404 protein-coding genes and 2 riboswitches (2 of these 406 cut by a window edge) are annotated in these 461,373 nt (G+C 52.3%); of the genes, 298 read left to right on the top strand and 106 right to left on the bottom strand.

The genetic code is table 11. The features are described from left to right. The 13 genes from AC4G46_RS23590 to AC4G46_RS23530 all read left to right on the top strand — a co-directional run. Window positions 1-2,126, top strand: partial view of a glycoside hydrolase family 2 protein gene (locus AC4G46_RS23590; RefSeq protein ID WP_491124860.1) — the 3' portion only. The gene continues 217 nt to the left of window position 1, outside the view; 2,126 of the gene's 2,343 nt are visible here — the last part of the coding sequence; the start codon falls outside the window, past its left edge; the stop codon is at window positions 2,124-2,126. Then, the gene (locus AC4G46_RS23585) at window positions 2,119-4,788 is read left to right on the top strand and encodes a glycosyl hydrolase (RefSeq protein ID WP_491124859.1); all 2,670 of its coding nucleotides are present in this window, start codon (window positions 2,119-2,121) and stop codon (window positions 4,786-4,788) included. Before AC4G46_RS23590 ends, AC4G46_RS23585 begins: the two co-directional genes overlap by 8 nt. A 286-nt stretch (window positions 4,789-5,074) precedes the next feature. Next, complete coding sequence (locus AC4G46_RS23580) at window positions 5,075-6,574, top strand: MFS transporter (protein ID WP_491124858.1); 1,500 nt, start codon at window positions 5,075-5,077, stop codon at window positions 6,572-6,574. 27 nt (window positions 6,575-6,601) lie between these two features. Then, a complete protein-coding gene (locus AC4G46_RS23575; RefSeq protein ID WP_491124857.1) occupies window positions 6,602-7,411 on the top strand; it encodes an SDR family NAD(P)-dependent oxidoreductase in 810 nt (269 codons plus the stop codon). A gap of 496 nt (window positions 7,412-7,907) precedes the next feature. Next, the gene (locus tag AC4G46_RS23570; protein ID WP_491124856.1) at window positions 7,908-9,740 is read left to right on the top strand and encodes a sensor histidine kinase; all 1,833 of its coding nucleotides are present in this window, start codon (window positions 7,908-7,910) and stop codon (window positions 9,738-9,740) included. Next, the gene (locus tag AC4G46_RS23565) at window positions 9,737-11,320 is read left to right on the top strand and encodes a helix-turn-helix domain-containing protein (RefSeq protein WP_491124855.1); all 1,584 of its coding nucleotides are present in this window, start codon (window positions 9,737-9,739) and stop codon (window positions 11,318-11,320) included. Before AC4G46_RS23570 ends, AC4G46_RS23565 begins: the two co-directional genes overlap by 4 nt. 150 nt (window positions 11,321-11,470) lie before the next feature. Next, window positions 11,471-13,078: a type 2 periplasmic-binding domain-containing protein gene (locus tag AC4G46_RS23560; RefSeq protein ID WP_491124854.1), complete on the top strand. Its 1,608-nt coding sequence runs from the start codon at window positions 11,471-11,473 to the stop codon at window positions 13,076-13,078. A gap of 76 nt (window positions 13,079-13,154) precedes the next feature. Next, the gene (locus AC4G46_RS23555) at window positions 13,155-14,831 is read left to right on the top strand and encodes a family 43 glycosylhydrolase (protein WP_491124853.1); all 1,677 of its coding nucleotides are present in this window, start codon (window positions 13,155-13,157) and stop codon (window positions 14,829-14,831) included. A gap of 133 nt (window positions 14,832-14,964) precedes the next feature. Beyond that, entirely contained in the window at window positions 14,965-15,870 is a 906-nt protein-coding gene (locus tag AC4G46_RS23550; RefSeq protein WP_491124852.1) for an ABC transporter permease, read from the top strand. A gap of 1 nt (window position 15,871) precedes the next feature. Then, window positions 15,872-16,741 carry a carbohydrate ABC transporter permease gene (locus tag AC4G46_RS23545; protein ID WP_491124851.1) on the top strand — a complete coding sequence of 290 codons (870 nt, stop codon included), beginning with the start codon at window positions 15,872-15,874 and terminating at the stop codon, window positions 16,739-16,741. A gap of 47 nt (window positions 16,742-16,788) precedes the next feature. Further along, a complete protein-coding gene (locus AC4G46_RS23540; protein ID WP_491124850.1) occupies window positions 16,789-19,467 on the top strand; it encodes a glycosylhydrolase-like jelly roll fold domain-containing protein in 2,679 nt (892 codons plus the stop codon). A 2-nt stretch (window positions 19,468-19,469) separates the two neighbouring features. Next, window positions 19,470-21,047, top strand: coding sequence for a glycoside hydrolase family 43 protein (locus tag AC4G46_RS23535; RefSeq protein WP_491124849.1), 1,578 nt, complete (start codon window positions 19,470-19,472; stop codon window positions 21,045-21,047). Between the two features lie 5 nt (window positions 21,048-21,052). Then, a complete protein-coding gene (locus tag AC4G46_RS23530; RefSeq protein WP_491124848.1) occupies window positions 21,053-22,396 on the top strand; it encodes a GH1 family beta-glucosidase in 1,344 nt (447 codons plus the stop codon). A 63-nt stretch (window positions 22,397-22,459) separates the two neighbouring features. Here the strand turns inward: AC4G46_RS23530 and AC4G46_RS23525 are convergent, their stop codons facing one another. Next, window positions 22,460-23,137: a TetR/AcrR family transcriptional regulator gene (locus tag AC4G46_RS23525; RefSeq protein WP_491124847.1), complete on the bottom strand. Its 678-nt coding sequence runs from the start codon at window positions 23,135-23,137 to the stop codon at window positions 22,460-22,462. Between the two features lie 154 nt (window positions 23,138-23,291). On the opposite strand from AC4G46_RS23525, the gene AC4G46_RS23520 reads away from it, so the two are divergent. Then, window positions 23,292-24,239: an aldo/keto reductase gene (locus AC4G46_RS23520; RefSeq protein WP_491124846.1), complete on the top strand. Its 948-nt coding sequence runs from the start codon at window positions 23,292-23,294 to the stop codon at window positions 24,237-24,239. 146 nt (window positions 24,240-24,385) lie between these two features. Continuing rightward, window positions 24,386-25,291 carry a dihydrodipicolinate synthase family protein gene (locus AC4G46_RS23515; RefSeq protein WP_491124845.1) on the top strand — a complete coding sequence of 302 codons (906 nt, stop codon included), beginning with the start codon at window positions 24,386-24,388 and terminating at the stop codon, window positions 25,289-25,291. A gap of 496 nt (window positions 25,292-25,787) precedes the next feature. On the opposite strand, the gene AC4G46_RS23510 is transcribed toward AC4G46_RS23515, so the two are convergent. Both AC4G46_RS23510 and AC4G46_RS23505 read right to left on the bottom strand, forming a co-directional pair. Further along, the gene (locus AC4G46_RS23510; RefSeq protein WP_491124844.1) at window positions 25,788-26,687 is read right to left on the bottom strand and encodes an IS3 family transposase; all 900 of its coding nucleotides are present in this window, start codon (window positions 26,685-26,687) and stop codon (window positions 25,788-25,790) included. 38 nt (window positions 26,688-26,725) lie between these two features. Continuing rightward, a complete protein-coding gene (locus AC4G46_RS23505; RefSeq protein ID WP_491124843.1) occupies window positions 26,726-27,040 on the bottom strand; it encodes a helix-turn-helix domain-containing protein in 315 nt (104 codons plus the stop codon). 1,185 nt (window positions 27,041-28,225) lie between these two features. Between AC4G46_RS23505 and treC the strand changes: the two genes are divergently transcribed. The 4 genes from treC (at window position 28,226) to AC4G46_RS23485 (ending at window position 37,555) form a co-directional block, all read left to right on the top strand. Next, window positions 28,226-29,965 carry an alpha,alpha-phosphotrehalase gene (gene treC, locus AC4G46_RS23500; RefSeq protein WP_491124842.1) on the top strand — a complete coding sequence of 580 codons (1,740 nt, stop codon included), beginning with the start codon at window positions 28,226-28,228 and terminating at the stop codon, window positions 29,963-29,965. A gap of 43 nt (window positions 29,966-30,008) precedes the next feature. Next, window positions 30,009-31,985, top strand: a complete 1,977-nt coding sequence (gene treP / locus AC4G46_RS23495; RefSeq protein ID WP_491124841.1) for a PTS system trehalose-specific EIIBC component — start codon at window positions 30,009-30,011, stop codon at window positions 31,983-31,985. Window positions 31,986-32,115: 130 nt separating this feature from the next. After that, window positions 32,116-32,835 (top strand): trehalose operon repressor, encoded by a 720-nt coding sequence (gene treR, locus AC4G46_RS23490; RefSeq protein WP_491124840.1) that lies wholly within the window; start codon window positions 32,116-32,118, stop codon window positions 32,833-32,835. A gap of 214 nt (window positions 32,836-33,049) precedes the next feature. Continuing rightward, window positions 33,050-37,555, top strand: a complete 4,506-nt coding sequence (locus AC4G46_RS23485; protein ID WP_491124839.1) for an S-layer homology domain-containing protein — start codon at window positions 33,050-33,052, stop codon at window positions 37,553-37,555. Window positions 37,556-37,812: 257 nt separating this feature from the next. On the opposite strand, the gene AC4G46_RS23480 is transcribed toward AC4G46_RS23485, so the two are convergent. Continuing rightward, window positions 37,813-38,385, bottom strand: coding sequence for a TetR/AcrR family transcriptional regulator (locus tag AC4G46_RS23480; RefSeq protein WP_491124838.1), 573 nt, complete (start codon window positions 38,383-38,385; stop codon window positions 37,813-37,815). A 136-nt stretch (window positions 38,386-38,521) separates the two neighbouring features. Between AC4G46_RS23480 and AC4G46_RS23475 the strand changes: the two genes are divergently transcribed. Next, window positions 38,522-39,511, top strand: a complete 990-nt coding sequence (locus AC4G46_RS23475; RefSeq protein ID WP_491124837.1) for a zinc-binding dehydrogenase — start codon at window positions 38,522-38,524, stop codon at window positions 39,509-39,511. Between the two features lie 170 nt (window positions 39,512-39,681). Here AC4G46_RS23475 and AC4G46_RS23470 read toward each other — a convergent pair whose 3' ends face one another. Continuing rightward, window positions 39,682-42,078 carry an MMPL family transporter gene (locus AC4G46_RS23470; RefSeq protein ID WP_491124836.1) on the bottom strand — a complete coding sequence of 799 codons (2,397 nt, stop codon included), beginning with the start codon at window positions 42,076-42,078 and terminating at the stop codon, window positions 39,682-39,684. Between the two features lie 28 nt (window positions 42,079-42,106). After that, window positions 42,107-42,727 carry a TetR/AcrR family transcriptional regulator gene (locus AC4G46_RS23465; protein WP_491124835.1) on the bottom strand — a complete coding sequence of 207 codons (621 nt, stop codon included), beginning with the start codon at window positions 42,725-42,727 and terminating at the stop codon, window positions 42,107-42,109. Window positions 42,728-43,051: 324 nt separating this feature from the next. Here AC4G46_RS23465 and AC4G46_RS23460 point away from each other — a divergent pair, with 324 nt between their 5' ends. The 8 genes from AC4G46_RS23460 (at window position 43,052) to AC4G46_RS23425 (ending at window position 52,947) form a co-directional block, all read left to right on the top strand. Next, window positions 43,052-43,189, top strand: a complete 138-nt coding sequence (locus AC4G46_RS23460) for a hypothetical protein (protein WP_491124834.1) — start codon at window positions 43,052-43,054, stop codon at window positions 43,187-43,189. 6 nt (window positions 43,190-43,195) lie between these two features. Next, on the top strand, window positions 43,196-43,705 hold the full coding sequence (locus tag AC4G46_RS23455; protein ID WP_491124833.1) for a hypothetical protein: 510 nt from the start codon (window positions 43,196-43,198) through the stop codon (window positions 43,703-43,705). Between the two features lie 250 nt (window positions 43,706-43,955). Next, window positions 43,956-44,936 (top strand): zinc-binding dehydrogenase, encoded by a 981-nt coding sequence (locus AC4G46_RS23450; protein ID WP_491124832.1) that lies wholly within the window; start codon window positions 43,956-43,958, stop codon window positions 44,934-44,936. 617 nt (window positions 44,937-45,553) lie between these two features. After that, entirely contained in the window at window positions 45,554-45,856 is a 303-nt protein-coding gene (locus AC4G46_RS23445) for a hypothetical protein (protein ID WP_491124831.1), read from the top strand. Then, window positions 45,856-47,622: an ABC transporter ATP-binding protein gene (locus tag AC4G46_RS23440; RefSeq protein WP_491128961.1), complete on the top strand. Its 1,767-nt coding sequence runs from the start codon at window positions 45,856-45,858 to the stop codon at window positions 47,620-47,622. The genes AC4G46_RS23445 and AC4G46_RS23440 overlap by 1 nt, the downstream gene beginning before the upstream one ends. Beyond that, complete coding sequence (locus AC4G46_RS23435) at window positions 47,591-49,453, top strand: ABC transporter ATP-binding protein (protein ID WP_491124830.1); 1,863 nt, start codon at window positions 47,591-47,593, stop codon at window positions 49,451-49,453. The genes AC4G46_RS23440 and AC4G46_RS23435 overlap by 32 nt, the downstream gene beginning before the upstream one ends. A gap of 237 nt (window positions 49,454-49,690) precedes the next feature. Next, on the top strand, window positions 49,691-51,205 hold the full coding sequence (locus AC4G46_RS23430; protein WP_491124829.1) for a response regulator transcription factor: 1,515 nt from the start codon (window positions 49,691-49,693) through the stop codon (window positions 51,203-51,205). Continuing rightward, window positions 51,202-52,947: a sensor histidine kinase gene (locus tag AC4G46_RS23425; RefSeq protein WP_491124828.1), complete on the top strand. Its 1,746-nt coding sequence runs from the start codon at window positions 51,202-51,204 to the stop codon at window positions 52,945-52,947. The genes AC4G46_RS23430 and AC4G46_RS23425 overlap by 4 nt, the downstream gene beginning before the upstream one ends. A gap of 24 nt (window positions 52,948-52,971) precedes the next feature. On the opposite strand, the gene AC4G46_RS23420 is transcribed toward AC4G46_RS23425, so the two are convergent. The 4 genes from AC4G46_RS23420 to AC4G46_RS23405 form a co-directional block, all read right to left on the bottom strand. After that, window positions 52,972-53,736 (bottom strand): formylglycine-generating enzyme family protein, encoded by a 765-nt coding sequence (locus AC4G46_RS23420; protein WP_491124827.1) that lies wholly within the window; start codon window positions 53,734-53,736, stop codon window positions 52,972-52,974. Window positions 53,737-53,850: 114 nt separating this feature from the next. Continuing rightward, entirely contained in the window at window positions 53,851-54,663 is an 813-nt protein-coding gene (locus tag AC4G46_RS23415) for an inositol monophosphatase family protein (protein ID WP_491124826.1), read from the bottom strand. 77 nt (window positions 54,664-54,740) lie between these two features. After that, window positions 54,741-55,073: an HIT domain-containing protein gene (locus AC4G46_RS23410; RefSeq protein ID WP_491128960.1), complete on the bottom strand. Its 333-nt coding sequence runs from the start codon at window positions 55,071-55,073 to the stop codon at window positions 54,741-54,743. Window positions 55,074-55,318: 245 nt separating this feature from the next. Beyond that, the gene (locus AC4G46_RS23405) at window positions 55,319-56,407 is read right to left on the bottom strand and encodes a low temperature requirement protein A (RefSeq protein WP_491124825.1); all 1,089 of its coding nucleotides are present in this window, start codon (window positions 56,405-56,407) and stop codon (window positions 55,319-55,321) included. A gap of 288 nt (window positions 56,408-56,695) precedes the next feature. Between AC4G46_RS23405 and AC4G46_RS23400 the strand changes: the two genes are divergently transcribed. The 6 genes from AC4G46_RS23400 to AC4G46_RS23375 all read left to right on the top strand — a co-directional run bounded on the left by AC4G46_RS23400 (window position 56,696) and on the right by AC4G46_RS23375 (window position 63,563). Next, window positions 56,696-57,673: an ABC transporter permease gene (locus AC4G46_RS23400; RefSeq protein WP_491124824.1), complete on the top strand. Its 978-nt coding sequence runs from the start codon at window positions 56,696-56,698 to the stop codon at window positions 57,671-57,673. 18 nt (window positions 57,674-57,691) lie between these two features. Further along, entirely contained in the window at window positions 57,692-58,609 is a 918-nt protein-coding gene (locus tag AC4G46_RS23395) for a carbohydrate ABC transporter permease (RefSeq protein WP_491124823.1), read from the top strand. 107 nt (window positions 58,610-58,716) lie between these two features. Further along, window positions 58,717-60,297, top strand: coding sequence for a DUF3502 domain-containing protein (locus AC4G46_RS23390; RefSeq protein ID WP_260510090.1), 1,581 nt, complete (start codon window positions 58,717-58,719; stop codon window positions 60,295-60,297). A 59-nt stretch (window positions 60,298-60,356) separates the two neighbouring features. Next, window positions 60,357-61,796: a glycosyl hydrolase family 28 protein gene (locus AC4G46_RS23385; RefSeq protein ID WP_491124822.1), complete on the top strand. Its 1,440-nt coding sequence runs from the start codon at window positions 60,357-60,359 to the stop codon at window positions 61,794-61,796. Window positions 61,797-61,934: 138 nt separating this feature from the next. Beyond that, entirely contained in the window at window positions 61,935-62,876 is a 942-nt protein-coding gene (locus tag AC4G46_RS23380) for a glycosyl hydrolase (RefSeq protein WP_491124821.1), read from the top strand. Window positions 62,877-63,140: 264 nt separating this feature from the next. After that, a complete protein-coding gene (locus AC4G46_RS23375) occupies window positions 63,141-63,563 on the top strand; it encodes an HIT family protein (RefSeq protein WP_491124820.1) in 423 nt (140 codons plus the stop codon). Window positions 63,564-63,707: 144 nt separating this feature from the next. On the opposite strand, the gene AC4G46_RS23370 is transcribed toward AC4G46_RS23375, so the two are convergent. Then, window positions 63,708-64,610: a LysR family transcriptional regulator gene (locus AC4G46_RS23370; protein ID WP_491124819.1), complete on the bottom strand. Its 903-nt coding sequence runs from the start codon at window positions 64,608-64,610 to the stop codon at window positions 63,708-63,710. Window positions 64,611-64,783: 173 nt separating this feature from the next. Here AC4G46_RS23370 and AC4G46_RS23365 point away from each other — a divergent pair, with 173 nt between their 5' ends. The 4 genes from AC4G46_RS23365 (at window position 64,784) to AC4G46_RS23350 (ending at window position 69,409) form a co-directional block, all read left to right on the top strand. Continuing rightward, window positions 64,784-65,878: an extracellular solute-binding protein gene (locus AC4G46_RS23365; RefSeq protein ID WP_491124818.1), complete on the top strand. Its 1,095-nt coding sequence runs from the start codon at window positions 64,784-64,786 to the stop codon at window positions 65,876-65,878. A gap of 9 nt (window positions 65,879-65,887) precedes the next feature. Further along, window positions 65,888-67,573, top strand: coding sequence for an ABC transporter permease (locus AC4G46_RS23360; protein WP_491124817.1), 1,686 nt, complete (start codon window positions 65,888-65,890; stop codon window positions 67,571-67,573). Then, on the top strand, window positions 67,570-68,694 hold the full coding sequence (locus tag AC4G46_RS23355) for an ABC transporter ATP-binding protein (protein WP_491124816.1): 1,125 nt from the start codon (window positions 67,570-67,572) through the stop codon (window positions 68,692-68,694). The genes AC4G46_RS23360 and AC4G46_RS23355 overlap by 4 nt, the downstream gene beginning before the upstream one ends. Before the next feature lie 61 nt (window positions 68,695-68,755). Continuing rightward, complete coding sequence (locus AC4G46_RS23350; RefSeq protein ID WP_491124815.1) at window positions 68,756-69,409, top strand: metallophosphoesterase; 654 nt, start codon at window positions 68,756-68,758, stop codon at window positions 69,407-69,409. A gap of 27 nt (window positions 69,410-69,436) precedes the next feature. Here AC4G46_RS23350 and AC4G46_RS23345 read toward each other — a convergent pair whose 3' ends face one another. The 7 genes from AC4G46_RS23345 to AC4G46_RS23315 all read right to left on the bottom strand — a co-directional run bounded on the left by AC4G46_RS23345 (window position 69,437) and on the right by AC4G46_RS23315 (window position 79,488). Next, window positions 69,437-70,555: a GerAB/ArcD/ProY family transporter gene (locus tag AC4G46_RS23345; protein ID WP_491124814.1), complete on the bottom strand. Its 1,119-nt coding sequence runs from the start codon at window positions 70,553-70,555 to the stop codon at window positions 69,437-69,439. A 30-nt stretch (window positions 70,556-70,585) separates the two neighbouring features. Next, window positions 70,586-71,755, bottom strand: a complete 1,170-nt coding sequence (locus AC4G46_RS23340) for a Ger(x)C family spore germination protein (RefSeq protein ID WP_491124813.1) — start codon at window positions 71,753-71,755, stop codon at window positions 70,586-70,588. A gap of 16 nt (window positions 71,756-71,771) precedes the next feature. Then, complete coding sequence (locus AC4G46_RS23335) at window positions 71,772-73,280, bottom strand: spore germination protein (protein ID WP_491124812.1); 1,509 nt, start codon at window positions 73,278-73,280, stop codon at window positions 71,772-71,774. 277 nt (window positions 73,281-73,557) lie between these two features. Further along, on the bottom strand, window positions 73,558-75,264 hold the full coding sequence (locus tag AC4G46_RS23330; protein ID WP_491128959.1) for a GMC family oxidoreductase N-terminal domain-containing protein: 1,707 nt from the start codon (window positions 75,262-75,264) through the stop codon (window positions 73,558-73,560). 4 nt (window positions 75,265-75,268) lie between these two features. Continuing rightward, window positions 75,269-75,937, bottom strand: a complete 669-nt coding sequence (locus AC4G46_RS23325; RefSeq protein WP_491124811.1) for a hypothetical protein — start codon at window positions 75,935-75,937, stop codon at window positions 75,269-75,271. Window positions 75,938-76,077: 140 nt separating this feature from the next. Next, window positions 76,078-77,727 carry an AraC family transcriptional regulator gene (locus AC4G46_RS23320; RefSeq protein ID WP_491124810.1) on the bottom strand — a complete coding sequence of 550 codons (1,650 nt, stop codon included), beginning with the start codon at window positions 77,725-77,727 and terminating at the stop codon, window positions 76,078-76,080. A 33-nt stretch (window positions 77,728-77,760) separates the two neighbouring features. After that, window positions 77,761-79,488 (bottom strand): sensor histidine kinase, encoded by a 1,728-nt coding sequence (locus tag AC4G46_RS23315; RefSeq protein WP_491124809.1) that lies wholly within the window; start codon window positions 79,486-79,488, stop codon window positions 77,761-77,763. A 358-nt stretch (window positions 79,489-79,846) separates the two neighbouring features. Between AC4G46_RS23315 and AC4G46_RS23310 the strand changes: the two genes are divergently transcribed. From AC4G46_RS23310 to AC4G46_RS23295, 4 genes are all read left to right on the top strand, one after another. Then, entirely contained in the window at window positions 79,847-81,196 is a 1,350-nt protein-coding gene (locus AC4G46_RS23310) for an ABC transporter substrate-binding protein (protein WP_491124808.1), read from the top strand. Between the two features lie 69 nt (window positions 81,197-81,265). Next, complete coding sequence (locus tag AC4G46_RS23305; RefSeq protein ID WP_491124807.1) at window positions 81,266-82,201, top strand: carbohydrate ABC transporter permease; 936 nt, start codon at window positions 81,266-81,268, stop codon at window positions 82,199-82,201. A gap of 18 nt (window positions 82,202-82,219) precedes the next feature. Continuing rightward, entirely contained in the window at window positions 82,220-83,059 is an 840-nt protein-coding gene (locus tag AC4G46_RS23300) for a carbohydrate ABC transporter permease (RefSeq protein WP_491124806.1), read from the top strand. 208 nt (window positions 83,060-83,267) lie between these two features. Continuing rightward, window positions 83,268-89,921 (top strand): S-layer homology domain-containing protein, encoded by a 6,654-nt coding sequence (locus AC4G46_RS23295; RefSeq protein WP_491124805.1) that lies wholly within the window; start codon window positions 83,268-83,270, stop codon window positions 89,919-89,921. A gap of 677 nt (window positions 89,922-90,598) precedes the next feature. Here AC4G46_RS23295 and AC4G46_RS23290 read toward each other — a convergent pair. Beyond that, window positions 90,599-91,450 carry a helix-turn-helix transcriptional regulator gene (locus tag AC4G46_RS23290; protein WP_491124804.1) on the bottom strand — a complete coding sequence of 284 codons (852 nt, stop codon included), beginning with the start codon at window positions 91,448-91,450 and terminating at the stop codon, window positions 90,599-90,601. Window positions 91,451-91,574: 124 nt separating this feature from the next. On the opposite strand from AC4G46_RS23290, the gene AC4G46_RS23285 reads away from it, so the two are divergent. Genes AC4G46_RS23285 through AC4G46_RS23270 form a run of 4 tightly spaced genes read left to right on the top strand, consistent with a single transcriptional unit; the run spans window position 91,575 to window position 97,637 of the window. Further along, entirely contained in the window at window positions 91,575-92,720 is a 1,146-nt protein-coding gene (locus AC4G46_RS23285; RefSeq protein WP_491124803.1) for a DUF2264 domain-containing protein, read from the top strand. 38 nt (window positions 92,721-92,758) lie between these two features. Then, complete coding sequence (locus tag AC4G46_RS23280; protein WP_491124802.1) at window positions 92,759-94,573, top strand: heparinase II/III family protein; 1,815 nt, start codon at window positions 92,759-92,761, stop codon at window positions 94,571-94,573. A 38-nt stretch (window positions 94,574-94,611) separates the two neighbouring features. Next, the gene (locus AC4G46_RS23275; RefSeq protein ID WP_491124801.1) at window positions 94,612-95,748 is read left to right on the top strand and encodes a glycoside hydrolase family 88 protein; all 1,137 of its coding nucleotides are present in this window, start codon (window positions 94,612-94,614) and stop codon (window positions 95,746-95,748) included. Between the two features lie 11 nt (window positions 95,749-95,759). After that, window positions 95,760-97,637 (top strand): DUF2264 domain-containing protein, encoded by a 1,878-nt coding sequence (locus AC4G46_RS23270; RefSeq protein ID WP_491124800.1) that lies wholly within the window; start codon window positions 95,760-95,762, stop codon window positions 97,635-97,637. Window positions 97,638-97,708: 71 nt separating this feature from the next. Here AC4G46_RS23270 and AC4G46_RS23265 read toward each other — a convergent pair whose 3' ends face one another. Next, window positions 97,709-98,542 carry a helix-turn-helix domain-containing protein gene (locus AC4G46_RS23265; protein ID WP_491124799.1) on the bottom strand — a complete coding sequence of 278 codons (834 nt, stop codon included), beginning with the start codon at window positions 98,540-98,542 and terminating at the stop codon, window positions 97,709-97,711. 302 nt (window positions 98,543-98,844) lie between these two features. Here AC4G46_RS23265 and AC4G46_RS23260 point away from each other — a divergent pair, with 302 nt between their 5' ends. From AC4G46_RS23260 to AC4G46_RS23225, 8 genes are read left to right on the top strand one after another with little or no spacing between them, the layout of a single operon-like run. Then, window positions 98,845-99,804 (top strand): glutathione S-transferase family protein, encoded by a 960-nt coding sequence (locus AC4G46_RS23260; RefSeq protein ID WP_491124798.1) that lies wholly within the window; start codon window positions 98,845-98,847, stop codon window positions 99,802-99,804. A 14-nt stretch (window positions 99,805-99,818) separates the two neighbouring features. Next, on the top strand, window positions 99,819-100,256 hold the full coding sequence (locus AC4G46_RS23255; protein WP_491124797.1) for a GNAT family N-acetyltransferase: 438 nt from the start codon (window positions 99,819-99,821) through the stop codon (window positions 100,254-100,256). 16 nt (window positions 100,257-100,272) lie between these two features. Beyond that, on the top strand, window positions 100,273-101,250 hold the full coding sequence (locus AC4G46_RS23250) for a glutathione S-transferase family protein (RefSeq protein ID WP_491124796.1): 978 nt from the start codon (window positions 100,273-100,275) through the stop codon (window positions 101,248-101,250). Between the two features lie 20 nt (window positions 101,251-101,270). Next, complete coding sequence (locus AC4G46_RS23245) at window positions 101,271-102,275, top strand: glutathione S-transferase C-terminal domain-containing protein (RefSeq protein ID WP_491124795.1); 1,005 nt, start codon at window positions 101,271-101,273, stop codon at window positions 102,273-102,275. 23 nt (window positions 102,276-102,298) lie between these two features. Next, window positions 102,299-103,174, top strand: coding sequence for a transporter substrate-binding domain-containing protein (locus AC4G46_RS23240; RefSeq protein WP_491124794.1), 876 nt, complete (start codon window positions 102,299-102,301; stop codon window positions 103,172-103,174). Window positions 103,175-103,186: 12 nt separating this feature from the next. Next, entirely contained in the window at window positions 103,187-103,927 is a 741-nt protein-coding gene (locus AC4G46_RS23235; protein WP_221800877.1) for an amino acid ABC transporter permease, read from the top strand. After that, entirely contained in the window at window positions 103,920-104,678 is a 759-nt protein-coding gene (locus AC4G46_RS23230; RefSeq protein WP_491124793.1) for an amino acid ABC transporter ATP-binding protein, read from the top strand. Before AC4G46_RS23235 ends, AC4G46_RS23230 begins: the two co-directional genes overlap by 8 nt. Window positions 104,679-104,693: 15 nt before the next feature. Further along, on the top strand, window positions 104,694-105,119 hold the full coding sequence (locus AC4G46_RS23225) for a GNAT family N-acetyltransferase (RefSeq protein WP_491124792.1): 426 nt from the start codon (window positions 104,694-104,696) through the stop codon (window positions 105,117-105,119). Window positions 105,120-105,245: 126 nt separating this feature from the next. Here the strand turns inward: AC4G46_RS23225 and AC4G46_RS23220 are convergent, their stop codons facing one another. From AC4G46_RS23220 to AC4G46_RS23180, 9 genes are all read right to left on the bottom strand, one after another. Next, the gene (locus AC4G46_RS23220; RefSeq protein WP_491124791.1) at window positions 105,246-106,799 is read right to left on the bottom strand and encodes an ABC transporter substrate-binding protein; all 1,554 of its coding nucleotides are present in this window, start codon (window positions 106,797-106,799) and stop codon (window positions 105,246-105,248) included. 96 nt (window positions 106,800-106,895) lie between these two features. Further along, complete coding sequence (locus AC4G46_RS23215; protein WP_491124790.1) at window positions 106,896-107,852, bottom strand: carbohydrate ABC transporter permease; 957 nt, start codon at window positions 107,850-107,852, stop codon at window positions 106,896-106,898. A 42-nt stretch (window positions 107,853-107,894) separates the two neighbouring features. Further along, window positions 107,895-108,872: an ABC transporter permease gene (locus AC4G46_RS23210; RefSeq protein WP_491124789.1), complete on the bottom strand. Its 978-nt coding sequence runs from the start codon at window positions 108,870-108,872 to the stop codon at window positions 107,895-107,897. Window positions 108,873-109,118: 246 nt separating this feature from the next. Then, complete coding sequence (locus AC4G46_RS23205) at window positions 109,119-110,726, bottom strand: helix-turn-helix domain-containing protein (RefSeq protein WP_491124788.1); 1,608 nt, start codon at window positions 110,724-110,726, stop codon at window positions 109,119-109,121. After that, a complete protein-coding gene (locus AC4G46_RS23200) occupies window positions 110,701-112,539 on the bottom strand; it encodes a sensor histidine kinase (RefSeq protein ID WP_491124787.1) in 1,839 nt (612 codons plus the stop codon). The genes AC4G46_RS23205 and AC4G46_RS23200 overlap by 26 nt, the downstream gene beginning before the upstream one ends. 144 nt (window positions 112,540-112,683) lie before the next feature. Beyond that, on the bottom strand, window positions 112,684-113,544 hold the full coding sequence (locus AC4G46_RS23195) for a P-loop NTPase family protein (protein ID WP_491124786.1): 861 nt from the start codon (window positions 113,542-113,544) through the stop codon (window positions 112,684-112,686). 323 nt (window positions 113,545-113,867) lie between these two features. Beyond that, a complete protein-coding gene (locus AC4G46_RS23190; RefSeq protein ID WP_491124785.1) occupies window positions 113,868-114,236 on the bottom strand; it encodes a VOC family protein in 369 nt (122 codons plus the stop codon). 83 nt (window positions 114,237-114,319) lie between these two features. Then, window positions 114,320-115,270 carry a helix-turn-helix transcriptional regulator gene (locus tag AC4G46_RS23185; protein WP_491124784.1) on the bottom strand — a complete coding sequence of 317 codons (951 nt, stop codon included), beginning with the start codon at window positions 115,268-115,270 and terminating at the stop codon, window positions 114,320-114,322. Between the two features lie 27 nt (window positions 115,271-115,297). Next, a complete protein-coding gene (locus AC4G46_RS23180) occupies window positions 115,298-116,059 on the bottom strand; it encodes a DNA/RNA nuclease SfsA (RefSeq protein ID WP_491124783.1) in 762 nt (253 codons plus the stop codon). Window positions 116,060-116,320: 261 nt separating this feature from the next. Here AC4G46_RS23180 and AC4G46_RS23175 point away from each other — a divergent pair, with 261 nt between their 5' ends. The 3 genes from AC4G46_RS23175 to AC4G46_RS23165 all read left to right on the top strand — a co-directional run bounded on the left by AC4G46_RS23175 (window position 116,321) and on the right by AC4G46_RS23165 (window position 119,639). Next, on the top strand, window positions 116,321-116,491 hold the full coding sequence (locus AC4G46_RS23175) for a hypothetical protein (protein ID WP_491124782.1): 171 nt from the start codon (window positions 116,321-116,323) through the stop codon (window positions 116,489-116,491). Between the two features lie 518 nt (window positions 116,492-117,009). Further along, a complete protein-coding gene (locus AC4G46_RS23170) occupies window positions 117,010-118,998 on the top strand; it encodes a Na+/H+ antiporter (protein ID WP_491124781.1) in 1,989 nt (662 codons plus the stop codon). 47 nt (window positions 118,999-119,045) lie between these two features. Further along, entirely contained in the window at window positions 119,046-119,639 is a 594-nt protein-coding gene (locus AC4G46_RS23165) for a YdeI/OmpD-associated family protein (RefSeq protein WP_491124780.1), read from the top strand. A gap of 4 nt (window positions 119,640-119,643) precedes the next feature. Here the strand turns inward: AC4G46_RS23165 and AC4G46_RS23160 are convergent, their stop codons facing one another. Together AC4G46_RS23160 and AC4G46_RS23155 are read right to left on the bottom strand one after the other, a co-directional pair. Beyond that, the gene (locus tag AC4G46_RS23160; protein ID WP_491124779.1) at window positions 119,644-120,966 is read right to left on the bottom strand and encodes a sugar phosphate nucleotidyltransferase; all 1,323 of its coding nucleotides are present in this window, start codon (window positions 120,964-120,966) and stop codon (window positions 119,644-119,646) included. 12 nt (window positions 120,967-120,978) lie between these two features. Then, the gene (locus tag AC4G46_RS23155) at window positions 120,979-121,794 is read right to left on the bottom strand and encodes a DUF6492 family protein (RefSeq protein WP_491124778.1); all 816 of its coding nucleotides are present in this window, start codon (window positions 121,792-121,794) and stop codon (window positions 120,979-120,981) included. A gap of 213 nt (window positions 121,795-122,007) precedes the next feature. Here AC4G46_RS23155 and AC4G46_RS23150 point away from each other — a divergent pair, with 213 nt between their 5' ends. Next, the gene (locus tag AC4G46_RS23150; RefSeq protein ID WP_491124777.1) at window positions 122,008-122,763 is read left to right on the top strand and encodes a YheC/YheD family protein; all 756 of its coding nucleotides are present in this window, start codon (window positions 122,008-122,010) and stop codon (window positions 122,761-122,763) included. Between the two features lie 95 nt (window positions 122,764-122,858). Here the strand turns inward: AC4G46_RS23150 and AC4G46_RS23145 are convergent, their stop codons facing one another. Further along, entirely contained in the window at window positions 122,859-124,352 is a 1,494-nt protein-coding gene (locus tag AC4G46_RS23145) for a DHA2 family efflux MFS transporter permease subunit (protein ID WP_491124776.1), read from the bottom strand. 237 nt (window positions 124,353-124,589) lie between these two features. On the opposite strand from AC4G46_RS23145, the gene AC4G46_RS23140 reads away from it, so the two are divergent. Continuing rightward, a complete protein-coding gene (locus tag AC4G46_RS23140) occupies window positions 124,590-125,153 on the top strand; it encodes a TetR/AcrR family transcriptional regulator (protein ID WP_491124775.1) in 564 nt (187 codons plus the stop codon). A gap of 29 nt (window positions 125,154-125,182) precedes the next feature. On the opposite strand, the gene AC4G46_RS23135 is transcribed toward AC4G46_RS23140, so the two are convergent. Then, on the bottom strand, window positions 125,183-126,151 hold the full coding sequence (locus AC4G46_RS23135) for a bile acid:sodium symporter family protein (protein ID WP_491124774.1): 969 nt from the start codon (window positions 126,149-126,151) through the stop codon (window positions 125,183-125,185). A gap of 150 nt (window positions 126,152-126,301) precedes the next feature. Here AC4G46_RS23135 and AC4G46_RS23130 point away from each other — a divergent pair, with 150 nt between their 5' ends. Continuing rightward, window positions 126,302-127,375, top strand: coding sequence for an LCP family protein (locus AC4G46_RS23130; RefSeq protein WP_491124773.1), 1,074 nt, complete (start codon window positions 126,302-126,304; stop codon window positions 127,373-127,375). A gap of 98 nt (window positions 127,376-127,473) precedes the next feature. Here AC4G46_RS23130 and AC4G46_RS23125 read toward each other — a convergent pair whose 3' ends face one another. Further along, window positions 127,474-128,019: a hypothetical protein gene (locus AC4G46_RS23125; protein ID WP_491124772.1), complete on the bottom strand. Its 546-nt coding sequence runs from the start codon at window positions 128,017-128,019 to the stop codon at window positions 127,474-127,476. A gap of 1,236 nt (window positions 128,020-129,255) precedes the next feature. Here AC4G46_RS23125 and AC4G46_RS23120 point away from each other — a divergent pair. Continuing rightward, window positions 129,256-131,136, top strand: a complete 1,881-nt coding sequence (locus AC4G46_RS23120) for a beta-glucoside-specific PTS transporter subunit IIABC (RefSeq protein ID WP_491124771.1) — start codon at window positions 129,256-129,258, stop codon at window positions 131,134-131,136. A 9-nt stretch (window positions 131,137-131,145) separates the two neighbouring features. Here AC4G46_RS23120 and AC4G46_RS23115 read toward each other — a convergent pair whose 3' ends face one another. Next, window positions 131,146-132,189, bottom strand: a complete 1,044-nt coding sequence (locus AC4G46_RS23115) for an AraC family transcriptional regulator (RefSeq protein ID WP_491124770.1) — start codon at window positions 132,187-132,189, stop codon at window positions 131,146-131,148. Window positions 132,190-132,311: 122 nt separating this feature from the next. On the opposite strand from AC4G46_RS23115, the gene AC4G46_RS23110 reads away from it, so the two are divergent. Both AC4G46_RS23110 and AC4G46_RS23105 read left to right on the top strand, forming a co-directional pair. Then, window positions 132,312-134,906: a glycosylhydrolase-like jelly roll fold domain-containing protein gene (locus AC4G46_RS23110; RefSeq protein WP_491124769.1), complete on the top strand. Its 2,595-nt coding sequence runs from the start codon at window positions 132,312-132,314 to the stop codon at window positions 134,904-134,906. Window positions 134,907-134,949: 43 nt separating this feature from the next. Beyond that, window positions 134,950-136,401 carry a 6-phospho-beta-glucosidase gene (locus AC4G46_RS23105; RefSeq protein WP_491124768.1) on the top strand — a complete coding sequence of 484 codons (1,452 nt, stop codon included), beginning with the start codon at window positions 134,950-134,952 and terminating at the stop codon, window positions 136,399-136,401. A gap of 103 nt (window positions 136,402-136,504) precedes the next feature. Here AC4G46_RS23105 and AC4G46_RS23100 read toward each other — a convergent pair whose 3' ends face one another. Together AC4G46_RS23100 and AC4G46_RS23095 are read right to left on the bottom strand one after the other, a co-directional pair. Then, entirely contained in the window at window positions 136,505-136,993 is a 489-nt protein-coding gene (locus tag AC4G46_RS23100; protein ID WP_491124767.1) for an LURP-one-related/scramblase family protein, read from the bottom strand. Beyond that, window positions 136,990-137,898, bottom strand: coding sequence for a helix-turn-helix domain-containing protein (locus AC4G46_RS23095; RefSeq protein ID WP_491124766.1), 909 nt, complete (start codon window positions 137,896-137,898; stop codon window positions 136,990-136,992). The genes AC4G46_RS23100 and AC4G46_RS23095 overlap by 4 nt, the downstream gene beginning before the upstream one ends. Before the next feature lie 179 nt (window positions 137,899-138,077). Here AC4G46_RS23095 and AC4G46_RS23090 point away from each other — a divergent pair, with 179 nt between their 5' ends. The 6 genes from AC4G46_RS23090 (at window position 138,078) to AC4G46_RS23065 (ending at window position 150,485) form a co-directional block, all read left to right on the top strand. After that, entirely contained in the window at window positions 138,078-140,234 is a 2,157-nt protein-coding gene (locus tag AC4G46_RS23090; RefSeq protein WP_491124765.1) for a glycoside hydrolase family 52 protein, read from the top strand. Between the two features lie 581 nt (window positions 140,235-140,815). Further along, entirely contained in the window at window positions 140,816-142,942 is a 2,127-nt protein-coding gene (locus AC4G46_RS23085; RefSeq protein ID WP_491124764.1) for an alpha-glucuronidase family glycosyl hydrolase, read from the top strand. Window positions 142,943-142,954: 12 nt separating this feature from the next. Continuing rightward, a complete protein-coding gene (locus AC4G46_RS23080; RefSeq protein WP_491124763.1) occupies window positions 142,955-143,749 on the top strand; it encodes a Nif3-like dinuclear metal center hexameric protein in 795 nt (264 codons plus the stop codon). Window positions 143,750-143,947: 198 nt separating this feature from the next. Continuing rightward, window positions 143,948-145,036 carry an IS200/IS605 family element RNA-guided endonuclease TnpB gene (tnpB, locus tag AC4G46_RS23075; RefSeq protein ID WP_491124762.1) on the top strand — a complete coding sequence of 363 codons (1,089 nt, stop codon included), beginning with the start codon at window positions 143,948-143,950 and terminating at the stop codon, window positions 145,034-145,036. Between the two features lie 362 nt (window positions 145,037-145,398). Beyond that, the gene (locus AC4G46_RS23070; protein WP_491124761.1) at window positions 145,399-146,889 is read left to right on the top strand and encodes an extracellular solute-binding protein; all 1,491 of its coding nucleotides are present in this window, start codon (window positions 145,399-145,401) and stop codon (window positions 146,887-146,889) included. 47 nt (window positions 146,890-146,936) lie between these two features. Beyond that, window positions 146,937-150,485, top strand: a complete 3,549-nt coding sequence (locus tag AC4G46_RS23065) for a glycoside hydrolase family 2 TIM barrel-domain containing protein (RefSeq protein WP_491124760.1) — start codon at window positions 146,937-146,939, stop codon at window positions 150,483-150,485. Between the two features lie 115 nt (window positions 150,486-150,600). Here AC4G46_RS23065 and AC4G46_RS23060 read toward each other — a convergent pair whose 3' ends face one another. Beyond that, on the bottom strand, window positions 150,601-151,008 hold the full coding sequence (locus tag AC4G46_RS23060) for a cupin domain-containing protein (RefSeq protein WP_491124759.1): 408 nt from the start codon (window positions 151,006-151,008) through the stop codon (window positions 150,601-150,603). A gap of 14 nt (window positions 151,009-151,022) precedes the next feature. Then, window positions 151,023-151,892: an aldo/keto reductase gene (locus tag AC4G46_RS23055; RefSeq protein ID WP_491124758.1), complete on the bottom strand. Its 870-nt coding sequence runs from the start codon at window positions 151,890-151,892 to the stop codon at window positions 151,023-151,025. Window positions 151,893-152,465: 573 nt separating this feature from the next. On the opposite strand from AC4G46_RS23055, the gene AC4G46_RS23050 reads away from it, so the two are divergent. Beyond that, window positions 152,466-152,876, top strand: a complete 411-nt coding sequence (locus tag AC4G46_RS23050; RefSeq protein WP_491124757.1) for a hypothetical protein — start codon at window positions 152,466-152,468, stop codon at window positions 152,874-152,876. On the opposite strand, the gene AC4G46_RS23045 is transcribed toward AC4G46_RS23050, so the two are convergent. Continuing rightward, a complete protein-coding gene (locus AC4G46_RS23045; RefSeq protein WP_491124756.1) occupies window positions 152,873-153,526 on the bottom strand; it encodes a GntR family transcriptional regulator in 654 nt (217 codons plus the stop codon). The genes AC4G46_RS23050 and AC4G46_RS23045 overlap by 4 nt on opposite strands. Window positions 153,527-153,951: 425 nt before the next feature. Between AC4G46_RS23045 and uxuA the strand changes: the two genes are divergently transcribed. The 5 genes from uxuA to AC4G46_RS23020 all read left to right on the top strand — a co-directional run bounded on the left by uxuA (window position 153,952) and on the right by AC4G46_RS23020 (window position 159,779). Continuing rightward, on the top strand, window positions 153,952-155,028 hold the full coding sequence (gene uxuA, locus AC4G46_RS23040; protein WP_491124755.1) for a mannonate dehydratase: 1,077 nt from the start codon (window positions 153,952-153,954) through the stop codon (window positions 155,026-155,028). Window position 155,029: 1 nt separating this feature from the next. Next, entirely contained in the window at window positions 155,030-156,640 is a 1,611-nt protein-coding gene (locus AC4G46_RS23035) for a mannitol dehydrogenase family protein (RefSeq protein ID WP_491124754.1), read from the top strand. 19 nt (window positions 156,641-156,659) lie between these two features. Beyond that, window positions 156,660-158,072, top strand: coding sequence for a glucuronate isomerase (uxaC, locus tag AC4G46_RS23030; protein WP_491124753.1), 1,413 nt, complete (start codon window positions 156,660-156,662; stop codon window positions 158,070-158,072). Window positions 158,073-158,190: 118 nt separating this feature from the next. Beyond that, complete coding sequence (locus tag AC4G46_RS23025) at window positions 158,191-158,481, top strand: MazG nucleotide pyrophosphohydrolase domain-containing protein (protein WP_090713008.1); 291 nt, start codon at window positions 158,191-158,193, stop codon at window positions 158,479-158,481. A gap of 47 nt (window positions 158,482-158,528) precedes the next feature. Further along, window positions 158,529-159,779 (top strand): GAF domain-containing sensor histidine kinase, encoded by a 1,251-nt coding sequence (locus tag AC4G46_RS23020; RefSeq protein WP_491124752.1) that lies wholly within the window; start codon window positions 158,529-158,531, stop codon window positions 159,777-159,779. 271 nt (window positions 159,780-160,050) lie between these two features. Here the strand turns inward: AC4G46_RS23020 and AC4G46_RS23015 are convergent, their stop codons facing one another. Both AC4G46_RS23015 and AC4G46_RS23010 read right to left on the bottom strand, forming a co-directional pair. Further along, a complete protein-coding gene (locus AC4G46_RS23015) occupies window positions 160,051-161,004 on the bottom strand; it encodes a hypothetical protein (protein ID WP_491124751.1) in 954 nt (317 codons plus the stop codon). A gap of 90 nt (window positions 161,005-161,094) precedes the next feature. After that, entirely contained in the window at window positions 161,095-163,488 is a 2,394-nt protein-coding gene (locus AC4G46_RS23010; protein ID WP_491124750.1) for an ABC transporter ATP-binding protein/permease, read from the bottom strand. A 236-nt stretch (window positions 163,489-163,724) separates the two neighbouring features. On the opposite strand from AC4G46_RS23010, the gene AC4G46_RS23005 reads away from it, so the two are divergent. The 4 genes from AC4G46_RS23005 (at window position 163,725) to AC4G46_RS22990 (ending at window position 166,941) form a co-directional block, all read left to right on the top strand. After that, on the top strand, window positions 163,725-164,399 hold the full coding sequence (locus tag AC4G46_RS23005; RefSeq protein WP_491124749.1) for a response regulator transcription factor: 675 nt from the start codon (window positions 163,725-163,727) through the stop codon (window positions 164,397-164,399). Then, the gene (locus AC4G46_RS23000; protein WP_491124748.1) at window positions 164,396-165,436 is read left to right on the top strand and encodes a HAMP domain-containing sensor histidine kinase; all 1,041 of its coding nucleotides are present in this window, start codon (window positions 164,396-164,398) and stop codon (window positions 165,434-165,436) included. The genes AC4G46_RS23005 and AC4G46_RS23000 overlap by 4 nt, the downstream gene beginning before the upstream one ends. 260 nt (window positions 165,437-165,696) lie before the next feature. After that, window positions 165,697-166,239: a GNAT family N-acetyltransferase gene (locus tag AC4G46_RS22995; protein ID WP_491124747.1), complete on the top strand. Its 543-nt coding sequence runs from the start codon at window positions 165,697-165,699 to the stop codon at window positions 166,237-166,239. Window positions 166,240-166,356: 117 nt separating this feature from the next. Further along, the gene (locus AC4G46_RS22990; RefSeq protein ID WP_491124746.1) at window positions 166,357-166,941 is read left to right on the top strand and encodes an NAD(P)H-dependent oxidoreductase; all 585 of its coding nucleotides are present in this window, start codon (window positions 166,357-166,359) and stop codon (window positions 166,939-166,941) included. 90 nt (window positions 166,942-167,031) lie between these two features. Here the strand turns inward: AC4G46_RS22990 and AC4G46_RS22985 are convergent, their stop codons facing one another. Then, window positions 167,032-168,063: an S-layer homology domain-containing protein gene (locus AC4G46_RS22985; protein ID WP_491124745.1), complete on the bottom strand. Its 1,032-nt coding sequence runs from the start codon at window positions 168,061-168,063 to the stop codon at window positions 167,032-167,034. 158 nt (window positions 168,064-168,221) lie between these two features. On the opposite strand from AC4G46_RS22985, the gene AC4G46_RS22980 reads away from it, so the two are divergent. Both AC4G46_RS22980 and AC4G46_RS22975 read left to right on the top strand, forming a co-directional pair. Further along, the gene (locus AC4G46_RS22980; RefSeq protein WP_491124744.1) at window positions 168,222-168,935 is read left to right on the top strand and encodes an ABC transporter ATP-binding protein; all 714 of its coding nucleotides are present in this window, start codon (window positions 168,222-168,224) and stop codon (window positions 168,933-168,935) included. Beyond that, the gene (locus AC4G46_RS22975) at window positions 168,928-170,526 is read left to right on the top strand and encodes a permease-like membrane multi-spanning protein (protein WP_491128958.1); all 1,599 of its coding nucleotides are present in this window, start codon (window positions 168,928-168,930) and stop codon (window positions 170,524-170,526) included. Before AC4G46_RS22980 ends, AC4G46_RS22975 begins: the two co-directional genes overlap by 8 nt. Window positions 170,527-171,191: 665 nt before the next feature. Here AC4G46_RS22975 and ahpF read toward each other — a convergent pair. Both ahpF and ahpC read right to left on the bottom strand, forming a co-directional pair. Beyond that, on the bottom strand, window positions 171,192-172,721 hold the full coding sequence (gene ahpF, locus AC4G46_RS22970) for an alkyl hydroperoxide reductase subunit F (RefSeq protein ID WP_491124743.1): 1,530 nt from the start codon (window positions 172,719-172,721) through the stop codon (window positions 171,192-171,194). Between the two features lie 14 nt (window positions 172,722-172,735). Next, complete coding sequence (gene ahpC / locus AC4G46_RS22965; protein ID WP_491124742.1) at window positions 172,736-173,299, bottom strand: alkyl hydroperoxide reductase subunit C; 564 nt, start codon at window positions 173,297-173,299, stop codon at window positions 172,736-172,738. 322 nt (window positions 173,300-173,621) lie between these two features. Here ahpC and AC4G46_RS22960 point away from each other — a divergent pair, with 322 nt between their 5' ends. Genes AC4G46_RS22960 through AC4G46_RS22945 form a run of 4 tightly spaced genes read left to right on the top strand, consistent with a single transcriptional unit; the run spans window position 173,622 to window position 175,305 of the window. Further along, window positions 173,622-174,188: an RNA polymerase sigma factor gene (locus AC4G46_RS22960; RefSeq protein ID WP_491124741.1), complete on the top strand. Its 567-nt coding sequence runs from the start codon at window positions 173,622-173,624 to the stop codon at window positions 174,186-174,188. Further along, entirely contained in the window at window positions 174,181-174,486 is a 306-nt protein-coding gene (locus AC4G46_RS22955; RefSeq protein WP_491124740.1) for a hypothetical protein, read from the top strand. Before AC4G46_RS22960 ends, AC4G46_RS22955 begins: the two co-directional genes overlap by 8 nt. 39 nt (window positions 174,487-174,525) lie before the next feature. Beyond that, a complete protein-coding gene (locus AC4G46_RS22950; RefSeq protein ID WP_491124739.1) occupies window positions 174,526-174,909 on the top strand; it encodes a PLDc N-terminal domain-containing protein in 384 nt (127 codons plus the stop codon). A 15-nt stretch (window positions 174,910-174,924) separates the two neighbouring features. Continuing rightward, window positions 174,925-175,305: a hypothetical protein gene (locus AC4G46_RS22945; protein ID WP_491124738.1), complete on the top strand. Its 381-nt coding sequence runs from the start codon at window positions 174,925-174,927 to the stop codon at window positions 175,303-175,305. Between the two features lie 90 nt (window positions 175,306-175,395). Here the strand turns inward: AC4G46_RS22945 and yidC are convergent, their stop codons facing one another. Next, window positions 175,396-176,238, bottom strand: a complete 843-nt coding sequence (yidC, locus tag AC4G46_RS22940; protein WP_491124737.1) for a membrane protein insertase YidC — start codon at window positions 176,236-176,238, stop codon at window positions 175,396-175,398. A 373-nt stretch (window positions 176,239-176,611) separates the two neighbouring features. Beyond that, window positions 176,612-178,057 carry a leucine-rich repeat domain-containing protein gene (locus AC4G46_RS22935; protein ID WP_491124736.1) on the bottom strand — a complete coding sequence of 482 codons (1,446 nt, stop codon included), beginning with the start codon at window positions 178,055-178,057 and terminating at the stop codon, window positions 176,612-176,614. A 170-nt stretch (window positions 178,058-178,227) separates the two neighbouring features. Here AC4G46_RS22935 and AC4G46_RS22930 point away from each other — a divergent pair, with 170 nt between their 5' ends. The 14 genes from AC4G46_RS22930 (at window position 178,228) to AC4G46_RS22865 (ending at window position 190,004) form a co-directional block, all read left to right on the top strand. Beyond that, on the top strand, window positions 178,228-178,497 hold the full coding sequence (locus AC4G46_RS22930) for a hypothetical protein (RefSeq protein ID WP_491124735.1): 270 nt from the start codon (window positions 178,228-178,230) through the stop codon (window positions 178,495-178,497). A 209-nt stretch (window positions 178,498-178,706) separates the two neighbouring features. Beyond that, window positions 178,707-179,384 carry a nicotinamide riboside transporter PnuC gene (gene pnuC, locus AC4G46_RS22925; RefSeq protein ID WP_491124734.1) on the top strand — a complete coding sequence of 226 codons (678 nt, stop codon included), beginning with the start codon at window positions 178,707-178,709 and terminating at the stop codon, window positions 179,382-179,384. Beyond that, the gene (locus AC4G46_RS22920; RefSeq protein ID WP_491124733.1) at window positions 179,381-180,388 is read left to right on the top strand and encodes an AAA family ATPase; all 1,008 of its coding nucleotides are present in this window, start codon (window positions 179,381-179,383) and stop codon (window positions 180,386-180,388) included. Before pnuC ends, AC4G46_RS22920 begins: the two co-directional genes overlap by 4 nt. A 33-nt stretch (window positions 180,389-180,421) precedes the next feature. Next, window positions 180,422-181,327 (top strand): NUDIX hydrolase, encoded by a 906-nt coding sequence (locus tag AC4G46_RS22915; RefSeq protein ID WP_491124732.1) that lies wholly within the window; start codon window positions 180,422-180,424, stop codon window positions 181,325-181,327. Window positions 181,328-181,690: 363 nt separating this feature from the next. Further along, window positions 181,691-182,356 carry a TetR/AcrR family transcriptional regulator gene (locus AC4G46_RS22910; protein ID WP_491124731.1) on the top strand — a complete coding sequence of 222 codons (666 nt, stop codon included), beginning with the start codon at window positions 181,691-181,693 and terminating at the stop codon, window positions 182,354-182,356. Next, complete coding sequence (locus AC4G46_RS22905) at window positions 182,349-183,647, top strand: MFS transporter (RefSeq protein ID WP_491124730.1); 1,299 nt, start codon at window positions 182,349-182,351, stop codon at window positions 183,645-183,647. Before AC4G46_RS22910 ends, AC4G46_RS22905 begins: the two co-directional genes overlap by 8 nt. Then, window positions 183,632-185,950 carry an ABC transporter permease gene (locus AC4G46_RS22900; RefSeq protein ID WP_491124729.1) on the top strand — a complete coding sequence of 773 codons (2,319 nt, stop codon included), beginning with the start codon at window positions 183,632-183,634 and terminating at the stop codon, window positions 185,948-185,950. The genes AC4G46_RS22905 and AC4G46_RS22900 overlap by 16 nt, the downstream gene beginning before the upstream one ends. Window positions 185,951-185,959: 9 nt before the next feature. Continuing rightward, window positions 185,960-186,718, top strand: coding sequence for an ABC transporter ATP-binding protein (locus AC4G46_RS22895; protein ID WP_491124728.1), 759 nt, complete (start codon window positions 185,960-185,962; stop codon window positions 186,716-186,718). A 156-nt stretch (window positions 186,719-186,874) separates the two neighbouring features. Then, window positions 186,875-186,997: a hypothetical protein gene (locus AC4G46_RS22890; protein WP_491124727.1), complete on the top strand. Its 123-nt coding sequence runs from the start codon at window positions 186,875-186,877 to the stop codon at window positions 186,995-186,997. 25 nt (window positions 186,998-187,022) lie between these two features. Then, on the top strand, window positions 187,023-187,184 hold the full coding sequence (locus tag AC4G46_RS22885; protein WP_491124726.1) for a hypothetical protein: 162 nt from the start codon (window positions 187,023-187,025) through the stop codon (window positions 187,182-187,184). After that, window positions 187,160-188,029, top strand: coding sequence for a hypothetical protein (locus tag AC4G46_RS22880; RefSeq protein WP_491124725.1), 870 nt, complete (start codon window positions 187,160-187,162; stop codon window positions 188,027-188,029). The genes AC4G46_RS22885 and AC4G46_RS22880 overlap by 25 nt, the downstream gene beginning before the upstream one ends. Window positions 188,030-188,046: 17 nt before the next feature. Further along, window positions 188,047-188,910, top strand: a complete 864-nt coding sequence (locus tag AC4G46_RS22875) for an XAC2610-related protein (protein ID WP_491124724.1) — start codon at window positions 188,047-188,049, stop codon at window positions 188,908-188,910. Between the two features lie 29 nt (window positions 188,911-188,939). Next, window positions 188,940-189,473 carry a DinB family protein gene (locus AC4G46_RS22870; protein WP_491124723.1) on the top strand — a complete coding sequence of 178 codons (534 nt, stop codon included), beginning with the start codon at window positions 188,940-188,942 and terminating at the stop codon, window positions 189,471-189,473. 12 nt (window positions 189,474-189,485) lie between these two features. Further along, window positions 189,486-190,004, top strand: coding sequence for a GNAT family N-acetyltransferase (locus AC4G46_RS22865; RefSeq protein ID WP_491124722.1), 519 nt, complete (start codon window positions 189,486-189,488; stop codon window positions 190,002-190,004). A gap of 160 nt (window positions 190,005-190,164) precedes the next feature. Here AC4G46_RS22865 and AC4G46_RS22860 read toward each other — a convergent pair whose 3' ends face one another. Then, the gene (locus AC4G46_RS22860) at window positions 190,165-191,031 is read right to left on the bottom strand and encodes a helix-turn-helix transcriptional regulator (protein ID WP_491124721.1); all 867 of its coding nucleotides are present in this window, start codon (window positions 191,029-191,031) and stop codon (window positions 190,165-190,167) included. 72 nt (window positions 191,032-191,103) lie between these two features. On the opposite strand from AC4G46_RS22860, the gene AC4G46_RS22855 reads away from it, so the two are divergent. The 5 genes from AC4G46_RS22855 to AC4G46_RS22835 all read left to right on the top strand — a co-directional run bounded on the left by AC4G46_RS22855 (window position 191,104) and on the right by AC4G46_RS22835 (window position 195,213). Further along, a complete protein-coding gene (locus AC4G46_RS22855) occupies window positions 191,104-191,802 on the top strand; it encodes a DUF4386 domain-containing protein (RefSeq protein ID WP_491124720.1) in 699 nt (232 codons plus the stop codon). Window positions 191,803-191,936: 134 nt separating this feature from the next. After that, window positions 191,937-192,530: a class I SAM-dependent methyltransferase gene (locus tag AC4G46_RS22850; RefSeq protein WP_491124719.1), complete on the top strand. Its 594-nt coding sequence runs from the start codon at window positions 191,937-191,939 to the stop codon at window positions 192,528-192,530. Between the two features lie 92 nt (window positions 192,531-192,622). After that, window positions 192,623-193,606 (top strand): SseB family protein, encoded by a 984-nt coding sequence (locus tag AC4G46_RS22845; protein ID WP_491124718.1) that lies wholly within the window; start codon window positions 192,623-192,625, stop codon window positions 193,604-193,606. Window positions 193,607-193,618: 12 nt separating this feature from the next. Next, a complete protein-coding gene (locus AC4G46_RS22840; RefSeq protein ID WP_491124717.1) occupies window positions 193,619-194,104 on the top strand; it encodes an EbsA family protein in 486 nt (161 codons plus the stop codon). Window positions 194,105-194,634: 530 nt separating this feature from the next. Then, window positions 194,635-195,213, top strand: a complete 579-nt coding sequence (locus AC4G46_RS22835; RefSeq protein WP_491124716.1) for a Crp/Fnr family transcriptional regulator — start codon at window positions 194,635-194,637, stop codon at window positions 195,211-195,213. Between the two features lie 12 nt (window positions 195,214-195,225). On the opposite strand, the gene AC4G46_RS22830 is transcribed toward AC4G46_RS22835, so the two are convergent. The 3 genes from AC4G46_RS22830 to AC4G46_RS22820 are packed head-to-tail and all read right to left on the bottom strand — an operon-like array spanning window position 195,226 to window position 199,353. After that, the gene (locus tag AC4G46_RS22830; protein WP_491124715.1) at window positions 195,226-195,936 is read right to left on the bottom strand and encodes a DUF4386 domain-containing protein; all 711 of its coding nucleotides are present in this window, start codon (window positions 195,934-195,936) and stop codon (window positions 195,226-195,228) included. A 55-nt stretch (window positions 195,937-195,991) separates the two neighbouring features. Beyond that, window positions 195,992-197,614, bottom strand: a complete 1,623-nt coding sequence (locus AC4G46_RS22825; RefSeq protein ID WP_491124714.1) for a response regulator — start codon at window positions 197,612-197,614, stop codon at window positions 195,992-195,994. Then, window positions 197,611-199,353 carry a sensor histidine kinase gene (locus AC4G46_RS22820; protein ID WP_491124713.1) on the bottom strand — a complete coding sequence of 581 codons (1,743 nt, stop codon included), beginning with the start codon at window positions 199,351-199,353 and terminating at the stop codon, window positions 197,611-197,613. Before AC4G46_RS22820 ends, AC4G46_RS22825 begins: the two co-directional genes overlap by 4 nt. Window positions 199,354-199,740: 387 nt before the next feature. Between AC4G46_RS22820 and AC4G46_RS22815 the strand changes: the two genes are divergently transcribed. From AC4G46_RS22815 to AC4G46_RS22780, 8 genes are all read left to right on the top strand, one after another. Continuing rightward, complete coding sequence (locus tag AC4G46_RS22815) at window positions 199,741-201,285, top strand: extracellular solute-binding protein (protein WP_491128957.1); 1,545 nt, start codon at window positions 199,741-199,743, stop codon at window positions 201,283-201,285. A gap of 319 nt (window positions 201,286-201,604) precedes the next feature. Then, window positions 201,605-202,657 carry a LacI family DNA-binding transcriptional regulator gene (locus AC4G46_RS22810; RefSeq protein WP_491128956.1) on the top strand — a complete coding sequence of 351 codons (1,053 nt, stop codon included), beginning with the start codon at window positions 201,605-201,607 and terminating at the stop codon, window positions 202,655-202,657. Between the two features lie 542 nt (window positions 202,658-203,199). Then, window positions 203,200-204,489, top strand: a complete 1,290-nt coding sequence (locus tag AC4G46_RS22805) for an alpha-amylase family glycosyl hydrolase (protein WP_491124712.1) — start codon at window positions 203,200-203,202, stop codon at window positions 204,487-204,489. A gap of 298 nt (window positions 204,490-204,787) precedes the next feature. Beyond that, window positions 204,788-205,711: an ABC transporter permease gene (locus tag AC4G46_RS22800; RefSeq protein ID WP_090712910.1), complete on the top strand. Its 924-nt coding sequence runs from the start codon at window positions 204,788-204,790 to the stop codon at window positions 205,709-205,711. 15 nt (window positions 205,712-205,726) lie between these two features. Beyond that, on the top strand, window positions 205,727-206,650 hold the full coding sequence (locus tag AC4G46_RS22795) for a carbohydrate ABC transporter permease (protein WP_491124711.1): 924 nt from the start codon (window positions 205,727-205,729) through the stop codon (window positions 206,648-206,650). Between the two features lie 46 nt (window positions 206,651-206,696). Next, window positions 206,697-209,180 carry a glycoside hydrolase family 31 protein gene (locus AC4G46_RS22790; RefSeq protein ID WP_491124710.1) on the top strand — a complete coding sequence of 828 codons (2,484 nt, stop codon included), beginning with the start codon at window positions 206,697-206,699 and terminating at the stop codon, window positions 209,178-209,180. A gap of 701 nt (window positions 209,181-209,881) precedes the next feature. Then, on the top strand, window positions 209,882-210,283 hold the full coding sequence (locus AC4G46_RS22785) for an Rrf2 family transcriptional regulator (RefSeq protein ID WP_039875398.1): 402 nt from the start codon (window positions 209,882-209,884) through the stop codon (window positions 210,281-210,283). A gap of 118 nt (window positions 210,284-210,401) precedes the next feature. Next, window positions 210,402-211,304 carry a class I SAM-dependent methyltransferase gene (locus tag AC4G46_RS22780; RefSeq protein ID WP_491124709.1) on the top strand — a complete coding sequence of 301 codons (903 nt, stop codon included), beginning with the start codon at window positions 210,402-210,404 and terminating at the stop codon, window positions 211,302-211,304. A 96-nt stretch (window positions 211,305-211,400) separates the two neighbouring features. Here the strand turns inward: AC4G46_RS22780 and AC4G46_RS22775 are convergent, their stop codons facing one another. The 3 genes from AC4G46_RS22775 to AC4G46_RS22765 are packed head-to-tail and all read right to left on the bottom strand — an operon-like array spanning window position 211,401 to window position 215,048. Then, complete coding sequence (locus AC4G46_RS22775; RefSeq protein WP_491124708.1) at window positions 211,401-211,937, bottom strand: cupin domain-containing protein; 537 nt, start codon at window positions 211,935-211,937, stop codon at window positions 211,401-211,403. A 35-nt stretch (window positions 211,938-211,972) separates the two neighbouring features. Then, window positions 211,973-213,340 carry a response regulator transcription factor gene (locus AC4G46_RS22770; RefSeq protein WP_491124707.1) on the bottom strand — a complete coding sequence of 456 codons (1,368 nt, stop codon included), beginning with the start codon at window positions 213,338-213,340 and terminating at the stop codon, window positions 211,973-211,975. Then, entirely contained in the window at window positions 213,318-215,048 is a 1,731-nt protein-coding gene (locus AC4G46_RS22765; RefSeq protein ID WP_491124706.1) for a sensor histidine kinase, read from the bottom strand. Before AC4G46_RS22765 ends, AC4G46_RS22770 begins: the two co-directional genes overlap by 23 nt. A 319-nt stretch (window positions 215,049-215,367) precedes the next feature. Here AC4G46_RS22765 and AC4G46_RS22760 point away from each other — a divergent pair, with 319 nt between their 5' ends. Genes AC4G46_RS22760 through AC4G46_RS22745 form a run of 4 tightly spaced genes read left to right on the top strand, consistent with a single transcriptional unit; the run spans window position 215,368 to window position 220,917 of the window. Next, window positions 215,368-216,252 carry an ABC transporter permease gene (locus AC4G46_RS22760; RefSeq protein ID WP_491124705.1) on the top strand — a complete coding sequence of 295 codons (885 nt, stop codon included), beginning with the start codon at window positions 215,368-215,370 and terminating at the stop codon, window positions 216,250-216,252. A 15-nt stretch (window positions 216,253-216,267) separates the two neighbouring features. Beyond that, a complete protein-coding gene (locus AC4G46_RS22755; RefSeq protein ID WP_491124704.1) occupies window positions 216,268-217,137 on the top strand; it encodes a carbohydrate ABC transporter permease in 870 nt (289 codons plus the stop codon). A 45-nt stretch (window positions 217,138-217,182) separates the two neighbouring features. Further along, entirely contained in the window at window positions 217,183-218,859 is a 1,677-nt protein-coding gene (locus tag AC4G46_RS22750) for a type 2 periplasmic-binding domain-containing protein (protein ID WP_491124703.1), read from the top strand. 45 nt (window positions 218,860-218,904) lie between these two features. Continuing rightward, window positions 218,905-220,917 (top strand): beta-galactosidase, encoded by a 2,013-nt coding sequence (locus AC4G46_RS22745; RefSeq protein ID WP_491124702.1) that lies wholly within the window; start codon window positions 218,905-218,907, stop codon window positions 220,915-220,917. A 72-nt stretch (window positions 220,918-220,989) separates the two neighbouring features. On the opposite strand, the gene AC4G46_RS22740 is transcribed toward AC4G46_RS22745, so the two are convergent. From AC4G46_RS22740 to AC4G46_RS22725, 4 genes are all read right to left on the bottom strand, one after another. Next, complete coding sequence (locus tag AC4G46_RS22740) at window positions 220,990-222,612, bottom strand: DHA2 family efflux MFS transporter permease subunit (RefSeq protein WP_491124701.1); 1,623 nt, start codon at window positions 222,610-222,612, stop codon at window positions 220,990-220,992. A 23-nt stretch (window positions 222,613-222,635) separates the two neighbouring features. Then, entirely contained in the window at window positions 222,636-223,070 is a 435-nt protein-coding gene (locus tag AC4G46_RS22735) for a MarR family winged helix-turn-helix transcriptional regulator (protein ID WP_491124700.1), read from the bottom strand. Between the two features lie 245 nt (window positions 223,071-223,315). Then, on the bottom strand, window positions 223,316-225,253 hold the full coding sequence (locus AC4G46_RS22730; RefSeq protein WP_491124699.1) for an NAD(+) synthase: 1,938 nt from the start codon (window positions 225,251-225,253) through the stop codon (window positions 223,316-223,318). A 206-nt stretch (window positions 225,254-225,459) separates the two neighbouring features. Then, window positions 225,460-226,302 carry a sugar phosphate isomerase/epimerase family protein gene (locus AC4G46_RS22725; protein ID WP_491124698.1) on the bottom strand — a complete coding sequence of 281 codons (843 nt, stop codon included), beginning with the start codon at window positions 226,300-226,302 and terminating at the stop codon, window positions 225,460-225,462. Between the two features lie 112 nt (window positions 226,303-226,414). On the opposite strand from AC4G46_RS22725, the gene AC4G46_RS22720 reads away from it, so the two are divergent. Further along, a complete protein-coding gene (locus AC4G46_RS22720; RefSeq protein ID WP_491124697.1) occupies window positions 226,415-226,918 on the top strand; it encodes a hypothetical protein in 504 nt (167 codons plus the stop codon). Here AC4G46_RS22720 and AC4G46_RS22715 read toward each other — a convergent pair. The 6 genes from AC4G46_RS22715 to AC4G46_RS22690 all read right to left on the bottom strand — a co-directional run bounded on the left by AC4G46_RS22715 (window position 226,883) and on the right by AC4G46_RS22690 (window position 233,943). Further along, entirely contained in the window at window positions 226,883-227,572 is a 690-nt protein-coding gene (locus AC4G46_RS22715; protein WP_491124696.1) for a rhamnogalacturonan acetylesterase, read from the bottom strand. The genes AC4G46_RS22720 and AC4G46_RS22715 overlap by 36 nt on opposite strands. Window position 227,573: 1 nt before the next feature. Beyond that, window positions 227,574-228,341: an alpha/beta hydrolase gene (locus AC4G46_RS22710; protein ID WP_491124695.1), complete on the bottom strand. Its 768-nt coding sequence runs from the start codon at window positions 228,339-228,341 to the stop codon at window positions 227,574-227,576. Between the two features lie 16 nt (window positions 228,342-228,357). Next, complete coding sequence (uxaC, locus tag AC4G46_RS22705; protein ID WP_491124694.1) at window positions 228,358-229,758, bottom strand: glucuronate isomerase; 1,401 nt, start codon at window positions 229,756-229,758, stop codon at window positions 228,358-228,360. 37 nt (window positions 229,759-229,795) lie between these two features. Further along, on the bottom strand, window positions 229,796-231,283 hold the full coding sequence (locus tag AC4G46_RS22700) for a UxaA family hydrolase (RefSeq protein ID WP_491124693.1): 1,488 nt from the start codon (window positions 231,281-231,283) through the stop codon (window positions 229,796-229,798). Window positions 231,284-231,385: 102 nt separating this feature from the next. Further along, window positions 231,386-232,798: a tagaturonate reductase gene (locus tag AC4G46_RS22695; protein WP_491124692.1), complete on the bottom strand. Its 1,413-nt coding sequence runs from the start codon at window positions 232,796-232,798 to the stop codon at window positions 231,386-231,388. A 149-nt stretch (window positions 232,799-232,947) separates the two neighbouring features. Further along, complete coding sequence (locus AC4G46_RS22690) at window positions 232,948-233,943, bottom strand: LacI family DNA-binding transcriptional regulator (protein ID WP_491124691.1); 996 nt, start codon at window positions 233,941-233,943, stop codon at window positions 232,948-232,950. Between the two features lie 241 nt (window positions 233,944-234,184). On the opposite strand from AC4G46_RS22690, the gene AC4G46_RS22685 reads away from it, so the two are divergent. Beyond that, window positions 234,185-235,138 carry a pectinesterase family protein gene (locus AC4G46_RS22685; protein ID WP_491124690.1) on the top strand — a complete coding sequence of 318 codons (954 nt, stop codon included), beginning with the start codon at window positions 234,185-234,187 and terminating at the stop codon, window positions 235,136-235,138. A 38-nt stretch (window positions 235,139-235,176) separates the two neighbouring features. On the opposite strand, the gene AC4G46_RS22680 is transcribed toward AC4G46_RS22685, so the two are convergent. Next, a complete protein-coding gene (locus tag AC4G46_RS22680; protein WP_491124689.1) occupies window positions 235,177-235,326 on the bottom strand; it encodes a hypothetical protein in 150 nt (49 codons plus the stop codon). A gap of 3 nt (window positions 235,327-235,329) precedes the next feature. Beyond that, entirely contained in the window at window positions 235,330-235,548 is a 219-nt protein-coding gene (locus AC4G46_RS22675; RefSeq protein ID WP_491124688.1) for a hypothetical protein, read from the bottom strand. A gap of 132 nt (window positions 235,549-235,680) precedes the next feature. On the opposite strand from AC4G46_RS22675, the gene AC4G46_RS22670 reads away from it, so the two are divergent. From AC4G46_RS22670 to AC4G46_RS22645, 6 genes are all read left to right on the top strand, one after another. After that, a complete protein-coding gene (locus AC4G46_RS22670; RefSeq protein ID WP_491124687.1) occupies window positions 235,681-236,034 on the top strand; it encodes a DUF3139 domain-containing protein in 354 nt (117 codons plus the stop codon). An 85-nt stretch (window positions 236,035-236,119) separates the two neighbouring features. Next, window positions 236,120-236,632, top strand: a complete 513-nt coding sequence (locus AC4G46_RS22665; RefSeq protein WP_491124686.1) for a GNAT family N-acetyltransferase — start codon at window positions 236,120-236,122, stop codon at window positions 236,630-236,632. Window positions 236,633-236,811: 179 nt separating this feature from the next. Continuing rightward, window positions 236,812-236,937, top strand: coding sequence for a hypothetical protein (locus AC4G46_RS22660; RefSeq protein ID WP_491124685.1), 126 nt, complete (start codon window positions 236,812-236,814; stop codon window positions 236,935-236,937). A 116-nt stretch (window positions 236,938-237,053) separates the two neighbouring features. Then, a complete protein-coding gene (locus AC4G46_RS22655; protein WP_491124684.1) occupies window positions 237,054-238,169 on the top strand; it encodes a DNA alkylation repair protein in 1,116 nt (371 codons plus the stop codon). Further along, window positions 238,166-238,786: a hypothetical protein gene (locus AC4G46_RS22650; RefSeq protein WP_491124683.1), complete on the top strand. Its 621-nt coding sequence runs from the start codon at window positions 238,166-238,168 to the stop codon at window positions 238,784-238,786. Before AC4G46_RS22655 ends, AC4G46_RS22650 begins: the two co-directional genes overlap by 4 nt. A gap of 243 nt (window positions 238,787-239,029) precedes the next feature. Beyond that, window positions 239,030-239,455 carry a hypothetical protein gene (locus tag AC4G46_RS22645; RefSeq protein ID WP_491124682.1) on the top strand — a complete coding sequence of 142 codons (426 nt, stop codon included), beginning with the start codon at window positions 239,030-239,032 and terminating at the stop codon, window positions 239,453-239,455. Window positions 239,456-239,568: 113 nt separating this feature from the next. Here AC4G46_RS22645 and AC4G46_RS22640 read toward each other — a convergent pair whose 3' ends face one another. The 3 genes from AC4G46_RS22640 to AC4G46_RS22630 all read right to left on the bottom strand — a co-directional run bounded on the left by AC4G46_RS22640 (window position 239,569) and on the right by AC4G46_RS22630 (window position 242,470). After that, a complete protein-coding gene (locus AC4G46_RS22640; RefSeq protein WP_491124681.1) occupies window positions 239,569-240,471 on the bottom strand; it encodes a manganese catalase family protein in 903 nt (300 codons plus the stop codon). 76 nt (window positions 240,472-240,547) lie between these two features. Further along, window positions 240,548-241,897: a metallophosphoesterase gene (locus AC4G46_RS22635; RefSeq protein WP_491124680.1), complete on the bottom strand. Its 1,350-nt coding sequence runs from the start codon at window positions 241,895-241,897 to the stop codon at window positions 240,548-240,550. A gap of 30 nt (window positions 241,898-241,927) precedes the next feature. Continuing rightward, window positions 241,928-242,470 carry a hypothetical protein gene (locus tag AC4G46_RS22630; protein WP_491124679.1) on the bottom strand — a complete coding sequence of 181 codons (543 nt, stop codon included), beginning with the start codon at window positions 242,468-242,470 and terminating at the stop codon, window positions 241,928-241,930. Window positions 242,471-242,638: 168 nt separating this feature from the next. Here AC4G46_RS22630 and AC4G46_RS22625 point away from each other — a divergent pair, with 168 nt between their 5' ends. The 4 genes from AC4G46_RS22625 (at window position 242,639) to AC4G46_RS22610 (ending at window position 245,197) form a co-directional block, all read left to right on the top strand. Beyond that, window positions 242,639-243,226 carry a TetR/AcrR family transcriptional regulator gene (locus AC4G46_RS22625; protein WP_491124678.1) on the top strand — a complete coding sequence of 196 codons (588 nt, stop codon included), beginning with the start codon at window positions 242,639-242,641 and terminating at the stop codon, window positions 243,224-243,226. Window positions 243,227-243,371: 145 nt separating this feature from the next. Next, window positions 243,372-244,040: a ribonuclease H gene (gene rnhA, locus AC4G46_RS22620; protein WP_491124677.1), complete on the top strand. Its 669-nt coding sequence runs from the start codon at window positions 243,372-243,374 to the stop codon at window positions 244,038-244,040. Window positions 244,041-244,092: 52 nt separating this feature from the next. Then, the gene (gene ung, locus AC4G46_RS22615; RefSeq protein ID WP_491124676.1) at window positions 244,093-244,761 is read left to right on the top strand and encodes a uracil-DNA glycosylase; all 669 of its coding nucleotides are present in this window, start codon (window positions 244,093-244,095) and stop codon (window positions 244,759-244,761) included. Between the two features lie 31 nt (window positions 244,762-244,792). Continuing rightward, a complete protein-coding gene (locus AC4G46_RS22610; RefSeq protein WP_491124675.1) occupies window positions 244,793-245,197 on the top strand; it encodes a hypothetical protein in 405 nt (134 codons plus the stop codon). A gap of 113 nt (window positions 245,198-245,310) precedes the next feature. Here AC4G46_RS22610 and AC4G46_RS22605 read toward each other — a convergent pair whose 3' ends face one another. After that, a complete protein-coding gene (locus AC4G46_RS22605) occupies window positions 245,311-246,411 on the bottom strand; it encodes an AI-2E family transporter (protein ID WP_491124674.1) in 1,101 nt (366 codons plus the stop codon). A 175-nt stretch (window positions 246,412-246,586) separates the two neighbouring features. Here AC4G46_RS22605 and AC4G46_RS22600 point away from each other — a divergent pair, with 175 nt between their 5' ends. Then, complete coding sequence (locus tag AC4G46_RS22600) at window positions 246,587-247,060, top strand: general stress protein (protein WP_491124673.1); 474 nt, start codon at window positions 246,587-246,589, stop codon at window positions 247,058-247,060. A gap of 8 nt (window positions 247,061-247,068) precedes the next feature. On the opposite strand, the gene AC4G46_RS22595 is transcribed toward AC4G46_RS22600, so the two are convergent. After that, window positions 247,069-247,356 carry a hypothetical protein gene (locus AC4G46_RS22595; protein ID WP_491124672.1) on the bottom strand — a complete coding sequence of 96 codons (288 nt, stop codon included), beginning with the start codon at window positions 247,354-247,356 and terminating at the stop codon, window positions 247,069-247,071. Window positions 247,357-247,640: 284 nt separating this feature from the next. On the opposite strand from AC4G46_RS22595, the gene AC4G46_RS22590 reads away from it, so the two are divergent. The 8 genes from AC4G46_RS22590 to AC4G46_RS22555 all read left to right on the top strand — a co-directional run bounded on the left by AC4G46_RS22590 (window position 247,641) and on the right by AC4G46_RS22555 (window position 255,947). After that, on the top strand, window positions 247,641-248,405 hold the full coding sequence (locus AC4G46_RS22590) for a DeoR/GlpR family DNA-binding transcription regulator (RefSeq protein ID WP_491124671.1): 765 nt from the start codon (window positions 247,641-247,643) through the stop codon (window positions 248,403-248,405). 32 nt (window positions 248,406-248,437) lie between these two features. Continuing rightward, window positions 248,438-249,349 (top strand): 1-phosphofructokinase, encoded by a 912-nt coding sequence (gene pfkB / locus AC4G46_RS22585; RefSeq protein ID WP_491124670.1) that lies wholly within the window; start codon window positions 248,438-248,440, stop codon window positions 249,347-249,349. 42 nt (window positions 249,350-249,391) lie between these two features. Further along, window positions 249,392-251,317 carry a PTS fructose transporter subunit IIABC gene (locus AC4G46_RS22580; RefSeq protein WP_491124669.1) on the top strand — a complete coding sequence of 642 codons (1,926 nt, stop codon included), beginning with the start codon at window positions 249,392-249,394 and terminating at the stop codon, window positions 251,315-251,317. A 147-nt stretch (window positions 251,318-251,464) separates the two neighbouring features. Further along, window positions 251,465-251,965 carry a Crp/Fnr family transcriptional regulator gene (locus tag AC4G46_RS22575; RefSeq protein WP_068728537.1) on the top strand — a complete coding sequence of 167 codons (501 nt, stop codon included), beginning with the start codon at window positions 251,465-251,467 and terminating at the stop codon, window positions 251,963-251,965. A 355-nt stretch (window positions 251,966-252,320) separates the two neighbouring features. After that, entirely contained in the window at window positions 252,321-252,992 is a 672-nt protein-coding gene (locus tag AC4G46_RS22570) for a YitT family protein (RefSeq protein WP_068728538.1), read from the top strand. A gap of 200 nt (window positions 252,993-253,192) precedes the next feature. Next, a complete protein-coding gene (locus tag AC4G46_RS22565) occupies window positions 253,193-253,987 on the top strand; it encodes a TIGR00266 family protein (RefSeq protein WP_090712806.1) in 795 nt (264 codons plus the stop codon). A 242-nt stretch (window positions 253,988-254,229) separates the two neighbouring features. After that, entirely contained in the window at window positions 254,230-254,931 is a 702-nt protein-coding gene (locus AC4G46_RS22560) for a response regulator (RefSeq protein ID WP_491124668.1), read from the top strand. Beyond that, a complete protein-coding gene (locus tag AC4G46_RS22555) occupies window positions 254,928-255,947 on the top strand; it encodes a sensor histidine kinase (protein WP_491124667.1) in 1,020 nt (339 codons plus the stop codon). Before AC4G46_RS22560 ends, AC4G46_RS22555 begins: the two co-directional genes overlap by 4 nt. Here AC4G46_RS22555 and AC4G46_RS22550 read toward each other — a convergent pair. The 3 genes from AC4G46_RS22550 to AC4G46_RS22540 form a co-directional block, all read right to left on the bottom strand. Then, the gene (locus AC4G46_RS22550) at window positions 255,892-256,176 is read right to left on the bottom strand and encodes a PQ-loop domain-containing transporter (RefSeq protein ID WP_491124666.1); all 285 of its coding nucleotides are present in this window, start codon (window positions 256,174-256,176) and stop codon (window positions 255,892-255,894) included. The two genes, AC4G46_RS22555 and AC4G46_RS22550, sit on opposite strands and share 56 nt — an antisense overlap. A gap of 153 nt (window positions 256,177-256,329) precedes the next feature. Beyond that, entirely contained in the window at window positions 256,330-256,767 is a 438-nt protein-coding gene (locus AC4G46_RS22545) for a MarR family winged helix-turn-helix transcriptional regulator (RefSeq protein WP_491124665.1), read from the bottom strand. 148 nt (window positions 256,768-256,915) lie between these two features. Then, on the bottom strand, window positions 256,916-257,953 hold the full coding sequence (locus tag AC4G46_RS22540; protein ID WP_491124664.1) for an NADH:flavin oxidoreductase/NADH oxidase: 1,038 nt from the start codon (window positions 257,951-257,953) through the stop codon (window positions 256,916-256,918). A 206-nt stretch (window positions 257,954-258,159) separates the two neighbouring features. Between AC4G46_RS22540 and AC4G46_RS22535 the strand changes: the two genes are divergently transcribed. The 6 genes from AC4G46_RS22535 to metE all read left to right on the top strand — a co-directional run bounded on the left by AC4G46_RS22535 (window position 258,160) and on the right by metE (window position 265,100). Then, window positions 258,160-258,930 (top strand): ABC transporter ATP-binding protein, encoded by a 771-nt coding sequence (locus tag AC4G46_RS22535; protein WP_491124663.1) that lies wholly within the window; start codon window positions 258,160-258,162, stop codon window positions 258,928-258,930. Further along, window positions 258,905-260,848 carry an FtsX-like permease family protein gene (locus tag AC4G46_RS22530; RefSeq protein WP_491124662.1) on the top strand — a complete coding sequence of 648 codons (1,944 nt, stop codon included), beginning with the start codon at window positions 258,905-258,907 and terminating at the stop codon, window positions 260,846-260,848. Before AC4G46_RS22535 ends, AC4G46_RS22530 begins: the two co-directional genes overlap by 26 nt. 22 nt (window positions 260,849-260,870) lie before the next feature. After that, a complete protein-coding gene (locus AC4G46_RS22525; RefSeq protein WP_491124661.1) occupies window positions 260,871-261,494 on the top strand; it encodes a DedA family protein in 624 nt (207 codons plus the stop codon). A 67-nt stretch (window positions 261,495-261,561) separates the two neighbouring features. Continuing rightward, window positions 261,562-262,422 carry an undecaprenyl-diphosphate phosphatase gene (locus tag AC4G46_RS22520; protein ID WP_221798389.1) on the top strand — a complete coding sequence of 287 codons (861 nt, stop codon included), beginning with the start codon at window positions 261,562-261,564 and terminating at the stop codon, window positions 262,420-262,422. Between the two features lie 129 nt (window positions 262,423-262,551). After that, window positions 262,552-262,749, top strand: a complete 198-nt coding sequence (locus tag AC4G46_RS22515) for a hypothetical protein (protein WP_491124660.1) — start codon at window positions 262,552-262,554, stop codon at window positions 262,747-262,749. Window positions 262,750-262,808: 59 nt separating this feature from the next. Next, complete coding sequence (metE, locus tag AC4G46_RS22510) at window positions 262,809-265,100, top strand: 5-methyltetrahydropteroyltriglutamate--homocysteine S-methyltransferase (protein ID WP_491124659.1); 2,292 nt, start codon at window positions 262,809-262,811, stop codon at window positions 265,098-265,100. Between the two features lie 91 nt (window positions 265,101-265,191). Here metE and AC4G46_RS22505 read toward each other — a convergent pair whose 3' ends face one another. Both AC4G46_RS22505 and AC4G46_RS22500 read right to left on the bottom strand, forming a co-directional pair. Further along, complete coding sequence (locus AC4G46_RS22505; RefSeq protein WP_491124658.1) at window positions 265,192-265,569, bottom strand: VOC family protein; 378 nt, start codon at window positions 265,567-265,569, stop codon at window positions 265,192-265,194. 205 nt (window positions 265,570-265,774) lie between these two features. After that, on the bottom strand, window positions 265,775-265,927 hold the full coding sequence (locus tag AC4G46_RS22500) for a DUF1540 domain-containing protein (protein WP_090712784.1): 153 nt from the start codon (window positions 265,925-265,927) through the stop codon (window positions 265,775-265,777). A gap of 426 nt (window positions 265,928-266,353) precedes the next feature. Between AC4G46_RS22500 and AC4G46_RS22495 the strand changes: the two genes are divergently transcribed. Together AC4G46_RS22495 and AC4G46_RS22490 are read left to right on the top strand one after the other, a co-directional pair. After that, window positions 266,354-267,499, top strand: a complete 1,146-nt coding sequence (locus AC4G46_RS22495) for a DUF4349 domain-containing protein (protein WP_491124657.1) — start codon at window positions 266,354-266,356, stop codon at window positions 267,497-267,499. A 16-nt stretch (window positions 267,500-267,515) separates the two neighbouring features. Continuing rightward, window positions 267,516-267,923: a GNAT family N-acetyltransferase gene (locus AC4G46_RS22490; RefSeq protein WP_491124656.1), complete on the top strand. Its 408-nt coding sequence runs from the start codon at window positions 267,516-267,518 to the stop codon at window positions 267,921-267,923. A gap of 106 nt (window positions 267,924-268,029) precedes the next feature. Here the strand turns inward: AC4G46_RS22490 and msrB are convergent, their stop codons facing one another. Both msrB and AC4G46_RS22480 read right to left on the bottom strand, forming a co-directional pair. Next, window positions 268,030-269,016: a peptide-methionine (R)-S-oxide reductase MsrB gene (msrB, locus tag AC4G46_RS22485; protein ID WP_491124655.1), complete on the bottom strand. Its 987-nt coding sequence runs from the start codon at window positions 269,014-269,016 to the stop codon at window positions 268,030-268,032. Window positions 269,017-269,115: 99 nt separating this feature from the next. Further along, a complete protein-coding gene (locus tag AC4G46_RS22480) occupies window positions 269,116-269,736 on the bottom strand; it encodes a TVP38/TMEM64 family protein (protein WP_491124654.1) in 621 nt (206 codons plus the stop codon). Window positions 269,737-269,868: 132 nt separating this feature from the next. Here AC4G46_RS22480 and AC4G46_RS22475 point away from each other — a divergent pair, with 132 nt between their 5' ends. From AC4G46_RS22475 to AC4G46_RS22460, 4 genes are all read left to right on the top strand, one after another. Beyond that, window positions 269,869-270,807, top strand: coding sequence for a Gfo/Idh/MocA family protein (locus tag AC4G46_RS22475; RefSeq protein WP_491124653.1), 939 nt, complete (start codon window positions 269,869-269,871; stop codon window positions 270,805-270,807). A gap of 39 nt (window positions 270,808-270,846) precedes the next feature. Beyond that, a complete protein-coding gene (gene yxiS / locus AC4G46_RS22470) occupies window positions 270,847-271,149 on the top strand; it encodes a protein YxiS (RefSeq protein ID WP_491128955.1) in 303 nt (100 codons plus the stop codon). Between the two features lie 123 nt (window positions 271,150-271,272). Beyond that, a complete protein-coding gene (locus AC4G46_RS22465; RefSeq protein ID WP_038594991.1) occupies window positions 271,273-271,590 on the top strand; it encodes a winged helix-turn-helix transcriptional regulator in 318 nt (105 codons plus the stop codon). Window positions 271,591-271,841: 251 nt separating this feature from the next. Next, window positions 271,842-272,564 carry a hypothetical protein gene (locus AC4G46_RS22460; RefSeq protein WP_491124652.1) on the top strand — a complete coding sequence of 241 codons (723 nt, stop codon included), beginning with the start codon at window positions 271,842-271,844 and terminating at the stop codon, window positions 272,562-272,564. Window positions 272,565-272,610: 46 nt separating this feature from the next. Here the strand turns inward: AC4G46_RS22460 and AC4G46_RS22455 are convergent, their stop codons facing one another. Both AC4G46_RS22455 and AC4G46_RS22450 read right to left on the bottom strand, forming a co-directional pair. Then, window positions 272,611-273,051 (bottom strand): hypothetical protein, encoded by a 441-nt coding sequence (locus AC4G46_RS22455; protein ID WP_491124651.1) that lies wholly within the window; start codon window positions 273,049-273,051, stop codon window positions 272,611-272,613. After that, window positions 273,038-273,253, bottom strand: a complete 216-nt coding sequence (locus tag AC4G46_RS22450) for a helix-turn-helix transcriptional regulator (RefSeq protein ID WP_491124650.1) — start codon at window positions 273,251-273,253, stop codon at window positions 273,038-273,040. The genes AC4G46_RS22455 and AC4G46_RS22450 overlap by 14 nt, the downstream gene beginning before the upstream one ends. A gap of 190 nt (window positions 273,254-273,443) precedes the next feature. On the opposite strand from AC4G46_RS22450, the gene ric reads away from it, so the two are divergent. The 5 genes from ric to AC4G46_RS22425 all read left to right on the top strand — a co-directional run bounded on the left by ric (window position 273,444) and on the right by AC4G46_RS22425 (window position 279,002). Further along, the gene (gene ric, locus AC4G46_RS22445) at window positions 273,444-274,169 is read left to right on the top strand and encodes an iron-sulfur cluster repair di-iron protein (RefSeq protein ID WP_491124649.1); all 726 of its coding nucleotides are present in this window, start codon (window positions 273,444-273,446) and stop codon (window positions 274,167-274,169) included. A gap of 259 nt (window positions 274,170-274,428) precedes the next feature. Beyond that, window positions 274,429-275,118 carry a hypothetical protein gene (locus tag AC4G46_RS22440; RefSeq protein ID WP_491124648.1) on the top strand — a complete coding sequence of 230 codons (690 nt, stop codon included), beginning with the start codon at window positions 274,429-274,431 and terminating at the stop codon, window positions 275,116-275,118. A gap of 263 nt (window positions 275,119-275,381) precedes the next feature. Further along, on the top strand, window positions 275,382-277,811 hold the full coding sequence (nirB, locus tag AC4G46_RS22435; RefSeq protein ID WP_491124647.1) for a nitrite reductase large subunit NirB: 2,430 nt from the start codon (window positions 275,382-275,384) through the stop codon (window positions 277,809-277,811). A 27-nt stretch (window positions 277,812-277,838) separates the two neighbouring features. Beyond that, entirely contained in the window at window positions 277,839-278,180 is a 342-nt protein-coding gene (gene nirD, locus AC4G46_RS22430; RefSeq protein WP_491124646.1) for a nitrite reductase small subunit NirD, read from the top strand. 30 nt (window positions 278,181-278,210) lie between these two features. Beyond that, the gene (locus tag AC4G46_RS22425; protein ID WP_221798364.1) at window positions 278,211-279,002 is read left to right on the top strand and encodes a formate/nitrite transporter family protein; all 792 of its coding nucleotides are present in this window, start codon (window positions 278,211-278,213) and stop codon (window positions 279,000-279,002) included. A gap of 218 nt (window positions 279,003-279,220) precedes the next feature. On the opposite strand, the gene AC4G46_RS22420 is transcribed toward AC4G46_RS22425, so the two are convergent. After that, the gene (locus AC4G46_RS22420) at window positions 279,221-279,940 is read right to left on the bottom strand and encodes a Crp/Fnr family transcriptional regulator (protein ID WP_260509899.1); all 720 of its coding nucleotides are present in this window, start codon (window positions 279,938-279,940) and stop codon (window positions 279,221-279,223) included. Window positions 279,941-280,357: 417 nt separating this feature from the next. Here AC4G46_RS22420 and AC4G46_RS22415 point away from each other — a divergent pair, with 417 nt between their 5' ends. The 28 genes from AC4G46_RS22415 to AC4G46_RS22280 all read left to right on the top strand — a co-directional run bounded on the left by AC4G46_RS22415 (window position 280,358) and on the right by AC4G46_RS22280 (window position 321,320). After that, window positions 280,358-282,664, top strand: a complete 2,307-nt coding sequence (locus tag AC4G46_RS22415) for a glycoside hydrolase family 65 protein (RefSeq protein ID WP_491124645.1) — start codon at window positions 280,358-280,360, stop codon at window positions 282,662-282,664. Further along, window positions 282,661-284,973: a glycosyl hydrolase family 65 domain-containing protein gene (locus tag AC4G46_RS22410; protein ID WP_491124644.1), complete on the top strand. Its 2,313-nt coding sequence runs from the start codon at window positions 282,661-282,663 to the stop codon at window positions 284,971-284,973. Before AC4G46_RS22415 ends, AC4G46_RS22410 begins: the two co-directional genes overlap by 4 nt. A gap of 48 nt (window positions 284,974-285,021) precedes the next feature. Next, the gene (pgmB, locus tag AC4G46_RS22405) at window positions 285,022-285,666 is read left to right on the top strand and encodes a beta-phosphoglucomutase (protein WP_491124643.1); all 645 of its coding nucleotides are present in this window, start codon (window positions 285,022-285,024) and stop codon (window positions 285,664-285,666) included. Window positions 285,667-285,743: 77 nt separating this feature from the next. Further along, the gene (locus AC4G46_RS22400) at window positions 285,744-286,553 is read left to right on the top strand and encodes an alpha/beta hydrolase (RefSeq protein WP_491124642.1); all 810 of its coding nucleotides are present in this window, start codon (window positions 285,744-285,746) and stop codon (window positions 286,551-286,553) included. Between the two features lie 174 nt (window positions 286,554-286,727). Beyond that, on the top strand, window positions 286,728-288,290 hold the full coding sequence (locus AC4G46_RS22395; RefSeq protein WP_491124641.1) for a peptide ABC transporter substrate-binding protein: 1,563 nt from the start codon (window positions 286,728-286,730) through the stop codon (window positions 288,288-288,290). A gap of 338 nt (window positions 288,291-288,628) precedes the next feature. Beyond that, window positions 288,629-289,834, top strand: a complete 1,206-nt coding sequence (locus AC4G46_RS22390) for an IS4 family transposase (RefSeq protein ID WP_491124640.1) — start codon at window positions 288,629-288,631, stop codon at window positions 289,832-289,834. Between the two features lie 791 nt (window positions 289,835-290,625). Then, the gene (locus AC4G46_RS22385) at window positions 290,626-292,419 is read left to right on the top strand and encodes a cache domain-containing sensor histidine kinase (RefSeq protein WP_491124639.1); all 1,794 of its coding nucleotides are present in this window, start codon (window positions 290,626-290,628) and stop codon (window positions 292,417-292,419) included. Between the two features lie 16 nt (window positions 292,420-292,435). After that, the gene (locus tag AC4G46_RS22380; protein ID WP_491124638.1) at window positions 292,436-293,770 is read left to right on the top strand and encodes a response regulator; all 1,335 of its coding nucleotides are present in this window, start codon (window positions 292,436-292,438) and stop codon (window positions 293,768-293,770) included. 211 nt (window positions 293,771-293,981) lie between these two features. After that, window positions 293,982-294,809 carry a carbohydrate ABC transporter permease gene (locus AC4G46_RS22375; protein WP_491128954.1) on the top strand — a complete coding sequence of 276 codons (828 nt, stop codon included), beginning with the start codon at window positions 293,982-293,984 and terminating at the stop codon, window positions 294,807-294,809. Between the two features lies 1 nt (window position 294,810). After that, complete coding sequence (locus tag AC4G46_RS22370) at window positions 294,811-295,683, top strand: carbohydrate ABC transporter permease (RefSeq protein WP_491124637.1); 873 nt, start codon at window positions 294,811-294,813, stop codon at window positions 295,681-295,683. Between the two features lie 146 nt (window positions 295,684-295,829). Then, window positions 295,830-297,302 (top strand): ABC transporter substrate-binding protein, encoded by a 1,473-nt coding sequence (locus tag AC4G46_RS22365; RefSeq protein ID WP_491124636.1) that lies wholly within the window; start codon window positions 295,830-295,832, stop codon window positions 297,300-297,302. A gap of 354 nt (window positions 297,303-297,656) precedes the next feature. Next, window positions 297,657-300,278, top strand: coding sequence for a bifunctional acetaldehyde-CoA/alcohol dehydrogenase (gene adhE, locus AC4G46_RS22360; RefSeq protein ID WP_491124635.1), 2,622 nt, complete (start codon window positions 297,657-297,659; stop codon window positions 300,276-300,278). Between the two features lie 263 nt (window positions 300,279-300,541). Further along, window positions 300,542-302,803 (top strand): formate C-acetyltransferase, encoded by a 2,262-nt coding sequence (gene pflB, locus AC4G46_RS22355; RefSeq protein WP_491124634.1) that lies wholly within the window; start codon window positions 300,542-300,544, stop codon window positions 302,801-302,803. 121 nt (window positions 302,804-302,924) lie between these two features. Then, window positions 302,925-303,665, top strand: coding sequence for a pyruvate formate-lyase-activating protein (gene pflA, locus AC4G46_RS22350; protein WP_068728570.1), 741 nt, complete (start codon window positions 302,925-302,927; stop codon window positions 303,663-303,665). A gap of 172 nt (window positions 303,666-303,837) precedes the next feature. Continuing rightward, window positions 303,838-304,323 carry an HIT family protein gene (locus AC4G46_RS22345; RefSeq protein WP_491124633.1) on the top strand — a complete coding sequence of 162 codons (486 nt, stop codon included), beginning with the start codon at window positions 303,838-303,840 and terminating at the stop codon, window positions 304,321-304,323. Window positions 304,324-304,532: 209 nt separating this feature from the next. Continuing rightward, window positions 304,533-305,942 (top strand): type 2 periplasmic-binding domain-containing protein, encoded by a 1,410-nt coding sequence (locus AC4G46_RS22340; protein ID WP_491124632.1) that lies wholly within the window; start codon window positions 304,533-304,535, stop codon window positions 305,940-305,942. A gap of 85 nt (window positions 305,943-306,027) precedes the next feature. Next, window positions 306,028-306,912, top strand: coding sequence for a carbohydrate ABC transporter permease (locus AC4G46_RS22335; RefSeq protein ID WP_491124631.1), 885 nt, complete (start codon window positions 306,028-306,030; stop codon window positions 306,910-306,912). After that, window positions 306,912-307,742: a carbohydrate ABC transporter permease gene (locus AC4G46_RS22330; protein ID WP_221798339.1), complete on the top strand. Its 831-nt coding sequence runs from the start codon at window positions 306,912-306,914 to the stop codon at window positions 307,740-307,742. Before AC4G46_RS22335 ends, AC4G46_RS22330 begins: the two co-directional genes overlap by 1 nt. Window positions 307,743-307,768: 26 nt before the next feature. Then, entirely contained in the window at window positions 307,769-309,625 is a 1,857-nt protein-coding gene (locus AC4G46_RS22325) for a cache domain-containing sensor histidine kinase (protein ID WP_491124630.1), read from the top strand. After that, window positions 309,603-310,394 carry a response regulator transcription factor gene (locus AC4G46_RS22320; RefSeq protein ID WP_491124629.1) on the top strand — a complete coding sequence of 264 codons (792 nt, stop codon included), beginning with the start codon at window positions 309,603-309,605 and terminating at the stop codon, window positions 310,392-310,394. The genes AC4G46_RS22325 and AC4G46_RS22320 overlap by 23 nt, the downstream gene beginning before the upstream one ends. A 301-nt stretch (window positions 310,395-310,695) precedes the next feature. Beyond that, window positions 310,696-312,942: a stalk domain-containing protein gene (locus tag AC4G46_RS22315; protein ID WP_491124628.1), complete on the top strand. Its 2,247-nt coding sequence runs from the start codon at window positions 310,696-310,698 to the stop codon at window positions 312,940-312,942. A 217-nt stretch (window positions 312,943-313,159) separates the two neighbouring features. Further along, window positions 313,160-313,621, top strand: coding sequence for a Fur family transcriptional regulator (locus AC4G46_RS22310; protein ID WP_491124627.1), 462 nt, complete (start codon window positions 313,160-313,162; stop codon window positions 313,619-313,621). A 1-nt stretch (window position 313,622) separates the two neighbouring features. Then, window positions 313,623-313,886 (top strand): membrane protein insertion efficiency factor YidD, encoded by a 264-nt coding sequence (gene yidD / locus AC4G46_RS22305; protein WP_491124626.1) that lies wholly within the window; start codon window positions 313,623-313,625, stop codon window positions 313,884-313,886. Window positions 313,887-314,266: 380 nt separating this feature from the next. Further along, the gene (gene metG / locus AC4G46_RS22300) at window positions 314,267-316,291 is read left to right on the top strand and encodes a methionine--tRNA ligase (protein WP_491124625.1); all 2,025 of its coding nucleotides are present in this window, start codon (window positions 314,267-314,269) and stop codon (window positions 316,289-316,291) included. Window positions 316,292-317,041: 750 nt separating this feature from the next. After that, a complete protein-coding gene (locus AC4G46_RS22295; RefSeq protein ID WP_491124624.1) occupies window positions 317,042-318,088 on the top strand; it encodes a metal ABC transporter solute-binding protein, Zn/Mn family in 1,047 nt (348 codons plus the stop codon). A 45-nt stretch (window positions 318,089-318,133) separates the two neighbouring features. Continuing rightward, on the top strand, window positions 318,134-318,883 hold the full coding sequence (locus AC4G46_RS22290; protein WP_491124623.1) for a metal ABC transporter ATP-binding protein: 750 nt from the start codon (window positions 318,134-318,136) through the stop codon (window positions 318,881-318,883). A gap of 872 nt (window positions 318,884-319,755) precedes the next feature. Further along, complete coding sequence (locus tag AC4G46_RS22285) at window positions 319,756-320,559, top strand: metal ABC transporter permease (protein ID WP_068728581.1); 804 nt, start codon at window positions 319,756-319,758, stop codon at window positions 320,557-320,559. Between the two features lie 47 nt (window positions 320,560-320,606). Next, complete coding sequence (locus AC4G46_RS22280; RefSeq protein ID WP_491124622.1) at window positions 320,607-321,320, top strand: cytochrome c biogenesis CcdA family protein; 714 nt, start codon at window positions 320,607-320,609, stop codon at window positions 321,318-321,320. A 20-nt stretch (window positions 321,321-321,340) separates the two neighbouring features. Here AC4G46_RS22280 and splB read toward each other — a convergent pair whose 3' ends face one another. Then, window positions 321,341-322,417, bottom strand: coding sequence for a spore photoproduct lyase (splB, locus tag AC4G46_RS22275; RefSeq protein ID WP_491124621.1), 1,077 nt, complete (start codon window positions 322,415-322,417; stop codon window positions 321,341-321,343). A 193-nt stretch (window positions 322,418-322,610) separates the two neighbouring features. Here splB and mntR point away from each other — a divergent pair, with 193 nt between their 5' ends. From mntR to AC4G46_RS22260, 3 genes are all read left to right on the top strand, one after another. Beyond that, window positions 322,611-323,036 (top strand): transcriptional regulator MntR, encoded by a 426-nt coding sequence (gene mntR / locus AC4G46_RS22270; protein WP_039875255.1) that lies wholly within the window; start codon window positions 322,611-322,613, stop codon window positions 323,034-323,036. 205 nt (window positions 323,037-323,241) lie between these two features. Further along, window positions 323,242-324,885: a family 10 glycosylhydrolase gene (locus tag AC4G46_RS22265; protein ID WP_491124620.1), complete on the top strand. Its 1,644-nt coding sequence runs from the start codon at window positions 323,242-323,244 to the stop codon at window positions 324,883-324,885. Between the two features lie 66 nt (window positions 324,886-324,951). Then, a complete protein-coding gene (locus tag AC4G46_RS22260; protein WP_491124619.1) occupies window positions 324,952-325,893 on the top strand; it encodes a patatin-like phospholipase family protein in 942 nt (313 codons plus the stop codon). Between the two features lie 75 nt (window positions 325,894-325,968). Here the strand turns inward: AC4G46_RS22260 and AC4G46_RS22255 are convergent, their stop codons facing one another. Both AC4G46_RS22255 and AC4G46_RS22250 read right to left on the bottom strand, forming a co-directional pair. Further along, entirely contained in the window at window positions 325,969-326,310 is a 342-nt protein-coding gene (locus AC4G46_RS22255) for a hypothetical protein (RefSeq protein WP_491124618.1), read from the bottom strand. Between the two features lie 7 nt (window positions 326,311-326,317). Continuing rightward, the gene (locus AC4G46_RS22250; RefSeq protein WP_491128953.1) at window positions 326,318-327,271 is read right to left on the bottom strand and encodes a DUF1385 domain-containing protein; all 954 of its coding nucleotides are present in this window, start codon (window positions 327,269-327,271) and stop codon (window positions 326,318-326,320) included. A gap of 207 nt (window positions 327,272-327,478) precedes the next feature. Between AC4G46_RS22250 and AC4G46_RS22245 the strand changes: the two genes are divergently transcribed. The 4 genes from AC4G46_RS22245 to AC4G46_RS22230 all read left to right on the top strand — a co-directional run bounded on the left by AC4G46_RS22245 (window position 327,479) and on the right by AC4G46_RS22230 (window position 331,188). Further along, window positions 327,479-327,970 carry a YqhR family membrane protein gene (locus AC4G46_RS22245; protein WP_491124617.1) on the top strand — a complete coding sequence of 164 codons (492 nt, stop codon included), beginning with the start codon at window positions 327,479-327,481 and terminating at the stop codon, window positions 327,968-327,970. Between the two features lie 74 nt (window positions 327,971-328,044). After that, the gene (locus AC4G46_RS22240) at window positions 328,045-329,115 is read left to right on the top strand and encodes a M24 family metallopeptidase (protein WP_491124616.1); all 1,071 of its coding nucleotides are present in this window, start codon (window positions 328,045-328,047) and stop codon (window positions 329,113-329,115) included. 55 nt (window positions 329,116-329,170) lie between these two features. Then, a complete protein-coding gene (gene efp / locus AC4G46_RS22235) occupies window positions 329,171-329,728 on the top strand; it encodes an elongation factor P (RefSeq protein ID WP_491124615.1) in 558 nt (185 codons plus the stop codon). 206 nt (window positions 329,729-329,934) lie between these two features. Next, a complete protein-coding gene (locus AC4G46_RS22230) occupies window positions 329,935-331,188 on the top strand; it encodes an aspartate kinase (RefSeq protein WP_491124614.1) in 1,254 nt (417 codons plus the stop codon). Window positions 331,189-331,371: 183 nt separating this feature from the next. Here AC4G46_RS22230 and AC4G46_RS22225 read toward each other — a convergent pair whose 3' ends face one another. After that, window positions 331,372-332,238: a YitT family protein gene (locus tag AC4G46_RS22225; RefSeq protein WP_491124613.1), complete on the bottom strand. Its 867-nt coding sequence runs from the start codon at window positions 332,236-332,238 to the stop codon at window positions 331,372-331,374. Window positions 332,239-332,502: 264 nt separating this feature from the next. Between AC4G46_RS22225 and AC4G46_RS22220 the strand changes: the two genes are divergently transcribed. From AC4G46_RS22220 to AC4G46_RS22085, 28 genes are all read left to right on the top strand, one after another. Continuing rightward, window positions 332,503-332,766, top strand: a complete 264-nt coding sequence (locus tag AC4G46_RS22220) for a YqhV family protein (RefSeq protein WP_372238272.1) — start codon at window positions 332,503-332,505, stop codon at window positions 332,764-332,766. Window positions 332,767-332,849: 83 nt separating this feature from the next. After that, window positions 332,850-333,851, top strand: a complete 1,002-nt coding sequence (gene spoIIIAA, locus AC4G46_RS22215) for a stage III sporulation protein AA (protein WP_491124612.1) — start codon at window positions 332,850-332,852, stop codon at window positions 333,849-333,851. Then, window positions 333,844-334,362, top strand: coding sequence for a stage III sporulation protein SpoIIIAB (spoIIIAB, locus tag AC4G46_RS22210; protein WP_491124611.1), 519 nt, complete (start codon window positions 333,844-333,846; stop codon window positions 334,360-334,362). Before spoIIIAA ends, spoIIIAB begins: the two co-directional genes overlap by 8 nt. A 13-nt stretch (window positions 334,363-334,375) precedes the next feature. Further along, window positions 334,376-334,579 carry a stage III sporulation protein AC gene (gene spoIIIAC / locus AC4G46_RS22205; protein WP_020426549.1) on the top strand — a complete coding sequence of 68 codons (204 nt, stop codon included), beginning with the start codon at window positions 334,376-334,378 and terminating at the stop codon, window positions 334,577-334,579. A 9-nt stretch (window positions 334,580-334,588) separates the two neighbouring features. Next, window positions 334,589-334,978, top strand: coding sequence for a stage III sporulation protein AD (spoIIIAD, locus tag AC4G46_RS22200; protein WP_039875230.1), 390 nt, complete (start codon window positions 334,589-334,591; stop codon window positions 334,976-334,978). 36 nt (window positions 334,979-335,014) lie between these two features. After that, on the top strand, window positions 335,015-336,244 hold the full coding sequence (spoIIIAE, locus tag AC4G46_RS22195) for a stage III sporulation protein AE (RefSeq protein ID WP_491124610.1): 1,230 nt from the start codon (window positions 335,015-335,017) through the stop codon (window positions 336,242-336,244). Window positions 336,245-336,308: 64 nt separating this feature from the next. Then, on the top strand, window positions 336,309-337,100 hold the full coding sequence (spoIIIAF, locus tag AC4G46_RS22190; protein ID WP_491124609.1) for a stage III sporulation protein AF: 792 nt from the start codon (window positions 336,309-336,311) through the stop codon (window positions 337,098-337,100). Between the two features lie 32 nt (window positions 337,101-337,132). Beyond that, the gene (gene spoIIIAG, locus AC4G46_RS22185) at window positions 337,133-337,774 is read left to right on the top strand and encodes a stage III sporulation protein AG (protein WP_068728596.1); all 642 of its coding nucleotides are present in this window, start codon (window positions 337,133-337,135) and stop codon (window positions 337,772-337,774) included. A 49-nt stretch (window positions 337,775-337,823) separates the two neighbouring features. Next, on the top strand, window positions 337,824-338,717 hold the full coding sequence (locus AC4G46_RS22180) for a SpoIIIAH-like family protein (RefSeq protein ID WP_491124608.1): 894 nt from the start codon (window positions 337,824-337,826) through the stop codon (window positions 338,715-338,717). A 324-nt stretch (window positions 338,718-339,041) separates the two neighbouring features. Beyond that, the gene (accB, locus tag AC4G46_RS22175; protein ID WP_090719121.1) at window positions 339,042-339,551 is read left to right on the top strand and encodes an acetyl-CoA carboxylase biotin carboxyl carrier protein; all 510 of its coding nucleotides are present in this window, start codon (window positions 339,042-339,044) and stop codon (window positions 339,549-339,551) included. 59 nt (window positions 339,552-339,610) lie between these two features. After that, window positions 339,611-340,954: an acetyl-CoA carboxylase biotin carboxylase subunit gene (accC, locus tag AC4G46_RS22170; RefSeq protein ID WP_491124607.1), complete on the top strand. Its 1,344-nt coding sequence runs from the start codon at window positions 339,611-339,613 to the stop codon at window positions 340,952-340,954. Window positions 340,955-341,071: 117 nt separating this feature from the next. Further along, window positions 341,072-341,488, top strand: coding sequence for an Asp23/Gls24 family envelope stress response protein (locus AC4G46_RS22165; RefSeq protein WP_068728599.1), 417 nt, complete (start codon window positions 341,072-341,074; stop codon window positions 341,486-341,488). Between the two features lie 74 nt (window positions 341,489-341,562). Beyond that, entirely contained in the window at window positions 341,563-342,102 is a 540-nt protein-coding gene (gene amaP / locus AC4G46_RS22160; RefSeq protein WP_068728600.1) for an alkaline shock response membrane anchor protein AmaP, read from the top strand. Between the two features lie 15 nt (window positions 342,103-342,117). Further along, window positions 342,118-342,351 carry a DUF2273 domain-containing protein gene (locus AC4G46_RS22155; protein ID WP_221798290.1) on the top strand — a complete coding sequence of 78 codons (234 nt, stop codon included), beginning with the start codon at window positions 342,118-342,120 and terminating at the stop codon, window positions 342,349-342,351. Window positions 342,352-342,851: 500 nt separating this feature from the next. After that, complete coding sequence (gene nusB / locus AC4G46_RS22150; protein ID WP_491124606.1) at window positions 342,852-343,301, top strand: transcription antitermination factor NusB; 450 nt, start codon at window positions 342,852-342,854, stop codon at window positions 343,299-343,301. A 179-nt stretch (window positions 343,302-343,480) separates the two neighbouring features. Then, window positions 343,481-344,338 (top strand): bifunctional methylenetetrahydrofolate dehydrogenase/methenyltetrahydrofolate cyclohydrolase FolD, encoded by an 858-nt coding sequence (gene folD, locus AC4G46_RS22145; RefSeq protein ID WP_491124605.1) that lies wholly within the window; start codon window positions 343,481-343,483, stop codon window positions 344,336-344,338. 9 nt (window positions 344,339-344,347) lie between these two features. Continuing rightward, a complete protein-coding gene (gene xseA / locus AC4G46_RS22140; RefSeq protein WP_491124604.1) occupies window positions 344,348-345,733 on the top strand; it encodes an exodeoxyribonuclease VII large subunit in 1,386 nt (461 codons plus the stop codon). After that, window positions 345,705-345,962 carry an exodeoxyribonuclease VII small subunit gene (gene xseB / locus AC4G46_RS22135; protein ID WP_068722135.1) on the top strand — a complete coding sequence of 86 codons (258 nt, stop codon included), beginning with the start codon at window positions 345,705-345,707 and terminating at the stop codon, window positions 345,960-345,962. The genes xseA and xseB overlap by 29 nt, the downstream gene beginning before the upstream one ends. A gap of 13 nt (window positions 345,963-345,975) precedes the next feature. Further along, the gene (locus AC4G46_RS22130; RefSeq protein ID WP_491128952.1) at window positions 345,976-346,893 is read left to right on the top strand and encodes a polyprenyl synthetase family protein; all 918 of its coding nucleotides are present in this window, start codon (window positions 345,976-345,978) and stop codon (window positions 346,891-346,893) included. Between the two features lie 94 nt (window positions 346,894-346,987). After that, complete coding sequence (gene dxs / locus AC4G46_RS22125; protein ID WP_491124603.1) at window positions 346,988-348,895, top strand: 1-deoxy-D-xylulose-5-phosphate synthase; 1,908 nt, start codon at window positions 346,988-346,990, stop codon at window positions 348,893-348,895. 46 nt (window positions 348,896-348,941) lie between these two features. After that, entirely contained in the window at window positions 348,942-349,823 is an 882-nt protein-coding gene (locus AC4G46_RS22120) for a TlyA family RNA methyltransferase (RefSeq protein WP_491124602.1), read from the top strand. Window positions 349,824-349,973: 150 nt separating this feature from the next. Then, complete coding sequence (locus AC4G46_RS22115) at window positions 349,974-350,405, top strand: hypothetical protein (protein WP_491124601.1); 432 nt, start codon at window positions 349,974-349,976, stop codon at window positions 350,403-350,405. Between the two features lie 28 nt (window positions 350,406-350,433). After that, a complete protein-coding gene (gene ahrC, locus AC4G46_RS22110; RefSeq protein ID WP_491124600.1) occupies window positions 350,434-350,883 on the top strand; it encodes a transcriptional regulator AhrC/ArgR in 450 nt (149 codons plus the stop codon). A gap of 60 nt (window positions 350,884-350,943) precedes the next feature. Then, complete coding sequence (recN, locus tag AC4G46_RS22105; RefSeq protein WP_491124599.1) at window positions 350,944-352,671, top strand: DNA repair protein RecN; 1,728 nt, start codon at window positions 350,944-350,946, stop codon at window positions 352,669-352,671. Between the two features lie 138 nt (window positions 352,672-352,809). Continuing rightward, window positions 352,810-353,922: a SpoIVB peptidase gene (spoIVB, locus tag AC4G46_RS22100; RefSeq protein ID WP_491124598.1), complete on the top strand. Its 1,113-nt coding sequence runs from the start codon at window positions 352,810-352,812 to the stop codon at window positions 353,920-353,922. Between the two features lie 197 nt (window positions 353,923-354,119). Continuing rightward, window positions 354,120-354,950 (top strand): sporulation transcription factor Spo0A, encoded by an 831-nt coding sequence (spo0A, locus tag AC4G46_RS22095; RefSeq protein WP_491124597.1) that lies wholly within the window; start codon window positions 354,120-354,122, stop codon window positions 354,948-354,950. A 177-nt stretch (window positions 354,951-355,127) separates the two neighbouring features. Further along, window positions 355,128-355,595, top strand: a complete 468-nt coding sequence (locus AC4G46_RS22090) for a hypothetical protein (RefSeq protein WP_491124596.1) — start codon at window positions 355,128-355,130, stop codon at window positions 355,593-355,595. A gap of 57 nt (window positions 355,596-355,652) precedes the next feature. Next, entirely contained in the window at window positions 355,653-356,258 is a 606-nt protein-coding gene (locus AC4G46_RS22085; RefSeq protein ID WP_491124595.1) for a hypothetical protein, read from the top strand. A 59-nt stretch (window positions 356,259-356,317) separates the two neighbouring features. Here the strand turns inward: AC4G46_RS22085 and AC4G46_RS22080 are convergent, their stop codons facing one another. Further along, the gene (locus tag AC4G46_RS22080; RefSeq protein WP_491128951.1) at window positions 356,318-358,060 is read right to left on the bottom strand and encodes an ABC-F family ATP-binding cassette domain-containing protein; all 1,743 of its coding nucleotides are present in this window, start codon (window positions 358,058-358,060) and stop codon (window positions 356,318-356,320) included. Between the two features lie 369 nt (window positions 358,061-358,429). Between AC4G46_RS22080 and AC4G46_RS22075 the strand changes: the two genes are divergently transcribed. From AC4G46_RS22075 to AC4G46_RS22065, 3 genes are all read left to right on the top strand, one after another. Beyond that, a complete protein-coding gene (locus tag AC4G46_RS22075) occupies window positions 358,430-359,962 on the top strand; it encodes an MATE family efflux transporter (protein WP_491124594.1) in 1,533 nt (510 codons plus the stop codon). 20 nt (window positions 359,963-359,982) lie between these two features. Next, a complete protein-coding gene (locus tag AC4G46_RS22070) occupies window positions 359,983-360,987 on the top strand; it encodes a glycosyltransferase (protein WP_491124593.1) in 1,005 nt (334 codons plus the stop codon). A 284-nt stretch (window positions 360,988-361,271) separates the two neighbouring features. Beyond that, window positions 361,272-361,580: a hypothetical protein gene (locus tag AC4G46_RS22065; RefSeq protein ID WP_068722148.1), complete on the top strand. Its 309-nt coding sequence runs from the start codon at window positions 361,272-361,274 to the stop codon at window positions 361,578-361,580. Window positions 361,581-361,714: 134 nt separating this feature from the next. On the opposite strand, the gene sda is transcribed toward AC4G46_RS22065, so the two are convergent. From sda to AC4G46_RS22045, 4 genes are all read right to left on the bottom strand, one after another. Continuing rightward, window positions 361,715-361,894: a sporulation histidine kinase inhibitor Sda gene (gene sda / locus AC4G46_RS22060; RefSeq protein WP_068722149.1), complete on the bottom strand. Its 180-nt coding sequence runs from the start codon at window positions 361,892-361,894 to the stop codon at window positions 361,715-361,717. Window positions 361,895-362,108: 214 nt separating this feature from the next. After that, window positions 362,109-362,444 carry a LytTR family DNA-binding domain-containing protein gene (locus AC4G46_RS22055; RefSeq protein ID WP_068722150.1) on the bottom strand — a complete coding sequence of 112 codons (336 nt, stop codon included), beginning with the start codon at window positions 362,442-362,444 and terminating at the stop codon, window positions 362,109-362,111. A 137-nt stretch (window positions 362,445-362,581) separates the two neighbouring features. Then, complete coding sequence (locus AC4G46_RS22050; RefSeq protein ID WP_491124592.1) at window positions 362,582-363,106, bottom strand: accessory gene regulator ArgB-like protein; 525 nt, start codon at window positions 363,104-363,106, stop codon at window positions 362,582-362,584. Further along, window positions 363,103-363,753 (bottom strand): hypothetical protein, encoded by a 651-nt coding sequence (locus tag AC4G46_RS22045; protein ID WP_491124591.1) that lies wholly within the window; start codon window positions 363,751-363,753, stop codon window positions 363,103-363,105. Before AC4G46_RS22045 ends, AC4G46_RS22050 begins: the two co-directional genes overlap by 4 nt. Window positions 363,754-363,886: 133 nt before the next feature. Between AC4G46_RS22045 and AC4G46_RS22040 the strand changes: the two genes are divergently transcribed. Continuing rightward, a complete protein-coding gene (locus AC4G46_RS22040; protein WP_491124590.1) occupies window positions 363,887-364,411 on the top strand; it encodes a DinB family protein in 525 nt (174 codons plus the stop codon). A gap of 40 nt (window positions 364,412-364,451) precedes the next feature. Continuing rightward, the gene (locus AC4G46_RS22035) at window positions 364,452-364,709 is read left to right on the top strand and encodes a hypothetical protein (RefSeq protein ID WP_491124589.1); all 258 of its coding nucleotides are present in this window, start codon (window positions 364,452-364,454) and stop codon (window positions 364,707-364,709) included. Between the two features lie 61 nt (window positions 364,710-364,770). Here AC4G46_RS22035 and AC4G46_RS22030 read toward each other — a convergent pair whose 3' ends face one another. Continuing rightward, entirely contained in the window at window positions 364,771-365,340 is a 570-nt protein-coding gene (locus tag AC4G46_RS22030) for a thymidine kinase (protein WP_491128950.1), read from the bottom strand. A gap of 226 nt (window positions 365,341-365,566) precedes the next feature. Here AC4G46_RS22030 and AC4G46_RS22025 point away from each other — a divergent pair, with 226 nt between their 5' ends. From AC4G46_RS22025 to AC4G46_RS22010, 4 genes are all read left to right on the top strand, one after another. Then, a complete protein-coding gene (locus tag AC4G46_RS22025; RefSeq protein WP_491124588.1) occupies window positions 365,567-365,776 on the top strand; it encodes a Ni2+-binding GTPase in 210 nt (69 codons plus the stop codon). 18 nt (window positions 365,777-365,794) lie between these two features. Further along, window positions 365,795-367,549, top strand: coding sequence for an ABC transporter ATP-binding protein (locus AC4G46_RS22020; protein WP_491124587.1), 1,755 nt, complete (start codon window positions 365,795-365,797; stop codon window positions 367,547-367,549). After that, on the top strand, window positions 367,530-369,371 hold the full coding sequence (locus tag AC4G46_RS22015; RefSeq protein WP_491124586.1) for an ABC transporter ATP-binding protein: 1,842 nt from the start codon (window positions 367,530-367,532) through the stop codon (window positions 369,369-369,371). Before AC4G46_RS22020 ends, AC4G46_RS22015 begins: the two co-directional genes overlap by 20 nt. A 324-nt stretch (window positions 369,372-369,695) precedes the next feature. Then, window positions 369,696-370,250, top strand: coding sequence for a hypothetical protein (locus AC4G46_RS22010; protein ID WP_491124585.1), 555 nt, complete (start codon window positions 369,696-369,698; stop codon window positions 370,248-370,250). A gap of 14 nt (window positions 370,251-370,264) precedes the next feature. On the opposite strand, the gene AC4G46_RS22005 is transcribed toward AC4G46_RS22010, so the two are convergent. After that, complete coding sequence (locus AC4G46_RS22005) at window positions 370,265-370,567, bottom strand: DUF2627 domain-containing protein (RefSeq protein WP_491124584.1); 303 nt, start codon at window positions 370,565-370,567, stop codon at window positions 370,265-370,267. A 169-nt stretch (window positions 370,568-370,736) separates the two neighbouring features. Here AC4G46_RS22005 and lpdA point away from each other — a divergent pair, with 169 nt between their 5' ends. From lpdA to AC4G46_RS21985, 4 genes are all read left to right on the top strand, one after another. Then, the gene (lpdA, locus tag AC4G46_RS22000) at window positions 370,737-372,158 is read left to right on the top strand and encodes a dihydrolipoyl dehydrogenase (protein ID WP_491124583.1); all 1,422 of its coding nucleotides are present in this window, start codon (window positions 370,737-370,739) and stop codon (window positions 372,156-372,158) included. A gap of 210 nt (window positions 372,159-372,368) precedes the next feature. After that, the gene (locus AC4G46_RS21995; protein ID WP_491124582.1) at window positions 372,369-373,403 is read left to right on the top strand and encodes a thiamine pyrophosphate-dependent dehydrogenase E1 component subunit alpha; all 1,035 of its coding nucleotides are present in this window, start codon (window positions 372,369-372,371) and stop codon (window positions 373,401-373,403) included. Between the two features lie 3 nt (window positions 373,404-373,406). Then, window positions 373,407-374,393, top strand: coding sequence for an alpha-ketoacid dehydrogenase subunit beta (locus tag AC4G46_RS21990; RefSeq protein WP_491124581.1), 987 nt, complete (start codon window positions 373,407-373,409; stop codon window positions 374,391-374,393). Window positions 374,394-375,200: 807 nt separating this feature from the next. Beyond that, window positions 375,201-376,619 (top strand): dihydrolipoamide acetyltransferase family protein, encoded by a 1,419-nt coding sequence (locus AC4G46_RS21985; RefSeq protein ID WP_491124580.1) that lies wholly within the window; start codon window positions 375,201-375,203, stop codon window positions 376,617-376,619. Window positions 376,620-376,702: 83 nt separating this feature from the next. On the opposite strand, the gene prli42 is transcribed toward AC4G46_RS21985, so the two are convergent. Next, complete coding sequence (prli42, locus tag AC4G46_RS21980; RefSeq protein ID WP_090719403.1) at window positions 376,703-376,804, bottom strand: stressosome-associated protein Prli42; 102 nt, start codon at window positions 376,802-376,804, stop codon at window positions 376,703-376,705. 141 nt (window positions 376,805-376,945) lie between these two features. Between prli42 and AC4G46_RS21975 the strand changes: the two genes are divergently transcribed. Next, window positions 376,946-378,073 carry a M20/M25/M40 family metallo-hydrolase gene (locus AC4G46_RS21975; RefSeq protein ID WP_491124579.1) on the top strand — a complete coding sequence of 376 codons (1,128 nt, stop codon included), beginning with the start codon at window positions 376,946-376,948 and terminating at the stop codon, window positions 378,071-378,073. A gap of 103 nt (window positions 378,074-378,176) precedes the next feature. Here the strand turns inward: AC4G46_RS21975 and AC4G46_RS21970 are convergent, their stop codons facing one another. Further along, on the bottom strand, window positions 378,177-378,350 hold the full coding sequence (locus AC4G46_RS21970) for a hypothetical protein (RefSeq protein WP_157890069.1): 174 nt from the start codon (window positions 378,348-378,350) through the stop codon (window positions 378,177-378,179). Window positions 378,351-378,427: 77 nt separating this feature from the next. Between AC4G46_RS21970 and AC4G46_RS21965 the strand changes: the two genes are divergently transcribed. From AC4G46_RS21965 to AC4G46_RS21925, 9 genes are all read left to right on the top strand, one after another. Beyond that, entirely contained in the window at window positions 378,428-379,000 is a 573-nt protein-coding gene (locus AC4G46_RS21965; RefSeq protein ID WP_491124578.1) for an NUDIX hydrolase, read from the top strand. Continuing rightward, window positions 378,991-380,190: an endonuclease Q family protein gene (locus AC4G46_RS21960; RefSeq protein WP_491124577.1), complete on the top strand. Its 1,200-nt coding sequence runs from the start codon at window positions 378,991-378,993 to the stop codon at window positions 380,188-380,190. Before AC4G46_RS21965 ends, AC4G46_RS21960 begins: the two co-directional genes overlap by 10 nt. An 83-nt stretch (window positions 380,191-380,273) precedes the next feature. Continuing rightward, the gene (spoIIM, locus tag AC4G46_RS21955) at window positions 380,274-380,897 is read left to right on the top strand and encodes a stage II sporulation protein M (RefSeq protein WP_277468507.1); all 624 of its coding nucleotides are present in this window, start codon (window positions 380,274-380,276) and stop codon (window positions 380,895-380,897) included. Window positions 380,898-381,231: 334 nt separating this feature from the next. Then, window positions 381,232-381,699 (top strand): ferric iron uptake transcriptional regulator, encoded by a 468-nt coding sequence (gene fur, locus AC4G46_RS21950; RefSeq protein ID WP_039875161.1) that lies wholly within the window; start codon window positions 381,232-381,234, stop codon window positions 381,697-381,699. A 178-nt stretch (window positions 381,700-381,877) separates the two neighbouring features. Further along, on the top strand, window positions 381,878-382,111 hold the full coding sequence (locus AC4G46_RS21945) for a DUF4227 family protein (RefSeq protein ID WP_491124576.1): 234 nt from the start codon (window positions 381,878-381,880) through the stop codon (window positions 382,109-382,111). 129 nt (window positions 382,112-382,240) lie between these two features. Then, window positions 382,241-383,131, top strand: coding sequence for a site-specific tyrosine recombinase XerD (xerD, locus tag AC4G46_RS21940; protein WP_221798231.1), 891 nt, complete (start codon window positions 382,241-382,243; stop codon window positions 383,129-383,131). Window positions 383,132-383,277: 146 nt separating this feature from the next. Further along, a complete protein-coding gene (gene deoB / locus AC4G46_RS21935; RefSeq protein ID WP_491124575.1) occupies window positions 383,278-384,456 on the top strand; it encodes a phosphopentomutase in 1,179 nt (392 codons plus the stop codon). A gap of 32 nt (window positions 384,457-384,488) precedes the next feature. Then, window positions 384,489-385,310 carry a purine-nucleoside phosphorylase gene (locus tag AC4G46_RS21930; RefSeq protein WP_491124574.1) on the top strand — a complete coding sequence of 274 codons (822 nt, stop codon included), beginning with the start codon at window positions 384,489-384,491 and terminating at the stop codon, window positions 385,308-385,310. Between the two features lie 85 nt (window positions 385,311-385,395). Beyond that, window positions 385,396-386,727, top strand: a complete 1,332-nt coding sequence (locus tag AC4G46_RS21925) for a pyrimidine-nucleoside phosphorylase (RefSeq protein WP_491124573.1) — start codon at window positions 385,396-385,398, stop codon at window positions 386,725-386,727. A gap of 78 nt (window positions 386,728-386,805) precedes the next feature. Here AC4G46_RS21925 and AC4G46_RS21920 read toward each other — a convergent pair whose 3' ends face one another. Both AC4G46_RS21920 and AC4G46_RS21915 read right to left on the bottom strand, forming a co-directional pair. Next, entirely contained in the window at window positions 386,806-386,976 is a 171-nt protein-coding gene (locus tag AC4G46_RS21920; RefSeq protein ID WP_491124572.1) for a hypothetical protein, read from the bottom strand. Between the two features lie 109 nt (window positions 386,977-387,085). Further along, a complete protein-coding gene (locus tag AC4G46_RS21915; protein ID WP_491124571.1) occupies window positions 387,086-388,123 on the bottom strand; it encodes a serine hydrolase domain-containing protein in 1,038 nt (345 codons plus the stop codon). A 278-nt stretch (window positions 388,124-388,401) separates the two neighbouring features. Here AC4G46_RS21915 and AC4G46_RS21910 point away from each other — a divergent pair, with 278 nt between their 5' ends. The 4 genes from AC4G46_RS21910 to AC4G46_RS21895 all read left to right on the top strand — a co-directional run bounded on the left by AC4G46_RS21910 (window position 388,402) and on the right by AC4G46_RS21895 (window position 391,928). Beyond that, on the top strand, window positions 388,402-389,352 hold the full coding sequence (locus AC4G46_RS21910) for a DUF1177 domain-containing protein (protein ID WP_491124570.1): 951 nt from the start codon (window positions 388,402-388,404) through the stop codon (window positions 389,350-389,352). 161 nt (window positions 389,353-389,513) lie between these two features. After that, window positions 389,514-390,182 (top strand): AroM family protein, encoded by a 669-nt coding sequence (locus AC4G46_RS21905; protein WP_491124569.1) that lies wholly within the window; start codon window positions 389,514-389,516, stop codon window positions 390,180-390,182. A gap of 16 nt (window positions 390,183-390,198) precedes the next feature. Next, window positions 390,199-391,143 (top strand): aminopeptidase, encoded by a 945-nt coding sequence (locus AC4G46_RS21900; RefSeq protein WP_491124568.1) that lies wholly within the window; start codon window positions 390,199-390,201, stop codon window positions 391,141-391,143. A gap of 131 nt (window positions 391,144-391,274) precedes the next feature. Further along, a complete protein-coding gene (locus AC4G46_RS21895; protein WP_491128949.1) occupies window positions 391,275-391,928 on the top strand; it encodes an aspartate/glutamate racemase family protein in 654 nt (217 codons plus the stop codon). An 885-nt stretch (window positions 391,929-392,813) separates the two neighbouring features. On the opposite strand, the gene AC4G46_RS21890 is transcribed toward AC4G46_RS21895, so the two are convergent. Beyond that, window positions 392,814-394,019, bottom strand: a complete 1,206-nt coding sequence (locus AC4G46_RS21890; protein ID WP_491124208.1) for an IS4 family transposase — start codon at window positions 394,017-394,019, stop codon at window positions 392,814-392,816. Window positions 394,020-394,726: 707 nt separating this feature from the next. On the opposite strand from AC4G46_RS21890, the gene AC4G46_RS21885 reads away from it, so the two are divergent. The 7 genes from AC4G46_RS21885 to AC4G46_RS21855 all read left to right on the top strand — a co-directional run bounded on the left by AC4G46_RS21885 (window position 394,727) and on the right by AC4G46_RS21855 (window position 403,655). After that, window positions 394,727-396,253 carry a PucR family transcriptional regulator gene (locus AC4G46_RS21885; RefSeq protein ID WP_491124567.1) on the top strand — a complete coding sequence of 509 codons (1,527 nt, stop codon included), beginning with the start codon at window positions 394,727-394,729 and terminating at the stop codon, window positions 396,251-396,253. A gap of 273 nt (window positions 396,254-396,526) precedes the next feature. Continuing rightward, entirely contained in the window at window positions 396,527-397,537 is a 1,011-nt protein-coding gene (locus tag AC4G46_RS21880; protein ID WP_491124566.1) for an ABC transporter permease, read from the top strand. Window positions 397,538-397,567: 30 nt separating this feature from the next. Beyond that, the gene (locus tag AC4G46_RS21875; RefSeq protein WP_491124565.1) at window positions 397,568-398,494 is read left to right on the top strand and encodes an ABC transporter permease; all 927 of its coding nucleotides are present in this window, start codon (window positions 397,568-397,570) and stop codon (window positions 398,492-398,494) included. 166 nt (window positions 398,495-398,660) lie between these two features. Beyond that, complete coding sequence (locus AC4G46_RS21870) at window positions 398,661-400,262, top strand: ABC transporter substrate-binding protein (RefSeq protein WP_491124564.1); 1,602 nt, start codon at window positions 398,661-398,663, stop codon at window positions 400,260-400,262. A gap of 123 nt (window positions 400,263-400,385) precedes the next feature. Beyond that, window positions 400,386-401,666 (top strand): M20 family metallopeptidase, encoded by a 1,281-nt coding sequence (locus tag AC4G46_RS21865; protein ID WP_491124563.1) that lies wholly within the window; start codon window positions 400,386-400,388, stop codon window positions 401,664-401,666. A 49-nt stretch (window positions 401,667-401,715) separates the two neighbouring features. Continuing rightward, window positions 401,716-402,693, top strand: coding sequence for an ABC transporter ATP-binding protein (locus AC4G46_RS21860; protein ID WP_491124562.1), 978 nt, complete (start codon window positions 401,716-401,718; stop codon window positions 402,691-402,693). Next, the gene (locus tag AC4G46_RS21855) at window positions 402,690-403,655 is read left to right on the top strand and encodes an ABC transporter ATP-binding protein (protein ID WP_491124561.1); all 966 of its coding nucleotides are present in this window, start codon (window positions 402,690-402,692) and stop codon (window positions 403,653-403,655) included. Before AC4G46_RS21860 ends, AC4G46_RS21855 begins: the two co-directional genes overlap by 4 nt. A 98-nt stretch (window positions 403,656-403,753) precedes the next feature. Here AC4G46_RS21855 and AC4G46_RS21850 read toward each other — a convergent pair whose 3' ends face one another. Then, window positions 403,754-404,566: a helix-turn-helix transcriptional regulator gene (locus AC4G46_RS21850; protein WP_491124560.1), complete on the bottom strand. Its 813-nt coding sequence runs from the start codon at window positions 404,564-404,566 to the stop codon at window positions 403,754-403,756. Window positions 404,567-404,717: 151 nt separating this feature from the next. On the opposite strand from AC4G46_RS21850, the gene AC4G46_RS21845 reads away from it, so the two are divergent. Further along, window positions 404,718-408,368 (top strand): glycosyl hydrolase 115 family protein, encoded by a 3,651-nt coding sequence (locus tag AC4G46_RS21845; protein WP_491124559.1) that lies wholly within the window; start codon window positions 404,718-404,720, stop codon window positions 408,366-408,368. 111 nt (window positions 408,369-408,479) lie between these two features. Here AC4G46_RS21845 and AC4G46_RS21840 read toward each other — a convergent pair whose 3' ends face one another. Then, complete coding sequence (locus tag AC4G46_RS21840; RefSeq protein WP_491124558.1) at window positions 408,480-409,625, bottom strand: DUF4179 domain-containing protein; 1,146 nt, start codon at window positions 409,623-409,625, stop codon at window positions 408,480-408,482. Beyond that, complete coding sequence (locus AC4G46_RS21835; protein WP_491124557.1) at window positions 409,591-410,184, bottom strand: RNA polymerase sigma factor; 594 nt, start codon at window positions 410,182-410,184, stop codon at window positions 409,591-409,593. Before AC4G46_RS21835 ends, AC4G46_RS21840 begins: the two co-directional genes overlap by 35 nt. A gap of 314 nt (window positions 410,185-410,498) precedes the next feature. Here AC4G46_RS21835 and AC4G46_RS21830 point away from each other — a divergent pair, with 314 nt between their 5' ends. The 30 genes from AC4G46_RS21830 to AC4G46_RS21685 all read left to right on the top strand — a co-directional run bounded on the left by AC4G46_RS21830 (window position 410,499) and on the right by AC4G46_RS21685 (window position 433,776). Beyond that, a complete protein-coding gene (locus AC4G46_RS21830) occupies window positions 410,499-411,509 on the top strand; it encodes an acyltransferase family protein (RefSeq protein WP_491124556.1) in 1,011 nt (336 codons plus the stop codon). Window positions 411,510-411,609: 100 nt separating this feature from the next. Next, a complete protein-coding gene (locus AC4G46_RS21825) occupies window positions 411,610-412,035 on the top strand; it encodes a hypothetical protein (protein ID WP_491124555.1) in 426 nt (141 codons plus the stop codon). Between the two features lie 149 nt (window positions 412,036-412,184). After that, window positions 412,185-413,402: a D-alanyl-D-alanine carboxypeptidase family protein gene (locus AC4G46_RS21820; RefSeq protein ID WP_491124554.1), complete on the top strand. Its 1,218-nt coding sequence runs from the start codon at window positions 412,185-412,187 to the stop codon at window positions 413,400-413,402. A gap of 171 nt (window positions 413,403-413,573) precedes the next feature. After that, a complete protein-coding gene (gene spoIIAA / locus AC4G46_RS21815) occupies window positions 413,574-413,927 on the top strand; it encodes an anti-sigma F factor antagonist (protein ID WP_491124553.1) in 354 nt (117 codons plus the stop codon). Continuing rightward, window positions 413,924-414,379: an anti-sigma F factor gene (spoIIAB, locus tag AC4G46_RS21810; protein ID WP_491124552.1), complete on the top strand. Its 456-nt coding sequence runs from the start codon at window positions 413,924-413,926 to the stop codon at window positions 414,377-414,379. Before spoIIAA ends, spoIIAB begins: the two co-directional genes overlap by 4 nt. Before the next feature lie 11 nt (window positions 414,380-414,390). Beyond that, window positions 414,391-415,146 carry an RNA polymerase sporulation sigma factor SigF gene (gene sigF / locus AC4G46_RS21805; RefSeq protein WP_039875115.1) on the top strand — a complete coding sequence of 252 codons (756 nt, stop codon included), beginning with the start codon at window positions 414,391-414,393 and terminating at the stop codon, window positions 415,144-415,146. Between the two features lie 851 nt (window positions 415,147-415,997). Next, the gene (locus tag AC4G46_RS21800) at window positions 415,998-416,459 is read left to right on the top strand and encodes a PM0498 family protein (RefSeq protein ID WP_491124551.1); all 462 of its coding nucleotides are present in this window, start codon (window positions 415,998-416,000) and stop codon (window positions 416,457-416,459) included. 31 nt (window positions 416,460-416,490) lie between these two features. Beyond that, window positions 416,491-416,922: a hypothetical protein gene (locus AC4G46_RS21795; protein ID WP_491124550.1), complete on the top strand. Its 432-nt coding sequence runs from the start codon at window positions 416,491-416,493 to the stop codon at window positions 416,920-416,922. Then, window positions 416,900-417,202: a hypothetical protein gene (locus AC4G46_RS21790; RefSeq protein WP_491124549.1), complete on the top strand. Its 303-nt coding sequence runs from the start codon at window positions 416,900-416,902 to the stop codon at window positions 417,200-417,202. The genes AC4G46_RS21795 and AC4G46_RS21790 overlap by 23 nt, the downstream gene beginning before the upstream one ends. A gap of 139 nt (window positions 417,203-417,341) precedes the next feature. Continuing rightward, window positions 417,342-417,878, top strand: coding sequence for a barstar family protein (locus AC4G46_RS21785; RefSeq protein WP_491124548.1), 537 nt, complete (start codon window positions 417,342-417,344; stop codon window positions 417,876-417,878). 55 nt (window positions 417,879-417,933) lie between these two features. Continuing rightward, window positions 417,934-418,317: a 1,4-dihydroxy-6-naphthoate synthase gene (locus AC4G46_RS21780; protein ID WP_491124547.1), complete on the top strand. Its 384-nt coding sequence runs from the start codon at window positions 417,934-417,936 to the stop codon at window positions 418,315-418,317. Window positions 418,318-418,349: 32 nt separating this feature from the next. After that, on the top strand, window positions 418,350-418,907 hold the full coding sequence (locus AC4G46_RS21775; RefSeq protein WP_491124546.1) for a hypothetical protein: 558 nt from the start codon (window positions 418,350-418,352) through the stop codon (window positions 418,905-418,907). A gap of 50 nt (window positions 418,908-418,957) precedes the next feature. Beyond that, window positions 418,958-419,236 carry a hypothetical protein gene (locus AC4G46_RS21770; RefSeq protein ID WP_491124545.1) on the top strand — a complete coding sequence of 93 codons (279 nt, stop codon included), beginning with the start codon at window positions 418,958-418,960 and terminating at the stop codon, window positions 419,234-419,236. Window positions 419,237-419,430: 194 nt separating this feature from the next. Next, window positions 419,431-419,835 (top strand): Imm10 family immunity protein, encoded by a 405-nt coding sequence (locus tag AC4G46_RS21765; RefSeq protein WP_491124544.1) that lies wholly within the window; start codon window positions 419,431-419,433, stop codon window positions 419,833-419,835. Continuing rightward, window positions 419,832-420,725, top strand: a complete 894-nt coding sequence (locus AC4G46_RS21760; protein WP_491124543.1) for a YxiJ family protein — start codon at window positions 419,832-419,834, stop codon at window positions 420,723-420,725. The genes AC4G46_RS21765 and AC4G46_RS21760 overlap by 4 nt, the downstream gene beginning before the upstream one ends. A gap of 28 nt (window positions 420,726-420,753) precedes the next feature. Further along, window positions 420,754-421,209, top strand: a complete 456-nt coding sequence (locus AC4G46_RS21755) for a hypothetical protein (RefSeq protein ID WP_491124542.1) — start codon at window positions 420,754-420,756, stop codon at window positions 421,207-421,209. Window positions 421,210-421,624: 415 nt separating this feature from the next. After that, window positions 421,625-421,831, top strand: a complete 207-nt coding sequence (locus tag AC4G46_RS21750; protein ID WP_491124541.1) for a hypothetical protein — start codon at window positions 421,625-421,627, stop codon at window positions 421,829-421,831. 35 nt (window positions 421,832-421,866) lie between these two features. Further along, window positions 421,867-422,061: a hypothetical protein gene (locus tag AC4G46_RS21745; protein WP_491124540.1), complete on the top strand. Its 195-nt coding sequence runs from the start codon at window positions 421,867-421,869 to the stop codon at window positions 422,059-422,061. Next, window positions 422,051-422,560 carry a hypothetical protein gene (locus AC4G46_RS21740; protein WP_491124539.1) on the top strand — a complete coding sequence of 170 codons (510 nt, stop codon included), beginning with the start codon at window positions 422,051-422,053 and terminating at the stop codon, window positions 422,558-422,560. The genes AC4G46_RS21745 and AC4G46_RS21740 overlap by 11 nt, the downstream gene beginning before the upstream one ends. Before the next feature lie 173 nt (window positions 422,561-422,733). Beyond that, entirely contained in the window at window positions 422,734-424,317 is a 1,584-nt protein-coding gene (locus AC4G46_RS21735; protein WP_491124538.1) for a sigma-70 family RNA polymerase sigma factor, read from the top strand. A gap of 28 nt (window positions 424,318-424,345) precedes the next feature. Then, window positions 424,346-425,110, top strand: coding sequence for a metallophosphoesterase family protein (locus tag AC4G46_RS21730; protein WP_491124537.1), 765 nt, complete (start codon window positions 424,346-424,348; stop codon window positions 425,108-425,110). Between the two features lie 38 nt (window positions 425,111-425,148). Beyond that, the gene (locus AC4G46_RS21725; RefSeq protein ID WP_491124536.1) at window positions 425,149-425,658 is read left to right on the top strand and encodes a hypothetical protein; all 510 of its coding nucleotides are present in this window, start codon (window positions 425,149-425,151) and stop codon (window positions 425,656-425,658) included. Window positions 425,659-425,688: 30 nt separating this feature from the next. Continuing rightward, window positions 425,689-425,925 carry a hypothetical protein gene (locus tag AC4G46_RS21720; protein WP_277468477.1) on the top strand — a complete coding sequence of 79 codons (237 nt, stop codon included), beginning with the start codon at window positions 425,689-425,691 and terminating at the stop codon, window positions 425,923-425,925. A gap of 110 nt (window positions 425,926-426,035) precedes the next feature. Then, window positions 426,036-426,347, top strand: coding sequence for a hypothetical protein (locus AC4G46_RS21715; RefSeq protein ID WP_491124535.1), 312 nt, complete (start codon window positions 426,036-426,038; stop codon window positions 426,345-426,347). 210 nt (window positions 426,348-426,557) lie between these two features. Further along, window positions 426,558-427,616: a FecCD family ABC transporter permease gene (locus AC4G46_RS21710; protein WP_491124534.1), complete on the top strand. Its 1,059-nt coding sequence runs from the start codon at window positions 426,558-426,560 to the stop codon at window positions 427,614-427,616. 2 nt (window positions 427,617-427,618) lie between these two features. Beyond that, window positions 427,619-428,653 (top strand): FecCD family ABC transporter permease, encoded by a 1,035-nt coding sequence (locus AC4G46_RS21705; RefSeq protein ID WP_491124533.1) that lies wholly within the window; start codon window positions 427,619-427,621, stop codon window positions 428,651-428,653. Between the two features lie 36 nt (window positions 428,654-428,689). Further along, window positions 428,690-429,730 (top strand): NAD(P)/FAD-dependent oxidoreductase, encoded by a 1,041-nt coding sequence (locus tag AC4G46_RS21700; RefSeq protein ID WP_491128948.1) that lies wholly within the window; start codon window positions 428,690-428,692, stop codon window positions 429,728-429,730. Window positions 429,731-429,893: 163 nt separating this feature from the next. After that, window positions 429,894-431,453, top strand: coding sequence for a spore germination protein (locus AC4G46_RS21695; RefSeq protein WP_491124532.1), 1,560 nt, complete (start codon window positions 429,894-429,896; stop codon window positions 431,451-431,453). Next, window positions 431,443-432,648, top strand: coding sequence for a Ger(x)C family spore germination protein (locus AC4G46_RS21690; RefSeq protein WP_491124531.1), 1,206 nt, complete (start codon window positions 431,443-431,445; stop codon window positions 432,646-432,648). Before AC4G46_RS21695 ends, AC4G46_RS21690 begins: the two co-directional genes overlap by 11 nt. 30 nt (window positions 432,649-432,678) lie before the next feature. Further along, the gene (locus AC4G46_RS21685) at window positions 432,679-433,776 is read left to right on the top strand and encodes a GerAB/ArcD/ProY family transporter (RefSeq protein WP_491124530.1); all 1,098 of its coding nucleotides are present in this window, start codon (window positions 432,679-432,681) and stop codon (window positions 433,774-433,776) included. Window position 433,777: 1 nt separating this feature from the next. On the opposite strand, the gene AC4G46_RS21680 is transcribed toward AC4G46_RS21685, so the two are convergent. The 3 genes from AC4G46_RS21680 to AC4G46_RS21670 all read right to left on the bottom strand — a co-directional run bounded on the left by AC4G46_RS21680 (window position 433,778) and on the right by AC4G46_RS21670 (window position 436,872). Next, entirely contained in the window at window positions 433,778-434,005 is a 228-nt protein-coding gene (locus tag AC4G46_RS21680) for a YczF family membrane protein (protein ID WP_491124529.1), read from the bottom strand. A 131-nt stretch (window positions 434,006-434,136) separates the two neighbouring features. Further along, the gene (locus tag AC4G46_RS21675) at window positions 434,137-435,195 is read right to left on the bottom strand and encodes an ABC transporter substrate-binding protein (protein ID WP_491124528.1); all 1,059 of its coding nucleotides are present in this window, start codon (window positions 435,193-435,195) and stop codon (window positions 434,137-434,139) included. A 36-nt stretch (window positions 435,196-435,231) separates the two neighbouring features. Then, window positions 435,232-436,872 (bottom strand): ABC transporter substrate-binding protein, encoded by a 1,641-nt coding sequence (locus tag AC4G46_RS21670; protein ID WP_491124527.1) that lies wholly within the window; start codon window positions 436,870-436,872, stop codon window positions 435,232-435,234. A 131-nt stretch (window positions 436,873-437,003) separates the two neighbouring features. Between AC4G46_RS21670 and AC4G46_RS21665 the strand changes: the two genes are divergently transcribed. From AC4G46_RS21665 to AC4G46_RS21655, 3 genes are all read left to right on the top strand, one after another. Further along, on the top strand, window positions 437,004-437,363 hold the full coding sequence (locus AC4G46_RS21665; protein WP_491124526.1) for a (2Fe-2S) ferredoxin domain-containing protein: 360 nt from the start codon (window positions 437,004-437,006) through the stop codon (window positions 437,361-437,363). Window positions 437,364-437,558: 195 nt separating this feature from the next. Then, window positions 437,559-438,734, top strand: coding sequence for an AI-2E family transporter (locus AC4G46_RS21660; RefSeq protein WP_491124525.1), 1,176 nt, complete (start codon window positions 437,559-437,561; stop codon window positions 438,732-438,734). A 21-nt stretch (window positions 438,735-438,755) separates the two neighbouring features. Further along, window positions 438,756-440,240, top strand: coding sequence for a carboxylesterase/lipase family protein (locus tag AC4G46_RS21655; protein ID WP_491124524.1), 1,485 nt, complete (start codon window positions 438,756-438,758; stop codon window positions 440,238-440,240). A gap of 295 nt (window positions 440,241-440,535) precedes the next feature. Here the strand turns inward: AC4G46_RS21655 and AC4G46_RS21650 are convergent, their stop codons facing one another. Continuing rightward, window positions 440,536-441,708 carry a PstS family phosphate ABC transporter substrate-binding protein gene (locus tag AC4G46_RS21650; protein ID WP_491124523.1) on the bottom strand — a complete coding sequence of 391 codons (1,173 nt, stop codon included), beginning with the start codon at window positions 441,706-441,708 and terminating at the stop codon, window positions 440,536-440,538. A gap of 208 nt (window positions 441,709-441,916) precedes the next feature. After that, a riboswitch (FMN riboswitch) is annotated at window positions 441,917-442,066 on the top strand. 125 nt (window positions 442,067-442,191) lie between these two features. Between AC4G46_RS21650 and AC4G46_RS21645 the strand changes: the two genes are divergently transcribed. The 6 genes from AC4G46_RS21645 (at window position 442,192) to AC4G46_RS21620 (ending at window position 449,075) form a co-directional block, all read left to right on the top strand. Continuing rightward, window positions 442,192-443,160: a DMT family transporter gene (locus AC4G46_RS21645; RefSeq protein WP_491124522.1), complete on the top strand. Its 969-nt coding sequence runs from the start codon at window positions 442,192-442,194 to the stop codon at window positions 443,158-443,160. A gap of 191 nt (window positions 443,161-443,351) precedes the next feature. After that, a complete protein-coding gene (locus tag AC4G46_RS21640) occupies window positions 443,352-444,011 on the top strand; it encodes a stage V sporulation protein AA (protein WP_491124521.1) in 660 nt (219 codons plus the stop codon). Continuing rightward, on the top strand, window positions 444,008-444,433 hold the full coding sequence (locus tag AC4G46_RS21635; RefSeq protein WP_491124520.1) for a stage V sporulation protein AB: 426 nt from the start codon (window positions 444,008-444,010) through the stop codon (window positions 444,431-444,433). The genes AC4G46_RS21640 and AC4G46_RS21635 overlap by 4 nt, the downstream gene beginning before the upstream one ends. Before the next feature lie 848 nt (window positions 444,434-445,281). Continuing rightward, window positions 445,282-446,964: a spore germination protein gene (locus tag AC4G46_RS21630; protein ID WP_491128947.1), complete on the top strand. Its 1,683-nt coding sequence runs from the start codon at window positions 445,282-445,284 to the stop codon at window positions 446,962-446,964. Between the two features lie 197 nt (window positions 446,965-447,161). Further along, window positions 447,162-448,496, top strand: coding sequence for a diaminopimelate decarboxylase (gene lysA, locus AC4G46_RS21625; RefSeq protein WP_491124519.1), 1,335 nt, complete (start codon window positions 447,162-447,164; stop codon window positions 448,494-448,496). A 147-nt stretch (window positions 448,497-448,643) separates the two neighbouring features. Then, a complete protein-coding gene (locus AC4G46_RS21620) occupies window positions 448,644-449,075 on the top strand; it encodes a peptidylprolyl isomerase (RefSeq protein WP_090719028.1) in 432 nt (143 codons plus the stop codon). A 94-nt stretch (window positions 449,076-449,169) separates the two neighbouring features. Here the strand turns inward: AC4G46_RS21620 and AC4G46_RS21615 are convergent, their stop codons facing one another. After that, complete coding sequence (locus AC4G46_RS21615; protein WP_491124518.1) at window positions 449,170-449,925, bottom strand: YwaF family protein; 756 nt, start codon at window positions 449,923-449,925, stop codon at window positions 449,170-449,172. Between the two features lie 286 nt (window positions 449,926-450,211). On the opposite strand from AC4G46_RS21615, the gene AC4G46_RS21610 reads away from it, so the two are divergent. Next, complete coding sequence (locus AC4G46_RS21610) at window positions 450,212-453,832, top strand: collagen binding domain-containing protein (RefSeq protein WP_491124517.1); 3,621 nt, start codon at window positions 450,212-450,214, stop codon at window positions 453,830-453,832. Between the two features lie 107 nt (window positions 453,833-453,939). Here the strand turns inward: AC4G46_RS21610 and AC4G46_RS21605 are convergent, their stop codons facing one another. Continuing rightward, window positions 453,940-455,271 (bottom strand): MFS transporter, encoded by a 1,332-nt coding sequence (locus AC4G46_RS21605; protein ID WP_491124516.1) that lies wholly within the window; start codon window positions 455,269-455,271, stop codon window positions 453,940-453,942. Between the two features lie 162 nt (window positions 455,272-455,433). Here AC4G46_RS21605 and AC4G46_RS21600 point away from each other — a divergent pair, with 162 nt between their 5' ends. The 6 genes from AC4G46_RS21600 to ribH all read left to right on the top strand — a co-directional run. Further along, window positions 455,434-456,642 (top strand): helix-turn-helix domain-containing protein, encoded by a 1,209-nt coding sequence (locus tag AC4G46_RS21600; protein WP_491124515.1) that lies wholly within the window; start codon window positions 455,434-455,436, stop codon window positions 456,640-456,642. Window positions 456,643-456,804: 162 nt separating this feature from the next. Beyond that, entirely contained in the window at window positions 456,805-457,200 is a 396-nt protein-coding gene (gene mscL, locus AC4G46_RS21595) for a large conductance mechanosensitive channel protein MscL (protein ID WP_491124514.1), read from the top strand. Between the two features lie 162 nt (window positions 457,201-457,362). Next, window positions 457,363-457,534, top strand: a riboswitch (FMN riboswitch). A 218-nt stretch (window positions 457,535-457,752) separates the two neighbouring features. After that, window positions 457,753-458,853 (top strand): bifunctional diaminohydroxyphosphoribosylaminopyrimidine deaminase/5-amino-6-(5-phosphoribosylamino)uracil reductase RibD, encoded by a 1,101-nt coding sequence (ribD, locus tag AC4G46_RS21590; RefSeq protein WP_491124513.1) that lies wholly within the window; start codon window positions 457,753-457,755, stop codon window positions 458,851-458,853. 76 nt (window positions 458,854-458,929) lie between these two features. Beyond that, the gene (locus AC4G46_RS21585) at window positions 458,930-459,595 is read left to right on the top strand and encodes a riboflavin synthase (RefSeq protein WP_491124512.1); all 666 of its coding nucleotides are present in this window, start codon (window positions 458,930-458,932) and stop codon (window positions 459,593-459,595) included. A gap of 152 nt (window positions 459,596-459,747) precedes the next feature. After that, entirely contained in the window at window positions 459,748-461,001 is a 1,254-nt protein-coding gene (locus AC4G46_RS21580) for a bifunctional 3,4-dihydroxy-2-butanone-4-phosphate synthase/GTP cyclohydrolase II (protein ID WP_491124511.1), read from the top strand. Between the two features lie 47 nt (window positions 461,002-461,048). Further along, window positions 461,049-461,373 carry the 5' portion of a 6,7-dimethyl-8-ribityllumazine synthase gene (gene ribH, locus AC4G46_RS21575; protein WP_039879072.1) on the top strand. The gene runs 143 nt beyond the window's last position, so the window shows 325 of its 468 coding nt (coding positions 1-325); the start codon lies at window positions 461,049-461,051; its stop codon lies off the right edge, out of view.

Here is a 461,373-nt window from a genome sequence, read left to right as displayed (position 1 = left end):
TATTTATAGAATTTCAAGGCGCGAACAGTGTGGCGGACGTCTATCTGGACGGCCGGCATATCGGGCAGCACCGGGGGGGTTATTCCACTTTCAGGTTTGATCTGACAGATTATTTACGGTTTGGCGGTGTCCATATTCTGGCGGTAAAAGTGGATAACTCCGCCTTGGAGGATGTCTATCCGCTGCGCGCCGACTTCACCTTCTATGGCGGCATTTACCGTGATGTGAATCTGATCCTCGTGAATCCGGTGCATATCGACCTGCTGGATCACGGCTCTGCGGGCGTATATATCGTGCAGGAAGAGGTGACCGCTGAAGCTGCAAAGTTACGGATTCATACCCGGATTGCCAACGACACCCCGGAAGAAGGGAAGACCCGGCTATGGGTCGAGCTGCTGGATAAGGCCGGGGCTGTTGCCGGAGTATCCGGTGCTGAAGTTCATCTTCCTGCTGGAGATACTGCGGCTGTAGATCTGGACATAACGATTCCGAAACCGCTGCTATGGGATGCCGTTCCGGATGCGCATCTGTATCAGGCCAAAGTATCCTTGCAGCGCTATAACGATACAGTAGATGAGGTAGTCATTCCTTTTGGCGTGCGTTATTTCCGCGTTGATCCGGCTGAGGGGCTGTACCTGAACGGCAGACAGGTCCGGCTGCATGGGGTCTCCAGACATCAGGACCGCAAGGATATGGGCTGGGCGATTACGCCGCAGCAGCATGACGAGGATATGACGCTGATCCAAGAGATCGGAGCAAACTCCATCCGTCTCGCCCATTACCAGCATGACCAGTATTTCTATGATCTGTGTGACCGCGCAGGAATGGTGGTCTGGGCAGAAATTCCGTTCATCACCCGTATGTCGGAGAGCGATCTGACCGGGGCCAACGCCAAATCGCAAATGACCGAACTGATCCGCCAGAATTACAATCACCCGTCGATTCTCTTCTGGGGCATCCAGAATGAAATCCAGATCGGCAGCAAAAATGTGGAGCAGGTCCGCCAGGTTGTCCGTGAGCTGAATGAGCTGACCAAACAGGAAGATCCGACGCGGCTGACAACGATGGCGAACATGTTCATTGTCGATGACACGGATGAGTACAACTATCTTACCGATGTAATCGGCTATAACAAGTACTATGGCTGGTATAACGGTAAAGCGGAGGATTTTGCCCCGTGGATCGACCAGTTTCATCAGACCAACCCGGACACCTGTCTCAGCATTTCCGAATATGGCGCTGAAGGGATTATCGAATATCACAGCGATCGGCCTGTAGTTAAGGATTACACAGAGGAATACCATGCGCTATATCACGAAAAAGTCTGGAGGATTTTTGTCGAGCGCCCTTTCCTGTGGGCAACGTATGTGTGGAACATGTTCGACTTCGGGGCCAATGTCCGGGATGAGGGCGGGGTGAAGGGGCGCAACAATAAAGGGCTTATAACCTATGACCGCAAGGTGAAAAAAGATGCCTTCTATATGTACAAAGCACACTGGTCGAAGGAGCCATTTGTCCATATTGCCGGAAAACGCCATCTGGAGCGTGCCGGGGACAGCACTGATTTAAAAGTATACACAAACTGCGGTTCGGTATCGCTGATTATAAATGGTGTAAAGACGGAAACATTATCCGGGGCAGATAAGATTCTGCTGTTCAAGGATGTGCTTTTGAGCGAAGGATACACCATGATTGAGGTTGTAGCAGATAACGGGGAGCGAGCCTGCACAGACCGGGCTGTTTTCAAAAAAGTTGCAGTTGCCAATCCGTCCTACTCTGCACCGATTGAGGATAAAGGAGAGCTGGTGGCAAACTGGTTCACGCTCCCGGAGCAGGATGACAATGAGCCGCTGGTTGAGGTGGAAATTCCAGAAGGCGTCTTTTCTTCGAGAGATACGTTGCAGGATCTGATGACGAATGATGTAACGAAGCAGATCGTCATCCGAATTCTCGGAGATCTGACGCAAATCCCGATGTACGGCATGATGGAGAACTTTAAGGTCGATGCCCTGGCCTCGATGGATAATGATAGTTTATTGTTCAATAAAAGAGCGATCAACAAGCTGAATCAGCAGCTGATCCAGATCAAAAAGCAGCCTGCAGCAGAGGGAGTCTCTTATGAATAACAAATTACAGCGCCTGCTTCAGGGGGACGGGGAGAACTACATCTTTCCTTTTCTGTGGCTGCACGGCGAAGAGGAGGAAGTGCTCAGAGAGTACATGTCGGCAATCCATTCGGCCGGTATAGGGGCAGTCTGTGTGGAGAGCAGACCCCATCCTGATTTCTGCGGCCCGCAGTGGTGGCATGACCTGGATATTATTCTGGATGAAGCGAAACAGCGGGGCATGAAGGTGTGGATTCTGGATGACAGCCATTTTCCGACCGGCTATGCCAACGGCGCTCTGGAGCAGGCCCCGGCTGAATGTTGCCGGCAGTACCTCTACTATTCTTCAGTGGAAGTATCCGGACCGGTGAAGTCCGCCCAGCTGAATGTGTCCAAGCACGCGAAATTCACTAAGAACCCGTTCGAGAGCAGCATGTTCTCCATGCGCGCCAAAAAGGAAAAACGGAGGTTCGACGATGATACCCTGCTCAGCGTCTGTGCCGCACGTGTGGACCAGGGCTTTGATACAACTACCCTAGTTGACCTTACAGAGCTGGTCAAGGACGGGGAGCTGGTGTGGGATGTTCCGGAAGGCAAGTGGGCGATCTATGTAAACTACCTGACCCGCAATGCCGGCAGCCGTGACGGCTACATTAATATGCTGAAGAAAGACAGTGCAGCTAAACTGATCGAAGCAGTATATGAACCGCATTATGCCCGCTACAAGGAAGAGTTCGGCGTCACGATTGCCGGCTTCTTCTCCGATGAGCCGGAGCTTGGCAACGGCCGGATGAATGATAACAAGCCGATTGGGGCGGATCAGGATCTGCCCTGGAGCGATGAGCTGGAAGAACAATTGCATGCCCGGCTTGGCGAAGGCTGGCGGACTAAGCTGCCCCTGTTGTGGGAAAAGGGGAATGACCCGCATCTGATGGCGGAGGTCCGCTATATCTATATGGATTCAGTAACCCGGTTGGTGGAGGCTAATTTCTCCAGACAGGTCGGAGACTGGTGTGAAGCGCGCAATGTGGAGTACATCGGCCACCTGATTGAAGACAATAACATGCATGCCAGGCCGGGTGCCAGCCTGGGGCATTTTTTCCGCGGGCTGTCCGGGCAGCATATGTCCGGCATTGATGATATCGGCGGGCAGGTTATGCCGGGCGGCGAGATTTATCCGCAAAGAACGGTAATCGGTGAGCGCGACGGGGAGTTCTTCCATTATCTGCTCGGGAAGCTGGGCAGCTCCTTCGCAGCCATTGATCCGGTTAAACAGGGCCGGACGATGTGTGAGATCTTCGGCGCTTACGGCTGGGGCGAAGGCGTGCGGATGATGAAATATCTGGTGGATCATTTCCTGGTCAGGGGCGTGAACCATTATGTGCCGCATGCCTTTTCCGCCAAGCCTTATCCTGATCCGGATTGCCCGCCGCATTTCTATGCGAACGGCCATGATCCGCAGTTCCGCCATTTCGGGGCTCTGATGAGATACCTGAACCGGATGTGTGCCTTGATCAGCGGCGGTAACCGCGTAACTCCGGCTGCAATTCTGTATCATGCCGAAGCGGAGTGGGCGGGGAAATATATGCTGACCCAGAAGCCTGCGCATGTCCTGCTGGACCGGCAGATCGATTTTGATATTATTCCATCGGATGTATTTACGGAACGCAGCAGATTCAACACCCGGCTGGGAGATACGCTGCAGATTCATAATCAGGCGTATAAGGCTGTGATCATCCCATATGCGGAATATATTACAGCGGATACAGCCAAGGCGCTTCTGGAGCTGCAGCAGGCAGGCTGCCTCGTGCTGTTCATTGACGCACTGCCAAGCGGCATCCTGGATGGGGAGCAGGAATTACTGGGAGAGCTGTCGGACTGCAGGACCGTTACGCTGGATACCCTTGCAGCTGAGCTGCAGAACCATGGTGCTGCTGAGCTGGCGGTCACGCCGGCTTTTCCGATGCTGCGTTATTTGCGTTACCGGGAGCAGGGCGAGCTCTATCTTTTTACCAATGAGAATATGGCGGAAACCTTCCGCGGAACGGTTACTGTACCGTCTGCAGGGACTGTATATGGCTACGATGTCTGGAATAACACCTTGTTTGAAATGCAGGCTGAGCCGGGAGAAGGTGGAACGGTACTCCAATTGGAAGTTCCGCCGTACCAGAGTGTGGTCGTTGTGTTTGATGCCGCCGGAGATGCAGGGATTAGCCCGCCACCTGCCTATGAAGAGGAGCTGATCCTGAAGGACGGCTGGAGGATGAGCCTGGCTTCTGCTATTGAATATCCGCATTTTCATGATGAGCAGGACATTTCCGGGTTCACCAGCGTAGGACTGCAGTACCCTGAGTTTTCGGGCTTTATCCGTTATGAGTGCGAGTTGACGGTTCCGGCATGGAGGCGGGCGGCGCTGGTGATTGAGGATGCTTTTGAAGGCGTAGAGGTGTTTATCAATGACCGGTCAGCAGGGATTCAGGTAGCCCCGCCGTTCAGGTTTGATATCAGCCGGCTGCTGCATCCGGGAACCAATAAGGTACGAATCGAGGTGGCAACCACTCTGGAGCGTGAGCAGTACTTCTCGCCGCAGAATCAGGGCAGTATCTTTGCCGCTTTTATCAAAGCCCCGTTCTTTCAGCCGACAGGCATTACCGGGGAAGTTAAAATGACAGGACAATACTGATATCATTGCTTGAATTGCCAATAAACCGGTCTCTGCTGTGTTAGAGGGAGCCGGTTTTTTGCTGTGTTTTTCCAGCGTTACCCCAATCCTTATCAAGTGAAAAAAGACTCAATCTTTATTATAAAAAATAATGAATTTCAGCACCAAAAAAACGACTAAAGTACCATAAAGCCTAAAAAGAAAGCGTTATCATATTGCTGTAACCAGGACGTGAAATACCCGGGAGTGCTTACTGGCTTGGATTACCGTTCATCTGATTCGGAATCTTGAAAGGAAGTGTGTAAGTGTGGGGCAAATTGTAAACAAACAGGTCATCAAAGGGCAAAGGGCCGCTGTTAAAGCAGAAAGAGAGAAAAAGTACCGCCGCGCAAAAGCCTGGCAGATGGCTGTCTATCCGATCGGCGGGTTCGGCCACAATGCCTTTATGTTCCTGATGGGGCTTGTATCCTATTATGCCGCCGGGATTGTCGGGCTGGGTACAGTAATAGCTTCAATAATTATAACCGGCTCCAGAATTATGGATGCGGTTACAGATCCGGTAATGGGCATTGTGCTGGACAGAACCAATGGAAGATTCGGAAAGGTCAGGCCGGCTCTGGCGATTGCCTATATCCTGATGGCCTCCTCGACCCTGCTGCTGTTCTATACTAATCATCTTGTGCCCGACGGCTTAAAGATCATTTATTTTATACTGTTATACTTCGTGTTTATTATCGGCTATGCAATGTCCCAGATTTCGCTCAATATCGGAAATGCGGTGATCACGAACGACCCGGAGCAGCGTCCGCTGTTTGGCGGGCTTACGATGATTTATACGATGGTTTTTTACACTGGTGCTTCCGTTTATCTTTCCTTTTATCTGACCAATAAGTATGGCGGCTATACTCAAGTCGGCTTGTTCCAGGAAATGACCCTCTCGACCGTAATCATCGCCGGCATTGCCTATATTATGGCCATTATCGGCATTGCCTCCAAGGACCGTAGTGAAAACTACAACACAGGCAAGGAACACAAAGTTATTAAGGTAAAAGAGATATGGCCGCTCCTGAAGAGTAACCGGCCATTGCAGATGTATGTTGTTGCTGCGTCGATTGATAAGCTCAGCCTGCAGATTGCCGGCAACCAGATTGTGAACGTTATGCTGTTCGGCATCGTAATCGGTAACTACAGCCTGATGGGCACAACCAATGCAATCGGGATGATTCCGAATATTCTGGTGCTGGTGTTCGGGATCCGTTATTCCATGAAATTCGGCTCCAAGAAGGGCTTTGTCATCGCCACCTGGCTGTGCATCATCAGCTACAGTCTCTTGCTGCTGCTGCTGTGGCTCGGTGATCCTACTCAGATCCGGATGAACAACATAGGCTTCATGACAATCAGCTTTATGGTTCTGTATCTGGTCGGCGGAGCAGTGAGGTATGTGGGTTCCGGTCTGATGATGCCGATGCTGGCGGATGTCATTGATTACAGCGCATATAAATCCAACTATTATGCTCCAGGCCTGATTTCTTCAGTATACGCCTTCATTGATAAAGCGGTATCCTCACTGCAGCAGACTTTTGTCGGAATTATGCTCGCTTTTATTGGATTTAAGACCGCATTTCCTGATGTCGACACCCCTTACTCCGGCAAAATCTTCTGGATGACCATGTTCCTGGCGAGCGGAGTGATGCTGCTGGCGTGGATCATCTCGCTGATTGCGATGAGGTTCTACGAGCTGGATAAGGAGCGTATGGCTGAAATACAGGAAGAGCTTGAGGCGCGCCGCCGGGCTGCCGGAATCTAAACAAGGAACCAGGAGGATGAAGAGAACATGACTGATTTTACGAGTGTACAGGATAAAACGGTGATCGTAACAGGTGCGGCAGACGGATTGGGTGAGGCGATTGCAAAATGTTATGCAGAGAATGGAATGAAGGTCGTCGTAACAGACATCAATGCCGAGAAAGGACAGCAAACCGTTGATCAGATCAGGGCACAGGGCAGGGAGGCCTCCTTCTTCAAAGCCGATGTCAGCAGTGAACAGGATATTATCGATATGATCGAATATACGGTTAGCACCTACGGCCGGCTGGACGGTCTGGTGAACAATGCGGGGATTGCCGCCCCCAACCGGCCGCTCCATGAATACTCGGCAGAGGAGTTCGACAGAGTTACTGCTGTAGATTTAAAAGGGGTGTTTCTGGGCATGAAGCACGGAGCCAGCGCCATCCTGAAGTCAAAAGCTCCAGGCGGCTTCATCGTCAATATTGCTTCCCTGGCCGGCATACTGGGCAACAGCTCAATGGGGCTGTATACCTCTTCCAAGCACGGGGTTGTGGGTCTGACGAAAAGTGCGGCGCTCGACTATGCCCCGTACAATATTACCGTAAACGCCATCTGCCCGGGTACCTTCCGGACAGCGATCTGGGGGCAGGCGCCTGAAGCGGTCATTCAGGATTTTGCCGCGATCATCTCCCCGAACGGGAAGCTCGGTGATCCGCGCGAAATCGGCCATCTGGCCCTGTTCCTGGCCTCCGATCTGGCGCGTTATATCAGCGGTGCCGCCATTCCTATTGATGCAGGCGCCAGTGCAGGCAAGCTGACTCCGACGAAGTGGGAGCATCCGGAGATTTTGGAGTAGGCGGAGACCTGCGGAGAGGCAGAGGCCAGTCTATACAGTAGAAGAGTTCTAATAGGAGTTCTATTGCACTTTGTACAACAGATTAGGCTTAAAGCAGTCTAAAAACAAAATCTGTTGTATTTTATACAGCAGATTTTCAGGTACTGGGTTCTTTGGCTTCGTTTCTATGAAATCAATTGTACGAAATACAACAGAATGGAAATTTCAGCAGTAAAGCATGGAATCTGTTGTACAAAATACAATCACACCGCAGTTAGCCGCGCATTAATTTGAAAATCAGCATAAAAGCTATGCAGATCAAATTTACAGCCGGGCCCATCAGGGTCCGGCTTCCAGCATTTTTTTTAGCGAAAGAAAGATCATGAATTTACCCCCAAAAACACTTAAAAATACCTGTGTTTTTATGAATCTGAAATAGTATATTTCAAGTAGAAGGATACAAGGCTGGTCACATCCTGTAATATAAACGGATCAATAACCTAAAGGCAGGTCACCTATGAAAAGAAATCACTGGATGTACAACTGGATTGTCAGAGTGCGGAATATGAAGCTGCAAAATAAGCTGATGCTGGGCTATGTGCTGGTGTGTGTTATTCCCTTGTCATTTGTAAGCGTGTTCATCTTTCAGCAGTCGGCCAGAGGCCTGGAGGATTCCTCCGAAGAGTTCGCTTCGCTGTATACGTCGCAGATCCGGACAACCTTAAATGAATTTATGAAGGAATACGAAGAGGTTACGAAGTCGGTGCTGGTTGATAACGATCTTATTTACAGTCTCGGAGAGGCTGATCATTTGCCTTTTGAGAAGGTCATTGACCAGCGTCTGGCGGTGCAGCGGCTTTTGATGAGATTAGCTCTGCTTAAGTCTGAAATGAGCAGCGTGATGCTGGTCAGCAGGGATGACACTGTATATCAGTTTAGTAATTCAACCAACAAGGTTGATGAAAAGGAGCTGCTCACCCAGGAGTGGTATACCAGGCTCCGCGATTCCGGCGAGACCTTCTTTATCACCGGTCTGCATGACCGTTCCTATTACGAGGATAAAGAGGAGGGCGCGGTAGTCACTGCGGGAAGAGTGCTGTTCAGCTCGGATGGGGCCTATGCGGGCATGCTGCTGATTGATCTGGACCCGTTCACCCTGCTGCAGCTCGATCATGAATTCGTTCTGGCCCGGGACAAATACGGGATCAGTGTAGTTATAACCAATCTGCAGCAGCAGATTGTCTACCACTCTGACGCGGCCAGCGGAAAGCTGTCCTGGAAGCAGGTGCTGGATTCGAGCGAGCAATATCTCCAAGACAAAGAGGATGAGGATCATATTGTGCTGCTGAGCAGTACAGCCCAGGGAGAGCTGCTGATCCGGACGGATATTCCCCGCTCGATGCTGCTGCAGAAGATCAATCAGATCAAGGGTATGACCGTCATCGTCATTCTGACAAGCTGTCTGGTCATCATGCTGTTCTCCTTCGGTCTGAGCTATACGATTACCAGGCCGATTAAGGCGCTGCGCAGGAGCATGAAGCAGGCCGAGGTCGGACAATATCTTGCGATCGAAAAAGAGCAGGGGGGTGATGAGATCGGCAGTCTCGTGCACAGCTACAACAAGATGATTATAACGATCCGCACCCTGATTGAGGATGTATACATCGGGGAAATCAAGCAGCGTCAGGCTAAATTTATCGCGCTTCAGAATCAGATCAATCCCCATATGCTCTACAATACGCTGGAATCGATCCGGATGAAGGCGCTGGTCAAGGATGACGACGAAACGGCAGACATGATTAAAATATTGGCCCGCATGTTCCGGCTGACCTTGAATAAAGAGGGCAGGCAGCACTCCGTAAGGCATGAGCTGGAATATACAGCCAATTATCTGCAGCTGCAAAATATCCGGTTTGACCATTCCTTCAGGCTTGAGCTGAACATTCCTGATGAGATGCTCAACTGCAGCATCATTCCGCTTGTGTTCCAGCCGATCGTGGAAAACAGCATTAATCACGGATTTGAAGACTACAGCCGCATTATGACCATCACCATCGAAGGCCATTGGACAGATGAGGGGGAGATGCTGCTGCGGATAACGGATGACGGTGCCGGAATGAGTCCGGACAAGCAGGCACAGCTGCTTGCTGCTCTGGAGGGGGCGGATTCCCATAAGTACAAGCTTGAGGATGTAAATGATCAGCCGGAGAAGGGACTTGGCCTGCAAAATATCGCAGAACGCATCAAGCTGCATTATGGAGACAAATATTATCTGACGATTGTTGCCGGAATACAGGATGGAACGTCCATTGAAATCCTGATTCCGGGGAGCGGGAGGGACCAGGGATGAAAATTGTTGTGATCGATGATGAGAAAGGCATTGTGGAGGGCATTAAAAAGCTTATCGGCCGCTATCTTCCCGATTGCAGGGTGGCCGGCACCGCATTCAACGGGCTCGAAGGCTTTGAGCTGATCCGGCGGCTGCAGCCGGACATTGCCATTACGGATATCCGTATGCCCAAAGCAGACGGGCTGGATATGATCAAAATGGCAGTGGACGCGGGTTTAAAAACGAAGTTTATCCTGCTGAGCGGCTATGCCGATTTTGAGTATGCCCGAAGAGGAATGAAGCTGGGTGTGCAGTTCTACATCAACAAGCCGGTTGAGGAGGAGGAGCTGCGCAGCAGCGTGAATCAGGTGATGGAGACGATCCGGGCTGACAAGCTCAGAATGCAAAAGCTGGATGAGCTGAAGCATGAGGTCAGCAGCCGGATGCAGGAGGAAACACTGCGTGACATTATCGATATCGGGCCTGATCATACGGAGCTTGAGGCAGAGCTGCTGCGCGAAGCGCAGATTCCTACAGCAGGAATCTGGTTCACCTCCGTTCTGCTGGATTTCAGCGGCAGCGCCGGCCAGCTGAAAGAAACGGGCTTCCAGCCGGTTTTCCGGCTGATTGACCTTACGCTCCGGCACTATCATAAAGTGTACCGCTTCCGTTACATGGGGCCGCTGATTGCGGTGGTCATTGCCCATAACAGTACCACTCCGTACGTGCGCCTGCTGCATGCGGTGCAGGGCCTTAAGCAGGCCTTGGCCTCTGAGCTGAATCTTCCGGCCAGCATCGGCCTCGGTACTGTCTATAAGCGGGCTTCAGGCATCAGCCAGTCCTTCGAGGAGGCGCGTAGTGCACTGAGCTATAAGGTGATTAAAGGAGGAGATCCGGTCATCTCTTACAGTGAGATAACCAAGCTCGCCGGCCGCAGCCAGCCGGTCCCGGAAGAGCTGATTATCAGGCTGGAAGAAGCGCTGGATAACATGAATGAGGACGAGTGCGTAGCCATTATCCGAGAGATGTTCCGCGTAATGGCTGAAGGGCCGGGGATGAATCCGGCGGAGCTGCAGCAGTCGTGCCTGAATATCCTGCTGTCCAGCATCCGGAAGCTGTCCTTCCAGCAACTGCAGCAGAATGAGCTGGTTGGCCGCCATATTCTGTCTCTGGAGGGGATCTCCCGGTTTCAGACTCTGGAATATCTGGAGGAATGGATGATCCAGGTCATCCGCGGCGTAATTGCCTTCAAGGCGGAGCATGATCTGTCCCGCAAAAAAGACGTCATCTCCGAGATTAAGGCGTACGTAGCCAAGCATTACAATGAACAGATCAGCCTGGCTGATCTGGCTGCGAGGTTCTTTATCAGCCCGTATTATCTGAGCCAGCTGTTTAAGCGGAAGACGGGCGGAAACTATCTGAATTTCCTGACTCAAATCCGGATCGACAAAGCCAAGGAGCTGCTGGAAAATACAGATCTGAAGGTATATGAGGTCTGCCAGATGGTCGGCTATACGGATACCCAGCATTTTGCCAGAATGTTTGAGAAGCTGACAGGCTGTAAGCCGAGAGAGTTCAGGCGGAACCTGCCGGGAGGCTGATTTCGGGTGAGACCACTCCTTACGGGAGTGGTTTTTATCTTAAAAATAGCATGTTTAAACTTAAAAATGTCTAATTGTAGAGCAGTTGTGCAAATTATAATATTGCTATTGTAAGCGGATTCAATAACTAGTCTGTTAAGGGGGAGAAACATGAAATTTAAAAAGATCGGGTTAATGCTGGCAACCGGTGCCCTGGCCATTACCACTGTAACCGCTTGTGGCGGTAACAACAATGCCGGAAATTCTGCCGCTGATAATCAGAGCCAGAACCAGAACCAGAGCGGAGATCAGAACCAGAGTGCTGCCGGAGACGAGATTGTAGACATCGAGGTCTGGGGCACCAACATTGGCTACAAGCCGATTGAGAAGGGGAGCAAGCTGTACGAATTCTATAAGGAAAAGCTTGGCGTCGGCGTCCTTCATCCGTATGTGGAATGGAACGGGGGGACGAATTACCTGAACCAGCTGAACCTGAAGATTGCCGCCAACGAGATGCCGGATCTGTTCCTGCCGCAGCAGGGACTGGAAGACAGCCTGGCGAAAAACGGTGCGCTCGCCGATCTGACAGATCTGCTGCATGAATACGCCCCGAACCTGTGGAATGCCATCCCGCAGGACATGTGGGATATCGTCAAGGCCAATGACCCTACCGGCCAGGGCAAGATCTATTACATCCCGGGGATGGTGGACTACGGAAGATATGCCGGCATGATCCGCCAGGATTGGCTCGACAAGCTGGGCTTACAGATGCCGACAACCCAGGAGGAGTACGAAAAGGTTCTGATTGCATTCCGGGATCAGGATCCGAACGGCAACGGACAGCAGGATGAGCTGCCTACAGGCGGACGGGAGCAGGCACGCTGGATGGACCATCTGTTCGCAATGTATGGTGTAGCAATGTTTGAAGGCTATCCGGACTGGGATATCTATAACGGTGAGCTGACCTACTCTGCCGTAACCCCGAACATGAAGGCTGCGCTGGAGTATATGGCCAAGCTGTATCAGGAAGGCCTCATGGACAAGGAATCGCTACTGAACTCTAAAGACAAGTGGGACGGCAAAATCCATGCCGATAAAGTCGGAAATTACTTCCACTGGGTTGAATCCGGCTATCTGCCGCTGGAAAATCTGTTCAAAAACACAGGGGTAAAGGCTGAATTTACAGTGCTGCCGGTTCCAAAGGTTGAGGGCTATGAAGGCTTCTATACATGGAAACGTTTCACGCCTCCTGCCTGGGTAGTGAAGAACAACAAGGACGAGAAGAAGCTGATGGCTACCCTGAAGCTGCTGAACAATATGTATGATCCGAAGGTCTGGAAGGACCTGTATCTCGGAGTAGAAGGCATGCACTACACGATGAAGGACGGCCAGGCAACCAGACTGCCGGATGACAAGAGCACACAGGAGAATCTGATTCTTGATCCGTATGCCAAAATATCTACGCTTGATTTCATGATGGATCTGAATAAGAGCACCGCTTCCGAAGACCGGATGTGGGCAATTGACCAGGTGAACCGCAATATGCAGGAAGCCCAGAAATATGCCAAGGTGATCGCCGGTGACGGTATGCCGGCCAGCGTATACGACGGCTATCCGGATATTAACAACCGTACACTCTATGTAGAGTATGCCAGCAAAATTATCCTCGGGCAGTATCCAATCAGCAAATTTGACGAGTTCGTCGAGAAATGGAACCAGTCCGGCGGCGAAGAGGTAACCAAGCGGGCCAGAGAATGGTACGCGAAAATCAAGAAATAGGCGCTATTGCTGCAAAAGTCCGCCCGGCGTCTGCTGCCGGGCGGACTTATTTTTTGATCAAGGAGAGTGGAGCTACATGACTTATCTATGCAATCCGCTAAACATCGAATACAAATACCAGATAGTTGAGTTTATGGGCAAGAGAGGGGCATTCAGGGAAGCTGCTGACCCTACTCTGATTATTTTTCACGGGGAGTACTATCTGTTTCCGTCCATGACTGCGGGATTTCTGACAAGCCCTAATTTGGCCGAATGGACCTTCCATCCGCTGGAGGGTGTGCCTGTATACGACTACGCTCCTGATGTGCGGGTTATTGGGGACTATCTGTATTTCTCCGCCTCGGACAAGTCCAAAAACTGCTCATTCTACAGAACCAAAGATCCGGTAAACGGCGAATTTGAAGAAATAACAGGGAGCTTCCCGTTCTGGGATCCTAACCTGTTCCAGGATGAGGACGGAAGACTGTATTTCTACTGGGGATGCTCCAACGTTACGCCAATTTACGGCGTAGAGCTTAATCCCGTGGACATGCAGCCGTTATCAGACCCGATTGCCCTTATTCATGGAAACCCCGGTCAGCTGGGTTATGAAAGAAAGGGCGAAAATCATATTGAGGATGGAACCGCTCCTTATATTGAAGGAGCGTGGATGGACAAGCATAACGGGACCTACTATCTGCAATATGCCAGTCCGGGTACAGAGCATAATATTTACTCGGATGCGGTCTATATTTCGGATAAACCGCTTGGCCCGTTCAGGCTGGCGGACAATAATCCCTTCTCTTATAAGCCTGGCGGCTTTATGCCGGGAGCCGGACATGGCTCTACACAGGGAGACCATTACGGCAATCTGTGGCATATCTCCTCGATGCGGATCAGCATGAACCATTTGTTTGAACGGAGGCTCGGACTGTGGCCTGCAGGCTTTGACAATGACGGGGAGCTGTTCTGCAACCAGCGCTACGGGGATTGGCCGTACAGGGTGGAGCAGCGGCAGCTGAACCCATGGAGCGGGCCGGACTGGATGCTGCTTTCCTATGGCAAACCGGCCGCAGCTTCTTCTTCAGAGCAGGGCTATGAGCCCTCCAGGGCGGCAGATGAAAATGTGCAGACCTGGTGGAGAGCCGGATCCTGCCGCCCTGGCGAGTGGCTTGAGCTTGATCTGCAGCAGGAATACACCGTGCATGCGGTACAGATTAATTTTGCGGACGACCGGCTGCAGGTCGACCTTCCGGAAGGAGCAACACTGCAGAAGAACCGTTATATTGTCCGGGAGCAGCTCTTTACCCGCTGGCTGCTGGAAGGCTCGCTGGACGGCGTGGAGTATTTTGTAATTGAGGATAAGACAGAAGCCGCTACAGATCTCTCGCATGATCTGATTGTACGGGAAGAAGGAATGACAGTGCGGTTGATCCGGTGCACCATAATGGAGCTGCCGTTCGGCCAGCAGGCCTGCATATCCGGGCTCAGAGTGTTCGGGAAGGGGACGGGAGAACTGCCTGAGCAGACTAGCGGTGTAGTAACTGCGCTTAAGGGTAAGCTGGATCTGCATGTGCGCTGGGACGAGAGTGAAGCTACAGGATACAACGTGCTCTGGGGATATGCAGCTGACAAGCTCTATCATAGTTACATGGTATTCGGGTGCAATGATGTAATGATCGGTGCACTGACCGCTGACCAGCCGGTATACGTGCGGGTAGACGCGTTCAATGAAACCGGGATCACTGAGGGCCGGATACACCGTGCAGTCTAGCCGAAGAGGGCTGTCTTCATTCTGTTGAAAATGACCCTGAATGAACTTAAAAACGCCCAATTGAGACGTTTTCGGACTGGGCATATAGTTACATTGTAAACGAATTCAACGACTGGATAATGGGGGGAACACTTTGAAATTTATTGCATCTCATCAACTGAAGGTGTACTGGCCGCTGTATGTCATGGCGATCCCGGGAATGATCTTTCTGATCGTCTTCAAATTCATTCCGCTGGCCGGTGCTGTAATCGCCTTCAAAGATTATTCCGTATTCCAGGGGTTTATAGACAGCCCCTGGGCAGGGTTTAAACACTTCGAAACCCTGCTGAAGCATCCGGATTTCCTGCGGGTATTCAGCAATACGCTGCTGCTGGGCCTGTTCAAGCTTACCATTGTATTTCCGATTCCTGTTCTGCTCGCCATGATGATTAATGAGATCCGGAAATCGGCGCTCAAAAAAGGAATTCAGACTGCGCTGTATATTCCGCATTTTCTCTCCTGGGTTATCGTGGGCGGTATTCTCTTCGATTTCTTTTCCTTAAGCGGAATGTTTAACATTGTCCTCGGTTGGTTTGGCAACGAGCCTGTCCTGGCGATGCAGGAAAGCGCATACTTCCGGCCGATTTATGTACTCGCCTCCATCTGGAAGGATGCCGGCTGGGGCACCGTCGTCTATATGGCGGCCATCAGTGCCATTGATCCGCAGCTCTACGAATCTGCGATGATCGACGGGGCCTCACGATTCCGGCAGATCCGGCATATCACCTTCCCGATTCTTTTGCCTACAGTGCTTGTGCTGTTCCTGCTGGATATCGGGAACTTCCTGGATCTCGGCTTCGATCAGGTCTACAACCTGCTGACGCCGATGACCTACAACGTCGGGGATATTCTCGATACCTATGTATTCCGCACAGGTATTCAGCAAGGGCAATACAGCTTCGCAACGGCAGTAGGCCTGTTCCAGTCCGTTATCGGATTTATAATGGTCTACACCTTCAACAAGCTGTCTAAAAAGGTTTCAGACGGGGGGCTCTGGTAAGATGCTTACATCAAGAAGTGAAAAAGTATTTGTAGGAGTAATCACCGGGCTACTCATTCTATTCTCGGTTGTAGCCCTGATTCCGCTGGTGTCCGTTATTTCAACTTCGTTAAGCTCGAAAAGTGCTGTGGACATGAACCTGGTCACTCTATGGCCGAAGCAATTCACATTTGACTCCTGGAGTTATATTATCGACCGTCCTGACCTGTGGAGATCGTTCTTTCTGACCCTTACCACAACGCTCATCGGTACGGTGCTGGCCCTGCTGATGACCGCCTTGTTCGCTTATCCGCTGTCCAAGCCGGAATTCCGCTGGGGTTCGGTCATCATGATGGCCGTTGTTATCGCGATGATCTTCAAAGCACCGATTGTGCCTTACTTCCTGACAGTACGCGGCATCGGCCTGTATGATAATCCGCTGGTGCTGATTATCCCGCATATCCTGAATCCGTTCAATCTGATCATTATGCGGACCTTCTTCAAGCAGTTCTCCAAGGAATTGGAGGAAGCGGCTTTCCTGGAGGGCTGCGGATACTTCAGGATGCTGTTCCAGTTCGTGCTCCCGCTGTCCAAAGCAGTGCTTGCTACACTCGCATTGTTCTACGGCGTGGTGCTGTGGAATCAGTTCCAGCATCCGCTGTTCTTCCTGCAGGACACCAGCTGGTTCCCGCTGCAGATCAAGATCCGCCAGTTCATTACCGACGACAGCGTGATTATGGCAGGTGCCGCTTCAACAGCCAATCTGAACTACAACGAGCGCACGTTAAGGGCAGCAACCGTAATTTTTGCCATTGTTCCGATTATTGTGGTGTATCCGTTCCTGCAGAAGTATTTCGTTAAAGGTGCGATGATCGGCTCGGTAAAAGGATAATTTTGCGAAAATAACGGGGCTGCGAATTTAGTCTGCAGGAGGTCATTATGAACAGTCGTATAACAGAAGTGCTTCAGGGCCGGGAAGAGAACTATATTCTTCCGTTTCTCTGGCAGCACGGGGAAGAAGAAGACGTAATCCGCGAGGAAATGGCCCGGGTCCATCAATCCGGGATCGGGGCGGTCTGTATCGAGGCCCGGCCGCATCCGGATTTTCTCGGACCGAAGTGGTGGCTGGATATGGACATCATTATGGACGAGGCGCGCAAGCGCGGAATGAAGGTCTGGCTGCTGGATGATGACCATTTTCCGACCGGTCATGCCGCAGGCAAGGTGAAGGAGGCGCCGGAGGAGCTGCACCGCAGATTTCTGGGCGAACGTTATGTGGATACGGTCGGGCCTGCACCGGGCGCATCTCTGCTGGTCGATACGCTGCTGCTGACCGGACTGCGGCCGACGATCTCTCTGTGGCAGAATGCCAGCGGCCGGAACAAGCTGATCTCCGTTGCTGCCGTCCGCCGCGATCCCGCAAACGGGGTGTTGCTTAGTGAATCCATCGACCTCATGGACCGCGTGCAGGATGGCATCCTGTATTGGGATATTCCTGAAGGATATTGGCGGGTCTTCGTCATCTCCGAGGATAAGCAGGGCGGCGGCGAGAAGCAGGCGGACTACTTGAACCCGCTGGACCGGGATTCCGTCCGCATCCTGCTGGATACCGTTTATGAGGCGGTCTATGAGCGCTATAAGGATGATTTCGGACAGACCTTTGCCGGTTTTTTCTCGGATGAACCGGGCTTTTATAATGACAAGACGACGTTTGATTTCGAGTCCAGGCCGGGCAAAGCCGGAGTGTCACTCCCGTGGAGCAGTGACGTGCCGGCTCTGCTGGAGCAGGCTTTGGGCGGGGATTACCGCAAGCAGCTGTATCTCCTCTGGCATGACGCGGGTGAACAATCGGACATTGTCCGGTACAGCTACATGAATATTGTCAGCAGGCTGTATGCGGAGAACTTCTGCAACCAGCTCGGGGAGTGGTGCAGGGTTCGCGGGGTGGAGTATATCGGGCATGTGCTTGAAGACAACAACGTTCACGCCAGACTCGGTCCCGGCGCCGGACATTTCTTCCGGTCCATGTGGGGGCAGGATATGTCGGGCCTGGATGTAGTGCTGTGGCAGATCGTTCCCGGCTTTGATGAAGTGTCGTTCCGCTCGGCTTCCGGGGTGACGGACAGCGAATTTTTCCATTATGGACTTGCCAAGCTGGGGGTATCGCTCGGACATATCGATCCGAAGAAGCAGGGCCGGACGATGTGCGAGGTATATGGAGCCTATGGATGGACGGAAGGGCTTAAGCTGATGAAGTGGCTGACGGATCATATGCTGGTGCGCGGCGTGAACCGGTTCGTGCCGCATGCTTTTACCCAGAAGCCGTTTCCGGACCCGGACTGCGGCCCTCATATGTATGCAGGCGGGAAGAACCCGCAGTACCGCTACTACGGTTATCTGAACCGGTACATTAACCGGATCAGCCATCTGATTTCAGGCGGCAGACATGTGGTAACCGCAGCCGTTCTGTACCATGCCGAGGCCGAGTGGTCGGGGGAAGCAATGTATTTCCATAAGCCGGTAAAGGTGCTGCTGCAGCATCAGATCGACTGTGAGGTGCTTCCGGCTGATGTACTGCTGGATCAGGCGAAGATCCAAGACGGGAAGCTGCAGGTTAACCTTGAGGATTATCAGTGCCTGATTATCCCGTATGCCGAGGCGCTTCCGGCGGAGCTGCTCCGGCAGCTGGCTGATTATGCGGGGCTGGGGCTGCCTGTGTACTTTGTAGATGGACTTCCAGAACGCTCCAGTGAGGGTACAGATGTGTCCGCTGCGTTGTTATTCCTTTCTGCCTGCCCGAATGTGAAGATTAGCGGATTAAACGGGCTTGCAGATGTGCTTACTGCCGCTGGTTATTATGATATTCAAGCTGAAGGGTACGAGCCGTATTTGCGGAATTACCATTATGTACATGAGGATGCGGATGTCTTTATGTTCTTTAATGAAAGCCCGCATAAAGTCATCTCCACGAAGGTTACCTTGCCGCTTGCTGGAGAGGGCGCGGTATATGGTTATGACGCCTTCCGCAACCACTTAACGCTGATGGAGGCAAGCGGCAAAGCAGGAGCAACAACAGTGGAGCTTGAGCTTCATCCGTATGAATCCATCGTGCTGCTGCATGGCGCTGCGCTTACCGGCTGTTCTGCTGAACGGGCATGGACTGCTGACGGGCAGCGGCTTACAATGGAGGGCGAATGGACGGTTTCCACTGCCGTTTCGGAGTCCTATCCTGCGTTTGACGCGCCGGTGACATTGACGAGGCTGCAAAATATGAGCGCACCTGATATGCTGCCGGACTTCTCGGGTACTTTCCGTTATGAGACGGAGTTCGAGTGGGATGATTCCGCTGACAGTGTATTGCTTGAGCTGGGGGAGGTCTACGAAACGGCGGAAGCTTGGATTAACGGCCAGCGTGCAGGTCTGTGTATCTGCCCTCCGTACCGGATGGAGGTAACGGGGGCCATCCGCCAAGGAACCAATACGCTGGTCGTTGAGGTTACGAATACGCTGGCCAAGGATCAGCAGGATTTCCTGTCCGCCTTTGCCCAGCAGGAGCCGAGCGGGCTGATCGGCCCGGTGACAGTAACGCCGCTGCGGCATCCGGTAAAGGGGGCTTAGGGATGAACGTCATTATGAATCCTGTACTGCGCGGATTTAACCCTGATCCGTCGATTGTCCGCGTAGAGGATGATTATTATATAGCCACGTCCACCTTTGAATGGTTTCCGGGTGTGCAGATTCACCACTCCAGGGATCTCGTGAACTGGAGGCTGCTGAAACGGCCGCTGGACCGGATATCCCAGCTGAACATGGCGGGCAACGGGGATTCCGACGGCGTATGGGCACCCTGTCTGACCTATGACAACGGCCTGTTCTATTTGATTTATACCGATGTGAAGTCCCACAAGGGCGCTTTTAAGGATACTCATAACTATCTGGTGACGGCTGAAAACATAGAAGGCCCATGGTCGGAGCCGGTCTATCTAAACAGCAGCGGGTTCGACCCGTCCCTGTTTCATGATGAGGACGGCCGGAAATGGCTGCTCAACATGCGCTGGGATTTCCGCAAAGGCAAGAACAAATTCGGGGGCATCGTCATTCAGGAGTATTCGCAGTCGCAAGGGAAGCTGATTGGCCCGGTTACAACGATTTTTGAGGGCACGGAGATTGGCTTTACGGAAGGCCCGCATCTGTATAAGCACAGCGGTTATTACTACCTGCTGACAGCAGAAGGCGGAACGAGATATCAGCATGCTGTTACTGTGGCCCGTTCGGGTTCCCTGTTTGGGCCATACGAGATTGACCCGCATAACCCGATGCTGACCAGCAGCGGCCAGCCGGAGCTGCTGCTCCAGAAGGCCGGTCACGGGTCACTTGTGGAAACGCAGTCCGGTGAATGGTATATGGCGCATCTATGCGCTAGACCTGTGGACGGCTTCCACTGTATCCTGGGCCGGGAGACCGCCCTGCAGAAGTGTTACTGGGACGAAGAGGGCTGGCTCCGGCTGGATGGCGGAGGGAACAGTCCGTTGGCTCAGATTGCAGCGCCGGCTTTGCCGCCGCAACCGTTTGAGCCGGAAGCGGAGCGGGATGATTTCGACGGGCAGCAGCTGGGCGACCAGTGGAACACGCTGCGGATTCCGCCGGGTCCGAACTGGCTCTCGCTCAGCGAGCGGCCGGGCTTCCTGCGGCTGAAGGGCATGGAATCGCTGAGCTCCTGCCACCGGCAGAGTCTGGTGGCCCGCCGGCAGCAGGCTTTCAGCATCGAAGCGGAGACGGTGATTGAATTTGAGCCGGACAGTTTCCAGCAGATGGCCGGCCTGATCCTCTATTACAACACAGAGGATTATGTGTATCTGCGGATTACACATCTGGAACAGCATGGCAGAGTGATCGGGATTATCCGGTCCGACCGGGGAGTGTACGACGAGCTGCTTGAGGATGATCTTCCGCTGACGGATTCCGGTCCGGTGTATCTGAAAGCTGTAGTCAACCGGGAAACATTGCAATTCTATTATGCGGTTGAAGCCGATAACTGGTCACCTGCAGGCGGGGAGATTGACATCGCCCATCTTTCGGATGAGGCCAAGGAGCCGCTGCGGTTTACCGGAACCTTCGCGGGGGTATGTGTGCAGGACTTGGCAGGAACACGCAAGGCTGCTGACTTTGATTATTTTATATACAGGGAAAAGGAGTGAACGGGGTGCCGATTATACAATTCCCCGGAGATTTCTTATGGGGCGCAGCGACAGCTGCCTATCAGATTGAAGGAGCCTGGAACGAAGGCGGGCGAGGCCTGTCAATTTGGGATACGTATGCGCATACGCCCGGCAAGGTCCGGAATGGCGACAACGGGGATACCGCCTGCGACAGCTACCACCGTTATGAGGAAGATATCGCATATATGAAGGAGCTTGGCCTCCGCACTTACAGGTTCTCCATATCCTGGCCGCGGATTTTTCCGGAAGGAACAGGAGCCGTTAACGAAGAAGGCTTAAGCTACTATCACCGCCTGGTGGACAAGCTGCTGGAGAACGGGATCGAACCGTTCTGTACCCTGTACCACTGGGATCTTCCGCAGGCGCTTCAGGACACAGGCGGGTGGAAGAATCGCGATACGATCGGAGCTTTTGTCCGGTATGCCGAGACGATGTTCAAGGCCTTTGCCGGCAAAATAAAGCTCTGGACCACCTTCAACGAACCGTGGTGTGTCTCCTTCAAAGCCCACTACATCGGTGACCTTGCGCCCGGTGAGCAGAACCTGCAGAGCGCGCTGGATGTGGCCCATCATCTGATGATCGCCCATGGCAGGGCGGTGCAGGCATTCCGGCGCTCCGGGATCTCCGGACAGATCGGCTATGCCCCGAATGTCAGCTGGCGCGATCCGTTCAGCTCCCGGCAGGAGGATGCGGAGGCCTGCCGCCGCAGAACCGGCTGGATGGTGGAGTGGTTTTTGGACCCGCTTTTCAAGGGCGAGTATCCGGGTTTCATGACAGAGGCCTTCGCAGCCCAAGGAGCGAAGGTGCAGATTCAGCCGGGCGATATGGAGGATATTAAGCAGCCGGTTGATTTTCTGGGAATTAACTATTACACCGGTTCGCTGGGACGCTATAAGCAGGGGAACGGCCTGTTTGAGCTGGAGGATATCGACGAGGGCTATGAGCGGACGGACTTTAATTGGCCGATCTATCCGCAGGGCTTGTACAAGGTGCTGGTGCATATTAAGGAGCGCTACGGCGCTATCCCGGTCTATATTACGGAGAACGGAGCCTGCTATGACGGCGATCCGGCTGGCGGCAGGCTTCAGGATGACAAGCGGATTGCCTATCTGGGCAAGCATCTGCTTCAGCTGAAGCGGGCTATGGAGGACGGCGTGCCGGTCAAGGGTTATATGGCCTGGTCGCTGCTGGACAACTTCGAGTGGGCCGACGGCTACAGCCGGCGCTTCGGGCTGATCCACGTGGACTTCGATACCCTGGAGCGGACGCCGAAAGACAGCTTTTACTGGTATAAAAAAGTGATCGGGAACGGGTGGCTCGAGGTCTGATTCCCTTCATATTTCCTGTCCACACAAAAACACGCAGCGCTTGGCTGCGTGTTTTTGTGCTGTTTAAAATAGACTGCTTGTAACTTTATGCGTCAGATGCTCAATTCTCGGCTTCATCAGGGCATCGTCAATGGCGGACAGCTTGTCCGGCTTGAACAGCTGGATTTTTTTGAGCTGATAATAGTCCGTTAATACCTGCTCCACCGTGAGCTGATTGGTCATCAGATATTTAACATTCAACATTCCGCGCAGAAGCTCATCCTGCATAATGAGGATTTTACCATTCAGATCATGAAAAAGGCCCCGGCGGATTCCTTCTTGATAATAGGCCAGAATCTGCTCTTCCCGCTGCTGCATGCCTTCGTTGAAGCGGCTGTACCAGTCAGGGTAGCTGGTTTCAAGGTCCTTCAGGAAGATCTCCGTAAAATAGATAATCAGCGAAACGGACTGTTCAAACATTTGCTGAAACCGGATGCCGAAGCTCTCTTCAGACTCCAGAGGGGATGAAGCCAGCTGTTCATTCATATACACAACAAAGCCTTCGACAATGTAGCCGATAATCTCCTCTTTCGTGGAAAAATATTTATATAAAGTAGCCCTGCTGACCTCCGTTACTCTGGCGATTTCATCCATCCGCACGGATTGCAGCCCGTTTTTCCGCAAATAGGGCAGCAGCTTGGTGATCAGCCTGGAGCGTGTTTCTTTTATTTTATCCGGATTACTTACAGAATTGTTCAACATCAAAACCCCCTCATGCTGTATTATAACCTGAAATTTCACCAAATAGATTCACTGTGTACAAAATAGACAAAAAACATTAAAAGTGTTTACTTTGTATTATGTGTGTGCTAAGCTATCTCTCGAAGCTAATCCAGGAAAGAGAGGGAAACCGGATATGAAAAAGCAGAAACTCGGAAATAGTGAGCTAGTTATTTCTTCTATGGGATTGGGCATGATGGGGATGTCCCCGGGCATATACGGCTCTGTAGATGATGAAGAGTCCATAAAAACCGTGCACCGCGCGCTGGAGCTGGGAGTTACACTGCTGGATACCGCCGATACTTACGGGAATGGACATAATGAGGAGCTCTTGGGCAAAGCATTGAAGGGCCGGAGAGATCAGGCCGTAGTAGCCACCAAGTTTACATTCGGACCGAACTGGGAGTTTATCGGAGGACATCCGGATTACGTGAAAAAAGCCATTGATGAGAGCCTGCGCCGTCTCGGCCTCGATTATATCGACCTGTATTACCAGCACCGGGTGGATCCCAATGTGCCGATTGAGGAGACTGTAGGGGCGATGGCTGATCTCGTAAAAGCAGGAAAGGTCCGCTATCTGGGCCTTTCCGAAGCAGATGCAGCTAACATCCGCCGGGCGCATGCCGTACATCCTATCTTTGCACTGCAGACGGAATATTCCCTGTGGAGCCGTGATGTTGAAGAAGAAATTATACCCGTAGTAAATGAGCTGGGGATTACTTTTGTAGCTTACAGCCCGCTAAGCCGAGGGTTCATCACCGGAGAGCTTCAGAAATTTGAGGACTTCAAGGCAGATGATATGCGCAGAATCCTGCCGCGTTTCCAGGGAGACAACTTCCAGAAGAATGTGGACATAGTAAACAAGCTCGGTGAAATTGCCGGAGAAAAGAACTGCTCGGTTGCCCAGCTCGCCATTGCCTGGACGATTGCCAAAGGTACGGTGCCGATTCCCGGAACCAAACGCCGGAAGTATCTGGAGGAGAATGCCGGAGCGATTGATATTCAGCTTACTGCTGATGACCTGGCGCGGATTGACGCAGTCAGCCCAAATGCATTCGGGGGACGTTATCCGGGTGCGGAGTAACAAGCGACCTGAAGTATGGCCTGTGTAATTTGTATGATAACAGCAGTGGACCAGTAATATATCTGTAAATTGGCACTTATAATGGGTCCAATCCATTCATATAATGGCTCAATATTAACAGCCCATTACTGAAGGAGTGCTGACAGATGTTCCAAGGTTTATCCGCGTTTCCGCTTACCCCATTAAATGAAACAGGTATTAACGAAAAAGAGTTCATTCCTTTGATTGAACGGTTAGTATCAGCAGGAGTAGACTCGGTCGGAGTGCTGGGCTCAACCGGAAATTACGCTTATCTTACCCGTGCTCAGCGTGAACGGGTTTTACAGCTTGCTGTTCAGGCTGCAGGTGGTTTACCCGTAATGACGAGTATAAGCGCACTCCGGACACTTGATGTACTGCATATGGCAGAGGATGCACAGCGGGCAGGAGCAAGAGCGGTTCTTCTGGCTCCGGTTTCATACCAGCCTTTAACGGATGAAGAGGTTTTTCATCTGTATGAGCAAGTGACAAGCAATCTGTCCGTGCCGCTCTGTGTATACGATAATCCGAATACGACGCATTTTCGTTTCAGCGATGAGCTGCACGGCAGCATTGCTCAGCTTCCCCATGTGAGGGCTATTAAGATTCCCGGAGTTCCTGCCGGGGGAGAGGCGGCGGGACTACGGATCGGGAAGCTGCGTGAACTCGTTCCCTCCCGCGTGGCGCTTGGCATAAGCGGAGATCCTTCGGCAGCAGCCGGTTTAAGAGCAGGCTGTGAGGTATGGTTCTCTGTGCTGGGCGGACTGTTCCCGGCAACCTGCCTGAAGCTGACCCGTCTGGCCCTGGCCGGACGGGAGGAGGAAGCGGAGCAGATTTCTCTGCTGCTCGAACCTTTATGGGTCTTGTTCCGCCAATATGGCAGTCTGCGTGTTGCCTCGGCTATAGCACAGCAATTAGGCTTCATTTCAGCGCCGGCCCTTCTGCTGCCGCTGCTACCGTTAAATTCATCTGTGAATGAGCAGCTGGCGGCAGTGTTACGAGAGATTGCAGGATTAGAAGGTTTACAGGATTAGAAGAAAACTAGCTGGTCCTGTTCGCTGTTTGCACATAAACAGTCGCTTCCTTGAGGAGGCGGCTGTTTTTTTGTTGGACGTATGTTTACCTGTCCGTACTAAGGCGAAAAGTCACACTTATCCGGCCGAACTGCCTACAAACGAGCCCCATTAAGGGGAAAAATCCCCTTAAATCTCCCTAACCGCCTGCAAATGAGCCCCATTAAGGGGAAAAATCCCCTTAAATCGGCCCATCCATCCGCAAACGGGCCCCATTAAGGGGAAAAATCCCCTTAAATCGCCCCATCTGCCGCAAACGGGCCCCATTAAGGGGAAAAATCCCCCTTAAATCGCCCCAACCGTTTGCAATCGAGCCGCGCCAAGGGGAAAAATCCCCTTAAATCGCCCCATCCGCCGCAAACGAGCCCCATTAAGGGGAAAAATCCCCTTAAATCGGTGCGACCCCCTAATTCCGGAGTCTCCTATTTAAAATCGACTCTTGTCGTAGACTTACTCTTTATTTCGCCTTTTTCCTCGGCCAGAAGAAGGCGGATCGGTCTTCTAGGCTCATGACCCACTCTGAAAATTTGGCCGGTGGCATTCTGCGAAGACTGGTATGCATTCTGCGGTTGTTGTAGAAGTCCATGTACCCGTCTACGGCTTCATAGGCGTCTTCAAACGTTGCGAATTCTTCCTTGCCAAATAGATCTCTCTCCATGTTGCTGTGGAACGATTCAATAAAAGCGTTGAGATCCGGCGTTCGAGGCGGAATCCGTTCGTGTGTAATCTCCCAACCTTCGCACATATCTCCAAAAAGGTGGCTCACGAACTGTGGTCCATTGTCGGTTCGTATCACTGGGCGTTCGCTGTGATTCGTACAGTGAGAGTCCATCGCTCTCCAAAGCGTCTGACAGACATGCTTCGCCTCACACGACGATCCTCTGTAGTAGCCGACGATGACACGGGTGAATACATCGATAATGCTAAGGACGAAGAAATGCCTGTCGCGACCCGTGACGTAACCATATTTAATGTCCATCTGCCAGAGCTGGTTACATCCGGTGATGACTCGGTTCTCTGGCAGCTTCCGGGGATGCTTGAAGCGCTTCTGACGTTGTGGCTGCAGGATATCTAGTGCCTTACACAGCCGGTAGCTCTTCTTATGGTTCAGCTTTAACCTGTACTGATTCCACAAGCATTCCGCAAGCAGCTTGTACCCGTACACGTGCTCTTCTCCAGAAATCAATTCCAGAAGCCACTCTTGAATTTGCTCGTCGCTAATCTTCTCCCCTGACTCCGTAAGGGAATAACCCGGTACAGGTCTCCCGCGCCCACCTTGAGCTGCTTGCGGGGACTGCGACTTGCGCTTGATGTGGTCATAGTATGTGGACTCCGCCAGCCCAATGATACGCAGCACCAGGACTGCTGAATTCCCCTGCTTAATGAACCGCTCGGCTACCTTGATTTTCTCGGATAAGCAGGGGTTGGCTTTTTTAGCAGTTCACGTAGAATCTCGATCTCCAGATCTTTTTCTCCAAGCATTTTGACGGCCTTCTCGTATTTCTGCTCGACCTCAAGAAGGCGCTTCAGCTCTTCTGCCTGCTCCTGGGGATAGGGATGCTCTTGTTCGCCATGCTGTTCCCGATAATCCCTTACCCACTGATTCACCGTCCCCGGGGTAACACCATATTTTCTGGCAACAACCGCTGCCTTAATGCCAGACAAGACCTCCTGTGCAGCCTTCTCTCTCTGTTCGGACATTCTTCCCATTGTGCTCATCCTCCTCATGTATAAAGTCTACATTTTTGTGGGGGAGGACTCCAACTACATTAGGGGGCTGTGGAGAAATCGCCTCAACCGTTTGCAATCGAGCCGCGCCAAGGGGAAAAATCCCCTTAAATCGGCCCAACTGCCTGCAAACGAGCCCCATTAAGGGGAAAAATCCCCTTAAATCGGCCCAACCGCCTGCAAATGAGCCCCGCCAAGGGGAAAAATCCCCTTAAATCGCCCCGTCCGCCGCAATCGGGCCCCATTAAGGGGAAAAATCCCCTTAAATCGCCCCAACCGCTTGCAAACGAGCCCCATTAAGGGGAAAAATCCCCTTAAATCGCCCCATCCGCCGCAAACGAGCCCCATTAAGGGGAAAAATCCCCTTAAATCGGCCCAACCGCCTGCAAATGAGCCCCATTAAGGGGAAAAATCCCCTTAAATCGCCCCAGCCATCTGCATACGAGCCGCGCCAAAGGGAAAAATCCCCTTAAATCGCTCCCGCCGCTTGCAATCGGGCCCCACCAAGGGGAATAATCCCCTTGAATCGCCTCATCCGCCAGCGAACGAGCCCCACCAGGGGAAAAATCCCCTTAAATCGCCCCAACTGCCTGCAAACGAGCCCCATTAAGGGGAAAAATCCCCCTTAAATCGCCCCAACCATTCGCATACGAGCCGCGCTAAGGGGAAAAATCCCCTTGAATCGGCCCAACCGCCGCAATCGGGCCCCATTAAGGGGAAAAATCCCCTTAAATCGCCCCATCCGCCGCAAACGAGCCCCATTAAGGGGAAAAATCCCCTTAAATCGGCCCAATCGCCGCAATCGGGCCCCATTAAGGGGAAAAATCCCCTTAAATCGCCTCATCCGCCAGCGAACGAGCCCCACCAGGGGAAAAATCCCCCTTAAATCGCCCCAACCATCCGCAAACGAGCCGCGCTAAGGGGAAAAATCCCCTTGAATCGGCCCATCCATCCGCAAACGAGCCGCGCTAAGGGGAAAAATCCCCTTAAATCGGCCCATCCATCCGCATACGAGCCCCGCCAAGGGGAAAAATCCCACTAATCCAGCCATCGCCCATCCACCTGGCAGAGTTTCTTTTAGCTGCCCATCCCTAAACGTGTTGACAACCTGTATATACAGGTTTAAACTGTGTGAAGTGTTTGATCTTGTATATACAAGTTTAATGATTGGGAGAGAACCAAATTCTGGAGGTGCTTCATTTGACACAGACCCGGTATTCGGAATGGTGGCGCCGGTCCACGGTGTATCAGGTATACCCTAAGAGCTTTAAGGATACGACAGGCAACGGAACAGGAGATATTAAAGGGCTTACAGAGAAGCTGGATTACCTGCAGGAGCTCGGCATTGATATTGTCTGGCTGCAGCCGGTCTACGTTTCGCCGCAGTATGATAACGGTTACGACGTGGCCGATTATGAGGCGATTAATCCGGACTTCGGCACGATGGAGGACTTTGAGGAGCTTGTGGAGGAGCTGCACCGGCGCGGCATGAAGCTGATGACCGATATTGTGGTCAATCATACTTCGGTTGAGCATGAATGGTTCAAGCAGGCTTCATCCGGCAAGGACAACCCGTACCGTGACTATTATATCTGGAAGGACCCGGGCCCGGATGGCGGGCTGCCGAACAACTGGCAGTCGAAATTCGGCGGACCGGCCTGGCAGTTCGACGAAGCTTCGGGGCAATATTTTCTTACCCTGTACGACAAAACGCAAGCAGACCTCAACTGGGAGAACGAGAAGGTACGCCGGGCTGTAAACGATATGATGCTGTTCTGGGCCCAAAAGGGTGTCGACGGCTTCCGGATGGATGTCATTAACGTTATCTCCAAGGACCAGCGCTTCCCGGATGATGACGGCAGTGTGCCGCCGGGAGACGGACGCAAGTTCTACACCGACGGTCCGCGTGTCCATGAATTCATTAAGGCGATGTACGATGAGGTATTCGGGCCATATGAGATGGTTACGGTCGGAGAGATGTCCTCGACAACGCTGGAACACTGCATCCGGTATTCCAGTCCCGAGGAGCGGGAATTCTCCATGACGTTTAACTTCCATCATCTGAAGGTGGATTATCCGAACGGGCAGAAGTGGGAGCTGATGCCGTATGATTTTGAGGCGATGAAACGGCTGTTCACGCAGTGGCAGACCGGGATGCAGCAGGGCGGAGGCTGGAATGCCTTGTTCTTCAACAATCATGATCAGCCGCGGGCCATTTCCCGGTTCACCGACGATAAGGCCTACCGTGTGGAAAGTGCGAAGCTGCTGGCGACAACGCTGCACGGCATGCAGGGTACACCTTATGTCTATCAGGGTGAAGAGATTGGCATGCCGAATCCGATCTGGAAGGGCATTGAGGAATTCCGCGATATTGAGTCGCTGAACATGTACCGGATTTTGCAGGAGCAGGGTAAAAAGCCGGGCACAGCGCTCAGCATCCTTCAGGAGCGTTCACGCGACAATTCCCGGACGCCGATGCAGTGGGATGACAGCCCGAATGCCGGCTTCACCACCGGAACACCGTGGATCAAGGTCGACGAGCGTTACCCGGATATCAATGTGCAAAAAGAGCTCGCTGATCCGGACTCCATCCTTCATCATTACCGCAGGCTGATTGCCCTGCGCAAGGAGCATGATGTGTTTGTGGAAGGGGATTTCAGCAGACTGGATGAGGCCCATCCTGAGGTGTTCGCTTATGCCAGACAGGCAGAGGGAGCGGCACTGGTGGTCGTTTCGAACTTCAGCCGCAAAGAAATCACCTTCCGCTTCGGGGACAAGCCATGGGCAGAGCTGGGCAGCGGCGGCGGGCAAGAGCTGCTGATCGGCAATACGGCAGAAGCCCCGGTCTTGGCGCAGGAACTTCCGCTTAGTCCTTATGCCTCCTACATGTGGCTAATCCGCACGTAATTTTATTCCAACATTATAAATAAAGCAGGTAAGGAGTGATCACATGGCTATAGACCGCAAAAATGTAGAGGATATCGTCCGGGCCGTCGGGGGCAAGGAGAATATCGAGGTTGCGACACACTGTGTAACCCGGCTGAGATTCTCGCTCTATGACGAGAGCAAGGTAGACAAGGAAGCGCTGGACCGCAATGACCTGGTCAAAGGGCAGTTCTCGACCCAGGGGCAGTTCCAGATCGTAATCGGACCGGGCACGGTCGATACCGTCTACGATGAAATGATCAAGATTACCGGCGGGTCCCGCGCCTCCAAGGATGAGGTGAAATCGGCGGCCGCACGTAAGCAGAACCCGCTGCAGCAGGCGATCAAGACGCTGGCCGATATTTTTATTCCGATCCTTCCGGCCATCGTTACCGCGGGTCTGCTGCTCGGGATTAATAATATCCTGACCGGACCGGGCATCTTCTTTGATGAAGAGTCGCTGGTTCAGGTCTATCCGGCCTGGAGCGATATTGCTTCCATTATCAATACCATTGCCAGCACGGCGTTTACGTTTCTGCCGGCACTGATCGGCTGGGCCGCAGTTACGCGCTTCGGGGGCAGTCCGCTGCTCGGGATTGTACTGGGTCTGATCCTCGTACATCCGGATCTGCTGAGTGCCTACGGCTATGCCAACGCTTCGCTTGAAGGGACTGTTCCAACCTGGAATTTGTTCGGCTGGCATATCGAGAAGATCGGGTACCAGGGGCAGGTGCTGCCGGTACTGGTCTCGGCTTATATTCTGGCCGTCATCGAGAAATTCCTGAACAAGCGGGTGCATGATTCCATTAAACTGCTGGTCGTTGCACCGGTGGCGCTGCTAATCACAGGGTTTCTGGCGTTTACCATTATCGGCCCGCTTACGTTTGCCATCGGTAATGCGATTACGGACGGTCTCGTTTATATCTTCGATCACTTTGCACTGCTCGGAGGCCTGATCTATGGCGGCTTGTATTCCGCACTGGTTATCACCGGGATGCACCATACGTTCCTTGCCGTCGATGTCCAGCTGATCGGCAGTGAGGGCGGAACCTTCCTCTGGCCGATGCTGGCGCTGTCCAATATTGCCCAGGGTGCTGCGGCACTGGCCATGTTCTTTATCGTCCGGGAGCAGAAGACCAAGGGTCTTGCCGCCACTGCCTCCGTATCCGCCTTTCTGGGCGTTACCGAGCCGGCGATCTTCGGGGTTAATATCCGCTATCGTTATCCGTTTTTCTTCGCGCTGATAGGCTCCGGTTTGGCCGGCATGCTGCTGACACTTAACGACGTGCGTGCCTCATCCATCGGGGTAGGCGGGATTCCCGGCTTCCTGTCGATTTTCCCGAACCAGTGGGGCGTGTTCTTCATCGGGATGGCGATTGTGCTCATCCTGCCGTTTGCCGCCACCATGCTGTATGGCCGTATTGCGGTCCAGCGCGCTAAAAAGAACCAGCCGGCTGAGACTGCCCGGACTGGCGCAGTGATCGGGACCAATGAACTCGCCAGCCGCAGCTCTGTGCAGGCCTCGCAGGAGCCGGTGAATATTCTCGAGCTGGCTGCACCGATAAGCGGAAGAGCAGTGCCGCTGGAGCAGGTTCCTGATCCCGCTTTTGCCGAGAAGCAGATGGGTGAAGGGATTGCCATTGAGCCGTCTGACGGTAAGGTCTATGCTCCATTCGACGCTACAGTCGCCCATGTCATCAAGAGTAAGCATGCGCTGATTCTTGAGCATGCCAGCGGCGTACAGGTGCTCATTCATGTAGGAATCAATACGGTATCCCTTAAAGGCAACGGGTTTACCTCGCACCGGAATATCGGTGATAAGGTCCGGGCCGGAGAGCTGCTGCTGGAGTTCGATATGGATGCAATCCGTGCTGCCGGTCTCCCGGTCATTACGCCGATTATCATTCCTGCCGGACAGGAGATGGTAGAACGGATTGAAGAGAAGACCGGACCGGCGACAGCCAAGCAGACCGGTATCCTGACTATTCATCTTAAGGGCTGAACGGGCCCGCACCGGTAAAAAGACTGCAGATGGACAGCCCTCCGGGGCTGTTTTTCTGTTACGCCTTGTCCACAATTGAAGCGGTGCTTCCTTCGGCATTGCATGATACAATATAGGACGGTGATCAACATTGAGAGAAAATATCTATCTGCAAATCTATAATGAATACAGCAGCCGGATTCATTCCGGCCAGCTTCCGCCCGGAGCCAAGCTGCCGTCCGAGAGTGAGCTTGCCGAAAGCTACGGCACCTCCCGGGAGACGGTGCGCAAAGCGCTTAATCTGCTGTTCCGGGAAGGCTACATCCACAAAATCAAGGGCCGCGGCTCGTTTGTGCTGGACATGACCCGGATGGATTTTCCCGTGACCGGCCTCATTTCCTTTAAGGAAATGTCTGACACGCTGGGCGGCCCGTCACGGACCCTGGTTGAAGAGACCGTTCAGGAGCCCGCCGGTCCCATGCCGGCCAGACAGCTGCAGATTCCGGAGGATGCCCTGATCTGGAAAGTTATCCGGGCCAGGGAGATCGAAGGAGAACGGATTATTCTGGACAAGGACTATTTCCGGGCGGATATTGTGCCGTTTCTGAGCAGGGACATTGCCGCAGGGTCTATCTATGAATATCTGGAAGGGGAGCTCGGGCTGAAGATCAGCTATGCCAAAAAACTGATCTCCGTGGAGCCCTCGACAGAGGAGGACCACCGGCTGCTTGATCTGAAGAAATATACGCATATCGTTGTTGTACGGAACTACGTCTATCTGGAGAACACTGTACTGTTCCAGTACACCGAATCCAGGCACCGGCTGGACAAGTTCCAGTTTGTGGATTTTGCCAGACGGGTGCGGCGGTAAATAATCCATCAAAAAAAGTATCCTGAGAGCCGACAGGCCGGGGTGCTTTTTTTATTTTCACAATTTGACAACAAGACTTCATTCCGTGAAGCTTCTTAAAAAAACCCGCATCAAGCTTAAAAAAGCCGCATATGGAGCATCTGCTATCTGTGTTACTATTGCAAGCGTATTCATAAATAACAGCCTTGCATTTTAACACAAAAGGAGAGCGATCATGAAAACGTACCTGAAGCCATTCTTATCCGTGCTGCTGTGTATCTGTCTGCCGGTGACTTCCTTGTTTACGGGCCCGGGAGTTAATGCTGCATCTGCGGCAGGGACAGCCTTAGCTTTTCCGGCGGCGCAGGATGCCTTTGTGTCCAATTTTAACGGTCAGGGCAATGCCCTGGGAACCAGCCTGAGTGCAGCCAAATTAATTTACGGCAAATCCCGTCATGCTTATCTGAAGTTTGATTTATCCTCCATCGATACGAACCGGTATAATCCGGGCGAGATGACGATGCAGCTTAGCTTCAGAAAATCACATGCGCCGAATGAGCTGGTCTTTACGGAAAGTGAATCTCTTCTGCGTGACACGGATAACGAATGGACCGTCACTAATGTTACGTATAACACCCGTCCGTATGAGATTGCTGGCTCTCCGGCGGTTACCAGAACGGTCACATCGGCCAGTGAAGAGAACCTTACGGTTGATCTGACTCCCATCTTTCAAAATGCGTTAAACAACGGAAGAAAAGTAGTCAGTATTCATCTCACGACTGCAAAAGCGGAGGACAATACGGTTAGTGCCAGTGAGTTATTTTCCTCAAGAAACACTTCAGGTTTTCCGGGACCTGTCCTGAACGTTACACTGGGAGATCCGGTTGTAAACGATGGAAGCGACAGAACCGCATTAAATGCGCTGATAGCGCAAGCTGAGCAACTAATTGAAACCGTATACACACGTGAAAGCTGGGCGATATTTATGGCGGCAATTGATCAGGCCAAAGCATTAAGTATAAACGATGCAACGCAAGCTGAGGTTGACGAGGCCCGGTTAACACTGCAGACAGCGATGGACAATCTGGCGGTGATGGAGCTGCCGTCCCAAATTACCGGTCCAGACCTGGGAGACTACTACAGTAACAGCCAGACTGCGGCGATGATCCTAAAGATGAGGAACGGGGACGGGCAGTATGTAAAAGCAGACCCGGTTACGGAAAAGCTGTCGCTTACATCCGATTCCGCCGAGGCCTCTGAGTTTGCCCTGTATGTGCTTGATTATTTTGCAACGGTGGATCATGAGGAGCCTGAGGCCGGGGCGACCAGAACAGCTTATTCCATCAAGTCGCTGGACACCGGGAAATATCTGACCATCCAGAACTATTTTACGGAAAAAGAGTTCCTGGACAATACCCACCGTTATTTCAAAATTATCAGCGGCGCGGCAAGCGGCGTCAGTACCGACAGGACGTTTGAGATTACAGCATCGGCAGCAGTAGCAGGGTGGAATGAACGTTTTTATGTGGATCAATACACAGAGTCAGGCTTCTACCGGATCTTCTCGCATTTGTCTACCATGCGGGATGACAGCAATTTCAACCGCTTTAATGTGACAATGACCGCTAATGCTATGCTGAGCAGTGGAAGAGCCGCTGAGAACAAGGAATACCGGTTTTATTTTGAACAGGTTACGGGAAAAGACCCGCTGGAAATCAGCCGGAAGGTATCCGGAGATACTGCAAATTTATTGTGGAAGCCCGTGAACGGGGATACGGAACCTGCCAGTTATAAGGTCAACGGTACGGTAACAGACGCGGTTTATTCGGATGGACTCATGCAACTGAAGCTGCAGGGTTTGAGCGAAGGTACTCATGCTTATACGGTTGAATATAACGGAGGCGGCTATAGCACGATGGCGGATGTAAATGTCCGTATCTTCAGCCATCCGGGGATTCTGCTGAGCATGCAGGACCTGGAGGATATGAAGGCGCATGTGCAGGCTAAGCAAGAGCCCTGGTACTCCGATTACCGGAGAATGACGGACAGTGTGCCTTACGGAGTAGCCAGCTCCGGTTACCAGACCAAGGTATTCTCAAAGGTCGGACGCGGAGGGGCCCAGTCTGATTCCGGGAATATCGGTTATTTTGAAAAGGGAGGCAATGCCGCGTACTTCAACGCCCTGCAGTGGGTCATTACGGGAGACGACCAATATGCGGACATGGCCGCAGGTCTGCTCGGTGAGTGGGCAAAAACGCTGAAGGTGATTGACGGCAGGGACAGAATCTTAGGAGCGGGCATCAATGCCTACAAGTATGCGAGTGCTGCGGAGATTATCCGGTATTACGGCGGCGGGTACAGCGGGTATAGCGATGAGGATTTTGCGGCGCTGCAGGCTATGATGCTGAATGTGGTCTATCCTGTCATTCAGGATGCGGCGGTTCCGATGCTGGCCAACGGCAACTGGGACGCGGCTGCTATTGTCAGCATGATGGCGATCGGTGTGCTGTGTGACAATACGGAGATTTTTGAGCGCGCGATGGGCTTTTATCAGGATATTCATACGAATGGCTCCATCTTCGCTTACGTGAACGATACGGGACAGACGATGGAGACCGGCCGTGATCAGGCCCATGCGATGCTGGCGCTTGGTTATATGGCGGAAATCTGCCTGATTGCCGCTAACCAGGATGAGGATTTGGCTTCCCTGTATGATAACAGGCTGGCGAAGGCTTTTGAGTATTCGGCCAAATACAATCTGTATTCGCAGGAATTGTCCGGGGTGGAGGTTCCTTTTACAGCGATGCCTAATGTGTTCGGGGATACCGGGAGAGGGTATTACGGGACAGGGTTTGACATGGAGAATAACGGGCTGAACCGGGGCGAGCTGAGACCTGTTTTCGAGCAGGGGCTGGCGCTTTACAGCAAGGCAGACGGTGTGGATATGACCTGGACGGCCCGGGCGGCGGCAGCGATGCGCCCTCAGGGCATGGTGCACTTCGACAACCTGAACTTTGGCACGCTGACCTATTACAACGGGGAGCCGCAGACTGGGGCAGAAGGGCCGTATTTTCAGATGCGGACGCGCTGGGAGCCCTTGTATCAGCGAAACTGGAGTACCGTTAACGGTCAAAAAACCGCCGAGACTCTAAACTCGTATTATGCACTTAATGCCGATGGGGAGCTTACTACCAGCTCGATGAAAAAGGATGCGCCGTTCTTCCAGTTGGTTGCGGGCGATGACGGCACGTATTCGATCCTGCTGCTTGAGACCAACAAGTATTTATCAGTAAAGGAGGATAAGTCGGGGGAATACAACCTGATCAAGGCGGATGCCACAGAAATAGGTGACAATGAAAAGTTCATCCTGCGCTCCAGCGGGGTCGGCCCGTTCTTCCTGGCTTCTCCCAAATACGATAACCGGATTGTCTATCAGGAGGCAGCCGGAGCAGGCAGCAATGCCGCTCTGACGCTTCGCCTGGGAAGCAAAACGCTCAATCAGATCACAGATATTCCGGACATCTCCACCAGCGAGCGGCTAATCTTCATGTTTAATACAGAGGATATAGCGCTTCCGGAAGGCAAGCCCGTTCCAAGCCAGCCGGAGAACCCGGCAACGCCCGGCGGCGTGCAGGCAGAGGAAGCTGCTGATTCACCGCAAATTTCCCTGAACGGGATAAGCGGTACGCTGAGCAAAAATGAGAATGGCGGCTACAGCCTACTCCTGGGCGACAGCCAAATCGGGACTGCTCTGGGCGGCAGCAGCGAGCTGATCATCAATGCGGACGGCATAGATAATCTGACGGTTCAGTTCTCCGCAGCGGCGATGGGAACGGCGAAGCTTACTATTAATAGCGGATACGGCAGCGTAACCCTTCCAAGCGGTACATTGCAGATGATGAAAAAGAAGCACGGCGACACGCTGGTGCTCCGCATCCGCAAAGGCAGCTATACCGTGGAGCTGCTGACGGACGGCAAGCCGGCAGTCTATGCGGAGCCCGGTTATCCGCTGACCCTCACGCTGCCTGTTGAGGTAACCGAAGGCCGTAATATTAACGAATATGCCGTAGTTAAAAAAGAAAACGGAAAAGACATTATCCTGCCGCTGGCTGCAGCAGCAGGTAACAGCTTGACCTTCGCCGCCGCAGTTACGGGTACTTACGACGCTGTATATAACGGACAAGTGTTCCATGACGTGCCTTCTGCCCATTGGGCGGCGCAGGATATAGCTTTTGTGGCGGCGCGCGGGTTATTCGGAGGTACAGGCAAGGAGCTGTTCGATCCCCGGACGCCGATGACCCGGGCGATGTTCACCCGGGTGCTGGCCAATCTGGAGGGAGTGGATCTGGGCAGCTATGCAACATCTGCATTCACGGATGTGCCTGCCGGGAAATGGTACGCATCTGCGGTAGCCTGGGCTGCCCAAAGCGGCATCGTTAACGGAACGGGACAGGGCCAGTTCAGCCCTGATGCCGTCATTACACGTGAGCAGATGGCTGTGATGCTGTATAACTATACAGCAACCAAGGGCTATAAGCCGCGTGCGGTTACTGCGGCGGAGTTCACCGATGCCGGCAGCGTGAGTCACTGGGCGCAGGAAGCGGTAGAGTCTATGGCAGCGGCTGGTATTCTGAGCGGCAAGCCGGGCGATTACGCTGATCCGCAGGGAGAAACGAGCCGGGCGGAAGCGGCCGCGGTCTTCGCCCGGCTGATCCGGGCGTGGGGAGCGGAGGCTCTTTAGCCGCTGGTTGGAACGCGAGCTGATTGTTAGCAGATGAGTAGCTTGAAGAGAATAAATTATAACTTGATAATGCTCTTGCGCATTTGTCAGATAGATTTCCACATAAGCAGGGTTCGAATTCATAATTCGCCTTGGGAGATGCCGTGATCCCAAAGACCGTAATTATAGGTAAAGCTAGTGTTCCGTTATTGGTGGGAAGTGGACAAAGATTATTATGTAACTCTTGGCAGCCGATCATATTGATCGGCTGCTTTTGTTCAGCAGCCATTTACCGCTTCTATTATTCTGTAGCAGATCGTTGCCATTTCTGAAGCGGATTGCCGGGCACCGTCCCTAATCCAATTCGCAGCTACACTGTAAATGGCGCCGCTCCAAAAGTAACCAGCGTAATGGGTAAGTAAGGTTACTTCGTTTGATCTATTTAACTGTACAGCTTGCAATTCGTTAAGAATAGTATCTGCTATATTAACTTTCAGAATAATTTGTAAGCACTCCAAATGTTGCTCTAAGGTTTGGAATAACGCCAGCCAATATTCATAGGAGTTTCGGATGGGATGATGCAGATTCATCGCTGCCACGATTTTATCTGCAATTTCCTTTATCGTATTCTGTAGAATTTCTTCTTTGGAGTTGTAGTTCCGGTAGTAAGCTGTGCGGGACACTCCCGCCCGTTTGACGATAGCTGTAATCGTTATATCCTCAAAAGCCTGATCGTTCATTAGCAGCACCAAAGCAGCCTCAATACTTGATCTAGTGATTCGGTTAGATTCCTCATTTGACAGCCTGAGCCCTTCCAGACGCTGAAACTCTGTAACTTCCTTCGCAGACATTACAGTACCCCCCTATATGTTTAGTCCGTTCGATCATCCATTGACCCTGTTTGATGCGATGTTACAATTGTAATGTCGGTTCGAATTTATGTTATAAATTGAATTTTGTCAATTGGATTTTGAGAGGAGAAATAAGATGAAAGCACTAATTCTTGAAAAACCCGGGGAACTAGAGAGCCTTACTGTGGTTACAAACAGGGAGATGCCAGAGCCCAAAGATAATGAGATCAGAGTAAAGGTCATTGCAGCAGGATTGAACCCTTCGGATTACCAAGTGGCAGAGCACGCTGGTCTGGAATCGGAGAAAAAACGCGTTTTAGGATTAGAAGTTGCGGGAATTGTAGATGCCGTTGGCAGCAGCGTGAATAATTTTAAAATGGGAGACCGTGTATACTATCTTCGCAGCATTAATAATCTCGACGGAGGATTTGCGGAATACTCTGTGACTACAGCTCACACAGCAAGTAAACTTCCCGATGAGGTACCATTTGAACAGGCAGCAGTTGTTCCGGCTGCAGGATATACAGCTTATCAGGCGATAATGCAGAAACTTAATCCGCAGTCTGGTGGTACGATTTTGATTCATGGCGGCGCAGGTGGAGTAGGAGGATATGCGATTCAATTAGCAAAAATTTGTGGATTAAAAGTGGTTACTACCTGCTTAGGAAAGGATATCGGCTATGTGCGCACTCTCGGGGCGGATGAGGCGATTGATTTTACTAAAGGAAGTGTATATGAAGAAGTTTCCGATCTGACCAATGGCCGGGGTGTCGATTATGTTTTAAATACGATAAGTCCCGATAGTGCAACAAAAGACCTTGAGATTCTTGCCTTCGGCGGCGAAATGGTGGTAACGGCCGGATTTCCGGATTTTAGCCGGATTCGTTTTTATGACAAAGGGATGTCTTTACACGAGATCGCTCTTGGTGCTGCTCATACACAAGGAGACTTTAATGCACAATCTAATCTTGCGCGAATCGGAGATCATTTTGGGAGCTTGATTGCAGCAGGAACAATCATCCCTCCACAAATCACAACGATAACTATGGAAGAAATTCCCGCCTATTTAAAAAAACTAAAAGAAGGTAAGATCACCGGCAAAGTTGCAGCCTATATCAATGAGTAAACGGGGAAAGTAAGGTGTCAAAAGAGGAGTTTGCTGATAAAATAGCGTCATTTGTACTTGGCGGTGTCTGGGGTAACGGTGAGGTTCATTAACAAAAAGAGCCTGCAGACGTGATCTGCAGGCTCTTTCTATGCGGAGGGACGGCAGTGATGCCGTCCTTTTTCTTGTTATTACTTGTGTCCGTGCACGCCATTTTCGGCATTAAGCTTGGCGATCAGCTTGTCGCCCTCGACGTCGAGGTTCGGCAGCAGGCGGTCCAGCCATTTTGGCAGCCACCAGGCTTTGTCGCCGAATACGGCCATAACGGCCGGAACAAGCGTCATCCGGATGATGAAGGCATCGATCAGGATACCAAAGGCCAGAGCGAAGCCGATCTGCTTAATCATCGCATCTGGTGCGAAGATAAAGCCGGCGAAGACGGAAACCATGATTACACCTGCGGCGAGTACAACGCGGCTGGCAAGATCGTAGCCGTGTACGATGCTGTCATTGCCGCGGCGTCCGTGAACATAAGCCTCACGCATGGAGCTTACCAGGAAGACCTGGTAATCCATCGCCAGACCGTACAGGATACCGGTGACCAGAATCGGCATGAAGCTAAGCAGCGGCCCGCCGGTATCAAAGCCGAACAGGGAGTGCAGCCAGCCCCACTGATACACAGCAGTGGTTACGCCGAAGGTAGCCAGAATACTGAGAATGAAGCCGACTGTGGCTTTGATCGGCACAATAACCGACCGGAATACAAGCAGCAGAATAATCAGGGAAAGAACGACAATGATACCGATGTACACAGGGAAAGCATCAGAGAGCTTGGATGACATATCGATGTTAATGGCGGTAAAGCCGGTTACGCCAAGGGTAATATCGTTATCGGATGCCAGACTGTAGGCAGGGTCGCGCAGATCCTGAACAAGATCTCTTGTTTCTGTATCTGTCGGCCCGGTTTTTGGAATCAGGCTGATAATTGCGATGTCACCCGTTTCATTAACGCCCATCGGCGATACCAGGGTGACATTGTCATGCATCTGCAGCTCCTGGGTCAGCTTGCCCAGCGTTTCCATCGAGATTTTGTCCGAAGGATTATTCGGCTGGGCAACCAGCAGCAGCGGTCCGTTAAAGCCCTCACCGAAGCCTTTGGAGATGATATCATAACTCTGGCGGGCCGGAGTATCCAGGTTTGCCGAAGCACCGGAAGGAATACCCAGCTCCATTTTGCTTGCCGGAATGGCGGCTGTTCCGAGCACCAGAACGACCAGAACAATGATCGGCCAGCGAAATTTCACTGTGGCGTTAGCCCAGCGGTGCGAGAAGCCGTGGTTTTGTTTGCCTTTGGAAGTTTTACTCTTCTCGCGGGCTTTGGCTGTACAGATCTTCTCGCCGACCAAACCGAGCATTGCAGGCAGCAGGGTCAGTGCCAGCAGGACGTTGATCAATACGCTGACCGCGGCAACGAGCGCCATAGTGGACAGGAACTCCATACCGATAACGAGCATCCCGCACAAGGCGATAATAACAGTCAAGCCGGCAAAAAACACGGCGCTGCCGGCAGTCCCGACAGCCCGGCTGGCGGCTTCGCGCGCACTCAGCTTCTCATCGAGAATCAGGCGGCGCTGACGGTTGACGATGAACAGGGAATAGTCGATTCCGACAGCCAGACCAATCATTACGGCGAGAATCGGCGTAATGTCATTCATCTGGATTACACTGCCAAGGGCAAACGCACCGCCGACACTGATACCTACACCAAGCAGTGCAGTAAGCAGCGGCAGCCCGGCAGCTACGACAGAACCAAGTGTAATGAACAGGACGACTGCAGCTACGGCAACTCCGATGGCTTCAGTTGAGCCGATGGAAGGCGTGCTCTTCAGCGAGTCGCTCGGAATCGCTGTAATGCCGGAGCCGGCCTGCTCGACTTCCGTTACCGCCGAGATCACCTCATCCGGCACTTCGGATGGCAGCGAGGTCTGCTGCACGGTGAACTGGAACTGGAACAGGGCAATGCTGCCGTCAGAGGACAGCATAACGCCGGGAACCATAGCGCCGTCAACGATCAGCGGGCCGTATGGAGCTGCCGATGCTGCTTGCGCGGCGGCAGCTGCCTGTGCAGCCGCAGCTTGAGCAGCAGCATCGTCCTGGCCTGCGGCGGCGGATGGGTCAGCTCCTGCGGCTTGAGCGGCAGCAGCAGAAGGATCAGCGCCTGCTGCCTGTGCGGCAGCAGCTGCAGCTTGAGCTGCCAGCTCAGCAGGATTAATGATGTATTCCATGCTGTAGACATCATTAATTGCTTTCACGAGCAGGGCAGCCCGTTCTGGCGTATCGAGTCGTTCGCCCTCCGGCGCGGTGAAGGCGACGCTGGCCTGGCCGCCGGCGGCAGCCGGAAGCTCTTCAGCCAGCATATCCAGCACCTTTTGCGATTCGGTGCCTTCAATTTTCATCTCGGAGCTGGACTGGATGCCGTTGACGCCGAGCAGGGCGCCGATTACGCCAAGAATGACGATCCAGGTTCCGAGGAAGTACCAGGGCTTGGAATAAGCCGATTTCCCCAATCGGTACAGAAATGTAGACATGTAATGGTTTCTCCTTTTTATCTCTGGTTTAGAAGCCGTTGCGTAAATAATCGAACATGGAATTCAAATATTGATCAAAGGATACAGAGCCAGGCCGGTCCTCCTGCGATTCACCCGGCAGCAGCACGTTGAGCCGTCCGTCGAGTATAGGTACAAATGCTCCGTAAACTGCACCGGCGAGCAGATGCGTATATCCGTCGGTATAACGGCCATGGGTAAACCGTTCGAGCACCTCCTGGGCAGCCATCTGCAGCCGGCGGAACACGCTGAGGATATACGGCTCCAGTGACGGATACTGATTAGCCAGCGATGCGAACTGCCGCAATCTGCGCAGAAATTCTGAAGTGAACTGCAGCTTGAGCAGGCTGTACAGGGCATCCAGCGGTGTCGCATCCGGCGCCAGATGTGCTAACAGGTCATTCTCATCCTCACTGGTTGCCCGGTTCATGAAATACTCTGCCACCGCTTCTTCTTTGCAGGAAAAATAATTGGCAAAGGTCCGCCGGGAGACACCCGCCTGACGGACAACATCGTCAACAATGAAGCCGTCCATGCCATGTACCAGGGCAAGCTCAAAAGCCGCTACAGACAAAGCATAAGCGGTTGCTTCCTTTTTCTGGTCACGCAGCGTCAGCTTGGGGTTCAACACGTTCTCCTCCTTTCTAGGAAAGAATAATACTTTAAATTCTAAAGTTTATTAAAGCATATATTTGCCCAAAGCGCAAAAATGCTCAATGGGCAAATAATGCTAGATTGAGAGAATGTCTATACACGGCTGATAGAGGAAGAAAGCCTTTGGGTAAGGAGAGGAATGAAGCGGTGGCGGGTGGATAAAGCGATGGCGGAGAGTACAAAGCTATGGCGGACAACGTGTACTATAATTTGGGCGGAAATGTATGTGCTGCGGATATTTGATGCGTTTGGCGGCTGCTCGGGGTAGGATGAAACTTGGGTGACTGGTTAAGTAACTGAAATGAAGGGCACAAATGCCTCTGATTCCGGCCGATCCGGCCAAATGTACGGAATGAAGGGCATAAATGCCTCTGATTCCGGCCAATCCGGCCAAATGAGCGGAATGAAGGGCATAAATGCCCCTGATTCCGGCCGATGAGGCCAAATGAGCGGAATGAAGGGCATAAATGCCTCTGAAATGGGCCGCCTTGGCCAAATGAGCGGAATGAAGGGCATAAATGCCTCTGATTCCGGCCAATCCGGCCAAATGTACGGATTGAAGGGCAGAAATGCCTTTGAATTGGGCCGATCCGGCCAAATGTACGGATTGAAGGGCAGAAGTACCTTTGAATTGGGCCGATCCGGCCAAATGAGCGGATTGAAGGGCAGAAGTACCTTTGAATTGGGTCGATCCGGCCAAATGAGCGGAATGAAGGGCATAAATGCCTCTGATTTCGGCCGACCCGGTCAAATGTACGAAATGAAGGGCATAAATGCCTCTGATTTCGGCCGACCCGGCCAAATGTACGAAATGAAGGGCATAAATGCTTCTGATTCCGGCCGACCCGGCCAAATGAGCGAAATGAAGGGCACAAGTGCCTCTGATTCCGGCCGACCCGGCCAAATGTGCGAAATGAAGGGCACAAGTGCCTCTGATTCCGGCCGACCCGGCTAAATGCGCGGAATGAAGGGCACAAGTGCCCCTGATTCCGGCTGACCCGGCCAAATGTTGATTGGGTTCGCACTGGCTCCGGCCCTAGACCCCCGGCAAGGAAGCAACTCGACCTGCCTGATGCACCGGTCTGATCGCTTTACGAGCATACAGCACAGCATACTCTCAGGTAACGCGCCCTAACCACAGGATACCGTCCGAGTAATCTGCTACAATAAATGCATTAAAAAATCATCCAGAGGAGGATTTACAGATGAAGGCTCTGTTATTGCAGGAAAAAGGAAAATGGAATGAGATGAAGGTGAGTCCGATTAGCGCACCTGAGCCGGTAGCAGGTGAAGTCCTGGTAGAGGTGCATGCTGCCGGGCTTAACCCGGTTGACTATAAAATTGCCACCGGCGGCAATCCCAAGTGGTCATACCCGCATGTGCTGGGGCTGGATGTCGCCGGAATCATCTCGGCGGTGGGCGAAGGTGTGGAGCAATGGAAGGCTGGCGACCGGGTCTTGTATCACGGGGATCTTGCCCGTACAGGCGGGTTCGCGGAATTTGCCCTGGCTAAGGCCAGCACGCTTTCGCGGATACCGGACACTGTAGATTTCCCGGATGCCGCCGCGCTGCCTACAGCTGGTTACACAGCATACCAGGCGGTGCATGGCAAGCTGCCGCTTACGCAGTTGAAAACACTGCTGATTCACGGCGGCGCGGGAGGCGTCGGCGGATTTGCGGTCCAGCTCGCGAAGCTGGCGGGTAAACGGGTTATCTCTACCGCATCGAGCCACAACCATGAGTATGTAAAAAGCCTGGGAGCGGACCACGTCATCGATTACCGGGAGGCAGATGTAGCCGCCGAGGTGCTCCGCCTTACAGACGGAAGAGGCGTGGATGCGGTAATTGATTCGATCAGCAGACAGAGCGCAACACAGGCGCTGGAGCTGATTGCCTTTTTCGGGCATGTGGTTCATATTGCAGGGGCGCCGGATTATGCGTCGGTGAAGCCGTTCACCAAAGCTTTTTCCGTCCACGAGGTTGCTCTTGGCGCTGCACATCAGTCCGGCGATCCGGAGGCGCTTAGGCAATTGTCTGTAATCGGAGACGAGATGCTCTCGCTGCTGGCTGCAGGGAAAATCTCCTCATTACTGGAGGAAGTCATCCCGCTGGAGCAGGTTCCGGCTGCTTTGGAACGCCTGTCTGAGCGGCATATCCGGGGTAAAATCGTGGCGAAGCTGAAATAGGACAGTAAGTGTCAGTTCATTCAGGTTTCCTCTGAAATTACAGCTATACATGCGGGAAGGCACTACACTTGCTTTTATCTGAATGTGGTTGTGCCTCAATTTGCTTGTATCTAATTGGGTCGTATCTGAATTAAGTGGAAAATCGCCACCTAATCCTATAATAATCACCGCTATCAGGAAACTAGTTGGAAAAAGGTAACCTAAATCCAGCCGAAATACCTCGAAAGCTAACAATCGCCCGATATAAGTGACTTTTTTCCAACTAATAGTCGCATATACCTGAAAATCCAAGAAATAAGTGTCGGAAATCCAACTAAACTGCTTAAACCAGCCCCAGCCCCAGCCCCAGCCCCAGCCCCAGCCCCAGCCCCAGCCCCAGCCCCAGCACCAAAAAGCGTAAAACTGGCGACATTAGCCAGAAGAAGCAGGAGGCTTCCGAAATAAAAGAGTGCCTGAAAGGAAATATCCGGAAGCTTTTGAACTAGATAAGATTCAGCAGCTGCCTTCTCCACCTGTGGAGGGGGTTTTTTTGTCATCCTGATTGACAATTCGCAGTAGAGTGTATACATTTGTATACAATAGTATTCTTGATGAATTGCTAAAGGAGTGACTCAAATATGAAAGAACAATGGGAAAACGGCGGGCATGGTGACCGTAACTGTGAAGGCCGGCATAAAGGCAGGCATCATGACGGAGCCAAGACGTTCCGCCGCGGGCGGGCGCTGGAATTTTTGAATGTGCTTGAGGTGAAAAGAGCAACGCTGAAGCAGCAGGTGGAAGCGCCGGAATATCAGGAGATCAAGCAGGTGCTGCTCGGTGAGCTTAAGGCCATTGAAATGGTAATTGACGAGTATACCCGGCATTTTGAGCTGCGCCGCAGGGAAGCGGATGAGCCTCAGACGCCAGAAGGGGATTCATGATGTGGGAATTAAGACGTTATTTGAAGCCGTATGTAAAATTTTTGATTCTGGCTCCGCTGTTCATGATGATGGAGGTCTTTTTTGACCTGCTTCAGCCTACGCTGGCTGCACATATCGTTGATAACGGCATTGTGAGCCGCAACTTTAGCGTTATTGAGCAGACCGGTTTTCTGATGCTGGGCGTTGCTCTGCTGGGGCTGGTTACCGGCGTATTGTGCAACTTTTTTGCCAGCAGGGCCTCGCAGAATTTTGGCGCCGACATCCGTGAAGCGCTGTTCACGAAGGTGCAGACCTTTTCCTTTGAAAATGTCGATACCTTCAAGTCCGGCTCATTGATGACCCGGATGACCAGTGATGTCGTGCAGGTGCAGAATCTGGTGCAGATGGGCCTGCAGGGCCTTGTCCGTGCGCCCAGCCTGCTGGTCGGCAGTGTGGTCATGGCGCTGATCATCAACCGTCAGCTCGGGCTTATTCTGCTGGGCACGCTGATTGTCCTGATTGCTGTAGTCGCGCTGCTGATCCGGTTTTCGACTCCGATTTTCTCGGCGGTGCAGGGGAAGCTGGACGCCGTAAATACGCGGATTCAGGAAAATCTGGCAGGTATCCGGGTCGTCAAAGCTTTTGTACGCACCGGCTATGAAACAGGGCGGTTCCGCGAGGTCAACGGGGAGTACACCCGGGTCTCGATCCGGGCGGCCCGCTTTATTGCACTGAATTCGCCGATCGTCACGCTGATTATGAACGCCTGCCTTGTAACCGTGCTGCTGTACGGCGGCAACCAGGTATCGTTCGGCTCGGTGAAGGCAGGCGATCTGGTCGCTTTTGTAAACTATGTAGTCCAGGTATTATCCTCCCTGCTGATGGTCAGCAGTCTGCTGATGAACGTATCACAGGCCAAGGTGTCGGCTGACCGGATTCAGGAGGTGCTGGCTGCACAGCCGCATATCCGCGATGCAGAAGCAGAAGGCGCATTGTCTCTGCCAGGCCGCAAGGTCAAGCTGGAGAACGTATCGTTCTCCTATAACGGCTCGTCCGATCCGAAGGATCTGGTGCTGCAGGGGATTAATATTGAAGCTGAACGCGGCGAGACCGTGGCCATAATCGGGGCAACCGGCTCCGGCAAAACCACGCTCGTCCAGCTGATTCCCCGGCTGTATGACGTTACGTCAGGCTCCATTCAGCTGGACGGACAGGACATCCGTGAGCTTCCGCTGCTGGAGCTGCGGCGGCGGATCGGGATGATCCTGCAGGAATCATTCCTGTTCACTGGCACGATCCGCGACAATATCGCCTTCGGCAAGCCTGGTGCAGAGCAGGCCGAGGTGGAAGCGGCGGCGCGAATGGCCCAGGCTCATGATTTTATCAGCAGGCTGCCTGAAGGCTATGATACGAAACTCGGACAGAAGGGTGTCAACCTGTCCGGCGGGCAAAAGCAGCGGCTGTCCATTGCCCGGGCGCTGCTCGTTAAGCCGCCTGTGCTGATCATGGACGACAGCATGAGTGCCCTCGATGCCCGGACGGAGCGGCAGCTGCGGGGTGCGCTGAGGGATATTACTTCAGAGGCGGTGACCTTCCTGATCGCCCAGAAAATATCGTCCGTTACAGAAGCGGACACGATCATCGTACTCGATGACGGGGAGATCGCAGGCAGCGGCTCCCATGAAGAATTAATGCAGAGCTGTAAGGTATATCAGGAGATCTACCGGTCGCAGTTCGGCTCAGAGGAGGTGCCTTATGTCAGCGAACCAGCCATCCAGTCATTCTAATCAGGGCAAAACACCGCAAAAATTCGACCAGATGGGCTTCCGCCAGGGTCCGGGCCATATGCACGGAGGCGTACCCAAGGTAAGATCCAAGGATACCTTCGGCACGCTGCGGCGGATTTGGGGCTACCTGAAGCAGGAGCGCGGGGCGCTCACCTGGGTTATTGTGTGCACCGTATTAATTACTGCTCTTTCGCTCGCGGGGCCTTATCTGATCGGCAAGCTGTTCGATAACTATATCGTGCCCGGCCGGTTTGAAGGAATGTTCCGGATGGGCATGATCCTCCTGGGCGTATATGCCCTGAGCGCGTTCTTCACCTGGGTTCAGCAATATACAGCCTCCAGCCTGTCCCAGAATACGGTCCGCAATATGCGGCAGGATCTGTTTGAGCAGTATCAGCGGCTGCCGGTATCGTTCTTCGACCAGCGCACCCACGGTGAGCTGATGAGCCGCGCCGTCAACGATATTGCCAACGTCTCCAATACGCTGAATCAGACGGTTGTCCAACTGATTGCAAGTGTCCTGATGCTGGCCGGCTGTCTGGTTATGATGCTCAGTCTGAGCGTGTGGATGACGCTGATTACCATACTGACTGTTCCGCTGATTACGTTTATTGTTAAAAAAATCTCCGTCCATACCCGCCGCTACTTCTCGAAGCAGCAGCAGCATCTCGGCGAGGTGAACGGCTTCGTCCAGGAAAATATCTCCGGCCTGAAGGTCATCAAGGTGTTCGGCCGTGAGGAAGAGGCAGTCCGCCAATTCCGGCAGATCAATGAACGGCTGCGGGCCGTCGGAGTGAAGGCGCAGACCCTCTCCGGCTCCATGGGCCCGATGATGAACTCGATGCGCAACCTGACCTTCCTTGTTATCGCGGTGTCGGGCGGTATTTTTGCTTATCATGAGATGATTACAATCGGTATTATTGTCAGCTTCCTTAATTATTCCAACCAGTTCAGCCAGCCGCTCAACCAGCTCGCCAACCAGTACAATCTGTTCCAGTCGGCGGTTGCCGGGGCGGAGCGTGTGTTTGAAGTGCTGGATCTGGAGCCCGAAATGGCCGGGGAGCAGGAAGACACGGCAACCCGGCGGATCAGAGGCGAGGTGGTATTCGACCAGGTAGGCTTCAGTTACAAGCCTGAGGTACCGGTGCTGAAAAACCTGTCCCTGCACGCTGAACCCGGCCAGATGCTGGCACTTGTCGGCCCGACCGGGGCAGGCAAAACCACGATTATCAATCTGCTGACCCGCTTCTATGAAATCCAGTCCGGCCGGATTCTGATTGACGGTGAGAATATCCGTGATCTGGATAAGCAGACTCTCCGGTCACAGATCGGCCTTGTGCTGCAGGATGCCTACGTTTTCTCGGGGACGATCCGGGACAACATCCGGTACGGGCGGATGGAAGCTACGGATCAGGAGGTAGAGGAAGCGGCTAAGCTCGCAAATGCCGATGTGTTCATCCGAAAGCTGCCGAACGGCTACGATACGTATCTGAATGCCGAGGGCGGTAACCTGAGCCAGGGGCAGCGGCAGCTGCTGACCATTGCCCGTGCCGTGCTGTCCAATCCGTCGATTCTGATTCTCGATGAAGCGACCAGCAACGTGGATACGCGCACAGAGCTGCATATCCAGGAGGCGATGCGCAAGCTGATGCAGGGACGGACCAGCTTTGTCATTGCCCACCGGCTGAGCACGATCCGTGAGGCCGACGCCATTCTGGTGATCCAGGACGGACAGATCAGCGAGCGCGGAACCCATGAGGAGCTGATGGACCGCCGGGGCTTTTATTATGAAATGTACCAGAACCAGTTTGTGTCGGGGACGGCAAGCTAGGGACGGCTTTTACAGAGAGTAGCCATACTTCTTCAGGGAGGAGGGCTGCTCTTTTTTATAAAACAAACCTGATCCCAACCGGCCTAGCAAAATAACAAGATTTCTGGTAAATTTGCAGGTCGTTACATAACGGAGCTAATTAATGTGCTTATGCATAAATAAATTGTAGTACACTAGAATTGCTATACAAGCGCTTACATGAATCACTTGAAATCCTCGGTTAAGGAGAACATTCCCATGCGGATGCTAATTGCAGATGATGATGATTATACAAGAGAAGGCCTGATGGATGCGGTGGAATGGAGCCAGTACGGCATTGAACAGATTATCGAAGCCAGAGACGGGGCACAGGCGCTGCGGCTGGCTGCACAGCATAAGCCGGAAATCGTGCTGACGGATATACGGATGCCGAAGCTGAACGGAATTGCTTTTGCCGAAAAGCTGGGAGAGCAGTGTCCGGACTGCAAGCTGCTGTTCATGAGCGGGTATCTGGATGTGGAATATCTGAAAAGCGCCATCCGGCTGGCCGCAGTCGATTATATAGAGAAGCCGATCAAAATTCCTGACCTGAAGGAGGCCATCGCAAAAACAGTCGAGTCTGTGCAGAAGAGCAGGCGGCTGACCGATGAGCTTAGCATCAAAAAAAACCTGCAGCAGCAAAAGCTGGCACAGCTGCTGATAGAAGGCACAGCCAGCCGCGAGGCGGTCCTGAAGCAAGGTGAGGAGGCCGGATTTCCGGTGAACGCCGGATATGTATGTGTGATTGTGTCTATTAGCGGGCAGTCAGGAGGTGAGCCGGAGCTGCTGGAGGAGCTGCATGCCTTCTGGCACAGGCAGGGGGTGCAGGCCGTCGGTAACGTTACCGGCAAAGGAGAGCTAGTATTCGTACTTCCGCTGAACCGGGTGAAGCCGGAGCGGGTCCATGCGCTGGCGAAGCAGCTGCTTATAAGCCATGACAGCCTCCGCATTGCAACAGGCAGCAGGGTGCCCGATATGTTTGAGGTAAGCCGGAGCTATGTCGATGCCCGTACAGCGATGAACTGCTTTTTCTATGAGCCGGAGGCCCGTTTCAGTCTGTATTCGGAGTCTGCGGTGACGTCAGCCGGGATCAGCCCGCAGCTGTTTGTGGACTTCCATATGCTGATGAGAAGCCAGCCGCGTGAGCTGACCGGATGGATCGAAGCGCTATGTGACAGCTTCGTCTCGGAGGAACGTCCTCCGCGCGAGCAGGTCTATTCGTTATTTTCTTCCATGGGTAAGGCAATGCTGCAGGAGAAAGGGACGCTGCTTGCCGGACTGGACGGGGTCTATGAGATGAAGGACATTGACACCCGGCTATCCGCGTTCAATACGCTAACGGAGCTCAAGGAATATATACTGGCAATCTGCAGCAGCTATTGTGCCGAAAAAGCCAAGGAAGCCGAGTACTCGCATACGGTCATCAGCGTGATGGATTATATAGCTGCCCATGTCAGCAAGGCGGAGCTGGATCTGCCGGAAATCGGCCAGCATATGTTCATGTCCTCCGCCCATCTGAACGTGCTGTTCAAGCAGGAGACGGGGATGACGATTACCCAGTACATCAGGGATTACCGGATTGAGCTGGCCAAGAAGCTGATCATGAATGAGCATTATAAAATGAACGCAATCTCGGAGCTGTGCGGCTTTGCCAGTCCGAGTTATTTTGCCAAGGTATTCAGGCTCTGCACCTCCGTAACGCCGGTTGAATACAGAAAGCTCAAGCTGCGATGAGGATTACTGTCCCGTTCCGCAATCTGTCCATCCGCAAAAAGCTGATGCTGCTGTTCGTCATGGTCGGGATTATCCCGCTGATCATTACCTTTTTTGTGTCCCAGCATGAAATCCGCAAATACGCGCTGGACCGGCAAAGCTATGCCAACAATCAGACGTATGAGCAGACCCTGTCCGTGCTGACCAGCCGGATGTCGCATATTGAAGAGATTTCCTCCATGATTGTGGTCAATAAAAAGATTACGTCCATCTTCTCACTGAAGCCCGAGAGGCTGGAAATCTGGCAGCAGCTCTCGATGTTCGAGGAAATTACCACCTATACACAAATTTTGGAGTCGGACTCGCAGTTCAGCAATATCATGTATTTTATCAACGACGGATTTGTAACCGCCGGCAAAACCTCGCTGTACCGGCCGCTCAGCCAGGTTCAGGGCCAAAAGTGGACCGAGTCCTTTTTGGCTGCGAAGGGGAGGTCTAAATGGCTGATCTTCGAGGACAAATTCAACTTTTTGACTCCGATGAAGTATCTGACGCTGGGCCGGGCATTGTGGAATGAGAATGACTATATGGAATCCGTCGGCTTCGTGATGATCAATATTGACCTGGAGGAGATCACCGGAGCACTGCGGCAGTCGGTACCCGGGCAGCTGGTCTACGTGGAAACAGCAGACGGCGAGCTGGTTGCCAGCAGCGGGAGTGAAGAAGAGCTGGCGAAGATGCGCCTGCCGGGCAAGCTGAACAGCGGGCCCAGCTATTCAGAGATTCATCTGGAGAGCGGCACTTACCTGGCCCGCGGCAACCAGATTGATTCGACCGGCCTGTACCTGATATCGGTGATTCCGTCCAGTGCCGCCATGTCGATTATCCAGAAGATCCGTATCCAGATGCTGGGCATCTACGCCGTGATCGGGCTGCTGATCTTTGTGTTTATTTTTCCGATTACAAGGTCGATTACACAGCGCATCTTCCTGCTGATGAACAAGATGAGCCAGGTGCGGCAGGGCAGGCTGAATACGCTGGACCTGGAGCCGCGTACAGATGAGCTGGGCCATCTGATCTCCAGCTACAATTATATGATCAACAGTGTGCAGGAGCTGATGGAGGAGCAGTTCAGGCTGGGGCAGGAGAAGAAAGGGGCTGAGCTGAAGGCGCTGCAGTCCCAGATCAATCCGCATTTTTTGTATAACACGCTGGATATGGTGAACTGGATGGCCCAGAAGGATGAGGTGGACAATATTCAGCGGGTGATTCACGCCCTGTCGGATTATTACAAGCTGGCGCTGAATAAAGGTAAGGATTTTGTGAGCGTGGGTGACGAGGTCAGGCTGTGCAGCATCTATATGGATATCCAGAAGAACCGCTATAAAGACAGGATCAAACTGGAGATCAGCGTAGAGGACGATGCGCTTAGCTGCATGCTGCCCAAGATTACCCTGCAGCCGCTGGTGGAGAATGCGATTGTGCACGGCATTATGGAGACGGAAGAGCGCAGGGGAACGATCCGCATTACAGGCCGGATTGAGCAGGATCGGCTGCGGATTACCGTTGAAGACGACGGGGCCGGCCTAAGCGAACGGGAGGAGCGGCATTCGGGCTACCAGGGAAGCGGCTACGGGGTTGAGAATATCAGCAAGCGCCTTAGCTTGTTTTTTGGCGGTGAAGCCAGAGAGATAACGTTCATAAGTGCAGCGGGCAAAGGGACCCGTATCATTATAGACGTTCCTGTTATGCGGGTTTTGTGAAAATAGCTGCCCGATGCCATTTTCTCAAACGTTTGTAAGGGCAATTCTAAAGCCAAGATCATCGATCTTGAAATCGGGCATGCTTTTCCTCCTACTCGTTGAACCGCAGTTGTTCTGGGCTTCAGCCCAGCTGCCTCCCCGGAAGACCCTATAGTTCCCATATCGTTCCGGATCATATAAATCCCAACACCATTCCCATACGTTCCCGATCATATCATAAAGCCCCCATGGGTTAGGAAGCAGCTGTCCCACTGGATGAACTGAACCACCGGAGTTTTCTTGAAACCATGCAATTTCATCAATTCGTTCATACCGGTATCCCGCGGTTCCCGCTTTGCAGGCATACTGCCATTCTGCGTCTGATAGTAATCGGAAGCCATTCGCTGTCTTCGTAAATATCGTATTCTCACTCTCATTTGTGATTGTATAACATTCGGTTCTGCCAAGCATTCTGGACAATTGATTACAAAAGGAAATGGAGTCTGTCCACGAAACCTCCGCGATTGGCAGGTTATTCATAATCGGCTCTATTTCTTTTTCATGCATGACAAAATGATACAACTGCTGTGTTACCGGAACCTTCATTACATGGAAAGGTTCGATTGCTGCAGTCCATGTTACAGCCTTTTTATTGCTTCCAGGGTTTGATAGCGTGTAATCAGAACTAAACCATTTATCCGTATTAACATAATCACGTAATTCGATGGTTCCTCCCTGTACAGGTACCATCAATTTCATTAACTCTTTTTCAAAATAAGCTCTGTCACTACCATACTTTTGATTGGTCATGATAACCTCCTCTCAACACGGTTATACAATTTTCACAAGTGGTCTTCCCCAGCCTATGATACGATTCACCGTATTTCAGCTAATGTTGCCTTTTAGTTCAATATCTCGGAAGTTTTATTCGGATTCTATCCGCAATAATGTCAAGAGATCATCGAAGATCCCGGGTGTCGTGAATACGACCTCTTCACCATAGAGTTCATCAGGAATGCCATCAGGCACCGCTTGTACATGGCTACTCATTGCTCCTGCCTCCCGTGCAATCAAGCCTGCAGCGGCTATATCCCACGGTGAAAGACTTTCCGTATGGGCATCTAATTTTCCGGATGCCACATAACAAATGTCTACTGTTGGTGCGGCAAAACGCCTAATGTCACGACAGCTTCTCCGGAGCCGGTTCACTCTTTCAATAGCCGGCTGGACTTTTGCTGGATCATGCGGAAAACCTGTGCCAATGACAGCATCTGATAGTGAAGTGCATCTACGGACTTGTAAACGCTCGCCATTGCAATAAGAGCCTTCTCCTTTAATTCCAACATAAGTACAGTTCAAATCCGGCGCATACACGGCTCCTGCGAGCACTACGCCATCAAGGGCAAAAGCCAATGAAACGCCGTAATGCGGTAGATTCCGGGAAAAATTAACGGTTCCATCTAAGGGATCGATTACCCAAACCGGACCGTCGAACTTGAAATGATCCCTGTTATGTACTCCATCTTCCTCCGAAAGAATCCGATGACCTTGAAATGTCTCCATTATGGCTTCTTGAATGATTCTTTCCGACAGCAAGTCAGCGGATGTCACCAGTTCACCCGCATCCTTATAATTCACTTCAATCTTTTCCTGGCTGCGCAATTCGGAAATCCTGTCACCCGCTTTTGTTACAGTCTGTTCTGCAAACAACGCTAATTCTCGAAGGTCGAACTTCATTTCGTTCCCATTCCTCCCTTAAAGTGCGTAATCATATTAAGGTTCTGCCCGTTAGTTTAGTAATCAGACAAATAAGATTAGCGTAATGCTTCACCGAAGATTATATGAAAATGAAGATGTTTTGAGTCTTGATACTTCCCCAAATTAGTCGACACCCTGCAAGCTCCGTACTCAGACTGCACTTGAGATGCAACCTTTTTAATAACATCCATCAACTCAATCAAGAGCTCATTGTCACTTTGTTCCAGTGTAAGAAGAGATGAGATATGCTTCTTCGGAATTGTAACAATGTGAACGGGATAAAAAGGGTGAGTATGATGATATGCAAGAACGTTATCAGTCTCAAAGACTTTTTGTACATCAGTACGACCACTTAATACCTCATCGCAATAAAAATCCTCAGTCAATATTATCCCTCCAAAATATAGTTATCAAAAATAGGAATTCGTTATATTTTGTCAGTATCCTGCCCGTTACCTGAACAAAGTGTTTATTATGTTATTGATTTGTTTGAGTAAACAACGAATCCGGTTCTTTATTAATAGATGAAAATCTCTCTTTCACATATTCATTTCTTCAAAAATGCCAATAAACAGGCTGTGCCCGTAAGATCCTTCTTTCAGATCTCACGGGCACAGCCTGTTCTCATACGGACTTACGTCGTGATCTTGGCATAGACGGCGAAGAACAGCGCCATTTCGCCCATCATAACTACATTGGGAACGTGGAATACCAGATTAACAATGTAAAAGCCGATCAATATCCCTAGCAGCAGGGACAGATGCGTAAAACCTAGCCGGTGCTGCTTGTGCCTGTAGACATGGAAGACGAGTGTCGTCGAGGCAAAATAGAGTACCGCAGACCCGAAGAACAAATTCAGCATCAGCCCGTAATGCAGCTCATCCAGGAACAGAAGCTGGATCGAGGCGGCAATCATACACAGCGAGAGGAAGATGAACAGATGGCCATAGATAATCGTCTGTCCTGCGGTCTGTACATGCTTATTGACCTTCTTCTCCAGATTGTCGTAATACTGCCACCACATCGCGATAATAAGCACAAAAGTTAATGCTGCAAAGGTCACCGACTGCGGGGTCCAGGAGCTGGAATTCAGTACGGCGAGTATGCTGACCACAGATTCGCCGAGCAGAATCAGCGCGAAGAGCGAGAAGCGCTCCAGCAGATGATGCGTGTTCGTCGGGGTCTTGAGCAGGATCCTTCTGCCGGTCAGCGGAAGGATAATATCAAGGGCAATTCCGGCGTACAGCACGGCATAACGTACCCAGGAATCAAAGAACAGGGAGCAGGCGGAGATAGCCAGTCCGATCCAAAAGCGGGTCCCGAAATAATGGGCCGTGGCCCGCAAATGCTTTTCCTCCTTGGCATGCGCATAATGATATTGCACGGCGGTCATCGCCCGCAGTCCTATGTAGCCGATCAGGAAGGAAAGATAGGTGGAATCGAAATCAACATTCAGGCTGGCTGTCATAATCAGTACAAAAAATAACTGGATAATCAGAAAAACCCGGTGAGTAACACTATCCTGCCCAAAGCGGTTAACAAATAAGGTCTGTCCCACCCAGGCCCACCAGATCGGGATGAAGATCAGTACAAATTTGCCCAGCGTCTCCAGAGATAAGGTCTCGTCCTCTACATGCAGCAGCACGTGGCTGGCTTTAGCCACCGCGGCGACAAACAGCAGATCATAGAACAGCTCAAGCCAGGTTACTTTCTTCTCGGTCATGTGCGTTAGGCCTCCTTAGCCGTCCGGATGATTTCCGGCTTGCCGTTTGTTTTTCCCTATCATAAGGGCTTTCTCTTGGTTCCCGCAAGACTGGATAGGAACAAGCCTATTAATCAGTGTGTTAGACGAGACCAAGAGAGGGGCGGGAAGAATTCTCTGGAGTCACGTCCAAACCGTAAATAACAATGGATTACAACAACATCCTTTTTTGCAAGGAATCTTGGTTATTTGCGATATTTCCCGTGCCGGCACGGCGGTAGAATTAGGGATGAAAGGAGAAGTGATTGCATGAACCAGGTATCACCGGCTGCTTCGAAAGCGCTTAATAAAAAAGCGCTTAAACGAAAAGCTAAGCCATTCGCGGACTTTAGAGCGCACAAAACCTACTATTTTATGCTCATCCCGCTGTTCGCCTATTTTATAGCCTTTAACTACCTGCCGCTTGCCGGGCTGTACAATGCTTTTACCGATTATGATTTCAGCAAAGGACTCCTGAGCCCGTTCGTCGGCCTGCAGAATTTCGAGTTTCTGTTCAAGGGCGGGGCGGACTCGATCATCTGGAAGCTGACGCGCAATACCATTCTCTACAATGTGGCATTCATCATTCTTAGTAATGTATGCCAGATCGGGATGGCTGTGCTGCTTAAGGAAATTGCGTTTAAACGGTTCGTTAAAACCTCGCAGACGCTGATGTTCATGCCTTATTTTGTCTCGATGGTTATTATCGGCTCCATCATCTATAACCTGTTCAATTTTAACTATGGCGTACTCAATAATATGTTCACTTCGCTGGGCATGGAAAAATTCGATTTCTACCGCACCCCCTGGGTCTGGCCGATCATCATTGTTGTCGTTGAGATCTGGAAGAGCCTGGGATATGGAACGGTAATCTATCTGGCTTCCATTATGGGGATCGACGAGAGCATTTATGAGGCCGCTTACGTGGACGGAGCTTCCAAATGGCAGCGCATCCGTTATGTCACTCTTCCGCTGCTCAAGCCGACCGTCATTATTCTGCTGCTGTTCGCGGTTGGCGGAATCCTGAAGGGACAATTCGACCTCTTCTGGAACATCGTCGGCAATAACGGGCTGCTGCTGAACGCAACGGACATCATCGATACTTATGTGTACCGTTCATTGACCGTTAACTTCAGCATCAATCTGGGAACGGCTGCGGGCTTGTATCAATCCGTATTCGGCCTGCTGCTGATCCTGACCGTGAATGCGGTTGTCCGAAAGGTAGACCGGGAAAATTCTTTATTCTAGAAAGGGCTGTGATTGCACGTGAGTTCTGTGGCTGTTGATAAGCACGGCAGTAAAATCCGCAAGGACGCCGGAACAAGAATATTTGATGTTTTCGCTGTGGTGACGGTTTCCATCGGCGCCTTGCTCTGCGTGATTCCGTTCATTATTATGCTCTCCGGCTCCTTCAGCACAGAGTCGGAGGTGGTGCGGAGCGGATATTCGATTATACCCAAGGGCTTCACGTTGGAGGCCTACCGGGTTGTCTTCACTTCGCTGGGCAACACGATCGGCAGAGCCTATATGGTTACGATCTATGTTACGGCGGTTGGGACCCTTCTCGGCCTGCTGTGTACCTCAATGGGAGGATATGTGCTCTCCCGCCCGGATTTTAAGCACAGGGATAAGGTATCGTTCTTCGTCTACTTCACGACACTGTTCAGCGGCGGGCTGATTCCAACCTATCTCGTTGTAGCCAACGTGCTGCATCTGAATCACTCGCTCTGGTCTGTTATTCTCGGCGGTCTGATGTCCGCGTTCAACGTATTCCTGTTCCGGAACTTTATCAAGGGCATTCCCGATGCGCTGATGGAATCAGCAAGAATTGACGGAGCCGGGGATTTCCGGATCTACTGGCAGATTATCATTCCGCTCACCAAGCCGGCGATGGCAACCATCGGTCTGTTCACCGCACTGGGCTACTGGAATAACTGGTTTACCTACAGCCTCTATCTGATCACGGATAAGGATAAATGGGGGCTGCAGTACCTGCTCTACCGGATGCTGTCCAGAGTAACGGATGCGGTCAAGGGCTCAGATGTCCTGATTGTCCAGCAGCTGCCCAGTGAAACGATGAAGCTGGCTACGGCAATGCTGGTTACCGGCCCGGTTCTGCTGTTCTATCCGTTTGTGCAGCGCTATTTTGTCAGCGGCCTGGTAGTCGGAAGTGTGAAAGGGTAAGAAGCGGCAGTCCAAAGCGGCTGTCTGGTCCGGTTTGAAGCGGAGAAGATGTATTTACTGTTTTCTCCGCTAAACATATACTTGTTCTAATAATGGAGGGGTTAAGCTTGAAAAGAAAGCAAATCACAAAGACAATGTTCATCACATCCATGGCCTTATTGCTGGGCCTGTCTACAGCCTGCTCAAATTCGAATTCGGGCAGCGGCAACAGCGGAAATGAGCCTGCCAAGACCGGCAACTCGGCAGCAACGGACGCACCGAAAGAAATCGTTGAATTGAAAGCGATTACGATGGGGAACGAGCCGAAAAGCGGGCTGGATAACTTTTATAAAGAGCTGGATGCTTTGACTGAAAAGGATCTCGGTATCCGCGTCCGGTTCGATTATATTCCGTGGGGTGATGAGAAAAACCAGATCAGCCGGGCTATCGCCGCGAAGGAATATGATCTTTATGTCGGCGGTGCCTGGTCCGATTTTGCCAACTTTGCCACCAAGAACGCTTTCGCCGACCTGACGCCGCTGCTGGAAGAAACGCCTGCTCTGGTAGAGCACTATAAAGGCTCGCTCGACCGCGTAAAAATCGACGGCAAGGTATTCGGCATTCCGCAATACAACAAGCCGGGCGGCGGCGGGGAAGGTATGCTGTACCGTGAGGACCTGCGCCAGAAGTGGGGTCTTCCGGAGATCAACAGCCTGGACACAGCCGAGCAGTATCTCTACAAAGCCAAAGACGAATATCCGTCTACCCCGATGCTGAACGACAAGCGGTTTGGCACTAATATTTACTCCCAGCTGATTGCCAGTAAATACTATACGGTTGCTGCCGATTATGCTGTAGCTTCCTTTGATGATCCTTACAAAATCATCAGCATCTACGATACGCCTGAGTATAAAGAGGCCGTAGCCAAGGCCAAGCAATGGTATGATGACGGCATCGTCGATCATGACGTGCTTGCTGCACAGGGCAATGCGACTGCCGAAACGCTGGAGCTGATGAAGGTGGACCAGAAGCCGCTTGAATTCAATAACCACCTTGGTGCAATCAGCAACAACTATATCAATCAGCTAAAAGAGGCGCTGCCGGATTCAACCTATGGCTGGTATGACTTCTTTATGGATAACAATGCCCCGGCCTTCCTGCCTAAAATGTCGCCAAGCACGATTACCATGATTTCTGTAGGCGCAAATACTCAACATGCCCTGGAAGCTCTCAAATTTATTGAAAAAGGCCATACCGACCAGACCTACTACAATTTACTGGCTTATGGTGTAGAAGGCGAGAATTACAAGGTTGATTCTGATGGATATATTCTGTATGAGGGTATTCCAACCGATAATATCAAGCCTGCCTGGACAGGGCTGTATGACGGTTATCAGGCGCTTCAGGTCAATTATCCGGGAGAGTGGAAGGCTATCTTCGATAAAATCCAGGCAGAAGGTGCTAAGCGTGCAGAAGCCGGCGGTACCGACCCTTATGAAGGCTTCAGCTTCGATACCAGCTCGCTGGCTACCGAGCTGTCCAATCTGGAGACGGTCAAAACCCAATATATCCAGCCGCTCAGCGTAGGAATGACCAATGACATCGACGGCGATCTGGCAAAGGTACAAAAGCAGCTGAAGGATGCCGGCTTCGATACTTATCTGGCTGAACTGCAGAAGCAAGTGGATGCCTACAAAGCAGGAAAATAAAGATAAGAGCCGCCTAGAGTATGTTTTATTTTCTCAGGCGGCTTTTCTACGGAGGACCTATGGATAAACTTATGGTTTACACAGCCCCGCCGGGCGTACCCGGCAAGGAGGATTTTGCAGTATATGTGCGCCTTCCCGGAGAAGCCTGGCAGCAGCTGTTTGTGTATGAGGTAAAGGTGGATATGCACAATGTGCGTAGTGCATCTATGGCCTATTTTGATATGAGCGGGAAAGTGGAGGTAAGGGTAGAAAGCCTGGGGCAGCCAATTAATGAAGCCGTAATCCGTCCGCTCTCAGCGGGCCTCCCGTTCGAGCATACCGGCCGGGAAATAACCTTTATGCTGGACCGTCCGCAGAAGCTGTCTATTGAAATCAACGGGGAACGGTTCCATAATCTGCACCTGTTCGCGAACCCCTGTGAGAGTGATGCACCGGACCCGCAGCAGGAGAACGTTCTCCTGCTGCAGCCGGCCATCCACCGGACAGAGGATATCTGCCGTCTGCTGGCAGAAGCTGAGGGAACAGACGGGCGGGTGCGGGATACGCTTTATTTTGCACCGGGCATGCATTATATCGAGGAGACACTGCTAAGGATTCCATCCGGGATAACCGTCTATATTGCCGGCGGTGCCGTTGTGGCAGGTTCAATCGTTTGCGATCACGTGCACGATGTGTCCATACGCGGCAGAGGGATTATCCGCCTGTCTGATTTTCACCGCTTCTCGGCCTTCCGCGGCATCCGGATTATGTTCTCGGAGCATATTTCTGTTGAAGGGATTATTACGCTGGACCCGCCTCATTACAGCATATATCTGGGCAAATCGCGGCAGGTGTCCATCCGGAATTTTAAATCATTCAGCACCCGGGGCTGGTCGGACGGCATTGATATGATGGCCTGCACGGATATTGAGATTGATGATGTTTTTCTGCGTACCTCGGATGACTGCATCGCGGTCTACGGCTCACGCTGGGATTATTACGGGAACAGCAGCGGCATCCGGGTGCGTAATTCCATCCTCTGGGCGGATGTGGCCCATCCGCTGATGATCGGTACCCACGGTGACCATCACGGGGACGGGGACATTATTGAAGATATCGTGTTCGAGAATATCGATATTCTGGAGCATCACGAGCCGCAGGTGAATTATATGGGAGCCATGGCCATCAATGCCGGTGATATGAATACCGTGCGCAATGTGACTTACCGGAACATCCGGGTCGAGCCCTTCGAGCTTGGCCGTCTGATTGACCTGAGAGTGGTATGGAACAAGGACTATAATCCCGTCCCCGGACGCCGGATTGAGCATATCCGCTTTGAGGATGTTTCATATAACGGAAGTAATGAGCGCCCAATCCAGATTTTCGGCTATGATGACGAACGGACCGTCGAAGATGTGACCTTCAAGCGCCTCAAGGTAAAGGGGCAGGCGGTTCTGCAGCCGGAGCAGGGAGTGCTTGAGGTGAATGCGTATGCGCGGGGGATTTCGTTTGAGGAGTGACACGGAAGCTGTGGTTTACCGGCGGCTTCTCACAATTCAAAGTATTCATTCCGGGAGATTATCGGATAGATAAGAATAGTGTAGTATTATAAGCAGCTCCCGAGCGGCGCATAACATTTTGCAGGAGAGGATAACACAATGAAGGCACCTTTATTCAGGGACCCGGTATACGACGGGGCGGCTGATCCGGTCATTATCTGGAACCGGGAAGCACAGGAATGGTGGATGATTTACACGAACCGCAGAGTATCGGCGGAGGGGGAAGGTGTGGCCTGGGTGCACGGCACCGATCTCGGCGTTGCTTCCTCGCGCGACGGCGGGACAAGCTGGCTGTACCGCGGAATACTGCAGGGGCTCGATATTGAATGGGGCCGCAACACGTTCTGGGCACCGGAGATTATCTGGCATGACGGGCTGTACCATATGTACGTCAGCTACATTCAGGGCATTCCGTCCGGCTGGGCCGGCCACCGGCGCGATATGCTCCACTATACCAGTCCTAACCTGCTGGACTGGACCTTCCGTTCCCGGCTTGAGCTGAGCTCGGACCGGGTGATCGATGCCTGCATCCACGAGCTGCCCGGCGGCGGGTTCCGCATGTGGTACAAGGATGAAGCGAACGGGTCGCATACCTATGCGGCGGATAGCAAGGACCTGTACCACTGGGAGGTTATTGGTCCGGTCATAACAGGACGGCCGCATGAAGGAGCGAACGTCTTCCGCTTCAAAGGCCACTACTGGATGATTGTAGACGAATGGCGCGGGCAGGGCGTTTTCCGCTCCGGTGACCTGGATACATGGGAGCGCAGCGGGCTGATTCTGGACCAGCCGGGAAGCCGTGAGGATGACGGTACCATCGGGCTGCATGCAGATGTCGTTGTGCAGGGCGCTGAGGCTTATATTTTCTACTTCACGCATCCCGGCAGAGACGGCAGCGAGCGTGAAGACAGTCCCGAGGGCAGATACCAGAGCCGCCGCTCCTCGGTTCAGGCTGCCCGGCTGGATGTAATTGACGGCATGCTTGTCTGCGACCGCAATGAGGGGTTTGAACTAAAGCTGGTGGCTGAGCAGGATTATTAGGCAGGCAGAATTGATTGTTCGTACTCTTGAATCTATCCGGATCTTGAAGTACTAACGGACCACAGTGAACTTATTTACCGGAAAGTAACTCTTCAAGCGAGGCTAACAGCAAAATTTATGAACCAGCTCCTCTCTTTTTATGGAAAGAGGGAGCTGTTTTTTTTGCCGGAGCCTGTAACTATTGTAACTGCAGGCAGCAGATTATAAGAGCAGGATAGAAGGGATAGAGCTGTACATAATCGTACCTGAAGGGATGTCTTCAACATGGAAAAGAATAAAGAGTGTATGTATTGTACGGAGGATGAGCGGCGGGATAACCTGATGCTTGAGGTGGCACAGCTTGCGGTATCGACGGTATTCCTGTTCAAGGAGCAGACATATAAGGGCAGATGCAATGTCGTTTACGAGGATCATGTAAAAGAGCTGTTCCAGCTGTCCCCTGAGGAACTGGCGGCCTTTATGGGCGATGTGCAAAAAGCGGCTGCCGCGGTTGACCGGGCCTTCGGGCCGGACAAGCTCAACTACGGGGCTTACGGGGACAAGCTGCATCATCTGCATATGCATATCGTTCCTAAGTATGACGGCGGGAAGGATTGGGGCTCCACCTTTGAGATGAATCCCGGGCAGACGTATTTAACAGAGCAGGAGTATGCGGAACGGATCGCACTGCTGCAAAAATATTTATAGCATCAGCATTTTAACCGTCAGCACCTCTACCCGGAGGAAGCTGGCGGTGTTTTTTTATTTTAATTATTAGTTTGTTACTTGGATTAGTGTGAAATTAATCATAACACCTTATGATAACACCGAGCTGGAATGTGGCATCACCGCCTATGAACCTGTACCGGCAATCCCCCGGATATACTCGATAAAATCCCGGATATGCCGGGCATAAATCGGCTCGTCCCGGTAGACGAGGCAGATGTGCCGGCGGTTGACGTAGCCGTCTCCCGGCAGGGGGCGGCGGATCAGCTCGCCTGCTGCCGTTTCTTTAAGGACGCTGCGCAGCGGCAGCACTCCGATGCCGGAGTTGAATTTCAGCGTCTCCTTGATCGTCTCAATCGCCCCAAGCTCCATGACGGACTGGAACTGGACGCCGGCATAAGCTGCCCACTCCTCGGCCAGCTGCCGGGAGGTGGAGCCCTGCTCATGGAGCAGAAAGGTCTCGCCCTGCAGCTGCTCTACGGTCAGCGGCACAGCTACCCCCAGCGGATGGCCCGGCTTCATGACCAGCTGCAGCTCATCCTCAATCAGCGGCAGAACATGCAGGCCTTTCAGCGGTTCGTCCGGCAGGGAGATGACCGCGGCATCAATTTCGTGATGCCTTAACAGTGAAAGCACCGTTTCGGCTTTTTTTACCGTCAGCAATAAGTCTGTATCAGGATGCAGCAGCCTGTAATCTGCCAGAAACGGGGGCAGATAATAAGTGGCAGGGGTATAGCTTGCTCCAAGCTTTAGCCTGCTGTGCGTATTCAAAGCCCTTGCCCGCATACGTTCTGCTGCTTCCTCCATAAGCGAAACAACACGTCTTGCATAGGGCAGCAGTTCCTCTGCCGCCTCGGTCCGGATCAACTTCCGTGACTGCTTGCGGAACAGCGGGGTACCGAGGCTCTCCTCAAGCTTCCGCAGATGAAAGCTGAGGGTGGGCTGGGTCAGCTCCAGTGTCTCTGCTGCCTCCTGCAAGGTCTCTCTGCGCATAACCTCTACGAATACTTTTAGCTGCTGTACATTCACTGCCTTCACTCTCCTCTATATTTGAAATATAGATGTTATCTATCAAACTTTCAATATGTATAGATATATTTAATAAAACTAACACCCAGGCTTAACGTTGCTCTTACACAAGGTTGTTAAAGTTTGAAGTAACGCTAAGGCGAAACAAGAAGCTCAAGGGGGATTAATCAATCGTGAAACGGAATTGGCTCAAAACAGCAGGTATTGCAGCAGGTGCGCTCTCACTACTCGCGGTAACAGCTTGCGGAGGACAGAACCAGAGTAATACAACTGCTGCAGCGGCTGACGGGAATGCGGCGGCAACAGCTGAACCAGCGGCAACAGCAGCACCTGCCGGCGACCAGACGCTGACAGTGTACCTGAATGATTTTGATGCGGTCATCGGTGAAATGTTTGAGAAAGAGACCGGCATCAAGCTGAACATCGTCTCCGGTAACGGTGCCGAGATTATGTCCCGTATTGAAGCCGAGCAGGGCAATCCGCAATGGGATGTCGTGTGGATCGATGCGATGCCTTCGATTAACGGGCTGGATGCTAAAGGCCAACTGCTTACCGGCTGGACGCCGGAAAATGTGGCCGGACTGAAAGACAACTATGAATCGCTGATTCCCGAAGACGGCTCGTATTATCCGACCGGAGCCCATGCTGCAGGAATCATCGTCTACAATAAAAACAACATCACGGGTGCAGATATTCCTGCCTCCTGGGAAGATTTGAGCCGCGCAGCCTACAAGGGCAGACTGGGCATGGCTGATCCGGCGATTGCGGCACCGGCTTATCCGTTTGTTTCCAGCTTTTTTGAGGACAAGGGAATGGATGGCGGAAAGGCTTACTTCAATACGCTGATGGAGCAGGGGCTGCGCGTATATCCGAAGAATCCGCAGGTGGTACAGGCTCTGACTGCAGGGGAAATTGATATTGCTGCACTGCAGGAGTCGAATGCATATTCGATGGTTGCTGCGGGAGAGCCGGTAGAGCTGGTATGGCCTGAAGAGGGAGCGCCGGCATCCGTACGTGTTGCAGCAATCCAAAAGGACACGGCTAATGCTGACGCGGCGAAGCAGTTCGTGAGCTTCCTGCTGGAGCCGGAAGTGCAGCAGGAGCTGGTTGATACCGGGGACGAGGCTTACTTTGAACCGTCGGCAGAGGGCGCAGAACCGAAAGCTGACCGTGCTGCTGACGCGAAGCTGAACTTTACAGATGCTGCATGGGCGAGCGGGCATGAGGCCGAGATCAAGCAATGGTTTGCCGATCAGGCTGTGCAGTAAGCTGGTATTATGCTAAAGGCGCTTAATGTAAACCGGCTGGGCTGGATCGTCAGCATCCTGCTCGCCATTCTTGTCCTGTTTCCTCTGGCAGCGGTCATCATCCAGGTGCTGCTGCCGGGTGTTTTCTTCGGTGAACTGAATTTTGGCGATCTGTCGCTCCTGCTTGATGTCTTCAACCGCCCGCTCTGGAGAAAATCGCTGGAGAACTCGCTGCTGCTGGGAATCGGCACTACGCTGTTTGGAACCATTCTGGGGACGGTGCTGGCTATGGCCCGTTCCCGCTGGTCTTTCCGGGGGGCCGCGCTGCTGGATGCCGCCGCCTGGATTCTCTTTATCATGCCTTCCTTCATCCTGGCCCAGGGCTGGATTATGTTCTCCGCCGGCAACGGCCTGGCCGCGTCCCTGTTCGGCTGGAAATGGGTAAGCTCCGCTGTATTCTCACCTGCCGGCCTGGTTGCGGTGATGACCTTCAGCAAGTTCCCACTGGCTTATCTGACCGTACGGGCGGCGATGGAGTGGAAAATGGATATGTTGTCACAGGCTGCAAGGCTGTGCGGTGCCAGTTCATGGCGCGTGTGGCGGACGGTGGAGGTTCCGCTGCTGCTGCCGTCTATTTTTTCCGGCGCATTGCTAGTCTTTATGGATACGGTCGGAGACTTCGGTCTTCCTTCGGCAATAGCGGTAGTCTACCGCTTTCCGACACTGCCTTATTCCATCTATTCGGCTATTTACACCTCTCCGATCCGCTTCGACATGGCGGGAGTGCTGTCCCTGTATCTGGTGCTGCTGATCGCCATGGCGATTGCCGTGCAGTTCTATGTGCTGCGCAGAGCCAGATATGACATTCTGTCAGGGCGGGCTGTTCGCTCGGCTCCCGGCTCTGCCGGTAAATACAGCTGGCTGATCAGCTGCGCGGTGGGTCTGCTGCTTGTCATCGTTATTGGCATTCCGATCGGCTCAAGCCTGGTCATGTCTATCCTGCAGGTACAATCAGGCGGACTGGTCAAAGGCAATCTGACGCTTGAGCATTACAGCGAGCTGTTCCGCCAAGGAGCGGATCTATTCCCCGGGATCGGCAGATCGCTGGCGATTGCGGCTGCAGCCTCTGTATTTGGGCTGATCATCGGGCTTGGTGCGGCGTTTGTGCTGTCGTATTCCCGGTTCAAATTTAAAAAGCTAATTGAGACCGCTACGCTGATCTCTTTCGCGGTCCCGGGCGTTGTGCTCGGTATCGGCTATATTTTTGTCTGGAACCAGAAGTGGCTGGAGCCGCTGGGACTCAGACTGTACAGCAAGCCGCCGATTCTGGTGCTGGCTGCCATTGCCGGGGCGATTCCGGTGATCACTCGGGTTATCACCGGCTCGATGGCCAAGGTTCCCGGGCATCTGCTGGATGCCGCACAGATCCAGGGAGCTTCCCTGGTCACCCGGGTGCGTACGATCCTGATCCCGCTGATCCGCGGCGCACTGGTGTCTGGTGCACTTGCCGCCTTCGGCTCCTGCATCTTTGATCTGGCGGTCAACTCCATTTTGTTCCCGCCGAATTTTGTAACCCTGCCGATTGTCATTGATGATGCCTTTGAAGATATGCGGTTCGGCTACGCATCTGCGGCTACAGTGACCGGAGGAGGCATCATTGTACTGATCCTTGTTGTAATTGAAACCATCTTTAAGAAGAGAGGGGCGAGAGCATGAGACAGCCACAGAATGTAAACGCCCCGGGCACACCGCTGCTCGAAATCCGCAATTTGCAAAAAAGCTACGGCGGTTTCCAAGCGCTAGGCGGTATCAACCTTGAGCTGCAGGAGGGTGAGATTATCAGTGTGCTGGGTCCCTCGGGCTGCGGCAAGTCAACGCTGCTCCAGCTCGTTGCCGGACTGAGCCAGCCGGATGGGGGAGAAATCTTGCTGCACGGGAAGGCGATTGCGACTGCCTCCCGGATGACGCCGCCCGAAAAACGGGGCATCAACATGGTGTTCCAGGACTATGCGCTGTGGCCCCATATGAATGTGTATGATAATGTCGCTTACGGGCTCAGACAGAAGCGATTGTCTGCGCAAGCCATTAAACAAAAGGTGAAGGAGGCCCTGACGCTGCTTCAGCTTGAAGGCTTCGAGCGGCGTCTGCCGCCGCAGCTGTCAGGCGGCCAGCAGCAGCGGGTGGCAATTGCCCGCGCCCTGGTAACAGAGCCGCGGCTGATGCTGCTCGATGAGCCGCTCTCCAACCTGGACATGCGGCTGCGCGTGGAGATGCGCACCGAGATGTCAGTGCTGTTCCGGAGGCTGAAAATGAGCGTGTTCCATGTGACCCACGATCCGGAGGAGGCCTTCGCGATGGCCGACAAGCTGCTGCTGATGCGCAGCGGGGCTATTGACCAGCTGGATACGCCGATGGCCTGCTACAATAAGCCAGCCAGCAGGCAGGCAGCTTCGCTGCTGGGTGCGATCAACGTACTGAACGGCACCTTTGCCGGATCACCGGGGGATGCCGCCCTGCAATGTTCAGCAGGTCTGCTGCGCGGGACCGTCTGCGGGCCGGACGGCAGCCTGCAGACGGGAAAAAGTGCGGAGCTGCGCTTCCGCCCGGAAGCAGTTAAAGTGCTGCCCGCCGGAGCAGAAGCTTCTAATGAACGTGGAGATTTCAACCGGATTGAAGCTACAGTCATCCACTCGACCTTCGAGGGAACCAAATGGCGGACAATGGCAGAGTCGGCGGCAGGGGAGCGCTTATACCTGTTCAGCGAAGAACAGCGGGATGGCGGGAGCATCATCCATGCCGAGCTTCCCAGCGAATCCGCCTACATTTATGCAAACTGAGAGCAAGATTAACATACAGATCACTTCGGGAAAGGCCGCTGATATTGTGCTGCACACATCATTGAATAGAGGCAGACTGCTGGCGATTTCAGACATCCACGGACATGCCGGAGGCCTGCTGCAGCTGCTTGATATCGCTGAATATAATCCCGCTTTAGACCGTCTGATTCTGGTAGGGGATTACATAGACGAAGATCCGCCGAGCTGGGAGACGCTGCATCTGGTCCGGAGGCTGACGGAGGAAGGGGCTTTGGCCGTACCGGGCAATATGGAGCTGCGGCTGCCGGAGCTGCTCATGGATTCGGCAGCCGGAGTAGCCGGGAGCGGAGAGCTTAAGGAATGGCTGCGGGGACTGCCACCGTACATCGAAGCGGACGGTTACCTGTTCGTTCACGCCGGATTCCGTCCGGATAGGCCGCTTGCCGGGCAAACGCTGCGAGACATGACCGAGATCCGCGAGGATTTCTGGGGAGCCCAGCCGCCGGCGTATGCCGGCAAAGGTATCATTTTCGGGCATACGCCAACCTTTAAAATAGGCGCCAAAGCAGGCGAGGTCTGGAGAAAGCCAGGTTTAACCGGCATCGATACAGGCGCGAAGCATAACTTCCGGCTGACGCTGCTGGATGTCCACAACGCCGTTGCCTACTCCTGCGCGACAGAAAAGACCCGGCAGCATTACAGGGATTTCAAAATGGAGAACCTGAAGGGTTGTTAATACTTGTTCCTGAAGGTGCCTCTAACGCTATCCATTACCATTTTTCGCAGCGGAAGCCGCGCTTCCCTTCTTTAATTTCCCTATTACCACCAGCAAAAAAGGCAGTCCCAGCATGTTCACAGGCAGAGCAAACGGCACCCAGTACCGCTGCAGATAATTCGTTGTAGCTTCGATTACATTTTGCGGAATCAGCGCAAAGGCAAATATAACTGGAGCAATGTACCAGGTCATCATTCTCCAGCTCCGTATCTTCAGAAACTGCGCGGTTCCGTAGCTTACCAGGAAGAAATAGACGGCCAGCTTGACAAATACACTGGAAATCCAGATTACGACCGGAATGGCATCGAAGTTGTCGATGAAGCCAAACAGTGAGATTTTCTGGGCCATTTCAAAAAATGGATACCACATGTTAGGGCTGAGATTGACGCCAAGCACGGCAATAATCATGATTGTGGACAGCAGTACCACCAGGTTTGCCACCAGCACCGCCAGGAACGTATAGGCGCGCCCTTTGCGCGGCTGGGATAAAAAGGAGGCGAACATCAGATACTCGACCGAATGGCCCAGATACGAAGCCGGAGCCAGTGAGCCCTTTAAAATCTCCTTATAGCCGCTATCGACATAGAAGGGGAGAATATGCTTCAAGTTAATGTTGTTGATGTTGGCAAGCAGGACAAAAACGACCATGATCACAATGATGGGACCGAGGAATTCGCTGCAGCGGGCGATCCCTTCAATTCCTCCGTTATAGGATGCATAGGCAATCAACAGGACCATCAGCAGAATAACGAATTCCTTGGGCGTCTCCGGCAGCAGCATAACATTAACAAGGTCTGAAAACTGGCGGAGAACAATCGGGATAATGGTATACCATTGCACCAGATAGATGACAATCACCAGCTTGCCGGGCCATGCACCAAATACTACCGGGGCATAATCGATCAGATTCTGGCCTGGGAATATACGGGCAACTGACGTTACCAGAAAGGCAACGGCCAGTGCTATACAGCCTGCCGCAATAATGGAGAGCCAAGCATCCTGCTTGGCGGCCTGCAGGCTCGGGGTAATCGTCATGACCAGAGTCATGCCGAGATTCATGCTCAAGATGATCCAGAATACCTGCACGCCGGATATTTTCAGATTCATTGTGTGCATCCTCTTCATTTTATGGTTTCGCTATTTTTGCAGATAAGTACGGCCATGTGTTTTGCCTAACTGCTCGATATGGAATTCAACTTCAACATTTACTTTCATTTCGGGAAAAACTTCGCTCCAGGAGTCCTGGATACTTTTCCAGTAATAAGGGTGTTCGATATGGAGTTCCTCGCCCAGGCCAAAGATGTCCGACTTCATTTCTTTCTGGACATGTGTCAGCAGGCCTTCGATCCGCTCCTGTAATTTAATCGAGAATAATTGTTCTATATTTTTCCTGTTCTTCGCATTGTCCAGATTCAGCCTTGTGTTGTTAGAGACGACATTGACTATGGTATGGAATTTAACTTTGGCCTGGGGATGACCATCAATGATCTTGGTATGAACATGCACTTCGCTCTCTGAAGCCTTCACACTGATGGTGCCTTTATAATCTCTGTCTTCAGGCTCTGCCTGAATCGTAAATCCCAGGCGGTAGGGGTCGCCAATCCACCAGCGCAGCAGCTCCAGTTCTTCGGGCTCGGTAAATCCGCTCAGCTTATTACCGAGGTAGACCGCAGCCCTGTCGATCGCAACCGATTCCTGGTTCGTGCCCTTGCGGACAACCCGGATGGCGGCAGTTACGGGGGATGTCCCGGGTGAGGAGAACGCCTCCAGAAACTGATCGAACTTCACGGAGAAGCTCTGTCTGCTGCTTTGAATTTTGCTGATCGCGAGTGCCGGAATAAGCTCCATTGGATAAGGGGCGCTGAGAATTTCTTTGGCTGTTGCTCCATAGGCCGTTAACACGTAGCTGTTGTAACGGGTCTCCGGGAACCGCGTAAAAAGATCCTGAATCTGATTAAGGCCATGCCGCGCATAGTTCTCTCCGATCAGGAACACTTCCCTGTGGCCAAAATAAACGTATCTGGACATTTGCTGCTGTATCCGGCCCAGAGCCTCCTGCAAGTCATTGCCTTTGGCGGAGATGACGACTACCTGCTTCTGGCTGCCCCCTGACTTCACTGCGCTGGGTATACCCGTAGGCAGCGCAATCTGATAGGACACCTCAACAAGCCCGCTGTCCGTTAGATCGATCCCGCTGCCCATGATTAGGGCAAGATCATCCATCTCCCTGCGGTCCCAGCAGCCGGTTGTCATACAGAGGATAATCAGTAGAAGCATATATCTGCATGCCACTGCCAATCTGCTCATTTTAATCCCACCCCAATTAATGCCTTGTATGTTTATGGCGTTTTCTCAAAATCTGCCACGGGGCTCTCCATAACGAGTCCGCTAGTCCGGTAACTTTGATAGGTGCAAGCGGAGACAAATAGGGTACACCGAAGGAACGCAAATTGACCAAATGCACCAATATGACGAGCAAACCGATACCCACCCCGTAGAGGCCGAAGGTTGCAGCAAGCAGCATGAGCGGAAACCGGATAATGCTGATGGCCTGACTCATTCCCGGATTAGGGATCAGAAAAGAAGAGATACCGGTTATAGATACAACAATGATGATCGTGGCCGAAATGATACCGGCCTGAACGGCTGCTTGTCCAATAACAAGTGCGCCTACAATGCTTATCGTCTGGCCGACAGGACGGGGAAGGCGGATACCGGCTTCACGTAAGGCTTCAAAAGTAACCTCCATGATCAGTGCCTCCACAATGGCCGGGAAAGGCACAACCTCACGGGCGGCAGCAAGACTCAAAGTTAAGCTTGTGGGAATCATTTCCTGATGAAACGTTGTAACGGCAATAAAAATCGAAGGCAGCGCCATAGCAAAAAATGCGAACAGATATCTCAGCCAGCGCAGCATGGTAGCAAACATAAATTTCATATAATAATCTTCTGCAGACTGAAAGCCGAACCAGAAGGTGACGGGTAAGATTAACACCATTGGCGAGCCGTCGGTGATAACGGCGACTTTGCCTTCAATCAATGAGCCGGTTGTCATATCCGGACGCTGGGTCGCCTGAATGACAGGGAAGGGCGAATAGGGATGATCGCTGATTAATTCTTCGATATAACCGGATTCGAGGATGCTGTCCATGTTGATAGAGGCTATACGTTTTTTTACTTCCTCAACCACGCTTTTCTGGGCGATATCTTCAATGTAGACGATGGTAACATTAGTGCGGGAAAGGCTGCCGGCACTGAGTTTTTCTGTTTTCAGCCGGGGGGTACGGAGCCTGTGCCGGATTAGGGCAAGATTGATGTCCATTTTCTCTATGAATCCGTAGCGCGGTCCGCGGATAACGGCTTCCGTTGACGGCTCATCCAGTGCGCGGTTCAGCTTATCCTTGACCGAGTAGGAAAAGGCTTGTGAAGAGCCTTCAATAAACAGGAGCGTCTCCCCGGTGACAATGCGCCCTGCCGCTTCTTTCATAGTCATAACAACTGTGGGCTGGACAATCGAGGAGAAGCCCACTGTAAGCTGCTCATGCAGCTGGGATAAGTCGCAGACCGGAGATTCTGATTCCTGTGTAATAGGCTCCAGGAAGCCATCATCCCACAGCTGCTTATCGATCAGCACATCCAGGTAAACCGCCATGGCAGGCTTGGAGCCGAAGATCATGAGCTTGCGCACAACGAGATCGGAGCAATTCTCGAATATTTGAGTAACGCAATGCTTGTTATCCTCCAGCCTCTCTGAGATATTGGAATCTATTTCAGGTTCAAGTGCATTAATTTTTTTGGCAAAAGGGTCCTTTGACCGTTTGTTTAGTCTCATCAGCCTGCCACCTCCAGATGCCTTAATATTCGCCATCTATTCCCTGTTTATCCAAGTGGAATGAAAAAAGGCTATCCGCGAAGCTGTATCAGCCTCATGGAATAGCCTTGTATACCCGGGTATAGTTTCCCGGCTGCTGCAGATACTTCATGCATAGGATACGGATGTCTGCGAAAAGGAAGTGAGGAAGGTTGAAGCGCTTGGGAAAGATTCTGGCTTTTCTGATCATCATTATCTTATCGGGAGCAGTGCTCTACTACTCAACGGTGCTGGCGAGCTAGCTGAAATACTTGCTGACGATCTTTTCGGCTGTCCGTGTAGCCAGCGCCTGGGTTGTTAATGTCGGGTTGGGGCCGCCAATTCCGTTATAGTGCACACTGTTATCCGCAATGAATAAGCGTTTGACCTGATAGGCCTCGCAGCTCGTATCGGTGACATAACCCATCCGCATCGTACTCTCCAGATGCAGCATAAAACCGAAAGGGGTATCCGAGCGGATAATCTGTCTGGCCCCGGCTTGCTTCAAGGTCTCGGAAGCGTATCTGGCCAGCTGATCACGCCGTTTGAGTGTGTTCGGGCTGGGGGTATAATGAATGATCGGGATGGGTCCATGCTCGTCTTTGAGCAGAGGATCAACTTCAACCCGGTTGCGGTAGAGCGTATCATCATCGGTCAGGAGCAGCATCGTCATAGTCCGGCTGTAATTCATCATCAATTCCTTAAGCTGCGGGCCCACGACTCTGCCGCGGATATTCCACGGCTCTCCGGGCTCCGGCGGGTTCAGTGCATCATATCCTGCTTCACTGAAGCCATAGGTCAGGAAAGACATTAACCCCGGACTTAGACATGAGACCTGGAAGATTCCCGTTCCAGGAATATCTACCCGGGCCCCTGAGGTATGGCCGACATAGGGATAAACTGCAGGCTGGCCCATTATGCGCATAAGCTCCTTCTCCTCAAACACGCCGCCAACCCAATCAAAGCAATGATTGGTTAAGCCTCTGCCGACCCATTCATTATAGGGCAGATCCGAATTCAGCCACAGCCGCGGTGTTTCGATACAGCCGGCTGCCATAATGACGGTCCTGGCGGTCAGCTCCCCGGTTTCACCTGTCCAGGTATCCCGGAACCGGACACCGGTTGCACGTATGCCCTCTTTGGAGTCATTTGATGTAAGAATTTTAGTAACGAAGGAGTTGGGCCGGATCGCCACATTGCCGGTTTTCAGGGCAAGCGGTACATAGCTGACGAGGGTGCTGCGCTTGGCAATTTTGTCTACCGAAGGACCGGATGCACATCCGTTGACGCAATTCCCCCTCAGCGTACAGCCTTCCATATTGGATAACTCTTCAAGTGAATATCGTGGATCCATCAGATTCCCGTTAGGGGGAAGGATGGCGTTCGGATTCGGCCGGTAGCCCGGGGTGGTCACGTTCAACGTTGGATTCAGCTGCCAGCCTGCTTTTTTGGCACCATAATAAAAAAGCTCTTCCTTCGGCGTTGTGGGTGAAAATTGCACTGGCAGCGTAGCTTCGGCTTTCTCATAATAAGGAATCAGCTCACGGTAGCTTATCGGCCATATCTGGTCAATCGCCTGGGGAAAAGCGCGCGGCGACTGTGACCAGTAATGCTGCGTTGTGCCGCCGACACCGGAAGCCTGCCAGATATCGCCCTTCTGCCGCATGATCCGGTGCCAGGGCGTACGGCGCCTGTCGGCAGGGCCAAAACGAAAGGTGCCCGATACCACATCATTCATATTGTTTTCGTACGAGTTGAAGACTCTTTTATAGATCCCGATATCCAGATCCTTATAATCAGAGCTCCAATCCCCGCCGTGTTCACTGTTCGGATTCGCCCAGTGCTTGTTGCCGTACCAGGCCCCCGCTTCCAGTACCAGTACTTTCAGGCCGGCTTCCCCAAGCTCTTTGGCCGCAACCGCACCGCCGCCCCCGGAACCGATCACAATGACATCAGCATCGAACATAGACTCAGCTGCGTACAATAGATGACCCTCCTCCTTGCCGCTCAATGGTCAATACATTGCCCATAAAGGCCCGGTAGCCTGGGACGATGCCCGGATAGCACACCTGGCTCCAACCCGGCGGGAACCCCTCCAGCCTCCGTTCTGTCGGGGTCCTCAGCCGGGTGCTTCCATATGCCGGCCATTCGGAATAATTCCCGAACATAGTCTGCCTGTTAAGGAAATCAATGATATACCTGATAAGCCCCCGGTCATTCCGGTAGGGGGGAGGAAATGCGGCAAAGTCAAGCTGATCAGACTGATCCAGCATGGCAAGCACCCGGATCCGGTCTGACGGATGAAGAGCCGCAAACGGATATTCAGTGTGGCCCGGGTAAAGGGGATAGTCCTGATGTTGTCCTGATGCGATGAATTGGACGGCACCGCAATTAAGCAATTCCGCTGTAGGAGCGGCTAACGGTACTGTTGTCAGATAAAAGCCTAGCCAAAGTGAGAGATTATGGTCCAGTTCCCAGATTAAATACTCGTGAACACATAATTGAACAGCTCCGGCAGATTGTACGGCCCCATGCGCAGAACAGGCTGCGGTATACGGGATAATGGCTTCGACTAGAGCACGAAAGGTGACATAGGTATGGGGAGAGACAGCTGCGGCATAGCCTGCGGCCTGATGCATGACAAATCCCCCTTCACATCAAACGGGTCAGATCATTTTCTGAAAATAAGAATGATGGTTCCCTGATATAAATACCTATTCCCCGGAATGCTGTTTCAGACGCTGATTCAAAGAATTGGAAAAGAAAATGGATAACAGGCTCACAACCGGCTGTTTTCCGGCGCACCCCGCTCAGGCGCTGAGCCTGCCCCGGCTTGCTGCATATACTCCCGCGGCGACATGCCTGTTACCTTCTTGAACACTTTACTGAAATAGAAGGCGCTCTCATAACCGAGTTTCTGCGAGATTTCATAGATACGGCCTTCGCCGCGCAGCATCATCTCTTTGGCGGCTGTCATTTTGGTCTCGGTGATATACTCCACATAATTGACCTTGGCCGTTTTGGAGAACAGGTGGCTCAGGTAGTTAGGGCTGAAGTTGAAGACATCGGCCACCTGGTTGAGCGAGAGCTTGGAGCCGAGATTGCGTTTGATGTACTCCTGGACATTCTTTACGATCTGCTCCTTGTAGCTCTGCCTGCGGGTGGACAGCATTTCCGAGACGCCGTCCCGGAAGCAGACCAGCCAGCCGGCGATCTCTTCAATGGAATGCATCTGGTAGATTGCGCGGTAGCCCTCCTGCTCATGGCCGAATATATGCTCAACGATCTCTTCGCCATCTGCCAGCAGCGAGGTAGCCATGTAGAGGATATTACAGGCTGCGTCGGTGGCGGGGACAAGCAGGTCGGACCGGCCGTCGAAGATTTCGATCATTCTGGAGATGATCGCGTACAGCGCCTGGGTATCCATCTCCTCAAAGGCCCGGCGGATCTCGGAGCGTGACTCCGAGAAATCAAACAGCGGAAAGTCCTGCTCCGGCGGCTTGCCTTCGGAGTAGAAGACGAAGGACTGGGCCTTCACCGCAGCCGGCAGCGCCTTGCGGGCGGCAAGATAGCTCTCCCGCAGCAGATAAGGGTCCTCCACGGCAAAGCCGATCGCCCCGATAATCGTCACATTGAAATAGTTGTGCAGCACGGAGGCCATATCGGCCAGCAGCTTCTGGGTATCCGGCATCCACAGCTGCGGATCGGTTCCGCAGACAGGCAGGGTAACGGCAAAGTTGCGCAGGTCGAGGCTCGTTACATGGCAGGGGCGGATGGACGTAAGTGTATCCTTGGCCATCTGCACCGTGCTTGAGCAGAGGGCGACCAGCTTATCCCCGCGCGGCGGGACGGTGTCCGGGCCGAGAATCCGGCAGGTGCAGACCACATAAGCAGATTCGCTGAGGTCGAGATCAAGGTCCTCTTGCTGTAGCAGGTACTGGTTTTTGTTCTCGAACAGATTGTTGAACAGCCGGACGAAAAATTTATCCCGCTCGGCCTGCAGGTTGCCGCGGTGCACCAGCTTCGGGTAGCTCTCGATCGTCTGATATTCTCCGAGCAGGGTAATCGCCCGCTGGATGGACGCGGCCAGCGTCTCCGGGGTCAGCTCCAGCTTCACCAGATAATCGGCAGCCTGCACTTCAATGGCGCTGCGCGCATATTCGAACTCCTCGTAGCTGGTCAGGATGATGAACAGGGGGACGCGGCCGTATTTTTTGCGTACGGAATCAGCGACCTGCAGACCGGTTTTGATCGGCATTTTGATATCGCTGATGACAATATCCGGGCGCAGGCTGTCGATCATTTCCTCCTCCTGGGCCCCGTTATGGGCAATGCCGACAATTTCAATATTATACTGCTCCCATTTCAGCATGGATTGCAGGCCGATGCAGACGAGTGCCTCATCATCGGCAATCAGCAGCTTGATCAAGCGTATCACTTCCTTGCTTTTTAGTAGTGCAGACTATTCCTTCAGCTGGAACGGGATAAGAAGCTTCATCTGCGTATATTGTCCCGGTTTGCTCTCGATCGACAGCCCGTAAGGCTCTCCGAACGCCAGCTGCAGCCGCTCATTGACGCTGCGCAGCCCGATGTTCTCGAACAGCCCCTTGGACCCTTCCTCCTGCTTGGACAGGATATGCGAAATCTGCTCCTCCTCCATGCCGATCCCGTTATCCTCGACGGTAAGCAGAATGTCGGCGAAGCCGCTTTTGGCCACCGTAATCCGGATGTCGCCTCTGCCCTTGGGTTCAATGCCGTGAAAAATCGCATTCTCCACCAGCGGCTGCAGGGTAAAGCGCGGGATCAGACCGTTTAGAAGCTCCTCGTCCGCAATGCTTCGCACCATCGTTACAGTGCTGCCATAGCGGTATTTCTGGATCAGAAAATAATCCTCCAGCAGGTTCAGCTCATCGCGCAGCGGCAGCAGGCGGCGGTTGTCTTTGGCAATGCTGCGCAGCAGCCTCGACAGGGAGGTAGTCATTTCTGCAATGCCGGTGGCGTTCTGGATCGTAGCCATCCATTTAATCGAATTCAGCGTGTTATAGAGAAAATGGGGGTTGATCTGGTTCTGCAGCATCCGGTATTCCAGCTCCTGCTTCTGCTTCTCATCGGCCAGCCTGCTGTCCATCAGGGCAATGATATCCTGGGACAGGCGGTTGATCCCCCTGCCGACATCCCCAAGCTCGCTGTTCCACTCAATATTACGGTCGAGCAGGAAGTTGCCCTGGGCGATTTTGTCGATCCGCTTCTTCAGTTTCTCCACCGGCAGGCTGATCGTCCGGGTCAGATATAAGGTAATAATGCCGCTGAGCAGCAGGACAAGCAGGCAGACCCCGAACATAATCGGTACCCATACATTTGCTTTGGGCGCGAACTGGTTGCCGGCAATCGTCTGGGTCAGCTCAACCCCGCTTCTGACCACGTAGGAGACGGCCAGCGTCCGCTCCTCACCCTCCAGACTGATTTCGGACAGCTTGGTCATCGGACCGACTGGCTCATCCTGCGTATAGGCGACCGGGTGATAAGGGGTTGTAACGGGCTGTATTTTGTCACCGATAATCTGATAATGATTCGTACCGAGTGTCAGCAGCAGACGGGAATCCTCCGGCAGGGTGTAGCCCTTCAGCTTGTCGGTAATGACCGAGGTGTTGACCAGCAGGTAGACGGTCCCGATCCGGGAGGCATGATCCCCGTAAATCGGCAGAATAAACGGAATGCCGTAGGCGGTGGAGAGCGGGTCCTTGATCACCTGGTCATATTCCTCTGAAGCCTCGTTGTTCAGTCCGGTAATCTGGCCGATATTGTGGATCGTGAGCGGAGTGGACACACTGACCGAATTGTCGAGCTGCAGGAATTTCCCCTTATTGTCGGTTACGATCAGCCGGCGGACATAGTTGTAGGAGCGGTTAATCTGAAAGTCCTCCTGCATCGAGCTGAATACATCCAGCGCATCCCTGGCCTTGGCATCAGGTGATTCGAAGTAGTCTGCCAGCAGCGTATTGGTAGTAGAATTAGTGCTGCTCGTCATGGCCAGAACGGACAGGTTAAGCAGGTCTTGTTCTATAATATGGGAGACCAGCTGCAGGTTGAACTCGGTTGCCTGAATTGTCGTTTTGCGCTGATAATAGGAAATGAGCTCATAGCTGAAAAAGGACAGCAGGGTGGCGATCAGCAGTGCAAACACAATCATGATCAGGATGATGCGGCTTTTAATAGTAGATCTTCTAATCGTGGTGATTCTCTCCTTTGGTACACAAGAAATATAGTGAAGCGTTTACAAGATTGCCGGATGCTCCATGCAAAAAACGTTATAACCACCATAGCATATTCCGGTATTGCAAAATAGAGGGGGAGGCAGGAAGCCGAAATTTTACAGGTTTTGAATAGAAAATTACAGGTCTTGGACAATGAAAGCGCAAACAGGACATAAAAGTGAATGATCTGCGCAGGAAAATACATCCCATCTCCCGCTATAACCCGGTAGAATGTGAAATAGCTTCAGAAGATGATGGCTGGTCAACAATACAAGAAGAAAAGGGGATAATTCAATGAATTACAAAAGATTGTATGGCATGACCTTTACTGCAGTGCTCTCCGTAGGCCTGCTGGCGGGCTGCTCCGGCAACAACAATAATGCCCAGAACAATGCCGCTGCAACAAACGCTCCTGCCGCCGGCACCAATGCAAGCGCTTCCTCCGAGCCAAGTCAAGAGCCTGTTACGTTAAAATGGGCGCTGTGGGACTGGGAAGCAACGGCTTACTATAAACCGCTGATCGAGGCTTACCAGAAAGAGCATCCGAATGTGACTATCGAGTACGTTGACCTTGGTTCAACCGACTATATGACCATGCTAAGCACACAGCTGTCCGGCGGTGCCGATCTCGATATCCTGACCATTAAGGACATCCCGGGCTATTCCAATCTGGTGAAGCAGAACCATCTTGAGCCGTTAAAAGGGTTCATGAGCTCGAACAGCATTGATCCTGCGCTATATGGCGGTACTGTTGAGCAGATCGAAGTGAACGATGAGGTTTATGCGCTTCCTTTCCGCAGCGACTTCTGGATCGTGTACTACAACAAAGACCTGTTCGACAAAGCAGGGGTTGAATATCCTAGCAACGACATGACCTTCGACCAATATGATGAGCTGGCCAGAAAAATGACCTCCGGCAGCGGTGCTGAAAAGGTATACGGTGCACACTATCATACATGGCGCAGTGCGGTTCAGCTGTTCGGCATCCTGGACGGCAAGAACACCGTGGTGGACGGAAACTACGACTTCCTGAAGCCTACCTATGAGCGCATCCTGAAAGAGCAGGAAGACGGCATTGTAATGGATTATGCGACACTTAAGACCTCCAGCACGCACTATTCCGGCGTATTCTACAACAACTCCGTTGCCATGATGAACATGGGCAGCTGGTTCATCGCCACCCAGATTGAAAAGGTAAAAAGCGGCGAGTCCCAGGCAACTAACTGGGGTATCGTGAAGTACCCGCATCCGGACGGCGTTGAAGCAGGAACTACACTGGGAACCATCACTTCCCTGGCTGTTAACCAGAAGTCCGAGCACAAGGAAGCTGCGCTTGATTTCATGAAGTTTGTGACCGGTGAAAACGGCGCTTCTGTCATTGCTTCCACAGGTACTATTCCGGCAATTAAAAACGATGAGGTTATCAGCTCGATCACTTCCATCGAAGGCTTCCCGGCTGACGAGAACAGCAAGGCTGCCCTGAATACCGTACAGACATACCTGGAAATGCCTATGCATGAAAAGAGTGCCGACATCGAGGTTATCCTGAATGAAGCGCATGACAACATCATGACCAAGAATGCGACGATCGACGAAGGCCTGAAGGACATGAATACCCGTGTGCAGGCGCTACTGAACAACTAAGCAGTGATTCTCAGGGGGCGGGCCATGCCCGCCCTTTGCATAGAAGGCAGAAGGTTTGGAGGAGAACAAATGCAAAATGAAACCGTACTTAGACCAAAGAAAGCCCCCAAGAGGATACTGTCCAAGGGCGTCCGGGATCATCTGGTAGCATACAGCTTTATTGCGCCGAACTTTATCGGCTTCGCCATCTTTACGCTTGTCCCTATGTTCTTTGCTTTTGTCCTGGCATTTGTGAAATGGGACGGGGCCAATCCGATGGAATTCATCGGCTTCGATAACTTTGCCCGGCTGATCAAGGATACCACCTTCCATAAAGCGCTGTGGAACACGATTGTCTATACCATCGGCGTTGTACCGTTCACGATGGCTGTTGCCCTTGCGCTCGCTATTCTGCTGAACCAGAAGATTATTGCCCGTAACTTTATGCGGACCGTCTTCTTCTTCCCCTATGTTGCTTCGCTTGTAGCGGTGGCGGCAGTGTGGAACTTTATTTTCAGCCCGACTATGGGTCCTGTGAACAACATCCTGCATCTGATCTCCGGCGTACCGATTGAGGATCTTCCCCGCTGGGCGGCGGATAAAGAGTGGGCGATGTTCACGGTCATCCTGTTTACGGTCTGGAAAAACATGGGTTACTACATGGTCATCTACCTCGCAGGCCTCCAGGGGATCAACCCGGAATTATATGAAGCTGCTGAGCTCGACGGCGCAGGCGCCTGGAGAAGGTTCCGCAACGTGACCGTTCCGCAGCTGGCACCAACGACGTTCTTTGTTCTGATGATTCTCGTCATTAATTCGTTTAAGGTCTACGATATCTTCATCAACCTGTTTGCCGGTGCCGACAATCAGCTGAACGACTCAACAAGAGTAATGGTCTATCAAATCTACAACACGGCGTTCCGTTCACTTGATTACGGATATGCCAGCGCCATGGCTATTGTGCTGTTCCTGCTGGTGCTTGGTATTACGATCGTCCAGTTCCGCGGCGAGAAGAAGTACGGATAATAGGGGGATATGAATGATATGGTAGGTTCAAATAAAATCTTCAGAGTCAGCTTGAAAGTGTTAGTGTATGCTTTGCTCGCTGCAGCAGTCTTCTGTATGCTGATTCCTTATGTATGGATGCTGTCCTCATCACTCAAAATGAACAAGGATGTCTTTTCCTTCCCGATGCAGTGGATTCCGGATGTGCCGCGCTGGCAAAATTTCGTGGACATCTGGACCCGGATTCCACTCGGAAAGTTCATTTACAACACGGCGAAGCTGTCCGTAGTCGTTACGATTCTGCAGTTGCTGACCTCAAGCTTTGCAGCCTATGCATTCTCCAAGCTGCAGTTCAAGGGCAAGAATATCCTGTTCCTTGGCTACATCGCAACCATCGCTATTCCTTGGCAGGCTTACATGGTGCCGCAGTTCATCATGATGCGTTCGCTCGGGCTGAATAACACGCACTTGTCCATTATTTTGCTGCAGGCCTTCTCGGCATTCGGGGTGTTCCTGATGCGCCAGTTCTACCAGGGTGTCCCGGATGAATTATGTGAAGCGGCGCGGATTGACGGTCTCAGCGAATACGGAATCTGGGCGAGAATTATGCTCCCGCTGTCCAAGCCGGCCCTGTCGACACTGACGATTTTCACCTTTGTCAACACCTGGAACGACTTCCTCGGGCCGATGATCTACCTGACCAAAACCGAGCTGAAGACGATTCAGATTGGACTTCGCATGTTTATATCCCAGTATTCCGCTGAGTACGGGCTGATTATGGCGGCCAGCGTAGTCTCGATCATACCGGTTGTTATTGTGTTCCTCGCTTTGCAGAAGTACTTCGTTCAGGGCGTTGCTGCGTCAGGGATTAAAGGTTAGAGAGAATTACAGTGATGTGCAAGCCTGGCAGTTGCCTTACCCGCAAGCTGCCAGGTTTGTTTGTCTATGCCTTGTACAGCCGTCCGAAGCCTTCTCAGATTACACAACCTGTGCGGAAGCTGTCTGAGGCATGCTTTTTACAGTGGTATGTATACGCTTTCTTTTTAATTTGGTTTGCCCACTTTAACTATTGAAGGAGGATAAATGAATGAACAGAAAGTCAGCATCCGGCAAAAAGCTATTTTCCATCCTGATGACGGGCATGCTTGTGCTCGGAATGTTTCCGGGACCCGGCCAGCCGACCGCATCCGCTGCAACGGCAGATAAGGTTTACGCAGCCGCCTATATGGGGGCGGAGACTGCGGCGGGCACCAATCTGCCGGCCAGCATTAATGTCGGAGGCAGCAGTACGGCTGTCAGCTGGAAAATCGGGGAAGACACGTTTGCTGTGCCTTATGAAACAGTAACCGTGAGCGGAACAACGGCCAGTGGTCCGGTTACGGCCAGCGTTGAAGTTATTCCTGCTGCGGATTATCCGCTGGTCTATTTTGTGGACAGCGGCCGGGGCGGAGACTCGGTGGGGAACGTGCCTACGGCCTCCCCGCTGTATGAAGCGGTCAAAGCACTCAGCGGCGGCCGCCTGATCAATCAGGCACCGGACCAGCGCTTTGTCAGCGGCACCACTGCCTGGGGCTTCGACGACTCTGTGCAGAAGATCAAAAATTCCAAGGACGGCGGTCACACCGATCCGGCGACAGATTCATCGATCTGGGTTGTGGGTGTACGCGCTGCAAACGACAATATCGTCTATCAGCTGAAGGCGCTGGAAGCCGGAACGTATACGCTGAGCAGCGGCTTCAATGACTGGTACGGCAGCCGTTCGCGGGTCATCCAGCCGCGGATTGAGTATCAGGACACAAGCGGCGGCAAGCACACCTTGTCACTGAGCCAGTTCAATGTTAATGCGTCCAAGATTAACTCCGGCGAATTTACGGTTCCCGCAGATGTGGACACCAGCGCTCCGATGACATTGACGTATGCCTTTGTCTCCGGTGAAAAGCCGATACTCAGCTGGTTCGCTATTGCCGAAGGCGGAATTAAATCCATCCTCGATGATGCCAAGGCAAATGCAGCCTCGATGGTGCAGGTTCTGCTGAACGGCAACGATATTCAGGCGGACAATGAGAACGGCCTTACATTTAAGGGCTTTGGTGTACTGAGCGCCAACAGCACCAGTGCCCTCCTGATGGATTACAAGTCAGAGCAGCCGGAAAAATATGCGGAGATGCTGCAGATTCTGTTCGGCGGAGAGCATCCGCTTATGACCCATGTCAAAATCGAGATGGGCAATGACCGCAACAACTCCACCGGACCTGATCCGGCTACGATGCGTACAGCGGATGAAGAGGTCAATGTTAAGCGCCATCCCGGCTTTCAGCTGGCAGCAGATGCGAAAGCCGTTAATCCGGACCTGAAAGTCAGCATCCTGCGCTGGAGCGCTCCGGCCTGGGCGGATAACAACGACAAAATCTATACCTGGTACAAAAACACGATTCTGGAGGCTTACCGCCAGTACGGCTACATGACCAGCTACGTTAACCCGTACATTAACGAGCATGCTCCGGATATCGATTGGACCAAGCAGTATGCGGAAAAGGTAAAGAACGATAATGAGGGTTTTGCCAGTGCAGAGGAGCAGGCACTGTATAACCGGATTCAGGTGGTCATTTCCGATGAGGTCGGCATCGGCTCCTTCGGGAGTGCAATGGTAAGCGATGAGTCACTGCGTAATGCCGTACCCATTGCCGGATACCATTACAACACCGATGACGATGCCGCCGGCAATTTTAAAAAGCTTGCCGAGCAGTATGACATTGAAATCTGGAACAGCGAGGCGCAGGCTACATTCAGTAATTCGGCGTTCCGTCCCAATAACAATGTGAAGGACCCGATAGCTGCCGGAACGGGAATCGGCGGGGTAGGCGGTCCGCTGGAAATGAGCAATACGATCATTAAAGGGTTTGTGAATTCACGCCGTACCCATTTTATTTACCAGCCGGCAATCGGCTCCTTCTATGAAGGCGGGCAATATTCCTTCAAGGAGCTGGTCAGCGCACGTGACCCTTGGTCAGGCTGGATTCACTATGACGCCGGGCTGGTGATTTTGCAGCACTACAGCCGGTTCGCAGAGCTGGGCTGGGAAAATGACGACAATACAGCCGGCATCTGGAGAGCCGTTCCCAAGGCCAGCTCCACCGGTGCGACAGGAACCAATCCGGTCAACGGGCGCAACGGAACACCAAGCTATATTACGCTTGCGGCCCCTGACAAAACCGATTTCTCGACCGTCATTGTAAATGACAGCGAGTACACCAAAACCTACAAGCTGCAGGCCGTCAATATGGCTTACACCGGTAATCCTTCCCTTGAGGTATGGGAGACCCGTGCAGCCGATGCCGGAGAAGCGTTCAACAGCAATTACATGCAGTATCTCGACGATGTGGCCGCAGACGGCGGCGGTGTGTACACCGTTAAAGTAAAGCCATATTCGACGGTAACGGTAACTACGCTGGATACCAAGGACAAAGCCGAATATAATACCCCGCTGCCTGTGGAAGGCGAACGGACGGTGCTTGATACCGATGCAACAGGAGCGGTTCAGAATACGGATGACAAAATCCTGTACGCCGATGATTTTGACTATTCTGATAAAACAGTGGTGAAGATCGGGGCAGACGGAAAAGCAGCAGGCACCGAGAGTTATATCGACTCCCGCGGCGGATCAAAAGGCGCCATTCCGCGCTATACCCATGACCGCAACGGCGCATTTGAGGCTTACCTGCCGGACGGATCGGATAATTATGTTCTCCGCCAGCAGCTCGACCGGAGCCTTATGGGCCTTGGCGGCACCTGGAACGGCGGCGATCCGGTGACAGCTATCGGCGACAACCGCTGGACGAACTACAAAGCCAGTGTTGATGTCTCTTTTGAAAATAACAGCACCCAGGGCGGGGCGAACTATGCAGCCATCGGTGCCCGTTATCAGGGTGGCGGCAGCTCACACGCTATCGGCGGTACGCCATATGTGCTGAAATTCTGGTTCGACGGGGGCTGGCAGCTGCTGGTGAACGGCGGGGCTGTGGCCAGCGGAAATGCGGCGACAGGGAGCGGGGGCGTGAAAATCGAAGGCTTCAATACGGCCTATGATGCCTGGCATAACCTTGCGATTCAGGTTGCCGGAGCCACCGTTACCGCTTATCTGGACGGGGTGAAGCTGGCTGCCTATACTGATCCGGTTCCTGAATTGTCCGGCCGGGTTGACTTGGCCAGCGGCTATTATCATGTCCGGTTCGACAATCTGAAGGTGGAGACGGTGGATGGCTATGCACCGTACTATTCCGAGCTGCTGGACAATCTGGAAATGTACGATTTGACTGCGGGTGCGAATCCTAAGCTGTCCTATAGTGGTGCCTGGAATCATGCCAACGGTGCAGGCATGTTCATCTATCAGCGTTCCACATCCACCAGCCAGGGGGCAGGTGCAGCACTCTCGTATACGTTTGAAGGCACCGGGCTGGATATTCTGGGGCCAAATGACGGATCAGCGAAACTCGAAGTGACAGTGGACGGCAAGACTGCTGTGCAGTCGGCGGAAACGATGGCCTCGAAAGAGCTTTACCAGACCTATGCGCTGCGCGGGCTGAAATACGGCCAGCATACGGTAGAGATTACAGTATTGAGCGGCACGCTGCTTGTGGATGCCGTAGCAGTTGTCTCCGGGGAAGTGCAAGGCTTGCCGGATACCTCAGTGCTTGCCGCAGCGGTGAGTGCAGCGAAGGAAACGGTGAAGCTGGACGAATATGCCGAGGCAGACTGGCAGCTGTTTACGGCTGCACTGGGCAGTGCAGAGGCTGCGCTGGCTGATGCTGCCGCCTACCGGCTGGATCAGGAAGGTGCGGCGCAGCTGGCTGTGCGTCTAACCTCTGCGCAGAATCAGCTGACCACAGGCGATCTGCGGGAGCTGGCTGTTCTGCCGGATACCGCGACCTATGCCGGCCAGCTGCCTGTTCTTCCGCAGCAGGTGGAAGCGACTCGGGCAGACGGCAGCAAGCTGCCAGTAACCGTGAAGTGGAATACGGCGGAAGTCAGCTTTGATACGCCGTATGACAGAGTGGCGGTTACCGGTACGTACGGCAAACTCAAGACGGTTGTTTATGTAGAGGTCGTGCCGCAGGGTCTGGTTTATTTTGTGGATCCGGGCGTAGCTGCGGAAGGGATTACTCCGCCTTATACCGTTGTTAAGGAGTTGGTCGGTGCCGGTCTGCTGAATGAACAGGCGGATCAGCTCTCAACGGGAGACGCGGTATGGGGACATACCAATACAGGAGCAAATTACGGCATGAAAGGGCTCGGAGGTGCAGTGGTTACCACGGATAAGTCGCAGACCGGGGTCTACGGCTCCAACACAAGGAACAATCCGCTGGTTTATCTGTTCCCGCTGGAGGCGGGCAAATATACCATTACCTCCTTCCACAGGGACTGGTGGAGCAATGCTAACCGAACGATGGATATCACCGTCAGCTATAACGATGCTGAGGGCAAGGCGGTGACGGAAACGGTGCGCACCGGGGTGGTTGCAGGACTGAACGGCGTCATGCTTAACCATGATTTCACGCTGCCGGTAAGCGGAACGGTGAAATATACCATTAACAACACCTATTCGGGTAATCAGGCTGCACTGGTCAGCTATGTAGCTATTGCCAGAGACAAGACCAGTGTTGCCAATGAGCTGGCAGTGAATGAGGCCAAGAGTATTCTTGAGGGAGCAGCCTTCAATGTGAAGAAGGCAGCTGCCAATAGTGAAGAGGCCGTTCTGACTTGGCTGCAGCAGACGATTTCCGGGCTGGAAGGCTTGAGTGAAACAGGTGTGACACTTGGAGATGTGACCTTTACTGCTTTCCAGGAAGCAACTGAGGACACCGCGGGCAGCTTCAGCTTTACTGTAACGCTAAGTAAAGGTGAAGCGCTGGCTACGGGTTCGGCCAGCGGTACGATTACCTTGCCGGAGCCGGATGTAACACCACCGGTCATTACCCTGAACGGAGATCGGGTGGTCAATGTTAAGCTCGGATCGGAATATACAGATGCCGGAGCGACTGCAGCCGATGAGGTGGACGGCGATCTGACAGACCGGATTGTTACCACGGTCAGCAGTGAGGTCTATGGGCTGACTGAAATCGATACAGCCAGAGCGGATGTGTACACCTTGCACTACAACGTCAGTGATGCCGCAGGCAACAAGGCGCTGGAAGTAACGAGAACAGTGGCTGTAGCCGAAGACCCGGATTCAGTAAAACCGGTTATTACCCTGCTTGGTGAGCCAGCTGTAGAGCTGGAGAACGGCGCAGCGTATACCGATGCCGGCGCGACGGCAGAGGATGACCGGGATGGGGATCTTACCGGCCAGATTATAGCGACCATTACGAAGGGCGGCTATCCGGTAGCTGTGCTCGATACCGCAGTAGCGGGCACTTATCTCTACCATTATAATGTGAGTGATGCGGCGGGCAATGCGGCAGCTGAGGTTACCAGAACCGTAACCGTTGCTGAGAAAGAGCAGCCGCCGGTAACGGAACCGACACCAGCTCCGACGCCTTCGCCGGCACCTACCCCTGCACCGACGGATGCGCCTGTGCAGACCGCTCCTCCGGTAGCGGCTACACCAACGCCGACACCTGCGGTGCAGACTGAACGGACTCTGGAGCAGAAGGATATTCCTGCCGCTGCAGACGGAGCCGTAACGGTCCAGCTGGCTGAAGGTACAGAATCCGTCGTGCTTCCGGCAGGTATTCAGGGATTGACGGGTAGCAATACACTGCGCCTGGCCTGGAGTAATGCTGCTGTGGAATTCACACCTGATGCGCTGAAGAGCATTGTAGAGAAGGCCGCAGGGCAGTTGCAGGCGGCGGATCAAGTACGTATCAGGCTGACAGGTACGAAGACACCGGCAGCTGCGGCTGAGCAGCTGATCAACAATCAGGCTGCGGACAGCTCGCTCCGCTTGTCGGCGGCGGGGGATGTCATCAGCTTCAGTCTGGAGACTGTTGTTGTAGACGGCACTGCTACAAAGGTAACAGCGTTTGATGTGCCGCTGCGTCTGACCTTCAGTGTGGATGCGGATGCCAACCCCGATCTGCTCGGCGTGTACTATATTGCCGGGGATGGAAGCATCCAGTATGTTGGCGGCGTCCTGAAGGACGGCAAAATGACAGCGGCTGTGAGCCATTTCAGCCAATATGCCGTGCTGGAATATGACAAGAGCTTCGCGGATGTCGGCAGCAGCATGTGGGCTAACAGTGTAATCAAGTCGCTGGCGGCCAGACATATTATTGAAGGAATTTCCGCGACGGAGTTTGCGCCGCATGGGCAAGTAACAAGAGCGCAGTTCGCGGCGATGATCGCCCGGGCACTCGGCCTGGAGGCTGCGGATGGAAGCACTCCGGCATTCCAGGATGTTAAGACGGGTGCCTGGTACGCTGACAGCATTGCTGCAGTCAATCAGGCAGGGATTGTACTGGGACGAACAGCAGATACCTTTGTTCCAGACAGCAGCATTACCCGTGAGGAAATGGCTGTAATGGTTGTGCGGGCTTACGAGTATCTGCAGGGTGAGCAGGCGCAGGCAGCTTCTGCCGGATCGTTCAGTGATCAGCTGCAAATCAGCGGCTGGGCAGAGGAGGCAGTAAGCATCGCTGTGGAGGCAGGACTTCTGCAGGGACGCGGCGGCCAGCAGTTTGCTCCGCAGGCACTGATGACCCGCGCCGAAAGTGCGCAGGTGATCTATAACTTGCTGAAGCAGTAGTAGGAATGTGTTAAAGAACCCGGCAGTCTGCAATGGTGCAGGCTGCCGGGTTTCTTTTAACGCTGCTGTTTACTTGGGCTAATGGAGCAAAGTGCTGGAGTGAATATCTGCTATAGGATAAGCCTGTTGAAGGACTGTCTTGGCTGAATTGCAGAGTGCTGGGTTGGTGAATAAGTGGGTTGGGAGTTGCTGAGTTGTTGAGTGGGTGGGTTGTTGAGCTGGTAGGTTGCTAGGTTGCCAACTGTTCAAACTGCGGGACCTGCTACGACCGCGGTTAACTGCACTTTGTACAACTAAAACAGCCTTTTTTCCTCCTAAACTAGGTTTAACTGTAGTTTGTAAATAGTTTGTACACTTAAAAGAGCGAAAAAATGGGGAAATTGCCCTGCGGGTCTGTTTTAGTTGCACGAACTACACTTAAAGTGTGTCTGAGCGGAATTTCGGCGGTTTTAGTTGCACGAAATACAGTTAAGCTGCCGGACGTGGCAACGTCGGGTGTAAGCAAACAAACGCTGGGTGTAAGTCAACGTCGGTGTAAGCAAACGCCAGGTGTAAATGAACGCTGGAAGTAAGTCAACACAGATATAAGCCAACACCCGGTGTAACTAAACGCCCCGCCCAAGTAAACACCGATTATAAGTAAACCGCGCTCCTGAGCGCTGTACCTTCAATGCCTTTCATTCAGCCCGCTCCGCCAGCTTGCCATATTTGCCCGGCGGTATGCCGGTGATGTTCTTAAAGGTGCGGATAAAGTTGGCGTAATCGTTGAAGCCGGTCAGATAGCAGGTGTCGGAGACAGAGGTGCCGGCGGACAGAAGCTGCTTGGCTAAGGTGATTTTTTTGAGCAGGATGTAGCGGTAGAGGGTTCCCCCGGTCTGTTGCTTGAACATGTGGCTGAGGTAATATTTATCAAGACCGAGCTCGCCGGCAATCTGCTCAAGTGTCAGGTTCAGCTGCAGATGGCTGTCAATATAGCTCATGGCTGTCTGGATATGCGGTGAAATGACGCTGGTTACAACATCAGAGCGGGTGCGGGTGTATAGCTCATTTACAAGTACGAGAAGCTGGATCAGGTAAGTCAGGGTAAGCACCTCGCTGCCGAATTTCGGCTGCTCCACCGTTTCAATCAGGCGCATAGACAGGTCCAGGTATTCGCTAAGCAGCGGCTCCTCCATATGGGCAAGATTATGCTCACCGGTCTGGCGGTTCTGGAAGCAGGCGAGCAGGTTGGTTGCCGGAGTGCAGAAGGGATAGATCTGCGGAGCCCGGAAATGAATGGTTAACCGTTCATACGGCTCCTGGGTCAGATTGATGATTTTATGAATTTCGTGGTTGTTAAAAATCAGCACATCCCCGCGCTGCAGCGGGTAGCTGTATTGCTCTACGAATCCGTTCACCCTGCCGCCCAGAAACAGGAAAATCTCATAATGGTCATGGATATGAAAATCACGGGTCGGAGAGACCGGCGAATTGCCGATTCCGGCCAGAATATCCCCCTGAAACGGCTGATAGTACTCCGAATGCTTCATTCCTGCTGCCCCTTCCGATTCATCACAATAAACGCAATAAAACCTCATTAATCGCAAAGACATTGCAATAACTCAACAGTAAACTATAAAGAGAGATAGTGCAAATGAAAGGAAGAGCGCTTACATGAATACTACGGAGCAGCGTAAATATTGGCTGGATACTTTACTGCAGATCGGACATCCGGTGCTCGATGCTTTGAGCCGCAGACGTTTAAAAGAAGAGCTTCCTACAGAATTTCACGCCGACCGGAGCACGTTTGCCCACCTGGAGGCTTTTGCCCGGCTGGCCTGCGGGATGGCGCCATGGCTGGAGCTTGAGGGGCTCGAGGGTGAAGAGGAACAGCTTAGAGCCCGCTATGCCGGCCTGATGCTGGAAGCGATAGATGCCGGTACCGATCCGGCTTCCCCGGATTATATGAACTTCAAGACCGAGGGCCAGCCGCTGGTGGATGCCGCTTTTCTGGCCCATGCGCTGGTACGGGCGCCCAAACAGCTTGCCGGACGGCTCGACAGCCGGGTCAAAGCTAATGTAATTACCGCGTTAAAAGAAACCCGGCGCACCGCGCCCAGCGGCAGCAACTGGATTCTGTTCAGCGCCATGGTAGAAGCGGCCCTGTTCATTCTGGGCGATCTGGAATATGACCGGATGCGTGTAGGCTATGCCGTGCACATGTTCATGGAATGGTACAAGGGCGACGGCGTCTACGGGGACGGCAAGGACTTCCACTGGGATTACTATAACAGCTTTGTCATTCAGCCGATGCTGGCGGATGTAGTCGCGGTGTTTGAGCAGGACTCCGCACAGTATGCGGCGCTGAAGCCGGTCATTATGGAGCGGGCCCGGAGATATGCTGCCGTGCTGGAAAAGATGATTGCCCCGGACGGAACCTATCCGTTCACCGGGAGGTCGATAGTGTACCGCTTTGGCGCTTTTCAGCTGCTGTCGCAGGCGGCGCTCCAGCATTTTCTGGAGGATGCGCTGCCGCCGCAGCAGGTACGCTGCGCGCTGACGGCTGTTATCAGACGGACAATGGATTTCCCGGGAAATTTGGACGAAAAAGGCTGGCTGCGGCCGGGAGTGTACGGCTATCAGCCGGATCTTGCCGAAAGCTACATTAATACAGGCAGCCTCTATCTATGCACCTCTGTATTTTTGCCGCTCGGCCTGCTGCCCTCCGATCCCTTCTGGGCGGAGGATGATATGAAATGGACCTCGGCGCGGATTGCCGCCGGTGAGAATGTAATGAGGGATCAGGCAATCGGTAAATAAGCCGTACATGGTAACGGATGGATTAGGAGGATTGGAAGATGACGGAGCCAAGTCTTTTGAAAAGGGTGCAGGAGCTGCAGCCTGTTAGTATGAGTCTGTATGTTCCGGCCGGTAATCCGGATGCGTTCTGGAGATCGGCGGCCTCGGCCGGGCATCTGCAGCAGGACATAGCTGAGATCCGGGCAGAAGGAGAAAGGCTGGCAGGCCAGCCGGTTCCGGAGCTGACCCCGGAGCTGTTCTCCGTCTTTGCGCGCACCGGCTCACGCCTTGAATATGAGCGGGTGTACTTTGAACGGAGAAGAAGGCTTAATACCTATGTATTCCTGGCACTCCTGGAGCCGGACAATGCACAGCATCTGCAGTATGCGGAAGAAATGCTCCTGGCGGTATGCAGCGAATACACCTGGTGCCTGCCGGCCCACGTTCCCGTCGGGCATGAAGCCGCGGAGATTAACCGCTATATCGACCTTTTCTCGGCCGAGACCGGCTTTACGCTGAGTGAAATTTCACTGCTGCTTGGGGAACGGCTTCCGCTGGCGCTCCGGCTGCGGATCAAACAGGAAACGGAAGACCGGCTGTTCCGGCCTTTCCTGGAGCAGGGACCCTATGAATGGGAGACTGCCCGGCACAACTGGGCAGCGGTCTGCGCCGGCTCCATCGGTGCCGCCGCGCTGCTCTCTGTGGAAGATCCGCAGGTTCTTGCGGAGATTCTGCAGAAGACAGAAAGCAGCATGCATTGTTATCTGGAAGGCTTCGGAAACGACGGTGCCTGCCTGGAAGGGCTGGGCTACTGGAATTACGGGTTCGGCTATTTCACTTACTACAGTGATCTGCTCCACACCCGCAGCAGGGGAAGCCTCGACTGGTTCAAGGTGCCCAAGGTGCAGCGGATCGCCCGTTTCCAGCAGCAGTGCTTCATTGACGGCAGCCTTACCGCCAATTTTTCCGATTCACTGCCCCGGGTGCATGTGCATATGGGCTTGTCCCATTACCTCTCCGGCGTATATCCCGGAGAAGTTGAATGCCCTCCGGCGGAGCTGCGGGCTCCGTATACCGAGGATCATTGCAGCCGGTTCGCTCCGGCGCTGCGCAATCTGATCTGGAAGCAGTCCGGTACGGGGCATAAGGACTGGCCGGCGGCCAGCACCTACCTTCCCGATGCGGCCTGGCTGCTGTCGCGGCATGTCTCGGCGTCCGGCACCTTTGGCTTCGCGGCCAAAGGCGGCCATAACAACGAGCCGCATAACCATAATGACCTGGGCCAGTTCATTCTGACCGGCCGCGGTGAGGTGTACGCTGCCGATCTGGGCAGCGGGGAATATACGGCCGGCTACTTCGGCGCCGGCCGTTACGGGTATGACTGCAACGGCTCCCAGGGCCATTCGGTGCCGGTCATTAACGGCCGGTATCAGCAGGCCGGCCGGGCGTTCAGTGCCGCTGTACTGCACGCGGCAACGGGCGAGGCTGCGGATGAGCTGACGCTGGACCTGACAGCCGCCTATGAGGCGGAAGATTTGCAGTCACTCACCCGCACCCTAGTCTGGCACAAGGAAGAACTGCCGCGTTTGGAGCTAATTGACAAATACCGCTATGCGGGAGTTCCGGAGAGCTGGACAGAACGCTTCATTACATGGAGAAAGCCGGAGGTTTTATCCTCCGGTGCGGTGCTGCTGCCGGGACACGAAAGCGGCGGAGTAAAGGTAATGTTTGATCCGGCAGCTGTCGAACTGCAGATTAATGAGCATGTATACCGCGATCATTTTGGGCAGGAGCAGGTTTGGCACAGTCTGGACTTTCAGGCTGTCCGGCCGGGCAGCGAAGGCAGCTATGCTTTTACCTTTCAATTTATATAGAAGAAACACAACCATTCAAGCAAAGGCGGGAACTTAAAATGAACATGACAGCACAGCATACATGGGTGGAAGAGGCCTGGACCAAGGCACTGGAGAAGACCGTTATCAACAGCCGGAGCATCGGCTCTGAATTTCCCCATGCCAGCCACGGCGGAAAATACGATCTGGCGGCACCGCACTGGTGGACAGCCGGCTTCTGGCCGGGGATGCTCTGGCAGCTTTATGCCGGAGGCGGTGACGAGAGCCTGAAGGCGGTTGCCGTGGAATGTGAGCAGCGGCTGGATGAGGTGCTTGACGGCTACCTGAGACTGGATCATGATCTGGGCTTCATGTGGATATTGACCAGTGTCGCGAACTTCAAGCTGACCGGCTCGGAAGCCTCGCGCACCCGGGCATTGAAGGCGGCCAACTATCTGGCGGCGCGCTTCAATCTGAAAGGCCATTATATCCGGGCCTGGAATCCATGGCGTGAAGGCGAAGACAACAGCGGGGTTGCCATCATCGACTGCTGCATGAACATGAGCCTGCTGTTCTGGGCGTCCGGGACGAGTGGTGATCCGCGCTACAGACATATCGCGGAAGCGCATATGGATACCGTACTTGAGCATTTTATCCGGCCGGACGGCTCGGTCTATCATATTGTTGACTTCAATCCGCATACCGGTGAGGTTGCGGAAAAACGCGGCGGCCAGGGCTATGCGCCGGAATCGGCCTGGTCGCGCGGCACAGCCTGGGCGATCTACGGCCTGTCGCTGGCTTATCATCACACCGGCTATGAGCGTTATCTGCACGCTGCCCAGCAGGTGGCGAATTTCTTCATCACCCGGCTGCCGGAGGATCATGTTCCGCATTGGGACTTCCGGACAGCGGGCGTAACCGGAGACCTCCGCGATACCTCTGCCGGTTCGTGTGCAGCGAGCGGGATGCTGCTGCTGGCCGGTCAGGTCACGGCTGCGGAATCGCATGTGTACCGGAATGCCGCCCTGAAAATACTGGAGTCCCTTTACAGCAACTACGGCACCTGGGACAATGCGGAGGAGCAGGGATTGCTGCTGCACGGCACAGGTAACTACCCGGAGAACGGGAACATCGATGTCCCGCTCATTTATGGTGACTTCTTCTACGTAGAGGCGCTGGCCCGGGTGAAGGAAGCCGGCCCCTTCTACTGGGAATAGGGGGGAACGGGATGAATAGCGAGCAGAAAGCTGCAATTCAGAATAATCCGCTTGTAACCCGCCAGGATATGGCGCTGGCCCTTGAACAGCTTACCGCTCCTCTCGGACCGCTGTACAGTCCGGGCGGGGCCCGGCTCAGAGCCGGAAAGACAGGGGCCAGCTATCCGTCATCCGTAGCGGAGATGGAAGGCTTTTCCCGGGTGTTGTGGGGGCTGGTGCCGCTCCTGATGGGCGGCGGAACCAGCCCGCTACTGGATACCGTGCTGGATGGCATCCGGCATGGCACCGATCCTGCACATGACGAATACTGGGGCGATGTGGCTGATTACGACCAGCGGCTAGTAGAGATGGCTGTCTTCGGCTTCGCTCTGGCAGCGGTACCGGAGCAGCTCTGGACGCCGCTTGCTCCCGAGGAGCAAAGCCGGCTGTACAGCTGGCTCAATCAGATCAACGCCCATCCCTGCTATGACTGCAACTGGCTGTTTTTCAATGTGCTGGTCAATGCCGGCTTCAAAAAGCTCGGGCTTGCCTATGACGCAGGGCAGCTGGAGACGAACCTGCAGCGGATGGATGCGTTCTATCTGGGCGAAGGCTGGTACAGTGACGGGGTCAACGGGCACAGCGATTACTATGTGCCGTTTGCCATCCATTATTACGGGCTGCTGTATGCGAAGCTGATGGAGCAGGAGGACCCGGAGCGTTCAGCGCTGTTCAAGGAAAGAGCAAGACTGTTCGCCCCGGCGTTCATCAGCTGGTTCGCCCCGGACGGCTCCGCGCTGCCATACGGCCGCAGTCTGGCATACCGTTTTGCCCAATCGGCCTTCTGGAGCGCATATGCTTATGCAGAGGTAGAAGGAGGCTACCCGGCAGGGGTGGTTAAGGGGCTGGTGCTGCGCAACCTGCGCTGGTGGTTCAGCCGGGAGATTTTTGACCGGGACGGCGTGCTGACGATCGGCTACACCTATCCTAACCTGGTGATGGCGGAGAATTACAATGCGCCCGGTTCACCATACTGGGCACTCAAAACCTTCCTGCCGCTGGCCTTCAGCGAGGAGCACCCGTTCTGGAAGGCAGATGAGCTGCCGCTGCCGGAGCTGCCGGCAGTGTCCGTCCAGCAGCCGGCGCATCTCGTTATGGTGCGTGAAGCCGGGCATGTGGCCGCCTTCAACAGCGGGCATTTGTACACCAATGAGCATACCCATACCTCAGCCAAGTACGAGAAATTTGTGTACTCGACCGGCTTCGGCTTCAGTGTGCCCCGTGCGGAGTGGGGATTGTCCCAGGGGGCTTTTGATTCCATGCTTGCCCTGAGCGAGGGCGGGGATAACCTGTACCGGGTCAGAAGGCGGAACCTGAAATCGGAGATCACGGACAATGTGCTCCATTCCGTATGGAAGCCATGGTCTGATGTTGAAATCTGCACCTGGATTATCGTCGGACTCCCATGGCATATCCGGGTGCACCGGATTGCAGCGGGACGGGCGCTGGACATTGCGGAGGGCGGGTTTGCTCTCGGTCAGGAAGCAGAGCGCGGGCAGTTTATCATCCCCACGGGCGCAGCTGCATGTACGGCCTGGGGAGCTACAGCGATTAAAGAGCTGCTCGGATACGGCAAGGCAGAGCTGATTATGCCTAACGCCAACACGAACCTGCTCCGGCCGCGGACCGTGCTGCCTACCCTGACGGCCTCAATCGGGCCGGGGGTTCACTGGCTGGTGTCCGCGGTCTATGGCGATCCGGCCGGGAATCCCGCCAAGGATAGCTGGAGCCGCCAGGCAGCCGGTATTCTGGAGCAGCAGCCGGAAAAGCTGCTTAATGTAGTCATTGATCAGCAGGTCATAACGGTAATCACGATTGACGGCAAAGCGCTCACGATCAGCATGGACTAGGCTGAAGCTTATAATAAAAGGACTGTTCCGCGCCAGACATGGCCCGGAGCAGTCCTTTTTTTAATGAAGCATTACCGTTCCGCAGGCCCGGCAGTTCCCTTAATGACATACTGCCTGGGGGTGGTCAGGCTGAACTCCTTGAACTCTTTTATAAAATGATTCTGATCAAAATAGCCGAGCTCAAAGATCTGTTCCAGCGTTTTCTTGTAGTCCTTCATCTCCAGCAGCTCCAGTACATGCTGAAAACGGACAATGCGGCTGAACAGCTTGGGAGAAGCCCCGATATGGCGCTCAAAGGCTTTGATCATATACCGGCTCGAATACCCCGTATCCCTGGAAAGATCATTTACGTGCAGGGTACCGCGGCTGCTGATAATCTGATCTGTCAAATAGGCAATAAGGTGCGGGATCTCCGGCTGAGTCCGTATGTAGGTTTGATAGAAGGCCTCAAAGGCCCGTACCCGCTCATGAAAGGTCTTCTTTTGGGCCACCTGCTCCAGCAGTTCTCCAGCATGGGGAATGACATCCCCGACAGGGATTTCCAGTTCACTAAACTCACCTATAGAGTAGCGGAAGAAATGCTCCGCATAACCAGGCATAAAGCGAATGACAAAGTACTCACACTCCGAGCGGACAAAAATGCCCTGTCTGCCCTTGAACAGGGTACCGCATATATTGGCAGACGGGGAGTCCGGATAGCAGCAAATCACAAGGCTCATGCAGCCTTCAGGTAAGACAAACATCTGATTAACGTTCAGGTCATCCATGTAGAAGCCGTAGAATTGAATGCCGCCGCCAAAAGGATCATTTAAGGAAGGCAGGTATTCGGAATAGGAGTGGAGCGTCTTTTCGAAAGCTGGCTGGAAGGGACGATAGAGGACAGACGGTCTTGCTTGCAGATGCATATTAAAACCCCTTTTCTCATTAATACCAATTTAGCCAATGTGAATTATAAGTATTAGAGGGATATTCACATTAAAACGAGTAGGGGCATTTAAGTCAAGCAACGAAAATGTGAACGGAGGTTCCGATTTTTACTATAAGTGAATGTCTTACCCATCTATAATCAAATAAACCGATGGGGTTGGTCGGATATATTCCAGTAGATTTGCAGCCAATATCCCTACGGAATTTATCCGCTCGGGCCTGAGGATGAGGAATTCGCCGTTCCCCACGGGCGGGCGCATTTAAAAGGAGGGTATTCCAGATGAGCAATACAACAGAGACACCGGCAGAAATTGCCGCTAATGGTTCATTTGTAAGACAGACTAACCGGTTCTCCTCTTCCTTCGGGGATCATCCCGGCGGGCTTCCGGTGGAACCGGGCCGGTACCGGCTGATCTGGTCGGCAGCCTGCCCTTGGGCGCACCGCGCAGTGATTGTGCGGCGCCTGCTGGGCCTCGAAGAGGTCATCAGCCTGGGCACTGCAGATCCGCTGCGGCCGGATCTTCCGCATCCGGACTGGGCATTCACGCTGGATGAGGACAGTAAGGACCCGGTTCTGGGCATCCATTATTTAAGTGAAGCCTACCGGGCGGCCGACCCCGCTTACCGCGGCCGTCCAACCGTTCCGGCAATTGTGGAGACGGCAACCGGCAAGGTGGTACATAACGATTATTTTAAGCTGACGAATGATCTGGAGACTGCCTGGGCTCCGCTGCATAAGCAGGATGCACCGGATCTGTATCCCCTGCACTTGCGTGCGGAAATTGATGAGCTGAACGGACAGATTTTTCACGATGTAAATAATGGTGTCTATAAAGCCGGTTTTGCCCGCTCACAGGCAGCTTATGAATCAGCCTACGAAACCTTATTCGCACGGCTGGATGAGCTGGAGGAACGCCTGTCGGCGAGCCGTTATCTGTTCGGGGGGCAGCTGACGGATGCGGATGTCCGCCTCTACACCACTCTGGCCCGCTTCGACATCGCCTATTACACTGTGTTCCGGGCCAACCGGCAGCGTCTGGCTGATTACAACCATCTGTGGGCATACGCCAGAGATTTATACCAGACGCCGGGCTTTGGCGATACGACTGATTTTGCAGCAATCAAGCAGCATTATCATTTATCGATCCTGATTGCGGCTGAAGGGGCTAATCCTTACCGGATCTTGCCCAAGGGGCCGGATCTGAGCCAGTGGAATACCCCACACGGGCGTCACAGCTGAAAGGAAGGTAAGGGATGGCGACAATATACAGAGTAGATGCGGTTTGGCAGTTGGCCGGTGTGTATGAGGTCAGGAATAAAACCTTTGTGCAGGGGCAAGGGATACCCGCGCGCCTGGAGTTTGATGAAACGTATGGCGTGCAGTATCACTATCTGTTATTGGAGGAGAATGAAACGGCGGTTGCCACAGCGCGCATCAATCTGACCCATGCGGATTACGCCAAAATTGAAAGAGTCGGTGTCATTCCTGAATATCAGCAGAAGGGCTACGGCCGGCTTCTGATTGAAGCGGCAGAGAGCTGGGTCTACGAGCTGGGCATTCACAAGATCGTAATCACGAGCCAGCAGCGGGCCTTGGGTTTTTATGAAAGCCTGGGATATACGGCAAGGCCTGATGTTGAGCTGAAAGCCTCCTCCATCCCGGTTGTCTACACCGAAAAAATACTGCAATGAAAAGAGGTAGTGACCTATGCCGCAAGAAAAAACCGTCCTGAACACCCGGGTCGTAAACCATGAAGATGCCCATGAGATTACCAAAGAAGGATCGTTTAACCGGCAAAAGAACCGCTTCACCACCCCATTTGGAGATCAGCCGGGTGAGCTGCCCGTTGAAGCAGGCCGTTACCGCCTGTTATGGGCCAAAATCTGCCCCTGGGCGCACCGAGCAGTCATTGTCCGTGAGCTGCTGGGCCTCCAGAGCGTGATCAGTCTGGGGACTGCCAGTCCGGTCCGTACGGAGAACGGCTGGGAATTTTCGCTCGACGAGGGCGGAGTTGATCCCGTGCTGGGCATCCGCTATTTGCCGGAGATTTATGCAGCAACTGATCCGCAGTACAACGGGCGGGCCACAGTACCGACGGTAGCCGATGTAATTACGGGAAAGGTTGTGAATAACGACTATTTCCGGCTGACGAACTATTTTGAAACAGCCTTTAAGCCTTTTCATAAGGCGGGTGCGCCTGAGCTTTATCCGGAAGCGCTGCGCGCAAGAATCGACGAATTTAATGACATCCTGTTCCATGAAGTCAATAACGGGGTCTACAAGGCCGGATTTGCCCATTCCCAGGCAGCCTACGAGCAGGCCTATGATGTGTTGTTTGCCAGACTGGATCAGCTGGAGGAGAGGCTCGCGGGTCAGCGTTTTCTTTTCGGCGACTCCATCACTGATTCGGATGTCCGTTTCTACGTTACTCTGGTGCGTTTCGATGCTGCCTATTATTCCGTCTTCCGCACGAACCGTAACCGGATCATAGATTTCCCGAACATCTGGAACTATGCAAAGGATCTCTATCAAACGCCCGGCTTCGGGGATACAACAGACTTTGACTCTATTAAAAGAGGCTACCAGCTCGGCAATCATGCCGACAATCCGAATCAGCTGCTGGCCAAAGGCCCGGATGTGTCGGTCTGGAATCAGCCGCATGACAGAAACAGGTTCAGCAATTAAGTACCAAGGAGGAATATTCAATGACCACTAACAATGTGCGTGTCCGTCCGAAGGAAACCGAGCATGAAATCAATGAGCAGGGCTACTTTGTGCGGCAAAACAATCATTTCACCACCCCCTTCGGTGAAGGGGAGGGCAAGCTGCCGGTGGAAGCGGGACGATACCGCCTGATCTGGGCCAAGGGCTGCCACTGGTCGAACCGCGCCTCTATTGTCAGAGAGCTGCTTGGGCTGGAAGAGGCAATCAGCATTAATCTGGTGGGCCGCGGCAGGCATGAGCAGAATCTGGGCTGGGAGTTTGTGTATGACGAAGGCCAGAAGGACCCGGTGCTGGGCGTACAATTCCTGAGCGAGCTATACGCCAATGCCGATCCGGAGTATAAAGGCAGACCGACGGTGCCTGCGGTAATCGATGTTACAACCGGCAAAGTCGTAAATAACGATTACGTCTGGCTGACCAATTATCTGGAGAAGGAGTTCGCCCCGTTCCATAAGGCAGGCGCACCGGATTTGTATCCGGAGGAGCTGAGAGCGGACATCGATAAGTACAATGATTATCTGTTTGACAATGTGAACAATGGAGTCTACAAGGCGATGTTTGCCCAGTCCATTGAAGCCTATAACGATGCCTTTGAGCATTTGTATGCCGCGCTGGATTTGATAGAGGAGCGTCTGACGGACAACCGGTTTTTATTCGGCGATTATGTTACTGACTCTGATGTGCGACTGTTTGTCACACTGGCCCGGTTTGATACCTACTATTTCAAGAATCTCGGTCCGCTGAGGGGCCGCATTGTCGACTTCAAGAACATCTGGGGGTACGCGCGTGACCTGTACGCAATTCCGGCGTTCAAGAATAATACCTATCTGCGCGATCTGGCAAAAGCAAACGGCGATAAATCGGTGATTTTCATAGACTACAACACGCGCTTCTGGGATCAGATTGATTATGAGGGCCTGTGGTCGCAGCCGCATAACAGACAAGAGCTCAGCAGTGACCCGGAGCAGAAATTCAAAACCAAATAATAGATCATTAGGGGGATATAAAGATGAAGATATGGAGAAGGCTGGGACTTGGAATGACGGCGGTAGTGCTGCTGGCGGGGATTGTGGCTTGCGGAAATAATGCTGATTCCGGGGCGGCGGCAAATTCAGGAGCAGCCGGGAATAATTCTTCGGCAAACAATGAAAAAATTACAGTTAATATCGCAACAGGCGGTGCACCTAAACCCTTTTCCTACGTGAATGACAAGAATGAAATTGACGGCTACGACATTCAGGTGGTTAAAGCGATTTTTGAAGGATTGCCCCAGTATGAGATTAAAATTGAAAAAACGGAATTCCCGTCGATCTTCGCAGGCCTTGACTCCGACCGTTATCAGATCGGCGCGAATAACTTTGCCAGCAATGCGGAGAGAAGGGAGAAGTACAATTACTCCGATCCGATTTTCAAAAACCAGTTCGTGATTGCTGTCGCGGAGGACCGGGAGGACATCAAGTCCTTTGCCGATCTGGAAGGGAAAACGACTGAGGTCAGCCCGAGCGTGAACTATACGGTTGCCCTGGAGAACTATAATAAGTCAACCGCCAAGACGCCGGTAAACCTGAAATATACCGATGCTGAACTGGTTGTTACTCTGCAGAATGTGGAGAGCGGTGCAAGTGATTTCAACCTGATTGATGCCGCCATGCTGCAGCTTTACATTAAAGAGTTTGGCCTCAAGCTGAAGGCAATCCCGCTGTCACAGGAAGATACCGACCGGATCGGTGTACCGTACAGCTACCTTATTCTCAGCAAAGGCGGGAACAGTGATCAGCTTCTCCAGGATGTTAACGGGCGGATCAAGGCGCTGATTGAGGACGGTACAGTTACCAAGCTCAGCGAAGAGTATCTGAACGGCGACTTTGCACCTGAAGTCCAGTAACGGGACAGCGCGATGCCAAATATCTTTGATATAGAACTGGTCTTTACGCTCATACCGAAGCTGCTGGTATATCTGCCGGTAACGCTGCAGCTTACGGCCGTTTCCATGCTGGCAGGGCTCCTTCTGGGGCTGCTGCTGGCACTCATTAAGATGAAAAGAATACCCGTGCTGTACCAGCTGAGCGCAGTATTCATTTCTTTTATCCGGGGAACGCCGATCCTGGTCCAGCTGTATCTGTCCTACGCCGGGATTCCGCTGATTCTGAAATACTACAATTACTATCATGAAACCAGCTACAACGTGAATTCCATTCCTGCCCTGTTCTATGTGCTGCTCGCCCTGTCGCTGAACGAGGCGGCCTACAGCTCTGAATTTATCCGGGCTGCCCTGCAGTCTGTGGACAAAGGGCAGATCGAAGCTGCGCATTCCCTGGGCATGACTTACCCGCAGGTGCTGCGGCGGATTATTCTGCCTGAAGCCTTTATCGTGGCCCTTCCGACGCTCGGCAATGCCTTAATCGGACTGATGAAGGGGACCTCGCTCGCCTTTGTCTGCTCCGTGGTTGAAATTACAGCACAGTCGAGGATACTGGCCGGGAATAACCTGCGGTTTTTTGAATCCTACTGCTCGCTGGCCCTGATCTACTGGGGCTTGACGATTATTATTGAGCAGGCGATAGCGCTGCTGGAGAAGCGGCTGGATATTGATTTCAAAAGCCTGCGCAAACGTAAGGGGGATGTCATCCTTGATTGAAATCCGCGGGTTAACGAAATCCTTTCATCAGCACAAGGTCCTGGATCATATCGATCTTAGCATTCAAAAAGGGGATGTAGTCGCCATAATCGGCTCATCCGGCGCCGGCAAATCCACCCTGCTGCGGTCCATCAATCTGCTTGAAGTACCGGATGAGGGGACGATCAGGCTGGACCAGCTCAAGATCGATTTTGCCAAAAAAAGCAAGTCCGATGTACTGGAGCTGCGGAAGAGCACGGCGATGGTCTTTCAGCAGTTCAATCTGTTCCGGCAGAAGACGGCGCTGGAGAACGTGATGGAGGGGCTCATTGTTGTCCGTAAGATTCCGAAGGAGGAAGCGCGGAGGACTGCTGAACTGCACCTGGCGAGAGTAGGCCTGGCGGACCGGATGCATCATTATCCCAAGCAGCTGTCCGGCGGGCAGCAGCAGCGTGTCGGGATTGCCAGAGCGCTGGCCATGCAGCCGAAGATTCTGCTGTTCGATGAACCGACCTCGGCGCTTGACCCCGAGCTGGTCGGTGAGGTACTGGATACGATCCGGAAGGCGGCAGAGGAAGGAAATACCATGCTGCTGGTCTCCCATGAAATGAGCTTTGTCCGCAAGGTAGCTACCCGGGTACTGTTTCTGGATCAAGGGGTTATTGTGGAGGACGGCACGCCGGAAGAAGTATTTTCCCATCCGAAATCGGAGCGCACCCGGCAGTTTCTGGCTAATTATTACCGTGATCAGGAACCGGAATTTACCATTTGATGAAGAGGGACTGCAATGACCTACACCTACCGTAAAGACAGGACTAATATCGACTGGACTCAGGTCTCCCGCCTGCTGAACGGCTTTGGTTTAACGGATTTTACACCGGCACAGACCGAACGGGCCTTTGTGAATAGCGCAGTGAATGTATTTGTCTTCGACGGGGATACAATCATCGGCTGCGGCAGGGCACTCTCTGACGGCATCTCGCAGGCGGCGGTGTATAACATTGCGGTAGACGGGGCTTACCATCACCAGGGGCTTGGAAAAAAGATCATCGCGCTGATCCTTGAAGAGACGGCAGGCTGCAATGTTGTGCTCTATACGCATCCGGACACCGTCAGCTGGTATGAGGAGCAGGGCTTCCGGAGGATGAAGACGGGGCTTGCGCTGTATCACCCGGACCGGATTTCGAAGCTGGCGGGGATGGGGTTTATCTGACATTTACTGAGGCAAATACAAATAAAACCACAAGACAGTACGGCTGTTGTCACCGGCCGCTGCCTTGTGGTTTTTTTTACAAAGTTCCGTCTTCATCAGATTACTGAAGCCGCAGGAAGTGATGAATTATTTATCTGCCAGGAAGGCATCAAGCTGCTTCTGCTTCTCAGCCAGAATATCCTCAAGCCCGTTTTTCTTCTCCTTATCATACCATTCCTGTGCTTTTGCCGGATCGATGGAACCTGTCTCCAGCGCAGCAGCATACTGCTTCGAGATGTTGATCAGGATTGCCGCCTGCGATTTGACCGGCTCTACATTGAAGATGAACCCGAGGGCAGGGGATTGATGGGCGCTAGCGTTGAACGCTTTGGTTTGCTCCCATTTATCGGGGTTTTCCGATTCGAAGGTATAGTTCAGGAACTGGTTGCCAAGCTCCCAGGCCACACCCGGATTGTAATCAGCGGATTTCGGGCCGGACTTAATCACGTTATCGGATACCTTGGTATAATGCTCTCCTTCGATACCGAAGTTGATCAGGTTAATCAGGTATTTGTCGGAATGTAACAGGTTGATTACCATCATGGCCCGGGCAGGATCCTCGGAGGTTGAGGAGATTGCCAGCATCGCGCCGGCTGTTTCACTGGTAGACACGGTAGCCGGTCCCAGCTCCAGCTGTTTGATCTTACCTTCAAGTCCTACAGAAATGGCGTATTCCTCAGCCCATCCCGGCTTGAGCGAAGCGATGGCCATGAACACATTGCCGCTGCTCAGCGGATCGCCGACCGAGGTGGTTGCTGCATCTTTATTGATCAGACCGGCTTCAAAAAATTTGCGGGTCAGCCCGATCTGTGCCATATAATCCGGGTCTTCGAAACGGCTGATTACAGTTGTATCCTCGCCGTCCTTGCGGACTGCGCCGTCGATTGTATCATCTCCCAGAAAATCAAGCTGCGCCATGTAGTGGGTATTAAAGTTCGAGGTCTTTGACATGAACAGCGGGGTGAAGCCGGCACCCTTCTTCTCCTTGACGGTCTGGAGGATCGGCTCAAGGTCGGCGACGGTTTTAACCTTGTTCAGCTGCTCGGTAAGGCCGAGCTCTTCGGCGATATCGCTGCGGTACAATACTCCGCCCTGGGCGGCCATTTCTTTATTTGTCGGAATTCCGTATATTTTGCCCCCGACGGAGGAGCCTTCGAGAAAGGCCGGATCGAGCGAGCTGGTGATCTCTTGTCCATACTGCCCGATGAGATCACCATGTTTGCCATCCGGATTATTCAGCGGGATGAACGCGCCTTTGGAGACATTGTTGGCATAACCGTTCCACTGTGCGGTAAACACGATATCCATCGGTTCACGGCTGGCAATCAGCAGCGGCATCTTTTCGTCGTACTGCCCCCAGTCGAGTGTGCTGATTTTGACAGTAGCATTGATTTTGGGCTGCAGATATTCGTTGATTTTGGCTTCGACGGCCTGCACATCCTTCTGCGCAGGGCCTTCCCACAGTAGTTTCACTTCATATGGCTTTAGCTCGGATGCATCAGAACTGCCGGAAGAGTCTACTGCTGTGCTGCCCGCATTGTTGCTGCCGCAAGCGGCAAGCAGCATTGACATCATCAGTACGGCGGATACGGGTGTCCATGCACGCTTGGAGCGGTTTTTGTTCAAGTTAACCTTAGTCATAGTGGTAGGCCTCCCCTTATTTACTGTATGTGCAGCTATATGTAACCGGCAGATGCCGGATACAGCTCTTTCTTTCCCGGGAATACTCCCCGGGGTTTATCCTTTAACGGCACCCACAGTCAAGCCTTCGATGAAGAAGCGCTGGAAGAAGGGGTAAGCGAAAATAATCGGGCCGATCCCGACAACCGCCATGGCCATCCGCACCGTTTCGCTTGGCAGCTGATAATTCGGGTTTTGCCGCATAATCGCCGCATAGGCGGTAGAGTTGGAGCTCAGGAACTGCATATCCTGCAGCGCCTTGTACATCCGGTACTGGATATTGATGTGGGTATCGTCGTTTATGAACAGCATGCTCAGATACCAGTCATTCCAGTAGTTCAGGGTGCAGAGCAGGCCGACGCTGGCGAGCACGGGGAGAGAGAGCGGCATGACGATTTGGGCGAAAATCCGCCATTCGCCGGCGCCGTCTATTTTGCCGGATTCAATCAGCTCGGTCGGCACTGAATTGGTGAAGAACGTCCGCATGACGAGTACAAAGAAGCCTTGGACCAGATAAGGGACGATGAGCACAGCCAGAGTATTTTGCATATGCAGGTACTGGGTGTACATCATGTAGAACGGCACGAGGCCGGCGTTGAACAGGATGGTGAATACCATGATGAAGGAGAAAATGCCGCGCTGCTTGAAGTCCCGTCTGGAGATCGGGTAAGCGAACAGCGCCATGATAATGATGGAGAGAATCGTGCCGACAATTGTAACGAAAATTGAGATGCCGTAGGAGCGGACAATGCTGGACCAGTCGTTCAGCAGGAAATCGTATGCGGACAGGCTCAGCTTTTTGGGAAACAGGCTGTAACCGTTCAGCAGCACCGTTTTTTCATCTGTAAAGGACACAACGAGCACGAGCACGAACGGAATGATGCAGATGGCCGAATAGATCCAGAAGAAAATATTGATCAGGGTATTTGCCGGTTTGGATATATCGGTCACCGAGGGTGCCTTGTCAACGGGCTTGCGGCTGCGTCTAGTGTTTTTTGCTGTGAGAGTTCCCATATGGGGTAGCCTCCTGTTCTGAGTAATTAGCGTTACGCTGGTTTAGTACAGTGCGTCTTCCCGGCTGATTCTGCGGATGATCAGATTACTGACAAAGACGAGAATGAAACCGACAACCGCCTGATACAAGCCTGCCGCCGAGGACATTCCGAAATCACCTGTGACAATAAGCCCCTGATACACATAAGTATCGATGACCAGCGTCGTATCATACAGCGCCCCGGCGTTGCGGGTAACCTGATAGAACAGCCCGAAGTCGGAATAGAAAATACGGCCGATCTGCAGCATGGTCAGCACAATCACGACCGGACGGATCAGCGGCAGGGTGATGGATTGAATCTGGCGCCATTTGGAGGCACCATCGATGGTGGCCGCTTCGTAATACTCCTTGTCGATTCCGATAATCGCCGCCAGATAAAACACGGCATAGTAGCCAATGCCCTTCCAGGTGTTCACAATCGGCAGAATGTACGGCCAATATTTCGGATCAGAGTACCAGTCGAATGATTGCCCGATGCCAAGCGCCGGCAGGACCGACTTGTTAAGCAGCCCGATCTCAGGGTTGAGAAAACCGTAGACGAGATAAGTGACGATGATCCAGGAAAGGAAGTACGGCAGGAACATCATCGTCTGATGGAATTTGGCCAGCTTGCGGCTGCGCATGGAATTGAATAACAGCGCGAGGGCCACCCCGATAATCAGATTCAGGACGATGAATACCGCATTGTAAATGATCGTGTTCTTGGTGATATTCCAGGCATCACTTGTGCTGAACAGAAAGCTGAAGTTTTTCCAGCCGATCCAGGGGCTCTGGAATACGCCGGTCTGGTAATTGACGCTCTTGAAGGCAATGACGGAGCCGAGCATGGGCAGGTAGTTGTTGATAAGCAGGAAGATCAGGGCGGGTGTCATCATCAGATAAAAGGCTCCGAACTTCCGCAAGTGTCCGACATTCTGCCTGCGGCGGCTTTTGCCGGCAGCGGGGAGAGGGAGCGGGGCAGCCTCGACAGATTGGTTCATTGTTCTCACGTTCCTTTCACAATCAGGATGCTTCTCTGTTGGCTTCATTATAGAGACATCAGGGTAATCATTCTATCTACTCAGATGACATGAATAGCAAATATGTGACTTTTGCGGAAAAATACATAACATCATATGAAAGTTGAATGTCATTAATTGAAAATAAAGCATTAAAAAGCCGCATGAAGCAGCGTCCCTTACAGGAAGGAAGCGCTGCCCGATGCGGCTGGGAGCGTTTAATACAGGTTAAAGCTGGCGGTGAATCCGCCGGTAATCCTGCGGCGTCAATCCGGTCAGCTTGCGGAACAGCTTGGCAAAATACGAGAAATGAACATATCCAAGACCTTCAGCGATGCTGCTGATCTTGTCATTGGACTCCACCAGCAGCTGTTTTGCCCGTTCGATGCGCTGTTGTGTAATATATTCTGACAGTGACATCCCTGTCTCCTTGCGGAACAGGCGCGACAGGTAGGCCGGGTTGCGGCCTACCAGGTCGGCAATCTCATCCCGGCTTAAATCCTTCTGCAGGTGATCCTGGATATACTGATGAGCTTTGGTAATGACCGGTGAAGCACTCCGCTGCATGCCCGAAAAGGCATCTGCGGTTTTGGAGGCGAGCCGGACTGCCCATTGCAGCAAATGCTGCGGTGAGCGGGTTGCCAGCGGATCATTCAGCTCCTGGACACTGACCAGCTCATAGATCGACAGGCCTTTGCGGCGGGCGGTCTGGTAGAACAAATGCATCAGACCATAGTAGATCTGCTCCAGTGTCTCCCGGCTGGCAAGCTCCTCCTGCAGCTTCTTTACCGTCAACTGAAGCAGCGAGATCAGCTCCTCCTGCCGGCCCTGTTCAAGCAGCTCTGCCCATTCCCCGGGGCTGGGCACTATGCCGGGTTCGCCCGGAGCTCCCGTGCCGCCGGACTCTGCCGCGTCTATGACCGACTGTGGCGATGATATATTGGCCCGTTCAGCCTGCAGCAGGCTGCCGATGGCCTCGGCCAGCTCCTCCACCGGAGCTGGTGTCCCGACATAGCAGGAGGTTTGGCAGTGAAATTCCCCGGAAGCTGCCACGAACCGGCTGCAGCGCTCAAGCAGCGCCTCCCGGTCCGGAAGCTGATCTCCGGTGCAGTAGAGCAGAATCAGGTTCAGCTCATGGCTGTCCTGAATCACGACTCCGCTCAAGTTTCCGATAATGCTCTGCGCAGCTTCCATACGGAGGGCATACTCCATAATGGCCTCATCCTGAGCACTCATATCCTCTTTCCAATGCTCGATACTCAGCAATACAGGCAGGACGTGGCTGTCGGCAGCCAGCGGAATGTTATAGAGCGTGAACTGGCGGTTTAGCCGCTCCGGCTGAAAAGGGATACGCCCGGCCAGCAGATCCTGCCAGAAGCGTTCGACCAGAACGGGCAGCTGCTTGTTCCACTGCAGCTGCTGCTCCTCCAGCAGTTCGCTGAAGGACTGGCGTTTTTGCTGCACTGCAATCTCTGCCAGGGCGCGGCTGACAATGTCCTTTAGCAGCCCGTGGTCGATCGGCTTGAGCGCATAATCGAAGCAGCCCAGCTGCAGCGCATCCCGGGCGTATTCAAACCGGGCGTGGCCGGTCAGAAATACTACTAAAGTATGCGGGAAGTTTCCGTGAATCCAGCGCAGCAGCTCCAGCCCGTCCGCGCCCGGCATCTCAATGTCGGAGATGACCAGATCGACGTGCTGCTCCTCCATCAGCAGCTTCGCTGCAGTGACGCTGCCGGCTTCGAGGATGGCAGTGAGCGGCAGGCCGCTCCAGTCAATGCCCTGGGTGATCCCTTTGAGTGCATAAATTTCGTCATCGACTACGAGCATCTTTACCATCGCCATTCTCCTCCATCTTGTGTTGTGTGGTGCCTGCATTCATCTCCCGAAAGGTGTTTTGCTGCTGCAACGGCAGCCTGACCTCGACAACGGCGCCGCCATCTGCACCGTTGCGGAACAGAATGCCTTCCTGCTCCCCGTACATAATCCGGTACCGGCGCAGCACATTCCAGATGCCGAGATGCTTCTCGCCCATGCCCTCCGCGTACGTTCCGCCCTCCAGCTCCTGAAGCATGTCCTCCGGGAAGCCTGGGCCATTATCTGCAATCAGAATCCGTATATAGGGAACCGGGGCAGCGTCCCCTTCCTCAGACGAGATCATTACGCGAAACGGCGTGCCGTCCTGCTGCCTTCGCGTCAAGCCATGCACAATGGCATTTTCGACAAAAGGCTGCAGGAGCAGCGGCGAAAGATTCAGCTTCAGGTGGCCGGGCGGCACGCTGATCTCGTAATCCAGCATGTTCACATAGCGGAGCTTCTGAATCTCCAGGTAATGGCGGATATGCGCAAGCTCGCTCTCCAGCGGAACGGTTGTCCTGTCGCCGTGCATCAGGAAGCGGAAGTAATCGGCCAGATGCAGGGACATTTTCTGCACCGATGCATAGTCCTTGAGTGCGGCCATGTTATAAATAATGTTGAGTGTATTCATGTAAAAGTGCGGGTTAATCTGCATCTGGAGATGCTTATATTCGGCTTTCTGGACCCGCAGCTGCTCTTCATAGACATCAATTTTGAGCGCTTCAATCTGCCGGGCCATTTCGTTAAAGGTCGTTGTCATGAGCGAGAATTCCCTGGTGTCGGCAGCCTGAGCGGGCAATCGGACATCGAGCATCCCGTAACCGAGCTTGCGCATCCCGCCGATCAGACCTGACAGCGGACGGAACAAAAAGCGCTGCAGATACAGGAGATAACCGCAAAGAGCCATAACAGAGAGCAGGGGAACCCAGTAATAGAGCATTTTTTGCAGCAGGGGAAGATTCTTGAGAATGTAGGACTCTGGGGTGACGACGACGTAACGGATGTCCGAATAATGCGATGCTTCCGTGAGTACAAGGTAGTTTTTCTTCTTCCACTGGATGGTGTCTGCACCGGACTTCATCTTTAGCACAGCTGTGCGGAAATCGCGGTCCAGCCTGTCCGGAAGCTGGATGGAGGAGAGCAGGCTGCCCCCGCTGTCCATGATAAAGACGGAGCCCTCGGGCCCGACATCAAGCGAAGATAACGTCTGGTTTAAGGTATCTGTCCGGACAAGCGCGCCGTCAAGCATCCCGAAGCCGATATCGATGGTTTTGATCAGGTAGGCATCGCCGTCCTGCATCGTTACAGTCTCCCAGCGGTCGCTTTGCACAGGTGTATTTGCGATAAATTGTGCGGAATAGGAGCTGAGCAGCTGGTTCAGCGCATTGGATTTGTTAATATTCTGGGTAGCATATAGCGGGTAACTGCTCTCCTTGGTCAGATAAACAAAAAAGGTGTCCACCATCTTGTAGTAATTCGTATCGATCAAAAAGCGGTTATACAGCCGTACCTTGGCAAGTGTATACTCCGGGTCGCTGACCGGTAGCGTCTTGAGGGAGAGGATTTCGGAATCATTCGCGGTACCGAGCTGGATGAGGAAATTATAGGTGCTTTTGAGCAGCGCGTCGTTGGCATTGACCTCTGTGCGGATCAGACTGCCGTAATTAGCCGAAAGCTGGGCGCGTACAATACGGGCAGCGTAAAGATTGTTGTACATGAGGAAGAGCACAAGCGGAGCTATAATGAGGAGAAATCCGAATACGATCCGAAATCGCATCGACCGCCAGTACCGCATCTGAACCCCTCCTGATCCGTTAAAATGTTTTGCATATTAGAATAACGCAATGTCTTCATTTTGCCAACACCAAAAGGACATAGAGCCGGGAGGGTTCCTGGTCTATGTCCTTATGATGTAAATATGCTTGCCGGTTGAGCTTGGTTAGTGTGCCTGTTTAAAATATTGTGCTAAGATCCCCGCGATAAACCGCTTATAATCCCCGCTGTCAAAAGCGGAATTATCCACCTTATGTTTGGCGATGGTCAGGCTGCTGTAAATCTCATCTTCCAGCTGTTGACGTGCTTTAAGCACCTGAAGCGTTCCTTCAATGCCCGAGTGCTGCTGCCGCGCGCCGTATCCCTGGTTCGTATAATACTCAATGAATCCCTGTGACCATTCGCGGGGACGTTCCCGGACAGCTTTTATAAAAGAATGGTCGAGATCATTCTGTGTGATGTAGATCAGCAGCGGATTGAGCGGCTCTATGGTGGCAGCGAGCTCTGTTACGTAGCCTTTAACGGTCTCTCTGTCAGCGTCATTTTTAACCATTCCCACCGTTACAGGATTCTGGATGAAGCAGCAGTCAAAAATGAATGTGTCCCGACCAGCTGCCGCATCCGCAGTAAACGTTCTCCACCTTTCGGCGATAAGCTTTCTGTTGTCCTCAAGCGGCAGCTCATAAATATCTTTTTGGAAAATAGCATTCAGCAGCTCATCCGGGAACTCCTGCCCGTACTTCTGCTGCAGTTTGCGGTATTCCAGAAAGCAGCGGCCATCCTGATGGATGATGTGTTCATTCAAGAAATCGCTGTATTGATCAAAGCTGCCCAGCAGCTCTGCAAATTCATGCTCCTCAAAACAGGCAACCCCGTCGTAATCCGCGGGATGCTCCAGATTTCCTTCGGTATATAGCCGGGCGTCAATGTTCATTGCCGCAAGCAGCTCATGAACAAGCCCGGCGGCCGTTGTTTTCCCTGACCCAGGCAGCCCTTCAATCAGAATCAGCTTTGGTATGGTTGTCATATCATTTCCTCCAGTCCGGATTAGAGGACCTGCTTGCGGGAGAGTGCCTGAGATGCTGTTTTCCGCAACAATAAAGCGGATACCGTCAGGTATCCGCAGAAGGGTTCAAAAGCGTACCGTCCCGTGCATATCCTGTAAGATTAGATGCGGGCAGGCCGAATAGAACAGCATAAACACTGTTTTCGGGCAAGCTTGTGCATGGTTAATCGTTACAGAGTAATCCACATGATCGGCGAAGGCTCCTTTGTATGCATCTCTGGTTTTTAGCTTACCATCCGGCCCGGCTGAATACAATCATGTATTCAGCCGGAGACATTTACGTATCAGGCTTTACTGTGAAGGGTGATCAGATAACCGTCCGGGTCGGCAAATGTAAAGGTTCGCCCGAAGGGCCCATCAATGGGGGCGGATGTAATCTTTACGCCTGCAGCAATAAGCTTGTCGTGGATTTCCTGTGAATCAGGAGCATACAGCCACAGAGCGACACCTAGTCCGGGCTGGGTCCCTGAACCAAGCTCCACTCCTGGCATCAGGTCACGCAGGGCAAAGGCGATCGGCTTTGTTTCAAAGACCACGGCATGAGGGGGGCCGGCCTGTGACCGGACCAGTCCGAGATAGTTTTGATAGAATTCTGCAGAGCTTTCAAGAATGCTCACTTGAAGTGAAATGAAATCGGGTCCAATTACTGGCATATCATGTTCTCCTTTGTGTATGGGTTTGTTAACTTTCTTTTGGTATGTCCTGATTATACAAACCCCCTGCTGCCAACAGTATGTCAGTAGCGTTCTTTCATTTTTTTGATTTCTTCTTTTATCCGGTTTTTAAAGGATTCAGGCTCAGTGACTACCACATCTGCCCCCCATCCAAGCAGCCAGGGCAGCAATTCCTCCGGTTGACGGACACGGAAAGTAGCATGGTAACCGTCCTCTTTAGCTTCGGCAGTCTCCATGTAATAGTTGTTGGCTTCATCAACTTTATCGGCGATTTCTGAATTAAAAATGGCGCAGACCCTTATGCCGCGCGTATCCTTCGGCCGATAGGTTTGAAGGTTGAAGTTATCGGGAAGCTGGAAGGGATCATCAGTAACGGTAAGGTCATTGATCCGGGAAACCCGAAAATGGCGGATATCCTCCCGCAGGTCACAGGAAGCAAGTAACATCCGGCCGTTCTGCTCATCATGTGCCAGTCCGAACGGCGATACCGTTCGCTCAGTTACCCTGCTCCCATCGGCTTCAGCAACCCGCTTGTGGTAGGCGAAACGAATTTTTTTGCCCTCCTGCATGGCTTCACGGATGATCCCCAGGTTAACCTTCTCCTGGATCATAATATTCATTTCGTCTTTTTGGAGCAGACGGATGCCCCCTTGGATCCGGGTTGTCTCCTCACGGATAGGCCCTGAAAGTATGGCTTCTATTTTTCTGCGGGAAGAACAGGCACTATTGCGAAAAGCGGGATCAAAACGTTTTTCTATAAACTCAGCGCCAAGAAGCAGGGACACGGCCTCTTCTACTGTAAAGCTGATGGGCGGAAGAAAATAACCCTCCATTAAAGAATAACCTGTTCCTGTCTCGCCAATGATAGGGACACCTGCCTCGCTCAAAGCCTGCATATCCCGGTAAATCGTTCTTGCGCTGACCCCCAGAACCTCCGCTAATTCATCAGCTGTCCGCAATCTGCTCCGCTGTAATTCCATTACAATTGCTAAAAGACGCTCTGTTTTATTCAATTGAAGCCGCACTCCCTTGCTAAGGATTCAACCATTCATCATATCTTCCGTTGTTTCAAAATATCGTACGAGATTTACTTCTGTAGGGGTTATTTTGAAATTAGCCTGCCACACTTCAACCCCTTGGTTTATTGAGGATTGCACAGAATTCCGGATATAGCTGCTATGTTTCCCGCCTGAAGAGCCGATATATTTAGGACTATCATATAGGAAACATACTAACAGGATTGCTTTGTCATTTTCATTCAAACTGTGAGCCAATTCCCCGATGTGCTTTATGAATCGTTCAAAGGAGTTGAAGCGGCTTCCTTCTTTAGTTTCGATATGCTCCTTAAGCTTGACCTGCAGCTGCGTAAGGGGTGTTTTGACCTCAATGTACGTATTGCCTACAAGAAAATCAAGCTTGGAATTGCCGACCGTTTGTTCTCTTTTAATCGCTTCACCATCAATCACTATACCAGAAAGCTGACCGCTTTTTATAAAATGTTCCACATATCGGTTTGCTGCATTCTGATTGATCCCTATCCATGATTTATTTACATCGGATGGTAAATCAACTGAAATTGCCTCCACAGTATAAGGGGTCTTTCTCGTTAAAGAGTTGCTTTTTGATAGCAGGCAGGGGACACCGCGAAAAACGATGTCACCAATACGACCTGTAGTGGGACAATGGCAATCAACAATGACGCCGTCAACCTCGACTTCCATGATGAACCGGTTTCGTCGTCTGCAAATCACACCTTCAATGAGGGGTGTTTCAAAAATAAACGGGTTGTTATTAGTTTCCATAGTACAATCTCCCCAGTAATCTCTATAAGCTAAGTTTAATTAATATCAGCTTAGGTATTCTTGTACCTAAATTATAATGGAACACTACTGACAACTGAATGTCAGTAGCCCCATGGATAAGGTAGAGGAAGCGCTGGGGCCAGGTCCGGTCCGGGCGGCATATTCCGGAGTAACGGCTTATTGCCGTGCTGCTCCTGCCGGAATACCGTTTGAAAAAGCCGTGCCGGGTATTAAGGGGTATCAGGAAGGAGGTGTGAAGCCATGTATAAGGATTTGCCGCCCGAGCTTCCCCCTAAGGTTGTTCCCGAGGTCGACCCTGCGCGCATACCGGAGCCGAAGCCGGCTGATATACCACCGGAGGTCGTTCCCCGCGAGCAGCCGGAGATTCCGCCCCCGGTCCCGCCGGAGGTTCCGCCTAAGCAGCCGCTGTAACAGCGTTTTGAGCATTGACGGCTACTGTTTAGTCCTGACAGGAACAGATGTAATCTGCCTAACGACTCCTGTTCAGTGCTTGTCTGACGACAAATGCTGAACAGGAGTTATTATTTGGTTTAGGGGCGTTTCATCAAAGAATCTAATTGGATTTTTGACACTTAATTCGCATAAATTTGCCGCCCCGCAGGTTTTAGATGGAAAAAAGTAACTTATTTCTGCTAATATACCTCTCCAAGGGCAATAGTGGTGTTTTTAAGTGTTCTTTTTCCAACTAATCCAGTATTAAGGCAGTATAAATGAAAAATAGATAGCGAAAATCCACTTAGACTTATTCTGATGAGCATCATCTCGCGGGATAACGGAAGAAGTCCGGACAGAAGAAGTCCAGAAAGGAGGAATCCGGACATTCTATAAAGCCGGCAGCGGCGCCGATAAAGAATAAAAGGTAAGTTTACATTCTGTTTGCATTGTTTGTTTACACTAAGCCTAAATAGAGAGACGGAGGTAGAAAGCTTTTGGAATTGTTTGAATACATACTGCTGATGCTGGCGGCGCTTGCCGTATCGAATCTGGTGAACCGGTTTATACCGTCGGTCTCGGTGCCGATTATCCAGATTGCGCTGGGGGTGGCGATTACGCTGCTGCCCCTGCATTTTGAATTAACACTTAATCCGGAGCTGTTCCTGCTGCTGTTCATCGCTCCGCTGCTGTTCAATGACGGTCGGCATGCCGATAAGGAAGCGCTCTGGAGCCTGCGGAAGCCGATTCTTTTGCTGGCGCTGGGGCTTGTTTTTGTGACGGTCGGCATCGTCGGTTACTTCGTGAATTGGCTGCTGCCGGTCATTCCGCTGGCGGCATCTTTTGCCCTGGCTGCGGCCTTGGCGCCGACTGATGCGGTTGCGGTAGGCGCGCTGGAGCAGAAAGTGAAGATTCCTCACCGCACGATGCAGATTCTGGAGGGGGAATCCTTAATCAATGATGCTTCCGGTCTGGTCTCCTTCCAGTTTGCGGCGGCTGCGATGGTTACGGGAATGTTCTCGTTCAAATCCGCCGGCCTTGGCTTTCTGGGTATTTCGCTCGGGGGAATTGTGCTTGGCCTGCTGCTTACCCTGATCAAATACGGTATCGTCAAATGGCTGCGCAGGCTGGGGATGGAGAATGTGACCCTGCATATGCTGATTGAAATTTTGACGCCTTTTCTGATCTTTATGGCGGCCGAGGAGCTGGGAGTAAACGGCATTCTGGCTGTAGTTGCGGCCGGGGCCGCCCATTCCTTCAATTATAAAAAGATGAATCCCGAAGTCGCCAAGCTGCGGGTCGTTTCCAAAAGCACCTGGTCGGTCATCATCTTTGTGCTGAACGGCCTGGTCTTCCTGCTGCTCGGCACACAGCTGCCGGAGATCATTCAGACGATCTGGAACAGTCCGGAAATCGGCAATGTGCGGGTAATCCTGTACACCCTGCTGCTGACATTGGCTGTCCTCGGCCTGCGGCTGATCTGGGTGCTGCTGATGAAGGTGCCCGGAGACGGCGAAACAAATCTCAGCCCGCGTAAAAAAAGGTTCAGAACCGCGCTGATTCTTTCGCTGTCCGGCGTACGGGGCACAATTACGCTTGCAAGTACACTGTCCCTGCCGTTTTTCCTGGATGACGGTACCGTTTTTCCTTCCAGGGATCTGATCATCTTCCTGGCCTCCGGTGTCATCCTGTGGACGCTCCTGGCCTCCAATTATCTGCTGCCGCTGCTGCTCGGGGCGGAGGCAGTATCGGTCCAGGATGAGGAGGAGACTCAGGCCAAAATCGAGATTCTGCGCAATGTTGTAGCCGGGTTAAACGACCTGTCCACAGAGCAGAACCGGATGGCTTCGGCCCGGATCATCAGTACTTACACTTCAAGAATCCGGATGCTCCGCAAGGATGACAGCCGGGATGAGCTGCAGCGATCCCTGGGCCTGTCGGTGCTGAAATGGGAGCGGGAGAGCACACTGCTGGCGCTGGAGCGCAGAGAGGTTGATCCCTACACCGGTTACCGATATCTCAACCGGATTAACCGGATGCTGTTCATGCATACCCGCGATCCCCTGTATAAACGGGAGTTGTTCCCGGTCAAGCATTGGGATGAGGTGGTAGGCATTCTGCAGCAGGCACGGCTCAGCAGGCGTGAAAGGCGGGCCGAGCGGGTCCGGCTGAGAATCCGGAATTGCACTTATGTACTGGAACAGCTGAATGCGCTGCTGGCGCAGGGCGGACCGGATCTGGAACCGGTCACCATGTTTCTCCTGCAGTATGAACGGGTGCTGCTGCGGTTAAACCGGAGCGGAGATGCCGGCTCCCGGGAGGAGTACGAGCAGTCCATGCAGGAGCTGGGCCGGATCGGCATTCAGCTGGAGCGCGACAGCCTGCAGGCTATGTTCGAGAGCGGCAGGATATCCCGCCAGGGAATGAAGGAGATGAAGCGGGACATTCTGTTCATGGAGCATGATCTGCGCGAAGAAACGGTCTGATGGCAGAGCAAGATAACAGCAGAGATACTATAAGAGGAGAATAATACATGGCAGACAGCAGATCCAACCCTAAGGTTGATTTTTTCTTTAATAAGGCAGGGCAGTGGCAGGAGGAATTTGCGGAATTACGGACAATTATCCTGGATTGCCAGCTGACCGAGGAATTGAAATGGGGAGTGCCCTGCTATACATTCGGCAAAAGCAATATTGTCCTGATCCACGGCTTTAAGGAATACTGTGCTGTGCTGTTTGTGAAAGGGGCCCTGCTGCAGGACCCCGAGCAGATTCTGATTCAGCAGACGGAGAAGGTGCAGGCGGCACGCCAGGTCCGCTTCACCGGGGTGCAGGAGATAGAGACACTTAAGCCTGTCCTGTTCGCCTATATCCGTGAAGCTGTAGAGAATGAAAAAAACGGATTAAAGGTGGAGATGAAGGAAACTGCGGAATACGCCGTTCCAGATGAGCTGCAGGCCAAATTTGCTGAAGTTCCAGGTCTGCAGGATGCTTTTGAGGCGCTGACACCGGGCCGGCAGCGGGCTTACCTGTATCATTTTTCCGGGCCCAAGCAGTCCAAGACACGCATTTCAAGAATTGAGAAATATACGCAGGCGATATTGGACGGCAAGGGCATCAATGACTAAACGGCTATTGCGTGTAGATTGACTCCCCATCTGCTTCACTGAGCGTCCGGATTTCAATCAGCTCCATTGCGGTATGGGCTCTGATTCCGTGCTGCTCCTCCCGGCTGATGGTGAAAGAATCGCCGGTGCACGCCGCGGTGTACAGCCCGCTGCGCAGAATTTCTCCATGCCCGGATATAACGAGCCAATGCTTGCGGGAAAGGCTGGTCGTCTCAGGCAGTTCCTGATCCGGCAGGATGGACAACTTAATGGTCAGTATCTGCTGCGGGCCGTCGGCTGTCCGGTCCAGAATAGTGTAGCTCCCCCAGCTGCATTCCCCGTATCTCGGTCCGGCCGCGTTCTGCTGCACAATTTCTTTAACTGCATTCGCTTCATGCTTGCCGGCAACCAGAATGCCCTCGGGGCTTGCTGCGGCGACGATGCCGGGCACGCCAATCACATGCAGCGGAATGTTCAACTCGTTGATGATTACGGAATCCGGGCTTTCTCCCCAGATTCCGCCTGCGCCGGTTACCGGCTGCTGCAACTCTGCGCTCAGGGCTGCCCAGCTTCCAAGATCGCGCCACTCCCCCTCGTGCCGGAGTACAACTGCCTTGCTGCTGCGCTCAGCAATTTCCTTGTCGAAGCTGAGCACCGGCAGGCCGGGATAGCTGTCAATAAAAGCCGCCAATTCGGCAGGCAGTCCCATGCGCTCCAGTTGTGACAGCATGAAGCTGAGCCGGAAGCCGAACACCCCGCAGTTCCAGAGTGCAGATGCCTGCAGCAGCTCTTCCGCCCGGGCGCGGCCGGGCTTTTCTTCAAAGGAAATAACCGTAGCACAGCCGCCGGCTGTTTCCTCTCCGGGGACTATATAGCCGTACTGGTCGGAAGGATGGGCAGGCCTTGTCCCGAGCAAGGCAAGCTCGGCCCCTGAAGCTGCCAGGACCTCAGTGAACCTGTGGAATAATTGAAAAAAGGCATCATCCGCGAACATATCAGCCGGAGCCACGCATATCGTGTCCTCCGGCTTTGCTGTTCCTGTCGTATACAAATGAAGTACTCCCAGGGCTGCGGCAGTAAACGTGCCGCGTTTATGCGGCTCCCCGATGACCGGATAGCGATTCCCGGTGTAGCGCCGGACAAGGGCTGCCTGATCCTTATGCGTTACAAATAAGACCGATTCACCAAGCCCCGCCCGGCCGAGCTGGCGGCATACCCGCCCGATCATGGATTCGGTTCCGCCATCCGGTGCGGGGAGAAGATTCAGGAACATTTTGGAGCGGATGACGCCGGACAGCGGCCACAGCCGCTGCCCGGAACCGCCGCAGAGCAGAATGGTATGCTGCATGGATAAACCTCCTTAATGCTTGCCGGGAATGGAATATCCCTTGCGGTGATGAAAAGACAAGGAACGGTAGGTCCGGGCCAGCTTGCGGATTTGTTTTTCCCCGAGGCTGCCCGCCGGACTGTGCAGTGATTTATTGTTTGCCATTCTCAGCAGCACAGCGCCGCGGTTTTTGCTGTATACATAGTTAGCGTAGGTTTCAAATTCTGAGAAGCCAAACTGCCTTTTCTTGTTGATGCTGCGGATAATTGCCGCATGCCAGGGCAGGCTGTGGCGCGCTTCGATCGTTCTTTTCAAGGCGGCCAGCTTCTTTTTTTCAAACAGCATATAGTGGGTCACAAAGGACTTGGGCGAAGGCGCAGTGCTCCCGAGCAGCTTCCGGTAGGTACGGAAATATTCCGGCTGGCTCCAGTTCCGGCAATAAAATACGGTCTTCCCTGATGAGCGGAACCGGTGAGGGCGGATCAGCACCGTATCTGCATCAATAACGAGAAAAAAGGACTCGCGGCAGATATGATCACCGTTCATTTTCAGCAGCTGCTGATATAGCCAGCCGGACCGGTTCCAGCGGGCGGAGGAATAATGGATGTCCTGTTTAGTGAACGGCAGAACAGTGGTTTCATCGACGAAGATACAGCCCTTGCGCGCACACAGCGCCCTGATTCTGCTGCTGGCCGGTGAGACGATATAAATATGGCTGATAGGATGGAGGACATGACGGCGGAGGCCGTCGATTACAAAGGGAAGGGTTGCCAGATCCTTTTCAATGGCCGGGATCAGGACGTCTATTGCGGGACCGTTATCGGCTCCGCCTGCTGATAATGCTGACATTCCAATTCATCTCCCGTACGATAATTGACAGCTTAGCGTCTGCACCAGAATATGCTCTCCGGACACGATATGACCGGGTCAAACAGGCTGTAAAATTATTCTCAAGCTTCACGGGACAGATGGTTATTCAGCTGATGCCGAGGCGGCATAGGATGCACTGAGATGTTATTCAGGGGAAGACTGACTGTCTTTCCCGGACAGGAGAGTGCAGATGTGAAAGCAATCAAGACTAACCTTCCGCAGAGTAAATGGCTTAAAACGAAACTGCTGCTGCAGAGCGGTTTCGTTAAACGCTATATTCCGGACACCCGGCGGTTCACGAAGCGTAATCTGGAGCAGATGATCTACAGCTATGGAATGATCTATGTCAAGCCGGAAAGGGGAACCTATGGAAACGGGGTAATGCGTGCTGAACGCGGAGAACGGCAGGGCTTTACGTACCAGTATGAGGAAACAGTCCGCCATTTCGATACGTTCGAGGCTTTTCATAAGAGCCTGGTGAAGAAAACGGGCGGCAGAAGGTATCTGATTCAAAAAGGCATTCACCTGCTGAAGCATAACAGCCGCCGCTTTGACATCCGGGTGATGGTGCAGGTAAGTCCCAAGGGCGTCTGGGAAGCTACAGGCATCATCGGCCGGCTGGGACATCCCCGCAAAATCGTGACGAACTACCACAGCGGCGGAAAACCGATGGCTATTGAAACGCTGCTCCACAGCCATCTGTCCCCGCGCCGGCTGGCGCAGCTGACAGAGGAGCTGAATGTGCTTGGTGTGCGCATGGCAGTGCACATGCAGAAAACGTATCCCAAGATGCAGAAGATTGGTGTTGATATCGGATTGGACCGGTCGCTGACTCCGTGGATCATTGAGGTTAACATGAATCCGGACCCGTATATTTTTAATCAGCTGAAGGACAAATCCATGTATAAAAAAGTAATGCGGTACCGCCGGTTTCAGCTGAAAAAATAATAGTCCGGACGGCAAAAGAGCTCAGCGGGATTTCTTCCGCTGAGCTCTTTTTGTATGCCGCTATCCGCCGTGCGGGGAGCGCCATGATCCAGGCTTCAGGCGTTCTCGGTAACAGCCTGCTTGAGCGGCTGGCCGGCTTCTTTACCGGCGGCCGGCCCGACCTTCTTGATAAAGAAGGAGAGGAGCAGGCCAAGGACGCCAATGCCGACAATGACCAGATAGGCATCGTTAATCCCCTGGATGGAAGCTTCCATAATCATGTGCTCCTGCGAGCCGCCCTGTGTGCTTCCGGCAGCAAGCATCTCCTTCATGTGTGCGGTTGTGCGGCTGGTCATTACCGTAACCAGCAGTGAGGTTCCGACAGCGCCGGCCACCTGTCTGGTTGTATTGGATATGGCGGTACCGTGGGCGTTCAGCTTCGACGGCAGCTGATTCAGGCCCAGGGTCTGAATCGGCATCAGAAGCAGCGCCATCCCGATCCGCCGGCCCGTGGACATCAGGACCAGGTAGGTGAAGCTGGTCGAATCGGTCAGGTTCACGAAGCCGAGTGTCGTGATGATCATGATCAGCAGGCCGGTGACCGCCAGCCATTTCGCGCCGAACCGGTCAAACAGCTTGCCGGTAACCGGCATGAGCAGTCCCATGATCAGTGCACCGGGCAGCAGCAGAAGGCCGGATTCCAGCGCCGTGTAGCCGCGGGCATTCTGCAGATACAGCGGCAGGAGCATCATATCCGCATACATTACAGTGGTGACGGCCACGCTGATAAGCGTAGTCAGGCTGAACATGTTGTATTTGAAAGCGCGCAGATCAAGCAGCGGATTCCGGGAAGCCAGCTGCCGCCACACAAACAGGCCCAGCGCGACAATTCCTGTACCCAGTGTCAGCAGAACCTCCATACTTGACCATCCGCTGCTGGCAGCCTGGCTGAAGCCGTACAGCAGCATGCCGAATCCGATGGTGGACAGGACCACGCTGATCAGGTCAATTTTGGGATAGGTACGCTCCGATACATTGCGCAGATAAATAAATCCGCAGACGATGACAATGAGTGTCAAAGGAATCATGCCGTAGAACATCGTCTCCCAGCTGTAATGCTCGAGAATATATCCGGCCAGTGTCGGCCCGATCGCCGGCGCAAAAATAATCGCCAGCCCGACCATACCCATCGCCGCGCCGCGCTTTTCCCGGGGGAACAGGGCCAGTATGACATTGGTCAGCAGCGGCATAATAATGCCTGCCCCGGCTGCCTGGATCATCCTTCCGGTGAGCAGTACAGGGAAGCTGGAGGCCAGCGCCGACACAACCGTCCCTGCCAGAAATACAAACATGGACGTCTGGAAAAGCTCACGGGTGGTGAAGCGCTGCATCAGGAAGGCTGTAATCGGGATCAGCACCCCGTTAACCAGCATATAGCCGGTGGTCAGCCATTGGGCTGTTGCCGCCGCAATGCCGAAATCCTTCATCAGTCCCGGCACAGCAACGCTCATCACCGTCTGGTTCAGTGTTGCCAGAAAGGCACCCAGAATCATGATGAACAAGATGGGGCCTTTTTTTATGGAATTGTCTGTTACTGCTGCTGTACTCATTTCACTCCATCCTTTCCGCTCTTCAATGTTGCATGGACTTAATTTACAAAGTGTTGTATAGTTTACAAGGCATAAAACAAATTATAGTTGAAATTTTCATGTAATCAAGCAACGTTTTCAGAAAAAGTGTAAAGTAATTGACGGTCTGCAGCGGACTGTAGCCTAACTTGATCATAAGAGACATTTTAATGAAAATTGTAGTGTTCCTTTTTAAGCTGAAGGAGTGGAGAGAACGGGATGGATAATGAAACGCAGCGGACAGATCCCCGGGTAGTGCGTACGCGCCAGCTATTGAAGAATGCGCTGATCGAGCTGCTGGAGGAAATGGATATCGAAAAAATCTCGGTGAACCGGATTGCAGAACGGGCGGGGATTAACCGGGTGACCTTTTATCTGCATTACAGGGATTTGCCCGATATGCTGGAAAGAATGGCTGATGAGATGGTGGAGGATATTCATAAGGTGGTCAGCAGTCATCCCGAGCAGGCGATGGGGGAGGAGTGGCCGCTGCTGGAGAGTCTCTTGAAGCATATTGAGGCAAATGCCCGGCTGTACAAGGTAACGCTGACGTTCAGGCATAGCACGATTTTTACGGACAGGCTGGTAAAATTGATTGAGGATATGATTACATCACGGCTTGCGCGACAAGGGGGAAATCGGGAGTCTGAGGTACAGCGGGATATTGCGCTCTGGTACGGCTCTGCGGCGCTGATCGGTACGGTTGTCAAGTGGCTCCGCAGGGACATGCCGTATACCCCTGCGTATATGGCCAGACAAATTACACTGCTGCGTTCACGTTAACCGCTCCCGTACAGGGACGGAAGCGGCGGTTAGGCCGCCGAGGTCCGGTCTGCCTGATGGCTGACTCTGGAACGCCGGCCGAGGATGAATCCGGCGAGTGAAGCAAGCAGCTGCTGGAATACCATCCCAAGGACAACGGGGACAGCAACCGGAGCAGGGAAATAAGATACGGCAAGCACGGCACCGGCGCTGATGTTACGCATCCCGCCGTTGAAGATCAGTGCCACCTCATCGGCCTCATTCCAGCGCAGAACCTTTGCGGTCAGGAAGCAGAGAACATAGCCGGTGGAGGCCATGAACACGATTACGGCCGCCAGACCAACCAGCTTGAGGTCAATGTTGGCGAGATACGGCGAGATAACCGAGCCGTTAATCATAATGACAACAGCCATGAATACCTTGGAGAAGGGATTCAGCCGCGGGCTCCAGACCGGCGCGACTGCTCCTTTGCTCCATTCATTAAGCATCATTCCAAGCAGTGAAGGGACAACAATCATCCAGAACAGGCTGCTCATCATCGCCCATGTATCCAGCTCCACATTCGTTCCGATCAGTACAGACAACACTCCCGGAACGACAAAAGGCGCAAGCAGGGTATCAATCAGAATAATAGACAACGTAAGGGCAGTATTGCCCTTATAGATGCTCACCCATATAAAGCTGCTGACCCCGGTCGGGATGACCGCTGCCAGCACCAGGCCGGTAATGGTGAACTGATCGGTATAATACAGCAGATTTCCGAGTCCGAAAGCGACCAGCGGCATCGCAATGTGAAGGATAAAGAGACAGACGAATAAGGGCAGCGGTTTTTTGATAACATTCACAAAATCCCTGACGCCAAGGCTGATGCTCCCGGCAAACGTCATAAAGGCGAACAGCCAGGGAGACAAGTAAGTATAAGGGGTGAGCGCACTGCCGCACAGCACACCGGTAAGAACACTCAGCGGGGTAATCAGCGGCATCATCCGGTTAAGCACACGGTTCAGTTTGAGAAGCATGTCAGGACATCCTTTTTTGTAAGTTCCCCCTATTATACACCTTTTGCCGGATGGTGCATGTGACACTATACTTTTGAGGACCTCTGCCGGCCTATGGTATACTAATTAACAACTTATAACAGTTAATACATAGCAAGCAGGAGGAAGGGAATGGAGCAACGGAGCAAGAAAAGGAAAGCGCAGCTCGGCAAAGCACGCAAACGCAAGGCGCTGATCACCACGACTGCAATACTGGGTACATGTCTGATTGCCGGTGCTGTATATGCCGGAACACTGTATTTCAAGGCAGAGCGGGCATTGGACCGGATTTCCGCTTCGGGCACAGCCCCGGTTGAAACGGCTGGTCCGGCATCACCAGCCCCGGAGGCTTCGGCTGCTGCAGATGCTGCTGCCGAAGAGGAGAAGAACAAGCCGCTTACGTTCCTGCTGGCAGGGGTCGATAACAGAAGCGGCAGCGGCGGGACGATGAATACGGATGTCATTATGCCGGTTGTCTATGAGCCTGCCACCAGACGTCTGTCCATTTTATCTATTCCACGGGACATGAAGATCACCAGCAGTGATCTTGGTACGCATAAGGCGAACTATTATTATGCCTATTATTATGCCCACAACAAGGGCGAGGATTTGCAGAAGACGAGAGAGTTCTACGGCAGCCTGCTGCAGATGGACATTGATCATATGATCCTGGTGAATTTTGCGGCCTTCAGCAGCATTGTTGATGAGCTGGGCGGGCTGGATATTGATGTGCCGATGGATATGCGGTATGTGGATAATGCGGACGGCACTAATATCAATCTCAAAAAAGGGATGCAGCATCTAAACGGCAAGGAGGTGCTTGATTTCGTCCGCTACCGCAAATCGAACCGCGGTACGGCAGAGTCCTCCGATTTCTCCCGCAATGAACGGCAGCAGGAGGTGCTGAACCTGATCCTGGACAAGCTGGATTCGGTAAGCGGCATTACCAAGTGGGGCGAGATCATTGATATTCTGGGCGATAATATCCGTACGGATATTGATAAGGATCAGCTGGTCAGCTGGATTATGAACTACAAGACGATGAAGCCTGCAACAAGTGAGCTGATCACGCTGGAATCGGTATGGAAGAGCCCGTACGTCTATGCGAACGAAGAGGATCTGCTGGAGAAGCTGGAAAAGCTGCGCAGTCCGCTCGGTCTGCCTGCACTCGATAACAGCCGGCTGCTTCATGATTTTGGGCTGTAACAATAGTGCTTTTCCAAGAGGAAACACAAGATAAGGGAGCTATTCTCCATAAGCGGAGAGTAGCTCCCTTTTTTTCAAATTCATATTAATTGCGGCGTTTAACCCTTCTTCCGGTGGTGCCGGGCAATGGTTGCAATCGTTATTATGCCTATCACTACTAAGCCTCCGATGGTCCAGGCATCAATAGGGGTACGGTCTGCTAAGGAACTGTTATCTGCGGGCTGCTGTGGAGCAGGCAGCAGTGCAATCTCCTTATTCTGCAAATACTCCGGCCCGGCAGCATTACTACTGATTACGGCGGAAGGCGAGCATAGCGGATTTTCCCACTCTCCGTCCGTCTGCTTGAGATAGAACAGGTAGTCTTTGCCCGTCTCGCTTGGGCCGTTAAGCGCACCCCAGGTGATGTTTTCCTTCAGGATGAGCGAACGCTCCGTTATTGCTTTGAAGCTCCGATTAACCGTGATATGGATCTCATTGGAATCGTCGTTACTCCGGGATACCTTATCGACATGTCCGATGACGATGCCGTCGTAATAATCATACGCTTGTTCAACCGTCGGCAATTGGGCGCAGGATAAGGCAAAGGAGCTGCCGGCAGGCAGAAAGAGCATTATTAAAAGAGCAAGCAGGGCTGCTCTGAGCATATATATTCACCTCCGTGATACTTATCTGACGGTTGCCGGAGGGGAAAGGTTGCAGCGGGGAAAGACTGTTTGAAGCAGGCGTAAACAGCGAATACGCCGCGGACAACGTAAATAGGTCAACCCCGTAAACGCCGCTCCCCCGCAAGCGCCGTAACCCCGCAAGCGCCGTAACCCCGCAAGCGCCGTAACCCCGCAAGCGCCGTAACCCCGCAAGCGCCGTAACCCCGCAAGCGCCGTAACCCCGCAAGCGCCGTAACCCCGCAAGCGCCGTAACCCCGCAAGCGCCGTAACCCCGTAACCCCGTAACCCCGTAACCCAGGTCCCTCAGTAACATCCACTTTTTCTAACGGACACCAGAGCCGTTATTTGTGGAAATCGGCCTGTTTAATCAGGCTAACGGACCGTAATGCTCTTATTACCAGCCTGACAGTGCGTTATACGCGGAAAAATGGGAAATAAGGTCACTGGAGTCCGTTAGCCTGCAGAAACACACCTGTTGCTGCAAATAAGCGCATCTGAGTCCGTTAGCCGGACCGCTGGTATTAATATTACTTAACTTCGCAACAACATATTGTGTTTAGAACACCGAAGTATCAACCGAGTCCTGCCATCCATGAGTTCAACTGCTGCAGGTGAGTTTTTTAGCGCGTACCCGAATTTTGCAGCCACTATGTCCACACGACACGCACACCTCAGCTCTATAAGCTACTAATCATTCCCGCGTCCGGCCTACAGCCACACTACGTCCACACGCCACGCATACCTCAGCCCTATAAGCTACTCTCATTCCCGCGCCCCAGCCTATCTGCACACTACGTCCACATGCCACGCACATCTCAGCTCTGTAAGCTACTCCCATTCCCTCTCTTCAGCTCCTGTCCACACACCACTGCCACATACCACCCACACAACCGCCCCGCACACCACTCCAACCCTTGCCAATGCTGCTCAATCGCGTGCAACCGCTTCACCAAATCTTAAGTTTGGTAAGTATATTCATTAAGAACTGACGATACTTTACGCTGTCGCTGTTTGTTATCATATTCGTGTAAGGGGATTCAAGGGTAAAGGCCTAACCCGGCGGTCCCGGTTTTAGGAAGGAATGTAAACGCTCTACGAAAGTAATGCTTCGCACAAAAACATGGAATATTTGGCATACTGGAATGAGAGGCTTTTATACTCAGGGCCGTGAATTCCTTTTATCCGCTTTTTTTTCAGAATCAGGGAGGGTCAACTATGGACAATCAGAGCTTAGCCCGGGAGATTATCCGGAATGTCGGCGGCCGGAGCAATATCAGCCATCTGGAGCACTGCGTCACCCGGTTAAGATTTACGTTAAAAGATGAATCCGCCGCCCAGACGGACACGATCAATAATCTGGACGGCGTTATGACAGTGGTCAAAAGCGGCGGCCAATACCAGGTTGTCATCGGCAACAAGGTAAAAGAGGTCTATAAAGAGGTCACGGACCAGCTCGGCGGAGCGGCCGTGCCTAATGATACGGAATCAGTGCCATCGGGCAAAAAGAAAAATGCCTTTAACCGCTTCGTCGATGTAATTGTCGGCATTATCTCACCGATCATCGGCCTGCTGGCCGCTGCCGGGATTATCAAAGGGATGCTGGGGCTGGCGACTGCGCTGGACTGGCTGTCGGCAACAGACGGCACCTATATTTTGCTGAATGCGCTCGGAGACGGGCTGTTCTATTTCATGCCGATTATTGTCGGCTTCTCCGCGGGCCGGAAATTTAACGGCAACCCGTTTATCCCGGCAGCTATCGGCGCCGCGCTGGTCTATCCGTCAGTCATTACCGCCTATAATGCGGGTGACAGTCTGACTTTTGCCGGGATTCCGGTTGTGCTGGCGAGTTATACCTCGTCACTGTTTCCGATTATTCTGGCCGCCTGGGTTGCGGCGAAGCTGGAGAAATGGTTCGAGCGCAAGCTTCCCGCCTCACTGCGGCTGTTCTTCGTACCGCTCTTTACCATTCTGATTACCGGGATTTTGACCTTCCTGCTGGTAGGGCCGGTACTGACGGAAGCAAGCAGTCTGCTGGCAGATGCGACCATGTGGATTTACAACCTCAGTCCGGTTATAGCGGGTGTTGTGCTTGGCGGGCTGTGGCAGCTGATTGTCATCTTCGGCCTGCATTATGCTTTTATCCCGGTGCTGATCAACAATATTACAACGCTTCATTATGATCCGGTGAATGCGATTCTGAGTGCCTCTGTATTTGCCCAGGTAGGTGCGGCGCTTGGGGTGTTCCTGAAATCCAGAAATGCGAAGGTGCGCAGCATTGCCGGTCCGGCCGCCATATCCGCCTTTATGGGTGTGACAGAGCCGGCGATTTACGGGATCTCGCTGCCGTACAAAAAGCCCTTTGTCATGGCGGGCATTGCCGGGGCTGTAGGCGGCGGTATTACTGCGGCGATGAGTGCGAAGATGTTCGGCTTCGGCGGCGGGGGGATCTTTGCAGCACCGATGTTCATCAATCCTGCAGGGCTCGACAACAGCTTCTATGCCTATGTCATTGCAAGTGCGGTGGCCGTTGTTATCGCAACCGTGCTCACCTATCTGTTCGGCTTCAAAGACAAACAGGAGACTCCAGCAGCAGCTCCGGCAGTATCCGGGGCAAGCAGCACAGCACCGGCGGCGGGTACAAAAACCCAGGTCTACAACTCCATTCAAGGGACGATTATCCCGCTCAGCGAGGTGCCGGACGAAGCCTTCGCAAGCGGCGCGATGGGCAGCGGCTACGCCGTCATTCCTTCGGATAATAAGGTTTACGCGCCGTTCGACGGTACGGTAGTTACCGTGGCGAATTCCAAGCATGCCGTTGCAATTGTGTCAGACGACGGTGTGGAGCTGCTGATTCATATGGGGATTAATACCGTTAAGCTGAAGGGTGCGCCGTTTGAGCTCAAGGTCAAGGAGAATGATCGTGTCCAAAAAGGCCAGCTGCTGGCCATTGTCGACTGGAACATGATCCGGGACAACCAGTTCGAGGTGACGACTCCGGTTATCGTGACAAATACAGCTGAGCATGAATCGGTTGAGCTCAAGGCAGACCGCAGCCGCGAAGCCAAGACAGGCGAGCTGGTTCTCAGCATCCGCTAAAATACTGCACTACCGGTGCTGCTTGCGGTAATCGCTCGGCGTCTGGCCGTAGTACGCTACAAATTTTTTGTAAAAGAAGCCGAGATTGTTGTAGCCGACCTCACCGGCCACCTCCTCCACCGTAAGCGAAGTATTGGTCAGGAGGAGGCCGGCGCTGGTCATCCGCTGAATCTGCACAAGCTCCTTGAACGTTCTCCCGGTCGCTTTTTTCAGATAGGCACTAAAGTAATTGGGATGGAAATTGAAATGCTCGGCTACGGAAATCAGGGTGACGTCTTTATAGTGATCCTCCAGATATTTCAGGATTTCGATCAGATTGGCCCTGCCGGCTTCATCGCCGTAGTCCTTGTCCTGACCGCCCTGGAACGACTGCAGCAGCTTGCTGAACACAATGACCATATAGGATTCGATAATCTCCTTGGAGCAAAAGCCCGGATCAAACGTTTCGCACATCAGGCTCTCCATCGTCTCCCTGAACGAGATTTCATTGCCGGTATGAAAAATAATATGGCGGTTGTGATTATGAATCTGCGAGATCGCATTCACGATGAAATTGGAAATGATCCCGGTCGTCGCCAGCCTGCTCAGAAAACCTGTGGTGAAGAAGGGCTTCAGCATAATGAGGTTGATGATGATATCGTCCTCGGTCGTTTCGAGAATGGTATGCGGCACGTTGGTGTCGAGCATACACAGATCGCCCTCCCGCAGGGTGACGTGTTTGCCGTCGATAATCTGCTTGCACTGGCCGGAGTAGACGTAATTGATTTCCACGTAGTTATGGATATGCATCGGAATTTTACTGTAACGGGAATGCTGGCGGATCGTCATCTGGTTAATGTGAAAAGAGTTGGTGGAGTTGGCGGGAAATTTGGAGTCTCTCCAGCCTTGAGTGGAATAAGGGTCCAGATCAAGAATGTACACCGGGCCTCCGGTGATATTCACGGTCCGGTTCATTTGCTCGAATATGAGCAGGCCCTTGTCAGGATCTTTCCGGTGACGGTGCTCGCTCTCTGATAGCTCGTATAGCCGCCGCCTTAATTCATCTCTCTGCATGGCTGCAGTCCCCCTTTATTCAATAACTATATGAAGTTAAGTTTGGTAAGTCAAATCAATTATCCGCTTACTTGCGGTATCAGATACATCAAATAGACAGAGAAGACAGGAGTGGAGCCTTTATGAAAAGACTTACTGAGGTTCTGGAAAATAAACAGGAAAACTACGTGCTTCCTTTTCTGTGGCTGCATGGAGAGCCGGAGGCGCTTTTAAGAGAATCGGTTGCCAAAATCCAGGAGGCCGGCATTCACGCCCTCTGCGTGGAATCCCGGCCGCACCCCGATTTCTGCGGTGAGGGCTGGTGGCGCGACATGGACATTATTATGGATGAGGCCCGCCGCCGCGATATGAAGGTGTGGCTGCTGGACGATTCCCATTTCCCGACGGGCTATGCGAACGGCAAGATTAAATCCGATCACCCCGAGCTGGTCAAAAAATATCTTAAAATCCATCAGCTCGATTTCGTTGGCCCGCTGCAGGACGCCTCTTTTCTCGTAAAATGGGGCAGCCCCGGCAACCGGATGAGCCTGACCGCAGCTCCCGTGGCCGTAAAAGACAAAATCCTCGGCATCATCGCAGCCCGGAGAACAGGCGAGAACAGCGTCGATCCGGCGAGTTTAGTTGATGTCAGCTCCCATGAGCAGGATGGTGTGCTGTACTGGGACATCCCGGAAGGAGACTGGCGGATCTTCATTCTGCTGGAGACGATTTACGGCGGGGAACCCCACACCGAAGGCTATCTGAATCCGCTTGATCCCGAGGCTGTAAAGGTGCTGATCAATGAGGTCTACGAATCCCATTATGCCCGTTATGCGGCGGATTTCGGCCGGACGTTTGCCGGGTTTTTCTCGGATGAGCCGCGGTTCGGCAATATGCACGGGGCCTTCGGCTCGATCGGCCGGGCGGAAATGGTGCTGCCTTGGAAGGAAGGTCTGCAGGATAGGTTCACTGATGAGGAACGGCTGCTGCCGCTGCTCTCAACCGTGGAGGCAGAGGGTGCAGAGCACGCCATCCGCTACAAATACATGGACATTGTAAGCCGGATGTACGGTGAAGCGTTCACCGGAACACTGGCAGCATGGTGCCGGGAGCACGGGGTGGAGTATATCGGCCATCTGATCGAGGACAACAATGCGCATGCGCGGCTCGGCTACGGGGCGGGGCATTTTTTCAGAGCGATATGGGAGCAGGATATGGCCGGCATCGATGTCGTACTGAACCAGATCATGCCCGGCATGGACAAAGGACCGTTCAAGTCAATGACGGCGAAGGGCTGGGACGGGGAGTTTTTCCATTATGGACTTGCCAAAATGGGCGCCTCACTCGGTCATCTCGATCCCAAAAAGCGTAACCGCACCATGTGCGAGGTGTACGGGGCTTACGGCTGGGCGGAAGGCATCAAGCTGATGAAGTGGATTACCGACCATATGCTGGTGCGGGGCGTGACCCATTTTGTACCCCATGCCTTTTCGCCAAAAGAGTTCCCCGATCCCGACTGCCCGCCGCATCTCGATGCCAGAGGCCATAATCCGCAGTACCGGTATATGAGCGTGCTGTTCAATTACCTGAACCGGGTCAGTCACCTGCTGAACGGCGGGCAGCATGTGGCGAACGTTGGGCTGCTGTATCATGCCGAGGCAGAATGGCTGGGTGAGTATATGCTGTTCCAGAAGCCGGCGAAGGAGCTGACGCAGCATCAGATCGAGTTCGATGTCGTTCCTGCGGATCTGATTGCACAGGCTGAGCTGGGCAGCGGCACATATACGATTAACGGACAGACGTTCAGCGCGCTGGTCATCCCTTATGCCGGGGCATTGCCGCAGGCGCTGCTGGAGCGGGTTAAGGTGTTCACGGATGCCGGTATCCGGGTGCAGTTCATTGACGGTCTTCCGGTGAGAAACGAGCACGGGGAGCAGTTGGATGGCGTGCTGCTGGAGCAGGCGGCGGTATGCGGGCTGGAGGATTTTGCGGCTCAGCTGATAAAAGAAAATCATCACGATGTGCACACCTCAGAGCATCAGCCGTACCTGCGCAGCTATCATTACCGTCAGCCTGAAGGCGATGTGTACATGTTCTTCAATGAAGATCCTTACAAGGTGATTGAAACGACAGTGACACTGAGCGGGGATCGTCCGGTTGTCGCCTATGACGGCTTCTCCAATCAGGTTAAGCCGGTATCGCAGTCGCAAGCTAACGGTAAAACGGCGGTTCAGCTGGTGCTGCATCCATACGAATCCGTTGTGGTGCTCGAAAGCCGGGAGGAAGCAGCGGAGGCGGCTCCGCAGCAGGCGAATGACGGCGCAGAAATCGCTGGGGAATGGAGCGTTTCTTTTGCTACAGCCACGGCGTACCCATCCTTTTCAGCAGAGCAGACGCTGGTTTCGCTAGGGGACATCTCCAGAGTGGAAGGCAAGGCGCGGTTCTCCGGAACGATGCGTTATGAGCTGGCGTTTACTTTGGAGGAAGCAGCTCCGGCTAATGCTGTGCTTGACCTGGGACGCGTGTATGAGGTAGCCGAGGTTACGCTTAACGGTCAGCAGCTGGGTGTCAAAATCTGCCCGCCTTACATCTTTGATGCAGGCAGCGCGCTGGTCGTTGGCGAGAACCGGCTGGTGGTTGAGGTAACCAACAACCTCGGCAAGCAGGAGCAGGACTTCTTGTCCCAGTACATGATCCACGAGCCGTCCGGGCTGCTGGGTCCGGTGATGCTACGGTAGGCAGCAGGTGAAAAAGAAGCAGAAGCAGAAGGAGCATAATATTATGTCAAAATATACTTTTCCCGCAGGGTTCCTGTGGGGCGGCGCAATCGCGGCCAATCAGACGGAAGGGGCTTACCGGGAGGACGGCAAAGGGCTGACTACGGTGGATCTGATTCCGTCCGGGCCGCAGCGGTGGGCTGTGATGGGCGGAAAGCTGGATGCTTTTGAGCCGCAGCCGGGGCTGATGTACCCGTCGCATGAAGCGATCGGCTTTTATCACAGCTATAAAGAGGATATTGCGCTGTTTGCGGAAATGGGCTTCAAGGCGCTGCGTGTGTCGGTGTCCTGGGCGCGGATTTTTCCAAACGGAAATGATGCTGAGCCGAATGAGCCGGGGCTACAGTTCTATGATAATCTGTTCGATGAGCTCCTAAAATACGGGATACAGCCGGTGGTGACAATCGCGCATTTCGATGTGCCGGTTCATCTGGTGCAGACGTACGGAAGCTGGAGAAGCCGCGAGCTGGCGGGGTTGTTTGAGCGGTATGCCATTACGCTGTTTACACGCTATAAGGACAAAGTGAAGTACTGGATGACCTTCAACGAGATTAACATGCTGCTGCATCTGCCGTTTGTCGGCGCGGGGCTGGTCTTTGGTGTGGGGGAGGATAAGCGGCAGATCCAGTATCAGGCGGCCCATCATCAGCTGGTGGCGAGCGCGCTGGCGGTGAAGGCCTGTCATGAGCTTATCCCGGATGCGCAGATAGGATGTATGCTGGCCGCCGGATCAACGTATCCGTATGTGTGCAATCCGGAGGATGTGTGGGATGCGATGAATAAGGACCGCGAATCATTCTTCTTCATCGATGTTCAATCCCGCGGGGCGTATCCCGGCTATGCCAAAAGGTTCTTTAAGGACAACGGGATTACGGTTGCGATGGAGCAGGGCGATGAGGAGCTGCTGAAGCACAATACGGTGGATTACATCGGCTTCAGCTATTATGCCAGCCGGACTGCCAGCACGGACCCCGAGGTGCTGGGCCGGATGACCAGCGGTAATGTATTCGGCTCGGTCGATAATCCGTATCTGCAAAAGTCGGCCTGGGGCTGGACGATTGACCCGCTCGGCTTCCGCATTACGGCCAATCAGCTGTATGACCGGTACCAGAAGCCGCTGTTTGTAGTGGAGAACGGGCTTGGCGCTGCCGATGAACCGGGTCCCGATGGAGAGGTAACCGACGACTACCGGATTGACTATCTGCAGAGACATATCGCCGCTATGGGCGAAGCGATTGAGGACGGTGTGGACATTATCGGCTACACCAGCTGGGGACCGATCGATCTGGTCAGTGCCTCAACCGGTGAGATGACCAAGCGCTACGGCTATATCTATGTCGACAAGGACAACGCCGGCAACGGTTCGCTGCAGCGGAGCCGGAAGAAGAGCTTCCACTGGTACAAGCAGGTCATTGCCAGTAACGGCGGGGACCTGTCGGCCGATGGGCTGGATTAGGATAAGCCGCATAAAATAAAATGATAAGACACCTCCAGGAGGATAGGCTCTGCCGCTAGACGGAGCGATCCCTGGAGGTGTTTTTTGTCAGAGATGAATATTGCTAAGAGCCCGCCCCCGCCGCATCATCAGCCTTCACGCAGTCAATCGCCACAACAATTGCAATCATGATAGCTTCCATCTGTTCATTCAAAATCTGAATCTTGTAGCTATCCCCCCAAGTGAACCATTCCTTGTTGACTTCACCAATAACGGAACCGCGCTGTAAGACCTGAAAGTTCATATCCCACCAGTTGCCGCGCACCTCAATGCCGGCTGAATCAATCGTATAGCGCGCTTTTAAAAAGGAAAATTCCTTCTTGATCGTCAGTATCTCCCGGCCGTTCACCTCCACAAAGAACTTCGGCAGCAAGCTGAACACCTTTTTCGTTATCAGTGCGACTTCTTCTCTCCGGGCATTCATAATGGAGAATGTTTTGGGGATCTGCATAAAGCTGCCCTCTACCAAATAGACATCCTGCTCCTGCTGGTTCTTCACTGTGAATTTTCCGCTCAGACTAAATACCTTCTGTTTCATGTACAGCTGTTTCATAATGAACCTCCTTCGCGGTACTCGCGCGGGGATTTGCCGTACCAGCGCTTGAACTGGCGGCTAAAGTGGGCGATATCCCGGTAGCCGAGGATCGCGGAGATATGGCTGACCGGCAGACGGAGATCGTCCAGCAGCACCTTGGCCTCATGGAGCATCTGCTGGGATAAGAACTCTCTCGGGGAGAGGCCGAATACCTGCCGGAATACCCGGTAGCAGTGCGAGGAGCTGATGCCCAGCTCTGCCGCGATATCATCGACGCCAAGTGTCTTATCATCCTGCGTATCCTGCTTGAACTGCTGATAGACAAGACTCTGCAGGCGGCTGCGGATCTGGTGGGCAAGCTCGACCTTTTCATAGCTGGCAGAAGACTGCAGGTTGGCCTCAACAGAGAAGGCTTCCCACAACTGGCCGAACAGGTCGAACACGGCAGACTGCAGCATCATCCGCTGGGACATTGTGATGTCCCCGTGAATCTGGCGGGAGATATCGACAAGTCTGGTGAGCGAGGGTGTCAACTTATGGGCAATCGTGCTGTCAGCCTTGAACAATACATGATGCAGCCGGCTTAAGAGCGAAATGAGAATTTTATCGTCGATATCAAAGTGTATGCAAAAATAGGTGAACGGCAGCCCGTCGCCGCTCGTGCTGGAGTGCGAGTCTCCGGGCCGCAAAAGGACCAGATCCCCGGCGCGCTGCGTATAGCTGCGGCTGTTGACGATGATCCGCTGTTCCCCGTCCAGCACATAGTTGAACTCATATTGAGGATGGGCATGAATTGGATAACTCCATGCACCGCTTACCGTCCGCAGATGCATGCCGAACAGGTTCAGCGTTGTTTTGACGTCAGGGATAATGATTTCACTAATGTTCTGGCCGAGTTCAGGCGGCAAAAAAGCCGAAGCCATAGGCGGTTCCTCCCGGTAAACAAGTTCTCTGTCCATTTTAGTATAGCGGAGTTTAGCTTGATTTGGGTAAATTTCTGCCTGATTTGGCAATGTCCCCGGCATAGAGCCTCATGATAGGATGAGAATGGGCAATCTATAAACTGCCAAACTCGGATGCTGCGTACCAGGAAGGAGCCATTATGACAAAGTCGAATCCATTCTATAATGTCCAGCATTCACCTATCGGGGCATTTGCAAGCTTCACACTCGGTTTTAAAGGTAAAAACGGAGGGCTCGGGCTGGAGCTGGGCAAGCCGGCTGACCAGAATATGTACATCGGATTTCAGTCTGCGGACGGTGAAAGCTATGAGATGCTGCCTTTTTTTGAGCAGGTGGCAGATGCCGGAGCCAGATATGATATAGAAAAAGCGGATGAGACCGCCAAAATTAAATTGAAAGCGTTTCAAGATGAGGCGATCAGCCGGACGCTTGGAACAGCAAGTGATACGTGGCAGGCTGGAGACCTGACCTTTAAGGTATACTCTCCTGTCCGTTCCGTACCTGATCCGTCCACAGCTGATGATGAATCGCTGAAGGCAGCGCTGCTGCCGGCGGTTTTTGCTGAGCTTACGCTCGATAACACACGGGGGACCTTTGCCCGCAGAGGCTTCTTCGGCTACGAAGGCAGCGATCCTTACAGCTCCATGCGCAGGCTGGGCGATACGAGCGGCGGCGCCTTTCAGGGGATCGGACAAGGCCGGCTGACGGGGATTGCCTGTGCGGAGGAAGGCGTGCAGTCGGCGCTCGGCTTTACCATGGAAAAGATTCTGGAAGCCAAGCTTGAGCATAATCTGTCCTTCGGACTGGGCGGCACGGGTGCCGTGTTGATGGAGGTTCCGGCGGGTGAAAAGCGGACGTACCGGTTTGCGGTTTGCTTTTACCGCGGCGGTCTTGTGACCACAGGAATGGATGCCAGCTATGCGTATACCCGCTTTTTCCGGAATATTGAGGAGGTGGCCGGTTATGCGCTGGAGCATTTCGGCGAACTGACCGCTGCCTGTACGGATGCTGACGCCTGGATTCACTCGGCCGGGCTTAGCACAGACCAGACCTTTATGCTGTCACATGCGATTCACAGCTATTACGGAAGCACGCAGCTGCTGCATGACGGGGAAAAGTATCTGTGGATTGTCAACGAAGGCGAGTACCGGATGATGAATACGCTGGATCTGACGGCGGATCAGCTGTTTTTTGAGCTGGTGATGAATCCGTGGACAGTACGGAATGAGCTGGAATTGTTCGTGGACCGCTACAGCTATGAGGATAAGGTTGTGTTTCCGGGCGAAACCAGGGAGTATCCGGGCGGCATCAGCTTCACCCACGATGTCGGTGTAGCCAATGTGTTCTCGCGTCCGCAGTATTCCGCTTATGAGCTGGCGGGGCTGGATGACTGCTTCTCCTATATGAGCCATGAGGAGCTGGTGAACTGGCTGGTCTCGGCGCTCGTCTATATGGAGCAGACCGGGGACCGTGAATTCACAGATAAGATGCTGCCAACGCTCCGGGCCTGCTTCGCGAGCATGCTGAACCGAGATCACCCGGACAAGGAGCAGCGCAACGGCCTGATGGGTCTGGACAGCAACCGGACGCAGGGCGGAGCCGAAATTACCACTTACGACAGTCTGGACACCTCGTTGGGACAGTCACGCAATAACATTTATATGGCGGGCAAATGCTGGGCGGCCTATGTGGCGCTGGAGAAGTTTTTCGGTCAGGAGGGGCTGGCGGAGCTGGCTGCGGAAGCTGGCCTGCAGGCTGAGAAATGTGCCTCTTCCATCGCGGCAGAACTGAACAACGAGGGCTACATTCCGGCTGTCATTCACGAAAACAACGATTCGCGCATCATTCCGGCGATTGAAGGGCTGATCTTCCCGCTTTTCACCGGCTGTGAAGAGGCGCTTGATCCGGCCGGCCGGTTTGCCGGGTACCTCAGTGCGCTGAACACGCATCTGCAGACCGTACTGGTTCCGGGCGTCTGCCTGTTCGCTGACGGCGGGTGGAAGCTGTCCTCCACCAGCAACAACTCCTGGCTCAGCAAAATTTATCTCTCGCAGTTTATCGCCCGCGAGATTCTGCATATGCCTTGGGAGGAGAGCGGCCATGCGGCGGACGCCGCCCATGTAAGCTGGCTGCTGCATCCCGAGCTGTCCTACTGGTGCTGGAGCGACCAGATTCTGGGCGGCCTGATCGGCGGCAGCAAATATTACCCGCGCGGCGTTACGGCTATCCTCTGGCTGCTGGAAGGCACGCGCAGCCGGTCACTGACGGAGCTGGCCGGACCTTCCGGCGCTAAATAAATTGTGCAGATAAAAGCTGGCGCGCTCTATAACTGCAGTTTGTGCAACTAAAAGCAGGGGAAATCCGCGTTTGGACAAAATAGCTGCATTTAGTACAGCTAAATCGGCTGAAATCGGGCTAAAAGGGCTTAATCGGCCGAAATAGGTGTACAGAGTACACTTAAATCGGTTAGAGGAGCAAAAATGGCCCAAATAGCTGTACAAAGTGAAGCTAAAGTTGTCAGGTGTAGCGGATACGTATCTTATTGGAACCAGGTCAGGTTCATGCAGGAGTGCTGAGCAAATGTGTATGGGCTAGTAGGCCGGGCGGGTGCGTAAGTCCGCTGTACTACGCAAATCTGCCGGCGGGGTGTGCAGAGCAACTAGCTGGTCGGATGTAGCGAGAGGCAAGCCGGGTGAGTAGGGTGAGTAGGGTGGATCAGTGAGCCGGACGGGTGTGCTGAGCCAGTTGTGGAATTGAAGTGTGAAGCGTATGCGCAGAGCCGACAGATTGCGTGATTATATCAAGTGTGCAGAAGCAAGTGTGGAAATAAAATGTGTTAAGTAACATTAATCAGGAACAATCAGGAGGAGATTTCCGGATGAATGAGGCTGGTGGAATTAACAATCTGTTGCAGGATCATGGCTATAATGCCTGGTTAAGCTACCCCGAGCAGCCGCAGGGCAAGCTGCGGGAGCAGTATGTACGATGGTGCGGAGCGGTCAGCGTTACAGAGACGGACGATACTGTTCAGGCTGCGCTGGCGGAATGGAAGCGGGGGGTTGCCTCGATGCTGGGCATTGAGGTGCAGGCGGAAGGTGTTCTGGCGATCACCGCAGCCAATGCCCCGAGTCATTCTGCCGGGACCGGCGCAGGCCCGGTCGTTGCCTTCGGCACCTTCGGGGGCGGGAACGCGCTGATCGGCAGCGTGTTTGCAGAGTCCGACATCCGCAAGGTGGGCCGCGAAGGCTTTGCCATCCGCACCAGCGCAGCGCATAACTGCATTGCTGTTGGTGCCTCCTCGCCGGCAGGTTTGCTGTATGGAGTGTTCCATCTGCTGCGGCTTATGGGTACACTTCAGCCCATCGAGGCACTTGATGAGGCAGTCAATCCGGTCAACAGCCTGCGGATGATCAACCATTGGGATAACTTTGACGGCAGTGTGGAACGGGGTTATGCCGGCAGGTCTTTTTTCTATGATAATAACCGGTTTATCGGGGATATGAAGCGGGTCCGTGATTATGCGCGCCTGATGTCCTCGGCCGGAATCAATGCCATTGCAATCAACAATGTGAATGTACATGCACTGGAGACACTGTTCATCTCGGAGTATCTGCCGCAGGTGGCCGAAATCGCAGACCAGTTCAGGCTGTACGGCATCCGGCTGTTCCTGAGTGTGAATTTTGCCGGGCCAATGCAGGAAGGCGGGACAGGTACAGCCGATCCGCTCGATCCGGGTGTACGCCGGTGGTGGCAGGACAAGGCAACTGAAATTTATCAGGCGATCCCGGATTTCGGCGGCTTTGTAGTCAAGGCGGACTCGGAGAACCGTCCGGGGCCGTTCACCTACGGGCGCGACCATGCCGACGGGGCCAACATGCTGGCTGAAGCGCTGGAGCCGTTCGGCGGCATCGTCATCTGGCGCTGCTTCGTATACAACTGCAAGCAGGACTGGCGTGACCGTAAGACAGACCGTGCGCGGGCAGCCTATGATCACTTCAAGCCGCTGGACGGCAGATTCAAGGATAATGTCATCCTGCAGATCAAAAACGGGCCGATGGATTTCCAGGTCAGAGAGCCGGTCTCCCCGCTGTTCGGGGCGCTTACGCAGACCAATCAGATCATTGAATTCCAGATCGCGCAGGAATATACCGGCCAGCAGCGCCATGTCTGCTATCTGGTTCCCCAGTGGAAAGAGGTGCTGGAGTTCCAGACCCTGGCCAAAGGCGAAGCTTCTCCGGTGAAGCGCATCGTGGACGGCTCGCTGTGGGGCAACCGGCACAGCGGGATTGCGGCGGTGTCCAACACCGGCAATGACACCAACTGGTCCGGCCATCTGCTGGCCCAGGCCAACCTGTACGGCTACGGCCGTCTGGCCTGGAATCCGGAACTCAGCGCGGAAGCAATTGCCGCTGAATGGATTGCCCTGACCTTCGGCAGCAATCAGGAAGTGGCGGATGTAATCAGCGGGATTTTGCTGGATTCATGGGAAATCTATGAATCTTACACTGCGCCGCTTGGAGTGGGCTGGATGATCAATCCGGAGCATCACTACGGGCCGAATGTGGACGGATATGAATATTCACAGTGGGGCACTTATCATTACGCCGACAATCAGGGGATCGGGGTCGACCGGACGGTGAAGTCGGGAACCGGCTATAGCGCCCAGTATATCAGCAGCAATGCTGCGCGGTATGAGTCGCTAGAGGAATGCCCGGATGAGCTGCTGCTGTTCTTCCACCATGTGCCGTACACCCATGTGCTCCATTCCGGCAAAACCGTGATCCAGCACATTTACGACACGCATTTTGAAGGGGCGCAGCGGGCGGAAGGGCTGTTGTCCTCCTGGCAGACCTTGAAGGACAAGGTAAGAGAGGATCTGTATGTGCAGGTGGAAGAGCGTCTTACAGGGCAAGCCGCGCATGCGAAGGAATGGCGTGACCAGATCAACACGTATTTTTACCGGAAAAGCGGTATAGAAGATCAGTTGTCACGTACCATCTACTAAGAGGATATAACCATGACGATTACCTTCGGAACCATTATTGACTGGCTGACGGCCGGAATCCCCGTGCCGGAGCAGACGGTAGACAGGCTGGAAACAGGAGCGCCGGAGACGGAGGTGTGGGGAATTGTCACCGCATTTACCGCCTCGCAATATGTGATAGAACAGGCGGCTGCCCTGGGAGCCAACCTGATCCTCTCCCATGAGGGGATCTATTACAGCCACCACGACCAGCGTGAACGGCTCAGTCAGGACCCGGTTTACCTCCAGAAGTCGGCGCTGCTTGCCCGACAGGAAACAGGCATTTACCGGCTCCATGACCATGTGCACCGCTATACGCCGGACGGGATTACCGAAGGGCTGCTTGCGGCGCTGGGCTGGCAGGGGAATGTGACGGAGCACCGCCCGGCGGTGTCCCTTCTGACGCTCCCGCCGATGACGGCCAGAGAGGCTGCGGAGCATGTGAAGGGCAAGCTGGGGATTTCCTATGTGCGTGCTGCAGGAGATCTATCGGCGGCCTGCAGCAGAATTGGCATTATGGTCGGCTACCGGGGCGGAGGCCAGCTGGCGATTCCGTTGTACGGGGAAGAGGGGCTGGATCTGATTATTGCCGGAGAGGGGCCGGAATGGGAAGCGCCGGAGTATGTCAGGGATGCGGTGCAGCAGGGGCGCAGCAAGGCGCTGATCATGCTCGGCCACGCCGAGAGTGAGGCGCCGGGCATGAAGCTGCTGGCAGAGCGGCTGACCGCACAGTTTCCGGCAGTGCCGGTGTATTTTATCCAGGATGCTCCGGTGTTTGAAGTGATTTAACTCCTGAACCTCCTTGCTGCCAAGGAGGTTTTTGGTTTTGCCGGCGTGTCCTAACGGCGGGACGATGCAGGCTTTTTATCTAAAAAAGCTGAGAATACTCCACCCTCGATAGGGTGGGAATGAATCTGCGGTATTTGACCTAAATCAGAACGTATGTGCTATAATATGAATAATATTACCAAAAATGAGGTGTCGCACATGCTGATACATCAAGCCTATAAATACCGGATCTACCCCACACCGGAACAACAGCAACTCATAAGGCGTATGTTTGGCTGCTGCCGCTTTGTGTTCAATTACTTTTTGGACACTTGGAATCAAAGCTATGCGGAAACGGGAAAAGGTTTGTCCTATCAAGCTTGTGCGACAAAACTCCCTGTACTAAAAGCGCAATACGACTGGCTGAAAGAAGTCGATAGCATCGCTTTGCAGTCGGTTGCCCGTCATGTGGCGGATAGCTTTGATCGCTTTTTCAAAAAGCAAAATCAAGCGCCACGCTTTAAGAGCCGGAAGCATCCGGTTCAAAGTTACACGACCAAATTCACGAACGGGAATATCGCCATTGATGGGAGTCGCTTGAAGCTCCCAAAACTCGGCTGGATGCGTTTTGCAAACTCCCGGAAGCTGGAAGGACGGATATTGACTGCTACCGTGCGTCAAAACGCCAGTGGAAAATTTTTCGTTTCGCTTGGTTGCGAAGTTGAAAAGAACCCACTGCCGCAAGTGGACGCACATATCGGAATCGATCTGGGTTTGAAAGAGTATGCTGTAAGCTCGAATGGTGAACGGTATGCCAATCCCCGCTTTTACCGCCAATATGAGAAAAAGCTGGCGCTTTGGCAGCGGCGGATGGCTCGGCGTACTTCGGGCGGCTCCAACTGGAAGAAAGCGAAGCAGCATGTCGCTCGCATTCACGAACGTATTGCGAATAAACGAAATGATTTTCTCCACCAACTGACAACGAAACTGATCCGTGAAAACCAAACGATTAGTATCGAACATCTGCGTGTCGCGAATATGATTCAGAATCCCAAGCTTTCAAAATCCATCGCGGATGCGTCTTGGGGGGAGTGGGTACGGCAACTGACGTACAAAGCCCTTTGGTATGGACGAACTCTTCGGATCGCCGATACGTTCGAACCGACCAGTCAGCGGTGTCACGTGTGTGGCACAATCCACTCGGAAGTTAAGAATCTTGCGGTTCGGGAATGGACGTGCAACGCTTGCGGTACGCTTCATGACCGTGATGAAAACGCCGCTCATAATATTGCACAAGTAGCGGTTTAACCGCCACCTATCCAAATGATAGAACTGCGGGAACGCAGGAATCGCTTGCTAAATAAGAAGAGGTTACTCTTCTGTTCGCAAGAATCCGCCACTTCAAGCGCTAGCTAAGTGGGGGAGAATTCAAGATAATGACAATCCATTTTGCATATTGAACATTGCTCCGGGCGCTGGTTATAGCTTACATTGAGAGTGCATGAAATCGCATGAAGTCGCACAGGGCGGTAACCGGCCCATATTTTACAGTGGAGGTCATCATGTTGATCAAAAGTTGGAGAGAAGGAAGAGCCAGGCATTCAGCTGTTTTTTTACTGGGTATTATCCTGCTTGCCGGAGGATGTGGAGGCTCTAATAATGAAAGCGCTTTGAAGACGCCTTCGGGCAATTCGTCTGCGGAATCCGCTGATTTTTCCTATCCGATGGCGGGGGATATCACACTCACCTTTATGAATGAGCAGCTGGGCGGGACACCGGAGCGTCTGCCGATCGATGATGAGTATGAGCTTAGAACGGGTATACGGATCAGGCAGCTCGGAGGCACGCCGATGACCGACCAGAAATTCAGTCTGCTGCTGGCATCGGGCGAGCTGCCGGATATTTTTCTCAATACCTGGCTGCAGTTTCCCGGCGGTCCGGATAAAGCGGTGGAGCAGGGCTATATTCTCAAGCTGAACGATTTGATCGACCAATATGCACCCAACCTGAAGCGGACGCTTGCCGAGCATCCCGAAATTGACAAAATGATTAAAACCGACGCCGGCACCTACTACGCCTTCCCGTTCATCCGTTCGGAAACCGGCAGGGTGTACGGCGGACCGGTTATCCGCCAGGACTGGCTGGACGAGCTGAAGCTTGGCATCCCGGAGACGATTGACGAATGGCACACTGTACTGACCGCTTTTAAAGAAAAGAAACAGGCTGCTGCCCCGCTGACGCTGCGGACCTTGTTCCTGGGTGAGCGGACCGGCGGTTTTGCCGGCGCCTTCGGGGTGATGGGCAACTTTTACGTCAATGACGGGAAGGTGGTCTACGGGTACCTGGAGCCTGGCTACAAGGACTATCTGAAGACGATGGCCCAGTGGTATAAGGAGGGGCTGATCGACAAGGATTTTGCCTCCATCGATGCGGCGACTGTGGATAAAAAAATGACCTCCGGCGAGAGCGGAGCGACGATCGGCTGGCAATTTTACATTGAGAGCTACAATTCGGCAGCACAGGCAGCAGGCAAACATGCTGACTATGCAGCCGCCCCGTATCCTGCAGCCGCCAAGGGGGAGACGCCGGAGTTCGGTCAGCTCGACAATGCCTATGCCGGAACTTACTCCGCGGCTATTTCGGCTAATACGAAGCATGTGGAGGCGGCGATGCGGTGGCTTGATTATGCTTTTACTGAGGAGGGCAGTATGCTGAATACCTTTGGCATCGAGGGAACTACGTATACTTTGGTGGGCGGCGAGCCGGTGTATACGGACTTTGTGGCGAATAACCCGGATGGTATTTCCAGCGACAAGGTAATGCTCAAGTACTCGCACAGCACGAACTTTCCCATGATTCAGCAGGATAATCATCTGCCGGTGAAGTTTGCCCAGACCACAGCGGCCCTGGACATCTGGAAGAATACGAACCACGAGCACCATCTGCTCCCGCCGGTTACGCCGACAGGCGAGGAATCCGACGAGCTGGGCAGCATTATGAACGATATCAATACCCTGGTGAAGGAAGCGGAGCTCAAAATCATTCTCGGCACCGAGCCGGTGGATAACTACGACAAATATGTGCAGCAGATGCGGGATATGGGGATTGAGCGGGCGCTGGACATTCAGCAGGCAGCCTATGAACGTTATCTGAAGCGCTGATACCGGGCGAGTATGCCGGAGAAAAAGATACAGGAGGAGAGTACAGGATGAACACTGCACGCAAATGGAACGGGGGCTGGCAGTTCAGCAAGCAGCCGCTGGGATCTGAGCTGACAAAAGTAATGGCAGAGGCGGACTGGATGCCCGTTACCCTGCCGCATGACTGGCTGATCTACGATACGAATGCGCTCTATGAGAACGGGGAGGGCTGGTACAGCAAGACGCTTACTCTGGATAAAATACCGCCGGAGCGCTGCTGCTCTCTGCGGTTTGAAGGCGTATACATGGATTCTGCCCTGTATGTGAACGGACAGGAGGCGGGGGAGTGGAAGTACGGGTATTCCACCTTTGAGTTTGACATTACGCCTTATCTGCAGGAAGGCGATAACACCATTGTGATGCGGGTCGTCCATGAATCGCCCAATTCCCGCTGGTACTCCGGAGCAGGCATCTACCGCTCGGTGTGGCTGCGTGAATATCCGCTGAGCCATATTGCAGCTGACGGAATCTACATTGCTGCGCGGCCGGCAGCCGGCGGGAACTGGACGGTAGATGTGGATACAGAGCTGGAACTGGCAGATACTTCCGACAGGCCGGGAGACTCCGGGCAGAACCATGCAGCCGGCGGGGAAAAGGCGGCTTATACGCTGCGCCATACGGTGCTGGACGGCGACGGTAATGCAGTGGCCCGGGAGGAGTCGGCCGTGCTGATGGCGGACGGCGGCGGAATGGTTCATGCCCACAGCCGTCTGGCAGTGGAGCAGCCGGCGCTCTGGGATATTGCCAGCCCGAGCCTGTACTGGCTGAAGACAGAACTGCTGGAAGGTGGGATCGTTATCCAGGAGGAGCGTGAACGGTTCGGCTTCCGGACAGTGGAGCTGGACAGTGACAAGGGATTTTTCCTCAACGGCCGCTCCTTTAAGCTGAACGGGGTGTGCCAGCACCATGATCTGGGTGCGCTGGGGGCTGCGGTTAATAAGGCTGCGCTGCGCCGGCAGATCGTGCTGCTGCAGGAGATGGGCGTGAACGCGATCCGCACGGCCCATAATATGCCTGCGGTCGAGCTGATGGAGCTGGCGGATGAAATGGGCGTGCTCATTGTCTCGGAGGCATTTGACATGTGGGAGCGCAGCAAAACGCCTTACGATTACGCCCGCTTTTTCCCGGAATGGTGGAGGAAGGATATTGCCAGCTGGGTCCGGCGCGACCGGAACTGCCCGAGCCTGATCATGTGGAGCATCGGCAACGAGATCTATGATACTCACGCGGGTGAGCGGGGCCAGGAGGTTACCCGGATGCTGCAGGATGAGGTACTACTGCATGACCCGCGCGGCAACGGTTTTGTGACGATTGGCTCAAACTATATGCCATGGGAGAATGCGCAGAAATGTGCAGACATCGTCAAGGTCGCCGGGTATAACTACGGCGAGAAATACTATGACACGCATCATGCGGAGCATCCGGACTGGATGATCTACGGAAGCGAGACCTGCTCGACGGTGCAGAGCCGGGGCGTCTATCATTTTCCGCTGGAGCAGCCGGTGCTTGCCGACGATGACCTGCAGTGTTCAGCGCTTGGCAACAGCTCGACCAGCTGGGGCGCGAAGAATACAGAAATCTGCATCACCGGTGACCGGGACGCCAAGTATTCCCTTGGGCAGTTTCTCTGGACCGGCTTCGACTATATCGGGGAACCGACCCCGTACCATACCAAGAACTCTTACTTCGGGCAGCTGGACACCGCCGGGTTCCCGAAGGATTCTTATTATATTTATCAGGCGGAATGGACGGATTACCGCACCGCTCCGATGATTCATATCTTTCCGTACTGGGATTTCTCTGAAGGTCAGCTGATTGATGTCCGGGTCTGTTCCAATGCGCCGCGGATCGAGCTGTTTCTGGATGATGTGTCACAGGGAACGTATGATATTGACCATGAAAACGGCCTGCAGCTGGTAGGGAACTGGAAGCTGCCGTACAAGACAGGAGTTCTCCGGGCCGATGCCTATGATGAGCAGGGTCAGGTGATAGCCTCGGAGCAGCGTGCTTCCTTCGGCGATGCCGCTGCTCTTGTTCTGGCAGCAGACAAACAGGAGCTTGCCGCTGATGGACAGGATCTGATCTTTGTCACCATTGCGGCTGCCGATTCTAATGGTCTCCCTGTGGAGAATGCCAACAACCGGGTGCAGCTGAGCATCGATGGGCCGGGAAGGCTGGTCGGCCTGGATAACGGGGACAGCACCGATTACGATGCCTACAAAGGCTCAAACCGCCGGATGTTCAGCGGCAAGCTGCTGGCGATTATTGCCGGCACCCTGGAGCCGGGGGCGATTACGCTGCGTGCGGAGTCGGCAGGTATTACCGGTGCTGAGATCGTGCTGCAGTCCGTGCCTGCGGCCAAGGCCGAAGGAGCGGAGCCGGAGGAGCCGGTGCTGTACGCGGATTGCCCGCTTGAAGCCGGGCGGGAAAACGGCCGGAGAGCCGGCGATAACGGCGGTGAAGCCTTACTTGAGGTGCCGGTGCGGAAGCTGGAGATCCTGTGTCCGGAAGGCACGCTGCTGACCCCGGAAAAGGCCGGCCTGCCCATCCGTGTGAAGCTGCACCCGGAGAACGCCGCTGATCAGGATGTGGAATGGCGCATCACTAATGCGGCTGGAGTGGATTCCAATATTGCTGCGCTTGAGGTTAAGGGACAGGAAGTGCGGATTACCCCTCTCGGGGACGGTGACGTCTTTGTGCGGTGCGGAGTGCGCAACGGGGCAGAGGGCATCCGGATCTATTCACAGATGGAGATCAAGCTTAGCGGCTTCGGCCAGGCTTATCTGAATCCGTATGAATTCATCTCCGCCGCCTATCACAGCAGCGCCAGCTACAACCTGACCAACGGCAATGAACGCGGCGTGGCGACGGCGCGTGAAGGGGAGAGCCTGATCTGCTTCGAGCGGATTAACTTCGGCAGCTACGGCGCAGATGAATTGACGATGCCTATATTCGCACTGGACAGCGATGAATATCCAATCGAGATCTGGGAAGGGATTCCGGGCCAGCCCGGCGCAGTACTGCTGGATACAGTATTGTACCAGAAGCCGTCCCGCTGGAATGTATATCAGGAGGAGACCTACAAGCTGCCCCGGCTGCTGCGCGGCATTACAACGATTTCCTTCATCCTGCGGAAAAAGATTCACCTCAAAGGCATCTTGTTTGCCCGCCGGCACAAAGCCTTTGCCCGCCTTGGTGCCCTGGAGAATAACCGGATATACGGCGATACCTTCTCCATCACAGAGCGTGCGATTGAGGGGATCGGCAACAACGTGTCGCTGATCTACGAAGACATGGATTTCGGTGAGCAGGAGGCCGTGCGGCTGCAGATTTGCGGCCGTTCCGAACTTGCTAATAATACCTTGCACCTGCTGTTCAGCGGTCCGGAAGGAGACTCCAAGCAGCTCGTTGAATTCCCGGGAGCAGACAGCTATACGGTGCGGGAATTTGCGCTTGAGCCGGTACACGGCTCACAGACAGTAACGTTCCTGTTCCTGCCGGGCAGTAACTTTGACCTGCAGTGGTTCCGGTTTCTGCAGGCTGAAGAAGGAGACTGACCCTCTGGAATGGAAGACCGTTAAGCGAATTAATGACCCACTTAACAATGATTCAATGTCAGTATTATCGATAAAGGCAGCCGGTCGCTTAGACCGGCTGCCTTTATCATACCAGTTAAAGATTGTTATATTGCTCCTCTGAGACTGGCTCAAGCCATTCGGGTGTACCCGCAGTGATTGCTATATGTTCAAACCAGCTGTCCTTTGTTGCGCCGTGCCAGTGTTTTACACCATCATGGGTAACAATAACATCGCCCGCTTTTAACAATTGGGCCGGTCGTCCTTCTTCCTGGTACCAGCCTTCGCCGCCAGTTACAAGTAAAAGCTGGTAACCGTTTCTATGGATATGCCAGTTATTCCGGCAACCCGGTTCAAAGGTCACGTTTCCTACGCCTACATTAATTTTAGGATCAGCAACCAGCATTTTGAGGTAGCTTTGTCCGATAAAATATTGTGCAAATGCTTCATTCTTTTCGCCAATAGGGAAAATCACGCCGTTTGCAACTTCTTCATGCTTTGCCATTTTGTATCCTCCCTTTAATTCACTTTGTTTTTCTCGCCGAAGACCGGGAAGAAATTATGCTCACCATAATGCTGGATAGTCTCAACTTGTTTCAAAGTTTCCATATCTGCATCGCTGATAACAAAGTCAAGCTCAGCATTGATTCGCATATGCTCCGGATTCGCCGTCTTAGGAATGACTACAAGACCAAGCTGGACATCATATCGCAGGCTGAGCTGGGCTGCAGATACTCCAATCTTTTCAGCGATTTTCTTAACCTCCGGATGATCGAGAATGGCCCCGTGTGCGATCGGGGAATAGGCCTCGACCAGGATGTCATTTTTCTGGCAGAACTCAATCAATTGAAGGGGTGTATTGCTCACATGGGCCAAAATTTGATTGACCATAGGCTTAATCTCGCAGCTCTCAAGAATATTTTCTATATCGTCCTGCAGGAAGTTAGAAAGACCGATGGCCTTAACCTTTCCTGCCTTATAAGCGTCCTCCAAGGCTCTCCAGACTTCTTTGTTTTCCGCAAAATAACGTTTCTCACCGCGGAATTCGTTCCAGGGCTGCGGGCTGTGGATAATCAGAAGATCGATGTAATCCAGCCCCGTTTTTGCTAAAGATTCATTAATGGATTGCATTACTGCATCATAGCTTTTTGCTTCTGCGGCAACCTTTGTCGTGATAAAAATCTCTTCTCTGGAGATTCCGCTGGAACGGACTCCTTCACCTACACCGGCTTCATTCATATAAGCTTGAGCAGTATCAATATGGCGATAGCCGATGGACACCGCATCACGTACGGCCTGGGCAGCCTGTTCAGCATCAAGCAGCCAGGTCCCCAGGCCTAACTTTGGAATTTCTATCCCGTTTGCTAATTTGTAAGCTTCGGTAAACATATGTTTATCTCCTTTTTCATATTCAGAATGGCAGCTCGCAAAATATTGAAATGCGCACTAATCGATATGGATCGTCTATTCGACATATGTATATAATAAAATAATCACAATTGTATTCAATCGTTAATTTCAGCAAATTCGTCGATTACTAAACATATTGAAGCAAAGTGTCAATCATTCAAGAGAAGCCGGTGGTCTGGAATGACCATCTTCATTATCAGGATAAATACGACTTATTAAACAAGCTCAACCAGGAACATAATAGAGTTTCATGAAGAGGTGGATCTTACCGTAGAGAAGAATCAGGCGTTATCAGAAGGGGTCATGCTGCAATATATGGCAACTGCATATGTGGGGGAGGCGAATGGTGGATTGTAAACGGAATGCCCGGTCCGCCTGCGAAATGGAAAAACGAGTAGAGGTTTTGTTAGAAAGAACAGTGTAGGACTGCACTCTGGACAGATAAAAGAGAACGGAATCCCATCCTCCGTAGCAATTCCCGTCTAGTGTAACGTAAGCAGCCGGTCATCCAGACTGGCTGCTTTTTTGTGATGGCCGAAATGAAGGGCAAAAGTGCCTTTGAATTTGCCCGAAGTGGGCAAACGGCCGAAATCAAAGGCAAAAAGGCCTTTGAATTTGCCTCAAGTGGGCAAACGGCCGAAATCAAAGGCAAAAAGGCCTTTGAATTTGCCCAAAGTGGGCAACCGGCCGAAATCAAAGGCAAAAAGGCCTTTGAATTTGCCTCAAGTGGGCAAACGGCCGGAATCAAAGGTAAAAATGCCTTTGAATTTGCCCCAAGTGGGCAACCGGCCGAAATCAAAGGCAAAAATGCCTTTGATTATGCCCAAAGTGGGCAAAGGGCCGAAATCAAAGGCAAAAAGGCCTTTGAATTTGCCTCAAGTGGGCAACCGGCCGAAATCAAAGGCAAAAATGCCTTTGTTCTTCCCGCCGGCAGGCGTACAGCGCAGATCCAGGGCACTTTAACCCCGGATATAATCTGCAAAATTCTCCTGCAGATACAAGGAATTAATATCCTCCCGCAGATGGTGGTGGATCAGCGCCTCCAGCTTGTCGGTTTCCCGCCGGGTCATGTATTCCAGAATGTGCTGGTGCTCGTTCCAGATTTCCTCCAGCTTTTCTTTCCGGAGCATGTGCAGCCTGCGGTAGCGGACATAGTGCACATTGGACTGCTGAATCAGGTTCCATAGATACTCCCGGCCGGCCAGCCGGAACAGGGCGGCATGGAACGCATCGTCCAGGTTGAGGAAGGGTTCGGTGGCATTGTCTTCACGAATGACGGCCTTCTGGCGGTCCAGTATATCCTTCAGCTCATGCACGCCTTTCAGGGCAAGATGCTCCGAGAGATATTTGATGATCTCCTTCTCCAGCACACTCCGCAGAAAAATAATCTGCTCCACCGACTCCAGATCAATATAGGAAACCAGATTTCCCTTCTTGGGATAAATATCAATATACGATTCCAGACTGAGCTGCTTCAGCACATCGCGCAGCGGGGTCCGTGAAATCTGGAACCGTTCGGACAGGACCGTCTCGCTGAGGATAGCGCCCGGCTTCAGGGTCAGGGTAAGAATCTCCTGTTTCAGTGTCTTCATAATTTCTTCTTTAATTGACATGGCTTCATTTGCTCCAACTTTGTATTTTGTTATCTAGTATACATCATGCTGGGGGTTAACAAAAGAATACAATCTGATCACATGTGAAAAAAGCCGCAAACATCAGCTTTGTAAGGGTATACATAGGCTTTCATAATTGGGTATTGACATCGTTACAGAGTTTAAACTATGATCAAGTCAAACTTGTATACAAGATTGGATTGTGCATCAAGCTTTCTGGATTTGGTTTGGCTTCAGATCCGTTAAACTGGATTGTGTGCATCAGACCCGCTAGGCATTTTGTGCCCGGTTTTGCCAGCTGCTTTATTGCGCTGTGTTCCCGCACATCACGCCGTGAGCCTAATCTGCACAAGGGGTTATTATTTGCTTTTACATCATTTCACTAGGTTATCATTTGCTTTATACATCATAAGGAGGGTTTATTTATGAACATGACATGGAGATGGTACGGCGAAGGGAACGACAATATCACTCTGGACCATATCCGGCAAGTTCCGGGGGTAATGGGCATTGTGTGGTCGCTGCATCATAAGGTGGCCGGTGAAGTGTGGGAGATGGAAGAAATCCAGAAGGTTGCGGATCAGATTACGGCCAAGGGCTTCAGCACCGCTGTAGTTGAGAGTGTTAACGTTCATGATGATATCAAGATCGGCCTGCCGTCCCGCGACAAATATATCGACATTTACATTGATACGATCCGCAAGCTGGCCAAAGTCGGCGTGAAAGTCATCTGCTACAACTTCATGCCCGTGTTCGACTGGACGCGTACGGAGCTGTACAAGGAGCTGCCGGACGGATCGAACGCCCTCTTTTATGAAAAGGCTGCCATTACCGATAATCCGCGCGACATGGTTGACCGCATCCTCAAAGGCGCAGGCGAGTTCACCATGCCCGGCTGGGAGCCGGAGCGTCTGGCTAAGCTGGATGATCTGTTCGCGGCCTATGCCGATGTGACAGAAGATAAATTGTTCGGGAACCTGGTGTACTTCCTTGAGCGCATCATGCCGGTATGTGAAGAAGTGGATATCAAAATGGCCATCCATCCCGACGATCCGGCCTGGCCGATCTTTGGACTGCCGCGTATCATCCGCAGCCGCGATACGATCCGCCGGATGCTGGATGCCGTAGACAGCCCTTACAACGGACTGACCTTCTGCACCGGTTCACTCGGCACGAATCCCGAAAATGATCTGCCGGCGATGATCCGTGAGTTCCATGACCGGATTTATTTTGCCCATATCCGCAATGTAAAGGTATTCGACAATGGGGACTTTATCGAAGTGTCACACCGCGGCCGCGACGGCAGTGTTGATGTGGCTGAGGTGGTAAAGGCTTATCATGAGAGCGGGTTCACCGGCTATGTCCGTCCGGACCACGGCCGTCACCTCTGGGGAGAAGAGAAGAACTGCCGTCCGGGCTATGGCCTCTACGACAGAGCGATGGGTATTATGTATCTGCTTGGCGTATGGGATAGCCTGGAGAATGTAAAGGAGGCGAAGTAACATGCTGCGCCTGAGCCGATCCAGTATCGTGAATGAAGCGGCCTCCTGGGAGGCCGCCGGTGTAGAGCTTCCCAAGTTCGACTATGACACAGTAGCGCAGAACACGCTGGAGAAGCCGGAATGGGTGCATTTCGGCGCAGGCAACATCTTCCGCGGATTCGTGGCGAATGCCCATCAGAAGCTGCTCGACAGCGGGGCGGCGGACACGGGGATCATTGCGGCGGAGACGTTTGATTTTGAAATGATCGACAAGGTATACAAGCCTTATGACAATCTGACCCTGCTGGTGCTGATGAATGCACGCGGTGACTTCCAGAAGAAAGTGGTCAGCAGCATCTCGGAAGGCATCACTGCCGACAAAACCCGCGAAGCGGATGACCGGCGGCTGACGGAAATCTTCGAGAACCCGAGCTTGCAGATGGCCAGCTTCACGATAACTGAGAAGGGCTATTCCCTGACCGGACCAAACGGCCAGTATCTCGGCATTGTGGAGAAGGATATTGCCGGAGGACCGGAGCAGCCGGTCCATGCGATGAGCATCGTGGCTGCCCTTGCATACAAGCGGTATCTGAAGGGCGCATACCCGATGACTTTTGTCAGCATGGATAACTGCTCGCATAACGGGGATAAGCTCAAGAACGGGATCGTTACAATTGCCAGGGAATGGGCAGCAAAAGGCTCAGTGGAAGCAGGCTTCGTGGACTATCTGCTGAATGAGCAGCTGATTACCTTCCCGCTGTCGATGATCGACAAAATCACGCCGCGCCCGTCCGAAACCGTTCAGGCTGCGCTGCTGGAGCAGGGTATCGACGAAATGAATGTCATTGTTACCTCCAAGAACACCTATACCGCTCCGTTTGTGAACGCCGAGATCAGCGAATATCTGGTCATCGAAGACAAATTCACGAACGGCCGTCCAGCGCTGGAGCAGGCGGGGATTATTTTCACCGACCGGGATACGGTCAATAATATTGAAACGATGAAGGTAACCACCTGCCTTAATCCGCTGCATACGGCGCTTGCCGTGTCTGGCTGCCTGCTCGGTTACACCCTGATCGCTGATGAGATGAAGGACGATACGCTGCGCAAGCTGGTTGAGATTATCGGCTACAAGGAAGGGCTGCCGGTTGTTGTTGATCCGGGTATTATCAGTCCGAAGCAGTTCCTGGATGAGGTGCTGAAGGAGCGCTTTGCCAATCCGTTCATTCCCGATGCGCCGCAGCGGATTGCGACAGATACCTCACAGAAGGTGGGGATCCGCTTTGGTGAAACGATCAAATCATATGTCCGCAGAGAGGACCTGAACCCTGCTGACCTGACTGCCATTCCGCTGGCTATTGCTGTATGGTGCCGTTATCTGCTGGGCGTGGACGATAAAGGCGAGGCCATTACGCTCAGTCCGGACCCGCTGCTCGAAACATTGCAGGGCCATCTGCAGGGTGTAAAGCTGGGCGACACCAGCTCTAATGTGCGCGCTATTCTCGAAGACGAGCAGCTGTTCGGCGTGAAGCTGTATGACATCGGCCTTGGCGGCAAGATCGAGGGCATGTTCTATGAGCTGCTGGCCGGACCGGGAGCAGTAAGAAGCACGCTAGAGAAATACGTGAAATAAAGGCAGGGGAGCATAAATAATGAAGGGATTAATTCAGGAGGATTTTCTGCTGCAGTCGGAGGAAGCGCGTATACTGTACCACGAGTACGCCAAAGCGCTGCCGATCATTGACTATCACTGCCATCTTGATCCGCAGGCCATAGCCGAAAATAAACGCTTCAGCAGCATCACCGATGTCTGGCTGGGCGGGGATCATTACAAGTGGCGTGCGCTGCGCACCTTCGGTGTGGAGGAGAAGTACATTACCGGCTCGTCATCAGATGAAGAGAAGTTCGCCAAGTGGAGCGAGGTGCTGCCCTATACGGTGGGCAATCCGTTGTATCACTGGTCTGCGCTGGAGCTGAAGCATTATTTCGGTGTGGAGGAGCAGCTGAATCCACAGAACTGGCGGGAGATCTACGACCATTGCAACAAGCTGATTGCCACTGACGCTTTCACGGCCCGGGGGCTGATCACAAGCTCTAACGTGAAGTGGATCTGTACGACCGATGATCCGGCGGATGATCTCAAATATCATGCCGAAATAGCCGCGCAAAAAGAGTTCAAGACCGGTGTCACGCCAACCTTCCGTCTGGATAAGGCCCTGTTAATCGGAGCTGAGACGTTTCCGGCTTATCTGGCCAGCTTAGAGCAGGCGGCAGGGTATCCGATTACCAGCTATGCGCTCATAGAACGCGCCTTGCTGGAGCGGATCGAGTACTTCGATAAGAACGGCTGCATGATCTCGGATCACGGCTTCACCGATCTGCCGTTTGAGGAGGCATCCGCCTCCGAGCTTGAAGCCATCTTCAGCAAGAGGCTGAGCGGACAAAGCCTCAGTAAGCTGGAATGTGACCAGTATGCAACGGCCTTGTTCCTGGCCATGGGCCGCAAATATGCGGAGCACGGCTGGACGATGCAGCTGCATATCGGAGCACTCCGCAATCCGAATACCCGGATGTTCCGGAAGCTCGGGCCCGATACGGGCTTCGATATCATCGGTGATCACAGCTATGCCGAGCGTCTATACAAGCTGCTGGACGGTCTTGACCGGACAGGCGAGCTGCCGAAGACAATTGTCTATAATCTGAACGGCGCGCAGAACGATGTGCTGGCGGCGATGATCGGGGCTTTTCAGGGCGAAGGCATCAAGGGCAAAGTCCAGTTCGGCTCCGGCTGGTGGTACAACGACCAGAAGGACGGCATGATTAAGCAGCTGACCTCGCTGTCTAATCTTGGCCTGCTGAGCTGCTTTGTAGGGATGCTGACCGATTCCCGTTCCTTCCTGTCCTACACACGCCACGAGTATTTCCGCCGGATTCTCTGCAACCTGATCGGCGGCTGGGTGGCCAGCGGCGAAGCGCCTAGAGACCTGCCCTTCCTGGGCGGTATCGTGGAGGACATCTGCTACAACAATGCTGAGCGCTATTTCGGTTTAGCTGAAAGAGATTAATCTATGAAGTTAAGTTTTAGTTCAATTCACGCAGAGCCCGAAATTACAGGGCTCTGCGTTTTTTTCATGTATAATGAGTTTCGTATAGAAAGAATAGTCATAGGGGGCGGATAAAGAAATGAATGCTGGAGAGTTTCAACGGTATGTGAGAACGTTTAGTGAAGTTAAGGGCTTTGATACGAGCACAATCGAACAGCGGATGCTGTATTTAATGACCGAGGTCGGCGAATTGTCCAAGGAAGTACTGTCGGTCTCCTTTCATCCGGATGAAGAGCTCAAGGCCAATCTGGGCTATGAGATGTATGATGTGGTGTGGAACATTTTTGATCTGGCGAACAAGCTGGATATTGATCTGGAGCGGGCTTTCCGCGAGAAGCGGGAGATTAATGACCGCAGAAGCTGGGATTGACCCCGAGGAGCAGCAGGAATATATGGAATGGAAGGGACGAGCGGGATATGTTGAAAACAGAATACATTGATGTATTGTCGGTGATTTCGGGTAAATTGTATGCTTCTGCAGCACATGTGATGGATACTGCAAGCAGACTGATTCCGGCCAATACATTTTGTATCGCCAATCTGGACAGTCTGTCAACTAAGGTGCTCAAGTCCTTTAACCGGGATAAAATCATGCTGGTCGAGGGTCTGGTGGTGGACAATGAGGAATCCTATTGCGCGCTGGTCACCGAACATGCGCAGGGGCCGCTTGTTATTGATAATAATCTGACCCATCCGCTGACAAGGGATATGGATGCGACGGAGTTTGTCGGCGGGTGTTCATTTATCGGAGTGCCGATCCGCAATGAGAAGGGGGAGTTCTACGGCTCGTTGTGCTCGTTTGATCATGGTTTCTACCAATATCAGGAGCGTGATGTGGAACTGCTGGTATCTTTATCCGCTTTTTTCACCAACCTGCTGGAAATGGAATCGGCTCTTACTGAGTTGCGGGCGGCAGAGGAGAAGGCTGAACGGGTGCTGGAGGATAAAAAAAATCTGCTCGCCGTGCTTAGCCATGAAATCCGCACACCCATGAACGGAGTGATCGGCATGAGCAGTCTGCTGCAGACCACGGAGCTGACGGAGGAACAGCTGCTGTACGTCGATATTATTGAGAAGAGCAGCAATAATCTGCTGTCCATGATGGACCAGATCCTCGATTACTCCAAAATGGAAGCCGGCACGATGAAGCTTGCGCTGAAACCTTTCCGCATCCGGGAAGCCATAGACCATGTGCTGCAGTTGTTTACAGCCGATGCCGGGAAAAAGGGGATCAGGCTGTGTGCGGTATATGACAGTCCGGACAGCCCGCTATTGCTGGGTGACAGCCCAAAAGTCACTCAGATCTTAACCAATCTGGTCAGCAATGCACTGAAATTCACGGAGCGCGGTGAGGTCGGACTGGTGGTACAACATGCAAGTACTCAGGATGACTGCGTCACTGTGACCGTTGAAGTGAGGGATACCGGGGTTGGGCTGCCGCCCGAACAAAAGGACTGCCTGTTTCGTTCATTCTCGCAAATTCATGAGCACCGTTCACCGGGCAAATATGGCGGAGCGGGGCTCGGGCTCTCCATCTGCAGGCAGCTGGCTAAGCTCATGGGCGGTAAAATATGGCTGAAGGAAACAAGTGACAAGGGCTGTACCTTTGCCGTTGCTATCCCCTTTGAACAGGCAGAAGCCCGGCATTTTTCCAGTAAAATATTCTGATGCTAAAATGCCGTTTTAAAAATTTGGCAACGGGTAAATTGGAATTGTGAAGCGCTATCCTGCATCAGTAGCTGCTGACATACACACTATAACACCGGTCATGCAGGGGAGCCTCACGAATCCCGCCACTGTCAGCCGAAAGAGAACGCAGCGTCAAGGCGCAGGCAATGTCGTCGGATAACAGAATAAGCGGGACGGGCGGTATGCCGGCATGGTCCGGTATACCGTTTTTCTTGTTGTGACAGAATGCGACCTGCACAACTTCACTTCCTTACAGCTCTCCGGCCGTCTTTTTCCGGAAAAGATAAACCGCATTGTCCTCAGACGGCGGCAGAATCAGCGCTGACAGGCGCTCGTCTAACTCCATTGTATACTTCTCAGCGTTATGGTAAGCCTCGAAATCTCCGGTCGTCTGCGGGTTTCTGGTTCCAATCACGATATAGAGCTGCACGGAATCCGCCTTGAATACATGCTTCTCATACGGGTTCTTCGGCACGGGCCAGGAGCACAGCACCACTTCAGGGGTGTATTTAGCCAGCGCCGTTTTGGCGTCAGCCTTCTCCACGTGAGCCGGATAGTCGATATAATGCTTCCAGCTGTAATCATCGGTAGCAGTGCAGGCCATACCCGCCTCATTTAGAAAACGTGTCAGCGTTCCATCCCCCGCAGCAATCTCCAGACATTTCCGGGCCCCGATCAACACTGTCAGCTCCTTGATCAGTTCTTTGGAGTAGAAGCAGTAGATTCCCTTTTTGTTAACGAGCGGCATCAGAATCTTTTTATCCTTAATGAATCTCCAGAAAAAGCGGAACAGGGGCAGCGACACCGGCTTGCGTTCGAACCCTTTGCGGAACAGCAGCCTTTGCAGGATGGTCCCGTCCCAGCGGTTAAAACGGACATTGCCGGCAGGTGTATTGGCGGATACGGCAATATTCAGCTGCTCCAGCAGATAGACTGCAAACCGCGCCTTGATAATATTCGGCAGAAAAGCATTCACGGTGGCTTCATTCATCCCGCTTTTGCTGATTTTGGTATTGGCTGTTCTGGCGCTGGCCGTGTACCGGTCGATGATGGCCTGTACTACATTCGCCGCGGCGCCCTTCTTGATTTCACCCAGCTCACGCAGCACCTCATCCTTATACTCCGGATACTGCTTCAGCAGTGCTTCGACACTGATCTCATTGGTCATTATTTTTCTGGCGGTTTCAATCGTAAACCTTCTCATTATTTAAGCTCCAGTACTTCGTTTTTCTTTATTATAAAGAAAACAAGGAGCCGGTCCAAGACCAGCTCCTTGTTAAGCAAGGCAAAAGGATTATTCACTGCGCAGAGCCACGACAGGGTCTTTCTTCGCCGCGAATTTGGCAGGAATGAAGCCGCCCAGCATGGTCAGTCCGACACTGAGCACGACGAGTCCGAAGGCATGCAGCGGATTCAGCTGCGCGACATTCGACAGATCGGTAATCGACTTCAGAATGATGTTGACCGGAATGGTCAGCAGATAGGCGATACCGATCCCGAGCAGGCCGGAGAGCGAGCCGATAATGCAGGTTTCTGCATTGAATACGCGGGTGATATCCTTTTTGCGGGCACCGAGGGCACGCAGTACACCGATTTCTTTCGTACGCTCCAGTACGGAGATATAGGTGATAATACCGATCATGATCAGGGATACAACCAGTGAGATGGAGGCGAAAGCGATCAGGACCATCGTAATTCCGTCCATAATACCGCTGGACAGGCTGGTTACCATCGCTGCCAGGTCGGTGTACACGATCATTTCTTCCTTGCTGTGATCATCATTCCATTTATCTAGATAGGCTACAAGGTTCTCTTTGGCTCCAAAATCCTTCGGATACAGGGAGATTGAGGACGGTGTCGCTACAGCGCCAAGCGCGGCAAGTGCGGCTTCCTGGGAATTGGCATTGCCAGGATCCGTACTTGCGCTTGATCCGCCCATGCCCATTCCCATACCCATCTGCATGCCGCTCATGTCAACTCCGCCGATCTGGGAGAACACTTTGCCTGTCAGCACATTGACCTGATCCTGCTGCTCCTGGGCCTGCACAATGGCTGAGCCCTGTGCATTCTCAATGAACTGCTCCGCCAGGCTGTCGGAGTAAGCGATACCTGCCGACATGGTGGACATCGGGGAGTCCTGCTGTTTGCGGATGATCCCCGAGATTTTCAGGGTAACGGCATTAGCGCTGTTGTACATTTCACTCAGGTTGGCGGCATTACCGTTCAGCTTGAACATGCCGTCTGCTTCGGTATAGTAGTCATTGTTATAGATCAGCTTGAACTCACGGCCGACAACATCGTCAAAGCTGACATTGGCAGCATTATAATCAAACCCAAGCGCTTCAAGAATGCTCTGGTTCATCCGGTTGTATTCATCAACAACCATCACCAGATCGGTCGGCTGCTCAGGCAGACTGCCTGCAAGCAGGTCATAGTAATCTGCCAGATAGCTGCCTTCAGTACCTGCCGGCTTATCCGGGTAGGTAGTGAAGTTCAGGCTGGCAGTATCAACCGGAACTGCGGTTTCGCCGTCTGAACGCAGGATGTTCATGTTCACCTTACGGCTGTAGGATACACCATCGAGCAGTGCAGGGTCGATTTTGTCCAGATAGTCCAGATATTCCTCGCTCAGCACATTCGTATGCAGAACCGTGTTGGCGGTTGGATCATACGGATACACTTCAGCGGCATCCGTGAATTCGGTCCACTTCTTGTCGGCTTCCTCCATTTGCGCTCCCGGCGGATTGGACATATCAATCTGCGCGGCCGTTTCGCTGATCGTCACCGGAAAGTTGGATAACGCTCCGGATTCATAGCTGCTGATCTGCTTATCGAAACCGTTCGAGAGGGAGAGAATCAGGGCAATGCCGATGATGCCGATACTGGAGGCGAAGGCGGTAAGCGCCGTTCTCCACTTTTTGGTCGAGATATTTTTGCCGGACAATTTGAGGGCGGTAAAATAGCTCATTGCTGTCTTTTTCAGCTGATAATTCGCATTGGTCTTAAGGTCGGCCGGAGGGTTGGTGTCGGAAATGACCTTTCCATCCCTGAACTGCACAATCCGGTCGGCATAAGCTTCGGCCAGCTCCGGGTTGTGTGTAACCATGACGACGAGCTTGTCTTTGGCGATTTCCTTGATCAGCTCCATAATCTGCTCACTGGTTACGGTATCAAGTGCGCCGGTCGGCTCGTCTGCGAGAATAATATCAGGATCGTTGGCAAGTGCTCTGGCGATGGCGACACGCTGCATCTGTCCGCCGGACAGCTGGCCCGGCTTTTTGTGGATATGATCCTTCAGCCCGACCTTCTCCAGTGCTTCTACTGCCTTGCGGTGCTTGACGTCAGCACTCACGCCGCTCAGGGTCATGCCCATTTCCACGTTATCCGTGATGCTCAGGTGGGAGATCAGATTGTAGCTCTGAAAAATAAACCCGACACTGTTGTTGCGGTAAGCATCCCAGTCACTGTCCTTGAACGCCTTGGTTGAGGTTCCGTTAATAACCAGGTCCCCGCTGTCATATTGGTCGAGCCCGCCGATGATGTTCAGGCAGGTGGTTTTACCCGAACCGCTGGGGCCGAGAATGGCCACAAATTCGTTTTTCCTGAAATCGAGACTTACATCATTAAGTGCAGTTTGCGTGAAACTGCCGGTGGTATAGCTTTTGGAGATGTTTTTAAGCTGCAGCATACCGTTAATCTCATCCTCTCTTCATCCTTGAATCTCTGTCTTTGTGCAAAGCGTAACATACATTTATGAACTGAACATCAACTCGTACCGCCCCGGACAGCATGGGGAGTGGCCGATACATAGTAAGTGATACGCGCTAAAGTTCATAATGGGTTCATATAAATATTGTACAATGTGAACAGGCATTGGAATTGCAGGACGGTTGTGATGACTATTAAGGGATTGCAGGTGTATGGATGATTAACATATTGGTAGTTGAAGACAACGGCAAGCTGCGGCAGCTGATCGGTACGGTGCTGGCGAAGCACGGCTATAATCCGGTACTGGCCGAGGACGGTCAGCATGCGCTGGAGCTGCTCGATACGCACTATATTGACCTGATCATTTCGGATATTATGATGCCGAATGTGGACGGTTATGAGCTTATTGGGCGGCTGAGAGAAGCGGGCTACCATACCCCGGTGCTGATGGTTACGGCAAAAGAGAGCTTTGAAGACAAGCAGCGCGGCTATCACGCAGGCACGGATGACTATATGGTGAAGCCGATCGACGTGAACGAGATGATTCTGCGGGTCGGGGCGCTGCTGCGCCGGGCGCAGATTGTGAATGAACGCAGGCTGGTGATCGGCGAAGTCATCCTGGACTCGGATTCGCTTACGGTACACCGGGGGGAGCGGAGCGCGCTTTTGCCCCAGAAGGAATTCTATCTGCTGTACAAGCTGCTGTCCTATCCGGGCAAAATCTTTACCCGCCAGCAGCTGATGGACGAAATCTGGGGAATGGACTCAGAGACGGATGCCCGGACTGTGGATGTGCATATCAACAGGCTGCGTGAACGCTTCAAGGACAGCCCGGAGTTCGAAATTGTAACCGTGCGCGGACTGGGCTACAAGGCGGTGAAGCATCAGTGAGGAGGCCGGGGAAAAGCAGTAACCTGTGGGGAGCACTGGTGCTGAGTGTCTTTCTGATTCTGCTGTGTGACGGGATATTGATGTTTGGGCTCAGTCTGCTGATCGTCAAGTCAGGGCTGATCGATGTGGGGCGGTTTCATATTGTCTGGCCCATTTCGGTGCTGCTGCTGGCAAGTGTCCTCACCGGTACTGCCATTACGGCCATTGTCGGCCGGAAGCTGCTGGCTCCGATCAATGATCTTAGTGAAGCGGCGAAACAGGTGGCCAAAGGGGATTTCAGTGCCAGAATCGCGCATGAGGATCATAAGGTGGATGTAATCGGCGAGATGGCGGTCAACTTTAACAGCATGGTCCAGGAGCTGGACGGCATGGAGACGCTGCGCAACGATTTTATCGTCAATGTATCGCATGAATTCAAAACGCCGATTGCGGCGATTGAGGGCTACGCCACACTGATGCAGGACCAGGAGCTGACACCTGAAGAACGCGCGGATTACAGCCGGCTGATCATTGAGAGCACCCGGCAGCTGTCCTCCCTGTCCAGTAACATCCTCAAGCTGTCCAAGCTGGAAAACCAGGAGATCGTGGGCGGCAAAACAGAGTTCGCGCTCGACGAGCAGCTCCGCCAGGCGTTATTACTGCTGGAAGCCCAGTGGAATGACAAGGGGATTAATCTGGATTTGACGCTTGAACCGGTTGCTTATCATGGCAATGAGGAGCTGCTGATGCAGGTGTGGCTGAATCTGCTGGGCAATGCGTTCAAATTTACAGATAACGGCGGGGAAGTAGCGGTCAGCCTATACAGTACGGAGGCAGCTATAACGGTACGAATTTCGGATTCAGGTACCGGAATGACGGAGGAAGTGATGAAGCGGATCTTTGAGAAGTTCTACCAGGGCGACAAGTCACGCTCGGCAGAGGGCAACGGCCTCGGGCTGCCGCTGGTGCGGCGGATCGTGGAGCTGAGCGGAGGCAATGTAACGGTGGAGAGTGCGCCGGGGAAGGGCTCGGAGTTCGTGGTTAGGTTGCCGGTATAAGGTGCAGTTAAGTTACTGAACTAGTCGATAGGGATGCTCCTGCAACGTGTGCCGGGCGGGCAACCAGGCTAACTAAGCAAACTGATCTAATTGAGCTAAGTGCAGACTTATCTTTATAACTCTACTGAGCTAACTCTGTGACTCAGCGCGGAGGAAATAAAGCGGACTGCGGCGAATGACGTTATATCCAGAATAAACCAAAAGGTTCTTTTACCCTGGACAAATGTTGTCTAACCCCCACTTTATCAAGGAGGCTGTGTATGTCATATAACAACATCAATAAAACAATAACTACAGAACGGCTGCTGCTGAGAATGTTCACCTCATCCGATGCGGCGGAGGTAGCTAAGCTGTGCGACAACTTTAATATCTACAAAACAACCTTATACCTCCCCTATCCCTACACGATTGATGATGCCCTGAGCTGGATTGACCGCCATGAAGCTAACTTTGATGCGAGGCTGTCGTATGAGTTCGCCGTAACAGACAAGATCAGCGGAGCATTATATGGTGCGATAGCCTTGTCCTACGCTGAAAAATTCAACAACGGGGAGCTGGCCTACTGGATTGGCGAAGAGTTTTGGGGGAACGGATATGCAACTGAGGCGGCTGAGGCAATGGTGAAGTTTGCTTTTGAAGACAGGCTGTACCATAAGGTGTTCGCTCGTTATTTCAATTCCAACATAGCCTCGGGTAAAGTAATGGAGAAAATAGGCATGAGTAAGGAAGGGATCCTGAGAGAACATATAAGAAAAGATGGCCGGTACGAGGATCTGGTGCATTACGGGATTATCCGGCCCTAAAAAATTGAAGTTGCTTTCCCTACCTGTAACTGATATAGTTACAACTTGAGAGGCGCTTCTTTTTTAATTACAGCTAATATCCAAACCCAATACTATTTAACCGGAGGTTGTAAAATAATGAACCACTTGATCGTCTATGCTCATCCGCATGAAGGAAGCTTCAACCACGCCATTCTTAACACCGCAGCAGCTGCTCTTAAAGAGAAGGGCCATGAGGTTCACGTCCGGGATCTGTATAAGCTGGGCTTCAATCCGGTATTATCTCCTGCAGACACTGCAGCGATGCGTGAAGGCAATACGCCAGCTGATATTGCGGAAGAGCAGGAATATCTGCGCAACGCGGATGTTATTACTTTTGTCTATCCGATCTGGTGGACAGGGCTTCCGGCCATTTTGAAGGGTTATGTAGACCGCACGTTTTCCTACGGCTTCGCCTATCAGTATAATGCGGAGGGCGGCATAGACAAGCTGTTCACTGGCAAAAAAGCAGTCATCGTTAACACTCACGGCACTCCGGGGGAAGTGTATGAGGCTATTGGCATGCACAACTCGCTTAAGCAGACCTCCGGCGGCGGAATCTTCGAATTCTGCGGCGTTGAAGTGCAGGAGCATCTCCTGTTCGGCGGCGTTGGAAGCGGTGCGGGTGATGAGGAACTGAGCAATATGCTTTCACAGGTAAAAGAAAAATTCAGCGCGCTGTAAGCTGCTGAATCAGCATATAAACAAAGAAAAGAACGGCACCCGGTGCCGTTCTTTTTTGTACATTAGCAGGAGTGAGTTGCCTCAGCCCCCTTATTTTGCACCTTTATTCTTCAGAATTTCCTGTACCCGGCTGACCATCGCGGTCCCGTCTGTACGGGTAATCGGGTCTTTCGGGTTGAAATTGCCGCCTTCGTCCAGGCTGACAATCTTCAGGGCAAGAGCAGTCTGGATCGCCCCCGAGTTCAGAATATCCATTTGATCCTCGTCCGCTATTGTTACCGGAATGAGCTTATACATCGGCAGCTGGCCGCTTGTCTGCAGCGTATTAATCAGCAGGTAGGTGAAGGATTCTCTGCTCATGCTGGCGGCTGGTGCGATCTTGATCTGCAGATCCGCTTCAGGCCCCGCAGCTTCCTTGATCAATTGAACGGCTTCTTCTGCGGTGAGGATTTCGTTCTGGGCACCCGGTGCCGGATGTGCCTTCAGGTAGGCAAGCGCATTGCTGATCTCTACCGCAGCCTCAGCACGGGTAATCTGCTGCTGCGGATTCAGCTTGCCGCTGTTGTCCAGCTTCACAACCCCGTAAGCCAGGGCACGCTGGATTGAGCCGGAATACTCGGCCGTTACCTGGTCCTGATCTGCGAATTCCACCGGTGCGATCTTGATCATCGGCAGCCGGCCCCCCAGCTCAATCGCATCAATGAGCTGATGGGTAAAGGCTTCGCGGGTCAGCTTGCGGCCGGGCTGCAGATCAGCCGGCAGGTCCAGGCCGTGGACACCTGCAATTATGAGTGCCTGCGCATACCAGGCTGCATCATTGGCGTTAGCAAAATAATCTGTAGCCTTCGGCGCCTTCACAAACCGGATGGTATCCAGATTGAGGCCGGCGGCATTGACGATCATCTGCACACCTTCCGCTTCAGAGATCGGCAGATGCGGGCCGAACTTCGTTGCGCTGATTCCTTTGATTAGCCCCTGATCCTGCAGGGCGATGATTTTTTCTTTATCCGCTACATTGTTCAGATCGGTAAAAGCGGCAGCGGAAGCGAATTGTTCCCCGGCAAAGCTGAACGCAATGGCAGCGGCGGCGGATAATGTAACGAGCTTGAATGATTTTTTCATTAGAGTTCACCTCAGGAAGTAGTTTGTGGTATTTGTTTTCATAGACGGACGATGGTACAAAAAGGTTACAACGATTTTTTTTATCCGCCGGAATGAACGATTCGCCCTGGCTGTTCGTATTACAGTTAGTTGTTTAACAGTATGGGAGAGGTGAAGGCATGCTAACCATCAGAGGATTTTCCAAAAGCTATAAGGGCGGCAAGAAGGCCGTACATAATCTGAATCTGACCGTCGAGCAAGGAGACATTTACGGCTTTATCGGACATAACGGGGCAGGCAAAACGACGACGATCCGGGCAGTCGTGGGCGTGATGGATTTTGAAGAGGGCGAGATTGAAATTGACGGTATTTCGATGAAAAAAGACCCTCTGTCCTGCAAGTCGCGGATCGCATACATTCCTGATAACCCGGACCTGTATGATCATCTGACGGGGATTCAGTACCTTAATTTCATCGGCGATCTGTTTAACGTATCCCGGAAGGACCGTGAGCTGCTCATTGCCAAATACGGCGGCGCTTTTCAGCTGACTCCCCATCTGGGTGACCTGATCTCCGGGTATTCCCACGGCATGAAGCAGAAGCTGGCGATTATCTCTGCGCTGATCCACAAGCCGAAGCTGCTGGTGCTGGATGAGCCTTTTGTCGGACTGGACCCGAAGGCGGCTCATACGCTAAAAACGATCATGGCGGAGGTGTGCAGGGAGGGCAGTGCGATTTTCTTCTCCACACATGTACTGGATACGGCAGAGAAGCTGTGCAACAAGATTGCGATTATCAAGGAAGGCCGGCTGATTACAGAGGGCAGAACTGAGGATGTAAAAGGGGAAAACAGCCTGGAGGATGTATTTATGGAGCTGATTGATCATGGTTAATATCTGGAGACTGACGAAGCTGCAGCTGATCTCGACCTTTGGCCTCAATAAGGCCCTGCATACCAGGGATGCAAAAGAGCGGCGCAAGCTGCTCCTGCTCAGCATCGCCCTTCTGCTCGGTGTGCTGATGATTGCCGTTTTTTCGTTCGGGTACAGCTACGCGATGGCAACAGCTTTTGAGCAAATCGGCCGGTTAGACCTGCTCCTGGCTATTATGATGGCTGTCACGTCAGTTGTCGGTTTCTTCACCACAGTGTATAAAGCTGGCGGCGTGCTGTTCAGCTATAAGGACTATGATCTGCTGATGTCGCTGCCGGTGAAGACGAGTCATGTGGTGGCAAGCCGGGTGCTGCAGCTGTATGTGCTGAATCTGTTTTTTACCGTGATGGTTATGCTGCCTGCAGGAGCGGTCTATGCGTTAAAAGTGCAGCCGGAAGCGTATAACTATCTGCTTTTTGTGCCGCTGCTGCTCTGTATCCCGTTAATCCCCATTATTGCAGCGTCCGTAATCGGCGCACTGATCAGCTGGTTTTCTTCCAGGTTCCGGGCGAGCCGGATGATCAGCCTGGTGTTGACCCTGCTGTTCGTAGTGGCTCTGATCCTGGGTTCATTCACACTGGAAGGAAGCGAGCCGGAGCTGGCTGAGCTGGGAACAGGGCTGGCGGATATGATATTCAAGCTATACCCGCTTACAGAGCTGTATGTGAATGCTATGAGTGCATACCGGATGGATGCCTTCCTCTTGTTTATATTGCTGTCTGTGCTCGCATTTGGAGTGTTCTGCACTGTGCTGGGAACCCGCTATAAAGCGATTCATACCGGTCTGACGACCAGCCGGGCAGGCGGAAAATATACGATGCAGCCGCTCAAAGCCTCCACAGCCTTTCAGGCCCTGTACCGCAAGGAGCTGCGCCGTTATTTTAGCTCTTCCAACTATGTGCTGAACACCGGCATTGGCATGGTGCTGCTGCTCATCATGTCAGTCTCCCTGCTGTTCACCAGTCCGGAGCAGCTGGGACAGCTGGCCGACATTCCGCAGCTGCAGCAATATCTTAATACACTGGCGCCGCTGTTTGTGTCCTTATTCGTAGCCCTTAGCTGCACTACGTCCAGCTCGATCTCTCTGGAGGGCAACAATCTGTGGATTCTGCGGAGCTCTCCAGTGCCCAAGCACATCATTCTGCTCAGCAAGGTGGCGGTGAACCTGACCATTACAGTGCCTATAACGGTTGTGAGCTGTGTGCTGCTGATGATCTCGCTGGGCACAGGCTGGGCAGACAGCCTGCTGCTGTTCGTAATCCCTGTCATTTATGCCTGCTATACCGCGCTGATGGGTATTATCGTCAACCTGAAGCTGCCCAAGCTCGAATGGACCAATGAGGTCCAGGTCGTCAAACAAAGTGCAGCAGTGCTGGTGGCGATGCTGCTGGGCTTCATCAGCTTGATTATTCCGGCAGGACTGTCGTTTGTGCTGACCAGTGTGGACGGCAGGGCAATTATGCTCGGGGCCGGGGTGATCCTGGCTGGAGTGTGCGCCGTGATGTACAGGTATGTTAAGGCGCAGGGGGAAGGATTGTTCCTGAGGTTGTAAAGATTACCTGTATCTTTAATTATCTGCAGGTGTATTGTTTGTAGGAATAGAACATAAATCAATTAACAAAAGGCCGTCCCGTCGTCAGGGGTGGCCCTTTACTTTGTTCAAGCGCATGATTCCATCTGAAGAGAAGATTTTTCAATGCAGCAAAAATCACTTGATCCCGTATGGTCAAGGCTCGGCTTTCCTTATCCGCCTGAGGAGTTCTTTGTGAAACAGCGGTAACTCAGTAATGTAACAATCCGGCTGTTACGGCACAATGAATGCGCCTAGCTGAAATAACTGTACTTTCTGCAACTAAACCTGGCTAAATAGCTCCGCTGCAGGTTTTAACTGCACTCTGTGCATTTATATTTGCCGAAAACGCCCCGAACCGGCTTTTTCGGGGAGAATAGATGTATAGAATACAGTTATTTCCTTGCAATTACTAATTTCGCCAGTTTTTTTGTACAAATTACACTTAAAACTGATTTGACTCCAAACCGACTGACTGAGGTTAGCGCTTTTGCAGGGAAGAGCAATCCGCAGCCAAAGCGCTTTACCTAAGGCAGGAAAAGGAGCCGGTTTGTTAGTCTCTTAATGACGTTCTATATTAACAATATAAAAACCGGTTCAGCTGCCCATGGGGGTAGACAGCTGAACCGGTTATTTATAATACCGGATTAATTGCGGATCAGATAATCGAATGCTCCCAGGGCGGCGGTAGCGCCGGAGCCCATGGAGATGATGATCTGCTTGAAAGGACTGTTGGTGCAGTCGCCAGCGGCGAACACGCCCGGGATGCTGGTTGCACCGTGGCTGTCGACGACGATTTCGCCGAAACGGGTACGTTCCAGAGTCTCGGCCAGCCAGTCGGTGTTCGGCACAAGGCCGATCTGGACGAATACACCTTCAAGCTCGACATGCTGCTCCGTACCGGTATCACGTTCGATAAAGGTAATGCCGTTCACCTTGTCAGTCCCGGTAATTTCCTTAGTCTGAACGTTCTTATGAACAGTTACGTTAGGCAGGCTGTACAGACGCTGCTGGAGTACCGAGTCTGCCTTCAGCTCCGGCATGAATTCGAGAACGGTCACATGGCTGACGATACCCGCCAGGTCAATCGCCGCTTCGATACCGGAGTTGCCGCCGCCGATTACGGCGACATGCTTGCCGGTGAAGAGCGGGCCGTCACAGTGCGGGCAGTACGCTACGCCTTTGTTCTTGAACTCGGCTTCGCCTGGAACCCCCACATTACGCCAGCGGGCGCCAGTAGAGAGGATAACTGTCTTGCTCTTCAGCACGGCACCGTTCTCCAGCTCGATTTCGATGAGTTCTTTCTTCTCCAGGCGCTTGGCCCGCAGGGTCTTCATCACATCGATCTCGTATTCCTTCACATGCTCTTCCAGGCTTGCAGCGAGCTTCGGACCTTCGGTGTACTTCGTACCGATGAAGTTCTCAATGCCCATCGTCTCCATGACCTGGCCGCCGAAGCGCTCAGCGACGATACCGGTGCGGATGCCTTTGCGGGCGGCATAGATAGCCGCGCTCGCACCGGCAGGACCGCCGCCGACAACCAGCACATCAAATGGTGCCTTGTCGGATAATTCGGAAGCATCCGGTCCGGTACCCAGCTTGGCGAGAATTTCTTCAGCGGTCATCCGGCCGCTGCCAAAGAACTCGCCGTTCAGGTAAACGGACGGCACTGCCATAACATCCTTGCTCTCAACTTCGCTCTTGAAAGCGGCACCGTCGATCATGGTGCTGGTTACGCCGCTGTTAAGTACGCTCATCAGGTTAAGCGCCTGCACCACATCAGGGCAGTTGTGGCAGGTTAAGCTGATGTAGGTCTCGAAGTGGTATTCACCCTTGAGTCCCTTGATCTGATCAATGGTTGCCTGCTCCGCCTTCGGAGCTCTGCCGCTCACTTGCAGCAGGGCCAGTACCAGCGAGGTGAATTCGTGGCCGAGCGGTACGCCAGCAAAGGTAACGCCGGTATCTTCGCCCGGACGATTCACGCTGAAGCTTGGCGTGCGCGGAAGTGCAGTATGTTCTACTTTGATATTGGCCGACATGTCGGCCAGCTCATTCACCAGAGACAGCGTTTCTTGCGAAACGCTGTCGTCTCCGGCGCTGACCTTCAGCAGTACCTCGCCCTCCATGAGCTGAAGATACTGTGCTAATTGTGCTTTGATATCCGCATCAAGCGCCATGTTTCATCCGCTCCTTAGATTTTTCCTACGAGGTCAAGGCTTGGCTTCAGGGTTGTGCTGCCTTCCTGCCATTTAGCCGGGCATACTTCACCTGGGTTGTTACGTACGTACTGAGCAGCTTTGATCTTGTTGACCAGAATGCTGGCATCACGGCCAATGCCGTCAGCGTTAATTTCAATTGCCTGAATGACGCCGTCAGGGTCAATGATGAATGTTCCGCGGTCAGCCATACCAGCTTCTTCAATCAGAACGTCGAAGTTGCGGGAGATGGTGTGGGACGGGTCACCGATCATGATATATGTGATTTTGCCGATGGCTTCGGAGCTATCGTGCCATGCTTTATGTGTAAAGTGGGTATCGGTGGAAACAGAGTACACTTCAACACCCAGGCTCTTCAACGTTTCATATTCGTTCTGCAGGTCTTCCAGCTCAGTAGGACATACGAAAGTGAAATCTGCAGGGTAGAAGCAAACTACGCTCCATTTTCCTTTAAAATCAGCTTCGGACACATTGATGAAACTTCCATTGTGGTAGGCGGATGCTTTAAACGGCAGTACTTCTTTTCCAATCAGAGACATTTTTATTTTCCTCCTAAAATTGTTTTCTGCACAAGAGAGGGCTTATAGGCCTTCATTGTATAGCAGTTCTTTATTGATAATTATTATCATCTAAATATTATTATTTGTCAAGGATGCGTTATGGATTTCACAAGTCGTTCATCTTTCGTAAGAGGACAGGCTGAAAACCATAGTTATCCAATAATAAATTACCCTGCTGAAGCCCTGATAATTGTGTAGAATGTTTGAACAATTTGGCCTGATCCCTATTTTTATGTGAATTTTCGAACAAAGTCTCCTTATCCTTCGTAATGTAAGATGACAGAGCAGACGGAGGGAGAGAATGATTAGCGACAGACAGCTTATAGAAAGCTATAGATCCGGCCAGCAGGAGGCTCTTGAGCATCTGATCAACAGGTACAGGGATAGTCTATTCCGGTTTTGCTATCATCTTTCCCTGGAAAAGCAGGAGGCAGAAGATTTGTTTCAGGAGGTGTGGGTGCGTGTACTCCGTAAGCTGGAGAAATATGATCCGGAGCGGCCGTTTAAAGCCTGGCTATTCCAGGTGACCCTTAATATACATAAAGACCGGTACCGGAAATGGATAAAGCTGCGTGAGCGCCTGACGCTGGCCTGGGCCGACGAAAGCAGCAGGTTTAAGGAAACCAGGGATGCTGCGCCGTTAACCGAAGATTTTCTGATGAAAAAAGAAGAGGTCCTGTACCTGGAGCAATGTCTGCGAACACTGCCCAAGCGTTATCTTGCCCCGTTGATTTTGTTTTATTATGAAGAATTCAGCTATGAAAGTATCGGAGTGGTGCTGGATGTTCCGCTGGGGACGGTAAAATCCAGACTGAATCAGGGAAAAAAGCTGCTTAAAGCAGCAATGGGGGAGCGGGGGAATGAATGAGCCGATGGAAAATGAACAGCTGTTAAAAGAATACTTCAACGCACCTGTGGCCGCACCGCCTCATTTAGCCGAGAGTACATTACGCAAGCTGGGCGATAGTCAGCCTCTCGGCTTACTGATAAGTGCAGCTGCTCTGAATATCATTGTTGCGCTGATTCTCGCGTTTGTCCTGCTTGCCGGTCCGCTCTTACTGCTCTGGAAAATAGTGATACTGCTGGTCTTTACACTGTTTCAAGCCATTGCTGTAGCGATTCTGGTTTATAACCTTTCTGCAAGTGCTTTGGAGATCTCTCCGTAACTAGATGAAGAAACGATACCATTTCTGGAAGGGAGTACTATGAACAACCGGATAGGGCTGGAAAAGTGGATTTTTTGGGTGTTGACGGCAGTTGTTGTATTGGGATTTGGCGCTTTCTTCATTGTAATGGCTCCTTCTATCTATGAAGTTTTTGGTGACGACTATGGATGGATTCTTGTGATTGCAGGGCTTACGCTGCTGTATATAGTATTGAATGTTCTGATCGCCGTGTTCATCTATAAAGATGCCTCCAGGCGAAAAATGAATCCCTGGCTGTGGATGCTGGCCGTCATTTATATTCCCAATTTTATCGGACTGCTGCTTTATCTGTTTGCCCGCAGACGGCAGCATATTCCTGCAGCGGCTGATCCGGGCAATAATCCTGTGCAGTGTCCTCATTGCGGCAACTTAATTCACCCATAAGGAGTGTCAAAAGTGATGAACAAGAAATGGATTGTAACGGGAATGCTGGTGCTGGTGATTGCAATGCTGCTGGCCGCCTGTGATAAAAAAATAATGTACGTGGGTTCAAATTTTGGATCAAAAGTTAAGGCTTCATACAGGCTGTTCACCGGTACAGATGAGAAGAAGGTTAAGCTGAAGAGCGGGGACACCCTTGTTGTGGACTACCGGTCCGAGGTGGAGAAAGGGGAGCTGACGATAAAGCTATACGATCCCGATGGCCAGCTGGTCAAGGAACTGGGCACAGGTGAGTCAGGAAGCGAGGAGATCGAAGTAGACAAGGATGGAAAGTATAAGTTTGAAATCACGGGGAAAGGCGCCAAGGGCAGCTATGAAATAAAGTACAGCACTGATTAATACAGGTGGGCCTAAAAATGAAACAGCGACTGCCGGGGGGAGAATAAATTCCCTAGCAGTCGCTGTTTGTATTAAATTATCTTTACCCGTCTATAAATCTTCTGCACCGGCAGGCTGGTTTTTACCCGCCACATTTGGTTTAGTGTACATTTTATTCAGTATAATCGTTTGCACGATAATGAACATGCCGCCAACGGCCCAATATAGCGGTAACGCGGCGGGCATCTGAAACGAAAATATACCCATCATCACCGGTGACAACAATCCGAGGAAGGCCATTTGTTTATTTTGGGTTTGCTGAATCTGCGCAGAAGCGGATTGGGACACGCGGAACTGAACGTAATACACCGCAGCGGCAACAAGCGGCAAAATCAGATCTGGTTTCCCAAGGCTAAACCACAGAAAATCGTGAGCTGCAATCTCCGGAGTGCGACGAATGGCATAATAAAATGCAAGCGTAATCGGCCATTGAAGGAGCATCGGTAAACATCCCATGTTCAGGGGATTAAATTGATGCTTCTGGTACAGCTGCAGCATTTCGGCCTGCTGCTGTTTTTTTGCATCCACACTGCTAACGTTCTTATACTTCTCGTTAAGTGCAGTTAATTCCGGCTGCAGGACGGCCATCTTTGATTTCATGTCCGTTTGTTTCCTGGTTTGATTCATCATGAGCGGCATGATTGCAAGCCGGATGATGAAGGTCATCAGCACGATCGATAATCCGTAGTTTCCATGAAGTGCATCCGCGAGGAATTTGATCATGAACGAAAAGGGATAGATCAGAAAGTGATTAAATATCCCTGCTGAATCAGCATTAATCGGGTCTGTTGGGGATGCCGCCGAACATCCGCCGAGCACAATGACCGGAAGAACTCCAATCAGCATGACGAGAATGGGCTTGGCCCATTTTTGGAGCAATACAATCTTTTTCATCGTTGTCCTCCCTGATTGAATGAATGAAATATCAATGCGGGGAAGGACAATTGTCTTCTTCATCAGGTGCTTTTCTTCGTCTGGCGATACGTATGATCCACCGCTGAATACTGCTCAACTGCGGCAGTCTGACAGCTGCATACCAGGCTGAACCGGCTGCAGCAGTTTCATGATCCCAATGTATCTTGTGTGCAGAATAACACGCGAATGGAAGTAACACTAAGGAAGAGAAGAGGGCAATCGAGAATGCCAATTGGACCAAGTCATAAAAATGCTCCAGTCAGGTTCACCTCCGTATGAGCCGTATGGGAATAATTTGAATAATGATCATACGTCAGAGCAACTGCGCGGTTTCACTAACCTGCACAGCAATCTATTTTCTCTCGAAAATGAGCACCGATCTGGAGCCCGGAACATATTCGGCGTCGGTTGCAAGCAGTTCTGACACAAACCGGACCGGTATGAACGTTCTTTGATTCTTCAATAACAGCGTCGTGTCGAACATGACCGTCTTTCCATTCACAATGGCTTGCTTGTTATTTACTGCCCAACGGATCGTTGTGGTGCCCTTCGTGATCATGACTTCCTGCTTGCTCTTGTCCCAGGCTACATTCGCCCCGAGATGCTCGGCCACAAACCGGACGGGTACATAGGTGCGGCTGTTATAGATGAACGGGGCAGTGTCGAGCTTATAGCTGCTCTCACCTACATAGGCGGCAGTGCTGCCAATCACCAGACGTTGAGCTTTAGATTGATTGAGCTGATGACCATCACCCGCAAGCTTCTGGAGCAACTGATAAGATTTCGTGGTAGACCGCAAATCTAGATAGTTGTGATTTAAAGTCAGCCCGTACAGCAATGCACCCGTGTCATAATGGGTATCGAACGAATGGTTTTTCAGAGCATCTATATTCCAAATCCTATTATGATCCAGGTATAAATTACTGATATTTGTAAGTGATCTCAGCGGCTCAAGATCATAAATCAAATTCGAACGAAGATTTAACGACGACATGTCTGTCAAGTTCTTCAAGGGGGTTATGTCCTCGATTTGGTTGTTTTCCGCATACAAGGATATGAGTTTAGTCATTCCTTCCAGACCGCGAAGATCAGAAATCTGATTCCCGCTGATTTGAAGGACCCGCAGGTTACCGGACAGCGGCTTGAGCACGGTTAAGTCTGAGATCTGCGTGTTCGAGAGTTCCAGATGGACCAAATTAGGCAATTTGACGATGGAATTGACAACTGCGATCGGGTTGTTACTGAGTTCAAGCACTTCTAATGGCGTTGCCGTTGATAGCGCCATAATATCCGTGATTTCATTATCGTTTGCCTCAAAGAATCTCAGGAGCGGCAGCCGCTTGAGCACATCGATAGAGGTAATCTGATTTCCGGAAAGCTGCAATTCCTCCAGCTTTGTCAAGGAAGCCAAAGCTTCAATAGATGTAATGCGGTTGCTGTTAAGATTAATGCCTTTAAGCTTCGTCAATGCGCTGAGAGGCGAAAGATCCTCAACTTTATTATTGATTATACTAACGTACGTTAGATTCTTCGCATATTGCAAGCCTTCAAGGCTCTGAATTCCTTTTCCGTAAAGATTAATGGATGTTAATGCTTCCATATCCTTCTGCAATACAGCTTCATCATCACTTTTGTTTAGTATTGCTTTGACCTCTTTCTTCAACTGCTCGTCCTGGAAGCTTACCTCTGTAGAAGCCTGCACCGTTGATGTCTGCTCCGCCTGCACCATAGGTACCTGTGCCATCAGGCCAAATCCAATGGCAACCGAGAAAATTACACCTGATAAAAATCTGTTCATTGTATCCCATCCTCTGTCTTTTCTAGTTGTCTATGTCTATGTATATAATATCAACGCTTCAATTCCCGAAAGGTTGCGGGGCTAAAAAGCAGAACCATAAAGAGGAGACACCCGAAGGCCTTGATGGTATTCTGGAATAAATTCAGAACTAATAAGGGGGCTGGCTATCGATGCAGAGGATTATCGGAATGTACAAACAATTTTTGTGGGAGCCTCTGTGGTTTAAGATTCTGATTATAGCTGCTTTGCTTGCTGCCGTGGTCTTCAGCAGCTCGTTTTTTGCGGATCACGGGTATTATCAGAGTATTGCCAAGATAGCAGGCGCCATCTTTTTTGGTGCCTATGGGATCAAATTCAGATCTAATACCCGGATTGCTGTTATCTTTTTTGGAGCTGCAGCCCTTTGTGTGCTTCTGTCCTTGACCTACCTGAGCAACTGAATATAAAGGTAAAGCGGCCTTCGTCCCCGGGTGTTTTTCCCGGGATGGGGGCCGTTTTATTTTGCCGGTAATAAAGTCTGAAATAGATCTGGAAATTTCTCCTTGCATTCTGCCGGAACCTCTGTTAAATTGATATTAACAAAATGTAATTATCAAAAAGTTAATATGTATTTAACTCAGGATATGCAGAGAAAGTGGAGGGATGCAGCATGAGCAAAGTTACGGGTAACTGGAAGTGGTTTGAAATCGTCTGGCTGATTATCTTTTCGGCAATAGGGGTACTTTTCACATTTCTGTCCAAGGACTCATTCTTTGGCTTTACGGTATTTATCACCGGAGTGCTGTGTGTGGTCCTTACGGCGAAGGGAAAGCTGATGAGCTATGTGTTTGGGATGTATAATACGTTCGGTTATGCGTATCTGGCCTATGTTAATGGATTGTTCGGGGAAGTACTGCTGAATCTGCTGTTTTTTGTCCCGATGAACATTGTCGGCTTCTGCATGTGGCGTAAGCATTTTCAGGGAGGTAAGCTGGCGATGCGTCAGATGGAGGTTAGAGGTATGCTTCTGGTTGGAGCTGTCTGCATCTCCGGGTTCCTGCTGCTGGGATACGGTCTGTCATTCATACCGGGGCAGAACTCGCCGTATATTGATGCGCTGACTACTGTATTGTCGGTCGTTGCAACAATCCTGATGGTGCGGAGATTCAAGGAGCAGTGGCTGGTCTATATTGTGCTGAATATGTTCACGGTGCTGCTGTGGGCAATCCGGACATCCGAGGGGAGCAGCGAAGGCCCGCTGATGATCGTCATGTGGAGCGCCTATCTGCTCAACGCGGCTTACGGCTATTATAACTGGAACAAAGGTGCGAAGGAGGCGCTGGCATGAAAACACTTGGACTGACACTGGGCAAATTCGCCCCGCTGCATAAAGGCCATCAGTATATGATCGAAACGGCGCTGCAGGAGGTCGATGAGCTCATTGTGGTAATCTATGAAACGGCGGTATCTCCTGTTCCGCTGCACATCCGGGCAGGCTGGATCCGCAAGCTGTATCCGGAGGTCCGGGTTATTGAGGCCTGGGACGGCCCGGACGGCTATTCCGACGACAGGGAGCATGAGATCCGTGAGGAGCAGTATATTCTGGGACTGTTACAAGGCGAGCAGGTGACCCACTTTTATTCCAGCGAGTTCTATGGCAAGCATATGAGTATCGCCCTTGGTGCAACAGACCGGCGGGTGGATGAGGCGCGTGTGAAGGTGCCGGTATCGGCCACGCTGGTCCGCTCCGATCCTTATAAGTACAGGGATTATGTCAGTGATCTCGTGTACCGGGATTTAATTACGAAGGTCGTTTTTGTCGGAGCAATGTCCACCGGCAAATCCACCATTACCGAAGCGCTGGCCCGGCGCTACCGGACGGCTTATGCCAGTGAGTACGGGCGCGATTACTGGACAGAGCATCAGGTGGACCGCCGGATCGGACTTGAGGCCTTTGACGAAATTGCAGTCGGCCATATTGAGCGGGAGGAGCAGGCTCTGCTTGCGGCGGACCGGTATCTGTTTGCCGATACGAATGCGATTACGACTTACATGTATGCGCTGGATTACCACGGGCAGGCTCCGGAGCTGCTGACCCGGCTGGCTCTGGAGAATGCGCAGCGGTATGATCTGTTTTTTCTGTGCGACGACGATATTCCTTACGATGATACGTGGGACCGCAGCGGGGATCAGAAGCGGCATGTGTTTCACAAGCAGATCATTGCCGATTTACAGGCACGGCGGATTCCGTATATCACGCTGAGGGGAAGTCTGGAAGAGCGGATGCGCAAAGTGGATGAGGTGCTGGCAAAATTCACGCCTTATAGCAACTATTTCGGCGGACAGGTATAGTAGTAGTATTAGATGAATGAGGGGGCAGCGGCAGTGGAAATTGTGGATCGTAACGGACTTACGGAGCGCGAGTTTTTGGAGCAATACCGGGCAGGGGATTATGAGCGGCCTTCGATGGCAGCGGATATGGTGATTTTTGCGGTCGCAGATGCGGGGCAGGGGGAAGATAGCGGCTTTCCGGAAAAAGAGCTGCGCCTCCTGCTCATACGCCGTGGAGGACATCCCTTTCTCGGAAAATGGGCGCTGCCGGGCGGCTTTGTCCAGCCGGACGAGACGGCAGACCAGGCTGCTGCGCGGGAGCTGAGCGAGGAGACCGGCTTGAACGACGTGTACCTTGAGCAGCTGGGAGTCTTCTCTGATGTCGGGCGGGACCCGCGCACCTGGGTGATAAGCTGCAGCTATATGGCACTGCTCAGCAGCGGGCGGCTGCAGGTGCAGGCAGGTGATGATGCCCAGGATGCTGCCTGGTTCAAGGTAAGCTACCGCCAGTTGGCGGAGCATAAGGAGCGGCTGGATAAAGGATACGTCCAAACCTGGACCTATGAGCTTAAACTCAGTAACGGAGGGGAAGAGCTGAAGGCGGTTATAAGCCGGACTGTTACGGCCAGGCTGAACTCGAAGTCCGTTGCCTACTCCGTACAATTGAATGACGGCCTCGCCTTTGACCATGCGAAGATCATTGCCTATGCCATTGAACGGCTGCGGAAGCAGACGGAGGACAGCGATATCGCGCTGCACCTGATGCCGGAGCAGTTTACCTTGCCGGAGCTGCAGCAGGTGTATGAAGGAATATTGGGCGAGCAGCTGCCGGCGGGTGAGTTTGAGCGCAGGGTGGAGGGGTTGGTTGTAGAGACAGAGGTGTATGCCGGGGAGCTGATGGTGGAAGCGATGGGTAAGAGTAACCGCCTGTATCGGAGGAGCTGGGGGATTGAAGGGTAATGTAATTTAGTCCGCCGAACCGTGTATAAATCACGCCGGATAATTGCCTTCCAACATTGCTGCAATTTATACAATTAAATAGCTGCTGTTTCAGCCTTAGACAGAATGAGCTGCACTCTAGATTAACTTAGAACAAGTTGTAGCGGCTATCCCGCTTCAGAACCATATCCTCTGAAGCTTGTATGAAGAAGTCTAAAAACACTCCGCCGCCGGAGTGTTTTGCTTATTTGTGATATTTTATCGCTTAACGCATTTAACAGCTTCTCATTCCCGGATAATTGTGCTATTATTTACCACATAACCGACAGACTGTCGGTCTGTTAACGGCAAAAGTATAACTACCGCACAAATAAGGAGCCAACCATGAGAATCGTAAAAGAAGCGGAAGCGCGCAGAAATGAAATCCTCGACGCCGCCGATGAGCTGTTCGGGCAGAAGGGGTTCGACGGAACGAGCACCAACGATATCCTGAGTAAGGTCGGGATTGCCCGGGGTACGCTGTATCATCACTTCAAGTCGAAGGAAGATATTATGGATGCGCTGATTGAGCGCTACAGCAGCAAGATGCTGGGGGCGGCGCAGGCCATTGCCCTGGACACCACCATTCCCGTCGTCGAACGTATTCTCCGTGCCGTTATGGCTATGAATATCAGCAGCGGTAACGGAGGGGAGAGCAGTAAGGAAATTATGGAGCATATCCACCGGCCGCAGAATGCGCTGATGCATCAGAAGATTCAGAAGATCATTATTAACGGCGTGCCGCCGATTCTGACACCCATTGTCCGCGAAGGCATCCAGCAGGGGATTTTTAACACACCGTACCCGTATGAGAGCATGGAGATGATCATCATTTATGCGAACACCATTTTTGATGAGGAGATGGTTGAGATGACCGGAGAGGTGCGCATGTCGCGTATTCTGGCCTTTATCGCCAATGTGGAGCGGCTGCTCGGGGCCGGAGAAGGAAGCCTGTTGAGTGTAATGCAGGCGTTCGGCGTTAGCGGGGGAGATGAGCGGGGCAATGAGTAGTCCGCAAAAAGCCTTCGGCAAATTTCTCATGCTGTGGTCGGGACAGCTGATTTCGGCGGTTGGCAGCGGGCTTACAGCGTTCGGGCTGGGGGTTTACCTGTATCAGCAGACCGGGCAGGCAGCTGCGATGGCCTTGGTCACTCTGCTGGCCTTCATGCCCTCCCTCTTGTTAAGTCCTGTTGCCGGCGTGCTCGCGGACCGCTATGACCGGAGATTATTAATGATGCTGGGCGACAGTCTGTCCGCAACCGGACTCCTCTATATTCTGATTTGTATGCTTAACGGGGGAGCCGAGCTGTGGCAGATCTGCCTGGGAGTGACTGTAAGCTCCGTGTTCTCCTCGCTGCTTGATCCGGCTTATAAGGCTACAGTGACAGATCTGCTGACGGAGGAGCAATATACCAGAGCAAGCGGCTTCGTCCAGGTGGCCGGTTCGGCCAAATACCTCATCTCCCCGGCACTTGCCGGCTATCTGCTGATGGTGTCTGATGTGAAGCTGCTGCTGGTCATCGACATCTGCACTTTTTTGGTGACCGTTGCTTCAACGCTTGCTGTACGCAGGGGCCTTCCGTCCAAACCGTCAGAAGAGACAGGGTCCTTTACCCGTGAGCTAAAAGAAGGCTGGAGCGCGGTTTCGGCAAGCAGAGGCGTGCTTATGCTGGTCATGATGACCTCCGTAATGACCTTTAGTCTCGGCTTTATTGAGACGCTGTCGATGCCGATGATCCTGGCTTTTGCCGATAGTGCTGCACTCGGAACGCTTGAAACTGTCATCGCACTGGGGATGCTGGCATCCAGCATAGTCATCGGCGTCCTCCCGCTCAAAAAGAATTTTGTAAAGATCCTGGCACTGTCCCTGTTCTGCGGAGGGCTATGCATGGCGGTATTCGGGCTCCGGGAAAGTGTGGTTTTGCTTGGGGTTTCGGGCTTTTTCTTCTTCGCCACCCTGCCGTTTGCCAATACCAGCCTGGATTATCTGCTGCGGACGAACATAAGTAATGCTGTGCAGGGCCGGGCCTGGTCACTGATCGGGTTAGTCTCACAGCTGGGCTTCATTGCCGCCTATATGCTGTCCGGGGTACTCGCCGACCATGTGTTCACTCCGCTTTTGATGGACGGGGGACTGCTTGCGGGCAGTGTGGGCCGGATTACCGGAACGGGCAGCGGCCGGGGAATCGGGCTTCTGATCATCATCGCCGGGCTGCTGCTAAGTGTGTCTGCAATTATTCTGTATAACCTGAAATCCATTAAAAGGCTGGAACCCGGAGGTGACCTATGTTCTACAGGATAATCCGGGGCGACATGCGCGCCGGCAGGCTCATCACATTGACCACTCTATTGTTCGTTACCGCTGCTGCTATGCTTGTTTCCCTGTCGGCCATCCTGACCGTCAATCTTACGGGGGCCATTGATACGCTGATGACGCAGGCGAAGACACCCCATTTCATGCAGATGCATTCGGGGGAGCTGGACCGGAAGCGTCTTTCGGCTTTTGCCGGGCATAACAGCAAGGTCGAGGCTTTTCAGATACTTGAATTTGTAAATGTGGAAAATGCGCGGATTGTCATCGGCGGCAAGTCACTGGCGGACAATGTCCAGGACAACGGGTTCAGCACACAGAGCGGCAAATTTGACTACCTGCTGGGCCTGGACGGGAAAGTGATCACGCCGGCTGACGGTGAGCTGTATGTGCCAATCGCCTATATGAAGGACGGAACCGCCAAGGCCGGAGATAAGGCTGTAATTGCCGGGAAAGAATTGACCGTGGCCGGATTTCTCCGAGATTCCCAGATGAACTCCCTGCTGGCCTCCTCCAAACGATTTCTGGTCAGCGAACATGACTACACCGCTATCCAATCTTCCGGCAGCACCGAGTATCTGATTGAATTCAGGCTAAAGGATCTGTCCATGCTTGGCGGCTTTAAAAATGACTACACCTCGGCAGGACTTGAAGCGGGCGGACCTACGATCACCTACCCTCTATTCAAAATGCTCAATGCCATGTCCGACGGGCTGATGATCGCCATCATCCTGCTGGTGAGCTTGCTGGTTGTTGCTGTTGCTTTTATGTGCATCCGGTTTACCTTGCTGGCCACTATCGAGCGCGATACCCGTGAAATCGGCGTCATGAAGGCTATTGGACTTCGCGTGTCGAACATCAAGAAGCTTTATCTCGCCAAATACGCGGGTATTGCTGCCCTCGGCTGTCTGCTGGGCTTCGCTCTTTCGCTGGTGTTCAGAGGCAGGCTGCTGGACAATATCCGGCTGTACATGGGCGGAAACGAAAAGGCATCGTTGACCCTGCTGCTTGGACTGGCCGGAGTCGTGCTTGTGTTCCTTGCCGTTACCGGCTATGTGAACGGGGTGCTGGGACGTTTTCGCAGAATTTCTGCGGCAGAAGCAGTACGGTTCGGGACTGCGCAGGACAAATCAGGCGGAGCAAAGCAGCTGCGGCTGAGTACGAACCGGCTGCTGAACACGAATGTTTTTCTCGGAGTCAAGGATGTGCTTGCCCGGAAAAGCTTGTACGCAACCATGCTTGCTGTTATCATCATTGCCGCATTCGTTATCACTGTACCCCGGAACCTTTACAACACGATTTCGGCCAAAAGCTTCATCACCTACATGGGTGTAGGCAACAGTGATCTGCGCCTCGATATCCAGCAGACGGACAATATCGCCGCCAAAGCAGCAGAAGTGGCCGCGGTTATGGAGAACGATACTTCGATTTCCCGGTATGCCGTGCTTGCAACGGAGAGCTTTACCGCTCTGAGGGAGGACGGCACGGAGGAAAGGCTCAAGATTGAGCTTGGCGACCATTCCATTTTCCCGGTGAAATATGCCAAGGGCAGAGCGCCTGCGGCTGACGATGAAATCGCCCTGTCCGTGATGAACGCGGATGAGCTCGGCAAACAGCCCGGTGATGTCATTACGCTGAAGAACGGCGGACAGATGCTGGAGCTGACGGTATGCGGCACCTATTCAGATGTTACTAACGGCGGGAAGACGGCCAAGGCCGCTTTTGCCAGCCAGTCTGCAGAGGTGATGTGGACCGTTATTTATGCGGAGGTTGATGATAAGGCGCTTGTCGGCAGCAAAGCGGGGGAGTATGCGGACCGGTTCTCTTTTGCCAAAGTATCCGGTGTTGATGAGTATATTACGAAGACCTTCGGCTCGACCATAAGCTCAGTCGGTACGGCCTCCCGCATTGCCGTTGTTATGATGCTGGTAATCAGCGTACTGGTTACGGTGCTGTTTATGCGGCTGCTGATAGCAAAGGACCGTTATCCGATTGCCGTCATGAAGTCCCTGGGGTTTACTGACTCAGACCTCCGAGTGCAGTATTTTGCGCGTGCGGCGGCTGTGCTTGTAGTGGGAATTGTACTCGGGACGGCTCTGGCGAACACACTTGGCGAGGGGCTGTCGGGTGCACTTATCCGCTCGTTCGGCGCAGCCTCGTTCAAGTTCGTGGTCGATCCGTTTGCGGCATACCTGCTCAGTCCGCTGCTGCTGGCCGGCGCGGTGCTTATCGCCACTATAATCGGCACAGCGGGTACGGGGCAGATCTCCATATCCGGCTATATTAAGGAGTAGATCAGTAACATGAAAAAGATAATAGCAGCTGACCAGATCGAAAAAGTCTACGGCCAGGGCGAAGAACGCCGCAAGGTGCTTAACGGGGTGTCTGTGAGCATTAACGAAGGAGAGTTCGTGTCGGTGATGGGACCATCGGGCTCGGGCAAATCGACGCTGCTGTTTGCGGTGAGCGGAATGGATACGGTGGACGGCGGACGGGTGTTTTTTGACGGCAGGGAGCTTGGGGCACTTCAAGAGAATGAGCTGGCCGACCTGCGCCGCAGACGGATGGGCTTTGTGTTCCAGCAGCCGACGCTGCTGAAGAATATGAACCTGCTGGATAATATCATCCTTCCGTCCATGCGTGATCATCGAAAGAACGTGAAGAAGATCACGGAGCGGGCGAGAGCCCTTATGAAAAAGACCGGCATTGCCGGGCTTGAAAAACGGGACATCACCCAGGTGTCCGGCGGCCAGCTGCAGCGGGCAGGCATTTGCCGGGCGCTGCTGGGCAGCCCGCAGATCCTGTTTGGCGACGAGCCGACCGGAGCGCTGAATCAGGAGGCGGCCGAGGGGATCATGAGCCTGTTTGCCGAAATCAATGAGGCCGGGACTGCGGTAATGCTGGTCACTCATGACGCCAGAATTGCCGCGAAGACGGAGCGCATTCTGTTCATGTGCGACGGGCAGATCGTAAGCGAACTGCGGCTGCCGAAGTTCAGGGAAACGGAGCTCGGGGAGCGGATGGAGCGGGTTGTGCTGCGGATGCGGGAGCTGGGAATATAGACAAATGAAAGGACCCTTCATTCTAAAAAAAAGAGTGGAGGGTCTTTGGTTTTTATGTGATATATTGGATTTGTTCTAATAGAAACTACATTTACGGAATGGGGCCGTTATATACCGTTATTTAATGAAAATGGAGAATGCAGCCTGATTGAAGCTTTGAAAGCATACATACCGGAGGTTGAGGAGCTGCTGAATCCGGGAGTGGAGGAAGCGGAAATGGAGCAGGCCGAGAGCCTGCCCGGGTTCTCTTTTCCAGATGAATTCAGAAAGTTATATTAAGCATAACGGTGAGGGGGATCAGGTAATGGGCGTCATGGCCGGATTCACCTGGATGGATCTGCAAACTGTAACGGGATACTGGAGAGGACGCCAGAATTCAAGTCTGAATATTATTTCAGGCAAACCGGATGTTGTGAAGGAAGGAGGATATAGAAAGGGGCTATGGAGAACGAGCCAAACAGCATGATTCCGGTTAGCGGATACTGGGCGGAGCATTTTGAGGATGAGCTGGAAGAGGGTTGTATTTCTGCAGAATCGTTGAGCAAACAGAAGAGTGTAATGATCCTTCCTTATCTTGCGGAAAAATACGAGTCAGTGTCGCTGGAGTTTTTGACTCTTATGCCTAACCTTAAGAAACTTATTACGCATGCCGATAACATTGCAAATTACCAAGTACTCAAGAAGCTGACAGGACTGGCTCAGCTGGCTATCAGCGGATCCTCTTTTACAGAGTCAGATCTGGAGTACTTAGCTTGTCTGGAGGATTTAAGAAAACTGACTCTGATAAGATTAAGATTACAGAATGTACATAAACTGAAGAGCATCCCAAATTTAAAATCCCTCGCATTAATTTTAATAGAATCATTTGACAGTAAAACAATAGGAGAGCTAGTAAACTTGACGGAATTATGCCTTGAAGACTTCGCGGCTGGCGATTTAAGCTACATTTCAAACCTTACGAAATTGAAAATGCTGGAGCTCAAAAAGGTGACGATCCCCCATTTTGGATTTATGAAAGATTTAAAGAATCTGAAGACTTTCAAGGCAGACACTCGGGCGGAAGATGAATCGGAGATGACTGTTCTGGAGGAATTGAGCAAGCTTGAGGAGTTTACCTATCCGGTCGGCGATTTATCCATTCTTCAAAATTGCTTGGGTCTGCGAGAAATCGGTGTAGATGCATCGAGATATAGCGGGCTCCCGGAACGTTTCAGGAGTAATATCATCGGGTTCACGATATTTGAGGCAACCTCGATAGAACAAATAAATACAATAGGTGACGAGTTGGATAAATTTTTCAATCTTAACTAGTATCATGGTTAGTTTACATGGAGGGACTGAAGGACATTAGAACGTTAATAATAGCCGCATTGTTGCTGATCACCTGCTCTTGCAGCAGCAATAACAATCAAGTACCTGACAAAGTCAATAATAGTACGCCATTTGCAAGGGAAGCAGCTCTACCGGCGGACAATGGAGACAGTAATGGAGACAGTGAAAAATATACACTGCCGGAGTATTACGATTATTCTGGCGGTGAACTCCCTGAGGACATTGTGAAGCCTATAGAGTATACGGTAGAGCAGCAGATCAGTGCGGATAAGCCGGAATTTTCTTTTCAGGTGCATGGACGAACGGTCCAAAGCTATGGCTTAACGGGTGATAAAACGAAATATTACTTAAAGCGCGGAGACAACAAGGTTCAGTCCATAATTGTTAATAACAGTGCGTTAGCATACCATCAGGAATTGGAGTTTCAGGAAACGGAAATCCCAGACATAACGGCGACTACCTATGGTTTTTCGCTGGATGACTGGAATTTTGACGGTTATTTGGATATCAGCCTGTGGAAGGAAACAGGGGGGACTTCGCTGAATGCCCCGCATTATTACTGGTTATGGGATAATGAACAGAGCAGGTTTGTCAGCAATCGAGAGCTGGAGGAGCTCAGCGAGGTTACCTTTGTGGAGCTTGTTGAGCAGACACAGGAGCTAGTGGCCGGCATCAGAAAACCTGGTGGATATGATGAAGAGTATTATGTGTGGGAAGATGGAAGTATCGCCCTGGTAAAAGAAGTGAATACAACATTCGGTGAACCTGCTGAAAATACGGGGAAAAGCAGGGCGTATATTACGGTTAAGGAACGGGTTGGCCGGGAGATGCAGATTATTGAAGAGTATTATGAGGACTGATGATATAGCGGAGAGAGGGAGGCATTCTTGTGATCGAGCTAATCCAGTATGTTATAGAAGATATGAACAAGCAGCTTGAGCGGATTGAGAAGAGCCTGAAGCTGTTAAACGATGAGCTGGTGTGGACCAAAACGAAGGACTCCATGAACAGCATAGGCAATCTCTGTCTGCATCTGGCAGGCAATGAATATCAGAACTTTGTCAGCGCCATCGGAAACAGTCCGTTCATCCGGGAGCGGACCCGTGAATTCACAACGGATGGAGGAATCCCCAAAGAGGAGCTGATCCGTATTCTCCGCAATACGCGGTCACAATCGGAAGAAGCATTGGCTGCTGTCTCAATGGACGATTTATCCCGGGAGGTCATTATCCGCTATGGGCAGGAGGACTGGAACCGGATGTACCGGAGTGCTGCCGGGGCCGGCGAAACTTATGATACAAGAACCATTGGCCGTCTGATTGTCCAGGTATCCACACATTACGGCTATCACGCCGGGCAGATTGTGCTGCTTGCCAAAATGCTGCAGGACACAGATGAGCATGTCACGGGCCAATACCATTGAGGAGGGAACGTTATGATCAGATTGGAGCCGTTCGAACGCAGTGATTTTAGGCAATTAATTGCCTGGATTGATTCGCCGGAGTTTATGGTGCAGTGGGGAGGGAAAACGTTCAGCTACCCTTTAACGGAACAACAATTAGAGTCTTATATCAACAGTGATACACTAAGCTACCGGGTGGTGTATGCGGAGAATAACGAGGTCATCGGGCATATCAGTTTAACGCCGGACCCGTCAAATCAATCAGGAAGAATAGGAAAAGTAATCGTAGGAAACAAAAATTTACAGGGGCTTGGCATCGGACAGCAGATGATCCGGCAGGTTCTGGATATCGCATTCGGACAGCTGAAGGTACACAGGGTCAGCCTTGGTGTATTTGATTTTAACCATGCGGCCATTGCCTGCTACGAGAAGGCGGGGTTTGTAAAAGAAGGCATGCTCCGGGAAGCGCGCAAAGTCGGCAACGAGTTCTGGAATCTGTGGGAGATGGGGATTCTGGAGCAAGAATGGCTGGGCAAGAAGAAAAAAAATTAAATGAGTGAATGCTGTCTCCTGAAGCTGAAAAAGCCTTCCATCCTGCCTTTCCGGCAGAGATAGAGGGCTTTTTGTCATTACAGCAAGATTTGAAAAGTGGATCATTAGCGCCTGTGTTACTTTGGATTTAGCAAAGCAACGATTACAGCAGCAGGAGGGGTTAGGACACTGAATCAATCGGCAGTTTTTTGACAGGTGCATAGATGTGGTAGGCGGATTGGAGATTATGGACATCATCAAACGCCTGGATGAGCTCGATGTGGGAGTCTTCGGTTTCCTGCCTGGAGATCTTGAGAAATCTTGCATAATCGGTCTTAAGCACATCGCCAATATCCAGAAGATCACCGGAATATTTGAATCTGGCACAGAAGAGCTGTGGTACATCAATAGTGAAATAAAAAGGCCCGTCAAGCCGGAAGTCAGCCGGAATGCCGAACAGAACCTTGAAACGGGTGGAGTCAGGCTGGCAGTTGGAATAGATGACGTAGCAAGGACCTTTTACCGTGGTGTCTATGGCCTGCAGCAGCTGTGCCGAGTGCGAGCGGATCTGTGTTTTGTAATCTTCAGCAAGATCCACTTCAAAGGCAATCCCCGTTACCCGGATGGATTCGAGCTCGGTCAGGGTGAAGTCGGTGACAACATCGCCGTTGATGTTTTTCAAGGGTCTTTTGACCACCGGGGGAATAGGGACTGGAGAGATGTCTGCTTCTTGCGCTTTTAGAGCGCTGGGAGCGATCCCGAATTGTCTTTTAAAAGCGCGGGTGAAGGAGGACTGGGCTCCAAAATTAAGCTGGTACGCAATATCGGTCAGTGAAGAACTGCCGGATTGAATGAGCGCTACGGAAGCGTTCAATCTGCGGGAGAGTATGTAGTTGTTTAAGGAAGAGCCTGTTACGGCCGAAAAAAGCCGGTGAAAGTAGTATTTGGACATTTTGAAGCTGTCTGCTACCGACTCTACTGACAAAGGCTGGTCCAGATTGTCCTCAATATGGACTAATGCACGCTCGATGACTTCATAATGGTCCATAGTAACCCCCGCTTAATGTTTTGAAATGAAAACCGCAATAGATTGAAACTGTACTTACAGGAGGAAGCGCATATGACACAAGACAGAAGAAATGGAGTCATTATCGGAATTTTGTATATCGCAGCTGCCGTCACTTCAATCATCGCCGTAATCTCATATGAGCCGGTATTGTCGGAACAATGGTATATGGCCGTAGTAGACGGATTTAAGACAAAGGTTTTGCTCGGAGTCATCAACGATCTTTTGCTTGTGCTGACGGCAGTGGGTACAGCAGTGATGCTGTTCCCGTATCTCCGCCGCCGGAATGAACATCTGGCACTCGCCTATTTATGCTTCCGGTTTATGGAGGCTGTGCTGATTGCGATAGGTGTGGTAAGTATACTGGGTTTATTGCAGCTTAGTGTACATTATGAGGCAGGCAGCCTGAAAAGTGTAGATAATCTTGACGGGCTCGGCTATATGCTGCAGGCCTTTCACCGCTGGACCTCAATGCTGGGTCCCAATTTCATGCTGGGTGTGAATACGGTAATTTACAGCTATCTGCTGTTCAGAACGGGCATTGTCCCAAGACCCTTGGCGCTTTTCGGCATGGTTACTGCTGTACTGGTATTCATCGCCGGGCTGTTAGAAATGTTCGGTGTGGTAGAGCCTATGTCTGCGGTAAAAGGAATGATTGCCCTGCCAGTAGGCGTATATGAAATGAGTCTGGCAGTATGGCTAATAGTGAAGGGGTTCGACCGTGGGAAGCTTGAACAGCTAAAGCAGAGGTGAGTGGAACGTGCTTTTGATGAGATAGACGATTATAATCAAACTCCCCCTTGAAGGCAGCTATTTCCTCTATGTAAAATAATGGATGGTAGGTTGGCTAGAGCTGCCGCCAGGCATGTGTACAAGGAGAGGTGTGTATGAAATTTAACTGGATAAATGCTGAGGAATTTTCCTTTAACAGTTTTCTGCTGCTGGACCGCTGGATTATAGAGATGATCTGCCGGAATTACCGGGAGTGGGCCGAATTTGAAAAAAACCTTGGAGCCGCGCTGGCCAATAATCCGGCAGTTGCCTGGTACTTCGCCCAAAGGAGTCCAGAGAGTAAGCCTTATGTTGAGCAGATCATTGCTTCTGCGGCAAAGGGGCTCAGTGCTAATGAGGTGCGCCAGGCCGAGATTTTTGTCCTTCAGGCGATGGAAACCTCTGTGGTGTACGCTTACCCGGATATCATGAACCGGAATTGTAATTATATCTATGATTGGGATAAGCGGCATCTGCTTCATTTGGCAGATTTCACAAACGCTCTCGTGCTGGATGTGGGGAGCGGCACCGGACGGCTTGCTTTTGCGGCGGCGGAGCAGGCCAGACAGGTCTATGCTAGTGAGCCTACGGACAGGCTGAGAGAGTACATGCGTGATAAGATCAAACGGGAAAACATCCGCAATGTGAAAGTTCTCGACGGTACGGCAGATAGTCTGCCCTATGAGGATAATACCTTTTTACCTATGTAACAACAATGTGAATGCTGCGTAAGCAGACTTTGGTTAGTGTATTAATATAACAAGCGATACCCATATCCTGTAAATGAAACGGAGACCTGAAGATGAACAATGATCGGAACAACGGCAGATTGGAAGGAAATATTCATGCTGTGTCTGCAATGTCGATGAAAGCTGCCGAAGGACTTACAATCCAGGACCTGATCGGTTTACTTCAAGCTGCCCGTAATTCGGCGGACGGCAGGGTTCCTGGGGCGGAGCATCTGGATGAACAGAGGCTTTTTGAGGCAATTAAAAATGCGATCCTGAATGCGGAGCATTTATATATCGCCTATGATGTCCACACGAATTATCCCTATATTGGGATGAATGATCAGGTATGGGTATTCTCGGAGGAAAGGTTCGCAGCGAATGCGGCCGACTATTATCTGCAGCAGCTCATCCAGTTGGAAATGAAAAAGCTGGGCAGAGAGGACATCTGCAGGCTGCTGTCAGAGCTTCATTTTCTCGGTATCCGTAACCTGCTTGTCGATAACGGACAGCTTACGGTTGTGGTTGCCAGGGACGAGCTGTTGCCGCCGCCGGATTGGAGCGGAACGCCGGAGATCCAGATTCCTGTAAGCAACCCGGGACTGCAGCATGCGATGCTGAGCTTCTTCCAGGCCATGTATTCCCGTCAGCAATATGTGGGCAAAAGCCAGATTCTGCGGGCAGCGGAAGCCCGGATGCTGGATGAGCTCGTTCAGGCAAAGTTTCTGGTGCCGATGCAGATTAAAGAAGAACAGCCGTCAGCCCCGGATGTGCAGGGAAAGAAGATATTACAGCAGGGAACGGTTATCCAGTTTGCTTCCCTCGGTGTTGAGGACGGGGAGCCGTGGCTGCCGGTATTCACAGATTGGCCCGAATTTGAAAAAGGCTACGATAAAACGGTCTGGGGCGGCAATGTCGCTACGTATGGGGATATTGTGGCGCTGTCTGCGAGCATGGGCGGTGCTGTAATCAACTTCCGCGGAATCGGCTTCCGGCTGGATGAGAAGAACAAGCGGATGGTTGCGGAGTATGTGCGGGAGCGGGATGGCGGGAGGTAGGAGGATAGGCTGATGAAGGAAATAGGAACAGTTATTTTTTTAACAAAGTACTTGGTAAATAAGGCTGGCCGGGAGGTGCCCGTCCACATAAGGGATTATTCTTTTCCGTTACGGTTTAAAATGCAGAGATGGCTGTACGGCTGTTGTGCGGTTATTTTACTGATTGGAATTATGGTAACTGTAAGAGGGGTGAACGCCAGGAATATACCGGGAATGTGGATCGGATTTGCAGTTATATTTTCAAGTGTCCTAGCGGTAATCTATTTACTCCGCAGAGTGTATACACTTACAGATGATACAATCATTGTCCAGACTCTGTTCACAAAAAGGCAGATCGCTATTCACCAAATAAATAAGGTAGAGGTGACTGAGCGGCATATCTGCCTTTATCTGAATGATCAAGAAAGAGTGGAGCTCGATCCGTTTATCAGCAATCTGTCTTTATTTTTAAGTCTGGTTCGGGAGTTGGCTTTACCGCATGGTAAGGGGAGGATGTAGATGTTAGTTATCGTACTAAGAATATTAACAGGCTCATTTCTTGTAACAGCGGGTTTCTTGATCTTCCGGCAGAAGAAGGTGAAGGTAAACACAAAAACGTTTAGCACTGTAAAGTCTAGAGAGTACACACAAGGAGCCCAGTTCGTGTTATTTAAAGCTGCAGGCGGGGTGGTTATCGTCCTTGGACTGCTTATTTGGGTATTTGGCTTTCCGGAGTTTATTATAACTTGAGGTTATTAACTCGGCTGCATCTATTTGCTGAACAAACTAAGTGGAAAAATGACACCTAATTCCGGGGCTAACCGACTTTTTGAAAATCTAGTTGGAAAAAGGTAACTTCATTTTACGGTTTTCTTGCCAGGAGGGGGTTTGGAGCTGAATTAAGTGACGTATTTCCACCTAATGATTAGAATGTGAGAAAAATAGTGAAATTAAGTGGCGAAAATCCACCTAATAAACGTTGAAAGAGGGCTCTTTTCACCATAAAATAGCGTTAAGCACTTATAAAATGTCCGAAGAGGAAGACGCATATGAAAAACAGCCTGCTCAAGTATATGGCAGATTTGACTTCCCTTAGCGAAGCAGAACAACAGGCGATCTTAAACGAGATCGTTATAGAAGAATTTAAAAAGGGAGCCGTGCTTTTTAGACAGGGCGAGGTCACCAGTAACTGTTACTTTATTCTGAAGGGCTGCGTAAGGCAGTATTCTGTAGATGAAGCAGGGAGAGAGGTTACCTCGAATTTTTATACGGAAGAGGAAGCCATCGTTAATTTTAATTATCACAAAACGGATAAATCATCCGATTATACCCTCGTGTGTATTGAGGATTGTGTGATGGTGATCGGCAGTCTGGAGACGGAGCAGCAAATGTATGCCAAGTATAGTCAACTGGAGACGATGACCCGCAGAATGGTTGAAGCCAACTTTAGCCGGGTACAAGCGGATTTCGCTGCCTTTATCGCTTCGTCACCTGAAGAACGCTTCAAGGCGTTATGTATGAAGCGCCCTTCTTTAATCGGCCGGGTCCCGCAGCATCAGTTAGCAAGTTATCTGGGTATGAGTCCGGAGTCACTCAGCAGAATAAAGAAAAGAATTTCCTCCGGATAACGATTAGCCGTTCTATGCCCGCTCTTTCCCTCCCTTAAATAGCAGCCATAACGCAAAACCCAGTTCCCCCGCCGACATAGGAATGATAAAGACATTCTCAACAATTTCCCCGATTCCCTCATATTCAGGAAGTAAGAATTTACATACATGAGTAAGAATATATCCAGCCGAAGCAATCAGCAGCAAAACAGCAACCCATCCCGGAACGTTAACCGCCCGAAGCGCCAGTATGCCCAAAATCAGCAGATGCCCGCCAAATATAATTAAGCCGACGGACCACATGGCATCAAATGCTTTTAAATGAAGCATGATTTGTACGCCCAATTGGGCTGAGGTATAACCCTGCGAATCTGTGCTGCTCGTCAGCAATTGCACAAATATTAAATTCATTACCGCGATGCCCAAGATAGCAGAATAAATAAGCCGCAGCCATGCACCCAGCAGGGACAAAGGCTGATTTACTGGCTTCAGGAAAAGATAACACGACCAGGCGACGATAATATCTAGCACCAGGATGATGATCCAGCCGGCAAGCTCTGCACGGAAGAGATTGTTATGCGCCAGCAAGTTTTGTAATGTGACATGTGCATTCCCTTCGGTAAGAAGGGCTGAATGGGCATAGCCGTATGAAAAAGCGGCAACGAGCGCCATGATCAATAGTCCTGTCCCCGCTGTTAAAGCCGCTGTCCGCTGATCCGTTATTCCACCCCTTGTGTTACTCATAAAAAATCCCCCTTGCGCTGTGATGAGCTCATCTTACACCGGGGGCTGTATTTGTTCATTGACTTAAGTTAAGAGGATGGACGTGCTGCTCCTTCTTATACTCGTTCGGCGACAAACCGACCTCCTGCTTGAACAGCTTGGAGAAGTAAGAGTAGTTCGAGTAGCCGGTTTTGCTGGCGATCGTGTAGACGGACAGGCTGGTTGTTTCCAGCAGATGTCTGGCAGCCGCGATGCGCACCTGAATGACGTAGCTGCCGAGGGAGATGCCGGTTTCGCGCTTGAACAGCCGGGCCAGATAGTCCGGATTGAGGTAGACGATTTCCGCCAGATCGTTGCGGGTCAGGTCGTCCCCGTAGTGCTCGTGGATGTACTGCTTGATCTCCTCGGCAATCGATTTGGGCTGGTCTGCGAAGTCGCGGTATTCCATGGCCGTGTTGACCAGGTACTTCAGGTATTCCTCCATATCCTCAATGGAGTGCAGGGAGTGGAGCAGCAGCTTGTCATTGGTTTTGCCGGCGTACAGCTTGTGGGCCTGGATGCCTTTTTGCTTGAGAAAAGAGTACACCAGCTGCACCATGTCCAGCCTGAACAGGCCGAGCACCGAGGTATCGAGCGACTTATAGCTGAGTATGGAGCGCAGATAGCAGGTGGCCTCTTCCAGAAAAACAGCCAGCTTGTTCTGGTTCAGCAGCTCCTCAAGCTGGGCCAGATCCGGCGGGGTATAAGGGGACTTTGGCTGGCGCAGATCGTTCTCCACCAGGTAAGTCTGATTCCGGCATCTCGTCAGCTCCTCGTCCATGTTCAGCAGCTGCTTCAGGATGCTGCCGACCTGCTGCAGCTCACCTGTAAGGCCGATATTGCAGCAGGCATCGCATTTTAGATAAGGCACCGCCTTTTGGATAAAAGAAGCTCCGGTTGCCTGCAGTAAGGCATTGTCCAGCGGCGGCTCGTTCCATTTGAGGATGGCGATCCAGTTGTACTCTTTTACCTCCAGAATGCTTTGAACCGTGTAGCCGGGATGCTGCAGCAGCTCATACAGCACATTCAGCAGCGCGAAGTCGAACAGATCCTTTTCTTCTTTGCCCATGCTGCCGTTATGAGGGAAGACATTGAACAGGACAGGCTGGATGAGATCGCCCATCTGATAGGACAGATTCTGCTCTTCAATTGCACGGCTGATTTCCGCCTGCTTAACCGGAGAGGAGGTGCTGCTGCTGACCAGCTTGCGCCAGAAATGCTCCAGGTTTTTGGACTGGTTTTTCTGCCAGAAGTAGCCTCCGAGAATCGCCTCCTCATTGCTCTGCTGCTCCTTGGCGCGGGCGACGGCTTTCTGGATGATCAGCATCAGCTTGTCGAACTCAATCGGCTTGAGGAAATATTCGAAGCTCTGCAGCTCAATCGCCTTCTGGGCGTAGTTGAAGTCAGCATAATTGGTCAGCAGGATCGCCTGAACGCTGAGATTCTGCTCCCTGATCCAGGCCAGCAGCTCCAGGCCGCTGCCCTGCGGCATTTCAATGTCGGAGATCAGAAGCTGCACAGGATGCTTCTCCAGAATCTCGCGCGCCTGGGCCACATTATTCGCGGTATATACCGTTTCGATGCCGAGCTGCGGCCAGTCGATTTTTTTCTGCAGGGCGGCAATTACGTAATAATCGTCATCTACCAGCAAAATATTCATAGATCTAACTTCCTTTCTGCTGCAGGCTCCGGAAGATCGGGCAGGTATAAAGTGACACATGCGCCGCTGCCGGGAATATTGGTGAAAGTCACATCGGCCAGATTGTAATAGAGATACTCCAGCCGTTTCAGTGTGTTCATAATGCCGATATGCGTACCTTTGGTCTGATCGAGCGGCTGTCCGCTTTGCAGCTTCTCCAGCACCTCCGGCGGAAACCCCGGCCCGTTATCCGACAGCTCGATCCGTGTTCCGGTAATCTGCTCCTCCAGCAGACAGCGCTGCACCGTGAGCGTGATCTGCATTTCATTTTCCCGGGAGATGGCGTATTTGACGGAATTCTCAATAAAGGTCTGCAGGACGAGCGGCGGAATCTTAACATTCTTCGTCTCCTCCGGCAGCTCCACCTGATAGCTGAAGGCGTCCCGGTAGCGCTGCTTCTGTATCTCCAGATACATCTGCACATGCTCAATCTCACTCTCCAGCGGCACGAAGTTCTCCCCGTTCTGGAACAGGTAGCGGAAATACTTCGAGGTGGTCATCGCCATATCCTCAATTTCCTGATACATTTGAATTTGAGCCATGCTGTAAATGCTGGTCAGGCAGTTCAGGAAAAAATGCGGCTTGATCTGCTGCTTCATATAATCCAGCTGAATCTGCTGCTTCTCCAGCTCCTGCTCGTACATCGTAATTTTGAATGTTTTGATCTGCTGGACGAGATCCTTGAACTGGGAGTTGGCCTGCTCAAGCTCGATGATTTTGCTGCCCTTGTAGTCCGCCGGCTGGCTTTCTTCATTAATACGGGCGAGATTCTCAGAGAAGCTCTGGATCGGTCCAAGCACCCTCCGGTTGAAGAAGATCATAATGATTGACAGCGACGAGATCACCATGAAGAACAGCAGGACGATCAGGAGCTGGGCGATCATAATCTTTTCAAAAGTCCCGAATCTGATCACCATGTCCGCACTAAATGTTGTATTCAAAAACTCGCTGCTGATCGTGGTGCGCGGCTGCTGGAGCAGAGAGAAGCGCCCCTCACCCCGAACCGCCTTGCCGCTGTTGGATACCGGACTGGAAAGCACGGTGCCCTGGTCATCCACGAGCGAAGCATAGCCGCTCTGCCCCAGATTAATCTCGCGCAGCGGGCGAATCAGGTTGTCGGCGGAGATCAGTCCGATCAGATAACGGTTGTAGTACGGGACGATATTAATGACGTAATATTTGCCGTTTACCAGAATCGGCGTCCATTTGGAATAGAACTTTTCGTACACCTCCTTGTCATCAATAAAAGAGATGATCTGCCGCTTCAGCTCCAGATAGTCCGGATAGTTCACGCTGATCGGCGCACAATTCAGGAAGTAGGACTGATTTTTTAAATAGTAGAAAAAATTATATTCCTGGCCGTAGTTCTTCTGCAGCTCGGTAAATTTTTTGTGCAGGTTCGCGTTGGACTTGAGGAACTCGATGCTGTTAATGTGATAGGCATTCATCGTGTTCAGCGTCTCGTCATTGGCCAGCGTCCAGCCCATATAGTGGTTCATGTAAGCGAAATCATGATTGATCCGGTTAATGTACAGCGCCGCCGTATCCTTGAGATAGCGGGTGGACTGCTGCCTGACGATAATAATGGAAGTAATGCTGATGATCAGATCCGCGATGAGGACAATGACGGCAATCAGGATCATAACCCTTACATAATGGCGGATGGGAAGCGGCTTGGGTGCTGCTGTTTTTTTGGTCATGGCTGGGTACGTACCGGTCCCTTTCTGCGCGATTTCAATAATGAATGCGTTTTATTTAGGTAACATCAACATTATAAAACCTTTGCCCGAAAAAAACATAAGTACAGGGAGGCGTTTTGCCGCAAAGTCCGGAAAGCGCTAACAAAGGTCTGGAAAGTGTTATGAAAAATCGGGTGATCAGAGAGAGTTATGTCCGGAAAAGAGGCGAATTTGCGCCAGAGGTCCGAATAACGGCCGCAAAGCGTCCGGAATGCCTATCTGCAAGCCGTTATGATTAGACATGTAAAGTCAATATGCACACATAAGAAACGGGGGAGTTACACAATGGTCAAACAGGGCAAAAAAGCTTCGGCCAAAAAGCTGACGACCGGCCTGCTGGCAGCCGTAATGGTTGCCGGACTCGCGGGCTGCGGCAGCAGCAACGGGGAGAACAATGCTGCAAACAGTGATACAAGCAGCTTCAACAAGGAAGGACTGCCGATTGTAAGCGAGCCGGTAACGCTGAAGGTATTGACTGTGCGCTGGGGCAGTATGGGCGATACATTCACGCAGAACCAGTGGCTGAAGGATCTGGAAACGAATACGAATGTAAAAATCGACTGGCAGGTCATGTCCTCCAATGATTGGGGCGAGCAAAAATCGATCATGCTGGCCAGCGGCACGCTGCCGGATGTGGTGATCGGGGATCAGACCTTCTCGGATTCCGATATCGTGAACAACCTGAGCTATTTCCGTCCGCTGGATGACTATATCGACCAGTATATGCCTAACCTCAAGGCCGCTATGGAAGAGACGCCGGATATGAAGAAGATCAGCACGTTCCCGGACGGTAAAATCTACTCTCTGCCAGCGAGACTGCCGTCGCGTCCAAAAAGCTCCCGCCAGCCGGTGATTAACAAAACCTGGCTCGACAAGCTCGACTTGAAGGTACCAGAGACCATTGACGAGCTGTACAACGTAATGAAGGCGTTCAAGGAGCAGGACCCGAACGGCAACGGCAAGGCGGATGAAATTCCGTATATTGAAGTCAGCAATGACCTGATCAGCCCGTTCGGCATCGCCGACCTCAACAACAATAACATGCTGGTGAAGGACGGCAAAGCGGTATACTACCCGACCTCGGAGGAATACAAGGAAGGCCTGAAATGGGAAAATAAGCTATACACCGAAGGCCTGCTCGACAAGGAGCTGTTCACCCAGGACGACACGATGAGATCGGCCAAGTTCCAGAACCCGGACGCTCCGGTAGTGGGCTTCTCCTACCAGTGGACACCGGATGCCGTATTCGGCAAATGGGGCGACCAGTACGTAACAATTCCGCCAATCGCCGGACCGGACGGCAAGCGCTACACGATCGGCAATCCGAACGGGATGAACCTGGCCCGCAACGAGTTCCTGATCACCTCCTCCTGCAAAACGCCGGAAATCGCCGCACGCTGGGCGGACCAGTTCTACACCGATGAAGCGAGCATCCAGAACTTCTGGGGCGCAATCGGTACGGTTATCCAGAAAAATGATGACGGCACCTATACGCTGATGGACCCGCCTGCCGGAACCAGCGCCGACGCCTGGTACTGGGAGCAGTCGCTGCGTGATTTCGGTCCGAAATATGTCAGCCCGGACTTTGAGCAAAAGATCGTACTGAGCACAGAATCCGGTGACGGTCTGAAGCTGCAGCTCGATAAGCTGGGCAGTGAGTATGTGACTGAGCCGTTCCCTAACGTAATGTACACCGCCGAGGAGTTCGAGGAGCTGCCGACGCTAACCACCGACATTGATTCCTATGTGAACACGATGCGCGCCCAATTCATCAGCAAGGGCAATATCGATGAGGGCTGGGATGCCTATGTGAAGCAGCTGAACGACATGGGGCTCGACAAGCTGCTCAAGATCCGTACCGAAGCCTACAGCCGTTATACCAGTGTAAAATAATCCGCTTATTGTCCGCCCCGCGCAATCCGTTGCGCGGGGCGGGATTGTCTTATGGGAGGTGGCTGGCATCCCACTATACTCATATCCGTCACCCCGCTCACTCCGGTGTGTTAGGAGACGGAGGAAGAACGGGGTAGGGATACGGCGAAGTGTCACGATGTATGGATGTGCGCAGGGTACAGTCAGTAATGAGGTTGGCAGAATGCCTTAAAGCGCAGGCTAGCGGATTGAAAACAGAGAAGAGTGACACAGCAGGAGTGCTATTAAGGGCATGAAAGTTGAGAGAGTGGTGTCGGAGAGGAGGCTGATTCTAGTGTCTATGACGGTTACGATGAAAAAGGTAGCCCGCCGTGCGGGCGTCTCCGTATCCACCGTCTCCAGGGTTCTATCGGGCCATGCCAATGTGCGTGAGGAGACCTCCCGCAGGGTACGGGAGACGATGGAGGAGCTGGGCTATACGCCGAATATTATCGCCCAGAACCTGGTCTCGCGGACGACCCGTTGTATCTGTGTCCTGCTGCCGGACACGGCAGAGATATGGCCGGCCAACCTCTACTGTATGGAGGTGATCCGGGGGATTGTGTCCGGCGCCGGCAAGCTGGGCTACGACATCCAGATCGCCTCCGGCAATGGGGAACAGGAGGAGCTGGAGGCTGTCTCCCGGCTGCTGAAGGGCGGCCGGGCCGACGGTGCAATCCTGCTCTCAGCCCGCCGGAGCAGCACGGTCGTAAATTTCCTGCAGCAGGAGAGCTATCCGTTTGTGCTGGTGGAGGATGAGCCGGTTGCGGGCGGGGGGAGTGAGATGGCGGCGGATCTGCATGAAACGGATGCCGGGAGTGCCGGGCAGACGAAGGTTGGCGGGGAAAGCGCTGGTGGTGAGAATAACAATCTGGTGGGAGACGGCTGGAGTGTGAGTAATGGTCTTGTGATATCTGGAGAATACGAGGCAGATGGCGGGAGAACGAGACTGGTGGAGGTTGGCTGGGAAGAAGTAGATAGTGAGAGTAGTAGTCTAGTGATAACTGCTGAGCATAAGGCAGATGGCGGAAGTACGGGTCTGGCGGAGGTTTGTCTGGATAAAGTAGGTAGTGAGAGTACTGATCTGGTGTTAACTGGTGAGCATGATGCAGATGATGGGGGTACGAGACTGGCGGAGGTTGGCCGGGAGCGTACTGGTGAGGGTGCCAGTGCAATGCCGGCAGCGGTAGTACCTTTTCCCGGTATGCCGGACGAGAGTGTTGCGCGGATGGGGGCGATGGCTTCGGAAATGCTGATCGGGAGCATCCAGCGGCAGCATCACCAGCCTTCCCCGGGAGGGGACGCAGGCTGTGTGGCCCAGTTTGTTCTACGCCGGCCGATTCTGAGCGGATAGTTACTCTGAAAGGAGGGGCCGGTGGAATTTAGTTGGATTTTTGACACTTAAATCTATCGATTTTCACTTTTGCAAGCAACTAAGTGGAAATATGCTACTTATTTCAGTGACTTATCCCGCGAATAGGCGAATTCGGCAGATTTAAGTGCCTTTTTTCCAACTATATTACTAATATCGTTGTTTGCGGAAGAATTAGGTGACGAAAATCCACTTAGTGTAAGCCAGCCCATCTAAAGATTGGTTACTCAACACACGGTTATGCAACAAACTTCCATATAGCACCAAGCACTCATGTCGCACCAAGCACTCACATAATATCAAACTCTCACATAGCACCGAGCTCTCACATAGCACCTAACTCCCATATAGCGCCAAACTATCATATTGCACCCAACTCTCACATAGCACTCAACTCCCATATAGCACCCAACTCTCACATATGACCAAACGTCCACATAGCACCAAACTGTCAACAAGCTAACTTATCCGCCAACATCTAGCCTTGAATCTATTTTAACTATAGGAGTAGGAGTGTATCAGAAATGGCAAAGCATACGGTAAAATTACTGCGCAGCAGTGTTGTATACTCGGTGTACGTCCGCAACCACAGTGAGGAAGGGACCTTCCGCGCGGTGGAGCGCGATCTCGGGCGCATCCGCAGCCTTGGCGTAGACATTATCTGGCTGCTGCCGGTCCATCCGATCGGTACCGCCGAGCGCAAAGGGGGCTTAGGCAGCCCGTACGCCAACCAGGACTACCGCGAGATTAACCCGGAGCTGGGCACGCTGGACGACTTCAAGTCGCTGGTCGGAGCGATCCATGAGCACGGGATGAAGTGCATCATTGACGTGGTGTACAACCATACCTCGCCGGATTCGGTGCTGGTCAAGGAGCATCCGGAATTCTTCTACCGGACTCCGGAAGGGAAGCTCGGCAATAAAGCCGGAGATTGGGCGGATATCGTGGACCTCGACTATAACTGCCCGGAGCTGTGGGACTACCAGATTGAGACGCTTAAAGGATGGGCGGGTCTCGTCGACGGCTTCCGCTGCGATGTTGCCCCGCTGCTGCCGCTGGCGTTCTGGGAGCGGGCTGTGAAGGAAGTGCGCGAGGTCAACCCCGGCTGCCTGTGGCTGGCCGAATCCATTGAGCCCGATTTCATCATGCACCTGCGTTCGCTCGGCTTGACCGGGCTCAGCGATGCGGAAACACTGCAGGCATTTGATGCCTGTTACGACTACGATGTCTATCCGTTTTACAGCGGCTATCTGGCCGGAGAGATTACACTTGGCAGTTATGTTGAGAAGATCAACGCGCAAGAATACCTGTATCCGGATAACTACGTTAAGCTGAGGTTTCTGGAGAACCATGACCGGCCGCGGGCCAAAGCCGTCATTCCGGATGAGCAGAGCCTGATCAACTGGACGGCCTTCCTATATTTTCAGAAGGGCATGACGCTGATCTACGGCGGACAGGAGACGGCGAACACGGTTTGCCCTGACCTGTTCGACAAGGATACGGTCAACTGGGACACCGGGACCGACCTGTCCTGGCTGTTCGCTGCGCTGTATCCGGTTAAGCAGAAGGAGATCATGGCGGAGGGCATCTGCCAATTGCGCGCAGTAGAGGAAGATGACATCGTAGCAGGTACGTATACCTGGGGCGGCCGAAAGCTGGCCGGTGTATTCAGCCTGAAGGGTAAAGAGGCAGAGGTGGACACCGGCTTGCCGGATGGAAGCTACCAGAGCCTGATCGACGGCAGCGTGATCACGGTCTATGGCGGCGGCAAGCTGTTCTGTGCCGGCCGGCCCGTCATTATAGAGCAGGTGTAAGCCTGCGTAAGATGCAGTAACAGATACCGCCGGATAGCAGACGCTGCTGCCTGGCGGTATTTTTGCATCCGTAAGCAGTCCGTACCCCTGCTTCCCCGCCAAGCCGAAAGTCCGGATAACAGCAGCGAAAGTCCGCATTACGCATGACAGCCCGCTGGCCGGGAAACCGTGCAGCCCGGAAGCTTTTACACCAATCATAAAAGTCCGGTTAACGCCCCCATTAGGTCCGGCAGCCTCCGGGACCTTAAAGATATACTTTAGGTACTTAAACAGATAAACACATTCAGGAGGGGATTTCATGAGATCCGGTCAAGCCAGTTCCGGGGGGACGCTTATGGCGGTGAAAAGAAACTGGGGGCTGTATTTGCTGCTGCTGCCCGCGGTGGTGCTGTCGCTGCTGTTTGCGTACAAACCGATGTACGGGATACTTATTGCTTTCAAGGATTACAGCCCGGCTTTGGGAATTACGGAGAGTCCGTGGGCGGGGTTCAAATATTTTGAGAAGTTTTTTAACTCCTATCAGTTCTCGAACACGATTAAGAATACGCTGATTATCAGCCTGTACAGTCTGGTAACCTTTCCGATTCCGATCATTCTGGCGCTTATGGTGAATCAGATGCGTCCGAACCGGTTCCGGCGCTTTTTCCAGACCGTTTCGTATATGCCGCATTTCATCTCCACCGTGGTCATGGTCGGGCTGATGGTCATTCTGCTGTCGCCAAGCACCGGCCTGGTCGGCAACCTGTTCAGCCTGTTCGGCAAAGAAGCGCCCGATCTGCTCGGCTCCTCGTCGCTGTTCAGCAGCGTGTACGTCTGGTCGGATGTGTGGCAGCATGTCGGCTGGGACAGCATTATTTTTATCGCGGCATTGTCTGCGGTTGATCCGAGTCTATATGAAGCTGCAACCGTGGACGGGGCGAGCCGCTGGCATAAGGTGCGTTTTATCGATATTCCGATGCTGATGCCGACGGCGGTTACGCTGCTCATTCTGCGTGTCGGGGGGCTGCTTGGGGTTGGCTTTGAAAAAGTGTACCTGATGCAGAACGACCTCAACGCCACCTCCAGCGAAATTTTGTCCACCTATGTATATAAAATCGGTCTGCTCAGCAGCCAGTACAGCTTCTCGTCGGCCGTCAATCTGTTCAACACCGTCATTAACTTTATTCTGCTGATTATCGTCAACCAGATCTCCAAGAAGATCAGCGAAAACAGCCTGTGGTAGAAGGAGGAGATCACAATGGGAGTACTTACACCTGTAGTTAAAGAGTCCAAGGGGAAAATAAAAAACAACCGCTCCTCCGATACCGTGATGGAAGTTGTGCTGTACGTGATTGCGGTGCTGTTTCTGATTATTCTGATTTATCCGCTGTATTTTATCGTTATCGCTTCCTTCAGTGACCCTTCGGCGGTCGCCGGCGGCCAGGTCTGGCTGTTCCCTAAGGGATTCACGCTCGACGGCTACAAGGAGCTGCTGCGCCATAGTAATATCTGGATCGGCTACCGCAATACCATCCTGTATACGATTGTCGGCACGCTCATTGGCCTGGTTGTTAATATCTGCGCTGCCTATGCGCTCTCACGTAAAGACCTGAAGGGGCGTAAATTTCTGTCGCTGTTCTTTATTTTTACGATGTTTTTTAACGGCGGGCTGATTCCGACGTTTCTGACGGTCCGTGATTTTCATATGTATGACACGTTTCTGGTTATGGTGCTGCCGTTCTCGGTTGGCGTGTATAACATCATTGTTGCCCGTACGTTTTTTCAGACCAGTATTCCGGGCGACCTGTGGGAGGCGGCGCAGATTGACGGGTGCGGGAATCTCCGGTTTTTTACGGGGATTGTGCTGCCGCTGTCCAAAGCGATTATTGCCGTGCTGGGTTTGTGGATTGCCGTCGGCCACTGGAATTCCTATTTCAATGCCCTGATCTATCTCAAAAATCCCAATTTGCATCCGCTGCAGCTGATCTTACGCAACATCCTCATCACCAACCAGATGCAGTCCGGCATCGGGTCCGGCGAGGCGGCGCAGCTGGCGCTGAGGCTGGCTAATATGATGCGTTACTCCGTCATTATTGTCGCGACGGTTCCGATTATGTGCGTGTATCCGTTCATCCAAAAATACTTTAACCAGGGGGTTATGATCGGCGCGGTGAAGGAGTAGTTCTTACCAGTGCGCCGGTTTTAGCCGGAAATGAGGTCATATTGTTATGGGAAAAATGATGCAGGAGCTGCGGCCGCTGCCGGAGCATCTGAAGCTGGCAGTGCGGCCTGTCGCCATTCCTGAGGCGAGCATTGAAGGAGTGGACTTCCGGATCACTGTTCTGACTTCGCAGCTGCTTCGCCTGGAATACCATCCTGACGGAAGGTTCGAGGACCGGGCGACCCAGACTGTGCTTAACCGGGATTTTCCGGTGCCGGAGTTCCAACTGGTGGATCACGGCAACAAGCTCGAGATTATTACGGAAAGGCTGCATTTGAGCTATGACAAGCAGCCGTTTTCCCGCTACGGGCTTAATGTACGTGTGCGTAACGGCTCAGGTCACCTGATGGGAGTCTGGCATTACGGCGACACGCCGCAGGATCTTGGCGGTACAGCCCGCACGCTGGATAATGCGGACGGGGCGATTCCGCTTGCGCCGGGGCTGATGTCCCGCGGCGGCTATACGGTGATGGACGACAGCCGTTCGCTGCTGCTGGAGGCGGACGGGCAGGTTACGCCGCGTGAGGGCGGCGGGCTGGATCTGTATTTCTTCGGATATGGGCATGACTATCTGGAATGCCTGAAGGATTTTTACCGGCTCAGCGGCCCGGCGCCGCTTCTGCCGCGTTATGCCCTTGGCAACTGGTGGAGCCGGTATTACCCTTACAGCGCAGATGAGTATCTGGCGCTGATAGAACGGTTCGAGCAGGAGCAGATCCCGTTCTCTGTTGCGGTGATTGACATGGACTGGCATCTGGTCGATGTCGATCCGCAGTACGGCAGCGGCTGGACGGGCTATACATGGAACCGCAGGCTTTTCCCGGACCCGCAGCAGTTCCTGGCCCGGCTGCATGAGCGGGGGCTGCATGTAACGCTGAATGTTCACCCGGCGGACGGCGTGCGTGCATTCGAAGACCCTTATCTGGCGATCGCCGGGGAGCTTGGGCTGGACCCGGAAAAGGGCGATGCGGTGGAGTTTGATATTACCGATCCGAAATTCCTCCAGGCGTATTTCAAATATCTGCATCATCCGCTGGAAGAGGAAGGCGTCGACTTCTGGTGGATCGACTGGCAGCAGGGCGGTGTAACCAGGGTGCCGGGACTTGATCCGCTGTGGATGCTGAACCACTATCACTATCTGGACAGCGGACGGCGCGGCGGCAGGCCGCTGACGTTCTCCCGTTATGCCGGACTGGGCAGCCACCGTTATCCGGTGGGCTTCTCCGGTGATACGATCGTCACCTGGGACTCGCTTGCCTTCCAGCCGTACTTCACGGCGAGTGCAGCCAATGCCGGGTACGGCTGGTGGAGCCACGACATCGGTGGCCACATGCAGGGCTATCTCGACGATGAGCTGGTGATGCGCTGGGTGCAGTTCGGCGTGTTCTCGCCGGTGCTGCGGCTACATAGCTCAGCCAGTCCGTTCAACAGCAAGGAGCCGTGGCGGTTCAATCCGGTTGCGGAAGCAGCGATGAAGGAAGCGCTGCGCCTGCGGCACCGGCTGATTCCTTACCTGTATACGATGAACCGCTACGCGAGTGTGGACGGGCTGCCGCTGGTCCGGCCGCTGTATTATCATCATCCGGAGCAGCCGGAGGCTTACGGGGTGCCGAACCAGTATTACTTCGGCACAGAGCTGATGGCCTGCCCGGTCACCTCACCGGTGGACCGCCGGACCGGTATGGCGGAGTTTACCGCGTGGCTGCCGGAGGGCCGCTGGTATGACTTTTTCAGTGGCCGGGGGTATGACGGCGGGCGCAGCCTGTCATTGTACCGGAATCTGGAGACCATTCCGGTGCTGGCGAAGGCCGGGGCGATTGTTCCGCTGGCTGATCCCAGCGGATACACTTCGTCCACGGCGAACCCGCGGGAGCTGGAGGTTAAGGTGTTTGCCGGAGCGGACGGAAGCTTCCACCTGTGGGAGGATGCGGAGGAAGCGGCGGGGGAGCGGGCGGAAGAGGACGATGGGCTTACGGCTGAGGGCGTGAAGAATGGGGGCGCGTTGGGGGACCGCGAGGAGAACTGGTGCGTTACAGAGATGAGCCTAAGCTGGACGGAGTCCGCCAGCTTTACGATTCATCCGGCCAGCGGCAACCTCGACGCCCTGCCTCCGCTGCGTAGCTGGAAGCTGAGCTTCACAGGTGTGGCCGAAACGCAGGTGAAAGTGCTGGCTGGCGGTGCGGAGACGGCAGCCGATACAGCGTATGACCATTCCACACATACGCTTACGGTAACGATCCCAGAGACCGCGCTGTCTACCGCGATTACGGTTGAACTCGGCGGCGCGCGCCTTGCGGCTAACCGGATTGAAGAGGACGTATTCGCCCTGCTGAACCGGGCGCAGATAGAATTCCAGCTGAAGGAGCAGATCTACGGGCTGGTGCGGTCTTCTGCCACGCCGGCGGCAGCGCTTGCCTCCCTGACTGCGCTTAAGCTGGAGCAGCCGCTATTCGGCGCGCTGTGTGAGATTTTGACGGCCAGCTTGGGGTAAGAGAGGAGCCGGGGCGAAGGTAGAGTCGGCACCGGCGCTGAGTTTTGTACGCTGCATTAGGTTTGTGGTGCACGGATGAATAGCTGCCTCACCGGCCGGGCTGAGTTGTTCCGGCTGAACTCCGGCAGCTAAATAAGCTAATCTCTCGAACGAACGTCCCGGCGCATGCGTTGTGTATGAGGCAACAATTCACTCATCGGGCAGTGTCCAACCTATAGAAATTAAAATAGCTGCACAATCTGCAGTTATATCCGAGGAAAATGTGGCCCTCAGCGATATAACTGTATTTTGTGCAGCTATTTCCGCCCAAAACGGCGAAAACAGGCTTTTCCCGGCAGTTTAGTTGCACGGAATGCAGTTAAAATGAACTTTCGGGGAAAAACAGGCATTTTAGTTGCACAAAGTGCAGTTAAGGCGAAGCATCGGAGGAGGGGGAGTTTACTTAATGCTACGTCGTGCAGCTACTAATGATTGTGTCCGGAAATCTGCAGACAACAGCGGCCGGAAGTCTACGCATTCACTGAAACAAGGTAAATCCCAAACCATAAAATTATATAGTTGATATTCTTGCATAGATGCTTACAGCTAGATTTCAGGTGCAACAGATTCAAACTATATTAACTTAAAAAGCAGCTTGCTTTCCATTCCTATAAAAGCTATTATAGACTTATAAAGTCTGCGATTGAAGATTGAGGTGGAACATGAAGTACTCCAAAGCTACGAACTATGCGCTGCATACGATGCTTTTTCTGGTCGCTGCTTCTCCCGATAAGCCTGTGGGCGTGCAGCAGCTGGCTGAACGGCAGCATGTATCGCCGACGTATCTGTCGAAGATTCTGACCAAGCTGGTGAAGGCGGGGCTGATCCAGTCTGTATCCGGTGCGAACGGCGGGTATCAGCTTAAGCAGAAGAAGGATGATATCTCTTTTCTCGATGTGATCCATGCGATTGAAGGAACGGCGTCGCTGTTTGACTGTACGCTGAATCACTCCAGTGAATGCCTGATCCAGCAGGTGATGGTGGAGGCAGAGAACCGGATGGAAGACTATCTGCAGAACAAGAAGCTCTCTGAGCTTGCTGCAAAAGTAACGGTGGATTTATAAGCGCCGTTATTTTTATAGCTTTATTATAGATATAAGAAGTCTTTTAAGTCTTTTTTATAGCCAGCAGTGTGTTATAGGTATAATCAGCAGTTAATTAAACGAAAAGGGATGATAAAGAATGAATAAAAATTTATTTGATGCACAGGTATGGGAGCAGGCATGGAAGGAAGACCCGAAATCCTACATCAATTTGACAAGAAAAGCCGGCGTGGACCCTACCCGCTCCTTCGATTCCAAAGCGCATACGTTTAACGAAGAGGTATTCAGCGAAGGCGGAAGACAGAGAGCAGAGCGGATTATCGGCTGGATGGAGGGGCAGGGTGTTGATTTTAACGGACTGACGGTGCTGGATATCGGCGCGGCTTCGGGCGGTTTCAGTGTGCCGTTTGCCGAGCGCGGGGCGAAGGTGACCGCCGTAGAGCCGAATGCGCTGCTGGCCGATTTGTTTGAAGCGAACAAAGCCCGGGTCAGCCCCGGAAAAGCGGAAATCACACTGGTACGCGAAGCCTTTGAGGATATCGATCTGGCGGCTAAGGGATGGGAGCAGGCGTTTGATCTTGTTTTTGTCTCGATGTGTCCGGCTGTGTCCGACTGGGCAGGCGCGGAGCGTGTGATCAGCTGTGCCGGACAATACTGCTATATCAGTACTTCAGCCGGCTCCAGGCGGCATAGTCTGCTGAACGAGGTGCTGCCTCTGATTACCGGGAAGGCGGCGCCGCTTGGCGAAGCCTCCGAAATGGCCTATCTGCTGAATCTGCTCTATCTAAAGGACTATGCATTCGAGTCGATTGTGACTAAGGAAATGAAGAGCACAGAATACACTGTAGAAGAGGCCATTGACGAGGTGCAGCAGCTGCTGAAACACCACCGACTGGCGGACAGTGAAGATACCGGGAAAATCGTTTCTGACTATATGCAAACTACGTATCCTGATGGAAAGGTGACTGTGCAGCAGGGCGGGCGCTTCGGCAAGGTACTGATCCGGCTGCGGGATGAGAACATGTACAGCAGAACTAAATAAGCTGCATGTAAAAGCGCTTTGCCGTCTCAATCCGGCAAAGCGCTTTTTAATTCCTGAAAAAGAAGTGCTGCGGTTTAGAATGGTCCGCTGCCGCTTTCAGCCGCCCGCACCCCACGCCTCCAGCAGCGGCCCGGCCTTACCGCACACCGGATCGCTGTCCGGCAGCGGGACCTCCGCGATCTCGGGCAGCGCCGCTGCGAGATCGTCCGGGGTGGCCCGGCGGGTGTTGTAATCCGCCCCGCCGGGATATGCGCCGGCGACGCGGAAGCCGGCGGAGCTGTGCAGCAGCTTGTGCGCCGTTCCGGCCGGCAGCACCAGTACATCTCCGGCCGATACCTCAAGCGTCCGGCCGGCATCGCCGCCAAGCTGCAGGCTGGCGGTCCCGGACATCACGCCAAGCACCTCATGCGCGTTGCTGTGATAATGGTGATAGCTGAACACGCCGCTTACCCAGCTGTTCAGCCAGCCGTTGTCATTGAATAGCTGCTCGGTGCGTTCCGGATGGTCCCGCAGAGCACCTGTATACACAATGACCGGCAGCACCGGGTTGTTCGGCAGCAGGCCGTCCTGCGGGAGAGTGAAGGCTTCGATGGCTCCCCCGGCTCCGGCTTCCGGCTGTTCAAACGGCTTCATTAAGCAATCGCCTCCTAAGTCCACAAATCTATTCCTTATTGGATTTGCTGTCTGCGGTATTGATAAGGGGTAATTCCGTATTGTTCCTTGAACAGCTTAATGAAATACTGCGGCTTCTTGTAGCCGACCAGCTGGGAGATATCAATCACATGCAGATTGGATTCCAGCAGCAGCTGCGACGCCTTCTCCAGCCGCTTGCCAGCAATGAACCCCGACAGGTTCTCGCCGGTCTCCTGTTTATACACCTTTGACAGATAAACCGGATGGAGATGTACAATTTTACCCAGATCGTCCAGGCTCAAACCATCACCGATATGTCCGGTAATATAAGCTTGAATAGTATCGACAATATGGCTGTTCGTCAATTTGGGGCTGCGCTCCAGCCGGGTGACACAGAGCAGCACAGACTGGAGCGCATTATCGGGCTCAGCCAACTCTTTGAAGATCCAGTCTGCCACCTCTGACTGCTGCAGGCGGCCGGACGTGAAGTACAGCAGCTGGATGAAATCAAGCAGATAGAGAATCTGCTGCTTTCTGGTTTGCAGCTTGGCGTAGCTTCGGAGGATGTTTTTCCGTGAAGTCTCCCAGTCCCCGTTCACCCGTTTCGGGTGGGCAGTGCAGCTCTGCAGCAGCGTACAATCCCCGGCATCCGGCTCCTCGCGGTAATAAAACTGGCAGAATATATGCCGGGCAGTATTCTTGTGTGCGAATTCAAAGCTCCCGGAGAAGGAGATATTCTCTATTTCAGCAGCAAGCGGGCCGGCACCGGATACCCGGAGCAGGCCGGTAATGGACGGGCCGGCTGCCCAGATGAAACCCTCTGCAGCACAGCTGTGATTCCTTAACGTGATTTCGTCTGTCTCCTTGGCGTCTGAAATCTGAAAGAAGCAGTAGCGTTCATTCAGCTGCAGCACAGTATCACACGCAGCGAATTCATTGTCGCCCTCTGCGGGAGAAGTACCGCCGATAACTGACAGCAGAAAGCCCAGAGTGTCAAATTCCGCCTGCACTGGCTGCTGTTTCCGCTGCTGCTCGTCAATATTTTTAAGCACCTGCTGCATGGCTTTTTCCATATCCTCTTTATCTACAGGCTTAAGCAGATAATCCAGGGCGCCCAGCCGGATCGCCTTTTGCGCATAATCAAACTGTGAATAGCCGGAGAGGAAGACCACCTTGGTTTTCAGCAGCTGCTCACTGATATGCTCCAGCAGATCAAGACCGGATACCTCAGGCATGCGGATATCGGTAATCAGAATATCAATGTCATTTTGGCTAAGCAAATGTCTGGCTTCCAGCGAATTGGTGGAGGTTACAACCTGCTGCACGCCGAACTTTTTCCAGTCCAGCAGATGCTTCAGATATTCAACGATATAATGCCCGTCATCCACGATCAGTAATTTCATATTCTCCTCCTTCATCCAGTGAGAAATCGATATAGGCCATAACGGACAGGCCGCCCCAGTCATTGGTGAAGAACCGCAAGCCGCTTAATTCGCCGTAGGCATTTTTGAGCCGCTGATGAATATTCCACAGGCCGATGCCCCGTGAGCCCTCCGGAGGAGTCTCGCTGCCCACACGGGCCGCCAGCAGCTCAAGCTGATCCGGCATAAGTCCTTTGCCGTCATCCGCAACAATGATCAGTGCCCCGTCATCGAGTGCCTTTACCTCGATGGAGACACGGTGGGCGCCCTGCAGCTCCTCAATGCCGTGCTGGATCGCATTTTCAACAATCGGCTGGATAAGCAGAGGCATAATGCGGTGCTCCCCAAGCTCCGGCGGCAGGCTGATCTCATAATGCAGCTCTTTACAGAGAGACATGATTGACAGAAAATGGCCGGCAAGCTGCAGCTCGGAGGCCAGCGTGGCATCGTGCCGGTCGAGCTTGGTCAGGTAACGGTAATATTCCGCCAGATGCTTGCTCATCTGCATGACAGCTTCCGGTGAGGATTGAGCCATCGACATAATAAAGAACAGGCTGTTGTAGAGAAAATGCGGATTGATCTGGGCCTGCAGCTGCTTTACCTCTGCATCCCTGCGCAGCTCGGTTTCGATTTTGAGTGAGGCGAACAGGTTCTGGGTTCTGAGTACCATATGATTGAAGCTTTTGAACAATGTATAAAATTCGTTGACCGGATTCTCGCTGATCCGCGTGCTGTAGTTACCCTGCTCCACCTGATGGAATTTTTTGCTGAGCAGATGCACATTACGGTAGAAATTACGGTAGAACATCAGAATCACGGTCAGGCCGATGATCAGGATAACGATAATACTGGCTGCGAACACCTGCTGGCTGCGGTCCAGCGGAGTCAGGAAATCGCTCATCCGTGTATACGTCACCAGATACGTATCAATAGGCTCTATGTATTTGGACAGCACATAATAGTCGTCCTCGCCGGTATGGTAATCGAATTTGAGAATCTGCTGCGGATCAGGGGTAACCGTCGCCCGCGCTTTTTCCTCGATCCGGCTGTCTACCGGCTTGCTGCTAATGACGAGGCTGTCATTCACCAGGAAAAAAGCGTTGGAGCTGTCGCCGTTAACCGCTTTGCCCAGCAGCCCGGTCAGATACTCCCTCTTAAGCTTCACGCCGACGATATACTCTATATTTGCCGGATTTTTGGGCTGGTGGATATAAGGGTAGACCGAAAAGTAATACAGGCTGTTATTATAAGTCTGCCAGCCGCGCTCCGTTACCTGTTCAAACGGGAGCTTTGCCTGCGAATCATGCCCGGTCTGGATGAAGGTGCCGTCCTGCTTCCAGTAAATCCCGATTGACTCTACCGCAAGGCTTGAGAAGAGCTGATCCGCTAATCTGCCGGAAATTTCATTTTTGCTCATCTGGGCGTCATAGTTGCTTAATTCCAGCTTGCGGTTCTGATAAAACCGTACATCATTATCGGCAGTATACTGGATCCCATACATACTTGCCTCGGAGATTGCCCCGTCTATAATTTCCTCCGCATAAGCCAGCTGATTCCTGGAGGCGTTGACCAGACTCTCCTGAAGCGTTCGTGAGCTAAGGGTATTCATGATGTAGAACAGCCCCAGTGTAAGCAGCAGGAAAAAAATGAAAAAGTAGATGAACCGTTTCATATTCACCTTTTTAATCATATTATCGTCCTCATTCCCCGTAACACGTATTTGTCTAATTTGCTGTGCAGCCGTCAGAATCTATCATAATTCATTAAATTCAAAAGAAAAAGACAATCAGCCCGCAAAATGAAAGCGCTTAGCAAACAGGTTAAGGGATTGGTTATGATCTTCAGATCGGGACATTTTAGAATGAAAGCGCTTTTGCTAACATTAAATCTGCAACCACTACTCGGCATTCTTAAAGGGGGTAACACCAATAGCTCACGTTATAAAAAACCGGGTGCAGCCGCTCAAGACTGACATCCGGAAAAAAGGAAAAGATCCCTGGAGCAAGGAAGTGAAAAAAAGCTGGCCGCTGTATGTACTCTGTATCCCGGCACTTGTGTGTGTCCTCATTTTCGCCTACGGGCCGATGGTCGGACTGGTGATGGCTTTTCAGGATTATAAGCCCTGGCTGGGCATTTCCGGTTCTGCCTGGATCGGCTGGGACAACTTCGCGAGAATCTTTCAGTACAAGGAAGCCACCCAGGCTATTACGAACACGCTGATTATAGCGGTAATCAAAATCGTTGTCGGTATTGTCGTGCCGATCATCATGGCCATCCTGTTAAGTGAAATCCGCAATATGGGTGTCAAAAAAAGTATTCAGACGCTCGTATATCTGCCGCATTTCTTATCATGGGTAACGGTGGCCGGCATTATGATTGACCTTCTGGGACTCGACGGGGGCATCAACCATGTGCTGACCAGTGTGTTCGGAATCCAGCCGGTCTATTTCCTTGGTGATCCGGTTCTGTTCAGACCAACGGTCATTATCAGTGATCTGTGGAAAAACTTCGGCTTCGGCATGATTGTCTATCTGGCCGTCATTACCGGGATCGATCCGTCTTATTATGAGGCCGCCGAAATTGACGGTGCTTCACGCTGGCAGCAGATCAGACATGTTACATTGCCGAGCATGCTGCCGATGATTATCGTCATTGCCACACTGAGTCTGGGAAGTATCCTCGATGCGGGGTTTGACCAGATTTTTAACCTGTACAACCCGCTGGTATACAGTACGGGGGATATTATTGATACTTACGTGTACCGGTCTTCGCTATTGAACGGCCAATACGGGTTCGGTACAGCGGTCGGGCTGTTCAAATCAGGCATCAGCTTTGTCCTGATCGTTATTTCATACCGTATTGCCTACAAGGCCGCCAACTACAAAATATTCTAGAAGGGAGCATGGAGAGTGTATCATAAGTCCAAGGGATATAAGCTATTTTCGTTCTTCAACTATATATTTCTGATTCTGATTGCATTATCGTGCTTCCTGCCGATGCTCCATCTGCTCGCCCAGTCCCTTAGCAGCAAATCGGCGATCAACGGCAATCTGGTGTCCTTCTGGCCGGTGGACTTCAATATGGACGCCTACGCCAAAACATTCAGAAACACCAACTTTACCGGCTCGATGCAAATCTCTGTATTCCGGACGGTACTCGGGACCTTGATCAGCATGTTTGTCATTACAACGGCCGGATATGCCTTATCCAAGGACTTCCGCGGGCGGAATGTGCTGATGTGGATTTTTATCTTCACGATGCTGTTCTCAGGAGGCCTGATTCCGTCCTATATCCTGGTTACGAAGCTGGGGTTTAAGGACACGATCTGGTCGCTGGTGCTGCCGGGCGCCTTTGGCGCTTACAACCTGATTCTGATTATGAATTTCTTCAAAACCATTCCGAAGGCGCTGGAGGAAGCGGCGTTTATCGACGGTGCCTCATTCTTTGTTATTTTCCGCAAAATCTATCTGCCGCTCTCCCTTCCCGGACTGGCAACGGTAGGCCTGTTCATTATGGTCGGCCACTGGAACGCCTGGTTTGACGGAATTCTGTATATGTCGAGTACAGAGAACTATCCGCTGGCTTCCTTTTTGCAGACGGTTGTGGTGCAGGGCTCAGCCCAGAGCATGGCGCTCAGCCAGTCGGAGGCGGCGGCATTATCGGAGCAGAGCATCAAGGCTGCACAGATCTTTATCAGCACCTTGCCGATTATCCTCGTCTATCCATTTTTGCAGAAGTATTTTGTAAAAGGTATTGTACTGGGTGCAGTCAAGGAGTAGCAGAATCAGATACCTACTTAAATTCAACGATAAAGGAGTCTATATATGAAAAAAACAGGTGCATTACTCTCCGTTGCTGTATTGCTTACAGGGCTGCTCGCCGGTTGCGGTCCGGTTAAAAAGGAGGGAGGCTCTACGGCGGAAGCGACGCTCAAGGACGGTAAATACGATCCGCCGATTACGATTACAATTGCGAAGCAGCAGGATGAAAATGCCGGGAAATATATCAACGGTGAAAGCCTGAATGATAATGTTCTGACCCGCTGGGGCGTGGATAAGCTGGGTATACAGATTGAGACGACACTGCTGGGCGGCGATGCAGCGCAATATAACACAAAGCTGCGGCTTGCGCTGACCGGTTCGGAGAAGCTTCCCGATGTGCTGCCGGTTTATGATACCTCGCTGGAGAATGACCTGATCCAGTCCGGGCTGGTCAAAGATATTACAGAGGACATCAACAAATATATGCCGGAGCGGCTGAAGGAAATTTACAAGGAATACCCGACAGCCTTCAACCCGGTCATTCAGGACGGCAAGGTATACGGTATGCCGATTGCCCCCAATCTGACGGAAGGCGAAGTGATGCTGGTCCGGCAGGACTGGCTGGATAAACTGGGGCTGAAAGCGCCGACGACGATTGACGAATTCGAGCAGGTTATTGCCGCTTTTACGAATGATGATCCGGACGGGAACGGCAAGAAGGATACGTACGGATTCGATTTTAGCGGAAAGGATTCCTACAACACCGGCTGGGTCAGCGACTCCGTCATGATCTTCAGCGCCTATGCCGGCAAGCATCTTCCGGGCCAATGGTATAACGAGGACGGCAAGCTTACCTACGGGTCGGTTGCGGACGGGACAAAGGATGCACTGGCTAAGCTGCGTGACTGGTATTCCAAGGGATATTTGAACAAGGAGCTGGCGACACAGGGTGCCTGGGATGCACTGGCTGACTTTACCGAAGGCAAAGCAGGCATTATCATCGGACGTCCTTGGCTGTACGGCAGTGTAAAGGATGTTGAGACCAATGTGCCGGGTGCCAAAATCAGTGCCTACCCGACAATCAGCGGGGTCAGCGGCGATAAGACATACCAGTCCGGCCAGCAGAATGACGGCGTGTTTATGTTCAATAAAGATTTTAACAATATGGAAGCATTCTTCCTCTACTACGACAAGCTGTACGATGCCGCCTTCGGCACAGGGGACTTCAAGTACGGATATGCCCAGGGCTATGATTATGACATTGTGAACGAGGAGGTCGTGTTTGATTCCAAGAAATTCAACACACCGCTGGATGCGGTTCAGGGCGTAGGGAAGATGGCTTTTACCAAAAACACGCCGAGTGTGGACGGACCGGGCAAGTCCTTCTATGATCTGGCGCAAGGTGCCAAAGCCGATACCGGAGTGCTGATGCGCTCAGCGGCCAATGATCCGACCACCAGTGAAGGATATGTCATTTCTTACGAGAACCGGGATGTATTGCTCCCCAACGCCTTTAACGGCCCGCCGACCAAAACGATGCAGACCTCATGGGAACAGCTGAACACAATGGAGAAGGAAACCTTTACAAAGATCATCTACAGTAAAGAACCGCTCGAAAGCTACGACACTTTTGTTAAGCAATGGTACGAAAAGGGCGGAACGCAGATCACGGAAGAAGTGAACGAATGGTTTGCCAATGCGGGTAAAGTGGATGTCATGACCAATATGGGTCTTAAATGAGCATCCGGTGCCTAATGAAACGGTATGTAGAAAAGAGGTAGAGAGATGACATCATCCTTCCTGCTGTCCGGGGAATGGTTTGACACCGGCCCTCATGCACAGCTTACGGTCAGCCCCTCCGGGGGCTTCCGGCTGTGGACGTCGCCTGAGGGCGGCGGAGCAGAGCTGCAGCCCGGCAAAGCAGACACTGCTGAATGGCAGGCCTGCCGGTATGTGAATGCGGAGGTATATCATGAGTGCCATGATATCCTGGTCCTGCTGTTCAGCTTCCGCGACAGGTCTAACCGTGAGATTACTTACCATCTGGGCATCCTGCCGGGCGTAAGAACCGTAATCTGCCTGCCGCTGGAGCATTTGAGCGGTGAAAAGCTGTTCCTGCCCCGTTATCCCGGTGTGATGCAGACAGTACTGCGTGGTGATGCCAGGGTAGACCGGGAACAGATAACCGGCTTTTCCATTGCGACTATTCCATCGGCTGCGGAGAGAAGTGTCGATATACTGGGCTTATGCCTAAGCACGGAGGAACCGGATTTCCAGTATGACTATCAGCCTTATGTGGATGAGCTGGGACAGCTGAAGGGAAGAGAGTGGCCGGGCAAAACGGCAGATGCCGCAGCATTAGTCAGCCGGCTCCGGGCTGAGCAGCAGCGGGCGGCAGAATGGGCAGAGACGGAAGGGGCAGATTACAGCGCGGGCTGCCTCAGCCGCTACGGAGGCTGGAAAGAGCTGAGGTTCACTGCGACCGGTTATTTCCGCACGGAGTTTGACGGCCGAAACTGGTGGTTTGTTGATCCGGAAGGCTATGCACTGTTCAGTACCGGTATGGATTGTGTCGGCCCTTCTTCGCCTATGTGTGTAACCGGTATGGAGCATCTGCTCCCGCCGCTGCCCGGGCAGGAGGGGGGTTATAAGGATGCCTGGTCGCAGGAGGGCCGTGAATTCAGCTTCGGGATAACTAACCTTATAACAGCATTTGGCCCACAGTGGCGGGCCGCCTGGACGGAGCTGACCGAATACCGGCTGCGGCAGGGCGGGTTTAATACGATCGGCAACTGGTCGGACAGCCGCTTCATCGCGGCCTCGGGCCTGCCGTATGTGTATCCGCTGAACGGTTTCCCGGAGACGGAGCAGCGGATCTTCCGCGATTTCCCAGATGTGTTCAGTCCGGAGTATGAGCGGAATGTGCAGCGGTTTGCGGAGCAGCTGCTCCCGCTGCGGGAAGAGCGGCGGATGGTCGGGTATTTCATGCGCAATGAGCCGCATTGGGCGTTCGTGGATGGCCTGAACCTGACGCAGCTGATGCTGGCTTCAGCGGTCCGTTTTGCCAGCAAAGAGCGGTTCATCCAGTGGCTGCTTGAGAAATACAGTACGGTGGAGGAGCTAAACGCGGCGTGGGATAGCCATTATACCAGTTATGAAGAGCTGTATAATCCCGATGATACGAAGCCCGTTGCCGATTCGGTAAGGGCGGCTGATTACGCCCGGTTTAACCGGCTGCTGATCCGGCGTTATGTGGAGCTGCCGGCCCGTGCCTGCCGGCAGGCAGCCCCCAATCACCTGAACCTCGGCATGCGTTATGCATGGGTCAGCAGCGATGAGGTACTGGAAGGCTGTGAGTGGTTTGATGTATTCTCGCTGAACTGCTATCAGTCTGCTCCGGACCGGGAGCAGATTGAACAGATCAGCAGCCGCCTCGGCAAGCCTGTTATGATCGGGGAGTTCCACTTCGGCGGCGCAGACAGCGGAATGCTGGCTTACGGGATCCGGGCGGTGGCTACCCAGGAGGAGCGCGGCGCGGCGTACCGTTATTTTGTGGAGCAGGCTGCTGCCATACCGCAGCTGATCGGCGTTCATTATTTCCAGTGGAATGACCAGCCGGTGCTGGGACGTTTTGACGGAGAGAATTATCAGATCGGAGCAGCCGATGTCTGCAACCGGCTGTATGAGCCTTTTATGCAGGGGGCTGTGCAGGCGCACAAGCAGATGTATAGGGTAAGGACCGGCATAGCTGAACCCTATCATGAGCTTCCGGCAGAGATTCCGCGAACCGGATTTTAAGGTTTATACTACAAAAAGGGCAATCCGCGGTCAACGACCAGGGATTGCCCTTTTATTGTTGTAAGCCGGGATTTATTCCACAGCCAATTTCTTAGTATTCACACCTTCAGCCGGAGCTTCTGCTTCTGCAGGCGCTTTGTTCGAGGAACGCAGCGGCAGCTCCTTCAGGAAGAATACGAGCACGAAAGCAAGCCCAAGAACTATGGTTCCTGTAAGGAATACAGTGGACAGGGTCTGGCCCAGTGCATCACGGATGCTGTCAATCATCTGTACGAAGATTGGCTGAACATCAGCAGGCAGACCGGCTTGCGTCTGCTCCAGCAGCGGCTTGTTCATCAGCGCCTGCGGGTTGGCAAAAGCAGTCATCTGCTGGGCAACCGTCGGATCAAGCTTGCTGAAGTCCGGTGCTGAAGAAGAGGTCAATGCTTCTTTCAGATGCTTGGTCAGATTGTTCGACATTACAGTACCCATTACCGCGATACCGATTGTACCGCCCAGGTTACGGAACAGCTGGGTGGAGGCCGTTACTGCACCAAGCTCGGTGTGGGATACGGCATTCTGCGTAGCCAGGGAGAAGACAGGCATCCCCAGGCCCAGGCCCAGGCCGAATACGATCATACTAAGCACAGCCATCGGCACGTTATGCATAATTACCATAATGCCCATACCGGCAACCATAATCGGTACACCGATCAGGGCGAAGCGTTTGTATTTTCCCTTTTTGGCAATCATCTGGCCGGTCAGGGCGCTGGCTATTACCATTACAATGGACATCGGCATAGTCACATAACCTGCATAAGTTGCGGAAATTCCAAGCACACCCTGTACAAAGAAGGACAGGTAGATCATCGCGCCCATCATACCGAAGTTCATCAGGAAGCCGATCAGATTGGAGATCGTAACTACACTGTTTTTGAACAGGTGAAGCGGCAGGATCGGGTTTTTGGCTTTGGTTTCAATAAAGATAAAGATCATTGCTGATACTACAGTGGCAGCCAGCAGGCCGAGAATCTGGGCAGAGCCCCAGTCATATTCCGTACCCGCCCAGGAAAAAGCAAGGAGCAGCGGTACGATGGTTGTTGTCATAAACAGGGAGCCAAGGTAGTCGATGCTGGTCGACGCTCCGCGTTGTGCTTTTGGAAACAGGGCCAGGATCATGCCGAATGCGACCACACCAAGCGGAAGGAAGATCCAGAACAGCCAGTGCCAGTCGAGATGGTCAATCAGGTAACCGCCGAGTGTCGGTCCAAGTACACTTGAGAAGCCGAAGACTGCGGTCATCAGGCCCATCCATTTGCCGCGCTCGCGAGGAGGGAACAGGTCGCCTACAGCGGTAAAAGCGGAAGACTGGATGATACCCGCACCAATACCCTGAATACCACGGTAAGTGATGAACTGGAAGACGTTATCGGAGGTACCCGTTAAAAAGGCACCGACCATAAAGAGCAGAATCCCGACCAACAGGAACGGCTTGCGTCCGAACATGTCAGAGAGCTTGCCGACGAGCACGGTGGCAATCGTCGAGGTCAGCAGGTAAATATTAATGGTCCAGGTATAGTAGTCCATACCGTCGAGAATGGAGATGATGCGCGGCATAGCCGTGCTGGTAATCGTCTGGTTGATCGCGGCAAACAGCATTGCGGCCATAATGGCGATCATAATGGATAGCTTGCGCTTATCTGTTAAATTTTCCATAGTTGGTTTCTTCACCGTCTCTTTTATTTTTTGTCTAATTCCTTAATTAATATCCCGAAAATTCTTCTCAAATGCTCCATATCTTCTTCAGGCAAAATACTGAAATAAGAATGCATAACCTCACCAAGCTTCGCTTGCGTTGCTTTGATTACGGCTATTCCTTCGGCGGTCAGCGTGATTTGCATGGCCCGGCGGTCTCCGGCGGCCCGCTCCTTCTGAATATAACCTTCAGTAAGCAGCTGATCCGTAATTCCGGTAACGGCGGCAGGTGTCAAATCAAGTGCAGCGGCCAGCTGGGAGACCATCATCGGACCTTCCCTGGACAGGGTTTGCAGCGCCTTGAACTGGGTCTGGGTAATCCGGAAGCCTTGTTTGTTCCACTGCTGGCCCAGCCCTTTCAGAAAAGTCTTAAAAAGAATGGGGAATTCAAAATACCTGTCACGCTCCTGATCTGTCAATCCTTCACCTCCCGGACAATCATTTGAAAATACATAAACGGTTTACTAAATTAAAGATTTAATAATTAATCGAGAAATAATTAATCAATAAATAATTAACAACTTAATTATTAAAGCATGAAACAATATATCATCTCTGCAAAAATACGTCAAGAGCCAAACTAATTTTTTGGAGCACACAAAAAAGCTGTACCCGCACCAGCCTGGACTGATGAGGATACAGCTATTATTCAGCATGTTGCAGCTTATAATTCGTCCACTTCACGCAGCCAGAGTGCGGCAGAAGCATCACTTGGCATCCGCCAGTCGCCGCGCGGCGAGAGGCTCACGGTACCGACCTTAGGCCCGTCCGGCAGACAGGAGCGCTTGAACTGCTGGGTGAAGAAGCGGGAGATGAACACCTTCAGCCAGGCCTTGAGCTGCTCCTTAGGGTAAGCCTCACCGAAGGCCTGCTGGGCCAGATAGAGCATTTTGCCCGGAGCAGCACCGGTCCGCAGCATATAGTAGAGGAAGAAGTCATGGACAATGTAGGGTCCAAGGATATTCTCCGTCAGCTGCACAATCTCACCTGTAGCCGACGGCGGCAGCAGCTCAGGGCTGATGCCTGTCTCAATAATGCTGTAGAGGAACTTGTTCACCGTCTCATCCGCCTCATGATCGGCGTACCAGGCAACCACATACTGGATCAGCGTTTTCGGAATACCGGAGTTTACGCTGTACATCGACATATGGTCACCGTTATACGTACACCATCCAAGGGCAAGCTCGGACAGGTCGCCGGTACCGATGACAATGCCGCCGTTCTTGTTGGCCAGATCCATCAGAATCTGCGTGCGCTCACGGGCCTGCACATTCTCATAGGTTAGGTCATGAACATCCTTATCATGGCCGATATCTTCAAAATGCTGCAGGCAGGCCGCCTTGATGTCAACGACCATCATCGAAGCTCCGAGCGCCTTAATCAGGCCAACCGCATTGTCGTAGGTCCGGTTTGTTGTGCCGAAGCCCGGCATCGTTACGGCCAGCACATCGCTTGCCGGACGTCCAAGGCGTTCCATTGCGCGAACAGCGACGAGCAGGGCGAGCGTGGAATCAAGTCCGCCGGAGATGCCGATCACCGCCTGCTTTGTACCGATGTGGCGGATGCGCTTCATCAGGCCGGACGTCTGGATCGACAGAATTTCCCGGCAGCGCTCATCCCGCTGCTGCGGATTGCCGGGAACGAACGGGTTCACGGCAATTTTGCGGACAAGCGGGCGATCCTTCTGCTCTGCTCCCGGATCGGCGAACAGGATCTCGCGGTAGTTGCGCCCGCCCTTGCCGGCCCGGAAGGTGCCCATAACGGAACGTGAATACTGCAGCCTCGGCACATCGATATCAGCAATAATGAGCTGGCTCTCATGGCTGAACCGTTCCGATTCGGCCAGCGTCTGGCCGTTCTCGGCAATCAGCGAATGGCCGCCGAACACGACATCTGTCGAGGATTCACCGGTATTGCTTCCGGCATAGACATAAGCCGCCACACAGGAAGCGGACTGGCCGGAGACCAGCTGGCGCCGGTAATCGGCTTTGCCGACCAGCTCGTTGCTGGCGGACGGGTTGAACAGCAGCAGGGCGCCGGCCTGGGCCAGCAGGCTGCTCGGCGGAACCGGTACCCAGAGATCCTCGCAGATTTCTACGCCGAACGACAGATTGCCGTCACTTTCACTGGCAAAAATCAGATCATTGCCGATCGGCACGGTCACACCGCCCAGACGGAGCTCGGTAACCTCCAGCTCCTCGGCTGCTGCGAACCAGCGCGGCTCATAGAATTCGCTGTAGCCGGGCAGGCAGGTCTTGGGCACAATACCGAGAATCTTGCCCTGCTGAAGGACTGCTGCGCAGTTGAACAGCCGGCCTTTGATGGCGACAGGCAATCCGGCGATAACAATCAGGCTGAGGCCGGCTGTTGCGGCTGTAATTTCATGCAGGGCTGATATTGCTTCAGTCTGCAGCTTGGGCTGCAGGAACAAATCTGCGCAGGTATACCCTGTAATAGATAGCTCTGGAAGCACCAGGTATTCGACCTGCTGTGCATGAGCCTGTTTGATTACTTCAATAATCTGTGCGGCATTAAACCCGCAGTCTGCGACGCGAAGCTCGGGGGAAGCTGCGGCGACCCGGGCAAATCCGAAATTGTGCATGATTTCACCTGTCCTTTTGTATGAATGAAGCTGTCTAACCTAATTGTACCCATGATCCTGAGTAACTAACATATGTAAGGGGAGCGGAGCTCCATCGTCTATTTTACATGAAAATCCCGGGGAGCACATAACAGCACAACTGCTCACGCCAAAAAAGCACCCGCATGCTGCGGATGCTTAAAAGACGCTGACGGGACGGCGAAAGCCTAAGCTTCATTATACAGCCGGTGCAGAAGATCCACACTATCCTGTAAAAAGGGCTCTGTTGTGCTCTCCAGCAGTCCCTGGATATGAGGGCGTTTGTATTTCATGTACTGCAGAATCGGCGCAAAATGCAGCTGTCCCTGGCCGACAGGAACGATAACGATTTTGCCGTCTTCTACAGTGAAATCCTTGAGATGGATGACCGCAATCCGGTCGCCCAGCAGCTCCAGCGCTTCAGCAATAACAGCCTCCTGCTGTCGGTAATTATCCGGTGACATCAGGTTAGCACAGTCCAGAATAATCTGCAGATTGTTCGACGGAACCAGCTCCAGCAGCCGCTTCGCCAGCCTGGCGCTATGCAGCGGATGATTCTGGCCTGCTTCAATGCCCACGGTGACGCCGAACCGTTCAGCTTCCGCCACCATCCACTTTACCGACGCGACCACCTCCTGAAAGGCTTCCTCGGTAAAATTGTCCGGCGTATAGCCGCTCCCTACGCTGCCCGTTTCAGTGCCGACCAGACTGGCCCCGAAGTCACGGGCCAGACGCAGATGTGTGCTGAAATCCTGCAATGCCTGCTGCCGTTTGCCGGGGTCAGGATCAATGATGTTGACATAGCAGCCGAGCACGGCGATTTTGATGCCCGACTGGCGGAAGCTTTCCCCGTAATATACAGCCGTTCCTGGACTGAGCGAGGACAGGGAAGGGACACTGGCCGGGAAGGATTTGCGCACGGCAAGCTGAATGTGGCTGAACCGGTAGTGCTTCAGCTTCGCGATCAGCTCCGGCAGGGAATGGCCGGGGAAATCATGGGCGCGGATACCGAGATGCAGCGGTATGTTCATTACAGGTGGCCTCCTTGGGAGTAATATATTCATGCCTGGATTGAACTATACAAAAGTTAGCGGGTGGGAAAGAACGGTACATTTCCCGTTAATGCAAGGAGAATGGCCGCCGATGCCTGAAATAACGGTACATTTCCCGTTAATGCAGGGAGAATGGCCGCCGATGCCTGAAATAACGGTACTATTCCCGTTAATTCAAGCAGAATGGCCGCTGGTGTCGGAAAGAACGGTACATTTCCCGTTAATTCGGGCAGAATGGCCGCTGGTGTCGGAAATGACGGTTCTATTCCCGTTAATTCGGGCAGGATGGCCGCTGGTGTCGGAAAGAACGGTACTATTCCCGTTAATTCGGGCAGGATGGCCGCTGGTGTCGGAAAGAACGGTACTATTTCCGTTAATTCGGGCAGAATGGCCGCGGGTGCCGGAAAGAACGGTACATTTCCCGTTAATTCGGGCAGAATGGCGGCTGAAGCCGGAAAAGAACGGTACTATTCCCGTTAATTCGGGCAGAATGGCCGCTGAAGCCGGAAAGAACGGTACATTTCCCGTTAATATGACCAGTTGGCGGGTTTATGTAAGCTTATCTTTTATGCAGATGCGGATGCAGCTCTGCTAACGCCGGACATTGCCGGATGGCGACCGCCACAAGAGCGGCGACCCGCTTGGCGCCTTCGGTACTGAAGTGTGTGTCATCCGTTACACCGTCCGGATAGTTAGGGTGCTGCCCCGGAGGCAGATGCATCAGCAGGTGCTGCGATCCCTGGATGCCGAGCTTGCGGTACAGCTGCTGGGAAGCAGCAAAAATATCAAGCAGCGGCGTCCCCGTTTCTTCTGCAACGGCGCGCATCGCCGCCGGGTAAGCGCCTACGGCCAGCAGATCGGGTTCACCCTCCGCTGTGAACCGGCGGCGGCTGACAGAGGTCAGCAGCACCGGATAGCCGCCCCGGCTGCGGGCGGACTCGATGTACAGGCGCAGATTCTGCCTGTACTCGGTATCAGGATCGGTAAAACGCAAAGGGTCGTCATGCTTTCCGTCATTATGCCCGAACTGGATCAGCAGGTAATCACCGAGCTGAAAATCCTTATCAATATCGGCCAGCCGGCCTTCCGTAAGAAAGGATTTGGTGCTCCGTCCGTTGATCGCACGGTTATCAATAATGACTTCAGGGCTAAAGTGGGTCTGGAGATATTCGCCCCAGCCGGCCATCGGCTTGGCTTCCGCACCTTTCAGGGCGGCAGTAGAGTCACCGGCAATATATAGTGTCGGCATATCAGACTTCCTCCTTTTTCGCTACAAATTGGTGTTTGCCCAGCCAGACCTCGCAGAGCTGCAGCCATTGCCGGCATTCCGCATTCCCGCCGGAGAGTCCAAGCCCATGGCGTCCTTCTTCAAAAATATGCAGCTCGAACGGAATTCCTGCTTCCGACAGGGCGGATGCAAATTTCAGGCTGTTCTCCACCGGAACACTGGCATCGTCGGCGGTTGTCCAGATGAAGGCTGGCGGGCTATCAGTGTTAACCTGCCGGTCAGCTGAGTGAGCAACAACTTCCGCTTCCCCCGGACTTGGCCCCAGCATGTTCGTGCGGCTGCCCATGTGGGCAAAGGGCTCCTCGAACGTAATGACCGGATAACCCAGAATCAGCAGATCGGGTTTAGATGCCGGGGCTGCCGTGACTGCCGTTATGGCAGCGAGATGCCCGCCGGCCGAGAAGCCGGTGAGGCCGACCTGCCCGGGCCGGACTTTCCAATCCTTGGGCGTTTCCCGCACCCAGGCCAGTGCATCCTCCACATCCTTGATCAAGGAAGACGGGTTAATGTCCTGAGTCACATACTTCAGCACGCCGGCATGAATACCGATGCTGTTCAGCCATAAGGCAACCGGCTCGCCCTCATGCTGAGCCAGATGATGATAGCCTCCGCCGGGCAGCACGAGGATAAACGGCCGGGCCTCCTGAACCGGCAGCGGATAAAGGGAAAGGATGGAGGCGCCGGAATTCTCCGGCACAGCTCCATCCCCGTCAAGACATACATGCAGCATGCTTGCTCCCCCTACCTTATTCCGCAGCCGGGAAGCCGAAATATCCGGCTGCATTGTTGTAGGAGATATCCTGAACCAGCTGTCCGAGCAGCGCTGTATCATCCGGAGCTTCGCCGCGCTCCACCAGCTCTCCGAGCAGTCCGCACAGCACGCGGCGGAAATACTCGTGGCGGGTGTAGGAGAGGAAGCTGCGGGAGTCGGTCAGCATGCCGACAAAGTTGCCCAGCAGGCTGTTGTCAGCCAGCAGGGTAAGCTGCTCGCGCATGCCGTTTCTGGTATCGTTGTACCACCAGCCGGAGCCGAGCTGCATTTTGCCGGCGGTGTCCTTTTGATAGCAGCCCATAAGAGCCAGCAGTGCCGGATAATCCTTCGCATTCAGTGAATAGAGGATTGTCTTCGGCAGACCCGAGGCGCATTCTGCCCGGTCCAGCAGACTGGACAGGCTTTCGGTAATGGACAGGTCATTTATGCCGTCGTATCCGGTATCCGGTCCCAGCTTCTGGAACATCGGTGTATTATTGTTCCGGTAAGCATGGATATGCAGCTGCATAGTCCATTCTTGGTCATGATAGAAGCCGATGAGCTTCGTGAGCAGCTCCGTACGGTAGAGTGTAATCTCTTCGGCGGACAGTTCTGCACCATCGAGACGATTGGCGAAGATGGCCTGGGCTTCAGCGTCCGAGCCGGCCTTGTAGCGCAGGACATCCAGCGCATGGTCTGACAGGCGGCAGCCGTTGTCGTGGAAGAATTCTACACGGTTCTTCAGCGCTTCAAGCAGCTCAGCATAGCTCGTCACCGGCAGACCGGCGGCTTTTTCCAGAGCAGCGATCCAAGCCGGGAAGCCAGGTGCATCAATATTCAGCGCCTTGTCGGGACGGAAGGTAGGGAATACGCTGAATTCCTTTTCGGTTTCTTTCAGCAGCTTGTGATATTCCAGTGAATCGGCAGGGTCATCTGTAGTACAGATCGTCTTGACCCGGGAGCTGCGGATCAGCCCGCGGCGGGTAAATTCCGGTTCCGCCAGCTTGCGGTTAACCTGTTCCCAGATCGCCGGTGCTGTCTGCTCATTCAGCGGCTCGTTAACACCGAAGAAGCGGCGCAGCTCCAGATGGGTCCAGCTGTAGAGAGGGTTGCCGACAGCCTTCGGCAGCGTTTTGGCCCAGGCCAGGAACTTGTCGTAATCCGAAGCATCACCGGTAATATGCGATTCCGGTATGCCGTTCGCGCGCATAAGCCGCCATTTGTAATGGTCGCCGTACAGCCAGGCTGCAGTCAGGTTTTTGAACGGCTGGTCTTCATAGATTTCACGCGGATCAAGATGGCAGTGGTAGTCGATGATCGGCATCTTGGCTGCATATTCATGAAAGAGCTGCCGTGCAGGTTCGGTAGTCAATAAAAAATCGTCGTTTAAAAACATGATGACGCTCCCTTTATAAGAAATTTAGGATAAGAGATTATAGCGTAACCCCGGTTTTGAAAATTGCCAGCTCGCGCACTTCGTTCTGCTCATTGCGGGTTTTCTGGCCGCTTGCCACGGCAATGATATAGGAAATGAACTCTTCCAGCACTTCAGCCATCGGCACTTCCAGCAGAGGACCTGCGTTGAAGTCCATCCAGTGGCCTTTTTTGGCGAACAGCTCATTGTTGGTGGCTACCTTTACAGTAGGCACGAAGCTGCCGAATGGAGTACCGCGGCCGGTGGTGAACAGCACCAGCTGGCAGTCGGAGGCAGCAAGAGCAGAAGCAGCCACCAGATCGTTGCCCGGAGCCTGCAGCAGGCTGAGGCCTTTTTTGCGCAGCTTTACGCCATAATCCAGCACGTCAACGACGGGAGAAGTACCGGCCTTCTGGGTGCAGCCGAGTGATTTGTCCTCCAGCGTACTGATACCGCCGGCTTTGTTGCCCGGCGAAGGATTCTCATATACCGGCTCTCCGTAGGAGAGGAAGTACTGCTTGAAATTGTTGATCAGGGAGACGATATCCTCGTAGACCTCGCGGCTTTCCGCGCGGGCCATCAGCATTTTCTCAGCACCGAACATCTCCGGAACTTCAGTCAGTACCGAGGTGCCGCCCTGGGAAATGATGAAATCGGAGAATGCGCCCAGCAGCGGGTTGGCCGTAATGCCGGAGAAGCCGTCCGAGCCGCCGCATTTCAGGCCGATGTTCAGCTCGCTGAGCGGTACCGGCTCACGCTTATCATCCTTGGCTGCATCGTACAGCTCTTCCAGGAGCGCCAGTCCGGCTTCAAGCTCATTGCCCACCTCCTGGGCCACAAGAAACTTAACCCGGCTCTCATCATGATCGCCGAGAATGCTGCGGAATTCGGAGACGATGTTGTTCTCGCAGCCGAGGCCGAAGACGAGCACGCCGCCAGCATTCGGGTGATTTACGGCATCCAACAGGATGCTGCGGGTCATGCGGTGATCATCACCCAACTGGGAGCAGCCGTATGGGTGCTTCAGCACGGTGAGGTTGTCGAAGCCGCCCAGGTCGGGGTGCTCCGCCTTGAACTCGGACAGCATCTGCTCGGCAATACCGTTCACGCAGCCGACAGTCGGGATGATGAACAGGTCGTTGCGGATGCCGACCTTGCCGTTAGCACGGCGGTAGCCCTGAAAGGTCAGGTCGCGTTTCGGATAGGTGACCGGATGAAGGTCAGGCACATAGTCATATTCCTCTTCGCCGACCAGATTGGTCTTAATGTTATGCGTGTGAATCCAGTCGCCTGCTGCGATTGGGGCAATCGCGTGTCCGATCGGATAGCCGTATTTGGTGATGACGTCATTTTCGTTAAAGCCGGTCAGGGCGATCTTGTGTCCCTGGGGAATATCCTGGCCTGCCTGAACGGTCAGCCCGTCGATTTCAAGCTGCTCACCGGCGGTAACCGGACGCAGGGCTACAGCCACCGTGTCACGGGGGTTCATTTTCATTAATCGTTTCATGCTGTCTGTCCCTCCTAAAAAAGTTGTTATTTTATATCAAGGCAGGAGTGTATCCTGCCTTATTCTTCCTTGTTTCTCAGAGAACCCTAATCCGGTATTCTATTAATTCACAGCCTGCTGCAGCACCGCACGGCTGTCGGTGCGGTCAAGCTCCTGCAGCTTGGCGGCAATGCCGCCCGCAAGTCCAGGCACCAGTGTCAGATCCTGGCCCCACAAGCTCTCATCGGCAAGGATGGTCTGGACAAAGCTGTCCGGATTGTTCCAGGCCTGATCGAACACCTCCAGCACCTCAGCGCCGTCCTGTCTGGCTACACGGTCTCCGCGGTAGCTGAGCAGCAGGGCGGCAAAGGCCAGCGTCATCAGCTCAGGCAGCTGGCCGCGCTCCTGGCGGTAGCGGAGCAGCACCGGCAGCAGCCGGGACTTGAACTTGGAGATGCTGTTCAGTGAGATGGAGGCAAGCTCATGACGGACGAACGGATTTCTGAACCGCTCCAGTACAGCGGCGGAATAGGAGGACAGCTCCTCGGCAGGCAGATCCAGCATCGGGCTCAGCTCGTTGTTCATCAGCTCCTGCACGAAGCGGAAGAAGGTTTCGTCGTTCATTACATCCTCGACGGTCTCCAGACCGGCCATCATAGCCAGCGGAACCATGGCTGTATGCGGGCCGTTCAGCAGGTGAACCTTGCGCTCGCGGTACGGAGTCATATCGTCAGTTACCACTACGTTCAGTCCGGCCTGGGCGAGCGGCAGCTTCTCGGACAGCCATGCCGGTCCTTCGATAACCCAGAAGAGGAATGGCTCGGCTGTAACGATCAGATTGTCTTTGTAGCCCAGCTCCTCTTCCAGCTGGGCAGCCTTATCACGCGGATATCCGGGTACAATCCGGTCTACCAGACTGCAGCAGAAGGTATTTTCTTCCACGAGCCATTTAGTGAAATCTTCGCCCAGCTGCCACTCTGCAGCGTACTGCTGCACGATCTGCAGCAGCTTCTCGCCGTTGCGGTCAATCAGCTCGCAGGGAATAATGATGAAGCCCTTTTTGCCCAGCTCAAAGCGTTTGTGGAGCAGTGCCGTCAGCTTGGCCGGAAAGCTCTTCGGAGGTGTGTCACCCAGACTGTCGCCGGCGCTGTAGGCAATGCCCGCTTCAGTTGTATTGGAAGTGATGAATTCCAGACCGTCATCTTCAGCCAGCGCCAGATAGGCAGCATAATCGTCATAAAGGTTGATCACCCGGCTGACGCTTGTGATGATCTCACGGGAGTTTACCGTCTGCTCCTGCATAATCCCGTTTAACAGCACGGTATAGAGATTATCCTGCTCAGCCATCAGTCCGCCGAGCCCCTGGCCGATCGGCTGAACGAGCACGGCGCTGCCGTTAAACAGCCCCTGGTTGTTCATCTGCTGCAGCTGCCAGTCTACAAAGGCGCGCATAAAGTTGCCTTCGCCGAACTGGATCATCCGTTCAGGATAGACGGGCAGGCCGGGCTGGGTGGTTCTGGATAGGCGGTTTGTCATGGTTTTCAACGTCTCCTTTAAATTTAAATAGATAAAGTTTAATTAATGCACACGTGAACATTTTTATCAGGAAGAAACGGATTCACCCTGCTGAATGAGGGGGATCCGATTCTGCAAGAACAGAGATTTGCGGTTTAGGCAAATGAGCCTCAGCGGTCTGCCACCGTATCGCGCATAACCAGCGACGTCTTGACAAACAGCTGCTGGGGCTTGGTGTCCGGCTGCAGCAGCAGCTGGATCAGCATCTTCGTGCCAAGCTCACTGATATCCGTAATCGGCTTGCGGACAGTGGTCAGGGCTGGATTCGTGTACCGGGCAAACATAATATCGTCGAACCCCAGCAGGGAAATCTGCTGCGGAACGCTGATCTTATGGGCATAACAGGCATTCATGGCCCCGATGGCCATATCGTCATTGGAGCAAAAGACGGCGGCCGGAGGCTCCGGAAGGCTGAGCAGCCGGGACATGGCGGCATAACCGCTCTCAATGCTGTAATCACCCTGCACGAAATAATCTGAATTAAGCGGAATACGGTGTGCGATCAGACTGTCCATAAAGCCCTGCTTGCGCTCGGTCGAGGACTTGAAGCCGGGTTTGCCTTCAATAATAGCAAGCTGCCGGTGCCCTTGGGATACCACGTAGTCGATGGCTTCCCTGACACCTTCACGGTCGTTCGCCACCACGTTCATAATGCCGGGATCCTCCAGCTGGCGGTTCAGCACGACAAGCGGGATGCCGATGGTTTTGACATGGTAAATAAAAGCATTATCCTCATCGCTCTGGCTCATGACAAGAATACCGTCAAATCGCTGCGGCTGAATGTTGCCGAAATTACGTACTCCGTCAATCCCGTGGACGGTCAGATTGTAGTTCTCGTCCAGCGCATGGCTGATACCCTTGATGGCATCCACCAGGAAGCTTGACGAGGTTCCCTGATCAATACTGGAGAAGAACAGCCCGATGGTGAAGGATCGTTTGGTAACGAGGCTCTTCGCATTGTAATTCGGCACATAGTTCATCTCGGCGGCGATCCGTTCAATCTTGTCGCGGGTGACTTTCTTGATCAGCGGGCTGCCGTTCAGCGCTCTGGACACCGTAGTATGGGAGACGCCTGCAACACGTGCAATGTCTTTGATTGTTATCATAAGCTCTCCCCGAAAAAAATGAATTGTTAACGATTCCAGTGTATTCCTCAAACCCTGCCAAGTCAAGGAAATATTAAAATGCACACGTTAAAATTTTTGTTGGCACTTTGATTGAGAAAGCGCTATAATCAACTTGTTTGTTTGACGGAGCGAAAAAGGTAGGGGCGCAAGATGAACCTGCCTGATGTTCGGGCATGGACATAATTAATTTAGTTATGAACAAAACGGGGAGGATAAGACGATGTGGGTAGGAAAAGAGGCCTTTTGCGATTACCGGACAATCCAGGAGGCAGTGGATGAGCTTGAGCGCCGGCCCTCTCATATGCATGAGACACTGTATATTTTGTCAGGAGTGTATGAAGAGGCGGTGAGGATCTATCGTTCGGATCTGACCATTGCCGGGATCGGCGAAGTTGTCATTACGAATAACCGTTACGCCCGGCAGCCGGATGAGACCGGGGCAGAGCAGGGGACGTTTGCCACACCGACCCTGTTTTTGAACGGCAGCAGGCTGGTTATCGAAAATCTGACTGTCGCCAATACGGCGGGGCAAGGTCCGGAGATCGGCCAGGCACTGGCCTTGTATGCCCATTGTGATGAGACCGTGTTCCGCAACTGTACATTCAAGGGACACCAGGACACGATCTTCACCGGTCCGCTGCCTGCAGCGAACAAGCACGGCGGCCCCTTTGGCGGTATTCCGCTGCGTGAGCGCCATGAGCAGTGCCGCCAGCTGTACTCCCGCTGTTATATTGAAGGGACAGTGGATTTTATTTTTGGCGGGGCAACCGCCTATTTCGAACATTGTGAAATCCGCAGCCTGCGTTCCACCCATGATGGCGTCGGTTATGTAACGGCAGCATCTACGCCTGAGAGCCAGGCATACGGCTATGTATTCGAGGAATGCCTGTTAACATCGGGTGCTGAGGTAAGCGGCATCTATCTGGGGCGGCCTTGGCGCAGCCATGCTTCAACGGCCTTTGTGAACTGCCGTTTGGGGGCACATATTCATCCTGCCGGCTGGGATAACTGGGGCAACCCGGCCAATGAAGCCACTGTCCGTTACAGCGAATATGCAGCGGCAGGCATAAGTGAACTTCGGGGGCAGCGTGTACCATGGGCAGAGGTGGCAGGGGCAGGAGAAGGTTCCCCGGATAAAGCGCAGGTCTTTGCCGGGACGGAGTTCTGGAGATGAGCCTGCAAACGCAGAACGGCCGGTTGTGCACAAATAACTCAAAAAAGCGGATGCATGCTGAGCGTGCGTCCGCTTTTTTTGCCGATTGGAGATGGGTTCTTCTTCATCTGATCCATCAGCGCGTGAATCTCTTCTCCCTGTGGAAAAAGAAGGAAATCCAACTCAGCCACAGAAATAGTAATATTCATGTCCTATGCCCGGTTATGCTGAAATTTGGTTATTCCCCGGTCATAATGTGACACCGTGCCGTCAAAGCGTTTGACCCGCACATATTCCTCGGAGAATTTTTCAATTATGCCGTAGCCGACCTGGGAATACATCCCGTCAGGGTCAAGCTGCAGTGCGGACACAAAGGTCTGTGACATGGCGGCAACAAAAAAATCAATGTTTTTGACAAGCGACTTTGGCATCGTCCCGGCCCTCCGTATCCTTTTCGCTCCAAAAGCTTTTCAACTATTTTACGACAGCAAACGCGTTTTGAAAACAGGTTTAATTTGCAAAACTGCTGAAAACAGGTCATAAGCAGAAGGAGGCGTTTACAGTTGAGGCAGATAGTAGGAAGGGCTGCTATTGTGCTGCGGATTCTGCTTGTGCTGCTTATTTTGACACCGGTAGTGTATGTTCAGATTAACAAAATCCTTTACGCCAAGCGGGTCACCGCCTATCTGACGGATATGAAGGGCTACACAAAAGAAGAGATTTCTTCGGTAAAAGGGATCTGGAGCATCAAAGCGCCGCCTTTTCTGGTGGAGGTAGAGTTTAGAGATGAGCCTGGTGTGGAATATACTTATTTTGCCCATACCGGTGTGCTGCAGTTTAGTTACAGCATAACGCCCGAGGGAAGGAAGAACGGATTCAGGGAGGCCCGGTTGAAGCATGTGGACCCTGTCCAATGATGCTAAGGTACTGGATCGATCAGAACGTCCGCGCGAAGAAGGGAATAGACGAGATTAAGATACTGTTTAATTAGGAGGAGTATATATGCTGATTAGAACTGAAAAGGCTGAGGATTACGGGCAGGTGTTCCGGCTGAATGAGCTGGCGTTCGGGAACCGTGAGGATGAAGCGAAGCTGGTGGAACGGATCAGGGCTTCAGAAGCGTTCATCCCGGAGCTGTCTATTGTAGCTGAGGAAAAAGGCAAGGTGGTCGGCCATATTCTGCTGAGCGGAGCCAAGGTACTGGGAGAAACGCATGAGCATCCGGTGATTGTAATGGCGCCGATTGCGGTGCATCCGGATTATCAGAAGCAGGGCATCGGCGGACTGCTGATTGAAGAGGGGAAAAGACGTGCGGCAAGCCTCGGGTTCGGAGCTATTTTGCTGATAGGACATCCGTCGTACTATCCCCGGTTCGGTTTTGTGACTGCTGGCGGGCACGGGCTGGAGCTGCTGCAGTTTCCTGTGCCTGCGGAGGTATTTCAGGTTTGCGAGCTGAAGGAAGGAGTGCTTGAGCAGCTTCAGGGTGAATTGAAGTATCCTGGAGCATTTTTTTAATCTATCTGGTTGGCGTTGTATAAGCTTCTACAATTCATATTGTTTGGTAGGAAACGGATAATGGGCTGATTTTTGCCGGGGCTGATGATGAGTATGATGATGATACCGATGCCAGTAAGGATGATTCGGGAGAAGGCGCAGACGGTGAGGATGAATACGATGAGGAGTCTTATGCTTATGTGCCCGGTGAAGAGGATGTGGTCAGTATTGCCGGGCTCTGGACGATCTCTCCGTTCCTTGAGGATGAAGAGTATGAGCGCGGGACCGGTATCACCGGTTTGCCAAAACGGCAGAATAACGGATAGCAGAGAATTACCGTATAAATAGCCTGTAGTAAAATTTAACCTGACACAAAGCTGTCCAGTATGCCATGTTATGCTTTCATAACCGGGATTTCAACAACTATTGGAGGGTACAAAACATGGCGGAGCCGCTAAAGGCAATGTACAATGAAGGATTTCTGCGGAGCTTCGGCAGGAAACTGCATGGAGCTTATGACGCATTTGATATAGAAGGCTTTGTCGCTGAGGCGATGAGGGAGCCGTGGGGAGAGCTGGAGCTGAAAGCGCGGATGCGGCGGATTACGCAGACACTGGGAACTTATCTGCCGGCCGGCTATGAGCAGGCTCTGGCCGTCCTGTATGCGGTAGATCAGGAGTGCACGGGTTTCCCCTACCTGATCTTCCCCGATTTCGTTGAGGTATACGGGCAGGCTGAGGAGCATTGGGCGCTGTCGGTGGCTGCGCTGGAAAGATTTACACAGGGGTCGAGTGCCGAGTTTGCCGTCCGACCTTTTCTGCTGCGCGACCCGCAGCGGATGATGGAGCAGATGCTCATCTGGTCGCGGCACAGCAATGAGCATGTGCGCCGGCTTGCCAGCGAAGGCTGCCGTCCGCGTCTTCCGTGGGGGCAGGCGCTGCCGGTATTCAAACGTGACCCTTCCCCCGTTCTGCCGGTGCTGGAGCAGCTCAAGGATGATCCGTCGCTGTATGTGCGCAAAAGTGTGGCCAACAACCTGAATGATATTGCCAAGGATCATCCGGATGTCGTCATCGGCATTGCCCGCCGCTGGATGGGCGTTAGCACCCGCACTGACTGGATCGTGCGGCATGGCTGCCGCTCGCTGATCCGCAAAGCAAACCCGGAGATTATGGCGATCTTCGGCTATGCGGAGGAAGAAGATCATACGCCGCTAGTGGCAGCCGCCGCCTTGTCCGTCGATCCGCCCGCTCTGCGGATTGGCGAGAGCTGTGTGCTGAGCTATGAGCTAAGAGTGCGGGAGGGGGAACCGGTGCGGATCCGGGTGGAATACGGAATTGATTTTGTGAAGGCCGGCGGCAAAACCTCCCGCAAGCTGTTCCTGCTCTCCGACAAAACGGTTCCGGGAGGAGCGAGGCTGTCTGCCGTCCGGACACACCGCTGGGCAGACCTGACCACCCGCCGCCACTATCCGGGCGGGCACCGGATTGTGCTGCTGGTGAACGGCAGGGAGGTTGCCTCCACGGAGCTTATCCTTGAAGCTGCGGTGCCGGAATGAGAGGCAAAAATGCCTCTGATTCGGGCAGATGCAGCCAGATCGCCGAAATGAGAGGCAAAAATGCCTCTGATTCGGGCAGATGCAGCCAGATCGCCGGAATGAGAGGCAAAAATGCCTCTGATTCGAGTGGAAACAGCCGTTTTGCCGGAATGAGAGGCAAAAATGCCTCTGATTCGAGCAGATGCAGCCAGATCGCCGGAATGAGAGGCAAAAATGCCTCTGATTCGAGCAGAAGCAGCCAGATTGCCGGAATGAGAGGCAAAAATGCCTCTGATTCGGGCAGATGCAGCCAGATCGCCGAAATGAGAGGCAAAAATGCCTCTGATTCGGGCAGAAGCAGCCAGATCGCCGGAATGAGAGGCAAAAATGCCTCTGATTCGGGCAGATGCAGCCAGATCACCGAAATGAGAGGCAAAAATGCCTCTGATTCGAGTGGAAACAGCCGTTTTGCCGGAATGAGAGGCAAAAATGCCTCTGATTCGGGCAGATGCAGCCAGATCGCCGGAATGAGAGGCAAAAATGCCCTTGATCCGAAGCGTACAAGCCGCACCTTTTCCTCCATACGCAACATTATCAGAGATCAGCCGTTTAGTAAGAATAAGGGTAATAAAGGGTAACCAGTTACAGAAGGAGGGGGAATAATGCGCCTGCTGCTACCAGTCGCTTCCCTGCTGTTACTTTTAGTCCTGACAGGCTGCACAGAAAATAATAGTCCAAGTGCTGAACGAGGGGCAGCAAACGCTATAAGTAACGCACCCGCCGCGCCCCACTCATCCAACTTGCCAAATGCAACCAACGGATCTGACACACCCGCAGCACCGGACTCATCCAACACACCCCGCACATCTGTTACCGGACAAATGCCGGAAATCATGCCGGCGGATTTTGCATTTTCTGTGCGCTTTGGGATTACGGGTAAAAATGAGATTAACACCTTTAACGGTACGGTGACCAAGGATCTGGTGACTAAGGGAACGGCACAGGCGGAGCTGGTTTTTACAGACAGTGAACTGGCGGATATTTATAACCGTTTACGCACAATCAACATTTACAGGGAACTGAATTTGGAGCCTGACACAAAGAGCTGCTCGAAGACACCTTTTGGCGAGGAATATTGGCAAATTAGGCTGGACGGGGAAGAGCGGTCCTTTTATTGGGATGAGGAAAACTGCCAAATAACTGCAGATGCTGAGCAGCTGAAGGAGCTGCGGAGCTATATTTTTGAGCTGGTCAAAAGCAAGCCGGCTTACCTGGAGCTACCGGAAGCCGTCGGCGGCTACGATTAAACCGAATGACGATGGCAAACACACGACCAAATAGGGCGCCCTGCACAGGCAGGCGCCCTGTTACTGTCCAATAATCATTTTATATCAAGCTCAAGCCTGCCGCTTTACAAAAGCTAGTCCGTGATATTACCGGCCATTTTGAGCCGTTTCGCAATCTCTTTGAATTCCTCTGCGGAGATGCCCGGCGCGAATTCTTCCTTGAGTTCAGGCGATTCAGGAATAGGAACACCTTCAGGGGCACCTTCAATCACTTCAAGCGGAAGACCGTCCTCAGGGTGAGTTCCCTTCCAGATCTGGCCGATCGAGCTGAAGTTCTTGTCACTCCAGGTGTACAGCTTGGTGTGCACGCCCTTTTCCTCGTATTTTTTGGCTTCAGTAAACAGTTTATTGCTTAGAGACGGTACCGGTACCAGCTTGGTCACGTTTACGCCTGTGGCAATCTCCAGTGCCTTGGCATAAGCCACGACATGGACGCCGCCGCGTACAAGCAGGAAGCCTACAACCGCACGGGCAGCCGGATGATCGGTCATTTCATAGACCTTCATCTTATGGGTCCTGGCCCCGCATTCAAGGAAGAAGTTATGCAGCAGATCCTCCACAAGATTGCCGCTGTTAAACACATTGGCCCCGGTCCACGGATTGCCCATGGAATCGAACGGCATGGCACCCTGCGCTCCGGCCAGGAAATGGTAAGACAAGCGGGCATCCTTAACAGATTCAAGCGGAGTAGAGTCCGGCTTTTTATAATCGGTTGAGCCTCTGAGACATTTGTTGACGGCATGGGAGACCAGCTCCACATGCCCGAGCTCTTCAGCGGTAATGCTCATCACCAGGTCATAGAACGGCTTCAGCTTGTCCTTGGAACGGAAGTTAAAAGACTGGTAGAGATAGTTGTTGAGCGTAGACATTTCCCCGAATTTGCCGCCTAACAGCTCTTGCACGGCAGCAGCCGCATTCGGGTCGGGTTTCTCGACATCTGGAATCTCAATCATAATTTCATCCATCCGTTTGAACATGGGATTGTTGTCCTCCTTGGGGTATGCAGGATATAGTGCTCGCCCTAAATTAAACGCAATCCGCATGGTTCAAACGTTACCATGGAGGAAACTTTGTAACAAAATGGTTATTATCCTTCCGCTCCAGCTCCGCCATCCGAAGCACATAGCTCTTAAGGCCGCTGTGCGGTGCCGCCTGCCACAGCCGGAAGCCTTCCGACGAGGTAACAGCAGTAATATCCTTATCAGCAGTCCCTGCAAAATAAATCTCATTCAGCCGTCCTACAACATCCGCCATAGCCTCCAGCTGTTCCTGCTTATAACCGTCATAGCTGCTGTCACCGGTCAGCCTGGCATAGCTTTTGTCCGCTGACAGCTTCCGGAACGCCTCTTCACTGTAGGCATTGAAGTTGAGCAGGTTGGGGTCTGTGCTGCCTGCCGATTTGGCCCAGAGCTCTACGTTTAGCTTCGCGGTATTGTAGTCCATCGTCTGAGATGCAGGTGAATAATCCAGAATCCCGTACTGGTGCGGGTAGACGGACAAGGCGCTATTGGCAACATCATAGATGCCGGCTTCACTTGTACGGATATCCTGGAAATGAATATGTCCGCTGAATACCGTTGTAATCCCGTTCCGGCGCAGGGCCGCAGCAGCCTGCTCGTTGTTGTTAAGCGTGAAGCCCTCCCGGAGAGAATCACTGTGATCAAGCAGGCTGTGGTGCATAACTGCCACAATCCGCGCACCGCTGCGGTCAGCCAGCTCACCGCAGCGGTCGATCCAGCGCAGAGTGGATTCGGTAAGCTGGCCGTCTAGCTGGGGATGCCCCAGCTTTTTATTGCTGCTGTATTGGCTGGTATCCAGCATCAGAAGCCAGAGATCCTCTGAAGGGGCTGCCAGGTAGCTGAGAGTGTCATTGTCCTTCAGCAGAGCTTCCCCATAACCGAATTCGCTGTAAATGCTGCGGAAGTTTTTGGGAGTGACGGAATCCGTCTGGTACTGCCGCTCCCCCTCAAAGCGTCTTGCCCAAGGGTTCATCACATCATGATTGCCCGGAATAACATAAATCCGCGTTCCGGTTCGCTGCTCAATCGCCCGCAAGTGCCCGGCAAGATCCTGATGGCTGGCTTTTTCCCCGTTATTGGTCAGGTCTCCGCTGATTATGACTGCCGCCGGGCGCCGGATTCCTATATCCAAGTCCAGGGCATCCAGCATTTCATCACTGTAGTTCAGCTGCTTGCCGTCCCCGGCAGCCAGAAAGCTGCGGAAAGCAGGCCCATTATCGGTCAGCCTGGGGGAAAGATAGTGAATATCTGTAGTAGTAAGGAGTTTGAGGTTCTGGCCGGACTGAATCCGGAGCACCTGCTGCTCGGCCCTCTGCCAGCTGCATGAGGATAGTAGAAGGAGCAGGGAGAATAAAAGGATTACGTTAAACCGCCGGACAGACATAAGATGCACCTCATTTCATATGGAACGGCATTATTTTACTTTGGCTGATCCGCTCACCATCCCCTGGTCACCCAGTTTGAACGTAGACAGGTACTGCTTGTTTGCAAAATAGATATTCCCTCTGACTGTAGCGCTGATAACAGTGAATCCGTCAGCCTCGACATAGACATCTCCAATATAAATGCCGCCTTCGAGCCGGGTATTCTCACTTCTGACCGTCATTTTGGGAGCAGTCAAGGTGAAGGAATTGGTGATGCTCTGGTCCTCGTCCTGGGTGTAGAGGGCGATTTTGCGGGCAGGCCCGCCGTTATGGACGAATTGTCCGTCAACAACAAGCTCATCGGTAAAGGTAAGATCGCGCAGCGCAGCCGCAATCCAGGTACCTTCCTTGCTGAGTGCTTGTCTGAAGGCCGCCTCGTTATCGACAATGGAAGCTGTTGTAACAGCATCTGCTGTCCCGGTTCCGTTTGTACTGCCAGCCGTGTTGTCCACCGCATTGCTGCTGCCTGAATCCGAACACCCCATTAGCAGGGTAAAAGCGAGTACAGCCGCTCCAAAAGTAATCTTGTTCATCTGACTAAGCCTCCTGATTGTGTAATGTAGAGTAGGTTAGTGGCGGATAGCTTTAAAATTAATATAGAACGGTTGGTGCGGAATTGAAGTGATTTAACTCACTCTATCCCACAATATTTACCGATCGTTCTATAAATGATAAAATAAGGCCAGAAAGGAGCATGTTACATGGCCAGAAGTAAAGAATTTGACGTGGACAACGTTCTTGGCAAAGCGATGACGATTTTTTGGCAGCAGGGCTATGAGAAGACCTCTATGCAGGATCTTGTAACGGGCATGGGCATACATAAGCGCAGCATGTACGATACATTTGGAGACAAGCATACCTTATATATGAAAGTAATGGAGCGCTATGCGGATACGGTTTCCGGTAAAATGGAGAGCAAGGTAGAAGGGCTGCCTTCCGCCAAGGAAGCCATCCGGCTGTTATTCGAAGCTTTTGCGTTCAAGAAAGGCCCCGAGCCTAAAGGATGCCTGCTGGTGAATACCGCGGTGGAGCTTGCTAATCATGACTCTGAGGCGGCAGCCAAGGTAACGGAAGCCTTCCTGAACACCGAGCATCTGCTTGAACGCCTGCTGCGCCAGGGTCAGGAAAGCGGTGAGCTTGCGCGCAGCTTTGACCCGGCTGACATGGCCGCCTATCTGCATAATGCACTCGTGGGCCTGCGGGTGCTGGTCAAGACGGACCCGGATGCCGGGCGGCTGCAGACGATCATCAATATTACACTTAAACCGCTGGATTCATCACCGGTATAGTATGGGCGTGCCGGCTCACGATTATCCGGTTATCCGCCAATTCCTAAAGGCTAAACAACTGTCTTCCCGGTCCGGGCTTCTATCCGGGCAGAGTTTGGATTACAATATTCTTCTGATGAATTTGGTTGCAGGAGGAGCAGCGAACATGGCAAAACAGAAATTTTATGTGGTCTGGGAGGGCAAGCAGCCGGGTGTTTACACGACCTGGGCGGAATGTCAGGCCCAGACCGATCATTACACCGGAGCCAAATACAAATCCTATGAGTCAAAGGCTGCCGCGGATGCTGCCTTCAAAGCAGGCTGGAAAGGCAACTGGGGAAGCGGGGCTTCGGGGTCCGGTGCGGCGAAGGGCAAACCGTCAGGCTCCTGGAGCCGCAGCACAGCTTCAAGCGCTCCGGAATCAATGGAAATTGATTATGACAGCATCTCTGTAGATGTCGGCACAAGGGGAAACCCGGGACCGGTGGAATACAAGGGAGTGGATACACAGACCGGGGATGTTATTTTCTCCTGCGGGCCGATCCGGAAAGGGACGAATAACCTGGGCGAATTTCTGGCCATTGTGCATGCACTGGCCCTTCTGAAGAAAGAGGGCAGCAGCAGGACGGTTTACAGTGATTCCGTCAATGCGATGAAATGGGTCAAGCAGAAGAAGGTGGCGACCACCCTGGCGCGCGATGCTTCTACAGAGGAGATCTGGACGCTGATTGACAGGGCTGAGCACTGGCTGCGGACAAACACCTATAATAACAAAGTACTGAAGTGGCAGACAAAGGAATGGGGAGAGATCAAAGCGGATTACGGCCGTAAATAGGGTAATACAGAGTACGGTCTAAATCACAGCAGGAATCGGAAGGGGAACCGTAATGTTCGGAAATGATTGGGATGAAGTGCTGCAGGAGGAAATTCAGAAGCCTTATTTTGAGGAGCTGCGCTATGCGTTAGCAGCAGAGTATAAACAGCATACAGTCTATCCGCCTAAGGAGCTGCTGTTCTCGGCACTCAAGCTGACGCCATACAGTAAGACACGGGTCGTTATATTGGGACAGGACCCCTATCATGGGGCGGGACAGGCCCACGGGCTGAGCTTCTCGGTAAAGCCCGGTGTACGCATTCCGCCTTCACTGCGCAATATTTATCAGGAGCTGCATGTGGATACCGGCATGCCTGTCCCCAATCACGGATCCCTGCTGCACTGGGCAGAGGAGGGTGTGCTGATGCTTAACGCCGTGCTGACTGTCCGGGAAGGCCAGCCTAATTCACATAAAGGATTGGGCTGGGAGACATTTACGGACGCAATTATGGAGAAGCTGAATGAACGGACAGAACCGATGGTGTTTATATTGTGGGGCAGCCATGCCCAGCAAAAAGGAGCCTATATTGACCGGGACCGCCATAAGGTTATCCAGTCTCCGCATCCCAGCCCGTTCTCGGCACACCGCGGATTTTTGGGCAGCAGGCCCTTTTCACAGGCGAATCAGTATCTGGAATCTCACGGTTTGAAAGGAATCGACTGGTCCATACCGAATTTATAGGTAGCAGGGGCATAGTGAAGGGGTGAGAGCAATGAAGCATTGGGTAGGCAGACCGGTCATCATGTATTGCGGCGAGGCACCATATACGATCATGAAGGGCGTGCTGCGAAAATGGGACCCTCAGGCTTCGCTGGCCGTCATCGGCCATCAGGAAATTGCTGTGCCTTTTCGTGACATTGTGTACATTAAGGCGCTCGCTCCCAAGGAGCGGGCATTGCCCCCGGTTCTTCACTCCGTCGGCTATGTCATGAGAGAGCGCCAGCAGTTTGACAACGCTGTCTATTTTAAATCGGCGGTTACTGTCTGGAAAGGCGACCAGCTGGTTGCCTTCAATACAGTCATCGTCTCGCACACCAAGGGTGCGGTTACGCTGCAGGACGGACAGAATCTGATGAAGGGCACACATAGCTTTGTGGTCCGCTCCCTGCGGGGATAACCAGCTTTCTGATCGCCTTAAGTGAGCCGCGCCAGCCTGCATAAACAGCAAATACAAAGAGCAGCGTTTCCCTGTAGCGGGGGACGCTGCTTCTTTGTATTCTTTTACGGCAGCTACATCTGCTCGTCTTTAGGCAGCTGAATCTCCTCGACCCGCTCTGCCACAATAATCTCGTAAATGCGCATAAAAATGATTTTGGCAATCATATAGACAGGCAGGGCAATCAGCACACCGATAATTCCGAAGAAATCTCCGCCTACCAGCACAATGACAACTGTAGTTAGAGGGTGCACATCAAGCGATTTGCCGTAAATGATCGGAGAGAGCACATTATCCTGGATCTGCTGGGCGACCAGAATGATGACAAGCGACCAGATCGCCATAGAAGGGGATTCGATGAATCCGACGATAACAACCGGTACTGACGCAAGCAGCGAGCCGACATAAGGAATAAAGTTAAGCGGAATAGAAATCATGGCGAGCAGCAGGGAATAAGGCAGACCGATGAACAGGAAGCCGATGTAGAGCATAATCCCGAGCACCACATTCAGAATAACCCGGGTGACGATGAAGCCGCTGAGCGCACTGTCGATATCACCGAGCATATCCTGGCCTTCCTTGCGGAATTTCCGCGGAAACAGCCCCAGCAGGATAGGGGACAGCTTGTGCCCGTCCTTTAGCATGTAATAGAGAATGATCGGCAGCGTGGCGATAACCACGACAATACTGGAGATGACCCCGATCAGATTAGACATGGAATTGGTCATCCAGTTGATCGCGTTGCTTAAATATTCGGAAATTTTGTCGGACAGGTCCGTATCGCCCGAGAAAAACCGTGACAGTGCCGGGTTATTCCGCAGCTCATTAAATTGATTCTGCATTCCCTGTACCAGGTAAGGCATATTATCAATAAAATTCTGAAACTGCTCGCGCAGCGTTGGCCAAAGCAGAATCCAGAACAGTACGAACAGGCCGGCGAAGACGAGATAGATCAGCAGAATCGATAGTGCGCGGTTCAATTTATGCTTCTCCAGAAACCTGACGAGCGGGCGCAGCAGATAATACATGAATCCTGAGAGCATCATGGGCACCAGCAGCAGATTGATAATGGAGAGCAGCGGCGTGAACAGGAACATCACCTTGGAGCCCAGATAAAGAATTAATAGAAAGGAAATAATGGACAGGCTTGTCCGAAAATATTTGCTTTGCAGCATAGCAGCACCTCCGTAATCTTGAATGTGTAGCACGGTCCTATGTATAGCTCTTCCCGATTCTATCTTTATAACCGAAACGCAAGAGATTGATTCAGCCTGATAGAGTGTATTTAGCCCTGGCCCGGTTTAAGCGGGAAAAGAGCAGGTTAATACGCATTAACAGGAGGGGATGCACATGACTGCGCTTGTTATAGGGATATTCGGGCATCCGAGCGATGCCGTGCTGGCAATCGAAGATTTGAAGGATAACGGTATAAAAGCGAAGCATATCTCGGCTGTAACGAAGCAAAAGAGTACTCTTGAGCGGATCAGCCACGACACGGGCATCGGAAAAACGGAGAGCGGAGCCGGAAATGCAGGCTTGTTTGGGACAGCCCGTGAGGTGGGCGTCGGCCTGGATATGATCAACGACACCGCTGTATCTGCCGGACCGGCGGCACGCAAGCTGGCCGGAGCCGATCTTGAGGACGAGGGTCTTGCCGTCAGCCTGATCGGGATAGGAATACCGGAGGCGGATGCCTTTAAATATGCTGAGCATGCCGAAAATGAGCGTATTATCGTTATTGTGGATATTGAAGAGAATCAGAGCAGTCAGGTAAGCGAAATAATGGAGCGGCATCAGGCTCTTCCATTAACCTCCGCTGAATAAACCTGCAGCTACCGGCGCGGCAGACGGGATTTCCGTTTTGCCGCTTTTTTGCGTGATTGGATGAACAGAGCAGGCGCTACATCCACCTGACCGCCGGTTTCCTTCGTAACCTGCTTAGCCTTGACAAGTGCCAAAAAAGCAAAGAATTCTCCGAGAGCAGCCAGCCCGGCAGCGATAATCTCGTAGTCATCAGCGGTCAGTTCCGCTGACTCAACAGGATTTCCCGGACCCCCGGAACCATTGCTGATTTTATTATTGCCGCCGCTGCTGCCATACCCGTTAGTGTTGTTGGCCATCCCTGTTCACCCGCTTTTTCGCCATATGTATTATAAATATGTCGCTGCCTCCCGGTAGGAAATAGGCAATCGGGAGGTTTTTTCTCAAGAACTGTTTTTTCAGGAATGAGCAGAAAAAATCACTTTACATCTTATGAAAACGCTGTTAATATCATAAATGAGCACAAATGATCAATAATGAGCAATAATCGTCAGTTAAATGATCAAAAACGTAAGCAAATATACAGATACTGCATAGCAGGCGGACTACATGCTTACGCTATGCGTACAGGGAGTTGACTGCTGTGCTGTTTGAAGAGGAAAGAAAACGGAATATTGTACAGTTCGTTGAGCAGCATACAAGGGCATCGGTGCAGGAGCTTAGCCTCCAGCTCGGCGTCTCTGAATCGACAATCCGGCGGGATCTGAAGGAACTGGAGGAAGCAAGGCTGCTGAAGCGTACGCATGGCGGGGCGGTATCCCTGCAGAGCGTGAACTTTGAGGCTGCCTTTCCGGACAAGGCAGACCGTCTTCTGGACGAGAAGCAGCGGATTGCCGCCAAGGCAGTCCAGATGATTCAGGAAGGCGATGCCATTCTGCTTGACGGAGGAACAACCACCCTGCAGATTGCCAAGGCGCTCAAGAGCTTCTCTAACTTGAAGGTCATTACCAATTCGATTATGGCCCTGAATGAGCTGAGGGATTGCCGGAATATCGAAGTGTCGATTACCGGCGGGATGCTGCGGCCGGATACGATGGCCTTTGTCGGTCCGATGACGGAACGGTCGCTGGAGATGGTGCGGGTAGACAAAGCCTTTCTCGGAACGAACGGGCTTGACCTGCAGGAGGGCATTACCACTCCGAATATGCTGGAGGCGGCTACGAAGCGCAAAATGATCGCTGTTGCCAAACAGTCTATTCTGCTGGCAGACCACAGCAAGATTGGCCAGGTCTCCTTCTGCAAAGTGGCTGATCTGCACGAAATCGACCACTGCATCCTGGATTCGGCAGTGCAAGGCAGCTTCACCCGCGGCCTTGAAGCCATGGATGTCGGCTTCACTATCGTGTGAAGGCAAGTAAACCACAATAATGAGGGATGAACATGATTTACACCGTTACACTCAATCCTTCCATTGATTACATCGTGGAAGTGGAAGATATGAAACTAGGCAGCCTGAACCGGATGTCCCGGGATCTGAAGCTGCCCGGCGGCAAAGGCATCAACGTGTCGCGTGTGCTGAACCAGCTTAAGGTAGACAATACGGCGACCGGCTTTCTCGGCGGTTTCACCGGCCGGTTCATCGAGGACTGGCTCCGGGAGGAAGGGACCTCAAGCAGTTTCGTTCCTGTCGGCGGAGACACGCGGATCAATATCAAGCTGAAATCAGGAGAAGAAACCGAGATTAACGGAGCCGGACCGGAAATTACCGCCGCTGAAGCTGAAGCGCTGATAAATAAGCTGAGTAATCTTCAGGCCGGGGATATTGTCGTTTTATCCGGCAGCATTCCGCCTTCACTTGGCGGGGATTTCTATAACAGATTGATCGGGGTGTGCAAGCAGCAGGATGCACAGTTCGTCATAGATACTACGGGGCAGGCTCTGCAGCAGGCTCTTGTACACGGTCCGCTGCTTGTCAAGCCCAATCACCATGAGCTTGCCGAACTGTTCGGGGTTACCATCAGCACCAGAGAAGAAATTATTACCTACGGCCGTAAGCTGCTGGAGTCGGGAGCACAGCATGTGCTGGTCTCGATGGCCGGAGACGGCGCACTGCTGATTACGGAGCAGGGAGTGTATAGTGCGAGTGCGCCAACCGGTCAGGTGAGAAATTCGGTAGGCGCAGGGGATTCAATGATTGCCGGGTTTGTAGGTACCTTGTCCAGGGAAGGCGATGTGCTGGAGGCGTTCCGCACAGGTGTAGCTTCAGGCAGTGCAACGGCATTCTCCGATGATCTGGCGGATGGCGGATTCATCAGTAAGCTGCGCCCGCAGATTCAGATTACACAGCTATAAGGTAGTTAACAGCATTTAGAGGAACATAGGGAGCTGATCAATATGAGAATTACAGATTTGATGATAAAGGAAGCAATGATCATGAATCTGCAGGCAACTACCAAGGAAGGGGCGATCGACGAGCTGATCGCCAGCCTGGCAGCCAGCGGAAGAATCAACGACAAGGTGCTGTTCAAAGAAAAAATTCTGGCGCGTGAAGCCCAGTCCAGCACCGGAATCGGCGGCGGAATTGCCATGCCTCATGCCAAAACCTCTGCGGTGGATCAGGCGACAGTAGTGTTCGCCAAGAGCAGCGCAGGCGTTGAGTATGAATCACTGGACGATGAGCCGGCCAAGCTATTCTTTATGATTGCTGCACCGGAAGGTGCTGGAAATATGCACATGCGAACACTCGCAGCTCTGTCCAGGTTGCTCATTGAAAGCGAATTCATCGAATCGCTCATGAATGCCTCCAGTCCGGATGAGGTGGCCGCATTGTTCGACGCCAAGCAGACGGAACAGGAAGCCAAGGCGGAAGCAGAACAAGCTGCACCTGCAGCAAAGCCTTCGCCTGAGAAGGTGATTGTCGGGAATCCGGATTCCTCCGGTTTTGTAGTAGCAGTTACAGCATGTCCTACAGGTATTGCCCATACCTTTATGGCGGAAGATGCACTGAAGAAGAAAGCGCTGGAGATGGGCGTTAATATCCGCGTTGAAACGAATGGTTCGGAAGGCGCTCAGAATGTGCTTACCGAGGATGAGATCCGCCGGGCCAGCGGTGTTATTGTGGCGGCAGACAAAAATGTCGAGATGGCCCGCTTCGCCGGCAAGCCGGTGCTGCAAAGACCGGTAAGTGACGGTATCCGCAAGCCTGAGGAGCTGATCAGCAAAGCGCTCAAGGGCGATGCGCCGATCTACCAGGACGGCGGACGTAGCACCAGCAGCGAAGCTGCTCCGGCCAAATCCGGCAGCGTGGGAAGCAAAATCTACAAAGATTTGATGAACGGTATTTCACACATGCTTCCGTTCGTAGTCGGCGGCGGTATCCTGCTTGCCATTTCCTTCCTGATCGAGCAGGTGGCCGGCGTCGATAACCCGCTGGTGAAGCTGCTGCAGACGATCGGCGGCGGTGACGGTGCTTTCCACTTCCTGATCCCGATCCTCGCCGGATTTATCGCGATGAGCATCGGCGACCGTCCGGCGCTTATGCCGGGTATGGTCGGCGGTATTATGGCTCTGAATTCCAACGCCGGCTTCCTTGGCGGTCTGGCCGCCGGTTTCCTGGCCGGTTATGTCATCATCGGCCTGCGTAAAGCCTTTGCCGGCCTGCCGCGCACGCTTGACGGACTGAAGCCGATTCTGCTCTACCCGGTCTTTGGCCTGCTGATCACCGGAGCTGTAGCCTATTATATATTCGATCCGGTCTTTGGCTCCATTAATACAGCAATGATTGATGCCCTTAACAGATTGGGCACAGGCAACATGGTGCTCCTGGGTATTGTGCTTGGCGGAATGATGGCTATCGATATGGGCGGCCCGTTCAATAAAGCGGCATACACCTTTGCAATCGGGGTATTCACCTCCAGCGGTAACACGAACGGCCTGATGATGGCTGCGGTAATGGCCGGCGGTATGGTGCCTCCGCTGGCAATTGCGCTGGCAACTACCCTGTTCAAGAACAAGTTTACCGAAACCGAACGAAAGTCCGGGATTACGAACTACGTACTGGGACTTTCCTTTATTACTGAAGGTGCAATTCCGTTTGCCGCAGCCGATCCGCTGCGTGTGCTTACCACCTGTATCATCGGTTCTGCTGTTGCCGGCGGACTGACACAGCTCTGGCACATTAACGTGCCTGCACCGCACGGCGGGATATTCGTTGCTTTTCTTTCCAGCAACGCGCTGCTGTTCTTGCTGGCTGTGCTGATCGGTGCCGTGATCTCCGGCATTACGCTCGGTCTTTGGAAGAAACCGCTGCAGACGAAATAATAAATAACGATCCGCACTGAAAGCTGCGGGGATCAGACATCGGTCTGTTCCCCGCAGTTTTTTCTTTATTAGATTCCACTGCAATTTTAAGGTGTAATTCTGTATAATTATTAATATACATAAACAGAAGCTAAAGGAGAGAGCGAAATGATTCTGCACAGAGGGGAAGTCTTGTTCCGTCAGGGAGACAGCTGCGATTATCTGTATAAGGTGAAGAGCGGGCTGTTCAAAGTAACAAGGCTGCATGAGAACGGGAATATGGTGCTGTTCAATCTGCTGTATCCCGGTGAGACGGTCCCCCATCATTCCCTCATTTCGCCTAAGGAGGCGCATGGAACGGCTGTTGCCATGATCAAAAGCGAAATCGAGATCATTCCGGCGGCGGAATGGTACCGGGAGCTTCGCGAGAATCCGGACAAAGTGATGGAGATCGCGCTGCTGCTCCAGGAGAAGGTCCGGTTCATGCAGACCCGTCTGGATCACCTGACCGTCGGCTCTCCGGCCGAGCGCATGGAGCTGCTGAACCGCTGGATGAAAGATTATGCTTACGGAGCACAGCTGACAGATCTGTTAACCCAGGAAGAAATCGGACAGCTGATCGGCGTCCGGCGCGAAACGGTCAACCGTCTGCTGCGGAACCAGGGCTGAATGTAAGTTTTACATGAATACAGCGTAAAATTTACATGAATCGTGATGTTTTTACTGGAAACCTGTTTAGAGACGGCCCGCCGCGTGGTATAATCTATTCAGAAGTTATCAAATTAAAGAAAGGATCAGGATACCATGTGTCCCCGAAGGACGATTCCCCAAAGGACGATTTGGAAACGTTATGATCTGTCTTATACTTAGCTTCCCTGTAGTAGGTGCGAAACGTTGTTAGTGACGAAGCCGCCTCTGCCATGGGAAGGGAGTATTGTATGCGAAGGATAAGCTCCTCTGGTGTAACCCGTCGTAGAGGGTCCGGTGATGTCTAAGCCGCCAACTACGATAAGGGGAGACCTGTATGAGGAATCACAACGACGGCATGAAACTGCCGTTACGACTCACCGTTATTTTGTCCGGAACTTTGCTATTAGCGTTTACTTATTATCACATTAATTATCAGAACCATTTGACCGAGGGCGGGTTTGTCGGCCTGGCACTGCTCGGCAAATATGTACTAGGCATTTCACCATCTGTATCGACTCTACTCTTGGACATACCAGTACTTATAATCGCCATGATTTTTAAAGGAAGATCGTTCGTGGTGAACACGTTCATCTCTGTAGCAGCCTTTACGCTGTTCTACGGACTGATGGAGCGCTATTCCGGATGGGTGATTGACTTGCAGGGTAACCTGCCGCTTGCGGCCTTGTTATCCGGCGTACTGACAGGTCTTGGTGCAGGCTTGGTCCTGCGGGGCGGCGGTGCGAGCGGCGGTGACGACATTTTGTCGCTGCTGATCAGTGAGTGGAAGGGTATTAAGGTAGGTACGGTTTTCATCCTTATGGATGTTATTGTTCTGGCATTGTCGCTTATCTATATGCCGGTCAAGGAGACACTGTATACAGTGATGGCTGTAGTAGTAGCCGGTTATGTCATCACCTTGACTACATCACTGGGCAGACCAAAGCTGAACAAAGTACCGAAGCTTCAGCCCAAACTTAGCAAGCCGCATGATGGTTCAGTAGCGTGATCAGCGCAAAGTTAACCCCGCAGCGCGGGGTTCATGATCAAAGGCCAGCTTATGATGCAATGCATCTGAGCTGGCCTTTATTTGTGCCTGCAAGACTGAAACCCTAACAGCGGTCAGCGCGTATATATCTCGTTCATAACATCAGGAAATCACAGAGAAGCGGATACTAAGCATTATTAACCCTTTAGGAGGCTGCAGGTATGAGTGCGCATGAAATTGATTATGTCATTATGGGCGAGGAAATCCAGTGTGTGGAGGTTCAGCTTGATCCCGGAGAGAGTGTGGTAGCCGAAGCGGGCAGTTTTATGATGATGGACCCGGAAATTACAATGGAGACGATTTTTGGTGACGGCTCCGGCTCGCGGCAGGGCAGCGGACTGATGGGCAAGCTAATGGGTGCAGGCAAGCGGATCCTGACCGGAGAAAGCCTGTTCATGACCGTCTTCACACACAGCGGGCATTATGGGCGGAAGAATGTAACCTTCGCTGCGCCGTATCCGGGCAAGATTATCCCGCTTGATCTCCAGAAGTATTCCGGCAAAGTCATTTGCCAAAAGGATTCCTTCCTCTGTGCAGCCAAGGGCGTCTCTGTGGGCATCGAATTTCAGCGCAAGCTGGGCGTAGGCTTCTTCGGCGGTGAGGGCTTCATTATGCAAAAGCTGGAGGGGGACGGCCTTGCTTTCGTTCACTCCGGCGGACATGTGCTGGAGCGGACGCTGCAGCCGGGCGAGACGATAAAGCTGGATACAGGCTGTCTTGTGGCGATGACCTCATCCGTGGATTACAATATTGAATTCGTCAAAGGCGTCAAAACCGCCCTGTTCGGCGGCGAAGGCCTATTCTTTGCCACCCTGCGCGGACCGGGCAAGGTATGGGTGCAGTCCCTGCCGTTCAGCCGGATGGCCGACCGCATCCTGTCGGCGGCAGGCGGCTCCGGACGCAAGGAGGAAGGCAGTATTCTCGGCGGCCTGGGCAATCTGCTCGACGGCAGATAAGCAGTGCCTGGTTACTATAAAGAACATAACAGCCGTACCGCCGGGTTGACCGGAGGGACGGCTGTTTGTTTGCGCAGGGCAGCAGAGAGCGGAAGGCCTGCCATTCACCTGCTGCCGCCAGGCCTCCTGATCCTGCAAGAATCTCTTATATAGTGTATATCTTATTTGACTAGCCTGCCGGGACTGTATATATTATGGGCAAACCCCCTGGCATAGGCCGGGGCTGCAACCGGAGGCGTTCTATGTTCAAAATATTCATTATCGAGGATGATCAGGGTCTGGTGACCCTGCTTCAGGATTATTTACATAAGTTCGGCTATGAGACAAAGGCTGTACAGGATTTTGAAGCGGTAAGGACCGAATTTGAACAATATGCGCCGCACCTTGTACTGCTGGATGTCAATCTGCCCAAATTCGACGGTTATTACTGGTGCCGGCAGATTCGCGGTATTTCCACCTGTCCGATTCTGTTCATCTCCGCCCGTGAAGGAAAAATGGATCAGGTAATGGCACTGGAAAACGGGGCGGATGATTATATTACGAAGCCGTTTGACTATGAAATTGCGCTTGCCAAAATCAAAAGCCATCTCCGCCGCGCTTATGGCTCCTATGCTGCCGGAGGCAATGAGCGCAGCCTGAATGTCTCGGGACTGCTGCTTGATGTGGACCGGCTGCTGCTCTCGCGGGGCGGAGCGAGGATTGAGCTAAGCCATACAGAAGCCAAAATCCTCGATGAGCTGATGCAAAAAGCCGGTACGGTCGTCACGCGCGACCGGCTGCTGGAGAAAATTTGGGATGAGCAGGCATTTGTCGATGATAATACACTGAATGTCTATGTAACACGGGTCCGCAAAAAACTGGCCGTCCTGGAAATCCAGGACGGGCTTCAGACTGTGCGCGGCCAAGGCTACCGGTTATCGGGCGACTGGGGTGAAGCGCAGTGAGGCTGTTTTTTCGGGAACAGACGCCGTTAATTGTAGTGTATCTGTCGCAGCTGCTGATCATTACGCTGGTATACCGGCTGGACGGCGGAAGCACAGTGGAGGTGAGCCTGTACGCGATGCTGCTAAGCACCTGCCTGCTGCTGGCTTATCTGGCTTTCCGCTACATCACTAACCGTTCTTTCTATGAACGGCTGCAGACACAGCCGGATTCGCTCGATGAATCGGGCGGCCCGGCCCAGAGCTCGCCGCTTGCCGACAGCCTGCGCAATCTGCTGACCCGGCAGTTCCGGCTTTATCAGAATGATCTGCACAGCTACCGCCACAAGCTGGAGGAGCATATTCATTTCATCAACCAGTGGGTGCACGGGATGAAGACGCCGCTGTCTGTCATTCATTTGATTATTCAGGATAAGGACGGCCCCCCGTTTACGGCAATCGGCGATGAGCTGGACCGGCTGAAGAAGGGGCTGGATACGGTGCTGTATACCGCCCGGCTCGATACGTTCGAGCATGACTTTTATGTGGAGCAGCTGGAGCTGGCTGCTGTCGTGCGCAGTGTGACTTCCGAGCAGAAAAGGCTGTTTATCCGCAAGCGCGTGTTTCCGGCAATCGCCGTTGACAGCGGGATCACCATCACCTCCGACGAGAAGTGGCTGGGATTTGTGCTGACCCAGCTGATTACGAATGCGCTGCGGTATACGGTGGAGGAGGGCAGACTTGTACATTTTCACGCCTATACGGAGGAACAGGGGCGGGTCACGCTTGAAGTCCGAGATGAAGGGGTAGGCATTCCGCCAGGCGACCTGCCCCGTGTGTTTGATCCGTATTTTACCGGTGTCAACGGGCGGACCTTTCAGGAATCTACCGGGATGGGCCTGTATCTGGTTAAGCAGATTTGCGGCAAGCTGGGGCATGAGGTGGAGATTTCCTCCGAGGTGGGCAAGGGGACGGCGGTTCGGATTATTTTCTCCGGGAACGCGGGGGCTGGTAGTGCAGGATCAGAACCACTACGGTAGAGACAACGGCCAGAGACAGCGTGTTCGTAATCAGAAACGCCAGGCCGCTCCCCTGTACAGCGAGATTTACTGCATAAGCTTCCATCAGTCCGATGCCCAGCAGCATCAGCAGATAAGCTTTTAGATTAAGGTCAGTCACTGATTTTGTCCTTACAATCTGAATAATCTGCGGAATCCAGCCCACAGACAGAATAAAACCGCCAAGCAGCTGCATCAGCGCGAAGAGCATGGGGTATACCTCCAGCTTAAGTGTCTAATACGTTGTATGCCGGCGCGGCCGGAAGAGTGACTTACTGATGGACGAACCTGCATAAAAATACCCCGCTATCCTGTTTGAGATAGCGGGGTATTTATCGTGAGCGCCGTTAAAGGCTGCTGCAGCCTATTGCTGTTGCCCCAGCCGCGCAAGCTGCTCCAGCAGCTGTGCAGCTTCACTGTGCGGAAATGCCTCCGCCAGCACCTCGCCCACGGTTACCCGGGCGCGGTCCACCTTGCCCTGTCCAATCGCTGTCAGCGAGGTATAGATGCTTCTGCGGTCGCTATCGCATGACTTGCGCTCCAGCGCGCCGCAGCCCTTGGCTTCGAACCGGCTGACCAGCCGGGAGACCGCGCTCTGGCTGAGGCCGACCATGGCCTCAAGCTGCTGCAGCCTCAGCTTCTTCTCTGGGGCTTCGGACAGAAAGAGCAGCAGGTAAAATTCCTTGAGTGACAGCTGATACTTCTCCTGGAGCCTTGCTTCCAGTTCATTGGCAACATTCATCTGTAAATGAGTCAGAGACAGCCAGCTGGCTATCAGATCATTCTCCGGATTATTCTTCATCTGCAAAGTCCTCTCCCGGTGCATGCCGGCACATGAAATTAGTTAAAATCCATTATACCATTTCCGCCCTGCGGGTTGCGAGCAAAGAAGTCAGCCGGCTGTAATGCTGCATGAACCATATACCAGAATGTACCCTCCGGTTTACCGATTAATTACTGGTACGTGGAAAACCGAATGCATACTGCTTCGGAACGCCTGCAGCCTTGCCGAGCTGTACGCCGGCCTCCAGCGTCCAGTAAGGGTTGCGCAGCATTCCGCGGCCGACAGCGATCAGATCCGCTTCCTCGTTGCCGATTACTGCATTGGCAAGCGCTGGTTCATCCAGCCGGCCAACGGCAATGACGGGAACCGCCAGCTCCTGTTTGAATGCCCGGGCCAGCGGCACCTGGTAAGCCGCATGCGTTCCGGGTCTGCCCGCCGCAGCAATAGCACCTTCGCCGCCTGCGCTGATATGAAAGATGTCAGCGCCTGCTTCCTTATAGGCTGCGCCGATATTCAGGCTTTCTTTGAGGCCGTAGCCGCCTTCAACATATTCCTGTGCCGAGATGCGCATAATGAGCGGCATGCCTTCAGGCATTTCCTGTCTTGCGGCAGCGATGACTTCCTTGCCGAACAGGGTAAGGTCCTGTCCGTACTCATCTGTTCTGCGGTTGGTCAGCGGTGAATGGAACTGGTGGATCAGGTAGCCGTGGGCGCCGTGCAGCTCAATCACATCAAAACCGGCTTTAACCGCACGTCTCACGCCGGCCTGGAACTTGCCGACCATGTCCTTAACTTCTGCTGTTGTCAGCTCGCGGGGTGTTTTGGATTTATCGTCGAACGGGATCGGGGAGGAGGATACAGGAACGGCTGCGTCTTCGGCCTTGCGTCCGGCATGGGCAATCTGTATGCCCACTTTGGCCCCGTAGGCATGGCAGGCGTCGACAATCCGCGCCAGGGCAGGGATATGCTCGTCAGACCAGATGCCCAGATCATAATCGGTAATGCGGCCGTCCGGCTCCACATCCGTCATTTCTATAATAATCAGCCCGGTGCCGCCAACGGCCCGGCTTACATAATGGTTATAATGCCAGTCTGTAGCAATACCGTCCCTCTCAGTAACGGAATATTGGCACATAGGAGGCAGAACTACACGGTTTTTCAGTTTTAAATCCTTAAGCTCATAAGGGGTGAACAGATCATTCATTCGGTTATCTCTCCTTGGCAGAGTGCCTGAATTTGGCATGCTTTTATTAAATGTATGCTCATGCATATAAATATAGGAGATGCTGCCGCTCCTGTCAACCCTTACTTGCTTACAATAATGTAAGGTGACTGTAAGTTTCAGAAATAGTGCCTGGTGTTAACACTTTGTATAATAAAAGCAATCTAAGACAGAAGGAGCGGAAGCACTTGCCCCTGTTAGACGTACACAACTTATCTAAAATATACGAGGGCAAGGTCTCGATCCACGCGCTGAACCACATCCGCTTTGCTGTAGAGAAGGGGGAATTCGTCGGCATTATGGGCCCTTCCGGCAGCGGTAAAACGACGCTGCTCAACGTGATTGCCACCATTGATGAGCCTACCTCGGGTGAAGTGATGATCGGTGGCCGCGATCCGAACACGCTGGACCGTAAGGAGAAGGCGCTGTTCCGGCGCAAGGAGCTGGGCTTCGTCTTCCAGCAGTTCAATCTGCTGGATACTCTTACTGTAGAGGAGAACATCGTTCTTCCGCTCACTCTGGCCGGCTTACCGGTGGCAGAAATGGAACGCCGGCTGCAGGAAGTGGCGGCGAGGCTGGAAATCGTGCAGCTGCTGGGCAAGCGTACCTACGAGATTTCCGGCGGCCAGATGCAGCGCGTGGCGATTGCCCGGGCGATGATCCACCGCCCGTCACTGATTTTGGCGGATGAGCCTACAGGGAGCCTCGATTCCAAAACGGCCGGCGAGGTCATGGGGCTCCTGGCTGAGGTGAACGAGGCCGAGGGGGCTACCGTGCTGATGGTTACCCATGATGCTGTGGCGGCCAGCTTCTGTCATCGCGTCATCTTTATCAAAGACGGGCGTTTCTACAACGAGATGTACCGGGGAAGCAGCAGGGCGGCTTTTTTCCAAAATATCATCGACATGCTGTCGCTGCTCGGAGGAGCTTCCCATGACCTTTCGCCAGTTCGCCTATAGAAATGTCACACGCAACAAACGCAAGTATGCCGCCTATTTCGTCTGCAGCTCCTTTTCGGTAATGATTTTTTTTCTCTGTGCGCTGTTTGTTTTTCATCCGGCCATTAAAGATGACTTGATTCTAAACACTGCGGCCAATACGATGCTGGCGGCGGAGGGCATCATCTTTGTCTTCTCCTCACTGTTCGTTCTGGTGTCCGTCGGCTCCTTTCTGCAATCACGCAAGCTGGAGTTCGGGATCCTGCTGATGCACGGAATGACCAAAGGCCAGCTCAACAAAATGGTATTTCTGGAAAATATGATGATCGGCGGCATGGCCATCCTGAGCGGTACCCTGCTTGGCATTCTGCTGGGCAAGCTGTTTCTGATGATCGGGGCAGGCTTTCTCGGGATCGGTCCGCTGGATTTTTATTTCTCCTGGCAGGCGCCTGTGCTGACAATCAGCAGCTTCGCCCTGCTGTTCGTCCTGATCTCTCTCGGAACCTTCGTTCTGATCGGGCAGGATTCCTCTCGCGGCCTGTTCCACGGGGGACGCAGGAAGGAGCAGGCGCCTCGGGTATCCCCTGTGTGGGCTGCCGTCTCTGCACTGCTGCTGCTCGGCGGATACGCCCTTGCAGCCTCTGCCTCGGCCTCCTCAGTGGAGCGGGTCATGTTCCCGGTGGTAGCCATTACGGTTATCGGGACCTACCTGTTTTATACACAGCTGAGCCTGTATATCGCGGGTGTGCTGCGCCGCATACGCCGGTTCTACTGGCATAAGACGAATTTGATTATGCTGTCGGGTCTGTCATACCGCTGGAAGGCCAACGGGCGGATGTTTTTTATGGTGACGATTGTGTCGGCGGTGTCCTTTACCTCTGTCGGCGTGTTTGCCTCGATCCATACCCTGTCCAGAGAACTGAAGCTGGATTATCCGGCGGCTGTAGGCTATGTGGCCAAGGCCAATCAGAGTGGAGACAGGGCAGAGCATGATCTGCAGGGAATCCGCAGCGAGCTGGAGCGCCTCGGATTGCCTTATGAAACCTTAACGCTCCCGGTAAAATATGCGGAGGTAGTCTCCCAGACGGGGCCGGACCTGACGCGCCAGTTGCCTCTGATCGCTTACAGCGACTACATGCAGGCTTTGGAGAAGGCGGGATTCGTCTCCGGCGAACAGCCGCTGCAGGGCAGCGAAGGGCTGGTGATGATCGGCTCGCAGCGTGACCGCAGCTTAACCTCCAGCCGGGTTGAGGCGGTATATACACTGGAGCAGGGAGTGGAGATTGTTGAAGCCGGCTATACCGGGCATGTCCCAATTGCCGAATATCTGCTGCCTGAGCTGGACGGCAGGGACGGCGGGGATTTCAGCGGAATTGTGGTCAGTGACAGTCTGTTCCAGGCCATTACTCCTGTGCACACAGACCGCTATACAGGCTTCTACGTGGAGGATTTTCCGCAAACCTCTGGGATTGCAAGGTCCCTCAGTGACAAGGGGAAAATGGCCTATGAGAGCGATGCCCCCTATGCCGTAGTTGTCAGCGGCACGCTGTTTGAAATTCAGAAAATCCTTTACAGCACGATGCTGTTCGCTTCCCTGCTGGTAGGGACCGTCTTTTTCATCGCCGCAGGCAGCTTCTTATATTTCAGGCTGTATACAGATCTGGACCATGACCGGCAGCAGTATTCCACCTTGTCTAAAATGGGGCTGACCGACCAGGAGCTGGATCGTACCGTTACGCTGCAGCTGGCACTGATGTTTTTTATCCCGGTTGGAATGGCCATATTGCACAGCCTCTTTGCTTTTATCGCCCTTCAGCGGCTGTTTTACCTGTCCATTGCTGTGGAGACCGGAGCGGTGCTGGCCGGTTATCTGGCGGTGCAGGGGCTGTATTTCTTCCTGATCCGCGGCCGTTATCTGCGTAACCTCAAAAAAAATTGACTTGAATGCGGAGGACTTTACAATGAAAACCTGGATTACTGACTTTATGGAGCAGTTCGGTTATCTCGGCATTATGCTGATGCTGGCCTTCGAGAACATTTTTCCGCCGATCCCTTCTGAGATCATCCTGCCGTTCGGCGGATTTATGACGACAACCTCGGATATGACGATTCCCGGTGTGCTGATTGCCGCTACGGTCGGCTCTCTGCTCGGCGCGGTCGTGCTGTACTGGGTCGGCCGGCTGCTCGATGTAAGCAGGCTGGAGAAGATTGTCGAGCGCTGGGGCGGCTGGCTGCGGATCAGCGCCAAGGATATCCGCCGGGCAGATGCCTGGTTTGACAAATATGGCTACTGGACGGTTCTGTTCTGCCGGATGATTCCGCTGGTGCGCAGCCTGATCTCCATTCCGGCGGGGATGTCGGGGATGAAGTTCGGCCAGTTCATGCTGTTCACCACCATCGGTACGCTGGGCTGGAATACGCTGCTCATTCTGCTCGGTGCGGCCCTGGGTGAGTCATGGGAAGACATCGCCGGTTATATGGATGCCTACTCGAACGTTGTCTACGCCCTGCTTGCAGCCGGGATTCTTGTGCTGGGCGTGCTGTTCTTCCGCAGACGCCAGGCGGCGGGTAAAGCCCGCAGCTAAGCTGCGGGCTGCATAACAGAAGTTTATTACTCTGCACAGGCAGAGACAATCATAAGGAGGGAAAAACATGGAGCTGCTAACCATTATGAAAGCAATTATTCTCGGTATCGTTGAAGGCTTGACTGAATTTGCTCCGGTTTCCTCCACGGGCCATATGATCATTGTGGATGACATGTGGCTGAAATCCCAGGAGTTTCTGGGAAAATATACAGCCAATACGTTTAAGGTTGTAATCCAGCTGGGATCGATCCTCGCGGTGGTCATTATTTTCTACAAACGGTTTATTGATCTGCTGGGACTCAAGCGGTTCAGCCGTAAAGAAATGACTGCCGTGCCGGATGGTGTGCCGCAGGTGGAGACAGAAGGCCGGCTGAAGCTGGGGCAGGTCCTTGTCGGCCTGATTCCGGCAGGCGTTTTCGGCCTGCTGTTTGAGGATTATATTGATGAACATCTCTTTTCAACCTCAACGGTGCTGATCGGTCTGGTCGTCGGAGCCATCTTTATGATCATTGCAGACCGTTTTGCGCCCAAAAAACCAAAAACAGAAACGGTCGACCAAATTACATACCGTCAGGCGCTGTCGGTCGGCCTGATTCAGTGTGTGTCGCTCTGGCCGGGCTTTTCCCGCTCCGGTTCGACTATTTCCGGAGGCGTGCTGCTCGGAATGAGCCACCGGGCTGCCGCGGACTTTACCTTTATTATGGCAGTGCCGATTATGGCCGGTGCCAGTCTGATCTCGCTCATTAAGAACTGGCAGTACTTTACGCTGGATGCGCTGCCGTTCTTCATCGCCGGCTTCATCAGCGCCTTTCTGTTCGCGCTGCTGTCGATGCGCTTCTTCCTGAAGCTGATCAACCGGATCAAGCTGCTGCCGTTCGCAATCTACCGGATTGTACTGGCTGCCGTGGTCTATCTGGTCTGGTTCTAAGCGGTCCGATTGACAACCTCCATAAACCTAATTTATAGCAGGCTGCTGCAAACGGCGGCTCCTCCCGGGAAGGGAAGGGGCCGCCGTTTCTTTGCGGTTTCCCGGCAATTTCCGGTATTTTCCGCCCCGATGGATGAAAAGGCGGAGAACGGAAACGCGCTGGCGGACTTGCTCTGCAGGCAGTTTGCGGTATCAGCTATAGAGAATGTGTATAGCCGGGAAACGGCAAAGCTATTGCGGACTATCCCTGCGGTTAGTATGATTGCAGCAGATCAGGTGCACGGCAGCGGCGAAGACCAGGAGAGACGGCAACGCTTGCGTTATTAATATCCGGCATCGTATAACAACGTGATAAATACAATTATGTGAACTAGGAGTGAGTCATTATGTCTAGCACTATAACAACAAGCAGCCTCGGTTACCCGAGAATCGGCAAAAACCGGGAATGGAAGAAGCTTCTCGAAGATTTCTGGGGCGGCAAAATCAGCGAGGAGCAGCTGAGGGCCGGTATGGCCGGTCTGCAGCTTCAGCATCTGAGAACACAGCAGCAGGCAGGAATTGACCTGATTCCGGTCGGCGACTTCACCTTCTATGATCATGTGCTGGACACGGCTGCCATGTTCGGCATCATCCCGCCGCGTTACGGCTATGAGGGCGGAGAGATTTCCCTGGAGCTGTATTTTGCAATGGCCCGCGGCAACACCGGCGCCACCGCCTGCGAAATGACCAAATGGTTCAATACGAATTACCACTATATCGTGCCGGAGATCGGTGAACAGACTCCGGTGCTGACAGCCAATAAGCCGCTTGCCGCTTACCGGTTCGCCAAAGAGCAGGCTGGAATCGAAGGCAAGCCGGTTGTACTCGGCCTTTACACGTTCCTGAAGCTGTCCAAGGGCTTCCGGGCTGCAGATATTGCAGCGGTAGCAGACCGCTTCCTTCCGGTCTACATCCAGCTGCTGCAGGAGCTGCAGCAGGAGGGGGTAGCCTGGGTGCAGATCGACGAGCCTGCGGTTGTCACCGGGCTGGGTACAGAAGATATCAGGCTTCTGGAGCGCATTTATGAGACTATTGCCTCTGAGGTGCCTGGACTCAAGCTGCTGCTGCAGACTTACTTTGAGGCTGCGGAGCCGCTGGAGGCGCTGCTGAACCTTCCGGTGGCCGGGCTTGGCCTGGACTTTGTCCATGATGGCGGAGCGAACCTCGAATCCATCCGGCGGCTGGGCTGGCCGGATGACAAGTGGCTCGGCGCCGGCATCATTGACGGGCGCAACATCTGGCGCAGCGATGCCGCTGCCAAGCTGGAGCTGATCCGTGAGCTGCGGGCCTTCGTGCCGGACGGACGGCTCATTCTGCAGCCGTCCTGCAGCCTGCTGCACGTACCGGTATCGGTGCAGGGCGAGGACCGGCTGAAGAGCACGGTCAGGAACGCCATCGCCTTCGCGGACGAGAAGCTGGCGGAGCTGAGCCTGATTGCTGCAGCGGCAGCGGACGGGCAGGACAGCTATGCCGCCGAGCTGGCTGAGAACCGCGAGGCCTTGTCCCTGTTCCGCGCGCTGCCGGAGCGCGGCCGCAGAGATGTAGCAGAGCAGGTGCATAGCCTGCAGCAGCTTCCGGACAGCCGCAGCCTGCCTTTTGCCGAGCGGCAGAAGGTCCAGCGCGACAAATGGCAGCTGCCGCTGCTGCCGACAACGACGATCGGCAGCTTTCCGCAGACAGCGGAGGTCCGGCAGGCCCGCCTCAAGTGGCGCAAGGGCGTGTGGAGCCAGGAGCGCTATGACGCATTCGTGCGCAAGCAGATCGAGGATGCCATTGCTTTCCAGGAAGCGCTTGGCCTGGATGTGCTGGTGCACGGGGAGTTTGAACGGACGGATATGGTGGAATTTTTCGGCGAGAAGCTGGCCGGCTATCTGTTCACCAAAGGGGGCTGGGTGCAGTCCTACGGCTCCCGCTGTGTGAAGCCGCCGGTTATCTATGCTGACGTCGCATTTACAGAGCCGATGACCGTCAAGGAAAGTGTCTATGCCCAGTCGCTCACCAAGCTGCCGGTCAAAGGAATGCTGACCGGACCGGTGACGATCCTGAACTGGTCATTCGTCCGGGATGATCTGAGCCGTGAAGCGGTGGCGAATCAGATCGCGCTCGCGCTGCGCCAGGAGGTAGAAGCGCTGGAAGCTGCCGGAATTGAGATGATCCAGGTGGATGAGCCGGCTATCCGCGAAGGGCTGCCGCTGAAGGCGGAGGATCATGAACACTATTTGAACTGGGCAGTGCGGGCTTTCAGGATTGCTACGAATCCGGTCAAGGACACAACGCAAATCCATACCCATATGTGCTACAGTGAATTTAACGATATGATTGATTCTATCTCGGCAATGGACGCGGATGTGATCTCCATTGAAACCTCACGCAGCCACGGTGAGCTGATTGTCAGCTTTGAGGAGCAGGAATATGATAAGGGAATCGGGCTTGGCGTATATGATATCCACAGTCCGCGGGTACCGGATACGCGGGAGATGACCGCCAGTATCGAACGTGCGCTGCGTGTCCTTGACGCCGGACAGTTCTGGATCAACCCGGACTGCGGCCTGAAAACCAGAGGCTGGGAAGAAACCGGTGCAGCGCTGCGCAATATGGTAGAGGCGGCAGAGCAGGTGAGGAAGGCAGTCGGAGTTTAGAAGGACGGTAACCGCGGATGCGTAAGCGTCCGCGGTTCAGAATAAACGCCACCACAATAGCTGTGGTGGCGTAATGGTCGTTGTCAGACTGTTATTTTTGCACTATCGCAAAATAGTTGTTCTCATCATCGGCGAAGTTAAACACCCGGCCTTCCGGCATCTCAACCAGCTCTCCGACAGTAATGCCCTTTGCCTGGAATTCCGTATACAGAGAGTCAATGTCATCGGTGAACAGCAGAATGGAAGGCGTACCCAGATTAAGCTCCGGCTGCATTTCAGCGATGAGCTGCTTGTTGTGAAGCACGAATGAGGTCTGAGCGCCTTCTGCTGGCGATATTTCAATGCAGCGCAGGCCTTGTCCGTTGTCCGCTTCCGAAACTTTGATAAACCCGAGCTTTTCTGTCCAAAAGCGCAATGCCTGATCCTGATCATTTACATACAGCATAACCTGGCCAATTTGCTTGATCATCGTTCACCCTCCGGATTGGTTTAATCGTGAAAACGTAAACCCATTGTACGGTGTTTCAGCAGGGGTTGCAATCAGGCCGAATTACCGGAGTGTTTCGCAAAGGTAAAGATTTTTCATGAAAAAACACTTGATAATAATTATCATTCTTGATAAAATGAGAAACAGAAAAGAAGGAACCGTGGAGGGTCCCTTCTGAGAGTATTGCTTATTTGCTTTCGAATGTTTTGCAGTCTGTTTCTTCAGAGTGCTTAGGCTCCTTGGAGCTGTGATAAGCAACGAAGATCGATTCAGCGTTACATTTGTTCTCTTCAGCCCAGTAGGTGCAAGAGTTTACGGCACACATAACGTCTTTTGCCATGAGGGTCACCTCCCCTTATAGTAGAGTATCAATATTGTTAGAGCGAATAGCGCCCTGTTCAGCAAGGTGGAGCTTGTCCGAACAGACCTTACCCTTATTCAGATGAATACAGGGTATTTGGTGTATCTTGTCTTTTCAGAGTCGATAGGCATAATAATTGTAGCAAAAAAAGTGAATTTGCGCAAACGGATCATCCTGCAGTCGGATGGTCCGTTTTTTTATAGAACACAAATCTATATGTCTGAATTGTTAATTATGGAATCCAAGCTCAGAAAAGGATGCGATTTTACTATTTCTCCTGCAACCTTCCAGCATTTGGAACGTCAAATGGGTAGGCGGATCATCTGAAAAACAGACACAGGATGAACGTCCGGTTGCATTGCACAAAAGAAGCGTGAAATCCACTACACTTTTGGAGGAATGAGTATGCGCAAATGGGGTCTGCATTACTTGACGGGTTTATTGGTTTTGGCGGTGATACTGGCGGGCTGCGGTTCAGGTGATAACAATTCGGCAAGTGACAATGCAGCGGCGAATATGGGGGCAGCCAGTGAAGCTTCAACGGAAGCGGCGCCTGCAGCAGAAGAAACGATGAAGTACGACAGCTCAGCAGATGTGGACCTAAATCAGGTTGCCAGGGGCGGTGGAGAAGCTGACTCCGGCGGCAATACTCCGGCCGGTAAGGGCGGGAATTCAGGACAGCAGGCATCCGGCAGCTCGGCGGGGGCATCCGGGTTCAGCGGCATTGACGTAGCAGCCGGGCTGAACAAGAAGCTGATTTATAAAGCGAATCTTACCATGGAAGTAGAGGATTACGGGAAGGCCCAGTCCGAAGTGCGCAACCTGGTTACACTGGCAGGCGGATATATCATCGGCTTCACCGAGAATATGTCCGACTACGAAAAAGGCGGAAACTTTGTGATGAAGGTGCCGGCTGCGGGCTTCTCCCCGTTTCTTGACAAGCTCGAGGAGATTAAGAACAATGGGATTCAGCGGAGCATCGAGGGCCAGGATGTGTCGGAGGAGTATGTGGATCTCGAATCACGCCTTAAGGCGAAGCAGCTGATGGAGACCCAGTACATCAATTTTATGTCAAAAGCGACCAAATCCTCGGATCTTGTAGCCTTTGCCAATGAGCTTGGAGCGATTCAGGAGTCCATTGAGCAGATCAAAGGCAGAATGCGTTATATTGACCAGAATGTATCCTTTTCAACAGTAGAGCTGCGGCTCTATCAGAGCGGCTCGAGTATCGTCGATATTCAGAAAAAAGAGCAGGAGCCGCTGCTGACACGGGCCTCTGATGCGCTGTCGAAGAGTCTGCATGCCTTGTCGGTTATGTTCCAGGGGCTGTTTGTCTTCCTGGCGGCAGCATTGCCTGTACTGGTCGTATTAGCGGTCATTGTTGCTGTTGTGCTCTTTATCCGGAAGAAGCTTGGCCGGGAGCAGGAGACCAAACTGGAGCGTATACATGCCGGCAGGACTACTCAGCGCGAATTGCCGGGTCACAGCACTGGAAGCTTGACTGAGGAAGCCGAACCGCTCAAAGAAGAGGATGAACATTCGAGTAAATAGGACGGGGGAAGCGACATTGGATTTGGTATTTCTTGATAGCCTTCCTGATAATCAGGAGTATTATGAGCTTTATCAATCGACCGGCTGGGATCCGGAAGGACGCTGGACCTCAACGCTGCTTCAGGATTCCTTAATAAACAGCTGGTACACATTAAGTGTTCTCAGGGACGGAAAGCTTGCCGCAGCCGGCAGAATGGTTTCCGACGGTGTAATCCAGTGTGTGATTTGCGATGTAATCGTAAGGCCGGATTATCAAGGTCTCGGGATCGGTACAATGGTAATGGAACGCTTGATCGGCCATTGCAAAGCAAAGGGAATCCGCTGGATTCAGCTGTCCGCAGCAAGCGGAAAAGCAGCCTTTTATGAAAGGTTTGGCTTTGTGCCAAGAGCTGCCGATGCACCGGGGATGAGCCTGTTTCTGTAAACTTCCCGAATGTTATGCATAATAAAGCCTCCAACCCGTCAAAAGATGGGCTGGAGGCTTATTGTGTCTGTTCTGCAGGTATCAGGAACTGAACGGATTCAGCTGCTTATGCATACTGGAAAAGCACCTGGTACTCGCCGTAGCCTTCCTTTTCCAGATCCTCCTTGGGCACGAAGCGCAGGGCAGCTGAATTGATGCAGTAGCGCAGGCCATTCTCGCCGGGGCCGTCGGTGAAGACATGGCCGAGATGCGAATCGGCAACCTTGCTGCGGACCTCAGTGCGGATCATCAGATGGCTGAGATCTGTTTTTTCCTTAACCGCATAATCGCGGAGCGGACGGGTGAAGCTGGGCCAGCCGCAGCCGGAATCATATTTGTCCCTGGAGCTGAACAGCGGCTCCCCGGAGACGATATCCACATACAGTCCGTCGCCGTGATGATCCCAGAACTCATTGCGGAACGGCGATTCGGTCGCATTATTCTGTGTAACCTCATATTGCAGCGGAGTCAGGCGCTCCTTGAGGCTCTGCTTATCCTCTTTATGCTTCCAGTGGTCTTCAATAAAGGCTTCCCGGCCGGAGCCCTTGCGGTAACGCTTGTAATGGGCGGGATTTTTGCGGTGGTAATCCTGATGATATTCCTCTGCCGGATAAAAAGGCTTGGCCGGAAGAATGGGTGTTACAATCGGTGCCGAGAAGCGTCCGCTGGCTGCCAGCGCCGCTTTGGAGGCTTCAGCTTCCAGGCGCTGTTCTTCAGAATGATAGAAGACGGCTGTGCCGTAAGAGGTCCCGCGGTCATGGAACTGGCCGCCGGCATCTGTCGGATCAATCTGCTGCCAGAACAGCTCAAGCAGCTTGCTGTATGGGAAAATGTCAGGGTTAAATGTAATTTGTACTGCTTCTACATGCCCGGTCGTTTCCGAGCAGACTTCCTGATAGGTCGGATTAACGGTATGGCCGCCTGTATACCCGGAGATAATTCCGCCTATGCCCGGCAAGTCTTCAAACGGGGATACCATACACCAGAAGCAGCCGCCTGCAAAGGTGGCCTTTTCTGTCTTCGAGCCTATATGTTCAGATTGAATTTCACTCATGAATATCCCTCCATATTATGGAATGCTATTTAATTGATTAAAATTTAATTATATTATAAAACAAATAAGCACAGTCTGCCAACGCCCCGGCCAGCATGATCAACGTTCTTTGGGCTTACCCTCTGCCCGCATGCGCAGAGACCATCCGGCCGCTGCCAATACTGTCCCATACAGGGCCAATGCTGCAATCACGCTCCCGGGATGACCGGACAGCCCGCCTCCGAGAAACGCATATAAGGCAATGCCCGGAAGCTTGCCGATTCCGGATGCTGCCAGATAGCTCCAGAAGGGCAACCCTGCAGCGCCGGCATATATGTTCACTGCAGTCTGCGGAACTACCGGCAGCAGTCTGGCCAACACAATGGAAGCAAACGGGCGGCGCTGAACAGCAGCGGTGAATTTATGGAGCGCGGGCACTGAAGCCAGATAAGTAAAGGCGCGCTGCTGAAACAGATATTTTACGAGACCGTACATGGCCGCTGCGGCAATCGTTGTTGCGCTCCAGCAGATGACTGCCGCCCAAAAGCCTCCGTACACATAACCGAACAAGCCGATGATCAGTTTGTAGGGAAGGACAGGGAACAGGGCCAGAAGCACAGCGGCAATAAAAGACAGAACAGGGCTATGATCCTCACGCAGCCAGTCCAGCAGATCATATCTGTAGATAAACGCGAGAATAATAACCGAAACATACAGGAGAACCATCAATCCTTTTCGCATTTCTACTATGCCCCTTCACAAGCTGTTCCTCTCATCATACTGAAAAAAAACCGATTAATGAAGCAAAGATCATTGTCGCAGCGGCATGTCACGGTATAATACATCTATACGACATGAAAAGGAAGATGTACTATGAACACTCCCGTACGTAAAAGAGTCGCGATGATCGGGATCGGCGATATCGCCCGCAAAGTATATCTGCCGCTTCTGACCCGCCACGATCAGGCAGAGGTGGTCGGCGTGCTCAGCCATTCGCCGGCTACTGTGCAGGGGGCTGTCCGGTCCTACCGGTTACCCAAGGGTACAACGGATCTGGATGAGCTGCTCTCCTGGGACCTGGATGCAGTCTTTGTGCACAGTCCCACTACAACCCATTATGAGTATGTTACCAAATGTCTGGAGCACGGATTACCGGTGTATGTGGATAAGCCGTTATCTTATGACCTGGAGGAATCGCAGCGGATGGCCAAGCTGGCTGAGGAGCGGGGACTGCTGCTGGCTGTCGGCTTCAACCGCCGGTTCGCACCGATGTATACGGCAGCCAAAGCATGGCTTGAGAAGGCAGGCGGAATCAGCCAGTGTCATGCGGTCAAGCACCGCACCAGCCTGCAGAACGGCAGCAGCCATGAGACGGTCCATGATGATCTGATCCATATGCTTGATCTGCTGCTGTGGCTGTGCGGCAATGACTATGAGCTGCTAAGAAGCAGTCTTAACTCCGACAGTGAAGGACGGCTGCTTCAGTCTTCCGGAATTCTTGGCTGGAACCGGGGAGTTACCGGAATATACAGCATGGTAAGGGATGCCGGAGCTGATATTGAGAAGCTGGAGCTGCACGGAAGCGGGAGATCAGTAGAGGTAACGGATCTGGAACGGGCGGTGTTATATGAAAAGGGTTCACTGCCGCGCAACCAAAATTTCGGCAGCTGGGATACCGTTCTGGAGCGCAGAGGGTTCAGCGGAGCGGTCAAGCATTTTTTAAGTACAATTGATACACCAGAGCAGTGCAGCATCTCTGCTTCCGCCGTATTGCCGGGTCACAGGCTGGCGGCAGAGCTGACTGCCAGATAAACAGAGAGGAGCAATAACGTGGACGATTACCGCAAATCAATGGAGGAGCAAATCATCGAGAGCTACAAGCGGGATGAAGAAATGATGATTCTCGTGTTTGCCCAGTGGTGTGTAAACAACAAGCTGGACCCGCATGCCCTGTATTTGCAGGCTTATCCTCAGCAGGAAGGAAATGCCGCACTTAGCCGGGCGCTTGCCCTGACTGTACCGGAAGAAGAAGCCGGGGACATATCCGATGATACGGTTCTCGGGGTGCTGTCGCTGTACGGCAACGATGATCTGGCTTACGTAGTAACTGAGGCCATCTCCCGGCGCAAGCCGCAGGCAGGCACAGGGGATTGACACTGCGGATATAATAAGGTAGGCTGTGAACTTTTTTTGGGAAAACGATGTTCATTATGCTATAAATATGTTAAAATTATATATACTAACTAATAGTTAGCTTCACAACGAGAGGTGAGAACAATGGAAGAACATCAGCTGACGATGTGCCCAAGATTCGAAACGGCCTTCTCTTTCTTAGGCAAACGCTGGAATGGACTTATTATCCAGACATTGATGAGCGGCCCGAAACGCTTCAAGGATATTTCCGGCCTGATCCCGTCAATGAGCGATAAAATGCTGTCGGAACGAATGAAGGATCTGGAATGCGAAGGCATTCTGGTAAGACATGTGTATCCTGAAACTCCGGTACGCATCGAGTATGAATTAACAACAAAGGGCCGCGCGCTTGAGCCGGTCATGCAGCAGATCCAGTCCTGGGCCGAGAGCTGGGTCGAATAGTCCCGCTACTGCAGTCCTGTTGATAGCCCCTTTTTCCGCTAATGGAATGAGGGGCTTTTTCATCTGTTAATCAGGTCTATATAAATTTTTAATAAATAAAACTTGCACAACTGACGCGGAAATGTAATATAATAGGAAAAACTGGCGTGGCCAGCCTGTCTAGCCGCTGATTATGATGTCGCAGAGAATTTGTGTGAAAGCGTAACCAAAGTGTGAAATCCGTTCTGCACAACATTTAGGAGGCGAGGAAGATGAAAACCACCTTGTTTTCCCGGGAAATAACCTATGGAAAAGAGGATGTTGCCGAACTGGAGACTGCTTCGATCAAAGTCCAGCTTATTTATGATAAGGCGCTGTTCATGTTACACGGCTATCTTCCCGGCTCCTTATGGGATTCGTGGATCGGTGTGCCCTATGAAATTATTTCCTCTTTATATAAAGGGGATAATGACAGCGGAAGTGTCTTTCAGAAATGGATTCAGAGTCCGTCCGGCTGGAAATGCATCGGCTGTGAGCGGCACTGCCTGGAGCCTGCGGATGCTGCAAAGCGGGCCGTATCAGGAAGCCAGCGGCTGTTCACCTTTCATAACGGGATAAGACAGAGCATGGTTTTGCAGGCTGTAATTTGGTCACTGTATGAGAATACGCTTCTGTTCCAGCACTATCTGGGCAGCGAGGCATTTCTGGACGGGGATGATCTGGATACTATAGGGCATTATTTTGTGCCGACTTATGTCAGCCCGTTCCGGCTGAGCGGGAATGGTAAGCCATTTAAAGAATATAAGGAAGATCATATACAGGTGTACCAGGAATGGATATCCGCCCCTGATCTGGTTCTGCAGTGGAACGGCGGGCTGACTGAAGGAAGATGGATGACAGGTGTGTATGTGGATCACTCCAAGTTTGCCGGGCTAGGCCCCTATCTGAAGGACGCCCAGGGGAAGCGTACGTATATGCAGGCTACGATACAGTAGCTGTTATAATACAAAGCACCTCTATCCGGAGGTGCTTTTTGCGCTGTTAGGCTTCGTCCTGCTCAGCCCGTCTCCTAATCCAGCGGACACCGCCCAGGATAACGACTGCGACTGTTGCCGAAATGATCAGCAGAGGGAGGGCAGTGCCACGAACCGGTGATTCACCGGCTGTATTGGACAGGGTCAGTGTTATTACACACACCGCTATGAGCACTGCGAGCAAAGCGCCAACCAGACTCCGGCTCGCGGACGTCAGGCTTCCGCTGCCCGGTCCGACATAAGAGCCGTTCCAGATGGTCCGTACCAGATAGGAGCCGGCACCGACAAGAAAGATGAAATAGTTGCTGAGCGGATAATCGAGCCAGTGAATACCGTAATTATGGAGCCCCATATCAGCGAGCAGCAGGAACGCCATCAGGTAAAAGGTCTGCCTGCCCGCCTGGTTCCGCTTCTGCAATTGCCGTTCATCCAGCTTAGCTTTTCTCATGATCATCAGCCTCCCAAAAAAGTTGATCCAGCGTCTTGCCCAAAGTCAGACAAATATCAATACATAACCTTATTGTGGGGTTGTAATCACCATTCTCGATAGCAATAATAGTCTGCCGGGTAACGCCCACAGCCTCTGCAAGCTGCTTCTGTGACAAATCCTTTTCTGCTCTGGCGGCTTTGAGCCGCAGGTTCTTTCCCATTTCTTCACCTCGGATATAATGTAATATATAGTATACACAATGTCAAACATATTATACATTTTTACTTAGTTACTATGTTCAATAAAATTTTATTTATTTAGTGCGTAAAATCACAAGCCGGGGTTCCGCCAAGCGTTATTGTGTAGAGGTAAGAAAGAACTTAGACCAATAACACGAGGGAGGGCCTATTATGACGGCCAATCAAATAAACCAGACTACAGAACAGCTTAGCTTTAGCGGTGAAGATTTCGTAAGAGATATCGTACTGAAATTTCCGAAAGCAGCAGATTACTTCAAAGGACAGCGGATCGATTTCTGCTGCGGCGGTGCAAAGCCGCTTACTGAAGCAGCCGAAGAGAAGGGCCTGAATGCAGAGGGGCTGCTCAGTGACCTGCACAAGCTGGTGGAGGAGCATCCGGTGCTTGAAGAGGATACAAAATGGAATCAGGCTTCGTCGCGCGAACTGGTAGAGCATATTGTGAACAAGCATCACCGCTACCTGCGTGAAGAGCTTCCGCAAATCAGCCAGAATGTTACCAAGGTGTTCCGTGTGCACGGTGAGGATTCCCCGCACCTGGCCGAAGTACACCGCCTGTTCAATCTGCTGCGTGAAGACCTGCTGAAGCATACCGCACAGGAAGAGGAAGTTGAATTCCCTAAAATGCTGGCTTACAGCGAGAATCCAAGCGAAGCCGGATTGGCTGAGCTGCACGAGCTGCTGCATAATCTGGAGCAGGAGCATGAAGGAGCCGGCGAAATTCTGCGCGAGCTGCGTGCGGTCACCAATGACTTCACTCCGCCGCCGCATGCCTGCACAACTTATCGTCTGACCTATGCCCGGCTTGAGGAGCTGGAAGGCATGACCTTCGAGCATGTACACCTGGAAAACAACAACCTGTTCCTGCGTTATCAATAAGCGGAGCAGTCTGTGATGTTAATGGCCCCTTCGGGGGCTTTTTCTGTGCTTAATGCAGCCTGTGCACAGCCTAAAGGGGTTATTTCCCAATTATTCCTCAGGCTCCAGCAGTAAATATTCCGGAAAATGACAGCGGTATGATTGAGAAGCCTGTCTATTTACGTTATCCTTAAATAGGAGTAATACATAACGACTACATGCCTGAGAAAATGCTGGAAGCTGTGTTCAGGCTACAAAAGGCGGTGCCGGAGAAGTGCAAGTGAAGTTGCTGTGGCGTTTGTGTCTGGGAGTCTTGTTCATTGTGATTGCCGGGGGCTGTGATGCCCTGAACGGGAATCTGGAAGTAAATAATGCTGCCGCCGGTGCTGTTCAGCCTGCGTTTTCCGTAAAAGTGGGAGATACGGATCTGACCGGCAGCTCTGGCCGGCAGATCAGTGATGCCTATAAGCCGGAGATCACCGTGAAGGAGCTGCTTGACGCCAGCGGCCTTGTCACCTTTGCCGGAGACGGCAAAGCTCTTTTGACTGTAAACCATATATCGCTCGGTCCGGATATGGCCTGGGAGATTCAACTAAGCGGTAAGCCAGTGGCTGATCCGGGCACGGTGGTCAAGAAGGAAGATACGATCCTTATAACGGCCGCTGCTGCACAGGAAGCTCTGTTTCAGCCGGTTATTCTCACCGTCAACGGCGGGATCGGCCAGCCCGAGCTGACCCAATCCTATGTGATGCCTTATACAGAGAATCTGACGGTGAGGGGACTGCTGAAAAGCAGCGGGCTGGTCCATCTGGCCGAGAATAACAGAACGCTGCTCGCTGTCAAGGAATACAAGCCGCTTTCAAATGAAGAATGGAAGCTGAAGCTGAACGATAAGACACTGCTCGACAGCGGCATAGATATGAAGCTGCGAATCCAGGATGAGCTTGAGATTTCACTGGTTTTGCGGTAATCGACCGTCACCGGCAGGAAGGATTTGTACAGCCCGTTTTTCTCTAAGCTGCAGGCAGCGGCTGAAGGGAGAGCTGGCTGTTTTTTTGTGTGCAAACTTCGAGCAATCAACAAACTAAATGTAAGCTAACATGACATGTAATATTGTGAAAAGATTCACATTTATTGTGATTGTAATCACAAATGCCGTTCAAATTTAAAATGTATAATTCAGGTACGAGATAAAATTCTAAGAATTTTAAGAGTTTTGGGGAGGTTTTAACAGTGAGAGTGGAGAGAGAAAAGTTAGTATTAATAGGCAACGGTATGGCGGGCGTAGGCACGATTGAACAGATCTTGAAGCTGGGCGGCGCTTATGATATTACGATCTTCGGCAGCGAGCCTCATCCCAATTACAACCGGATTATGCTGTCCTATGTGCTTGAAGGCAGCAAAAGCATCGAAGATATTATTCTGAATGACCGCCAGTGGTACGCAGACAACAACATTACGCTGCATACAGGAACTACGGTTGTAAAGATTGATGAGGAATCCCGCCAGGTCATCGCTGAGAACGGACTGGCTGTTCCTTACGACAAAGTTATTATTGCAACAGGCTCCAATTCCTTCATTCTGCCTGTTCCGGGCAGCACCAAAGAAGGCGTGGTCGGCTTCCGCGACATTGCTGACTGCGATGCAATGCTGGCGGCTGCCAAGCAGTACCGTACTGCGGCAGTAATCGGCGGCGGTCTGCTCGGACTTGAAGCAGCCAAAGGCCTGGTTAACCTCGGGATGGATGTCACAGTAGTGCATCTGCTGGAGGATCTGATGGAACGTCAGCTGGACCATACGGCATCGTCCATGCTGCAGGCAGAGCTTACCCGTCAAGGCGTAAAATTCGCCATGGGCAAGCAGACGGTGGAGCTGACCGGGGATGAACGTGTCAACGGACTGAGATTCAGCGACGGTTCGGAGCTGCAGGCGGATTTTGTGGTCATGGCTGTAGGTATCAAACCAAATACCCAGCTGGCTAAAGACAGCGGCATTACCGTGAACCGCGGGATTGTTGTCAATGATTATCTGCAGACTTCCATGGAGAATGTCTACTCTGTCGGTGAATGTACAGAGCATCGCGGAACCTGCTATGGTCTGGTCGCTCCTTTGTTTGAACAGGGGATGGTATTGGCTAAGCACCTGTGCGGAGCAGCTACCCAGCCGTATGAAGGTTCGGTTGTATCGACCAAGCTGAAAATTTCCGGTGTGGACGTCTTTTCGGCAGGCGAGTTTACAGATACACCGGAGCATACTGTTATCTCCGCTAAAGATGAATGGAAGAGAACCTATAAGAAGATTCTGCTCAAAAATAATGTAATTGTCGGTGCTGTACTGTTCGGTGATGTTACCGAATCTGCAAACCTGCAGAAGCTTGTGAAACAAGGCACAGAGATGACCGATGAGATTTACAGTGAAGTAATGGGAACCGGCTGCTGCGGCGGCGGTGGCAGTGCTAAGAAGGGCATGTCCGTTGAAGCAATGGCAGATGAAGAAATCGTCTGCGGCTGTAACGGGGTTACCAAAAAAGCGATTGTCGATGCGGTAACAGAGAACGGTTTTACCACTGTAGATGAAATCAAAGCCTGCACCGGAGCTACACGTTCCTGCGGCGGCTGTAAGCCGGTTGTTGAACAAATTCTTCAGTTCGTGCTGGGCGACAGCTTTAAAGAAAGCGCCAAAACCGGTATCTGCGGCTGCACATCGCTCAGCCGTGATGAAATTGTTGCCGAGATTACAGCAAAAGGACTGAAGACCACCAAGGAAGTTATGAATGTGCTGGAGTGGAAACAGCCTGAAGGCTGCTCCAAGTGCCGTCCGGCCGTCAACTATTACCTGGGCATGATCTATCCGGATACGCATGAGGATGAGAAGGAGTCGCGCTTTGTCAATGAACGGATGAGCGCCAACATTCAGAAGGACGGTACCTTTACAGTTGTTCCGCGTATGTACGGCGGTGTGACTACCCCAGAAGATCTGAAACGGATTGCGGATGTATCTCTGAAATATGATGTGAAGGTAGTCAAGGTAACCGGCGGACAGCGTCTGGACCTGATCGGCGTCAAAAAAGAAGATGTGCCAAAAGTGTGGGAAGAGCTGGATATGCCTTCAGGTTATGCCTACGCCAAATCGCTGCGCACCGTCAAAACCTGTGTCGGCAACCAATTCTGCCGTTTTGGTACACAGGACTCCATGGGTGTAGGGGCTATGCTTGAACGTAAATACGAACGCCTTGATTTCCCTGCCAAGTTCAAAATGGCGGTGAACGGCTGCCCGCGTAACTGTGCTGAATCCTGTACCAAGGATATCGGTATCGTCGGTAATGACGGCGGCTGGGAAGTATTCATCGGCGGTAACGGCGGTATCAAGCCGCGGATCGCAGATTCCTTCTGCAAAGTGAAGACCGATGAAGAGCTGGTTGAAGTATGCTCTGCCGTAATGCAGTTCTACCGTGAAACAGGCAATTATCTGGAAAGAACCTCGGAATGGGTAGAACGCATGGGTCTTGAGAAGATCCAGAGCGTAATTCTGAACAATGAGGAGAACCGCAAGGAGCTGGCGGCACGGATCGATTTTGCCCTGGCCCAGGTATCCGATCCATGGAAAAAAATGCTGAAGGAAGAAGACACACGCAGCGCCCTGTTCGAAAAAGCCCAGCACTAAAATAAACGCCCAGGAGGAGAGAAAACGATGGAAAACACAAACCATGAGTATACGATAGGGACGGTTCAGCATTTCCTGCCGCAGATCGGCCGTGTAATCGGCTGCGGTTCGGTGGAGCTGGCTGTGTTCAAAACCTCGGATGGCCAGATTTTCGCGGTGGAGAACAAGAATCCTCATCCGAAGGGCGGCCCGCTCGCGGAAGGAATTGTGTCCGGGCATTACCTGTACGATCCGCTGTATGACTGGAAAATTGATCTGCGCAGCGGAGAGGTTCAGGCTCCCGACAAAGGAAGAGTCGCCACATTCCCGGTTACTGTAGACGGGGAAAGTGTTAAAGTTACCCTGCAGGGTACATTGATTCAAAGCTAAATTTAAGATAAGAAATGGCGGGGTGGAGAGATGTTTACGCAAAGCGTCGAGAACATCGTAGAGGCAGCAGTCAGCAAACGGGATAAAATGAATGAAAATTTGCCGCGGTACTTTTTGGCGGCGCTGCTCGCAGGGGCATACGTCGGAATCGGAATTATTCTAATCTTTTCGCTGGGAGCACCGCTGGCGGCGATTAAATCGCCGTTCCAGCCGCTCGTGATGGGCGCCTCCTTCGGGATCGCCCTGACGCTGGTCATTTTTGCCGGCTCGGAGCTGTTCACCGGGAACAATATGTTTTTTACCGTCAGTACCCTTGCCGGAAGAACATCCGTATGGGACACGGTCAAAAACTGGGTGATTGTTTTTATCGGCAACGTCGGCGGCGCCGTTATCCTGGCCCTGCTGATCCAGGGCACCGGATTATTCAAGGCAGCTCCCGCGGAGCATCTGATCTTCGCCGCCGCAGCCAAAAAAATGACGCTTCCGTTCTCGGAGCTGTTCTTCCGCGGCATTCTCTGTAACTGGCTTGTCTGTCTGGCCATCTGGATGTCCTCACGTGCCAAAAGCGAAGCTGCCAAGCTGGTGCTCATCTGGTGGTGCCTGTTCGCCTTCATCGCCAGCGGCTACGAGCACAGCGTCGCTAACATGACCCTGCTTAGCGTGGCTGTTCTGCTGCCTAACCACCCTGAGACCGTTACAGTAGCCGGCTGGCTGCATAACATGATTCCGGTTACGCTCGGCAACATCATCGGCGGCGGCTTGTTCGTCGGCGCAGCATACTGGCTGATCTCTCCTGTCCGCAACAAGTTCAGCAAACGTTAAGGAAGTCCTGATAAACTGTCCTGAAGGCATAAGCCTTTGGGGCAGTTTTTTTGTTACACCGGGTGTATACGGTGCTTGGGGGATAGGCCTATGAAAAGTCGCCTGAACACAGAAAAAAAGACGCCTGCACGGCGCCTTTGACCACTCTATTTTTATTAAATAATATTTGGGCCAGAACTGTTTCAATGAGGAGAATAGAGGGTATTATTACTAGGGAATTAAATCCGGCAAATTTCGTTCGGACACATTTCGCAGTGGCAGATCTCCTGCAGCATACCAAGATCCTTGATGACGATCATGCCATTCTCATATTCAACTGCATCTTTTTTACGCAGATCGCTCAGCATACGGTTGACACTCTCACGGGTAGCGCCGATCATGTTGGACAGATCCGTATGCGTAATTTTTTTGTTGATCAGAATGTTGTCGCCATTCTTCTCGCCGTAGGTGTTGCCAAGACGGATCAGGGTAGAGCACAATGCGCCCGGTTTGCCGTACATCATCAAATCACGGAATTTCGTCTGTGTGAGACGGTGGTGAATGCCCATCCACTTCATAAAGTCAATCGCAAAATCACAGTGCTGGCAGATCAGAATCTCCAGATCCTTCTGCTCAATTACGCCAACTTCGCTTTCTTCAATGACTTCAGCGGTGAAGCTGTGCTTCGTGCTGAAGAACGGGTCGGCCTGGCCAACCATGTCACCTGCCTGGTACATATAAAGAATGAGTTCCTTGCCTTCGTCTGTAGATTTGGTCAGCTTCACGCGTCCACGTTTGATATAAAACAATTTATCCGAGTAGTCGCCTTCCCAGAACAGATGTGATCCTTCAGGGACCATACGTTCCTTCATTGTAACGAGAAGTCTGTTGAAATTCTGTTCGGAGAAACAGTTTGTATTTCCGTGGGCTTCGATAACATTGTAATGTTCCTTTATCATAATAATCGACATCCCCTTTATTCCCTCAGTTTTTCAGTAAATTTTAAATTAATTATACATGGTAATTCCTCTTTATGGTTAAAAATTTTCGCGAAAAAGTGTCGAATTTTTAACATTGTGATAATTTTCACTTCAAATATGTGAGAATTGATACGTTTTTCACCGTGACAGGGGAAAATCCATATATATTCGTCTATTATAACAGCCGTTTCCCAATTAGCACAATTGCTGGGAGGCGGTTATTTTGTGTTTTCTGCCTGAAAGGAGACATTTCTTATAGATTATATTGTGAAATAGGGATTTTATTCAACTCCGTAAAAATGCACATAACTCCGTTACAGCCTGACATTGGCCCTGTGAAAGATGCAAGGTACGCTTATGGCGTGTATCAAAAAAACGGAGAAGGAGAAATCAGACATGGCGAAAGTAGCGGATAAATATTTAAAGGTAGATCCGTGGGCGGTAATCGAAGAAGGCTTTGATCCGGGGCGTAATAGAGTATCGGAGTCAATTTTTTCGCTGGGCAATGAATACATGGGGGTGCGTGGCTATCCGGAGGAGGGGTACTCGGGCGATACGCTGCTGGGCAGCTATTTTAACGGATTATATGAAGAGCACGCCACCGGGAGCCATTATAAAGGGATCATCCGCTCGCTGCGTTATATGGTGAATGCAGTGGACTGGCTGTATACCCGGATTACTGTTGACGGCGAACAGCTGGATCTGGCTCACAGTAAGGTGAAGGGCTTCAGCCGCAGGCTGGATTTCCGTACCGGTACTTACAGCCGTGAATTCGTGTGGCTGCTGGAGAGCGGAAAAGAGCTGAAGATCACGTTCACCCGTCTGGTCAGCATGACGATGTCACATCTCGGGCTGCAGAAGGTGGACTTTGAGCCGCATAATTTCACGGGTGAGGTGCAGGTGTGTGCAGGGCTTGATTTCGGGGCAGTCCATGAGGAGCGGGGCCAAAGTATGTGGAAAAGCCTGCGCAGCGGTTCTGCGGAGGGAATTACGGCAATTATGGCAGAAACGCTGACCACCGGCAACAAGCTGTTCGCAGGCTTTGCCTTGCATTCTCCGGCTGAGCTGAATCCGTGTGCGGTAGTGCGTGACAGGTTCGCGGGCCAGTCCTTCACGCTGCCTTTAATAGAAGGAGAAAGGATTCATTATACGAAGCTTGCCGTCAATTGTGCGGACACCGGAAGTACGCGCAGTCAAGAGCAGCTCTGGGAAGAAGGTATGAAGCTTGCCGCAGCGGCAGCAGAGCTTGAAGCAGAGGATGTGTTTGAGGCCCAGGCCGCCTACTGGAAGGAGATCTGGGAAACCAGTGACATTTGCATTGAAGGGGATCCGGAGAATCAGCAGGGCATCCGTTTCTGTATCTTCCAGCTGTACCAGACATACCACGGCGACCATCCGGGCTATAACATCGGGGCGAAGGGCCTGACAGGCGAAGCATACCGGGGATTGGCTTTCTGGGATACGGAGTCTTACTGCCTGCCTTTTTATATATTTAACAATCCGAAGGCAGCCCGCAGCCTGCTGGAATTCCGCTATAAGACTCTGCCGGAGGCAATGGAGCGGGCCGGGGAAGTGGATTGTGAAGGAGCCTGCTATCCCATAGCGACCATCGACGGAACGGAAAGCTGTGACCTGTGGCAGCACTCCAATCTGCAGCTGCATGTCGGGACGGCTGTCTCCTACGGCATCTGGCATTATGTGAAAAATACGGGTGATAAGGAGTTTCTCTACAGTAAAGGTGCCGAGATGCTGATTCAGATCAGCCGGTTCTATGCCACCCGCGGACAGTGGGGAGCACGCAGCGGGGAGTACGGGTATTTTGGCGTAATGGGTCCAGATGAATTTCAGCTGATGGTGAACAATAACTGCTATATCAATCTGATGGCCAAAAAGCTGTTCGAGTACACGGGAGACACACTGGCTGAAATGCGGGAGTCTATACCGGAGCGGTTTGCTCAGCTGACTGCCGTGACTGCGCTCCGTGATGATGAACTGGCGGACTGGGCAAATAAAGCAGAGCATATGAAGATTCCTTTTGACCCGGCCAGCGGCGTCTATGAGGAGCATGACGGGTTCTTTGATATGCCGCATATGGATATCCACTCTATTCCGGTGACGGAGTTTCCGCTGTATTCGAACTGGTCCTACGACCGGCTGTACCGCTATGACATGATCAAGCAGCCTGATGTGCTGATGTTCATGTTCCTGTATAACAGTGAATTCACCAGAGCAGCCAAGCTTGCCAATTATGACTATTATGAGCCGCGCTGTATCCATGAATCCTCGCTGTCACCGTCCATTCACTCGATTCTCGCCAGTGAGCTCGGCAAGTATGATGAGGCATACCGGTTCTTCGAATTCGCTACCCGGCTGGATTTGGATAACTATAACCGCAATACCCGCGAGGGACTGCATACCACCTCGATTGCTGCAGCCTGGATGAATATTGTTTACGGGTTCGGCGGCATGCGTTCAGACGGGGAGCGGCTCAGCTTCAGTCCAACGCTGCCTGAGCGCTGGACGTCCTACAGCTTCCATGTACAGTACGAAGGAGTACTGGTCCGTATGGAGGTTGGACAGAAGGGGGTACAGATACAGGCGGTTTCCGGCGGCAGAACAGAAATGATGGTGTACGGACAGCGGGTGAGCGTTGGTCGGGACATTGTAACGCTTCCGCTTGCTGAAGGGCTGGTGGCCGGATGAGCTGGATGGTAGAGGACCGGGAATTCAGCCGGGAAAATATTGTTACGAACGGAAATAAATATATGACCGGTAACGGTTATATGGGCTGCCGCGGAACGCTGGAGGAATTCGGGAAGGAGCAGCTTGCTGCAATTACGCTTGCCGGAGTGTACGATCAAGCCGGAGGAAAATGGCGGGAGCCGGTAAATGCGCCGAACCCGCTGTTCACCAGACTCTCCTGCAACGGTGAACGGCTGGGAGTACTTGACGCAGAGCCGTTGTCGCACAGGCAGGAGCTGGATATTTCTGCGGCGGTGCACAAGCGTAAGACGGTATACAGCATCAGCGGAGGCGAGCTGGATTTTACCGCCGAGCGCTTCGTCAGCATGGGTCAGCTGCATGTGCTGGCGGCCAGGTTTAGCCTGGTTGCCACGTCAGATTGCCGGATTGAGCTGGAGACGGGCATCGACAGTGAGGTGTGGGATATTAACGGCCCGCATTTATACGGACTGCAGGAGCAGCGTATAGAGGGAGTGCTTCTGTCTACAGCAGTGACAGGTGAGCTTGGTCTGCAGGTAGCGGTCGCAGAAATGACCGTATGCCGTTTTGAGACACAAGAAACGGCGGGGGAGGGTGCACGCCGGTTCATTGCTTTTGACATCAAGGCCGGAGAGGTTTACGAATGGTTTAAATATGCGGCAGTCTATACGGAACTGGACTGCAGCGATCCGGCCGTACTGGCACTGCAGAATCTACGCACAGCGGAAGCAGCCGGATATGGACAACTGCTTGCAGCCCACTGTGAAGCCTGGGCGGAACACTGGAAGCGGAGCGATTGCCTCATTGAAGGAGATGACGCCGCGCAGTTTGCGCTCAGATACAGCATCTATCAACTGCTGATCATTGCTCCGACTGAATCGGAGAAGGTATCGATTCCGGCCAGAGGGCTGTCCGGTCAGGTGTACAAGGGTGCAGTGTTCTGGGACACGGAGATGTTCATGCTGCCCTTTTTCCTGCATACAGACCCTGGCACAGCCCGCAATCTGCTGATGTACCGGGTTCATACGCTGGGCGGTGCGCGGCGGAAGGCGGCTGAATATGGTTACCTGGGTGCCTTTTACGCCTGGGAGAGCCAGGATACGGGCGACGATGCCTGTACGCTTTTTAATGTAAACGATGTATTTACTGGCCGGCCGATGCGCACCTATTTCCGGGATAAGCAGGTGCATATCAGCGCGGATGTTGTCCACGGCATCTGGCAGTACATTGCGTTCACCGGGGACGACAGCCTGCTTATGGACGGCGGGGCCGAAGTGATCTGGGAATGCGCCCGTTTCTTCTATTCCTATGCCTACTATAATCCGGTTAAGCAGCGCTATGAAATTCTGGATGTTACCGGTCCTGACGAGTACCATGAGCGTGTCAATAACAATGCTTTTACCAATGCCCTGGTAGGCAGGACATTGGAGGTAGCGCTGGAGTGTGCGGAGCTGCTGCAGACCGTGTATCCGGAGCAGTATAGCCGGCTGGCCGTACAATTCGCAGAGGGGCCTTTTCTGAAGGAATTCCGGGAAATGCTGGAGTCCTTCTACATTCCACAGCCAGATCCGGACACCCTGCTCATCGAGCAGTTTGACCGCTACTATAGGCTGGAGGATGTTCCGCTGGCAGAGCTGAAAGCCCGAGTGCTCAACCCTAATGAATACTTGGGCGGCGGCAACGGGCTTGCGACTACGACTACCATCCTAAAGCAGGCTGATGTGGTGCTTATGCTGAATTTGTTCAAAGGCTCATATTCCAGAGCGATCAAGCAGGCCAACTGGGAGTACTATGAACCGCGTACCGAGCACGGCTCCAGCCTGAGCCCGTGTATCTATGCGCTGGTAGCGGCAGATATCGGTTCACCCGACTGGGGATACCCTTACTTTATGCGTACCGCTACTGTGGATTTGACCGGGAAATCCAAGCAGTATGTCGGGGATCTGTATATCGGCGGAACGCATCCGGCTGCGAATGGAGGAGCCTGGATGGCGGCAGTGCTCGGCTTTGCCGGTGTACAGTTTGACGGGAAGACGCTGCAGGTGAAGCCTGCGCTGCCTGAGCAATGGACGGCTGTGGACCTGCCGCTGAGCCTGCGGGGCGGCAGCTTCCGGCTGAGAGTCAGCCGGGAGGAGATAACCGTTAGCGCTGCTGCGGGTAACAGGGACGCTCTTATGGTATGCGCGTCCGGCAGCGCAGATCAGCTATGCCGGCCCGGAGCGGTGCTGACGCTGAAGACTGCGGGGGCTGCCGCTGCGGGTGCCAATGGCCATACTATTGCTGCTGAATAACAGCTGGCGGGAATCAAGCTAAAGTAACAACAGGGAGGTCATGAATGTATGCCGGATTATAGCATGCTGAAGCAAATGAAAGGTGCAATATTTGATCTGGATGGAGTCATTGTGGATACAGCCAAATATCATTATCTGGCCTGGAGGTCATTAGCGTCAGAGCTCGGTTTTGATTTTACAGAAGCGGATAATGAACGCCTTAAAGGCGTGAGCCGGATGAGATCGCTGGATATTCTGCTGGAGATAGGCGATCTGGAATTCACTGAGGCGGAGAAGCTTGCCATGGCGGACAAGAAAAACCGCCTATATATAGAGTATATCTCGCGATTGGATGAATCAGAGCTGCTGCCAGGTGTCAGCTCTTACCTGAACAGGCTGCGTGACAGCGGTATCGGCATTGCCCTCGGCTCAGCCAGCAAAAACGCGCTGTTCATTCTGGATAAACTGAACATTGCCGGCCTCTTCGATGCTGTGGTGGACGGCAATAAGGTGTCCAGAGCCAAGCCTGACCCGGAGGTGTTCCTTATAGCCTCTCAGGAATTGGGCCTGCAGCCCGGTGATTGCATAGTGTTCGAGGATGCTGAAGCAGGCGTCGCCGCCGGCAAAGCCGCAGGGATGCGGGTAGTCGGCATCGGCAGGCCGGAGGTGCTGGGCGAGTCAGATATTGTCATTTCCGGATTGCATGAATTATAGGGGCTTGATAGACTAATAGTCGGGGGAACAGCAACCCCTTATTATTCTATTATAGAAGGAAAGCCTGAGGGATGCAGATGGAAACGTTGTTATTATGGCCTGAGGGGGCTCCGGGGGCGCTTGGAACAGGCGCTGAGGATTGTCCGGCAATTACGCCTTATCTGGTCGAGGGAAGCAAAAACGCTGCAGTGCTGGTCTGTCCCGGAGGCGCTTACTGGCTGCGGGCTGATCATGAGGGAGGCCCGGTAGCGGAGTGGCTGAATACACTGGGAATCTCCGCATTTGTGCTGCGTTACCGTGTAGCTCCTTATCAATATCCGAGTGCCCTGAAGGATGCCCAGAGAGCTCTGCGGACGATCCGCTTCCGTGCCGGGGACTTCGGAGTTGATCCGGAAAAAGTCGGCATTCTGGGATTCTCCGCCGGCGGCCATCTGGCTTCAACGGCATCCGGACTGTTTGACAGGGGTAACAAGGAGGCAGAGGAGGCGCTGGAACGCCAGTCCTGCCGTCCCGACTTCTCTATCCTGTGCTATCCGGTCATTTCCATGATGGACGGTGTGACACATGAAGGGTCCAGGACCAACCTGCTTGGCGATAATCCGCCGGAAGAGCTGATCCGCCGTCTTAGCGGTGAACTGCAAGTTACACCTGATACGCCCCCTGCGTTCCTGTGGCATACTGCAGATGATGGAGCGGTACCGGTAGAGAACAGTCTGCTGCTTGCCTCGGCGCTGCGCCGTCAGCAAATTCCGTTCGATCTGCATGTGTACGCCCACGGGGTACATGGCCTCGGATTGGCCGAGGAGGAGCCTCATACCTCCGGCTGGACCGCTGCCTGCGCTTCCTGGCTGCAGATGAACGGGTACAGCAAGACAGGCAATTCCTAAATATCTGGTATTCCGGCCTTTCATGAGTGGTTGAAACTTATGAAAGGCTATTTGTTATTCTGTCTGAATGTATTGTTACATGATAAGATGGTAGTATTGGTTTGATTTTACAGGGGGAAAGGTGAATCATAGATGAAGAAGCTGCTTCATTTGCTTTTGGCATTGGGTTTGATTATGAGCATCGGATTAACACAAGAAGGGGGAGAGGTATCGGCAGAAGGAAGCAAGCAGGTGTTCAGGATTGGTGTAGACGTGATCCCGGGCCAGCTTGACCCTGCCCTCACCGTCAACGATACAGAGTCCTCGGTTATTAAAGGCATGTTCGAGGGTCTGGTCCGTTTGAATGAGTACGGACAAGCTGTGCCGGGCATGGCGAAATCCTGGAAAATAACAGGCGGCGGCAAAACATTCACCTTTGCTCTGCGAACCAGCGCCAAATGGAGCAATCAGCAGCCTGTAAAGGCCGCGGATTTTGAATATGCCTGGAAGCGGGCCTTGTCCCCGCAGTCTTATAACAGTATGGCTTTCAAAATGTATATGATCGCCGGAGCTGAAAATTATCATAACGGCAAGCAGAAGGATGCCTCCAAAGTTGGGATTAAGGCGCTGAATGACCATACCCTTCAGGTAACGCTGACAGCCCCGAATTACACGTTCCTACAAATGCTCGCCGAGAATATTTATCTGCCGCTTAACGCAGCGGCGGTTAAAGCCAATACCGGCTGGGCAACCAGCGCGAAGGCCATCGTGACGAACGGACCGTTCAGACTGACGGCCTGGGATGCCAACAAGGTTGTTTTGACTAAAAATGCCGGTTATTACGCAGCTAATGAGATTCAGTTCTCCGAGGTTCAATTTCTCAAGCCGGCTGCAGGCCAGCTATCGAATACCGACACTTATCTTGATGGCAGGCTCGACTGGATCGGCAGCGGTGAAAATACTAGAATCGATTATTATGACCAGCTAACTACTGATGCCAATACTGAAATCTATTCTTTTCCATACGCCAGCTTATATTACTATCAGTTTAATGTTAACGAAGCTCCGTTCAATAATGTGAAGATACGTAAAGCGCTGGCAATGGCGGTTGACCGCAAGGGCTTGCCTTACGGTACTCCGGCTTATGGAGATATTGCTCCAACCATTCACGGGGCTAAACAAACCTTCCGTTCAGAAATTAAGGATTCCAGATATTTCAGAGAAGATGTTAAAGCAGCCCAAAAGCTGCTGCAGGAGGGACTGAAGGAAGAGGGTTTAAACAGTTTGCCGGAGTTCAATATTATAGTGAATGCAGAGCAGAGTCATGATCTGATTGCCTCAATCATCGTTTCCGGCTGGAAAGAAAACCTGGGCATCAAGGCGAATATTGAAGTTCAGGCCTGGAACGAGCTGCTCGACAACCGCCAGAGCCAGAACTATACAGTGGCCAGAGCAGGCTGGAGAGCGGATTACAATGATCCTGCTGCGTTTCTGGAGTATTTCACCTCCTGGAGTAAGGATAATGATTCCGGCTGGAGCAATAAATTTTACGACAGTTATATCCTGCAGGCACGGCAAAAGCAGGACCTTGCAGAGCAGATGCGCCTGCATGCCAAGGCTGAGAAACTGCTCATTGATGATATGGTCATCCTCCCGCTGTACTATTATGTGGCAGATGTCCTGAAGCAGCCGAATGTTCATAATGTATATGTCGATTTTGACGGCTCGATTGCTTTTACCAGAGGTTACTTAAAATAATCAGTCATACTCTCAACCATACTCACTTTAGCCCGGCATACTCTGCACAATGGGCTACAGCATCATTAAGGTCAGCCGGAGGTTCCGGCTGACCTGTTTGCCTGTTTGCCTGTAAACTAAGTGGATTTTTGCCATCTATTTCGTGCGTTTTTCAGCATTTATGCGGATTAGGTGGAAATACTCCACTAGACATGCGGCAAACCTAACATAAATTTTTTTGAAATAGTTAGCTAATTATGGATAAAAAAGATGAGTTTACTCTGGTGAAAAATGAAAAAAGCCCTAATGTAGAGAGAGTAGGCAGGTTACCCACATCTCTCCACAAAAGGAGCTAATCCATGGGTAACATATCGCAAAATTCAGTTTTACGCAAGTACTTACAGCATTTAATGTTACATTCTTTTCGTTGTCCATTCGCAGATCATTATTCGAAAAAACTTACCGTTGGGGCCGCGATTACCCTTTTTGTAGAAGCTCAGTTGCAGCAGAGGCGGACTCTTTCCGACATTGTGCTCCATTTGGAAACGAATGCAGAGCTTCAGGACATTACCGGACTCACGACCATTCACGAATCGACCTTGAACCGCAAGCTCGGCACCATCCCTCTTGCTTATCTCGAGTGGTTGTTTACCGATCTTGTTCAGGAATTAAAATTGCGAAAAGCGGAAGCCAAGGGCATCAAGCATCTTGGAAAGTTAGCACCCGTCGATTCAACGAGCCTTTCGCTACCCAAAATACTCGGCGATTGGGCGTTTTATCAAAATAAGACCAAGGGTATCAAAATCCATACGCGGCTGCTTTCGCTGGAAGCAGGGTGTCATTTTCCGGATGAGATTGTCCTTTCCACTATCGGTGTATCGGATCAACAAGCGGTCAAATATCTGGTTGTGCCTGGAGAATTCACCTACATTTTCGACCGTGGCTATGTGCATTATGGAAACTTCAGAGAATGGTCGGAAGGGACGGTGCTTTTTGTAGCCCGGATCCGTGCAAAAACAAAGTACACCGTGCTGACCGAACATCCCCTTTCGGGTAGCAGCAATATTACTCGGGACGCTGACGTTGAGATTCTGGATAAAAAATCGGGCCAAACGTTTTGCGTTCGCCTTGTACAATTCCAAGATAAGCATGGAAAAATCTACGAGGTCATCACAAATCGTCAGGATCTTTCAGCCGAAGACGTTGGTGAAATTTATCGCTGTCGCTGGCAAATTGAGCTGTTTTTTAAATGGATCAAGCAGCATCTGGCCACCGTAACGTTCCATAATCACCACCCCCACGCAGTATGGGTCCAATGTTACATCGGAATCATTACGGCGCTACTTTGTCAGCTCATCCATTTAGAAGTGCAGTCCACCCTAAGTGTATGGAGCATGCTGCGAAAGATGAGGTATTACGCCATGAAAGACTGGGATGTATTTATTGAAGCGCTGAATCGTGAACCGACTCGTCGTTCTAAAGGTCGGCAAAAGATCCCTAAGCCCGCAGAAACTCCAGAACAAACGAAAGAGAAACGAGCGACGGTAAAGATAATTCTCAGATAACAAACATAATATACCATTTATTGGTAACCAACCCTACGTTTTAAGACGCCACTGTTCTTTTTTCATTGAGTCTATAAAACTAACTGTAAAATTATTACTTTTGGTTTAATTTAGCTCTCATGTAAGTTTGTATGCATGTCTAGTGGAAATACTCCACTTATTTTTCTGTAAAACCTCCACATTGGCTGATATCGCTATAATTAAGTAACGTTTTTCCAACTAATATGCTTTGAACGTTGTTTGATGACGAAATAGATAACATTTTTCCACTTAATTTAATGTGCATTGTGTTCTCTCTAAAAAGGGGATGGAGCAGCGGAGCGGAGGTTTGGAGCTGTAGGAGCGTCCGCGTCCGCCTTTGTCTGTGGATTTCCACCGCGGACAGCGGTATTCAATCAAGAAATCCACAGACAACAGCGGCTGGAAGCCCAAACGCTCTGCGCAGCAGCGAATATATCCCCCCCTGCCCACACCCCGTAAGCAATCTTTTGTGCTTTGCGTTCTTTCAAAAAAGGGGATGGAGCAGCGGAGTGGAGGTTTGGAGCTGCAGGAGCGGTAGCGTCCGCCTTTGTCTGTGGATTTCCACCGCGGACAGCGGTATCAAATCAAGAAATCCACAGACAACAGCGGCCGAAAGCCCAAACGCTCTGCGCAGCAGCGAATATATCCCCCGTCTTTTCACAAACGCCGGCCGCAAAAATTGCATACAATCCCACCTAATAAACTTTAAAATAAACATATGTAAGCGCTTCTTTGTTTGTTATATTATTGAAACTGGAGGTGGTTCCGGGGTGTTGTCTTCACTGATTAAGCCGATTGTCCGGCTGAACGTCAAGCAGCAGCTGATTCTGCTGTTTGTTATTATGCTTACCCCCATTCTGGTTCTCAATAATTACGGGAATTACAAAGCCGAACAGGTTCTGAAACGGCATGTCACCAACGCTTATGTAGAGCTGAACAAGCAGAATTTTGCCATCATCAACCGCGACATCGATACTGTTAACAAAATAACGTCTACGGTGATCCAGAATCCTTTTCTGCAGCAGCTGAATATGAGCGGGCTTGATCCCATAATGGAGCGGGTGGAGCGCTACGAGACGATAGAAAAGCTGCTGGGCAGCTACTCGCAGGGAGCGGAGCGCGGGGATGCGATTTATTACTCGCTGTATGTGTACGATCCGAACAATTATTATTTTTTCGCCCCCAATTTTCCGCAGGTGAAGAAGGCGGGCGTTTATTTTTTCACCAAGGAGGAGGAGCCGTTCTGGTTCAGGCAGGCGGTGGAGCAGAAGGGCCGGGGTTACCTGATGTTCATGGACCGGCTCAGTCCGCAGGCTGAGGATCTAAAGACGCTTACCTATGTAAGGGCGGTCAACAATATTTATCTGGGTGCGGGAACGATAGGTGTGCTTGTGGTTACGAAGATGGAGGCCAAAATCGGTGAATCGCTGAAGTCGATTTCATTGCCGGACGGGGAAATTTACCTGACAGATATGAATAACAGGGTACTCGCCTCCAGCACCAATTCCACGGGAGAGATTATTGAGCTGCCGGAAGGGGCGGAAATTGGTGATCCGGAGGGAACTGTGGATGTGATTACCGACGACTTCATCTATGTGGTGAACAATAACCATATGCTAGGGCAGAAGCTGGTCTACAAGGTTCCGGTAAAAGCGCTGCTTCAGCAGCAGAACGAGATGAAAAGAGTCATTCAGTACATAACCGTGGCCTACGCCTTATTCGGCCTGATTATTATCACGTATTTCTGGCGTTCGCTGATGACACCGCTGCAGAAGCTGGCTTTTTTTGTGCGGAAGTATGAGCCGGGCAACCGGGTACCGGAAACGCCGAAGCGGGGCAGCAATGACGAGGTCAGCGTGCTGATCTCGTCCACCTATGATATGGCGCGCCGGCTGAACAGCCTGATCATGTACAAATACCAGATGGAGCTGAAGCAGAAGGAGTCCCAGTTGCAGCTGCTGTATCAGCAGATCAATCCGCATCTTTTATATAACACCCTGGAGAGTATTTATTGGAAAAGCTCGCTGGAAGGCAACGTGGAATCCGCGGAAATGATCAAAGAGCTGTCCAAGCTGATGAAGATCAGCCTGAGCCGGGGACGGGAGCTGATTACGCTTGAGGAGGAGCTGGAGCATGCCAGTGCCTATATCAAGCTGCAGCAGCACCGCTACGATTACGTGTTCACCGTGACCTGGAATATTGCCCCCGAAACCAAAAGTAATCTGATCCCCAAAATCACCCTTCAGCCCCTGATAGAAAATGCCATTATCCACGGGGTCAAAAATATGGGGGAGGATGGGGAAATCATCATCACCGCCGCTGTCCTCGGGGATGATGTACTGATTACTATAGAAGACAATGGCTACAAGCAGGTGGACTACGAGGCCATCACCCGGGTGCTCAATGACCAGAGTCCAAATCCGGCAAGCGGGTACGGCATCCGCAATATTAACCAGCGTGTGCAGCTGCATTTCGGCCCGGACTATAGCATCAGCTACGGACCGCGTGCCGGAGGCGGGACGGTTGCGGCGGTTCTGCTGCCCAAAACAGAAGTTCAAGAATAGAAGGGGGAATCTGCAAATGTTCAATATTCTGGTGGTGGACGATGAACCGCTTATCTGTAAAGGCCTAAGTAATCTGCTTGCTTCCTCCGGACTGGATATCGGTAATATCTATACTGCAGGCAGCGGCTTTGAGGCACTCGACTGCATCCGGATGGAGGAGGTCGATCTGCTTGTCACTGATATCCAGATGGGGGCGATGAGCGGGATCGAGCTGATGCAGCATGCCAAGCTGGCGAAGCCGTGGGTACAGACGATTGTTATCTCGGCGCATGAAACCTTCCAGTACGCACAAATGGCTGTCAGGCTTGGAGCGAAGGATTATCTGATCAAGCCGCTGAACAGCGAGCAGTTTCTCGACTCCGTACGGAATGTGCTGCTCAAAATGGACCGGCCTTCGCCTGAGCTCGCCGGCTTCATGGCCGGAATCGGCGAAAGCTTCCGGCTGGATGAGCCGCTTCCGGCCTACAGCGAGCTGCTGAACAGGCTGCTTACCGACCCTGCCCCAGCGCTGGGCAGCGAGGAAGAAATGCGCAAGCTGGATGAGCTTAGGCTGCAAGGCCCTTATTTTGCCGTGCTCAAGATCAAGCTTCCGCTTCCGGGGACAGACAGCAGCACCAAGTACAGCCTGCGTGACCACGGGCTGCTGCGATACGGCGCGCTCAATATCGCCAAAGAGCTGCTGGATCAGGAGTGGAGCTCGACGGCCTTTTATTCGCCGGAGGAAGAAATTACGGTAATCATCCAGTGGGATGAGAAAAGCTACGAAGAGGCAGGCTCGGGTCAGGTCAGCAGGCTGGATGTGCTGGGCCGCAGCCTGCATTTTAACATCCACAAATTTCTGCACCTGAATGCAGTCATCGGAATCAGCCAGATTCTTAAAGGGCTGCCGTTCATGGAGGTGCTGAACCGCCAGGCCTCCCGGGCTATTCTCTGGAACAGGGAGCACAGCGACCATTATGTGTTCTACTACGGCGATTTCAATTGGAGCAGCTATACCGGTGCCGGTGAACCGTCTGCAGAGGAGCTGCACACGCGCAGCAATCTAATTGTCCAGAAGGCCAAGGAATATATCGATGAGAATTACGCCCAGAAGGGCTTAACGATACATGAGGTCGCCAAGAAAAACCATGTCAGCCCTAATTATCTGAGCTATCTGTTCAAGAAAAATACAGGCCACAACCTGTGGGAATATGTCATCAAGCTGCGGATGGAGGAGAGCCGGGAGATGATTTTGCATACCGATCTGCGCCGTTACGAAATTGCTGAGCGTGTCGGGTATGAGTCGCCGGAGCATTTCAGCAAGATTTTCAAAAAATACTACGGTATTAGCCCGAGCGAGCTGAAGAAGTAAGAACGCCCATGACTTCGGTAGATTTACACATGTGCAGCGCCCCCCGCCTTTCCTACAATTAAGGTAGGAAGTACTTTGTCAAAGTGCTTAAAGAAGAAAGGAATGAGGGAGCCAGATGAATCAGACCGCTGCACTTCACGATGATCTGCCGGCAAAGCTTGAGAGCAGGCCTTATAAGCAGAACCGCTGGAAAAAGAATTTTTGGGGCTACATGTTCCTTGTACCCGCGATTGCCATCTTCGTTATGTTTATGTGGGTGCCTATCTTTAAAGGTTTTCTGTACAGCTTTTACACCGTGGATTTTGTTAAAGGAAATACCTTTGTCGGCTTCGATAACTATTCGAGAGCCCTTAGCGATCCTGATGTGCTGATCGCCATCAAGAACACGCTGTACTATATGCTGCTCTGTCTCGTTGTCGGCTTCTGGGTGCCGATTGCCTTCGCAATTGCGATTTCCGAGCTGAGAAAATTCGGCGGCTTTGTGCGGGTGGCGGCCTATCTGCCCTATGTCATGCCGGCAGTTGTCTTATACGGGCTATGGAGATGGCTGTATGATCCGGTAGGCCCGATTAACGCGCTGTTAGGGACGATGGGGGCGGATCAAATCCCGTTCCTGACGGACAGCAGGTGGTCCATGCTCTCGCTTGTCTTTATGGAGACGTGGCAGCAGTTCGGCTCGGGGATGCTCATCTATCTGGCGGCTGTGCTCAGCATCCCGCGTGACTGGTATGAAGCGGCGGAGATTGACGGAGCCGGGGTGTGGGCGAGGATCCGCCATATTACGCTGCCGTCGCTGCGCAACCTGATTATCCTGATGCTGATTCTGCAGATCATCGCGACCTCGCAGGGGTATCAGTCACAACTGGCGCTGCTGGACGGCGGGCCTAACAAGACCACGCTGACGTATGCGCTGCTGATTGTAAAGTATGCTTTTACCAGACTGGATTACGGTACGGCAACGGCGCTTGGCATGCTGATGTTCATCGTCCTTGGCGGTTTGGGCATTTTACAGTTCAGGCTGAATAAGGAGGATAACTAAGATGAAGAGCGCAGAGAGAGGCATTCTGTCCGAGCACGATCTGAAAAAGACAGGCAACAAGGTCGTCTACGGTATTATGGTGTTTTTTATTGCGGTAATGGTGTTCACCATGATGTATCCGATTCTGATGACGATGTTCAACGGGCTGAAATCGAATGTCGAGGTCAACTCGTTCCCGCCGCATTTTTTTCCGCAGGAGTGGCATTTCGGTAATTTAAAGGATGCGGTGAAATATATTGATCTGCTGAAGTTCCTCAAGAACACGCTTTATATTTTTGCCGGAAATATGGTTATGACGCTGGTTGTACTCGGCATGGCCTCGTTCAGCATTTCGCGGATGAATGTGCCTTACCGCAAGGCGTTCTACTTCTTTTTCCTGATGACGCTGTTTATTCCGGCGACGAGCTATATGATTCCGAACTTCGTCAATCTGAAGGAGCTGGGCCTGCTGAACCAATATGCGGCTTTCTGGCTGCCGGCGGGAGCGAATACGTTTTATTTTCTGCTGCTGAAGAACTTCTTCGACGGGATTCACCCGGAAATCTTTGAAGCGGCGCGGATCGACGGGGCCTCGGAGCCGAGAAGCTTTTTTGCGATCGCTGTTCCGCTGTCGGTGCCGATTTTTGCCACGCTGGCGATCTTTATTTTCTCCACTGCCTGGAATGACTGGTTCTGGCCGTCACTGGTCATGCATTCCGAGGAAAAATATACGCTGGCGACCGCGATCTACAAATATGTGATCAGTGTCAAGGCACTTAATACGAATATTAAATTTGCCATTCTCTTTCTCGTGTCGCTGCCGCCGATTCTTGTGTTCCTGATCTTCCAGAAGTTTATTATGCGCGGCGTGGCCTTGTCGGCGGTAAAAGGCTAATGATGGCGTGGGAAGATGCCAGGAAGAGGAATTGCACACCATCGTAAACCTGCACACGAAAGCAATATAAATACACCTCGTTTGTAAACGGTTTCTCTTTTAAGATGAATTTGTAAGCTAATCATGAATTGAAAAGGGGAGTTTCAATGCGTAAATTTTCCAGCGTATTAGCAGGTCTCCTTGTGGCCGGTTCGTTGTTATCCGCCTGCGGCGGCAACAATAACAGCAACGGAAATGCCCAGGGGAATACAGGAGGGGAAGCGGCTCCGGCGCCGGCAGCTACAGCTGCAGATAACAGCACTGCTGCGACAGATGCGCCTGCGGACGATATCACCCAGCGAAAAGTAACAATCAAAATCCACTATCCGACGCCGGACCTGACCGAAATGCGCGCACAGGAAGACGATCGGATCAAACGGTTCCAGGCTGAATATCCGAACGTAGAGATCATCAAGGACGACTGGCAGTACAGCGTCAGCGAAATTGGAATCAAAATGGCCGCCAATGAGGCGCCGACCTTCTTCAACACGTATGCAACGGAAGCCAAGTTTCTTGTGGAAAAGGGCTGGGCAGCCGATATTACCGATCTGTGGAACACTTATGAGTACAAGGATCAGATCAATCCGGTGCTGCAGAATCAGTTCATTATTGATGGTAAAATATTCGGTGTAACCCAGAAGGGCTATGTCACCACTACCATGATCAATAAAAAGATGCTGGACGATAAAGGTGTGGCTGTTCCGCCGATGGACTGGACCTGGGATGACATGCTGAATACCGCCAAAGGGGTAGCCGATGCCAAAAAAGGCATTTCCGGTATTGCGCCGATGGGTAAAGGTAACGAAGCCGGCTGGAACTGGACCAACTTCCTGTTCGAAGCAGGCGGCGAGATTCAGAACGTGGACGGCGGCAAGGTTGTGGCCACTTTCAATTCAGAGGCAGGCGTGAAGGCGCTGGATTTCTACAAAAAGCTGAGATGGGAAGCGGAAGCTATTCCGCAGGACTGGGCACTCGGCTGGGGTGATGCAGTCGGCGCATTCCAGCAGGGACGTACAGCGATGGTTATGGCCGGCTCCGACGGCGTAATCGAGCAGGCGCTGAACCAGGGCGGACTCAAGCCGGCGGATGTACTGACCTATCCGATGCCTGCGGCTGAAAAAGGCGGCAAGCACACCGGTGTGCTCGGCGGCGATTATCTCGTAATTAATCCGAATGCTTCCAAGGATGAGCAGGAAATGGCGTTCCGTTATATCACTTTCGATTATTTCTCTGACAAAGGCCTGGAGGCGCTGGATGCAATTCTGCAGCAGCGCAAGGCGGACGGCAAATACTTCATCCCGCCGCTTCTGGACTATTATGCAGCAGATTCTGAGTTCGGAAAGAAAACCAAAGCGGTATACGACAAGTACTCGGACATTGTATATCAATATAATCCGGACATTATGGCTCTGCTGGACGGAAAACCGGAGGCTCAATACAACACTCAGGATTACTACGCAACGATGTCCAATGTAATCCAGGAGCTGTTCTCCAAAAAAGGAACGGACTCCAAGGCACAGCTTGATGCTGCAGCCAAAACAGTGCAGGAGCAATTCTTTGATTCTATTACAGTTGAATAGCAGACAAATTAAATTGTAAAAACAGACAGAAGACCGGCAGATCCTCCGATCGGGGGGACAGCCGGTCTTTTTATTGTTGGTGATAAATTTTGACAAAAAACCTCAGGCAATGACAAAATGATCTTCTGAAAGTACGACAGCCTAAGCGTGGAAATTCCTTCAAGTTAAATATAACCGAATAAAACACATAAATAATGGTTAAATATCCTGATTATGATCGAATGAAAGCGCTTTGAAAGCAAATCAAAAAAACTTTATACTTTGTGAAAGAATTCACTATACAAGACGGAAATGATGTGTTAAGATAAATGTGTAGAGAAAAACAACCTAAAAATTGACAGGAGGACGAGGGAGATGGCAGTTAAGAACGAAGTCGCCGCCCAAGTGAAACAAACCACCGCTGAAGAATATATTCAGACTTTGGTGGATAAAGCAAAGAAAGCCCTGGATGCGTTCATGGAACTGGACCAGGAGCAAGTTAACACAATCGTTCATGCAATGGCATTGGCAGGTCTCGACAAACATATGTATCTGGCGAAATTAGCTGTCGAAGAAACAGGCCGCGGAGTATACGAAGACAAAATTACGAAGAACATCTTCTCAACCGAATATATCTGGCACGGAATTAAGTATGACAAAACCGTAGGAGTTATTGAGGATAACGCCTACGACAATTTCCAAAAGATCGCTGAACCAGTCGGAATTATTATGGGTATCACACCGGTAACCAACCCAACATCCACCACGATGTTTAAAGCACTGATTTCCGCTAAGACACGTAACCCTATTATATTCGGTTTCCACCCTTCAGCGCAAGAGTGTAGTGCCGCTGCTGCCAAAATTCTTCATGATGCAGGCGTAAAAGCAGGTGCTCCTGAGAACTTCATCCAATGGATTGAGCTTCCTACCATGGATAAGACAAACGCGCTGATGAACAACCCTGACGTTGCACTGATCCTGGCAACAGGCGGATCCGCAATGGTAAAAGCAGCATACAGCTGCGGTAAGCCGGCTCTCGGCGTAGGCCCTGGTAACGTACCTGCTTTCATCGAGAAGAGTGCTGATATTGATCAGGCTGTAACAGACATTATCCTTTCCAAAACATTCGATAACGGCATGATCTGCGCTTCCGAGCAGGCTGTTATTATAGAAGAAGCTATTTTTGATCAAGTGAAGAAGAAAATGATCGCGAACGGCTGCTACTTCGTTAATAAAGATGAAGCTGCCAAGCTGACTAACGGTGCAATGAATGTAGAGAAATGCGCAGTTAACCCGGCAATCGTAGGTCAATCCGCTGTGAAGATCGCTGAAATGTGCGGAATTCAGGTTCCGGCCGGCACGAAGATTCTGGTTGCTGAAATCGAAGGCGTAGGTACTAAATATCCGCTGTCCGCTGAGAAGCTGAGCCCGGTTCTGGCTTGCTACAAAGTGAAAAATGCTGATCAGGGTATCGAACGCGCTGCAGAAATCGTTGAATTCGGCGGCATGGGCCACAGCTCGGCAATCCACTCTAATAATGAAGAAGTTATCATGAAGTTCTCGCACCGTCTGCAGACAGGACGTATTCTGGTGAACTCGCCTTCAACACACGGCGCCATCGGAGACATCTACAATACAAATATCCCTTCGCTCACCCTGGGCTGCGGATCATACGGCCGCAACTCGGTGTCGCAAAACGTTACTGCCATCAATCTGATCAACGTGAAAAGGGTGAACCGTCGTACCGTGAATATGCAATGGTTTAAAGTACCTGACAAAATCTACTTTGAAAAAGGATCCACACAATACCTGGCTAAAATGCCTAACATTACACGCGTAGCAATCATTACTGACCCTATGATGGTTAAACTGGGTTACGTGGAAAGAGTTGAGCATTACCTGCGCCAGCGCCAGACTCCTGTAGCGATCGAAGTGTTCTCGGAAGTTGAACCGGATCCATCGACTACTACTGTAGAAAAAGGTACAGCTATGATGAACAGATTCCAGCCGGACTGCATCATCGCACTCGGCGGCGGTTCCCCAATGGATGCTGCCAAAGGCATGTGGCTGTTCTATGAACACCCGGATGTTGACTTCAACAACCTGAAACAGAAATTCATGGATATCCGCAAACGCGTATACAAATATCCTACCCTGGGTCAAAAGGCTAAATTCGTTGCCATTCCGACTACTTCGGGTACCGGTTCAGAAGTAACCTCGTTCGCAGTTATTACTGATAAAACTGCCGGCAACAACACTAAGTATCCGCTGGCTGATTATGAGCTGACTCCAGACGTTGCGATTATCGATCCGGAGTTTGTATACAGCCTGCCAAGAACTGCAGTTGCTGATACAGGTATGGACGTACTGACTCACGCTATTGAAGCTTATGTATCTGTAATGGCAAGCGACTACTCCGACGGTCTGGCAATCAAAGCGATTCAGCTGGTGTTCCAGTACCTGGAAAAATCCGCATTGCAGGCAGATAAGGTTGCCCGTGAGAAAATGCACAACGCATCGACACTTGCAGGTATGGCGTTCGCTAACGCATTCCTGGGCATCAACCACAGCTTGGCGCACAAATGGGGCGGACAGTACCACACTGCACACGGCCGCACCAATGCGATCCTGATGCCGCACGTTATCCGTTACAATGCCAAGAAGCCTACGAAGTTCGCTTCGTTCCCTAAATATTCGCACTTTGTAGCTGACGAGCGTTATGCCGAAATCGCCCGCATTCTGGGATTGCCGGCCCGCACTACTGAAGAGGGCGTAACAAGCCTGATCAATGCGATCCGTGACATGAACAAGAAGCTGGGTATCGAAGAGTCCTTCCAGGCACTGGGCTTCGATCCTAAGGATTTCGAATCCCGTGTAGATTACCTGGCTGACCGTGCATTTGAAGACCAATGTACAACAGCTAACCCTAAATTGCCGCTGGTAAGTGAGCTGGCTGATGTATACCGCAACGCTTTCTACGGAAGATTTGACGTTTAATTGGTGATTGCCCGGTAAAAGATAAGTTTAAAGGTTAATATGGGGCTAGATGGTAGTGACAAATATCACCGGAAAGGTGATATTTGTCACAGTCCTTTTTCAGAAAATAAACTAAAATGTTTATATAAACAACGAGCCCGAGATATGAAAGTGTGATTGTGAATTTTATAACAACCATATCTTTGGGATCACGAGACACGGGATCAACCTTCAAGCCCGCGATCTCTACAAATATAATAAATATATAAATGGAGGGATTTAGCATGTCGGTGATTGAAAAAGATGTACAAGAAGTAAAGTCGGGTTGGAGAAGTTTTACAAAAGGCAAATGGGCCAAGAAAGTTGACGTTAACAACTTCATCGCAACAAACATCAAACCTTATGAAGGAAATGAAGATTTCCTCGTAGGTCCTACAAGCAACACCACTGAACTGTGGAAGATCATTTCCCAGCTGAGCAAGGAAGAAAGAGAAAGAGGCGGCGTATGGGATGTTTCCCTGGATACTGTCTCCACTATTACTTCCCACGCACCAGGCTACATCGACAAGGACAAGGAACAAATCGTAGGGGTGCAGACTGATGCTCCTTTCAGACGTTCCATCCAGCCGTTCGGCGGTATCAAGATGATGATCGATGCCACTAAGGCTTACGGCTTCGAGCTTCCGAATAACATTGTCGAAATGTTTACGAATATCCGCAAAACGCATAACCAAGGCGTATTTGATGCATATACACCTGATATGAGAGCAGTGCGTAAATCCGGCGTTATCACAGGTCTTCCTGATGCTTACGGCCGCGGACGCATTATCGGCGACTACCGCCGCGTTGCTCTGTACGGTATTGATTTCCTGATTAAAGACAAGAAACAGCAACAGGCTGAGCTTGAAGTGGATTCCATGACTGAAGATGTAATCCGTCTGCGTGAAGAGCTGTCCGAGCAGATCCGCGCTCTGGGCGAACTGAAAGAAATGGCTGCTGCACACGGGCTTGATATTTCCAAACCGGCTAACTCTTTCAAAGAAGCTACTCAATGGGTATACTTCGGATACCTGGCAGCAGTTAAAGAGCAGAACGGTGCGGCAATGTCCCTTGGACGCGTATCCTCCTTCCTTGATATCTATGCACAGCGTGATTTTGAAGAAGGTACTCTTACTGAAGAACAAGCACAGGAAATCGTTGACCATTTCGTAATGAAGCTGCGTATCGTGAAATTCCTGCGTACACCTGACTACAACGAACTGTTCTCCGGTGACCCTACTTGGGTAACTGAGTCCATCGGCGGTATGGCTGAAGACGGAACAACCCGCGTAACCAAGAACAGCTTCCGCTTCCTGCACACCCTGTATAACCTGGGACCTGCACCGGAACCGAACCTGACTGTACTGTGGTCCGAGAAGCTGCCTGAAGGCTTTAAGAAATATTGCGCGAAGGTATCCATTGAAACCAGCGCTATCCAATATGAGAATGATGATGTAATGCGTCCATACTGGGGCGAAGATTACGCGATCGCCTGCTGCGTATCCCCAATGCGCATCGGTAAACAAATGCAGTTCTTCGGAGCCCGTGCGAATCTTGCAAAAGCTCTGCTGTACGCAATCAACGGCGGTGTGGATGAGAAATCCGGCGCACAGGTAGGTCCTGAATACCCTGCAATCACTTCCGAGTATCTGGATTACAACGAAGTAATGAAACGCTTCAAACCAATGATGGAGTGGCTGGCCAAGACTTACGTTAACACCCTGAACATCATCCACTACATGCATGACAAGTATTCCTACGAACGTATTGAAATGGCGCTGCATGACCGCGACATTCTGCGTACAATGGCTTGCGGTATCGCTGGTCTGTCCGTTGCTGCTGACTCCCTGAGCGCAATCAAATACGCTAAGGTTAAGCCAATCCGCAACGAACAAGGCATTGCAATCGACTTCGAAACCGAAGGTGAATTCCCTTGCTACGGTAACAACGACGACGCTGTTGACAGCATCGCAGTTGAGCTGGTTGAAACCTTCATGACAATGATCCGCAAAAACAAAACTTACCGTGATGCTGTTCCGACTCAATCGGTACTGACTATCACTTCGAACGTAGTTTACGGTAAGAAGACTGGTACTACTCCTGACGGACGTAAAAAAGGCGAACCATTCGCACCAGGTGCTAACCCAATGCACGGACGCGATAAGAAGGGCGCACTGGCATCCCTGAACTCTGTTGCCAAACTGCCTTACTCTGATGCACAAGATGGTATCTCCAATACGTTCTCCATTGTTCCTAAGGCACTGGGTAAAGACGAAGAATCCCGTAAGTCCAACCTGGTATTCATGATGGACGGATACTTCCACAACAACGCCCAGCACTTGAACGTTAACGTATTTAACCGTGAGCAGCTGATCGATGCTATGGATCACCCAGAGAACTATCCGCAACTGACAGTTCGTGTATCCGGCTATGCCGTTAACTTCATCAAGCTGACCCGCGAACAACAGCTGGATGTTATCAACCGTACATTCCACTCTTCGATGTAAGATTTGTTCTTGGACATCAGGAACTGATATAAACCACAGAGCTGCCGCCCTTGAAAGAGGGCGGTAAACTCTTGCCTGAAAATCATTAAAATTTTAAGTTTTTTTGAAAGGATGACCTCATATGGTTAAAGGACATATCCACTCTTTAGAGACCTTTGGAACGGTGGATGGCCCGGGAATCCGCTTCGTGCTTTTTATGCAGGGCTGTCTGCTTAAATGCCAGTATTGCCACAACCCGGACACCTGGGGGCTGAACGAAGGCAAGGAAATGACACTCGAAGAAGTACTTGCGGAAATCGAGCCGTACTTAAATTATTATAAGACTTCCGGCGGCGGGCTAACCGTTTCCGGCGGTGAGCCTACCCTGCAGGCGCATTTCGTGAAGCAGCTGTTTACAGAAGTAAAGAAGCGCTGGAATCTGCACACCACTCTTGATTCCAACGGTTATAATGACGGCTCCAAGATCAGCGATCTGCTGGATGTTACCGATCTTGTCCTGCTGGACCTGAAGCACATCGATGATGAAGCTCATATTAAGCTGACCGGTAAATCCAATGACCGTACATTGAAGCTGGCCCGCTGGTTGTCTGATCATAACCGTAAAATGTGGATCCGCCACGTATATGTTCCCGGCATTCATAATAAGGAAGAAGATTTGCTTAACCTTGGACGTTTTATCGGAACCCTGAACGGGGTTGAAAAGTTCGAAATCCTGCCTTATCATCAGATGGGGATTTATAAATGGCAAGAGCTGGGGCGTCCTTACGAGCTTGAAGGGGTGCCTTCACCAAGCGATGAGGAAGTACAGCGTGCGTACCGGCTGATTGAAGAGGGACGCAAAGAAACTGCTCTGGTAAAGTAATGGAAACAGATATATGAAGCCGTTCCTGTTAGCGATAGCTGCGGAGCGGCTTTTTTGCTGGGCTTCAGAAGAGGAAACAAAGCTCATGTTGCGCTGCGAAAACTCATGTTATAGTAACCATTGAACAAGGGTACACAGCATATTTGATCACTCACGGACAGGAGAGATAATAATGATAAATGTTATACATGAGCCGCAGCATTACCAATGTCCTTTCTGCCTGCTTGTACAAGGGATCGAAAACAAGCATGTTCTTTCCAGACAGTCGGATATCTTTTACCATGACGAGCTGGTCACCGCGTTTATTGCCTCACACTGGTGGCCGGGTAATCCCGGACATGTGCTTATTATCCCTAATGCGCATATTGAGAATATCTACAGTCTGACAGGGGAGCTCTCCGACCGTATACATAGGCTGGAAATTGAAGTGGCTAAGGCGCTAAAGGAAACGTATGGATGTGACGGCGTCTCTTCACGGCAGCACAACGAGCCGTCAGGCGGCCAGGATGTGTGGCATTACCATCTGCATGTATTTCCGCGCTATGACCAGGACCAGCTGTACACATCAAGAGCCAGGATAACCACTGTTGAAGAACGGATGTCATATTCAAGCAGGCTGAGGGAGTATTTCACAGAAATAGAGAAACGTGATGTATAAGTTTTATGACGGGAATATGATTATTGAATTTGTGTAGTCAGTTTATGTGTTATGTAATATCACTCTATATGTAACTTAAAAGTGATGTATTCGCTTACATTAGAGGTTTTTATCCCTATTGTAGATGAATGTTAACCTTACGATTACAAAGGACGTTTTTTATAATAAAAGGTGTAAGGGAAATCATTAAATAGGGAGGGTCACCCGTAATGAGAAAGAGTATAACGATGCTGTTGTCCCTGATGTTTGTCACTTCTGCGCTGTTGACTGCGTGCGGCGGAAACAACAATAACAATGCAGGTAACAACGGAGAAGCCGCAGCAACGAATAGCGGAACAGCCGCAACGAACGCCCCGGCAACAGAAGAGCCTGCGAATACAGAGCCTTTTGAAATGACCATCCGCCACACCCAGGTAGGTGCCGACAAGCAAAAGCGTCTGGCCATTCTGGAGGATGTAGTCGGCAAGGTGCAGGAGGAAGTGCCCGGCCTGACCTTTAAGCTCGACGGGGTGGATTCGGATGTGAACCGTAAAGAGAAGCTGCGCGGTGAAATGGCCGCCGGCAATCCGCCGGAGATTTTTGACCTGTTCGGCAGCCCGGATTCCAAGATTTATGCAAAGGAAGGCAAGCTGCTGGATCTGACCCCGATTCTGGAGGAGCTGGGCATCAAGGACAAATTCTCCAATCTTGATCCGTTTACTTATGAAGGCAAAATCTACGGACTGCCGATTGGCGGCTCTGGTGAAGGTTTCTTCTATAACAAGGAATATTATGCAAGCAAGGGCTGGAAGGCTCCGGCCACCTTCGCCGAGCTGGAGCAGCAGCTGGCTGACATCAAAGCCGATGGCAAAGTGCCGCTGGCCGGCGCTTCCAAAGCAGGCTGGGTACCGCTGATGCTGGCTAACCACCTGTGGTCCCGCTATGCCGGACCGGATGTTACAGCAAAGTTCGCGACCGGTGAGGCAAAGTGGAGTGATCCGAATGTTGTCAAAGGCTTTGCCAAATACAAGGAGTGGGTCGATAACGGCTACTTCAAAAAAGGCGAGCTCGGATTCGAATATGCTGAATATACCACTCAATTTACCAGCGGTGAAGCGATCTTGATGTATGACGGAACATGGAAATCCTCCGTATTCAAAGCCGGCCAGTCCGGTGAAGGCCTGATCGGAAAGGTCGGTTTCTTCAACATTCCGGCGGTCGACGGCGGAGTGGGTGATCAGACAGCGCTGATGCGTGATGTGAACAACGGCTACGGCTTCTCTGCTTCCGCAGGGGAAGATGAACGCCAGCTGGCTGCCGTGAAATCCTTCATTAAAAATATGTACAACGAAGAAATGCAGCTCCGCGGTCTGGTAGAGGATGGTGTCCTGCCGGCGATGAAGCTTGACCAGGCAGTGCTGGATGCGAATATTACCGATGACCTGATGAAAGAAATCGTGGCGGTGCTCAATAACTCCGCATCCTCCTTCCCGGCATTTGACTCGCTGGTTCAGGCGGATGTGACCACCGAGATCAGCAACATCCAGATTCAGAAGCTGATCGGCGGCCAGACCACTCCTGAAAAGATGGGCGAAGAGCTGCAGAAGGTTCAGGAAGAAGCGAACGCGGCTGTGGAGTAGCCAACCATTGAAATGTACCCTGGTGGCTGCTCCAGGGTACATTTTTTTAAAATTGGCGCCCAGATCTCAAGCATCGGAGGTAGTTATGAATAAAGCGCTCAGAAATCCACTCGTCTTTATCCTGTTCGTTCTTCCTGCACTTGCCTTGTTCCTGATCTTCTTCATCTATCCCATATTCAGCTCCATCTATTACAGCCTGACCAGCTGGAACGGTGTATCCGACACGGTTAAAATGACCGGCCTGTCGAATTATGAAAAAGCACTCGGTGATGACCGTTTCTGGGTATCGGTGAAGAATAACGGCTGGTTCATTCTGTTCTCCGTCTTTATCCAGGTTCCGCTGATTGTCCTGTTCTCCCTGCTGATTGCCAACGTCAAGAAACTTAAGGGCTTATACAAAACAGCAGTGTTCATGCCTTCAATTATGTCTACAGCAGTCATCGGTATCCTCTGGGGCTTTATCTACGAGCCGAATATCGGCCTGTTCAACAAGCTGCTGGGCCTGGTTGGTATAGAACCGGTTTACTGGCTGTCCGATGAACGGTTTGCCATGCTGTCCATTCTGATCACAAATGCGTGGCAGTGGACCGGATTCTACATTGTAATGGTGCTGGCGGCGATTCTGGCTATTCCGGGAGAACTTGAGGAGGCTGCAGCTATTGACGGGGCTACGGGCTTCCAGCGGGCTACACGCATCACCCTGCCGCTGATTGTGCCGATCATTTCAGTAGTGATTATGCTCTCCATTGCCGGAGCCATGAAGGCGGCGGATATCGTCATCGTTATGACCAAAGGCGGTCCGGCCGGTTCGACCGAGGTGATGGCGACCTATATGATCAAATATGCAATTACGAACTTTAAGTACGGGTACGGCAATACCATTGCGGTCCTGATCTTCGTATTTACGCTTATCGTGACAGTGGTGTACCAGCTGCTGTTTAACCGGCGTAGTGAAAGGATTGAATACTGATGCCGCGTGCTCTCAGAAAAAGTCTGCCTCATGCCGCGCTGCTCGGCTACCTGCTGGTTGTGCTGTTCCCGTTCCTGTTTGTGCTGTTCTCCTCTGTAAAAAAGGACAATAACTCGATAGCCCTGAATCCCTTCGGCATTCCGAAGGAGTTCGTATTTAATAACTACGTGGAAGCCTGGGTCAATGCGAAGATCAGCACGTACTTTTTTAACAGCTTATATATCTCGGTCTTTGCCTCGGTGGTGTCGATTATCCTGGCCGGTATGTTCGCCTTCGCGGTTACCCGGATGCGCCACGGCCGCTGGAATATACTGCTGTACTCGTTCGTACTTGTAGGAATGCTGATTCCGAATAACGCGCTGATGCTGCCGATCTATACGATTGTACGCAAGCTGCATATTCTGAACACACACTGGGCGCTCATTATTCCGTATATTGCCAATGCAATACCGTTTACGATCATTATTCTCGCTGCCTTCATGCGTTCACTTCCCAGTGAAATTGAGGAAGCGGCGGTAATGGATGGGTTGAAGGCCCCGGGTATCTTTGCTAAGATTATTGTACCTCTGACGGTTCCCGCCATGGTTACAGTATTCATCGTCAATTTCCTGGGAAATTGGAATGAGTTTTTGCTGGCCAACTATTTTCTTTCCAATGATGAGCTGCGCACGCTTCCGGTGGGAATGGTCCAATTCCGTGATCAGTATCAGATGAACTATGCGCAGATGTCCGCCGGTATCGTCTACAGCGTGCTGCCGGTGGTTATCATTTATGCCATTTTGCAGGAGAAAATAATTGAAGGTGTAACGGCAGGCAGCGTAAAGGGCTAACCTAAATACAGTCAGGAGCGCAGCTTATGAATTTGCGCTATAAATTATTTACTGCTTTTTTGGGCCTGATCATTATTCCGCTATTTACCCTTGGCATGATTATGTTCTTCGTCACGTATAACTCCATTGAGAAGAAGTACAGCCAGCAGTCTGAGTATTCGCTCAAAGCGATCAGCTATAGCATCTCCAATGTGTTCAAGGATATGAACAATGTAACGGATAACGGGATAGCCACCTCGGTGTTTCACATGGCGCTTAGTGCGGATGATCCCTCCAAACAGGATTTGACTGATGCCGAGCAGCTCAGCCTGAACGCCAGCCAGCGTAATTTCCGGAGTCTGCTCTATAATCATCCGTCGATCAGCTACGCGTTTTTGTATAATTTTAACGGAAAAGGCAGCTCGGAAATTGTCTCGGTATTCACCAAGGAAAACTTCCGGACGCTTCCGTACGAAAAATTCAAGGGAAGTGAGCTGTACCAGGAAGTAATGGAGCTTAACGGTGTGCCCAAGTGGCTGGCGCCGCATGAGTATCCTGAGCTGACCGGAACAGAGCCGGTATTTACACAGATCCGTCTGATTAAGGAGCTTAGCTTTTTTCAGAATATCGGTATTCTGGTGGTGCAGATCAAGAACTGGGAGTTCGAATCCATCTTCCGCAATTTGAAAATCGGGGACAGCAGCCAGAAGGTTTCTTTTATGCTGGTGAATGATAACGGGATGATCCTGCTTGATCCGGACCACAGTCTGGACGGGCAGGATTTGAGCTCTTTTACTGCTAAAAAAATCACGTATAAGCCGGGCTTTCAGAGCTTCAGAACAGAGTTTGCCGGCGAAAAAAGCATTCTGTCCGTCTATCATCTCAAGGACTATCCCTGGAGCCTGGTTTCGGTCACCTCCTGGGACTCTCTGTCCCGCGAGGTTACGGTGTTCGCCCGCTGGTTCGTCGCCGTGATTTTTCTGTGCCTGCTGGCAGCAGTCATCTTCAACCTGTTTTTTATGAACCGGATTACAGGCGGCATCGCCGTTATTGTCCGCTTCATGCGCCGGGTGGAGGATGGCGACCTCACGACCCGGGTAGAAGAAAAGGGCAACGACGAAATGACCCTACTGGCCAGAGGCATTAACGACCTGATGAACAAAATCAATACGCTGTTCAACCGGATTCAGGTTGAGCAGCGCCGCAAAAACCAGGCGGAAATGCGGGTGCTGCAGGCGCAGATCAAGCCGCATTTTCTGTTTAATACACTGGAGTCGATCAATGTGCTTGCTGTCCAGAATGAAGGGCGGAAGGTCAGTGAGATGGTCTACAGGCTGGCCGGTATTCTGCGGATCAGCATCCAGGACAGGGATGAGATTACGCTGCAGGAGGAAATTACCCATCTGCGCAACTATCTGGACATCCAGAAGTTCCGGTTCGAGGATGTATTCGATTATGAAATCGACATTCCTGATGAGCTGCTGGGCTGCGGTATTCTGAAGCTGACGCTGCAGCCGCTGGTCGAGAACAGCATTCAGCACGGGTTCGAGGGGATCGGATACCACGGCCTGGTAAAGGTGAAGGGCTGGGAGGAGCGGGGCAATCTGATTCTGCGGATCGAGGATAACGGAATTGGTATGACACCGGCCCAGCTGTCCATGTTCCAGTACATGGTTCAGGATCCGGCTGAGGCGGATGCTTCATCCCGGACAGGAGATGGCATGCGCCACCAGGAAAGGCGGGGGCTGGGCGTCCGCAGCGTGGCTGACCGTATCCGTATTGAGTACGGCAACCGTTACGGCATCTTTATCTGTGCCAGTCCCGGAACCGGAACGGTTATCCAGTGCGTCATTCCCAAATATGAGCAGGGGGAAGATCATTATGCTAAAGGTTCTGCTGGTTGACGATGAAGCCCCTATTCTGAACAATCTCAACAAAGTGCTGCCGTGGCAGGAGATGGGGATGGAGGTTGCAGGAATGGCGCGCAGCGGGATGGAGGCGCTAAGGATTGCCGAGGAGGAGGCGCCTGACCTGGTGCTCTGTGACATCCGCATGCCGGTTATGGATGGTCTTACCTTTGTCGGCAAGCTGCGGGAAATGGGCCTGGAGAGCGAGGTACTGCTGCTAAGCGGGTATCAGGAGTTCGATTATGCCCGGGAAGCAATCCGGCTCGGAGTCAAGGAGTATATCTGCAAGCCGATTCATTACGAGGAGCTTGGCAACAAGGTGCGCAATATCGGCGTGCAAATCCGCAGCAGACAGTACAAGGATAAGCTGTACAATAGCGTTCCGTTATTTCAGGAGCTGCCTGCTGAAGAGGATACGTCCCGGAAAACACCTGAGCAGCTGATGAATCAGGCGGCAAAATACATTTCGGAGCGGCTTCACTATGATCTCGGAATTGAAGAAGTGGCTGGCAGAATCGGCATCAGCAGCAGTTACTTCTGCCTTCTGTTCAAGAACCGGTTCTCGGTGACCTTTGTCGAATATGTAACCCAGCAGCGGATTGAAGCAGCCAAGGTCATGCTTGCCGGCACCGATAAAAGCATAACGGCGATCAGCGCAGGTGTGGGATACCAGGAGCGGCGTTATTTTACAAAGGTCTTTCAGAAGCAGACGGGGATGACCCCGAAAGAGTACCGTGACCGCAGCCGAAATCCCGAAGAATATTAACCGGCTGGAATTTCCGGAATATATGCGGCAGTAACGGGTAACCAATATAAAGTCTAATACTAAGCTTATTACATGGACGATTGACCTGGAGGATGTAGGGGGATCGTCTTTGTTTTTTTCTTTACTTAAAATGAAACTTTTTCAGGTCCGGCGCGTCTAATACTATGTTTTGTAAAAAGAGCGTGGCAATATACAGCTTCACGGCAGCTGTTAAAGCGTTTTGATTTTACGGGATTATAAGCAGCAGACAGAAAACACACCTGCCTTATAGACTAAAAATGGGAGCTGAAGGAGTCATACCATGAATTTCAAAAAACTAACGTTAGTCGCTGCATTGGCTGTAACTCAGGCCGCAGCTGCGGTTCCGGCTTATGCCGTACCGGTAAGTACCGCCGGAGTAACCGGCACTATAGTAAGTACAGCGCAGGCTGTCCAGCCTAGTGAGACTGTTGTGCAGCCGGAGGCCACTGATCCGCTGCCAAGTGAGGTTCCTGCCGGAACGGTCACCCCAACAGCTACTCCGAATCCGGGTGTTACCGCTGAGCCTGCAGCATCGGCAGATCCATCGGCCACTGCTACACCGGCTCCCACAGAAACTACGGCTCCTGCTGCTACAGACGGAACGGTTGTTCAGCCGCAGAATACGGTAAACGCTGTATATGGAACCTCTGCTAACCAGCTTATCCTGCATATGAACAGCAGACAAATGTACAAAAACGGAGTATCTTATCTGGCTAACCAGCCGATGGCTGTCAAGAACGGGGTATCCTACGTATCAATCCGCGCGATGGTTGAAATGGTAGGCGTAAGCTACACCTATGAAGCTAAAACAAAGGAAGTTGTTGTTACTAAAGGAAGCAGTGTAATGCGCTTCAAGACAGACAGCAAAATCTATACTGTAAACGGTACAAAAGTGACAATGAAAGGGCCTGCTTACCAGTTCAAAGGCACTTTCATGGTTCCGCTGACCTCCATTACAGCCGCCCTCAATCTGCCTTATACAGTGGATAATATTGGGAAGCGGGTTATTCTGACGCTGAACACCAAGCCGACAGCAACCTTCAGCGTACAGTCGACTGAAATTTTTGCCGGCCAGACTTATATTAACTACACCACTTCCAGCTCTTCTCCGAACGGTACGCCGATTGTAGAGGAACGCTGGAGTGACAATAAACAGGATATCTACGATCAACCAGGCTATTATACGGTTACTTATTCCGTACGTGATGCGAACGATCAGTGGAGTGACCCTTATTCTGTAACGATTAAGGTGCTGCAGCCGAACCAGCCGCCGGTCGCCAATTTCACTACCAACAAAGAAGAATACAAGATGGGTGAACCAATCACCCTGACCGATCTCAGCTATGATCCGGAGTACGAAGAGCTTACAGCTGAATGGACGAACCGCGCGCTCGCATTCTTCAATCCGGGCCCGGTGTCGATCCAGCTGAAAGTTACCGATAAGCACGGATTGAGCAGCACTTTTGAGAAGACCATTAATATTACCAGCGAGCAGCTGTACACCCAGGATGAGGTAGCGAAGCTGTTCACGGTGCCAGGAGACGTTATCTCCATGGACGGCGGAATGATTCCCGGCCTGCCTAACCTGACGTATAATCTGTCTTCAGAAAATTACAAGCTTATCCGCAGTAACAGTCCGGAAACGGTGAATCAGGAGGGCGTGCTGTACCGCGAAACCTCGGTCGGCAATACCCGCTTCCTTGTTCATCACTTGAACAACATGTCTACGAGACAGAAGCTGTATGTGATTGCAACCAACAACAACCTGTATCCGACGACTATTACAACGCAGTATTCCGGGATTGCCGGTCCGGTTACTTCTCCCGAATATACAGGTAAAATTTCGATCCAGAAGTATTATAATTCAATGCTTACTAATGAAAAATACGGCACCATCACCCTGCAGCCTGGTGAGAGCAGAGCTATTCTGACCGATATTAACAAAATAGCGATGAAGCCGGGTGAGGTATTGTCGCTTAGCGCCGATCTGTTCAGTGATCTGACGGTACAATACAACGTGGTTATGGTTGAAGAGAGCAAGGACCCGATAGCCCTTCTGCCTATACTGCCGGTTCTGGACCGTGACGGTGTGCACAACCGCGGAACCTATCCGGATTCCACCCGGATTATCACTGTGAGTGATGTGGTCGGAACGACACAGTCGAAGCTGATTTTGGGCGATAACCGAAATGACCTGAATCTGATCGGCATTGATCCGATGACCGGAACGGAAGCTTCGAATGCCGGAAACTTCGGGGTGCTGTACAAAATAAGATTTGAACATGTAGCTCCGAATACGCTGATTACGTTTAATCCGCGCGGAGGCAACTATCTTGGCTCGCTCATGGTGAATAATACCATCGTTAATCTGCCGAATAAAGGCAGCTTATCCAGCTCTGATATGAATGCCGTTGTATACCGTTCCGCGGGCTATGAAAGTTCGGTAGAAATTGTATTCTCGGTGGCTTCAGGAAGCAATCTGCCGGTGAACTTTGTGTTTACTCCGCTGCCTGCGCTGAAGCAATAGATATTGAAGATTTAGTTACGATAAAACCGGCTAAAGCCCTGTTAACAGGTGCTTTAGCCGGTTTTGCTGTATCCGTCCGCCGCAGATGCTTCTGATTCAGGCAAAACTCCGGGAAGAAAGGAAGCCCGGCTGCCCTGCTTGATTGACGGAGCAATGGTTTTGGGGCATTATAAAGAGAGTGCAACAGCAAATGAATTATGTTATGGGAGATGAGCGAATGCTGTCGACAGAACAAATACTGGAAGCCATGTCGGGGCAGGGGCTGCGAATCACCGATCAGCGCAAGACGCTTGCCAAGTTATTCGGCGAGAATACGGGATATTTGTCGGCGAAGGATGTCTATGATCATATGGGCCGCAAGTACAGCGGGTTAAGCTTCGATACGGTCTACCGCAACCTGCGGGTCATGGAGGAGCTGGGTGTGCTTGAACAGGTGGTATTTGAAGACGGCGTCAAATTCAAAGCCAGCTGCAACCAGGACCACCACCATCATCATATGATCTGCCTTCAATGCATGAAGACTTACCCGATTCATTTCTGCCCGATGAATCTAACGGATACTCCGGACCAGTTCCGGGTAGTCAAGCATAAATTTGAGGTGTTCGGTTACTGCAAAGACTGTGAGAGCGGCAAGGAAGCAGAATCTGCACTTGCAGCCCACGGCAAAGAAGGCCGCTGATATGCCGGACCTGCGCAGAACGGTCCAGGCGCCGATCAGGGTATACCGCAAGTTCATATCTCCGCTGAAGCCTGCGACCTGCCGGTTCTATCCGACCTGCTCGGCGTACGCGCTGGAGGCGATAGAAGTGCACGGCCCGGTGAAGGGCTCCTGGCTGGCCACCAGGCGGATTGCCAGATGCCACCCCTTCCATCCGGGAGGGCTTGATCCGGTCCCGCCGCGTAAGGAACAGCCGCCTGATGAAGGGGCTGTCCGGCCGACTTGACAGGATGGCTGATTTTTGGGTATATTTTGGAGAATAATATGCATTCCGAGGAACGGATAAGTAAATCGGGTTGGCCATTACAGAGAGCCGGGTGTGCTGGGAACCGGTATGGTGCACCGATTGAAAATGGTCCGGGAGGAACTGTGCCCGAGCAGTAGGCTGCGGATATAAGCGGCCTGTCGTAAGGACGCAGCGTGATCCAGCGTTAATGGACAGTTCTTGATTAAGGACTGGCGAAGCCTGCGCTCTGTGAGGAGCCGGGGAACTTTGGGTGGTATCGCGTGAGTATACTCTCGCCCCATATTGGGGCGGGAGTTTTTTGTGTGGACCTAAGCTGCATGATCATGAAATGTGCCAATACGAAAGGATGAACAGGATCAATGAGTGAGAACAAAACTTTTTATCTGACAACCCCAATCTACTATCCGAGTGACAAGCTGCATATCGGGCATGCCTATTCGACGGTAGCCGGTGATGCAATGGCCCGCTACAAGCGGCTGCGCGGCTATGAAGTGCGCTATCTGACCGGTACGGATGAGCATGGCCAGAAGATTGAGGAAAAGGCTGCCAAGGCCGGCAAAACGCCTCAGGAATTCGTTGACGGAATCGTTGTCGGAATCAAGGAGCTGTGGCGCAAGCTGGACATCTCCAATGATGATTTTATCCGCACTACCGAGGAACGCCATAAAACAGTGGTTGCCGATATTTTTGACCGGCTGCTGCAGCAGGGCGACATCTACAAAGGTGAATACGAAGGCTGGTACTGTATCTCCGACGAAACCTTCTATACGGAAACGCAGCTTGTGGACATCGAACGTGATGCGGACGGTAACATTACCGGCGGCAAAAGCCCGGACAGCGGACATCCGGTTGAGCTGGTAAAAGAAGAAAGCTACTTCTTCCGGATGAGCAAATACGCCGACCGCCTGCTTAAGTTCTACGAAGAGAATCCGGAGTTCATTCTGCCGGAATCACGCAAGAACGAAATGATCAACAACTTCATCAAGCCGGGTCTGGAGGACCTTGCTGTTTCCCGGACAACCTTTGACTGGGGCGTTAAGGTAAAAGGCGATGCCAAGCACGTAGTCTATGTATGGATCGATGCGCTCACCAACTATATTACGGCGCTCGGTTACGGCTCTGCAAACCGCAGCCTGTATGACAAGTTCTGGCCGGCGGATGTACACATTGTCGGCAAGGAAATCGTCCGGTTCCACACGATCTACTGGCCGATCATCCTGATGGCGCTGGGCGAACCGCTGCCGAAGAAGGTGTTTGCGCACGGCTGGCTGCTGATGAAGGACGGCAAAATGTCCAAATCGAAGGGCAACGTAGTCGATCCGGTGACCCTGATCGACCGTTACGGCCTGGATGCACTGCGTTACTACCTGCTGCGTGAGGTTCCATTCGGCTCTGACGGTACGTTTACGCCGGAAAGCTTTGTTGACCGGATCAACTATGATCTTGCCAATGACCTCGGCAACCTGCTGAACCGTACCGGCGCGATGGTGGAGAAATACTTCGGCGGCGAGCTGCCGGCTTACGCTGGCAAGGTTACGGCCTTTGACGGCGAGCTGGAAGCTGCTGTAGAGAGCACCTATGCCAAGGTAGAAGAAGCGATGGAAAAGATGGAATTCTCCGTTGCTCTTACCGCCATCGGCGCGCTGATCAGCCGCACGAATAAATATATCGACGAAACCCAGCCATGGGTACTGGCCAAGGATGAGAGCAGAAACGGCGAGCTTGCTTCCGTTATGAGGCATCTGGTGGAAGGATTGCGGACCGCTTCGATTCTGCTGCAGCCGTTCCTGACCGGTGCTCCAGCCAAGATCTGGGAGCAGCTGGGCATTCAGCCGGGTGAGCTGACCACCTGGGACAGCGGCCGGACCTTCGGCCTGATCCCGGCCGGCACGAAGCTCGCCAAGGGCGACCCGATCTTCCCACGGCTGGACGTAGCCGTGGAAGTGGCCTACATCGCCGAAGCGATGGGCGCAGGCAAGCCGGCTGTTGAAGCGGCGCCAGCTGCAGCTGAGGCTGCTGGCAGTGCTCCGGCGGCTGCAGAGCCGGAGGAAGAGCACAAGGAAGAAATCGGCATCGATGATTTCGCCAAGGCCGAGCTGCGCGTAGCCCAGGTTATCGCGGCTGAGCCGGTGAAGAAGGCCGACAAGCTGCTGAAGCTGCAGCTGGATCTGGGCTATGAGCAGCGCCAGGTGGTGTCGGGCATCGCCAAGTTCTACACGCCTGAAGAGCTGGTAGGGCGCAAGGTGATCTGCATCGTGAACCTGAAGCCGGTCAAGCTGCGCGGCGAGATGTCCCAGGGCATGATTCTGGCAGCCTCCAAAGGCGACCAGCTGACCATCGCCACTGTGCCAGACAGCATGCCGAACGGAGCAATTGTGAAGTAAGCAGGTCTCAGTTACAGACAGTTGCATAACATGGCTGTTAATATCGCGTAAGCCGGAGTTAACAGTACGTATAGAAGAACGCCGTATGCCGGAAACCGGGAGAGCTCTGTTGATCAGACAGGGTGACACCCGCCGGCTGCAGGCGTTCTTTTTTATGCAAAGCGTTGATGTGTGTATGAGTGGGGAATAGGCAGCTTATTAGGCTAGTGCGATGCGTAAAGGAGCCTGGGGGCTGACCAACCCGGTGAGAGGTAAGAGTTATTGTTTTAGTAATGTAATTGGCGGATGGACTGAGAACCTTTTCCTCTATCTGTGGAGGATAGTGACTGGTACGGCTAACGGACTGAGGAGGCGTTAATTCTCCTGTAATACGGATATTCCCCGGCTAACGGACCGAAGTGCGCTTATTGCACCTCAAATCGCTGTTTTTTTGAACAAATCGTTTATTTAAGGGCGCTGGAGTCCGTTAGGAATGATGTGGGGCTATTTTTGCGGAAATAAGAGCGCTGGAGTCCGTTAGAGTGGAATGGACGGAATGAATGGGGGATGATTGTGATGATTGGGATGGAGAGATGGATGAGATGGTTGAACAGCGACACTTTTAGGGATTACGCGCATTGTTATCTTTCAGGGGCAAGTGAGTTAGAGCAGATTCATATGTGGGGGAGAGAGTTCAGTGTTGACTTATCGTAACGATTACTATTATAATTCTCATAGTAAAATTTACGATTTAAGGGGTCGATAGAGAATATGTCTTTCAAAGGATTGAACCGGAAAATGCTGCTTATGCCTGCGCTGCTAGCATTGCTGGTACTTACAGCATGCGGAGCCAAGAGCAGCGGAAGTATTGTCGAAGGAAAAGTAAATGTTATTACTACTTTCTATCCTATATATGAGTTTACGAGTGAAATCGGCGGGGATGATATCAATGTGATCAACCTGCTGCCTGTCGGGGTAGAGCCGCATGACTGGACTCCGCGCAGCCAGGATATTATCAACACTTCCAAAGCACAGCTGTTCCTGTACAATGGTGCAGGTCTCGAAGGCTGGGTGCCGAATTTCCTGAAGAGCCTCGATAGCGGCAGTGAAGTGAAGGCCGTTGCAGTGAGCGAAGGTGTGGACTATATTATGACTGACGAAGATGACGGGCATAATCATGGCGGAGAAGCCCACGCCGAAGATGAGCATGCAGACGAAGAACATGCAGATGGTGAGCATGCGGATGAAGCACATGCTGATGAAGAGCATTCTGATGAAGCTGCGGGAGACAGTCTGCATACTGACCCGCATACCTGGGTAAGCCCGAAATCGGCGCTGATTATGGCTGAGAACATTAAGGATAGTCTGGTTGCGGCGGACCCTGATCACCAGGCAGGCTATGAAGAGCGCTATAGCAAGCTTGTTGAGCGCCTGCAGGCCCTCGACAGTAAATTCGAGACGGAGCTTGCAAAGCTGCCGAATAAAGAAATTGTCGTATCCCATCAGGCATTTGCCTATCTGGCCCGTGATTACGGTCTGAGCCAGCATGCGATTATGGGCTTGTCGCCAGATGCCGAGCCGCGCGGCCAGGATCTGGTGAATCTGGCGGCACTGGTTAAGGAAGAGGGCATCAAATATATTTTCTTCGAAGAGCTGGTCTCCGATAAGTTGGCCAAAACTCTTGCGGCTGAAGCCGGAGTAGAGACCATGGTGCTTAATCCGGTGGAAGGTCTTACCGAAGCGCAGGAGAAGAACGGCGACAATTATTTCACTTTGATGGAGAAAAATTTGCAAAATCTGATTCAAGCCTTACAATAAAAAAAGAAAGCATAAATGAAAGTTAAGTGAAAGGCGGTACACATCATGCAACCGGTATCCCTGGACTGCCATCAGCATATGATCGAAATAGAGGATTTGTCCTTCTCTTACGGAGAGCAGAAGGTCATTTCCGGTCTGAGCTACACCGTGAAGGAGCGGGATTTCCTTGGTATTATCGGTTCCAACGGCGCGGGCAAAACCACTTTGATGAAAATGATCGTCGGCCTGCTGCCGCCAACCAGCGGAGAGATCAAGCTGTTCGGCCAGTCCGTACGCAAATTCAAGGATTGGGAACGGATCGGCTATGTTCCGCAAAAGAATGCCTTTAACCCGCTGTTCCCGGCCACGGTACGTGAAGTTGTGCTGTCCGGACTGTACAACAACAAGAATCTGATCCGCCGCGTATCCAAAGCGCAGCACCGGCAATGCGACGACGCGCTGGAAGTTATGCGGATTCAGGATATCGCGGACAAAAGAGTCGGCCAGCTCTCGGGCGGCCAGCAGCAGCGCGTCTTCCTGGCGCGTGCGCTGATCAACCATCCGGATCTGCTGATTCTGGACGAACCTACGGTCGGAATTGATGCGGAGACGCAGGCGGGATTTTTTGAGCTTATTTTCCATATGCATGCCCATCATCACATGACCTTCCTGATGGTGTCACATGACATCGACATGATCAAGAGCTACCTGGGCAATGAGCCGGTACAAAGCAACGGTAAAATCAACTTCTACTGCCGCCACTCCCATGATGCCCAGAATTGTGCAGCAGAGGACCTTCAGCATACGCTGGCCTAAAAGAGAACTGTTGTCTAGCGCAGTAAAGATTGCTGGGTGAAGGGATGCGGATTACGAAATATGCTTCTGCTCCCTCAGCACATTGCTCCGCTAGTCCGCCCGGATAGGCATGTCAGCCGGGAAAAACTAGTAAAGTAACAGTGTTAAACACGCTATAAGTAGGCTAAAATAGTAAAACAAATGTGCTGTGTGCTGTCAGCGTTGTAAGTGACGTGCCTGGAGAGTAACCGTATTTCGTCGCAAAAGTAAGCTAGACGCATAAGTAACTATGCTCTGTTCCGGATAAAGGCGAGTGTTTAAACAGACTGTGCCGAAATAACTGCATTCTTTGCAACTAAAACCTGCGAATTAGCTCAGTTGCAGGTTTTAACTGCACTCTGTACACTTATTTTTGCCGAAAATGGCCTAAACCGCCTTTATTCACTCTAAATAGTTGCACAAACTACACTTATTCTTTCATAAGCCGCATTATTGCCGGATTTAGTTGCGCAAACTACACTTAAGTCTGATTCGTGCTTGGTGTGAGGCAGGTAGGGGTAGACGGTCGCTTGTAGTTGCGGCTAAATAGTTGTAAGTCAAAGGATTTGGTCGCATTGAGATATGAGCAAACGTACATCATTTCAGCCGACCTTGTTGTGAGATCACTTTAATTCCAGCCTAACCATACAACTAATCGGCCAAACTGTAGCTACATAACAAACGTCTCTTAACGTTCTTCTAAGTAACCATACGCTCTACCTTGTCCCTAAGCTTTACCTTGTCCCTAAGTACCGTTACCGTAAAGCGTGTCCCTGCAAGGGAGGAACTGGGGGGGCGAAACGCTTTTTCAAAAGGATTGGTTTGTTTCTAATTATTTATGAGGAGATATCATCTTGGAAATTTTATTCAGTGACTTTTTTCAGCGGGCGCTTGCGGGCGGGCTGATGATTGGGATTACGGCGCCGCTGATCGGCGTTTTTCTTGTGTTACGGCGTTTGTCCATGATCGGGGATACGCTGGCGCATGTTACGATTGCCGGGGTGGCGCTTGGTTTTCTGACCGGCTTTTATCCGCTTGGAGCGGGGCTGATCTTTGCCGTGGTGGCTTCGTTCGCGATTGAGAAGCTGCGCAAAGCCTACAAGAGTTATGCCGAGCTCTCCATCGCGATCATTATGTCGGGCGGGGTGGCGCTGGCGTCCCTGTTCTTTACACTGGGCAAAGGGTATAATGCGGATGTAATGAGTTATTTGTTCGGAAGTATTTATACACTCGACAATACGGATCTGATCGTCGTCGGAATTGTGACTATAGCGGTGGTTGTAGTGGTAGCACTGTTCTTCAAGGAGTTTTTCCTGCTCAGCTTTGAAGAGGATGCGGCGAGCGTCAGCGGGCTGCCGGTCAAACTGCTCAATATGCTGATTACCGTTCTTACGGCGCTTGTAATCAGTACAGCGATCAAAATTGTCGGCTCCCTGCTCGTATCTGCGCTGCTGACTATCCCGGTGGCCATTAGTCTGCTGCTGTCGCGCAGCTTTAAGTCTTCGGTTGTCCTGTCTGTAATCATTGCAGAAATTGCCGTTGTCGGCGGCCTGGTTATAGCCGGTGTCTGGAACCTTGCTCCGGGAGCAACGATTGTTCTGCTGCTAATTGCCCTGCTTGCCCTGACTTTGATCGGCAAAAAAGGGCTGCCTGCCTAGTTCATTAATAGCGAAGTGACCCCTAATCCGGAAGGAGAGCTGCCGCTTTGTCCAATCTGAATGCAGGAATCGCTTTTGCCGCTGGTGTGGCGTCCTTTATATCGCCCTGCTGTCTGCCGCTCTACCCCTCGTACCTGTCGTATATTACAGGCTTGTCGGTTCAGCAGCTTAAAAACGGCAGCAACAGCAAAGAGGTCCGTTTCCGGACCCTCTCGCATACGCTGGCTTTTATTTTGGGATTTTCGGCTGTTTTCTATACGCTCGGCTTTGGTGCCGGGCTGTTCGGGCAGTTTTTTAACGGCCAGCGGGACCTGATCCGCCAGCTGTCGGCCATTCTGATCATCGTGATGGGGCTGTTCCTACTGGGCGTCTTCCAGCCGCAGTTTCTGCTGCGTGAACGCAAACTGAATCTGAAGTGGAAGCCGGCAGGGTATGCCGGATCTTTTATCTTCGGCATCGGCTTCTCCGCAGGCTGGTCCCCGTGCATCGGTCCGATTCTTACGGCGATCATCGCGCTGTCTGCCAGTGACCCGGGCACCTGGTTTACCATGATCACCGCCTACAGCATCGGTTTTGCGCTCCCGTTCTTTGCACTGGCCTTCTTCCTGGGCGGGGCAAGGCGCATTCTAAAGTATTCAAATGCACTGATGAAGGCCGGGGGGGCGCTGATGATCCTGATGGGCTTCCTGTTGTTTACCGACCAGATGTTCAGGATTACAATCTGGCTGCAGGGAGTCACACCGGACTGGCTGAAGTTTTGATAGCACTTGGCAGCCCCCGTTTAAGTAAAGTAATCAATACCCGCCTCGGGAAAATGCTCAAAAATCCGCTCTGTGATGAATTCGCGCAGGGCGGTTTGCTGTTCATCGGGATAGACATATTTATTCTGGCCCCAGCGGCCCCATTTTTTCTTGCGCTTCTCAATATCCATTTCCAGCTTGGATTTGGGATAACGCTTTTCAATCACCGTCTTGGCCGTCTTGGTGAACCGGTGCTGGATCATCTCGAAGGTCAGGCCTTTGCCTGAACCTGGAGGCATCGCTTTTGCCAGCTTGGCCAGCAGCTCTGCATAGCCCTCTTCCCAGCCGTCATGCCAGATAATCGGTGCGATAATAAAACCAAGCGGATACCCGGCCCTGGCAACCTTCCCGGCGGCTTCAATTCGTTCATCGAAGCGGGCGGTGGCGGGCTCGAAGTTTTTGATAACATAATCGGCGTTAATGCTGAAGCGGATCCGGGTGTGCCCGTTGTGCTCCAGCCCGAGCAGGGGGTCGACATGCTGATACTTAGTAACAAAACGCAGCCGGGCCAGCGGCTCCTTCGCCATATACGTAATCAGCTCGGCAAGCGAGCCGGTAATATGCTCCAGCCCCAGCGGGTCGGAGGTACAGGCAGCTTCAAAGGTAGTGATTTCCGGCGCGCGCTCCTCGATGTATTTTTTGGCGGCATCCAGGATATCTCCTGTGTTTACATACACCCGTATATAAGGCTTCGCGCCCAGCGTGGTCTGAAGATAACAATAATGGCAGTGACCCATGCAGCCTGTGGCAATCGGAATGGCATAATCGGCAGAAGGCTTGGACTGGTCAAAAGTGAGCGTTTTGCGCAGGCCTACCACAAGAGTCCGCTTGGCGATTTTATACTGCTCCAGTTCGCCTTCACCGGGCAGATTGGTAATCCGGTTATGCGAGGTGGTCATACGGTAGGGGATGTTCTGGGCTTTGACCCATTCCATAATTTTCTCCCCTTTAGGATAGTTCAGGGCATCCGGCTCAAAAAAAACAAGCTCAGGAATGAATAACCCGGTAGGCCTCGGCTTTCTTTTGACAGATGGACGTTCAGGTATTGCGATTGTCATGAACTCACACTCCTCCCGTATAGGCTTAACGGTATTGTGCCATTTAGCGCTGTCCTGAAATCATGGTAAACATCGTTAATGACAGCAGGTGCTTTTCCGCAGGACTTGCCAAGGAGCGGCAGAAACATGTATCATTGTTAGAGCAAGGCTCGGCCCCAGTGCCACGCTCATTATAGAAAAGAGGTAAACTTGAATGCCAACACCCAGCATGGAGGATTATTTGGAGCGCATTTACAAGCTCATCGACGAGAAGGGTTATGCGCGGGTTTCGGATATTGCCGAGGGCTTGGAAGTACATCCCTCCTCTGTAACCAAGATGATCCAAAAACTGGATAAGGACGAATATCTCATCTATGAGAAATATCGTGGGCTTGTCCTGACGAGCAAAGGTAAAAAAGTAGGAAAACGGCTGGTTGACCGGCATCAGCTGCTGGAGGAGTTCCTCGGCCTGATCGGAGTACAGCAGGAGCATATTTATAAGGATGTCGAAGGCATTGAGCATCATCTGAGCTGGGATTCGATTACGCGGATCGAAACGCTGGTGGAGTATTTCCGCCGTGATGAGGAACGCGTGAAGACCTTATATGATATTCACAATGAGCTGGTCAGCGATTCATAAAAAGTCTGTTTCTGTATGGATACCGCAACCTTTCCAGTTTTTTTACGTCAAAACGGATAACGTCCTTTAACGAAGTATGAGAAAGTATAGCAGCCTGTTATACTTTTACTTGTATTTCTCCGTTTTGCAAGAAACGGCCGACTCCCTTAGATAAGGACGAGAGGCCGTTTTTTTGCGTTCATTTCATGTATAACAGGGAGGAATTATGAATTACCGAAAATGGTTTTTGGGAGTAATGGTGCTGATGCTGCTTCTGCCGGTATGGCCGGGAAGTATCCGCGCGGCTGCGGTTCAGATCACGATTGAGCTGGACGGGGAGGCGCTGAATCCTGACGTGCCGCCGTATATTACCGCTTCAGGCGTAACGATGGTTCCGGCCGGTGTGGTCAGCCAGGGACTTGGCGCGGCGGTCGAATGGAGCCAGAGCAGCAAGACAGCGACGATCAGCAAAGGAGATACCGTGCTGAAGCTGACCAGCGGCAAACAGACAGCATTGGTGAATGCAGCCTCTGTGAGTCTGGATACCTCGGTGCAGATCAGGCAGGGCCGGGTAATGGTACCGCTGCGCTTTGTAAGTGAGCAGCTCGGCCTTCAGGTAGTATGGAACCAGGCAGCGAAGCATATCGCCCTGTATTCAAATGCAGAGATCACTGGTCCGTCAACGCCTACGGTTCCGACAGTACCAACACCGTCTGTGCCATCTGTACCCGCTCCGACTCTTCCCGGTAATACAGGGAAAGCGATGAAGGGAGCATGGATCTCCACTGTGTTCAACCTGGACTGGCCGTCCACATCTTCAGCGGGCAATCCGGCGAAGCAGAAGCAGGAATTCGATACCTTGCTGGACAAGCTGCAGACGACCGGCTTCAACGCTGTATTTGTGCAGGTGCGTCCCTCAGGCGACAGCCTGTACACTTCACAGCTTGTTCCCTGGTCCAAAGTGCTGACCGGTACGCAGGGTAAAGTTCCGGACTATGATCCGCTGGAATACATCGTGAGTGCGGCGCATCAGCGCGGCATGCAGATCCACGCCTGGTTCAATCCGTTCCGGGCAACAACAGATACAGCTGCGGCCACACTTAATGGTCTTGCCGGTAACCATGTATCCAAGGTTCATCCGGACTGGATCGTTAAGGCGGACAGCAAGCTGTATATTAATCCCGGCATTCCCGAGGCCCGCCAGCATATTATTGATACGGTGATGGAGGTTGTCCGGGGCTATGACATCGACGGTGTGCATCTGGATGATTATTTCTATCCCTCTAATGTAACCTTTGCCGATGATGCGGCTTTTAAGGCATATAACAGTGCTGGTATTGCCAGCAAGGCAGACTGGCGCCGGAACAATATCAATGAATTCATCCGCCAGCTGGGACAGGAGATTCATGCAGCCAAGCCGGCAGTATCCTATGGAGTCAGCCCGTTCGGCGTCTGGCGGAACAAAAAAGCTGACAGCACCGGATCAGACACTACAGCAGGCGTAACGGCCTATGACGATATGTATGCGGATACCCGTACCTGGATCAAGAACGGCTGGATCGACTACATCGCTCCGCAGATTTACTGGAGCCTGTCCTTTTCGGCGGCCCGCTATGATAAGCTTGTGGACTGGTGGGTGAATGAGGTCAAAGGCACCGGCGTCAAGCTGTACATCGGCCAGGCGGCTTACAAGGTAGGAGACACGAAGCAGACTGCCGAATGGCAGAGCGGTGAACAGATTATCAACCAGCTGAAATACAACGATAACTACGATGAAGTTGCCGGAAGCATAATGTTCCGCGCTAACGATGTTGCCGTACGGAATCCGTACGGGCTTGCAAGCCTGCTGGCCTTTTATTTTAAATCATAGAAGTCATGAATACTCCCCCGTGCTCATAGATAAGCAGTAGATCTATGGAACGGGGGTTTGCCGTGTATGGAGATCAATGCAGTCTTTGAAGGCGGCGGGGTAAAAGGAGTGGCGCTGGCCGGAGCGGTTGAAGCGACAGAGCGGGCAGGCGGTGTTTTTAAAAGAGTGGCCGGAACTTCCTCAGGCTCGATTATCGCTTCTTTTCTGGCAGCAGGCTACGACGGGGAGGATATGAGCCGGATCATCAAGCAGACACCGTTTACCTCCTTTCTCAAGCGGGGAATGCTCTACAATACGGCACTGATTGGTCCGGCGCTGCGTGTCATGATCAAGAAAGGGCTGTATTCCGGGGAAGCCCTGGAGAGCTGGGTTCGCGGCATCCTGCTGGATAAAGGCATCGTCACTTTCAGCGATCTGCCCCGGGGCAAGCTGTCGGTCATTGCATCGGATATTACCAACGGCCGGATTATTGTTCTGCCGGACGATCTTCCCGAGTACGGGATCTCCCCGGACAGGTTTGAGGTTGCCAAGGCGGTGCGGATGAGCTGCAGCATTCCCTATTTCTTCGATCCGGTCATGCTCCGGCTAAACGGGCGGGCGGCACAGGGGAAGACTTTTATGGAGCAGTTCGTCTATGTCGTGGACGGAGGGGTACTGAGTAATTTTCCGCTGTGGCTGTTTGATGAGAAAAAGGAAGGCTTCAAAAGCCCTGAACACCGGACGCCGACGGTCGGCTACCAGCTGATCGGAAAGACGGAGCCGCAGCCGCACCGGATTACCGGACCGTTTACGATGCTGCAGGCAATGGTAGGCACGATGCTGTCCGCACATGATGAACGCTACATTGAGGCGGAGAAATTCGTACGTACAGTCAAGATACCGACCCTGGGCATCTCCACGACACAGTTTCATCTCACGGCACAGGAGAGCGATGAGCTGTATGCGGCAGGAATGAAGGCGGGCGAGGAATTTTTCCGGAACTGGCGGCCGCGCAAGCACAGGATTTAAGGCGGATCATTTTGTACACACAAAAAGCCTCCCGCATGACTGCTTGCGCAGCACCGGGAGGCTTTGGCTGTTATTCTAATGATATTTGGGCAGCTGATCGTCGTTTTTGCCTTTGCTGCCTTCGATAACCTGAAACGGATACGTTTTACGTTTGCCGGGAACTGTCTGGGCCTTGCGGACTCCGGCAACCTTGGCCATTGTCTTCTGGGATGGTTTAACCTTCGGTCTTGAACGGCCGGAGCCGTAGGACGGGCCTTTCATAGCCAGCCTGTAAGCGAACACCAGCAAACCTACCAGGATGAAGGTCGGGAGCAGCTGCAGGAACAGCCACCAGAATCCGAAATTCATTACTCCGTAAACCAGTCCATATACGCCAAGAATAACACTGATCCAAAAAATTAAAGCATGCCTGATCATAGGGCAATCATCCTTTCGCAGGATCCAATACGCCGCCTGACACACTTTCATCGATATAGCCTTTAGCTTCAATCATGGCGTCCAGCTCGCGCATCCGGTTAAAGGAGGCGATGGACACCTCAACCATATCATCTTTAGGTTCCTTGGTTGTAAGCAGCTGGAGCCACAGGCCGGGATAACCTAAATACTTCAGCCATGGAACGTCGCGTACCGCGTTCGTTCCTTTCAGAACCTCAAACGAAATGCCGATGACAACCGGCAGCAGAACGATACGCTGAAGGACGCGTTCAGTAAGACTGCTCCAAGGGAATACAGAGTAGATTACGACGCCAAGGATAATGGTCAGCATCATGAAGCTGCTTCCGCAGCGGTAATGCAGGCGGCTGTATTTCTGAACGTTCTCGACAGTTAATTCTTCGCCGGCTTCAAAGGCGCTTATGACCTTGTGCTCGGCCCCGTGATACTGGAACAGCCGTTTGATTACCGGAGTCTGTGAAATAGCGGTCAGGTAGACAAGCAGCAGAATCAGCTTGATCAGACCCTCCAAAAGGTTCCGCAGAATATAGTTGTCAACTACACCCTCAAACAGATACGTCTCTATAAAGACCGGAACCAGGGTGAAGATCAGCTTGCCGAACAGGAATGACAGGATACCCATCACCGCGACACCAAAAATCATCCCGAGGCTCCAGCCTTCTTCTTTCTTCTTGTCCTTCGCCTTGTCCTTCTGCTTGGCCGCTTCCTCCGGCTCAGTCTCATCTTCAGCAAACGATTCTGCTGAATAATTCAAATGTTTGGAACCTTTGGCGCTGGAATCTATAATACTGACAATGCCGCGAAGCAGCGGAATCTTGCGCAGCTTGATGACCCAGCTCTTATCGCTCTTCGGCACCTCCAAAAATGTGATTTCCTGATTCTTCCGCCGTACGGCTGTTACGTTGATATGCTTGCCGCCGAACATGACGCCTTCGATAACGGCCTGGCCGCCGTAACTGGGAGTTTCCTGGGACAACCAATTCACCTTCCCTGATAATAATATGATTGATATAAACCATTGTAACTAATTTATGCTTACATTGCTAGTTGGATTGGCTTTTCCTGAGCATACTAGGAGTAAGAGGCAGGAGAAGCAGCACAGCCAATTCACATGTGAAAGCGGGGCACAATAATGAACAAGGCAGGCAAGCAGGCATCGGGGCATACGAACCCTTTATTTTTTGCAATCGAGCTGGGGATATTTGCCGGAGTTATCTGGGGAGGGATACGCTGGCTAATGTACGTTTTTCATTTTACCAAGGTGATTCCGGGCTTTTTGGCAGAGCCTTTCTTTCAGCATGCTTTTTTAATGAAGCCTGCAGGACAGCTGACCGGATATCTGTTTTATATACTGTTCTCGGTAATCGCTTCGCTTATCTACGTCTTCCTCCTCCGCAAGCTGAAGGGACCCTGGCCGGGTATGGTATACGGTGTGATCTGGTGGGCGGTAATCTTCCTGGCGGGCTCCTGGCTCTTCCTGCAGCAGCCGATGTTCAGGCTCCCCTGGAACTCTGTGGTCAGTGAATTTTGCATCTTTTTGCTCTGGGGATTATTCATCGGTTACACGGCAGCCATCGAGTATACGGATGAACGAAAACGCGAACAGCGGACAAAGCTGGCCTGAACGCCCGAAAAAACTTCTCAAGGGCATAACCCTATGTTAAAATACAATGTGGCTATTTCGAGAGGAGAATGAAAATGGGCAACAAGCGCGTCTCCAAGCTGCGTAAGGTTTTGCAGGATATGGGATTGGATGCTATGTTAATTACCAGCGGGTATAACCGCCGTTACCTGAGCGGATTCACCGGTTCTTCGGGTTATGTGCTTGTCACCGGCGATGAAAGCTACCTGCTGACTGACTTCCGGTATATGACCCAGGCGGCGGAGCAGGTAACCGGCCTTAAGGTTGTACAGCATGGTCCGAAATTCATTGATACTGTACGGGAGTTGCTACCCCAGAGCGGAAGTGTCCGTGTGGGCTTTGAACAGGATGACGTGACTTTCAGCGCGTACACGGCTTATGCCGAGGCGCTCCAGCCGGCAGTGCTGGTTCCGGTATCCAAGGCGGTTGAGAATCTGCGCATGTTCAAGGATGAGGATGAGCTGGCTGTTATGCAGCGCGCGGCCGATCTGGCCGATGCAACGTTCAGTCATATCCTGAATGTGATCAAGCCCGGCATGACCGAGCGTGATGTGGATCTGGAAATGGAATTCTTCATGCGCACCCACGGCGCAACCTCTTCATCGTTTGATACCATTGTTGCCTCTGGCGAACGTTCGGCCATGCCGCATGGTGTAGCCAGCAGCAAGGTAATCGGGAACAATGAATTTGTTACCTTTGATTTCGGTGCGCTGCTGGACGGGTACTGCTCGGATGTGACCCGTACGATTGCACTGGGCAAGCCGGATCCCAAGCTGAAGGAAATCTATGACATCACGCTTGAAGCACAGCTGCACACACTGGCGAATATCAAGCCCGGCATGACCGGACGGGAAGCGGATGCGCTTGCGCGCGATATCATTACCCGTTACGGCTACGGAGAGTATTTCGGCCACAGCACAGGCCATGGCCTTGGTATGGAGGTTCATGAATGGCCGCGGCTGTCCAAGCTCGCTGACGAGATTCTGGAGCCGGGAATGGTCGTTACCGTTGAACCGGGGATTTACCTGTCCGGTCTAGGCGGAGTGCGGATTGAGGACGATATTGTAATCACCGAAAGCGGGATTACACTTCTGACGCATTCGTCTAAGGATTATCTGGTACTTTAGATTTTTTTGCTTCACCCATTCACCAAGTTGATTAATGATCCAGGAGGGATTTTTAGTGATTTCAGTTAATGATTTCAAAACAGGCCTGACCGTAGAGGTAGATGGCGATATCTTTACCGTGCTTGATTTCCAGCATGTTAAACCGGGTAAGGGTGCGGCGTTCGTCCGCTCCAAGCTGAAGAACCTGCGCAACGGCAACACCGTTGAGCGCACCTTCCGTGCCGGCGAAACCATTGGCCGTGCCATCATCGAAAACCGCAAAGTACAGTACCTGTATGCAAGCGGTGCTGAACACGTATTTATGGATAATGAAACATATGACCAGTTTGAACTGACTGCCAAGCAGCTTGAATGGGAGCTTAACTTCCTGAGAGAGAACATGACGGTTAACATTGTCAGCTATCAGGGCGAAATCCTCGGGATCAACCTGCCTACCAGCGTTGAGCTGAAGGTTACTGAAACTGAGCCTGGTGTTAAGGGTAACACTGCGCAGGGTGCAACCAAAGCCGCTACACTGGAAACTGGTCATATTGTACAGGTTCCGCTGTTCATTAATGAAGGAGACGTTCTCCTGATTGATACACGCGAAGGTAAATATATCTCCCGCGCGTAGGACAAGCCTGGCATACAGCCGCAACAACAATAGCCTCCCCGCTTACAGCGGCGGAGGTTTTTTTGGCAGTGAAGCAGGGTGATCCCGGAATGGGCGCTTTTTTTTTTGAAACCATTAACGCTTGATGTCATTTTCGTATTATACTGGATTAAAGCGATAAACCAAAATATAAGCTACATAGAGCGAAATAGGGAGTGAATAGAACTTTGTCACTTTATGTCATGAAATTCGGAGGCAGCTCCGTCGGCGACATTGAACGTATGAAACGGGTCGCTAAGCGCATCGCAGATAAGCAGGATGAAGGGCACCGCTGCGTTGTGGTTGTATCCGCTATGGGAGATACTACGGATGATCTGATCGACCAGGCCAAGGCGCTGAATGAGCAGCCGCCGGCGCGCGAAATGGATATGCTAATGACAACCGGCGAACAGATCTCGGTTGCGCTGCTGTCCATCGCCCTGCACGGGATCGGCAGAGATGCCGTCTCTTATACAGGCTGGCAGGCAGGCTTCCGCACAGATGAAACCCACGGCCGGGCCCGGATCAACGAAATTGTTCCGCTGCGTGTGCTGGAGTCGCTGGAGCGCGAACAGATCGTGATCGTGGCCGGCTTCCAGGGGATGACGCTGGACGGCGAGATTACAACGCTGGGACGCGGAGGCTCCGATACAACGGCAGTTGCACTGGCAGCTGCAATCAAGGCTGATGTGTGCGAAATCTATACCGATGTGGACGGCATCTATTCCACAGACCCGCGTATCGTCAAGACGGCGCGCAAGCTGAAGGAAATCTCCTATGACGAGATGCTGGAGCTGGCCAATCTGGGCGCAGCGGTACTCCACCCCCGGGCGGTAGAGTATGCCAAAAGATATCAGGTGAAGCTGGTCGTCAGATCAAGCTTTAATCATAATGAAGGTACTGTAGTTAAGGAGGAAGCAAGCATGGAGCAGGGAGTAGTAGTAAGCGGAATCGCATATGACAAAAATGTGGCGCGGATCAGTATTCTGGGAGTGCCGGATGTGCCGGGTGTTCTTGCCCAGGTATTCGGCAAGCTGGCTGCTGAAGGCGTCGATGTGGATATCATCGTGCAGAGCGGCGTTCAGAACAGCACAGCCGACTTTTCCTTTACAGTAGGGCTGGGCGATTTGGCCCGGGCCAAGGAGGTTATTGAAGGGCTGCACAGCGAGCTGCCTTACCGTGAAGTAACCTCGGAAGACAATCTGGTCAAAGTCTCGATCGTCGGTGCAGGAATGGTCAGCCATCCTGGCGTTGCCGCGCAGATGTTTGAAGTGATCTCCGGCCAGGGCGTCAGCATCAAGATGGTCAGCACCTCCGAAATCAAGGTGTCCTGTGTTATTGAATCCGGCAACCTTCAGCAGATTATTCAGGCGCTTCACACCGCCTATAATCTGGATACTGAAGAGCAGGCCTTCGTTGGCGGGCCTAAGGACCGCAGATAGGTATTAGAACAGGGATGTTTCTACAGCGAGGGCTGGAGGAACATCCCTTTTTTAATCATCTGAATCCGTTTGTTTGATGAGTTACCTGGATTCAGATGATAAGATACCCGGGAGATTTGAAAAAAAGAGCCTGTAGTCCGCCGGTTACCGGGGATTACAGGCTTTTTTCCATGATCAGTCTAGCTAACTCAGCCGTCTGAACCGGCCCACGATCTCTACCGTCTCCAGCACGTTCACGAACGATTTCGGGTCCGTCTCGAGAATGGTCTTGCGCAGCTCGGCCAGCTCATAGCGCGTCGTAACGGTCATCAGCATGGTGTTGCCTTCATGACTGTATCCGCCCTCCGCATTGACTACAGTGACCCCGTGGGGCAGCTGGTTAAGCCGGCTGAGCATCTTGTCGCGTTCCTTGGTGACGATGAAGCAGGTCAGCTTGACGTGGCGGATATGAATCATATCTACGACCCGGCTTTTGACGAAAATACAGAGCATGGCATAAAGGGCGGAATCCCAGCTCTTGAAAAAGCCCAGGCTCAGGATGACCAGACCGTCCAGCACGAACAGCACAGTCCCCATCGGAATATCGCGTTTGCGGGTAATGATCGAGCCCAAAATATCAAATCCTCCGGAAGAGCCCCCTGCACGAAGCGAAAATCCAACCCCGCAGGCAATAATGACTCCGCCGAAAATGCTGGCCAGGATCGGGTCCTTGGTCAGCTTGATGACCGGAATGACGGTCAGGAACCAGGTGGTGGAGATGACAGACAGCATGCTTAAGCATATGTATTTTTTGCCTACGGCCACAAAGCCCCAGATCAGAATCGGAAAGTTGATTGCAAAATAGTACAGTGAAATATACTTGGGATTTGTGAGATAACCGATAATGGAAGCCGTTCCGGCCACCCCGCCGCTCAGCAGCTGATGCGGAATGAGAAACAGCCGGAGGCCGCTGGCTACCAGAAAAGCTGAAAGAATGATGACAGCTACATCTTTTACCTGCCTCGCTACTGTGCTTGATACTAGTGGTACTACGAGATTACGAACCTGCATGCTAAAATTCCCCTCTTTTTTTCTTAGTCTATCCAATGACATAAGCTTCTATTTCCCGTTTGTTGATTAACAAATTTATTTTATCACACTGATGATATTTTTTTATGAATTGTTTCTCTATGATTTCTTTCACATCTCAGGTGCGGCTGCGCCTATTTTCGCTTGTCTAAAGTGGACAGCTTGCGCATATCCATGGGTAATGGCTTGTTTTCAGGCAGTGCGGGATGGGTCTGCAGCAGATTTGAATATAAGGAGCTGAACAGATTGGACAAGTATGTTAGCTGGATGGCGATTTTGCGGCTGCTGTCCGGCAGTGTGGAGATTACGGCGGCACTGATTATGCTGAAGCTGAACCAGGTGGACAAGGCGCTGGCGGTCAATTCAGGACTGGCCCTCGTAGGGCCGACGATTCTCATTCTGACAACGGCTGTCGGGCTTACGGGGATGGCGCAGGAGCTGTCCTGGGGCAAGCTGGGCTGGATCGGCTGCGGGGTGGCTTTTCTCTTAATCGGTATTCTAAAAAAATGATAGATGATAGGCATAAAGCTCAGGTACAAGCATAAATATGGAATAAAGCTATAAAAGTAGAGGACAGCTTGGGGGTACATTGTATGGCTAATGACTGGCTTTTCCTGTTTCCCGAAAAAGTAAGGACGCTGCTGAGCGGACTTCCCGCCCATCTTCTGGCGAGGCTGGAGGAGGTCAGGGTCCGAGAAGGGCGCCCGCTGGAGATTAACTACTCCGGCAAATACCATTTCCTCTGCGAAAACGGCAGCCTGACCCAGCTTCCCGCAGAAGCGTACAAGCCAAGCCGGGAGGATACACACCGGCTGCTTGATCTCATCAGCAATCATTCCCTCTATACGATGGAAGAGGAGCTGCGCAAGGGCTTTATTACGATTCCCGGCGGACACCGGATCGGCCTTTCCGGCCGGACGGTGCTCAGCGGAGGCGGGGTTGAGCACCTGCGCGACATTACCGGCTTCAATGTCCGGATTGCCCGCGAGCTTCCGGGCATCGCCGACAGCGTGCTGCCCTACCTGGTGGAGCGGGGGCGGCAGCGGATCATGCATACGCTGATCCTCTCGCCGCCGCAGCACGGCAAGACCACGCTGCTGCGTGATCTCGCCAGGCAGATCTCCGCCGGCAGCCAGTCCGGACGGGACGGCAGCCGCCCGGGCCTTAAGGTCGGCATCGTGGACGAGCGCTCGGAAATCGCCGGCAGCCGCCGCGGCATCCCGGCCTTTGATGTCGGGCCGCGCACAGACATCCTCGACGGCTGCCCGAAAGCGGAGGGGATGATGATGATGATCCGTTCCCTCTCGCCAGAGGTGCTGGTCGCTGATGAGATCGGGCGCCATGAGGATGCCGAAGCGGTGACAGAAGCGCTGCATGCCGGAATCTCCGTGGTAGCCACGGCCCACGGCAAGGAAGTGGCCGAGCTGGCCCGGCGTCCGGGCCTGGGGGGACTGCTTGAGCACCGGATGTTCGAGCGGTACGTCATTCTGCACCGCACCGAGGCAGGGCTGACCTTCCGCATTCTGGACGGGCAGAAGCGCGGGCTGCTGCTCATAACGCCGGAAGAGCAGCAAGGCGGTGAACGCCGTGCTTAAACTGCTGGGTGCCGTCCTGGTTGTGCTGGCCGGCACGCTGGCCGGGTTCACCCGGGCTGCCCAGTATGCAGACAGGCCGCGGAACATCAGGGGGCTGATCGCCGCTCTCCAGCGGCTGGAGACAGAGATTCTGTACGGCTATACCCCGCTTCCGGAGGCGCTGCGGCGGATCGGGCAGCAGGCGAAGGGGCCGCTGCAGGCCTTTTTTACCTCCGCTGCCCAGGAGATGAGCCCGCCGCTGGACCACAGTGCAGAGGTGGCTTTCAGGCGGGCGATGGAGCTTCATTTCCGTTCCGCTGCGCTGAAGAGTGCAGAGCGGGAAATTCTCCGCCAGCTGAGCTGCACGCTGGGCACAAGCGACAGGTCGAATCAGAGCACGCATATTGCACTGGCTTTGCAGCAATTGAAGCAGGAAGAGACAGCGGCCAGAGAAGATCAGGGCAAATATGAAAAAATGAGCAAAAGCCTGGGTCTGCTGCTTGGAGTACTGATCGTCATTTTGATCTTTTAGCGAGGTGCCAGGAATGAATATTGAAGTCAACGCGATTTTTCAAATCGCCGGCATCGGCATCATCATTGCCATGATCCATACGGTACTCAAGCAGATGGGCAAAGAGGATATCGCCCACTGGGTAACGATCGTCGGATTTATCATCGTGCTCTTCATGGTGATCCGGATGCTGGACGGACTGCTTCAGGAAATCAAAACGATTTTTCTTTTTCAGTAGGCAGGCAGTATGGAAATTATCCAGGTAGTAGGAATCGGACTGTTGTCGACGGTGCTGATCCTCGTGCTGAAGGAACAAAAGCCGATGTTCGCCTTTCTGCTGACTACGGCAGCCGGCATTCTGATCTTTCTGTTCCTGATCGGCAAGATAGGCACGATTCTCGGGACACTGGAGCGGGTGGCGGAGTCCTCGGGAATGGAAATGATCTACATCAAAACCGTGTTCAAAATCATCGGAATTTCCTATATCGCGGAGTTCGGGGCACAGATTGTGCGAGATGCCGGGCAGGAGTCCATCGCCTCCAAGATCGAGCTGGCCGGCAAGGTGCTGATCATGGTGCTGGCCGTGCCGATCATCAGCATTATTATCGAAACGGTGATGAAGCTGCTGCCTGCCTGAACCATGCGGAGCGGGAGCAGCCGGAGAAAGGCGGGAATGCAGGACATGCAGGTGCTCAAGACTCCTAAATATAAAATACTGCTGCTTCTGCCCTTTCTGCTGCTGCTCTGGTGCGGGGGAACTGCTTCGGCAACCGGCGCTCCGCCGCAGGCTTCAGGCGGTACCGCATCACCCGTAGACGGGTGGGTCAAGGGTCAGGTAGAAAACCTGCCGCTGGACGGGGTTGAGTCTTATTGGGACCAGCTGATGCGGGAGTACGGCGGGTTCTTCCCGGACGGGCAGACCCCGTCGCTGATGGATATGCTGCTTCCCGGCGAGGACGGTCTAAGCTTTGCAGGCGTGCTGTCAGGCCTGGGCAAATTCATGTGGCATGAGGTGCTCTACAACGGCAAGCTGCTGGTCACGATCGTCATGGTCAGTGTACTCAGCATGATTCTGGAGACGCTGCAGACCGCTTTTGAACGCAAGGCCGTCAGCAAAATCGCTTATATGCTCTGCTACATGGTCGTGCTCGTCATCGCTGTCAACAGCTTTAACATAGCGATCGGCTATGCGAAGGATGCAATAGACCGGATGATTGATTTCATGATGGCGATGATTCCGCTGCTGTTCGCGCTTCTCGCTTCGATGGGCAACATCGTCACTGTTTCCGTCACGCATCCGCTGATTGTGTTCATGATCCATACGGTCGGCACGCTGATTCACACGATTGTATTCCCACTGCTCTTCTTCTCGGCAGTGCTGCATCTGGTGAGCGCCATGTCGGAGAAATACAAGCTGACCCAGCTGGCTAATCTGCTGCGCAATGTCGGGGCCGGGCTGCTGGGAGTACTGCTGACGGTGTTCCTCGGCGTTATATCAGTCAGAGGCATCACCAGCTCGGTGACAGACGGTGTGACAATCCGCGCCGCCAAGTATATCACCGGAAATTTCGTGCCTGTCATCGGCAAAATGTTCGCGGACGCCACCGACACCGTCATCTCGGCTTCGCTGCTGGTGAAGAATGCTATCGGGCTCTCAGGCGTCATCATCATCCTGTTCCTGTGCGCCTTCCCGGCGATCAAAATTCTGATTCTGGCGCTCATCTACAATGTCGCTGCAGCGGTCATGCAGCCGCTCGGCGAGACGCCAATCGTGTCCTGTCTGCAGACGATCGGCAAAAGCATGATTTACGTCTTTGCCGCTCTGGCCGCCGTCTCCCTGATGTTCTTCCTGGCTGTGACGATCATGCTGACCGCAGGCAATGTCACGGTGATGATGAGGTGAGGCCTGCCGATTCGACCGGTTCGGAAAAAAGCGGATGCCTACTAACGTTCAGGGGGTTAAGCGTATGAGCTGGTTAGGCGATTGGCTGCGGGAGCTCATTCTGGTAGTCCTGATGGCTGCCTTTGTAGAAATGCTGCTCCCGGGCAAGTCGATGGAGCGCTACGCCAGGCTGGTGCTCAGCCTGCTGGTCCTGCTGACGATGCTCAGCCCGATTGTCTCCCTGCTGAAAGGGGATGCCGCAAAGGAGCTGAGCGTGGCCCTGGGACAGCAGGAGCAGCAGGGCGGACTGCTCTCCGGGGCAGGCCGGGGCGCAGGCGAGCTGGAGCAGATTCTGGCCGACGGGCGGATGCTGGCCGCAGGGGCCAAGGAGCAGGGCCTGCAGCTGGCTGCAGAGGAAGTTGCCGGCCAGATGCAGGAGCAGGTCGCCGGAAGTACAGGCCTGCAGGGGATCAAGGTGACGGTGAAGCTCGGGCTGAGCAAGGCATCCAGCCTTGGCGGTGAGGAGGTTCCCGTAATTACCGCAGTCACCGTGTCCCTGCCGGCGTCAGCCGGAGCAGGCCAGGCCGGCGGCGCGGAAACAGGAGGAACGGACAGCCCCTCAGGTTCTGAACCGATCCGGATTGAACCGGTGGTGCCTGTACAAGTGCAGATTGGCGGGGGCACCGCCGGCGGAGCGGCGGAAGTAACAGCCGGGTCAACAGGCAATGCTTCCGGTGCCGGAGCTGACGGACAGGAGGCATCAGGCACAGCCGATGTAGCAGCTGACGGAATTAAGAAGCTGCTGGAAACGAACTGGAATCTGGAGCCCGGCATCATCCGGGTCTCCGGCAGTACAGCGGGCACCGGGAAATCTTAAGAAGCAGCGCTAATGATGAGGGGGGATAAGAAGTGGCCAACTGGTTAAAAAAGCTGGAGCAATGGGCAGGCGGAGGCTCCGGCAGTCCGAAAAGGAGTCATACCTTCCGCTGGCTGATCATTTTGGGACTGCTGGGCGTGGCAATCATGCTGTTCAACTCCTTTGTGAACGTGAAAAAGCTCGACAGCGAGAATACGGGGCGTGAACCGCCGGCTGTCGAGTCCTCGCAGACCACCCTGCAGCAGGGGAATCTTAACAACTCCGGAGCCTTTGACAGCATCGAGCAGGCAATGGAGGAGCGCACCAAGGAAATCCTGGAGAAGATCGTCGGTGTCGGAACGGTGGACATCATGGTTACTGTAGATTCTACAGAGGAGATTGTTGTGCAGCGGAATATGAATGATTCACAGCAGCTGAGTGAAGAGACCGATGCCAGCGGCGGCAAGCGCCATACCACGCAATATACCAGGGATGGTGAAATCGTCACCTACAGCCAGTCGGGCGATGAGACTCCGATCATTACCAAACGGATCAAGCCGCAGGTGCGCGGCGTGCTTGTGGTAGCCAAGGGCGCCGAGAACAAGGTTGTCCGCGGGTTGATCGAGGAAGCCATCCAGAAAGGCCTGAATGTGCCAAGCTACCGCATTTCCGTTGTGCCGCGCAAGCAGGAATAGGCGGGCAAATCAGCAATAAATCCAATATTATTTTTAGGAGGAAAAGAAAATGAAGGGCAAAAGACAAACAATTTGGTTGGTTTCCATGCTCAGCTTGATGGTGGTGCTGTCGGCTTACTACTTATTCACTGAAGACACCGGGGCCTCCATTCCCAAGGAAACAGCAGGCACCATCCAGGTGGACAGCGCGAATAACGGCACAGGTACAACGGATTCTGCAGTGCTCGACAACGGTCTGGTTATCAATGAAGTGGATACGCAAGGTGCACTAAGCACGGATGCCGGTTCCGAGGCTGCCGCTACAACAGAAGACACTGCAGCTGAAGATGCAGCAGCGGCTGTTACCGACCCGGTTGCTGACACAGCCAGCAGCGAAACAGCGGCTGCACCGGATAAGAGCAGCACAGACAGCTCCAAAGAAGACACTGCTGCAGTAACTGACAAAACGGCCGGTGAGAAGACTGCGGCAAGCAATGATAAAGCAGCGGCTGATACCTCTACAGACAGCGCTACAGCTTCCACTGAAGGCACGCCAGCCAAAGGCGATGATGAAATTCTGAAGGAAGTTGCCGCACAAAGCGCATCCGCAAGCAGCATGTTCACCAACTATCTGTTTGAACGCGAACAGCAGAACCTGAAGAACTACAATGACCTGATCGCCCAGATTAACGACATGACCAAGACACCGGCCGAGAACGCTGTGGCACAGGAGCAGCTCAGCAAGCTTGAGGAAAAAGAATCCAAAATCAGCGATATCGAGACCCAGCTCCAGCAGAAATACGGTGAGGCCATCGTCAAGGAGGAAACCGGAAACAGCTACACCGTGGTTGTGCTGAGCGACAAGCTGGACGTGAAACAGGCCGTTGGCATCGTGGATCTGGTGATGAAGGAACTGAGCGTTACCCAGGACAAAATCCGGGTGCAATACGTATCAGAGCAATAATTACCAGTATAAAAAAGCAAAAAATGCCGAAAGAGCTCGGGTTGCCCCGGGCTCTTTCCATTTCTAGCGTTTGTGATATAATACATAAAGTTATCATGATGAAAGCGACCTCAGATTTGCGTTATCCCTGAAGCCATGCTTCAAAAGAGAAACGGTGAGGCCGTTTTTTGCTTGAAAGATAAGAAAGGATTTATTTTACGCTATCCTTTATCCTTATCTTTTTCGCAGAAACGGGTACCGTCCTTTTAAGGACAGCGTAACCGTTCCAACTTATCCGTAACAGAAAAGTGGCTTCGAGAGAAAGCTGAAGGAGTGAACGATTAAATGTTCAAGTTAAGCGAGATTAAGGAATTGATTAAATTGCTGGACCAGACCTCCTCCGTACATGAGCTGGAGATTGAAAGCGAAGGAATGAAGCTGGCTATACGTAAACCGGATCGACCTGAAGCTGATGGCAATGCAATCCAGGCGGCTCCTTATGTCTATCCCTTTACGCCAGCACCGCAGCCGCACAGCCCGCAGCATGTTGCACCTACGGCCCCAAGCGAGATCCCGGCTGCCGTACAGCCGCAGTCTTCCCCTGCCGAAGGAGCATTACATAAAATTGTTTCTCCAATGGTAGGAACCTTCTATAGTGCCGCTTCTCCAGAATCACCGTCCTTTGTCAAGGTGGGGGACCGTGTGAATGAGAAATCCACTGTCTGCATCATTGAAGCGATGAAACTGATGAATGAGCTGGAAGCGGAAGTAAGAGGCGAAATCGTATCCGTGCTTGCCGAGAACGGCCAGCTTGTAGAATACGGCCAGCCGCTGTTTCTGGTAAAGCCGGAGTAACTGCCGCAGTACTAGAACAAGAGGGCTGACAGGCCTCGTTAAACTTTGGGAGGAAACGCATGAACATTCAAAAAGTGCTGATTGCCAACCGCGGTGAAATCGCGGTGCGCATCATTAGAGCCTGCCGCGAAATGGGCATTTCCACCGTCGCGGTCTATTCAGAGCCTGACCGGGATTCACTGCATGTCCGGCTGGCAGATGAGGCTTATTGCATCGGTCCGATGTCGTCCAAGGACAGTTATTTGAACTTTACCAATATTATGAGCGTCGCTACATTAACAGAGTGCGATGCGATTCATCCCGGATACGGGTTCTTGGCTGAGAATGCTGATTTTGCCGAGATCTGCGAATCCTGCAATATCACCTTTATTGGCCCTTCCCCTGATGCCATCACCCGGATGGGGGACAAGGCTGTAGCGAAGGACACCATGAAGCTGGCCGGCGTTCCGGTTATCCCGGGCTCTGACGGGCTGGTAGGGGATGTAGAGGAAGCGGTTATGCTGGGCCGTGATATCGGCTACCCGATCATCGTAAAGGCTACCGCAGGCGGCGGAGGCAAAGGCATCCGCATCGCTGAAGACGAGGAGTCCCTGGTGAAGCAGATTACTGCTGCCCAGCAGGAAGCCCAAAAAGCCTTCGGCAACGCCGGCGTCTACCTGGAGAAATTCCTGACCGGAATGAAGCACGTGGAAATCCAAATTATTGCTGATAATCACGGGAATGTCGTCCACCTGGGCGAACGGGACTGCTCTGTGCAGCGCCGCCGCCAGAAGCTGGTCGAAGAAGCTCCTTGCTCCGTGCTGACACCGGAAATCCGTGAAGCGATGGGGCAGGCCGCTGTACGTGCAGCACAGGCCGTGAATTACTCCGGAGCAGGTACCCTGGAGTTTCTGCTGGGTCCGGACGGGCAGTTCTATTTCATGGAAATGAACACCCGAATCCAGGTTGAGCATCCCGTAACGGAGATGGTTACCGGCGTGGATCTGATCAAGGAAATGATTTCGGTGGCCGAGGGCAATCCGCTCTCCTTTACCCAGGAAGATATCGTGATCAACGGCTGGTCGATTGAGTGCCGTATTAACGCCGAAGATCCGGACAAGAACTTTATGCCTTCACCGGGCAAAATCGGCTTTTACCTGCCTCCGGGCGGACTGGGTGTACGGGTGGACAGCGGGGCTTATCCCGGCTATACCATCTCGCCGTTTTATGATTCCATGATTGCCAAGCTGATCGTCTGGGCGCCGACGCGCCAGGAGGCGGTTGCGAAGATGAAGCGGGCGCTGGCCGAATTTGCTGTGGAAGGCATACATACCACGATTCCGTTCCACCAGAAGCTGCTGGAGCATCCGGTATTCCTTGACGGGAATTTTGATATCAAGTTCCTGGAAGAGTATGAAATTTAGGACGGCTTCTCATTGTTTGTCATAAAGTTCGGCAAATGATATAGTATGTTTAATAAGAGACGTGCTCTCCGCTATAAATGTTGAACAACTTTTTTATTGAAAGGGTTGAAGTCCAAGATGAGTACATTGCCGACGGAATACGAACGTACGGAGATCGGCGAGATCCAGATTGCTCCGGAAGTAATCGAGGTTATCGCAGGTTTGGCTACCGTAGAGGTTAGAGGCGTTGCCGGCATGAGCGGCGGATTCGCCGGAGGAATTGTGGAGCTTCTGGGCCGCAAGAATCTCTCCAAAGGAGTAAAGGTAGAGGTTGGACAACGTGAGGCAGCCGTAGACGTGTCCGTTATTATTGAGTACGGTAACCGTATTCCGGAAGTAGCCGGGGAGATTCAGCGCAATGTTAAGCGTTCCATCGAGACTATGACCGGTCTGACTGTAGTGGAAGTGAACGTGCATGTACATGACGTCCAGTTCAAAACTACCGCGAATACGGACAAGAGCGAAGACACAGAAGCGGTTCACCGCGTGAAATAAGGGCCCCCGTTTATCCATAAACCCCCGACAGCACCGTCGAGGGTTTACTCTAATTTAAGGAGGTTATGAGACTCGTGGCAAAAATTTTGGACAGGCTTCTGCTGTTTATCTACAGCTTAAGCATCGGAATATTATCTGTAATTGCCATTCTCCTCCTGAGCGGCGCAATTCCGGATACGGTCGAGATCCAGGATGGCCCGGCCGCCTATATTGCAGCCATTGCTGTGGCAGTCATTCTGTTCCTGCTCAGTATCCGTTTCTTCTACATCTCCCTGCGCCGTGACCGGGCCTCCCAGCCGTCGGTGGACCAGCGTACGGAGTACGGGGATATCCAGATTTCGATGGAAACCATTGAGAACCTGAGCCTCAAGGCTGCAGGCAAGGTTAAAGGGATCCGGGACCTGAAGTCGCGTATCCGCGTGTCACAGGCAGGACTTGAGATTATGATCCGTGCGGTAGTGGACGGTGAGCATTCGCTCCCGCTGCTGACCACAGAGGTTCAGCGTCAGGTGCATGATTTTGTGCAGGAGACGACCGGGATTCCGGTTGCAGACGTTTCGGTCTATATTGCCAACCTCACACAGTCTCCAAGCTTCAAAAGTCGAGTGGAATAGAGGTGAGTTTCCCTTATGCCCTGGAAAGAAGTATGGGGAAGTCACGGGGGCAGAATCGCCGGAGTAACGTTCGGTATTGTGCTTGGCCTGATTTATCTGATTAGCGGTTTTTGGGATATGCTGTTCTTTGCACTGGTAGTGTTCATCGGATATACGCTTGGCAAAAGAAAGGATACGGCGCAGCCGCCCCTGTTCGTCTGGCAGGAGCTTGTAGAGCGGCTGTCCGGACGCTGGCGTCCCTTCAAATGAACCGCGATAGCCTTTCTCCCGGAGCCTGGAACCCGTTTCGTTTGCGTTGACTGGCCTGCCGGGTGAAGGGCTGCGCGGTTTTTTGGTTACTAGAGGGGATCAGGTGGTTATTAGATGCGATAATGCCACTTAATTTCACGGCGGAATCTCGATTAGAAGGAGTTTGCTGCAAATTAAGTGACGTTTTTCCACCTAAGCATTTAAAAATACAAGAAATCCCCAAACTAAGTGACAGAATTCCAAGTAGTGTTTTTAACTTTGGCTGCTACAGCAGTTGCCGCACTAACTACAATCCGTTTAACTGTATTTCGTACAATTAGATACCGGCATACACACCCCGGTACAGCCCCGGCCGGTTTTTGACTGTACGAAGTACAATTAGGGATAAAGCAGACGGTTTTGTGCTGAGAATAATAATTGTGATTCTAAAGGTAATGAATAAGTTGACGGAAACAATGCTTTACGATATAAAATGCGAGATAAGATTGTAGGAGGAACACATGAAGAGACGTTTAGCAAGAGAGATTATTGTCCAGAGCCTGTACCAGATGGAAATGAATGATGTGGATAGTGCAGAAGCGGTAGAAATGCTGATTGCTGAGGCATCCGAGGAAAATGAAAGCGAGCATGTCATCACAGACGAGATAGAGCTGAAGGCGTATGTCGTGCAGCATGTGAACGGCGTATGGGAGCATAAAGTGGCCATCGACGATATGCTGGAGCATTACCTGAAGGGCTGGCAGATGAGCCGTTTGTCACGGGTAGACCGCCAAATTCTGCGTCTGGCAACCTTTGAAATGGTCTTCGCAGACGATGTGCCCGCCAAGGTTGCGGTCAACGAGGCGATCGATCTGGCCAAGCATTTCGGCACAGAGGACTCCGGCAAATTCGTGAACGGTGTACTCGGCAAAATGATCCAGGAAATTGACAAGCTGAAAAGTGAGCTGTAAGGCCGGAGAAGTACCCGGCAGGCACCAGGGAAGCAAACCAGCGGTAACTGGCCGGTAAGGCTGGCATATCCCGGCAGAAGACAAGCAGTATACGATTAGCAGACAAGCAGTATCCCGCATTACCAGCCATTCATGGTTCAATCACACTTCTTGAGCAGATAAAAAGGGGAGAGACTTACATGACAGCAGCAATCATCAGCGGTAAACAGGTATCCGACGAAATTCGTATTGACATCGCACAGCAGGTGAAGGACCTGGCAGAGCACGGCGTAAAGCCCGGTCTTGCTGTCGTTCTAGTCGGTGAAGACCCGGCATCCCAGGTCTACGTCCGGAATAAGGAGAAATCCAGCACCGAGCTTGGCTTCCACTCGGAAGTGCACAGACTTGATGCATCTACAACCCAGGAAGAGCTGCTTGCCCTGGTGGCAGAGCTGAACAGCCGTAATGATATCGACGGTATCCTTGTTCAGCTGCCGCTGCCTAAGCATATCGAGGAGAAGGCGGTTATTGACGCCATTGCTGTGGAGAAGGATGTAGACGGCTTCCATCCGATCAATGTGGGCAATCTGGTTATCGGTGATGACAGCCTGCTGCCTTGTACACCTGCAGGTTGTATTGAGCTGATCAAGCGGACGGGAACCGGAATTTCCGGCAAGCATGCGGTCGTAATCGGCCGAAGCAATATCGTCGGCAAGCCGGTCTCCCTGCTGCTGCAGCGCGAGAATGCGACTGTAACCATGTGCCATTCCCGTACGGCGAACATGGCTGAAATCTGCCGCCAGGCGGACATTCTGGTCGTAGCTATCGGCCGGGCGAATTTCATTGACGGCTCGTATGTGAAACCGGGCGCTGTGGTTATTGACGTCGGCATGAACCGGCTGGATAACGGCAAGCTTGCCGGAGATGTGGACTATGAGAGCGCGAAGGAAGTTGCCGGATATATTACACCTGTACCGGGCGGTGTAGGCCCGATGACTATTACCATGCTGATGAGCAATACGCTGATTGCGGCCAAACGCCGCCGCGGCCTGGAATAGGAGCTGCTTATGGCGGCAGAACGGCAAGTCTTATCCATTAAAGATCTTAACAAATATATCCGCATGAAGCTGGATTCGGATGTGCTCCTGTCAGATGTGTGGGTGCGCGGGGAAATTTCCAACTTCACTCATCACGGCAGCGGGCACATGTATTTCACGCTGAAGGATGAGAGCAGCCGGATCAAGTCGATCATGTTCGCCTCCCATAACCAGCGCCTGCCCTTTGTTCCGAAGGAAGGGACCAAGGTTATCGCCAGAGGCAATGTAACAGTGTATGAACGGGATGGGCAATACCAGTTCTACGCAACCCATATGCAGCCCGACGGCATCGGCAGCCTGTACATGGCTTACGAGCAGCTCAAGCGGAAGCTGGAGCAGGAAGGGCTGTTTGCGGCGGAACGCAAGCGCCCGCTGCCGCGCTTCCCACGCGTCGTGGGGGTTGTCACCTCACCGACCGGGGCGGCTGTACGGGATATTATCATCACGCTGCAGCGGCGCTTTCCGCAGGTAGCGGTGGTGCTGTATCCCGTGCTGGTGCAGGGCAAAGGGGCTGGGCCTTCCATCGTGAAGGCGATCCAGAACCTGAACGCCATGGGCGAGGCCGATGTACTGATCGTCGGCCGCGGTGGCGGCTCACTGGAGGAACTGTGGGCCTTCAATGAAGAAGCCGTAGCGCGGGCGATTGCCGGCTCCGGCATTCCGGTGATCTCGGCAGTCGGTCATGAGACCGACTTCACGATCGCCGATTTCGCCGCCGATTTGCGGGCGGCGACCCCTACAGCGGCGGCTGAGCTGGCTGTGCCGCATGCCGCCGAGCTCGCCTCGCAGCTGCGCACGGCACAGCTGCGGCTGCGCCAGGGCCTGCTGCGCCGCTCCCAGCGCGGCGGCGAGCGCCTGGCCTCGCTGCAGCGCTCGCTGGCGCTGGTCGGCCCCCGCCGCCAGCTGGCCCAGCACGCGCAGCGGCTGGACATGCTGCGCGCGGCGCTTAGCCGCGCAGCCGAGACCCGGCACCGCCGGGCGCAGGAGCGCCAGGCGGTGGTGCGTGCAAGGCTGCAGCGGTTCCACCCGCAGGCCAGCGTGAATGCGGCCCGGCAGCGCACCGAGGGCATCACCCGCCAATTGGCGGGGGCGATGCAGGCGCGCCTGCGGGACAAGCGTGCGCGTTACGTCTCGGAGCTGCGCTCACTCGACGCGCTCAGCCCGCTGAAGGTCATGTCGCGCGGATACAGCCTCGTCTATGACGAGAAGGAAGAGCATTTAATCAAATCGCTAAAGGAAGTTGAGCTCGGCGATGTGGTCAACATAAAGCTGAATGACGGACAGCTTAGCTGCCAGGTCTGGGGAATGAAGGAGGATGGCAAAGACGATGACAAAGGAAGCGGAACTGGATTTTGAAGGGGCAATGGAGCAGCTGGAGGCAATCGTCCGTGAGCTTGAGCACGGCGACGTTCCCCTGGAGAAGGCCATTGACCTGTTTCAGCAGGGCATGAAGCTGTCACAGCTGTGCGGAAGCAAGCTGGAGCAGGTGGAGCGCAAGATCGAAATGATTACCGAGATGGACGGGGAGCTGCGCAAGAAGCCTTTCGGCGCCCGGCTGGAAGGGGACAGCGATGAGCAGGTCTGAGCATAACGCGGAAATGAATGCTGCAGGCGGGGAGCGCCAGCCGCTCCCGGAATATATCGGAGGAGTAACGGAAGCGGTCCTGCAGGAGCTGGAGACTACCCTCCCGCAAGGCTGGGCCGTCCCGGGCAATTTGAAGGATGCGATGAACTATTCATTGCAGGCCGGAGGCAAGCGCCTGCGTCCGCTGCTGGTTGTCGCAGCCTGCGAAGCGCTTGGCGGCAGACGGGAAGCGGCGCTGCCGGTAGCAGCAGCCATTGAGATGGTGCATACCTATTCGCTGATTCATGATGATCTTCCGGCGATGGATAATGATGATTACCGGCGTGGCAAGCTCACGAGTCATAAAGTATTCGGCGAAGCAACGGCTATTCTGGCCGGTGATGCGCTGCTGACCCATGCGTTTTACAGCGTGGTCCAGGCTTCCCGCCGTTATGGCGTGCCTGCAGAGCAGGTGCTCTCCATTGTCGAGGAGCTGGCCGAAATGGCCGGTCCGCGCGGTATGGTCGGCGGACAGGTAGCCGATATGGAAGGCGAGCAGGGGCTCACCAGTCTGGAGCAGCTACAGTATATCCACCGCCACAAGACCGGCGATCTGATCGTATTCTCCGTGCTGGCCGGCGGACGGATCGCCGGTGCAGACCCTGCGCAGCTTGAAGCGCTGCGTGAATTCGGCACACAGATCGGCCTGGCTTTCCAGGTGCAGGATGATATCCTTGACCTGGTCGGCGACGAAGGCAAGCTCGGCAAGAAGACGGGCAGCGACATCAAGCAGCAAAAGGTGACTTACCCGTTCTTCATCGGGCTGGAGGCCTCACGCGCTGAAGTGGAGCGGCTGACGGAAGCTGCCCGCAGCGCTGTGCTCGGCGGGGGCTTCAAGGACGATTCACGCCTGCTGGAAATTGCATCTTATCTGATGTCCAGAGACCATTAAAGAAAATTCCGAAGCGGCTGTATTTCGACAGCCGTTTCGTTTGTGTTATAATGGGGTTTATATTTTACAACATCTAGGAAAGCGGGGAAGACTCGTGCTGCTTCCAAATATAAATGATCCGCAGCAACTCAAATCTTTATCAGTGCCAGAGCTGAACTCCCTTGCAGAGGAGATTCGTACGTTTCTGATCGAGAAGCTGACTGTGACCGGCGGGCATCTGGGATCCAACCTGGGGGTAGTGGAGCTTACGCTGGCGCTGCATTACTGCTATGACAGTCCCCGGGATAAAATGATATATGATGTAGGACACCAGGCTTATGTCCACAAAATCCTGACCGGACGGCAGGACCGCTTCGACACGCTCCGCAAGAAGGACGGACTGTGCGGCTTTGTGAAGCGCTCGGAGAGCGAGCATGATGTCTGGGAAGCCGGACACAGCAGCACCTCTCTGTCTGCAGCTATGGGTATGGCCATGGCGCGTGACCTCAAGGGCGAGGACAACAAGGTTATTGCTGTGATCGGTGACGGTGCGCTGACCGGCGGGATGGCCTTTGAAGCGCTGAATCATATCGGGCATGAACGCCGCAAGCTGATGGTAATCCTGAACGATAATGAGATGTCCATTGCGCCGAACGTCGGGGCGATGCACAATTACCTGAGCAAAATCCGTTCAGACCGCCATTACCTGCGGGCCAAGGATGAAGTGGAAGGGCTGCTGCGGAGAATTCCGGCAATCGGCGGCAAGCTGGCCAAGACGGCTGAGAAGCTGAAGGACAGCCTTAAGTATATGATGGTACCCGGCGTGCTGTTCGAGGAGCTTGGCTTCACCTATCTCGGGCCGGTAGACGGTCATGATATTGAGAAGATGATCGACACCTTCCATCAGGCGGACAATGTACACGGGCCAGTGCTGGTGCATGTGCTGACCACCAAAGGCAAAGGCTACAAACCGGCTGAGACCGATTTCTACAAATCACATGCCATTTCTCCATACAAAATTGAATCCGGACAATCCCTTAAGGCGGTCGATAAGCCGCCGATGTACACTGAGGTATTCGGGGAGGCGCTGATTGAGCTGGGCCGTGAGGATAAACGCCTGATCGCGGTCACTCCGGCCATGCCGGGAGGCTCCGGCCTGTTCCCGTTCGCCAAGGAATTCCCGGACCGGATGATTGATGTCGGCATCGCCGAGCAGCATGCGGCAACGCTCTGCGCAGCGCTGGCTATGGAAGGAATGAAGCCGGTATATGCGGTGTATTCCACCTTCATGCAGCGGGCCTATGATCAGATTCTGCATGACATCTGCCGCCACAACGCCAATGTGATGTTCGCCATTGACCGTGCAGGCTTTGTCGGTGCGGATGGCGAGACCCATCAGGGCGTCTATGATATCGCTTTTATGCGTCATATCCCGAATATGGTTATCATGATGCCTAAGGATGAGAACGAGCTGCGCCACATGATGAAGACGGCGCTGGAATACAATGACGGACCGATTGCTTACCGTTATCCGCGGATTGACGGAACAGGTGTGGCTCTGGACAAGGAGATGCATACGATTCCGATTGGCTCATGGGAACGCCTGCGTACCGGCGACGATTACGCTGTGCTTGCCTGCGGGCCGATGGTTCAGGTTGCCGAAGAAGCGGCAGAGCTCTTGAAGCGTGAAGGTATTCAGGTTGGAGTCGTAAATGCACGCTTCCAGAAGCCGCTTGACAACTCAATGCTGCTCGAGCTGGCTAATGCCGGAACCTCAATGATTGTTATGGAGGAGGCAAGCGAAGCGGGCAGTCTGGGCAGCGCCGTGCTGGAGTTCTTTGCATCCCAGGAGATATATGATGCAAGGGTGCATCTGATGGGCGTGCCGGATATCTTTATTGAGCATGGCTCCGTCAAAGAGCAGCGCCAGCAGACCGGCCTGACCGTTGAAGCCTTGTGTGCACGGATCAAAGCGATGAAGGCACTGAGCAAATATACGTACAAGTCGACTTCTACTTCCTGAATAACGGAAGTGGAAGCCGGCGACCAAGAACGATCAGGAGATGAACATGGAACACCCTAAAGAACGGATTGATGTATTACTGGTGGAGCAGGGCTTTTATGAAAGCCGTGAAAAGGCGAAGGCCGCCATTATGGCCGGTCTTGTACTGGCGGACGAGGAGCGGATCGAGAAAGCGGGCATGAAGGTGCTGCGCAGCTCTGTCCTGAAAGTAAAAGGAGCTGTACACCCTTATGTCAGCCGCGGCGGTCTCAAGCTGGAGAAAGCGCTCCGCAAATTTGAGATCAGCCTGACCGGACGCGTCATGCTGGACATCGGCTCCTCCACCGGGGGTTTCACCGACTGCGCCCTGCAGCATGGGGCAAGTCATGTCTATGCCATTGATGTCGGCTATAACCAGCTGGACTGGAGCCTGCGCAATGATGAGCGGGTAAGCGTAATGGAGCGGACGAATTTCCGTTACATGACACCTCAGGATCTGCTGGGTCCTGTGCCTGATTTTGCGAGCATTGATGTTTCCTTTATCTCGCTCAAAATCATTCTTCCCCCGCTCAAAGCGCTGCTTAGCCGCCCGGCGGATATTGCCGCGCTTATTAAGCCGCAGTTCGAGGCTGGCCGGGAAAAGGTCGGTAAATCAGGCGTTGTGCGTGATCCTGCGGTACATAAGGAAGTACTGGTCAATGTACTGACTATGGCGGAAGAGCTGGGTTACCGGCTTGAAAATCTGACCTTCTCGCCGATTACCGGCGGTGAAGGAAATATTGAATTTCTGGCACACTGGAAGCTGACGGATGATTCAGCAGAGTCAGAAGCACTGTCTGCTCCCCGTTATACGGCTGACAGCTTCGCGCTGCTGGCTGATACCGTCATTAAAGAAGCGGCTTCGACCTTTACTGCGTCTGCTAACGGAAACTCATCGAAGAAACGATGAGTTTCTTTTGCTTGAAAAGTCATATTTTACACAAGACTAATAATCAGCTGGCGCTGACGTATAGCAGGAGTTCCCGGCAGTCTGGGCGAATAAATCACCGAGGTGATTTGCGTGGCAAGCTCTGACAAAGCCGTTGTGGCGCTTATTGGATTGGCAGTTGTGATATTTCTGGTATACCGGATTTATCTCTGGCTGCAGAGCTCGCCGGATTCCTTCCTGAAGGACCGGGTGCCGATCAACAATGATATTGCTCCCCACCCGTCCATTGAGTGGCTGGAGGCAGCAGGATATGAGGTGATTGGCGGCAAGCTCAAGATCCCGCTTTCTTTTAATGTAGACGGTGCCCCCATGTACAGCCGGCTGTTTATTGATTACATAGCCTCCAAAGAGGACGGCTCCTATTACCTGGTCATTCTGTCCAGGCCCCGCAAGGAGCTGGAGTTTACAGGGAGCGCACTCCGGGATGCACTTCTGCCTTATTTGCTGATTTATCCTGACTGCAGCGGAGTGCTGTATGTCAACACGGTGTCCTCTGCCATCCATGTGATTTCTTTTGGCAGGGATGACGGAGAGTCCGCTTAATATTCATTTTTATAATACAGGAGGCACTATGAAGGGACACAGGCATATCAAGATTCGTGAAATTATCACACAGAAGGAAATCGAAACACAGGATGAGCTGGTGGACGAGCTGCGCGAAGCAGGGTTTCAGGTCACACAGGCAACTGTATCGCGTGATATCAAGGAGCTGCTCCTGATTAAGGTGCCTATGGATGACGGGAGATACAAATATTCCCTGCCGACGGACCAGCGTTACAATCCGACCCAGAAGCTCAAAAGAGTACTGGTGGACAATTTCGTCCATATCGATTCCTCGGGCAACCTGGTGGTCATGAAATGTCTTCCGGGGACTGCCAACTCGGTGGCTGCGTTAATTGACAACATTGACTGGCCGCAGATTATGGGTACGATATCCGGCGATGATACCATTCTGATCATTTGCCGTCTGCCGGAGGACAGCAAGAATGTCATTTCGCAGATCATGGGATATATCTCCTGAAATAAATAGACGCAGCATCAATCCATTCATGGGAATCATCTTTTCGGAGGTGCAGTTATAGTGTTAGAAACGTTATCGATCCGCAATCTGGCCGTTGTTGAAGCGGTAGATGTGCATTTTTATCCCGGATTTCATGTGCTTACAGGGGAAACAGGCGCCGGGAAATCCATTATTATTGATGCGCTTGCGCTTGTAGCCGGCGGACGGGGCTCTGCGGACTCTATCCGTTACGGCTGTGACAAGGCGGAAATGGAAGCGCTGTTCAGCCTGCCAGCCGGTCATCCGGTATGGGAGACGCTGGAGCGTCTGGGCATTGACGCCCAGCCTGAAGAGCATCTGATTATCCGGCGTGAGATTACTTCAACAGGCAAAAGCACATCACGTGTTAACGGACAGATGGTCAATCTCAGCATGCTGCGGGAAATCGGAGAACAGCTGGTCAACATTCACGGCCAGCATGAGCACCAGAACCTGCTGAAGGCCGAGCGTCATCTTGGGCTGCTGGATACTTACGGTGAAGCGGTAATCGGTCCGCTGAAGGCTGACTATCAGGAGAAGTATACCGCTTTTGCCAAGGTGGAGAAGGAATTGCGGGAGCTTCAGGAGTCCAGCCAAAAGGCTTATCAAATGCTGGATTTGTACCGCTTTCAGCTTGAGGAAATTTCTTCTGCACGATTAAAACCGGGAGAAGATGAATTACTTGCCGAAGAACGGGTCAAACTATCCCACAGCGAGAAAATGATGGATTCGGTATCCGGTGCATATGACCTGCTGTATGACAAACAGGGGCTGGAATCCATCAACAAAGTCATCTCCCGGCTGGAGGATGCGGTTCGTTATGACGAAAAGGGGCTGCGGGCTTTACTGGAGCAGCTGCAGTCATCCTATTACCAGCTGGAGGATGCTGCTTTTCAACTGCGGGATTACCGGGAGGACATTGAATTCAATCCGGTGCGGCTGGAGGAGATCGAGAACCGTCTCGATCTGATTAATGGCCTCCGCCGCAAATATGGAGACAGTGTGGAACAGATTCTGGCGTATTATGATCAGATACACCGGGAAACGGACCTGCTGGAGAATAAGGATGAATACATCGAGAAGCTGAGCGTGAAGCGCAACAGCCTGCTCACCACTTTAATGGAAGCCGCAGAGGTGCTCACTGAAGCGCGCAGACAATGTGCGGCAGACCTTGCTACCCAGGTCGAAGGAGAGCTTAAGGATCTGCAGATGGAGCGGACATCTCTGCAGGTCAAGCTGGATCTTCTGGAGGACCCGCGCGGCGTGGAGTACAAGGAGCGCCGGTACCGGCTGACCCGTCAGGGCATCGACAGTGCGGAGTTCATGATCTCGCCGAACCCGGGTGAGCCGCTGCGGCCGCTTGGCAAAATCGCTTCCGGCGGTGAGCTGTCACGGATTATGCTGGCGATGAAGAGTATTTTTGCCCGTACGGATGCTATTCCTGTTCTGGTCTTTGATGAAGTGGATACAGGGGTAAGCGGACGCGCGGCCCAGTCCATTGCGGACAAGCTGTTCAAGCTGTCGTCCACCTGCCAGGTGTTCTCGATTACCCATCTGCCGCAGGTGGCCTGTATGGCCGATCATCAGTACCTGATCCGTAAAAAGGTTGAGGACGGCCGGACCATGACCGAGGTCGATTTTCTTAACGAGAGCGGGCGGATTATGGAGCTTGCCCGGATGCTGGGCGGCGTCGAAATTACCGAAAAAACACTGCATCACGCCCAGGAAATGCTCAGTCTGGCCGAGGCCAGCAAAGCAGCCATAAGCTAGGCGGGACAATGATTGACAGTAATAAAAGCCTGGGGGCAAGGTTATCTTATAGGTACGCAATTGGCGACCACCTTTTTCGTCAAGCGAAAGAAGCAAAAGGGAGCGTGACAGCCATTGAAGCCGAACCTCAGGAAGTTAATGCCCGGCCTTTTATTCACCTTCTTTCTCAGCTTATCCGGTGTAGCAGGTCCCGTCCAGAGTTATGCCTCACCGCTTGACCCGCAGCCGGCCAAACCGGCGGTCCAAGCGGCAGATCAGGAGCTCAAGGTAATCCCGGGGGGACAGACGATCGGGGTGAAAGTGAAGTCGGCAGGTGTTCTTGTTGTTGGCCATCATCTAATTGAAGTATCTGAGCAGTCCAAGCTTTCACCCGGAGAAAACAGCGGTCTGGTACCCGGAGATCTTATGATTTCCATCGACGGTGTGAAGCTCAATGAGGTATCCAAGGTAGCGAAGCTGGTCGAGCGGGCCGGAAAGTCAGGTGAAACCTTGACCATCGTGTACAAACGCGCCGGCAAGGAGCATACAGCCAGGCTGAAGCCCGCGTATGACCGTAATGACAAGGTGTGGAGACTGGGGCTGTACATCCGCGATTCCGCGGCTGGTGTCGGCACACTGACCTTTTATGCTCCGGAGCAGGGAGTGTACGGCGCTCTGGGCCATGTCATTACGGACATGAATACCGGAACCCCAATTGTGGTCGGCAGCGGGCACATTGTGCAGTCCACGGTCACCTCCATCTCCAAGAGCCAGGATGGCGATCCGGGTGAGAAGCGGGCTGTTTTTCTCAAGGAAAGCCAGGTGCTGGGTAATGTGCAGAGCAATACGGATTTCGGTATCTTCGGTAAAATGACCAAGAACCCTGAGCACAGTCTTTACAAGCAGCCGATTCCGATCGCGAAGAGCAGTGAAGTGAAGGAAGGCCCGGCGCAGATTCTAACGGTTGTTGATGGCCAGCAGGTGGAGCGGTTCAATGTGGAGATTATCCATGTCGCTCATCAGCAGACTCCGGCCACCAAAGGGCTTGTGCTGCGTATTACCGATCCGCGTCTAATTGATAAGACCGGCGGTATTGTCCAGGGCATGAGCGGTAGCCCGATCGTACAGGACGGCCGATTAATCGGTGCAGTTACCCACGTATTTGTCAATGATCCGAAGTCAGGCTATGGCTGCTTTATCGAGTGGATGCTAAAAGATTCCGGTGTCACCGGGCAAACTGATCTTTCCCCATATAATCTTAAGGCGGTATAGCCTTAAGATTTTTTTGTCGAAGCTCAGCGATATAAATCGAAAGTTGAAATAAAATATTTAATTATAATCCAACGGCGAAAAAAAATAAAGAAAAATAATTTTCGACAGAAGGATATTTGAAGGGCATGTCGAAAACCTAAGGAGTGCGATAAAAATGTGGTAAAGAATAGCAGATATGAATAAGGAGGAAGCAGCCAGTGCAGAATATTGAAGTGTTGTTGGCAGATGATAATAGGGAATTCACAAACTTGCTAGCCGAATACATTACGGAACAGGAAGACATGACCGTTACAGGCATCGCTTATAATGGAGAAGAAGTGCTTCAGATGCTTAGCGGGGCAAGAAAGATTCCGGATGTACTGATCCTCGATATTATCATGCCGCACCTGGACGGACTCGGCGTTCTTGAACGCCTGCGTGATATGGATCTTAACCCGCAGCCGAAGATCATCATGCTGACTGCATTTGGTCAGGAGAACATCACTCAAAGAGCTGTGCAGCTTGGCGCGTCTTATTATATTTTGAAGCCGTTTGACATGGAGGTTCTGGCCAACCGTGTGCGCCAGCTCGTCGGTACACAGGGCAGCATGAGCAGTTCTTCAAATATGGCTGGCTTTGTCGGCTCACGTCCGTTGGCCTCATCAGGCACCAACGTAGTGCCGCTCTCCAAGGGCAAGAACCTGGACGCGAACATTACCTCCATTATTCATGAGATTGGTGTGCCTGCGCATATTAAAGGCTACCAGTATCTGCGTGAAGCGATCACCATGGTGTACAACAATATTGAAATCCTTGGGGCCATTACCAAAACACTATATCCGGCTATTGCAGAGAAGTTCAAAACCACGCCATCCCGTGTTGAACGGGCGATCCGCCATGCGATTGAAGTCGCCTGGACCCGTGGTAACATCGACAGCATCTCCCACTTATTCGGCTATACGATTAATATCTCCAAATCCAAGCCGACGAATTCCGAATTTATTGCCATGGTAGCCGACAAGCTGCGGATTGAGCATAAGGTGTCTTGAAAGGGTAAGGATCAGGATACGTAGAAGGAATGAAGTGGACTCCCACACCCGATAAACCTTTTTGGTTTATTGGGTTTTATTTTTGCAGGAAAAGCAATTCGAATGATTTGACAGTTTCGCATTATGTAATACAATTAGCTTGTTATAACGAAATACCCCATTAAAGGAGAATGTGTTTTGAAGGAAGAATCACTTCAGTATATTATCTATAAGCGCCGCGATTTCAAATTTAAATTAAAAGGCCAGACGATCTTTTTGTGTGCAGTAACCATAATTGCCAGTCTGATCTTAAACGGCGTCACCCGCAAAACAGGAATCATTTCAGGATCAGCGTTTATTGTTTGTCTGTTAGCATACATAGGTGTGGACAGTCTGCACAAAAAGCTGGCTGTTTCAAAAAGAAGAATCGTTATAGAAACGGGCTTTCCCATTAAAAATAATGTATTAACCGGTGTGCAGCAGGAACTGATATTGCTTGATATAGACTACGTTATTAACGGATCACGGCAAAAAAACAATCCATTTTCCGTCTTTTCGGATATTGCTGCCCTTAAAAGCAGGATTGAAAAAGGAGAAGCATTAACGGACACAGAAATGGAAGGCTTAAACGGAATATACTCAGTAGATGCTCTTAAAAAAATATAGAAGCCAAAGTATGCAGCAAATTCCGCAGCCGATGTGGTTATGATGGAGTGCAGGGTTATGGAAAAAGAGCTCAGTAAAATGATTATTCGCTGTTCATTTGTTTTAATAGGAGTCATTATTTTTGGTCTTGTGATCTATCCTGGCTTGTATAAGTATGATAAGTTAGATCAACGCTTTCCTGTTAAAATAAACCGGATCACAGGAGATGCAAAAATCCTGACGATAAATGGCTGGCAGGATGCAGATGATTACGATCATGTGCTGGATTTATTCGCCGAGTATAAACAGCAAGTTATGGATGCCATGGAAGGGCAGAGTGAATCCATCAAGAACGATGTAATGAACAGTGTCTTGAATGAACTGCAGCATGCAAAAAATGAAATTGTTAATTCAGCTCCCTCTGAAACAACTCAGCCAACGTACGCAGACGGAACATCAGTGTTTTATTCTGCAAATCATGATGCGAACGATTCTGAGAACGAAGCGACAACGTTAAAATTTGGGTTAGGCGATTCCAAAGATACGGTAAAGAAATCAATGGGAACGCCAGATCATATCACAAACGGTGGAGATACATGGTATTATGGATCAGCAATTATAAGCTTTAACAATGGTGTTGTTGAAGGATGGAACGACCAGTTAGGAGAACTGCATCTTAAATAACAGCAAAAAGACACTGAGAGCCTGCTCATCAGTGTCTTTTTCTTGTATATCAGCCGCCTTTACAGGAGCTTAATCAGCTCCTCAAGCTCCTCCGCCAACCCTTTTGCAACCTCAAAATTCTTTTCCTTCAAAGCCAGTTCAATTTTCATTTCCACTGCTTTTTTGTTTTGCTCTGCTTCTAAATAGTCTTTATCAAAATGACTGGCATAAATCATCTTTCTGAATTTGCGCATACTCATTTTTCTAATCGTCTTATCCTCAATGATCAGCACATAGTCCATTCCGTTTACGACAGAATAGAAGTCATGTGAAATCATAAGAATGGCACCTTTATACTCTTGGATAGCTTTCTCCAATGCGATTTGTGCATAGGTGTCCAAATGGCTTGTCGGTTCATCAAGCAGCAGTACATTTGCGTTACTGGCAGAAACCTTGGCCAATTGTAGCAGGTTTTTTTCTCCGCCGGATAACGATTCTATCTTTTGGGTAACGATTTCTCCTTCAAAGCCATAGTCAGTAAGATACGACCGCACTTGATCATAAGTATCGAATCCCGCTTCGATAAATTCCTCCAGTATGGTATTAGAATCGTTTAGTACTTCGCCTTGAAGCTGGGATAAGTAAGCCACTTTTGCATCAGGGTTTACTTCAATCGAACTGTGGTTATGCTTAACAATCTCCCGTAGCAAGGTTGTTTTCCCTGTACCGTTAGGACCGATAATGGCTACTTTATCCGAGGACTTGACCTCAAAGCTGACATTTTCTAAAAGCAGTTCATCAAAGGAAACGCTGTAATCATTAACTTTCATTACAACAGTGTCGTCTTCAAGTTCATGTTCCATGCCGAAACGGATCTTCGGTTGCTTAATATCGACGAACGGAGCTTTAATTCTGCGGGCTTCCAGTCGTTCCTGAAATTTCACTCTTGCTTTTAGCGCTCTGCCTCTGGATGCTTCCGAATTATAAGTTGCGCTGGCTCTAAGGTTATCAATGATATTGTCGTTCCGCTTGATTTCTTCCTCTTCAGCGAGTGCGAGCTCCTGTGATTCGATCTTAGTTTGAAGTAGAGAGAAATTATAATCTATATACCGCCCGTCAAACTCCTGAATCTCCATGTTTTCAAGGTGAATGATTTTGTTGAAGCAATGATTAAGCAAATAACGGTTATGTGTGATGACCAGCAGGATGCCTTTGTGGGAGTTGATAAGATTTTTGAGCGCATTTAGATTTTCAAAATCTAAGAATACATCCGGCTCGTCCATAATCATCAAGTCCGGACTGCTAAGCATTTCCTTCATGACTTGGATCAGCTTGAACTCTCCGCCGCTAAGCTCAGATACCCTTAGATCCTTCAGCTTCATGAGGTTTGCCAGGTTTAGCTTCTTATTAATGTTGCTTTCAAAATCATCTCCGCCGATCAACTCAAAAGCGTCTAACGCCAGTTGATACTTCTCCAGTAACGGCTCAATATCGGCGGATGTCTCCATTTCCGTGAGGACAGCGTTTATTTCATTTTGAATCTTAATAAATGCTTCTCCTATATATTCAAAAACCGTTGTTTCTTCAGATCTGTCCAGCTGTGAGAACTGGCTTACATACCCGATAGTGCAGGAAGGTTCTATCTCTAGCCTGCCTTCGTACAAATATCTTTCCGGATCCATCAATATATCGACCAGTGTGCTTTTCCCGCTGCCGCTTGTCCCTATAAAAGCGCAATGCTGTGCTTCTTCAAGGGTAAATGAAATGTTGTTATATAGTTCTTTTTGCGGAAACGAGAAGGATAAGTGTTCAACTTTTATCATCATATTACCTTTCCTTATAACCAAAATGGGGTCTATCATTATTGGATTGTGAGTGGCATTTAAGTTGTTAGAATAACACTGATTTCAGCTAACATCAATTCATTTTATTATAATATGCCATTGCTGATCCCGGTATATGATTCTACCCCGCTATAAAATGGTTAATTACAAAGCAGCTAATCTGTACCCGCCTGATAAATACATATGGTTTTACCGTTTTGGGCATCTAAAATTTAAATTTGCAACATTTTTCGACATGCAAATTAGGTTCATGCGTGTATAATCATTGTAAAAAATGAAAGGATTCAGTTATTTTCAAAACACCAATACATTGAAGCAATCACATTAGTGTGAAGGGGAAAGAGACGGATGGCCAAAAAAAGCATATTAAATGTATTGGTCGGTGTGCTAAGCCAATTGATCGTGATCGGACTGGGGTTCTATATCCCGCGGTTAATCATTCTTACCTATGGTTCGGAGGCTAACGGCCTGATAACGTCGGTAGTGCAGGTTATTACATACTTATCCTTACTGGAAGCAGGGGTAGGGGCTGCCTCCATACAGGCGCTTTACAAGCACATTGGAAATAACGACAAGCCCAAAATCAACGAAATTCTGACTGCAACCTCGTCTTATTACCGCAAAACAGGATGGTACTATTTTATCGCGGTCATCCTGATCTCGATCGGATATCCCCTTGTTGTCAGCTCCGGCTTCAGCAACTTCACAGTTATGGCCATTGTGTTATTAAGCGGATTGGGCGGGGCGGTTAATTACTATTTTCAGGGGAAGTTCAGGGTTCTATTGCTTGCTGAGGGCAAGAACTACATCGAGGCTTCCGTAACGGCACTCTCCACGATTGTGAACAACGTGATCCGAATCATTTTAATGCTGAACGGCTTTGATATTATTCTGGTTCAGGCGGTTTATTTTGTAATCACGATTGTTCAAATTATCGTATACCAGATCTATATGAAAAGGCATTACAAATGGATCAATTTCAAGACTACACCGGATTATCAGGCCATCAGCCAAAAGAATTCCGTTCTGATCCACGAGCTGTCTTATCTCGTATTTAAAAATACAGATGTTGTCCTGCTCACCCTGTTCACAAACCTGAAGGTTGTAAGTGTATATATGATGTACAATATGATCTTTGGCGTGGTGGAAAGAGTAACCTTTACGATCCGGGACAGCTTCAAGTTCGCTTTAGGCCAGAAATACAACAATAACTTTCCGAAATTTGTCAAGATGTTCAACCTCTTCGAGTCGTCCTACATCTCGCTGGTGTTTGCCCTGCTGACGATAACTACGATCCTGATCCTGCCTTTTATGAGGCTGTATACCTCAGGGATCGAAGATACCAATTATATTGATGTGCTCCTGCCTTTATTGTTTGCAGCGGTGAAGCTCCTGTTCAATGCCCGGTTATCTTCCGACCTGGTGATTGATATTGTCGGCCATTTCCGCAAAACACAGTGGAGATCGATTCTGGAGACATCTATAAACTTTGTTCTCTCCTTGATACTTGTGTTTCCGTATGGCGCCTACGGGGTGCTGTTTGGGACCATGGTCGCTTTAACTTACCGGCTAATTGATATAGTATGGTACACGAATAGCAAATTGTTGAAAAGAAGCTCCTGGATCACCTACAAAAAATGGATTATTAATTTGCTTGTTTCCGTGATAATCATTGCTGTAACGAAACAGTTTGATTTTATGGTAACTCCGCATTCATACACAATGTTCATTTTAGACGCTGCTGTGTTATCGGTTACGCTGGTCCCGCTGTTTTTTATAGCTGGCCTCTGGCTCAGCAGACCGGATGCCGGCATGCTGCAGGAAATGCTTGGTCCGCTCCTTGCCAAATTTAAAATCCGCAAAGCAGGGCGGCAATACTAAAAGAAGATGGGGGTATTAGAATGGAACCGCAAATCAGTATTATAGTTCCGGTGTATAATGTAGCTGACTATTTGCCGAAATGTATCGAATCGATACTGGCGCAGACCTTTACGGACTTTGAGTTGATTTTGATTAATGACGGCTCTCCGGACAAATCCCCTCAGATCTGTGACCATTATGCAAGTCAGGACAGCAGGGTGCATGTGATTCATAAAAAGAACGGCGGCGTCTCTGAAGCCAGAAACTGCGGGCTTGATATTGCCAGGGGCAAATATATCGGCTTTGCAGACAGTGATGACTGGCTGGCACCGGATATGTTTGAGCTATTGTACAACTTAAGCGAGAAGCATGACGCCGATATTTCCATTTGCGGCCACTACGTGGTGACAGATGATTCAACCGAACCGTTGTATGAATATTTTGAAGGAGAGATTGTTTACAGCAACGTGGAAGGCGTACAAAAGATCGTCGAGGATGTTGAAATTCAGAGCTACTTATGGAACAAGCTGTTCAAACGGGAGCTGTTCGAAAACCTCCGGTTCCCGGTCGGCAAAATCTATGAGGATCTGTGGGCCATGTATTTCCTGTTCAAAAACGCCAATAAATCCGTCCGGGTCTGGGACCCGAAATATTATTATCTGCAAAGAGGCGGCAGTATTACACAGGTATGGGATGACAACAGCTTCTATAACTACTACCTGGCTGTAATTGACCGTTACAATGATCTCAAATCAGACGGGAAGAATACCCCCTATCATGATATCTCCAAGCAATACCTGGATAATGTAGTGGAATACGGCTTTAACTATTACAATTATTACATCAAAAAAGGCATTAAGGTAAATGATGAGCGCTGCGAAGAGTTCATTGCCTTTTTAAAGAGTAACATCAATCCGTTTTTCCAGGATAATACCCTGGGCTTCAAAAATAAAATGAGCATCAGCCTGCTGTTCTTTAACAAGCGATTATATGCGCATTTATTCAAATTTGCATTCGTCGTACTTAGAAATAATAAAATCGGATAAGCAAGCTGAACCACACTCCTTTGTTGGAAATGAAAATCCAATAGAGGAGTGTTTTATTTTTGTGTTATGATAGTAGCAGGTGCAATTTATAAAGGGACAATCGTTGCATCTGAATTCAGCCAAGGCGGTATGGTATTAAAAAAAGTTGTGAAAGATATTCTTACAGAGTATTAAATGCGCCTTTTTAGCAAAAATGAATAATGTTGCCCTTTCTTGCAGCCATCTATTCATCCTGATCCATAAAGCCAACAAAAAATGGTTCGACAGAAAAGGGGAATCCACAAATGAGAATTAACGTAAAGTTTACTCCTAAGGGAAAAGCAGCGGTTGAGAATTTCAGCAATGAAGAGCTGCTGGAAATTTTTGCGCGGTATCTAAAGACCTTGACCAAGAAATATGACATTGAGGTTGATGTGCCGCATGAGGTCAACCACAATATAGTGGCGGACGGTACGGTCATTGTAATGGCACAGAATGTGAACTGTGATGTGGATACCTTCTTCAAGGAATTGAGCCGTGATATCAAAGTACCGCTCAAGAAGAGACTTGGCGGCAAATTGGACAATGTATTCAAGACAGAAGTTATAGAATAGCAGAACAGGAACGGATTATATCCGTTCCTGCACAAAAGCCATCCCTTCTTAAACAGAAGAGGATGGCTTTTGACTTGTGGTAAATATGCATCGCGAACAAAAATATATGTAGAAGTGTACCGATTGTATTGAATTCAAGCATCCAAATAATCCGAAGGTATTAATTTTCGTTCGGTCAGAATATTCATGATGATTTCAATAAAATCAGGTGAAGCCTTAGCCTCCACCGCCAATTCGTAGATGTTCAATAGCTGCTCGTCAGATAGTAGTTCGAGTGATGAGGGGCGCGGAGAAGGATGAAAATAATAATCCATTAGATTCCTCCATCAATAGGTATAATGATCCAAATTATAGCTAACTTATTTAAATGGTACCATTTGGAAGGAAATCCGTCTCCTGTCATTCACCCTGCGAATTACTCTTTACATAACATGGTTATTATGTCATAATATTTACCCATTTTACATTGAAGTATCCCGGCATCGAAGCGATACCGGGATGTTGAAATGATACGATACAGCAACTCATTCAATCTGCTGCTTCTTCTGATGATTCCGCAAGAAATCGCTTGATACGGGGTTCATTGGACTCCGATACCGTTGCAAATTGTTCACCTTCAATGAAGTGGACAATTTTGCGCTCGGCATCATACGCGTTCACCTTGTTCAGGCTAACGACGTTGTTACGGTCAAGGCGTTCGAATCCTTTACCCTTGTATGCAATCAGCAGATCGGAAAGAGTAGTGGGGAAAACAAATTCGCCTTCTTTCGTATGGACGAATATTGCATTTTTATAGCTGGAAAAATACAATATGTCTTCCTCCCTGATGTCCAGGGAAGAACCGTCGTTTTGTAAGACACGCATGTTTTCCCCATCCTTGTTGGATTACTTGCGGAGTTCTTTTGGTGCTTCTGGGCTGTGATAAAGTGGCTTCATAACTGACACAAATAAACGAGAAGAAGCGGCAAGGATTGAGGAAGCGTGCTTGGCAAGCGTCTTTTTCATGGTTTTCCCCCTTTTATCCATGGTATTACTGTTAAGGATTGTACGATAAACGCCAATCCGATGACAGACGAATGAATGAAAAAGTTAAGACTTACCAACAGAACAGAGATTATCTTTAAAATCGGAAATAATTTCACTGGTATCCTGGCATTCTTGTCCGGGTTAGGCGCGAACAGAAGCATAATGAGCAGGCTAGCCATATTAATCAGGATAAGAGCCAATCCGGAGATACTAAACAGGTAAGGAACAAGTGTACATAACAAAACAGAAAAAATGTTACAGGCTCTTGCCGTTTTTAAATGAAATCCGCCTGAAGTGAGGCGGAGAAGTGAACAACTTAACAGGAAGGTCATAAATTTGGTGAAATGACCGGTCAGCAATCCGAATGTTGCTGTGACAATAACAATTAAAAAAGTATTTAAAATGATACCTAGAGAATACTGCATCATTTCAATTGAGTGAGTTTCTTCTGGATTTGTCATCTTAATGGCAACAGCAATTTTATTGGCTAATGTGTTCATGCTTTGCGGTCCTTTTTATATGAAATATATAAATATCCATAAAGCAGAGTACCATATGCTAAAGGTATAAAAAAGAAGAATCTAGTGTATTGCTGAGAGAGTTGAATCATTACTATACCCATTAATAAAGATGGAAGAGACAACGCGAAAATAATAAATTCATGCGGCTGGATTTTAACACGTTCATTGGGTTTATCTGGAACGAAATCAAATCCTTTTCTGTGTATATTAAGGTAATGAGCAATGAGAATTGTAATAGATGCGGAAACAACCTGTAATATATTCACTCCCATTGTCGGATACGGAAAAGATAGATAGTAAAATCCTGTGAAATTCATAACCAGATAACAAATGGATTGCAATAATGTGTAGGATAAATATGTCAATCCAGTCATAATAACAGCATAAAATATATGAATCCTAAACAAAAGCCAGAGGAAACAAAAAGTAAGCAAGTATTGAATAACAGCATCGGGTAAAGCCATACCGTAATTATGCCGAAGCACAAATGAGACAAAGGCCATGATCAGACTTGCAAAAATAATTTCAATTATGTAAAGATCAATCTTGAATACTCTAAACGCAAGCAGGAACATAGCGGAGGTTTCCAGGACAGAGAAGAACATATACAGCAGAAATTCAAGCATACCTACACTCCCGGTAAACAAGTTGGCTCTTCCTATTCTTGCAAAGATTATACATAATATACTAAAATACAACAATATCAATCTACACTTTTCAACAAAATCTTCATAAATTTAGGTGGGAGGGGCAGTTTATATGAACCAGCGTCCGGAGCAAGGCGAATACATGGAATTTCAGGAAACTTATATCTCTTTAGTGCCGCCGGAGGGCGACATTATCACCATTCTCCGTGAGCAGTCCAAGGAGGTTTTTGCGCTGCTGGACAGTCTCAGCGAAGAACAGGGGAATTACAGGTACGCGCCGGAGAAATGGAGCATTAAGGAAGTGGTCGGCCACCTGACCGATAATGACCGCATTATGTCCTACCGGCTGCTCTGTTTTGCCAGAGGTGAGCAGGCGCCGCTGCCTGGATATGAAGAGAAGGACTACGTTGCCGCCGGACATTTTGACCGCTTTACCCTGAAGCAGCTGGTGCTGCATTACCGGATCGTGCGGGAATCCACACTTGCTCTGCTGGAAAGCCTGGCGGATGACGTCTGGACCCGAGCCGGAAATTTCTATTCCGTACCTGTGACCGTCAGAGCCCAGGCCTGTATGATTGTCGGACATGAGAGACATCACATGAATATATTGCAGGAGCGGTACCTGAGCCAGGTGTAGCTGCTGAACCTTGGAACAGCATAGACGGGAGGGGGCCTGGATGGGATTTGCCAGAAGCATACTGCATTTCTTCATACCGCCGGAACGGACGCTGCTCTATACCACTTTTGATCAGAGGGAATATTTCGTCATCAAGAACCGCCTTAGTGCGGCAGGAATCCGGCACCGCTCCAAAATCAACGGCGGGATGCGCGTCATTTCCAGCCGTAATCATTATGGGGGTAATATGGCTTCCAGACATGAACTGTTTGTAAGTAAAGAAGATCAACATTGGGCACTCAAGGCTATTCAGAAGTAAAGCAGATAACAAAAAAAGCGTTCCAGCCGCATTGAACGGTACAGGAACGCTTTTTTTGCTGCTATAGAGGAGGATTCTTGTGACATTTGCGGCAGACGGGGTAATAAGCTTCATTACCGCCGATCTGGATCTGCTTGCCGCTGTAGACCGGCTTGCCGTTCTCCACGCGCAGGGCCATCGTTGCCTTGCGTTCGCAGAACCAGCAGATGGTCTTCATTTCTTCGATTTTATCGGCATAGATCAGCATGTATTTGCTGCCTTCAAAAAGGTTGTTCTGGAAGTCATTCTTCAGGCCGAAGGCCATAACCGGGATGTTCAGCTCATCCACAATCCTGACCAGCTGGAGGATGCAGTCCTTGGTGAGAAACTGGCATTCATCAATCAGCACGCAGTGGGGCTTGGGGAGATTGCTGCTTACAATGCCGTAAATATCCGTATTTTCATCAATCGCAATGGCCTGCTTGCGCAGTCCGATACGGGAGGAAATGTACCCGACCTCGTCCCGGTCATCAATGGAGGGCGTGAAGATGAGCACCGACTTGCCCTGCTCCTCATAATTATGGGCTACCTTGAGTATTTCAATGGATTTTCCGCTGTTCATTGCGCCGTATCTGAAAAACAACTGTGCCAAGTCCATCTGTCCTTTCGCTCTTGTCTCCAAGAGTGTAGTATGCCGAAAAATGCGACTTTATTAGAGTATCATATGTCCATTTAAAGTAGCCAGTGAAAAAAGTGCCGGATTCGGCATATTTCTTGTAAGACATTTCCCGCCTTAGGGCTGGTCCTCAGGTTATGCTATAATATACGCACGTGTGTTTTCAGCGGAAGAACCATTTACAGGAAGGAAGTTATGCCAAGTGCCGGAGAAATTGGAGCAATATAAGGAACGGGTAGCCGCGGTCCGCGAGGATGGCGGTTTATCAGAGGAGGTGCAGGAACTGCTGTCGGACATGCTTGAGGAGCTTGCGGAGCTCAGCCGCAGCAACAAGGCACTGCGCCGGGTCATTCTGAAAAACGGACAGGGTTCGGCAATGTCAACAAGATTAAGGGATGCACTATACGAATAAATTGACGAGGTACAGCCGATGAACATCATTTTAACCTATCTCAAAAAATACAGGGTAGCTGCCATAGCTGCTCTGGCCATGATGGGGATTGAGCTGGCAGTGGAGCTGTCGCAGCCCCTTCTGATCTCGAAAATCATTGATAACGGAATTGCCGAAAAGGATATGGGAGTAGTATGGCTGTGGGGCGGTGTACTGACCCTGAGCGCGGTTATAGCGTTCGCGGCAGGGATACTGAGCTCTTTTTTTGCATCTCATGCCAGTCAGGGCTTTGCCTTTGATCTGAGAGAGAAGCTGTACGAAAAGGTACAGTCCTTTACTTATGAGGTGTTCAGCCGGTTTCCGACCTCTTCACTGATTACGCGGCTGACCGGGGATGTGACGCAGCTGCAGGACACGATATTTATGGCGCTGCGGTTTATGACCCGCGTTCCGCTGGTTGTACTGGGCAGTATCATAATGGCGCTGGTCGTGCATGTGAAGCTGGGACTGCTGCTCGCTGTAACGCTGCCGGTGCTGATCCTGTTCTTGGTCTGGGTGATGCGCAGGTCTTCAGCCCTGTTTAAGGTTGTGCAGAGCAGACTTGATGGTGTAAACGGTATCATTCAGGAAAATCTTACAGGCATCCGGCTGATCCGGGTCTTTGTGCGCATGGGACATGAAATCGGGCGGTTCGCTTCAGTCAGCGGCGGACTGATGAAATCAACCATTGCTGCATTAAGATTGACGGAGACGATGGGGCCTCTGATTATGCTGATTGTTAACGCTGCTATAGTAGCTGTGCTGTGGTTCGGGCGGATCGATATTGCTGCAGGAGACGCTACACTGGGGCAGACCGTGGCAGTCATTAACTACTCCCTGCGGACGATCGGGGCGATGTCAGCCCTCTCATGGATTATGGCGACCTTCTCACGGGCTGTTGCATCAGAGCAGCGGATATCCGAAGTAATGGCCTCACCTGAAGGACGGGGAGAATTGGAATCTGCAGCAGGCCAAGGGAATATGGGCTGGGAAAATAGCATCCGGGGGGAAATTGAGTTTGCGGATGTCAGCTTCAGTTACCCGGAAAGCGATATTGCAGCGCTTGAAAACATTTCGTTCAAGGTTGAGCCGGGTAAACGGGTAGCGATTATGGGCGCGACAGGTTCGGGCAAATCCTCGCTGGTCGGGCTGATTCCCCGGCTTTATGAGCAGAGCAGCGGCATGATCCGGATTGACGGGAGAGACAGCGCAGACATTGAAACTTCCAGGCTACGCAGGTCGATCGGCTACGTGCCGCAGGAAGTGCTGCTGTTCACCGGCTCTGTGCGGGACAATATCGCCTGGGGCAACGAGCATGCGACAGTGGAGGAGATTGAACGGGCGGCTGCGGCTGCGCAGATCCACGACACGGTCATGGGGCTGCCGCAGGGCTATGATACGATGATCGGCCAGCGCGGCGTTAATCTGTCCGGCGGGCAGAAGCAGCGGCTGACGATTGCCCGGGCTCTCGTCCGCAAGCCGGCAATTCTGATTCTGGATGACAGCACGAGTGCGCTGGATGCTGTGACCGAAGGGCTTTTGCTCAACGAGCTTACGTCTATGTCCTATACTACCGTGCTTATTACCCAGAAGATCAGTTCAACGGTCTCGGCTGACCTGATCCTGCTGCTGGACGAAGGGCGGCTGATTGCCAAGGGAACGCACCGGGAGCTGCTGGCAGATTCGCCGTTGTACCGGAAAATATACGAATCCCAGACAGGGGAGGGAGCACAGCATGTTCAAAGCATTAACTGAGCCTTTCCGCCATCCGAAGCCTGATTTTGGGGCAGGCGAGAAGACATCCGGAGGCCGGAAGCCGAAGGCGAAGCCTAAGAACTGGTCCGCTACCCTGTCGCGGATCTGGAGCTATCTCGCCATACGCAAAGCGAAGCTGGCGCTTGTATTGCTGCTGGTTCTGGTCAGCACCGGACTGGCGCTGCTGGGCCCTTATCTGATCAGCCGGGCGGTGGATCATTATCTGGAGGGCGACGGGGGCCGAAGCTGGGTGATTTTCCTGATCACGCTTGCTCTTGTGTACCTGTTCACTTCCCTGAGTACCTGGCTGCAGAATATATGGATGATCGAGATTGCCCAGGAGACGGTTCTCCGGATGCGCACGGACCTGTTCGCTTATCTGCACAGGCTGCCGATTTCGTTCTTTAACCGCAGGCAGCAGGGTGAAATTATGAGCCGGCTGACCAATGATATCGAGAATATCAGCTCGACGCTTAACAGCTCGGCTATTCAGATTTTTTCAAGTGTCCTAACGCTTGCCGGTACGGTCGGTGTGATGCTGTGGCTGAGTCCGCTGCTTACGCTGCTGACCTTTATCGTAGTGCCGCTGATGTTTCTGGGGATGCGCTGGATCACCCGCCGGACAGGACCGCTGTTCAAGGAGCGGCAGCGCAATGTGGGCGAGATGAACGGTTATATTGAAGAGACATTGTCGGGCCAGCGGGTCATCAAGGCTTTTTCGCAGGAGGAGCGGGTCATTTCCGGCTTCCGTGAGCGCAATACGCGGATTATGCTGTCCGGATACTGGGCCCAGGCGATTTCAGGCTTTATTCCCAAGCTGATGAACGGCCTGAACAATTTAAGCTTTGCTATAGTCGCCGGTATCGGGGGCTTGCTCGCCATCCGTGATATTGTAACTGTCGGAATTATTATTGCCTTCGTGGAGTATACCCGCCAGTTCACCAGGCCGCTTAATGATTTGGCTAACCAGTGGAATACACTGCTGTCGGCGATTGCCGGGGCGGAGCGGGTGTTTGAGGTGATGGATGAAGAGACGGAGGCCAGAGACGAGGGGGCAGCCGTATCGCTTAATCATGTGGAGGGGGCTGTCAGCTTTAGGGATGTTTCCTTCTCTTATGATGAGGGCAACGATATTCTGCATAATATCAGCTTTGAGGCGAAGCCGGGTGAAATGATCGCCCTGGTCGGGCCGACGGGTGCCGGCAAAACAACGCTGATCGGCCTGCTCTCCCGCTTCTATGATCCGAGCAGAGGCAGCATCACGCTGGACGGCAGGAATTTGTCCTCGGTCCGCCGGGAGAGCCTGCGGAGTCAGATGGCTTTTGTATTGCAGGATACCTTCCTGTTCAAGGGAACAATCCGCGATAATATCCGTTACGGCCGGCTGGATGCCACCGACGCTGAGGTTGAGGAGGCAGCGAAGCTGGCGAACGCCCACTCCTTCATTATGCGGATGCGCGGAGGCTATGACCGCATGCTGTCTGTGGACGGCAGCGGCATCAGCCAGGGGCAGAAGCAGCTGCTGGCCATCGCGCGGGCCATTCTGGCCGATCCGGCGATGCTGGTGCTGGATGAAGCGACCAGCAGCATTGATACCGTGACTGAAATCAAAATCCAGGAGGGGCTGCAGACGCTGATGAAGGGCCGGACGAGCTTCGTTATTGCCCACCGCCTCGGCACCATTCGCGCTGCCGACCGCATTCTGGTGCTGCAGAACGGCCGCCTGCTCCAGCAGGGCTCACATGACGAGCTGATGCGCCAGGGCGGACTGTACAGCGAGCTTGTACACGGTGCGCGCAAGGCGGCGCCGGGCGGAGCGTAGGTTCAGGCAGCCACTGTATGAATGAACAGCAAAAGCAGCAAGTCCCGTTCCCCGGAACCGAATGTACCGGCAGAGCGGACTTGCTGCTTTTTTGATGCTTCTGGGCGGCATCTGCTGCTGGATGTAAATTATTGGATTTAAGATGGTGTAGTAGGAGGCGGAGAATTGGCGGAATGGGGGATGTGAGTTGCTTAAGGCAATTGAGTGAAGTGAGGCAAAGTGGGCGAAATGAGGCAAAGTGGCGGAATGAGGCAAGTGGGCGAAATGAGGTAAATGGGCGGAATGAAGGGCACAAATGCCTTTGATTTCGGCGAAATGAGGTAAATGGGCGGAATGAAGGGCACAAATGCCTTTGATTTCGGCGAAATGAGGCAAAGTGGCGGATTGAGAGGCAAATATGCCTTTGATTTCGGCGGAATGAGGCAAAGTGGCGGAATGAAGGGCACAAATGCCTTTGATTTCTGCGGAATGAGGCAAAGTGGCGGAATGAGAGGCAAAAATGCCTTTGATTTCGGCGAAATGAGGCAAAGTGGCGGAATGAAGGGCAAAAATGCCTTTGATTTCGGCAGAATGAGGCAAAGTGGCGGATTGAGAGGCAAATATGCCTTTGATTTTTGCGGAATGAGGCAAAGTGGCGGAATGAGAGGCAAAAATGCCTTTGATTTCTGCGGAATGAGGCAAAGTGGCGGAATGAAGGGCAAAAATGCCTTTGATTTCTGCGGAATGAGGCAAAGTGGCGGAATGAAGGGCAAAAATGTCTTTGATTTCGGCGGACTGAGGAAAAGTGGCGGAATGAGAGGCAAAAATGCCTTTGATTTCTGCGGACTGAGGAAAAGTGGCGGAATGAGAGGCAAAATTGCCCTTATTGAGTATCGTTAGTAAATATACTAGCCCTACAAGTTGCTCTTAGCCGCCGGCTGTTCGGCCTTCTGCTTCTCCCTGAACCGGGGGCCGACATAGTTCTTCTTGCGGTCACGTGTCAGAATCCAGCCGCCAAGGAAGCTCATGCCCGCCGCGAACAGCAGCAGCCCGCCGCCAAAGTGCAGCCAGGCAAATACCGGGGTTACGCTATCGTCGCCGTGCATGGAGAGATAATTGAAAATATCGTCCTTCATCATCAGGAAGCCCTTCATCGCCAGGAGTCCCGGAATGACGAGAATGATAATGGCAATGAAGCGTGAAATGATCAGTTTCATATCGGCAACACTCTCCTTGCAGCCTATTGAATTCACCCATATGATAACGCTTCAAATGGCAAAAGTCCATGCCTATATGACGTTTGTAAGTTTTGTATTGAGCAGAAAAGGGAGTACAATGTAGGGAGCTATGCAGAACTTTTGAGTATTGACTGGAGGAATACATATAATGACAATTTCCTGTGACGTGGCTATTCTGGGCGGAGGAACCGGAGGATATGTGGCGGCGATCCGCGCTGCCCAGCTCGGCAAGTCTGTCGTCGTCATCGAAATGGACAAACTGGGCGGAACCTGCCTGCACCGCGGCTGCATCCCGAGCAAGTCGCTGCTGCGCAGTGCGGAGGTATACGCTGAGATACAGGAGAGCGAAAGCTATGGCATTGAGACGTCAGGCGTGAAGCTGGTGTTCCCTAAGGTGCAGGCCCGTAAAGAGGCTGTAGTAGAGCAGCTGCACCAGGGTGTACAGTATCTGATGCGCAAAAATAAAATACAGGTGGTAAAGGGCAAGGGGCGCATTATCGGCCCGTCGATTTTCTCGCCGCGCAGCGGTGCGGTGGCCGTTGAGCTGGAGGACGGGGAGATGGAGACTGTAGTCTCCACCAATCTGATCGTGGCCACCGGCTCCCGCCCGCGTGTGCTGCCGGGCCTCAAGCCGGACGGCAAGGTGATTCTGAGCAGCGAAGAAGCGCTGACGCTGGAGGAGCTGCCTGCCTCGATGATTATTGTGGGCGGCGGCGTGATCGGAGTGGAATGGGCTTCGATGCTGGCTGATTTTGGCGTCCAGGTAACCGTTGTGGAAGCCGCAGACCAGCTCCTGCCGCAGGAGGATGGCGAAATTGCCCGTGAGCTCACAAGGCTGCTCAAAAAACGTGGAGTCAAGGTGCTGACCGGCACTACTGTAGACCCGGAGACCAGCGCCATTACAGAGGACGGGATCAGTATCGAAGTCCGCAAAGGGGAGCAGAGCCAGACGTTGTCTGCCGGCAAACTGCTGGTCTCGGTCGGCAGGGTAGCCAACACTGAGAATATCGGGCTGGAAAATACGGATATCCGCTTTGATAAAGGTGTGATCGAGGTCAACGCCAACATGCAGACCGGTGAGCCGCATATCTATGCCATCGGTGATGTGATCGGCGGCCTGCAGCTGGCCCATGCCGCTTCTCATGAAGGCATACGTGCCGTCAATCATCTGGCAGGCGAGCCGCTTCATCCGTATCATGCCCATCTTGTCCCGCGCTGTGTCTACACAAGGCCGGAAGTAGCCAGTGTCGGCTATACCGAGAAGGAAGCGCAGAACCTTGGGCATGATGTTGTCACCGGAAAGTTCCCGTTCTCAGCCATCGGTAAGGCGATTGTCCACGGAATGAAGGACGGATTCGTTAAGGTTGTTGCGGACCGCAGCAGCGGTGATATTCTCGGCGTACAGATGATCGGGCCGCATGTGACTGATCTGATCGGGGAAGCTGCGCTGGCGCAGCTGCTGGATGCTACACCTTGGGAGGTTGGCGAAGCAATCCATGCCCATCCTACCCTGTCCGAGGTTATCGGCGAAGCCATGCTGGCCGTAGACGGCAGAGCGATCGGATTCTAAATATAAGCTATGGGGAATAAAAGGAATGCCGGAGAGAGCGAGCGCCGCGAGACGAGCGCAAAAAAGCTTTTTTCCGGCTTTTCCTCTCTTTTCTTTTTGCAGGGAAAGGGCTTATAATGTATTTAGTCTAGTCTTAGTACCTGGTTATAAGATCAGGTTAAAGGTGGGCTATGACAGCATGCCAACAAAATTTTTAGGAGGTACCTCTGTATGAAATCTCAAGGTACTACTGCAAACACGATTAGCCGACATAAACAGCTTGGACTGACAGACGGCCAGGTCATTGATATGTACAGATATATGCAGCTTGGACGGAAATACGATGAGCGCAGCCTGCTGCTGCAGCGGGCCGGAAAGATTAACTTCCACGTCTCGGGGATCGGCCAGGAAGCTGCGCAGGTTGCTGCGGCGTTTGCGCTGGACCGGCAAAATGATTATTTTTTACCCTACTACCGGGATTATGCCTTTGTGCTGTCCGTAGGGATGACTACGCGTGAGCTGATGCTGTCCGTATTCGCCAAGGCGGAGGACCCTAACAGCGGCGGCCGGCAGATGCCGGGCCATTTCGGAGCCAAGCGTCTGCGTATTGTAACAGGCTCAAGTCCTGTGACAACCCAGGTGCCGCATGCAGTCGGCTTTGCGCTTGCTGCCAAGATGCAGAAGAAGAAGTTTGTTTCTTTTGTGACCTTTGGCGAGGGTTCCAGCAATCAGGGGGATTTTCATGAGGCCTGCAATTTCGCGGGTGTGAATAAGCTGCCGGTCATTATTTTTTGCCAGAATAACCAGTATGCCATTTCTGTTCCGGTTCACAAGCAGCTGGGTGGTAAGGTCAGCGACCGTGCACTGGGCTATGGCTTCCCGGGTGTGCGTGTAGACGGCAATGATCCGCTTGAGGTCTACCGGGTAGTGAAGGAAGCGCGCGAACGCGCACTGGCCGGTGAAGGGCCGACGCTGATTGAAGCCATGATGTACCGTCTGTCGCCGCACTCCACCTCCGACAATGATTTGGCTTACCGGACGAAGGAAGAGGTAGATGAGAACTGGAAAAAAGACGGCATCGCCGCATTCCGGACCTACCTTATCGAACAGGGGCTGTGGAGCGACGAGCAGGAACGTGATCTCGTTGCTGAATATAATCTCGAACTGAAAGAGGCAATTGAGTACGCCGAAAATGCGCCGTTCCCGAAACCGGAAGATACGCTGCTGCATGTGTACGATGAATCCGGCCTCAAAGGAGGAGCATAAATCATGGCAATGATGGAATATATCGATGCGATCCGGCTGGCGATGAAGGAAGAAATGGAGCGCGATGAGTCCGTATTCGTGCTAGGGGAGGACGTCGGCGTTAAGGGCGGCGTGTTCACCACTACCAAAGGACTGCAGGAGCAGTTCGGGGAAGAACGCGTGATGGATACGCCGCTGGCCGAATCGGCAATTGCCGGTGTAGCCATCGGGGCGGCGATGTACGGCATGAAGCCGATTGCCGAAATGCAGTACTCCGATTTCATGCTTCCGGCGACCAACCAGATTATCAGTGAAGCGGCTAAAATCCGTTACCGCTCCAACAACGACTGGAACTGTCCGGTTGTCATTCGCGCGCCGATCGGCGGCGGGATTTTCGGCGGACTGTATCATTCCCAGTGTCCGGAGTCGATCTTTTTCGGTACGCCGGGGCTGAAGATTGTAGCACCTTATTCGGCAGCTGATGCGAAGGGCCTGCTGAAGGCGGCGGTGCGCGACCCTGATCCGGTGCTGTTCTTCGAGAACAAGAAGTGCTACAAGCTGATCAAGGAAGACGTGCCGGAAGGCGATTATATTGTACCGATCGGCGAAGCGAATCTGCTGCGTGAGGGCAGCGACATTACGGTAATCGGGTACAGTCTGCCGCTGCATTTTGCGATGCAGGCAGCGGAGGAGCTGGAGCGCGAGGAAGGTGTTACCGCGCACATTCTGGATCTGCGTACGCTGCAGCCGCTCGACCGTGACGCGATTATCGCTGCAGCCCGCCAGACGGGCAAGGTGCTGATCGTTCACGAGGACAACAAAACCGGCGGCATCGGCGGGGAAGTGGCGGCGATCATCGCCGAGCACTGCCTGTTCGAGCTGGACGCGCCGATCTTCCGGCTGTGCGGCCCTGATGTGCCGGCGATGCCGATCAGCCCGCCGATGGAGAAGTTCTTTATGCTGAGCAAGGATAAAGTGAAGGCTGAGATGCTGCGGCTGGCGCAGTACTAGGGGAGTAGCCTGCTGAGTTTTCTCGGAACAAGGGTCTGAGGCTAAGGTGAATCCAAACTTGGATCGTGAGCTAGTGTTGTACAACGCTGCATACACATGCTTCGGGCATAGGCGCGATATCCGCTCGAATATGAAAGCAGTTGGCCAATTGCAGTCTAGCAGTTATTCGAACCAGTGCGGGGGTGCGAAAGAGCTGCCCAAACACCACTGCTGCCCAATTAGATGGATTTTCGTCACTTAATTTCGACTAACCGGGCTAATAATGAGATTTAGTTGGAAAAATGCTACCTAATTTCGTCCAAATGGAGCTTTAACGGTGCTATGTGAGCTATTAAGTGACTTTTTTACAACTAATCTTCTATGGCTGGCGTTTTCTGCTGATATAAGTGTTGTTTTTCCAACTAAATCAGATTAACGTTCAAGCCTATACTTACAGAACATAAATTCATGTAAACAATACCTAAGCGTATGCTTCCGAAGCGAGTTTTGTACGAAGTAAACGCAGGAAGTATCGGCTTACAAAACTTTGAGCCTATGCTTCCGAAGCGAGTTTTGTACGAAGTAAACGCAGGAAGTATCGGCTTACAAAACTTTGAGCCTATGCTTCCGAAGCGAGTTTTGTACGAAGTAAACGCAGGAAGCATCGGCTTACAAAACTTTGAGCGTATGCTTCCGAAGCGAGTTTTGTACGAAGTAAACGCAAAGAAGCATCGGCTTACAAAACTTTAAGCCTATGCTTCCGAAGCGAGTTTTGTACGAAGTAAACGCAAAGAAGCATTGGCTTACAAAACTTTAAGGAGTGACAATATGTCTGACAACACAAAGCTGACGGATGTGGTGATGCCGCAGCTGGCGGAATCGCTGGTGTCCGCTACGATCGGCAAGTGGCTGAAGCAGCCGGGTGACCGTGTAGAGGAATATGAGCCGATCTGCGATCTCATTACGGATAAAGTCAACGCCGAGCTGCCTTCCACCGTGGAAGGCACGCTGGTAGAGCTGCTGGCCGAGGAGGGCCAGACGGTCAGCGTCGGCGAGGTCATCGCCCGCATCGCCGTGGCTGGTACTGCCGGGAGCTCCGCACCGGCTGCGGGCACTGCCCCGCAGGCAGCAGCCGCGCCTGCGCCAAGCACGCCAGCCGCGCCGGTCCGGCCGGCAGCGCTGGCCCCCTCAGCAGCGGACGCGCCTATGCGCTCCCGCTACTCACCTGCGGTGCAGACGCTGGCAGCGGAGCACCGCATCGACCTTAGCGCCGTGCCGGGCACCGGGCTCGGCGGGCGCATCACGCGCAAGGATGTGCTGGCATATCTGGAGAACGGCGGCGCAGCAGCCGTTCAGCAAGTGCCTGCACATCCGGGCGCGGCCGGCGCGGGGCAAGCCGGCCGGCCGGTGCCTGAAGCGCAGCAGCCTGCGCTTCAGGCGATCCAGGCGGAGGTGCAGGAGCAGCTGGAGCCGGTGCGCAATTCGGGGCTTCACCTGAGTGAATCCCCGCGCATTCCGACCATCGAGGTCGAGGGCGGACTTGGCAGCAGCTCGGAGTACCTGATCGACGTTACACCGATCCGCAACACGATTGCGACAAGAATGCGCCAGAGCGTCTCGGAAATTCCGCATGCCTGGACGATGATTGAAGTAGACGTAACCAATCTGGTTATTTTGCGCAACAAGGTCAAGGATGAGTTCAAGCGCAAGGAAGGCATCAATCTGACGTATCTGGCCTTTATGATGAAGGCGGTGGTCAGTGCGATTAAAGACTATCCGATTATGAATTCCGTCTGGGCCGTGGACAAAATCATCGTCAAACGCGACATCAACATCGCGCTTGCGGTCGGTACCGAGGATTCCGTGATGACGCCGGTGATCAAAAAGGCGGACCAGAAGAACATCGCCGGCCTCGCCCGCGAGATCGACGAGCTGGCCCAGAAGACCCGTGAAGGCAAGCTGCGCCTGGATGATATGCAGGGCGGCACCTTTACAGTCAATAACACCGGTTCTTTCGGTTCCATCCTGTCTTATCCGATTATCAACTACCCGCAGGCGGCGATTCTGACGTTTGAATCGATTGTCAAAAAGCCGGTCGTCATCAACGACATGATTGCTGTCCGCTCGATGGCGAACATCTGCCTGTCGCTGGATCACCGGATTCTCGACGGTGTCATCTGCGGCCGGTTCCTGCAGCGCGTAAAAGATAATCTGGAAAGCTATACGCCGGATACGAAGATATATTAATCAGCGGCAGCACATTTGCCGTGATACAGCAAACAGCGCCCGGCAAATGCCGGACGCTGTTATTAAGCTTATAGGGCCTGTCCTTAACCGGCCAGGAAAGGCTCAACTACCATCAGCAGGGTTGAGGCGACCATCGCGATCAGCATGATATAGATGACGATGCGGAACCATTTTTGACGATTCATGTGTGACTCCTTTAGGATTAGTGTAAGAGTAAGTTAACAGCACTAGCAGAATATGAACTTAAGATTGTTGTCTACGCTTTGTTTTTAAGTTCACCGTATTTACCACTATTGTAACGTATCTGAGAAAGAGAGGGAAGTCCAGTGATAGTACGAGACCGATTGATTCAGGAATTCATGGAGCTTGTCCAGGTGGACAGCGAAACCGGAAATGAGCGGCAGATTGCCGATGTGTTAAAAGAAAAATTCAGTGCCCTCGGCCTGACTGCCGTCGAGGATGATTCTATGGAGCGTACCGGACACGGAGCGGGCAATCTGTTCGTGACCTGGGCGGCAGACAGCGGTGCTGCTGCACCCAAGCTGCTGTTCACCTGCCATATGGATACTGTTGTTCCCGGCAAAAACATTAAGCCTTCGCTCGGCGAAGACGGCTGGATCACCAGCGACGGCACAACGATTCTCGGCTCGGATGACAAAGCTGGCCTTGCAGCACTGTTCGAAGCGATCCGCGTGATTCAGGAGCAGAACATTCCGCACGGGCAGATCCAGTTCGTTATTACCGCAGGCGAAGAATCCGGGCTGCTTGGCGCACGGGCTATGGACGCAAGCCATCTGGATGCGGATATGGGCTTCGCTCTGGATTCCAACGGTGAGGTTGGCTCCATTGCAGTAGCTGCACCGACTCAGGCGAGAATTACGATGCAGATTATCGGTAAATCCGCCCATGCCGGCGTTAACCCTGAAGACGGAATCAGTGCGATTCAGGTTGCGAGCAAGGCGATTTCCGCAATGAAGCTCGGCCGGATCGATAGTGAAACGACAGCGAATATTGGTAAATTTGCCGGCGGCGGCCCGACCAATGTCGTCTGTGACCATGTGCAGCTGGATGCGGAAGCACGCAGTATTGTACAGGAGAAGGTGGAGCTGCAGATTGCCTCGATGCGCGAAGCGCTCGAAACGACCGTCCGTGAATACGGCGCGGAATGCGAGTTCCGCAGTGAGATTATTTATCCGGCATTCAGCTTTAATGAAAATGATACGGTAGTGCAGCTGGCGGATCGTGCCATCACTTCCCTGGGACTGACAACCCGTCTGTTCCCGTCCGGCGGCGGCAGTGACGCCAATGTATTCAACGGCCTGAAGGTGCCTACGGTGAACCTGGCCATCGGCTATGAGCATATTCATACCACCAAGGAACGGATCAAAGCCGATGATATTGTTAAAGCGGCAGAGCTTGTGGTAGCTATTGTCAAAGAAAGTGTAAAGGCATAAGCCTGTCCGCTGCCGCAGGCTGCGCAGAATGAAAGAAGGAGCTGTTTCCGGTAATGCCGGGACCAGCTCCTTATTGTTACCGGTGGGTGAAGGAGGGCGGCAATCAGCCGGCTTTGGGCGGATTAACCCGTGTCTCTGCCTGCAGCAGAAGGACGTAGGACAAAGGCATATCGCGTCCGTACCGTTCGATCCATCCTGCAATAACGGCTTTAATCTGCTCAGGCTTGCCTGCGACTGTAACGGCTGATCTGCTGGTACGGATAAGGATGTCATTCATGCTTGCATTCCTTCTTTCCCCTTAAGTTTGCTATAATACACCCTATGCAGAATCCAGCCAAAGGAGACCATGAATCTATGAAAAAAAATGAATTGCACAGCAACCCTGCACTAGACGAAGAGACTTTGTCCACCCAGCCGATTTTTGAAGGCAAAATCATCACTCTGCAGGTGGATACGGTAAAGCTGCCCGACGGCAACAGCGCTACCCGTGAAGTGGTGAAGCATCCCGGAGCCGTGGCCGTGCTGGCGCTGAATAATAATAAAATGCTGGTGGTGGAGCAGTACCGCCAGCCGATGCACCGCACAGAGGTAGAGATTCCGGCGGGCAAGCTGGACAAGGGCGAAGACCCGCTGGAAGCGGCAGGCCGTGAGCTGCAGGAGGAGACAGGCTTTCACAGCGGTGAGCTGAAGCTGCTGAAGTCCTTTTATACCTCGCCGGGCTTTGCGGATGAAATTATTCATCTGTATGTGACGGAGAACGCCCAGCCGGGTGAAATGGCACTGGATGAAGATGAGTTTCTTGAGGTGTCCGAGCTGACGCTGGAGGAAGCGTACCAGTACATTGCGGACAGACGGATTGCCGATGCCAAAACGATGATGGCAGTCTATGCCTGGCACCTCTACACCCTGACAGGCCAATGGCACTAGAGCGGGAGCTGCACAGCTTCTACTGTGACCTGCATGTCCATATCGGCAGGACCTCTGCGGGGGCAGCTGTCAAAATCAGCGGCAGCCGCGACCTCACCTTCGCCAATATCGCCAAAGAAGCGGCTGAACGCAAAGGAATAGAACTTATTGGCATCATTGACAGCCATTCGCCGGGTGTCATGCAGGATATCCGTGATCTGCTGATGTCGGGTGAGATGACTGAAGCGGCAGGCGGCGGGATTGCCTACCGGGGAACGACGATTCTGCTCGGCACTGAAATTGAGATCCGGGAACCGGGCCGCAAGGAGTGCCATGTGCTGGCTTTCATGCCGGATCTTGCGGCAATGGAGGATTTCAGCGCGTGGATGAGCCGGCATATGCGCAATGTTAACCTCAGTTCGCAGCGGCTGTATGCCTCCTCGGGAGTGCTGCAGGAGGAAATTTACGGGCGGGGCGGCCTGCTGATTCCAGCACATATTTTCACACCGCATAAAGGGCTGTACGGCTGTTCAGCAGAGCGGATGGCTGAGCTGTTTGATCTGGAGCAGATTGCTGCCGTTGAGCTTGGCCTCAGCGCCGATTCGGAAATGGCCGGGTACATCTCTGAGCTGGACCGTTATTCCTTTCTGACCAATTCCGATGCGCATTCCCTCGGCAAAATCGGCCGCGAATACAATGTGCTCGAACTGGCTGCCCCTTCGTTTAACGAATTCCGGCTGGCGCTTGCACGGCAGGAAGGGCGGAGGGTGAGCGCCAATTTCGGTCTTAACCCGCGGCTCGGCAAATATCACCGGAGCTATTGCTCCGGGTGCGGCAGTATCATCGATGAAGCGGCAGCTACTTCGGAGCGCTGTCCTTACTGCGGAAGCACGAAGCTTGTACAGGGTGTATTCGACCGTATCCTGCATATCGCCGACCGGGAGCAGCCGCTTGTTCCCGGCCATCGTCCGCCGTACCACTACCAGGTTCCGCTGGAATTCATCCCGGGGCTGGGCAAGGCCAAGATGAACGCGCTGCTGGCCGCTTTCGGCACGGAGATGAATATTCTGCACCGTGCCGGCGAAGCTGAGCTGGCCGCAGTAGCCGGCTCCGAGCTGGCAGCGCAGATCGTCCTGGCCCGCAGCGGCCGGCTGGCACTGACTTCAGGCGGAGGCGGAACCTACGGCAAAGTGGATAGATCGCAGAGCTAATCCTTTCTTGTCCGCAGGACAAGTCATAGAGCGGGACGTTTCCTCATATGGTGTAACATGTGACCTGAAAGGAGAACGTCCCTATGCGCAGTTTGCGGCTGATGATCAAGGAACAGACGCCTCTTTATATTTTTGTTGCGGTATTATTTCTGGTTGGGGTTGTATTCGGGGCGCTGATTGTCAGCAGCCTGACGCTCGATCAGCAGCAGGAGCTGGGGGATTATCTCGGTAATTTCTTTGTGACCGTGGATCAGCAGGGGCTGCCGGCTGCCCCGGATTCTTACTGGAGCATAGCCGCGCTGAACCTGAAATGGGTGGGACTGATCTGGATTCTGGGCTTATCGGTGATCGGGCTGCCGGGGATTCTCATTCTTGATTTTCTCAAAGGCGTGCTGATCGGCTTTACCGTCGGCTGTATGGTCAGCGAGTACTCCTGGCACGGGCTGCTGTTCGCACTGGTCTCCGTCGCGCCGCATAATCTGGTGCTGATTCCGGTGCTGCTGGTCAGCAGTGCCGCTGCCATTGCCTTCTCCCTGCTGATGATCCGCAGCCGCGTGCTTGGCGGCAGGCGTACACCGGTAACCCGGCCTTTTGCCATGTATACACTGCTATCCCTGGGGATGGCCGTACTGGTACTTGGCGTTTCCGGGTTTGAAGCCTGGGTGACGCCGGCCATGATGCGCTGGGTGACGCCTATGTTGGTCTGAGGTCCGGTAATAATACGCCGTACAAAAATTAATAACCTGCCGGGTTCAGAGCCCGTGCAGGTTTTTTTGAGCTATGATCAAGCATATACACATGCCGTTTCATCAAACCTTTATCTCTCTTTCATCCTATTTTAAGCTTCGGGGCTTATAGTAATCCCATGACCCCCTTATTATAGACTTTGGCCCTGCCGGACGCTGGCGGGGTCCTTTTTTTTATGAATATCCGTAATTTAAAATGATTCTAAAAGCGTTTGACTTCTCAAAGGAACACCCCCTATAATATAGAAGTGGTTTTGTGCCCGGTGCGGTAATTTTCCAAGGGGGAGGGAGACAGGTGGAAGCCCGGATAGACAAGATTAAACAACAGCTACAATCCCAAGGATATAAGCTTACGCCCCAACGGGAAGCAACCTTAAGAGTGCTGCTGGAGAACGAAGAGGATCATTTGAGCGCGGAAGATGTGTTTATGCTTGTAAAAGAAAAAGCTCCCGAGATCGGTCTTGCCACCGTATATCGTACCCTGGAATTGCTCAGCGAGCTTCATGTCGTAGAGAAAATCAATTTCGGTGACGGCGTTGCCCGCTATGATCTGCGGACGGATACGGCCAAGCATCATCATCATCATCTGATTTGTGTACAGTGCGGCTCCATGGACGAGATCCGGGAGGACTGGCTGGGACCGCTGGAAGAGCGGCTTGAGAACGAATTTAATTTTACGGTGCTTGATCATAGACTTGATTTTCACGGGATTTGCCACCGTTGTAAGGACAAAAATGCAGCGGACGGCAGCGCTCCCGAATAAAGCTTATAGATGAGGAATTACCGCACAAGCTCTCTCCGGTATCAGCCGGAGGGGGCTTTTTCAAATCTGGAAGTACATAACCATCAAGACCGGCGCATAAAGTGTAGGACGAGTCGATTTCAGGCGGATGCTCCATTGACGGCACCTGTTCTCGATAAAACCTTCGGGAGGTAATCTTATGATTGTGTCTATACCCAAAACGGTGCGCCGGCTGTATTTTATGACCCTGCTGGTTGCTTTTAGCTGTCTGCTCTATTATGCTCTGAACTGGATCGGCGGCTGGATCAGTCCGGTTGACCATTATGACATTCCCGAAGGCTCGGCCGTCCGGGCGTTTCAGGATGCACCGCATACCGGTGAGGAACTTAATGCAGGGGATCGCCTGCGGCTGTATTACTGGTACGGGGAGTGAGACCCGGGTCACAAGCAGGATAAAGCTAGAAGTCTGTCGAATGAAGCGTTGTAGATTAAATTTGAAAATCATATGCCTAAATGCTGCATAGCCGCGATAAGCAGCCTGAGCAGACGGGAGCGTGAACGAATGAAGTCGCATTTGCAGCCTTTTATGCAGTATCTCACCGAAGATAAGGGCTTGTCCTCAAGCACGCTAGAATCTTACGGGCGGGATATTTCGCAGTTTTTGGAGTTTGCAGCCGGGCGGGGGATTGCTTCGCCGGACGAAATAAGAAGAACACATCTTCTCCAGTATCTTGCCGAGCTCCGCGGAGCCGGAAGGGCGGCGGCTACTGTTAACCGGAGCACGGTATCGCTGCGTGCTTTTTTTCATTATTTGCTGAAAACCAGGCAGATTAGCCAGGACCCGACACTGGAGATGGACAAAATAAAGCCCAGCAAAAAGCCGCCGATGATCCTCAGCATCGGGGAAGTGGAGCGGCTGCTGGCCGCTCCCGATGAAACAGGCCCGCAGGGGATGCGCGATAAAGCCATGCTGGAGCTGCTGTATGCTACCGGTATCCGGGTCTCCGAGCTGATCTCGCTGGATGTCGGGGATGTGCAGACAGGGCTGAAATATGCCCGCTGCAGCTCAGCGTCGGGCAAGGAACGGATTATCCCGATCGGAACGATTGCCGCAGACAGTGTTGCGCGGTATACGGACGGGATGCGGGACAAGCTGCTGCGCAGCAGCAGGGAGGAGCCCGCGCTGTTCCTGAACAGTCTCGGCGGACGGCTGACCCGGCAGGGCTTCTGGAAAATCATCAAGAAATATGCGCGGGAAGCCGATATCACGCAGGATATTACCCCGCATACCCTGAGGCACTCGTTCGCTGCGCATCTGCTGGAAGGCGGTGCGGATCTCCGGTCGGTCCAGCAGATGCTGGGTCATGCCGATATCTCGACTACACAGGTATACAGCGGTATTGCCCGTAAGAATATGAAGGAAGTCTACGAGAGCCATCATCCCCGGGCTTAAAAAGATGCTTTTTATGAGTAAGATCGTTATGATGGAATCATACTGAAAGAATGGCCGGACACGGGATTCTCCGGATGGTTCTTTTCCCAGGTTATGAAAAAGGCTATGAATAAGGTTATGAATACTGCGAAGGAGTGAATGATATAATGTCATCATTTAAACGGATCGGATTTATAGTGCTTGATAGTGTAGGGATCGGCGAAGCGCCGGATGCCGAAAGTTTTGGAGATAAAGGTTCCCACACGCTGGGCCATATTCTGGAGCGGGTACCCGGCCTGAAGCTGCCGAACCTGCAAAAGCTGGGTCTGGCCAACATTGCGGCCCTGCCGCCGCTTGAGCCGGTAGCTGAGCCAGCCGGTTATTACGGCAAAATGCAGGAGGTATCCGTAGGCAAGGATACAATGACCGGCCACTGGGAGCTGATGGGGCTGAAGATCGAGGTTCCTTTTAACGTGTATCCGGACGGGTTCCCTGCAGAGCTGATTGAGAAATTCGAAGCGGCGACGGGCCGCAAGGTAATCGGAAACAAGCCGGCTTCCGGTACTGAAATTCTGGTGGAATACGGCGAAGAGCAGATGAAGACCGGTGCCTGGATTGTGTATACTTCCGCCGATAGTGTTTTCCAGCTCGCTGCCCATGAGGATATCATTCCGCTTGAAGAGCTGTACAGCGCCTGCAAAATCGCCCGCGAGCTGACTATGGCTCCCGAATTCTCGGTAGGACGCGTCATTGCCCGCCCTTATGTCGGCCAGCCGGGAGATTTCAAGCGTACGCCTAACCGTCATGACTATGCCGTTAAGCCGCCGGAACCAACCGTGATGAACGCGCTTCAGGATATCGGCAAGGATGTCATTGCCGTCGGCAAAATCAACGATATTTTCACCGGGGAAGGGGTTACGGCCTCGTATCCTACCAAGAGCAATGAGCACGGCATCCAGATCACGATTGATGAGCTTCGCAAGCCCTTTGACGGCTTCCTGTTCACCAACCTGGTAGACTTTGACTCCCTGTATGGGCACCGCCGTGATCCGGAAGGGTACGGCCGTGCGCTGGAAGTGTTTGATGAGGCCATTCCGGAGCTGCTGTCCACGCTTGGCGAAGACGATCTGCTGATTATTTCCGCCGACCACGGCAATGACCCGATCCACAGCGGAACGGATCATACACGTGAATTTGTGCCGCTGCTGGTGTACAGCCCGAGATTCAAGACCCCTGGTAACCTGGGCATCCGCCAGACCTTCTCTGATGTGGCCGCTACGATTGCCGACAATTTCGGGGCAAAGGCGCCGCTGTACGGGACAAGCTTTTTGGCAGAACTTAAATAACGAACCTTATATTTTCAAGGAGGCAACAAACCATGTCAGTAACTCAAAATCACATTCAAGAGGCAGTAGCCTATATTAAAGATCAATGTACCGTAGCCCCGGAAATCGGCCTGATTCTCGGTTCCGGACTGGGCGTGCTGGCAGATCTGATTACGGATGAAGTAGTTATTCCTTATAATGAAATTCCGCATTTCCCGGTATCGACTGTTGAGGGCCACGAAGGCGAGCTGCTGATCGGTCTGATCGAAGGACGCCGCGTAGTCATGATGAAAGGCCGCTTCCACATGTATGAAGGGTATGGCCCTGAGACAACGGCGTTCCCGGTACGGGTTATGAAGGAGCTTGGGGTAACCAGCCTGCTTGTGACCAATGCCGCCGGTGGTGTGAACAAGGACTATACCCCGGGCGATCTGATGCTGATTACCGATCATCTCAACCTGACCGGCCGCAATCCGCTGATCGGACCGAACGATAACGCGCTGGGCGTGCGATTCCCGGACATGTCGGCTGCTTACAGCCCTCGTCTCATTGCAGTAGCTAAGGAAGCTGCGGCAGCGCAAAATTTCGAGTTCAAGGAAGGCGTCTATGCTGGCCTGCTTGGTCCTAACTATGAAACACCTGCCGAGATCGTGATGCTGCGTGTCCTCGGTGCAGATGCTGTAGGGATGTCTACCGTTTCGGAGACTATTGTAGCCCGTCACGCAGGCCTTGAGGTGCTAGGCATCTCCTGTATTACCAACATGGCTGCCGGTATCCTGGACCAGCCGCTGAATCATGCCGAGGTTATGGAGACGGCGGAACGTGTGCGCGATCGCTTTTTGAAGCTGGTGCTGGCCTTCATTCCTAACATGTAGGCTGAGCCGTTACCCTGCGTTCTGCTTTGGCTGTAAACTAAATTATCGGGCTCGTCAGAGCCATTATCCGTGAGGTGCAAAACTAATGCGTGCAGTTGATCTGATTCAGAAAAAAAGAGACGGCGGCGAGCTCAGCCGTGAAGAAATTGCATTCCTGGTGCAGGGCTACAGCAAAGGGGAGATTCCGGACTACCAGATCTCGGCCTGGGCTATGGCTGTCTATTTCCGGGGGATGAACGCGCGGGAAACCGGCGATCTGACGCTGGAGATGGCAATGTCCGGCGACCAGGTGGATCTTAGCCCGATTGCCGGCATCAAGGTGGACAAGCATTCCACCGGCGGCGTAGGCGACAAGACAACCGTAGTCCTTGCCCCGCTGGTGGCTTCTGCCGGCGTTCCGGTCGCCAAAATGTCCGGCCGCGGGCTGGGCCATACCGGCGGCACACTGGACAAGCTGGAGTCCATCTCCGGATTCTCGGTGGAGATGGGCCGTGAGCAGTTCTTTGCCCAGGTCGGGGAAATCGGCGCGGCCGTTATCGGACAGTCCGGCAATATTACGCCTGCCGACAAGAAGCTGTATGCACTGCGTGATGTGACCGCAACGGTGGAATCCATTCCGCTGATTGCCAGCTCCGTCATGAGCAAAAAAATCGCCGCCGGCGCCGACGCCATCGTGCTTGACGTCAAAACCGGCAGCGGTGCGTTCATGAAGACGCTCGACGATTCGATCGCCCTGGCACAGGCCATGGTTGATATCGGCACGCATCTCGGCCGTAACACAGTGGCCGTGATCAGCGATATGGATCAGCCGCTGGGCTTCGGCATCGGCAACGCGCTGGAGATCAAGGAAGGCATCGAGACGCTGAAGGGCCAGGGGCCGAAGGACCTGCAGGAGGTCTGCCTCATTCTGGGCAGCCAGATGCTGGTGCTGGGCGGCAAGGCGAAGGATGAGGCGGAAGCGCGCTCGATCCTGCTGTCGCACATCGAGGACGGCAGTGCCCTGGAGAAGTTCAAGCAGATGGTATCCGCACAGGGCGGGGATGTTACACAGGTTGAAGCTCCGGACACTTTACCGTCGGCCAGCCGCTTCATTGAAGTGAAGGCTGCAGCTGCAGGTTACGTAGAGAGCATCCAGGCTGAGGAGATCGGCGTAGCCGCCATGCTGCTCGGAGCAGGACGCGAAACCAAGGAATCGCAGATTGATCTTGCTGTCGGCATCCAGCTGTCCCTGAAGGTCGGCGATGCTGTTGCCGCAGGCGATACGCTTGCCGTGCTGCATGTGAATGATGCCAGTGAGAGCAAGGTACAGGAAGCGGAAGCGAAGGTGCTGGAGGCTTACCGCATCTCATCTGAGCCGGTTCCGCCGCAGCCGCTGGTGTTCGCACTGGTAACGAAGGACGGCGTTACGCGGTACTAGATCCGCAATTTAATAATAAACGTACGGAACATTTGCTGTCCCGTACGCCAGAGACTGCCGGGAAACTCCCGGCAGTTTTTATTTTATTTTCGTAAAATCCACCTCATAAATGACGGACTGATTCTGTTCTTCATCCAGATAGATCAGCTCGGTAGGCTGGCTGAAATCGATTCTGCCTGTATTGAAATAGGGAATCAGAATTTTGGAATAGCGCCTGCTGCCTATCCCGTCCTGACGGCGAATCATCATTTCCAGCTGCAATAGCTTCCTTCATCTGGCGGTCAGACAGGTCAATAACGAAGTAATTAGAGAAAGGATCATGATGGCCATGACCACTTTATTTTCAAAAGGATTCGCCTCAGCCTTCTCTATCACTGTTCAGATTACGCTCCACGGCCTGCAGCATCCGGTAAGCTCCCCGGCTCTCGTTACAGAGGACTGCAGCTATCGTGCCGCCGACCGGATAATAGGCAGAGTGGAAGGATACGCCGGGGTCATAGCCCATCACATGATATTTGTACACCCCGCCGTCACGCTTCGTAATCCACACCCCGTACCCGTAGTAATTGTCCTTTTCTTCATGGATATGCGGCGTTAGCAGCAGGTTGGTCATCTCCGGGCCCAGCAGCCTGTGCTGAAGCAGCCCCTCCCACAGCAGCAGCATGTCAGGAGCGGTCGTGAATGCCCCGCCGTCGGCGCCCCCCTGAACCGGGATGGAGTAGATGTTGGTAGTCCATGTGCTGTCTTCTTTTACAATATACCCCTGAGCCGTATTACCGGGCAGCACGTCAAGTGCAAAGTATCCCGAATCCTTCATTCTGCATTTAGCGAAAATATGCTGCTCCACATAATCCGTATAGGTTAACCCGCTAAGCTTCTCAACGAGCAGCCCGAGCAGAATGTAGCCGGCATTGTTGTAATGGAATCTGGCACCCGGTTCAGAAGCCATCGGCAGGTTACAGAACATCGGCACAAAATCCTTGGGCTGCCTGAGCAGATACATGGGCCGGGTTATCCAGAGCTCGGTGAAATCCTCCATTGTTTCTTCATCAAAATAATCCGGAATCCCGGAGCTGTGGGTCAGCAGCTGATGCACAGTAAATCTGTTATTGAACAAGGGAAACGAGGAGCGCTCCAGTATATCCATAACGCTGCTCTCCAGTGCAAGCCGGCCCTGCTCCACCAGCTGGCAGACTGCAATGGCTGTAAACAGCTTGCAGCCGGAGGCAATGCCGAACCGCGTATCCTGACAGTTGAGTATCTGATCAGCTTTGTTGGCGTACCCGTATGCGCCGGAGACTGCAGGTGTACCAGTGCTTTTTACGAGAAAAGACCCCGAGAATCCCGCCGCCTCCGCTTCTGATTGCATGGCAGCTGCCAGCTGTTGCTCTAGCATAAAAAAACCTCCTGCTATGTAATGTCTTTAGGGTAGATGGTAATGTCTGTATGCTTCATAAGCTACCATATCATGCCTGCTTCCAAAAGGGTATGTCTACTTCTTCTATGAAACATTTGCTGCCGGTAAAGAGTATACGCGGGACGTAAGGTTTATCTGCTAAGGACAAGAAACCTGCGTTAGTTTTGGCAGGGCGGTACATTGTGGACATTTCTGACTTTGCGATAGTATAAATGCTAACATTACAATCTTGAGATCGACATCCGGGAGGGAATAGAATGGCACTTCAGCAAACGATTAAGGTAATGAACACAATGGACAGTGCATATGTGAACGGGGAGCAGGTTAAGCAATTATTTTCTGATTATTCCGGGATTGAGGTCCTTGTTAAAAAGGTAGAGGGTGAAAAAGGCAGCACGGAATTCGTTAAAATTACGATTCCGGGCAGCGAGGGTAAGCTTAATGGAGGCAGCGCGCCTACTTTCGGCATTGTCGGCCGCCTTGGCGGAATCGGCGCCCGCCCAAGCCGGATCGGGATCGTCTCTGATGCAGATGGGGCAGTAGCAGCAGTTGCTGCAGCACTCAAGCTGGCGGATATGCAGGCCAAAGGGGATGTACTGAAAGGGGATGTGCTGATTACAACGCATATCTGTCCGGATGCGCCGACGCTGCCGCATGAGCCGGTGGATTTCATGGATTCTCCGGTGGACATTCTGCAGATGAACGAGCATGAGGTGCTGCCTGAGATGGAAGCCGTGCTGTCCATTGACACAACCAAGGGGAACAGAGTGGTCAACCACAAAGGCATTGCCATCTCGCCTACTGTCAAGGAAGGCTACATCCTGCGGGTCAGCGAGGATCTGCTGCGGATTAAAGAAATGACGACTGGCCAGTATCCGGTTACTTTTCCTGTGACGACACAGGACATTACGCCATACGGGAATGGGCTGTACCATATCAACTCCATTCTGCAGCCTGCGGTAGCCACATCGGCACCGGTTGTGGGTCTGGCTATAACTGCCCAGTCCATGGTTCCGGGCTGCGGCACCGGCGCAAGCCATGAAGTGGATATCGCCCAGGCGGTGCGTTTTGCCATAGAAACGGCCAAAGAAGTGACCCAGGGGACCTGCTCCTTTTATAACGAGGAAGAGTTCGCACGCATTACTGAACTGTATGGTTCTATGAATGTCCTGCAGACTTTGGGCAGACCGGCAGTGGCTTCCCTTTAACAGTATAGAATACGGTGGCGCTGAAGCGGTTCAGCGCCATTTGTATATCAGGTTGAATGGACTTGAAATTTAAGCTGAGGGAAGTGTAACGGGGGAGAATTTTGGAACCCGGGTGCCGGAAAAGGTTGATAAAGAAACAGGGATTGTCAGGAGGGAACAGCTTGAACAATATCGGCATGATTACAATCGGCCAGACTCCGCGTTCGGATGTGGCGCCGATTATCGAAAAGCAGCTGGACGGGCGGGCCGGACTGGTACAGGCCGGGGTGCTGGACGGCTATACTGCTGCGCAGGTGCGTGAGCAGTTTAGTCCGCAGGCCGGGGAGTACGTATTGACTACCCGGATGGCGGACGGCTCGGCGGCTGTTATTTCCCGGGAGCGGATCGCACCGGTGCTGCAGGGGAAGATTGATACAATGGAAGCAGAGGGGATCACTACAATTCTGCTGCTCTGCACCGGCGTTTTTCCGGGGCTGCATACGAATCGTGCCCATCTGCTGGAGCCGGATCAGATTATTCCGCTTGTCGTGCAGGCGATGCTGGGCGGCCGCCGGCTGGGGCTGATCGGTCCTCTGCCGGAGCAGGAGGACAGTATGAAAGAGAAGTTCGCCGTTTCCGGCGCGCGGGTTCCCTTTGCTGCGGTTTCGCCGTATACCGGCACGGAAAGGGATTTCCGCGCTGCTGCCGAGCGGCTGCGTGGCGAGGCTGACGTGCTGGTACTTGACTGTATGGGCTATGTGGAGCAGCATAGACAGTGGGCAGCTTCAGCAGGAGTGCCCGCTGTGCTGTCGAATGCCTTGATGGGCAAGCTGATAGCAGAAATGGTGTAATCAGGAGGAAGTTAACATGAGTGAAGCAAGAATAGGGATCAGCATGAATGTTCTTAAGGATTGCCTGGGGCTGCGCAGCGGCGAGCTGCTGGCTGTTGTAGCCGATGATGACAAGCGTGAGCTTGCCGAATCCGTGTACGAGGCAGGCAAGCGGCTCGGGGCTGAGTCGATGCTGCTGGTCATGAAGCCGCGCAGCAAGTCCGGTGAAGAGCCGCCTGCTCCGGTTGCAGAGGCAATGGCCAAAGCGGATGTGGCGGTATGCATAACAACACATTCCATGACACATACGGCGGCCCGTAAACAGGCGGCCGCAGCAGGAACCCGGGTGGCGACCATGCCGGGGATGACAGACGATATGTTCAGCCACGGAGCGATTACTGCCGACTATGCACAGGTCAAGGAACTGACCGAGCAGGTGGCCGCGCTGCTGTCCGCAGGCCGGGAGGTCCGGGTCGAGAAGGACGGGTTCAGCCTCAGCTTCCCGATTGACGGCAGAGACGGCGTACTGAGCACCGGGCTATATTTGAATCCGGGTGAATCAGGTAATCTGCCTTCCGGTGAGGCTTTTATTGCTCCGCTGGAAGGTACTGCGGCCGGGAAGATTGTTGTGGACGGCTCAATCGCTGGAATCGGTGCGCTGAACAGCCCGCTGGTGCTGACCGTCGAGCAGGGCCGTCTGACCGCAGCCGATGGTGAAGGCGGGGACAAGCTGCTGGAGCTGCTTGGTTCAGGCGACGGACGCCTCCTTGGGGAATTCGGCATCGGCACAAACAATAAGGCCAGAATTACCGGAGTGGTGCTGGAGGATGAGAAGGTCTACGGCACGATCCATGTGGCATTCGGCAGCAACAACACCTTCGGCGGAACGGTTGCGGCAGGTGTACATATAGACGCTGTAGTGATGAAGCCGGATGTGTATATTGACGGGAAGCTGATTATGCGTGCCGGTGAGCTTTTGTAGGCAGGCGTGCTGCTCATACCAGCTGCAGGGAAGCGGGCCGGAAGCTGTCGGCCATACGGTTGAGTGTACGTCTGACCGGGAACAGCCACGAGGGCAGACTAATCACGATGTTTGATCAGGGGGAGATAAGGATGCTTGGAATGATACGTGTAATTACGCTGCAGGACGAGTCTGCAGTCCATCTGCACGGGGCGCTGGTTGAAAAGCGCTACGGCCTGCCGGTGCTCAGCCGCTGCATTCCGGACCAGCCCCGGGGCGTGTACAACGACGAGACGGAAGCCGAATCGGTGCCAAAGATTATTGAACTTGCCCGGCAGCTGGAGACAGAAGGCTGTACTGCAATCGGCATCAGCTGTGCTGCAGATCCGGCCCTTGCTGAAGCAAGGGTGGCGGTCAGGGTTCCGGTGTTCGGCGCAGGCTCCTGTGCCGCGCATCTGGCATTGACCTGCAGCAGCCGGATCGGTGTCCTGACGATCCTTACGGAGGTACCGCCGCTGATCCGCGGTATTCTTGGTGATGCCTATATTGGCATGGACCGTCCTGACGGCGTAACGACTACACTGGATCTTGGTACGCCAGCCGGACGGGCCGGCGCCCTTGCCGGCGCGGCCCGGCTCGTCGAACACGGAGCCGAAACGATCGTACTGGCGTGCACCGGCTTCGCCACCATCGGGCTTGCGGCCGAGCTGGAGGAGCAGCTCGGCATCCGCGCCTTTGATCCGATCCTGTCGCTCGGCGCGGCTGTGGCTTCAGCTGCATCTTTGCCAGATCGGATGCGGCGCTGATTACTGCGCACTAATGTATCATGTTAAGCCGGTACCAGGTGCATGCCAGGTGTGTCCCACATGTGTGCAAAGGATGTACGGAGTGCGTGCGAAGAACGAGCTAAGAACGAGCTAAGAACGAGCCAATGCAAGTATATCTTTTGCATGTATGACGAAGCGTGCTAAATGCGTACCGCGTGCATGCTCAATGCCGGGGGCGTCATTGTACTTGGCTTGAAAAGTCTAAGAATAGTCTGGTGATATTCTCACTGGGAAAGCTTTATTGGCAGCTGCTGTGCCAGCTCCGCAGCCAAAAATGCAGTTAAGGCGTCCCCTGAAACGTTTGCGGGGATGCTTTTTTTTGCTGTTAAGAAACGTTAAGGGCAAACGGGGAAAACTGTTAGGGTATAGTATCACGCTTTGGCGGGCGGGGGATAAGTGTTCGCTGTAACGGGGAGCGGAATGTCGATTTAGAGTAATATTTAGTTTCCTGGTATGAGGAGTGTGGCAGAGCTGAGGTTTATTGATGATAGCCGGAAAAAGGAGGCTTGAACTAACTATCGGGTTGTCCCGCTCAGCTGTTCGCTGAGGTTTCCTTACGGTTTCAGCGTTGAGACTGATGCTCGAACAAACTAATTGGATTTTTGCTACTTCATTTCACCATTTGGCATCATTCAAGCTATTTAGTTGGAAAAATGATACTTATTTCATGCGAAATATACCGTTCAAGGTGAATTTGGAATAATTAAGTGCTGTTTTTCCACTAGACATGCATACAAACTTACATGAGAGCTAAATTAAACCAAAAGTAATAATTTTACAGTTAGTTTTATAGACTCAATGAAAAAAGAACAGTGGCGTCTTAAAACGTAGGGTTAGTTACCAATTAATGGTATATCATGTTTGTTATCTGAGAATTATCTTTACCGTCGCTCGTTTCTCTTTCGTTTGTTCTGGAGTTTCTGCGGGCTTAGGGATCTTTTGCCGACCTTTAGAACGACGAGTCGGTTCACGATTCAGCGCTTCAATAAATACATCCCAGTCTTTCATGGCGTAATACCTCATCTTTCGCAGCATGCTCCATACACTTAGGGTGGACTGCACTTCTAAATGGATGAGCTGACAAAGTAGCGCCGTAATGATTCCGATGTAACATTGGACCCACACTGCGTGGGGGTGGTGATTATGGAACGTTACGGTGGCCAGATGCTGCTTGATCCATTTAAAAAACAGCTCAATTTGCCAGCGACAGCGATAAATTTCACCAACGTCTTCGGCTGAAAGATCCTGACGATTTGTGATGACCTCGTAGATTTTTCCATGCTTATCTTGGAATTGTACAAGGCGAACGCAAAACGTTTGGCCCGATTTTTTATCCAGAATCTCAACGTCAGCGTCCCGAGTAATATTGCTGCTACCCGAAATGGGATGTTCGGTCAGCACGGTGTACTTTGTTTTTGCACGGATCCGGGCTACAAAAAGCACCGTCCCTTCCGACCATTCTCTGAAGTTTCCGTAATGCACATAGCCACGGTCGAAAATGTAGGTGAATTCTCCAGGCACAACCAGATATTTGACCGCTTGTTGATCCGACACACCGATAGTGGAAAGGACAATCTCATCCGGAAAATGACACCCTGCTTCCAGCGAAAGCAGCCGCGTATGGATTTTGACACCCTTGGTCTTATTTTGATAAAACGCCCAATCGCCGAGTATTTTGGGTAGCGAAAGGCTCGTTGAATCGACGGGTGCTAACTTTCCAAGATGCTTGATGCCCTTGGCTTCCGCTTTTCGCAATTTTAATTCCTGAACAAGATCGGTAAACAACCACTCGAGATAAGCAAGAGGGATGGTGCCGAGCTTGCGGTTCAAGGTCGATTCGTGAATGGTCGTGAGTCCGGTAATGTCCTGAAGCTCTGCATTCGTTTCCAAATGGAGCACAATGTCGGAAAGAGTCCGCCTCTGCTGCAACTGAGCTTCTACAAAAAGGGTAATCGCGGCCCCAACGGTAAGTTTTTTCGAATAATGATCTGCGAATGGACAACGAAAAGAATGTAACATTAAATGCTGTAAGTACTTGCGTAAAACTGAATTTTGCGATATGTTACCCATGGATTAGCTCCTTTTGTGGAGAGATGTGGGTAACCTGCCTACTCTCTCTACATTAGGGCTTTTTTCATTTTTCACCAGAGTAAACTCATCTTTTTTATCCATAATTAGCTAACTATTTCAAAAAAATTTATGTTAGGTTTGCCGCATGTCTAGTGCTGTTTTTCCAACTAGAATCTCGAGAACTGCGTGAGATCCAAAAATAGATCGCGATTTTCCACTTAGTTTGATAAGAGCACATACACTAACGAGTGTACAAGCATGGCTAAGATACAATTGACCCGGCGGAATCACTCCCAAGGCTCGCAATGAAGGGCAAAAATGCCTCTGATTCCGCGGAAACAGCTCGGCACGGCGAAATGAAAGGCAAAAATGCCTCTGATTCCGTGAAAATAGCTCAGCGCGTCTAAATGAAGGGCAAAAATGCCTTTGAATCAGCCGAAATAGCTCAGCACGGCGAAATGAAGTGCAAAAATGCTTCTGAATCCGCCGAAATAACCCAGCGCGGCGACGGAAGTTGAGCTGAAGCTTTTCGCAGGACAAGCTCGCTCCGGCGAATGCATTCGTATTGCCAATTTGGAAATATATGCAATTTGCTATATTTTCCTGTGGTAAACGGCGTATGTCTGATAAACTAACATGAGCAATTAACGCGGCATATTTCAGGAAAAATAATGAAATACTGTATACAGCAGAGGGAGGCAGAAGCATTGAAGACACGTGGAATTACATTAAGAGAACTGATGCAGCTGTCCGTGCTGGGCAAAGCGAGGGTAATCAGCGGTGAGCAGGGCCTGGACCGGGTGGTCCGGTTTGTAGATATTATGGAGGTCCCTGACCTGAAGGGCTGGATCAGCGAGGGCGTCATGCTGCTGACTACAGCCTACTCGATCCGTCACGACCCTTCGCTGCTGGCGGAGCTGATCTATACACTTGATAATCTGGGCGCGGCGGCACTTGCGATCAAGCCGGCCCGGTTCCTGAAGGAGATACCGCAAAGCGCGATTGACGCCAGTAATGCCTGCGGCCTGCCGATTGTGGAAATCCCCCCGGAGATTCCCTACACGGATATCACCCAGCCCGTGACGGAGCTGCTGCTCGGCCGGCAGGCGATGCTGCTGCGCCGGGCGGAGGAGGTGTACCGCACCCTGACAACGATGGTGCTGGAGAACAGCGGCATCCAGGCGGTAACGGATAACGTGGCTGAGTTTCTGAAGGCTCCAGTGGCGCTGGTTGATCCGGAGCGGAAGATTATCGTCTCCTCCCCGGCGGATTATGAATGGCAGCAGGAGGCAGTGCCGCTGAACTGGAGCATTCATGTAGACCGGCGCACCGTGGCCAAGCTGCTGGTGGACAAGCAGCGGCTGGACGATATGGAGGAGGTAGGAATCGAACAGGCCAGGCTGGTATTCGCGCTGGAGCTGATGCGCAGAAAGGTAGCCGAGGACACGGAATTCCGGCTGCGCGGCAATTTCATCGACGAGCTGCTGACCCCGCCCCTGCCCACGCGCCATGAGGTGGAGCGCCGGGCAAGACAGCTGGGCATGAACCCCGAGCATAAATGGGAGGTGGCGGTCATTGAAGGGGAGAGCGCGCCGAGCGAGGAGACGGTCAACCGGCTGCTGGAACGGGAAGCGAAGAAGCGCGGTGTCACGCCCCATGCCGAGTACCGTTCCAGCCGGGCTGTACTGTTCCTGCCGACACCAGAGGGGCGTAAGCTCAGCGCGGCTGAAGATATACAAGAGTCCTGGTCCAGGACGCTGGAGGGCTGGCTGCAGGACAAAAGCAACGGCCTCGCCAATTACCGGACCGGCGTCGGGACGCCGGAATATCTGTGGGACATCCACACCAGCTATAACGAGGCCCGTAAGGCGCTGTCTGTCTCCAGACGGCTGGGACAGGGCACAGGCAGTGTTACCCGCTATGAGGAGATGGAGGTATACCATCTGCTGGAGGGGCTTGGCGGACCGGGCTTTGAGCGCCTCTTCGAGCGCAAGCTGGGCAAGCTGCTGCAGTATGACAAGGAGCATGACAGCAACATGCTGCTGACGTTCTATCATTATCTGGAGTGCCGGGGAAGTCTGATTGATACTGCCAACAGCCTGTACATACACCGCAATTCGGTTAAATACCGGCTGGAGCGGATCCGCGATATTACGGGCTTTGATCTGAATGATCCGCGCGAGCAGTTCGTCTGCCATTTGTGCCTGATCTACTACTACCTGCAGGAAAAATAGGCGGGATTGGAATTTTTACGGAAAGCAATGTCAGATAAAGTGACGTTCACGCGTTGCAGTAGTGCACAACCGACAAACGGTTGTGCTTTTTTTTAGTTAAACGGGACGTAGAGCAGGCGTTGAAATCTATGTAGAATTAGCACAACCACTAAAGAACAGCAGGAAACAGCACAGTACCTGACATGGAGCCGCAGGTTCTGCCGTAAAGAGATGGCTCAGTACAAGACACAAGACTGGAAGGGTAGTTACAGAAGCCGTAAGGGGGTTGATTCATTGTTTGCTTACACATTAAAAAGACTGGTGCAGATGGTTCCGGCTCTGCTCGGCATTATCGTCATCACCTTCATTCTCTCAAGAGTACTGCCGGGTGATCCCGCGATCATGCTGGCCGGGGAACAGGCGCCGGAGGAGACGGTGAACAAAATCCGCCAGGATATGGGGCTGGACAAGCCGCTGTACATCCAGTTCTTTTCCTACATCGGGCAGCTGCTCAAGGGGGATATCGGCTATGCATATCACACCGGGCATTCGGTAGCCAGCGATCTGGCATCCCGCTTCCCGGCTACGGTCGAACTGACACTGGCCAGCATACTGATTGCGATTCTGGTGGCGATTCCTGTGGGGATCGTTGCCGCTACCAAGAAAGAATCAATTCTGGACCACATCTCCCGGGTATTCTCACTGATCGGGGCCTGTGTACCGATCTTTTGGCTGGGCCTCATGTTCATTTATATCTTCTATTCCATCCTTGGCTGGGCTCCGGCACCGATGGGCCGGATCAGCGGCGATCTCAATCCGCCGGTGCATCTGACCGGATTGTACGTGCTGGACAGCATCCTGTCGGGAGATATGATCGCTTTAAAAAGCAGTCTGGCCCACCTGCTGCTCCCGGCGATCTGCCTGAGCACCGGCACTATGGCCATCGTGGCCCGCATGACCCGCTCCAGTATGCTGGAGGTGGTGGATCAGGATTTTGTCCGCACGGCACGGGCCAAAGGCCTGCGGGAATCCGCTGTCGTGTACAAGCATGCACTGGTTAATGCGCTAATTCCTACATTAACTGTACTCGGACTGCAGTTCGGCTTTCTGATGGGCGGAGCGGTTATTACAGAGACTATCTTCTCCTGGCCGGGTATCGGCGGTTACGTTACGGATTCCATTCTGGCAGCGGATTATGCGCCGATCCAAGCTTTTACCCTGGTCAGTGCCGTGCTCTATTGCGGGATTAACCTGGCTGTCGATCTGATCTACGGCATCATTGATCCGCGTATCCGCTATGAATAGAACCGCTTCTGAGAAAGGAGGAGACTTACGTTGAGCACTGCAGCACATTCAGCGCATTCATCACAGCCCGCACATCCGGCACAGGGCAAGCCGGCCAGACCGGAGGCTGCCGCCAAGCCAAAAACCCTATGGTCCCTGCTGCTGCGTAACCGGCTTGCCGCCCTCGGGCTAACCTTTATCTTCATCTGGACGGTCATTGCCATTATTGCCCCGTGGATTGCCCCGCATGATCCTTATGCGACCAATATGGCGAACAAGCTTCAGGCTCCTTCGGCCAGCCACTGGTTCGGAACCGACAATTTCGGCCGCGATATTCTCAGCCGGGTGCTCTACGGGGCAAGAATCAGTATCTGGACCGGTCTGATCGCAGTCGGCATCTCCTTCATAATCGGTGTGCCGCTCGGCGGAATTGCCGCTTACTATGGCGGCCGCACCGGAACGATCATCATGCGTCTGATGGACATTCTGCTATCCTTCCCTTCGCTGGTCCTGTCCATGGCAATCGCTGCTTCGATCGGAGCAGGCCTGACCAGTGCGATGATTGCCGTCGGGATCGTCGGCATTCCGGAATTTGCCCGCCTGATGTTCGGGCAGACAGTCTCACTCCGCGAGAAGGAATATATAGAAGCAAGCCGGGCAATCGGCGTGAAAAATACAGTCATCCTGTACCGCCATATTCTGCCCAATGCCCTTGCACCGCTAATGGTGCAGGCAACGCTCGGGATGGGCTTTGCCATCCTGACAGCCTCCAGTCTCAGCTTTCTCGGGCTTGGCGTTAAGCCGCCGGTTGCCGAGTGGGGCGCGATGATCTCCGAAGGACGGGAATACATTATTTCCGGGCAATGGTGGCTGGTTACTTTTCCGGGATTGTCCATTGCCACTTCGATCTTAGGCTTCAACCTGCTCGGTGACGGATTCCGAGATGTGCTTGACCCGCGGTTGCGTTCCGGCAAATAAAGCAGAGCAGGGGAGCACGCCTCCCTCAGCTTACGCAGAATCCCGGTAGATATAGATCAGGGAAGCCCGCGGCACGGTGCAGTATCCGGCAGCCCGGCGGTACATGATCAACAAGCAGCACCAGTGTTGTTTTGCAGGCAGGATATAGAAAAGGGAGGAACTACTGATGAAAAGAATCAAACTGATGTCAACGCTCGTCGCATTTTCCATTATGCTCGCCGGCTGCGCAAGCAGCGCCAATCCGACCAACCCCGCTTCTACAGCGGCTACAGGGAATACGGGAACGGCAGCTGCTGCAGTCAAAAGCAATCTGACGGTTGCCTATTCCGAGGGCGGCACCACGCTTGACCCGGCGGAAGCCAATGACCTTACCTCCGATACTCTCGTGCTTGCCGCATATGATCAGCTGGTCACCTACGGGATCAAAACAGAAGACGGCGCTAACATCGCCAATACCGAAGACATCCAGCCGATGCTCGCTGAGAGCTGGGAAGTGTCGGATGACAATACCGTGTACACGTTCAAGTTGAAGCAGGGTGTAACCTTCCAGAGCGGGAACCCGGTTAACGCCGAGGCGGTTGCGTACTCTTTTGACCGTGTGGCTAATTCTAGCTCCGGCAGCTTCCTCTATGGAATGGCCGCGATCAAATCCGTAACTGTAGTGGATGATTCCACAGTTGAAGTTACACTGACTAATGCCAATCATAATTTCCTGCAGATTATCGCCATGTATACATTCTCCATCGTGGATCAGAAGACCGTAGAAGCGCAGGGCGCTGACTACCTCAAGACGAATGCAGCAGGCTCCGGCCCGTTCACGCTTGAGAAATGGGACCCGGCTACGGAAGCCGTCTTTACTGCTAACGAGTCCTACTGGCAGGGTGCGCCAAGCCTCAGCAAGGTTACTATGAAGTTCACCAAGGAAGCCTCCAACCGCGTGCTGCTGCTTGATAAGGGCGATGTGGACATGGCGATCGAGATTCCTCCTAAGGATGTAGATTCCCTTGAGAGCAACACGGATCTGACCGTTGCTTCCAATGCAAGTAACCGGATTCTCTTCTTCGCAATGAACAACAACGTGAAGCCGTTTGACAATGTAAAAGTCCGCCAGGCCATCAACTATGCGATCCCCTACGATGAGCTGCTGAGCGGCGTTATGTACGGGCAGGCGAAACAGATGAAGAGCTCTGTAGCAAGCAACACGCCGGGCTTCACGGATGCAGGCTACGTTTATGAGCACAATCTTGATAAAGCAAAAGAGCTGCTGACTGAAGCAGGTTATGCTGACGGCTTTACCTTTGACTTCACACTGGGTTCCGGTTTCGATGACTGGGAGGATGATGCCGTACTGATTCAGGCGGAGCTGGCCAAAATCGGCGTAACCATGAACATCAACAAGCTGGCCCGTGCCCAGTTCCTGGAGCAGCAGAAAACGAACAACCTGACCTCCTACATCTCGAAATGGACATCGTTCGTCAATGACCCTGGCTACCACCTCGGCTTCCTGCTCTACGGCAAAGGCTCTTCCAACTACATCAACTACAGCAATGCTGAGGTAGACAAGCTTTGGGAAGCAGCCAACGTAGAGACAGATGCAGCCAAACGGACGGCACTCTACGAGCAGGCACAGGAGATCATTACAACCGAAGCGCCTTGGGCGTATCTGTACGAATACAACCGTATTGTCGGTATGAGCAATAAGATCAGCGGCTACGCGTTCTATCCGGATGAGGTTATCCGTTTCTACCCGCTGTCGTTTGAACAATAAGAATTTCGGCTGATAAAAAAGAGCGGACGGGCCACAGGCTGCGGTCCCTCTTTTTCACAAATTAACGGAAGCCTCTCTGGCCCCGAGTGCCAGCAATGAGGACCTAAAGGAGCGCAACAGGCAATGACAGACTGGAAAAGCAAGATACTGCAGGCGATTGACGATGAGCAGGACCAGCTCCTGGAGCTGTGCTCACAGCTGATCCGTTTTCCTTCGGAGAATCCGCCGGGCGATTCGCGCGACATCAGCGCTTTTATTATCCATTATTTAAAAGAGGCCGGCATCGATACAACGATCCATCAGGCTACCGATACTATGCTGAATCTTGTTTCTACTTTGAATTCAGGATCAGGCGAGCCGTCCGGTAAAAATCTGATTTTCTGCGGACATACCGACGTTGTGCCTGCCGGTGATCTCTCCCGCTGGGATTTCGATCCGTTCTGCGGCGATATTGTTGACGGTTATCTGCTCGGCAGGGGCGCTTCCGATATGAAAGCCGGTCTGGCCGGGCTGATCTATGCAACAACGCTGCTGGCCAAGCTTGGTGTTCCGCTCAAAGGTGACTTGTCGCTGCTGATCGTGCCGGACGAGGAGACAGGCGGCCATCTGGGCGTGCCGTGGGTGCTGGAGCGCGGGCTGATTACCGGAACGGCGGCAGTTATCGCCGAGCCGTCCGGGCCGCTCAATCCGACCATCGGGCAGAAGGGCAGCTGCTGGTTCGAATTCACCGTAGAAGGTACGCCGGGCCACGGCAGCCTGTCCCCGGTTGTCGGCGACAGTGCGATCGTCAAGGCAGCCAAAGGAATCGAGGCGCTGCAGCGCCTGTGGGACATCAAGCCGGATATTCCGGAGGAAGTCAAAGAAATCATCCGTATCTCTCAGGACTATGTGAAGCAGCGCGAAGAATACGGTGAAGTTGCTTATCAGGTATTCGATCATGTGACGGTAAACATCGGGACGATACAGGGCGGAACCAAGGTGAACGTTGTGGCGGACCGCTGCACGATCCAGGTTGATTCCCGCGTGCCGTTCGGCGTGGATTACCGCGATGTGCTGGATCGTGCCCGCTCACTCCTGCTTGAAGCAGGCATTGAATCGGAGGTAAAAGGCTTCGGCTTCCAGGGCAACGCGAACTGGACGGCTCCCGAGGAGCCAGTCGTAAGCGATCTGGTGGAGAGCATCTGCGAAGTCAGCGGCGAGGAAGCTTACGGTGTGCTGCAATGGGCATCGAGCGATGCGCGCCATTTCCGGACCCATAACATTCCGGTGCTGCAATACGGCCCGGCCGAGCTGTCAACCATCCATAACTTTAATGAAAAAGCGCCGGTCTGGCAGATTATCCAGTGTGCGAAGGTTTATGCGCTCACTGCGCTTAAATATTTGGGCGTCGAAGAAAGCAAATAATAGCGGAATTTTAATATAAGTGAGACACAGAGATAAAGGAGGGGCAATCATGGCAGAACTGCTGGAAGTATCGGGGCTATGCACCGAATTCAAAACAGCTGCGGGTACGATCCGCGCGGTGGACGGCATCAGTCTGTCAGTGCGCAAGGGGGAGACGCTGGGCATTGTCGGTGAATCCGGCTGCGGCAAAAGCATCACCTCCCTGTCGATCATGCAGCTCCTGCCCAAGCGGATCAGCCGGATCGCCTCCGGCCAGATTCGTTTTGAGGGCAAGGATATGCTGGAGATGCCGGCCAAAGAAGTCCGCGGCATCCGCGGCAACCGGATTGCGATGATTTTTCAGGAGCCGATGACCTCGCTCAATCCGGTATTCAAGATCGGGCGGCAGATTTCCGAATCGGCCCGTTATCATCTGAAGCTGGGGAAGAAGGAAGCGAACGAGCGGGCGATTGAAATGCTGCGCAAGGTCGGGATTCCCCGTCCGGAAAAGATTGCCGAGCAATATGCCCACCAGCTCTCAGGCGGGATGCGCCAGCGGGTGATGATCGCAATGGCGATGGTCTGTAACCCCCAGCTGCTGATTGCCGATGAGCCGACAACGGCACTAGACGTAACGATCCAGGCGCAGATTCTTGATCTGATGCGCGAGCTGCAGGAGAAGGAAGGCATGTCCATCCTGATGATCACCCATGACCTCGGCGTCGTTGCCGAGATGTGCGACCGGGTTGTCATTATGTATGCCGGCCAGATTGTCGAGGAGACGGATGTCGCTACCCTTTACAGCAATCCGCTGCATCCGTATACCCGCGGACTGCTGGCATCGCTGCCCCAGCTTGCCGGAGACAGCGACCGCCTGACCTCGATTCCCGGCCAGGTGCCTAATCCGGCTAATCTTCCGGCAGGCTGCCGGTTTGCGCCGCGCTGTCCGGTGGCGGTTGACCGCTGCCTTACGGAGCGCCCGGAGCTGGTGGAGATTCAGCCGGGCCATACCTGCCGGTGTCTTTTGCAGGAGGAGGGAGTCCTATGAGCACATTACTTGAAGTCCGCAATCTGAAAAAGCATTACCCGATCCGCAAAGGCTTCTTCTCGAAGCAGGTCGGTGCTGTCAAGGCGGTTGACGGGATCACATTATCCGTCGAGCAGGGCGAAACGCTGGCTGTTGTCGGCGAATCCGGCTGCGGCAAGTCCACGACCGGGCGGGCAATCCTGCGCCTGATTGAACCGACAGACGGAGAGATTATGTTTGGCGGTACCGATGTACGCAGCCTGAACACAGAGCAGCTGCGCCGCTTCCGGACCGATATGCAAATGGTATTCCAGGACCCTTATGCTTCGCTTGACCCGCGCTGGACTGTCCAGCGTATTCTGGAGGAGCCGCTGCGGACCCATGGTTCCGCGTCCTCCGCCAGCGAGCTGAAAAGCCGGGTCGAGCAGCTGATGGAGGTTGTGGGTCTGTCCCCCTATCAGGCCCACCGCTTTCCCCATGAATTCTCCGGCGGCCAGCGGCAGCGGATCGGGATTGCCCGGGCGCTTGCGCTGAATCCGAAATTCATTGTCTGCGACGAGCCGGTATCGGCGCTGGATGTATCCATCCAGGCCCAGGTGCTGAATCTGATGCAGGATCTGCAGGAGCAATACGGTCTTACTTATATGTTCATTTCCCATGACCTGTCGGTCGTGAAATTTATCAGTGACCGCGTGGCCGTTATGTATCTTGGCCGCGTTGTCGAGCTGGCCCCGACCAAGGCGCTGTTCGCGAAGCCGCTGCATCCGTACACGCAGGCGCTGATGTCCGCTGTGCCGGTGCCGAATCCGGGCCAGAAAAAGCAGCGGATCGTCCTGACCGGCGACGTGCCGAACCCGGAGACGCCGCCAACCGGCTGCGCCTTCCACCCGCGCTGTCCGTATGCCATGGACAGATGCAAGTCGGAGGCGCCGGAGCTGCGCACGCTGGACACCGGCCATCAGGTGTCCTGCCACTTATATTAACCGGCTGTGCCATTTAGCAAGCCGGTAACAACAAAGAGAGCAGCCTTTCTTCCCGTAAGGGAAAGGAGGCTGCTCTCTTTTATACAAATCCGCAACAGTTACTGCGCGTTCCTCCGGAATTCACTCGGCGTTACGTTCAGCGCCTGCTTGAAGGTTTTGCAGAAATACATGGATGAATTAAAGCCGCAGGCCAGTCCGATTTCCAGAATCGAGCGGCCGGTATTAACGAGCATGTTGCAGGCATGCTGGATTCTAATGTTATTAATATAGTGCACGAGAGTAAGCCCGGTCGCTTCCTTGAAGATGTGGCACAGATAGTATTTGGAGATGTAGAACTGCCCGGCGATCTCTTCGATTTTGCGGATCGTAGCATAATTCTGGTTGATGTAAGAGAGAATCAGGTCGATCTGATCGGGAGAGGCCGTAGTCTGTGCGGTTCTTGGCGCGCTTTTGCTCTGGTTCAGAATATCCAGAATCTCGGCCAGATAGATGAAGATACGATTGCCGCCGTCGGCTACATCCTCTTTTTCCAGCAGCAGCAGCAGCTTTTTAACCCGGGGGAACATCTCCCTCTCGACCGAAATAACCCCTCTGTCGAAGCAGCCCAGCAGAGCGTTAATGGCCTTCTCCGTAAAATACATCCGTAAAAACCGGTCCGTAAAGTAAATACAGGTTCTGGCACAGCCGTTATTCCGGTAGCTCTGGTGGAACAGATTGGGCTTGAACAGCGCCGTATCGTGCACCGCCAGCGTCAGCATGGAATCATTGATCAGCATATTATGGTGACCCTCTTCTAGGATATACAGCTCGTAGCAGTTATGGTAATGAACATTAGGCATCCGGTGGCCGGCGTCATGCTTCATATATTCAATGTAGAATAAAGGATGCGGAACAAACAGATCTGCGCCCATGGCTTCAACCCCTGTCTTTTATAGCAATATAGTACAACAAACGACGATAAAAGCAACATAATAAAAGATAGTTGTTCTATCTTGAGGTATAGTTAACCCACAGAAAGCAGGCAGCCCACCGTGCCGCCTGCAAATAGGAGGCTAATATACGTTGAATACAATCCATGCAGCAGACCAGCGTCTGGAGCTGTTCACAGGCAGCAAGCCGGTACATATCTTTGTGTCTGATCAGGAAAATAGTGCCGTAAAGATCGCCGCAGACAATCTGATTACGGACATCAAGCGGGTATTCGGCTGTACGGCGGTTCTTTCGCCTGAGATTCATGAATGCGCCATCATTATCGCCACACTGGAGGAGGACGGGCAGCTCCCTGCAGTTCTGCAGAACCAAGAGCTGTCTCTGGGGCAGTTAAAGGATGAAGCTGGAGCGTGGCGGTGGGAGGCTTTTCTCCAGCAGGCCGCAGAAGGCGTGTTCTACATTGTAGGAACCGACCGCCGGGGAACGATCTTCGGCATCTATGACCTGTGCGAGGCGATAGGCGTATCTCCTTGGCATTACTGGGGGGATGTCCCGGTTAAGACCAAAGATTCGTATAGTGTACCGGCAGATTTCAGCAAGTCCGACTGGCCGTCTGTGGAGTACCGGGGCATTTTCCTCAATGATGAAGAGGAGCTGGAAGACTGGGCTAAACTGCATACACCGGACGGTACGATCGGGCCGGTGGCCTACAGCCATATCTTTGAATTGCTGCTCCGCCTGAAGGCGAACTATATTTGGCCGGCGATGCATGTCAATTATTTCAACGGCAATCCGGAGAATGGTGCGCTGGCGGAGCGGATGGGCGTTGTTGTCGGCACCTCGCACTGTGATATGCTGCTGCGCAGCAACCAGAATGAGTGGACGCCGTGGACTGAAAGCAAGGGCTATACGGATGCCGAATACGATTATTCTATTGAAGGGCGTAACCGGGAGATTCTGCTGGAATACTGGCGGGAAAGCATCGAGCAGAACCGGAATTATGAGGTCTGCTTCACGATGGGGATGCGGGGTATTCATGATTCGGGCTTCCACACCCGGGCTATTGATGAGGACGATTCCCTGACTCCGGAGCAGAAAAAGGAGGCCAAGGTCAAGCTGCTCGGACAGGTAGTCCGTGATCAGCGGCAGCTGCTTATAGACGTGCTGGGTGAGGAAAAAGGGCTGGCAGCGCTGCAGACCTTCGTTCCTTATAAAGAGGTGCTTTCACTGTATGATCAGGGTCTGGAGCTGCCTGAGGATCTGACCCTGATCTGGGCGAACGATAATTTCGGCCATATGCGCCGCTATCCTTCAGAAGCTGAACGCAGCCGCAGCGGCGGGAACGGGCTGTACTTCCACGGCTCCTACTGGGCCGCTCCGGGCACAGGGATGAGCTATCTGTTCATCAATTCCATTCCGCTGGCCCAGACAGGCAATGAGCTGCGGAAATCCTGGGAGTCAGGCATCCGCAAGGTTTGGGTGCTGAATGTCGGCGGCCTGAAGCCGGTGGAGCAGGATCTGGAGTATTTTGTGCGGTACGGCTGGGAGGCCGGGAAAGCGGAAGGGATTACGAAAGATCCGCAGGTGTTCACAGAGCAATGGATCAACAGTAATTTCACCGGCGGACACGGGGCAGAAGCTGCGAAGTTATACACAGCCTTTGCCCAGGCGACCAATGTACGCAAGATCGAGCATATGCAGCCTGGTGTGTTCTCGCAGACGGCTTACGGGGATGAGGCCGGCCGCAGACTGATGCTGCTGGAGGATCTGTACAGACGGGGCAATGCCATATTGCACAGTCTGCCTGAGGAGGAACGCGCTGCTTTCTTCCAGCTGTTCCTGATGAAAATCCATGCCTCCTACTATACCAATCACGAGTTTTATTATGCCGACCGCAGTGTGCTGTCCTATGAGCGCGGCAACATGCAGGCAGCCGACCGGTATACGGGGTTATCGGCGGAGATGCTGGACAATAAGCGGCGGATGCTGCATTTCTATGACAGGAAGCTGAGCGGCGGCAAATGGGAGGGCATGCTGACTCCGGAGAGCTTCCCGCCTCCGCCGACTGCGCTGTATCCGGTGCGGAAGCCGGCGCTGCAGATTAGCGGCAGCGGCTTGCGTACTGACCTCTGGAACGGGGAGGAAACGCTGCGCTTCTCCGTCTATGGGCGGCGGGAGAAGTGGATTGAGCTGGGCAATCAGGGAGCAGGCAACATTCCGTATACCCTTGAGCTTCAAGAGGGTGTGGAGTGGCTCACCCTGTCTGTTACAGAAGGAACGCTGGAAGCCGAGCAGCGGATTCTGGTCACGGTTCAAGATCCCGCGGTTCATGCCGGCAAACGCGGACTCATCACAATCCGTGATCATAGAAATAATGCTGTCATTTCTGTTCAGGTGGAGGTTGAATCCGCTCCGGCTGTTCCGGACGGCTTCACCGGATATGTTGAAGCAGACGGCTATGTGTCTATCCCGGCTGACAGCTACCATCAGAGCCTGGATGCAACGAACAACGCCGGGGAGGTTCAGTCTGCCTGGTTAACAGTGCCGGGCATGGCCCGGTACGAGGGGGCTGCGCTGATGGCATGGTATCCTGCAGGGCAGCGGCCGGAAGGGGCGCTGCAGGATAATGCATCCGTCGGGTATGACATTTACATGGAGCAGGGCGGAGAATACGTTCTGGAAGTCCACCGCTTCCTGACGCTGAATTCTACAGGCCGCATCCGTTTCGGTGTAGGCATAGATGACGGGGAGCCAGTGCTGGCCGAGTCGGAAACGAATGACGAGTGGAAGGGCAGCTGGCAGCAGAGTATTATGGATAACGGCGAAAAGCTGCTGGTGAAGCTGCCGTATATGGAGGCCGGGACACACACGCTCAAGCTGTACACAGCGGATAATTATGTAACGATCTCCAAACTTGTGCTGTATACCGGTGCGAGAATTGAATCTAATCTTGGCCCCGCCTTCAGCGCTCTGGGTCATAAGCCTGCTGCCGGCTACGGCGCGGAAAACCCGCAGGTGGACTGGCAGGAAGTAGAGGTACTATGCAGCGGATTCTACAGTACTCAGAAGGATGAGGTGGCGCTACCCTCGGTCCTTTATGCGGACAGAGCCTTTTTCGAGGAGCGGTTTGATCTGATCTTTCAGAAATGCAGTCCGGAGTCTCAGACAAAACTGGGAGCTGCACGTTATGACAGCCTCTGGAAGCGAACGGATGAAAAGAATGTTATTGAAGCCTTCGGTTCAGGCAGCTTTACCGAGCAGGACGGTGTTATCGCCATCGAAGCTGAATACGCCCTTGCGAACTCGGAGCATGCCTACCTGACGCCTGCAGCAGACGATCACAGTCTGAACTGGAGTCACCTGCAGGCTGAAACGAACGGCAGAACAGGATTCGCGATGCATGTGGCTGATGCTGGCCTGAAATGGGAGGAGCCTGCTGATGCGCCGGGCATGCATTACCGCATCAACGTCCATAGACCGGGCGTTTACCATGCATGGCTGCTGGTCAGACATCATAACTTCCAGTCCGACTCTTGTTACCTGGCGCTTGACGGCAATGTACAGCCTCTGACGGAGCAGTTCGGCCGTGGGAAGATTCACACCTACAATACCGCCCAAGTGTACTACTGGTGCCATATCTCTGACCTGGTGATCAGCTCCGGCGAGCATGTGCTGTCCATACTGGCTTGCGAGTCCCAGCTTCGGATCGACCGGATCTACCTGAGCGCAGGAGATGAGCTTCCGCCGGCAGATGCCCAGTGGCAGGATTCCGGCAGACAATAAGAGGAGTTAGAGGACCCCTTCACAGCCGTATAGGAAGAATAATTGAAAAGGAGCGGCAGCCTAAGACTTGTTGAGTCTTGGCTGCCGCTCCTTTATTTCTATAATAAAGAATTATGGCTGGAGCGGCACTGTGACTTCAAGATCCTGCAGGTAAGTCCGCTCTCCCTGGTTATGGATTCCCGGAAGCAGGTTGCCGTTACTGTCTTTCTTTTGCCCGACAATGCTGTGATCATCATTCTTAACGGTTAGCGTGAAGGGTTTTATGGTTACGGACTTTGTTGCAGCGGCAAAGGGGGCATACAGCTCATTGACCTGATCTGATGACCCCGGTTTGCTGTTATAAAAGCCGAAGATGTTAGGGTCAAGGGAATTTCCCTGATCATCTACAAGCTCGTAATACACTTTGCTGGCGCTATATTCTCCTGTTTGCTCATTAGAATAAGGGACCTCGCCCTGACTGTGTAAAATTAAACGCGTGGACACCGGGGTTACCAGCAGCTCATCGACTGTATAACTAAACGATCCATTCGACTTAGTAATGTCTGGTTTAACTGCAATCGCGTTATCAATCAGCTTTACAGGTACGTTGAATTCAAAGGTTTCATCCACCTGCTTCATCTTGGCCTGAATGGTCAGCGTAAATTCGTCAGGTAAATCGAGGCCATGTGTCAGCTCCGCGCGGTAAGTATTGTCATGATAAGGGACATCGCCTAACATTCCTTTGGTAAATGTAATTGGCTGTCCGTCTGCCAGGAATACTGGAGGTTCAATGATAGCCCCTAAACTTCGCTCGGCAAGGTCCAGCTCGCCTTCATACTCCAGCAGGAGGGACAGCCGTGTACCGTCATAGAGCAGATTGGTCAGCTTCAGTGTATTTCCGCCGTGGGTAACACTTTGCGCAGGCTCTGATAATATCCCACGGGCAATCGCCTGATCTACCGATTGCGGGCTTGTGCCTTGATAAATAAGGCCGATGCCCGGAATTTTCTTCAGCGTCTCTGCCATCACCGGCGATACAAAACCTGCACCGATAGTACCTGCGCCAAGCACCGCAGCCGCGGCCGCAGCAATTGCTGTTTTCTTAAGGATTCCCGGTTTGGAATTTGAAGCTCTTGCGGTTGTTCTGTTCATCTCGCTCTCCCCAATCTTATGCATAATGTAAGTGCTCAATTCCCGTTTGGGTACAACAGACTCGCGGATTCTTTGTTCGATAACGTCCATTTCAGAATGTTTTGTTTGCCCCTGATATTGTTCCATGGACCCTCGCTCCTTTTTGGCCTGCGCGTTCTAGCAGCTTTTTACGCAGCCGTTCATATTTTTTGCGGACTGTAGCTGCCCTAATCCCCATAATCACGCCAATCTCTTCAAAGGTGTATTGCTCTACAGCTTTTAGAAGCAGGATATGACGTTCTTCTATGGTTAAATAGATCAGCAGCTCCTGGGTAATCGAATCGGTTAATGGAACCTGCTGCTGACTCTGCTGACCCTTGTAATGCTCAATTAGTCTGAGCCAACGGCCTTTTTTATGCTTCAAATTAATCAAATGATGATAGGCCAGCTTGTAAAGCCAGGCCGAAAAGGAAGTTCTGCTGCTATAGCGGTGAAGGTTCGCATAGGCACGGATAAAGATCTCCTGTACAGCATCTTCCGTTTCCGTATGATTCTTGAGAATATAAAAGCAGTAAGTATAAATCTGACGTTCAAACTGCTTAATAATAATCTCGTAGGACTGCTTGTTGCCTGCCTTCACAGCTTCTACAGCCTGCTCAATCATCAGCTTCCTTTCGTCCGCTTCCCCGGGGACGGTTAATTGCACGCTTTTCACCTCCTGTGTTTGATACCTATATAACAAGCCTGGAGCATCGTTTCGTGACATGATTTGTTTTACAAGCCGAGAATTACGGGCTGGACACGTTCTATGCTTCTATTGCTTAACGGACTGGCGATCACAATTTGAAAAGTCCCGGTTCTAGGCTCAATGACTTATTTTTTGCATGTATGTATCGTTGTTAATCGAAGTTAGCTTTCTGAAACACGATGAAAATATTCATTAAAATTTGATCAAACAATTCAATCATTCTATAATTATATTAAAAATAAAACTGGATTGGGAGGAGTTGGAAGAAAAAAGTGGATAAACGCCGTGAGTTATGGATTGATGCCGCCAAGGGCTTCAGCATTATTTTTGTAGTGATGGGACATTCCGGCGATGCCGCCGCCAATCATTATCTGTCCTGGTTCCGGATGCCGCTGTTCTTTCTGCTGAGCGGTCTGGTGTTTAAGCCGACCCCGCCTGAGCGGTACACCGGCTGGGCAGTAAAGCGGACGAAGGGACTGATGACGCCTTATTTTGCCTACGGATTATTGATTGCAGCAGGGATGCTGCTGTATACCCTGAATTTTACCGGATTCCTCGAAAATATTGCCAGGCTGCTCTACGGAGGGCTTACCTTAACCGGGCCTTACGGGGTATTCTGGTTCATTACCTGCCTCCTGTTCACGCAGCTGCTCTTTGGATACATTGTCAGGTACAGCCGCAGCACCCAACTCCTCCTAATCGCCTCCGCCTATTTACTATCGCACATCATCGCATTGACGCCGCTTAAGAACTTTAATCTCCCATGGAACATTGACGTTGCTCTGCTTGCTGTTACCTACTATGCAATCGGATATTATGGCAGAAAGGCCATTCCTGCGCTGATCAGCCGCTTTTACGTACTGCTTCTGCTGCTGCCGTTATGCGGATTGGTGCTGTGGCTGGAACGCCGCGGAATCATCAGCTATAGCCTTGATATGAAGTATAAGGAGTATGATGCGCTGGTACTTGACCTGGCGTTACCGCTGCTGATTTCACTCACCATTTGCGCTGCTGTATTCCAGCTGTCCAAACGGCTGCCGCTCGGCTTCATGGGCAGGCTTGGCCGCAACACAATTGCGATTATGTATCTGCACCTGCCGCTGAATTACAGCCTGAAACTTCTGCTTGGGGCAGACTACGGGCTGATCCCGTTTACCCTGGTAGGTGTGGTGCTGCCGCTGCTGGCGGCTAAATGGGCAGGGCGGTCACCGCAGCTGTCCAGGCTGTATCTGGGACGGGGCAGCAGCCGGCCGGCCGTACAATATGGGGCTGCACGCAGATGAGTCTATTATATATTTAGGCAATTCTAGCACTAAAAGTGCACAAGCTCTTTTTCATAGCCTTCATATACTGAAGCATAACTATGAAAAGGAGTGATAGATTGTGGTAAAAACCCTCTTGGATTACAATGCTCATGTCGTTACCCCCATTACCAACGGAGTTTCCATCCCTGTTCCGATTTCCCCTGCTGGTGTACAGATCGCTGGAGTAGGAGTGTTTATTGATCCGGCAGTACCGGCGCATTTCCCGAACAAGGTTGAACTCAAGGCAACCATTGGTGTGGATATTCCGCTTGATTTCCCTAACATCCTGGTGCGCATCTGGCGTGCTGGGCACGAAATCTTTTATGCGCGGGCAGAATACGCCGAGGTTATTGTCGATGACGGTATTATCTCCCTGCATATGGTAGATGTTAACGTGCCGGCAGGTGTGCAAAACTATCAGCTGATTGTTGAGAACCAGGATGCCGATTCTACCGCAGTTGTTGTCGGACCGGTTATCTTCAGCGCAATGGCAATCGGAGGCTAACGCTCTCCGTCTTGACAGGTTTGAACAGCAAAGGGCTTTCTCTGCAGAATCCGCGAGGATGCAGGGAAGGCCCTTTTTTTGTACTACAGCTGGAATAATTTCCTGCTTTTCTGACCAGACTGGAATACAGTACCTGTGAGTTGAAGGTAATGTTCAGGAGGGGAACTATTTTGAGAAAAATACGTGTATTGACGCTTGTGCTGTGTATGGCTGTTTCTGTACTGGGAGCGGCTGCGGGAGCATCGGCAGAGGAAAAAGCAAAAAGTACCGGCAATACCGCCGCTGCTGCTGATCTCGCCCCGAATGCGCGTTCTGCCATCCTGATGGATGCGGGCACCGGCACAATTATTTATGAAAAGAACAGTCACGACAAGCTGCCGCCGGCCAGTATTACCAAAATCATGACAATGCTCCTGACGGTGGAGGCGCTGGATGAAGGAAGGCTGCAACTGACCGACATGGTGCGGACCAGTGAATACGCTGCGTCGATGGGCGGTTCGCAAATCTTTCTGGAGCCCGGCGAAGAAATGAGCGTTGACGAGATGCTCAAGGGCATCGCGATGGCTTCCGGCAATGATGCCTCCGTGGCGATGGCAGAGAAGATTGCCGGCTCGGAGAGCGCTTTTGTCGACATGATGAACAGCAAGGCAGAGGAGCTTGGCCTGAAGGACACCCATTTTGCCAACTGTAACGGGCTGCCTGCGGAGAACCACTATTCTTCCGCCCACGACATCGCCGTCATCAGCCGCGAACTGCTGAAGCATGAACGGATTATCAAATATACCGGCTCCTATCAGGACTATCTGCGCAAGGATACCGAGAAGCCGTTCTGGCTGGTTAACACGAACAAGCTGGTGCGCTTCTATACCGGCGCTGACGGCCTCAAGACCGGATATACGTCTGAAGCCAAGTTCTGCCTCTCGGCTACTGCGTCCAGAGACGGGCTGCGAGCCGTTGCCGTGGTGCTGGGTGAACCGAACACCAAGACGCGCAACAGCGAGGTGTCGGGCATGTTCGACTATCTCTTTTCCCAATACAAGGTGCATACCATTTATAAATCCGGAGATGCCATCGGCACCCTGAAGATTGAAAAAGGCGTGAAAAAAGAGCTGCCGATTACCGCAAAAGAAACCTATAGCGTGCTGCTCAAAAAAGGCGTGACTCAGGAAGGTATCCGCAACGAGGTCGTACTGCAGGATGATATCAAGGCCCCGGTCGCCGCAGATCAGACGGTCGGCAAGCTGGTCGTCTACCAGGGAACGAATGTCATTAAGGAATATGAGCTGAGAGCGGGCGAGGCGGTACCAAAGGCCGGCTTCTGGAAGCTGTTCAAACGTACAGCGGGCTCGCTGTTTACGATTGATTAATAGCTTGGATTTTGTAGATTCCCCCTGTGACTTCTGTAGATTCATGGGGGTTTTCTTCTAGTTTTGTCGTGAGGCAGGAATCACTCTTTGCCATGTAGAAAACCTTGTCCTTGTAGGGGAAAGAAGTCGTTACAGGGTGGTTTGAAAGCAACGAAGAGGAGAGTGGCAAGTATGAATTCCCATGTGGAGATGGAGCATCACCGGGGTGTGCTGGTTGTCCGGTTGTATGGAGAGCTGGATCATCATGCAGCCGATTATGTTCGGATGGAGATGGATGAAGCCATCATGCGGGGCCAGGTCGAGCATCTGATTCTCAGCCTGAAGGAGCTGCAGTTCATGGATAGCTCCGGTCTCGGTGTTATTCTTGGAAGGTACAAGCTGATCCGCAGCAAGGGCGGTAAAATGGCAGTCTGTGATGCCACTGCACCCGTGAAGCGGCTGCTGGAAATGTCAGGCCTGTTCAAAATCATGTCCTTATATGACAACGAGAGTGCTGCACTCTCGGATTTGGAGGTTGCGTTATGACAAAGAATGAAGCTTCTAACTTCATGAGTGTCCAGTTTGCCGCCCTCTCGGAGAACGAATCGTTCGCGCGTGTGGTGGTAGCGGCCTTCGTTTCGCGGCTTGATCCGACCATGGATGAACTGAACGACCTGAAGACGGTCGTATCGGAAGCAGTCACCAACTGCATCATTCACGGCTATGACAGTAACCCCGAAGGGATTGTCAGCATCTCGGCGAGCATCGAGCATGAAACCGTACATCTGACCATTGAGGATCAGGGTAACGGGATTGAGGATCTGGAGCTGGCACAGCAGCCGCTGTATACGTCCAAGCCGGAGCTGGAGCGGTCAGGAATGGGCTTTACGATTATGGAGAACTTCATGGATGCCTTCGAAGTGACCAGCGAGCCGGGCCGGGGCACCTCCATTTCCATGAAGAAAACAATCGTCTCCAAAAAAGCTTTATACAATTAGGGGTTGGAGCCATGGAAGCAGAATCAAAAAAAGCTCCGCCGACCTATTTGGACGATGCGGAGGTCAAACGTCTTATCGCGCTCAGTCAGGCCGGGGATAATCTGGCCCGCGACACGCTCGTAAGCTGCAACATCCGGCTCGTCTGGTCGGTGGTGCAGCGGTTTATGAACCGCGGATACGAGCCGGATGACTTGTTCCAGATCGGTTGTATCGGACTGCTCAAGTCCGTCGACAAATTCGACCTCAGCTATGAGGTCAAGTTCTCCACCTATGCCGTGCCGATGATCATCGGCGAGATCCAGCGCTTCCTGCGCGACGACGGAACCCTGAAGGTCAGCCGCTCCCTCAAGGAGATGGCCAACAAGGTGCGCAAGATGAAGGACGAGATGTCCAAAACGCTGGACCGCCTCCCGACCATCGGCGAGGTTGCCGAGGCACTTGGTGTAACACCCGAAGAAATCGTGTTTGCCCAGGAGGCAAACAAGCCGCCGACCTCGATTCACGAGACCGTCTTCGAGAACGACGGCGACCCGATCACCCTGATCGACCAGATCGCCGACGAGTCGCAGGAGCGCTGGTTCGACAAGCTGGCGCTGAGCGAAGCGATCGGCGCGCTCACCGAACGCGAGCGCCTGATCGTCTACCTGCGCTACTACCGCGACCAGACCCAGTCCGAAGTCGCCAGCCGCCTCGGCATCTCGCAGGTACAGGTGTCGAGGCTGGAGAAGAAGATCCTCGCGAACATCCGGGAGCAGATTGCCCAGTAGGGTGGGGCGGGGAGCGTGGCGGGTTGGGAGCCGACAGGAACAAATGTAAAAGTGAAAGTGAATGCAGGGTTGGGACAGTATGCACAGGTGACAATTGTGCGCGTAACAACGTAAGTTCGATCGGTATGTGGCAAGAAAGCGCAAGACTGAGTGTGTAAGGACATGAGTAACAAGTATCTGGAATGGCCGAGTGTGATTAGGTCAAGGGCAGAAGTGAGTGTAAAAGTCGAGGCAGTCGGGATGAGAGTAGCAAGTAGCATAAGTAGTGAGAGTAGCTAGTAAATGTAAATGCTGGGAACGCAGTACGGTCCTTTGAGCAGGGTATGGAGAATGATGTGACGGGTGCAGTATACGGTACGGTTTAAACCGCCTCGGGAGGGGCGGTTTTTTTTGCTTTTGAAATGCAGAAAGTGGAATTAGCGCTACCGGTTACACGCCTGGTACCTGATTCCACGGGCATACGCACTGATTTCGCTCCTCCAGTAGCTGAAGATGGTGCCGGAGGATGCTAACGGACCGTACAGCCCTTATTTTTACTCTGGACCACTATTCAGATTTCTAACGGACCCCAGCGCCGTTATTTCCTCCCAAACAGACGTTTTTGGAGTAAATCACCGCAGATAAGAGCACCTGAGTCCGTTAGAATCCCCAAAGGCGGCTTTTAGCAAAAATAAGATCATCTGGGTCCGTTAGAGCTATATTATTTGCGGATACGGTATTATGATTTAAGTAGGAGCGCTCAATTAACTGAATCATAACGGAACATAGTCGAAGAACCTCGTTAATATGTTTCGCTTACTTTTCGACGCTAGTCTAAACCTTGAGTAAATAAACTTGCAGGAGGCCTAAAATTGCTACTGAACCAATTAATGAAAAGTTATATAAAAGGTATTAATAAAAGCGATCCCGTCCAGCAAGTCGAACCGAATTGGTTTTCCTTCACACTATGGGAGGATTGTATATTACTCGAGAACAGTCTAAAGAATGTAACCTTACCGGAGAGTTTTAGCGCAACGCGTTACGATGACCGGACATCAATGGAAGCAGATTTCAACCATCTTCATATGGATACACTATTTACGCAGGAAGTAACGCCGGTATCTTTATTACAATCAGCTCTGAGCCTATTAAATGAATGGGAGCGAAAACTAAAAACAGAGTATCCTGAAAGAAGTTTTCATTTAATTTTGTCCTATGATGGTGAGGATGTTGTGGTAAGGTTTTACGGCTTAAGAGGATCTGAATTGCCATGGGTAGATATTGATAATTTGGAGAATTACAAACTGGAAGGTGTGCTGGTGAAGGTTATTTAAAGGAATAGCAGTTTGTGAGGTGTAAGGAAAGTTGCCGAATATAATTGATCTCTCAACAAAAATCTGGCAGTTACAAGAGATGAACTGGCTGCATTTCTCAGTGGAAGAACAAAAGAAATGGAATCGGGATTTTGAAGATACAGTTGGGCTGCTTATAGAAAAGATTGAACAGAACAATTCAGATGCATCGGTGTTAGTTTTTATTAAAGAAAAGGATCAGGAGTCATACTTGATGCCTGTTGAAGTCATGTTCAAGGTGTATCAGCAGATCATTATCCTGGACTACAAAGTGCTAGATCATCTTCGAGAATTTGCCGGCTATTTATCATTTTATGGCCCTGATTGGGAGGACGAGGCAGCTGATATTATTCAATTTTTAGGCGAGGGGAAGATGAGTGAAGCGAAAGAAGTTGCTTTGGGGGTGGATTATGATAAATATAATGAACATGCGGATTTGGAATAAACAGAGGCGCATAAGGAAGGAAACGGGAACTAAAATAGTCTCACTGCTTAAAGAACTGAACTACAAGGAAGTAATAATCAATAATACCGTCGTTTATACATCTGAAGGAAAGTATTTAAAGCTAACCTTTATTAGGGGTTTAAAATCATACGTTTTAGAATACGCAGATAGTTATGATGAAGCTGAGAAAAATCTTTTTGAAGATGGTGATTTGTTTCCGTTAACAATGAATGAAGCGGAGCTGCTATGTAAGATGCGTGATGAAATTATTAACTTATAACCAGAAGTTGGCCAAACGTTGATTAATATTATAATGAATGAGACATCCCTCGAATTAAGCAACCGGAACTCTATCACCGGAGAAATTTATTTTCAAATGGGAGATTCTTTTTTTTCTGAGTTGAACTTTACTTTCATGGATGGCCCAGGAGAAATCTATGTTTACAAACACGTATGATGTCCTATTAGGCGATCCGCATTTCTATATAACGGATTGTAGTATTTCGGATTTTTGTGATTTTCAATGGAAGTTGAACCGAGTGTCCGAAAAGAATATATTTGCAGGCATGATAAGAGGCAAGAAATGTAAAACAGTGAACGGACTCTATGACGAATTCTCTGCTGTACTCCAGTTCCCGTATTATTTTGGTGAAAATTGGGATGCTTTCAATGATTGCCTGAATGATTTGGAATGGATAGCGGCTGATGCCTTTGTGCTGTGTATCAGTAATGCAGAGAATATAACTCATCTTGGGAAGAGTGATTTTGTATACTTGCTTGAGTTACTGTCTACATCAGCAAAAGAATGGGAAAGCGGACGAGAATATGGCTCACACTCTACTCCTCCTACACCGTTTAAGATATTATTTCATTGTGAGAAGAGCAAATTTGAAGGATTTAGTTTAATCTTACGTGACATGGGTATCAGACTTGAGACTTTGCAGGTTAAAATGTAGCGGCACTTGAGTGGGTTATTTATCAGTTCCCATTTCATATCTTTGAGGTGAAAAGATGCCACATCACAACTTAAATCTGTTTTGCAAAATTTATTTGGATACTGACCTTGATAGATCTATCATATTGTCTGATATTAGCGGAGCTATTGGTGGCCAACCGGGGCCGTATTCGAGTTTAGTCCATGGGATTTGTGATCTCGATGTTATAAGAAATGATGATTTTAACGAACAGAAAAGGAAAGTACTCCCTGACGGATTTTTGTTCTCAAAAAATTTAATTGAAATTGAACCGAGTAAAGGTATTCGCACAGAAACATATATTTCTACAATCTCATGCCTGCTCGAAGGATTATGGGAAAGAGGTTATAAAGCTGTGGCTTCGTGTGATTTTGAAGAGTTGTTGCTTAATAAAGGCGGGTACAGCCAACTACAAGAATGAATGCATTCAACAACATCCCGGAGGACCCCATAATGCTGATGAACTTTAACGACCTTGGCAGTTATCGTCGTGCCCGAGTTTGGCTGGATGAATCCCCGTTTGAGGCCTACCCAGCGAGGGAGAAAGTCGAGCGCGCCTTTCCTTTGATAAACTGTGCATGTAAAAAGCAATGCAAGCTCATATTAGAGCTCGTACTAGCTGCCCGGATGGTGAGTAACTATGCCTGTATTGGAATTTCATATTTTCCGTCTGATGCTGCCGAACTGGTGGTTCAAGCCGGGATCGGCAGCAACGATGATGAGATCATTGAAGATGTAATTGCTTTACAGCCAGAAGAAGTCAGACGCGGAATTCCGGAGGAATATATTATTGCAATGTTCGATGAAATACATACGTTATCTATAGATCCCGCTTTTCTTCTGCCATCAGGAACGATAGTCATTCATACCGGGGCTCACGGGGAAGTGGGATCAAGTCCGGTCAGCTTCCGGCAGACAATGAGTGTGCTTTTGCGGCTTATAATACTGGAGAATAAAACTCCTGAGTCAGTGCGAGAGACTATTGTAGATGAACTCGGCAGAATGAGTTAACCTCAGTTAGCCTGTTAAATTAATTACAATCCAAAGGAGCCACACACCGCATGTTCGACGATATAGACTTTTCCCCGGGAATCGTTACTTATGACGGAACGAAATTTCTCGATCAGGAGGACATTTTTCAAGTTGCCTATCGAGAAGATTCTTATACGCTGGATGTTGGCTGGTACCGGAGAGTATTTAAGGTACTTGTGATTAAAAATCTGGATTGGGAAAAGCCGGCACTGGAAAAAAGATGCACGAACCCGGAGCAGCTACATGAGCTGGTGAAGGAATGTGCAGATTTTATTAGAAAGAGATTGGAGACTGAACGAGATAGTTAATAGGATTTAGACATAACCAGAGCAGTGTTTTCCTTAATTGGAGGAACGCTGCTCTTTTTTCGCTTACTTCTACGTTCATTCACCATATTCTGACTACAATTTCGTACAAGAGAAGGGTTATCCTGTATGGATGTTGAAATTATTTACAATGAACCTTTTATTTGAATAAATTAGGAACCACGGAGGCGGAGAGTATGAGCACATTTACTGCAAGTTTTATATACGCACAGGCTGATGACGAGAATGATGTTCTAATGATAGGCTTCGCTGACGACCAATATGAGCCGCAAGAGTATATCCTCCTCCAAAAAACAATGCATCCCGATGAACAGGACCTGGCGCTGGGCTTTGATAAAACCCATATTACTTACAACGATGAATCACAGTCACAGTATGGCGGAATCGAAAAAGTGCTGCTTAAACCAGGCTCAATCGAAATTTCTCTGGACGAAGAAGCTGTTGAAGCATTGGACTGTGAAGCAGCGGTGGTGCGGGTTAATTTTGATCCAGGGACACTTAAATTAGAAGAGCGTAGAGAACTTTTTGAGCAGATGTTTGGAGAGTTGCTTGAAATAGATGCTGAAGCGAGCCTGCTATGATCTACCTGCTGCTATATTCAGACGGGCAAAAATGGTATTTCGAAGCAGATGACGAGGGCGTAGTTTATAGACAAATGCTATTGGAAGAGGGCAAGGCGAGCAGGATTTCTAATGTGAAAAAAGATGACTTTTTCCTGGCAGAACATAAATTGCAATTAGACGATCCTGAACTGGAGTCCATCTCCCAAGCCGCATTCGAGGCAGTCTGGAATAAACTCATCAAGGAGCAGCTGCCGGATTGGCTCGAAACTAAACATACCTTTACACAGGGCACCAAAATATTCGGCTATCTAGAAGTGCTATATCCGCATGGAGTTATTGTAAGCATCCCGGATAATAAAGCCCTCGGACTTGCTGACTATGACGAATGTGCTGCACATGCCGGGCATCGCAGTATTCATAAAGGCTTGTTAGTTGAAGCAACTGTCAGCGGATATGATGAGGTCAATGGTTGGCTTTTACTGGAGGAGCCGCGTGTATGGGGATTTAGAGAGGAGTCCAGCATGACAGACCAATCAGCAGCTAATAAAGAGCTGACACTAGTCTATAAAACGTTACACCGCTCATTTCCTTATCAGGATTCAGCACACTTGAAGGAGGATTTTGCAGAAGCCTTTGCACATTTAAAAGAGGGATCGTTTGGCGTAGACTTCAGTGAATATTGTGCGTTAATCGCCGGCACGGTCAGTTACGTTATTCATAACTCTGTTGCTGAGATTCCTGAGAGGCAGCTTGATCTGTTGCAAAAGAGCTTTTTTGAGCGCTATCCGGCGTATGGTTTTATCCAGAGTAGTTTGAATCATTATCCCACAATCTCAGCGGATCTGGAGGATCATGAGCGTGCCAGGGGGATGCTGCTTAGTCTAATACACGATATTGGTGGGGCATAACCTATTCGAATAAAAGGAGGCAGAGAAAGTGAATATAAAAGTTCACACGATGCAAAAGCTGCTCTCATTAAGCGTCATACTGGTTCTGCTTATCGGTATTACACTGTACTCCGGGTATTCCTCAGGTCAAGCCGAGATTAGCTATCGGACCGATATCAAACCGATCAGCGAGCGGTTCCCTAATTTGACAGGTATTGATAAGGTCTATTGGAGCGGAAGCACCATCGGCGGAGATTTTGGGCCGACTAATTATGTACTGCGGGGCTATGTGTTTCTGAGCCAAGCTGCCGCTGCATCGCTTAAAAAGGACTATGCCTGGGAGAACGAGTTGATCATTCCAAAGCTGCAGTATGATTTTAAAGGCAAGCTTCAGCATTGGAGCAACAGTGATGATTTTGATGCCTATATAAAGAGTTCCAGCTACACGGGCCATTTTTATTTTGATCAGAAGCATAATGTGCTTTATTTTGATGTGGAGCGGTAATATCTTGAGGTACAGTTTACACATAGTTAGGAATATCGGAGGTGTAGGGAATTAAGGAGAGACTTAAATATTATGTTCCGGTGTATTTATGCGGATATTGCATATCCATATGGGTCACGGGCGTTCCTAAATGGTATTACCTGCTTCCGGTCAAATTGATCCCCTTATGCCTCATGATGATTGCAGGAAACAGCTTATATAATATCTCTGTTAAAAAAATGCCTCTATATGCTGTTAAGCTCCTTATCTTAAAATACATATTTATCTCAATGCTGCTTTTGTTCATTTTTGCTTTGTTTTATCAGCTTCTGCTGACCTATTCAATTGATATATCTCCATTAATCGGTGTTTGATACTGGCATACACTATATTTTGAAGGACCAGATCTAGTAGAGAGAGAGGAAGAAATACCACTGTGAAAAAAGCATTCAACACCTTCAGCGCGATTGTTCTGACTCTTTTCTTGTTAACTGCCTGTCAATCCAATCCACAACCGGCCCAAGAAGTGCGTATGAGACTGAGCGATGTCAACAAGCTGCTGGATGATCATAAAATGGTTTTTAAAGAAGCAAGTGCTGCGACCCCCCCACAATCATCAGCCAAACTGCGAACGCACAAGTAACCTTTATTTTTCCGCTTACCTACCAGACCCTGCATGTGTACGAGTTTGAGAATACACAGGATTTGGCCGATGAGCGGGATAATCTGCTTGAACGGTTTGAAGAAGCTTATTTTGACGCAGAGGTTGTAGAGATCGTACATAATAATGTGTACATGGTCACAGCTAAAGATTTAGGGGAAGAGGAGTCAGAGCTGGAGCGGCAGGTTAGGGAGGCTTTACATGCAAATTGATCAAATACTATCTACAATGAAAAATCACCGTCTGCATGAAATTTTTTCAGTAGGCGTTGTAGACTTGGAGGAATCAGGACTAGCCGAATTCGTTACCTTAACGGACCGCCTTTTCGTCGAATTTGGAGAAGTGCTGGTTAAAATTGAAACGATTGAGCAATATTCGAAATTGGCACTTACGGTAGTGAATAGTATTCAATTCGAAGTAGATCTTGAAGATGTCATTTTGGCAAAAGCAAGAATAGGTAATTTTGTTTTTAACAATCCTTTGACCGATAATAAGGTAGCGAAAATTGTGTTATACAATATGGAAAGTAAGACTGAGAAACTCATATGCGACGCCTTGAAAATAGTTTTGTTAAATCAGCAGGAAATCTTTATCGATCCGTCCTTTTTAGGGATTAATATCGGAGGGCCTGAGGTTGAAGCCATATGGAGGCATAACTTAGCAGATAACTATATACCTTTGCCAACGTTACTTAATATCAATTCACAATGATACATATCCAACTCTCCAGATTTGCTAGTCCGGTACCCCCTCGCTCTCCGTAGCCACTCCCACCCCCTTTTGCCCATCCCATTCCATATGCTACAGTTATCCAACACAAGGTAACCTTTTAGCCCCTAAACGGCACTTATAGATAAGAACATGTGAAAAGAGGTCCGGCAGGCATGGAGACGCGGTGGATTGAGGAAGCACAGCAAGGGGATACGGAAGCGTTCGGGCGGCTGGTGGCGCATTTCCGCGGGATGGCGTTTGCGGTGGCGTATGACAGGCTGAGGGATGTGCATCTGGCGGAGGATGCCGTGCAGGAGGCGTTTCTGGAAGCCTATACGCATATCGGCAGGCTTGAACAGCCGGCTGCTTTTCCGGGATGGTTCAAGACGATCGTCGTCAGACAGTGCCAGCGGGCGCTGCGGCGTAAACGGTATGCCAGCCTTCCACTGGAAGACGCATCCCATCTGACGGACGGGTCACAGACAGTAGCTGAGCTTGCCGAGCAAAAAGAGGGCGCACGCATTCTGCAGCAATCGGTGGCGGAGCTGAGTGACCGGCTGCGGGTGCCGCTGCAGCTGTTCTATTTCTACGGCTACTCCCTGCTGGAAATCTCTGCTTACCTGAACATCCCGCAATCCGCGCTCAAAAAGCGGCTCTTCGATGCCCGGCGCAAGCTCCGCGGAGCACTGCCTGTCATCGACCTGGCTTCGGTGTTCAACAGCTTATATGAAGGAGGCAGGAATATGCTGCATATCGTGAACGGAGATAGTGTGGGGAATATGCTGAAGCAGGGCATCGTGCAGGGGGATGTGCTGGTCTGGAGGGAAGTGTATTCGGCCGGGCCGAATTTTGTGAATACTGCAGGTGAACAGGAGCGTGCCTTCCGCGCCAAAATACTCGAACAGTCTATGGGCATCCCGTCAGCGGAATATATGGCAGGCTGTGCGGAACAGGAGGAGCAGCTGCGCGGTTACAGCCGCTATGAGGAAGTGGTGCTCTGGTTTGAACATGACCTGTTCGACCAGAGTATGCTGGCCTGCCTGCTGCACTGGTTCAAGGGGCAGAGACTAGGCAGCACCAGACTCAGTCTGCTCTGCATCGGGGAATTTCCCGGAATAGAGCTGTTTCACGGGCTTGGCCAGCTGACTCCGGAGCAGCTCAGTACGTTGAATGGAACATGGCGGAGTATCGGGCCTGAAGAGCTGGAGCTGGGCAGCGAGCTGTGGCAAGCCTATGCCGCCTCTTCACCTGAGCCGATGGCTGATCTGCTCGAACTGAGAAAAGAAGAGCTGCAGGCATCTGCTCTCACGTTTGCCTATGCAGCATTCCAGGCTCATCTGTCACGCCTGCCTTCGGTGGAGAACGGGCTTGGCATCGTGGAGCAAACGACCTTGCTTAAGATACGCAGCGGAGCCGACACTCCGATGAAACTGTTCCGGCAGGTGACCGATGAGCTGCATGTGCTCGGGATGGGCGATCTGGAATATTGGCTGTATCTGCTCGGGATGGTACAAGGAGCGAACCCGCTAATCCGAATTGACGGTGCGGAGGCTGCGGACCATTGGGATTTCCGGCAGGTGCCGGATTTTCTGAACCGCAAAGTAACAGCTGCAACGCTGGGAGAACAGGTGCTGGACGGTATAGAGGACCGGGTGGCTGCACAGGGGATTGATGTGTGGTACGGAGGACTGCATCTGCATGGACACTCGGTTCCTTGGCGGTGGGACAGTCTGGCGCAAAGACCCATGCGCATGTAGCTTTTGATGCTATAATAAGGTTCTGATAATGACTGGGAAGGAGTGGAAGATCATCAGAACCTTAGTGATCAGTGATATTCATGGCTGTTACCGGGAATTTAACGCGCTTTTGCGGAAAGCGGACTATAACCCGGAGCGGGACAAGCTGGCGCTTATCGGCGATTATGTGGACCGGGGGCCGAACAGCAAGGCCATAGTGGATCAGGTGATGTCCCTCCATGCGGAATTTGGGGCGATTGTCCTGAAGGGTAATCACGACAAAATGGCCTGCGATGCGCTGCTCAGCGACGATGAGGACAAGCTCGACCTGCATTGGCTGAACAACGGCGGGTTTTATACGCTCGCCAGCTACGCAGGGGCGGATGCGGATTTCGTGCAGCAGGACCTGGGCTGGGCGGAGTATATCCGGATCAAGCACTGGATCAGACAGGCGTACAAGCATCATCTGGATTTTTTAAGCTCACTGCCGCTGTATCATGAGACGGAGGACCATCTGTTTGTGCATGCGGGGATCGATCCGGCGCTGGCGGACTGGAGAATGCAGAAGGATTATGATTTTATCTGGATCAGGGAGCCGTTCTACAATCATCCGGTAACGAATACAAGCAAAACCGTTGTGTTCGGCCACACCCCAACCTTCGAGTTCCAGGACGACCCCGGCATCTGGTTCAGCCCGCACGGCGACAAAATCGGCATAGACGGCGGCTGCGCATACGGGAAGCAGATGAACTGCCTGGAGATTGGTGAGGAAGGGTATAAAAGCTACAGTGTGCGGCTGGGTGAGAGCAGCTGAAGAAGGGTAACTCGATATCCATTAACAAGGAGATGAACATGGACAGCCAGGCAACGGGCAATATTACATATTTCAGTGTGCTCAAAATCTGCTACAGGCTTTACGGAGTGTATTTATTCGTAACAGGATTTCTTGATATTCTAAGCTATGGAGCGTATTTCCTTAGTCTTGAAGCTTATCTTCAGCTGCTGGTAATGGCAAAAATAGAAGATTTGTATTCGGCTGTACTTACTCTGTTGAGCGGAATTATTTTAGTGGTACTAAGTGGGAAATTATCCGCAAGTATCGCAGATCCACGGCAGGAGCTTTCCTTCGCGGCAGAGCAGCTTCAGCATATCGTTTACTACGCGCTGCATTTCGTGCTGACTATGACACTGGTTCCGTTAACGATCAACATTTTGGCCGGAATAGCGGTTCTTTTTTACGGATCAGCCGAAGGATGGGATTGGAGCCAAATCACTATAATCGCAATGATGTTTCTCTTAGGTTGCATTTTATTTCTGGCAAAGAAAAACTGCCGCAGGCTCGTGCGGTTCATTATTAAATAAGCTCGTGATCAAAAAACGGAGGTTATGCTGATGAAAAAAATACTGTCCCGCATCGGGCTCGGACTGCTGGTTCTGCTCATCGTATCCATCGGGGTATGCTTTTATATCGGTGCATTTACGTATGCTTTCAGGCTTATGATCCTGCTGCTGTTTGTGTTCGGCGGCATGGGGGCCATTTATAAATTGAAGAATGACGAATATATGTATAACGGATACACAGGCAGCAGACGCAGCGACAGAGAGGAGTACGAAGAATATACACGGTAACGGACAGTTCATGGCAGACGGAGCAGAGCAGGCTAGAGGTCTGCCCGGACCATGGCGTACATAGAATGGTAGAAGTCATCATCTACTCTACTGCAGCAGGAGGCTTGCGTATGGATGAGAAGATTCAGGCTCTTATGGAGTCCGTTGATGCACTTGTAACCGATATCATAGAACCGCTGCGCCGGAAAATGATCAATGAGCCCGCCTTTGCCAGACTGTATGCCGCACTTGAGGAAATAGAGCTTGTAATTAGGCAGGAGCAGCAGATTGACAGGCAACTGGCAGCGCAGCTGTTTCTGGTCTATTCGCAGCTGGTAACCCAGTCCAATTATGTGTATGATAAAAGTCCCTTTGTCCCGCATATCGGCAAACTGCAGGGGATGATCCGAAAAATATTCGGCGGCGCTCTGCAAAATGTATAAAAGTAAGCGCTTCACAGTGCCCCGTTATGCTCTGCTGCGGCAGAGGACAACGGGGCTTTTTCGTATGCAGGCGGCAGAATAAAACGCTGGCAATAGATTTTTTTGGGAGGACATTTGGATTTGTCCATTGCCAAACCATGGTAATCTGTCTTACAATACAATACTATAGTGATAATGAGAATCAATTTCAAGAGAATGGGTGAGAGGGTAATGAATCAACAGGCAACTGCCGGACAAGGGCAGGCCCGGACTGCGGATCCTGTGAAGTTTCGTTCACGCCCGTGGGCGGCAACGCTAATTTTGATATGCGGTCTGATTGCCCTGGTGTTCGGCATTGCAGTTTCCGTGTCCTTTGGAGCGGCGGATATCAGGCTGTCCGTGGTATGGACCGCTGTATTTCATTTTAATCCGGATCTGACGGATCATCAGATTATCCGCGAGCTGCGGATGCCCCGGGTGCTCGGCGCGGCGATGGTTGGTGCAAGCTTTGCTGTTGCAGGCGCTATTATGCAGGGGATGACGCGTAATCCGCTGGCGGACTCGGGGCTTATGGGGATTAACTCCGGTGCCGGATTCGCGCTGGCGGTATGCTTTGCCTTTTTCCCGCAGCTTCCGTTTATGTATCTGATCCTGTATTCCTTTATTGGCGCAGGTATGGGTGCGGGAATTGTCTACGGGATTGGCTCGATGTCCCGGGGCGGTCTGACTCCAGCCAGGCTGGTGCTGGCCGGCGCGGCCTTCAGTGCGCTGCTATCCGCGCTCAGTGAAGGAATCGCGTTATATTTTAACATCGGACAAGACCTGGCCTTCTGGTATGCCGGAGGAGTAGCCGGAACGAAATGGTTCCAGCTCAAGATCATGTTCCCGTGGATCGGCGGAGCAATTATCGGAGCAATCGTCCTGTCCAGATCCATCTCTATGCTCAGTCTCGGTGAAGATGTTGCCAGGGGGCTTGGACAGCGTACAGGGCTGGTCAAGCTGGCAGGGGCATTAATCGTGCTGATTCTGGCGGGGGCTTCAGTATCAGTGGTCGGGGCAGTGGGCTTCATCGGCCTGATTATCCCCCATCTGACGCGTTATCTGGTCGGGGTGGATTACAAGTGGATTATTCCCTGCTCGGCAGTGCTCGGCAGTCTGCTGGCGATCTTCGCCGATCTGACGGCAAGAATGATTATTCCCAAGCATGAGACCCCATTCGGTGCCATAATCGCCCTGATCGGCGTGCCTTTCTTCCTGTATCTGGCCCGTAAGGAAAGAAGGGAGCTGTAACCATGCAGAGAATAAGCGTACCGTCCTACGAATCGGCAAGACGCAGACGCGGGCTGACGATTCTGGCAGCGATAGCTGTACTTATTATTATTGCTTTTATTATTAGTGTGAACACGGGATACATACGATTAACACCGCTGGAACTGCTGAATACGATGCTGGGGAAGGGAACGGACAAGCAGGAGCTGATTCTGTTCGATTTCCGGCTGCCGCGCATCGTCATCTCGCTGCTGATCGGAGCCGGGCTGGCTGTTTCCGGCGCGGTTATGCAGGGCGTCTTCCGCAACGATCTGGCTGATCCCGGTATTCTCGGCATTAATGCCGGGGCCGGGCTGATGGTCATGCTGATGGTTTCCTTCTATCCAACGACCAATGCAGCTCCGGTTTATTTTCTCCCGGTCATTGCGTTTGCCGGAGCCGGCCTGACTGCCGCTCTGATCTATGCGCTGGCCTATAAGCGGCATGAAGGCATCAAGCCGATCCGTCTGCTGCTGACCGGTGTTGCCGTTGCCGCCGGGATCAGCGCCGCGATGATTGTACTCACGCTGCGCCTTGATCCCGACAAATATCAGTTTGTCGCGACCTGGCTGGCGGGCAGCATCTGGGGAACCAGCTGGAAGTTTGTATTATCACTGCTGCCTTGGATTGTCATCCTGGTACCTTATGTCATCTACAAGGCGCGGGTAATGAATGTGCTCAACCTGGGTGAACAGACAGCAGTCGGCCTTGGAGCTAACGTCAATAGAGAGCAGTTCAAGCTGCTGGCCGCCGCCGTGGGTCTGGCTGCCGCCAGCGTTGCCGTCAGCGGCGGGATTGGCTTCGTCGGCCTCGTCGGACCGCATCTGGCGCGGCGGCTGGTCGGGCCCAAGCACCAGCTGATGCTGCCGGCCTCAGCATTGCTGGGCGCTCTGCTGGTGATTACGGCCGATACGATCGGCCGCTGGATCCTGCAGCCGTCGGAGATACCGACCGGCATCGTAGTCGCCGTCATCGGCGCACCTTATTTCTTGTATCTGCTGGCACGTACGAAATCATAGCTGCTCGGCCATCATTCAACCGGAGGGGATAACATGATTGATCAGGAACTGGAATTATACGACGTGACAATAATCGGCGGGGGACCTGCCGGAATGTATACGGCTTTTTACAGCGGGATGAGAGATCTCAAGACGAAGCTGATCGAAGCCAAGGAAGAGCTTGGCGGACGAATGCGGATCTATCCCGAGAAAATGATCTGGGATGTGGGCGGTGTGACACCGACCCTCTGCGGTGATCTGATCAAGCGGCTGGAGGAGCAGGCCCGCACGTTTGAACCGACTATTGTGCTCGGGCAGCAGATCATCAAGCAGGTTCGCCAGGAGGATGGTACGTTTATACTGACCTCAGCTACAGGCGAACAGCACTGGACACGGACAGTGATCCTGGCCATCGGCTACGGCATTCTGCAGATGGCCAAGCTGGAGATTGAGGGAGCCGACCGTTACGAGGTAACCAACCTTCATTATACCGTGCAGGAGCTGGAGCCGTTCCGCGGCAAGCATGTGCTAATTTCCGGTGGCGGTGACTCGGCTGTGGACTGGGCGAATGAGCTGGAGAGCATCGCAGCCAGCGTTACGATTGTTCATAGAAGAGACCAGTTTGGCGGACATGAGAAGAACATTTCCCGCATGAAGGCATCATCGGTCAAGGTACGCACACCTTATACAGTGAGCCAGCTGCACAGCAATAGCGGCGAAACTATTGATCAGGTCACAATTACCCATGTCGAATCCGGCGAGAGCGAGCAGTTCACTATAGATGCGGTCATTGTGAACCATGGGCTAAAAGCCGACTTCGGCCCGCTGCGTGACTGGGGTCTGGAGATGGGTGAATGGTGGGCCAAGGTCAGTCCCAAGCTGGAGACGAATCTGCCCGGTATTTTTGCCGCCGGAGATTTCGTCGATTATGACAGTAAAGTCCGCCTGATCGCCGGGACATTTACTGATGCGGTGCTGGCACTGAACAGCGCCAAGCTGTTTATGGACCCGGATGCTCCCAAATATGCTTATGTGTCCTCCCATAATGACCGGTTCAAAGAGAAAAATAAAGCGCTGGGCGTAATTGACGACCACTAGCAGACAATAACAGAATAGAGAACAATACTGGCTGTCAGCCTGCAGGTATTCTGCGGGCAGGCAGCTTTTTTGATGTTTTCAGGGTCTCCATACCCTCCCGTCCATTCCATAAGCTGCATAAAAAGAGTTTAGCAGGCGAATAGTAAGCAGGGAGGTGCTGAGCATGCCGAAACAACAAACACAATCCAGTCCGGGAGAGATCGCAAGCAGCGGAGAGGAGAGTCCGCCCCTTTCCACGGATCTTGAGGACACTCTCAAGCAAATCCATGAAAGACTCGGCAACAGTCCGGATGTGAATGTACGCAAGTATGTGACCCTTGATCATGAGAACCATGTAGCAGTTCTGTATATTAACGGGCTTATAGATAAAGAGCTTGTGGACGAGTATGTCACTCATGCCCTGTCGTTTGAAGAACTTAGGGACAAGAGTCCTTCTGCCGGGGATCTCTTTCTTTTTGTCAAGGAAAAGGCACTGAGCATCGGTAAAGAAAAAGTGGTAGAGGACCAGAACAGCTTGCTGGAAGGGCTGTTGTCCGGGGATACCGTCATTCTTTTCGACAAACTGGATAAGGGAATCAACGTATCGACAAGCGGAGGTGAAGGCCGGTCCGTTACCGAAGCATCGACCCAGGTCAATATCCGCGGCCCCAAAGAGAGCTTTACCGAATCGCTCGGGACGAACGTGGCGCTGGTGCGCAAACGGATTAAAAATCCGAATCTCTGGATTGAGACGCTGACGATGGGCTCCGTAACCAAAACGGATGTTTCCATTGCCCATATCCATGGCCTCGCCAAGGAAGAGACACTGCAGCAGATCCGTAAAAAGCTGGCGGACATTCACGTCGATTCCATTCTGGAATCCGGATATATTGAACAGCTGATCGAAGAGAATAATTACTCGCCTTTCCCTACGCTGTACAATACAGAGCGCCCGGATAGTGTAGCCGGAAATCTGCTGGAGGGGAGAATTGCCATTTTTGTGGACGGCACTCCATTCGTGCTGATTCTTCCGGCTACCTTTTTTATGTTTTTTCATACTGTTGAGGACTATTACCAGCGCTATGATATTACTTCGGTCATCCGGGTGCTCCGCTTTGCATGCCTGCTGGTATCGCTGTTCGGTCCGGCGATTTTTGTTGCTGCGCTTAATTTTCATCAGGAGATGATCCCGACGCCGCTGCTGATTAATTTTGCCTCACAGCGTGAAGGGGTGCCGTTTCCGGTCGTAATTGAGGTGCTGCTCCTGGAGGTTACTTTTGAAATCATCCGTGAAGCCGGTATCCGGATGCCCTCCCAGATCGGTCAGACCGTCTCCATCATCGGCGGTCTTGTCCTGGGCCAGGCAGCAGTCCAGGCGGGGATCGTCTCTCCTGCGATGGTCATTGTCGTTTCCCTTACGGGAATTTCCAGCTTTGCGACACCGGCCTTTAACATGGCCCTGTCCATCCGAATACTCCGCTTTATTATTACCTTTGTTTCAGCCTATATAGGGCTGTACGGAATTGCTATTTTCGGGCTAATACTGGTTGCACATCTGTGCAGCCTCCGCTCCATGGGTGTGCCTTATATGTCTCCGCTTGCTCCCTTTGCGCCGGGGGACCAGAAGGATATTTTCCTGCGGACACCCCTGCACTTCATGAAGACCCGCCGCCGTTTGCTGAAGAACGATAAAGCACCGGGAGCCGCCGTTCAGACCAGCCAGGGCAGCCGTCATGAAAAGTAGGCTGGCATTGCTGCTTGCGGTCTGTATCAGCTGCTCCCTGGTGCTGAGCGGGTGCTGGAACAGCCGTGAGCTGAATGAGCTGGCGATCGTCAGCGGAATCGGTATCGACAATCTGGACGGCAAGCCGGGCTACCGCGTGACCTTCCAGATCATTAACCCGTCCTCATCTGCGCAGACAACGGGCTCGGCAAGCAATCAGCCGCCGATTGTCATTGTTACTGCAACGGACCGCACGATCTTTGGGGCACTCCGCAAGGCGTCAAGACGGGCCACCCGCCAGCTGTTTTTTGCCCACACCCAGCTGGTGATCATCGGGGAGTCACTGGCCAAGAAGGGAGTCACCAGCATCTTCGATATTTTCGAACGGTCGCATGAGCTGAGGCTAAATTCGGCGGTACTGGTCTCCAAGGATACGGATGCGGCCTCCGTCCTGAAGCTGCTGACCACGCTGGAGAGCATGCCTTCCTTGGGCCTGTTGAAAAAAATGCAGAATACCTCCAAGGTATGGGGCGAGAACCGCAGGGTTACTGTATTTGAAGTGATTAACGGGATTACCGGGGAAAGCGATTTTACCATTAATGGGGTCCAGATCGTGGGCGATGTTATTGAAGGCCAGAAAAAAAGCAGTCTGGAGCAGTCCGACCCTATGGTCGGGTCGCTAATGAGCGGCTTAGGCGTTTTTAAGGAAGGGCAGCTGATCGGCTGGCTGAACGGACCTGAATCCCGGGGGACGCAGTGGATGCTCGATAAGCTTAATGAAACCAACGTGAATGTGGATTCCCCGGACATGGAGGAGGATATTGCCGTTAACATTTTCTATTCCAAGACGGGGGTGAAGGTAGAGCTGCGGGAGGGAAAGCCGGTATTTCATGTCCATATCCGGGAGGAAGGGATCATTAATGAAACCGGAGGTTTCGTCGATTTAAGCAAGGAGGATGAGCTGAAGGCGCTGCAGCAAGGGATTGCGAATAAGACAGCGGCTGAAGTCAGGCTGGCGGTTGAGACTGCACAGAAGATGAAGACGGATATTTTTAACCTGGGCAACGAGCTGAAGCGGACCCATCCGGAACAGTGGGCGAAGGTACAGGGGGATTGGAGTTCCGCATTTGCCGAAGGGGAGCTTGATCTCCAGGTTGAAGCTTATATCCGCAGTACGGGAATGCGGCTCAAGCCATACATTCCAGCCAAAAAATAAAGGTCTGTCAAGGAACGGGGGTAGCCATTTATGCGAAAGGAAGTCATTGGTCCGTTTCAATTGTTCGCCATGATCGTTCTGTTTGAACTGGGAACGGCGGTTGTTGTCCCGATCGGCCTGGAGAGCGGCCATGCAGTATGGATTTCCATCCTGATGGCGCTTCCGGGCGGCATCCTGCTGTTTATGGTCTATACTTATCTGTACCGTCAGTTCCCGGATCTGGTGATCAGCGGGTATACCCGGAAAATACTGGGGAAATGGATCGGCTGGCCGCTAAGCCTGCTGTACCTGCCGGTTCTGACCTATAACGGTTCCAGAAATCTGCGGGAGGCCGGCGATCTGCTGATCTCCTCTTCGTATGACCGGACACCGATCTTTATCATCAACTCCATTATGGTTATTGCCGTAATGTTTATTCTCTACCATGGCATAGAGGTGTTCTCAAGAACCTCGGAAATATACTTCTGGCTGATTGTGTTTATGGGATTGATTTCGAATTTCGTTGTCATTATCGCCGGTCTGGTTCAGTTCAAAAACCTGTTTCCGGTCCATCCGGGCGAATGGGGAGAGGTGTTCAAGTCCGCTTACCCGAATATATGGATTTTTCCCTACGGTGAGCTGGTCTGCTTTACCGCGGTCCTTCCTCATTTCAATTCCAGGAACAAAGTCCGCAGAACCGGCACCGGTGCCATTGTACTGAGCGCCCTGCTGCTCAGCTTTACACATGCGATAGAGATGTCGGTGCTTGGACCGGACATTTACAGCCGGACTACCTTCCCGATGTTCACTACGATAACACTGGTAAATGTAGCGAATTTTCTCCAGCGGCTGGACGCGCTTGTGATTTTGACGCTGATTATCGGCGTTTTTTTCAAAATGTCCATTTACTGCTATGCTGCGGTTTCGATTGCCGCGGATTTATTTCATGTCAAAGAGCCCCGGAAGCTGGTTATTCCCGTGGGCTCGGTGGTGCTTTATAGTTCCTTTGTCAGTGCAGAGAATTTTCCTATCCATATGAATGACGGGAAAATATTTCTGGAAAATGTCTTGCCCTTCCTGTGCGCGGTCATTCCCATTTTGCTGTTCATTGTGCATCTGATCCGGCGCAGGTTCGGATGGTACCGGTAGCTTATTTGCGTGCGGATTTGCGGGGCTTGAGCAGATCTGCAGCGGCAAAAAGAAAAGGAAGGGCAGCGAAGATAATCATGCAGCAGGCCTCCTGAAAGGTCGTCGTGGCAAACGCTGAGGTAACCGAGAGCAGGGAACGGCTTATGCTGGTACCTCCAATTACATCCACGCCCACAATCATCCCCAGCGTCAGCAGGGCAAGCACCATATAAATTCCAATGATCTTCATACCTTTGATCCTCCTGTTTCCTGCGATTCAAGGTCTCCGCCGGAACGGAAACTAAAGGTATTATCACCGTTTCCTGTCTTGGATAGTCAAAAAAAGGCTGGCGGGCAAGAAGACCCGTCAGCCATACTGCATTATTGTCCTGAAGTAAGCCAGTCTGCCAGCTCCTCTGTCTGCGAGAGAACGGCAATCGGATCGTAATACCACGAACGCTCCTCTTTCCAAATGTAAATATGGCCATTTTTCACTGCAGGCAGACTGCCCCAAATCGGATCAGTGCTGAAATCCTCAATCGTCTGGTTGTTGTCAGTTACAATGAGATAATCTCCGGCATAGCCGGGCAGCATCTCGGCAGAAATCTCTGCCCACTGCTTCTCCATAATTACATCAGCCACTGCTGCCGGAGGTTTGCGTCCAAGCGCCTGGTAGACCGCCTGTCCGCCGCGTCCGAAGTTGTCCCCGTAAGCCCAGGTGGACTTGTCCGTATGCTCCAGAATGCTGAAGGTAGCTTCAGCCGGGATGGCTGCGTCCACTTTGGCTTTGGCTGCGGCAATACGCTTGTCATAGTCATCCAGCCAGTCTTTGGCCTCCTGCTCCTTGCCCAGCAGCTTACCGAAGTAAGTCAGCTCCTCATGGGCATTCTTCAGATCACCGTAAGGTACAATGACTGTCGGTGCAATCTGGCTGAGCGTTTCATAGGTTTCGGCATTTCCGGAAATAATCAGGTCGGGCTCCAGGGCTATGATATTTTCGGGAGCCATCTTCCCGTAGGTTCCGGTGTCTGTAACACCTTCAAGTGCCTCTTTAAAATAGACATTCTGAAGGGTCAGGCCAGGTGCCCCAACCGGAATCGTTCCCAGGGCAATCAGGCTGCCGAGGTATTCTTCGGCCACGATCCGTTTCGGCTCTGCGGGAATTACAATTTCGCCGTTGACGGTGGTGACGGTTTTGACGGCTGCAGGTGCAGCGGTGGCCTCCGGCTGCGGAGACGCAGAGGCCGGGGCACTGCTTGCAGTATTGCTATTTGCAGTAGCCGCACCGGCATTGGTACTGCTGTTGCTGCAGGCTGAAGCCATAAGGGCCAGCGTTAAAAGCAGGGGATACAGGATCCAGTAGGTTCGTTTGGTACTGCGTGTGTTGCCGTGCTGCCCGATATTCAAAGCAATTGCCCCCTTGTGTCTATTGATTTTCATTCTCATTTACATCTTACTGATTTCCGTCCTGGAAGACTATGGCCGGATGTGATCCCTGTCCATGTAAATTTGTGATGTCAGGGCCTCAATCAGTGCATTTAACTGTGCCAGAGAGGAAAGGGGGTCAAAGCCATAGAACATTTCCGGCTGGTTCAAGGCGTAGACCCGGTTATTGCGGACTGCCTCGAGCCTCTGCCAGCGCGGGGAATGCAGCATCATGTCAAAGCGCTCGTGTCCTGCAGATGTAACAGGGCTGCTGGTGATGAAAATATGGTCTGCGGGATAATCCGGCAAGCGCTCAATCGTTGCTTTGATAAATCCTTTACCCAGCAGCCCCTTCTCAAGAACGGCAGCCGGCGGAGAGAAGCCCAATGCGCCGTAAAGAATCTGGGAGCCGTGCCCGTAGCTGCTGCTGTAACAGTAGGCAGCTGCTTCGCTAACCTCCCAGGCAACGGCTGTACCGCGCGGTCCGATCAGCCTGTCAAGCAGCAGGTTCGCGTGGCCGCACAGCTCGTCATACCGGCTGAGCCAGGCTTCAGCCCGGGGCAAGCAGCCGGTCACTTCCGCAATGATGCGGAATTGCTCCTGCCAGCCCATCTGCATGAACGGCAGCTCAATTACCGGTGCAAGCGGCAGAAGCTGCTCACGATCCTCCGGCAGCGCATAGCTGATGATGACATCCGGCTGCACTGCGGCCACAGAGCGGAACAGCGCAGCTCCATTAGTGCTCTCGGTACCTAATCCCTTATAGGGCGGGGCAAGCTGAAGCTGCTTCATCCAGCCGGAATAAACGCCAAGCTCAGGCAGAATGTCCAGTGCTCTCAGGCTGGCGGTATGGTTGAAATTCAGCGAGGCGATTTTTTTATCCTGGCGGTGGAAGACAGCCGGAGAAACACCTACCACCTGCTTGAATTTACGGCTCAGGTAGGTGCCTTCGCTGTACCCGACTTCAAGCGCAAGCGTGCTGAGACTCTGTGCTCCGGTCAGCAGGCGCTGCTGGACCCGGCGGATCCGCTGCAGGGCCAGATATTCGCTGAAGGAATGTCCGGTAGCCTTGCGGAACGTCCGCGAGAAATGCTCCGGACTGACCTGGGCCAGCTCGGCCAGCTGCGTCCGGGTCAGATCTTCACGGTAATGGGCTCCGATATACTGCAGAACACGGTCAAGCCAGTGCTCCGGCGGCTGCAGGTTGTCCGGGGGCAGATTATACACACCATCCAACAGCTCGGTGAACAGCATCTGTACAGTAAAAGGGCTATCCTTCGGCGGTTCATTCCATTCCTTGAGCAGCCGGCAAGCCAGGCTGGAGACGGCTGCGGGGGCACCTGTGTACAGCCTCCGGTTATTTAACGGGCTGCTGTCCGCCTGCCCCGAAGATGAAACAGCAGCATATTCAATCCATACCCCCTGCAGATTAAACTGCGCTTCCAGGGAGAGGGGGAGGCTGCAGCTGCAGCACAGCATTGTTCCGCCGGAAATTACATGGTTGATGCCTTCTATTTCAATGACGCCGCTGCCGCCGGTTACAATCATCAGGATGGAGAAGGGGGGAACTGTAACCGTACCCTGGCTTACAGATAAACCGGCAAGATCAATAATCCGGCAAGGCATATGGAAGCTTGGGGCGTGCAGGGGCAGACTGCCGAAGTGCGGGCTGGTCATCATACATTCACTCATCTCTTGTGTGATAATCATTCTCAGTTAGAGTATACCAAGGTTTTGGACTATTGACGATCCTCCGGCAGAACCGTAGAGTTTAATGTAATCCTCAATAAGGGTAAAGGGAGTAGTATAAGGAGGGATTGCCTGTGACAACCTGGAATCTGCAAGGGACGGTTAACCATCTGCTGATCTGTAACGGCAGCAGCTGCAAAAAAAATAAAGGCGAAGAAGTCGCTGAAGCGATCGAAGCCGAAATTGATAAGCAGGGTGCCGGAAGCCTCATTCATACGACCGTCACCCGCTGCAACGGCAGATGCTCGGATGCGTGTGTGGTCATTTCCTACCCGGACGGCGTATGGTACCGGGAGATGACGCCTAAATCGGGCAAGACGCTTGTACGCAGGCTGCTGGAAGGGGAGCGGCTGGAGGAGAATATCCTTTATACGTATGAGGGGCAGCTCACCGCGGCTTCATCCAAGGGCACCAAGGGCAAGAAGAAAAAATAACGCAATACCGGCACTATAATGGAGCGTAGCAATGAATGCCATACATAGCACAGCTCAGACGGGAACCCGCGGCTGATTAGCAAGAACAAATATTCACCCTTGAGATTTGACTTGCAGGCCATGCGTTGACTATGCTTATATCAGTGCATTTTATCACAATATTAGATGAAGGTTTGTTGCGGGGGGAGTGTATAAATGGAGAGGCTGCAGGTATGGCCTGAACGGTTTAAAAGATTTTTTTTGAATAACAGATTTGTTGTATCCTTATTGATTGTTCTTTTGATCGGTATCAACATTCTGGTGTTATCCAAAGTTCCGTTTATTTTCAAGCCGGTGTCCGCGCTGCTGCATACGGTCGCTGCACCGCTGCTGCTGTCAGGGATTGCCTATTATCTGCTGAATCCGCTGGTAGACCGTATGGAGACAAGAAGCAAGATTAAACGGGCCTACGGCATCGTTATCCTGTACCTGGCCATTGCGGGGATTGTCACGCTTATTCTGCTGACCGTCATTCCGATTATCCGCACCCAGCTGGTCGGCCTGATCGATAATTTCCCGAAATACAGCGCCCAGATTCAGGATGAGTTTATAAATTTGACAGGCAGTGAGCTTTTTGGACGGATTCAGGAAAATGTTGGGGTGGGCAACAGTCTTGATTTTGGGGATCTGACCAACAAAGTAACCACATGGGCTACCTCATTCCTTAATAATGCAGTGAGCGGAGTTGGTAATTTCGTCGGGGCGCTGACCGAGGTCGTTCTGGCTGTGGTTACTACACCATTCATCCTGTTTTATCTGCTCCGTGACGGCAAACGTCTGCCTGATTATCTGATGCGGTTCATCCCGAACGCTCTTCAGCCGCAGACCCGCCTTGTCATGAAGGAAATGAACAGCCAGGTGGCATCGTATATCCGGGGACAGATCATCGTCAGCTGCTGTATTGGTGCGCTACTGTACATAGGCTATCTGATTATCGGGCTGGAGTATTCGCTGGTGCTGGCGATTGTGGCTGCCTGTACGGCGGTCGTCCCTTATCTGGGTCCGGCCATCGCGATTACACCGGCGTTGATTGTAGCGCTGGTAACTTCGCCTTTTATGCTGCTGAAGATGATCTTCGTCTGGACGGCTGTCCAGCTTATTGAAGGCAAATTCATCTCGCCGCAGATCATGGGCAAATCGCTGAAGATCCATCCGATTACGATTATTTTTGTTATTATTTTTGCGGGGAAAATGTTCGGTGTGCTCGGCATTATTCTGGCTGTCCCGGGATACGCCGTGCTTAAAGTTATCGTTACCCATATCTTTCAATGGTTCCGGTTCCGTTCCGGGCTATACAGTGTAGAGGCAGAAAAAGAAGAAGCCAAGGAGTAGGTCTGAAAGGATGATTAGCAAATGACAAGACCCGTTGCGGATACGTTATACGGAAAAGTACAGGGGGCTCAAAGCGGCGGGGTGAACGTCTGGCGCGGTATTCCGTTTGCTGCACCGCCTGTCGGGGAGCTGCGTTTCCGTGCTCCCCAGCCGCCGGAGCCCTGGGATACCGTAAGGGAGGCTGTGGAATTCGGGCCGGCAGCACATCAGCCGCCAAGCTCCAGCAGCATCCGCTTCGGAGGGACACAGCCGGTCTTCTCGGAGGATTGCCTGTATCTGAACGTCTGGGCGCCGGCCGGCGGGCAGGAAGCGCTACCGGTAATGGTCTGGATTCACGGCGGCACCTTCCTGACGGGAGCGGGCAGCCAGCCGATGTTCAACGGCGCAAGCATGGCAGAAGCCGGAAACGTCATTGTCGTTACTGTCAATTACCGGCTGGGGCCGTTCGGCTTCCTGCACCTGTCTCCGTTTGGCCCGTTTGAGTCCAATCTCGGGCTCCTGGATCAGATCGCTGCACTGCAGTGGGTGCAGGATAATATCGCCGGGTTCGGCGGCGACCCCAAGCGGGTGACGGTATTTGGCGAGTCAGCCGGCAGCATGAGCATTGCCGCCCTGCTGGCGATGCCTGCCGCGAAGGGGCTGTTCTCCGGCGCCATCATGCAGAGCGGCGCGGCACAGACACTGAAGCCGCAGCAGGGCGCGGATATTGCTGCGGCCTTCCTGGCCGAGCTTGACGGTGACGTGAACCTGCTGCAGACGGTACCTGCGCAGGAGATTCTGGCTGCGGCCGCCAAGATGGCATACAAGCTGTCCGGCGATTCACTCAGCATGCTGTTTCAGCCGCTTGTTGATCCGGCGACCCTGCCGGTGGAGCCGGCGGAAGCGGTGGCCAGCGGCGCAGCCGGCGGGATTCCGCTGATGATCGGAACGAATCTGCATGAGGGCCATCTTTTCTTCCGGGGCGACCGGGAAGGTGCGGGCTTTGACCAGTCGCTGAAGGCACTGGAGCTGATGCTGGGTGTCGATAACCTGACGGAGCTGGCCAGCCATTATCCCAAGAACTGGGAAGGGCAGGCCGCGTTAATGACGGATCTCTACTTCTGGGACAGCTCCATCGCATTTGCCGAGCGGCAGCTGCCGTATGCTCCTGTCTGGATGTACAGATTCGACTGGACCATTCCCGGCCATCCGCTGCTGGACAAGGCTATTCATGGAGCAGAGATTTATTATGTCTTTAATACGATAGACCTGCTGCATCAGTACGGGGTGTCCGTCAGCACTGAGATGGCTGCACTCGCCGCACGGATGCAGGCGGCCTGGACCGCTTTTGCGCACCGCGGCAGCCCGGAAGCAGCCGGCTTGAACTGGCCTGCGTACGCTAAGGGCGAGCGGGCGACGATGATCTTCGGGCAGGACATCCATGTGCAGACCGACCCGGACCGCGAAAAGCGTAAGCTGCTGCTGTCGGCCCTGCCTGCTTCCCGGCAAGCCCCGGACCCGGAGTAAGTGGCATAACCGGAATGAAGGCCCCGCGTTTCGCGGTGAGGAAATGAGGCGAGGCGGACTTATGAGTAGTTTAGCACGCCGTATTTCCGTAAATCGGAAGAGCCGAAGTTGAGTGAAAATGATAACCGCCAGGCCTAGGCCTGGCGGTTATTTTACGTTTGCAGGCATTTGAGAGCGGCAGAAAGAAAATTAAGTCATAGACCCATTTCTGAGCGGCCGGGAGGAGGAAGGAAGGCTGGTTGGTTAAAGGGAAAAAACCTTTTCTTACCACCGTTTAGAATGGGACACTCATCGGTCAGTTAACAGGTACATAGCCGGTCTTGGCCACCAGCTCCTGTCCCTCCGGAGAGACGATCCAGTCCAGGAAGGCCTTCATTTTCGCGGAAGGAGGACCTGCTGTTACCGCATAAAAGTTAACGGTATACGGATATGCACCGCTGCGGATACTTTCCTCGTCCGGCTCAACACCGTCAATGGCAAGCAGCTTGAGCTCGTCGCTCCGGTTCATCTGAGAGGCATAGTAAAGGAAGCTGAAGCCGATGGCATTTTTATAGTTGCGGTAACTGGAAGTCCGGGAGATAATCCCGCTCATGAGATCCATCACATCTTCAGACGGTGCCTGCATCAGGGTGCGGTCTTTCATGATTTTTTGCAGCATCGACTGGCTGCCGCTGCCTTCATCGCGCTGAAAGGCCCGGATCCGGTCATTCCGGCCGCCGGCCTGCTTCCAGTTGGTAAGCTCCCCTGAGTAGATGTCCTTAATCTGCTCTGTGGTCAGGCTGCTGACAGGATTACGTTTGTTGACAAAAAAGACAAAGGCTTCACGGCCGATCGGTGTAAGCACCAGCTCGCGGCCGGCCAGCTTGGCATCCTTCTCCTGGGCAAGCGAGGGAGCCGCGGTAAAGATAATGTCCGTTTCACCGGAGAGCAGCCGCTGATATGCGTAAGATGTGGAAGAGCACACGACCGGATTATCTGCAAAATCATACGGGTCATATTCATCCTCCGGGTATACGGCCTGCACGAATGCGGAGTAGAGCGGATACAGCGCAGTCGCTCCGTCTAGCCGCGGCGGAGTGTCTGTAATCTTATAGGAAGCCGGCTGTTCCAGCACGGCAACTTTGGACTCGGATTGAAACGGCTGATATTGCTGCAGGGAGACCTCTTGCTCGCTTACCTCAGCCAGGCTGTTCACATAAGCTTTGTTCAGCTCATATCCTCCGGTTGCCAGCAGGCAGAGCCCCAGGAAAGATACAAAAGCAATGCCCCGGACACGGGATGTGAACCAGCCGAAGATGGAGCAGACGATATAGGCGCACAGCACAGCAGCGACCACGGCAGTGAGCGGAGCATAGAAGCGGAACCCGCCCAGCAGGGCAACAATGAAATAGCCGACAACTGCCAGGAAGGCAATAGGAACTACGGCTACAATTGAAAACAGCAAATTTAACCAGATTGATCTCTTCACAGCTACCCTCTTTCTTCTATATGCTGGAGTATGGAAAAAACAGATAGATTTATTATACCTTAATAATCCAGTATTTTCTTCCAAATATCTCAATCTTCTGAACAAGCTCTGCTATGCTGATATGAAACAAAGCAAAAATTTTCATAAAAAGACTGGACGAAATGGCAGAACAGAGTTATTCTGAGATTGTGAAAAAAATAACGGAATACAAGATTCTCGGGGTAAGGTGAAATTCCTGACCGGCGGTGATGTTCAAAGCGAACTAAGCCCGCGACTCAATCTCTGCATGTACTGCGGGATTGACTGATCTGGTGACAATCCAGAGCCGACGGTAAAGTCCGGATGGGAGAGGATCATAGATAAAGGCAACAGGTGTATTCCTGATGTCTTTATTGAAAATGCCCCCGATAATTGCTCTAACAGAGTAGTTCGGGGGCTTTTTGGTCTCTTATCGAGGGTTTGTATCGACAAGGAGAATGAATTATGAGTAACGTATCAGCTTCATCATCAGGTGTGCGCACATCGCCAGTCCGCAGCGGCTTCTGGCTGGTTGTGCTGGGGGCGGCTCTCTGGGGCGTTGACCCGCTGTTCCGGATTATTTTATTGAAATCATTGACCTCCTCGCAGATCGTTCTGCTGGAGCATGTAGTGCTCTTTCTCGCAGCCGCACCGGTCCTTTGGCGCCATCGTGCCGAGCTGAAGTCCATCGGGCTCCGTCAGGCAGGTGCGCTGCTCGTTGTGTCCTGGGGCGGTTCCGCCGTGGCAACGATCCTGTTCACCAAGGCATTGTCCAGCGGGGATCTGAATGCCGTACTGCTATTGCAAAAGCTCCAGCCCGTGTTCGCTATCGGACTGGCGGCCGTTATTCTGAAGGAACGCCTGCCGCGCAACTTCGGCCTGCTGATTATTCTTGCACTGGCCGGTACTTATCTGCTGACCTTCGGCTGGACAGTTCCCTTCGGCCATGTTAACAACTTTGTCAGCGTAGGCAGCCTTATGGCCATGGGCGCTGCTGCCCTGTGGGGCGGATCGACCGTTATGGGCCGTTATCTGCTTGGCTCCATGAGCTATGAGACCGTAACCTCCCTGCGTTTCATTCTGGCACTTCCTTTGCTGTTCACCCTGACTACACTGGAAGGTGCTCCATGGCAGGTAAGCGGCGGACTGGGAGCCACTTCGCTCGTAGCCATCAACCTGCTGCTGCAGGCGCTGCTGCCGGGACTGCTCAGTATGCTGCTCTACTACAAAGGACTGAATACGACAAAGGCTTCTTTTGCCACACTGGCCGAGCTTAGCTTCCCGATGACCGGGATTCTGATCAATTGGGTTGTCTATCACCAGCTTGTTACCATGGCGCAGGTTGTCGGGTTTGCCCTGATCTGGACGGCACTGTTCTACATTTCCAGCCAGCAGGCCAAACAGCAGCAGACAGAATTGAAGCAGGCAGCTTAACCAAATACGCCTGAGGAGGGTAACTCCAGGGCTTTCTGCAATATGAGGATGTCTTCATACAGCCGTAATGGCTGGGAAGGCATCTTTTTTGTGCTTTTTCCAAGATGAAATCTGCTTCTCTGGAGTAAAAATAAGGCGTTTCTCCCATACTACCGTTATTCTGCTGTCATCCTTTGAGGAGGTGCATGAAGATGAAGGATAAGCCCGCACCTGCGATTTACATACAGCTGAAGAACAGGGTCACGGTGCCCAAAGGCCGGGGAGTTATGCTGCGGGATGTGGCCTATCTGATTGCTGCTGCGGACATTAGGGAGCAATTGGACTCGATACTGCTGCTTCAGCCGGAGCAAAGCGACGGGAATCTGATTCTGATTGATCTGCTGACCATTATCCCGCGGATTCATGAGCTCGTTCCCGGGGCCGACATCCAGCCGATCGGGGAGGGGCGGACCATTGTACAGATTGAAGGCCCGCTGGAGGCCCGCAAGCCGTCCATTGCCCTGTTTATGCTTGTCTGGCTGCTGCTGTTCTTCGGCTCGGCGCTGACCATCATGAATTTCCATGCCGATGTCAGCATGCAGGAGGTGCATGTGCGGATTGTGGAAATGCTGACCGGGCGGCGTGACGAGCATCCTTATGTCTTTCAGGTAGCCTATTCGCTGGGAATCGGGTTCGGGATGGTGGTTTTTTTCAATCACCTGTTCAAGAAAAAATGGAACGAGGAGCCGACACCGCTTGAAGTGGAAATGTTCCTGTATCAAAAAAATATTGATCATTACGTAGTACATGAGGAATACAGCAAGCTGGAGCACCGTCAAGGCCCTTCCGGGAAAAAGGGGGGAGCCCCATGACTGCTCCGCTCTCCCTCGGGCTCCATCTGCTGCTGGGGGTAGCGGCCGGAATCGCCGTCGGCGGGGGTGTAATTGCCCTTTTTATCGTACTGGATATGGTTCCGCGCCTGGCCCAGCTGACTTCCTCCTACAACAAGGTGCACTGGTATGAAGGAGCGATGGTCGGCGGCTCGCTGCTTGGTACGGTGAGTGATTTCTGGAACTGGAAGATAGCGGCCGGTCCGCTGGCTGAGCTGGGAGTAGGCCTGCTTGACGGGATTTTTGTCGGCATGCTGGCCGCTGCCCTGACGGAGGTACTGAACGTGCTGCCTATTCTGGCCAAACGGCTGCATATGACGCATTATCTGTTCGGCCTGCTGATGGCAATGGTCTGCGGCAAGGTTGCAGGGTCATTGTTCGATTGGTTTGTGTACCAGCGTTAACCCGGCTGTGGTGAGGTACAGCTTCGAAGCATCAGCGGCATATTGAACTTTTAGGAGGTTATGGAGTGATGAGGTATATACACAGCGGGGATCAGGTGGAGACTGGCCGCAATAAAGCTTCTGCTCCCGGGCATGCGGATTTGCAGGGAAGCGGTGCGGAGGGGGAAGAACAGATGCATACAGAACAGCCGGAGCCTAAAGGGGAGGCAGACGGCAGTGCTGATATTGGCGTAGATGCAGGGGCAACCGGCTACGGGGATCATGATCTGCAGGCCTCTGTTGGAGCCGGTACTCCGGACCAGGAGGGGGAAAAGACAGAAGGGGAAGAGCCGGAAGTTTCCGGCGTATCTGATTCCGCGGAGGATGCAGCGCAGGGAAGTGCTCCAGAGGATGCAGCGCAGGGGAGTGCTCCACAGGAGGATGTCCCACAGGAGGATGTCCCACAGGAGGATGCACAACAGGATAAGGACCGGCAGGAGGAGGACTCCGCTGCGCCTCAAGGGGCTTCATCCCCGGATAAACCGGAGACGGAGAGCACAGAGCGTACAGAAAGTTCAGACCAGCGCAGCAGCAGCGGGCAGGAGAACCAGACGGACAGCCGGCAAGAAGACGATGAGGGGCAGCAGGCAGAGGAAGGGACAGGCGGCGGTCTGAAGGGGTTTTGGTCCACCTTGTTTGATGATGACAGTGATCAGCCAAAAACCTCCGGTACGGATGGTTCAGGCACACAGGGGGCAGAAACCTCCGGTGTTCAGGATTCCGGAGCCACAGGTAATCAGGATGCGGAGATTTCCGGTGAGCTTGGTACAGAGGAGCCGGAAAGCGGCAAAAAGGGCTTTTTCGCCAGGCTGTTCGGCGAGGAGCCGGATGAAGAGGACGAGGAACAAGGAGCGGAGCAGGGTAAGCAGGAGAATAACAGAACGAAGGCCCGGGAAACCGGGAAGAAGCGGCAGAAGCAGGCCGCGGAGCCGCAGGAGAAAAAAGAGGATCCGCTGCAGAAGAAGCGGGATTCTGAGCGCTCAGACTCGCTGGAGCAGTCGATTATCTACTGGCAGGGAAACGATCACATTCCGGAACATCTGGAGGACACCAAAAAGACACTGACTGAGGTGCTGGGCCTAGGTTCTTCGTTTGACATCGTCTTCCGGGAAATGACCTTCGGGGGACGCAAGGCGGCTCTGCTGTGCATCAGCGGATTCGCCAAGGACACGATCATTGACGAAATATTGAAGCGGCTGACCTATCTGACGCCTGACGAGGTATCTACCGGTGCGCTCAGCAGCTTTATGACCGAATATATCCCCCATGTGCAGGTGGAAAAGGGCGAGCTGCTGAGCGAGAGCATTAACAAGGTGCTTTCGGGCATGAGCGTGTTTTTCATTGAGGGCGAAAAACAGGTCATCATCATGGATACCCGTGCATATCCGGCACGCGGGCCGGATGAACCCTCGATTGAACGGGTGGTGCGCGGGGCCCGTGACGGGTTCACCGAAACGTTGCTGAGCAATGTGGCGCTGGTGCGCAGAAGGCTCCGCGATCCCGGATTGAAATATGAAATGCACCAGGTCGGCCGACGGACACGGACGGATGTCTGTGTAGCTTATATCGATGATATCGTCGACAAGACCCAGGTGCAGGCTGTTACGGATAAAATCAAGAGCATCGACATCGACGGCATACCGCTGGCTGACAAACAGCTGGAGGAGGCGATTGTCGGACGAGGCTGGAATCCCTATCCGCTCGTAAGATACTCGGAACGCCCTGATACCGTAGCTTCGCATCTGCTGGAAGGCCGGGTTGTGATCTTTGTAGATACCTCGCCGAGCGTTATCGTCCTGCCGACAACCTTCTTTGATCTCTGCCAGCATGCGGAGGAGAACCGCCAGACCCCGTTCATGGGAACATATCTGCGCTGGGTCCGGTTCATCGGCGTGTTCGCCTCCATGTTTCTGCTTCCGCTGTGGATGCTGATGGTCATCCACCCGGAGCTCAAGCCGGCGATGCTGGAGTTTATCGGCCCGCAGAAAATGGCAAAAATACCGATTCTGGGCCAGTTCCTGATCGTTGAGCTGGGGGTCGACCTGCTGCGCATGGCCGCCGTCCACACGCCGACACCGCTGGGTTCGGCTATGGGTCTGATTGCCGCCATATTGGTCGGGGACATTGCTGTACAGACCGGACTTTTTGTCAATGAGGTTGTACTGTATATGGCGGTTGCCTCGATCGGCATGTTCGCGACCCCGAGCTATGAGCTTGGCCTGGCCAACCGGATTGTCAGGCTTGCGCTGCTGCTGGCCGTGGCGGCTTTCCAGGTGCAGGGCTTTATGATCGGCACTACGCTGCTGGTCATTCTGTTGACCACGCACCGGTCCTATAACTCCTCATATTTGTGGCCGTTTATACCATTTAATGCAAAAGCTCTGGGGGCTATTCTGGTGCGTCAGCCGGTGCTCAGCTCCAAATCAAGGCCGTCTTTCAACAAAACACGGGATAATACCAGGATGCCGCCTGTTCAGGAGAACGAGAAATAGGCGTACAAAAAATACAAATCAACTGCAAATTAGTCCATTCTATGACGTTCCCTCTGTCTGTTATACTGAATACACTAAATAGCCCCTGTGAAGTCCGGGTTAGAGCCTGGAGCCCGTTTTTGGAACACCGGGGAATAATTTTCATACAATAGACAGGGTGGAATCAAAACGTTCCACGGAAATTGGAGGACTGGACAATGTTTTTACACGGGACGAGCCGGATTAATGATGCCGGACATCTGGAAATCGGCGGATGTGATGTGACCGAACTCAAGGCGGAATATGGTACCCCGCTATATATAATGGACGAGCAATTAATCCGCCAGCGCTGCCGCGAGTATATGGATGCCTTCAGAGCGTCCGGATTAGGATTCCAGGTTGCATATGCCAGTAAGGCGTTCTCAATCATGGCTATGTGCCGCCTTGTTGACGAAGAAGGGCTGTCGCTGGACGTAGTTTCGGACGGGGAGTTGTACACGGCACTCCAGGCCGGATTCCCGGCTGAACGTATTCATTTCCACGGGAACAACAAGACGCCGGACGAGATTGAAATGGCGATTGAAGCGGGCATCGGCTGCTTTGTAGTTGATAATCTCGTGGAACTGAGCCTTTTGCAGGCCATTGCGGCCAGCAAGGAAGTAACCGTGAATGTGCTGCTGCGCGTAACCCCAGGCGTTGAAGCTCATGCTCACCATGCCTATGCTTCGACCGGCCAGACCGATTCCAAGTTCGGCTTTGACATCGGCAACGGCTCTGCCTATGCTGCTGTACAGCAGGCTTCGGACAAAGCGAATCTACAGCTGCTTGGCGTGCATTCCCATATCGGCTCACAGATTTTTGAAACCGAGGGCTTCCAGCTGGCTGTTGAACGGATCGCTGATTTCACCCGCAAGGTGAAAGAAGAGCTGAACATTGATTTCCCTGTCGTCAACCTGGGCGGAGGCTTCGGCATCCGTTATGTAGACGGTGATACACCGCTTCTGGTATCGGAATATGTTGCAGCCATTACAGATGCTGTGAAGACACATTTCGCCGGAATCGGCAGCTCGCTGCCGCAGATCTGGGTAGAGCCGGGCCGCAGTATTGTAGGCGATGCCGGAACTACGCTGTACACAGTGGGTACGAACAAGGAGATTCCGGGTGTGCGCAAATATGTGGCCGTTGACGGCGGCATGACAGACAATCCGCGTCCGGCGCTCTATGAATCCAAATATGAGGCTCTTCTGGCTAACCGGGCTACTGAAGCGAACGAAGAAACAGTCTCCATCGCCGGCAAATGCTGTGAGAGCGGCGACATGCTGATCTGGGATGTTGAGCTTCCTGCTGTTAAGAGCGGTGATTTGCTCGCGGTTGCCTGCACCGGCGCGTACAACTATTCGATGGCCAGCAATTACAACCGGATCCGCCGTCCGGCCGTGGTCTTCGTACAGAATGGCCAGAGCGATCTGGTTGTGCGCCGTGAGAGTCATGGTGACATCGTTGTCAACGATATTGTACCTGAACGTATTGCCAAGAAGGCTGTAGCGAAGTAGGTTTCGTGGCTCCGGCAGCAGCCCTTCCGGCTGAGCGCGTTTGCAAAGCAAGCGGGAACCCTCCCGCTTGCTTTGCTTTGTGCGCAGTTTCATAGTAAACTAATAAACGTGTTCTACATCTGGAATTTTGAAAGGGGTCATTTACATATGGCAAAGCAAGCGAAAATTACACTCGAAAACGGCGGCGTAGTGCTGATCGATCTGTTTGAAAACGATGCTCCTAATACTGTGGCAAACTTCGAGAAGCTGGCTAACGACGGCTTCTACAACGGTCTGGTATTCCACCGCGTTATCCCTGGTTTCGTGGCACAGGGCGGCTGTCCTAACGGTACCGGTACAGGCGGTCCTGGATACACAATCAACTGCGAGATCAACCCTAACAAGCATGAGCGCGGAACACTGGCTATGGCGCATGCCGGCAGAAACACAGGCGGAAGCCAGTTCTACATTTGCTACGCACCGCAGCCGCACCTTGACGGAGTACACACTGTATTCGGTAAAGTTGTACAAGGCATGGAGTTGGTTGACAGCTTCCAGGGACGCGACAAAATGACTTCGGTCGAAATTATCGAAGCTTAATTTTTCCGGTTCAGGGGCAAATGCCCTTTTCGGATGATGAAACAGCACTGCACTGGTTTTCCAGGGCGGTGCTGTTTTTTTTGTACAAATGTGTCTATATACTTCTGCTCCGGGAAGCATTACGGCTTCTGATCATCTCCGGCAGCTTGAAGAAAATCAGGAACATCATGAGGAAAATAACGAGAGCAAATACCTCCTCCACCAGCAGGTAATAAGGATAAGGGCCAAAGTAGTCGAGTACGGAGAAGGTGCCGGGCTTATGAGCCAAAAACATGTAATTGGCCCCAAGCAGCTTATCGAGTGCAAAAACAATGACGGCAATCAGGTTAAGGCAGAGCATGGTGAACAGCAGCGACCGCCAGGTCGGCCGGAATCCGTAAGCCCAGGTCATGAACAGGGAGGACAGCACGATTGCCGCGTGAGCCGTAAAGAACAGCAGGAAACGGATATGGGGAAAAGGATAGACCAGATTAGGCGTCAGGAGAGCGATACAGGCCCCTCCGATCCCGGCAAAATACAGAAAAGAGTAGAGCAGCCGGCTGCGGGTTAGCAGCATAACCGCCGACAGCAGCAATGTAATTCCGCACAGCTCCAGCGGCAGTGAATGGCGGCTGCTCCAGATGCCGTGGGACAGATACCATGCATGCAGCCCGCCTTCTGAAGCGAGCAGTACGATAATCAGCAGCCAGCGGACCTGGTTCCGCAGAAGCGGGCGGGTACGCAGTGAAGACCTTGCTGCGAACAGCAGCAGGCAAAGTGCGGCGGCCGCAGCCAGGGCCAGAAAATGCGGCGCCGTGAACATCATGAAATCGCTCCCGTGTTTTCGTCCAAAAAAGGTAGTCAGATCCACAAATTTCGCTCCCTTGTTCTAAAGCTTGCTTTTCAAAAAATAAATATTCCTGTTTTAAACATTTTTTGATTCTAAGCTTCTATACTTAGGTGATATAAGTATATAACGCTCAAACTGGCCAGAAAAGGAAGGAATTCTGCTTGTTTACATAAGATGGACGGTTTCTGACCGAAATACATAACTGGCCTTGGGGCGGAGTGTGCCATTACCAGCGGATTCGGCGCCATCTTAAACAGAAGCCTTGGTGAGAGCTGAAATGAATTTCAGGAATGGGGGATACCGGGGAATGATAAAAAAGAGGTTCAGTCTGGCTATTGCGGTTCTAATGCTGTTTGTGCAGTACGCTTATGGAATCGGGTTTATTACACAGGTTAAGGCAGAAGCGATCGAACATGAGACGGACATCATTACCAGTGTGTCCATGGCCGTTTACGGACCTGACGGAAGTACCGTAACGGACAGCGTCTATGATGTCAACTCGAATGTAACACTGGACTATACGTGGGCGCTTCCCGACGGACACAGCTACAGCGCCGGAGACACCTTTACCTTCAAGCTGCCTGAACAGTTCCAGCTGTACAATGACATCAGCGGAACCCTTGTCTCCGATGACGGGCAGGCGGGCGATTTTACTGTCAGCCAGGCAACACATGAAGTAGCGATGACCTTCAGCAATTACATTGAGGACCATGGCAACGTGCACGGCACGCTGCGGGTGAACACAAAGTTTGACCGCACCAAGGTCAGCGGAAGCACAACCGAGCAGATTATATTCCCGGTTAACGGAGGCGCTCAGACCATAACGGTTACGTTCAAGCCTCAGGTTGGCTCAACGATTGCCAAGACAGGCACCGCGAGCGGCTTCAATGCCGACAGGATTGACTGGACGGTTGATGTGAATAAAAGACTGGAGCCGGTAACCAATGCCTTGCTAACCGATCCTATCCCGGCCGGCCTGTCGCTGGACAGCACTGTGACGCTGGCCGTATACCAGCTGAATGTGCAGCTTGACGGCTCAGTGCAGCAGGGGGCTTTGGTGGATGGAAGCAAGTATGCTGCCGAAGTTGCAGGCGGTGTGCTTACAGTACGTTTTGCCGATCCTGTTATTAACGGAGCTTACCGCATCACATATACAACAGGAATTACCGGGGATGAGGCGAGCTACACGAATACCGCCACCTTTACAGGAGACGGGCGTGATCCGGCCAGTGCATCGGCGACAGTCAATGTGGAGCGCGGCGGTAGCCTGAAGAAACAGGCGGTTCATTATGACTGGGGTATCCAGGTCATTACCTGGGCCATCGAATACAATTACAACCTGAAGAGCATTCCGCAGCAGAGTGCTGTACTCAGTGATTTGTTCGACGACACCCAGCAGCTTGTGCCTTTTTCGCTTAAAGTGTATCCGGTGACGCTGGATTCTTCAGGAAAAGCGACCAAGGGGGCTGCGTTAACCGAGAATACGGATTACACAGTAACCGCCATTTCAGGAGTGGAGAACAAGCAGGGCCTCAAACTGCAATTCAATGCCGGCATCAATTCTGCATACCGAATTGAATACAAAACCGAAGCGGTTGGGCGGGTATTCAAGGACCATACCGTTACCAATACCGTTTCAGACAGCACGTACAGCCAATCGGCAACGCAGCTTGTAAGGCCTATAATTATCTACAAAACATTCTCCGGGGCGAATTATGCTGAACATACTGCGAACTGGAAAATTACACTGAACGGCGATAACCATCCGATGAAGGATGTTGTGGTCACAGACCTCTTTCCTCAGGGCGGCCAAAAGCTGATTCCGGAAACAATCGTTGTACGGAACAGCAGTAATACAGTACTTGATCAATCAGCATATACGCTGGAATACGCTACACCCGTATTGCCTAATGCCGGCTTCAAAATTAAATTCAAAAGCCCGATTAACGGGTCCTACACCATCAGCTATACTACCTATTTCAGCAATGAGTGGCTGAACGGGAACACCGACGATTTTATTAACACTGCCAAGATTGATTGGACAGATATTGAAGGTATTAAGCAGAGTACAAGTGCGGACGGCAGGTTTATTCCCCGCAGTGAGTGGAAGAACAACGGTTTCAAAACCGGAATGTACAATGCTTCCAGCAAGGAGCTGACCTGGACGGTAGGCGTCAATTATACCGCCAAAGAGGTAAAGCTTCCTGTTGTATCCGATGTGCTGACCGCCGGGCAGAGACTGGTTCCGGATTCACTGAAGGTTTATAAGCTGAATGTGGATGCCAAGGGAGATTATACGCTGGGGGCCGAACTGGGCAGCAGCGCGTACTCCTACTACGCAGGTAACGATGGTAAGTTTAGAATCATTTTCGCTAAAAGCATCAGCGAAGCGTATGCCGTTGTCTTTAAGACTACTCTGGCCGGCCAGCTTATCGGCAGCACTGTAGTCAACACGGCGAATCTGCTGGACGGTGAGAAAAAGGTGTCCAGGGATCTGACCGCATCGGTATCGATTCCGCACGGCGGAGAATATGTCCTGAAGAGTGGGCTGCAGAACGGGGAAAAGATCGACTGGACCCTTGCGGTGAACCGCAGCCAGTCCCATGTTAAGGATGCCAAGATTATTGATACGCCAAGTATCAATCAGATTTTACTTCCGGATTCTTTCCGTCTCTATGAAGGAATAGCTGCTGCAAACGGTGATATTACGAAGAGCAGCACGGAATTGGTAAAAGGTGTGGATTACACCTTGCAGGTACTGGCTGATGACGATGGCAGACAGAGCTTTGAGCTAAGCTTTGCCCGTGACATCGACAGGGCTTATATCCTGGAGTACCAGTCGCTGATTGCAGCGAAGACAGGCGATAAGCTGACCAACACCGCGAAATTTACCGGAAATAATGTTGTTAATGTTGAAAAGAATACAACGACAGAGGTCATTGTCGGTGTATCCAGCGGCTCGGGCACGGGCAGCGGAGAGCGGGGGACACTGACCGTCAGCAAGCTGGACGCCCAGAACACGGGTAAAGTGCTGGCAGGCGCGACCTTTGAGCTCTACCGTCTGAACGGGACTGAGCGTGTATTGGTTAATACTCGCACGACAGACGCGGCAGGCAGCGCAGTGTTCAACAATATCTGGCTGGGCAGCTATATTCTGATTGAGACAGCGGCGCCGAGCGGCTATGTGCTGGATACAAGAGAATATCCGGTGACCATTAGCTCGGTGGCAGGGATTAACCTGACCGTATACAATACTGCCGTACAGCCGACAGCTACACCAACACCGACTCCGACGGTAACGCCATCACCGACGGCTGTACCAACGGAAACACCAGCTCCGACGGTAACGCCATCACCAACGGCTGTACCAACCGAAACACCGGCTGCAACCGGATCACCGGCGCCGACAGCATCACCGGTACCAACGGTCTCTCCGTTACCTACAGAGTCAGCAGCCCCTACCGCTACGACGTCACCTGGACCAGGAGTAACACCTTCTCCTGCTCCGACACCGGCAATTCCGGGAGGAACACCGGGTACGCCTCCGCCGGGTACTGAAGTGCCGGGTGTAATTATTGTAGATGATGAGATTCCGGGCGGTCCGGCAATTACTCCTCCGGCAGCAACACCGGGGCCATCAGTTTCACCGGAATCCCCTGGAGGGGGAACTATAGAAATTCCGGTTGACGATGAGATTCCGCTTGGCGGGGGTGACCCTGACAGCGGCAGTCCCGATACGGATACTCCGGATATCGATATCGATGATGACAGTATTCCAAAAGGGTCTGTAACGGATACCGGGGGTGACGGCCAGCTGCCGCAAACCGGCGAGAGCAGTCCGCTTCCTATCTATCTGGCAGGGCTTGGCTTGATTGCGGCAGGTATTGTGCTGAACCGGGTGTTCAGAGGCAGACGTAATCAGGAGTAGTTAATAAACATATGTGCTGATCCCATGGTCAGCTACAGCAGAAAGCCTGCGGCGATATATGCCGCAGGCTTTTTTACTGTGTTTCCGGCGGCATTCATGATGTTGCCTCAGGTATGAAGCTGCACCGCGCGTTCCCGCTGCTGCATTACTTCCAGTCTGATGCCGCGCTTCAGGCTTCTGGAGCCCAGCAAAGTGACCAGCAGGATTGACAAGCCGGAAACTCCGAGCAGGAGCGAGGGAGGAACCCGGTCCACAAGCATCCCGTAGAGAATCATTCCTGCCGGAGCAATCGCTCCGGAGGCTGTCTCCACGACGGCAAACACTCTTCCGAGATAGGCAGACTCGACCGTCTGCTGAAGATATACCTGCACCGGTATATTGATATTCATTACGGTGGAGCCGACCATAAACAGCATGGCCATCAGAAAGATAAAGGTCCCGGTAGGGCTTAAATCAACGATCAGCGGCAAGGCCAGCGCAAGGAACAGCAGTCCGAGCATAAGGAGGCCGCGGATCAATGAGCTGGTCGGACTGCTGCTCTGGCGGCGGACGGTCAGCAGCAGTGACATCGCCAGCATGCCTGCGGCGAGCATCGCATTAATGGTGCCGTATTGTCCGGAGCTGAGGGAAAGTGTCTGAACAACGGCGTAAGGCAGGACTACATTCAGGGAAACGACGAAAAAGTTGACCCAGAAGACGATAACCATAACGGAGCGGATGACAGGCTTTTTAAAGACGTAGGATATCCCACCGGCCAGACTGCTGCGGAACTCTGCCAGCACAGTGCTGCGGGGAGAATTATCCGGCAGCAGCTGGTTCGCTTGAGCTGAAGCTTCAGAGACTGCCGCCGGCTTGAACTTGAGGCCGAAGCTCATGAGGGTAGAGACCGCAAAGCCTGCAGCATTCAGCAGCAGGAACAGCTTCAGCGGAACGGTGGCATATAGCATGCCGCCCAGAACAGGTGCGAGCAGGCCGCCAATGGAGCCGGCGATCTGATTGAGCGACCCGGCACGCTGGAGCGAATCTGCCTCTACAAGCTGGAGCAGGGAAGAGGAGACGGCAATACCGTAAAAGGTAGAACAGACGGAGAGCAGAACGAGGGTGACGTAAACAGGCAGCAATGTGACTCCGTTCAGCGAGACGGCCAGATAAGCCAGCAGCAGCGTTAATACGGCGCCGAGGTCTGAGTAAATCAGCAGCCGGCGGCGGTTCATCCGGTCCGCCATCACCCCGGCAAAGGGGGCGAGCACAATCCGCGGCAGCATTCCGCAGACCATTGTAACGGCGAAGCTGCTCCCTGAGCCTGTGAGCTTCAGGATATACAGGCCCACTACAAAAGTGTACATACCGGAGCCGAGAATTGAAGCGAGCTTGGCTGTAAAGAACAGCAGCATATTCCGGTTGCCTGGGGCAGCCCAAAAGCTTTTTTGCTTTACCATAAACAGCACTCCTTAAAATCAAAAGTTAAATATTATTAAACACATTCTATGTGTGCTGGCATGTAATTGCAATATAAAGTTTAATTTTATTAAACTTTATTTTTTCTTACCGGGAAATTAAGTTATACTGGTAGAAAGACAGACATAAGGATGGCTAAACAGATGACAACTAAACAGACAATCGGGGATAAAATAAAAGCATTACGCCAATCCAAAGGGCTTACACAGAGCGGGCTGGCCGGAGAAGCAATGACCAAAAGTATGCTCAGCCAGATTGAGAACGGCCGTGCCATGCCCTCTATGCGCAGCCTGCAGATTCTGGCTGAGCGTCTTGGAGTAGACGCCGGATACTTTCTGGAGGATGATCAGGGTGCTGAGCTGGCGAGGCTGGTACGCGACATCGAAGTCCAGTTCAAGCAGAAAAACTATAAAGCGGTTGTCTCCAGAGTGAAGCCTCTGCTGGACGCAAAGCTCCCGGTGACCGTCGATGCCGCCCGGCTGATGGAGTTCTATGTGGCTGCCTGCTATTATACAGGGAGTGCAGGAGGGGAAGAGGCGGTCGCAAGGGCTGCAGAGATCTACGAACGGTTCGGATTGTTTGTGGAGAGCGCCAAAGTCCAGTATCTGACCTACGCGCTGCTGTTTACACAAGGCAGGTATGAAGAGAGTCTTGCGCTTATTTTGCGTGTCAGGAAAGAGTATATGAGCAAAAAAGTCGGCAACAATTTTCTGTTCGAGCTTGACCTCCATTACGCAGAGAGCGTTACTTTATCCGCTCTGGGAGATTACAGCGGGAGCCGGAAAGCGGCACTGGATGCCATTGCGCTGTCACGTGAAGAAGGCGTATATTATTTGACAGACCATTTTTACCGTGTGTTATCCAATCTTGCCCTTATGGCCGGAAGTCTGGAGCAAGCGGGACATTACCTGGAGAAATCGCGGCTGTATGTGGAGCTGTCAGAGGACAAAATGTCAGTACAGCTGCTGAAGCTGGCCCAGATGAGGCAGGCGAATGCGGAGCAGCGGTATGAGGATGCTCTGCAGATTGGAGAACAGTTTCAGGCAGAAGGAGACCGGTATATATCCAGCCGAAGCCTGGCTGCGGGAACAGCCTTGTATCATCTGGGGAGGGATGAGGAAGCGCTGGAGCTGTTATCCAAAGTTACCCTTACCGATGATGTCCACCATCCGCTGGACCGCGCGGCCGTATTCACCTCTTATGCCTATAAGGCCAGAATTTATGCCAGAGCCGGGAAGCTGGAGGAAGCACGCCAGCAGTCGGAGATTGCTTATGAGCGTGTACAGGACTATCCGCCTTCCGTATTTTGCACGTTCATCCGGGATACTTACCATGAGCTGCACCGGCAGTAGCATACGCCCGGTTATGGCTGCAGCGCAAAAGTGCAGAACCGGAGATTCCCGGCTTTGTTTTTTTATGCCCCAAAAGATTTGCAGGGCTTTAGCGCCGGCTTATTGGTGTATCTCGCCGGTAATGCTATAATAACTAAAATTCAATTTATCGGGGGAAATGGAATGTGGAAGGAATTTAAAAGCTTTGCGATCAAAGGAAATGTGCTTGATCTGGCAGTTGCCGTAGTCATCGGGGCAGCATTCGGCAAAATTGTCTCCTCGCTGGTTGCCGACATTATTATGCCTCTAGTAGGTTTGCTCAGCGGCGGTATTAACCTGGGAAAGCTGACTTTTACCTATCTGGATGTCGAGGTGAAATACGGGATATTCCTGCAGAGCGTGGTGGATTTCTTTATTATTTCGTTCTCGATTTTCATGGTAGTCAAGGTGGCCAACCGGTTCAAGCAGAAGGAAACAGTAAAAGTTGAGGTTGTAGAGACACCGGCACCCGATCCGGAAATAGCCCTGCTGACAGAAATCCGCGATCTGCTGAAAGCCAATAAGCAGGGGGAAGCGTAACCGTTAGGGTGGCATATAAACTATGGTTTTGACTATTCCGGACAGCAGCCTCCGGCTGCTGGTACGCAATGATCTGCTTGCTTTTTTGACCGTATAGTGCTAACTTTATTTTAGTCATTGTTAATGACTTGCAGTATTCGATGATACTAATTTCATACTGGTTTGATCCTTCAGGGCAGGGTGTAATTCCCTACCGGCGGTGATGTCACTGTGTAATGGCTGTTACAGTCTACGCGTGCTTAGTCCGCTACCCGCGTCGTATCCTTTGGATACGGACGGTGGACCCGGTGCAAATCCGGGACCGACAGTATAGTCTGGATGGAAGAAGGAGAGAATAGCGTACTGCCACTGAACGGGCAGGCGCACTGGTGTATTCCCTAATAATATGTGCGAACTTTCACAATCACTGGTGAAGGGGCTTATTTACGCATCATTTTATTTGAATTGCCGGTAAACTCTCGTATATCCCGTCTTGAACTCCGCCTGGAGATTGAGGACGGGTTTTTTGTTTATTTAGGCCTGAAGGCAATTAGCAGAGATTGGAGGCAGATCATGAATATTATGAATGACGAATTTTATATGTCGCTTGCGCTTGATATGGCGGAAAGAGCGCAGGGACAGACCGGCATTAACCCGGTTGTCGGCTGTGTTGTCGTAAAGGACGGAGCTGTGATCGGCCTGGGTACACATCTGCAGCGCGGCACCGGCCATGCTGAGGTGCATGCGCTTAACATGGCAGCGGGAAAAGCGCAGGGGAGCACCGCCTATGTGACGCTTGAGCCCTGCAGCCATTACGGCAAAACGCCGCCCTGCAGCCAGCGGCTGATCGACGAAGGCGTTACGCGGGTCGTTGTTGCCTGTGAAGACCCTAATCCGCAGGTGGCGGGACGGGGCTTTGAGATGCTGCGTGAAGCGGGAATTGATGTTGAAGTCGGACTGCTGAGAAGCCGCGCCCTGAGGCTCAACGAACGGTTCATCAAGTATATTTTGACGAAGCAGCCGTTTGTAACCCTGAAGAGCGCAAGCACGCTGGATGGTAAACTTGCTACAAGAACCGGTGACAGCAAATGGATATCGAACGGGCAGGCACGGGAAATAGTACATACGCTGCGGCACCGCCATCAGGGGATTATGGTGGGTGTGGGCACGGTAATTGCAGACAATCCTTCGCTGACTACACGGCTTGAGGTTCCGGGGCTTCATCCGGTGCGCATCGTCATTGACTCCGGCCTGCGGACTCCGCTGGACGCAAACGTCGTCACAGGCGGCGAAGCACCGACGATTATCGTGACGACAACGGCAGCCGATCCCGCCAAAAAAGCGGCGCTGGAAGCGGCAGGCGTTACGGTAATAACGTGCGGCGACGGGCCGCGGGTGGACTTGAAGGCAGCGATGGTCACACTTGGCGAGATGGAGATCGGCTCCATTCTGCTTGAAGGCGGAGGAACGCTGAACGGCTCGATGCTGCAAAGCGGGCTGGTTGACCGGGTGGTTCTGTTCTATGCACCGAAGATTGTCGGCGGCGGAGCCGATGCTCCGGGAACCTTTGATTTTCCGGGCGTGGCACTGATGAAGGAAGCAATCACACTTGAGGGATTGGAAGTTGAGGTCCTCGGGGATAATGTCTGTATCAGCGGCACCCCGGTCCGCTAGGACAGGCGATGTATTGGCAAGAAGCACTACCTGATAAAGCTAGTGTGACAGAAGTAATCTTTCAGGAGGGGATCACATGTTCACCGGATTGATTGAGGAGATCGGCATTCTGCGCGGTGTCAGCAGCGGCGGGGAGATGATGGTGCTTACTATCGGCGCCTCGCTGATCATGAGTGATCTGAAAATCGGAGACAGTGTGGCTGTGAACGGCGTCTGCCTGACGGCTACCTCGATTAGCGAGCATTCCTTTACCGTGGATGTCATGCCTCAAACCTACCGTAACAGTAACCTCAGGGAGCTGCGCAGCGGGAGCCGGATGAATCTGGAGCGGGCGATGGCCGCCGGCGGCCGTTTCGGCGGGCATATCGTCCAGGGGCATGTGGATGGCACAGGTGAAATCCGCAGCGTCAAGCGTGACCAGAACGCAGTCGTGTTCGAGATTACGCCGGACAAGGGATCGTTGTTTAAATACATCATCCCCAAAGGCTCTATTACGCTTGACGGTATTAGTCTGACTGTAGTAAGCACCTCATCCTCGGCCTTCACCGTATCGATCATTCCCCATACGCTCGGCGAAACAGTGCTGAACCATAAGCGTCCGGGCGACAGCATCAATATAGAGTGTGATGTGCTGGGCAAATATGTCGATCATCTTCTGCATTACAGAGGGGCCGGCAGTGGGGAAGAAGAGAACAGCTCCCGGATCAGCCGTGATTTTTTGGCGGCGAACGGGTTTGTATAATAAGCAGAAACGGCTACACTGTCCTAAACCGGGCGGTGTCCGGATCTGCGGGGAAAGATAAGGATAAGTAAAGTATTTACTTTCTTATCTTCAGACTATTCTGCTTTGCAGCGGCAGGTATGGCTGCGTAGAGCTGACAGGAGGACAGGACTATGAGTGAGAACAGCAAGCAAGACAGCGTTTTGAACCGGATTGAAGACGCCATATATGATCTGATGCGCGGGAAGGTCATCATCGTGGTCGATGACGAGGACCGTGAGAATGAGGGTGATTTCGTTGCCCTGGCTGAACGGGCCACGCCGGAGGTTATTAATTTTATGATTACGGAAGGCCGCGGTCTCGTCTGTGTACCGATTACGGCGGAGCGTGCGGAGGAGCTCGATCTGCAGCCGATGGTTACCCACAACACAGATAACCACGGCACTGCCTTCACCGTTTCGGTTGACCATGTCAGTACGACCACCGGTATTTCTGCAGGCGAGCGTTCCCTGACAATCAAAGCCTTGATGGATCCGGATGCCAAGCCGGCAGATTTCCGCAAACCGGGCCATATGTTCCCGCTGATTGCTAAAAAAGGCGGTGTACTGCGCCGTTCAGGCCATACCGAGGCTGCTGTTGATCTGGCCCGCATGTGCGGATCGTACCCGGCCGGCGTTATCTGTGAAGTGGTCAAGGCGGACGGAACAATGGCCCGTCTGCCCGATCTTGTTGACATTGCGAAGAAGCATGATCTCAAGCTGATCAGCATCCAGGATCTGATCCATTACCGCAATGAGAAGGAGCAGCTGGTCACCCGTGAAGTGTCCGTTAACCTGCCGACGGATTTCGGCACGTTCCAGACCATTGCCTATACGAACGAAGTGGATGACAAGGAGCATGTCGCTCTGGTCAAAGGAGATATTTCCGGCGAGGAGCCGGTGCTGGTGCGCGTACACTCCGAATGCCTGACCGGTGATGTCTTCCACTCGCACCGCTGCGACTGCGGCCCGCAATTTGAAGCGGCGCTGCGCCAGATTGAAGCGGCGGGCCGGGGAGTCCTGCTCTATATGCGCCAGGAGGGCCGGGGCATCGGGCTGATCAACAAGCTTCGTGCCTATAAGCTGCAGGAAGAAGGACTGGACACGGTAGATGCCAACCTTAAGCTGGGCTTCCCGGCAGATCTGCGGGATTACGGCATCGGCGCACAGATTCTCAAGGATCTGGGAGTCCGCCAGATCCGGCTGCTGACCAATAATCCGCGCAAGATCAAGGGGCTTGAGGGCTACGGCCTTGAGGTCGTAGAGCGTGTGCCGATCCAGATGCCGGAGAACAAAGACAACACCGGCTATCTGCATACCAAGCAGGCCAAGCTCGGCCATCTGCTGTCTTTTGACAATATTGAACAGAATGAAGATTCCAAAGCGTAACAACGCCATAAATAACCAACTTACAAATGAAGGGTTGATGAATAACAATGCCGAATTATTTTGAAGGACACTTAGTATCTGAAGGATTGCGTTACGGTGTAGTGGTAGGACGTTTCAATGAATTTATTACGAGCAAGCTGCTGTCCGGCGCACTTGATGCATTCAAACGCCACGGGGTTGCGGATGATGAGGTAGATGTGGCCTGGGTTCCAGGCGTATTTGAAATCCCGCTCATCTGCCAGAAAATGGCCGAAAGCGGCAAATACGATGCGGTAATCGCTCTGGGTACAGTGATCCGCGGATCCACGACACATTATGACTATGTGTGCAACGAGGTCGCCAAGGGTGTGGCAGCCATTAACCTCAAGACAG

It is taken from the genome of Paenibacillus sp. fava2 (assembly GCF_058313675.1).
Note: the sequence above shows the minus strand (reverse complement) of the source record. Positions and strands in the feature narration are given on the sequence as shown.

Excerpts from the sequence above, each read along its gene's own strand:
- AC4G46_RS22575 (WP_068728537.1), top strand. The coding sequence starts at position 251,465 with ATGATTCTGCACAGAGGGGAAGTCTTGTTCCGTCAGGGAGACAGCTGC.
- AC4G46_RS21910 (WP_491124570.1), top strand. The coding sequence starts at position 388,402 with ATGGCACTTCAGCAAACGATTAAGGTAATGAACACAATGGACAGTGCA.
- AC4G46_RS21925 (WP_491124573.1), top strand. The coding sequence starts at position 385,396 with ATGCGTGCAGTTGATCTGATTCAGAAAAAAAGAGACGGCGGCGAGCTC.
- AC4G46_RS23570 (WP_491124856.1), top strand. The coding sequence starts at position 7,908 with ATGAAAAGAAATCACTGGATGTACAACTGGATTGTCAGAGTGCGGAAT.
- xerD (WP_221798231.1), top strand. The coding sequence starts at position 382,241 with ATGAAGTCGCATTTGCAGCCTTTTATGCAGTATCTCACCGAAGATAAG.
- AC4G46_RS23515 (WP_491124845.1), top strand. The coding sequence starts at position 24,386 with ATGTTCCAAGGTTTATCCGCGTTTCCGCTTACCCCATTAAATGAAACA.
- AC4G46_RS23305 (WP_491124807.1), top strand. The coding sequence starts at position 81,266 with ATGCAAAATGAAACCGTACTTAGACCAAAGAAAGCCCCCAAGAGGATA.
- AC4G46_RS23180 (WP_491124783.1), bottom strand. The coding sequence starts at position 116,059 with ATGGAAACTAATAACAACCCGTTTATTTTTGAAACACCCCTCATTGAA.
- AC4G46_RS23430 (WP_491124829.1), top strand. The coding sequence starts at position 49,691 with ATGCGGATGCTAATTGCAGATGATGATGATTATACAAGAGAAGGCCTG.
- AC4G46_RS22475 (WP_491124653.1), top strand. The coding sequence starts at position 269,869 with ATGAACACTCCCGTACGTAAAAGAGTCGCGATGATCGGGATCGGCGAT.
- AC4G46_RS23415 (WP_491124826.1), bottom strand. The coding sequence starts at position 54,663 with ATGAAGTTCGACCTTCGAGAATTAGCGTTGTTTGCAGAACAGACTGTA.
- AC4G46_RS23010 (WP_491124750.1), bottom strand. The coding sequence starts at position 163,488 with ATGCTGCAGCTTAAAAACATCTCCAAAAGCTATACCACCGGCAGTTTC.
- AC4G46_RS23110 (WP_491124769.1), top strand. The coding sequence starts at position 132,312 with ATGAAAAGACTTACTGAGGTTCTGGAAAATAAACAGGAAAACTACGTG.
- AC4G46_RS21945 (WP_491124576.1), top strand. The coding sequence starts at position 381,878 with ATGATTGTGTCTATACCCAAAACGGTGCGCCGGCTGTATTTTATGACC.
- AC4G46_RS22570 (WP_068728538.1), top strand. The coding sequence starts at position 252,321 with ATGAGGAATCACAACGACGGCATGAAACTGCCGTTACGACTCACCGTT.
- AC4G46_RS22695 (WP_491124692.1), bottom strand. The coding sequence starts at position 232,798 with ATGACAAACCGCCTATCCAGAACCACCCAGCCCGGCCTGCCCGTCTAT.
- AC4G46_RS23165 (WP_491124780.1), top strand. The coding sequence starts at position 119,046 with ATGGCAGACAGCAGATCCAACCCTAAGGTTGATTTTTTCTTTAATAAG.
- AC4G46_RS22315 (WP_491124628.1), top strand. The coding sequence starts at position 310,696 with ATGAATTTCAAAAAACTAACGTTAGTCGCTGCATTGGCTGTAACTCAG.
- yidD (WP_491124626.1), top strand. The coding sequence starts at position 313,623 with ATGCCGGACCTGCGCAGAACGGTCCAGGCGCCGATCAGGGTATACCGC.
- AC4G46_RS23160 (WP_491124779.1), bottom strand. The coding sequence starts at position 120,966 with ATGCAGCATACCATTCTGCTCTGCGGCGGTTCCGGGCAGCGGCTGTGG.
- spoIIM (WP_277468507.1), top strand. The coding sequence starts at position 380,274 with ATGCGCAGTTTGCGGCTGATGATCAAGGAACAGACGCCTCTTTATATT.
- AC4G46_RS23120 (WP_491124771.1), top strand. The coding sequence starts at position 129,256 with ATGGACAATCAGAGCTTAGCCCGGGAGATTATCCGGAATGTCGGCGGC.
- AC4G46_RS21680 (WP_491124529.1), bottom strand. The coding sequence starts at position 434,005 with ATGAAGATCATTGGAATTTATATGGTGCTTGCCCTGCTGACGCTGGGG.
- AC4G46_RS22770 (WP_491124707.1), bottom strand. The coding sequence starts at position 213,340 with ATGAAATTACTGATCGTGGATGACGGGCATTATATCGTTGAATATCTG.
- AC4G46_RS22540 (WP_491124664.1), bottom strand. The coding sequence starts at position 257,953 with ATGAATGATCTGTTCACCCCTTATGAGCTTAAGGATTTAAAACTGAAA.
- AC4G46_RS23535 (WP_491124849.1), top strand. The coding sequence starts at position 19,470 with ATGAACGTCATTATGAATCCTGTACTGCGCGGATTTAACCCTGATCCG.
- AC4G46_RS22610 (WP_491124675.1), top strand. The coding sequence starts at position 244,793 with ATGAAGCATTGGGTAGGCAGACCGGTCATCATGTATTGCGGCGAGGCA.
- AC4G46_RS23085 (WP_491124764.1), top strand. The coding sequence starts at position 140,816 with ATGAATGAGGCTGGTGGAATTAACAATCTGTTGCAGGATCATGGCTAT.
- AC4G46_RS23295 (WP_491124805.1), top strand. The coding sequence starts at position 83,268 with ATGAACAGAAAGTCAGCATCCGGCAAAAAGCTATTTTCCATCCTGATG.
- spoIIAB (WP_491124552.1), top strand. The coding sequence starts at position 413,924 with ATGACAAAGAATGAAGCTTCTAACTTCATGAGTGTCCAGTTTGCCGCC.
- AC4G46_RS21840 (WP_491124558.1), bottom strand. The coding sequence starts at position 409,625 with ATGGAACAATATCAGGGGCAAACAAAACATTCTGAAATGGACGTTATC.
- AC4G46_RS23125 (WP_491124772.1), bottom strand. The coding sequence starts at position 128,019 with ATGCTCAGAGCAGCCCTGCTTGCTCTTTTAATAATGCTCTTTCTGCCT.
- AC4G46_RS23355 (WP_491124816.1), top strand. The coding sequence starts at position 67,570 with ATGAGACAGCCACAGAATGTAAACGCCCCGGGCACACCGCTGCTCGAA.
- AC4G46_RS22390 (WP_491124640.1), top strand. The coding sequence starts at position 288,629 with ATGGGTAACATATCGCAAAATTCAGTTTTACGCAAGTACTTACAGCAT.
- AC4G46_RS23450 (WP_491124832.1), top strand. The coding sequence starts at position 43,956 with ATGAAGGCTCTGTTATTGCAGGAAAAAGGAAAATGGAATGAGATGAAG.
- AC4G46_RS22580 (WP_491124669.1), top strand. The coding sequence starts at position 249,392 with ATGAGAATTACAGATTTGATGATAAAGGAAGCAATGATCATGAATCTG.
- spoIIIAC (WP_020426549.1), top strand. The coding sequence starts at position 334,376 with ATGAATATTGAAGTCAACGCGATTTTTCAAATCGCCGGCATCGGCATC.
- AC4G46_RS21585 (WP_491124512.1), top strand. The coding sequence starts at position 458,930 with ATGTTCACCGGATTGATTGAGGAGATCGGCATTCTGCGCGGTGTCAGC.
- AC4G46_RS22840 (WP_491124717.1), top strand. The coding sequence starts at position 193,619 with ATGAAGGAAATAGGAACAGTTATTTTTTTAACAAAGTACTTGGTAAAT.
- pflA (WP_068728570.1), top strand. The coding sequence starts at position 302,925 with ATGGTTAAAGGACATATCCACTCTTTAGAGACCTTTGGAACGGTGGAT.
- AC4G46_RS21725 (WP_491124536.1), top strand. The coding sequence starts at position 425,149 with ATGGACAGCCAGGCAACGGGCAATATTACATATTTCAGTGTGCTCAAA.
- AC4G46_RS22335 (WP_491124631.1), top strand. The coding sequence starts at position 306,028 with ATGAATAAAGCGCTCAGAAATCCACTCGTCTTTATCCTGTTCGTTCTT.
- AC4G46_RS22165 (WP_068728599.1), top strand. The coding sequence starts at position 341,072 with ATGAGTACATTGCCGACGGAATACGAACGTACGGAGATCGGCGAGATC.
- AC4G46_RS22035 (WP_491124589.1), top strand. The coding sequence starts at position 364,452 with ATGGGATTTGCCAGAAGCATACTGCATTTCTTCATACCGCCGGAACGG.
- AC4G46_RS23300 (WP_491124806.1), top strand. The coding sequence starts at position 82,220 with ATGGTAGGTTCAAATAAAATCTTCAGAGTCAGCTTGAAAGTGTTAGTG.
- AC4G46_RS22825 (WP_491124714.1), bottom strand. The coding sequence starts at position 197,614 with ATGAATATTTTGCTGGTAGATGACGATTATTACGTAATTGCCGCCCTG.
- AC4G46_RS22050 (WP_491124592.1), bottom strand. The coding sequence starts at position 363,106 with ATGAACACATTAGCCAATAAAATTGCTGTTGCCATTAAGATGACAAAT.
- AC4G46_RS22800 (WP_090712910.1), top strand. The coding sequence starts at position 204,788 with ATGAGATCCGGTCAAGCCAGTTCCGGGGGGACGCTTATGGCGGTGAAA.
- AC4G46_RS23360 (WP_491124817.1), top strand. The coding sequence starts at position 65,888 with ATGCTAAAGGCGCTTAATGTAAACCGGCTGGGCTGGATCGTCAGCATC.
- accC (WP_491124607.1), top strand. The coding sequence starts at position 339,611 with ATGAACATTCAAAAAGTGCTGATTGCCAACCGCGGTGAAATCGCGGTG.
- AC4G46_RS22785 (WP_039875398.1), top strand. The coding sequence starts at position 209,882 with ATGAAGTACTCCAAAGCTACGAACTATGCGCTGCATACGATGCTTTTT.
- AC4G46_RS21610 (WP_491124517.1), top strand. The coding sequence starts at position 450,212 with ATGATAAAAAAGAGGTTCAGTCTGGCTATTGCGGTTCTAATGCTGTTT.
- AC4G46_RS23520 (WP_491124846.1), top strand. The coding sequence starts at position 23,292 with ATGAAAAAGCAGAAACTCGGAAATAGTGAGCTAGTTATTTCTTCTATG.
- AC4G46_RS21760 (WP_491124543.1), top strand. The coding sequence starts at position 419,832 with ATGATCTACCTGCTGCTATATTCAGACGGGCAAAAATGGTATTTCGAA.
- AC4G46_RS23275 (WP_491124801.1), top strand. The coding sequence starts at position 94,612 with ATGAACATGACAGCACAGCATACATGGGTGGAAGAGGCCTGGACCAAG.
- AC4G46_RS21675 (WP_491124528.1), bottom strand. The coding sequence starts at position 435,195 with ATGAAAATCAATAGACACAAGGGGGCAATTGCTTTGAATATCGGGCAG.
- spoIIIAE (WP_491124610.1), top strand. The coding sequence starts at position 335,015 with ATGCAGGACATGCAGGTGCTCAAGACTCCTAAATATAAAATACTGCTG.
- AC4G46_RS23405 (WP_491124825.1), bottom strand. The coding sequence starts at position 56,407 with ATGACCGAGAAGAAAGTAACCTGGCTTGAGCTGTTCTATGATCTGCTG.
- AC4G46_RS23315 (WP_491124809.1), bottom strand. The coding sequence starts at position 79,488 with ATGATTGTGTTTGCACTGCTGATCGCCACCCTGCTGTCCTTTTTCAGC.
- AC4G46_RS22630 (WP_491124679.1), bottom strand. The coding sequence starts at position 242,470 with ATGAACAAGATTACTTTTGGAGCGGCTGTACTCGCTTTTACCCTGCTA.
- AC4G46_RS21890 (WP_491124208.1), bottom strand. The coding sequence starts at position 394,019 with ATGGGTAACATATCGCAAAATTCAGTTTTACGCAAGTACTTACAGCAT.
- AC4G46_RS22465 (WP_038594991.1), top strand. The coding sequence starts at position 271,273 with ATGGAAGAACATCAGCTGACGATGTGCCCAAGATTCGAAACGGCCTTC.
- uxuA (WP_491124755.1), top strand. The coding sequence starts at position 153,952 with ATGAACATGACATGGAGATGGTACGGCGAAGGGAACGACAATATCACT.
- AC4G46_RS22480 (WP_491124654.1), bottom strand. The coding sequence starts at position 269,736 with ATGCGAAAAGGATTGATGGTTCTCCTGTATGTTTCGGTTATTATTCTC.
- AC4G46_RS23015 (WP_491124751.1), bottom strand. The coding sequence starts at position 161,004 with ATGAGAAGGTTTACGATTGAAACCGCCAGAAAAATAATGACCAATGAG.
- AC4G46_RS22395 (WP_491124641.1), top strand. The coding sequence starts at position 286,728 with ATGAGCATCGGATTAACACAAGAAGGGGGAGAGGTATCGGCAGAAGGA.
- AC4G46_RS21705 (WP_491124533.1), top strand. The coding sequence starts at position 427,619 with ATGCAGAGAATAAGCGTACCGTCCTACGAATCGGCAAGACGCAGACGC.
- AC4G46_RS22325 (WP_491124630.1), top strand. The coding sequence starts at position 307,769 with ATGAATTTGCGCTATAAATTATTTACTGCTTTTTTGGGCCTGATCATT.
- AC4G46_RS22240 (WP_491124616.1), top strand. The coding sequence starts at position 328,045 with ATGGGCAACAAGCGCGTCTCCAAGCTGCGTAAGGTTTTGCAGGATATG.
- AC4G46_RS23280 (WP_491124802.1), top strand. The coding sequence starts at position 92,759 with ATGACGGAGCCAAGTCTTTTGAAAAGGGTGCAGGAGCTGCAGCCTGTT.
- AC4G46_RS22665 (WP_491124686.1), top strand. The coding sequence starts at position 236,120 with ATGCTGATTAGAACTGAAAAGGCTGAGGATTACGGGCAGGTGTTCCGG.
- uxaC (WP_491124753.1), top strand. The coding sequence starts at position 156,660 with ATGAAGGGATTAATTCAGGAGGATTTTCTGCTGCAGTCGGAGGAAGCG.
- treP (WP_491124841.1), top strand. The coding sequence starts at position 30,009 with ATGGCTATAGACCGCAAAAATGTAGAGGATATCGTCCGGGCCGTCGGG.
- AC4G46_RS23035 (WP_491124754.1), top strand. The coding sequence starts at position 155,030 with ATGCTGCGCCTGAGCCGATCCAGTATCGTGAATGAAGCGGCCTCCTGG.
- AC4G46_RS23325 (WP_491124811.1), bottom strand. The coding sequence starts at position 75,937 with ATGCATCAGGCCGCAGGCTATGCCGCAGCTGTCTCTCCCCATACCTAT.
- AC4G46_RS22600 (WP_491124673.1), top strand. The coding sequence starts at position 246,587 with ATGACTGCGCTTGTTATAGGGATATTCGGGCATCCGAGCGATGCCGTG.
- AC4G46_RS22295 (WP_491124624.1), top strand. The coding sequence starts at position 317,042 with ATGTCTTTCAAAGGATTGAACCGGAAAATGCTGCTTATGCCTGCGCTG.
- AC4G46_RS23445 (WP_491124831.1), top strand. The coding sequence starts at position 45,554 with ATGAAAGAACAATGGGAAAACGGCGGGCATGGTGACCGTAACTGTGAA.
- AC4G46_RS21720 (WP_277468477.1), top strand. The coding sequence starts at position 425,689 with ATGAAAAAAATACTGTCCCGCATCGGGCTCGGACTGCTGGTTCTGCTC.
- AC4G46_RS21710 (WP_491124534.1), top strand. The coding sequence starts at position 426,558 with ATGAATCAACAGGCAACTGCCGGACAAGGGCAGGCCCGGACTGCGGAT.
- AC4G46_RS21965 (WP_491124578.1), top strand. The coding sequence starts at position 378,428 with ATGAAAAAAAATGAATTGCACAGCAACCCTGCACTAGACGAAGAGACT.
- AC4G46_RS22985 (WP_491124745.1), bottom strand. The coding sequence starts at position 168,063 with ATGAAAAAATCATTCAAGCTCGTTACATTATCCGCCGCCGCTGCCATT.
- AC4G46_RS22565 (WP_090712806.1), top strand. The coding sequence starts at position 253,193 with ATGAGTGCGCATGAAATTGATTATGTCATTATGGGCGAGGAAATCCAG.
- AC4G46_RS22720 (WP_491124697.1), top strand. The coding sequence starts at position 226,415 with ATGCCTGAAATAACGGTACATTTCCCGTTAATGCAGGGAGAATGGCCG.
- splB (WP_491124621.1), bottom strand. The coding sequence starts at position 322,417 with ATGACAATCGCAATACCTGAACGTCCATCTGTCAAAAGAAAGCCGAGG.
- AC4G46_RS22260 (WP_491124619.1), top strand. The coding sequence starts at position 324,952 with ATGGAGATCAATGCAGTCTTTGAAGGCGGCGGGGTAAAAGGAGTGGCG.
- yidC (WP_491124737.1), bottom strand. The coding sequence starts at position 176,238 with ATGAAAAAGATTGTATTGCTCCAAAAATGGGCCAAGCCCATTCTCGTC.
- AC4G46_RS22070 (WP_491124593.1), top strand. The coding sequence starts at position 359,983 with ATGGAACCGCAAATCAGTATTATAGTTCCGGTGTATAATGTAGCTGAC.
- AC4G46_RS22885 (WP_491124726.1), top strand. The coding sequence starts at position 187,023 with ATGGGCGTCATGGCCGGATTCACCTGGATGGATCTGCAAACTGTAACG.
- AC4G46_RS21660 (WP_491124525.1), top strand. The coding sequence starts at position 437,559 with ATGGAGAGGCTGCAGGTATGGCCTGAACGGTTTAAAAGATTTTTTTTG.
- AC4G46_RS23265 (WP_491124799.1), bottom strand. The coding sequence starts at position 98,542 with ATGCATCTGCAAGCAAGACCGTCTGTCCTCTATCGTCCCTTCCAGCCA.
- AC4G46_RS23205 (WP_491124788.1), bottom strand. The coding sequence starts at position 110,726 with ATGGTAAAGATGCTCGTAGTCGATGACGAAATTTATGCACTCAAAGGG.
- AC4G46_RS23100 (WP_491124767.1), bottom strand. The coding sequence starts at position 136,993 with ATGAAACAGCTGTACATGAAACAGAAGGTATTTAGTCTGAGCGGAAAA.
- AC4G46_RS21895 (WP_491128949.1), top strand. The coding sequence starts at position 391,275 with ATGCTTGGAATGATACGTGTAATTACGCTGCAGGACGAGTCTGCAGTC.
- AC4G46_RS23380 (WP_491124821.1), top strand. The coding sequence starts at position 61,935 with ATGAAGGCACCTTTATTCAGGGACCCGGTATACGACGGGGCGGCTGAT.
- metG (WP_491124625.1), top strand. The coding sequence starts at position 314,267 with ATGAGTGAGAACAAAACTTTTTATCTGACAACCCCAATCTACTATCCG.
- AC4G46_RS22420 (WP_260509899.1), bottom strand. The coding sequence starts at position 279,940 with ATGATAAAGGAACATTACAATGTTATCGAAGCCCACGGAAATACAAAC.
- AC4G46_RS21740 (WP_491124539.1), top strand. The coding sequence starts at position 422,051 with ATGCAAATTGATCAAATACTATCTACAATGAAAAATCACCGTCTGCAT.
- lysA (WP_491124519.1), top strand. The coding sequence starts at position 447,162 with ATGTTTTTACACGGGACGAGCCGGATTAATGATGCCGGACATCTGGAA.
- AC4G46_RS23545 (WP_491124851.1), top strand. The coding sequence starts at position 15,872 with ATGCTTACATCAAGAAGTGAAAAAGTATTTGTAGGAGTAATCACCGGG.
- mscL (WP_491124514.1), top strand. The coding sequence starts at position 456,805 with ATGTGGAAGGAATTTAAAAGCTTTGCGATCAAAGGAAATGTGCTTGAT.
- AC4G46_RS23215 (WP_491124790.1), bottom strand. The coding sequence starts at position 107,852 with ATGGGAACTCTCACAGCAAAAAACACTAGACGCAGCCGCAAGCCCGTT.
- AC4G46_RS21790 (WP_491124549.1), top strand. The coding sequence starts at position 416,900 with ATGAACATGCGGATTTGGAATAAACAGAGGCGCATAAGGAAGGAAACG.
- AC4G46_RS23425 (WP_491124828.1), top strand. The coding sequence starts at position 51,202 with ATGAGGATTACTGTCCCGTTCCGCAATCTGTCCATCCGCAAAAAGCTG.
- AC4G46_RS22410 (WP_491124644.1), top strand. The coding sequence starts at position 282,661 with ATGAGCTGGATGGTAGAGGACCGGGAATTCAGCCGGGAAAATATTGTT.
- sigF (WP_039875115.1), top strand. The coding sequence starts at position 414,391 with ATGGAAGCAGAATCAAAAAAAGCTCCGCCGACCTATTTGGACGATGCG.
- AC4G46_RS23375 (WP_491124820.1), top strand. The coding sequence starts at position 63,141 with ATGGAAAAGAATAAAGAGTGTATGTATTGTACGGAGGATGAGCGGCGG.
- AC4G46_RS23460 (WP_491124834.1), top strand. The coding sequence starts at position 43,052 with ATGAAGGGCACAAATGCCTCTGATTCCGGCCGATCCGGCCAAATGTAC.
- AC4G46_RS22320 (WP_491124629.1), top strand. The coding sequence starts at position 309,603 with ATGCTAAAGGTTCTGCTGGTTGACGATGAAGCCCCTATTCTGAACAAT.
- AC4G46_RS23560 (WP_491124854.1), top strand. The coding sequence starts at position 11,471 with ATGAAATTTAAAAAGATCGGGTTAATGCTGGCAACCGGTGCCCTGGCC.
- AC4G46_RS22625 (WP_491124678.1), top strand. The coding sequence starts at position 242,639 with ATGGCCAGAAGTAAAGAATTTGACGTGGACAACGTTCTTGGCAAAGCG.
- AC4G46_RS22015 (WP_491124586.1), top strand. The coding sequence starts at position 367,530 with ATGTTCAAAGCATTAACTGAGCCTTTCCGCCATCCGAAGCCTGATTTT.
- AC4G46_RS22645 (WP_491124682.1), top strand. The coding sequence starts at position 239,030 with ATGCCGGAAATCATGCCGGCGGATTTTGCATTTTCTGTGCGCTTTGGG.
- AC4G46_RS22380 (WP_491124638.1), top strand. The coding sequence starts at position 292,436 with ATGTTCAATATTCTGGTGGTGGACGATGAACCGCTTATCTGTAAAGGC.
- AC4G46_RS22250 (WP_491128953.1), bottom strand. The coding sequence starts at position 327,271 with ATGTTCGGCGGCAAGCATATCAACGTAACAGCCGTACGGCGGAAGAAT.
- folD (WP_491124605.1), top strand. The coding sequence starts at position 343,481 with ATGACAGCAGCAATCATCAGCGGTAAACAGGTATCCGACGAAATTCGT.
- AC4G46_RS22850 (WP_491124719.1), top strand. The coding sequence starts at position 191,937 with ATGAAATTTAACTGGATAAATGCTGAGGAATTTTCCTTTAACAGTTTT.
- AC4G46_RS22955 (WP_491124740.1), top strand. The coding sequence starts at position 174,181 with ATGAATGAGCCGATGGAAAATGAACAGCTGTTAAAAGAATACTTCAAC.
- AC4G46_RS23470 (WP_491124836.1), bottom strand. The coding sequence starts at position 42,078 with ATGTCTACATTTCTGTACCGATTGGGGAAATCGGCTTATTCCAAGCCC.
- AC4G46_RS22960 (WP_491124741.1), top strand. The coding sequence starts at position 173,622 with ATGATTAGCGACAGACAGCTTATAGAAAGCTATAGATCCGGCCAGCAG.
- AC4G46_RS23340 (WP_491124813.1), bottom strand. The coding sequence starts at position 71,755 with ATGAGCAGATTGGCAGTGGCATGCAGATATATGCTTCTACTGATTATC.
- pflB (WP_491124634.1), top strand. The coding sequence starts at position 300,542 with ATGTCGGTGATTGAAAAAGATGTACAAGAAGTAAAGTCGGGTTGGAGA.
- AC4G46_RS23220 (WP_491124791.1), bottom strand. The coding sequence starts at position 106,799 with ATGACTAAGGTTAACTTGAACAAAAACCGCTCCAAGCGTGCATGGACA.
- AC4G46_RS21695 (WP_491124532.1), top strand. The coding sequence starts at position 429,894 with ATGCCGAAACAACAAACACAATCCAGTCCGGGAGAGATCGCAAGCAGC.
- AC4G46_RS21735 (WP_491124538.1), top strand. The coding sequence starts at position 422,734 with ATGGAGACGCGGTGGATTGAGGAAGCACAGCAAGGGGATACGGAAGCG.
- AC4G46_RS23585 (WP_491124859.1), top strand. The coding sequence starts at position 2,119 with ATGAATAACAAATTACAGCGCCTGCTTCAGGGGGACGGGGAGAACTAC.
- AC4G46_RS23435 (WP_491124830.1), top strand. The coding sequence starts at position 47,591 with ATGTCAGCGAACCAGCCATCCAGTCATTCTAATCAGGGCAAAACACCG.
- AC4G46_RS22690 (WP_491124691.1), bottom strand. The coding sequence starts at position 233,943 with ATGATAACAATCAAAGACATTGCACGTGTTGCAGGCGTCTCCCATACT.
- AC4G46_RS22080 (WP_491128951.1), bottom strand. The coding sequence starts at position 358,060 with ATGATAAAAGTTGAACACTTATCCTTCTCGTTTCCGCAAAAAGAACTA.
- AC4G46_RS22795 (WP_491124711.1), top strand. The coding sequence starts at position 205,727 with ATGGGAGTACTTACACCTGTAGTTAAAGAGTCCAAGGGGAAAATAAAA.
- AC4G46_RS22500 (WP_090712784.1), bottom strand. The coding sequence starts at position 265,927 with ATGGCAAAAGACGTTATGTGTGCCGTAAACTCTTGCACCTACTGGGCT.
- AC4G46_RS22685 (WP_491124690.1), top strand. The coding sequence starts at position 234,185 with ATGTGGGTAGGAAAAGAGGCCTTTTGCGATTACCGGACAATCCAGGAG.
- spoIVB (WP_491124598.1), top strand. The coding sequence starts at position 352,810 with ATGCCCGGCCTTTTATTCACCTTCTTTCTCAGCTTATCCGGTGTAGCA.
- spoIIIAF (WP_491124609.1), top strand. The coding sequence starts at position 336,309 with ATGAGCTGGTTAGGCGATTGGCTGCGGGAGCTCATTCTGGTAGTCCTG.
- AC4G46_RS22725 (WP_491124698.1), bottom strand. The coding sequence starts at position 226,302 with ATGAACATACCGCTGCATCTCGGTATCCGCGCCCATGATTTCCCCGGC.
- AC4G46_RS23005 (WP_491124749.1), top strand. The coding sequence starts at position 163,725 with ATGATTAACATATTGGTAGTTGAAGACAACGGCAAGCTGCGGCAGCTG.
- pnuC (WP_491124734.1), top strand. The coding sequence starts at position 178,707 with ATGAGCAAAGTTACGGGTAACTGGAAGTGGTTTGAAATCGTCTGGCTG.
- AC4G46_RS23575 (WP_491124857.1), top strand. The coding sequence starts at position 6,602 with ATGACTGATTTTACGAGTGTACAGGATAAAACGGTGATCGTAACAGGT.
- AC4G46_RS22330 (WP_221798339.1), top strand. The coding sequence starts at position 306,912 with ATGCCGCGTGCTCTCAGAAAAAGTCTGCCTCATGCCGCGCTGCTCGGC.
- AC4G46_RS22450 (WP_491124650.1), bottom strand. The coding sequence starts at position 273,253 with ATGGGAAAGAACCTGCGGCTCAAAGCCGCCAGAGCAGAAAAGGATTTG.
- AC4G46_RS22865 (WP_491124722.1), top strand. The coding sequence starts at position 189,486 with ATGATCAGATTGGAGCCGTTCGAACGCAGTGATTTTAGGCAATTAATT.
- AC4G46_RS22830 (WP_491124715.1), bottom strand. The coding sequence starts at position 195,936 with ATGAGTAACACAAGGGGTGGAATAACGGATCAGCGGACAGCGGCTTTA.
- AC4G46_RS21775 (WP_491124546.1), top strand. The coding sequence starts at position 418,350 with ATGCTGATGAACTTTAACGACCTTGGCAGTTATCGTCGTGCCCGAGTT.
- AC4G46_RS21820 (WP_491124554.1), top strand. The coding sequence starts at position 412,185 with ATGTTCAGGAGGGGAACTATTTTGAGAAAAATACGTGTATTGACGCTT.
- AC4G46_RS21600 (WP_491124515.1), top strand. The coding sequence starts at position 455,434 with ATGACAACTAAACAGACAATCGGGGATAAAATAAAAGCATTACGCCAA.
- sda (WP_068722149.1), bottom strand. The coding sequence starts at position 361,894 with ATGGATTATTATTTTCATCCTTCTCCGCGCCCCTCATCACTCGAACTA.
- tnpB (WP_491124762.1), top strand. The coding sequence starts at position 143,948 with ATGCTGATACATCAAGCCTATAAATACCGGATCTACCCCACACCGGAA.
- AC4G46_RS22370 (WP_491124637.1), top strand. The coding sequence starts at position 294,811 with ATGAAGAGCGCAGAGAGAGGCATTCTGTCCGAGCACGATCTGAAAAAG.
- AC4G46_RS23090 (WP_491124765.1), top strand. The coding sequence starts at position 138,078 with ATGACAAAGTCGAATCCATTCTATAATGTCCAGCATTCACCTATCGGG.
- AC4G46_RS22950 (WP_491124739.1), top strand. The coding sequence starts at position 174,526 with ATGAACAACCGGATAGGGCTGGAAAAGTGGATTTTTTGGGTGTTGACG.
- AC4G46_RS23310 (WP_491124808.1), top strand. The coding sequence starts at position 79,847 with ATGAATTACAAAAGATTGTATGGCATGACCTTTACTGCAGTGCTCTCC.
- AC4G46_RS22055 (WP_068722150.1), bottom strand. The coding sequence starts at position 362,444 with ATGCGTGTCTTACAAAACGACGGTTCTTCCCTGGACATCAGGGAGGAA.
- AC4G46_RS21580 (WP_491124511.1), top strand. The coding sequence starts at position 459,748 with ATGAGTGAGAACAGCAAGCAAGACAGCGTTTTGAACCGGATTGAAGAC.
- AC4G46_RS21960 (WP_491124577.1), top strand. The coding sequence starts at position 378,991 with ATGGCACTAGAGCGGGAGCTGCACAGCTTCTACTGTGACCTGCATGTC.
- AC4G46_RS22040 (WP_491124590.1), top strand. The coding sequence starts at position 363,887 with ATGAACCAGCGTCCGGAGCAAGGCGAATACATGGAATTTCAGGAAACT.
- AC4G46_RS23190 (WP_491124785.1), bottom strand. The coding sequence starts at position 114,236 with ATGCCAGTAATTGGACCCGATTTCATTTCACTTCAAGTGAGCATTCTT.
- spoIIIAD (WP_039875230.1), top strand. The coding sequence starts at position 334,589 with ATGGAAATTATCCAGGTAGTAGGAATCGGACTGTTGTCGACGGTGCTG.
- mntR (WP_039875255.1), top strand. The coding sequence starts at position 322,611 with ATGCCAACACCCAGCATGGAGGATTATTTGGAGCGCATTTACAAGCTC.
- AC4G46_RS22910 (WP_491124731.1), top strand. The coding sequence starts at position 181,691 with ATGAGAATCGTAAAAGAAGCGGAAGCGCGCAGAAATGAAATCCTCGAC.
- AC4G46_RS21870 (WP_491124564.1), top strand. The coding sequence starts at position 398,661 with ATGAAAAGAATCAAACTGATGTCAACGCTCGTCGCATTTTCCATTATG.
- AC4G46_RS23345 (WP_491124814.1), bottom strand. The coding sequence starts at position 70,555 with ATGAATCTGAAAATATCCGGCGTGCAGGTATTCTGGATCATCTTGAGC.
- AC4G46_RS23115 (WP_491124770.1), bottom strand. The coding sequence starts at position 132,189 with ATGCAGAGAGATGAATTAAGGCGGCGGCTATACGAGCTATCAGAGAGC.
- AC4G46_RS22505 (WP_491124658.1), bottom strand. The coding sequence starts at position 265,569 with ATGATCAAGCAAATTGGCCAGGTTATGCTGTATGTAAATGATCAGGAT.
- AC4G46_RS23065 (WP_491124760.1), top strand. The coding sequence starts at position 146,937 with ATGAACACTGCACGCAAATGGAACGGGGGCTGGCAGTTCAGCAAGCAG.
- AC4G46_RS23400 (WP_491124824.1), top strand. The coding sequence starts at position 56,696 with ATGAACCAGGTATCACCGGCTGCTTCGAAAGCGCTTAATAAAAAAGCG.
- AC4G46_RS23525 (WP_491124847.1), bottom strand. The coding sequence starts at position 23,137 with ATGTTGAACAATTCTGTAAGTAATCCGGATAAAATAAAAGAAACACGC.
- AC4G46_RS22400 (WP_491124642.1), top strand. The coding sequence starts at position 285,744 with ATGGAAACGTTGTTATTATGGCCTGAGGGGGCTCCGGGGGCGCTTGGA.
- AC4G46_RS22255 (WP_491124618.1), bottom strand. The coding sequence starts at position 326,310 with ATGATCAGGCATGCTTTAATTTTTTGGATCAGTGTTATTCTTGGCGTA.
- AC4G46_RS21915 (WP_491124571.1), bottom strand. The coding sequence starts at position 388,123 with ATGCTAGAGCAACAGCTGGCAGCTGCCATGCAATCAGAAGCGGAGGCG.
- AC4G46_RS23200 (WP_491124787.1), bottom strand. The coding sequence starts at position 112,539 with ATGCGGTACTGGCGGTCGATGCGATTTCGGATCGTATTCGGATTTCTC.
- AC4G46_RS22605 (WP_491124674.1), bottom strand. The coding sequence starts at position 246,411 with ATGCTGCAAAGCAAATATTTTCGGACAAGCCTGTCCATTATTTCCTTT.
- AC4G46_RS22520 (WP_221798389.1), top strand. The coding sequence starts at position 261,562 with ATGGAGCTGCTAACCATTATGAAAGCAATTATTCTCGGTATCGTTGAA.
- AC4G46_RS23255 (WP_491124797.1), top strand. The coding sequence starts at position 99,819 with ATGGCGACAATATACAGAGTAGATGCGGTTTGGCAGTTGGCCGGTGTG.
- AC4G46_RS22460 (WP_491124652.1), top strand. The coding sequence starts at position 271,842 with ATGAAAACCACCTTGTTTTCCCGGGAAATAACCTATGGAAAAGAGGAT.
- AC4G46_RS23540 (WP_491124850.1), top strand. The coding sequence starts at position 16,789 with ATGAACAGTCGTATAACAGAAGTGCTTCAGGGCCGGGAAGAGAACTAT.
- AC4G46_RS21900 (WP_491124568.1), top strand. The coding sequence starts at position 390,199 with ATGAGTGAAGCAAGAATAGGGATCAGCATGAATGTTCTTAAGGATTGC.
- AC4G46_RS23245 (WP_491124795.1), top strand. The coding sequence starts at position 101,271 with ATGACCACTAACAATGTGCGTGTCCGTCCGAAGGAAACCGAGCATGAA.
- AC4G46_RS23095 (WP_491124766.1), bottom strand. The coding sequence starts at position 137,898 with ATGGCTTCGGCTTTTTTGCCGCCTGAACTCGGCCAGAACATTAGTGAA.
- AC4G46_RS22550 (WP_491124666.1), bottom strand. The coding sequence starts at position 256,176 with ATGCTCTTCGCGCTGATGCAGCTGCTTGGCGGTTTTATTCTGTCTGTG.
- nusB (WP_491124606.1), top strand. The coding sequence starts at position 342,852 with ATGAAGAGACGTTTAGCAAGAGAGATTATTGTCCAGAGCCTGTACCAG.
- adhE (WP_491124635.1), top strand. The coding sequence starts at position 297,657 with ATGGCAGTTAAGAACGAAGTCGCCGCCCAAGTGAAACAAACCACCGCT.
- AC4G46_RS22780 (WP_491124709.1), top strand. The coding sequence starts at position 210,402 with ATGAATAAAAATTTATTTGATGCACAGGTATGGGAGCAGGCATGGAAG.
- AC4G46_RS21645 (WP_491124522.1), top strand. The coding sequence starts at position 442,192 with ATGAGTAACGTATCAGCTTCATCATCAGGTGTGCGCACATCGCCAGTC.
- pfkB (WP_491124670.1), top strand. The coding sequence starts at position 248,438 with ATGATTTACACCGTTACACTCAATCCTTCCATTGATTACATCGTGGAA.
- AC4G46_RS23505 (WP_491124843.1), bottom strand. The coding sequence starts at position 27,040 with ATGGGAAGAATGTCCGAACAGAGAGAGAAGGCTGCACAGGAGGTCTTG.
- uxaC (WP_491124694.1), bottom strand. The coding sequence starts at position 229,758 with ATGTTTTTAAACGACGATTTTTTATTGACTACCGAACCTGCACGGCAG.
- AC4G46_RS22680 (WP_491124689.1), bottom strand. The coding sequence starts at position 235,326 with ATGAATATTACTATTTCTGTGGCTGAGTTGGATTTCCTTCTTTTTCCA.
- AC4G46_RS21865 (WP_491124563.1), top strand. The coding sequence starts at position 400,386 with ATGACAGACTGGAAAAGCAAGATACTGCAGGCGATTGACGATGAGCAG.
- AC4G46_RS23330 (WP_491128959.1), bottom strand. The coding sequence starts at position 75,264 with ATGTTCGATGCTGATGTCATTGTGATCGGTTCCGGGGGCGGCGGTGCG.
- AC4G46_RS21920 (WP_491124572.1), bottom strand. The coding sequence starts at position 386,976 with ATGATGATTCGCCGTCAGGACGGGATAGGCAGCAGGCGCTATTCCAAA.
- AC4G46_RS22375 (WP_491128954.1), top strand. The coding sequence starts at position 293,982 with ATGTTCCTTGTACCCGCGATTGCCATCTTCGTTATGTTTATGTGGGTG.
- AC4G46_RS22365 (WP_491124636.1), top strand. The coding sequence starts at position 295,830 with ATGCGTAAATTTTCCAGCGTATTAGCAGGTCTCCTTGTGGCCGGTTCG.
- AC4G46_RS23225 (WP_491124792.1), top strand. The coding sequence starts at position 104,694 with ATGACCTACACCTACCGTAAAGACAGGACTAATATCGACTGGACTCAG.
- yxiS (WP_491128955.1), top strand. The coding sequence starts at position 270,847 with ATGGAGGAGCAAATCATCGAGAGCTACAAGCGGGATGAAGAAATGATG.
- AC4G46_RS23285 (WP_491124803.1), top strand. The coding sequence starts at position 91,575 with ATGAATACTACGGAGCAGCGTAAATATTGGCTGGATACTTTACTGCAG.
- AC4G46_RS22975 (WP_491128958.1), top strand. The coding sequence starts at position 168,928 with ATGGTTAATATCTGGAGACTGACGAAGCTGCAGCTGATCTCGACCTTT.
- AC4G46_RS22930 (WP_491124735.1), top strand. The coding sequence starts at position 178,228 with ATGCAGAGGATTATCGGAATGTACAAACAATTTTTGTGGGAGCCTCTG.
- AC4G46_RS23060 (WP_491124759.1), bottom strand. The coding sequence starts at position 151,008 with ATGGCAAAGCATGAAGAAGTTGCAAACGGCGTGATTTTCCCTATTGGC.
- AC4G46_RS23055 (WP_491124758.1), bottom strand. The coding sequence starts at position 151,892 with ATGTTTACCGAAGCTTACAAATTAGCAAACGGGATAGAAATTCCAAAG.
- AC4G46_RS22155 (WP_221798290.1), top strand. The coding sequence starts at position 342,118 with ATGCCCTGGAAAGAAGTATGGGGAAGTCACGGGGGCAGAATCGCCGGA.
- AC4G46_RS22945 (WP_491124738.1), top strand. The coding sequence starts at position 174,925 with ATGAACAAGAAATGGATTGTAACGGGAATGCTGGTGCTGGTGATTGCA.
- lpdA (WP_491124583.1), top strand. The coding sequence starts at position 370,737 with ATGACAATTTCCTGTGACGTGGCTATTCTGGGCGGAGGAACCGGAGGA.
- rnhA (WP_491124677.1), top strand. The coding sequence starts at position 243,372 with ATGGCAAAACAGAAATTTTATGTGGTCTGGGAGGGCAAGCAGCCGGGT.
- AC4G46_RS22745 (WP_491124702.1), top strand. The coding sequence starts at position 218,905 with ATGACATCATCCTTCCTGCTGTCCGGGGAATGGTTTGACACCGGCCCT.
- AC4G46_RS21620 (WP_090719028.1), top strand. The coding sequence starts at position 448,644 with ATGGCAAAGCAAGCGAAAATTACACTCGAAAACGGCGGCGTAGTGCTG.
- AC4G46_RS23485 (WP_491124839.1), top strand. The coding sequence starts at position 33,050 with ATGAAAACGTACCTGAAGCCATTCTTATCCGTGCTGCTGTGTATCTGT.
- AC4G46_RS22415 (WP_491124645.1), top strand. The coding sequence starts at position 280,358 with ATGGCGAAAGTAGCGGATAAATATTTAAAGGTAGATCCGTGGGCGGTA.
- AC4G46_RS22860 (WP_491124721.1), bottom strand. The coding sequence starts at position 191,031 with ATGGACCATTATGAAGTCATCGAGCGTGCATTAGTCCATATTGAGGAC.
- AC4G46_RS21670 (WP_491124527.1), bottom strand. The coding sequence starts at position 436,872 with ATGAGTGAATGTATGATGACCAGCCCGCACTTCGGCAGTCTGCCCCTG.
- AC4G46_RS21780 (WP_491124547.1), top strand. The coding sequence starts at position 417,934 with ATGCCACATCACAACTTAAATCTGTTTTGCAAAATTTATTTGGATACT.
- AC4G46_RS23565 (WP_491124855.1), top strand. The coding sequence starts at position 9,737 with ATGAAAATTGTTGTGATCGATGATGAGAAAGGCATTGTGGAGGGCATT.
- AC4G46_RS23290 (WP_491124804.1), bottom strand. The coding sequence starts at position 91,450 with ATGAAGCATTCGGAGTACTATCAGCCGTTTCAGGGGGATATTCTGGCC.
- AC4G46_RS22290 (WP_491124623.1), top strand. The coding sequence starts at position 318,134 with ATGCAACCGGTATCCCTGGACTGCCATCAGCATATGATCGAAATAGAG.
- ahrC (WP_491124600.1), top strand. The coding sequence starts at position 350,434 with ATGAAGGGACACAGGCATATCAAGATTCGTGAAATTATCACACAGAAG.
- AC4G46_RS22920 (WP_491124733.1), top strand. The coding sequence starts at position 179,381 with ATGAAAACACTTGGACTGACACTGGGCAAATTCGCCCCGCTGCATAAA.
- AC4G46_RS23135 (WP_491124774.1), bottom strand. The coding sequence starts at position 126,151 with ATGCTTCTCAAACTGAACCGTGTGCTTAACCGGATGATGCCGCTGATT.
- AC4G46_RS23455 (WP_491124833.1), top strand. The coding sequence starts at position 43,196 with ATGAGCGGAATGAAGGGCATAAATGCCTCTGAAATGGGCCGCCTTGGC.
- AC4G46_RS22595 (WP_491124672.1), bottom strand. The coding sequence starts at position 247,356 with ATGGCCAACAACACTAACGGGTATGGCAGCAGCGGCGGCAATAATAAA.
- AC4G46_RS22045 (WP_491124591.1), bottom strand. The coding sequence starts at position 363,753 with ATGCTTGAATTTCTGCTGTATATGTTCTTCTCTGTCCTGGAAACCTCC.
- AC4G46_RS21770 (WP_491124545.1), top strand. The coding sequence starts at position 418,958 with ATGTTCGACGATATAGACTTTTCCCCGGGAATCGTTACTTATGACGGA.
- AC4G46_RS22750 (WP_491124703.1), top strand. The coding sequence starts at position 217,183 with ATGAAAAAAACAGGTGCATTACTCTCCGTTGCTGTATTGCTTACAGGG.
- xseA (WP_491124604.1), top strand. The coding sequence starts at position 344,348 with ATGGCGGCAGAACGGCAAGTCTTATCCATTAAAGATCTTAACAAATAT.
- AC4G46_RS21730 (WP_491124537.1), top strand. The coding sequence starts at position 424,346 with ATGACTGGGAAGGAGTGGAAGATCATCAGAACCTTAGTGATCAGTGAT.
- AC4G46_RS22310 (WP_491124627.1), top strand. The coding sequence starts at position 313,160 with ATGCTGTCGACAGAACAAATACTGGAAGCCATGTCGGGGCAGGGGCTG.
- AC4G46_RS21655 (WP_491124524.1), top strand. The coding sequence starts at position 438,756 with ATGACAAGACCCGTTGCGGATACGTTATACGGAAAAGTACAGGGGGCT.
- AC4G46_RS22880 (WP_491124725.1), top strand. The coding sequence starts at position 187,160 with ATGGAGAACGAGCCAAACAGCATGATTCCGGTTAGCGGATACTGGGCG.
- AC4G46_RS23440 (WP_491128961.1), top strand. The coding sequence starts at position 45,856 with ATGTGGGAATTAAGACGTTATTTGAAGCCGTATGTAAAATTTTTGATT.
- AC4G46_RS22265 (WP_491124620.1), top strand. The coding sequence starts at position 323,242 with ATGAATTACCGAAAATGGTTTTTGGGAGTAATGGTGCTGATGCTGCTT.
- AC4G46_RS23270 (WP_491124800.1), top strand. The coding sequence starts at position 95,760 with ATGAATAGCGAGCAGAAAGCTGCAATTCAGAATAATCCGCTTGTAACC.
- metE (WP_491124659.1), top strand. The coding sequence starts at position 262,809 with ATGTCTAGCACTATAACAACAAGCAGCCTCGGTTACCCGAGAATCGGC.
- xseB (WP_068722135.1), top strand. The coding sequence starts at position 345,705 with ATGACAAAGGAAGCGGAACTGGATTTTGAAGGGGCAATGGAGCAGCTG.
- AC4G46_RS23475 (WP_491124837.1), top strand. The coding sequence starts at position 38,522 with ATGAAAGCACTAATTCTTGAAAAACCCGGGGAACTAGAGAGCCTTACT.
- ahpF (WP_491124743.1), bottom strand. The coding sequence starts at position 172,721 with ATGGCGCTTGATGCGGATATCAAAGCACAATTAGCACAGTATCTTCAG.
- AC4G46_RS22065 (WP_068722148.1), top strand. The coding sequence starts at position 361,272 with ATGAGAATTAACGTAAAGTTTACTCCTAAGGGAAAAGCAGCGGTTGAG.
- AC4G46_RS22545 (WP_491124665.1), bottom strand. The coding sequence starts at position 256,767 with ATGAAGAATAATCCGGAGAATGATCTGATAGCCAGCTGGCTGTCTCTG.
- AC4G46_RS21990 (WP_491124581.1), top strand. The coding sequence starts at position 373,407 with ATGGCAATGATGGAATATATCGATGCGATCCGGCTGGCGATGAAGGAA.
- AC4G46_RS22895 (WP_491124728.1), top strand. The coding sequence starts at position 185,960 with ATGAAAAAGATAATAGCAGCTGACCAGATCGAAAAAGTCTACGGCCAG.
- AC4G46_RS22775 (WP_491124708.1), bottom strand. The coding sequence starts at position 211,937 with ATGAAGCCGTTTGAACAGCCGGAAGCCGGAGCCGGGGGAGCCATCGAA.
- AC4G46_RS22715 (WP_491124696.1), bottom strand. The coding sequence starts at position 227,572 with ATGCCGACACTATATATTGCCGGTGACTCTACTGCCGCCCTGAAAGGT.
- AC4G46_RS23045 (WP_491124756.1), bottom strand. The coding sequence starts at position 153,526 with ATGTCAATTAAAGAAGAAATTATGAAGACACTGAAACAGGAGATTCTT.
- AC4G46_RS22905 (WP_491124730.1), top strand. The coding sequence starts at position 182,349 with ATGAGTAGTCCGCAAAAAGCCTTCGGCAAATTTCTCATGCTGTGGTCG.
- AC4G46_RS22010 (WP_491124585.1), top strand. The coding sequence starts at position 369,696 with ATGGGCGGAATGAAGGGCACAAATGCCTTTGATTTCGGCGAAATGAGG.
- AC4G46_RS23240 (WP_491124794.1), top strand. The coding sequence starts at position 102,299 with ATGAAGATATGGAGAAGGCTGGGACTTGGAATGACGGCGGTAGTGCTG.
- AC4G46_RS22995 (WP_491124747.1), top strand. The coding sequence starts at position 165,697 with ATGTCATATAACAACATCAATAAAACAATAACTACAGAACGGCTGCTG.
- AC4G46_RS21715 (WP_491124535.1), top strand. The coding sequence starts at position 426,036 with ATGGATGAGAAGATTCAGGCTCTTATGGAGTCCGTTGATGCACTTGTA.
- AC4G46_RS23140 (WP_491124775.1), top strand. The coding sequence starts at position 124,590 with ATGGATAATGAAACGCAGCGGACAGATCCCCGGGTAGTGCGTACGCGC.
- spoIIIAA (WP_491124612.1), top strand. The coding sequence starts at position 332,850 with ATGGCTAATGACTGGCTTTTCCTGTTTCCCGAAAAAGTAAGGACGCTG.
- AC4G46_RS21855 (WP_491124561.1), top strand. The coding sequence starts at position 402,690 with ATGAGCACATTACTTGAAGTCCGCAATCTGAAAAAGCATTACCCGATC.
- AC4G46_RS21930 (WP_491124574.1), top strand. The coding sequence starts at position 384,489 with ATGTCAGTAACTCAAAATCACATTCAAGAGGCAGTAGCCTATATTAAA.
- AC4G46_RS22515 (WP_491124660.1), top strand. The coding sequence starts at position 262,552 with ATGGATGAAAAGGCGGAGAACGGAAACGCGCTGGCGGACTTGCTCTGC.
- AC4G46_RS22635 (WP_491124680.1), bottom strand. The coding sequence starts at position 241,897 with ATGTCTGTCCGGCGGTTTAACGTAATCCTTTTATTCTCCCTGCTCCTT.
- AC4G46_RS22740 (WP_491124701.1), bottom strand. The coding sequence starts at position 222,612 with ATGGAAAATTTAACAGATAAGCGCAAGCTATCCATTATGATCGCCATT.
- AC4G46_RS22765 (WP_491124706.1), bottom strand. The coding sequence starts at position 215,048 with ATGATTAAAAAGGTGAATATGAAACGGTTCATCTACTTTTTCATTTTT.
- AC4G46_RS22180 (WP_491124608.1), top strand. The coding sequence starts at position 337,824 with ATGAAGGGCAAAAGACAAACAATTTGGTTGGTTTCCATGCTCAGCTTG.
- AC4G46_RS21860 (WP_491124562.1), top strand. The coding sequence starts at position 401,716 with ATGGCAGAACTGCTGGAAGTATCGGGGCTATGCACCGAATTCAAAACA.
- AC4G46_RS23130 (WP_491124773.1), top strand. The coding sequence starts at position 126,302 with ATGGAGCAACGGAGCAAGAAAAGGAAAGCGCAGCTCGGCAAAGCACGC.
- AC4G46_RS23155 (WP_491124778.1), bottom strand. The coding sequence starts at position 121,794 with ATGTCAGCATTATCAGCAGGCGGAGCCGATAACGGTCCCGCAATAGAC.
- AC4G46_RS23480 (WP_491124838.1), bottom strand. The coding sequence starts at position 38,385 with ATGTCTGCGAAGGAAGTTACAGAGTTTCAGCGTCTGGAAGGGCTCAGG.
- AC4G46_RS21785 (WP_491124548.1), top strand. The coding sequence starts at position 417,342 with ATGGCCCAGGAGAAATCTATGTTTACAAACACGTATGATGTCCTATTA.
- AC4G46_RS22980 (WP_491124744.1), top strand. The coding sequence starts at position 168,222 with ATGCTAACCATCAGAGGATTTTCCAAAAGCTATAAGGGCGGCAAGAAG.
- prli42 (WP_090719403.1), bottom strand. The coding sequence starts at position 376,804 with ATGAATCGTCAAAAATGGTTCCGCATCGTCATCTATATCATGCTGATC.
- AC4G46_RS21690 (WP_491124531.1), top strand. The coding sequence starts at position 431,443 with ATGAAAAGTAGGCTGGCATTGCTGCTTGCGGTCTGTATCAGCTGCTCC.
- AC4G46_RS21685 (WP_491124530.1), top strand. The coding sequence starts at position 432,679 with ATGCGAAAGGAAGTCATTGGTCCGTTTCAATTGTTCGCCATGATCGTT.
- AC4G46_RS23235 (WP_221800877.1), top strand. The coding sequence starts at position 103,187 with ATGCCAAATATCTTTGATATAGAACTGGTCTTTACGCTCATACCGAAG.
- AC4G46_RS23080 (WP_491124763.1), top strand. The coding sequence starts at position 142,955 with ATGACGATTACCTTCGGAACCATTATTGACTGGCTGACGGCCGGAATC.
- AC4G46_RS22005 (WP_491124584.1), bottom strand. The coding sequence starts at position 370,567 with ATGAAACTGATCATTTCACGCTTCATTGCCATTATCATTCTCGTCATT.
- accB (WP_090719121.1), top strand. The coding sequence starts at position 339,042 with ATGTTCAAGTTAAGCGAGATTAAGGAATTGATTAAATTGCTGGACCAG.
- AC4G46_RS22225 (WP_491124613.1), bottom strand. The coding sequence starts at position 332,238 with ATGCAGGTTCGTAATCTCGTAGTACCACTAGTATCAAGCACAGTAGCG.
- nirD (WP_491124646.1), top strand. The coding sequence starts at position 277,839 with ATGGAAAACACAAACCATGAGTATACGATAGGGACGGTTCAGCATTTC.
- AC4G46_RS23555 (WP_491124853.1), top strand. The coding sequence starts at position 13,155 with ATGACTTATCTATGCAATCCGCTAAACATCGAATACAAATACCAGATA.
- AC4G46_RS22425 (WP_221798364.1), top strand. The coding sequence starts at position 278,211 with ATGTTTACGCAAAGCGTCGAGAACATCGTAGAGGCAGCAGTCAGCAAA.
- AC4G46_RS22130 (WP_491128952.1), top strand. The coding sequence starts at position 345,976 with ATGAATGCTGCAGGCGGGGAGCGCCAGCCGCTCCCGGAATATATCGGA.
- spoIIAA (WP_491124553.1), top strand. The coding sequence starts at position 413,574 with ATGAATTCCCATGTGGAGATGGAGCATCACCGGGGTGTGCTGGTTGTC.
- AC4G46_RS22530 (WP_491124662.1), top strand. The coding sequence starts at position 258,905 with ATGACCTTTCGCCAGTTCGCCTATAGAAATGTCACACGCAACAAACGC.
- AC4G46_RS22700 (WP_491124693.1), bottom strand. The coding sequence starts at position 231,283 with ATGAAACGATTAATGAAAATGAACCCCCGTGACACGGTGGCTGTAGCC.
- AC4G46_RS22655 (WP_491124684.1), top strand. The coding sequence starts at position 237,054 with ATGGCGGAGCCGCTAAAGGCAATGTACAATGAAGGATTTCTGCGGAGC.
- AC4G46_RS22525 (WP_491124661.1), top strand. The coding sequence starts at position 260,871 with ATGAAAACCTGGATTACTGACTTTATGGAGCAGTTCGGTTATCTCGGC.
- AC4G46_RS21995 (WP_491124582.1), top strand. The coding sequence starts at position 372,369 with ATGAAATCTCAAGGTACTACTGCAAACACGATTAGCCGACATAAACAG.
- AC4G46_RS22900 (WP_491124729.1), top strand. The coding sequence starts at position 183,632 with ATGTTCTACAGGATAATCCGGGGCGACATGCGCGCCGGCAGGCTCATC.
- AC4G46_RS22075 (WP_491124594.1), top strand. The coding sequence starts at position 358,430 with ATGGCCAAAAAAAGCATATTAAATGTATTGGTCGGTGTGCTAAGCCAA.
- AC4G46_RS22845 (WP_491124718.1), top strand. The coding sequence starts at position 192,623 with ATGAACAATGATCGGAACAACGGCAGATTGGAAGGAAATATTCATGCT.
- pgmB (WP_491124643.1), top strand. The coding sequence starts at position 285,022 with ATGCCGGATTATAGCATGCTGAAGCAAATGAAAGGTGCAATATTTGAT.
- AC4G46_RS22640 (WP_491124681.1), bottom strand. The coding sequence starts at position 240,471 with ATGTTCAAACGGATGGATGAAATTATGATTGAGATTCCAGATGTCGAG.
- AC4G46_RS22020 (WP_491124587.1), top strand. The coding sequence starts at position 365,795 with ATGAACATCATTTTAACCTATCTCAAAAAATACAGGGTAGCTGCCATA.
- ribD (WP_491124513.1), top strand. The coding sequence starts at position 457,753 with ATGAATATTATGAATGACGAATTTTATATGTCGCTTGCGCTTGATATG.
- AC4G46_RS21635 (WP_491124520.1), top strand. The coding sequence starts at position 444,008 with ATGACTGCTCCGCTCTCCCTCGGGCTCCATCTGCTGCTGGGGGTAGCG.
- deoB (WP_491124575.1), top strand. The coding sequence starts at position 383,278 with ATGTCATCATTTAAACGGATCGGATTTATAGTGCTTGATAGTGTAGGG.
- AC4G46_RS22815 (WP_491128957.1), top strand. The coding sequence starts at position 199,741 with ATGGTTGCCGGACTCGCGGGCTGCGGCAGCAGCAACGGGGAGAACAAT.
- AC4G46_RS23260 (WP_491124798.1), top strand. The coding sequence starts at position 98,845 with ATGAGCAATACAACAGAGACACCGGCAGAAATTGCCGCTAATGGTTCA.
- AC4G46_RS22340 (WP_491124632.1), top strand. The coding sequence starts at position 304,533 with ATGAGAAAGAGTATAACGATGCTGTTGTCCCTGATGTTTGTCACTTCT.
- AC4G46_RS23335 (WP_491124812.1), bottom strand. The coding sequence starts at position 73,280 with ATGAGACTAAACAAACGGTCAAAGGACCCTTTTGCCAAAAAAATTAAT.
- AC4G46_RS22935 (WP_491124736.1), bottom strand. The coding sequence starts at position 178,057 with ATGAACAGATTTTTATCAGGTGTAATTTTCTCGGTTGCCATTGGATTT.
- AC4G46_RS22560 (WP_491124668.1), top strand. The coding sequence starts at position 254,230 with ATGTTCAAAATATTCATTATCGAGGATGATCAGGGTCTGGTGACCCTG.
- msrB (WP_491124655.1), bottom strand. The coding sequence starts at position 269,016 with ATGAGTGAAATTCAATCTGAACATATAGGCTCGAAGACAGAAAAGGCC.
- AC4G46_RS22835 (WP_491124716.1), top strand. The coding sequence starts at position 194,635 with ATGAAAAACAGCCTGCTCAAGTATATGGCAGATTTGACTTCCCTTAGC.
- AC4G46_RS22990 (WP_491124746.1), top strand. The coding sequence starts at position 166,357 with ATGAACCACTTGATCGTCTATGCTCATCCGCATGAAGGAAGCTTCAAC.
- AC4G46_RS23145 (WP_491124776.1), bottom strand. The coding sequence starts at position 124,352 with ATGAGTACAGCAGCAGTAACAGACAATTCCATAAAAAAAGGCCCCATC.
- AC4G46_RS22810 (WP_491128956.1), top strand. The coding sequence starts at position 201,605 with ATGACGGTTACGATGAAAAAGGTAGCCCGCCGTGCGGGCGTCTCCGTA.
- AC4G46_RS22085 (WP_491124595.1), top strand. The coding sequence starts at position 355,653 with ATGGAAAAAGAGCTCAGTAAAATGATTATTCGCTGTTCATTTGTTTTA.
- AC4G46_RS23420 (WP_491124827.1), bottom strand. The coding sequence starts at position 53,736 with ATGACCAATCAAAAGTATGGTAGTGACAGAGCTTATTTTGAAAAAGAG.
- ahpC (WP_491124742.1), bottom strand. The coding sequence starts at position 173,299 with ATGTCTCTGATTGGAAAAGAAGTACTGCCGTTTAAAGCATCCGCCTAC.
- AC4G46_RS23020 (WP_491124752.1), top strand. The coding sequence starts at position 158,529 with ATGTTGAAAACAGAATACATTGATGTATTGTCGGTGATTTCGGGTAAA.
- AC4G46_RS22455 (WP_491124651.1), bottom strand. The coding sequence starts at position 273,051 with ATGAGAAAAGCTAAGCTGGATGAACGGCAATTGCAGAAGCGGAACCAG.
- AC4G46_RS22650 (WP_491124683.1), top strand. The coding sequence starts at position 238,166 with ATGAGAGGCAAAAATGCCTCTGATTCGGGCAGATGCAGCCAGATCGCC.
- AC4G46_RS22675 (WP_491124688.1), bottom strand. The coding sequence starts at position 235,548 with ATGCCAAAGTCGCTTGTCAAAAACATTGATTTTTTTGTTGCCGCCATG.
- AC4G46_RS21850 (WP_491124560.1), bottom strand. The coding sequence starts at position 404,566 with ATGGGCGCAGATCTGTTTGTTCCGCATCCTTTATTCTACATTGAATAT.
- AC4G46_RS23175 (WP_491124782.1), top strand. The coding sequence starts at position 116,321 with ATGTATAAGGATTTGCCGCCCGAGCTTCCCCCTAAGGTTGTTCCCGAG.
- AC4G46_RS23385 (WP_491124822.1), top strand. The coding sequence starts at position 60,357 with ATGGATAAACTTATGGTTTACACAGCCCCGCCGGGCGTACCCGGCAAG.
- AC4G46_RS22710 (WP_491124695.1), bottom strand. The coding sequence starts at position 228,341 with ATGCTGCATGTATGTCTTGACGGGGATGGAGCTGTGCCGGAGAATTCC.
- AC4G46_RS22245 (WP_491124617.1), top strand. The coding sequence starts at position 327,479 with ATGAACAAGGCAGGCAAGCAGGCATCGGGGCATACGAACCCTTTATTT.
- AC4G46_RS23025 (WP_090713008.1), top strand. The coding sequence starts at position 158,191 with ATGAATGCTGGAGAGTTTCAACGGTATGTGAGAACGTTTAGTGAAGTT.
- ung (WP_491124676.1), top strand. The coding sequence starts at position 244,093 with ATGTTCGGAAATGATTGGGATGAAGTGCTGCAGGAGGAAATTCAGAAG.
- AC4G46_RS22345 (WP_491124633.1), top strand. The coding sequence starts at position 303,838 with ATGATAAATGTTATACATGAGCCGCAGCATTACCAATGTCCTTTCTGC.
- AC4G46_RS21605 (WP_491124516.1), bottom strand. The coding sequence starts at position 455,271 with ATGGTAAAGCAAAAAAGCTTTTGGGCTGCCCCAGGCAACCGGAATATG.
- AC4G46_RS23210 (WP_491124789.1), bottom strand. The coding sequence starts at position 108,872 with ATGAACCAATCTGTCGAGGCTGCCCCGCTCCCTCTCCCCGCTGCCGGC.
- AC4G46_RS21985 (WP_491124580.1), top strand. The coding sequence starts at position 375,201 with ATGTCTGACAACACAAAGCTGACGGATGTGGTGATGCCGCAGCTGGCG.
- AC4G46_RS22790 (WP_491124710.1), top strand. The coding sequence starts at position 206,697 with ATGGGAAAAATGATGCAGGAGCTGCGGCCGCTGCCGGAGCATCTGAAG.
- AC4G46_RS23250 (WP_491124796.1), top strand. The coding sequence starts at position 100,273 with ATGCCGCAAGAAAAAACCGTCCTGAACACCCGGGTCGTAAACCATGAA.
- AC4G46_RS22120 (WP_491124602.1), top strand. The coding sequence starts at position 348,942 with ATGGAACACCCTAAAGAACGGATTGATGTATTACTGGTGGAGCAGGGC.
- AC4G46_RS22805 (WP_491124712.1), top strand. The coding sequence starts at position 203,200 with ATGGCAAAGCATACGGTAAAATTACTGCGCAGCAGTGTTGTATACTCG.
- AC4G46_RS22820 (WP_491124713.1), bottom strand. The coding sequence starts at position 199,353 with ATGACCAAAAAAACAGCAGCACCCAAGCCGCTTCCCATCCGCCATTAT.
- ric (WP_491124649.1), top strand. The coding sequence starts at position 273,444 with ATGACGGCCAATCAAATAAACCAGACTACAGAACAGCTTAGCTTTAGC.
- AC4G46_RS21765 (WP_491124544.1), top strand. The coding sequence starts at position 419,431 with ATGAGCACATTTACTGCAAGTTTTATATACGCACAGGCTGATGACGAG.
- AC4G46_RS23195 (WP_491124786.1), bottom strand. The coding sequence starts at position 113,544 with ATGACAACCATACCAAAGCTGATTCTGATTGAAGGGCTGCCTGGGTCA.
- AC4G46_RS22495 (WP_491124657.1), top strand. The coding sequence starts at position 266,354 with ATGCGCAAATGGGGTCTGCATTACTTGACGGGTTTATTGGTTTTGGCG.
- AC4G46_RS22855 (WP_491124720.1), top strand. The coding sequence starts at position 191,104 with ATGACACAAGACAGAAGAAATGGAGTCATTATCGGAATTTTGTATATC.
- AC4G46_RS22875 (WP_491124724.1), top strand. The coding sequence starts at position 188,047 with ATGGAGGGACTGAAGGACATTAGAACGTTAATAATAGCCGCATTGTTG.
- AC4G46_RS23105 (WP_491124768.1), top strand. The coding sequence starts at position 134,950 with ATGTCAAAATATACTTTTCCCGCAGGGTTCCTGTGGGGCGGCGCAATC.
- AC4G46_RS21970 (WP_157890069.1), bottom strand. The coding sequence starts at position 378,350 with ATGAATGACATCCTTATCCGTACCAGCAGATCAGCCGTTACAGTCGCA.
- AC4G46_RS22730 (WP_491124699.1), bottom strand. The coding sequence starts at position 225,253 with ATGCACAATTTCGGATTTGCCCGGGTCGCCGCAGCTTCCCCCGAGCTT.
- AC4G46_RS21640 (WP_491124521.1), top strand. The coding sequence starts at position 443,352 with ATGAAGGATAAGCCCGCACCTGCGATTTACATACAGCTGAAGAACAGG.